The organism is Dysgonomonas sp. HDW5A (assembly GCF_011299555.1).
Lineage (GTDB): Bacteria > Bacteroidota > Bacteroidia > Bacteroidales > Dysgonomonadaceae > Dysgonomonas_A.
Window position 1 is genome coordinate 3,344,946 of sequence record NZ_CP049857.1, and the last position, 461,373, is coordinate 3,806,318.

At 36.3% G+C, this 461,373-nt stretch carries 327 protein-coding genes, 2 tRNA genes and 4 pseudogenes (2 of these 333 running past the window's edge); 193 read left to right on the plus strand and 140 right to left on the minus strand.

Annotated features, from left to right (window positions below; translation table 11 throughout):
• Positions 1-607, minus strand: partial view of an endo-1,4-beta-xylanase gene (locus tag G7050_RS13975; protein ID WP_166116499.1) — the 5' portion only. The gene continues 2,099 nt to the left of window position 1, outside the view; only the first 607 of its 2,706 coding nucleotides appear in the window; its start codon is at positions 605-607; its stop codon lies off the left edge, out of view.
• Between the two features lie 505 nt (positions 608-1,112).
• On the opposite strand from G7050_RS13975, the gene G7050_RS13980 reads away from it, so the two are divergent.
• The 6 genes from G7050_RS13980 (at position 1,113) to G7050_RS14005 (ending at position 13,231) form a co-directional block, all read left to right on the plus strand.
• On the plus strand, positions 1,113-3,674 hold the full coding sequence (locus G7050_RS13980; RefSeq protein ID WP_166116501.1) for a hypothetical protein: 2,562 nt from the start codon (positions 1,113-1,115) through the stop codon (positions 3,672-3,674).
• Between the two features lie 114 nt (positions 3,675-3,788).
• The gene (locus G7050_RS13985) at positions 3,789-6,779 is read left to right on the plus strand and encodes a TonB-dependent receptor (RefSeq protein ID WP_166116503.1); all 2,991 of its coding nucleotides are present in this window, start codon (positions 3,789-3,791) and stop codon (positions 6,777-6,779) included.
• A gap of 110 nt (positions 6,780-6,889) precedes the next feature.
• Complete coding sequence (locus tag G7050_RS13990) at positions 6,890-8,476, plus strand: RagB/SusD family nutrient uptake outer membrane protein (RefSeq protein WP_166116505.1); 1,587 nt, start codon at positions 6,890-6,892, stop codon at positions 8,474-8,476.
• Positions 8,477-8,512: 36 nt separating this feature from the next.
• Positions 8,513-9,568 (plus strand): SusE domain-containing protein, encoded by a 1,056-nt coding sequence (locus tag G7050_RS13995; protein ID WP_166116507.1) that lies wholly within the window; start codon positions 8,513-8,515, stop codon positions 9,566-9,568.
• Between the two features lie 50 nt (positions 9,569-9,618).
• Complete coding sequence (locus G7050_RS14000) at positions 9,619-10,659, plus strand: glycosyl hydrolase 53 family protein (RefSeq protein WP_166116509.1); 1,041 nt, start codon at positions 9,619-9,621, stop codon at positions 10,657-10,659.
• Between the two features lie 121 nt (positions 10,660-10,780).
• Positions 10,781-13,231 carry a glycoside hydrolase family 2 TIM barrel-domain containing protein gene (locus G7050_RS14005; protein WP_166116511.1) on the plus strand — a complete coding sequence of 817 codons (2,451 nt, stop codon included), beginning with the start codon at positions 10,781-10,783 and terminating at the stop codon, positions 13,229-13,231.
• Between the two features lie 65 nt (positions 13,232-13,296).
• Here G7050_RS14005 and nikR read toward each other — a convergent pair whose 3' ends face one another.
• The 6 genes from nikR to G7050_RS14035 form a co-directional block, all read right to left on the minus strand.
• A complete protein-coding gene (gene nikR / locus G7050_RS14010) occupies positions 13,297-13,698 on the minus strand; it encodes a nickel-responsive transcriptional regulator NikR (protein WP_166116513.1) in 402 nt (133 codons plus the stop codon).
• 55 nt (positions 13,699-13,753) lie between these two features.
• Positions 13,754-14,521: an ABC transporter ATP-binding protein gene (locus tag G7050_RS14015; RefSeq protein WP_166116516.1), complete on the minus strand. Its 768-nt coding sequence runs from the start codon at positions 14,519-14,521 to the stop codon at positions 13,754-13,756.
• Between the two features lie 2 nt (positions 14,522-14,523).
• Complete coding sequence (locus G7050_RS14020; RefSeq protein WP_221412805.1) at positions 14,524-15,537, minus strand: iron ABC transporter permease; 1,014 nt, start codon at positions 15,535-15,537, stop codon at positions 14,524-14,526.
• A gap of 29 nt (positions 15,538-15,566) precedes the next feature.
• Positions 15,567-16,253 carry a class I SAM-dependent methyltransferase gene (locus G7050_RS14025; RefSeq protein ID WP_166116518.1) on the minus strand — a complete coding sequence of 229 codons (687 nt, stop codon included), beginning with the start codon at positions 16,251-16,253 and terminating at the stop codon, positions 15,567-15,569.
• Positions 16,253-17,266 (minus strand): ABC transporter substrate-binding protein, encoded by a 1,014-nt coding sequence (locus G7050_RS14030; protein ID WP_221412806.1) that lies wholly within the window; start codon positions 17,264-17,266, stop codon positions 16,253-16,255. Before G7050_RS14030 ends, G7050_RS14025 begins: the two co-directional genes overlap by 1 nt.
• Positions 17,267-17,342: 76 nt before the next feature.
• Entirely contained in the window at positions 17,343-19,502 is a 2,160-nt protein-coding gene (locus tag G7050_RS14035; protein ID WP_166116520.1) for a TonB-dependent siderophore receptor, read from the minus strand.
• A 787-nt stretch (positions 19,503-20,289) separates the two neighbouring features.
• Between G7050_RS14035 and G7050_RS14040 the strand changes: the two genes are divergently transcribed.
• From G7050_RS14040 to G7050_RS14105, 14 genes are all read left to right on the plus strand, one after another.
• Complete coding sequence (locus G7050_RS14040; RefSeq protein ID WP_166116522.1) at positions 20,290-23,799, plus strand: TonB-dependent receptor; 3,510 nt, start codon at positions 20,290-20,292, stop codon at positions 23,797-23,799.
• 18 nt (positions 23,800-23,817) lie between these two features.
• Complete coding sequence (locus G7050_RS14045) at positions 23,818-25,695, plus strand: RagB/SusD family nutrient uptake outer membrane protein (protein WP_166116524.1); 1,878 nt, start codon at positions 23,818-23,820, stop codon at positions 25,693-25,695.
• A gap of 153 nt (positions 25,696-25,848) precedes the next feature.
• Complete coding sequence (locus G7050_RS14050; RefSeq protein ID WP_166116527.1) at positions 25,849-27,333, plus strand: glycoside hydrolase family 10 protein; 1,485 nt, start codon at positions 25,849-25,851, stop codon at positions 27,331-27,333.
• Between the two features lie 120 nt (positions 27,334-27,453).
• Positions 27,454-28,623 carry an exo-beta-N-acetylmuramidase NamZ domain-containing protein gene (locus tag G7050_RS14055; protein ID WP_166116529.1) on the plus strand — a complete coding sequence of 390 codons (1,170 nt, stop codon included), beginning with the start codon at positions 27,454-27,456 and terminating at the stop codon, positions 28,621-28,623.
• Between the two features lie 116 nt (positions 28,624-28,739).
• Positions 28,740-30,215, plus strand: a complete 1,476-nt coding sequence (locus G7050_RS14060) for a sodium:solute symporter (protein ID WP_166116531.1) — start codon at positions 28,740-28,742, stop codon at positions 30,213-30,215.
• A gap of 72 nt (positions 30,216-30,287) precedes the next feature.
• Positions 30,288-31,751: a glycosyltransferase family 2 protein gene (locus G7050_RS14065; protein ID WP_166116533.1), complete on the plus strand. Its 1,464-nt coding sequence runs from the start codon at positions 30,288-30,290 to the stop codon at positions 31,749-31,751.
• Between the two features lie 97 nt (positions 31,752-31,848).
• Positions 31,849-32,796, plus strand: coding sequence for a DUF4922 domain-containing protein (locus G7050_RS14070; protein ID WP_166116535.1), 948 nt, complete (start codon positions 31,849-31,851; stop codon positions 32,794-32,796).
• A 29-nt stretch (positions 32,797-32,825) separates the two neighbouring features.
• Positions 32,826-34,700 (plus strand): AmpG family muropeptide MFS transporter, encoded by a 1,875-nt coding sequence (locus tag G7050_RS14075; RefSeq protein ID WP_166116537.1) that lies wholly within the window; start codon positions 32,826-32,828, stop codon positions 34,698-34,700.
• A 117-nt stretch (positions 34,701-34,817) separates the two neighbouring features.
• Entirely contained in the window at positions 34,818-36,053 is a 1,236-nt protein-coding gene (locus G7050_RS14080; protein ID WP_166116539.1) for an exo-beta-N-acetylmuramidase NamZ domain-containing protein, read from the plus strand.
• Between the two features lie 14 nt (positions 36,054-36,067).
• A complete protein-coding gene (locus tag G7050_RS14085; protein ID WP_166116541.1) occupies positions 36,068-37,237 on the plus strand; it encodes an acyltransferase family protein in 1,170 nt (389 codons plus the stop codon).
• A complete protein-coding gene (locus G7050_RS14090; protein ID WP_166116543.1) occupies positions 37,234-38,085 on the plus strand; it encodes a BadF/BadG/BcrA/BcrD ATPase family protein in 852 nt (283 codons plus the stop codon). The genes G7050_RS14085 and G7050_RS14090 overlap by 4 nt, the downstream gene beginning before the upstream one ends.
• A gap of 242 nt (positions 38,086-38,327) precedes the next feature.
• Complete coding sequence (gene murQ, locus G7050_RS14095) at positions 38,328-39,146, plus strand: N-acetylmuramic acid 6-phosphate etherase (protein ID WP_166116545.1); 819 nt, start codon at positions 38,328-38,330, stop codon at positions 39,144-39,146.
• 38 nt (positions 39,147-39,184) lie between these two features.
• A complete protein-coding gene (locus G7050_RS14100) occupies positions 39,185-41,023 on the plus strand; it encodes a PQQ-binding-like beta-propeller repeat protein (protein WP_166116547.1) in 1,839 nt (612 codons plus the stop codon).
• Between the two features lie 31 nt (positions 41,024-41,054).
• Entirely contained in the window at positions 41,055-43,535 is a 2,481-nt protein-coding gene (locus G7050_RS14105) for a glycoside hydrolase family 9 protein (protein ID WP_166116549.1), read from the plus strand.
• A 400-nt stretch (positions 43,536-43,935) separates the two neighbouring features.
• Here the strand turns inward: G7050_RS14105 and G7050_RS14110 are convergent, their stop codons facing one another.
• The 10 genes from G7050_RS14110 to G7050_RS14155 form a co-directional block, all read right to left on the minus strand.
• Positions 43,936-44,508 carry a hypothetical protein gene (locus tag G7050_RS14110; RefSeq protein ID WP_166116551.1) on the minus strand — a complete coding sequence of 191 codons (573 nt, stop codon included), beginning with the start codon at positions 44,506-44,508 and terminating at the stop codon, positions 43,936-43,938.
• A gap of 392 nt (positions 44,509-44,900) precedes the next feature.
• Positions 44,901-45,134, minus strand: coding sequence for a YecH family metal-binding protein (locus tag G7050_RS14115; protein ID WP_166116553.1), 234 nt, complete (start codon positions 45,132-45,134; stop codon positions 44,901-44,903).
• A gap of 318 nt (positions 45,135-45,452) precedes the next feature.
• A complete protein-coding gene (locus tag G7050_RS14120) occupies positions 45,453-45,590 on the minus strand; it encodes a hypothetical protein (RefSeq protein WP_166116555.1) in 138 nt (45 codons plus the stop codon).
• A gap of 151 nt (positions 45,591-45,741) precedes the next feature.
• Positions 45,742-46,458, minus strand: a complete 717-nt coding sequence (gene pflA / locus G7050_RS14125) for a pyruvate formate-lyase-activating protein (protein ID WP_166116557.1) — start codon at positions 46,456-46,458, stop codon at positions 45,742-45,744.
• Between the two features lie 65 nt (positions 46,459-46,523).
• Positions 46,524-48,755: a formate C-acetyltransferase gene (gene pflB, locus G7050_RS14130; protein ID WP_166116559.1), complete on the minus strand. Its 2,232-nt coding sequence runs from the start codon at positions 48,753-48,755 to the stop codon at positions 46,524-46,526.
• 229 nt (positions 48,756-48,984) lie between these two features.
• Positions 48,985-50,178 (minus strand): ABC transporter permease, encoded by a 1,194-nt coding sequence (locus G7050_RS14135; RefSeq protein ID WP_166116561.1) that lies wholly within the window; start codon positions 50,176-50,178, stop codon positions 48,985-48,987.
• The gene (locus G7050_RS14140; protein ID WP_166116563.1) at positions 50,162-51,349 is read right to left on the minus strand and encodes an ABC transporter permease; all 1,188 of its coding nucleotides are present in this window, start codon (positions 51,347-51,349) and stop codon (positions 50,162-50,164) included. Before G7050_RS14140 ends, G7050_RS14135 begins: the two co-directional genes overlap by 17 nt.
• A 7-nt stretch (positions 51,350-51,356) precedes the next feature.
• On the minus strand, positions 51,357-52,352 hold the full coding sequence (locus G7050_RS14145; protein ID WP_166116564.1) for an HlyD family secretion protein: 996 nt from the start codon (positions 52,350-52,352) through the stop codon (positions 51,357-51,359).
• A 35-nt stretch (positions 52,353-52,387) separates the two neighbouring features.
• A complete protein-coding gene (locus G7050_RS14150) occupies positions 52,388-53,830 on the minus strand; it encodes a TolC family protein (protein WP_166116566.1) in 1,443 nt (480 codons plus the stop codon).
• Between the two features lie 198 nt (positions 53,831-54,028).
• The gene (locus G7050_RS14155) at positions 54,029-55,009 is read right to left on the minus strand and encodes a linear amide C-N hydrolase (protein WP_166116568.1); all 981 of its coding nucleotides are present in this window, start codon (positions 55,007-55,009) and stop codon (positions 54,029-54,031) included.
• 500 nt (positions 55,010-55,509) lie between these two features.
• On the opposite strand from G7050_RS14155, the gene G7050_RS14160 reads away from it, so the two are divergent.
• The 4 genes from G7050_RS14160 (at position 55,510) to G7050_RS14180 (ending at position 59,586) form a co-directional block, all read left to right on the plus strand.
• Positions 55,510-56,901 (plus strand): glutamate decarboxylase, encoded by a 1,392-nt coding sequence (locus tag G7050_RS14160; protein WP_166116570.1) that lies wholly within the window; start codon positions 55,510-55,512, stop codon positions 56,899-56,901.
• Positions 56,902-56,961: 60 nt separating this feature from the next.
• Positions 56,962-57,351, plus strand: coding sequence for a hypothetical protein (locus G7050_RS17945; protein ID WP_255499162.1), 390 nt, complete (start codon positions 56,962-56,964; stop codon positions 57,349-57,351).
• Between the two features lie 291 nt (positions 57,352-57,642).
• Positions 57,643-58,821 (plus strand): BamA/TamA family outer membrane protein, encoded by a 1,179-nt coding sequence (locus G7050_RS14175; RefSeq protein ID WP_166116572.1) that lies wholly within the window; start codon positions 57,643-57,645, stop codon positions 58,819-58,821.
• 90 nt (positions 58,822-58,911) lie between these two features.
• A complete protein-coding gene (locus tag G7050_RS14180; protein ID WP_166116574.1) occupies positions 58,912-59,586 on the plus strand; it encodes a MarC family protein in 675 nt (224 codons plus the stop codon).
• A 43-nt stretch (positions 59,587-59,629) separates the two neighbouring features.
• Here the strand turns inward: G7050_RS14180 and G7050_RS14185 are convergent, their stop codons facing one another.
• Both G7050_RS14185 and G7050_RS14190 read right to left on the minus strand, forming a co-directional pair.
• Positions 59,630-60,961 (minus strand): HAMP domain-containing sensor histidine kinase, encoded by a 1,332-nt coding sequence (locus G7050_RS14185; protein WP_166116576.1) that lies wholly within the window; start codon positions 60,959-60,961, stop codon positions 59,630-59,632.
• Positions 60,958-61,647, minus strand: a complete 690-nt coding sequence (locus tag G7050_RS14190; protein ID WP_166116577.1) for a response regulator transcription factor — start codon at positions 61,645-61,647, stop codon at positions 60,958-60,960. Before G7050_RS14190 ends, G7050_RS14185 begins: the two co-directional genes overlap by 4 nt.
• Before the next feature lie 524 nt (positions 61,648-62,171).
• Here G7050_RS14190 and G7050_RS14195 point away from each other — a divergent pair.
• The 19 genes from G7050_RS14195 (at position 62,172) to G7050_RS14280 (ending at position 88,159) form a co-directional block, all read left to right on the plus strand.
• Positions 62,172-63,095, plus strand: a complete 924-nt coding sequence (locus G7050_RS14195) for a linear amide C-N hydrolase (protein WP_255499314.1) — start codon at positions 62,172-62,174, stop codon at positions 63,093-63,095.
• Positions 63,096-63,461: 366 nt separating this feature from the next.
• Positions 63,462-64,007, plus strand: a complete 546-nt coding sequence (locus tag G7050_RS14200) for an RNA polymerase sigma-70 factor (RefSeq protein ID WP_166116582.1) — start codon at positions 63,462-63,464, stop codon at positions 64,005-64,007.
• A 193-nt stretch (positions 64,008-64,200) separates the two neighbouring features.
• Positions 64,201-64,755 carry an RNA polymerase sigma-70 factor gene (locus G7050_RS14205; protein WP_166116584.1) on the plus strand — a complete coding sequence of 185 codons (555 nt, stop codon included), beginning with the start codon at positions 64,201-64,203 and terminating at the stop codon, positions 64,753-64,755.
• A 163-nt stretch (positions 64,756-64,918) separates the two neighbouring features.
• A complete protein-coding gene (locus G7050_RS14210) occupies positions 64,919-65,932 on the plus strand; it encodes a FecR family protein (protein ID WP_166116586.1) in 1,014 nt (337 codons plus the stop codon).
• Positions 65,933-66,003: 71 nt separating this feature from the next.
• Positions 66,004-67,020, plus strand: a complete 1,017-nt coding sequence (locus G7050_RS14215) for a DUF3575 domain-containing protein (RefSeq protein ID WP_255499163.1) — start codon at positions 66,004-66,006, stop codon at positions 67,018-67,020.
• A gap of 116 nt (positions 67,021-67,136) precedes the next feature.
• On the plus strand, positions 67,137-68,630 hold the full coding sequence (locus G7050_RS14220; RefSeq protein ID WP_255499164.1) for a DUF3868 domain-containing protein: 1,494 nt from the start codon (positions 67,137-67,139) through the stop codon (positions 68,628-68,630).
• A gap of 292 nt (positions 68,631-68,922) precedes the next feature.
• On the plus strand, positions 68,923-70,194 hold the full coding sequence (locus G7050_RS14225) for an Mfa1 family fimbria major subunit (protein ID WP_166116588.1): 1,272 nt from the start codon (positions 68,923-68,925) through the stop codon (positions 70,192-70,194).
• Positions 70,195-70,385: 191 nt separating this feature from the next.
• The gene (locus G7050_RS14230; RefSeq protein WP_166116590.1) at positions 70,386-71,324 is read left to right on the plus strand and encodes a FimB/Mfa2 family fimbrial subunit; all 939 of its coding nucleotides are present in this window, start codon (positions 70,386-70,388) and stop codon (positions 71,322-71,324) included.
• Positions 71,325-71,361: 37 nt separating this feature from the next.
• Complete coding sequence (locus G7050_RS14235; RefSeq protein WP_166116592.1) at positions 71,362-74,058, plus strand: FISUMP domain-containing protein; 2,697 nt, start codon at positions 71,362-71,364, stop codon at positions 74,056-74,058.
• A 190-nt stretch (positions 74,059-74,248) separates the two neighbouring features.
• The gene (locus G7050_RS14240; RefSeq protein WP_166116594.1) at positions 74,249-75,097 is read left to right on the plus strand and encodes a peroxiredoxin; all 849 of its coding nucleotides are present in this window, start codon (positions 74,249-74,251) and stop codon (positions 75,095-75,097) included.
• A 187-nt stretch (positions 75,098-75,284) separates the two neighbouring features.
• A complete protein-coding gene (locus G7050_RS14245; RefSeq protein WP_166116597.1) occupies positions 75,285-76,412 on the plus strand; it encodes a clostripain-related cysteine peptidase in 1,128 nt (375 codons plus the stop codon).
• A gap of 275 nt (positions 76,413-76,687) precedes the next feature.
• Positions 76,688-78,118, plus strand: coding sequence for an SDR family oxidoreductase (locus G7050_RS14250; RefSeq protein ID WP_166116599.1), 1,431 nt, complete (start codon positions 76,688-76,690; stop codon positions 78,116-78,118).
• 114 nt (positions 78,119-78,232) lie between these two features.
• Complete coding sequence (locus tag G7050_RS14255; protein WP_166116601.1) at positions 78,233-79,066, plus strand: AraC family transcriptional regulator; 834 nt, start codon at positions 78,233-78,235, stop codon at positions 79,064-79,066.
• Positions 79,067-79,275: 209 nt separating this feature from the next.
• Positions 79,276-80,334: an NAD(P)-dependent alcohol dehydrogenase gene (locus G7050_RS14260; protein ID WP_166116603.1), complete on the plus strand. Its 1,059-nt coding sequence runs from the start codon at positions 79,276-79,278 to the stop codon at positions 80,332-80,334.
• Between the two features lie 239 nt (positions 80,335-80,573).
• Positions 80,574-81,236 (plus strand): response regulator transcription factor, encoded by a 663-nt coding sequence (locus G7050_RS14265; RefSeq protein WP_166116605.1) that lies wholly within the window; start codon positions 80,574-80,576, stop codon positions 81,234-81,236.
• Positions 81,229-82,629, plus strand: a complete 1,401-nt coding sequence (locus G7050_RS14270; protein WP_255499165.1) for a HAMP domain-containing sensor histidine kinase — start codon at positions 81,229-81,231, stop codon at positions 82,627-82,629. The genes G7050_RS14265 and G7050_RS14270 overlap by 8 nt, the downstream gene beginning before the upstream one ends.
• 60 nt (positions 82,630-82,689) lie before the next feature.
• Positions 82,690-85,824: an efflux RND transporter permease subunit gene (locus tag G7050_RS14275; protein WP_221412807.1), complete on the plus strand. Its 3,135-nt coding sequence runs from the start codon at positions 82,690-82,692 to the stop codon at positions 85,822-85,824.
• The gene (locus G7050_RS17805) at positions 85,814-87,022 is read left to right on the plus strand and encodes a TolC family protein (RefSeq protein ID WP_221412808.1); all 1,209 of its coding nucleotides are present in this window, start codon (positions 85,814-85,816) and stop codon (positions 87,020-87,022) included. The genes G7050_RS14275 and G7050_RS17805 overlap by 11 nt, the downstream gene beginning before the upstream one ends.
• A gap of 3 nt (positions 87,023-87,025) precedes the next feature.
• On the plus strand, positions 87,026-88,159 hold the full coding sequence (locus G7050_RS14280; protein ID WP_166116607.1) for an efflux RND transporter periplasmic adaptor subunit: 1,134 nt from the start codon (positions 87,026-87,028) through the stop codon (positions 88,157-88,159).
• A gap of 69 nt (positions 88,160-88,228) precedes the next feature.
• Here the strand turns inward: G7050_RS14280 and G7050_RS14285 are convergent, their stop codons facing one another.
• Both G7050_RS14285 and G7050_RS14290 read right to left on the minus strand, forming a co-directional pair.
• Positions 88,229-88,903 (minus strand): hypothetical protein, encoded by a 675-nt coding sequence (locus G7050_RS14285; RefSeq protein ID WP_221412809.1) that lies wholly within the window; start codon positions 88,901-88,903, stop codon positions 88,229-88,231.
• Positions 88,904-89,142: 239 nt separating this feature from the next.
• Complete coding sequence (locus tag G7050_RS14290; protein ID WP_166116610.1) at positions 89,143-89,790, minus strand: NADPH-dependent F420 reductase; 648 nt, start codon at positions 89,788-89,790, stop codon at positions 89,143-89,145.
• Between the two features lie 237 nt (positions 89,791-90,027).
• Between G7050_RS14290 and G7050_RS14295 the strand changes: the two genes are divergently transcribed.
• Positions 90,028-90,363, plus strand: a complete 336-nt coding sequence (locus G7050_RS14295; RefSeq protein WP_166116612.1) for a helix-turn-helix domain-containing protein — start codon at positions 90,028-90,030, stop codon at positions 90,361-90,363.
• A gap of 81 nt (positions 90,364-90,444) precedes the next feature.
• Here G7050_RS14295 and G7050_RS14300 read toward each other — a convergent pair.
• The 3 genes from G7050_RS14300 to G7050_RS14310 all read right to left on the minus strand — a co-directional run bounded on the left by G7050_RS14300 (position 90,445) and on the right by G7050_RS14310 (position 92,424).
• Positions 90,445-90,518 (minus strand) — tRNA-Arg (locus tag G7050_RS14300).
• Between the two features lie 513 nt (positions 90,519-91,031).
• Complete coding sequence (locus G7050_RS14305) at positions 91,032-91,193, minus strand: hypothetical protein (RefSeq protein WP_166116614.1); 162 nt, start codon at positions 91,191-91,193, stop codon at positions 91,032-91,034.
• A gap of 163 nt (positions 91,194-91,356) precedes the next feature.
• A complete protein-coding gene (locus tag G7050_RS14310) occupies positions 91,357-92,424 on the minus strand; it encodes a hypothetical protein (protein WP_166116616.1) in 1,068 nt (355 codons plus the stop codon).
• A gap of 330 nt (positions 92,425-92,754) precedes the next feature.
• On the opposite strand from G7050_RS14310, the gene G7050_RS14315 reads away from it, so the two are divergent.
• On the plus strand, positions 92,755-93,045 hold the full coding sequence (locus G7050_RS14315) for a hypothetical protein (protein ID WP_255499327.1): 291 nt from the start codon (positions 92,755-92,757) through the stop codon (positions 93,043-93,045).
• Positions 93,009-93,095 (plus strand): annotated as a pseudogene (locus tag G7050_RS14320) (DUF2149 domain-containing protein); the annotation flags it as partial. The gene G7050_RS14315 and the pseudogene G7050_RS14320, both read left to right, overlap by 37 nt.
• A 10-nt stretch (positions 93,096-93,105) precedes the next feature.
• Here G7050_RS14320 and G7050_RS14325 read toward each other — a convergent pair.
• Entirely contained in the window at positions 93,106-93,465 is a 360-nt protein-coding gene (locus G7050_RS14325) for a helix-turn-helix domain-containing protein (RefSeq protein WP_166116618.1), read from the minus strand.
• Positions 93,466-93,720: 255 nt separating this feature from the next.
• Between G7050_RS14325 and G7050_RS14330 the strand changes: the two genes are divergently transcribed.
• Positions 93,721-94,524, plus strand: coding sequence for a nuclear transport factor 2 family protein (locus G7050_RS14330; protein ID WP_166116620.1), 804 nt, complete (start codon positions 93,721-93,723; stop codon positions 94,522-94,524).
• A gap of 99 nt (positions 94,525-94,623) precedes the next feature.
• Positions 94,624-95,694, plus strand: coding sequence for a thiamine pyrophosphate-binding protein (locus G7050_RS18030; protein ID WP_166116622.1), 1,071 nt, complete (start codon positions 94,624-94,626; stop codon positions 95,692-95,694).
• A gap of 8 nt (positions 95,695-95,702) precedes the next feature.
• On the opposite strand, the gene G7050_RS14340 is transcribed toward G7050_RS18030, so the two are convergent.
• Both G7050_RS14340 and G7050_RS14345 read right to left on the minus strand, forming a co-directional pair.
• The gene (locus G7050_RS14340) at positions 95,703-96,476 is read right to left on the minus strand and encodes a response regulator transcription factor (RefSeq protein ID WP_166116624.1); all 774 of its coding nucleotides are present in this window, start codon (positions 96,474-96,476) and stop codon (positions 95,703-95,705) included.
• Between the two features lie 15 nt (positions 96,477-96,491).
• Positions 96,492-97,532: an FAD-dependent monooxygenase gene (locus tag G7050_RS14345; RefSeq protein ID WP_166116625.1), complete on the minus strand. Its 1,041-nt coding sequence runs from the start codon at positions 97,530-97,532 to the stop codon at positions 96,492-96,494.
• Between the two features lie 284 nt (positions 97,533-97,816).
• Between G7050_RS14345 and G7050_RS14350 the strand changes: the two genes are divergently transcribed.
• The 11 genes from G7050_RS14350 to G7050_RS14400 all read left to right on the plus strand — a co-directional run bounded on the left by G7050_RS14350 (position 97,817) and on the right by G7050_RS14400 (position 116,215).
• Positions 97,817-98,815 carry a malate dehydrogenase gene (locus G7050_RS14350; protein WP_166116627.1) on the plus strand — a complete coding sequence of 333 codons (999 nt, stop codon included), beginning with the start codon at positions 97,817-97,819 and terminating at the stop codon, positions 98,813-98,815.
• A gap of 294 nt (positions 98,816-99,109) precedes the next feature.
• The gene (locus G7050_RS14355) at positions 99,110-99,700 is read left to right on the plus strand and encodes an RNA polymerase sigma-70 factor (RefSeq protein ID WP_166116629.1); all 591 of its coding nucleotides are present in this window, start codon (positions 99,110-99,112) and stop codon (positions 99,698-99,700) included.
• Positions 99,701-99,752: 52 nt separating this feature from the next.
• A complete protein-coding gene (locus G7050_RS14360; RefSeq protein ID WP_166116631.1) occupies positions 99,753-100,739 on the plus strand; it encodes a FecR family protein in 987 nt (328 codons plus the stop codon).
• Between the two features lie 227 nt (positions 100,740-100,966).
• Positions 100,967-104,356 (plus strand): TonB-dependent receptor, encoded by a 3,390-nt coding sequence (locus tag G7050_RS14365; RefSeq protein WP_166116633.1) that lies wholly within the window; start codon positions 100,967-100,969, stop codon positions 104,354-104,356.
• Positions 104,357-104,368: 12 nt separating this feature from the next.
• Entirely contained in the window at positions 104,369-105,886 is a 1,518-nt protein-coding gene (locus tag G7050_RS14370) for a RagB/SusD family nutrient uptake outer membrane protein (RefSeq protein ID WP_166116635.1), read from the plus strand.
• Positions 105,887-106,069: 183 nt separating this feature from the next.
• Positions 106,070-109,003: a GH92 family glycosyl hydrolase gene (locus G7050_RS14375; protein ID WP_370521981.1), complete on the plus strand. Its 2,934-nt coding sequence runs from the start codon at positions 106,070-106,072 to the stop codon at positions 109,001-109,003.
• Between the two features lie 167 nt (positions 109,004-109,170).
• Positions 109,171-110,022: an endonuclease/exonuclease/phosphatase family protein gene (locus G7050_RS14380; protein WP_166116639.1), complete on the plus strand. Its 852-nt coding sequence runs from the start codon at positions 109,171-109,173 to the stop codon at positions 110,020-110,022.
• Between the two features lie 8 nt (positions 110,023-110,030).
• The gene (locus G7050_RS14385; protein WP_166116641.1) at positions 110,031-111,998 is read left to right on the plus strand and encodes an alkaline phosphatase; all 1,968 of its coding nucleotides are present in this window, start codon (positions 110,031-110,033) and stop codon (positions 111,996-111,998) included.
• Positions 111,999-112,002: 4 nt separating this feature from the next.
• The gene (locus G7050_RS14390; protein WP_166116643.1) at positions 112,003-113,469 is read left to right on the plus strand and encodes a metallophosphoesterase; all 1,467 of its coding nucleotides are present in this window, start codon (positions 112,003-112,005) and stop codon (positions 113,467-113,469) included.
• Positions 113,470-113,788: 319 nt separating this feature from the next.
• Positions 113,789-115,366: a trehalase family glycosidase gene (locus G7050_RS14395; RefSeq protein ID WP_255499317.1), complete on the plus strand. Its 1,578-nt coding sequence runs from the start codon at positions 113,789-113,791 to the stop codon at positions 115,364-115,366.
• A gap of 21 nt (positions 115,367-115,387) precedes the next feature.
• Positions 115,388-116,215: an ROK family protein gene (locus G7050_RS14400; RefSeq protein ID WP_166116645.1), complete on the plus strand. Its 828-nt coding sequence runs from the start codon at positions 115,388-115,390 to the stop codon at positions 116,213-116,215.
• A gap of 62 nt (positions 116,216-116,277) precedes the next feature.
• Here G7050_RS14400 and G7050_RS14405 read toward each other — a convergent pair whose 3' ends face one another.
• Complete coding sequence (locus G7050_RS14405) at positions 116,278-117,162, minus strand: AraC family transcriptional regulator (RefSeq protein WP_166116648.1); 885 nt, start codon at positions 117,160-117,162, stop codon at positions 116,278-116,280.
• A gap of 180 nt (positions 117,163-117,342) precedes the next feature.
• Between G7050_RS14405 and G7050_RS14410 the strand changes: the two genes are divergently transcribed.
• From G7050_RS14410 to G7050_RS14440, 7 genes and pseudogenes are all read left to right on the plus strand, one after another.
• Positions 117,343-117,771: a co-chaperone YbbN gene (locus G7050_RS14410; RefSeq protein ID WP_166116650.1), complete on the plus strand. Its 429-nt coding sequence runs from the start codon at positions 117,343-117,345 to the stop codon at positions 117,769-117,771.
• A gap of 26 nt (positions 117,772-117,797) precedes the next feature.
• Positions 117,798-118,703, plus strand: a pseudogene (locus G7050_RS14415) (UDP-3-O-acyl-N-acetylglucosamine deacetylase); the annotation flags it as partial.
• A gap of 90 nt (positions 118,704-118,793) precedes the next feature.
• Complete coding sequence (locus G7050_RS14420) at positions 118,794-119,006, plus strand: hypothetical protein (protein WP_166116654.1); 213 nt, start codon at positions 118,794-118,796, stop codon at positions 119,004-119,006.
• 163 nt (positions 119,007-119,169) lie between these two features.
• Positions 119,170-120,513 carry a DEAD/DEAH box helicase gene (locus G7050_RS14425; RefSeq protein WP_166116656.1) on the plus strand — a complete coding sequence of 448 codons (1,344 nt, stop codon included), beginning with the start codon at positions 119,170-119,172 and terminating at the stop codon, positions 120,511-120,513.
• A 41-nt stretch (positions 120,514-120,554) separates the two neighbouring features.
• Positions 120,555-121,037: a hypothetical protein gene (locus G7050_RS14430; RefSeq protein ID WP_166116658.1), complete on the plus strand. Its 483-nt coding sequence runs from the start codon at positions 120,555-120,557 to the stop codon at positions 121,035-121,037.
• Between the two features lie 62 nt (positions 121,038-121,099).
• Entirely contained in the window at positions 121,100-121,276 is a 177-nt protein-coding gene (locus tag G7050_RS14435) for a histone H1 (RefSeq protein ID WP_050708179.1), read from the plus strand.
• 134 nt (positions 121,277-121,410) lie between these two features.
• On the plus strand, positions 121,411-123,354 hold the full coding sequence (locus tag G7050_RS14440) for a heavy metal translocating P-type ATPase (protein ID WP_166116660.1): 1,944 nt from the start codon (positions 121,411-121,413) through the stop codon (positions 123,352-123,354).
• A 59-nt stretch (positions 123,355-123,413) separates the two neighbouring features.
• Here G7050_RS14440 and G7050_RS14445 read toward each other — a convergent pair whose 3' ends face one another.
• On the minus strand, positions 123,414-123,932 hold the full coding sequence (locus G7050_RS14445; protein WP_166116662.1) for a hypothetical protein: 519 nt from the start codon (positions 123,930-123,932) through the stop codon (positions 123,414-123,416).
• Positions 123,933-124,221: 289 nt separating this feature from the next.
• Between G7050_RS14445 and G7050_RS14450 the strand changes: the two genes are divergently transcribed.
• The 9 genes and pseudogenes from G7050_RS14450 (at position 124,222) to G7050_RS14490 (ending at position 134,526) form a co-directional block, all read left to right on the plus strand.
• Positions 124,222-124,497, plus strand: a complete 276-nt coding sequence (locus tag G7050_RS14450; RefSeq protein ID WP_166116664.1) for a GlsB/YeaQ/YmgE family stress response membrane protein — start codon at positions 124,222-124,224, stop codon at positions 124,495-124,497.
• A gap of 313 nt (positions 124,498-124,810) precedes the next feature.
• Positions 124,811-125,248 carry a MarR family winged helix-turn-helix transcriptional regulator gene (locus G7050_RS14455; RefSeq protein ID WP_166116666.1) on the plus strand — a complete coding sequence of 146 codons (438 nt, stop codon included), beginning with the start codon at positions 124,811-124,813 and terminating at the stop codon, positions 125,246-125,248.
• Between the two features lie 72 nt (positions 125,249-125,320).
• A complete protein-coding gene (locus G7050_RS14460) occupies positions 125,321-125,956 on the plus strand; it encodes an NAD(P)H-dependent oxidoreductase (protein ID WP_166116668.1) in 636 nt (211 codons plus the stop codon).
• Positions 125,957-126,022: 66 nt separating this feature from the next.
• Positions 126,023-126,523 (plus strand): thiol peroxidase, encoded by a 501-nt coding sequence (gene tpx, locus G7050_RS14465; protein WP_166116670.1) that lies wholly within the window; start codon positions 126,023-126,025, stop codon positions 126,521-126,523.
• Positions 126,524-127,308: 785 nt separating this feature from the next.
• Positions 127,309-130,713 carry a SusC/RagA family TonB-linked outer membrane protein gene (locus G7050_RS14470; protein WP_166116672.1) on the plus strand — a complete coding sequence of 1,135 codons (3,405 nt, stop codon included), beginning with the start codon at positions 127,309-127,311 and terminating at the stop codon, positions 130,711-130,713.
• Between the two features lie 11 nt (positions 130,714-130,724).
• Complete coding sequence (locus tag G7050_RS14475; protein ID WP_166116674.1) at positions 130,725-132,293, plus strand: SusD/RagB family nutrient-binding outer membrane lipoprotein; 1,569 nt, start codon at positions 130,725-130,727, stop codon at positions 132,291-132,293.
• Positions 132,294-132,524: 231 nt separating this feature from the next.
• A complete protein-coding gene (locus G7050_RS14480; protein WP_166116676.1) occupies positions 132,525-133,556 on the plus strand; it encodes a hypothetical protein in 1,032 nt (343 codons plus the stop codon).
• A gap of 13 nt (positions 133,557-133,569) precedes the next feature.
• A pseudogene (locus G7050_RS18035) lies at positions 133,570-133,650 on the plus strand (hypothetical protein); the annotation flags it as partial.
• 63 nt (positions 133,651-133,713) lie between these two features.
• A complete protein-coding gene (locus G7050_RS14490) occupies positions 133,714-134,526 on the plus strand; it encodes a hypothetical protein (protein ID WP_166116678.1) in 813 nt (270 codons plus the stop codon).
• 80 nt (positions 134,527-134,606) lie between these two features.
• On the opposite strand, the gene G7050_RS14495 is transcribed toward G7050_RS14490, so the two are convergent.
• The 4 genes from G7050_RS14495 to G7050_RS14510 form a co-directional block, all read right to left on the minus strand.
• A complete protein-coding gene (locus G7050_RS14495) occupies positions 134,607-135,638 on the minus strand; it encodes a hypothetical protein (protein WP_166116680.1) in 1,032 nt (343 codons plus the stop codon).
• A gap of 198 nt (positions 135,639-135,836) precedes the next feature.
• Positions 135,837-136,853 (minus strand): hypothetical protein, encoded by a 1,017-nt coding sequence (locus G7050_RS14500; protein WP_166116682.1) that lies wholly within the window; start codon positions 136,851-136,853, stop codon positions 135,837-135,839.
• Positions 136,854-137,013: 160 nt separating this feature from the next.
• Entirely contained in the window at positions 137,014-137,433 is a 420-nt protein-coding gene (gene mscL / locus G7050_RS14505) for a large-conductance mechanosensitive channel protein MscL (protein WP_166116684.1), read from the minus strand.
• 64 nt (positions 137,434-137,497) lie between these two features.
• Positions 137,498-138,742 carry a hypothetical protein gene (locus G7050_RS14510; RefSeq protein ID WP_166116686.1) on the minus strand — a complete coding sequence of 415 codons (1,245 nt, stop codon included), beginning with the start codon at positions 138,740-138,742 and terminating at the stop codon, positions 137,498-137,500.
• Positions 138,743-139,071: 329 nt separating this feature from the next.
• Here G7050_RS14510 and gldG point away from each other — a divergent pair, with 329 nt between their 5' ends.
• Positions 139,072-141,489 (plus strand): gliding motility-associated ABC transporter substrate-binding protein GldG, encoded by a 2,418-nt coding sequence (gene gldG, locus G7050_RS14515; protein ID WP_166116688.1) that lies wholly within the window; start codon positions 139,072-139,074, stop codon positions 141,487-141,489.
• Between the two features lie 67 nt (positions 141,490-141,556).
• Here gldG and G7050_RS14520 read toward each other — a convergent pair whose 3' ends face one another.
• The 4 genes from G7050_RS14520 to G7050_RS14535 all read right to left on the minus strand — a co-directional run bounded on the left by G7050_RS14520 (position 141,557) and on the right by G7050_RS14535 (position 146,475).
• Positions 141,557-142,159, minus strand: a complete 603-nt coding sequence (locus G7050_RS14520) for a nitroreductase family protein (RefSeq protein ID WP_166116690.1) — start codon at positions 142,157-142,159, stop codon at positions 141,557-141,559.
• 223 nt (positions 142,160-142,382) lie between these two features.
• Positions 142,383-142,742: a DUF805 domain-containing protein gene (locus G7050_RS14525; RefSeq protein WP_166116692.1), complete on the minus strand. Its 360-nt coding sequence runs from the start codon at positions 142,740-142,742 to the stop codon at positions 142,383-142,385.
• Positions 142,743-142,954: 212 nt separating this feature from the next.
• Positions 142,955-143,623 carry a flavin reductase family protein gene (locus G7050_RS14530; protein ID WP_166116694.1) on the minus strand — a complete coding sequence of 223 codons (669 nt, stop codon included), beginning with the start codon at positions 143,621-143,623 and terminating at the stop codon, positions 142,955-142,957.
• Between the two features lie 125 nt (positions 143,624-143,748).
• Positions 143,749-146,475 carry an AsmA family protein gene (locus tag G7050_RS14535; RefSeq protein WP_166116696.1) on the minus strand — a complete coding sequence of 909 codons (2,727 nt, stop codon included), beginning with the start codon at positions 146,473-146,475 and terminating at the stop codon, positions 143,749-143,751.
• Between the two features lie 185 nt (positions 146,476-146,660).
• Between G7050_RS14535 and G7050_RS14540 the strand changes: the two genes are divergently transcribed.
• Positions 146,661-147,800 carry a hypothetical protein gene (locus G7050_RS14540; protein WP_166116698.1) on the plus strand — a complete coding sequence of 380 codons (1,140 nt, stop codon included), beginning with the start codon at positions 146,661-146,663 and terminating at the stop codon, positions 147,798-147,800.
• Between the two features lie 50 nt (positions 147,801-147,850).
• Here the strand turns inward: G7050_RS14540 and G7050_RS14545 are convergent, their stop codons facing one another.
• From G7050_RS14545 to G7050_RS14555, 3 genes are all read right to left on the minus strand, one after another.
• Positions 147,851-149,821: an ABC-F family ATP-binding cassette domain-containing protein gene (locus G7050_RS14545; RefSeq protein ID WP_166116700.1), complete on the minus strand. Its 1,971-nt coding sequence runs from the start codon at positions 149,819-149,821 to the stop codon at positions 147,851-147,853.
• A gap of 73 nt (positions 149,822-149,894) precedes the next feature.
• Complete coding sequence (locus G7050_RS14550; protein ID WP_166116702.1) at positions 149,895-150,818, minus strand: homocysteine S-methyltransferase family protein; 924 nt, start codon at positions 150,816-150,818, stop codon at positions 149,895-149,897.
• 204 nt (positions 150,819-151,022) lie between these two features.
• Positions 151,023-151,355 (minus strand): multidrug efflux SMR transporter, encoded by a 333-nt coding sequence (locus G7050_RS14555; RefSeq protein ID WP_166116703.1) that lies wholly within the window; start codon positions 151,353-151,355, stop codon positions 151,023-151,025.
• 284 nt (positions 151,356-151,639) lie between these two features.
• Here G7050_RS14555 and G7050_RS14560 point away from each other — a divergent pair, with 284 nt between their 5' ends.
• The 4 genes from G7050_RS14560 to G7050_RS14575 all read left to right on the plus strand — a co-directional run bounded on the left by G7050_RS14560 (position 151,640) and on the right by G7050_RS14575 (position 155,860).
• Positions 151,640-152,593, plus strand: coding sequence for an N-acetylornithine carbamoyltransferase (locus tag G7050_RS14560; RefSeq protein WP_166116705.1), 954 nt, complete (start codon positions 151,640-151,642; stop codon positions 152,591-152,593).
• Between the two features lie 32 nt (positions 152,594-152,625).
• Positions 152,626-154,677, plus strand: a complete 2,052-nt coding sequence (locus G7050_RS14565) for a M13 family metallopeptidase (protein WP_166116707.1) — start codon at positions 152,626-152,628, stop codon at positions 154,675-154,677.
• Positions 154,678-154,891: 214 nt separating this feature from the next.
• A complete protein-coding gene (locus G7050_RS14570) occupies positions 154,892-155,218 on the plus strand; it encodes a hypothetical protein (RefSeq protein WP_166116709.1) in 327 nt (108 codons plus the stop codon).
• Positions 155,219-155,452: 234 nt separating this feature from the next.
• Positions 155,453-155,860 carry a DUF3836 domain-containing protein gene (locus tag G7050_RS14575; protein WP_166116711.1) on the plus strand — a complete coding sequence of 136 codons (408 nt, stop codon included), beginning with the start codon at positions 155,453-155,455 and terminating at the stop codon, positions 155,858-155,860.
• Positions 155,861-155,921: 61 nt separating this feature from the next.
• Here G7050_RS14575 and G7050_RS14580 read toward each other — a convergent pair whose 3' ends face one another.
• The 4 genes from G7050_RS14580 to G7050_RS14595 all read right to left on the minus strand — a co-directional run bounded on the left by G7050_RS14580 (position 155,922) and on the right by G7050_RS14595 (position 163,138).
• Entirely contained in the window at positions 155,922-157,832 is a 1,911-nt protein-coding gene (locus tag G7050_RS14580) for an ATP-dependent DNA helicase RecQ (protein ID WP_166116713.1), read from the minus strand.
• A gap of 20 nt (positions 157,833-157,852) precedes the next feature.
• Positions 157,853-158,671 (minus strand): MBL fold metallo-hydrolase, encoded by an 819-nt coding sequence (locus G7050_RS14585; RefSeq protein WP_166116714.1) that lies wholly within the window; start codon positions 158,669-158,671, stop codon positions 157,853-157,855.
• A 22-nt stretch (positions 158,672-158,693) separates the two neighbouring features.
• Entirely contained in the window at positions 158,694-160,418 is a 1,725-nt protein-coding gene (recJ, locus tag G7050_RS14590) for a single-stranded-DNA-specific exonuclease RecJ (protein WP_166116716.1), read from the minus strand.
• 311 nt (positions 160,419-160,729) lie between these two features.
• The gene (locus tag G7050_RS14595; protein ID WP_370521983.1) at positions 160,730-163,138 is read right to left on the minus strand and encodes a carboxypeptidase-like regulatory domain-containing protein; all 2,409 of its coding nucleotides are present in this window, start codon (positions 163,136-163,138) and stop codon (positions 160,730-160,732) included.
• Between the two features lie 354 nt (positions 163,139-163,492).
• Here G7050_RS14595 and G7050_RS14600 point away from each other — a divergent pair, with 354 nt between their 5' ends.
• The 9 genes from G7050_RS14600 (at position 163,493) to G7050_RS14640 (ending at position 171,732) form a co-directional block, all read left to right on the plus strand.
• Positions 163,493-163,720, plus strand: a complete 228-nt coding sequence (locus G7050_RS14600) for a ferredoxin family protein (protein WP_166116720.1) — start codon at positions 163,493-163,495, stop codon at positions 163,718-163,720.
• Between the two features lie 53 nt (positions 163,721-163,773).
• Entirely contained in the window at positions 163,774-164,856 is a 1,083-nt protein-coding gene (vorB, locus tag G7050_RS14605; protein ID WP_166116722.1) for a 3-methyl-2-oxobutanoate dehydrogenase subunit VorB, read from the plus strand.
• A gap of 47 nt (positions 164,857-164,903) precedes the next feature.
• A complete protein-coding gene (locus tag G7050_RS14610; protein WP_166116724.1) occupies positions 164,904-165,662 on the plus strand; it encodes a thiamine pyrophosphate-dependent enzyme in 759 nt (252 codons plus the stop codon).
• A gap of 93 nt (positions 165,663-165,755) precedes the next feature.
• Positions 165,756-166,310, plus strand: a complete 555-nt coding sequence (locus tag G7050_RS14615; RefSeq protein ID WP_166116726.1) for a 2-oxoacid:acceptor oxidoreductase family protein — start codon at positions 165,756-165,758, stop codon at positions 166,308-166,310.
• Between the two features lie 246 nt (positions 166,311-166,556).
• Entirely contained in the window at positions 166,557-167,963 is a 1,407-nt protein-coding gene (locus G7050_RS14620) for an NAD-dependent succinate-semialdehyde dehydrogenase (RefSeq protein WP_166116728.1), read from the plus strand.
• 263 nt (positions 167,964-168,226) lie between these two features.
• Positions 168,227-169,552: a ribosome biogenesis GTPase Der gene (der, locus tag G7050_RS14625; RefSeq protein ID WP_166116730.1), complete on the plus strand. Its 1,326-nt coding sequence runs from the start codon at positions 168,227-168,229 to the stop codon at positions 169,550-169,552.
• A 145-nt stretch (positions 169,553-169,697) separates the two neighbouring features.
• Positions 169,698-170,513, plus strand: coding sequence for a helix-turn-helix domain-containing protein (locus G7050_RS14630; protein ID WP_166116732.1), 816 nt, complete (start codon positions 169,698-169,700; stop codon positions 170,511-170,513).
• Between the two features lie 85 nt (positions 170,514-170,598).
• The gene (locus G7050_RS14635; protein WP_166116734.1) at positions 170,599-170,973 is read left to right on the plus strand and encodes a VOC family protein; all 375 of its coding nucleotides are present in this window, start codon (positions 170,599-170,601) and stop codon (positions 170,971-170,973) included.
• Positions 170,974-171,117: 144 nt separating this feature from the next.
• The gene (locus G7050_RS14640; protein ID WP_166116736.1) at positions 171,118-171,732 is read left to right on the plus strand and encodes a zinc-ribbon domain-containing protein; all 615 of its coding nucleotides are present in this window, start codon (positions 171,118-171,120) and stop codon (positions 171,730-171,732) included.
• A 74-nt stretch (positions 171,733-171,806) separates the two neighbouring features.
• Here G7050_RS14640 and G7050_RS14645 read toward each other — a convergent pair whose 3' ends face one another.
• The 7 genes from G7050_RS14645 to rho all read right to left on the minus strand — a co-directional run bounded on the left by G7050_RS14645 (position 171,807) and on the right by rho (position 181,810).
• The gene (locus G7050_RS14645) at positions 171,807-173,003 is read right to left on the minus strand and encodes a pyridoxal phosphate-dependent aminotransferase (protein ID WP_166116739.1); all 1,197 of its coding nucleotides are present in this window, start codon (positions 173,001-173,003) and stop codon (positions 171,807-171,809) included.
• Between the two features lie 157 nt (positions 173,004-173,160).
• Positions 173,161-174,207, minus strand: a complete 1,047-nt coding sequence (locus tag G7050_RS18040; RefSeq protein ID WP_166116741.1) for an acyltransferase — start codon at positions 174,205-174,207, stop codon at positions 173,161-173,163.
• Positions 174,208-174,223: 16 nt separating this feature from the next.
• On the minus strand, positions 174,224-175,111 hold the full coding sequence (bla, locus tag G7050_RS14655) for a class A beta-lactamase, subclass A2 (protein WP_166116743.1): 888 nt from the start codon (positions 175,109-175,111) through the stop codon (positions 174,224-174,226).
• A 148-nt stretch (positions 175,112-175,259) separates the two neighbouring features.
• Positions 175,260-177,062, minus strand: a complete 1,803-nt coding sequence (rpsA, locus tag G7050_RS14660) for a 30S ribosomal protein S1 (protein ID WP_166116745.1) — start codon at positions 177,060-177,062, stop codon at positions 175,260-175,262.
• Positions 177,063-177,502: 440 nt separating this feature from the next.
• Positions 177,503-178,822, minus strand: a complete 1,320-nt coding sequence (locus tag G7050_RS14665; protein WP_166116747.1) for an alpha-L-fucosidase — start codon at positions 178,820-178,822, stop codon at positions 177,503-177,505.
• A 91-nt stretch (positions 178,823-178,913) separates the two neighbouring features.
• Positions 178,914-179,834, minus strand: a complete 921-nt coding sequence (locus G7050_RS14670; RefSeq protein ID WP_166116749.1) for a cation diffusion facilitator family transporter — start codon at positions 179,832-179,834, stop codon at positions 178,914-178,916.
• A gap of 140 nt (positions 179,835-179,974) precedes the next feature.
• Positions 179,975-181,810, minus strand: a complete 1,836-nt coding sequence (gene rho / locus G7050_RS14675) for a transcription termination factor Rho (protein ID WP_166116751.1) — start codon at positions 181,808-181,810, stop codon at positions 179,975-179,977.
• A gap of 271 nt (positions 181,811-182,081) precedes the next feature.
• On the opposite strand from rho, the gene G7050_RS14680 reads away from it, so the two are divergent.
• Complete coding sequence (locus G7050_RS14680; RefSeq protein WP_166116754.1) at positions 182,082-183,404, plus strand: lipopolysaccharide assembly protein LapB; 1,323 nt, start codon at positions 182,082-182,084, stop codon at positions 183,402-183,404.
• Here the strand turns inward: G7050_RS14680 and tilS are convergent.
• The 4 genes from tilS to G7050_RS14700 all read right to left on the minus strand — a co-directional run bounded on the left by tilS (position 183,388) and on the right by G7050_RS14700 (position 191,941).
• Positions 183,388-184,707, minus strand: a complete 1,320-nt coding sequence (tilS, locus tag G7050_RS14685) for a tRNA lysidine(34) synthetase TilS (protein WP_166116765.1) — start codon at positions 184,705-184,707, stop codon at positions 183,388-183,390. The two genes, G7050_RS14680 and tilS, sit on opposite strands and share 17 nt — an antisense overlap.
• Positions 184,708-184,869: 162 nt before the next feature.
• Positions 184,870-186,066, minus strand: a complete 1,197-nt coding sequence (locus G7050_RS14690; protein ID WP_166116767.1) for a class I SAM-dependent methyltransferase — start codon at positions 186,064-186,066, stop codon at positions 184,870-184,872.
• Positions 186,066-190,493: a translocation/assembly module TamB domain-containing protein gene (locus tag G7050_RS14695; protein ID WP_370521860.1), complete on the minus strand. Its 4,428-nt coding sequence runs from the start codon at positions 190,491-190,493 to the stop codon at positions 186,066-186,068. The genes G7050_RS14690 and G7050_RS14695 overlap by 1 nt, the downstream gene beginning before the upstream one ends.
• Before the next feature lie 173 nt (positions 190,494-190,666).
• Positions 190,667-191,941, minus strand: a complete 1,275-nt coding sequence (locus tag G7050_RS14700; protein WP_166116769.1) for a M64 family metallopeptidase — start codon at positions 191,939-191,941, stop codon at positions 190,667-190,669.
• 378 nt (positions 191,942-192,319) lie between these two features.
• Here G7050_RS14700 and G7050_RS14705 point away from each other — a divergent pair, with 378 nt between their 5' ends.
• Positions 192,320-195,829 carry a proline dehydrogenase family protein gene (locus tag G7050_RS14705; RefSeq protein ID WP_166116771.1) on the plus strand — a complete coding sequence of 1,170 codons (3,510 nt, stop codon included), beginning with the start codon at positions 192,320-192,322 and terminating at the stop codon, positions 195,827-195,829.
• 64 nt (positions 195,830-195,893) lie between these two features.
• Here G7050_RS14705 and G7050_RS14710 read toward each other — a convergent pair whose 3' ends face one another.
• The gene (locus G7050_RS14710) at positions 195,894-196,997 is read right to left on the minus strand and encodes a hypothetical protein (RefSeq protein WP_166116773.1); all 1,104 of its coding nucleotides are present in this window, start codon (positions 196,995-196,997) and stop codon (positions 195,894-195,896) included.
• A gap of 73 nt (positions 196,998-197,070) precedes the next feature.
• Entirely contained in the window at positions 197,071-198,801 is a 1,731-nt protein-coding gene (locus G7050_RS14715; protein WP_166116775.1) for a phosphoenolpyruvate carboxykinase, read from the minus strand.
• A gap of 233 nt (positions 198,802-199,034) precedes the next feature.
• On the opposite strand from G7050_RS14715, the gene G7050_RS14720 reads away from it, so the two are divergent.
• Entirely contained in the window at positions 199,035-200,090 is a 1,056-nt protein-coding gene (locus tag G7050_RS14720; RefSeq protein WP_166116777.1) for a class I fructose-bisphosphate aldolase, read from the plus strand.
• Between the two features lie 85 nt (positions 200,091-200,175).
• On the opposite strand, the gene G7050_RS14725 is transcribed toward G7050_RS14720, so the two are convergent.
• From G7050_RS14725 to G7050_RS14745, 5 genes are all read right to left on the minus strand, one after another.
• Positions 200,176-200,874 (minus strand): murein L,D-transpeptidase catalytic domain family protein, encoded by a 699-nt coding sequence (locus tag G7050_RS14725; protein WP_166116779.1) that lies wholly within the window; start codon positions 200,872-200,874, stop codon positions 200,176-200,178.
• A gap of 155 nt (positions 200,875-201,029) precedes the next feature.
• A complete protein-coding gene (locus G7050_RS14730) occupies positions 201,030-202,037 on the minus strand; it encodes a L,D-transpeptidase (protein WP_166116782.1) in 1,008 nt (335 codons plus the stop codon).
• A 202-nt stretch (positions 202,038-202,239) separates the two neighbouring features.
• Positions 202,240-202,734 (minus strand): hypothetical protein, encoded by a 495-nt coding sequence (locus tag G7050_RS14735; RefSeq protein ID WP_166116784.1) that lies wholly within the window; start codon positions 202,732-202,734, stop codon positions 202,240-202,242.
• A gap of 356 nt (positions 202,735-203,090) precedes the next feature.
• Positions 203,091-203,423, minus strand: a complete 333-nt coding sequence (locus G7050_RS14740) for a DUF2185 domain-containing protein (RefSeq protein ID WP_166116786.1) — start codon at positions 203,421-203,423, stop codon at positions 203,091-203,093.
• Positions 203,424-203,508: 85 nt separating this feature from the next.
• On the minus strand, positions 203,509-204,225 hold the full coding sequence (locus G7050_RS14745; protein WP_166116788.1) for a porin family protein: 717 nt from the start codon (positions 204,223-204,225) through the stop codon (positions 203,509-203,511).
• A gap of 290 nt (positions 204,226-204,515) precedes the next feature.
• Here G7050_RS14745 and G7050_RS14750 point away from each other — a divergent pair, with 290 nt between their 5' ends.
• The 3 genes from G7050_RS14750 (at position 204,516) to G7050_RS14760 (ending at position 206,831) form a co-directional block, all read left to right on the plus strand.
• A complete protein-coding gene (locus G7050_RS14750; RefSeq protein WP_050710574.1) occupies positions 204,516-204,683 on the plus strand; it encodes a DUF362 domain-containing protein in 168 nt (55 codons plus the stop codon).
• A 126-nt stretch (positions 204,684-204,809) separates the two neighbouring features.
• Positions 204,810-205,436, plus strand: a complete 627-nt coding sequence (locus G7050_RS14755) for a nitroreductase family protein (protein WP_166116790.1) — start codon at positions 204,810-204,812, stop codon at positions 205,434-205,436.
• 234 nt (positions 205,437-205,670) lie between these two features.
• On the plus strand, positions 205,671-206,831 hold the full coding sequence (locus tag G7050_RS14760; protein ID WP_166116792.1) for a glycosyltransferase: 1,161 nt from the start codon (positions 205,671-205,673) through the stop codon (positions 206,829-206,831).
• A 5-nt stretch (positions 206,832-206,836) separates the two neighbouring features.
• Here the strand turns inward: G7050_RS14760 and nth are convergent, their stop codons facing one another.
• The 4 genes from nth to G7050_RS14780 form a co-directional block, all read right to left on the minus strand.
• Positions 206,837-207,499 (minus strand): endonuclease III, encoded by a 663-nt coding sequence (gene nth / locus G7050_RS14765; RefSeq protein ID WP_166117741.1) that lies wholly within the window; start codon positions 207,497-207,499, stop codon positions 206,837-206,839.
• A 175-nt stretch (positions 207,500-207,674) separates the two neighbouring features.
• Positions 207,675-209,792 (minus strand): peptidylprolyl isomerase, encoded by a 2,118-nt coding sequence (locus G7050_RS14770; RefSeq protein WP_166116794.1) that lies wholly within the window; start codon positions 209,790-209,792, stop codon positions 207,675-207,677.
• A 236-nt stretch (positions 209,793-210,028) separates the two neighbouring features.
• Positions 210,029-210,643 (minus strand): LPS export ABC transporter periplasmic protein LptC, encoded by a 615-nt coding sequence (gene lptC, locus G7050_RS14775; RefSeq protein WP_166116795.1) that lies wholly within the window; start codon positions 210,641-210,643, stop codon positions 210,029-210,031.
• A 77-nt stretch (positions 210,644-210,720) separates the two neighbouring features.
• The gene (locus G7050_RS14780; RefSeq protein ID WP_166116797.1) at positions 210,721-212,028 is read right to left on the minus strand and encodes an OmpP1/FadL family transporter; all 1,308 of its coding nucleotides are present in this window, start codon (positions 212,026-212,028) and stop codon (positions 210,721-210,723) included.
• Positions 212,029-212,300: 272 nt separating this feature from the next.
• On the opposite strand from G7050_RS14780, the gene G7050_RS14785 reads away from it, so the two are divergent.
• The 7 genes from G7050_RS14785 to G7050_RS14815 all read left to right on the plus strand — a co-directional run bounded on the left by G7050_RS14785 (position 212,301) and on the right by G7050_RS14815 (position 219,798).
• Positions 212,301-213,002: an archaeosortase/exosortase family protein gene (locus G7050_RS14785; RefSeq protein WP_166116799.1), complete on the plus strand. Its 702-nt coding sequence runs from the start codon at positions 212,301-212,303 to the stop codon at positions 213,000-213,002.
• A 242-nt stretch (positions 213,003-213,244) separates the two neighbouring features.
• Positions 213,245-214,318, plus strand: a complete 1,074-nt coding sequence (locus G7050_RS14790; RefSeq protein WP_166116801.1) for a substrate-binding domain-containing protein — start codon at positions 213,245-213,247, stop codon at positions 214,316-214,318.
• 4 nt (positions 214,319-214,322) lie between these two features.
• Entirely contained in the window at positions 214,323-215,138 is an 816-nt protein-coding gene (locus G7050_RS14795; protein WP_166116803.1) for an SDR family oxidoreductase, read from the plus strand.
• Between the two features lie 26 nt (positions 215,139-215,164).
• The gene (gene uxuA / locus G7050_RS14800; protein ID WP_166116805.1) at positions 215,165-216,340 is read left to right on the plus strand and encodes a mannonate dehydratase; all 1,176 of its coding nucleotides are present in this window, start codon (positions 215,165-215,167) and stop codon (positions 216,338-216,340) included.
• Positions 216,341-216,373: 33 nt separating this feature from the next.
• Positions 216,374-217,411 carry a sugar kinase gene (locus tag G7050_RS14805; RefSeq protein ID WP_166110633.1) on the plus strand — a complete coding sequence of 346 codons (1,038 nt, stop codon included), beginning with the start codon at positions 216,374-216,376 and terminating at the stop codon, positions 217,409-217,411.
• A 157-nt stretch (positions 217,412-217,568) separates the two neighbouring features.
• On the plus strand, positions 217,569-218,243 hold the full coding sequence (locus G7050_RS14810; RefSeq protein WP_166116807.1) for a bifunctional 4-hydroxy-2-oxoglutarate aldolase/2-dehydro-3-deoxy-phosphogluconate aldolase: 675 nt from the start codon (positions 217,569-217,571) through the stop codon (positions 218,241-218,243).
• A gap of 88 nt (positions 218,244-218,331) precedes the next feature.
• Positions 218,332-219,798, plus strand: a complete 1,467-nt coding sequence (locus G7050_RS14815; protein ID WP_166116809.1) for an MFS transporter — start codon at positions 218,332-218,334, stop codon at positions 219,796-219,798.
• Positions 219,799-219,882: 84 nt separating this feature from the next.
• Here the strand turns inward: G7050_RS14815 and G7050_RS14820 are convergent, their stop codons facing one another.
• From G7050_RS14820 to G7050_RS14830, 3 genes are all read right to left on the minus strand, one after another.
• Positions 219,883-221,049: a glycosyltransferase gene (locus G7050_RS14820; protein ID WP_166116811.1), complete on the minus strand. Its 1,167-nt coding sequence runs from the start codon at positions 221,047-221,049 to the stop codon at positions 219,883-219,885.
• 168 nt (positions 221,050-221,217) lie between these two features.
• Complete coding sequence (gene lysA / locus G7050_RS14825) at positions 221,218-222,375, minus strand: diaminopimelate decarboxylase (protein WP_166116813.1); 1,158 nt, start codon at positions 222,373-222,375, stop codon at positions 221,218-221,220.
• A gap of 66 nt (positions 222,376-222,441) precedes the next feature.
• Entirely contained in the window at positions 222,442-223,752 is a 1,311-nt protein-coding gene (locus tag G7050_RS14830) for an aspartate kinase (RefSeq protein ID WP_166116815.1), read from the minus strand.
• Positions 223,753-224,067: 315 nt separating this feature from the next.
• Here G7050_RS14830 and G7050_RS14835 point away from each other — a divergent pair, with 315 nt between their 5' ends.
• Positions 224,068-225,684 (plus strand): ABC-F family ATP-binding cassette domain-containing protein, encoded by a 1,617-nt coding sequence (locus tag G7050_RS14835; RefSeq protein ID WP_166116817.1) that lies wholly within the window; start codon positions 224,068-224,070, stop codon positions 225,682-225,684.
• 63 nt (positions 225,685-225,747) lie between these two features.
• Here G7050_RS14835 and G7050_RS14840 read toward each other — a convergent pair whose 3' ends face one another.
• Positions 225,748-226,701, minus strand: coding sequence for a DUF4349 domain-containing protein (locus G7050_RS14840; RefSeq protein ID WP_166116819.1), 954 nt, complete (start codon positions 226,699-226,701; stop codon positions 225,748-225,750).
• Between the two features lie 204 nt (positions 226,702-226,905).
• On the opposite strand from G7050_RS14840, the gene G7050_RS14845 reads away from it, so the two are divergent.
• The gene (locus G7050_RS14845; protein ID WP_166116821.1) at positions 226,906-228,162 is read left to right on the plus strand and encodes a DUF5103 domain-containing protein; all 1,257 of its coding nucleotides are present in this window, start codon (positions 226,906-226,908) and stop codon (positions 228,160-228,162) included.
• 132 nt (positions 228,163-228,294) lie between these two features.
• Positions 228,295-234,159: an alpha-2-macroglobulin gene (locus G7050_RS14850; RefSeq protein WP_166116823.1), complete on the plus strand. Its 5,865-nt coding sequence runs from the start codon at positions 228,295-228,297 to the stop codon at positions 234,157-234,159.
• Between the two features lie 570 nt (positions 234,160-234,729).
• On the opposite strand, the gene aroB is transcribed toward G7050_RS14850, so the two are convergent.
• From aroB to G7050_RS14915, 13 genes are all read right to left on the minus strand, one after another.
• A complete protein-coding gene (gene aroB / locus G7050_RS14855) occupies positions 234,730-235,788 on the minus strand; it encodes a 3-dehydroquinate synthase (protein WP_166116825.1) in 1,059 nt (352 codons plus the stop codon).
• A 51-nt stretch (positions 235,789-235,839) separates the two neighbouring features.
• Positions 235,840-236,811 carry a methionyl-tRNA formyltransferase gene (fmt, locus tag G7050_RS14860; protein ID WP_166116827.1) on the minus strand — a complete coding sequence of 324 codons (972 nt, stop codon included), beginning with the start codon at positions 236,809-236,811 and terminating at the stop codon, positions 235,840-235,842.
• 94 nt (positions 236,812-236,905) lie between these two features.
• Positions 236,906-238,696 (minus strand): chloride channel protein, encoded by a 1,791-nt coding sequence (locus G7050_RS14865; RefSeq protein WP_166116829.1) that lies wholly within the window; start codon positions 238,694-238,696, stop codon positions 236,906-236,908.
• 92 nt (positions 238,697-238,788) lie between these two features.
• A complete protein-coding gene (locus G7050_RS14870) occupies positions 238,789-239,358 on the minus strand; it encodes a pentapeptide repeat-containing protein (RefSeq protein ID WP_166116831.1) in 570 nt (189 codons plus the stop codon).
• A 73-nt stretch (positions 239,359-239,431) separates the two neighbouring features.
• Complete coding sequence (locus tag G7050_RS14875) at positions 239,432-239,995, minus strand: L-threonylcarbamoyladenylate synthase (RefSeq protein ID WP_166116833.1); 564 nt, start codon at positions 239,993-239,995, stop codon at positions 239,432-239,434.
• A gap of 232 nt (positions 239,996-240,227) precedes the next feature.
• The gene (locus G7050_RS14880; protein WP_166116835.1) at positions 240,228-240,749 is read right to left on the minus strand and encodes a GNAT family N-acetyltransferase; all 522 of its coding nucleotides are present in this window, start codon (positions 240,747-240,749) and stop codon (positions 240,228-240,230) included.
• Positions 240,739-241,785: a glycosyltransferase family 2 protein gene (locus tag G7050_RS14885; RefSeq protein ID WP_166116837.1), complete on the minus strand. Its 1,047-nt coding sequence runs from the start codon at positions 241,783-241,785 to the stop codon at positions 240,739-240,741. Before G7050_RS14885 ends, G7050_RS14880 begins: the two co-directional genes overlap by 11 nt.
• 24 nt (positions 241,786-241,809) lie before the next feature.
• The gene (locus G7050_RS14890; RefSeq protein WP_166116839.1) at positions 241,810-242,265 is read right to left on the minus strand and encodes a BT0820 family HAD-type phosphatase; all 456 of its coding nucleotides are present in this window, start codon (positions 242,263-242,265) and stop codon (positions 241,810-241,812) included.
• Positions 242,266-242,316: 51 nt separating this feature from the next.
• Positions 242,317-242,733: a hypothetical protein gene (locus G7050_RS14895; protein ID WP_166116841.1), complete on the minus strand. Its 417-nt coding sequence runs from the start codon at positions 242,731-242,733 to the stop codon at positions 242,317-242,319.
• A 14-nt stretch (positions 242,734-242,747) separates the two neighbouring features.
• Positions 242,748-243,371: a recombination mediator RecR gene (recR, locus tag G7050_RS14900; protein WP_166116843.1), complete on the minus strand. Its 624-nt coding sequence runs from the start codon at positions 243,369-243,371 to the stop codon at positions 242,748-242,750.
• Positions 243,372-243,507: 136 nt separating this feature from the next.
• Positions 243,508-244,725, minus strand: a complete 1,218-nt coding sequence (locus G7050_RS14905; protein ID WP_185154937.1) for an HD domain-containing protein — start codon at positions 244,723-244,725, stop codon at positions 243,508-243,510.
• Between the two features lie 74 nt (positions 244,726-244,799).
• Entirely contained in the window at positions 244,800-245,324 is a 525-nt protein-coding gene (locus G7050_RS14910; RefSeq protein ID WP_166116845.1) for a hypothetical protein, read from the minus strand.
• Positions 245,325-245,345: 21 nt separating this feature from the next.
• Positions 245,346-245,804 carry a hypothetical protein gene (locus tag G7050_RS14915; protein WP_166116847.1) on the minus strand — a complete coding sequence of 153 codons (459 nt, stop codon included), beginning with the start codon at positions 245,802-245,804 and terminating at the stop codon, positions 245,346-245,348.
• A gap of 331 nt (positions 245,805-246,135) precedes the next feature.
• Here G7050_RS14915 and G7050_RS14920 point away from each other — a divergent pair, with 331 nt between their 5' ends.
• The 4 genes from G7050_RS14920 to G7050_RS14935 all read left to right on the plus strand — a co-directional run bounded on the left by G7050_RS14920 (position 246,136) and on the right by G7050_RS14935 (position 250,768).
• Entirely contained in the window at positions 246,136-248,061 is a 1,926-nt protein-coding gene (locus G7050_RS14920; protein WP_255499167.1) for an OmpA family protein, read from the plus strand.
• Between the two features lie 41 nt (positions 248,062-248,102).
• Positions 248,103-249,002 (plus strand): DUF4835 family protein, encoded by a 900-nt coding sequence (locus G7050_RS14925; RefSeq protein WP_166116851.1) that lies wholly within the window; start codon positions 248,103-248,105, stop codon positions 249,000-249,002.
• Positions 249,003-249,103: 101 nt separating this feature from the next.
• The gene (locus tag G7050_RS14930; protein ID WP_166116853.1) at positions 249,104-249,469 is read left to right on the plus strand and encodes a BlaI/MecI/CopY family transcriptional regulator; all 366 of its coding nucleotides are present in this window, start codon (positions 249,104-249,106) and stop codon (positions 249,467-249,469) included.
• 21 nt (positions 249,470-249,490) lie between these two features.
• The gene (locus tag G7050_RS14935; protein ID WP_166116855.1) at positions 249,491-250,768 is read left to right on the plus strand and encodes a M56 family metallopeptidase; all 1,278 of its coding nucleotides are present in this window, start codon (positions 249,491-249,493) and stop codon (positions 250,766-250,768) included.
• Positions 250,769-250,827: 59 nt separating this feature from the next.
• Here G7050_RS14935 and mfd read toward each other — a convergent pair whose 3' ends face one another.
• Positions 250,828-254,160 carry a transcription-repair coupling factor gene (gene mfd, locus G7050_RS14940; RefSeq protein WP_166116857.1) on the minus strand — a complete coding sequence of 1,111 codons (3,333 nt, stop codon included), beginning with the start codon at positions 254,158-254,160 and terminating at the stop codon, positions 250,828-250,830.
• 166 nt (positions 254,161-254,326) lie between these two features.
• Here mfd and G7050_RS14945 point away from each other — a divergent pair, with 166 nt between their 5' ends.
• The gene (locus G7050_RS14945; protein ID WP_166116859.1) at positions 254,327-255,067 is read left to right on the plus strand and encodes a polyprenol monophosphomannose synthase; all 741 of its coding nucleotides are present in this window, start codon (positions 254,327-254,329) and stop codon (positions 255,065-255,067) included.
• On the opposite strand, the gene G7050_RS14950 is transcribed toward G7050_RS14945, so the two are convergent.
• On the minus strand, positions 255,064-255,936 hold the full coding sequence (locus tag G7050_RS14950) for a hypothetical protein (protein ID WP_166116862.1): 873 nt from the start codon (positions 255,934-255,936) through the stop codon (positions 255,064-255,066). The genes G7050_RS14945 and G7050_RS14950 overlap by 4 nt on opposite strands.
• A gap of 286 nt (positions 255,937-256,222) precedes the next feature.
• On the opposite strand from G7050_RS14950, the gene trmD reads away from it, so the two are divergent.
• On the plus strand, positions 256,223-256,903 hold the full coding sequence (gene trmD / locus G7050_RS14955) for a tRNA (guanosine(37)-N1)-methyltransferase TrmD (protein WP_166116864.1): 681 nt from the start codon (positions 256,223-256,225) through the stop codon (positions 256,901-256,903).
• Between the two features lie 50 nt (positions 256,904-256,953).
• On the opposite strand, the gene G7050_RS14960 is transcribed toward trmD, so the two are convergent.
• On the minus strand, positions 256,954-259,404 hold the full coding sequence (locus tag G7050_RS14960; protein WP_166116866.1) for a BamA/TamA family outer membrane protein: 2,451 nt from the start codon (positions 259,402-259,404) through the stop codon (positions 256,954-256,956).
• Between the two features lie 198 nt (positions 259,405-259,602).
• Here G7050_RS14960 and G7050_RS14965 point away from each other — a divergent pair, with 198 nt between their 5' ends.
• The 6 genes from G7050_RS14965 (at position 259,603) to G7050_RS14990 (ending at position 271,844) form a co-directional block, all read left to right on the plus strand.
• Entirely contained in the window at positions 259,603-260,373 is a 771-nt protein-coding gene (locus tag G7050_RS14965; protein ID WP_166116868.1) for an RNA methyltransferase, read from the plus strand.
• Between the two features lie 214 nt (positions 260,374-260,587).
• Positions 260,588-262,549: an amylo-alpha-1,6-glucosidase gene (locus G7050_RS14970; protein WP_166116870.1), complete on the plus strand. Its 1,962-nt coding sequence runs from the start codon at positions 260,588-260,590 to the stop codon at positions 262,547-262,549.
• Positions 262,550-262,579: 30 nt separating this feature from the next.
• A complete protein-coding gene (locus G7050_RS14975; RefSeq protein ID WP_166116872.1) occupies positions 262,580-263,860 on the plus strand; it encodes a glycosyltransferase family 4 protein in 1,281 nt (426 codons plus the stop codon).
• A gap of 129 nt (positions 263,861-263,989) precedes the next feature.
• Positions 263,990-265,336, plus strand: a complete 1,347-nt coding sequence (locus G7050_RS14980) for a glycoside hydrolase family 57 protein (protein ID WP_166116874.1) — start codon at positions 263,990-263,992, stop codon at positions 265,334-265,336.
• A gap of 70 nt (positions 265,337-265,406) precedes the next feature.
• Complete coding sequence (gene glgP, locus G7050_RS14985) at positions 265,407-269,654, plus strand: alpha-glucan family phosphorylase (protein ID WP_166116876.1); 4,248 nt, start codon at positions 265,407-265,409, stop codon at positions 269,652-269,654.
• A 216-nt stretch (positions 269,655-269,870) separates the two neighbouring features.
• Positions 269,871-271,844 (plus strand): alpha-amylase family glycosyl hydrolase, encoded by a 1,974-nt coding sequence (locus tag G7050_RS14990; RefSeq protein WP_166116878.1) that lies wholly within the window; start codon positions 269,871-269,873, stop codon positions 271,842-271,844.
• Between the two features lie 87 nt (positions 271,845-271,931).
• On the opposite strand, the gene G7050_RS14995 is transcribed toward G7050_RS14990, so the two are convergent.
• The 3 genes from G7050_RS14995 to G7050_RS15005 all read right to left on the minus strand — a co-directional run bounded on the left by G7050_RS14995 (position 271,932) and on the right by G7050_RS15005 (position 280,964).
• Positions 271,932-274,133 (minus strand): glycoside hydrolase family 3 C-terminal domain-containing protein, encoded by a 2,202-nt coding sequence (locus G7050_RS14995; protein WP_166116880.1) that lies wholly within the window; start codon positions 274,131-274,133, stop codon positions 271,932-271,934.
• Positions 274,134-274,294: 161 nt separating this feature from the next.
• Positions 274,295-276,655, minus strand: a complete 2,361-nt coding sequence (locus tag G7050_RS15000; RefSeq protein WP_166116882.1) for a glycoside hydrolase N-terminal domain-containing protein — start codon at positions 276,653-276,655, stop codon at positions 274,295-274,297.
• Positions 276,656-276,836: 181 nt separating this feature from the next.
• On the minus strand, positions 276,837-280,964 hold the full coding sequence (locus tag G7050_RS15005) for a two-component regulator propeller domain-containing protein (RefSeq protein WP_166116884.1): 4,128 nt from the start codon (positions 280,962-280,964) through the stop codon (positions 276,837-276,839).
• A 210-nt stretch (positions 280,965-281,174) separates the two neighbouring features.
• Here G7050_RS15005 and G7050_RS15010 point away from each other — a divergent pair, with 210 nt between their 5' ends.
• The 6 genes from G7050_RS15010 to G7050_RS15035 all read left to right on the plus strand — a co-directional run bounded on the left by G7050_RS15010 (position 281,175) and on the right by G7050_RS15035 (position 294,362).
• Entirely contained in the window at positions 281,175-284,003 is a 2,829-nt protein-coding gene (locus G7050_RS15010; protein WP_166116886.1) for a TIM-barrel domain-containing protein, read from the plus strand.
• Positions 284,004-284,047: 44 nt separating this feature from the next.
• Positions 284,048-287,227, plus strand: a complete 3,180-nt coding sequence (locus tag G7050_RS15015) for a TonB-dependent receptor (protein ID WP_166116888.1) — start codon at positions 284,048-284,050, stop codon at positions 287,225-287,227.
• A gap of 12 nt (positions 287,228-287,239) precedes the next feature.
• Complete coding sequence (locus G7050_RS15020; protein WP_166116890.1) at positions 287,240-288,862, plus strand: RagB/SusD family nutrient uptake outer membrane protein; 1,623 nt, start codon at positions 287,240-287,242, stop codon at positions 288,860-288,862.
• 39 nt (positions 288,863-288,901) lie between these two features.
• Positions 288,902-290,260, plus strand: a complete 1,359-nt coding sequence (locus G7050_RS15025) for a hypothetical protein (protein WP_166116892.1) — start codon at positions 288,902-288,904, stop codon at positions 290,258-290,260.
• 106 nt (positions 290,261-290,366) lie between these two features.
• Positions 290,367-291,839: a cellulase family glycosylhydrolase gene (locus G7050_RS15030; RefSeq protein ID WP_166116895.1), complete on the plus strand. Its 1,473-nt coding sequence runs from the start codon at positions 290,367-290,369 to the stop codon at positions 291,837-291,839.
• Positions 291,840-291,860: 21 nt separating this feature from the next.
• Complete coding sequence (locus G7050_RS15035) at positions 291,861-294,362, plus strand: glycoside hydrolase family 2 TIM barrel-domain containing protein (protein WP_166116897.1); 2,502 nt, start codon at positions 291,861-291,863, stop codon at positions 294,360-294,362.
• Between the two features lie 94 nt (positions 294,363-294,456).
• Here G7050_RS15035 and fucP (G7050_RS15040) read toward each other — a convergent pair whose 3' ends face one another.
• The 4 genes from fucP (G7050_RS15040) to G7050_RS15055 form a co-directional block, all read right to left on the minus strand.
• Positions 294,457-295,794 carry an L-fucose:H+ symporter permease gene (gene fucP / locus G7050_RS15040; RefSeq protein WP_166116899.1) on the minus strand — a complete coding sequence of 446 codons (1,338 nt, stop codon included), beginning with the start codon at positions 295,792-295,794 and terminating at the stop codon, positions 294,457-294,459.
• Positions 295,795-295,797: 3 nt separating this feature from the next.
• A complete protein-coding gene (locus G7050_RS15045) occupies positions 295,798-297,264 on the minus strand; it encodes a rhamnulokinase family protein (protein ID WP_166116901.1) in 1,467 nt (488 codons plus the stop codon).
• Between the two features lie 7 nt (positions 297,265-297,271).
• A complete protein-coding gene (locus G7050_RS15050) occupies positions 297,272-297,916 on the minus strand; it encodes a class II aldolase/adducin family protein (protein WP_166116903.1) in 645 nt (214 codons plus the stop codon).
• 297 nt (positions 297,917-298,213) lie between these two features.
• Positions 298,214-300,001, minus strand: coding sequence for an L-fucose isomerase (locus G7050_RS15055; RefSeq protein WP_166116905.1), 1,788 nt, complete (start codon positions 299,999-300,001; stop codon positions 298,214-298,216).
• A gap of 218 nt (positions 300,002-300,219) precedes the next feature.
• Here G7050_RS15055 and G7050_RS15060 point away from each other — a divergent pair, with 218 nt between their 5' ends.
• On the plus strand, positions 300,220-301,077 hold the full coding sequence (locus G7050_RS15060) for an AraC family transcriptional regulator (RefSeq protein ID WP_166116908.1): 858 nt from the start codon (positions 300,220-300,222) through the stop codon (positions 301,075-301,077).
• A gap of 80 nt (positions 301,078-301,157) precedes the next feature.
• Here the strand turns inward: G7050_RS15060 and G7050_RS15065 are convergent, their stop codons facing one another.
• The 19 genes and pseudogenes from G7050_RS15065 to G7050_RS15150 all read right to left on the minus strand — a co-directional run bounded on the left by G7050_RS15065 (position 301,158) and on the right by G7050_RS15150 (position 344,000).
• Positions 301,158-301,553: a hypothetical protein gene (locus G7050_RS15065; protein ID WP_166116911.1), complete on the minus strand. Its 396-nt coding sequence runs from the start codon at positions 301,551-301,553 to the stop codon at positions 301,158-301,160.
• A gap of 134 nt (positions 301,554-301,687) precedes the next feature.
• Positions 301,688-303,982, minus strand: coding sequence for a DUF5703 domain-containing protein (locus G7050_RS15070; RefSeq protein ID WP_166116913.1), 2,295 nt, complete (start codon positions 303,980-303,982; stop codon positions 301,688-301,690).
• A gap of 359 nt (positions 303,983-304,341) precedes the next feature.
• Positions 304,342-305,775 (minus strand): sialate O-acetylesterase, encoded by a 1,434-nt coding sequence (locus G7050_RS15075; RefSeq protein WP_166116915.1) that lies wholly within the window; start codon positions 305,773-305,775, stop codon positions 304,342-304,344.
• A 2-nt stretch (positions 305,776-305,777) separates the two neighbouring features.
• Positions 305,778-309,131 (minus strand): glycosyl hydrolase, encoded by a 3,354-nt coding sequence (locus G7050_RS15080; RefSeq protein ID WP_166116917.1) that lies wholly within the window; start codon positions 309,129-309,131, stop codon positions 305,778-305,780.
• 6 nt (positions 309,132-309,137) lie between these two features.
• The gene (locus G7050_RS15085) at positions 309,138-312,008 is read right to left on the minus strand and encodes a glycoside hydrolase family 2 protein (protein ID WP_255499172.1); all 2,871 of its coding nucleotides are present in this window, start codon (positions 312,006-312,008) and stop codon (positions 309,138-309,140) included.
• Between the two features lie 7 nt (positions 312,009-312,015).
• Positions 312,016-315,270 (minus strand): glycoside hydrolase family 2 TIM barrel-domain containing protein, encoded by a 3,255-nt coding sequence (locus tag G7050_RS15090; RefSeq protein WP_166116919.1) that lies wholly within the window; start codon positions 315,268-315,270, stop codon positions 312,016-312,018.
• A 33-nt stretch (positions 315,271-315,303) separates the two neighbouring features.
• On the minus strand, positions 315,304-319,755 hold the full coding sequence (locus G7050_RS15095; protein WP_166116921.1) for a malectin domain-containing carbohydrate-binding protein: 4,452 nt from the start codon (positions 319,753-319,755) through the stop codon (positions 315,304-315,306).
• Between the two features lie 14 nt (positions 319,756-319,769).
• Positions 319,770-322,415: a glycoside hydrolase family 20 zincin-like fold domain-containing protein gene (locus G7050_RS15100; protein WP_255499319.1), complete on the minus strand. Its 2,646-nt coding sequence runs from the start codon at positions 322,413-322,415 to the stop codon at positions 319,770-319,772.
• A 165-nt stretch (positions 322,416-322,580) separates the two neighbouring features.
• Complete coding sequence (locus tag G7050_RS15105) at positions 322,581-324,608, minus strand: glycoside hydrolase family 127 protein (RefSeq protein WP_166116924.1); 2,028 nt, start codon at positions 324,606-324,608, stop codon at positions 322,581-322,583.
• A 4-nt stretch (positions 324,609-324,612) separates the two neighbouring features.
• Entirely contained in the window at positions 324,613-326,781 is a 2,169-nt protein-coding gene (locus G7050_RS15110; RefSeq protein WP_166116926.1) for an alpha-rhamnosidase, read from the minus strand.
• Between the two features lie 4 nt (positions 326,782-326,785).
• The gene (locus tag G7050_RS15115; RefSeq protein ID WP_166116928.1) at positions 326,786-328,621 is read right to left on the minus strand and encodes a right-handed parallel beta-helix repeat-containing protein; all 1,836 of its coding nucleotides are present in this window, start codon (positions 328,619-328,621) and stop codon (positions 326,786-326,788) included.
• Positions 328,622-328,635: 14 nt separating this feature from the next.
• Positions 328,636-329,484 carry a sugar phosphate isomerase/epimerase family protein gene (locus G7050_RS18045; protein WP_370521986.1) on the minus strand — a complete coding sequence of 283 codons (849 nt, stop codon included), beginning with the start codon at positions 329,482-329,484 and terminating at the stop codon, positions 328,636-328,638.
• A 21-nt stretch (positions 329,485-329,505) separates the two neighbouring features.
• Positions 329,506-333,252, minus strand: a pseudogene (locus G7050_RS15120) (family 78 glycoside hydrolase catalytic domain); the annotation flags it as partial.
• On the minus strand, positions 333,249-334,691 hold the full coding sequence (locus tag G7050_RS15125) for a glycoside hydrolase family 140 protein (RefSeq protein WP_166116932.1): 1,443 nt from the start codon (positions 334,689-334,691) through the stop codon (positions 333,249-333,251). The gene G7050_RS15125 and the pseudogene G7050_RS15120, both read right to left, overlap by 4 nt.
• Before the next feature lie 65 nt (positions 334,692-334,756).
• On the minus strand, positions 334,757-337,207 hold the full coding sequence (locus G7050_RS15130) for a glycoside hydrolase N-terminal domain-containing protein (RefSeq protein WP_166116934.1): 2,451 nt from the start codon (positions 337,205-337,207) through the stop codon (positions 334,757-334,759).
• A gap of 25 nt (positions 337,208-337,232) precedes the next feature.
• Complete coding sequence (locus G7050_RS15135; RefSeq protein WP_166116936.1) at positions 337,233-338,633, minus strand: acetylxylan esterase; 1,401 nt, start codon at positions 338,631-338,633, stop codon at positions 337,233-337,235.
• Positions 338,633-340,216, minus strand: a complete 1,584-nt coding sequence (locus G7050_RS15140) for a glycoside hydrolase family 28 protein (RefSeq protein WP_166116938.1) — start codon at positions 340,214-340,216, stop codon at positions 338,633-338,635. The genes G7050_RS15135 and G7050_RS15140 overlap by 1 nt, the downstream gene beginning before the upstream one ends.
• Positions 340,217-340,276: 60 nt before the next feature.
• On the minus strand, positions 340,277-341,278 hold the full coding sequence (locus G7050_RS15145; RefSeq protein ID WP_166116940.1) for a LacI family DNA-binding transcriptional regulator: 1,002 nt from the start codon (positions 341,276-341,278) through the stop codon (positions 340,277-340,279).
• 124 nt (positions 341,279-341,402) lie between these two features.
• The gene (locus tag G7050_RS15150; protein ID WP_166117744.1) at positions 341,403-344,000 is read right to left on the minus strand and encodes a glycoside hydrolase family 2 TIM barrel-domain containing protein; all 2,598 of its coding nucleotides are present in this window, start codon (positions 343,998-344,000) and stop codon (positions 341,403-341,405) included.
• A 549-nt stretch (positions 344,001-344,549) separates the two neighbouring features.
• Between G7050_RS15150 and G7050_RS15155 the strand changes: the two genes are divergently transcribed.
• The 12 genes from G7050_RS15155 (at position 344,550) to G7050_RS15210 (ending at position 367,031) form a co-directional block, all read left to right on the plus strand.
• Positions 344,550-347,915 (plus strand): TonB-dependent receptor, encoded by a 3,366-nt coding sequence (locus G7050_RS15155; RefSeq protein WP_166116942.1) that lies wholly within the window; start codon positions 344,550-344,552, stop codon positions 347,913-347,915.
• Positions 347,916-347,954: 39 nt separating this feature from the next.
• Complete coding sequence (locus G7050_RS15160) at positions 347,955-349,913, plus strand: RagB/SusD family nutrient uptake outer membrane protein (RefSeq protein WP_166116944.1); 1,959 nt, start codon at positions 347,955-347,957, stop codon at positions 349,911-349,913.
• A 71-nt stretch (positions 349,914-349,984) separates the two neighbouring features.
• Positions 349,985-351,679, plus strand: coding sequence for a polysaccharide lyase (locus G7050_RS15165; protein ID WP_166116945.1), 1,695 nt, complete (start codon positions 349,985-349,987; stop codon positions 351,677-351,679).
• Between the two features lie 187 nt (positions 351,680-351,866).
• Positions 351,867-352,514 (plus strand): DUF3826 domain-containing protein, encoded by a 648-nt coding sequence (locus G7050_RS15170; protein WP_166116947.1) that lies wholly within the window; start codon positions 351,867-351,869, stop codon positions 352,512-352,514.
• 80 nt (positions 352,515-352,594) lie between these two features.
• A complete protein-coding gene (locus G7050_RS15175) occupies positions 352,595-355,729 on the plus strand; it encodes a DUF6298 domain-containing protein (RefSeq protein WP_166116949.1) in 3,135 nt (1,044 codons plus the stop codon).
• Complete coding sequence (locus G7050_RS15180) at positions 355,726-356,685, plus strand: glycoside hydrolase family 43 protein (RefSeq protein WP_166116951.1); 960 nt, start codon at positions 355,726-355,728, stop codon at positions 356,683-356,685. The genes G7050_RS15175 and G7050_RS15180 overlap by 4 nt, the downstream gene beginning before the upstream one ends.
• 76 nt (positions 356,686-356,761) lie before the next feature.
• Positions 356,762-360,079, plus strand: coding sequence for a glycosyl hydrolase family 65 protein (locus G7050_RS15185; protein WP_166116953.1), 3,318 nt, complete (start codon positions 356,762-356,764; stop codon positions 360,077-360,079).
• Positions 360,079-362,766: a glycoside hydrolase family 78 protein gene (locus tag G7050_RS15190; protein ID WP_166116956.1), complete on the plus strand. Its 2,688-nt coding sequence runs from the start codon at positions 360,079-360,081 to the stop codon at positions 362,764-362,766. The genes G7050_RS15185 and G7050_RS15190 overlap by 1 nt, the downstream gene beginning before the upstream one ends.
• Positions 362,767-362,785: 19 nt before the next feature.
• A complete protein-coding gene (locus G7050_RS15195; RefSeq protein WP_166116958.1) occupies positions 362,786-363,718 on the plus strand; it encodes an aldo/keto reductase in 933 nt (310 codons plus the stop codon).
• A gap of 82 nt (positions 363,719-363,800) precedes the next feature.
• A complete protein-coding gene (locus G7050_RS15200; RefSeq protein WP_166116960.1) occupies positions 363,801-364,724 on the plus strand; it encodes an amidohydrolase in 924 nt (307 codons plus the stop codon).
• Positions 364,721-365,965 carry an L-fucose:H+ symporter permease gene (fucP, locus tag G7050_RS15205; RefSeq protein ID WP_166116962.1) on the plus strand — a complete coding sequence of 415 codons (1,245 nt, stop codon included), beginning with the start codon at positions 364,721-364,723 and terminating at the stop codon, positions 365,963-365,965. Before G7050_RS15200 ends, fucP (G7050_RS15205) begins: the two co-directional genes overlap by 4 nt.
• 43 nt (positions 365,966-366,008) lie before the next feature.
• Positions 366,009-367,031, plus strand: coding sequence for a zinc-binding alcohol dehydrogenase family protein (locus tag G7050_RS15210; protein WP_166116964.1), 1,023 nt, complete (start codon positions 366,009-366,011; stop codon positions 367,029-367,031).
• A gap of 40 nt (positions 367,032-367,071) precedes the next feature.
• Here the strand turns inward: G7050_RS15210 and G7050_RS15215 are convergent, their stop codons facing one another.
• Both G7050_RS15215 and G7050_RS15220 read right to left on the minus strand, forming a co-directional pair.
• Complete coding sequence (locus G7050_RS15215; protein WP_166116966.1) at positions 367,072-367,704, minus strand: murein L,D-transpeptidase catalytic domain-containing protein; 633 nt, start codon at positions 367,702-367,704, stop codon at positions 367,072-367,074.
• A gap of 70 nt (positions 367,705-367,774) precedes the next feature.
• Positions 367,775-367,848: transfer RNA gene (locus G7050_RS15220), tRNA-Met, on the minus strand.
• Between the two features lie 352 nt (positions 367,849-368,200).
• Between G7050_RS15220 and secDF the strand changes: the two genes are divergently transcribed.
• The 3 genes from secDF to G7050_RS15235 all read left to right on the plus strand — a co-directional run bounded on the left by secDF (position 368,201) and on the right by G7050_RS15235 (position 373,340).
• Positions 368,201-371,095, plus strand: coding sequence for a protein translocase subunit SecDF (secDF, locus tag G7050_RS15225; RefSeq protein ID WP_166116968.1), 2,895 nt, complete (start codon positions 368,201-368,203; stop codon positions 371,093-371,095).
• 334 nt (positions 371,096-371,429) lie between these two features.
• A complete protein-coding gene (locus G7050_RS15230; RefSeq protein WP_166116970.1) occupies positions 371,430-372,605 on the plus strand; it encodes a MalY/PatB family protein in 1,176 nt (391 codons plus the stop codon).
• Between the two features lie 114 nt (positions 372,606-372,719).
• The gene (locus G7050_RS15235) at positions 372,720-373,340 is read left to right on the plus strand and encodes a peptidylprolyl isomerase (protein WP_166116972.1); all 621 of its coding nucleotides are present in this window, start codon (positions 372,720-372,722) and stop codon (positions 373,338-373,340) included.
• 79 nt (positions 373,341-373,419) lie between these two features.
• Here the strand turns inward: G7050_RS15235 and G7050_RS15240 are convergent, their stop codons facing one another.
• Positions 373,420-374,895, minus strand: coding sequence for a DUF3943 domain-containing protein (locus G7050_RS15240; RefSeq protein ID WP_166116974.1), 1,476 nt, complete (start codon positions 374,893-374,895; stop codon positions 373,420-373,422).
• Between the two features lie 344 nt (positions 374,896-375,239).
• On the opposite strand from G7050_RS15240, the gene G7050_RS15245 reads away from it, so the two are divergent.
• From G7050_RS15245 to G7050_RS15320, 16 genes are all read left to right on the plus strand, one after another.
• Positions 375,240-376,082: a TerC family protein gene (locus tag G7050_RS15245; protein ID WP_166116976.1), complete on the plus strand. Its 843-nt coding sequence runs from the start codon at positions 375,240-375,242 to the stop codon at positions 376,080-376,082.
• 179 nt (positions 376,083-376,261) lie between these two features.
• Complete coding sequence (locus G7050_RS15250) at positions 376,262-378,010, plus strand: phospho-sugar mutase (RefSeq protein WP_166116979.1); 1,749 nt, start codon at positions 376,262-376,264, stop codon at positions 378,008-378,010.
• A gap of 127 nt (positions 378,011-378,137) precedes the next feature.
• On the plus strand, positions 378,138-378,872 hold the full coding sequence (locus tag G7050_RS15255) for a 1-acyl-sn-glycerol-3-phosphate acyltransferase (RefSeq protein WP_166116981.1): 735 nt from the start codon (positions 378,138-378,140) through the stop codon (positions 378,870-378,872).
• 92 nt (positions 378,873-378,964) lie between these two features.
• Positions 378,965-380,464: an arylsulfatase gene (locus G7050_RS15260; RefSeq protein ID WP_166116984.1), complete on the plus strand. Its 1,500-nt coding sequence runs from the start codon at positions 378,965-378,967 to the stop codon at positions 380,462-380,464.
• Positions 380,465-380,618: 154 nt separating this feature from the next.
• Positions 380,619-381,641, plus strand: coding sequence for a class 1 fructose-bisphosphatase (gene fbp / locus G7050_RS15265; protein WP_166116986.1), 1,023 nt, complete (start codon positions 380,619-380,621; stop codon positions 381,639-381,641).
• A 289-nt stretch (positions 381,642-381,930) separates the two neighbouring features.
• Complete coding sequence (gene trpB, locus G7050_RS15270) at positions 381,931-383,124, plus strand: tryptophan synthase subunit beta (protein ID WP_166116988.1); 1,194 nt, start codon at positions 381,931-381,933, stop codon at positions 383,122-383,124.
• The gene (locus tag G7050_RS15275) at positions 383,121-384,527 is read left to right on the plus strand and encodes an anthranilate synthase component I family protein (RefSeq protein WP_166116990.1); all 1,407 of its coding nucleotides are present in this window, start codon (positions 383,121-383,123) and stop codon (positions 384,525-384,527) included. Before trpB ends, G7050_RS15275 begins: the two co-directional genes overlap by 4 nt.
• A 5-nt stretch (positions 384,528-384,532) precedes the next feature.
• Positions 384,533-385,099 (plus strand): aminodeoxychorismate/anthranilate synthase component II, encoded by a 567-nt coding sequence (locus G7050_RS15280; protein ID WP_166116992.1) that lies wholly within the window; start codon positions 384,533-384,535, stop codon positions 385,097-385,099.
• Between the two features lie 52 nt (positions 385,100-385,151).
• Positions 385,152-386,507 carry a TrpB-like pyridoxal phosphate-dependent enzyme gene (locus G7050_RS15285; protein WP_166116994.1) on the plus strand — a complete coding sequence of 452 codons (1,356 nt, stop codon included), beginning with the start codon at positions 385,152-385,154 and terminating at the stop codon, positions 386,505-386,507.
• Between the two features lie 5 nt (positions 386,508-386,512).
• Positions 386,513-387,511: an anthranilate phosphoribosyltransferase gene (gene trpD, locus G7050_RS15290; protein ID WP_166116996.1), complete on the plus strand. Its 999-nt coding sequence runs from the start codon at positions 386,513-386,515 to the stop codon at positions 387,509-387,511.
• Positions 387,512-387,530: 19 nt separating this feature from the next.
• Complete coding sequence (locus G7050_RS15295) at positions 387,531-387,830, plus strand: chorismate mutase (RefSeq protein ID WP_185154938.1); 300 nt, start codon at positions 387,531-387,533, stop codon at positions 387,828-387,830.
• The gene (locus G7050_RS15300; protein WP_166116999.1) at positions 387,823-388,614 is read left to right on the plus strand and encodes a bifunctional 2-polyprenyl-6-hydroxyphenol methylase/3-demethylubiquinol 3-O-methyltransferase UbiG; all 792 of its coding nucleotides are present in this window, start codon (positions 387,823-387,825) and stop codon (positions 388,612-388,614) included. The genes G7050_RS15295 and G7050_RS15300 overlap by 8 nt, the downstream gene beginning before the upstream one ends.
• 14 nt (positions 388,615-388,628) lie before the next feature.
• Positions 388,629-389,414, plus strand: a complete 786-nt coding sequence (gene trpC / locus G7050_RS15305) for an indole-3-glycerol phosphate synthase TrpC (RefSeq protein ID WP_166117001.1) — start codon at positions 388,629-388,631, stop codon at positions 389,412-389,414.
• Positions 389,411-390,040 (plus strand): phosphoribosylanthranilate isomerase, encoded by a 630-nt coding sequence (locus G7050_RS15310; RefSeq protein WP_166117003.1) that lies wholly within the window; start codon positions 389,411-389,413, stop codon positions 390,038-390,040. The genes trpC and G7050_RS15310 overlap by 4 nt, the downstream gene beginning before the upstream one ends.
• The gene (trpA, locus tag G7050_RS15315; protein WP_166117005.1) at positions 390,033-390,806 is read left to right on the plus strand and encodes a tryptophan synthase subunit alpha; all 774 of its coding nucleotides are present in this window, start codon (positions 390,033-390,035) and stop codon (positions 390,804-390,806) included. The genes G7050_RS15310 and trpA overlap by 8 nt, the downstream gene beginning before the upstream one ends.
• A gap of 89 nt (positions 390,807-390,895) precedes the next feature.
• Positions 390,896-391,411: a DUF4625 domain-containing protein gene (locus tag G7050_RS15320; protein WP_166117007.1), complete on the plus strand. Its 516-nt coding sequence runs from the start codon at positions 390,896-390,898 to the stop codon at positions 391,409-391,411.
• Here G7050_RS15320 and G7050_RS15325 read toward each other — a convergent pair whose 3' ends face one another.
• The 11 genes from G7050_RS15325 to G7050_RS15375 all read right to left on the minus strand — a co-directional run bounded on the left by G7050_RS15325 (position 391,412) and on the right by G7050_RS15375 (position 403,117).
• Entirely contained in the window at positions 391,412-392,521 is a 1,110-nt protein-coding gene (locus G7050_RS15325) for a hypothetical protein (protein WP_255499176.1), read from the minus strand.
• Positions 392,522-392,677: 156 nt separating this feature from the next.
• On the minus strand, positions 392,678-393,454 hold the full coding sequence (proC, locus tag G7050_RS15330; RefSeq protein ID WP_166117009.1) for a pyrroline-5-carboxylate reductase: 777 nt from the start codon (positions 393,452-393,454) through the stop codon (positions 392,678-392,680).
• A gap of 114 nt (positions 393,455-393,568) precedes the next feature.
• Positions 393,569-394,168 carry a YigZ family protein gene (locus G7050_RS15335; protein ID WP_166117011.1) on the minus strand — a complete coding sequence of 200 codons (600 nt, stop codon included), beginning with the start codon at positions 394,166-394,168 and terminating at the stop codon, positions 393,569-393,571.
• A gap of 6 nt (positions 394,169-394,174) precedes the next feature.
• Entirely contained in the window at positions 394,175-395,107 is a 933-nt protein-coding gene (locus tag G7050_RS15340) for an RluA family pseudouridine synthase (RefSeq protein ID WP_166117013.1), read from the minus strand.
• A gap of 89 nt (positions 395,108-395,196) precedes the next feature.
• Positions 395,197-395,544, minus strand: a complete 348-nt coding sequence (locus tag G7050_RS15345) for a DUF4348 domain-containing protein (RefSeq protein ID WP_166117015.1) — start codon at positions 395,542-395,544, stop codon at positions 395,197-395,199.
• Between the two features lie 209 nt (positions 395,545-395,753).
• Entirely contained in the window at positions 395,754-396,821 is a 1,068-nt protein-coding gene (gene leuB, locus G7050_RS15350; RefSeq protein ID WP_166117017.1) for a 3-isopropylmalate dehydrogenase, read from the minus strand.
• Positions 396,822-396,901: 80 nt separating this feature from the next.
• Complete coding sequence (locus G7050_RS15355; protein WP_166117019.1) at positions 396,902-398,413, minus strand: alpha-isopropylmalate synthase regulatory domain-containing protein; 1,512 nt, start codon at positions 398,411-398,413, stop codon at positions 396,902-396,904.
• Positions 398,414-398,493: 80 nt separating this feature from the next.
• Positions 398,494-399,084 carry a 3-isopropylmalate dehydratase small subunit gene (gene leuD / locus G7050_RS15360; RefSeq protein WP_166117021.1) on the minus strand — a complete coding sequence of 197 codons (591 nt, stop codon included), beginning with the start codon at positions 399,082-399,084 and terminating at the stop codon, positions 398,494-398,496.
• Between the two features lie 53 nt (positions 399,085-399,137).
• Positions 399,138-400,529, minus strand: coding sequence for a 3-isopropylmalate dehydratase large subunit (gene leuC / locus G7050_RS15365; RefSeq protein ID WP_166117023.1), 1,392 nt, complete (start codon positions 400,527-400,529; stop codon positions 399,138-399,140).
• Positions 400,526-401,611 carry an acyltransferase gene (locus tag G7050_RS15370; protein ID WP_166117025.1) on the minus strand — a complete coding sequence of 362 codons (1,086 nt, stop codon included), beginning with the start codon at positions 401,609-401,611 and terminating at the stop codon, positions 400,526-400,528. Before G7050_RS15370 ends, leuC begins: the two co-directional genes overlap by 4 nt.
• A gap of 15 nt (positions 401,612-401,626) precedes the next feature.
• Complete coding sequence (locus tag G7050_RS15375; RefSeq protein ID WP_166117027.1) at positions 401,627-403,117, minus strand: 2-isopropylmalate synthase; 1,491 nt, start codon at positions 403,115-403,117, stop codon at positions 401,627-401,629.
• A gap of 371 nt (positions 403,118-403,488) precedes the next feature.
• Between G7050_RS15375 and G7050_RS15380 the strand changes: the two genes are divergently transcribed.
• The 6 genes from G7050_RS15380 (at position 403,489) to G7050_RS15405 (ending at position 410,496) form a co-directional block, all read left to right on the plus strand.
• Complete coding sequence (locus G7050_RS15380; RefSeq protein WP_370521861.1) at positions 403,489-404,067, plus strand: uracil-DNA glycosylase family protein; 579 nt, start codon at positions 403,489-403,491, stop codon at positions 404,065-404,067.
• A 63-nt stretch (positions 404,068-404,130) separates the two neighbouring features.
• Positions 404,131-404,616, plus strand: coding sequence for a GAF domain-containing protein (locus tag G7050_RS15385; RefSeq protein WP_166117028.1), 486 nt, complete (start codon positions 404,131-404,133; stop codon positions 404,614-404,616).
• A 101-nt stretch (positions 404,617-404,717) separates the two neighbouring features.
• A complete protein-coding gene (locus G7050_RS15390) occupies positions 404,718-406,976 on the plus strand; it encodes a GH92 family glycosyl hydrolase (protein WP_166117030.1) in 2,259 nt (752 codons plus the stop codon).
• A 205-nt stretch (positions 406,977-407,181) separates the two neighbouring features.
• Complete coding sequence (locus G7050_RS15395; protein WP_255499321.1) at positions 407,182-409,182, plus strand: SUMF1/EgtB/PvdO family nonheme iron enzyme; 2,001 nt, start codon at positions 407,182-407,184, stop codon at positions 409,180-409,182.
• 164 nt (positions 409,183-409,346) lie between these two features.
• The gene (locus tag G7050_RS15400; RefSeq protein WP_166117045.1) at positions 409,347-409,883 is read left to right on the plus strand and encodes a hypothetical protein; all 537 of its coding nucleotides are present in this window, start codon (positions 409,347-409,349) and stop codon (positions 409,881-409,883) included.
• A gap of 115 nt (positions 409,884-409,998) precedes the next feature.
• Positions 409,999-410,496, plus strand: a complete 498-nt coding sequence (locus tag G7050_RS15405) for a hypothetical protein (protein WP_166117047.1) — start codon at positions 409,999-410,001, stop codon at positions 410,494-410,496.
• 20 nt (positions 410,497-410,516) lie between these two features.
• Here the strand turns inward: G7050_RS15405 and G7050_RS15410 are convergent, their stop codons facing one another.
• Positions 410,517-412,340, minus strand: coding sequence for a U32 family peptidase (locus G7050_RS15410; RefSeq protein WP_166117049.1), 1,824 nt, complete (start codon positions 412,338-412,340; stop codon positions 410,517-410,519).
• A 259-nt stretch (positions 412,341-412,599) separates the two neighbouring features.
• Here G7050_RS15410 and coaA point away from each other — a divergent pair, with 259 nt between their 5' ends.
• From coaA to metA, 3 genes are read left to right on the plus strand one after another with little or no spacing between them, the layout of a single operon-like run.
• Positions 412,600-413,541: a type I pantothenate kinase gene (gene coaA, locus G7050_RS15415; RefSeq protein WP_166117051.1), complete on the plus strand. Its 942-nt coding sequence runs from the start codon at positions 412,600-412,602 to the stop codon at positions 413,539-413,541.
• Between the two features lie 56 nt (positions 413,542-413,597).
• Complete coding sequence (locus tag G7050_RS15420; RefSeq protein WP_166117053.1) at positions 413,598-414,149, plus strand: DNA-3-methyladenine glycosylase I; 552 nt, start codon at positions 413,598-413,600, stop codon at positions 414,147-414,149.
• A 60-nt stretch (positions 414,150-414,209) separates the two neighbouring features.
• Positions 414,210-415,163 carry a homoserine O-succinyltransferase gene (metA, locus tag G7050_RS15425; protein WP_166117055.1) on the plus strand — a complete coding sequence of 318 codons (954 nt, stop codon included), beginning with the start codon at positions 414,210-414,212 and terminating at the stop codon, positions 415,161-415,163.
• A 72-nt stretch (positions 415,164-415,235) separates the two neighbouring features.
• Here metA and G7050_RS15430 read toward each other — a convergent pair whose 3' ends face one another.
• Both G7050_RS15430 and G7050_RS15435 read right to left on the minus strand, forming a co-directional pair.
• Positions 415,236-416,579, minus strand: a complete 1,344-nt coding sequence (locus G7050_RS15430) for an alpha-L-fucosidase (protein ID WP_255499179.1) — start codon at positions 416,577-416,579, stop codon at positions 415,236-415,238.
• 144 nt (positions 416,580-416,723) lie between these two features.
• On the minus strand, positions 416,724-417,536 hold the full coding sequence (locus G7050_RS15435) for a DUF4261 domain-containing protein (RefSeq protein ID WP_166117057.1): 813 nt from the start codon (positions 417,534-417,536) through the stop codon (positions 416,724-416,726).
• A gap of 238 nt (positions 417,537-417,774) precedes the next feature.
• Here G7050_RS15435 and G7050_RS15440 point away from each other — a divergent pair, with 238 nt between their 5' ends.
• Both G7050_RS15440 and G7050_RS15445 read left to right on the plus strand, forming a co-directional pair.
• Complete coding sequence (locus G7050_RS15440) at positions 417,775-418,029, plus strand: hypothetical protein (RefSeq protein WP_166117059.1); 255 nt, start codon at positions 417,775-417,777, stop codon at positions 418,027-418,029.
• A 169-nt stretch (positions 418,030-418,198) separates the two neighbouring features.
• On the plus strand, positions 418,199-419,401 hold the full coding sequence (locus G7050_RS15445) for an MFS transporter (RefSeq protein WP_166117061.1): 1,203 nt from the start codon (positions 418,199-418,201) through the stop codon (positions 419,399-419,401).
• A 19-nt stretch (positions 419,402-419,420) separates the two neighbouring features.
• Here G7050_RS15445 and G7050_RS15450 read toward each other — a convergent pair whose 3' ends face one another.
• Positions 419,421-420,590, minus strand: a complete 1,170-nt coding sequence (locus tag G7050_RS15450; RefSeq protein WP_166117063.1) for a DUF418 domain-containing protein — start codon at positions 420,588-420,590, stop codon at positions 419,421-419,423.
• Positions 420,591-420,818: 228 nt separating this feature from the next.
• Between G7050_RS15450 and G7050_RS15455 the strand changes: the two genes are divergently transcribed.
• Positions 420,819-421,898, plus strand: coding sequence for a glycosyltransferase family 9 protein (locus G7050_RS15455; protein WP_166117065.1), 1,080 nt, complete (start codon positions 420,819-420,821; stop codon positions 421,896-421,898).
• A gap of 9 nt (positions 421,899-421,907) precedes the next feature.
• Here G7050_RS15455 and G7050_RS15460 read toward each other — a convergent pair whose 3' ends face one another.
• The 5 genes from G7050_RS15460 to feoB form a co-directional block, all read right to left on the minus strand.
• The gene (locus tag G7050_RS15460; RefSeq protein WP_166117067.1) at positions 421,908-422,465 is read right to left on the minus strand and encodes a DUF1697 domain-containing protein; all 558 of its coding nucleotides are present in this window, start codon (positions 422,463-422,465) and stop codon (positions 421,908-421,910) included.
• An 18-nt stretch (positions 422,466-422,483) separates the two neighbouring features.
• Positions 422,484-422,927 carry a GNAT family N-acetyltransferase gene (locus G7050_RS15465; protein ID WP_166117069.1) on the minus strand — a complete coding sequence of 148 codons (444 nt, stop codon included), beginning with the start codon at positions 422,925-422,927 and terminating at the stop codon, positions 422,484-422,486.
• A gap of 87 nt (positions 422,928-423,014) precedes the next feature.
• Positions 423,015-423,203, minus strand: a complete 189-nt coding sequence (locus tag G7050_RS15470) for a hypothetical protein (RefSeq protein WP_146212723.1) — start codon at positions 423,201-423,203, stop codon at positions 423,015-423,017.
• Between the two features lie 88 nt (positions 423,204-423,291).
• On the minus strand, positions 423,292-423,444 hold the full coding sequence (locus G7050_RS15475) for a hypothetical protein (RefSeq protein WP_166117071.1): 153 nt from the start codon (positions 423,442-423,444) through the stop codon (positions 423,292-423,294).
• A 73-nt stretch (positions 423,445-423,517) separates the two neighbouring features.
• Positions 423,518-425,998 carry a ferrous iron transport protein B gene (gene feoB / locus G7050_RS15480; protein WP_166117073.1) on the minus strand — a complete coding sequence of 827 codons (2,481 nt, stop codon included), beginning with the start codon at positions 425,996-425,998 and terminating at the stop codon, positions 423,518-423,520.
• 339 nt (positions 425,999-426,337) lie between these two features.
• On the opposite strand from feoB, the gene G7050_RS15485 reads away from it, so the two are divergent.
• Positions 426,338-427,093, plus strand: coding sequence for a hypothetical protein (locus G7050_RS15485; protein WP_166117075.1), 756 nt, complete (start codon positions 426,338-426,340; stop codon positions 427,091-427,093).
• 94 nt (positions 427,094-427,187) lie between these two features.
• Here G7050_RS15485 and G7050_RS15490 read toward each other — a convergent pair whose 3' ends face one another.
• Entirely contained in the window at positions 427,188-428,597 is a 1,410-nt protein-coding gene (locus G7050_RS15490) for a DHA2 family efflux MFS transporter permease subunit (RefSeq protein ID WP_166117077.1), read from the minus strand.
• A gap of 145 nt (positions 428,598-428,742) precedes the next feature.
• Between G7050_RS15490 and G7050_RS15495 the strand changes: the two genes are divergently transcribed.
• From G7050_RS15495 to rodA, 19 genes are all read left to right on the plus strand, one after another.
• The gene (locus G7050_RS15495; RefSeq protein WP_166117079.1) at positions 428,743-429,147 is read left to right on the plus strand and encodes a VanZ family protein; all 405 of its coding nucleotides are present in this window, start codon (positions 428,743-428,745) and stop codon (positions 429,145-429,147) included.
• On the plus strand, positions 429,147-429,671 hold the full coding sequence (locus G7050_RS15500; RefSeq protein WP_166117081.1) for a TlpA disulfide reductase family protein: 525 nt from the start codon (positions 429,147-429,149) through the stop codon (positions 429,669-429,671). Before G7050_RS15495 ends, G7050_RS15500 begins: the two co-directional genes overlap by 1 nt.
• Before the next feature lie 2 nt (positions 429,672-429,673).
• The gene (locus tag G7050_RS15505) at positions 429,674-430,021 is read left to right on the plus strand and encodes a multidrug efflux SMR transporter (RefSeq protein ID WP_166117083.1); all 348 of its coding nucleotides are present in this window, start codon (positions 429,674-429,676) and stop codon (positions 430,019-430,021) included.
• Positions 430,018-430,338 (plus strand): multidrug efflux SMR transporter, encoded by a 321-nt coding sequence (locus G7050_RS15510; protein ID WP_304487105.1) that lies wholly within the window; start codon positions 430,018-430,020, stop codon positions 430,336-430,338. Before G7050_RS15505 ends, G7050_RS15510 begins: the two co-directional genes overlap by 4 nt.
• 1 nt (position 430,339) lies before the next feature.
• Positions 430,340-430,930: an imidazole glycerol phosphate synthase subunit HisH gene (gene hisH, locus G7050_RS15515; RefSeq protein ID WP_166117085.1), complete on the plus strand. Its 591-nt coding sequence runs from the start codon at positions 430,340-430,342 to the stop codon at positions 430,928-430,930.
• Complete coding sequence (gene hisA / locus G7050_RS15520; protein WP_166117087.1) at positions 430,927-431,652, plus strand: 1-(5-phosphoribosyl)-5-[(5-phosphoribosylamino)methylideneamino]imidazole-4-carboxamide isomerase; 726 nt, start codon at positions 430,927-430,929, stop codon at positions 431,650-431,652. Before hisH ends, hisA begins: the two co-directional genes overlap by 4 nt.
• 96 nt (positions 431,653-431,748) lie before the next feature.
• Positions 431,749-432,501 carry an imidazole glycerol phosphate synthase subunit HisF gene (gene hisF / locus G7050_RS15525; RefSeq protein WP_166117089.1) on the plus strand — a complete coding sequence of 251 codons (753 nt, stop codon included), beginning with the start codon at positions 431,749-431,751 and terminating at the stop codon, positions 432,499-432,501.
• 63 nt (positions 432,502-432,564) lie between these two features.
• Positions 432,565-433,161, plus strand: a complete 597-nt coding sequence (gene hisIE, locus G7050_RS15530; RefSeq protein WP_166117091.1) for a bifunctional phosphoribosyl-AMP cyclohydrolase/phosphoribosyl-ATP diphosphatase HisIE — start codon at positions 432,565-432,567, stop codon at positions 433,159-433,161.
• Between the two features lie 5 nt (positions 433,162-433,166).
• Positions 433,167-433,853 carry a cell division ATP-binding protein FtsE gene (locus G7050_RS15535; RefSeq protein WP_166117093.1) on the plus strand — a complete coding sequence of 229 codons (687 nt, stop codon included), beginning with the start codon at positions 433,167-433,169 and terminating at the stop codon, positions 433,851-433,853.
• Between the two features lie 138 nt (positions 433,854-433,991).
• Positions 433,992-434,534, plus strand: coding sequence for a GNAT family N-acetyltransferase (locus G7050_RS15540; protein WP_166117095.1), 543 nt, complete (start codon positions 433,992-433,994; stop codon positions 434,532-434,534).
• 67 nt (positions 434,535-434,601) lie between these two features.
• The gene (locus G7050_RS15545; RefSeq protein ID WP_166117097.1) at positions 434,602-435,000 is read left to right on the plus strand and encodes a DUF1573 domain-containing protein; all 399 of its coding nucleotides are present in this window, start codon (positions 434,602-434,604) and stop codon (positions 434,998-435,000) included.
• A 116-nt stretch (positions 435,001-435,116) separates the two neighbouring features.
• Positions 435,117-436,211, plus strand: coding sequence for a methylmalonyl Co-A mutase-associated GTPase MeaB (gene meaB / locus G7050_RS15550; RefSeq protein ID WP_166117750.1), 1,095 nt, complete (start codon positions 435,117-435,119; stop codon positions 436,209-436,211).
• Positions 436,212-436,334: 123 nt separating this feature from the next.
• The gene (locus G7050_RS15555) at positions 436,335-437,300 is read left to right on the plus strand and encodes an ROK family protein (protein WP_166117099.1); all 966 of its coding nucleotides are present in this window, start codon (positions 436,335-436,337) and stop codon (positions 437,298-437,300) included.
• Between the two features lie 174 nt (positions 437,301-437,474).
• Entirely contained in the window at positions 437,475-438,998 is a 1,524-nt protein-coding gene (purH, locus tag G7050_RS15560; protein WP_166117101.1) for a bifunctional phosphoribosylaminoimidazolecarboxamide formyltransferase/IMP cyclohydrolase, read from the plus strand.
• Between the two features lie 70 nt (positions 438,999-439,068).
• Entirely contained in the window at positions 439,069-440,094 is a 1,026-nt protein-coding gene (locus G7050_RS15565; RefSeq protein WP_166117103.1) for a rod shape-determining protein, read from the plus strand.
• Positions 440,095-440,179: 85 nt separating this feature from the next.
• On the plus strand, positions 440,180-441,037 hold the full coding sequence (gene mreC, locus G7050_RS15570; RefSeq protein ID WP_166117105.1) for a rod shape-determining protein MreC: 858 nt from the start codon (positions 440,180-440,182) through the stop codon (positions 441,035-441,037).
• The gene (gene mreD / locus G7050_RS15575; protein WP_166117108.1) at positions 441,027-441,536 is read left to right on the plus strand and encodes a rod shape-determining protein MreD; all 510 of its coding nucleotides are present in this window, start codon (positions 441,027-441,029) and stop codon (positions 441,534-441,536) included. The genes mreC and mreD overlap by 11 nt, the downstream gene beginning before the upstream one ends.
• Positions 441,533-443,470, plus strand: a complete 1,938-nt coding sequence (mrdA, locus tag G7050_RS15580) for a penicillin-binding protein 2 (protein ID WP_166117110.1) — start codon at positions 441,533-441,535, stop codon at positions 443,468-443,470. Before mreD ends, mrdA begins: the two co-directional genes overlap by 4 nt.
• Before the next feature lie 28 nt (positions 443,471-443,498).
• Entirely contained in the window at positions 443,499-444,953 is a 1,455-nt protein-coding gene (rodA, locus tag G7050_RS15585; protein WP_370521988.1) for a rod shape-determining protein RodA, read from the plus strand.
• An 83-nt stretch (positions 444,954-445,036) separates the two neighbouring features.
• Here rodA and G7050_RS15590 read toward each other — a convergent pair whose 3' ends face one another.
• Both G7050_RS15590 and gltB read right to left on the minus strand, forming a co-directional pair.
• Positions 445,037-446,464 carry a glutamate synthase subunit beta gene (locus G7050_RS15590; protein WP_166117114.1) on the minus strand — a complete coding sequence of 476 codons (1,428 nt, stop codon included), beginning with the start codon at positions 446,462-446,464 and terminating at the stop codon, positions 445,037-445,039.
• 376 nt (positions 446,465-446,840) lie between these two features.
• Positions 446,841-451,343, minus strand: a complete 4,503-nt coding sequence (gltB, locus tag G7050_RS15595) for a glutamate synthase large subunit (RefSeq protein WP_166117116.1) — start codon at positions 451,341-451,343, stop codon at positions 446,841-446,843.
• Positions 451,344-451,631: 288 nt separating this feature from the next.
• Between gltB and asnB the strand changes: the two genes are divergently transcribed.
• The 5 genes from asnB to G7050_RS15620 all read left to right on the plus strand — a co-directional run bounded on the left by asnB (position 451,632) and on the right by G7050_RS15620 (position 458,843).
• Positions 451,632-453,302, plus strand: coding sequence for an asparagine synthase B (gene asnB / locus G7050_RS15600; RefSeq protein ID WP_166117118.1), 1,671 nt, complete (start codon positions 451,632-451,634; stop codon positions 453,300-453,302).
• Between the two features lie 548 nt (positions 453,303-453,850).
• Positions 453,851-454,690 carry a diaminopimelate epimerase gene (gene dapF / locus G7050_RS15605; RefSeq protein WP_166117120.1) on the plus strand — a complete coding sequence of 280 codons (840 nt, stop codon included), beginning with the start codon at positions 453,851-453,853 and terminating at the stop codon, positions 454,688-454,690.
• A 60-nt stretch (positions 454,691-454,750) separates the two neighbouring features.
• Positions 454,751-455,983, plus strand: a complete 1,233-nt coding sequence (locus G7050_RS15610) for an LL-diaminopimelate aminotransferase (protein WP_166117122.1) — start codon at positions 454,751-454,753, stop codon at positions 455,981-455,983.
• Positions 455,984-456,013: 30 nt separating this feature from the next.
• Entirely contained in the window at positions 456,014-458,200 is a 2,187-nt protein-coding gene (locus G7050_RS15615; RefSeq protein WP_166117124.1) for a glutamine synthetase III, read from the plus strand.
• Positions 458,201-458,291: 91 nt separating this feature from the next.
• Positions 458,292-458,843, plus strand: coding sequence for a GNAT family N-acetyltransferase (locus tag G7050_RS15620; RefSeq protein ID WP_166117126.1), 552 nt, complete (start codon positions 458,292-458,294; stop codon positions 458,841-458,843).
• A 2-nt stretch (positions 458,844-458,845) separates the two neighbouring features.
• Here the strand turns inward: G7050_RS15620 and dnaB are convergent, their stop codons facing one another.
• Both dnaB and G7050_RS15630 read right to left on the minus strand, forming a co-directional pair.
• Positions 458,846-460,300: a replicative DNA helicase gene (gene dnaB, locus G7050_RS15625; RefSeq protein WP_166117751.1), complete on the minus strand. Its 1,455-nt coding sequence runs from the start codon at positions 460,298-460,300 to the stop codon at positions 458,846-458,848.
• 288 nt (positions 460,301-460,588) lie between these two features.
• Positions 460,589-461,373, minus strand: the 3' portion of a protein-coding gene (locus G7050_RS15630; RefSeq protein ID WP_166117128.1) for a hypothetical protein. 232 nt of this gene lie beyond the right edge of the window; 785 of the gene's 1,017 nt are visible here — the last part of the coding sequence; the start codon falls outside the window, past its right edge; it ends in the stop codon at positions 460,589-460,591.

A 461,373-nucleotide genomic window follows, 5' to 3' on the forward strand; every position in this document is an offset into this window, starting at 1 on the left:
TCCATTCGGGAGTTCCTTCGGGTGCATCGTTATGTATAATGTATGCTTTGCCATCATCGTCAAAAAATAAAGAGGGGTCTATTCCTCCGACGTTGGGAAGTAGTATCGGTTCAGACCAATCGTTCAGCTTAGGGTCTTTGGTTTTTACTATAAAGTTACCGATACCATCTACACTTGTAGTTATCATATAGAAAGTATCGTTGTGCTTGTTATATTGTATATCGGGTGCATATATTCCTCCTGACAATCGAACACCATCCAATTGGAGTTGCGAAGGACGGTTCAATACAAAACCAATTTGAGTCCAGTTCACCAAATCGGTACTGTGTAATATGGGTACTCCGGGATAGTACGAAAAAGTAGAATGTACCATGTAATAGTCGTTTCCCTTGCGGCATATACTGGGGTCGGGATAAAACCCACTGACAATCGGATTAAAAAACTCATTTTTCGGATCAATTTTTCGATTAAATCGGCTGTCATTGCCTTTGTATTCAAAATAATCAAATTTGGCCTGATTAGTTTGTGCCTGAACATTTGTATTCGCTAAAGGCGTAAATTGAAAACCGATAGTCGTAACCAGTATTAGTTTTAAAATTTTCTGCATAATATGATAGAAATATGATGATATGCAAATGTAGAGTGAGTACAATAACACTCAAAAGATTCTTGTTACACATCCTTTCAAGTACGCAACCTCAGCTTCTTTATTTGTAACATTTACTTTCCTGTTTGTTACAAACCAAAATACTGCAAAATATTAATGCCAGTTAGTAGTTAGATGTATATGAATATTCTATTTTACTAATTTACCCTATCGGGTTTGTTTGTCCTCTTGCCCAAAGCTTTTTTGATTCCTTTTGTTCCTTTGGGTAAAAGAAATACAAGTAATCTTTGATTACGCGTTAGGAAAAACGGATATATAATATAATTACAATACTGATTGTTGCTGTTTATCAGTGTTATACGATATAGTTTGTCGATAGGTTAAATCTTTCCCATGTCCTTTTTATATCCTTTTATGTCCAATTTGTGACGGTCATTAATGGTTATTAGAGCCTATATTTGCTATTAATCGAGCCTGATCTAAAACCGTTAATACGAAATATACCATGAAAGTTTTTTTTATAGCCTTAATGTGCTTGCTATTCTCGTATCCGATATTTGCTCAAAAGGAGGATAAAATTGCAACTATTTATATAGACAAAGACGGAGTCATGCGATGGTCGGACTCTCATTCCGAAGCATCTTTCTATGGTGTAAATTATACATTGCCTTTTGCCCATGCTTACAGGGCGATGAACTATCTGGGGAAAGACCATAAAGAAGCCATTGATAGAGATGTATATCATTTATCCCGATTAGGATTTAATGCGTATCGCATACATGTGTGGGATGTTGAGATTTCGGATGCTAGAGGGCAACTATTGGAAAATGAACACCTGAACTTGTTGGACTATCTGATTTCAAAACTGAAAGAACGAAACATTCGGATATTGATTACTACTATGACCAATTTTGGCAATGGTTATCCCGAACGAAATCAGAATACAGGAGCATTTACCTATCTATATGATAAATGCCAGATACATAACAATCCCGAAGCTATTGCAGCTCAGGAGAATTATATCGGGCAATTGGTAAAACACTTAAACCCATATACTAAACAATCGTATAAAGACGATCCGTTTATAATAGGGTTTGAGATTAATAATGAGCCTTGCCACTCGGGAACTCCTGCCCAAACCGAAGAATATATAAACAAGATGCTGGCAGTACTCAAAAAAGCAGGAAATAAGAAGCCCGTCTTTTATAATGTGAGTCACAATATGTCACACACAGAAGCCTATTACAAAACCGATATACAAGGCACTACCTATCAGTGGTATCCTATCGGATTGGTTGCAGGGCATACACGCAAAGGAAACTTCCTGCCTTATGTAGATCAATATGATATCCCTTTTTCGAATTTGAAGAACTTCGATAAGAAGGCAAAAGCCGTATATGAGTTCGATCCTGCTGATATAACCTATTCGTATATGTACCCTGCCATGGCTCGTACATTCAGAAGTAAAGGGTTTCAGTGGATTACTCAATTTGCTTATGATCCTATGGATATGGCTTGGGCTAATACCGAATATCAGACTCACTTTCTGAACTTGGCATATACACCCAATAAGGCGATCAGCATGAAAATAGCTGCCGAAGTAGCTTATTTAATTCCCCGAAATCAAAAATTCAATACATATCCACAAGACACTATTTTCGATAAATTTCAAGTAAGTTATTTGCAGGATTTGAGTGTATTGAACAGTGGTGATAGATTTTTCTATTCTAATAATACGATAGCTAAACCAATTGCTCCCGAACAGTTGAAGTCGATTGCCGGATGTGGAAGTTCTCCCATAGTTAGTTACGAAGGAACAGGCGCTTATTTTATCGACCAATTAGAAGATGGAGTTTGGCGATTGGAAGTAATGCCCGATGCAGTTCAGATACAAGATCCTTTCGAAAAGCCATCTTTGGATAAAGAGGTAGTAACTATTGCTTGGAATGAATGGAATATGAATATTAAATTATCTCAATTAGGCGAAAATTTTAAAGTAGCAGCTATTAACAAAGGAAACCATTTCAATAAAATATCCAATGGAACAAGTATTGCTATAAAACCGGGAGTGTATTTGCTGACTCAAGCAAATTATATGCCTAAAGATAAATGGGATGTAAATACTAAATGGAAGAACATCACTTTAGGAGAATATGTTGCTCCCGAAGCACGTGCAAAAACTTTCTCAGTAGTTCATCATCCTGATAAAGTAATAGAAGCTGATAAATCTTTACAGATAGAAGCCAATATTGTAGGACCTGCATTCCCTGATTCGGTGATTATTTATACAGATAAAGTATCGTTTTGGTCAGATAAGAATCCCTATATAAAAATGAATCGTACGCATGGATATACTTATCAAGCAACCATTCCTGCGGTGATGATCGGGGAAGGAGTATTCAGATACAATATTATAGTATGCGAGGGCAGTAAGAATTATACATTTCCTGCGGGTATAGAAGGAAACCCTCTTGATTGGAATTTCTATCAGTCTAAATATTACGAAAGCAGGGTAGTGTCACCTACCAGTCCAATTGAATTGGCAAAGATCACAGATGAGTATAGTGATATTGAAGCTTATGGAGTACCTGAAACTTCATATATAACCCGAAAATTAAATGTGAGTAATTTAACTGAAAGTAATTCGCTGAACTTTAACTTCAAAATAAAAGACCCAGACGCACGTTTCTTTTGGAGAAAATATATAAGAGATTACGTTTCAACCAGAAGAGAGCGTTTACAACAAGCCCAATATGTATGTGTCGATATTAAAAATACAGAAGGTATAGACAATTTGAAAATTGGTTTTGTAACTAGTAACGGATTCACTTATACATCGAAAGTTTCTTTAAACGATAAAGGTGTAATAAGGGTTAGATTATCAGACTTGAAACAAGACGTAACTACTTTACTTCCGTCTCCTTATCCGACATTTTTAGAACGGACTTTTATTCCTGACACTCAAATACCATTCAAAATTGGAGACATCGAAATATTGCAAATATCAACAACAGATAATATAACTGAAAAAGCAAATATAGAATTGGGAAGCGTATGGATAGAATAAGATCGCATACCCTTTTACCACTTTGGCAAGTATTATGACCAAAGATAGTTGTCATTAAAAATGTGGGGATTATCCCTATAAGAACAAAACCTTATCTTAAAACATATTTAAACCATGAAGAGATGTATTAATTTGAAGAAACTTGTTCATTTACACTCCATAATAGCACTATTGATTTTAGCGCCATTGGTTGTAAATGCGACACCTCGCCCCATAGAGCAAGAAAGCTTACAGGCGAGTAAAACGATAACCGGAACAGTGATTGACGAAGCTAAAGAACCCATGATTGGTGTCGTGGTAAAAGTGGTGGGTACAACATTGGGAACGGTTACGGATATAGACGGAAAATATTCGATTGCTTTACCTGAGGGTAAGACTGAATTGGAGTTTTCTTTTTTGAGCTACGATGCACAAACGGTATCAGTAACAGGCAAAAATGTTGTAAATATTCAACTACAACCTAAATCACAGCAGATTGCCGAGTTTGTTGTAGTGGGTTATGGTACGCAGCTTAAAAAAGACCTTACAGGTACAGTTACCAGTGTAGGAACTAAAGATTTTAACCCAGGTTTGATAAATTCACCCGAGCAGTTGATAAATGGAAAGGTAGCCGGTGTTCAGATTATGTCTAACAGTGGTTCGCCTTCTGCAGGAAGTACTATCCGTGTTCGTGGAGGTGCCTCGCTTAATGCCAGCAACGATCCTTTGATTGTATTGGATGGAGTACCCTTGGAAAGCGGAGGTATCAGCGGTAACAGCAGCAACTTCCTGAGTTTGATTAACCCCAATGATATAGAAAGTATGAGCGTACTTAAAGATGCCTCTTCTACAGCTATTTACGGATCGAGAGCATCTAATGGGGTTATCATCATAACTACTAAAAAAGGATCATCCAATAAGTTGAATGTTAGTTTCAGCTCAACTCTTTCGTTGCAGAATAAAACAAGAGTAGCAGAAACTCTTTCGCCTCAACAATTCAGAGATTTGATAACTGAACGAGGAAATACTCAGCAAAAAAGCTTATTAGGAGATTACTCTACTAATTGGAACGATGAAATCTATAAAACAGCTTTCGGAACAGATAATAATCTTAGTGTTGCAGGAGGTTTTTCAAAAACAGTTCCGTTTCGATTCTCAGTAGGCTATTATGATCAGGATGGTATTTTGAGAACCGATAATACGAAACGTTATACAGGAAGTGCGGTGGTAAGTCCTTCATTTCTTGAAGACCATCTGAAATTTAATTTCAATGTAAAAGGGTCTGTCAATAAAAATAGCTTTGCCAATACTACAGCTATCTGGAATGCAGCAGCATTTAATCCTACTCAACCCGTTTATTCGGGGAATGATGCTTTTGGAGGTTTTTACGAAAGTTTAGATAATACAGGAGTTCCGGCAACAGGAGCTTTGCTGAATCCCGTAGGATTATTGTTGCAGGAGGAACATTTCAGTACCGTAAAACGTACTATCGGAAACATGGATGTGGATTATAAACTTCACTTTCTACCCGAACTGAAAGCCCATCTTACTTTAGGCTACGATTATGCCAAAGGAGAGGGAACCAACTATATTCCTGCAGAAGCAGCCTTTGCTTACAAAGTAGGAGGTACAGATAATGAATACTCACAGGAGAAAATAAATAAATTATTTACAGGTTATTTAAATTACAACAAAAACCTGAAAAGTATAAAAAGCACATTGGACGTAACAGCAGGATACGATTATCAGTATTGGAGAGCAAAAAGCCCTCAGTTTTTTAACACCAATGTGGCAGGCGAAGTGGTAAGTACATCTGCCGCACAAGACCAGACACACGTGTTAATCTCTTTCTACGGAAGGGTTAATTATTCATACGATTCTAAATATTTATTTACAGGAACTATCCGCCGTGACGGATCGTCACGCTTCAATCCTGATAACAGATGGGGTGTATTCCCTTCGGCAGCCATAGCATGGAGAGCTTCACAGGAACCTTTCCTTGTGGATAATCCTGTAGTAAGCGATTTGAAAGTACGTTTAAGCTATGGTGTAACAGGACAACAGGATGGTATTGGAAACTATTCTTACCTGCCTATTTATACATTAAGTAACGACTATGCCCAATATCAGTTTGGAAATAATTTTTATCACTTGTTCCGTCCAACCACTTATATTTCCGATTTGAAATGGGAGACCACAAGCTCTTATAATGCAGGTTTCGATTTCGGATTCCTCAATAATCGCATCAATGGTACTTTCGATTATTACAATCGTAAAACGAAAGACTTACTGGCAACAGTAGCCGTTCCGGCAGGTACAAATTTTTCCGAAACTGCAACTACTAACGTGGGTAATGTAGAGAGTAACGGGCTGGAATTTGCCTTGAACTTTATCCCTGTTGATAACAAAGACATGACATGGTCTTTCGGATTTAATGCAACTTATCAGAAAGTAAAAATTACTAATCTTACGTTGGTAAAAGACGCAAATTCACCCGGTTCATATACCGGTCCGACAGTGGGAGGACAAGGTTTGCAAATTCTTACCGAAGGATATGCTCCTAATATGTTTTATGTATATAAACAAATATACGATGAGAGTGGAAAACCTTTGGAAGGCATGTTCGCCGATTTGAATGGCGACGGTGTGATCAACGAAAAAGACTTGTATCGCTATCATTCGCCTATGCCCGATTATTTATTGGGATTCAACTCTCAGTTCAGATATCAAAAATGGTCTTTAGGATTTGTGCTTAGAGCCAGTATTGGTAACTATGTGTATAATAATATGGCGGCAAGTTTGGGTGCATGGGAAACAATGCAGTATGTAACATCTGCTATAAACAACCTGTCTACAGATTTTTTGAATACAGGATTTCAAACCCGTCAATATCGCTCCGATTATTATGTGCAAAACGCTTCGTTCCTGAAAATGGATAATATATCGTTGGGATATAATGTGGGTAAAGTATTCAGAGGGCCGAATATGAGAGTAGGAGCATTGATTCAAAATGTATTTACGATAACAAAATACAAAGGAGTCGATCCCGAAATATTAAATGGATTTGACAGTCAGTTCTATCCACGACCAAGAATATTCTCATTGAGTGTTAATCTTGATTTCTAAGGTCTCAGACCTTTTTATGACTTTGGTAAGTGAAACGACCGGAGCCTGTTATGAATTAAAAGTATATCATTAAATACTTTCTAATACTTAATCAATCAAAAGCTGAAGAAATGAAAAAGATAAAATTATTATATATAAGTATGATGGTGATGACACTAGGTTTGTTCTCATCATGCCTCGACGATCTGAATCAGATTCCCCGAATAGAGGAAACATCCGAAACGGTTTATAGTACACCCGAAGGAATCAGACAGGTACTAGCCAAGCTATATGCTTCGCTAGCTATTGCAGGACAGGAAAAAGGAGATGCCAATACTGACCTCGGAGGACAAACCTACAGGGGGTATATGCGTATTTATTTCAATTTGCAGGAATTGCCTACCGACGAAGCTATTTATACATGGGGTGGGGGCGATGCTCTGAATAATGTGCAATTTATGTCGTGGAACTCTTCTGACGAATGGACAGGGGCTATGTATTACCGTATTTATTATACAGTAGCATTGTGTAACGAATTTCTGCGTAATGCTACCGACAGTAGGATTTCGGGATTTTCAGAAGCCGATAAAGAAGAGATCCGAAAATATCGTGCCGAAGCCCGATTCCTGAGATCATTGGTTTATTACCATGCTTTGGATTTTTACGGTAATGTTCCATTTGTAACAGAAGCCGATCCTGTAGGAGCGTTTTTTCCTCCACGTAAAACAAGAGCAGAACTGTTTGATTATATTGAGTCTGAATTGAAAGATATCGAAACTCAATTACCCGAACCTCTGCAAAATGAATTTGGTAGAGTAAGCCGCGCAGCCGCATGGTCGTTATTGGCAAAACTATATCTCAATGCAAAAGTGTATATAGGTACGGATAAAAATACCGAATGCATAACCTATGCCTCTAAAGTTATTGCCGGAGGATATAGCTTGGAGCCTATTTATGCTAACCTCTTTAAAGCAGATAACAATCTGAGAACAAATGAAATTATATATCCGATACAAGCAGACGGGCAAAAAATAACTACTTGGGGATCGACCACCTATATGGTTTCGGGACCTATCGTAGGAGCTATGGTTGCTTCTGATTATGGAGTACAATCGGGTTGGGGAAGTATTCGTACCCGTAAAGAATTTGTGGGCTTGTTTAATGATGTAACGGGAAAGACCGATAAACGGGGTGCATTCTTTACAGAAGGACAAACGTTGGACATTGATGATCCGACTATTCAAACACAAGGATATTCTATTGTGAAGTTTGTCAATAAAACATCGACAGGACAAAACGGCTCGAACTTTGCCGAAGGATTGGTGGATACGGATTTTCCGATGATTCGTCTGGCAGATGTATACTTGATGTATGCTGAGGCTGTAGTAAGAGGCGGAACAGGCGGAAGTAAAGCTCAGGCTCTAGATTATATCAACCTGATACGAAAAAGAGCTTATGGAAACGATTCGGGAAATATAACCTCTGATGATCTGACTCTTAATTTTATTCTGGCAGAAAGAGGTCGTGAATTGTTTTGGGAATGTACACGTAGAACCGACCTTATACGTTTTGGGAAGTTCACAGGTTCTTCTTACATCTGGCAATGGAAAGGTGGAGTACGGGATGGAAAAGCTACTGATAATAAGTACAATCTATTCCCTCTGCCTGTAGCAGATTTAGCCGCAAATCCTAATCTGATACAAAACGAAGGTTATTAAGTAAGTCTGAACCTCAAAATTTTAAAACGAAACATTATGAAATCTTTAAATTTATATATATTCTTATTGCTGGCTACTTTATTGGGTATGTCCTGCGAGAATGACGGAGATAGGGTTGTACTTTCGGGCTTTCAGGAAGCCGAATTGAAAGCAACTGCAACTAATGTTGTATTATCGAATGAAAACAGTGGAAAATTAGTCTTTTCATTGATGTGGGACGCAGGGCAATTGCAAAATACTTATTCCGAAAGATATGGTATTTCGGCAACAGCATTGACAACTACACTTCAGTTTTCAACTCAGAATACATTTAGCGAAGTGAAAGAAGTGGTCGAAACATCCAGTTCTAAATCATACACAGGTAAGGCTCTAAACTCTTTGGCGTTGAGTCTGGGTTTGGAAACAGGTAAAGCAGCTACTATCTTTATACGGCTAAAATCTTCTATTGCAGCTAATATACAACCGTTATTCAGTAATGTGATTGAATTGACAGTTACTCCTTATGAGGAAATCGCATTTTTATACATGCCGGGAGATTTGAGTGGTGGATGGGACAAATATACAACTAAAGTATGTTCTCGTGCCGGAAACGGTGAGTACGAGGGCTTTGTGGAAGCAGCTCAATGGAATAACTTTAAGTTCACTACCGAAATGAGTAGTACTTCGGGTATTACCTATGGATCGTCTCCGACTGACCTTTATGCTCTTGATTATAGTAAAGATCAATGGAATATATGGTTCGAAGAAGGAGGCTATTTCCTTATTAAAGCAAATACCAATACCATGAAGTGGAGTAAAACAGCAATCACAGGCTTTTATGTTACAGGCGAATTTAATGGATGGAATCCGACTGCCAATGCGATGACGTATGATTCTGCTAAAAAACGATGGACTATCACTTGTAATATTACCACTACTTTGTACGGTATCCAAATATTGGCAAATGGAGATTGGGCAATGGCATACGGCGATGATAATAAGAATGGAGAATTGACTCTCGGCGGAGCCAATATAGTAATCAATGAACCGGGTACTTATACCATTACTATGGATTTGAGCAATCCTGAAAAATATACTTATACAATAAAATGAAACCCCGGAGGGTGATTTTACGTAGAGTTACCCTCCTAATAGATAGAATTATGAAATTATCAATAAACAAAATAATAGTAGCACTCGGTTTATGTGCGTTGGTAGGATTTGTTTCTTGCAGTGACGATAACAACGGGTCGTCTATTCCCAACCCTTCAACCGATACTTTTGCTAAAGGAGCCGATGTAAGTTGGATTACCGAAATGGAAGCATCAGGTAAGAAATTCTATAATACAGCAGGAGCCGAAATGGAGGGGATGAAACTTCTGAAGAGTTTGGGTACAAATTCTATCCGTCTTCGAGTATGGGTAAATCCTGCGGATGGTTGGTGTGATACCGACGATCTTTTGGTAAAAGCATACAGAGCTAAAAATCTGGGCATGCGTATTATGGTCGATTTTCATTATAGCGATACGTGGGCAGACCCTTCGAAACAAACTAAGCCTGCTGCCTGGGTAGACTTGAGTTTTGATGATTTGAAAAAAGCGGTAACGGCTCATACAACCGAAGTTTTAAGCACCCTTAAAGAGAACGGAATAACTCCTGAATGGGTACAGGTTGGTAACGAAACAGGCAATGGCATGTTATGGAATGATGGCAAAGCCGATATAAATATGAAAGGATATGCCGAACTCACAAATGCGGGATATGATGCGGTGAAGGCAATTTTCCCCAATACCAAAGTAATTGTACACCTTCAAAACGGACAAGATAACGGTTTATTCAGATGGTTATTTGATGGACTGAAAGCAAACGGTGCTAAATGGGATGTTATAGGAATGTCTCTTTATCCGACTGCCGAAAACTGGAAAGATATGAATAACAGTTGCCTCGCTAATATGACAGATATGATAAGCAGATACGGTTCTGAAATTATGATTTGCGAAGTAGGTATGAGTTGGGATGAAGCCGAGGCTTCAAAAGAATTCCTCACGGATCTTATTGCTAAAACCAAATCATTACCTAACGATAAAGGATTGGGTGTATTCTATTGGGAACCTCAAGCCTATGGCGGTTGGCAGTCGTATACACTTGGTGCATTTGACGACGAAGGCAAGCCAACCATTGCATTAGACGCATTCCGCAATTGAAATATCTTATATCAATCCTGTAGGGTTTTATTGCATACGCCTTTGGTAAATTCTTCTTTCGGGTGTATGCAATACGCCTCTACAGCGTGATATTTTTGAAAAAATCACTAAACACAATATTATGAAGAAAATAACTTTATCCCTTTTAGTCTTATTTTGCGTTACGGTGCTACAGGCACAAACAGCAAGGGAAGAGTTTTTATTGGAAAAAAACTGGAAATTCAGTAAGGGAGATTATCCTGATGCCATACAAAATAATTTTAATGATAAAAGCTGGCAATCGGTTACAGTCCCTCACGATTGGGCTATATACGGACCTTTCGACCGCAAGCACGATTTACAGGAGGTAGCTGTCACTCAGAATGGAGAAACCAAAGCCACTATAAAAACAGGTCGTACAGGCGGACTGCCTTATGTAGGTATAGGCTGGTATCGAAATACATTCAATGTGGATCATTTCAAAAAAGGAGAAAAACGGGTTTCGCTTCTTTTCGATGGGGCAATGAGTGAAGCCAGAGTGTATGTAAATGGTAAAGAAGCATGCTTCTGGCCATTGGGATACAATTCGTTTCATTGCGATGTGACCGACTTGTTGAATGCCGATGGCAAAGACAATATTCTAGCGGTACGTTTAGAAAATAAGCCGCAATCGTCACGATGGTATCCCGGAGCAGGATTGTATCGAAATGTACATGTTGTTGTAACCGATGAGGTGCATGTACCTGTTTGGGGTACTTACATTACCACTCCTTTTGTATCGGAAGAATATGCTTCGGTTAAGTTGAAAACCGAAATCGAAAACTCCGATAATAATGATGTGCGAATAGTAACCGAGATATTGGATGCTGATAACAAAGTGGTAGCAACTAAGGATAATACTTTAAAAATCAATCATGGAAAACCTTTCGAGCAGAATTTTATAGTCAATAATCCTAATCTTTGGTCGCCCGAAACACCATATCTTTATAAAGTAGTTTCAACAGTTTATGTAAAAAATAATAAGGTCGATCAATATACAACACGTTTCGGAATCAGAGATATAAAACTGATTGCAGATAAAGGATTCTTTCTGAATGGTAAAAAACGAAAGTTTCAGGGAGTATGTAATCATCACGATTTAGGACCATTAGGTGCAGCTATCAATGTGGCAGCACTTCGTCGACAATTGACTATGCTTAAAGATATGGGTTGCGATGCCATCCGTACGGCACATAATATGCCTGCTCCCGAATTAGTTAAGCTTTGTGACGAAATGGGTTTCATGATGATGATAGAACCCTTTGACGAATGGGATATAGCCAAATGTGCCAATGGATATCATCGCTTTTTCGATGAGTGGGCAGAAAAAGACATGGTAAATATGATTCGTAACTATCGAAATAATGCAAGTGTGGTAATGTGGAGCATTGGAAATGAAGTACCTACACAATGTAGCCCCGAAGGTTATAAAGTAGCGTCATTTCTGCAAGATATCTGCCATCGTGAAGATCCTACCCGTCCTGTTACTTGTGGAATGGATCAGGTAACTTGTGTCCTTAATAATGGCTTTGCAGCCATGCTGGATGTTCCGGGATTTAATTATAGAGTACATCGTTATGAGGAAGCATACAATAAGTTGCCACAAAATCTGGTGCTTGGTACCGAAACATCATCAACCGTGAGTTCACGTGGAGTATACAAATTTCCGGTGGAGAAAAAAGCCAATGCTGTATATGACGACCATCAATCGTCGTCTTACGATTTCGAATATTGTGACTGGTCTAACTTGCCCGATGATGATTTAGCTTTGGCAGACGATCACGATTGGACTATGGGACAATTTGTATGGACAGGATTCGATTATTTGGGAGAACCTTCTCCTTATGATACAGACGCATGGCCTAACCATAGCTCGATGTTCGGAATAATAGATTTGGCAAGCATACCTAAGGACAGATATTATTTGTATAGAAGTATCTGGAACAAGAATGATAATACACTTCATATTCTGCCTCATTGGAATTGGGAAGGACGTGAAGGGCAAAAAACGCCTGTGTTTGTATATACTAATTATCCGAGTGCAGAATTATTTATCAATGGCAAAAGCTATGGTAAGCAAACCAAGAATGATTCTTCGGTACAAAGCCGTTATCGTTTGATGTGGATGGATGCTATTTATGAACCCGGTGAAGTAAAAGTGGTTGCTTATGATGCTCTGGGAAAAGCTGTAGAAGAAAAAACAATTCGTACGGCAGGTAAACCCCATCATATCGAACTGATTCCCGACAGAACCCAGTTATCAGCAGATGGAAAAGATCTGGCTTATATCAATGTTCGTGTAGTTGACAAAGACGGAAATCTATGTCCTAACGATCAGCGGTTAATAAAATTCTCGGTAACGGGAGATGGAAAGTACCGGGCTTCTGCAAATGGAGATCCTACCAGTCTCGATTTGTTTCATTTGCCTCAAATGCCTCTTTTCAATGGGCAATTGACTTCTATTGTTCAGGCAGGCGAAGAAGCAGGTGAGTTAGTATTTGAAGCACAAGCGAAGGGGCTAACGTCAGCCAAAATTACTATTAAAGTAGATTGAAGAAGATACAATAATTCAAAAACATCATAGTATTCAGGTATTCAATACTATGATGTTTTTTCGTTTTATGAAATCATGGTAATGGTTAAATCGCCATGAATGATACCTTTAACAGCGGTGAGTTCGTCGGCTAACTCTTTTAGAGCAGAAGCCTGACCTTTTAATGCAATTATTTCCATGCACATATCATGATCGAGGTGAATGTGTTGAGAACATAAAATTACATGATGAAACTTATGCTGTATCTCTGTTATTTTATCCAATAACTCCCTTTTGTGGTGGTCAAATGACAAAGTGATAGAGCCGCCTACAATCTTATCGGAATTTCTTCGGCTTTCGATCTCTACCTTCTTAATCAAATGGCGGATGGCTTGCGAACGGTTTGGAAATTTATTATCTTCTATGTAGTTATCTAATAAATCCAATACTTCTTTTTCTACGGATACTCCAAATCGAACTACTTTCATCTATCTTAGTTTTAATTAATAATGTGTCGCAAATGCAATAATTTAAACAAGTTGGTTAGCCAATTTCACCAAAAGGCAACATGAATTTTTTATTATCCCTCACAAATTCGATGAAGCTCATATTATATACTTTTTCCAATAAGTTAATGTTTGCTTCTGCCGGATTATTGGGTGTATGTATGCAGCCATCGTGTAAATAGCAAAAGTGATCGGCATACTGAAAGGCCAGAGTAGGGTTGTGCATAATGGCGACAACGGTGAAGTTATTTTCGGAGTATTCTTTCAGTTTTTCCATTAGATAATGCTGATAATATACATCCAAATGATTGGTGGGTTCATCTAAAAGTAAAATCTTAGGATTCTGCATTAGCAGACGACCAATCATTACTATCTGTTGCTCACCTCCTGATAACTGAGTGTATGGTTTATGCCTTAAGTGGGTGATCGATAAATCTTCCAGAATTCTGTGAGTCAGCTCACGGTCTTCTTTTTTAGGGGAAAAACCCGAAAAGGCGGTTCGCCCTGTCAGTAAAATTTCTTCTACCGTAAACGAAAAGACCGATTGGGTAAATTGTGGCAAAAAGCCTATCAAAGATGCTCTGTCTTTGAAACGAAGCTTGTTAACTTCCCTGCCGCAAATACTGATGCTTCCTTGGTAATCTTGCAACAATCCGGCTATGATTTTAAACAGGGTCGACTTTCCACCCCCGTTGATTCCCAGTAATACCGAAAACTTGTTTTCGGGAAATACAGCATTAACCTCTTTTAGTATGCATTTGTCTCCGTATGCGTAATGCAGGTTTTTTATTTGTATAGCATTCATTGTCAATTCCAATTCAATTTATTTTTTCGCATTAAAAAAACAAAGAAAGCACCGCCCAAAATTGTGGTGAAAATACCGATGGGTACCTCAAAAACAAATAAAGCGCGTGATAAGTTATCAATCAACAGAAGAAAACTACCACCCAGAAAAATATTTCCGGGGATAGACTTACTATTGTCGGAGCCCAATAACATCCTGACTATGTGAGGCAGGAACAAACCATAGAAGCTAATGATTCCCGCTACAGCAACGGTTGTAGTAGTCATCAATGTGGCACATACGATTAAAATAAGTTTGTCGAAAGACGGATTTACTCCTACCGATTTGGCAGCATCATCGCCCAGTGCCAGCAGGTTAATCCGCCATCGGTACAGGTAAACAATAACTATTGAAATCAGTATTGGAAGAAAAGCCCGTTTGAGTTCGATCCACGATGCAGCATGCAGGTTTCCCATAGTCCATTGTACAATGGCTTGCAGTTTATAGGGGTTGCTGATATATTGCACAACGGTGAGCAAAGCCATGAATACTCCCGAAACAATCATTCCCGAAAGGACAATCGATATGGTCGACATTTGTTTATTGGAACCTGCAATCAGATAAGTCAGAATAACAGCCAGTGAACCAGCAATAAATGCAGAGGTGTTTACTAAATCCAATGAATATAGAATTGCCAATGATGCCCCGAAAGCGGCTCCCGACGAAATACCTAAGATATACGAATCGACCAATGGATTACGAAAAATTCCCTGTAATACAGCTCCTGATGTCGAAAGGGCAGCACCCACCAGAAAAGTCAGCAAAATACGTGGCATCCTTACATTGATAAGTATATTTGAGATCATCTGATAACGTGCAGCTTCGTCCATGTTCAAGCCGATGTCCATGATTTTTTTATATAATAGTGGCAGATAATCAAATGCGTTGACTTGTGCCGACGATCCTATAAATAAAGATATAATCAGCATGGGCAGAGGTAAGCCGAAGCATAATATATTTGCAATTTTTTTACTCAAGAGATCGTGTATTTATGCGGTAATTTATATTAGGGTTTAAAAGCTGTCAATTGAAATAGTGACGAAGCGACTTCCGGCTGACGCAAAATTCGGTTTTGTGCTTTTGTGTCAACTGCTATTTGTTTGAAGCCTACTTTTTCGAGCAGTTCAATATCTCTTTGCGGACGGCTGTGTTTGCTGATATCTAACTTACTTTTGATCACATTGGCTTGCTCCATGATTCCCACAGGATATTTTTCGTGTCCTTCTTGACTGAATTGCATATCGCCGAAATCACCGTCGAAGTTGAGAAGCATTCCACCCGATTTTAATACTCTGAAACTTTCTGAGTAAAATTTTTCCACATCGGGAGTTGTCCATGTCATTAATCTTGTAAAGACTAAATCGAAACTATCTTTCGGGAATTGTAGGTCCTGTGCATCCATTATGCGGTAATGAATGTGAGTACCTAAATTATCGGAAACCGATTTAGCTTCGTCAATCATATTAGGGGAGAGGTCAACGGCTGTGACTTCATATCCTGCCAAGTATAATATATTGGCAAAATATCCTGATGCTGTGCCGACTTCCAATACTTTATTTCCCGATAGTTTTGGGAGCAGCGATTTAAAGTGATTTAACCAATATTGTGTTTCGGGTAGAGTCCAAGCCTCTTGTTTCTCCTCCCGCCAGATGGCACTCTGTTTATCCCAATATTTTGCTATTTCTGTAATCATTATAAATATTTTATAAGTTCTTTTCCTGTGTTTTCACCATAAAGTTCCAGCAGTATTGCTTTGATTTCTTCTTTACTATCCTTTCCCTTCGAGCCGTAAGCCCAATTGTTAATTGCTACTGCTGCACAGAGTGATTTGAATGTATGAGGATTGTAAAAAAACATCGGTATCAGGTTATGAATCTGCTTTTGTTGTATAGCGGTTATCCCACTCAACTCCTTTTTATTATAAAATAAATCGGGGCTATCATTCCACATAACAATCATATCCGGATTCCATTCGATTAGTGTTTCGGGATTGATGTTGGGTTTATCTATTTCCGATGGGCAAACATTTTCTACGCCTGCTAAATCGAGGCAATCGTTCATCATACTGTTGCGTCCTGTGGTCGAAAAAATGCGACCGTTAGCCCATGTGAAATATACAGTTTTTGGAAGTGAGTCTTTTTTGGAAGAAGTACGTTCATCCAGTTCTTTTATTTTATTCTCGGCATAAGTAATTAACTGTTTGCCTCTCTCTTCTTTTCCGATAAGGAGCGAAATATCGTTCATTTCCTTTTTGAGATCATCGTATCTGGCAGCCGCTGCAATATATACAGGTATATTCATTTGTTGAAGCGTTCTTACAATACTTTCAGGTAATTGCTGGGCAATAACCAAATCGGGATTTAGTTGTATGATGCTTTCTAAATTGGCAAGCTCGTTGCTGCCCGGTGTTGCCAGTTGTTTGTTTAGAATGCGTGAGTCGATATGCTTGTAATAGTCGTATAATTCGTTATCGAAATAAGTTTCAGCCGGAATACCTACCAGTTTATCTTGTGCTTGAAGCATATATATAACATCTACCGATGGGTCGAACAGGCATACTATGCGTTCGGCAGGTTTAGAGATATGTATTTCATTTCCCTGAATATCGGTAACCGATATTTCTTTGGTATTTTCGGATCTTTTGTCGGTAGAGTTGCTGCAACTCGTTACGAAGATCATTCCTATGAATAAATAAAGTAGACGCATAATATTTTATAAAAGAGGGTGTTTTTAATGTTACTTTTTAACTGTAATTTCCCATATTGATAAACTATACCTTCAATTATAAGTTTAGGGTAATCGAACAGCGATAATTTACCGGTGGCAATTGCACCCAATAATACATGTCATTTCTTTTCCATGCCGTCGAATACTGGTGGCTATCCAAAATGTTATTTACCATAAGGTTGATACTGAATTTTCTTTTGGAATACGATACACCTCCATCCAGTCTGAAAAAGTCTTTTAGATCCTGAGGATCACTTGATGTAAATCTTTCGGCTCTGCCAGCCATGTATTGGTATCCTAAAGACAGGCTAAAACCCTTTATGCTTTTAAATGGCAGTGCATAATCGAGCCAAGTGTTTTGTATATGCCTGATACGGTTCGGAGTCGGTTTGCCTACTAAAGCCGGATTTTTGTCGTCTTTTGTGATTTTCGAGTCCGTGTACGCGTAATTTATTATGACATTAAGCCCTTTGACGATTTGTCCTCTGAGGTCAAACTCTATCCCTTTCGATTCGTTTTCACCCGATTGATAAATATCATTGTTAACAGGATCTTTTACTATGTTCTGACTTCGGGTAATATGATAGACCGATAGAGTTGTATTCAGTGCCTTGTTGTTCCAATCCTTTTTCAGTCCAGCTTCGAAACTCTTGCCTCGAATAGGTTTTAGAGGATTTTTCTGATAATCGATACCTGCTTGCGGTATAAACGAATTATCGTATAATCCGTAGATGCTGAATGATTTCGTGATCAGATAATTAGCTCCTATTCTAGGAGTGAGAATCCAATCCGAAGCATCGGTTTTTTCTCCGTATTGATTAAAGTCTGCCTCAAATTGAGTTAACCGTATCCCTCCGTTAATTTTAAGTTTGTTATGTAGTAAACCAATTTCATCCATAACGTAAAACGAAGTGTAGTAAAGCTTACTGTCGGTTAGATTTTCGGGAGAGTTAATCTGGTTTTCGGAATCAAAATCTCCACCTGTGCCGTTATTGTTAATCACATTTGCATATACCGGATTTGTTATATCCAGTGGGTAAATAGTCGATGCAGTATTCCATGTATCTTGTGTTTTGTTGTGTTTGTGATTGAAATCGATTCCGGCAAGGAAAGAATGCTTTACTTCTCCTGTAGAGAAATTACCTTGAGTAAAAGCTTGTGCCGAGAAAATATTGTATTTCATGCCATCATAAACATAATATCTGTCAAGGATGTTCGGGTTGGTCTCGTTTTTCCCGTAAACCCAGAATATAGTTCCTGCCGATTGACTGTTAATTTCCGATAGTTGACCGGTAAAAGACCAGTTTTTGTTTATTTTTTTCTGAAAGTTCGCAAAAACATTATGATCATTGGCTTTATATGGTCTCGAACTGGGATCGGTGATGCTGAAGTTTCGCGGAAGCGAACCAAATCCGTTGGGTGATATTTGTGCTTCACTAAGCATCATATAGTTGAGCCTTTGATAAATATACTCGACCGTTAGTGTAGTATTTTCATCAAACTTATATTTTAGGGAAGGGGCAATCAGAATACGCTCGTTACTATCGAATCGAAGGAATCCTTTTTTATTCATACCCATAATATTGAAGCGGTACAACAGCTTGCCTTTGTTATCTAATTTTCCCCCCAGATCGGCTTCTGCTCTTATAAGCCCGAAACTACCTTGTATAACGCTGAATGTTTTCTTATTGATACCTGTCGGTTTTTTTGTGATGATATTATACGAACCGGCAGGATCTCCCAGCGAATTCATAAATCCGGCAGGTCCTTTTATAAACTCAATATTTTCTATTATGGCTACATCATCGCCAATGGGTCCTTTTAACAAAGGGCGTAAATCTACGCCGTTGCGTTGTGCCGAAATATATCCGCCCCGCATATAAATATCTGCCGAAATTCCGTTATGAAGCTCTTCTCTGAAAGCTCCGCTGACATTACGGGTTATGCTTTCGTTTACATTTAGCGAAAATTGGTCTTTCAGTACTTCTGCACTGATTAGTTGTATATTCTGTGGAGTTTCGAGCAATTGCTGTTGAATCCTTAAGCTGCTGGATAGTTTATCAGTCCTGTATTTCTTGTCGTTATTACTTTCTATAATAACCTCATTTAGAGTAATTATTTTTACGCTGTCGGCTTCTATTTCGGTGGCCGAGGCGTAGTTTTGTACTGTGCATAGCATATAGGCAATGCAGATTGTTGTCAGTTTCTGTTTCATGATATGCAGGGAGTATGCTTAAGTTTATTTATTTTGTTATTTGAGTCACACGATATTATTTTTTGTTGTTACTATTTTAAACAAATATTCTACAATTTTGTTTAAAGCGTTATTGATTTATTTTAGTTGCAAATAACCGATAATCCTTTTTATCTGTATTTAGTATGTGTTTGTTTGCTAGTTTTTTATGTCGTTTGTGTGTTATTCTTTTTTATCTTTACTCTGTTTTCTATCGAGCTTGTAGGTCATAAATGCTATCTACTAAGCGAATTTATTCTTAAATAGAATTTATTTTAATATATTCTTATTGTCTCTTCATATATGCTTTGTAGTTACCCTTCTTGTTTATATTAAAATAAATATATAAAATATAATAAAAGTTAATTAAGCTGTTCTTTGTTTACTTTTTAAGGTTTAGTTACAAAAATTTATTATACATTTGAGGGGTACTTAATTTCTATATTAGTTTAGAAATTATAATGCTTAATATTATATTGCCTGTGTCATATATTGTGTATTAATCTTTATGTCTGATCATAATGGTTTTAGAATATATTTATATATATCTTTTTTAAACCATATGCTTTGATCTTTATTGTTTTTTGTTTTTCCAATAATCAGTTTGTATTAATGCTATATTCTTCTTTATATATTAATATTGACTTGTTTTTATTGTTAATAAATACTTTATTTTGTATGTAACCATTAAATAGTTAAACCTTAAATAAACCTTCTCTATGTTGCTATCGAGGAATTATAATTTTATTAAAATTAAATCAACTAGTGTATGAATGCATTTAGAAAAAAGACAAATTTATTGTCGAAGAAATGGCTGTCTTTGCTGTTTTCTTGCTTTTTCGCTTTAATATGGGGTACTCAGCCTGTATTAGCTAATCTTGGAGGATCCAACACTCCTTTTGAGTTACAACAAACAATTCAAAAAGTCGAAGGGGTTGTAAAAGACAAAGCAGGGGAACCATTAGTAGGTGTAAGTGTTGTTGTTAAAGGCACAACATCAGGAACTGTTACCGATCTTGATGGTAAATATTCGCTGAATATTAATACTTCTAATCCAGTTGTTGTATTTTCTTATATTGGTTATAAACAACAATCTATTACTCCTACCAAAACAACTTTGAATGTCGTTTTAGATGAAGATTCTAAAATGATGTCGGAGGTTGTAGTTGTAGGGTATGGTCTTCAAAAGAAAGAAAACTTAACAGGTGCTGTTTCTTCGGTGAGAGTAGATGAAACACTGGGAAGCCGTCCTATTGCCGATGTGGGACGTGGACTGCAAGGTGCAGTACCCGGTCTTACGGTTACTATTCCAAGTGGAGAGGTGGGATCTGACCCTACCATGAAGATTCGTGGACAAGTAGGTTCTTTGGTGACAGGATCGTCATCGGCTCCTTTACTTCTGGTTGATAATGTGGAAGTTCCTAGTATACAAATGATAAATCCCGATGATATAGAATCTATTTCAGTTTTGAAGGATGCTGCTTCGGCATCGATCTATGGTTCTAAAGCTGCATTTGGTGTTATACTGATTACTACAAAAAGAGGTGCTAAAACCGAATCTTTATCTGTGACTTACTCGAATAATTTTTCTTGGCAAAATGTAGCTAAGAAAATAGATATGGCTGGTGTTGATGGCTTGGAATATAGTTTGCTAGCTGCCGAAAGAATTGGCTCGACTACAGCCGGGGTATTTTGGAAAGTAGACAGAAACAGCTACGAGAGATCGAAAGAATGGATGTCTCAATATGGAGGATCAGTAAAGGCTACAGATCCGATGATTTATGGTCGTGACTGGTACAGACAAGGATCTTCTAATATGGGGGTACGCATATATGATCCGTATGAAGTAATGATTAGAGAGTGGGCACCTGCTCAGACTCATAATTTATCAGTAAATGGAAGAAGTGGAAAAACCGGCTATAACATTGGGCTTGGTTATTTGCTTCAAAATGGTATGACTAAACCGGCAGAACATGATGACTTTAAGCGTTATAATGCTTCTGCGAACGTTACTACCGATATTAATAAATACTTGACGGTAAGAGCCGGAACAATTTTTGCAGATCGTACGAAACGTTATCCGGGTTCTGCTGCAACAACATCCGATCCTTGGTATTATATGTATCGCTGGAGTTCTATTTCTCCGATTGGTGTTCAAGAAGATGGTGTAGATTTGAGAGAACCTACTGCTGAAATACGTAATACAAAAACTGCAAGTATCAGAAATATATATCACAATATAAATCTGGGAGCAACGGTTAATATTACCAAAAACTGGGATTTTAAATTTGATTACACTTTTGCCAATCAACAAGATATAACCAGCAAAGCATTGGTTGACTTTACGGCAAGAGATGCTTGGGGTAGTACTGCTGCTCCTGTTTTGAGAAAAGATGCACAGGGAAATCAGATCTATGTAAATACTGCAGGACAACCTGTTTCTGGTGATACTCCCGGTGCTATGGCTGCATATCAGTTATCGTTGATTACATATAACCCTCCCGGAGGAGCCGGAAATACTCAGAATAATATCTATCGTAAATCGAGAAATACAGATGAAGGTATTATTAATGCTTATTCTACCTATAATTTGAAATTAGGCAAGGAAACCGAACATATATTTAAATTTATGTTGGGGATGAACCGTGTAACTAAGAAATATGCTGAAAACTGGACTCAGAAAACAGGTTTGCTGAATTTTAATAATCCTCAGTTTCCTTTAGCTACAGGTACTGTAACAGGAAGTGGTGAAGAATACTGGGAAAGTCAGTTAGGATATTTCGGACGTGTGAACTATGCTTTTCAAGATAAATATCTTGTCGAAGGTAACTTACGTTACGACGGTTCTTCTAAATTCCCAACACATTTGAGATGGAGATGGTTCCCTTCTTTTTCGGCAGGTTGGGTAATTAGTAACGAGCGTTTTATGGAATCTTTAAATTCAGTAATGAATTTTGCAAAATTGAGAGGTTCATGGGGATCGGTAGGTGATCAGTCTGTACCAAACAATTTATATGTGCCTATCTTAACTAACTATACAACTACTTGGTTGAATGGAGATACACAATTCGAGTCGTTCCGTAATCCTCTAGCCGTTCAGTCGGATATAACCTGGCAAGATATCGAAAACTTAAATATCGGTATTGATTTCAGATTTTTGAAAGATAAAATCGGAGTTTCGGTAGATTGGTTTCAGCGTAAAACCAATAATATGATTATTGAAGGAGATGCTTTACCATATACATTCGGAACACCAGCACCTCAAGGCAATTATGGTAATCTTAGAACAAGAGGTTGGGAAGTTGCTGTAGATTTTAATCACAGATTTGCAAATGGCTTGTCGATAAACGGACTTGCTACATTCTCAGATGCAACAACTTATATTACTAAAAATGCAGACTATTTACTTCCGAAAGAAGACAGGTCTATTGATAAGCAATTTACCGGAAGACGTTATGGTGATATCTATGGTTATAAAACCGATAGGTTGTATCAATGGTCTGATTTCGAGACTGATGCAAATGGTAACTTGGTGACTACAACTGTGAAAGTAAATGGTGTGGACAAAACGGTTTATAAACTTAAAGGTGAAGATCCTGTATATCAGGCGAAGCTCGAAAGTGGTAATTTTAAATTTGGTCCCGGTGATGTGAAGTATGTAGACCTTAATGGCGATGGAGCAATTAACGATGGAACAAGAACTGTAGGAGATATGGGTGACCTTACTGTAATTGGTAATTCAACTCCACGTTACGAATATGGATTCCGTGTAGGTGCCGATTTCAAAGGATTCGATATGTCGGTATTTTTCCAGGGAGTTGGTAAACGCGATATCTGGGGAGCAGGTCCATTGGCTATTGCCGGTTTTAACTCCAATGATGGTGCTATGCCTCAGGCTATTGCAGGCGATTTTTGGAAAGAAGACCGTACCGATGCATTTTATCCTCGTGCATTTAATCTGTCGGGTAGTGCTAATGTATATAACATGCAACAACAATCTCGCTACTTGTTAAATATGGCTTATCTGAGAATGAAAAACCTTACGTTTGGATATTCACTTCCGGCTGCTACACTTCGAAAAGTGTATTTGACTAAAGCACGCTTTTATGTTTCATTCGAAAATTTGTTGACTTTTGACAAATTAAGAGGTTTACCGATCGATCCTGAAGCTGTTACAGGTTATTCTATGTTTAATGAGAATAATTATAACGGTGGTCGTACCGGAACGGGTGTTCCAACATTTAAGACTGCTTCGGTGGGGGTTCAACTAAGTTTCTAACTCTAAACTATAAATACAATGAAAACAAAGATATTATTACTTACATCCATCGTCTTTATACTCTTTTCGAGTTGTGAAGATGTACTGGACCGACCTCAATTGTCGTCGGCGAATGACGATACGTACTGGGTGAACGAAAATAATGTTCGTCTCTTTATGAATGAATATTATCCTTATCTTTTTGTCGGTTATAATACCAATTGGGGAACCAATTATACACCTATGACTGGCTATGCCTTTAGTGATGATGTAATGACAGCGGTAAAGCAAACTAATTTTGATACCTCTATTCCTGCTTCGTTAGGTAATGCTACTCCTCCTACATCTACTGTATACAACGATTTTCCGGCTTGGCAGGCAAAGTATACAGGACCTACATGGAATTTTTATTGGGTGCGTAAATCAAACCTGATGATTGATCGTGTTGAGAAGAGAATGGGCAGTATACTCAATGAAGAACAAAGAGACCATTGGATAGGTATTGCCAAATTTTTCAGAGCTATGTGGTATGCAAACATGGTGCAGGTATTTGGAGATGTACCCTATTACGATCATCTTGTACTGGATACTGAATTGGATGAGCTATATAAAGACAGAACTCCAAGAGATAAAGTAATGGATGCTGTGTATGATGATCTTAAGTTTGCCATGGAAAAAGTTCGCCTCAATGATGGAGAACAATCGGTTAACAAGTACATTGTTGCAGGTTTTGCAAGTCGCTTGATGTTGATCGAAGGAACATGGCAAAAATACCACTATAATAATACGCCAAGAGCTCAGAAGTTTTTAGAGTTCTCTAAGGAAGCATCGGAGTTTTTAATGAATAGTGGCAAGTATGATATTGTAACAGATTTTCGCAGCTTGTTTGGCTCAGAAGATCTTAAGGGTAATAAAGACTGTATACTGTATCGTCATTACAGTAGTTCAAAGATGGTAACGCATTCTGTAGCAACGTATTCAAATTTGGTTATGTCGGAACTTAGTGTAGGAGCAAATTTGTCGTTACTCAAATCATTTATTTGTAATGATGGTAATGTATGGCAAAACTCGAAAGCGACTAATGCCGATCAGTTTAATCTTGCTAATTTGGTTAAAACCCGTGATCCTCGTTTTGAAGCCACGTTCTATGATAAAGCTAGAATACAGTCTAAGACGGCTATATATGCATGTAAATTTATCAGCAGAGAGGGTACAAGTTATGGAGGGGTTAATGTTCCTGCTAAATTTACCTCAACTAATAATACGAACGACTATCCGATTATCCGTTACTCGGAAATCCTTCTGAACTGGATCGAATCTAAAGCAGAGCTTGCTACGTTGGGAGGAGCTGCTGTTACTCAGTCTGATATAGATATGTCTATAAACAAGATACGCAATCGTCCATTGGATGCCGAGGCGATATCGAAAGGCGTAACTAAAACCAAAGCAATGGTTTTAGGAGCCATCACCGATTCTTATGACCCTGCTCGCGATACAGATGTACCACCACTAATCTGGGAAATACGCCGCGAGCGTCGTATGGAGTTCTTCTTCGAGCATTCACGTATAGGAGATCTTAGACGTTGGAAAAAGCTTAGCTATATGAATGGAACCAAGTACCCTGATATTATGCGAAGTATCTGGATTGATATTCAAAGCGAATTACCGGAATTATTGACTCCAACCAACTCAGGTAAGGTTTCGGTAATAAAAGCAGACGGAACCCGAGTGACTTACGATGGAACCAATGCTGCTGATATGGTTGGCTACTTTAGTCCGCCGACAGTTGCCGACAGAGATCCGTTTGAGAATGTAGCAGGTGTAAATGTATATCTGGCTCCTATTGGATTGAATCAAATAAATGATTACGAATCAAGAGGATATACTCTTACCCAAACAGCCGGATGGGGTGAATAACCACAAGCAATAAATGTAAAAGGCTCTTCTTTATACAGAAGATAAAGAAGAGCTCTTTTAAAGTTATCTTTTATGCACTATTGTCAGCTATTATAACTGATTTGCTAACCCGAAATTTAGAAGGGTCTATGACCTTAAAAGAGCCTATTATCCATGAAAAAGACCATAAGTTTACTGCTTATACTGTGCAGTTTTGTAGCCTACTCGTCGGCCCAGACCAACAAACGGGCATTGCGAGGATTGTGGGTAGCTACGGTAACCAATATTGATTGGCCTACTGCTCCCGGACTTCCTGCCGAAAATCAACAGGCAGAGATGATAACTCTATTGGATGAGATGCAATCATGCAATATGAATACAATTATTTTTCAGATCAGACCTACTGCCGATGCTTTTTATAAATCGCATTTCGAGCCATCGAGCCACTGGTTAACAGGTCTGCAAGGCAAAGATATGGGATATGATCCCCTTCAATTTGCTATTGATGAATGTCATAAACGAGGAATGAATATACACGTTTGGCTTAATCCATATCGTGTAAACAATGATACTGTTGCTTACAATACATATGCAAAAGACCATATTATGAACACGCATCCCGAGTGGGTAGTGTCGTATGGCAAAGCAAAATATTTTAATCCGGGATTAGATGAGGTACGTGATTTTACTTGTAAAGTGGTAAAAGACATTGTAGCCAATTATGATATAGATGCTATTCATATGGATGATTATTTTTATCCCTATAAAATAGCAGGTGAAGAATTTCCTGACTCACTTACTTTCGTAAACCATCCGCGTGGATTTACCGACAAAGGAGACTGGAGACGGAACAATGTAAATCTGATTATTAAGGAAATAAACGAGGCAATTAAATCCGAGAAACCTTGGGTTGAGTTTGGAATATCTCCATTTGCCATCTGGCGTAACAAAGCCGAAGATCCCAGAGGATCTGAAACAAAGGCAATGACCAATTACGATGGGCTGTATGCCGATATTCTGCTTTGGCAGGAGAAAGGATGGATAGATTATGTACTTCCTCAACTGTATTTTAATATTGGATATCCTATTGCCGATTATGCGATATTAGCCGATTGGTGGTCTAAATATAATTATGGAGCCAATGTATATGCCGGTTTAGCTCCTTATCGAGTTTCTAAAACAGCCAAGCAAAAAGAATGGCACAACCCTAAACAATTGGTAAAGCAGATTCGCCGGAATATGTCTGATCCTAATTTACAGGGCGAGATATATTTCAGTGCAAAATCATTTTTTAATCCCGCATACAATATTCCGGAATTAGTTCGTAAAGAATATAAAACATTAACCATCTCTCCCGAAAATAATCGGATAGCGAGAATTGAACCGCAAAATCCTCAGAATGTCTCTATGCAGTTAGAAAAAGATAAATACCTGCATCTGAAATGGGATAGGGGAGATAATGCCAAACGTTTTGTAATATATAAATTCAGAAAAGATAAACTGGTAAATAAAGATAACGCTGAAAATATTGTTGCGGTAACAGGTTTGACAGAAGTGAAACTACCTTATAAAGACAATAAGGACTTGAAAAAATACCGTTATGGTGTAACCAGTCTGAGTCCTACTCATGCTGAAAGTGCAATTGTTTATTTCGAATAGATACTTATTTTAGGGTAAGGGTGGCACTTTACTTTATTTGAATTATTAAGACTGACATGAGAGTGGAGTAAAACCCTGCCCCTAATTTAATGGATTTTAGAGATCAAAAGATATATAGATATGAAAATAATAAAAGTACTTGTTATTTTATTGTTTTGTAGTATTCTGCAAACTTATTCGCAACCGGCAAAAGTACAGGTGGGAGCAGAATCTACCCAAGAATACTTTCCCTTATTGAAGGGGAAGAGGATAGCGGTGATGTCTAACCATACAGGTATGGTAGGTGATGAGCATCTGGTTGATCTGTTGGTAAAAAATAAGTACAATGTGGTTGCCATATTTTCGCCCGAACATGGTTTCAGAGGCAATGCTGATGCAGGCGAACATGTATCGAGTTCGGTAGATCAAAAAACAGGAGTTCCTATCCGTTCATTGTATGATGGTGACGCAGGGAAGCCGAGTAAAGAATCTATGGATCTTTTCGATATTATGATTATTGACATTCAGGATGTAGGCTTACGTTTTTATACCTATTATATTACTATGGCCAAGTTGATGGATGCTTGTGCCGAATACAATAAGAAAATGATCATTTTGGATAGACCTAATCCCAACGGGCATTACGTGGATGGTCCTATATTGGACATGAAATATAAATCGGGTGTGGGTTGGCTTCCTATTCCTGTGGTACATGGTATGACTCTGGGCGAATTGGCTCTGATGATAAATGGCGAAGGATGGTTACCCGAATCACGCATCTGTGATGTAACAGTAGTTAAGTGTAAGAATTATACACATCAAACATTGTATCAATTACCGATAGCTCCGTCTCCTAATTTGCCTGATATGAAGGCTATTTATTTGTATCCTTCAACCTGTTTGTTTGAAGCTACTCCTGTCAGTTTAGGACGTGGAACTTCATTTCCATTCGAAGTCTATGGGCATCCTAATATGAAAGGCTATACTTTTTCGTTTACTCCGCGAAGTATCGAAGGTGCAAAAAATCCACCACAATTAAACAGATTGTGCTATGGGGTCGATCTGAGGAATGTTCCGGATGAAGAAATATTTAAAAACGGCTTCGATTTATCCTATGTGATTGATGCTTATAGAAATCTTAATCTGGATGATCATTTTTTTCGTCCTTTCTTCGAAAAGTTGGTCGGTGTTGACTACATTCGAAAAATGATTATAGATGGAAAATCAGCCCAAGAAATAAAAGAAATGTGGAAGGGCGATGTTGCTAAGTTTAAAGAACAACGGGCTCCCTATTTATTATATGAAGAATAAGGACTACAGACCTTTGATTTAGTATAAACAAGTACAAAACAATAAATAGTTGTGAGTATAGAACAGATCATTAAATATCTTTACTTTACTTATTTAATTTGATAAGAATATAAACTATGGATCCTATATTAGTATTACTAACCATTGCCGCTTATTTTGGTGTACTTTTCGGAATATCTTATATTACGGGACGTAAAGCCGATAATCAGGGCTTTTTTACGGGTAACCGCAAATCGTCGTGGTACGTTGTTGCCTTTGCAATGATAGGTTCGGCTATTTCGGGAGTCACCTTTGTGTCTGTTCCGGGAATGGTTGCAACAAGTGGTTTTGCTTATCTGCAAATGGTAATGGGATTTGTAGTAGGACAATTGATTATTGCCTTTGTGCTGATTCCTCTTTTTTATAAGATGAACCTGACCTCTATTTATGAATATCTGGAAACCCGATTCGGTATATCAACCTATAAAACGGGTGCATGGTTTTTCTTTATATCGAAAATGTTGGGGGCAGCCGTACGCCTGTTTTTGGTTTGTCTGGTGCTGCAGTTTCTGGTTTTCGAGCCTTTTGGTTTATCATTTGGTATGAATGTACTATTTACAGTAGGTTTGGTTTGGCTTTATACATTCAGAGGGGGAGTAAAATCGCTGATATGGACTGATTCTTTGAAAACGTTCTGTCTTATCTTTTCCGTTGGACTGTGTATTTATTATATCTCCTCTGATTTAGGACTCAATTTATCAACTACATTCTCTACCATCTATAAAAATGATTATTCTAAAATATTCTTTTTTGATGATGTTAATGATAAACGGTTTTTCTTTAAGCAATTCCTTGCAGGGATATTTACGGTTATTGCTACAACCGGACTTGATCAGGATATGATGCAAAAAACGTTGAGTTGTAAGAATTACAAAGACTCTCAAAAAAATATGGTAACCAGTGGAGTATTGCAACTGTTTATTATTCTACTGTTTCTGATGCTGGGAGTTTTGCTTTATACATTTGCAGCTCAGAATAATGTGTCTTTGCCTGCTAAAAGCGATGAACTATTCCCCATGTTGGCAACTAAAGGATATTTCCCCATTATTGTAGGAGTACTATTTGTAATAGGTCTTATATCGGCCGCTTATGCAGCAGCAGGTTCGGCTCTTACCGCACTAACCACTTCTTTTACAGTGGATATATTGGAAAGCCCCAAGACGAAAAGCGAAGATCAGGTAGCAAAAATTCGCAAGAAAGTGCATATTGGTATGGCTGCCGTAATGGGTATTGTCATTATACTAATTAATGTATTAAATAACACCTCTGTTATCGATGCCGTTTATATTCTTGCCAGCTATACATACGGACCAATTTTAGGACTTTTCGCTTTTGGCATCTTTACCAAAAAGGCGGTGAAAGACAAATTTATTCCCCTTGTAGCAATAGCAGCGCCTATACTTTGCTTTATAATAGATAAAAATTCTAAAGAATGGTTCGATGGATATCAGTTTAGTTACGAGCTGCTTATCATGAATGCTTTCTTTACTTTTATTGGGCTTTTGTTATTGGTTAAGAAAGGTAGGGGTGTATTGCATACGCCCGAAAAATAAAGAAGACTATAAAGGGCACATGCAATATGCCCCTACAATGAAAAAATATATAAAAATATAATTTTAAAAAACATGAAAGTAAATATCAATTGCTTTATTCCATTTCAAAGTGCAAATCAAGTAAAAGAAACAATTGCGACTTTGAAAGCATCACATCTGGTAAATAAAATCTATTTACTGACTGATAATGATTGTAAAGAAAAAATTGACGGTTGTGAAGTCATTTCAATAGACTCTCTTAAATCGACCGAAACAATTAAAAAGATAGCAGCAAAAGCAGATGCCGAATATACGCTGATCTATACCAAATCGGCAGACCTCAGATTAGGATACTTTGCTTTGGATCGTATGATTCAGATAGCTGAAGATTCTAACGCAGGGCTTATTTATGCAGATCATTATCAGGTTGTAGGTGACGATAAAAAGAATTGTCCCGTAATAGCATACCAAAAAGGAAGTTTAAGAGACGATTTCAACTTTGGATCTGTACTTATTTATAAATCGGATGATCTGAAAAAGGCTGCATCTCAAATGGATGTGACCTATAAGTTTGCAGGTTTGTACGATCTTCGTTTAAAAGTGTCACAAGCTGCCGAACTGGTACATATCAACGAATATTTGTATACAGAAATTGAAAATGATACGCGTAAAAGCGGTGAGAAAATCTTTGATTATGTAGATCCTAAAAACCGTGAAGTACAGGTAGAAATGGAAAAAGCTTGTACCGATCACCTACAGAAAATAGGTGCTTATCTTACTCCTCAGTTTAAAAAGATTGAATTTAATAAAGCTGATTTTGAGTTCGAAGCATCCGTTATTATTCCTGTGCGTAATCGTATACGTACCATTTCGGATGCTGTAAAATCGGTATTGAGCCAGAAAACGAACTTCAAATTTAACTTAATTGTCGTAGATAACTATTCTACTGATGGAACAAGTGAAGCTATTGACAAATTTGCTTCCGATGAACGTTTGGTTCATGTTATACCCGAAAATAAAGAGCTGGGCATTGGTGGCTGTTGGAATGCAGGTGTACATCATCCGAAGTGTGGAAAGTTTGCTGTCCAATTAGATAGTGACGATGTATATTCAGATGAAAATACGCTTCAAAAAATCGTTGATGCTTTCTACGAGCAAAACTGTGCAATGGTGGTTGGTACATATATGTTGACCGATTTCGAAATGAAGATGATTCCTCCCGGTATTATCGATCATAAAGAATGGACTCCCGAAAATGGACGTAACAATGCCCTTCGTATCAATGGCCTTGGTGCTCCAAGAGCTTTTTATACACCTGTATTGAGGGAAATTAAAGTACCCAATACAAGTTATGGTGAAGATTATGCACTGGGATTGTATTTTTCGAGAGAGTACCAGATCGGACGTATTTATGATGTCCTGTATTTATGCCGTCGCTGGGATGATAACTCGGATGCATCGTTGGATATCGTGAAAATGAATGCACATAATACGTATAAAGACAGAATACGTACTTGGGAAGTACAGGCACGTATCAATTACAATAAAAAGAATTAAGTTTTTAGCCGCTTTAACTTATCTACTTAATTTGACCAAACAGGAGCATAACAGAATGCTTTTGCTCCTGTTTATTATTCTATTAAAGAAACATTGAATGAAAACACTTGTGACATCTGATAATGCTCAAAATCTACTTTCGGAACAATTGCGGGAGTGGGAGCAAGCCCGATTAAATTATGAGGCTTTGGCAAAGGTCGAATCGAAAGATTTTTCTTTTGGTAAGTTTATCATTAAAGTACAATTTAATCCTGCAAGAATTCAATCGTCGGCGGCAAAAGTCGATGCAAAATCTATCCAGGAAAGAAAATGTTTCTTGTGTCCGGCAAATCTACCGGAGGTACAGAAAGGTATACCGTTTGAGAATACTTATCAGATATTAGTCAATCCGTTTCCGATATTTCCACAGCACTTTACAATACCTACTTACCAGCATGTAGATCAGTTAATATTGAACAGGTATGGAGATATGTTGGATCTGGCAAAGGACTTGGATGAGTATACCTTTTTTTATAATGGACCCAAATGCGGAGCTTCTGCTCCCGATCATGCGCACTTTCAAGCAGGAAACAAAGGATTTTTACCTATCGAAAAAGATATTAAACACATCGATAAAGAACAGGTATTTGAAAGAGAAGGTCTAACAGTATATGCTTTCAGAAACTATTTAAGGAATGGACTGCTGATAGAGGCTGAGGATCAAAAACAGGCTGTTGATTTCTTCAAAACGCTGTATTCTTTATTAGAGATAAAAGAAGGTGAAAAAGAACCGATGATGAATATCATTTCGTGGTATCAGGACTCGAAATGGTTCAGTTGTATTTTTCCTCGTGAGAAACACCGTCCAAGCTGCTTCTTTGCAGAAGGCGATGAAAATATCTTGATCAGCCCTGCATCGGTCGATTTAGGAGGAGTATTTATTACACCACTCGAAAAAGATTTCAAGAAAATTACTACCGAAGATATACAAACGATATTGAAAGAAGTGTGTATAAGTGATAGTGATATGCTAGCATTGATCGGTAAAATAAAAAACTTACTTTAATAATAAAGGAATACCTTAAGAGATAAACTATGCAAGAAAAGAAACAAAAATCGCCTTGGGCGTGGATTCCTACGCTTTATTTCGCCGAAGGTTTGCCCTATGTTGCCGTAATGACTATTGCTGTGATTATGTACAAACGTATGGGTATATCTAATACCGATATTGCATTATATACCAGTTGGTTGTATCTGCCGTGGGTTATCAAACCCTTTTGGAGTCCGTTTGTCGATCTGTTGAAAACCAAACGTTGGTGGATTGTTATTATGCAGTTACTTATCGGAGCGGGGTTTGCCGGAATTGCTTTCACTATTCCTTTGCCTTTCTTCTTTCAGGCTACACTGGCTTTTTTCTGGCTTTTAGCATTTAGTTCGGCTACACACGATATTGCGGCAGATGGGTTTTATATGCTGGCACTTGATACCAATCAGCAGGCTATGTATGTGGGAATCAGGAGTACCTTCTACCGTGTAGCTACCATTATGGGACAAGGGGTTCTTATCATATTAGCCGGATTTTTGGAAAGTACATCAGGAAGTGAACCTGTTAAAATAAATATCGATGTATCTCCACAATATACACAATCGACGATGTATATCCCTCAAGAAATTATTCCAGAGGTGCAAGAGGGTAAAATCACTTTTGTTGTAGATAAAGAGACCGTTAAAATGGGTACTCAAGGAGTTGATAAAGATAGCTTGAGTGCATTTCTAAAAAAAATAACTGCCGCTAATGAGGAGAACGGCTTTGTAATTAAAGAAACAGAGGCTCATAAAGCTGAAGCAGAAAAAGATAAAGCAAGTTGGTGGACATCTCATGTTTCTCAACCGTTAGGTAATTGGATCAAGCATTCATTCGGAGAGAAAAGGGAGGTTGAAGAATCGACCTCAAAGCTCGCAGGTAATATAGCTGTGGTGGCTATAAGGCTTTCGAAGCAACCTGAATCGGGCAAAGAAATGGTGCTGAATACTACGATGAATAAAGGAGACAAGAGTGTATCACTGATATCGGGAGAGAGGTTATCTTTTAATGAGAAGAACTGGAATAAACCGGCATATGTGGTTTTTCAGGCAGATCCTAAGCTGACCGAAGTCACTACTGCCGAATATAAAGGTTTGTCGGGAAATATTCCTTTTGCCTGGTCTATCACATTCTTTGTATTGGCAGGTTTGTTTATATTCTTTAGTTTTTATCATCGGGTATTTTTGCCAAAACCGGCGTCTGATATTACGCATACTCATGTTACGGCTAGTTCTATATTTAAAGAATTTGGGCGAACTTTTGTTTCTTTCTTTAAGAAGCCACAGGCACTTGCGGCTATATTCTTTATGTTGACATACCGCTTTTCCGAAGCTCAGGCACTTAAGCTGATAAATCCGTTTTTGCTCGATTCCCGAGAGATTGGAGGTTTAGGTCTTACAACGGGCGAAGTTGGTTTGGTATATGGAACAATCGGTATTATCGGGCTTACTATCGGGGGGATTATCGGAGGTTTTGCAGCAGCACGGGGAGGTCTTAAAAGATGGCTTTGGCCTATGACTCTGAGTATGTTGCTTACCATACTGACATTTGTTTACCTAAGTTTTTCTCAAACAGAAAGCCTGATTATTATCAATATTTGTGTATTTATAGAACAATTGGGTTACGGATTCGGCTTTACAGCCTATATGCTATATTTGATGTATTATGCTGATGGTGAGCAAAAAACAGCTCATTATGCTATCTGTACAGGATTTATGGCATTGGGTATGATGATTCCGGGAATGTTTGCCGGATGGTTACAGGAACTACTGGGATACAATCATTTCTTTGTATGGGTTATGATTTGCAGTATTATTCCGATTATAGCCGTTTCGTTATTGAAAATTGACCCTAATTATGGTAAAGCGAAAGAAGAAAAGAAATAGTTTTTTTAGTGTAGGGGCTGGGCTCTGCCCTGCCCGTTAAATAAAAAATCATATGTGGGTGGAGTTAAACCCCATCCTTAGAGAATACGGAAATAAATATTTTAGATTACTTAGAATATGAAGAAAGGATTAACCATATTACTTATTCTCTGTGCTGTATTTGTAAATATTAATGCACAGAAGATAACGATAAAGACAGGAATAGAAGTTCTTAAAGAACAGAAATTCAAAATATTGGAAGGAAAGCGAGTGGGTTTAATTACCAACCCTACGGGAGTTGATAACAGTATGAAATCGACTATTGATATTTTGAACGAAGCTCCGAATGTAAACCTCGTAGCTCTGTTTGCACCCGAACATGGTGTGCGTGGAGATGCTCATGCCGGCGATCATGTAGATAATGTGACCGATCCGAAGACAGGTTTACCTGTTTATTCTTTGCATGGAAAAACCAGAGTGCCTACACCCGAAATGCTCGAGGGTATTGACGTTTTGGTATATGATATTCAGGACATAGGATGCCGTTCGTTTACTTATATCAGTACCATGGGATTGGCTATGCAGGCTGCTGCTGAGCAAGGAATCGAATTTGTGGTTCTGGACAGACCCAATCCTCTGGGAGGAATAAAAGTAGAAGGAGGCTTAGTTGAAGATGGCTTCATTTCGTTTGTCAGTCAATTTAAAATTCCTTACGTATACGGGCTCACTTGTGGAGAGCTTGCTTTGTTACTAAACGGAGAGAATATGTTGAAAAAACAATGTAAACTTCAGGTGGTAAAAATGAAGTCATGGAAAAGAAAAATGAGGTATGAAGAAACCGGATTGCAATGGATTCCTTCATCTCCTCATATTCCACAACCTATTTCGGCTATTTTTTATCCTGTGTCCGGTATCTTGGGCGAATTGAGTTATATGTCTATCGGTGTAGGATATACTATACCATTCCAGATGTTTGCTGCCGAATGGATAAAAGCCGAAGATTTGGCTGCTAATCTTAACAATTTGCATTTGCCCGGTCTTTATTTCAGACCGATGTATTTGAAACCGTTTTATTCGGTAGGACAAGGCAAGCAACTCGAAGGCGTACAAGTTCATATTATGGATTATGAGAAAGCCCGATTATCTGAGATTCAGTTCTATGTAATGCAGGAAGTTGCAAGCCTATATCCTGATAAAGCTGTATTTGAGAATGCAAACGATAAACGTTTCCGGATGTTCGATCAGGTAGCGGGAAGTGATTATGTGAGGTTGAACTTTGCCAAGCGTAACAAGTTTGCAGATATATCAGGTTTTTGGGATGATGCGGTAGCTCCTTTCAGGCAATTGTCGAAAAAATATTATTTGTATAAATAGTAATAAAATAAAGTATGACTCAGCAATCTAACCAAAGACTCTTAGCTCTGGATGTAATGAGAGGGATTACCATTGCCGGAATGATTATGGTAAATAATCCGGGCTCGTGGGGGAGTATTTATGCTCCTTTGGGGCATGCCTCATGGAACGGTCTTACGCCTACCGATCTGGTTTTTCCGTTCTTTATGTTCATTATGGGGATATCTACCTATATATCGCTTCGCAAATTCAATTTTGAATTTAGTAAACCTACTTTATTCAAGATTTTGAAAAGGACGGCAGTTATATTTCTTATCGGTTTGGGTTTAGGATGGTTCTCACTTTCGTTGAGAACCTTCAATAAACTATCGGTTGAAGAATTAGGCTTTATGGATCGCTTTATACAATCGGTCACTAATTTTGAAAATCTTCGGATTTTAGGCGTGATGCAACGGTTGGCTCTGACTTATGGTATTACTTCATTGATAGCCATTTTTGTAAAGCATAAGTATATCCCGTATATTATTCTGATAACATTGGTAGGTTATTTCTTACTCTTGCTGTTTGGCAATGGATTTGAGTTCAGCGAAAATAATATAGTATCGGTAGTTGACCGAGCTATTTTAGGAGCAAATCATATGTATGTGGACAGTGGAGTTGTACTTGATCCCGAAGGATTATTGAGTACCATACCTGCCGTAGCTCATGTGTTGATAGGCTTTTATTGTGGTAAGATACTTTTAGATACTAAAGATAATAATGAAAAGATACAGCAGCTTTTTATAATAGGTACAATCCTTATGTTTGCAGGTTTTCTGTTAAGCTACGGTTGTCCTATAAATAAAAAAATATGGTCACCCACCTATGTTTTGGCTACTTGTGGACTAGCTTCGTTGCTATTGGCTCTTCTGATCTGGATTATTGATATTAAGGGATATAAACGTTGGAGTGTCTTTTTTCAGTCATTCGGAGTCAATCCTCTTTTTATCTTTGTAGCCGCAGGAGTGTTTGCTATTCTGATGGGTAATATCTCATTTGCGTATGATGGAGCAGATATAACAATAAAAACGTTTATATATAAAATTTGCCTTCAACCATATTTGGGCGATTATTTTGGTTCGTTGATTTTTGCGTTACTCTTTGTTGGATTCAACTGGGTAATAGGTAATGTATTGTATAAAAAACAAATTTATATTAAGATATGATATTATTGGCAGATGGAGGGTCAACTAAAGTTGATTGGTGTTTAGTTGATAAAGGGCAGCTGGTAAAACAGGTTTTTACTAAAGGAGCAAATCCGTTTTTCAGATCGCGTGAAGATATCAGTGAAGAAATAAAAACGGCACTGTTACCTCAACTTGTCGGTTATACCATTGATAAAGTGTATTTCTATGGAGCCGGATGTGCATTCCCTGAGAAAAACGAGATAGTAAGAGCGGCAATAGCCGATCATATAAAAGCTTCGAGTATCGAAGTGGGTAGCGATTTGTTGGCGGCAGCTAAGGGTCTTTGTGGTAAAAATCAGGGAATTGCCTGTATTATCGGTACAGGGTCTAACTCTTGCTTTTATGACGGGCAAAAGATAACCCAAAATATTTCACCCTTAGGATATATACTCGGAGATGAAGGTAGTGGTGCAGTTTTAGGACGTCTGTTTTTAGGGGCGTGTCTTAAGAATCAACTGACTGCCGGACTGAAAGAAAAATTTCTGGAGCAGTTCGAACTTACTCCGGCCATTATCTTGGAGAAGGTTTATAAAGAACCGTTACCCAATCGTTTTCTGGCAAGTTTGTCTCCTTTTCTGAAAGAAAATATTCAAGATGAGTCCATATACGCTTTGGTATATAATGCCTTCAAGGATTTCTTTGTCAAGAATGTGATGCAATACGATTATAAGAATAACGAAGTACATCTTACAGGCTCGTTATCTTATCATTATCAGGATGTATTGCGTAAAGTAGGAGAGGACTTAGGTATAAAGATCGGAACTATTGTTCAGTTGCCTATGGAGGGTCTTATAAAATATCATTCGGAACATTACGTTCAGGCGTAAGAATGATAGAGGCTTATTTATCTATCTATTATACGATTAGATGAGTAGGTATGTATAAAAGGAAGAATAAAAAAGAATAGGTGTAACTTTTGTCACTTTTGTCACCTTTTTAGGGTTTACTTCTTGAATATTAGATTGTTAATAGGATTGCAAAAAGTGACAAAATAGGGGATAGTTGTCACCCTGAAAATGTCACCTTTGTGTAAGTGAATGTAACTATTGTAACGAAAATAAGAACAGATATGACTTTTATCAAAATAACAGAACAATCGTCACTGTATGACGATCTGGAAAAGAAATCGGTACACGAACTTCTTGTAGATATAAATAAAGAAGACCAGAAGGTAGCATTGGCAGTCGAAAAAGCGATTCCTGCTATCGAGAAACTGGTTTCCGAGATTGTTCCGAGAATGGAGCAAGGCGGACGTATTTTCTATATGGGAGCAGGTACAAGCGGTCGTCTGGGTGTATTGGATGCTTCGGAAATACCGCCGACTTTCGGGATGCCTAATACGCTGGTTATAGGACTTATTGCAGGAGGAGATACAGCACTTCGTAATCCTGTTGAGAAAGCCGAAGATAACATGGAGCGTGGTTGGGAAGAGTTGAAAGAACATAATATAACAGAAAAAGATACAGTGATTGGTATTGCTGCATCGGGCACAACACCTTATGTAATAGGGGCTTTGCGTGAAGCTCGTAAACATGGTATTTTGACTGCATCTATATCTAGTAATCCCGATTCTCCTATAGCTCAGGAAGCCGAAATAGCTATAGAAATGATTGTAGGACCTGAGTTTGTTACGGGTAGCTCTCGTATGAAATCGGGTACGGGACAAAAGATGATTCTCAATATGATTACCACTGCTACTATGATTAAGTTGGGTAGGGTAAAAGGTAACCGTATGGTAAATATGCAATTATCGAACGATAAATTAGTAGACAGAGGTACACGTATGCTTATTGATGAATTGGGCTTGGATTATGAAGAAGCCAATCGCCTTTTGTTATTACATGGTTCTGTAAAGAAAGCGACTGACGCTTACCGGTCAGAAAACTAAATTGTGTTTATTAGCTGACTTCAAATAACTCTAATACTATGAAACATTTAATGTTATTTGTCTTCTTATTGTTTGCCGGTGTTGTTTCGGCACAGGACTTTCGTTTCGCTTTAATAACGGATTTACATGTGAGAAGTAACGATTCTTTGGCATACAACGATTTGAAGCGTACAGTCAATCAGTTGAATAAAACACCTGATATTAGTTTTATACTGGTTACGGGAGATATCACCGAAGAGGGAGACAGGGCTTCGTTACTCAAAGCTAAAGAACTGTTGGATCAATTGAAAGTAAAATATTATATCCTGTCGGGAAATCACGAAACCAAATGGAGCGAATCGGGTTCTACTGATTTTGCCCATGTATTCGGATCGGAACGTTTTCAATTTGAATACAATGGCTTTAAGTTCTTGGGGTTTGCCACAGGGCCTATTATCCGTATGATGGATGGACACGTAGCACCTCAGGACATTGTTTGGCTGCAAGAAGAATTGGGTAAAGATCCGAATCAACCTGCAATTTTAGTAACACATTATCCTCTTTTGCCTACCGATGTTGACAATTGGTATGAAGTAACGGACGCTGTTCGCAAATACAATATAAAAGCTGTTTTGGGAGGGCATTATCACAGTAACCGATTGTTTTTCTATGATGGAATACCTGCATTTATAAACCGTTCGAACCTACGTGATAAAACGGATGGTTTGGGAGGATATTCTATTTATGATGTAACGAAAGATTCTATTGTGGTTTCGGAACAAAAGATAGGGCAGGAGCCTCGCCGATGGGGTGGATATTCTCTTACGGAGCAATACTATACTGCAGACAATTCGACTTACAACCGTCCCGACTTTTCGGTTAATAAAGAATATAATGCGGTTAAAGAAGTTTGGGTAACCAATATAGGTAAAACTATATATGCATCTCCCATAGTGTCGAATAATGCAGTATTTATAGGTGATGATACCGGTACTTTCTATTCGATATCTGCTAAAAACGGAAAAATAAACTGGAGTTTTCAGTCAGGCAACCGCATTGTGGGCACTGTTGCTGTTGACAATGGGGTAGTTGTTTTTGGTTCGGCAGATGCCACTATTTATGCGTTAAACAGTAAAACAGGTAAACTTATTTGGAAATATTCCGCAAAAGAACCTGTTTTGGGAAGTGCAACTATCGACAATGGTATTGTGTATATTGGAGCAAGCGATCATACTTTTCGTGCTTTGAATCTTAAAACGGGTAGGTTAGTATGGGAATATACAGGAGTAAAAGGATATATAGAGACTCGTCCGCTTATATACGATGATAAAGTAATTTTCGGTGCATGGGATAATACGATGTATGCTTTAGATAAGACAACAGGTAAACTTCTTTGGACTTGGGATGGAGGTCTTACCCGAATGCATTTTTCGCCCGCAGCAGTATGGCCTGTGGCAGCAGAGGGGAAAGTGTTTTTTACTGCTCCCGATAGAGTGATGACCGCTATAGATGCAGGAACAGGTGAAACTGTTTGGCGAACAAAAGAATCGATGGTTCGAGAAACAATCGGCTTATCGGAAGATCAAACAAGAGTGTACAGCAAAACGATGCAAGATAGTGTAGTCTCTTACTCTACCTTAGGAAACGAACCGAAAAGGCTCTGGATAACTCATGTAGGGTATGGTTACGATCATGCAGCTTCGATGCCTGTAGAAAAAGACGGTGTTGTTTTTGGCAGTACCAAAAACGGAATAATTTTCGCCTTAGATGGTGTCACAGGCAAGCTTTTGTGGAAACATAAAGTGGGTAATTCGCTTATTGGAACAGTATATCCTTTAAGTGCTTCGGAATGTATATTTGTAAGTGGTCACGGATTAGTGGGACTACTGAAAAAGTAATAGTAGTTTTTGAAACCTTAAATCTGATACGATGAAGAAAGTTTCTATCTTTTTTTGCTTTCTGTTTTTGTGTTGTCTTTCACTAGGGGCGCAAGTACAATCATGGATACGGATCAATCAGTTGGGATATTTGCCTAACAGTATTAAAGTGGCGGTTTTTATATCCAATGAAGATCTGGCGACTTTAGACTTTGAAGTGAAAGATGCAGTTAATAACACGGTTGTATTTACGAATAAAGGTGTATCTGCAAACGCCCAACGATGGGGAATGAAACATGCTGCCCGTATGAATTTCTCTAAAGTGATTAAGGATGGCGAATATTATATCGAATCGAATGGGGTAAAATCTCCTCCTTTCAAAATAAACACGAATGTATATGATGGCTCTGCCGATTTTCTGCTTACATATATGCGTCAGCAACGTTGCGGATATAATCCCTATCTGGATGCGGAATGTCATCAGAAGGATGGCTTTATTGTAGATCATCCCACACGTACAGGCGAATATATCGATGTAAGAGGAGGATGGCACGATGCTTCGGATTACTTGCAATACCTCACAACTTCGGCTAATGCTACTTTTCAGATGATGTTTGCATGGCAGCAAAATCCCGATAAAACAATATTTGCGGACGAATATGATGCTTTGGGTAAAAAAGGCAAAAACGGCATCCCCGATATTCTGGATGAGATCCGATGGGGATTGGATTGGATGGTAAAAATGAATCCCGACTCGGCAGTCATGTTCAACCAGATAGCAGACGACAGAGACCATGCTTCGATGCGTTTACCGACAGAAGATAAGGTCGATTATGGATGGGGAGCAGGCACAGGTCGTCCAGTTTACTTCATAACAGGTGAACGACAAGGGCTTGGTAAGCATATAAACCGGACAACAGGCGTATCGTCGAGTGCCGGTAAGTTTGCTTCGGCTTTTGCTCTTGGTGCGGATATCTTTAAGGACATTGATCCTGCTTTCTCAACATTGATGAAAGGCAAAGCGGGTGCAGCTTATAATTTTGCCGAAACTAAATTGGGCAATACTCAGACTGCCTGTTTGAAGTCTCCCTACTTTTACGAAGAAGATAACTTTGTGGATGATGTAGAGCTAGCTGCGGCTGTTAAATATAACTTGTCAAAAGATGGATCGTGGCTTAAAAAAGCCGATTATTGGGGGCAACTGGAGGAGGTAACTCCGTGGATGGAATTGGGTAGGGCGCGCCATTATCAGTTTTATCCGTTTGTGAATTTAGGACATTATTACCTCTCTCAATCAAATGATTATTCTGTAAGAGCTAAATACATCCGGTTTATGAAAAACGGATTGGAAGCTATTGCCAAAAGAGCAAAAGAGCAGGATGATCCGTTTATGAATGGCATACCTTTTATCTGGTGTTCGAACAATCTGGTTGCTGCCGCTATTACACAAGCACATTTGTATCAAGAGGCATCGGGAGATAATTCGTATGCTGAAATGGAAGCAGCTCTGAGAGATTGGTTGTTAGGCTGTAATCCTTGGGGAACATCTATGATCTGTGGTTTTCCGAAGAGTGGAGATTCATCAACACGTCCGCATTCGGCATACGTTGATATTATGAAAGATATTCCATACGGCGGATTGGTAGACGGACCCATATACAGGCACATATACGAATCGTTGCTTGGTATACATTTGGTTTATGACGATGAGTATGCTCCGTTTCAATTCGGGGAGGCTGTGTATCACGATGATCCGGGAGATTATTCTTCAAATGAACCTACAATGGATGGCACAGCCAGTTTGAGCTATTATTTATCGGCAATGCAAAAAGCAGGTAAGGATCAGGCAAAGATGGTTACAGATAGTCAGGGAGCAATTGTTCGAAAAGATATCGATAAGAAAGTTATCAGACTTATCTTTTCTGCTGATGTTGCTTTTGAAGGAGCTCCTGTTATCCTGAAAACATTGGACAAACATAATATCAAAGGTTCGTTCTTTCTGACGGGTAATTGCCTTAGAACAAAAGAGCATGAAGATATTATAAAACAATTGATTAAAAAAGGACATTATGTCGGGGCACATTCCGATAAGCATATTTTGTATGCTTCGTGGGATGATCGCCAACATACATTGGTTTCCTCTGATAGCTTGGTACAGGATCTTCGGCGGAATATGTATGAATTAGCTAGAGTAGGGGTAGATACAAGCAAGGTAAATTATTACCTTCCTCCTTCGGAGTGGTACAATACGGAAAATGTAAAGTTAATTGAATTGGAAGGGAAAAAGGTAATCAATTTTACTCCCGGTATAAGGACTGCTGCCGATTATACTACTCCTGATATGAAAAACTATAAGTCGTCGCAGGAGTTGATCGATTTATTGTATGCTTTTGAGAAAGAACAAGGTTTGAATGGAGCTGTAATTCTAATTCATCCGGGCACTCATAAAGACCGAAAAGATAAGTTATACCTGCATTTGGATGAAATAATTAGAAATCTGAAAAGTAAAGGATATACATTTGACCATTTCTGAAAAGGAACGTTATCGGTAGTATATGATGAAAATAAGAATCATATATATAATGGCTAATGATACTGCTGCCAGTGATATATATGACAATATCTTTCCTGCTTTTATATAACCTAATTTGCTGAGGATAAATCCTAGACCAAGAGCAATTAAGTTAACTATAAAAGTCCATTTTAATAAAACCTGAATAGATACGAATAATAGCATCCTCAAAAGTAATAAAACAAATGATAATTGAAACCCCATTCACCATGTAAATAATGGCTATTTATAAGTAAAGCCCCTGATAAAGGGGCTTTACTCTAACTTATTTTCTGTGTACAATTTCTCTTAAGAGTTGTGTTATTTAATAATCTTTCTACCTACACATTTGTTTTTTAGAACTCTCTAAGATTTCATTGATTTAGAATTCTTTGATTTCTTTGATCAATTTTTTTGAAGGCAAATAAACCTGGAATCCAATTCCGAATGAAAGTGATTGACTATATGCACTTGAACCAAAACCAACGATACCGCCGTATTTTACTATAGCTTCAAGACCTATACTTGGAGTGATGAAATAAGAAATACCAGGACCAAAGCCAAAGCCGAGACCATTAGTAGTTGTTCTGTTTACTCTATTATCTGTACCTTCAAATCCGGCATTAGCTTCTAAGAAGAATTTGGTTTGTCTGAAAGCCGGAAGTTTTTCTGCACTGACAAAGTAACGAGCAAGAGGACCTATTCCATAACTATAAGAGTTTCCGTCTTGTCCATTTACGTGATTAAGTCCAAATTTTCCGTATCCTCCGACTGCTAATCCATCTTTGATAAACCATGCAGCTGTAGGTGTCACCTGAAATGTTGTTTGGCGATCAAATTCCAGATTTAAATTAGTTAGACTACCTCCGATCATAACATTACCTTCGTTTATCTGAGCGTTTGCGATATTTGCTCCTCCGAATAGGAGTGCGGCAAATAAAATTAATTTTTTCATAATTGAATAATTTAAATAAATGCTACATATATTAACAGTATATATAACAACGATCTTGGGCATTTGTTGACAATTTAAGGGTAAATTATCAATATAAGCAGACTAATAATTGTAGTTTAGTGAGACTTTGTTCTGTAATGTGTTATTTTATAGGATAATATAGTTGTGTTTGAAAATTGTTATTTTTCTTTCTGTTTTTTGATTATAAGATGCTTTGTTAGGTTTTATTATTTTGTTTTTATAAAAATGAGGGCAATAAATGATGTCAGATATTCTGAATTAATAGAATATCTGACATCATTTATTAAGTGTTCAGGAATATGATCTCCTGTACTAATATCTTGTTAAGTCAGGCTAATAAATTAATATCTAAAATATAAGTGGCTACAATATTAATGATTGCAAACTTTACTTATATCTACAGTAAACCCACTATCGGAGGGCATGAATTTTCCTTTGTTCTTGAGGAATATGATTAGTTCATCTATATTCATATTCTCCGCAGAACATGCATAGAATGTTTGATTCTCGCCAAATGTCTCTTTTATAGCTTCAATTAATGAGGTTTCCGTATAACTATTTCCTTCCATCATGTGTAGGACTGCGTGTGCATGTATTTGTTCCATCTTGTATTTCTATTTTTATAATTAAGTACAAATGTACAGATCTAACTTAGATATTCTGTGTAACATATGTTACATACTTTATGCTTGTGGATATAGAAAAATACCAATAATAGGAGATCGAAATAGTCAAGAGGAAACCTATAATTTCTACAATTATAAATTTCCTCTCTGTGCAACATAATATTTTATGTGCCTATATTCTAAACATCATGGAGTTATAATTTGTTTGAAGTATTATTTTTTATTAGATATAAACAAACTCTCTTAACTGAGCACTCACATAAAAGAAGCTCGTACACTCACGGGCTTCTTTATTTATTACTCATATTTAGCGATTACTGCTGATATACGTTCATATAAATCGTCAAAATTACATATGTACTCATCAGAATCCAGAACTCGCTTTACATACCTTAAAGTATCCAGTAACTCCATTTTGTCTTTGTCTATTGCCATTTAATTCATATTAGTTATTATACAATATAACATATTTGTGTTTTTAATTGTTTTATTAATAGATACTTAATATGCCTGTATTATTTTATCTATCATTTAGATTATTGAAGTTCAAATATGTTATTAGCTATGCGTTGAAGATTATTGTGTGTTAGACCGGTAACCCATAAGATTTGAAAATTGCTTCTGCTCTTTTCTTCAGCTCCGGACTTGGGGGCTCTATATCTTTTAGTTTATATTTGATGTTTAATTCTTCCCATTTATGAGTTGCCATTTGATGAAAAGGAAGAATATCCACTCGTTCTACATTCTTAAATTGCGATGTGTACTTTGCCCATTCAATTAAGTCTTGTTCGTCATCGGTATAGTCAGGTACTAGAACGTAGCGTAACCATACAGCCTTATTTATAGAAGCCAGATAGTTCAGAAACTTCAAAGTCGGCTCAAGTGCTGCTCCGGTAAGAGTTTTGTATTTCTCAGGATTAATTTGTTTGATATCGAGTAAAACCAAGTCGGTATAATTGAGTACCTCTTTCACTTGCTCGTTCAATAATATGCCCGATGTATCAATTGCAGTATGAATGTTATGCCCTTTACAGATCTTAAATAACTCCAATATAAATGGTGCTTGCAGTAAGGGTTCTCCTCCCGAAACGGTGACACCTCCACGTACAAATGCTTTTACTTTTTCAATTTCGTGAAAAGCTTCCTGAGGACTCAATTCATATTTGGCATTACACATTTCCCATGTATCGGGATTGTGGCAATACATACAACGGAGCGGGCAGCCTTGCATAAATAAAACAAAGCGTATTCCGGGGCCGTCTTTTGTGCCAAAGGTTTCGAAAGAATGAATAAGTCCGTTCATGAAAATAAAATTAACAGAGAATCGCATTTTACGATTCTCTGTTCAATGATATAAATGTATATGAATTAAAATGCAGTTGTTATAGTTCTGTTTATCACATCTAACTGTTGCTCACGTGTAAGTTTTATGAAATTAACGGCATAACCCGATACGCGTATTGTCAATTGAGGATATTGTTCCGGATGTTCCATTGCATCAATTAGTAAATCTCTGTCAAACACATTCACATTCAGATGATGTCCCGATTGAAGGAAATACCCGTCCAATAAGCCTGATAAGTTTGCTGCTTCCTCATCCCTGTTTTTACCCAAAGTATTAGGAGTTATAGCAAATGTGTATGAGATACCATCATTGGCATGTTCGAACGGAAGTTTAGCTACAGAAGAGAGCGAAGCAACTGCCCCTTTTGTATCGCGTCCGTGCATTGGGTTGGCTCCCGGAGCAAACGGAGTACCGTCACGACGTCCATCCGGTGTATTCCCGGTTTTCTTGCCATAAACAACATTTGAGGTTATAGTCAGTACCGATTGTGTTGGGATGGCATCTTTATACATCTTACGCTTACGAATCTTATTCATAAACTTCTCGACAATTTCGACTGCAAACTTATCTGTATTATCGTCATTATTTCCAAAAGGAATATAGTCTTTTTCAACTATATAATCTACAGCATCTCCATCTTGATCTCTCACAATGCGTACTTTACCATATTTAATGGCTGCAAATGAGTCGGCTATAATAGATAATCCTGATACTCCAAATGCTTGGGTGCGAACAATATCAACATCATGTAAAGCCATTTCCAGTGCTTCATAAGAATATTTATCGTGCATATAGTGGATAATATTCAATGCTTTAACGTAGGTTTCCGCAACCCAGTCCAGTGTACGGTCAAATTTTTCCCATACTTCATCAAATTCCAGATAATCACCTGTTACTTTTTCTATCCAGTGTTTAGGCAGTACTTGTGCCTTTGTTTTTTCGTCTTTACCACCGTTTATCGTATAAAGCAAAGCCTTAGGCAGATTGGCACGGGCTCCGAAAAATTGCATTTGGTGACCGATACGCATAGGAGACACACAGCAGGCAATACCATAATCATCTCCTAACTGAGGACGCATTATATCGTCATTTTCATATTGAAGAGATGAAGTATCAATTGATACTTTAGCACAATATTTTTTCCATCCGTCAGGTAGACGATCACTCCAAAGGATAGTGAGGTTTGGCTCGGGTGCAGGTCCCAGATTATACAGTGTATGCAACATACGGAAGCTGTTTTTAGTCACCAGCGAACGTCCGTTATTGGTCATACCACCTATCGATTCTGTTACCCAAACAGGGTCACCCGAAAATAATTCGTCATATTCGGGAGTACGTAAAAACCTGACAATACGCAATTTCATTACAAAATGATCTATGAACTCCTGAGCATCGGCTTCAGTAATCAATCCGGCTTGTATGTCTCGTTCTATATAAATATCAAGGAATGTGGTTACGCGTCCAAGACTCATGGCTGCTCCATTTTGATCTTTGATCGCTCCTAAGTAACCAAAATACGTCCACTGAATGGCTTCTTGTGCAGTTCTAGCGGGTTGAGATATATCGTATCCGTATGATGAGGCCATTGCTTTCAAAGCTTTCAAAGCCGATAACTGAGAACTTAATTCCTCGCGAAGACGAATTAAATCATCCGTCATAACAATAGGGTCACATTCTTTGAAACGTTTTTCTCTTTCCTGTATCAGGCGGTCTACTCCATATAGAGCTACACGACGATAATCTCCGATAATACGGCCACGACCGTATGCATCCGGTAGCCCTGTTAATAAACCGTTGCTTCTGGCACGGCGGATACTGTCTGTATATGCAGCAAATACACCTTCGTTATGAGTTTTTCTATATTTAGTATATATCTCGGTAGTAATAGGATCTAATTTATAGCCGTATTCCTCTAAACTTTGCTGTACCATGCGCAATCCCCCGTTAGGAAATATGGCTCTTTTTAGAGGCTTGTCGGTTTGTACACCTACTATTTTTTCTAAGTCTTTATCAATATATCCGGCTCCGTAGGCATCGATTTGAGAAGGATATTTAGTTTCGGCATCATAAATACCTTTCTTTTTCTCCTCAACAAACATTTGGCTCAATTTATCCCAAAGTTTTTGGGTTGCTTCAGTTGGATTTTCCAGAAAAGATTCATCACCAGTGTATTCAGTATAGTTTTTAAGAATAAAATCATTTACATTGATTTCTTCCTTCCACTTATTACCTTTAAAATCTTTATATGCTTCCATCTTTATTTTGAATTAATCTAATTGGGGATTTCTAATAAGTTTTTCTCAGGCTTATTATCCTATGAGTATAGAAAATAGCATAAAAACGAATTACAAAAGTAATAACTTTTATAAAACTTATTCATATACTCATGTCTCTTCGCTAAAAACATGAGTATTTTTTGTAAAGATTTAATTAATTATTTTCTGTTGACAACAGGCTGTACTATGCTAGACATACTATGAATAGTTATTTTATAGCTTTCTTTATATTGTATTGATACGCCAAGCATGCTAAAATAAAGTATACAGCACATTGTATCCATAAAGTAATGTATTCAGTTTGTATATCGGCCATAGAAGCTCCCATACTATTTACCTTCACAAATGCCAGTGTACCCGGAGCAGCAGGTATAATAAAATGAGTGGCTTGCCAATACCAAGGCATTAGTTCAAGAGGGTAGGAGATGCCCGAAAGAAATACCAGACCTACCGAAAAGAATGCAATCATCAATATCGGTGCTTCGGAGTCGGTAAAGAATACAGAGCCTGCCAATCCGAAAAAACAGGTGGCTAACAAATACGGAATGAATAACATAATTATTTCATAAGAGTTCCCTATATTGGGTAACTGAAATATGATCGGAATTAATCCTGCTAAGAATAATCCGAAAATAGAATATAGGATGCAGTAAACAAATGTCTTACTGATAATAATGCGTGATACTCGTTTGAGAGTTGTTCCTTGTTCTGCAAAATGGCGAATTGATCCCGATTCGCGCTCCTTACCGCTAATCATGGATATTACCATCATTAAAGTCTGAAATATAATTATCATTATTACAGCCGGTATCAGATAAGTACCATATCCTTCGGTATAGTTATAAAGAGGTGTTCCACTTACTGAGATAGGCGTGGCTGCCGCTATTTGCAGTACATCTTTCGCAGGTAAGAAGACTACCATGTTAGGTCGGTATCTGTCATCCAACTCCAGCATAGCTCCGGCTGAAGCTTCTTGTATAGACGAGTAGTAAAGGAATGCTTGCGTTACTGCATAGGTTATAAATATAGATTCTTCACCCCGATTTACTCTCGTATCGAAATCTTTAGGAATGTATATAATACCTGCAACCTTATTCTTTTTCATAAGTTCTTTAGCTGCAATAAAATCAACCGCAGTGCCATAAACTTCTACTTGTGGTGCAGCATCTATCAATCGGGTATACTCTCTGCTTAATTTGCTATTTGATTTATCAACTACAACAACCGGGGCATTTCTTATGACATTAGGTTGATACATGTAATTGTAGAGGAGACCATAAATGAAAATACCTCCGATCAATACAAGCAAGATAGAGTAGCTTGATGCAATTGTTTTGAATTCCTGAATTATCAATTCAACAATATCTTTTAGACTGCTTTTCATTTTAATCAATATCTTCATATTTATGACTTAAAATTGCATTTTTTAAATGTGGCAACATAAGAAGAGTCACCAATGGAAATAAGAATAAAATGCTGACATTTTGCCACGTGTAAGCAAATCCATAATTCCCGTAGAGTAGATTCTGGTTGATCTCAACAAAATGGCGGACAGGGAACAAAAAAGAAGCATAGTATACTGCCGGATACATAAAAGGTACCGGAAAAGTAACTCCCGAAAGAGTTGCCCCTAATGATGCGACCATAGATACTACACTCATGATAATCCCGATGGCAGGAAATAATGAGAATAGGAATACTCCAAAAGCCTGAGTTGCGATAATAAAAAGGATTGTAGCCAGATTCAATGGTAAAAATCCAGATGAAAAAGGAATATCCATAACCCCGAAAATAATGTAATTGGCAAATATACCTATAATACAGTATATAATAGTGTAGGGCAGAAGCTTACCTACTATAGCCGTAAACATATTCAGATTTGCTGCTTCCAGCCACTTATCGGCTGTTCGGAATTTAATCTCGCTGCCAACAACATATACTGTTGTGAGTAAAATGAGAACCTGAAATAGAACAAAAAAGAATGGGTTTGTTAAGTAAATAGAATAATCTAAACTCGAATTATACAGTGGGTGGCTTTGGGTATTTACCGGAACAAGAAAGGTTGTGATCTGCTCTTCTCCTACGCCCAGCGCTACAGCTTCGGTAACAATAGGTCCTAAAGCTAATGTTTGGAGCAGAGATTCAAAAGCACCATATATTTCTGTACCCACACTTAGCAAAGCATAGTGATAATAATACGCAAGGGTCGATTGCCTACCGGCCATAACATCGGATTCAAAATTGTGGGGTATAACTAAATATCCGTAAATTATTTTCTGCTGTGTTGCTTTTCGTGCCGACTCCATATCGCTGTAATACTCTGTCACTTTAAAAGTGGGGACGGTTGCTACCGTTCTGGATATATTTCGGGATGTAGCGGTTTGATCTAAATCGACAATACCTATCGGTATATTTTCCATCTGTCCTGTCCCGAAAATAGTAACCATAAAGAAAACAGTGAACAAGGGTAATATTACACAAACTCCTAAATATAGTCTGCGGGAAGTCATTCGTATTAATTCTCGTTTTAATACTGAGTAAAAAGGGCTACTATTTTTAGAAATCTCATTCATGTTTTATTTATTTTATATCGTCAAGATTTACTAATACAGACATGCCCGGGCGTAGTCCTTCTACCGGCGACTCGGGTAGTGCATGCAGTTCAAAAGTAATCATGTCGTAACTGCCTGTTTCTTTAGTTGATTTCCAGGTTGCATAACTACCTAATGGGCTGATGTAGTTTACTACGAATGTAATTCCTTTGGCATTTAAGGCCGGAACATCTCCTTTAAACTTACCTCCTATCTTGAAATTATACAACATATCTTCCCGCACATTTAATACTACATGGGCATCACCTAATACCACAAGTGTCATGATAGGCATTCCTGTGCCTATAAGCTCGCCCACTTTAGGATAAATAGTTGATATTTGACCATTGTCAGGTGCTAATAATACAGCATCTTCTAGAGTTGCACTTACTTCAGTTACAGTTCCTCTGGCAGCATCTATTAAAGAGCGTGCGCTGGCTTTTTCCTGATGACGAGCACCATCAAGCGCCATTTGGTATTGCTGATAAGCCGCACGTTCGGCAGCTACGGCAGCCTTGTATATTGCTTCACTTTCGTCTTTTCGTTGAGATGCTACAACCCCTTCCTTATAAAGAGTCGATATGCGGCTGTGAGTTGTTGTGGCTAACTCCAAATCCGATTTAGACTTGTTCCAAAGTTGAAGAAACGATTCGATAACCTGTTTACGGTTTCCTTCGTCAACCAGATTGTTTTGAGAGACTGCTATACTCTCCAGTGCATTTACTTGCGATAGCTTAGCAAATCCTTCCGGACAATAAATACTAACTAGAGTATCTCCTTTCATTACAGTTTGTCCTTCTTTCACCGAAAACGATTCGATACGTCCCGGTAATTTTCCTGAGATACGCACTTCTGTGGCTTCTATCTGTCCTTGTAGTATAGTCGGTTTATCCTTTAACAAAAAGATTCCTACTGTAGAAACAATGATGACAATCGTTAAGATTGAGATGAAGGCTATAATCAAATATTTTTTTTGCTTATCCATAGTTATATTTTTTTCTTTTTGATAAAATCCGATAATTAACGATTGAAAATATACTGTTCGGTTTTTCCATTATTGCAGTATTGGTCAAACGATTGAGGAATACCACAAACCGATAGCAAGTTTATCAATGCAACATCATATTCATAATATGCCATTAATGAGGCAATTTCGACCTTAGAGAGCATGACTTCTGCATCAACCACTTCGGTTGAAGTAGCCATACCTTCTTTAAAAGCTACTTTACGTATCCTCAGTAACTCTTTACTCATTTCGATGGTTGTATTCAGAGTTGCTATATTATCTAATGCGTTTTGTATCTGATTATAAAGCTTATCTACAGCAAGTTCATTATCATCCAGTACTTTTTCGTTTTCTATATCCAGAATCTGTTGGGTGACTCTGGCTTGTTTAATTTTCTTTTCTCTGTTAAGCCCGTCAAATATATTCCATGTAAATCCGGCACCAATAAAAGTTCGGGGCAGTAAGTTGCTTTCTATCCCATGGGCGAAGAAAGTTTGTTTACCAATCAACGCAATTTCCGGAATATATGCCGCGTTTGCTATTTTTAGTTGATTTTTAGCTATGTCTTTCTGTATTTTCATCTGCTTGGAAGCATAACTGTTATCTTCTATTAACCCTTTGAAATAAGATAAAGAGGGTATAGAGTCATTGATAAAGAGAGAGGAAACGGGAGATATATTATCTTCCGTTTCCATTTTAATTAATACTTTAAACGATTTTTGAGTCATGTTCAAATCCTTTCTGGCGGCTTCCAATTCGCGTTTAGCTTCATCCAGATTTACTTGAACAAATAGTCGTTCAGCCTTATTTATCATCCCGTTCTCTTCTAACTTCAATGCATTTTGATAATGCATACTTAAAGATTCGTATGCCTTTTCTTTAACATCAACTATTCTGTTTCCCAAACGCAGACCGAAATAATTTTCCACCAGTAAAATCTGCACTCCTGCATCTATTTGTTCTTTATTAACCTTAGCCGCAGAAATCATCTGTTTACTGATGTTACCTGCATAGATACGTTTACCTCCGGTATATAGAGGCAATGTCAGATTTGCATCAATCGTAGCAAGATTTTGCGGAGCCAACGGCACGATAAGATTTTGACTACCTATTTTGTCCAATACCGATGTAACAAGTTGTTCGCCGGGATAAATAGATTGAATATAGTCTTTTGCCGGATTGGTGTAATCACTTAAGGGTTGCCTTACCTCTATGTTATTTGACATATGGATATATGCACCTGTTGCAGTGATTGTTGGGAGCCAGAAAGAATTTATTCTTTGATGTTCATACTTTGCCCATTCAATTTCTTTGTTTGCAATTTTGAGGCTTTTGTTTCCAGTATGTGCCAATTGCATAGATTGCTCAAGAGTGAGTTCAATCTTTGTATCTTGGGCCAAAAGAGTATTGGAACAAAGAAGAAGTGTTATGCTGCCGGTTATTAAATATTTGAGCATATTGTTGGGTTTATGATTTTTGGATGTTATTTAAATCAATTAAGATCTCAGACCTATTTATTGCTTGAGAGTAGGGGGGGAATCTATGTGTTTGCCAATTTATGGCAGACACATAGGTCTGCCCCCTGCACCAAAAATACGACATTAAATATTTTCTGTTACTTAATTGTTGAAATATTGAGAGACTTACAATATAATTTAAGCGTTTACACCTATGAATTTAAAAGGTTGCGCAGGTTTAAAGTCTTTAGCAGTATTGCCACTGTATGTTTCGTCATTGGCAATAGACAGTTTTAAAACAGGAGCACCTTCCTCCAGATTCATATCCTGAAGTCTTACCCAAAAAGTATTTGGAGTTACGCTCGACTCAAAAAAGTAGATCAAGTTTTTACTGTCCGATACTGTTCTCCATTGAGTCGAAGAAATCTCGGGATTTTCGGGAGTCGATATTCCGTGAGGAACAGACGCATTGCGGATTACACTGAATACACTGGCAATCGCTATCTTTTCATCATTTGTTTTAGGGATTACGTCAATATAAAAACTAGCTCTAGCAAAACGGTCGGCAGGACGATTGGTTCCTGGCAGAAATGTCAACCCTCCGATTGATTTCCAGTAATCGTTCAAAGCCAGTTGTTTGTCATACGTCGGAGAATTGGTCATTACCTTGTAATCCTTGCTATGGTGAATAGTCAATTTGCCATCAATATATTCGAAGATGGCGTTATCGCCTGTAGCATCTGATATAGCCAGGTGTAAGGTTGCCATTCTCGATCCGTCAGGCATTTCATCCGACACTACCTGAAAAGTTCCCCCTTCTACAAAAGATACCGCTTCGTTTACTGTTGCAAAGTTATCCAACATATATTGTACCCAAGCGGCAATAGTTAATCCCGGTTTGCTTTGATCTCTTACCGGATATTGCGATTCGGGCAGCCAAAGGAGGTTCGCGACCAATCCTTTTTCATTCATTCCGTCTGTACTGGCAATCTCAAAAGCAGAGGTTACTACACTGCCATATTTGGATGTCCATTTCAAAGAATTTTCACCTGTTTTGCCATCTCTTTCTATTCCTTTTGGAAATACCCAGATATTGCTGTATAATTCGGTTTTCCAATCCATAGTGCGACCGGTTACTATCATTCCCTCAGTTCCTGTATAAACTACTCTTGTACACATAATTTTTTTTATTTATTGTTATAATTCTTGACTCTTTTATAAACTAATTCAATTTAGAATTGTTCAATCTTTTTTGAATTTATTTTGTTTTTCTGATTTTCATTTTAAAATAGACTTCTTTAAGCCTGTTTTTCGGTAAATCTGTGCTGCAAAAGTAGGTACACAGCTTCGAAATAAAGAAGAAAATCCATTAGAAAATTATTAAAAAAAAATTCCTGAATTCTAATAACTTTCTAATGGGTATGAGTGTTATAAATGAAATCTAAGCCTGTACTTTTGTAACGAAAATAAGTGAAAATACTCGGAGAGAAATAATCTCTTTATATATAGTTCTGAAAATTGAACTAATATGAAAAAAATAAAAAAATGTTATAAACTATAGAGATCTCCTGTTGAAAATTTACAATCGAACGTATGATTTTTATTAATACTTCTAAAACAACAAGAAATCCATTAAAAGAAAAGTTCTTATTTAATTAATTATATAAAAAAAGAAAATTATGGCACTACATTTAGTAAACCCAGACAAAAACAGCAGTTTTTTTGATGCTTATGCCGAATCGGCAGCAATTAATTCTATCCCTAAATTCAAAATTGCGGAAGAACCTAATGACCCGAAGGTTATACAAGACCTTTTGTTAGACGAATTATTACTTGATGGTAATGCGAAGCAAAACCTTGCTACATTTTGTCAAACAGACCTTGATCCTCAGATACATTATTTAATGGACAAATGTATTGATAAGAACATGATCGATAAGGACGAATATCCTCAAACAGCCGAAATCGAAAACCGTTGTGTGCATATATTGGCTGACTTATGGAATTCACCTCAAAGTGCTGATACTATCGGATGCTCTACAACCGGTTCGAGTGAAGCAGCTATGTTAGGTGGATTGGCTTTGAAATGGAAATGGAGAGAAAAACGCCGAAAAGAAGGTAAACCTACTGATAAGCCTAATATTATAACAGGACCTGTACAAATATGCTGGCATAAATTTGCACGTTATTTTGATGTCGAAATCCGTGAAATTCCTATGGATCATGGACGTTTATTAATGACTCCCGAAGAAGTATTGAAAAGAGTAGATGAAAATACAATAGGTGTAGTTCCTACTTTTGGTGTTACATTTACATTAGAATACGAAGATGTAAAAGCCATTAATGATGCTTTAGATAAGCTGCAAAAAGAAACCGGACTGGATATTCCTATCCATGTGGATGCTGCCAGCGGCGGATTTATTGCTCCCTTCATTCAAAAAGATATTGTTTGGGATTTCAGATTACCACGTGTAAAATCAATTAATACATCAGGCCATAAGTTCGGATTATCGCCACTAGGTGTGGGTTGGGTAGTATGGCGCGAGAAAGAAGACTTACCTGAGGATCTGGTATTCAATGTAAATTACTTAGGAGGTAATATGCCTACTTTTGCACTGAACTTCTCTCGTCCCGGTGGACAAATTATAGCTCAATATTATAATCTTTTACGTCATGGCCGTCAAGGATATGCACGCATTCAGCAAGCATGTCTTAATCATGGAATTTTCATTGCTCAGGAGGTCGAAAAATTAGGATTATTCGATTTATTATATGATGGCACATCGGCATTACCCGGAGCTGCGTGGATGTTGAAAAAAGGCACTAATCCCGGATTCAGTTTATATGACCTATCGGATCGTATGCGTAGTAGAGGATGGCAAATTGCATCATATACACTTCCATCCAATTGTGAGGATATGGTGATACAACGAGTTTTAATCCGCCATGGGTTTAGTCATGACTTGGCACAATTGATGATTGATGATTTGAAACGTAGCATAGATTATTTCCAAAAACATCCGGTTACAAATATTTCCGAATCCGATGATCAAAATAGCTTCCATCATTAATTTGTGATTCGAATCATTTAAAAAAATAATTTCAATTATATGGAATGAATTATAAAAACAATGCAAGCCTCTCCCGAACTTGCCATATCCCTAACTCTGGCTCTTGGGGTTGCTCTCGGCAAAGTCAAGATAAAAGATTTTTCGTTGGGATCGGTCACGGGAGTTCTGCTTATGGGGGTATTGGTCGGACAATTGGATTTGTTAATATCCCCCACAGTTAAGTCAGCTTTTTTCCTGATCTTCTTATTTACAGTCGAACCGGTTGATATTGTTTTCCGATTGGCTGAAAAATCATCGGTCGTCTTACTGAATGGAGGTGGTTTTGCAGGCCCCGAATGGTCGGTTAGAGTTTCTTTGGCTAATCTTGAGAATAAAGATTACGAAGTTATTGGAAAACAACTATCCGAAACTATGCAAGAGTATGTAGAGGCTTGGAAGGAATCCAAATAAGGCTCTTATCATTTTAGAGTGAAAAGATGTTGGTTGAGTTTTTAAACCAACATCTTATTTTGTTGTTAGACAGTGTTTTATAATTGTTTTTTTAGATATGTTTTCAGTATTAGCAAATCTTTTGTTGCTAAATAAAGACGTTGTTTCTAAAGTAGGTTAGATAGCTTATTAGAAAATTATTAGAGTTAAGTAGTTGTATTTTAATGATTTTCTAATTGGAAAGAGTGTTGTTGATATAGCAAATGCCTATACTTTTGTATTAGAAACAAAATCTAAAACAACTTTTATATTATGCGTACCCAACTGGTAATTGTATTTCTTTTCTTAGGTTTATCTGCTCTGAATGCTCATACCGAATCGAAGCAAGATACTTTACATGTTCAACATAAAGAAAGTAAAGGAATCATTGAGCCGATATATGACTATGTCGAAAAAACAGCTTTTCAATACTTAGAAAGCTCCAACGACAAGACATCGGATATTAAAGGCTTTAAGTTCTCGATAATGGGAGGACCCTACTATTCGAATGAAACCAAAGTCGGTATGGGACTGATTGCTTCCGGATTATACCGTGTGAAGGGGTGTAGCGAAGATATGGCTCCATCTAGTGTATCTTTATTTAGTAATATCACAACAGTTGGGGCTTATTCTTTCGGAGTAAAGGGAACCACTTTTTTTCCGGAGATGCGTTATTGGATTAATGCCAATGTCTCGTTTTCAGATACACCTCTTCGTTACTGGGGTATCGGATATGATGCAGGAAGTCAGGAAAATTACTCGACATACAACAATATGCAGAAAAATATAGAAGTTGATCTTTTTAAGAAAACAGGTAAATATTCAGCTTTGGGAATTATAACCAATGCAATGGAAGTGTCAGGCGTTAATTTTTCGGAAGTTAGTTTGCTGGGTAATGAAAGTCGAAAAGCGACAGCAGTAGGTGTTGGTCTTATAGCATCATACGACTCGAGGGATTTTATACCCAATCCATATAAAGGGATATATGCTATGGCATCAAATACTTATTATGCAGGAGCTTTAGGAAGTACACATGGTTTTAATAAGATCGATCTAATATTCAGATGTTACAAACAAATACGAAAAGATACTATTCTGGCTTTTGATCTGGATGGCACTTTCAATATGGGTAATGTAAATTGGGGTATGATGGCATTAGTTGGAAGCCCGAATCAAATGAGAGGGTATTACCAAGGACGTTATCGTGACAAGAAATTGATAGATACACAAGTAGAAATCCGTCAGCATGTTTATAAACGAAGTGGTGTAGTAGCTTGGGCAGGAGCGGGAAATGCTTTCTCTAAATTTTCGACCGTTCAATTGTGTCAAACACTTCCGACCTATGGTGCCGGTTATCGCTTCGAATTAAAAGAGAGAGTAAACCTTCGCCTTGACTACGGAAGAGGCAAAGACCAATCTGCATTTTATATTAATATAAATGAAGCATTTTAAGAGCTTGCTCAAATTTGCTTGCTAGATAAATAATAGCTATTTTCCCTAAAAAAGAGATTTGAACCGAGACTTTAATAAAAAATAGAAATCATGTCAATAAGCAATCTGTTATTTATATTTTCGTCATCTTTTATGGCTTTGTTTCCTGTAATAAATCCACTGGGAAATAGTTTTATTGTGAATGGATTTTTAACCGGCCTGAATGATCAGCAACGAAAATCAGCTATTCGGAAAATTGTTACAAACTACCTTTTGATCGGTATAGGAACTTTAGTAATAGGGCATCTGTTTTTATTACTTTTCGGTCTGGCTATCCCCGTTATACAGTTGGGTGGGGGAATACTTATCTGCAAAACAGCAATGGCATTGCTCTCTGATGCAGGAACTACAAGTAATGATGAACCTAAACAAACCCTAGATAATCCCAAATGGAAAGAAATAGAACGGAAATTATTTTATCCTATAACTTTTCCGATGAGCATTGGCCCCGGAAGTATATCTGTCATCTTTACCTTAATGGCATCTGCAAGTATTAAAGGCAGTTTTATAAAGACAGGAATAAATTATTCTGTTATTGCTCTTGCTATTATTTGTATGGCGAGTATGCTTTATATATTTCTTAGTCAAGGCCGCAAAATGATGGAAAAACTGGGCACTGCAGGTAACTTGATTATTAATAAATTAGTAGCCTTCTTTACCTTTTGTATCGGTATACAAATAATTGTTACAGGTATATCAACTATTTTCCATGTAGATATTCTGTAAAAAATCAAGCAAAAGAATAAAAGCGAATATTCCTTATGGTGAATTAGCTTAATTCGATACGAAAAGTAGTACCTTCTCCAACAACCGAAGTAAGAGTGATCTCTCCTTTATGTAAAGTTATTACTCTTTTTACAAGAGCTAATCCGATACCATTTCCTTGTGCGAAATTTTTGTTGCTTCCTCTGTAGAATGGTGTAAACAGATGATCTATTTCACTTTCAGGAATACCGATTCCGGTATCCGAAAATTGTAGTATTATTTTTTTTGATTTGGATGTGATTTTAACTGTCGAAGTTTTATTCTCCGAATATTTGCAATTATTCTCCATTAAGTTGGCAAAAGCCATCCTTAATAAATACTCATTGCCTTTAATGGTAAGTTCCGAGTCTTCATTAATTTCCAGATTGAAAATTAGTTCAATGTTATATTCCTTATTGCCTTTCAAAACTAACTCTCTTGCATCTAAAAGTATTTCATCTACCCGAACAATGCTCATCGATATCTTACTCTCGTCATAACTTGCTTTTGCAAGATCTAATAAACCATTTAGAAATATAATTACTTTATGGGTATCCTGACGCGAATTGATAAGTGTTTGCTTATACTCTTCTAAAGTACGGTCTTTTAATAAAGCCAGATCTATTTCTCCAATCAGTATAGCCAGAGGTGTTTGTAGCTCGTGAGAAACATTACTGACAAACATCTTCTGTGATTCGAAAGATGCTTCTATAATATCCAGAGCCTTATTAAACGAACCGGCTAACTCTCCAAACTCATCACTCTCGTTATATCCAATAAGACGTAAATGAAGGTTATTTGCTGTAATGTCTTTCATTTTATTGGATATCTTGGCGACAGGCTTTAATACCGATTTTGCCAAAAAGTAGCCTAAAGCACAAGCCGATAAAAGCGAAACTAAACTCAATATCAAAAGATATATGGCTAGTTTACTCATTTTGGCATGTCCATAACTATCGTATGCAGAGGTTATTATAATGTAGTTGTTCTTCTGATACGAAAATATAAAGCCAATAGTTTGATATTTCCCGTCATTAAGCTTCAGATCTTCTTTTTTGAGCCGTATATCATCTAATAATTCGCGAGAATGTGGTTTTGCACTTGTATTTTCTGCATCACTATAGAGGAGACCATAATTTTCATCATAAATCCAGACATCTACTTTATCCATCTCTTCGTTAGAAGCTTTTGCTTTAAAATAAAGATTAGCTCTGGACATTCCTTCTTTCTTTAAATCAACATAGAACTCCGTTTTCCTGACTTGAGTAGATATGATGTAGTTTAAAGCTACAAATATGAGCATAAGAGCTGTTATGACAACTGTTATACGAAGGGCTATTTTAGTCCGGATTTTCATTCTTCTTGTTTTAATATAAAACCTAATCCTTGGCGGGTATGTATTAGTTTTTTGTCAAAACCCTTGTCTATTTTCGATCTCAAATAATTGATATATACATCAATAAAATTAGTTCCTGTATTGAAATGAGTGTCCCATACCTTTTCAGCAATTTCCGTACGACTTAGTATCCTTTCTGTATTCATCATCATATATCTTAAGAGGTTAAACTCCTTGGGAGTGAGCTTCATCTCTTTTCCGTCTCTGAATACCGTTTTGGTATCTATATCGAGTCTAATGTCGGCATATTCTAAATGATCGGCTTCAGATGCGCTTTCATTAGTGCCTTTTCTTTTTAGTAATATATTTACACGGGCATTTAATTCCCTCAAATCAAACGGTTTTACCATGTAGTCATCGGCTCCTGCGTCAAAACCATCTAATTTATCATCAGTGGCACCCAGTGCGGTAAGCATGATAATGGGTACGTGAGGTTGTACTTTGCGTATTTCTTTACACAATTCAAAACCATTGAGATGGGGTAGAATTATATCTGTAATAATCAAGTCATAAGCGTGTGAATTGACAAGGCGTCGCCCCATTTCACCATCAAAAGCTAAAGTTACAAAATAACCAAACTCTTCGAGCCCTTTTTGGAGCAGCTCGGCTATACGTTGTTCGTCCTCTACTACCAGTATTTTTTTCATAAATAAGGAATTATTATTATTAATAACAACATTTAGTTTTTTAAGTTCGATTTTCTTAAACTTCTTATACAGCCTGCTGTTCAAATATATTTTTGTATTTGAGTATTGACTATAATATACATTATATCGTCCTCTTTCTCAGCCATAAATAAATGTATAAAAAAACGATTCTTAATAGTTTTAGGCAGGTATTAGAAATGTATTAGAGTCAACTGATTGAATTCTAATTACTTTCTAATTGTTTCTCTTCTTCGTTTTCATAGCAATGTATCTACTTTTGTAATACAAATTTATACAATATTTGATTGAATGAAATTATTCAGAGATAGAGTCGAAATAATTTATACAATGAGATCTATCTGAAAATTAAAAGAAACTTGAATATATTATTAAAATAACAAATTATGAAAAAAGTATTTATCTTTTTATGCACCTTGGCTACAATAAGTTTAGCGTCAAAAGTAGAAGCCTGCACAAGAGTGGTTTATACAGGAACTGAAGGAATTGTTGTAACCGGTCGTACTATGGATTGGAAAACAGAACTATACAGTAATATCTGGGTATTCCCTAGAGGAATGGAAAGAAACGGCGAAACAGGTCGGAATTCATTGAAATGGACATCCAAATATGGCAGTGTAGTAACCTCTGCTTTTGAAATAGCCAGTACTGATGGTATGAACGAAAAAGGATTGGTCGCTAACCTCCTTTGGCTGCCCGAATCGCAATATCCCGTGAGAGATCAGAGCAAACCGGGGCTGACAATTTCCGCTTGGGTACAGTATATGCTGGATAATTTTGCAACAGTAAACGAGGCTGTCTCTTTTGCACAGGAAGATAGTTTTCAGGTAGCATCGGATAAGATGCCCGACGGATCGAGAATGGCAACCTTGCACCTTTCTATATCAGATGCCACAGGCGATAATGCTATTTTCGAATATATAGATGGCAAGTTGATTATTCACCATAGCATGGATTACAAGGTAATGACCAATTCTCCGACGTATGACAAACAACTGGCTTTGAATGATTACTGGAAATCAATCGGAGGATTGACATTCCTGCCCGGAACCAATCGGGCAGCAGACCGTTTTGCCCGTGCCAGTTTTTATGTTGATGTAATCCCTAAAACTGATAACGAAAAATTAGCAGTTGCCAGTGTATTCAGTGTAATTCGAAATGTATCTGTTCCTTACGGAATATCGACTCCCGAAAGCCCTGAAATTTCTTCGACTCAATGGAGAACAGTATCGGACAGTAAAAATCTGACTTACTTTTTTGAATCGAGTCTGACTCCGAATACTTTTTGGGTAAATCTTCAGGATATGAATCTGGAGAAAGGTGCTCCTGTATTGAAACTGTCTATTGCCAATGGCGAAACATACAATGGCAATACAGCGAAAGACTTTAAAGTGGCACAGCCTTTTAAATTTCTGGGAGTACAGGACTGATATACAAAAAGAGAAAAAGTCTATTTTTTGGATAGACTTTTTCGACTTCCTTCTATGGGTTTACAGATGAAACATTTTGGTTTCTCTTTAATAAATATGCATTTAACTTTTCCGGCTCTGTTTTCTTAATGACTTTGGTTGAGGTTCTTATAGTTATACAGTCATTTATTCTGAGCCATCTTCATCAAAGAGTATTATATCTCTATCTCCTTAAGAGAATTGGATAAATACTTAATCTAAAAAACAATTCCTGTTCTATATGCCGGATCTTATTTTCTGGCATACTACTGCAAAGATTTTTTCTCTTCAGAAAAAGTCATGGGTGCCTCATTGTATTTTATAACAAAGATTAGAAAAAAGAACGTCATGAATAACCAATTAACAGACAGATTAATAGAAGACTTGAAAGGAGGTGATCACAAAGCATACGAAAGTATATTTATGACCTATTTTCCGAAAGTGAAATATTATATAAACGGCTTTGTTAAATCAATAGACATTGCCGAAGAGTTAACACAGAATGTGTTTCTAAAGATATGGGAGAATCGCCAATCTCTGATAATATCAGTGAAAGGATTCGATTCTTATGTTTTTACTATCGCTTATCGGCAAACCATTGATTATATACGAAGTAAGCAAGTGCGAGAATCATTTTATAACGATCAGATGATTCAGCAGCCGGATACAGTTTGCACTGAAGATGAATATATAGCAGAAGAAACAAGATTGCTGGTAGAAATGGAGATAGAGAATATGCCCGAAAAATGCCGGAAAATATACAAAATGAGTAGAAATGAGGGAATTCCTAATTATAAAATAGCTGAGCAATTAAATGTAAGTCAAAGAACGGTCGAAAACCAGTTGAGCTTGGCAATGAAAAAGATCAAGGCTATACTGGGGCTTTTCTGTTGAGAAAAAAAATGAAATTATTATTTAAAACATCTGTGTTAAAAAATGTAAAATATTAATTTGTAAACCGTGCGTAGCTATAGACTTCCCCGTTTTCTATTATAGGGGACGATAAACATTTAGGCATACTGAAAATGCTTGATGTGAAAAAATGGATAATAAATCAATAATTTTCTAAAAATAATCTAATTATTCTTTGGGCAATCAGCTAACAGACACGGTAATAGAATCCTTGCAGAGAGGAAGCCATAAAGCATTTGAAACGATATTTCTGAAGTATTTTCCTAAAGTAAAGTATTATATAAACGGCTTTGTTAAATCAGTAGACGTTGCCGAAGGATTAACTCAGAATGTATTTCTCAAAATTTGGGAAAATCATGAATCGTTTGCTCTGACCTCTAAAGGGGTTAAAGGCTTTGATTCTTATATATATACGATAGCCTATCGGCAAACTATCGATTACATTCGAAGCAAGCAGGTACGTGAGTCATTTTATAATGACCAGATAGTATTATATCCGGATTTAGTTAATACAGAGGATGAATATATTGCAGAAGAAACCATGCTGCTAGTTGAAATGGAGATCGAGAATATGCCCGAAAAACAACGGATTATATATAAGTTGAGTCGATATGAAGGGGTATCTAATGATAAAATTGCCGAACAGCTGGATCTGAGTAAAAGAACAGTTGAAAATCAATTGAGTTTGGCAATGAAAAGGATTAAAAATGTCTTGTCATTTTTTTTCTGAGTGTTAAAAAGTAGAGTTTGTAAATTGCAGGTTACCAGTGGATTATTGTGAAAAGGAGAAAAAAGTGATTTTTTTATCGTGCGTAAAAACAGACTTAGCCGTTTTAGATAATAGAGGGTAAACAGAACCAAGGCTTGTCGAAAATAGAATAATGAATCAGAAAATGGACAACATACTAACTAACCAATTTTTTAAGCTTATAAATCGATTCTTTGAGAAAAGATACTCTAAGAATCTAGAAGATAAGGTACATCATTGGCTGATTAGCCCGGAGAATTCTCAAGAGAAGCAAAAAGCGATGCGTCAACAGTGGGACTCTTTAAGTAACATTGAGGATTTATCATCTCAACTAGAATTCGAAAAAATAAAGAAAGTGTTAGGGTTTAGTGAAAATAAGAGGAAGATACAATTTTCTAATTATTTACCTCGTGTAGCAGCAGTGCTTTTGCCTTTAATTCTATTTGCAGGAATATATTTTTTAGATAAAAGAGAAAACAAAGACAGCGATATGCCTATGACTGTGCTTACTGTACCTTATGGCAAACATGAGGAAGCAAAGCTTGCTTGTGGTTCTGAAATTTGGATTAATTCGGGTAGTGAAATAACTTATAATGAAAACCCGGCTGATACTGTAAGGACTGTCAATCTGAAAGGAGAAGCTTACTTCTCGGTGATGAGACAGAATGATGTTCCATTTATAGTTCGCACAGAATATCTGGATGTTAAAGTTCTCGGAACCAAGTTTAATGTATCAGCATATCCGGATGAAGAGTCAACCGTTGTAACACTCAATAAAGGATCCATAGCTATCCGTACTATTGACAATCAGGATTATATGCTAAAACCGAATCAACAATTAGTATATAATAATAAGACCAAGCAGGTGGTAATACAAGACCTCGATGTTAATATCGCTAAGGATATTGCTGATTGGACTATAGGAAAGATGGCTTTTAACAACGAAACGCTAAAAGATATTGTAACGGTGTTTGAGCGTAAGTTTAATGTCGATGTCGAAGTTGATAGTAATGTAGACCTCAATAGAAGATATACAGTTACGATAGATGAAGGTGATAACTTAAAAGAAATAATAGAGATTTTTGGATGCTTTGACAGTAGTTTATCTTATAAAATAGAGAACAATAAAGTATACATAAGTAACAATAAAACAGAATAATCAATTTTAAAATGCAACTATATAATAAAATGTACCCGTTTCGATCTCGGTATGGGCTCAGTTTGATCAAGATGTCACTTTTTTTACTTTGCTTTTTTACTTTTCCGATGCTTTCGGCACAAGACCAAAAAGTGACTATTGCGGTAAATAATACTCCATTGAATGATGTATTTGCTCAAATAGAATCTCAAACAAAATATTCTTTTGCTTTTGTCAATTCAAGTTTTGATGCAACACGTAAAGTAACGATATCCGTTCAGAATACAGATTTGAGCGTAGTATTAGATAAATTACTAAAAGGTACCGGTTATTCTTACACTATAAGAAAAGGTCGTATTTTTTTATCCCCGGTTAAGGTAGAAAAAAAAGAGGAAAAATTGATAACGGCTAAAAATATTGAAGAAAAGCCAATTGTATCTGTTAAAACAGGAACTAAGACAAAGAATATAGATGTAGAACCTCTATTTATCTCTGAAAAGAAGAATATAGATGCAGAACCTTTATCTACAGTAAAAGATTCTTTAGATATAAACAAAACAGTCGAGATATTGAATCGTTTAGCTGATCAGAAGCTAACTTATTCAAAAACACCTCTATGGGCTGTCAAAAGCAACTTGTTACTAGACCTGACGGGTTCTATCAGCCTTGGTGCAGAAGTCAAGACAGGAGAAAGATATAGTTTTGATTTATCAGTCAGCTACAATCCTTGGGAATTTAATGTTAATAGAAACTGGAAACATATACTCGTTCAACCAGAGATACGCTATTGGTTATGTGAACCTTTCAACGGTCATTTTTTTGGATTACACGGACTTTATGCCCATTATAATTTGTCGGGACTTCCGTTCTCGGATTATATGAAGAATAGTCGCTTGCAAGGAGATCTGTATGGTGTCGGCTTAAGTTATGGATACCAATGGAGTTTATCCAAACGCTGGTCGATTGAAGGAAGCTTCGGAGTAGGGTATGTTCATGCCAGTTATGATAGATATGCTTGTAAAACCTGTAGAGATTATATAGGTAGTGAGAGTAAAAATTACTTTGCACCTACTAAAGCATCATTGTCTCTGATCTATTTTATTAAGTAAAAGTTGGCAAAGTCCAGCTGAAAATAAAAAAAAGCTAACATGCTTGAGGATAAGTTAGCTTGGGAAATTATTGTCTCTAAATAATATACATACAATACATCTAAAGCCTGCGATTAATGGCTAAAGTAAATAATATGAAACGATTACCAATATTTATACTATTCATACTGATTACATTGGGGGCATCAGCAAAAGGATATACAGGGCAAATCACCTTTGTTAGCAACGAAGTTAAGGAGGTAAATGATAGTCTTCAGATATACTTCAAAGTAAATATCCGTGCAGGAGCTGTCAACGATTGCAGTGCTATGTATATAACCCCTCAGTTGCTTTCGGGCGAATCGGTTATTGAATTTCCTTATCTGCTCGTTTCCGGAAATAAGAGATATAACCTGATGGAAAGATGGGAATCATTAAATAAACATAGCTCTCAACCTAATGCGCCCTATGCAACTATTATAGCGAAAGAGAATACAGATACGTTGCTCAGTTATAATTTCAAGCTTCCGTATGAGATGTGGATGGATAGTGCACGTTTTGTGATTAAGCAGGAAATAACAGGATGCCGAAACGAAAATCACCTGTTTACTTTCCTAATGAATAATAAGGTAGGTCTGAAACCTCATACCCCTTATCAGGTAAATACCTTGGTAGCTTATATAGAACCGAAGGCAGAACCCAAAATACGTAAAATACAAGGGCAGGCATACCTTGATTTTCAGGTAGGGCAGTCGGTTATCCGTTCTGATTATCGCCGTAATCCTGAAGAATTAGCTAAAATAAACGAATTAGTAAAAGATGTGATCAATGACCCTGATATAAAGATCAAAAGTTTATTTATCGAAGGATATGCGTCGCCCGAAGGTTCGTACGCAACTAATGACCGTTTGTCGTATGCACGGGCAATAGCTCTGAAAAACTATATGAAAAGTAAATTCGGCTTATCGGAGAGTTTATTTCGGGTGAGTAATGTTGCCGAAGACTGGGATGGACTCAAAGTATTGATACCAAACAGTAATGTTACACATCAGGATGAGATAATAGAAATAATAGATAATACAGACATTTTTGAAGGGCGCGAACTGAAATTGATGAAATTGGCAAACGGTGTACCTTATAGAAGCATGTTGAACGAATTATTCCCTCAATTAAGACGTGTTGAATACCAGATTAATTTCATGGTGAAGGATTATACGCTGAGTGAAGCTAAAAATTTACTCGGAAAGAAAGAATCTCAACTTAGTCAACTTGAGCTTTTTCAAATAGCACAAAGCTTTGGCGAAAGCAATAACGAGTTTGTAGAGATATTGGGCGAAATAATTCCTAAATATTATCCGGATGATCAAACAGCAAATAACAATGCAGCTGCTGTTCAGATAAAAAATAAAGAATTCTCTCTAGCTAAAAGAACTTTATCAGAGGCTGGTACTAATCCGTCAACATTAAATAACATGGCAATAATTCTTTTACAAGAAGGCAACCTGGATAATGCCGAAAAACTATTCAAAAAAGCTTTAGAAGGAGGCTCCATTGAAGCACATCATAATTTACGTGAGTTAAAACTGAAACGTGAAGACAATGTGAAATTGGAACGATATAAAAGTAAGTAAGTATAATAAAGTAATTAAGAAAATGATCTTGGAGTATGAAAATGTAGTAAATAGCTAGTGTGTTGGTAATCATTAGAAAAGCATTAGAAACCAAGAGGTTAATTCTAACATTTTTCTAACGGAATCTATAAGATGTTCCTCAAATGATATGCTTAGTTTTGCATTATAAATTAGAACAGTCGATAATGTCAAAACAGAAATAAAGTATAAAAAAACTGTAAACAGAAATTATTAGATAAATAATTTATAAACAAAGAATCAAAAAAAAAAATTAATTTAAAACAATCAAACGATGAAAGTATTTTTTAATTATTTAATGGCAACAGCTGTCTTGGCAGCAGGTTTCACAAGTTGTTCAAACGATGACGATATAACTGGTAACGGTGGTAATCCGATTCAAACTGGTAAAGCAACAACATTCACGCTTTCGATAGCTCAACCAAAAACATATGCAGCAGATCCAAATGCTACGGTTGACGAAACTAAAATGAACACAGTGGATGTATTTATCTTTAACGATGCTGATGTATTTGAAAAACGTGAGCGTTTAAACGGTTCAGATTTTACTCCTTCTACAAGCAATGAATACACTGCTAACAGAACAATTGCTACAACTGTGGGAGCTAAGAAAATTTATGTAGGTGTTAACTTATCTGACGAATTAGCAAGAGATGTTGCAAGCAGAGGCTTGACAGCAATACAACAAGTATCAAGTGCAAATGATCTTATGAATCCTACAAACGGATTTGCGATGTTTAACAAAGTGGCTTCAATCGCAACATTTGTAGAATCTACCGATCCTACTGCTTCAACAGCTAACAAAGTATCTGCAACTGTAGCACGTTTATTAGCTAAAGTATCAGTAGAAAAAGGAGCGGCACTACAGTATAATGTACTGGGTGGAACTGTTTCAGACTTACAGTTTTCGTTAAGTAATATTACAAAATTGTATTATATGCTTCCTAGCGTATCAGGCTATAGCCCTGCCAGCACACTAGCTGATTTCTATAAAGAAAATTCTTATAAAGCGGTTAATGCATCTGGTACTGCTATTACTGCCGGCAATGTATCCTATGCTTTAGAAAATGCATCTGCTCAAAGTCTTGAAGGATTTTCAACTTATGCTTCTATCCGTGCTAAATTCTTACCAAGTAAAGTAGTGAAATTAGCTACAGCAGGAAATGGCGCTAGCGGATTGGTTAACGAAACAACTCCGGCTACTCCTCAAACATTTTATGTGGTAGTAAATGCAGGTGTGAAATATTACTTCTTAAGTCAAGCGGATGCAGCTGATTACAATACTGAAATAAATGGAGGTTCTGCTTCAACGATGATTACTTATACTGACGGATATTGCTACTACAAAGCATATTTGAATCCTGCTGTAGATTACAACATCTATCGTAATAACCTTTATAAAGTAAACATTACAGCTGTTAATGGTGTCGGTGAAGGTGGTGATAACATTATTGATCCTACTCACCCAATCTCTAAGCCAACTAACATTACTGTAGATATCGTAGTTGAACCTTGGGTTGAAAATACTCAAGATACTGAGATCTAATAAGATTATTACGGAATACGTTTAGCATAACAAATTCCCCAAACAGTTAATGCCGTTACCGCAAGGTACTATTGCCTTGCGGTACGGATTAACCTAAAGGCTTCTTTCTACTATTTTTTACATGATTATCAATTATTAGATAAAATATCATTTTGAAACGAATGAGCCAATTGCTTATAAAGAAATTTATAATGAAACGATTTAATTATATACCACTATTATTTTTGACCCTTTTGTTACCAATGCTCAATTCGTGTATTGATCAGAAACTGGAAGACTGTCTTCCAGAAAATAATGGTATTCGTATTTATTTTACCCCCACAGCAAAAAGCTATGCAGGTACAATGCTAAACCCCGAAGAGGTAAAGGATATAAAGTTATTTATATTTGATGAAAAAGGGAATTATTTACGTACAGAGCATGATGCAAAGCCATCGTTTAGTTCTGATTATTATATGACTCTATTCTTAAATCCGGGTATTTACACTTTTGTATCATGGGTAAATCTCGAAAAACCTTACAACCAAAATGAATATTCGACATTGGAAGAGATGCGGGTATACATCGAAAAAGATAATGAGGACATTGTCCGTACAAATCCACATGCCTTGTTTCAGGCTTATGAAACATCAGTAAATATAACAGATCAGACAGATCAGAAAGTAAGATTATCCCTTACTCAAGATATAAATACAATTAATGTAAAAACAAAGAATTTCGTGCCTGTTGGTTCCAATTACCAAATGACTATCACTGCACGTAATGGCATCTATAAATTTGATAATTCATTTGCCTCGAATACAGATGAGGTTCACTATATAAGTTCTATGCAAATAGGAGACGATTCGGAGTTATCCGGTACACAAAATATACTCAGACTGAGCGAAGAACGTAAAGATCCTATACTGAAAATAGATAATCCGATAACAGGGGTTGTAGTGTATCAGGCAAAATTAATGGAACTGATTGCTAATATAAATGCTAATGGAACTGTAATTGATATTGATAATATACATGTATATGATATTCTATTGACTTTTATACCAATGCCTAATCCCGGACCACCACATGTAGGTATTACAATATCTATCAATGGATGGGTTGTTAATGAGGAAAGTGCTGAATTATAACAGAATCAGATTTTAAATAGAAAAAACAGAAGAACTAATGAAACAGTTATTTTTTTATATACTATTCTTATTCGTGGCTTTAGCCGGTTGCGTTGACGACCATGAAGATGGAAATTATCCTTCGCCAACTAAAGAGGGAGAAGTGAAAGTACCATTTAGTATAAACATGCCTGCTCAAATGCCAAAGACTTATGCCTTGGATGAGAATGATGAGAACGAAGTGAAAACTATTGATATCTTAGCTTTTAAGGTAAATGGTAATGACGAAACCTTCGCTTACCGTGCACAGGCCGAGCAAGGGTCGATAGTGGATGATGGAGCCAATAATAAAAAGAAATTTATTGTTACCCTGAAAAAAGATGGTACCCAAACATATCGTTTTGTTGCTCTCGCAAATGCAAAAGATGAGCTGGATAATATTTTTGTCGGAGGTATTGCGGTAGGAACATCAAAAGACGTTGTAATGCAACAATTACAATTGACAGGTGTAAATAAATGGAATGTAAACAATGGAACTGAGGGATATCTTCCCATTCCAATGTGGGGAGAGACTACAAACAACATAGTAATCCAAGATAATACAACGATTACCGATTTGAAACTACTTCGCATGGTTGGTAAAATCAATGTGAAAATAGACCCTTCGATAACCGAAAGTAACTTTGCTCTATCGAGTGTATCTCTATACAACTATTATACTGCCGGACGAATTGCCCCCGATCAAGCCAATCTGGTTTCGGGTAGCAGATCAACCGTTGATAAACCTACGGTGATAGGTGTTACCACCAAAGGACCGATCAGTTATGAAGGCTCGGGTATCGTTACCAACAATAGTATCCTGAATAATATATATACTTTCGAATCGGTAGTTCCTAAAAATCAGTCTGAAGTAGATATGAGTAAAGTAACTACTCTGGTAGTAGGGGGTAAATACAATGGAGCAGCTACGGTTAGTTATTACCGTGTCGATATAGCTAATGGAAAGAACTATCTGGATATATTGCGTAACCATTTATACACCATTAATATAACTAAAGTGAAATCGGCGGGGTATTCTACTAAGGAAGAGGCATTCAACTCACGACCTATTAATATCGAAGCAGAGGTTGTTGTATGGGATGAGGCTGCTATAGGGAATATCGAGTTCGACGGACAGTTTATGCTTGCGGTTTCTCAAGGAAAGTTTGATTTTACGAAAAGTGTCTACAACGCATATAGTGACGGAAATACAGTGAAAATTACTACCGACTATAAGAGTAACGATGGAAGCGTACAAGGGTGGAAGGTATCGTCTATTGTAGATGATAGTGGTAACCCTATAACCGATTGGTTAACAACATCGGTAAGTAGCGGTAATGCCGGTGTAACTACAAATATGCAGATCTTCTTAACAGAGAACAACTCGGGACAACAACGTAAAGGGTATATTCATATCAGTGCAGGAAGACTTACTTATGTTATCGAAGTGAACCAAAACTTAGTTCCCCCCTTATCTTTAGTTATTAAGGATGTAGTGAATGGCGAAGAAATCGGCGAACTTATATTTGTGAGTCAAACAGCCAATGAAGTTCCCACAGCACAACAATTTACTGCTTCGTGGATGCCAATTAGTGTAGAATGTGATTTGTCAAGTACAGGTTTATCCGGAAACCCTTTTAGTTTCTATACAGGATCAGATACTCCCGGACAAGGAACCTTTATAAAAACGACTGCAAACGGTACAGGTAAACAAACCTATACTATTAGGCCGACAGCGTTTACTCAGACTGAAATTAATAATAATCCTCTGATCGAGAAATCTTCTAAAATAGACTTTTTAGTGTCGAATGGGGTCAACTTTAAATCCAAAACGATTTACCTGCGTCAGATACGCTATGGACTGAAGGCTACATTGAAAGATGATTATATACTTGATGGTACTCAACAAAGTCTGAATATCAAGTCAAATAGCCTTTGGAAAGTAAAAAGTATAACCGATAGCCAAAATTTGTTAGCATCTTTTGATGCGAGTCAAAACGGCGGATATAATGTCCAGACCGGAGATACATTCCTGTTTACATTGAAGCAGGTAACTACTGCTACGGATGTGGGGGCAAGCATCACTTTTACATTTTACGATCCTAGTGGCAAATATGCCGATGTTAATGCTACGATAAACCCTATAGCGTGTGGAGCAGGAGGAACTGCAGCACCATTAAAGATTGGTAATAATACGTATATGACCCACAAATATGGAACGAAATGCTGGATGGTGGAAAACTCAAGAGAAGGAACATCAAATGCTGTGAATTTCGGAGGAGTTATTAGTGGAACCACATGGACGAATGGGTCGACCTATTCGCCGGGAACAAGTAATGGACAGTATTATTATGGGGATAGTAATCGAAATTCAGCATGTCCTACCGGCTGGCATTTGCCAACGGCTGGAGAAGCTGCAGATTTAGTCTCTGCTGTCACTACTGATATATCGCAAAACAATGGAACTAAAGGTGCTCAATGGTGGGCGGGACCCTCTGTTCTGGGACTAAATTCAAACAGTGCGACTGCTGCTTTGACCGGAGCTGCTTTATATTACAACTCGGGAGGATATTCTTATCGTTGGAATTTTTGGTCACAACGAGGGTATTGGTGGATAAATGGTGGAACAAACCTAATTGGAACTTCATCCAACTTAACTACTCAGAGTGGTAATAGTACTATGGCATTTTTACCTGTGCGATGTGTTCAGAACTAAAATAATACAAATCAGTATATAATCAACAACGGAGAATATGGTTCTTCGTTGTTGATTTTTGATTGCAATATATAAATCATCAAAAAGAGAATTTGAATTCTAATATATTTCTAATGAGTGATTTAGTTTATCCGGGAAAGCTATGTTTATCTTTGTAGAAGCTAAAAAAAACAAAGAAAAATAAATTCAAATGAATAAAAGAAACTTAGTTATATCTAGTATACTTCTGCTGTTGGCAATTACTGTTGCTTCGTGCGGAAGACAAGAGCAGCATTATATAGAGAAAGTCTTTAACAAGATGATCAAAAGCAAATCGTCTGAAGAAATAGCAAAAGCAAATTCTTATACGATTGATTCACTCAATTTTGTTCAGCTTGATTCGCTCGGTCTTACAAAAGATTATATAAATGTGTGGACAAAATTATACATAGACAAAAGTGCTACGGAAGATTTGGTAAGAGATTCTAAAAAATTGATAGACCGTCTCGAAAAACAGTCGCCAAAAGATATCGAGGTTTTCATCAAAGCCATTGCTAATAGTAATACTTTGGCAGGATATCCGAATGTTGCTGCTTCTATTGTAGCTTATCCCTATGGAGTGGATGTATCTTCAGATGAGTATAGCGAGATAGCTACACGTCTGTTTGTCTCGACAGGATTACCGGGTAATAAAGCACCTCAGATCGAAGGATTACAACCTTTGGAAGGAGTAAATTCGACTTTAGTCTTATTTTACGATGGAGGTTGCGGAATATGCCAGAATCTTTTAGAGGAGTTAGATCATAACTACGATAAACTGAAAGCTAAAGGAGTTAGAATCGTGACTATATCGGCAGATGGGGACAAGGATACCTTCGAAAAGAAAATCGCTAAATATCCATGGCCGGATAAACTTTGCGACTATCAGTCGTTCAACGGAATAAACTTCAAACGTTTTGGTATAGCAGCTACACCAATGATGTTTGTAATAGATAAAAATGGAGTGGTAATAGACCAATTCAGTAACTTAAAAGATACAAACTTAATCCAAAATATTTAGACGAATTAATCCAGAGTCCATAGAGTTAATAGATCTAATCCGTATTGTTGTTGTTTAGATCCTTAAACATAGTCTATTAACATCTATATCAATCCATGTGGACTGTGAAGTTCGCATGGGTTATTTAAAAAACTTATTATATACCGATTGATTAAGGTTTCACACCTGTTTAACTTATAAATAGAAAATGAATAAAATAATAAAAATAGTTTTGATTGCTTTTTTAGGGATATTCTTCATGTCCTGTGAGAAAGATGATGACAGCAATTATGTATTGCCTGCATCCACTCAACATGTAATTTTGGTATATCTGGGAGGTGATAATAATTTATCATCCGAAACTTATCAAAAAATAGAGTCTATCAGAGAAGGATGGCAAGGCGGAGCCGAAAAAAAGTTATTGATATATACTGATCCTGCTGATACAAATCCATCTTTAATAGAAATTGTTAGAGAAAACGGGCAGAATACGAAAAAAATAATCCGCAATTACGACGAAGAAAATTCGGCAAGTAAAGAAGTTCTATCTCGTGTAATAAGGGAGGTTACCAATCTTTATCCGTCTCCGTCATATGGCTTGATTGTATTTTCTCATGCTTCGGGTTGGTTACCCGGAGGAACATTGACGAGCCCCCGATCCATTGTAATGGATAAAAAACAAGAAATGGAACTATCGGACTTTGCTCAGGCTATCCCCGATAAAACATTCGATTATATTATATTCGAAGCCTGTTTCATGTCAGGAATAGAAGTCGCTTATGAGTTAAAAGACAAGACCGACTATATTTTAGCATCTTCGGCTGAAATTGTTTCTCCCGGCTTTACTTACATATATCCTAAGAGCATAAATCATTTATCGGGGTCTTTATCAGGTTTGCGAGCTTTTGGCGAAGATGCTTTTTCATGGTTCGATAATAGGTCAGGGTATATGCGGTCGGCAACATTCTCCATTATCAATACATCACAACTCAACTCTTTAGCTGATTGGGTGAAAAGTAATTGTAATCAGGACAATAGTATTGATATAAATACAATACAGTACTTCGACAGGTACTCTTATCGTTTGTTTTTTGATTTTGAAGACTATTACGGCTCACTTCTGGAAACAGATAAACAGAAAAGTGAATTATCAGCTTTGATTTCGAATTGTATTGTCTGGAAAAATGCAACTCCCTCTTTTATGAAAGACTACAATGGTTTTGATATCAAAAAACATTCGGGATTCACAACTTATATTTCTCAGGAAAAGTATCCGTTTTTTAATAACGAATACCAACAACTGAAATGGTTCAAGGCATCTAGTTCGAAGAAGTAACTTTAGGTAGTATATAAAGTTCTATTCAGATTAAAACGACCAAGTGCATATATGATGCGTTTGGTCGTTTTTATGCATAATCTCATTTTTATAAATACTTATACTTGATAAGGCACTTTCTTGTATAATTGTTTATACAAGTATGAATGGAGAGTATCCAGAGCAGACGGAACAAATGTTTTCTTATACTGATTCAGTAATTGGCTATTGTTTGTTTTCAGCGAAAACAAACAATAGTAGCTGTATTATTGTTTTTATAGCAAACAAATTTAGTAATGAAAATATTATTGACCGGTGCAACCGGATATATTGCTCAACGTCTTTTGCCTGTTCTTGTCGATGCTGGTCATACAATTGTATGTTGTGTACGAGATGTGAAAAGGTTTCATATTGAGGATCACTGGCAAAAACAGGTAACAAAGGTTGAAGTTGACTTTCTGAAACCGGAGTTATTAATTAATATACCCTCGGATATTGATGTGGTTTATTACCTGATACATTCCATGTCCACCTCATCAGGCAATTTTAGTGAAATGGAACAGCAATCGGCACAAAATTTTGTCAAAGGTATTGAGGTCACTGATGCCAAACAGATAATTTATTTAAGTGGGATTGTTAATGATGACCATTTGTCAAAACATTTGCAGTCACGTAAAAATGTTGAAACGATCCTTTCCGATTGCAGTGTGCCCTTAACGACTTTGAAAGCAGGTATAATTGTAGGATCAGGAAGTGCCTCTTTCGAAATAATGCGCGATCTGGTAGAGAAACTACCGATAATGATTGCACCTCGATGGCTTAAAACAAGGTGTCAGCCAATAGCTATCCGCAATGTGATTCAATATTTGTCGGGAGTATTGCTTAATGAGCAAACGTATCATCAAAGTTTTGATATAGGAGGACCTGACGTGTTAACTTTTAAGCAAATGTTATTGCAATTTGCCGAAGTTCGAAAATTGAAGCGTCATATCTTGGTAGTACCTTTAATGACCCCTAACCTTTCCTCCTATTGGTTATATTTTGTAACCTCGACCAATTTTTCACTAGCTAAAAATCTGGTTAAAAGCATGAGTGTTGAAGTTATTTGCCAACCGAATAAACTCGGTGAGCTAATCCCTATAAAACTTATACCGTATAATGAAGCCATAGAATTAGCTTTTGATAGGATAGATCAAAACCAGGTATTGTCAAGCTGGACAGATGCCTTGACCAGCGAAACCCTTAGAGAAGGTATATCTGCATATATTTCGGTTCCTCAAAAGGGATGTTTCCATGATAAACGAATTGTAAAACTCGATAATCCCGATCTTGCTTTGGATAATATATTTGCTATTGGAGGTAAACGGGGTTGGTATTATGCCAATTGGTTATGGGCTATTCGGGGTTTATTAGATAAAATGGTCGGTGGTACAGGTATTAGGCGGGGAAGAAAGAATGATACGGACATATCTCCGGGTGAGGCTCTTGATTTCTGGCGGATATTGGTTGCTGACAAAGATAAAAAACGCTTGCTGCTATATGCCGAAATGAAGCTACCGGGCGAAGCTTGGTTAGAATTTAAGATCAATGCTCATAATGAATTGGTACAAACAGCTACCTTTCGCCCTTTGGGATTGCTTGGGCGTCTCTATTGGTATTCGGTTCTCCCTTTTCATGCTTTTATTTTTAAAGGTATGGCTAAGAATATTGCGACAAAAAAATATTGAAATAGCAGTTAAAGGGATTTGAAAGATTAAGCCCTGTATTATACCGGGTTCATTCTATTTTCTGTAATAGTTGAGCCAATAAACAAAGTATTATCTTTGTGAAAAAATTACATAATGGAACCCGAACGCAGTGAATCTCTAACATTCAGTTACTCTGATATATTTTTCAGTTATTACTTCGACAAAGAAAGATATTGTCGTCCTATGGTTTTCGACCATACACTTGTATATGTTTACTCGGGCGAATTTATATTACAGGAAAAGAGCAAACGGACGGTAGTACGTAAAGGTGAATGTGTTTTCCTGAAAAAAGACAATCGGGTGAACATGACAAAACAGCCTCTGTTTGACAAAGAAGAGCCTTTCAGAGCTATATTTATGAAGTTTAAACGTAGTTTTTTGAGAGACTTTTATCAAACGCTTGACAAAAGTAAAATTCCTACAGAAGTAATCAAAAAGAATGTAAGTGTTGTAAAGCTTAGCCAAAGTCCTGATGTAACCAGCTTGTTTCAATCGATGGTTCCTTATTTCGATTCAGCAATTAAGCCTGCTGATGAAATGATGAATCTGAAAGTCCAAGAAGGAATTATAACCCTTTTACATATGGATAAAGTATTTTATCAATACTTGTTCGATTTTACAGAACCTTGGAAGATTGATATTCTCGATTTTATGAACAACAACTATATGTATGAATTGTCGATAGAAGAAATAGCCAACTTTACAGGACGAAGCCTTGCAACTTTTAAACGTGATTTTAAAAAGATTAGCTCTACTTCTCCTCAAAAATGGTTGATTGAGAAAAGACTAAGTGTAGCATACGATAAAATTAACGATGAAAATAAAAAAGTTTCGGATGTTTACCTCGAAGTTGGATTCAAAAATCTATCTCATTTTTCTAAGGCATATAAAGAAGCATTTGGGCATGCTCCTTCAAAATTGGTTTGAGCCACAAAACAAAATTATTTGAGCTTTCTGGCAAACTTGTGATGCGATTTACCGCTTAACTTTGTATAGTGACTCTAAAAGTGCTATTGTAGCAGTAAGGAGGCAGTTGTAAATAAAAAACTACCTGCTAATAGCATTGTAGATACTACTCCTGCGAGGATTACCGGAAAAATTCAGTTAGAATAATTATACAAACAAAATAAACGAATATGAAAACAAGTAACGTTAAAGCATTTGGAACAATAGCAGCTGATGCTGATTTGAAAGAAATGAGTATCGAACGTCGTGAAGTAACGGCTAAAGATATTGAAATAGAAATTCTCTATTGTGGTGTTTGTCATTCAGATTTGCATACTGCACGTAACGACTGGGGAGGATCTGTCTACCCGGTAGTTCCCGGACACGAAATAGTTGGCAGGGTAACTAAAGTAGGTAATGAGGTAACCAAATTGAAGGTTGGAGATTTAGCCGGAGTTGGATGTCTTGTCGATTCATGTAGAGAATGTGATAGTTGTGATCATGATTTGGAACAATATTGTTTAAATGGATTTACCGGTACTTATAATGGACATGACAAGCATTTGGGAGGGCATACTTTTGGCGGTTACTCTCAAAAAGTGGTAGTAGACGAACATTTTGTATTGAAAATTCCAACCAACTTGAATCTGGCAGCTGTTGCTCCTTTGTTATGTGCAGGTATTACTACCTGGTCACCCCTCAGACATTGGAAAGTAGGCAAAGGAAGTAAAGTTGCGGTTGTAGGGCTTGGCGGACTTGGACATATGGCAATTAAACTGGCTAAGGGATTAGGAGCAGATGTTACTTTATTTTCGAGATCGGAAGGGAAAATTAAAGATGGAAAAGAGCTTGGAGCTGATAATGTTGTAATCTCTACCGATGCAGAACAAATGAAATCTGTATTGGGTAAGTTCGATCTGATAATCGATACAGTACCTTACGCCCATGATGTGAATCCTTATGTAGCAACATTGGCAATAAGCGGTACACTTGTGTTGGTTGGATATCTGGGAGATTTAGACCCAATGCTAAATACTGTTCCTATGATTATGGGACGAAGAGCGGTAGCTGCTTCAGTTATCGGAGGTATTGCCGAAACTCAGGAAATGCTCGATTTTTGCGGAGAGCATAATATTGTTTCCGAAATAGAAATTATCAACATGCAAGACATCAATACTGCTTACGAAAGAATGTTGAAGAGCGATGTGCGATACCGTTTTGTTATTGACATGGATTCTTTGAAAAAGTGAAAAATAATCAAATGATAATTTTAGATATAGTATAATTAGAAATATTTATCATCATTATTCAAAGAGCAATAAACGGAGGATGAAATCACCATGAGATTCATCCTCTTTTGTTTTTTAGTATATTTTTGTAGTGTAACCATATTGTCCATCTATTTGATAATTAGCATAAATAAAATACATAGAAAAACAAAGACAAGTAAAATATTTTATCTTTGTGCCATTCAGTAAACAATAGAACTATGCATATTCTTATAATCGAAGACGAATCCGGTATTTATAATTTTCTTAAACAAGGTCTTGAAGAAGAGGGATATAGTACAGCCATCGCTGTTGATGGCGAAAAGGGATTGGAATACTTTAATAATAATCACGTCGATCTGATACTTCTCGACTGGATGCTGCCTCGTATGGGCGGAATCGAAGTCTGTGAAGCTATTCGTCGAGAAAATACAGAGATTCCCATTCTATTTTTAACTGCTAAAGATACCGTAGAAGAAACTATCAAAGGATTAAAATCCGGAGCAAACGATTATATAAAGAAGCCTTTTAGCTTTGAAGAACTATTGGAAAGAGTTAAAGTTCATTTTCGTAAAAGAAAAGAAGACGGTCTATTGACTTTAGGTTCTATTTCACTTAATAAATCGACCTATCAGGTTACGAGTTGCACCGAAGAGGTTGCTCTTACTCAGCGTGAATTTGAATTGCTAGAGTACCTTATAAAGAATAAAGGAATAGTCTGCTCCCGCGATCAGATAATAGAGCATGTGTGGAATATAAATTTTGAATATGACACGGGTGTTATTGATGTTTTTATCAATGCAATTCGCAAGAAGTTGAATATGGATAAAGACAATGGATATATAAAAACGATACGGGGAGTTGGTTATATAGCAAATGATTGAAAGTATGTATAATTTTTCATTTAAAAATAGAATAGCATTTAATTACATCATAACTACAGCCTTATTGATTGGAGTTGTATTTATGATCATTTATGTTGTCGTGAAAATTAGTGTATCCAATCATCTTGATCAGGATTTACAGCGTGAAGTTGATCGCCATTCGAAAGAAATAGAAGTGAAAGATGGAGTTATTGCCTTGCGAAAGCATACGGAATGGATGGAACGTGAGCATAATACAGTAGGAGTAGACCCCGTATTTATTGAATTTCTGGATGCCGAAGGTAAGCTCATCGATAAGTCTCCAAACCTGAAAGATAGTGAACTCTTATACATTCCTGACTATGTTGATAATATAGTGACAGAGGGTAAACTTGCCGACAAAAAAATAAGACAGGAACAAGTTCCTATATACGATGATGATGAAATTGCAGGTTATCTGTTGGTGGCTGTATCGATAGAAGGATCGACAGTCGTTCTGGAAAGTTTGAGGCATGTACTATTAATCTCTTACCCTTTTATCCTTTTGATATTGTTCTTTGTCGCTCGAATTATTGCCGGAAGGAGCATCAAACCCATCAATGATATTATTGAGACATCGAATGCCATAACCCGCGACAATCTTATTTCACGCATACCCCTGCCTCATAATAAAGACGAGCTATATATTCTTTCTGATACCATCAATAATCTGTTGGACAGAGTGGAGCAGACTATCGAGCGTGAAAAATCATTTACTTCGTATGCATCACACGAGTTTCGTACACCTCTGGCAGTACTCAAAGGTACGCTGGAAGTGCTGATCAGAAAGCCGCGAGGACAGGAAGAATATGAAGAGAAAATCAATTATTGCATCAAAGAAGTAGATAGGCTGAATCATTTAGTTGATGAATTACTTATACTTACCCGGTATGAGAATCAGAAACAGTCTTTAAAACTAGAAGATACGGCAATCGAGAATTTAGTTTCTATTTGTTTAAAACGTTTTTCGAGTCAGATTCAGAATAAAGGTATTCAAGTACATACAAATATCACACCCGAAAATATCAGAATAAAGACAGATAGTTATTTATTCTCTACAATTATCAATAATATACTTTCCAACGCCATAAAATATTCTGAACAGGGGGGAATAATAAGGATTGATGTTACCAACGAAAATAATACTGTAATTTTTGTTATTAAAGACAATGGTATGGGCATTGCTCAGAAAGATATGGATAAAATATTTGATAAATTCTATCGTTCATACGAAAACGACCACCCTCAAATAAAAGGTTTCGGATTGGGACTTGCCATCGTTAAACGTTTCAGTGAATTACTTCAAATTAAAATTGAAATAGCCAGCCAAGAGGCCAAAGGTACTGTAATAACATTAGCGATACCTCAATCTTAAGCAAATCTTAAGCATCGTTTTTTAACATTACATTACCTTTACTCGTTAAAAAATAGGTAGATGTTAGAAAAGATTATACGCTTCAGTCTGAATCGCAAACTTATAGTTCTGCTATTTACGTTTGTCATATTTTTTTATGGCATATATTCAGTATTCAACATACCCATAGGTGCTGTTCCCGATATAACAAACAATCAGGTGCAGGTTATAACTACGTCTACAAAATTATCGACCGAAGATATCGAGCAGTTTATCACCTATCCGATAGAAATGGAAATGGCGAACCTGCCCGGAGTAAAAGAAATCCGTTCAGTATCAAAATTCGGGTTATCGGTAGTTACCATTGTGTTCGATGAAGATATGGGAACCTATTTGCCTCGTCAGTTGATTGCCGAAAAAATAAAGACAGCCTCAGAGATTATTCCTGATGGTTTTGGTGCTCCCGAAATGGGACCTATTTCAACGGGATTGGGCGAGATTTATCAATATATACTGGACGTAAAACCCGAATACAAAGACCGCTACTCAGTAGCCGACCTCCGCACTATTCAGGATTGGATAGTAAAACGACAATTGTCGGGTATTCCCGGAGTTGTAGAGATAAATACATGGGGAGGCTATCTGAAGCAATACGAAGTAGCCATTAATCCATCGCAACTAAAAGCTATGGATATAACGACCGGTGAAATTATAACCGCATTAGAAAAAAATAACAGCGTAGCAGGTGGAGCATATATCGAAAAGGTCAACCAAAGCTATTTTATACGTGGAGAAGGGAAAATAAACTCCATATATGATATTGAGAATATAGTTGTTAAAAATAAAAACGGAGTCCCTGTACTGATTAAAGATATATCAACCGTTCGTTTTGGTAATGCTAATCGTTTTGGAGCTATTACAGGAAACGGAGAGGGCGAAAAAGTTCTGGGGCAAATAATGATGCTCAAGGGAGCCGATTCGAAGAAAGTAATTGATGCCGTAAAAAAGCGAGTGGAGGAAATCCAGCCTTCGTTACCCGAAGGAGTCTATATTAATGCCTTTCTTGAGCGTAGTGAGCTGGTTGCGAAAACAACTTTTACGGTAGCCGAAAATCTTATCTTAGGATGTCTGATCGTAATATTTGTAGTTGTGTTACTGCTTGGAAATATGCGTTCGGGTTTAGTTGTAGCCTCGGTTATACCACTGTGTTTGCTATTTGCTATTTCTCTGATGCGGATATTTGGAATAGATGCCAACCTGATGAGCTTAGGAGCAATCGACTTTGGTATTATTATAGACGGTGCAGTAATTATTGTCGAATTTATTTCGTTTCAGATAACCTCCAAAGCTAGTGTACTTTCTCACTTATCTGTTCTGGAAAGACGAAGGGAAATAAACGAGATAACGGCAAGTAGTGCATCCAAGATGATGAACTCTGCTATTTTCGGGCAACTTATCATTCTTATTGTTTTTATACCTATCCTCTCACTTTCTGGAGTCGAAGGCAAAATGTTTCGCCCGATGGCATTAACTTTTAGTTTCGCCTTAATTGGAGCTATGATCCTCTGTTTGACTTATGTTCCCGTCATATCGTCGTTGATACTTAAACCTCAGGAACAACGACGCAATTCTATTAGTGCCCGAATTATCAGTTTGCTTGTTAAACTATACTTACCTGTAATAACATTAGCACTTAAGCATACACGCAAAACATTGGCAGCTGCTGTTGGTTTGTTGATTATTGCATTATTGGTGTTTTCGAGAATGGGAGGAGAATTTATACCCCAATTAGATGAAGGTGATTTTGTAATTCAACCAGTCCTTAAAACAGGGACTTCGCTAACTAAAACAATCGAAACAACTACTCTGATCGAGAAAACAATTCTGGATAAGTTTCCCGAAGTGGATCAAATTGTGAGCCGTATTGGTGCGGCTGAAGTTCCCACCGATCCGATGTCGATGGAAGAAAGTGATATTATCGTGAAACTAAAACCCAAAAGCGAATGGGTTTCGGCAAGCTCCAAAGATGAATTAGCAGACTTGATCAAAAAAGAGCTGGAGATAATACCCAATATGGATATCGAATTTACTCAGCCTATTGAAATGCGATTCAACGAATTGATCTCCGGTTCACGTTCGGATGTTGCTGTGAAAATATTTGGAGAAGATTTAGCTGTATTAGCAGAAAAAGCAGAGCAGATAAAACATGCTATTGCACATGTTGAAGGGGCATCAGATATTATTGTGGAAAAAATAGACGGACTTCCTCAAATGGCTGTCTCTTATGACCGCAAGCGAATAGCACAATACGGATTAAATATCTCGGATGTAAATGATATAGTTGCCATGTCTTTTGCCGGACAAACTGTTGGTACGGTATTCGAAGGAGAGCGCCGTTTCGATTTAGTTGTGAGGATGTCGGAAGACTTGCGTAATGATATCGAAGACTTGAAAAACCTCTATGTTCCCCTTCCTACCGGCGGACAAGTACCTTTGCGCGAATTGGCTGAAGTAGATTATACTGAAGGTCCTGCAAAAATATCACGCGATGACACCAAGCGTCGTGTTGTGATCGGGATAAATGTTCGAAGTAGAGATATGGAAAGTGTAGTGAAAGATATTTCACAAATAATTGATACAAAGATTAACCTACCTTCGGGTTATTACGTTACCTATGGTGGTCAGTTCGAGAATTTGCAGAATGCTAAAAATCGTTTGATGATAGCTGTACCGGTAGCCTTGTGCCTTATTTTTATTCTACTGTATTTTGCGTTTGGTTCGCTCAGAGAAACCATGCTTGTTTTCACAGCCATTCCTTTATCAGCCGTAGGAGGTATTTTATTTCTATGGATGCGGGGTATGCCTTTCAGTATTTCGGCAGGAGTGGGTTTTATTGCGTTGTTTGGTATAGCTGTTTTAAATGGAATTGTACTGATAGAGCATTTGAAAGAGTTGAGCCATAAGGGTATGAATAGTATTGACGAATTGATATTGAAAGGGACTATTGATCGTCTGCGTCCTGTAACACTAACAGCGGCGGCAGCAGCCTTAGGATTTCTTCCTATGGCGATATCTTCTTCCGCTGGAGCTGAGGTACAACGACCGTTGGCTACCGTTGTGATCGGGGGGCTTTTTACAGCTACCATGCTGACCATGATTGTATTACCCGTTCTGTTTAAAATGTTTGATAAAAATCTGAGAAATAATGAGAAATAGACATATTAGAATACTCGCTTTAACAAGCCTTATTCTGTTAGGTACTTCTGTATACAGCCAGAATGTGAATACCGAACTCAGCCATTTGATAGAGCAGGCTTTCAATAATAATAAAGGTCTGAAATCGTATCAACTACAAGTAGAGTCGGCCAAAGCTTATATGGGCACTGCTTATGATTTTAATAAGACTTCGGTGTACTACGGTTATGATGAAAATAATATTGCTCGTAATGATAAAGCTCTGCGTGTTTTTGGTATCGAACAAACTTTTTTGTTTCCGACCGTATATGGAGCACAACACACTGTTTATAAATCTCAATGGGAGCAAAAGAAAGCTCTATACGAAATAGAAAAAAATAAACTGAGACTTGATATATCACAGCTATACGAAGACATTGTCTATTTGCGGAATAAAGAAAAACTTTATATGCATCTAGATACTTTATATGCTGAGTTTTCGAGGGCGGGTAATCGCCGATTCGAATTAGGTGAATCTAACTATCTTGAAAAAATAACGGCAACGGCAAAGTCAAAGCAGATACATACTACTTTAGTTCAGTTGATAAGCCGGAAAAGGGCAAGCTATGAGCAATTAAAGGCATTGGTTCAAAGTGATGAAATTCCGCAGATAAACAAAGATGATCTTGAACTGCTCTATTTAGATGATGCGAGTATAGGTCGAGGCCTCCAAACGGAATATATGGAAAGGGTTAGCCGGACATATCAATCGCAAATGAAACTACAAAATCATAATTGGCTCCCCGATATTAATATAGAGCTTTTTACGGGAACCAATAGAGGTTTAGGATACTATCAGAATGGTTTCCAGATAGGCGTATCTATTCCCTTGTTTTTTTCGGGGAATATTGCGAAAAAGAAAACGGCAAAACTCGACCTGCTAAGTTGGGAAGATGAACGCAGCAATAAAGAAATAAAAATGGAGCGTTTCTATATGCAAAAGCAAGCAGAATTGGATCAGCATAAGGAAATGATAAGGTATTATAACGAGAACGGAAAAAATCTATCTCAGGAGATTCTTAAAACTGCCGAGATGAGTTATAAAAACGGCGAAATAGACTTCTTCCAGTATATTCAAAGTATGGAGAATGTAATTACTATAGAGCTCGATTATCTCGAAAGTGTTTTGTCATATAACAAATCTTATTTAGAACTGTATTACTTTAATTTTAATGATTAGAAGATGAAAAAGTATAATTATATATTCTCAATTTTAGTAGGATTTGCCTTGATAGCATGCGGTGGAGACAAAAAAAACGGAGAAGAGACATCTATGGTTGAAGAAGATAACTCTGTTGTTGTGGTTACACAGGATCAGTTCAAGACCATGAAAATGGAAATCTCACCATTAGTGGAAAAAGATTTCGATGTGGTGATCAAAGCTTCGGGTAAAATTGATGTTCCACCACAGAATAGAGCAAAAGTAACTTCTTTTGTCGGTGGTTTTGTAAAATCTTTATATCATATGGTCGGAGATAAAGTCTCTAAGGGACAACCCTTGCTAATATTAGAGAGCCCCGAATATTTGGATATCCAACAATCTTATCTTGAAATTTTCGGACAATTATCCTATCTTAAATCCGAGTATGAAAGACAAAGAACCCTTTTCAATGAGAAAATAGCTTCTCAAAAGAAATATATGGAAGCCGAAAGCGATTATAAAAAGGCTAAAGCTACCTATGAAAGTCTACGTCAAAAATTACGTATACTAAATATTAGTCCCGAACAGGTAGAACAAGGAAAGTTATCGTCGTCAGTTACTGTTTATGCTCCAATTACAGGAGATATTACGATAATAAATGCCAATATGGGGATGGCTGTATCTCCCAGCGATGTAATAATGGAAATAGTTGATACTAAATTTTTGCATTTGGAATTATCCGTTTTTGAGAAAAATGTATTCGATCTTAAAAATGGTCAAAAGGTAAAATTCATAATACCACAAATTTCGTCAGATGAATTTGAGGCAACGGTATCACTTATCGGCAAATCGGTTGAAGGTAATGACCGCATTGTTACAGTCTATGCGACCTTGGATGAATCGACCAAACAAAAATTGCTGACGGGTATGTTTGTTGAAGCCCAGATTGTTGCAAGCTCTAAAAAGGTATTGAGTGTACCTGTAGATGCCTTGACAAGCGAAGAAAGCAACCAATTTTTGCTTGTTCTGGAATCTGAAAAAGATGGCAACTATACTTTCCGTAAGACTCTTGTTAAGACCGGTGATCGGAATGGAGAATGGATTGAAGTCATTCTTGATAATAATATTAAAGCCGACGCTCAGATATTGGTAAAAGGAGTGTATGATGTGATTTGATTATATATTGATAGGGTAGGAGAGTATGAAAAGTGTCTCTAAATAAAATGTTTAGAGACACTTCCTTTTTTATTTCTTATATACTTTAAGATCTCTAAAAAAGCCCTCTGTACCTACATCTACAAAGAGTCCGATAGCTCCCTGCATATTGCCTCCTAACTTCAAATCGTTTACAATTAGTGATGGCTGTTCGTTGTTGTTGAGATATAATCTGGCTTTTTGATCTTGTACTTCTATTCTGATTTGAATCCATTCATTTAATCCCATATCTGCATAAGATTCATACATTTCGGGCGATTCTTTCCTCAATCGCTGATATTTATAATCGGCGTAAGCAAAGTATTGAATACTATGATTTCGTCGTACCTGATCTTCTGCTCTACCATTTGTAGGACGAATATATATACTCTCAAATTTCGAATTATCCTCGTTAATACGGAACGCTATGCCGATAAATCCCCGTGAGAAATCAGGAGCATCATGTAAAAGTCGGCTTAATACCTTTACTTCTATCGTTCCATTCGAAAAATCTAAATTATTGATTCGTACAAATGTGCACTCATCAAACTCTTTTATGGTCGAATCTTTAATGACTCTGACCACTTTTTCATCGTCCAATGTCTCTAATGACATAAATGAGTTTATTGCTTTCAGGTTCTTCTCTTTCAGGTCTATTGTTTGTGAATGTAACCCTGAAGCTAAGAGTACAAAACAGCATAAAATTAAAAAAACGCTTCTTTTCATTATGTTGATTTTTTCTGTGTTTTAAGTTTGCATAACTATTTATTGCTTTGCCAAGTGAAACAATGATAAGTAGTTATGTCCTTAAAATGTATCATTAAATATTTCCTTTTACTTAATTATCTAGTTTTATCCCTATTTCTTTTTAGAGTAACAAAGTGACAAATACCCACACAATTTACTAAGAATAAGCAAGCATCTGTAAGAATACCTGCTTATTTATTTTAAGAAATAAAGATTCTTTATTTCACATATTTGAATGTGCTATTCCATCCATTATAGAGAATACCTTGTGCAACATATAATTGTCCCATATATTCTAATGCTCGTGAAGACTCGATTTTTCCTGTATCATAAGATTCCCATCCGAATTTTTCAACTATTGATGAAATTTTATCTTTTGCTTGTTCGTCATTTCCTGCAAGAAAAACTGTCCCTTTTTCGCTTAATACAGGTCTGTACATCAGGTGTGCACCTACCGTATTCATTGCTTTGATAACATGAGTTGAAGGAAGTAATTTCTGTATTTTTTCAGCAAGAGACTCTTCAGGAGTTGTGATTAACTTAATCACTCCGTTGCCAGGAGCTTCTGCCGACAATGCGTTGGTTATATCCCAAAGTATTTTCCCTTCGAATTTCTGAACTCCTATTTCTTGAATTACATCTACTAGAGCTGATCCGGGTACAGGTAACACGATAACATCACCGAATTCTACAGCCTCAGTATAACTTGTAATACTTACATTACTGTGTGCCTTTTTTAGTTTAGTAATATTCTCACTATCTTTTTCTAAACTACGTGAGCCTACTTTTACATCGTAACCTTCGCTGATTAATCCATTTACTAATGCCTGTGCAACATTTCCTGTTCCAATTACTGCTATTTTCATAATGTCATTATTTTAAATGATGAATGTTTATTATTCTATTAATTATTTCAAAATTAGTCTGATTAGATAGTTTCTACAAGTGGGTTTGTTACGCACTTGTAAGGTTAGTAATAATGATTATCAAAGTATTAATGATTGCTCTTTTAACCAGATTTAACTATTTGGGAATAATAATCTTTTTTGAAGTTTCATTCTTTTGGAGAGTAATGTATTTTTGTAGAAAAATACTTTAAAACGATGAAAGAATTAGATTTAAAATATCCAACCTGTCCTATCCGAAATGTGCTTAGTCGATTTAGTGATAAATGGTCATTATTAGTTTTGTGCATATTATTTCCTAATAAAACAATGCGTTATGGTGAGATAAAAAATGCTATTCCTGATATTTCACAGAAGATGTTAACTAATACATTGAAAAATCTGGAAGAATACAACCTGATAAAAAGAGTCGCTTATGCCGAGATTCCTCCACGTGTAGAATATTCGGTTACAGAGGTGGGTAAAAGTTTTATCCCTGCAGTAGAGATAATGATTAATTGGGCACAGGAGAATTTTGAAGAAGTAAGCAAATAAAAGATAATGCTAGAGATAATTCTCTAAAATAAAAACGACTGCTTATCCTAAAAAGATAAGCAGTCGTTTTTTTCTAATTTGTGATCCGACCAGGATTCGAACCTGGGACCCTCAGCTTAGAAGGCTGATGCTCTATCCAGCTGAGCTACCGGACCTCACCTTTTGGCTTAGCGAGTGCAAAGATAGATATTTTTCTTAAAAAAGAAAATATTATAAGGAAAAGTTTTATAAAGTTTATAAATAAAGGCTTTTCTTCATATTTATATCGATTTATAAGCGAATGCCGCTTTAATAATCTTTTGACGTTTATTTTGAAGTTATTGATTTTTATAAAAAAAGTAAGATTGTCATCCCGACAACCTTACTCTATTATTAACCTTAAATCTAATACTATGAAAAACACATATTATTAACATTTACCTATGTGAAAAAGTTCAATGAATAAATTTTATCTATAAATATTTGTTTGTTTTTTATGAAAGTACTGATCTGTCAAAAAAAGAATTGGTTGTCATCCCGACAACCAATCTCCATTAACCTTAAATCTAATACTATGAAAAACACATATTATAAACAATTGACTCTATGATAAAGTTTTATGAATTGTTCCTATGCATGTATAAATGCATTTGATAACTAAATCTACGAGTCGAAAAGTATCTTAAAAATTATCCTCTTTCCTGAGTGTTTCCATCAGGATTTATTCTATTTACTGCAGCTTTGACTTCTTTGTTGCTAATGGGCTGCGGAGTTTGATTACTTTTATCTCTGCGGGCTTCTTCGTAGCCTTTAAAATCTATAGAAGATTTTATTATATCATTTTGTTTCATAACTTGATAGATTTATGTTTATATACAGATAACATATTATGTATGTATTATGTTTTAATGACACTGTATAATTTATAAGCTATCAGCTTTGTCTATATGTAAATAAGGGTTTTAGAACATACTCAAACCCTTATTTTTGTATTCGAATTAGTTGGTATCAAGGTTAATATCGCAATGTGAGTGCCAGCCCCTTGAACTTTTCAAGCCCTCCATCAGATATAAATACAGTATCACCTCCAAAAGTTGAGTTTATTTCTATTATTTCGTCAATAATATCATCAATAACACCTTCTTGTGAAGCCTTATCTACATCTACTAGAGTGATTTTATCATCTATCACTTTAGCCGGCTGATAATAACCGTTCTGAACGAATAAGGTTTTACCCCTTCCTTGTTCTATGGCATTCCATATATCATTTATATCTACTAAAAATTTACCGCTATTCAAAGCCTCTTTAAGTTCAACTAACCGTTCTTCGTTGTTCTTGTGAGCATACTCTTCTACAATGTACCAATTTGCATCAATAATATGTTGTGGCGATTTATCAAAACTATCGTTATGAGTTCCAATAATAATATCGTTATGTTCCGAAACTAACTTAAAGTATGCAGTGTTTTTTTCGTCAGCCGATATAACTATCGGTAATGGATTTTCTCTCCATATTGCCCATAATGCCTTATCAACTCTACTGAAAAACTCTTTCTGATAATTTCCTACTCTGGTAGCATTAGATCCGGCAGTTGCATTGGTTGTGAATAAACTATAGTTTATTATCGGAAAAGGCCTTCCCAACTCTTCTATAACCCTGCCGTTTGCAGCTTCTATTAATCTGGCACGGTCTTGTCCCAGCACTAAAGTATAGTAAGCTTGCTGAGTATGTAAAGCTCTTACCAGATCTCTTGTGGCAAAAGATGTATCGACAATAACTCTATTGTTTACAGCGATAGGCAAACGTGTATATTTAGCAATATCTTCGTTAACAAACAGAGCTAAACTTTCGGTGTTGAACCGATGGTCAATCTGGTTAACCAATTTATCGAGCTTGTCAATAATTACTTTTGCAGATCGCTTGTCGAGTTCTTCAGAAATTCTATCTTCAGCCTCTTTTTGTAAATTTTTTAATAGTATAGCATCCTTTTCATTGTCAGGATGCGTATTGTGAGTATTTAAAATTATACTTACCGAAAGTTTGCCGTTTAGATCTTTGATCTCTTTTAAAATATTATTCATAATGATTCTTGTTTTATAGTTTTGTTTGTAATCTTGTTTCTGGTTGTTGTTATTGTATAAGTATTTTAGTTAAACATTTTTAGCGTAAATAAGTTTTAGCAAACGAAAATTCATTTATAATATTCTTCTATAATCAAAGAGCTGATGATAAAAAGATGCTCTTCGCATCGAATGCAATGACATAAATAGCTATAAGTAAGTAATACCAATCTAAAATCTCATCATATTTAGGTATTGTGTACCTTCAGTCTGTTAATTCCCGATATCATTCTTTTGTTATGTCTGTTTGCTCGTTCATTATTACTGATAGGCAGTTTTTACAATCAGTTTATGACTAAACGGAAGGTTGACAAAGGGATGAACGATAAGATCAAGAATTTATCCTCTTCAAATATCGAAGACTTAAAAGCTGCATTACCTGAGAAAGACAATTCGCTATATATAAAATATCTTCGTGATTTATTGACAATCTCTCTAAGTGAAGCATACTCGGATTACCTGATTTCGAGTTTCGAGAATGAAGCCGAAAAGATACTTCACTTTCGAAACTATTGGCTAAGATGGGACCTGAATACATACTTTCGGAAGAACAGAGTTCAGGCTCTAAAGGTAAAAAGGTAGGTATTGCCTACGAACTAGAGAACGGAGAGATAATTTTTGTTCCCGAATAAAGGGGAATACTTACTTTTCGTTTTTACTTGCACATGCAGTGTTAATCAACTCCAGATGGTCGGTAGACCATTCGATAAGATTTTTAATTAAAGGCAAGAGGCTTTTGCCCATGTCGGTCAACTGATACTCCACTCGGGGAGGTATTTCAAGAAATGCCTCCCGGGAGATCAGACCGCACTCTTCAAGCGTCCGTAAAGTTGAAGCAAGCATTTTCTGAGAAATATCTTCAATATCTCTCCCCAGATCGTTGAAACGCATAGGCTTTTCTTCTTCGCCTAAGGTTTGTAAAACAAGTATTGACCATTTATCTCCAAAGCGATCCATCACTGTTCTTAGAGGACAACCTTCTATGACTATTCTTTTTTTCATTTTTCTTTCATTCTAACCCATACATACTCAGCTTTACTAACCTTTTGGTTAGCGGCTTACGGTGCTGTAAGTCGTTGTTTTACAATATCTAAGTTACTACATTTGATACTCCAAAAGTATGGATTTTAAATTAAGGAATAAATGAAAAGGTTTATAATTATTTTTTTATTGACAATAAACTGTTGCCTAATACAGGGAGTTTATAGTCAGAATACAAACAAGAGTTTAAACAATAAACCACTTAAAACAAAAGATATGGAAGCTTTAAATAAGTCTACGGAAGAAACCAGAATAATAGTTGAGGACTTTTATAACAAAACAGCCCTTGGAGATGTAAAGGGAATTGTGGGATTAATGTCGGACGATGTAGAATGGGAGATTCCCGGAAATGAAGATCTCGCATCTTGGGTAGGATTCAAAAAAGGAAAGTCCGGTGTTAATGAATTTTATACTTTACTAAATGAGAATACTAAAAATTTAATATTCAGAGTTGATAAGTTATTTGTAGATGGAGAGCAGGCTGTTGCAATAGGATATGTATCGACTATAATGTTGAAAACGAATAAGGTATTTAATAGCTATTTTATGGCACATTTCACAGTTTCGGATAAACAGATAACTAAATATTTTTTTGCTGAGGATAGTTTTCGATTAACCAAAGCATTGGCTAATGACGAAAAAGAGCATAATTCAGAGGTTATAGAAAATGTAGATATAGTCAAAAAGTATTTCAGAGAAGTGAGTGCCCGAAATATGGATGAAGTAAATACACTTTTCTCTCCATATATAGAAGTTTATTTTCCACAATCGGGAGTTTTAAAAGGAATAGATAATTTGCTTCAATTGAATAAGAGTTTAGCAGAATCTATAGATAAAATAGAATACGACTTTAATAATTTTGTTTATACAATTTCTGATAACAGAGTTATTGTGGAAGGTATAGAGAGTGGAACATTTACCAATAATGAAACTTTTACGGATAAACGATTTTGCAGTGTATTTGAAATCAAAAATGGCTTGATTTATCGAATGTATGTATACTCAAATCTGGATACATAAAAGTTCTTGTAATTTTTAATTTCATATACAATAGTTATTTATCACTATTGCTCATCTTGTTGAATATGAATTCATTTGTATGAATAAATCATACTATAAATGAATACAATGCAGTCAGGTTCAGAGATATTAATTAGGTCACTTCTCTATCACCATGTAAATACTATTTTCGGGTATCCCGGTAGTTGTGTGATGTCTATATTAGATTGTCTGTATGATTACAAAGGTCACTTAGATCATATTCTGGTTAGGCATGAGCAGGGAGCCATTCATGCGGCACAAGGTTATGCACAAGCTTCAAAAAGGGTAGGGGTTGCTATGGTTACTTCGGGTCCGGCAGCCACAAATATCGTAACAGGATTGGCTGATGCTATGGCTGATAGTACTCCTCTGGTCGTAATTACAGGGCAGGTATATTCTCATCTCTTAGGTTCGGATGCTTTTCAAGAAGTGGATGTTATTGGTATTACAAATTCTACAACTAAATGGGTGTGTCAGATTCGTTCGGCTAACGAAATAGCTTCGGCTGTGGCACATGCTTTTTATATTGCATCTTCGGGACGTTCGGGTCCTGTTGTTTTGGATATAACTAAAGATGCTCAGGTAGATAAGGCGGTTTATTCTGATCAGAAAGTCAATTATATTCGGAGTTATAGCCCGAATCTGTATATAGAACCTTGGGTAAATGTAGACGCTTTGTTTTCATCTCAAAAAGACAAAAACAAGGTTGATCATATTATAGATATATTGCAAAATATAGAAGAAGACTTGATTCTGGTTTTAGATATTGAGCATCAAGTAGAAGTAGTATCTAGTCAGCAAAAAGTAATCAAATCAACGAATTTTAAAACTAAAGGCTTCGGACTTCCTGCTGCAATCGGGGCAAAATATGCTTCTCCAAATCAAACCGTATGTTTGGTAGTTGGGGTTGAGGAATTTCAGGCAACTATACAAGAGTTAGGAATAATCATACAAGCAAGTATTGATATAAAGATTTTCTTAGTGAATAATTGTGAGCAAACTCCATTTGAGGTGTTGCATCCCGACTTTTTACAAATAGCTCATGCTTATAATATTGAGGCAAAGACAGTTTTTGATTCAGGAAATTTATTGGAAGAGATTCACAAGGTCGTAAACACAAAAGAAACTTATCTTTTGGAAATAAAGTAAAGACATTGTTAATCTAACAGACCTGCATGTTTTGCATAATTGATGGCTTCGATTGAATTATCTACTTTCATCTTACGAAGGATATTCTGACGATGAATATTCGCTGTATTCACGCTGATGGATAATTTATAGGCAATCTCCTTGCTTAATAATCCTTGATGAATTAATTGTAAAACTTCTTTTTCTCGCGGACTTAATTTAACAGGTATTTCATCAGATGAACTTAAGTCGATACGTTCGCCGTTTTTCAGATTAATGAAAAAGTTTTTTAAATCAGATCTATTACTCTGATCTGGTAAAATAGTTATCGATCCGAGCATCAACCATAGATTACCTGCTTTATCAGTTTCCAAAGCTTGACGTTCCCATAATACACGAATATATTGTCCTTGAATATTTTGTACCCGAAGTTCTAAAATATGTTTGTAATTGATCTGTTCTTCTTTGGGCTGCGTTAGAATAAATTTTCCAACTTTAAGCTGTATCTTCTTATATTGAATGAAATCGTCAGGATGAATTTTAGAATCTAATAAACTATCATTCAGTAAGTTTTTCGAATCTTCTTTAGTCGGTGTATATCCAAAGAAACTTTTGAAATTATCGGAGGTAAACAGATATTCGAATTTGTGCAGGTCAACGATAAAGAAACAGCAATTGTTAAGTAACGACAAGCGGTTTAAATCGGCTTTGTGCTGTTCGGCAATAGAGTAATCTAAATCCTTTTCATTTAGCTTATGTTCTGCATATATTTCTTTGAGTATGTCTTTTACCTCTTGATTCATAAAGTATGCTGTGTTTTAGTCGGCAGGGCTTATCATTGCTTCATTCACCTTATTATTTATTCGCCTTAGCAACGATGGCTTTTTGCACATATATACAAAGAGTCTCATTACCGGTGGGAAATAAAAGAGGTGAGCCATTTTCTTTCTCTTTCTAATTATATCTATAACACCTTTATTCGAGGTCTCGAAATCTTTCTTTTCAATAATAGAAGAGGCTGCGTTTTGTCCGCTTTTGACAGCAAAATAAATACCTTCACCGGTCATAGAATCTGCGAATCCACCCGCATCACCGATTAATAAAATGTTTTTACGGAAACTATATTCAATCTTATCGAACATGGGAATATATGCCCCTTTGGTTTTACTTTCGTCCATAAGGTTATACTCTTCGAGCGATTGGTGAAAGCGTTCTGTGGTGGTTAGTGCATCGCCATAGCCAACTGCATATCCGTTGAGATTTGGAAAAAGATAAAAATATCCGTCTTTAAATTTCTTATCAAAATAGACTCTCATATCTCTTATCGACATATCCGATACATTCTTTTCGAGGCAAAGCGTACCTTTCTTGAAGTTCGGCTGCAGGTATTTCCTTACAAGACTGTTTGTTCCGTCAGCACCTATGAGGTTGTCACAAGTAAAAATTCTTCCTGATAAGAGGGTTAGGAATATCTTATTGTCCTTTTCCTCGATTTTAGAAAGAGTGTCGGTAATAACTTGTCCGCCGATCGCTTTATATTGTTCTAAAAGTATATGGTCAAAATCTTTTCGAGCTACAGTGCGTAATTCTGTGTTTAATGAAAAGCTGCATACGTATTTACTATTAGAATACATGTCTATCTTATTGACACTGCAATAGTCATATTTTATACCTGTAAATATTTTATCAATCAATATATGAGCTTTGGGTGTTAAGCCTCCACCACAAAGTTTTTCGCGTGGAAATTCTTTCCTGTCTATAATCAGACAATCCTCATGATGTTTAACCAATTGATAACCGCATGTAACCCCGGCAGGTCCTCCACCTATTATAATTGTTTTTATATGAGTCTTTTCCATTCGTCTTGTTATTGATATACAGATTATTTGCAAAAATGCAAAAATAGTATAAAATTGCGATATACTATCCGGTTCTGTCTCTGCAATATAAACAAGTTAGTGTATCTTCCTATTATAACTAAAAGTAATTGGCTATAATATTTTTAGAGTATGATATCCCAATAATATTTGATAGCTTTGAGAGTAGTTAATAAGATCGCATACCGAATCTAAGTTTTAACTTTAATGATAGTCTATTTACGATGGTTATGGATGCGTAATACGAATTATAAAAAATCACACTTATGAAAACTCTTACAAACGAAAAACTTACAATTATCGGAGCTGCGGGAATGATTGGCTCTAATATGGCGCAAACAGCCATAATGATGGGGCTTACTTCTGAAATCTGCTTATACGATCCATATCCGACAGGTCTTGAGGGAGTTGCCGAAGAGCTGCTTCAATGTGGATTCGATGGTGTCAACCTGACGTATACATCAGATATAAAAGAGGCTTTAACCAACAGTTCTTATATAATATCTTCGGGAGGTGCTGCCCGTAAACAAGGTATGACGCGTGAAGATTTACTGAAAGGGAATGCCGAAATTGCCATTGCTTTTGGTAAAGATATTAAAACTTATTGTCCGGAAGTAAAACATGTGGTGGTGATATTTAATCCTGCCGACATTACAGGTCTTTTAACCTTACTATATTCGGGATTGAAACCCAATCAAGTAAGTACACTGGCTGCATTGGATAGTACCCGTTTGAGAAATGAATTGGCTAAACATTTCGCGATTAGTCCCGATAAAATAAAGAATTGTCGTACCTATGGAGGACATGGCGAAGAAATGGCTGTCTTTGCTTCTACTGCCACTATAGATGGAAAACCGTTGAATAGTTTGATTGGAGGTACTGATTTAAGTAATCAAGAATGGGCAGATTTGAAAATAAGAGTAATTCAAGGAGGAAAGCATATTATGGATTTACGTGGCAGGTCTTCTTTTCAAAGTCCGGCCTATCTTTCAGTTGAAATGATCCGTGCCGCTATGGGAGGCGAATCATTTAAATGGCCTGCGGGAGTGTATGTTTCTAACCATAAATACAATCATATTATGATGGCTATGGAGACTACAATAGATAAAAACGGAATTGTGTATGAAGAGATAGAAGGTACTCCGGCTGAATTTGCAGATCTTAATAAAAGTTATAAGCATCTTTGTGAATTACGTGATGAGTTGATCGCTTCAAATGTTATACCTCCTATCAATGAATGGAAAACCATAAATAATCATCTGTGATTAGTAAATGGTTATAATATAATATCTTATGCGTGTTTTTTTTACGCAGATATAAAGGTGGTTACAATTAAAGTAACTGCCTTTTTGTTTGTGGTGTTTCGATATCATAATAACACATTAAGTAATAAATACACATTTAGATAGTTTGTAATATTTACAGAAAAGGAACGATTATTACATAATTAAACAAAAATAAACGATTGTTTCGAACAAATTCTCTACATTAGCACCTTCACTATATGATAAAAAAGTTTAAGGATTTTTTGATAGTAATTTTTTAGATGAGGTATATTAATGGAGGTCAATAATACATATAATGCATTATTTGAAGAAATTCGGAATGATAATACTGAAGCATACCGTAATTTGTATAGCCAGTTTTATGCTCCATTGTGTATGTTTGCTCAACGCTATATTCAAGATGTGAGAGTTGCAGAAGACTGTGTACAAGAGGTTTTCTTGAAAATATGGAAAGACCGTCAAAAAATAATAATTTCTAGTTCTGTTCGCTCTTATTTGCTTACATCGGTTCGAAATATGTGCTTGAACCTGATTGAGAAACAAAAGCTTGAACTCACCTATGAACAATATATCTTGACAAATTATGACGAATATGATGCGGACGATTTATATTCGGTTCAGGAATTGACTGTATTAATAGAAAAGGCAATAGATAAACTTCCCGAAAAATATCAAACCGTTTTTCGTATGAGCCGGTTCGAAAACCTCAAAAATAAAGAGATTGCCGAAAAATTAAATATATCAATAAAAACAGTTGAAGCCTATATGACTAAGTCGTTGATGATGATTAGTGTAGAGCTAGGGAAGTATTATCCCGTATTGTTAATTATTTATTTTCTCGAAAAGATATCAAATAATCCATAGGGTATGACCCGACTTCTTTGTCTATTATATAGAAAGCCTTTTTAATGATAGTATGGACAAGGATAGACTAGAAGACCTGATTAATAAATTTTTCCTCAAACGATTGTCGAATGAAGAAAAAGTGGAATTTGAAGATTTACTAAAATCGTCGGATGAAGCTAGGAAAATATTCCGTCAATGGAGTTTTATAAACAGAGGTTTGCAGACTATCGAGTTTAATAAGACATGTACTCCTCCTGAATTTAATATCAGTTTAAAACAAAAAGTAAAGCGCAGAACTTTGTGGATGCAATATATTAGAAATGCAGCCGCTGTTCTTACGATTCCTTTATTAATAAGTTTATTATATCTGTTGGTAGGAAAAGACGGTTTGACAAAACCAACTTCCTACGAATTAAGTTATACCAATACCAACAGTAAAGCTATCCTCATAACTCTGCCCGATAGCTCAAAAGTATATCTGTATGCCAAGTCTACTTTAAAATATCCAAGTTTATTTACGGATCACGAACGTCATGTGAAATTGACCGGTGAGGCTACATTCGAAGTTGTATCTGACCCCGAGAATCCTTTCTATGTAGAAACATTAGATGGTGTGAAGGTCAAAGCTTATGGTACAAAGTTTAATGTATATGGGTATGACGATGATGACATTGTGCAAGTATATCTCGAAAGGGGCAAAGTGAATTTTAGTTCACCCTATCTGAATGAACCCACCAAAATGAGAGCAGCAACAAAGCTTGAGTTTAGCCGAAAAAACAAAAGCGTAAAGGTTTCGCCTGCCGATGCTTCGGAATATGAAGCTTATGAGAAAGGAGTCTTACTGTTTCGAAGTGCATCATTGGAGCGGATAGCCAAGAAGCTGTCGAGAGTATATGATATCGACATAGATATTCAAGATAATGAAATACGGTATTATCCTATAACGGGAGTATTCGAAGATAAGTCTGTTGATCAGATAATGGATCTGTTACAGATGAGTTCACCCGGTTTGAAGTGGAAAAGAGAGGAAGACAAAATAGTATTGTATAAAAAATAATTCTCTGAAATTTGAAAAGTCTATCAAACTAGTCATCAGACCTTAAATCTTATTGACATTAAATGAAAATAAACATTAAACAGGACGTAACCGACCTGTAACATGAGTTGTTTTCCTTTGAAGTGCATTATAAAATATTAATCAAACAAATTAAGTATGTGTACATCAGTCATTAAACAAAATGAAAACCGAACGTTATTTTTAATTGAAATAATTAACCTAGAGCCATGAAGAAGAAAAAAGAATTTTTAGGAAAGAGATACCGCTATCTCTTGTTAGCCGGGTTGTGTTTATCATCATTCACCATTCAGGCGAAGCAGAATAAATCTATCTCATTAAACAAACCTCAATCGACTATTCGTGAGGTGTTGAATGAAATAGAGCAAAAAACTGCTTACAGTTTCGTGTATAATGACCGGATTGTGGATGCAAATAAAATTGTATCAGTAAAAGCAACCGATAAACCTGTATCGGATATTCTGGACGAAGTGTTTGAAAATTCAAATGTTTCTTACACCATAGTAGATAATCAGATTGTACTTTCTGTTGCTAATAAAGCAAAAGAATCGCAACAAGATGACAAAAGAACAGTAAAAGGAACCTTAAAAGATGCTCAGGGGTTAGGATTGCCCGGTGTGAGCGTTATTGTAAAAGGTAAAACTACAGGTACTGTAACCGATTTAGATGGAAACTATTCAATAGAAGTACCCGACAATGCAACTCTTATATTTACTTATATCGGATATTTACCTCAGGAAGTAAAAGTAGGAAGTAAACAAGATGTAAATGTTGTATTGAAAGAAGACAACAAGGCTTTGGATGAAGTGGTAGTAGTTGGTTATACTACTCAGAAGAAAGCCGACCTGACAGGGGCTGTATCATCTGTAAAGATGTCTAATCTGGAAGATATGGCTAATGTAGATATCAACAGTGCTTTGCAAGGACGTATGTCAGGGGTTACCGTATTACAAAGTAGTGGTGCTCCGGGTGCAGGTACATCTATCCGTATTCGTGGTATGGGTACATTTGGTAACAACGATCCGTTGTACATTATCGATGGCATGCCGGCTGATAATATGAATGATGTGAATCCTAACGATATAGAGCGTATTGACGTACTGAAAGATGCTGCTTCGGCTGCTATTTACGGTTCGCGTGCTGCCAATGGGGTTGTAATTATTCAAACCAAAAAAGGTAGTAAATCGGACAGGGTAAATGTTACTTTCAATACATTTCAGGGATTTTCGACTCCACAACGTAAAATCGATTTGTTGAATGCTCAACAACGAAATATGATTCACCTCGAAGCATACGAAAACGATTTGAACGGAGCTGCTCCAAGCGATAAGGTAAAAGAAAAAATGGCTTATTATAAAAGCCCTTTTGCTCAGGATACAAGAACTAACTGGCAAGACGAAGTATTTACAAACTCGGCTTATCAAGGAAACTATGACTTGTCGGTAGCAGGTGGATCCGAAAAAATGAAATATAATATTATGGGGGGGCATCTTACCCAAGATGGTATATTGAAAGGAACCAGCTTTAAGCGTACCACTTTCCGTGTGAATACAGAAACTGATATCACCAAGAATCTGAAATTCGGAGAGAACTTGATGATTACTCACTCTAAACAAAATATTGTTCCCGATATGTCGGCTTCGGGTGCTATCATTTCGGCATTACGTGCAGACCCTTCTGTACCTGTATATGACGAAAATGGTAACTTAAGCGGAAGTGGTCAATTAGGAGCTGATATACAGAATCCTGTGGGGATTATCAATAGAGCTGACCGTGTAAGAACAAGAGACCGTATTTTTGGTAACGTATATGCTCAATACAGTATACTTGAAAACCTGACTCTTAAAACTGACTTTGGATATGATTGGTCTAAATGGCAGGACAAATGGTTTAACGCACGTGTACCCGAAGCAGGTCGTGCTTCTAATACCAATGAGTTAACTCAAAGAGACTGGCAAAGTACAAGATGGATCAATACAACTACTTTGAAATACGATAAAACAATCGGAAAGAGTAAATTTATGGTTCTGGGTGGATATTCGTATGAAGAATTTGATATGAATTACACCAATGCCCGTGGTACTGATTTTATTTCTGAAGATCCTTCACAACGTTATTTAAGTTCTGCTACCAATATTGCATGGATGCAAGGCGGACGCGAACAGTGGGCACTTCAATCGTATTTTGCCCGTTTAGATTATTCATTTGCTGACAGATATTTATTGTCGGTGAACTTCCGTGGCGATGGTTCATCTAAGTTTGCAAAAGCTAATCGTTGGGGATATTTTCCATCTATATCAGGAGGATGGCGTATTTCGGAAGAACAATTCTTCGATCCGTTGAGAAATTCGGCAATACAAAATCTTAAAATACGTGCAAGTTGGGGTAAATTGGGTAACCAAAATATCTTTAGTAACTATCCAACCAAAGTAATTATTCAAAATACAACAGACGATGATGGTTATAATGTAGTATTTGGTCAGAACGAGACTGCTACGATAGGACGTTACGAAGCATCTTTGGCAAATCCGAATCTTAAATGGGAGGTAACTACTCAAACTAACGTTGGTTTGGATGTATCGTTCTTGAATCATTTTGATTTTACATTCGATTATTACAATAAAAATGCGACAGATGTATTGATTCAGGTTCCGGCTCCTTCGTTGGCTGGTATTACACAAGATCCTTGGCAAAATGCGGCAGAAGTTCAGAATACAGGTATGGATATGAATTTGTCGTACAATACAAAGATTAAGGATTTACAGTTAAACGCATACGGTAACTTCAGTACAGTGCGAAACAAAGTTCGTTCGTTGGGAACAGGAAGCAGTTCTTTCTTTACCAGTTCGTACAGAGGTACTAATATTTCAAGAACTGTTGCCGGAGAGCCAATTGCACACTTCTACGGTTATAAAACAGGTGGAATATTCAAGAGTGAAGAGGAAATAAATAATTATAAAAACAGCGAAGGCGTTCTTTATCAACCTAATGCTAAACCGGGTGACCTTAAGTTTATAGATGTAAACGGTGATGGAAAAGTGGATGGAAATGACAGAACCAATATTGGTAGTGGGTTCCCTAAATTTACATATGGTTTTGGTACAGACTTGACTTATAAAGGCTTCGACTTGAGCCTCTTCTTCCAAGGAGTATCCGGATATAAGATTTTTAATGCGTTGAAGTATGAAGGCATGTTTGTAGATCCTAGATACAATCAATATGCTGATATAATGAATCGTTATCATGCTGTGAACAACCCTAACGGGTCGTTGCCCCGAGTAACTATTGAAGATAAAAACTCGAATCAAAGAATGTCCGACTACTATGTAGATAAAGGAGATTATTTGAGATTGAAAGTACTTACAGTAGGTTATACTCTTGATAAAAATCTGGTAAGAAAAATTGGTATGCAAAACGTAAGGTTGTACGTGACCATGCAAAACCTGTTTACTATTACCGGTTATAAAGGCTATGATCCTGATTTAGGAGAAGCATATGCCGATGATGTGGATGTGAGCGGAGTGTCTGAAGTAGGTGTAGACCGTGGACAATTCCCTCAACCAAAAACATTCATTATGGGTCTTAATATTAACTTCTAACAAATGAATATCATGAAACTATATAAAATATTATTTATTATACCATTATTCCTGCTCGCATCTTGTGATTTGGATAGAGAACCTTTCGGGGTATCTAACTTCTGGAATAACGAAGCTGATGCATGGTTGGGCTTAAATGCCGCTTATGAACCATTTTATAATGAAGAAGGATTTGGACGTGGTCATTTCTGGGCAGGACCTGCCAGTGACGATATGGTTATTAACCGTAATAAAAACGATGACGATCAGTTGACTAAATTTATTGCCACATCGAATGCTTCGGGTGGGCAGTTCAGCAACTGGCAGTTAATGTACCGTACTATCCGCCGTGCCAATGATGTAATGGCGAATGTTCCCAATATTACCATGTCGGATAAAAGCCGTGACTTGATTTTAGGTGAAGCTAATTTTTTATGTGCATACACTTATTTCTATTTGGCTAAAAGATACGGAGGATTACCATTTTATGATTGGAGAAAACCTTTGGAAATAAATAAACCAAGGGAAACAAAAACCGAAACATACGTACGTATCGAAGCTTATTTGAAAGAGGCTATCAGCCATTTCGAAGCTCAAGGAGCATGGACAAGAGAAAAAGATGATTTGGGAAGACCTAATTTAGGTGCAGCCTATGGATTATTGGCTAAAGTATATGCTCACTGGGGTAAATATGCGGAAGCTAAAGCAGCAGCCGAAAAGGTTATTAATTCGGGTAAGTATTCTTTGGATAAAACAGGTAATAACGGGTATGCTCATTTGTTTTCTTTAGCAGGAGAAAAACACGATGAGGTTCTTTTCAACTTGGTAAATAAACCTATCAGAAATCAAGGAACGGTAACGTCTGTGATTCTTCTTTCTGGAACATTATCCGGAGGTACAGGATGGTATTATTTTGCTCCTACAAAGAGCTTGTATGATGCTTTCCAAGCAGGTGATTTACGTCGCAGAGTAACTTTGGCAGGAGAAGGCGATGAGGTTCATTTCTTAGGTAAAACTACAGTTTTGACTTCAACAATGATTCGCGATATGACTACCGGATACATGGGTACAAAATATAGTGCAGCTTATAACGAACTTACATCGTGGAACTGGGAAACAGGAGCCGATGTGCCTTTGTTACGTTATTCGGATGTATTGTTAATACATGCCGAGGCCGAAATATTCTTAGCCGGAGGCGGTCCTGCCAACAGAACTAAGGGAGTCCCTGCCGCAGCATCTTCATTTAACGAAGTACGTGTTCGTGCTTTCGGCGGCGATGTAACCAAAGCTATTGCAGCACCTACATTTAACGATTTGGTAAGAGAACGTCGTTGCGAATTGGCTTATGAGGACGAGCGCCACTATGACTTGGTTCGTTGGGGATTAGCTAAAGAAGTGTATGCAGCAGCAACTACCGTAACAGATCCAAGAGGTCCCCGATCTTTTGATCCGGTGAAGAATGCACATTTCCCTATCCCTCAAAAAGAGATCGAGAATACAGATTATTTATTGGTGAATAATCCAAAACCGGGGTATTCAACTTTTGAATAATAAAGATTATATATCTTAAGATAGAAGTTTACGGAGGAAGCAATTCCTCCGAAACTTTTAATCTGAGAGCCGATCTTTACTCAGTAAGTCACAGAAAACACTTAATATCACGTTCAAAGTATATAACTGATTGTATCTGTTGTGCTTGAATGGATAATAAAAAGGTCTGAGACCTTAATATATATTGACATGAAAAAACTAATAATTTCTATATTCTCTACGCTGCTGTTAGTGGGATGTTCTTCGTCTCCTAAAAGCCCGATTGACTATGTAGACCCTTTTATAGGAACAGGGTTTCACGGACATACCTATCCGGGGGCAACCGTACCTTACGGTGCTGTGCAATTAAGTCCCGATACTCGTAATGAAGGATGGGATGCCGCATCCGGCTATCATTATAGCGACAGTACTATTCTGGGATTTTCCCATACACATTTGAGTGGAACAGGGTGTTCCGATCTGGCAGATATTCTATTTCATCCTACTACACAAGAATTAAAACTGAAACCCGAAGGGTATATTTTCGATCCTCTTCCATTCTCGCATAAGGACGAAAAAGCTTCACCGGGATATTATTCCGTTGATTTTAAAACCGAAGGTATAAAAGCCGAACTAACAGCTACTACATATACAGGTGTTCACAGATACACTTTTGCAAAAAATAAAAACATGTCGATAGTTATCGATATGGCACACCTTATAACAGATGAGGTAATTGATTCTTTAATAATAAAGAAAACTGCTCCGAATGAAATAACAGGAATGCGAAGAACTCAAGGATGGGTTCCTAATCAATATGTGTTTTTTGTAGCTCAGTTTTCTAAAGATTTTGAGGGTGTCGATATTGTAAATGACGGAGTAATACTGGCTGCCGATGCTGACCCTCAAACCAATAATGTACAAGCCGTTTTAAAATTCGGAACATCTACAGGTGAACCAATTATTGCTAAAGTGGGTATATCTATTGTCAGTCTGGAAAATGCGAGAGAAAACCTATTGAATGATGTAAAGGATTTCGATTTTGATAATGTGCATCAGCAAGCCAGAACACTTTGGACAGAAGCTCTTTCGGATATTGTTGTAGAAGGAGGTTCGGAACATGACTTGAAAAACTTCTATACAGCTCAATATCACGCTAAAATTGTACCTAATATTGTAAGTGATGTAAATGGTCAATACCGCAGACGTGATATGACCATCGGTCAATTGGAAAAAGGAAAAAAACATTATTCCACTTTTTCTATTTGGGATACATTCCGTGCATGGAATCCATTGGTAACTCTTACCGATAGTAAATTGGTCTCGGATATGATTACTTCTTATCTCGATATGTACGATGCTTCGGGCGAATTGCCTATCTGGCCGCTTTCGGCAGGCGAAACAGGTACGATGATAGGTTATCATTCGGCTTCGGTTATTGCCGATGCTTATATGAAAGGCATCCGTGATTTTGATGTAGAGAAAGCTTTCGAAGCTATGAAAGTATCATCTAACATAAATAAAAAAGGTTCGGACTATTATGTGAAATACGGGTTTATACCTTCCAATATCAAGAAGGAATCCGTATCATGTCTTTTGGAATATGCTTATGACGATTGGGCAATTGCTCAAATGGCAAAAGATTTAGGTCGTGAAGACGATTACAAAGAATATTCGGAACGTGCTTTGTCATACATCAATGTATTTGACGGACATACTAAATTTTTTAGGGGCAAACGTATGGACGGAAATTGGGATAGCCCCTTCAATCCATTCGAACCCGGACGTGCATATACTGAGGCTACGGCTTGGCAATACAGGTTCTTTGTACCTCACGATGTGAATGGTTTGATCCAGTTATTTGGTGGAGAAGAATCTTTTACGGCACAATTGGATAGCTTATTTGTGGTAGAATCGAAATTAGATGGCAATATGGTCGATATTACCGGCTTGATAGGTCAGTATGCACATGGAAACGAGCCTAGCCATCACATGGCATATCTGTATAACTACGTGGGGCAGCCTTGGAAAACGCAAGAAATGACACGCCGTATTCTTACCGAAATGTATCAGCCAACACCCGAAGGAATCAGCGGGAATGAAGATTGCGGTCAGATGTCGGCTTGGTATATATTGAGTAGCTTGGGACTATATGCTGTGTGTCCCGGATCTAATGAACTTGTTCTGACGACTCCTTTATTCGAAAAGGCAACTATTAAATTAGGCAATGGCAAAACGTTGGTTATCAAAGCAAATGATCCTCAAAAGAATATATATATAGATAAGGTTGTATTGAATGGAAAAGCGATTGATAAAAACTTTGTTACCTATCAGCAATTATTAGAAGGCGGAGAGTTAGATTTTACATTAACCAATATCCCAAACAAAGATCGTGGAATAGGTGGAGATGCTTATCCTTATTCGTTGACCAAAGGACTGGTAGTATCAATTCCATTTACAACCAAAGATCTGGATTTGTTCTTAGATGATATAGAAGTTGATTTGGCTTCCGCCACTCAGGGTGCTAAGATATATTACACACTGGATGGTTCGGAACCTACCGAAGCTTCGGCTTTATATACGTCTCCTGTCAAGCTAACAGCTTCGACTTTGATTAAAGCAAAAGCTTTCAAAGAGAATTATACGCCAAGCAGAACATTTACTATCAATGCTACAAAAGCTGTATTGGCTAGCCCTAAGATTGCTCAGGCAAAAATGAACGGAACGAACTTCCGTTATTACGAAGGATTGTACAAAGTAGTAGGGGATATCGAAAAGTCTTCATTGATAGAATCGGGTACAATGCCCGAACCGTCTATTAAGGGGGCAAAGCAAGCAGATCATTTTGCATATATATTCTCGGGATTGATTTCTATACCCGAAGATGGGGTATATGAGTTTATGACTCGCTCCGATGATGGTAGTGTGTTGTATATCAATGATCTGAAAGTGGTTGATAACGATGGTTCACACGGAGCTATCTCGGCAACGGGAAGGATTGCTTTGAAAAAAGGTTTCCATCCGTATCGCTTATTATATTTTGAAGATTACGAAGGAGAAGAATTGAGTTGGGGTTGGAGAGTCCCCGGATCGGACAAGTTTGTTCCGATACCTGCCTTGAATTTATTTACAAATTGAGGCTGCTGTAGATACGGGCAGGTCATTTTCTGCCCTGTATCTGCAAATAAATACTATTTACCTGAAAGAAGTTCGCAGCACTATTTATTGCTTTGGCAAATATAACAACGACAGGTTGTTATGCTTTTAAAATGTGCCATTAATTATTTTCTTTTACTTTAAAAAATATGAAAAATTTAATTTATATACTATTGGCAAGCCTGCTGATATCTTGTGGAAGCAAACCACTAGAATTGAATGTGATGTCTTATAATATTCGTTACGATAACCCTGAAGACAGTTTGAATAACTGGCAATACAGAAAAGATGTTGCAGCAAAAATAATCCAAACAAAAGATATTGATATAGTGGGTACTCAGGAAGTACTGCACAATCAATTAGTCGATCTGCAAGAACGTTTACCCGAATACACAGCCATAGGTGTTGGACGTCAGGATGGTATAGAGAAGGGCGAATACAGTGCCTTATTTTATAAAAAAGATCGTTTTTCCGAAGTATCATCAGGATATTTTTGGTTAAGTGAAACACCCGAAGTGGCAGGATCGATAGGGTGGGATGGTGCTTGTGAGCGTATAGCTACATGGGCTATTTTGAAGGATAAACAAACAGGAAAAGAAGTATTTGCAATAAATACCCACTTAGATCATGTCGGTAAAATTGCACGTCAAGAGGGCGTAACTTTATTACTTACTAGAGCTGCCGAATTGAGCAAGGGATTACCCATTATAATGACAGGCGATTTTAATGCACCCCCCGATTCGGATGTGATTAAGCATGTAACAAATACATCATTGAAAGAGCATTTGACCAATGCTAAAACGATTGCGAAAGAATTTACAGGTACTGAATGGACATTCCACGATTTCGGGAAAATTCCTGTTGAAAACCGAGATTACATCGATTATATATTTGTAAGCAATACTATTGAAACCGATAAATTTGAAGTACTTCCCGAAAAACTTGATGGAGTATTTTTATCGGATCATGTTCCTGTTGTAGCAAAAATAAAAATAAAATAAATAATAAGATGAAAAAAAGATATATAGGTGCGTTTCTTTCATTAGTATTGCTGGGAACAGGTTTTCCTGCAACAACACTCGCACAAAAGGACATTTTTATACATTCGCATAACGATTATCAACGTAGAGTGCCATTTTATCAGGCATATGCACAACAATTGTCATCGGTAGAAGCGGATATTTTTCTCAGTAAGGATAACCAGTTACTTGTAGCTCACGATTTACATGAATTACCGACAGCTTCTACTTTGGATGAATTATATATCAATCCATTGGTACACTTATTCAAACAGAATGGAGGGAAGCCATGGAAAGATTCGGATAAGAAACTGCAATTGTTGATAGAGTTGAAAACTCCTGCTACACCAACACTCGATATGGTAGTGCAAAAATTGAATGCACATCCGGAAGTATTTAATCCTGCAGTAAATCCTTATGCAGTTCAGATAGTTATTACAGGTGAATTTGTTCCGAAGCCTGCCGATTTTTCTAAATATCCTGCTTATATTCAGTTCGATGGATTGTTGGATGAGAAATACACTCCCGAACAATTGGCAAGGGTGGCTTATATAAGCGTTCCTTTCTTCGAATATGCGCAATGGAATGGAAAGGGAACATTAGTAACCGACCAGAAAAAGAAAGTAGAAGCAGTTATCGATCAGATTCATGCCATGGGTAAGCCAATTCGTTTTTGGGGAACTCCCGATCATGTAACGGCTTGGAACACTTTCCATACGATGGGGGTTGATATTATAAATACCGATGTACCCGAACTTTGTGCTGATTTTTTCCACAACTTCGATGATAAGAACTTTGTGATTTCTCCCGACCATGCCAATGCACACGAGGGAATCACTAAAACAGACCGTTTGGATAAAACAACAGCCGGTTTTCAGGGATTTGACAATAAAAAGCTTCAATTGTCGAAAGGCGTTGAAATATACCAACCTACTTATCTGAATGATGGTATTCGCAAACCTGTCAAGAATATTATATTTCTGATTGGCGATGGTATGGGATTAGCTCAAATCAATGCGGCTGCAAGTGTGAATAAAGGCTTGTCGTTATTTGGATTTAAATATCTAGGTCTACAAAAGAACAGCTCGAAAGATGCTTTTACAACCGATTCGGCAGCAGGAGGAAGTGCTTTAGCAACAGGCGAATCGAATAATAACCGTCATATCTCCATGGCTGATGATGGTACTATTTACCCATCTATGAGCGATGTGGCTACATCGAAAGGAATGAAAGCCGGAGTAGTTACGTGGGGAAATATTGCAGATGCAACTCCTGCCGCTTTCTACGGACACTCTACAGAGCGCGATAATGCGGATGAAATAACCGAATGGTTACTAAAAGGTAATCTTACTTTATTGAATGGTAGCGGAATGCACATTCTAACAGATCGAAAAGACAAACGCAATTTGACTGATGAATTAAAATCTCAATATAATATTACTACTTCTATAGATGAAATCAATAGCAAAAGCGGTAAAGTAATTTGTATTGATGAGCGTATGGAACAAGCTGCTACTGCCGAAACTATCGGATTATTGGCAGAGGCAACTAAAGAGTCTATCAAGAAATTGAGCGAGAATAATAAGAATGGATTTTTTCTGATGGTTGAAGGTGCAAAGATTGATTATGCAGGTCATGCGAATTCTTTACCCGGATCGGTTGTTGAGATGCTTAGCTTTGATATGGCAATAGCCGAGGCTATGAAATTTGCCGATAGTAACGGTGAAACGCTTATTGTTGTGACTGCCGATCACGAGACAGGGGGGCTTACTTTAGTGGATGGAGATTTAGAAACAGGTCAAATTACAGCTCGTTATATGACTGACGATCATACGCCTATAATGCTTCCTGTATTTGCTTATGGTCCCGGTTCTGCCGACTTTATCGGGGTATATAAAAATACGCAGGTATTTCATAAAATGAAAGCTCTTTTGGATGCCAACAAACAAAAGAAGTAAGTATATGAAAAAGCATACAATTTTATTCCTGTTACTCTTTTTGAGTTTCGGTTCGATGTCTTCTTTTTCGAAAGAAAATATCAAGTTCCGATTCAATAAAGCAGGACAATTTAAGATTGCCCAGTTTACAGATATTCACTGGAATAATACATCTCCGAATTGTGCTAAAACCATAGAAACGATTAAAGCAGTATTGGAGGCAGAAAAACCCGATTTAGCTGTACTTACGGGTGATGTGGTGAGCGATCCTCCCATTCGTGAAGGCTGGTTGGCTGTCGCTAAAATATTTGAAGAGACCAAGACTCCGTGGACGGTTGTATTGGGAAATCACGATTCGGAAAAAGGGCGTGGATTTACCCGTTGTCAGATATTTAATATTATTGAAGAATCGCCTTATTATGTCGGAGAGAAAGGTTTGCCGATGACAGGTTGTGGCAATTATGCAATTCCTGTAATAGCATCAAAAGGTGATAAAACTGCTGCTGTATTGTATCATATAGATTCGAATGATTACCCTGAAAATGATAAATTAGGTCATTACGATTGGATACATTTCGATCAAATCAGTTGGTATAGGCATCTGAGTGATACGTATACTTCTAAAAATAACAACAAGCGGGTACCTTCATTGGCTTTTTTCCACATTCCATTGATTGAATACAATAATATTGTGGGAAAACCTACAACAGTAGGTACTAAAGACGAGGGTATTGCTGCGGCGGATATTAATTCGGGAATGTTTGCATCTTTGGTCGAACAGCAAGATGTAATGGGCGTATTTGTTGGACATGATCACGATAACGACTATATTGGTATCGAAAAGAATATAGCATTGGCGTTTGGTCGTACATCGGGTGCGGATGCTTACGGAAAACTCGAAAGAGGTTCTCGCATAATTGTGATGTACGAAGATCAATTTAAGTTTGATACATGGATCAGAACTCCCAAAGGAATCGAATTGTATTATTACTATCCTTCGGGTATATCTTCTGTAGATGAGCAAAGCATGAGCTTTTTACCTGCAAAGGATGTAAAACCGACAAAACAGGGTGTAGGATATACGTATTACGAAGGAAAATTTAAGTCGGTGGATGGTATTGTTTCTCAAAAGCCTTTAAAAGAGGGTGTATTGACAAACTTCACTATAGAATCTGCTCCTGTAGAAGATTACTTTGCTTTCGGTTTTAAAAGCTATATCAAAATACCCGAAAGGGGAGTTTATCGTTTTTATACCAATTCGGATGATGGTTCGAAACTGTATATTGACGGACAAGTAGTGGTTGATAATGATGGCTCTCACAGCTTGAAACGTGTAGACGGTAAAGTGGCTCTCGAGGCAGGATTTCACGAAATAGAAGTTCGTTATCTCGAAAATTATATGGGACAAGCTTTGGAAGTAGGTATTTCGAGTCGAAATATTTTAGAGAAGCCTATACCGGATAGTATGTTGTTCCTGCTATCAGATAAATAGAACAGCAAAAATAAAGATTGTATTGTTTTATCTATTTGTAAAAGAGTTTAATATGGTATTAAAAGTGACAGTAAATAAAGGAAAAAAAGAATAGGTCAAAAAAGTGTTACTTTTGTCACTTTTGTAACCTTTTTGAGTTTTTGTTTCTGATAAACAGTGTTTTATCTAGGTGACGCCAAATGATACTTTTGTAACCTTTATTGTCACTTTATTGATTACTTTTTGTCACTTATGAGAACTGTAGATTTAAGATCTTAATTTGAGAAAATATTAATAACTTATGAAAAAAATATCTTTTGCATTTATGATTTTCGGGTTGATGTTTCTACTTCCTAGGCCTTTGTCGGCTCAGGAAAGCGAAGAAACGCCTCCGAAGTATAATATGCCTTATAAAAATACCTATGTAAAAGAGGCTTTGGTTGCCGAAAATGAATACAGGATTGCAAAACCTAAAATTACAATACCCAAGAGCTTTGAGGAGGCAAAAAATATTCTCCCCAATCCTATTTGGCAGGGGCATGATAAGGAGATAGAAATGTATTGGAAAGCATGGCAAATAGCTATAGGAAACATCAGACAACCCGATGAGGGTTCAGGCTTCGTTGCCAGTTATTTAGATGTAGCTTACAATGGTAATATCTTTATGTGGGATGCATCGTTTATGATGATGTTTGCCCGATATGGTTATCGTTTTTTTCCATTCCAAAATACATTGGATAATTTCTATGCAAAACAGCACCCCGATGGGTTTATCTGCCGTGAAATAAAGGCAGATGGGGCAGACTGTTTCGAACGGTACGACCCTGTGAGCACAGGCCCTAATTTGTTGCCTTGGGCAGAGATACAATACTACAAACAATACGGAGATACAGATCGTTTGAATAAGATATTTCCTGCACTGTGTGCCTATAACAAATGGTTGAGACTCAACCGTACATGGCCAAACGGAACCTATTGGTCGAGCGGGTGGGGCACAGGTATGGATAATATGCCTCGTGTTCAATCGCAATACAGCATGATTTTTAGTCACGGACATATGGTATGGCTGGATGCTTGTCTTCAACAAATATTGGTAGATAATATTCTTCTCGAAATGGGATTTTATCTGGAACGCTGGCAGGAGATTGAAGATTTGGAGGATGAGATCAAAATGCTGACCAAATACATTCAGGACAATATGTGGGACGAAAATACAGGCTTTCTATATGATCAGTATGCCGATGGAAGCCTTTCGACTACCAAAGGGATTATGGCGTATTGGGCATTGCAAACCGATGTTTTACAGAAACCGCAATTAGACCGATTGGTGAAAGAATTGGATAACCCAAAAACATTTAACCGTCCGCACAGAGTACCCTCTTTATCAGCAGATAATCCTAAATACAATGCCAAAGGACGATATTGGCAGGGAGGTGTTTGGCCGGGTACTAACTATATGGTTATAACAGGGCTTGATAAGAAAGAGTATCGCAAAGAGGCTCATGAGATAGCTGTAAATCATTACAACAATATTTTTGAAGTATATAAAAAGACCGGAACTTTCTGGGAGTATTATTCTCCTGAAACGGCAGATCAGGGTTTTATGGCTCGTAAAGATTTTGTCGGTTGGACGGGTTTACCTCCCATCGCTGTATTTATAGAATATATATTGGGTATCCGTTCCGATTTTTCTACTCATTCGATCGTTTGGGATGTAAATCAATTGGAAGCTCACGGAATCGAAAGATATCCGTTCGGACCCGAAGGTGTGGTTTCTTTCAAAGTTAACAAGAGAAGCTCAGCAGATGAGACTCCCGTTATTACAGTTGATTCGAATATAGCTTTCGACATGACTGTATATTGGGGCAAAGACAAATCTAAGAAAATCAGCATTAAAGAAGGTAAGCAAACGATCTAATCAAACCAGAAATAATACGCCATGAAAATAGGAATAGATTTAGGAGGCACAAATATTCGTATAGGAGTTGTTGACCAAGGTGTGATTATACAAAAAATATCCGAACCGTGCAGAGCCGATAAATCGGAAAAAGAGGTGCTGGATCATTTAATCAATATGATTCATCAGGTGTTCAATCCTGCTGTAACAAGTATAGGTATTGGAGTACCATCGGTGGTGGATGTCAAAAAAGGTATAGTTTATAATGTAACTCATATCCCTTCGTGGAAAGAAGTTCATTTGAAAGATATTCTGGAAAAAGAATTTCAAGTTCCTGTTGCTGTTAACAACGATTGTAATTGTTTTGCTCAAGGAGAGGTATCTTATGGCGAAGGAGTCGAGTTCGAAGATATTGTATGTGTAGCATTAGGTACAGGTGTCGGTGCAGGAATTATCTTTAACAATAAATTGTATAACGGAGCCAATACCGGAGCCGGTGAAGTGGGTGAACTACTTTATCTGGAGCATAATTATGAATATTATTGTTGCAGTCATTTCTTTGTGAGAGAACACCATATAACGGGAAAAGAGGCTTACGAAAGAGCTTGCCGGAAAGACCCGATGGCATTACAGATATGGGACGAATTTGGTTCTCATGTCGGTAACCTTATAAAGGCAATTTTATTTGCATACGATCCTCAAGCTATTATATTGGGAGGCAGTATCTCTAAATCATTCGAGTTTTTCTCACCTGCAATGCATGAAGTCTTGAAGAGTTTTCCGTATCCGGAAACTGTAGCCAAGTTGAAAATAGCATGCTCTAAGATAGAAGATATTGCCATATTGGGGGCAGCCGATTTAATTATTTAATACTTCTTTGAAAACACCTATTTTCACAGGAGCAATTATAAAACATATAATTGCTCCTGTGATTAACTTTCTCTGTATTGTATGGGGGTCATTCCTACTCTTTTTCTAAAGAAACTTCCAAAGAAAGACGCATTAGCAAAATGTAGTTCTTCCGAAATTTGGAGGATAGTCATATTGGACGTTTTTAGTAAAGCTTTAGCCGCCATAATAACCATTTCATCAATCCATTGTAAAATAGGCTTCCCTGTCACGTCTTTAATTACCTTCGATAAGTATTTAGGTGTCAGAAACATTTTATCTGCATAAAAGGTTACACTTCTTTCTTGTTTGTGATATTTAAAAAGCAATTCAACAAATTGTGTAATAAGCTCTTCCTGCCTCGATTTAGTTCGAGGGTTTTCAACCAGCTTCGAATTATGATACAATTGCATTACTTCACATATAAGCGTATAAAGGAGGCTTTTAGCAATCTTCTCACGATATAGGTGATCTGTCTTCCTATACTGTTTTACAATGAAAGAATGAAACTCAAGAAGGCTTTGAGTTTCTTCTTCGGTAATTTTCAAACATGGCATTTGCCCCATCTTTTCGGGAATATCTATATCCATCGTTAATTTGAGGTCTGCAATGAAATCGAATGTGAAAAATAGAAACTCAATAGAAAGGTCATCGCTCTCGGATATTAGTTCTATAATATAGCCGGGTATGATCGATATTAATGTGTTTGCTGTAACCTCGTATTCCTGTAGATTAATCTTTATACGTGAATTTCCTTTGGTACAAATGGCAAATGTAATCCCTTCAACAATATGAGGATAGTGGAGATCTAAATGGTGTTCTTGAACATTCACACTTTTGTCTGATACTATAAAATTTTTGATTGTAGAGGGTGAATTCTGTATTGAAGCTTCATCAAAAGATATCTTCCCGTACTTCTCATTAGCCATATTTCGGTATATTGATATAGTTTATACAAATATAGTTCATTAGAAGAACGAAATTATATAAAAAGCGATATTTTGAACATAATTGGCGATTTATTGAGTTCAGAGCATTCATTTAATTAGTTGATCTTTGTAGAAGGAATTAGAGTTATCGTGTATTTGGTTATTAAATAAGAGAAATCAATGAGTAAAATTAGTCTTAAAACATGGCATTTCCTTTTGGTATTTGCCATTTTAGGAATTTCGTCGACTATAATATGGAGCAACGAATTAGAGAAAAATCCAGTGGCTGGTCGGAACTCTTCATTAGTAGAACTCAATGATCGGATGTTTTCAGATAGTGTAGTTACAGGTACTTGTATTGTGCTTTTTTATACTAAATCGGATGTCTGTTATAAAATGGAACAGAATTTGAATCAATTGAATAATGCCACTGAAGGGCATACTCGATTTTTCAAGTTGAATATAGAAGATTATCCGGGTGAGTATGGTAAATACGTTATATCGGGTACGCCTACTACAATAATATTTAAAGACGGTCAGGAAATTGATAGAATTATGGGAATAGTACCGGTATCTAATTTACTGATGCTCTACAAAAGAAGTATATAAAAATGTAACAGAAAGATTATATTGTTATGACTAAACAAAGAACTTTAAAACAAAGCTTTTCTTTAGAAGGAAAGGGATTACATACAGGAATTAACGGGCGTATAACTTTTAATCCGGCTCCCGATAATCACGGCTATAAAATAAGACGAACCGATTTAGACGGACAACCTATTATAAATGCTTTAGCCGAAAATGTAATATCTACCGATAGAGGTACTGTATTAGCTAAGAATGGGGCTCAGGTAGGTACTGTAGAACATGCTCTGGCTGCTTTGTATGCTTCGGAGATAGATAATTGTTTGATTGATATAGATGCTCCCGAATTTCCCATCTTAGATGGAAGTTCTACTCTTTTTGTACGGAAAATAAAAGAAGTAGGAGTTACTATACAACAGACCGATAGAGTCTATGTGAGCTTTCCTCGTAAAAAAATAAAGGTGGTGGATGAATCGACAGGAGCATCGATGCTTTTATTGCCTGACGATCATTTTAATATCGAGAGTAATATTTCTTTTGATTCTATGCTACTAAAACGTCAGAGTGCTAAACTGGACGATTTATCGGATTTCACTAAAAATTTTGCTTCGTCTCGCACTTTTGTTTTCGTAAAAGAAGTTGAATATCTCTTGAGTAATAATCTGATAAAAGGAGGCGATTTAGATAATGCAATAATTATTTATGATAAATTGATGCCTCAGGAGGAACTTGATCAGCTGGCTGATAGGATGTATGTCAAAAGAAAAGATGCGAGCAAGTTAGGATATATGATGAATAAGCCATTGTTGTATGCTAATGAACCTGCACGCCACAAATTATTGGATATTATTGGAGATATTGCCTTGGTCGGATATTTTATAAAAGGGAAGATTGTAGCCAATTGCCCCGGTCATCGTATTAATAATACGTTTGCACGAGCTATCCGCAAACAGTTAAACGTGAGTACCGAAGCCGATATGAATATTCAACAGGTGAAGCCAAGTCATTTTTATTGGAATTGCCCGTAAGTAAGACTTTAGAGTGAAATGAAAGATATATTATTGTTTATTCGCCATAATAGCAGGGCGTTAATTGGTGTAGTTGTTGGTACTATTTTGGGATATTTACATTGGTATTATTTTGCCTGTTATTGGGGAACTTACCCTTTATCAGCCGAGTGCTGGATAAATTGTGCCTATGGTGGAGTGATTGGCGGATTTGTAATGTGTTTATTGAATGAAACTAAACATATAAGATAAGTATAGCTTTTTTTAGTTGCATTTTATTTCAGTAGGGGTGAGTAGGGATATTCGCCCCTATTTTTATGAGTGTGTATCTATATTTTCTTATCTTAACCGGAAAAAGCATAGGGTTTTAAGATTTAAACATAAAAAATACGACACATTAGTTTACCTTTGTTGTATGAATACCGAAAATAAAACAACTACAATATTATCGAATCTGGGAATTGAGACCCTGAATGAGATGCAGATTGCTGCTAAGGCTGCCATATTAAGTTCGAGTAGTAATACTATACTGCTGTCGCCCACAGGATCGGGTAAGACGGTCGCTTTTTTATTGCCTGTTTTGGAATTGCTCAAAGAGGATGTAAAAACAGTACAGGCATTGATTATTGTTCCTTCTCGTGAACTAGCTATCCAGATTGAACAGGTATGGAAAAAGATGGGTACAGGTTACAAAATAAATGTGTGCTATGGAGGTCACTCCATAGATACAGAATTGCGTAACCTCAGCAATCCTCCCGCTCTACTCATCGGGACACCGGGCAGGCTAAAAGACCATCTGGAGAGAGAATCATTTACAACGGAAGCAATTCATACACTTGTTCTGGATGAGTTCGATAAATCGCTTCAAATGGGGTTTCAAGACGAAATGAGTTATATCATTGGTCAATTACCTAATCTGGAAAAGCGAATTCTGACTTCGGCAACATCTGATGTCGAGATTCCCGAATTTACGCAAGTAATATCGCCCAAAGTATTAGATTATACCAAAGAGGAATCGAATGACGGGCTTTCGGTAAGACTTGTTATTTCGCCCGAAAAGGATAAAATAGAAACGCTGTTTCAATTGATCTGTGCCTTTAAATCGGAGCCTGCTCTGATTTTCTGTAACCACCGTGAAGTCGCCGAACGTATAAGCAATATGCTGACGGAAAAAGGTATACAAACAGGTTATTATCATGGCGGAATGGATCAGGATGATCGGGAAAGAATACTTATTCAATTCCGTAATTACAGTTTGCGTTATTTAGTTACTACCGATTTGGCAGCCCGAGGATTGGATATTCCCGAAATGAAACACGTAGTGCACTATCATCTTCCTGCAAAGGAAACCGAATTTATGCACCGCAATGGTCGTACGGCTCGTATGCATGCTCAAGGTACTGCATATATTTTGTTACATAAGGATGAAAAAACTCCTGATTATATACCTACGCATATTAAAGTATTTAGCGTACAGGCGGGCAAGCCTTTGCCGGATCGCCCCGAATTTCAGACTATCTATGTAAGTGGAGGTAAAAAGAATAAGTTGAATAAGAGTGATATTGTAGGTTTCTTTTTACAAAAAGGAAAACTTGATAAAGACGACTTGGGATTAATAGAAGTGAAAGATTTTATTTCGTTTGTGGCTGTCCGTTCATCTAAAGTGAAGGAGCTTTTAGCAATTGTCAGGGATGAAAAAATGAAAGGCAAGAAATACAAGATAGAAGTTGCCCGAAATGTAATAAAGAAAGAGGATTAAAAACGATCTGTAAATTGAATTTCTGTAAATCACTTAAAACAATGAAAAAATATTTGAGGCATTTATTTATTTACATATTCGTTTTGGGAAGTATATTGACTTCGTGTAATTCGAAAAAATCAGAACAATCAGTACCTGCTCCTGCCGGTATTTCGGAGTTGGCTATTGAAGATAGTCTTAAAATATCTATTGATGTTTCGAAAATAGATTCTATGGTTCGTCTCTTCGATAGTGGTGCTACAAAAGTTATAACGAACGATGATTGTATATCATTAGGTGATATGTTGTCTACTGCTCAATATGATACAGTATTCAATAATAGCAATATTATGGTGAAAATGCAAGCACCCGAATACACTATTATTCTTTATAATAAAGGCAAAACGCTGGAGGAGAATGACTGGTTGATGGTCTGGAAAGAAAACGGCAGAACTAAATATAAGAACAAGTGGTATTATCTGGCGGAAGATAAAAAGGATATTGTATATAATTTACTTGACAAATACAAAGAAAATTCGAATTAAAAAAATTTCGAATTTATATTGTTTCTATTACCTTTGCCCGAATTAAAAAAATAAATATGATTATGAAAGAATTATTAGACAACTTGAACGCACTAATCGCAGAATTTACTAAAGACGCAGGACAACAAGCTGAAAGCGGAAATAAAGCTGCAGGAACACGTGCAAGAAAAGCTTCATTAGCTATTGAAAAATCTCTGAAAGAGTTTCGTAAAATCTCTATTGAAGAGTCTAAGAAATAAGAAGAGAACAAAAGAGGTGCTGAAAAGTACCTCTTTCTTTTTTTGATGTGAATCAATACCCATTAAATATTTGCAACCTGGTTGCGGATATTAAGCCTTAATTTTGTTGTCAGATAAATAAAATGATAAACAAAATGGCAAATATAATTCAACCGACACATTCTGAAGATCATTGCTGCGGATCCCATTCGCATGGAAACGGCGAAAGTGTAGCTGCTTGGAGAAGATATACCCCCGCAATCTTTAGCTTCCTTTTACTTCTTACAGGAATCTTTCTCGATAATTTAAGTTCAATAAGTTTCTTCTCTGGATACCTATGCTTGGCATGGTATATTATTGCTTATATCCCTGTCGGATTTCCTGTCATAAAAGAAGCATATGGAGCTATAAAAGAATTCGATTTTTTTAATGAATTTACATTAATGGTTATTGCTACTCTGGGTGCTTTCTTTATAGGAGAATATCCCGAAGGTGTAGCAGTTATGTTATTCTACTCAGTAGGTGAGTTGTTTCAGGAATCAGCTGTAAATAAAGCTAAAAGCAATATTAAAGCTTTATTGGATATTCGTCCTGATAAGGCAAATGTATTAAGGTCAGGTACTTTTCAGGCTGTTTCCCCTGAAACAGTTGCCATAGGAGAGATTATTCAGGTAAAAGCCGGTGAAAAGATTCCTTTAGATGGAGTTCTATTGTCTGAAGCCGGTAGTTTCAATACTTCCGCTTTAACAGGAGAGAGTAAACCTAAAACTATACGTGAGGGCGAAAAGATATTGGCCGGTATGCTTAATCTCGATAAGGTAATTGAAATAAAAGTAGAGAAAAAATATGCAGATAGTTCGCTTGCTAAAATATTGGAAATGGTACAAGATGCCACTTCCCGTAAAGCAAAAACCGAATTGTTGATCCGTAAATTTGCACGGATATACACACCTATTGTTTTCTTTCTGGCATTAGCCATAACTGTGATACCGTATTTTGTGGTTAGTAATTATGTTTTCGACGACTGGTTATATCGTGCTCTTGTCTTTCTGGTAATCTCTTGTCCTTGTGCTTTGGTAATCTCTATTCCTTTGGGATATTTCGGTGGAATAGGTGCCGCTTCACGTCATGGTATTTTATTTAAAGGAGCCAATTATATGGATCTAATGACTTCTGTAAATACTGTGGTGATGGATAAAACAGGAACTTTGACTAAAGGAGTATTTAAAGTACAGCGTATTGTTTGTCCAGCATATGATCCGATTGAGTTTATGGGGATAGTTGCGGCTGTAGAACAACTTTCTACCCATCCAATTGCAAAAGCGATAGTAGAGCATAGTGTCGTAAATGGAAAATCGACCACTTACCAAGCAAAAGATGTAAAAGAAATTGCAGGATATGGACTTCAAGGTTATGTTGATGATAAAAAGGTTATCATTGGAAACTCTAAAATGATGCGTAAGTATGGAATCGAATACGATACTAATATTGATTCCATTATTGAATCTGTCGTGATAGTTGCTCTTGATAATCGATATGCAGGTTATATAACTATTGCTGATGAGCTTAAAGAAGACTCTCTTTTGGCGATTTCAGAAATGCATAAGCAGGGGATTAAAACCATTATGTTGAGTGGTGATAAATCATCGATTACTCAAAAAATAGCAGGAGAGCTAGGTGTGGATAGTGCCTACGGCGATCTTTTACCTGAAGATAAAGTGAGGCATGTTGAGCAGTTGAAGAGCGATAAAGCAAATGTTATAGCTTTTGTAGGTGATGGTATAAATGATGCACCCGTTTTAGCTCTAAGCGATATTGGGATAGCAATGGGAGGTATGGGATCGGATGCGGCAATAGAGGTTGCTGACGTAGTAATACAGACTGATCATCCCTCTAAGATAATTACAGCAATGCGTATTGCAAAATCAACAAAACAAATCGTAATTCAAAATATTATATTGGCTTTTGGAGTTAAGCTTGTGGTATTGTCATTTGGTGCTGTGGGAGTAGCTACCATGTGGGAGGCTGTCTTTGCAGATGTAGGTGTTGCTTTATTGGCAATATTAAATGCCATGCGTATTTTAAGGAAGAATTTTTAAAACAGCAGCGGGATGATTGATTTCATCCCGCTGCTGTTTTATGTAGAATAGAATCTATTTTACTGATTGTTATTCTCTGACTTTTTTCTTTTTCTTATTTCAGTTAATGAAATATTGGCCTCGTCTTTTATCAGATCTATTTCGAGCGCTGTCTTTTCTACGATTAATTGAGCTTTTTCAACAACAAGCAGTGCATGTTGTCTGATTAAGTCAATTTGTTTTTCGCTTTCTATTTTAAGCCTGTCAAATTCATCTTCAATTTCCTTCCTTTTCTTTTTATTGTTTTTGTCCATGAAAAATCCGGCTATAGTGGCTAGTATTGTCAATCCGGCAATTATAAGTCCGAATACATCTATAATTTTAGCCAGACGTCCTTGAGTTTCTTCTAAGCGCTTGTCTTGCTCTATCATTTTGATGTCGGCCTTGTCTTTCTCATTTTTTAGCTCTTTCAGCTTTTCATCCAATTCCTTTTTTTGAAGTTCTAGTTTTAGGTCGACTTCCGTTTGGCTATATGTATTTTGTGCGTAAGCTGTTATGTTTAATGTGAAAAGGATTAATATTAGTATCTTTTTTGTCATAAATTGTTGTGTTATATAGTTTGAACTTATTTCAAAATTAATACTTTTTTTATTATTTATCATCAGCCTTTCTTTTTAATTCATTTGTTGAATGATTTATGATTCGCTTTGTATTGTGTCTTTTCAGGTATAATCTAAAAGTAAATTACAGTAATTTCTTTCTTCTGAGCCTGAGAATCTTATGTTGTTCTTATCAATTTTAACTATTTTGAAGTAAACAAAATAAATGAGAACTATGTTATACCTTTTGTAAAAGCTAAATAACGAAGAGACATAATATAAAAATAAAATGGAAACAGGGTTCGACGTCATAGGATCAATAACGATAGGTATTCTCATCGGATTTATAGCCAATAAGCTTCCCAAAAAGAACAAACTGGGTTTATTTACCAGTTTCGCTATTGGAATGGTAGGTGCTTTAAGCGGGTCATTTATTCTTAATTTATTTAGGTTAGACTATGATTCATTAACTTCTACTGTTCTTATTGGTTATGCTACTTCGGCAATCGTTGCAGCTATTTTCCTGTATACGGCATTTAGGGTAAACAAGAAACAACAAAGTTGAGAGTACAAATCTTTTGCTAGTGAAAAATAAAGCCATACATATTTCACACTGTATTTAGTTTAGTTATTCAATTTCTTTTCTTTTATTTTACTCAATACTGAGGGTGCGTAATTCAAAATCTTGATTGCGCACTTTTTCGTTTTCAATCTTTCTTTATATATCCTTATTTTTAATATGTCTTAGTCTTACCTTATAAATAGCATATATATTCTTATAGATACAATCATTGTTTAGTTTACAATCTTTAACTAGAAATATTTTAAATTAGATTGTGTGCAATATAATTTTGTAAAACTGAAATGGATGTATTGTTATGACAGATTATTTAAAACTCGAAAATCAATTGTGTTTTCCTATCTATGCTTTAGCTAGGCAGATGGCAGCTTTATACAGGCCTTATCTGGAAAAAATGGGGTTAACTTATCCCCAATATCTGGTTATGTTGGTTCTGTGGGAGCATAAGTCGGCTAGCGTAAAATGTATAGGAGAACTACTTTGGCTTGATAGTGGAACATTAACGCCATTATTAAAAAGGATGGAAGCTAACGGGTTGCTTTCGAGAAAACGATCTTGTATAGATGAGAGGGTAGTAGATATTATACTCTCCGATAAGGGTGAAAGCCTTAAAGAGCAGGCACAGGATATTCCTCTACATCTGAAAGAACAACTCGAAACTGATGATGAACAATTGACAACATTGCGTGATCAATTGAAGAAGATATTATTGACCACTACAAAATGTAAGCTATAGTGCTTTTTTGATTATCGGTAAAATACTCTATACACATAATTTTAAAAATGTAAATTATATATTATAAATAAGATGAGTTTATTAGAACAAGCAAAATGGCGATATGCCACAAAGAAATTTGATCCGTCAAAGAAAGTAGATCAAAAATTAGTAGATCAAATTGTAGAAGCTGCCAGAATGGCTCCAACTTCATCAGGATTGCAACCATTTAAAGTTATTGTCATAACTAATGAAAAGGTGAAAAAAGAAATAGTTCCTATCGCTTGGGAACAGCAGCAAGTTGCAGATTGTTCGCATTTGTTAGTCTTTGCTGCATGGGATAATTACACCGAAGAACGGATAGATCATATATATGGTATTACTACTGAGGCTAGAGAACAACCGGCTGATAGATACAAGGATTATACAGATCGTTTAAAATCGATTTATTTGCCTCGTCCTGACGAAGAAAATTTTGCTCATGCAGCCCGCCAATCGTATATTGCCTTTGCTTATGCAATAGCAATGGCTGCCGAACTTAAAGTGGATACTACCCCTATGGAAGGGTTTGACAATGATGCTTTAGATAAGTTGCTGAACCTTAGTGAGAAAGGATTAAGAAGTGTAACTATGCTACCGTTAGGTTATAGAGATGAAGCTAACGACTGGTTGGTGAACATGAAGAAGGCAAGACATCCTCAATCCGAATTTATTATTGAAATAAAATAAGCTTTTAAAATTAAACGAAATGCAGAATAGTCTGCACTAAATATTCACTTATAAAATATAACTCAAATGTCACAAATTACATTAGGCGGTCAGGCGGTAAATACAATAGGTAGTTTACCGGCTTTAAAAACTAAAGCAGCAGCTTTTACATTGGTGAAACAAGATTTATCAGAATTATCTCTATCGGATCTTAAAGGTAAAAATGTAGTCTTAAATATTTTCCCAAGTTTAGATACAAGTACTTGTGCTGCTTCGGTAAGAAGATTTAATAAAGAGGCTGCAAGCTTATCAAATACAGTAGTATTAGCTATTTCTGCAGACTTACCATTTGCAGCAGGCAGATTTTGTACAGCAGAAGGTATCGAGAATGTTGTTCCTGTATCAGTATTCAGAGATGAGGCTTTTGGTAAAGATTATGGAGTTTTGTTAGTAGATGGCCCTTTGAAAGGGTTACTTGCCAGATCTTTGGTTGTCATAAACCCTGAAGGTGAAGTTTTGTTTACTGAACTGGTTTCTGAAATCAAAAATGAGCCTAATTACGAGGCTGCGTTAGCTGTGTTGAAATAATCTTTATTATTTTCCAGTTAAGCGGTTTAGTCCGATAGCTAAACTAGAATATTTAGAAAATAATATTCTTAAGAAAATTTGAAATTCATTTATATTAGTAAGGTAAGCTGTACAGCTTACCTTATTCTTTTTATGCACATATTTTCTGAATTGTTCCCGGATTATTTCCAGTTCATATTTATACTAAATAAGCATTTTGTCTTTTTACTTCTTTTAGTGACTGCACATTGTTTTTAACTAGGCTTTTTTAAACTATTAAAGCTTTGACCATATAGTTTTACTTTGTTATAATGATTATTTTATTGAATGTTTATGATACTTCTGGATGGTTTTATCTTTTTTATTATTTATTTCTGATTATTATTTCCTGATTATTGTGTTTTTTTGAAATGTTTTTGTTGCTGTCAAAATGATTTATTTGCGAGATGTTATATAACATATTAAGTTAATTAACATCTTTTTCTAGATTTTATTATTGTATTCTTGAGGTGTTGTTAATTCTGTTAAATGCCTTGTTTATAGAAGGATGTAGTCGATCTGTTCTTGTGGTTATCATGGAGTTTCACAATTATATGTTGCTTATTGTATCTTTTAGTTAAAAGTGAAAATCTCGCTTAAAACCACTTGAAACTCTTTGGTAGAGCCAGTTTTTGCTTTAATTACTAGGGGGTTATTGTTAAAAAAATAATCTGTAAAATCTTTTTTTTATATTTTTTTTGTATTTATATTTGCTGAACGGAACTAGATTGATTAATAAATCTGAATTTAATTAAAACTAATTTTCTATGAAGAAAAAGGCTATTAACCTTGCGCAAACGCCTATGGCAGTTAAGCGGGTTTTGTTTGCGTTTCTCTTTTTTTCTGTTTGGGCAGTACCTAATGTTGGTGCTAATCCTATCTTAGCAGACGAAAAAGTAAATGAAGAGCAAGTACTCCAAGATGGAAAGCAGATTGTGGTAAAAGGATCTGTCGTAGATTCTAACAATGAACCTCTTATTGGGGTAAGCGTGAAAGTAGCAGGTACTTCTATTGGTACAGCTACGGATTTTGATGGTAATTTTACAATAAACGTACCACGAGTAGGGTCAGTATTGGAATTTACTTATGTTGGATATACTTCTCAAAAAGTAACTGTAGGAAATAATACTACACTTACTATTGTTATGGAAGATGATTCTCAAATTCTTTCTACAGTAGTTGTTACAGCTCCTATCGGAGTACAACGTCCTCCTAAAGAAATCGGATATTCTGTAAGTTCTATTTCAGCAAAACAATTAACTGAGTCGGGAACGACTAACTTTGCTTCGGCGATGTATGGTAAGGCTGCTGGTGTTAGAATTAATGCTGCTCCTGGTGGTGCAACCAGTGCTGTGAATGTTCAGATTCGTGGTGTGAACTCTTTGAATTTTAATCAGCAACCTCTTTATGTTGTTGATGGTATCATGATTCGTAATGATGGACAAAACGGAAAAGACGGAACTAATAATGCAGGTTATTGGACAGATCAAAAAATTCGAGGTAATGGAGCTTTAGATATCAACCCTCAGGATATAGAGTCTATGACTATCCTTAAAGGTGCTAGTGCATCTGCATTATATGGTTCTGATGCAGCATCTGGAGTTGTTGTTATTACAACTAAAAAAGGTTCTAGAGGTGACGGTTTAGGTATTGAGCTTAACTATAATGGAGCTTTTGAAAGCGTATCTTCTTTACCTAATTATCAAAAAGTATATGGACCAGGATACGATCCAGCCACAAATTTAAGTAATGGAAATATTGATGGTTGGTTGTCTGATACTAACTCAACTGTAAACAATGGACTACGTCCATGGTTTTCTGCATGGGCTCAATTTGGACCAAAATATGATGGTCGAGAAGTGAGTTGGTGGGATGGAACTACACGTTCGTATGCTGCGAAAGATGGAAATAATCTTAAAGATGTTTTTCAAGTAGGATATGGATCTGTTCTAAATTTAGCTTTATCTAAACAAACGGACAAAGTTAATTATCGTTTATCATATACCCGCTTAGATTATACTGGAACTCAACGAGGTTCGGAGCAACAAAGAAATACTTTCAATTTAAATTCGGTAGTAAATGTTTCTAAAGATGTAACAGTAGATGTTGTTGCAAACTATATGAATACAAAAACTCATAACCGTCCGGAATATATGGATCGTATTTTCAATAACTATGGAGGTATGATCAATAGAGCGGAAAGCATAGATAATTTATTGGATCGATATAAAGATGCTAACGGGTATAAGTTTGTAACATATGCAGATAGGCTAAGTAGACCAGGTATGGATCACCTTACTTATAATACGAATTCCGCAACATTAATGGATTATTTTTGGGGTAGACTCCGCAATAATTATGATGAAACAGAGAATCGTTTCATGAGTAGTGCTAATTTGAATTGGGATTTATTAGGTAATGGTAAATTGAAATTCAGAGGACGTATCGGAAATGATTATACAGGAATAAATATTCAAGACGAAAAGTATACTGAGTACCCTATTATTTACAACACTAATAATAGTAGTGGAGGATATGCAGTAACAAGTAATCAGTATTCGATCATCTATGGTGATGCTTTACTTTCCTATTCAGAAAAGTTGTCTCCTGATTTTGGGTTTACTATTGCTGGTGGTATGCAAGGTCGACAAGAAGATTATAGAACGCAGACCGCCTCTACAACTAGTGGGTTGAATGCTGAAAACTGGTTTTCTTTAAAGAATTCTTATGGAATTATAGATTCAAAATCTTCAAGAGCCAGTTTACTAAAATATGCTTATTTGGGAATCCTGAATCTTGCATATAAAGATATGTTGTTCTTAGAGATGACAGCAAGACAGGAGTATGCGTCAAGTCTTCCTCCAGATAATAATAGTTACTTCTATACTTCAACTAATGGTAGCTGGGTTTTTACTGATGCTTTTCAGACACCCTCTTGGTTAACTTATGGTAAGGTTAGAGCATCTTATGGTGTTGTGGGTAACTCTCCACTTATGTATATTGCTAATGTTGCGTATGATCAGAGATCTTTACAGACTGCAAATAATGGTTCTGTAGCAGCACTAACAATGAATAACGCTTATGGTAATTTGAACTTAACTGCTGAGATGAAGCATGAGTGGGAATTTGGTCTTGAAAGCCGTTTCTGGGATGACCGTATCAGCTTTGATGTAAGTTATTATACAAACCGAGTAAAAGATCAGATAATGGAAGTAGCTGTTCCTTTGTCAAGTGGTGCTCGTAGTCAAGTAATGAATGTTGGAGAAATTGGCAGTCAAGGTTTGGAGATAGCAACAAGCATTACTCCATTTATAGGAGATTTCAGATGGACTACTCGCTTAAACTGGTCTTTCAACCAATCGAAAGTATACGCATTAGCAGATCAAGTTCCTGAACTTGTATTCTGGAATGAAGAACAGTCCAGTATAAAGATTTCCGCAAAACCGGGTGAAAAATTAGGTAATATTTATGCCTTTCCTCGTAAAAGGAATGATAAAGGGGAGCTACTGATTAGCAACGAAGGTTTATATATTATGGATGAAACTAAGTATGAGAAAGTAGGTAATATTATGCCCGATGTTATTGGAGGATGGTCAAATACATTCAATTATAAGAACTTCTCTTTAGATTTCACTATTGATTATCGCTTTGGTGGTAAAATTGTATCTCAAGGTACAAAATATTCTACCGGGGCTGGGTTATTAGAGAAGACTATGAAATATAGAGATGCCGAAAACGGAGGTATGGCTTGGACTTTTATTGGTGATGACGGAAAACAATATCAACGTAATGATGGTCTTATCCTTGAAGGTGTGAATGTAAATACAGGCGATAAAAATACCAAAATTATTTCTGCAGCAGATTACTATATAAATACTTTTTATTGGGGTAAAGATGCATGGAATGAGGAAGGTATGGTATTTGACAATGATTTCATTAAATTTCGTGAAATTACTCTAGGATATAATATCCCTGCGGCTTATGCGAGTAAGATATTCATGTCGAATTTACGCTTTTCTTTATTTGCCAGAAATTTATTCTATATCTACAAAACTGCAAAGGATATAGATCCTGAAGCTTCTATTGGATCTAGATGGTGGTCACAAGGTGTTGATAGTGGTGCTTCTATGGCATCCAGAACTTTTGGATTCTCATTAAATGCTAAATTTTAAAGACAATGAAGATGAAACGAATATATATAATAGCTTGTGCATTATTGTCACTATTAATTGTGACGCCAAGTTGTAATCCGGAGGATAAATTTTTGGATCCGGAAAAGACAACGCAAGGAAATGTCTCGACTCTTTTTACAGCTATATTGAATAATCAGAGAATGAGAACTGAATACTGGCATGTGAGAACTATTGCTGTTGAACATGCAGGACGGTATTCGCAAACTTTTATCATGCCCAATGGCAGTAAGCAATATCATCAGACTGAACAATATGTAAGTGAATATTGGAGAGATTTCTATACTCCAGAATATGGGGGGCCTATGGCAATGTATCGCCAGATGGAAAATATAAATAAATCTCTCTCGCCAGATGATCAGGCTTCAAATGCTGTGTTTTTTGCTGCAGCTAGAGTTGTTTTGTATGACTATGCAGGAACTCTGGTAGATATGCTTGGTGATATTCCTTTTTCTGAAGCAGGAAGCTTGCAACTTACGAGTGTAAGTACAGCAGCAAAATTTGATGACCAAGAAGGATTGTATCGAATGATGATTGATGATTTGGATGCTGTGAATACATATTTTAAAACAGCTACTACTACAACTGCTTTTAGTAAACAAGATATCTTATTGAGTGGTAATATTGCTAAATGGAGAAAGTATGCTAACTCTATTCGATTGAGATTGCTTATTCACATGTCGTATGTGGATGAAAACTATGCGAAGGAGAAAATTATGGCAATGCTAAATGGTTCTGATTATCCTTTGATTGATGGAGATAATAATCCTAATTATAATCCTGCAACAGGGGATATATTGAATGCACCACTTACTACTAATATTGAAAACTTGAAACAAGCTTTGTCTGAAGGTAGTACGCAAATTGCTCCTGATTTTATGTTGAATAAATTGATGCTTCCAACGCAGGATGTTCGTATAGATGTGCTCTTTGATAAAAATGGTTTATCTGAATATAAAGGATTACCTATAAATACGCCTAGTGAGTCTATATCATCTCTATCTTCAGACTATTCATGCTGGGATTCAACTACTGTTTGGCAGAATAAAAATATACCAGGGGTACGAATGACGGCATCCGAAGTGAATTTTATTAAAGCTGAAGCTCAACAACGTTGGGGGGATACTGAAAAAGCAAAAACAGCGTATGAAACAGCTATCAAACAGTCGGTATCTTTTTACTATTATTTGAATAATACAGCAAGTAACACTTCAGCAGGTGGAGGATTTCGTCTGGAGGTGAAACCTTCTGATGATATTATAAATAAGTTTGTTACAGAGCGAGTTCCTTATACAGGCTCAGCTGATGCAAGATTAGAACTGATTGGTACGCAAAAGTGGCTTCATTTAGGTTGGTTACAATCAATTGAGACTTGGACAGAATATCGTCGTACAAAATATCCAAAGCTATTGCCTTTTCCTTCGGCTGGCATGGAACCTGGATATGCTCAACCACCTACGCGCTTACAATATCCGATAGCAGAAACAGCTTATAATCCTAATTATAAAGATGTACAGGCTAAAGATACCCGTGATACTAAAATATTTTGGGATGTGAAGTGATGATGAATTTTACAATATAATTTAAAGAGAAGCTATTTCACTAGGAATAGCTTCTTTTTTTTTTGATATTCTTTTATTGCACTATATATGCTTACTTTTGTATGATCTAAATTTTGAGTGCTATAAAATTTTAGATGAAGGTATAATTGAAAGGTCATTAAATTTTGATTATTTAGATGTAGTTTTGGAACTAGAACCTAATAAAAGATAATTGAAAGTACTAAAAAGTATATGAAAGATAATAATATAGAAGAATATCGTAAGAATTTATTAGAGAAGAAGAATTTATTGGATAATGCCATTGTGCAATTGAAGAGCGAATTTATAGGTATTGATAATGTTATAGATCAAATTGCAGATGCGATTGGCTCGTGGCTGTTTTTCCCTGAAATGCAGGAGAAACCTGTTATTATCAATTTATGGGGATTAACCGGAATTGGAAAAACATCACTGGTAAAACGTTTTTCTCAATTGATAGATTATAATGAGCGGTATTATCGTTTTGACTTAGGTGAAAGTACAGGTAAGTACTTCGATATACAGGATTCTTTTAAGGAGATATACGAAAATTGTGATAAAGAACCCTTTATAATTGGCTTAGATGAATTTCAATTTGCACGAACTATAAATGAGAAGCAGGAAGAGATAGATAAATCTTCATCCCGTGCCATTTGGGATTTATTGGATAGTGGAAAGTTTGATTTAATAGATTTCAACTATAATATAGGTGTATTTAGTAAATTAATAAAGAAGCTTGATTTAGCATTAAATAAAGGTGTTGAAGTTGCTAAAGGAGTAGTTACGGAAAACTATGAGATACATAAAGATATACTGGAACTATCGGAAGAAGATGATAATGATGACGATGATGGAGATGAATCTTTAAAAACAAAGAATGAAAAGAAATTGTACTTTGTTCCTGAAGTAAATCTGAATAATATCTTTTATGCTGTTTCAGATATGTTTCTTTCGAAAAGTGAGTTGAGAGAAAAACTGAATGATCTGGACGGAGAGAGTACAATTGAATATTTGATTCAATTGTATAAAAAAACATTGAAGCCTAAAACTGTAGACTGTTCTAAGGCCTTGGTATTTATTATGGGAAATCTGGATGAAGTATATTCTATGACTCATGATTTTAATCCGGATATGAATGCTGATGAGTTTAATAAGCAATCGTTGAAAACTAGGCAATATTCATATTATTTACCCATCTTTTACATCGGAAGCTTTTCATCAGATAATAGATTTAGAGTTATCTAAAATAAAAAAGAAGATTAAAACAATTTATCATTTTGATCTGACTTTTGATAAGGGAATAAATAACCTTATTTATGAAGAAGGGGTTTACCCGACACAAGGAACTCGGCCTTTATTTACTACCGTACAACAGATTGTGAATGCTCGTTTAGGTAAAATTTTGAATGAGATTTATATCAATGGATATTTTGTAGATAGGTTGCATTTTGCAATTGACGAAACAGAATCGATCAGTGATTCGGTCTCTTTAATTATAAAGTTTTATAAAGACGAAAAGTTAGTTCATACATGGACTGATAAACAAGCCTTGGTATTAGGAAAGTTACGTAAAGAAAAATTGAATGATGAACAGGCTATTGTAGCGGTACATGAGAGTGGACATGCTATTGTTTCGTCTATATTGATGCGTACCATACCTGATTCGATATTTTCAGTAACAGCTGATAGTAATAGTCAAGGGTTTGTGTTGGCACGTCCTCAATGGAATTATATCTCAAAGAAAGAAATTGTAAATCGTCTGGCGGTTTTGATGGGAGGATTAGTTGCCGAGCGTATCATTTTTGGTGATGAAAATATTACTATGGGTGCTAGTAGCGACTTACAGAATGCAACTAAGCTTGCAACATATGTTCTTTATGCATGTGGTATGGGAAATATGTTAGCATTGTTTGGTAATGAGAATATGGATGAAACTCCCAGTATTATTTTTGATGATGCTCGTGAAGGTATAAATCGAGAAGCTAAGGCTTTATTAGAAGCAGCTGAAAAATTGGCACAGGAGACACTCGAAAAACAAAAAGTCCTTTTGTTGCAGTTAGCTAACTATCTTAGTGATAAGAGGGCAGTAAGTAAGGATTTAATGATGGATTTCCTGATTAAATATGCCGTAGATTTCAGAAAAGAGGATATTATAACTGATGCAGATCATTTATTTTACAGGGATCATCTGAAAAAGCAGGTCGAAAAGCTTTAATAGACAAAAGTATATTATAAAATTAAAAAGGTGAAACTACAGCGTTTCACCTTTTTAATTTTATAAGAAGGCCACGTGTTTTATCGTCGAATTTTAGCCATAGCAACAATATCTGATACTGTTTTTTGTGGATTTGGATTATTCATGATAAATTGAACATAGAAGCCTCTGATATATCCATTTGGTAATTCTTGATATCCCTCAGGAATAGAATCTGTAAGACTTAATTTTTTTATATCTGTTTGTGTTTGATTGATATATAATTTATATCCAAGTTCTTCATCTGTTAGTTTACGGCACCATCGTATAGGCATCCAATGCCATGTTTTGCCTACATCTCCATGAGGGTAGTCATCTATAGAAACTTTACCGTCCCATGTTTGCCACATAGCGGCTTGTGTGAATCCGTAAAAATCGCCAGTTGAAACGTTAATTAATTCATTGTCTGTACCCTCGTGATTATGTTTTAGTTCCCAAACTTGCGGTCCGTTAAAACGAGCTCCCCCAGGCATTAGATTGAAGCCATATTTATTTGTGTTGTTAGGGCCAAACCAATAAGTTAAACCTAGTATAGATATCGGATTCTCACCGGCTTTTACTGTTAACGAAAGGCGTACATCTTGCTCACTTCCATTGCCACACATGGCAAATAGTTGTTGGAAATCTTTAGTAGATGCTGAGCTCCAATTATTAGTCAGTATTTTATCTTTGCCCTCATAGATAACGCATTTGCTTTTATCTTCGAGGTATTCAAAACGATTACGATCGTAGTAAGGACCGCAATATTTATTAATGTCCTCAATACTTATATTTTTGAGTGCTAGGGGATTCATCCTATATCTAGTAAGTATCAACTCTATGTCTGATTTTGTAAAAGGTTGTCCTGGGCAATGATTAATATTACTATTCATCCAAAGGTATTCCCCAATTTTAACGGCTTTATACTCGGCTGATGTATTTGCAAAACTGTCATAAAATACTAAAGGAATAGTTGAATCGTTTTCTACGGGAGGAGGGGGGAGAGGATTAGACTCGGTAGGTTCATTAAACGTATCGTCACTGCAGGACATGAAAATTACTAATAAGATTAATAAAAGGTTACTGAATTTCATTTTAGTGTTATTATTTTGTATGAATATCAAAGATAGGTAATTTTTGTAAAATTTAAAAATATAGGTTAAAATAAGACTATTTAAGTGTTAATTTGATTGGGTGCTAGTAGATGATTCTCTATTAAAAATACGTGTAAAGAATAGGCTGTATATCTATTCTTTACACGTATTTTAAGGGTGTTAAATTGTTACTCTCTATTATTGATATAAACTTTTAGCCATTGCAACAATCTGTGCTACCGTTTTTTGAGGATTGGGATTATTCAGAATAAACTGAACATAGAATCCTCTAATATATCCATTTGGCAATTCGCTGTACCCACCAGGGGCAGATGCATTAGGGGTTAGTTTTATAATTTCACTTTGTGCTTTATTGATAAATAGCCTATAACCTAGTTCTATAGCTGTAAGCTTTCGGCACCATCGCACAGGCATCCAATGCCAATATTTTGTTGGATCTGTATGTGGATAATCATCAATAGAAGCTCTTCCATCCCATGTAGGTATTACTACGGCTTCAACAAACCCATAGAAATCACCTGTTTCGACATTAAAATATTCTACATCGTTGAGAGTATGATTTAATTTCCAGACTTGAGATCCATTAAACCGGGCTCCCGATGGCATTAAATTGAGTCGATATTTATTCGTGTTATTGGGACCAAACCAGTAAGTTAATCCAGCTTTAGCAACCGGATTACTTCCGGCTTTAACAGTAAGGGTGGTTCGTACATCTTGCTCGGTGGCATTGCCGCACATTGCAAATAGTTGCCGTACATCGCTGTTAGATGGTGCTCCCCATCCTGAGGTTAAGACTTTGTTTTTACCTTCATAGATCACACAGATGTCTCTGTCTTCAAGATATTCGAAACGTTCACGGTCATAATATGGACCGCAATATTTATTAATTTCCTGAGCACTTACATTTTTGAGGAGAGTAGTATCTATTCTATATCTCTTTAGGATAAGATTTATATCTTCTTTGCTAAAGGACTCGCCGGCATAGTGGTTTATATTGCTATCGATCCAGAGATATTCGCCTATTCTTACAGCATTATAACTTGTTGACGTGTTTAAAAGATTATCAACAAAAACAAGAGGAGTATTGAGAGCATTTTCATACGGTGAAACTGGAGGAACAAGTGGACCTTCAAATTCTTCATCACTGCAAGATACAAATCCAAGTAGGATTAATAAAAAATTATCAAGTTTCATAAGGCATTCTTATTTAGTTTTAATTTGCAACCAATCAACATCCAGCAACTACGCTGACTTTGTTGACTATGAAACTTTCTAGTGTCAAATAGAGCTAGATAACTAAAAAAGAGCCTTATGTTTTATTTCTTAATCTTATACTAAAATAGTGACGAGATCATTATTTTTTTTCTTTGAGAAGATCTCTGATCTCAGCAAGTAAAACTTCTTCTTTGGATGGGGCAGGAGGGGCTGCCGGTACTTCTTCTTTCTTATTCTGAAGACTGTTCATTCCTTTAATAACAAAGAATATAGCAGTTGATATAATAACAAAGTTGATAACCATCTGTATGAAGTTGCCATAATTGAGGCTAACTGCCGGTAGTGCAGTTCCGGCCCCATTCACAGAAGCTTCTTTTATAACGAATTTTAAATCTGAAAAATTTACACCATTAAGAAGTACTCCGATCGGAGGCATAATAACATCATTCACAAGTGAATTTACAATCTGCCCGAATGCTCCGCCGACTATTACCCCGACTGCCATATCGACCACATTACCACGCATCATGAATGCTTTAAGCTCTTTTATTATTGCCATGTTTATTGTTTTATTAGTTATACTTTCTCATTATAAGTGTTGATTGTATAACATTGATAAGTTATTAATTGTTTAATAAGATTTCTATTTTCTTCTCACCGTCTTCCGTATAAGTTTTGATGTAAGTTTGGCCTTTAGCCATTTTTTGTATCAGAAAATAATTAGTCAAGTATTCCGGATAAAATTCTTGTATATTATTACTGAAAAATAAAGATATTGTTTGTGGACTTATATTTATAGGATCAAAAGCTGTCTTTATTTTATACTGTCCATTTTCTTTAAGATACTGAACCAAAGTTTCTCTGTCAGCAGAGACCAAAAGATAGTTTTTATAGAAAGAGAGATAGACTGGTGAGTTATGATGAAAAACCTCACGTCCCATTTGTTCTGACGTCATATAGATATGCTGATTACCCAAAACGACATCTCTGGTACTAAATTTTCTTTGGATATAGTTTACTTCCAGTTTATTTAAATGATTGTAGATATCAAAACGATCCTGCATATATTTTAGTGCGTATATGGGGGATTTCTGATTTTTATTTAGTATAAAACCATATGATGGTGCATTAAACAGACATATAAGCGAACTTGATATACTTGCCGCGTCTGTATTTATAGTATATGAGATTAGAGAATCGGGAAATATAGAATAATCAATAGCTATACTGTCATTTTCGGAAGTAACCTCATTAGGCCAGTTGTCTGAAAATGTATTATTTGTAAAACCGGCCAATTCCATTTGATTTCCTTCTAAATCGATATTAAAGGCCGTAAAAAATGTGCTGTTATTAAAATAGAGATTTGCATCATAGCTGGTTTTTATTTTCTTAGCTATTTCGGCTGCTTGTTTTTTACTGAATATATTATTGGAAGCATCGGTATCAACAAAACTTTCTAATAAAGTGTAATTGTATCCACCTATGAAAAACCCCTGATAAAACATGCAAGAAAAAAAACGGTTGTCATTTGCCGGATAAAAGAGAATCTTAACATCTTTATATATTCTAACCTTGGGGGCGAAAGACGGGAATAAGGTATTCTTCAATAGTGATCTAATTCTCGACTCTTGTTCGCTGGTTACTTTACTTATTATATATAAGTCTTTTTTATGCTCAGCAATTAATATAGGATAAGTGAGAGAGCCTTCGGCAGAGAATATTATATCTTCAAGTTCAGGAAAAGAAACAGTGAATGCTTTTAAACTCTTTTCTTTGTTGATTTGTAATATACCTGTTACTTCGGATGGAATATGAGTGTAGATATCTGTTTCAAATACTCCCTTATCATGGCTAAGTTTTTGAAACATAACGATGCCAATTGTTATTATTACAATAACTAATAAAGATAAAAGGCTTATTTTTACTCCGGATTTTATTCGCATATATTAAACGAGGTATCAGACTTAATTGGTAACCTCTATTAATTACTAATAATTATTTTATTGTACTAAATTGGCTAATTACAAAGATATAGTAATATTTCTTTAGATTTAACTTCTATACATAACAAAAAGGCATCATTATAGTTTATCGATTGTATATCTTTGTGGTTATAAGGTTCGGAGATATTATTGTTGATAGTCAATATTTAGAATAGCGGATAGGTAGCAAGTAATGTTTAAAAGGTAGATTTCGGATGAGAGTTTTGATACGAAAAGAATTGATTTCCATACTATGCTCAGGTATAGGATTATTTTTTGCACTGATTTTTTTACTTGCAAACGGATTGATGCTTTGGCTTTTTGAGGGTAATTTCAATATTCTGGATATTGGTTATGCCAGTTTAGATAAATTCTTCAGTCTTTCATCTATACTTCTTTTACTTCTTATTCCTGCATTAACAATGCGTCTTATTGCTGAAGAAAAGCGGACTCGTACTTTAGATATGCTTCGTTCGCGTCCTATAAGCGTTTCCCGAATTGTATGGAGTAAATGGATATCTGCTTTAATTTTTGTGATTATAGTGATATTACCCACTCTCATATATGTTTATACTTTATCAGCTCTAAGTAATTCGGTCGGAACTCTTGATATTGGGGTTATACTTTTATCGTATGTGTCATTAATATGTTTGTCAGGAGTTTTTATCGCTCTGGGGATATTTGCTTCATCTCTTTCACAGAATCAAATTGTATCATTTATACTAGCTTTGCTTTTAAACTTTATAGTATATTTTGGTTTCGACTTGTTGAGTACCATATTCCAAACGGGAAGTACTAGGGTATTTATTGCTTCATGCGGCTTGTACCATCATATAATACAAATACAAAGAGGAGTTGTTACGATTGGTAATATATGGATATTTATTAATTATATTCTTATTGCATATTTGATAACTATTTGTATTCTGACCCTTAACAATAAAAATGTAAAAAAAAGACTATTGACTTTTGGAATAGGTCTTTTAGGACTTAATATTATAATACTTTTCTTGCCAAATACTCAGCTTGATCTAACTCTGGATAAAAGGTATACAATTGGTGATTATTCGAAGGAACTTGTTTCTACGATTGCAGATAATAGTACTGCTAAAGTAAAAATAAATGTGTATCTGGAGGGAAACTTGAATTATGGTTTTCAGCGTCTGCGGAATGCTACAAATCAATTCTTAATTGATCTGAATCGTTATGCAGATTATAAAATGGATATTTCTTTTATTGATCCTTCATCACTGCATATTTCAAGAGAAGAACTTCCTGAATATATGGCTAAGCATGAAATGCCATCGGTTATGCTCAATGAAGTTGATAGGGATGGAAAGGTTAGTAAACAACTGATTTATCCTTATGCGGAAGTGATTGTGAATCAAGATACTCTGCAAGTCCCTTTATTAAAGAATATAAAAGGGAATACTGCAGAAGAAAATTTGACTGCTTCTATTGTTAATCTTGAGTTTCAATTTATAGATGCTTTACGCCTCTTACTGAGAAGTGAACCTCAGGCTATTGCTTTTATAGAGGGACACGGAGAATTACCTCGTGCTTATGTGTATGATGCCGAAGAAGCTTTGGCGAAGTATTTCTTTGTTAATAGGGGACAAATAGGAAACGACCCATCTGTATTGAACGATTTTAAGGTGGTTATTATTGCAGGACCTACACAACGGTATTCGGAAACTGAAAAGTATATCCTAGACCAATACTTGATGAAGGGCGGGCGTATTCTCTGGCTCATTGACGGAGCTTATGTTTCTTTAGACGACTTGGCTAATAAAGGACAATCTGCCAGTATGAAGAATGAGACATCTCTGGATGATCTTCTTTTTACTTATGGGGTGCGTATAGAACCTAATTTTATACAGGATTCTCAGTCCTCGCAAATATTAGTGCAAAACCATTCAGATGCACAACCTGTAAGTATTCCTTGGTATTATTCACCTTTGTTGCTGCCATCGTTTGACAATATAATAACTAAAGACATTACAGACGTAAAAGCTGCATTTGTGAGTAGTATTGATTTATTAAATAAATCGAAGTTGGCAGCTAAAACTATTCTTTTGACAACTTCTCAACATAGTCGTATTATTCCTGTACCGGAAATGATAACTTTTGATGTAGAACACATTCAATCGGATGCAAACTACTTTAAAGACTCATTTCTTCCGATTGCTGTGGCATTGGAAGGTAAATTTCAATCCGCTTTCAATAATCGGCTAATACCCGATAGTGTCAATCAGCAAAATCATAAAATGCAGATTGAGAGTGTAGACACTAAAATGATTGTTGTAGCCTCGTCCGATATTATAAAGAATGAAATAATAGGAGAGGGCGATGATTCCGAAGTGTTGCCTATGGGGTATGATCGGATATCAGGACGTAGATACGGTAATAGGGATTTTATTGTCAATGCAGTTAACTGGCTTGCAAATGATGACGGTTGGATGGAACTTCGCTCGAAAACACAGAAGTTGAATTTATTGGATAAGAGACTAATTTACGAAAGTAGAACTAAATATACAATTTTAAATATAGTATTTCCTTTATGTTTTATCATCTTGATTTTGGGAGGTGTTACTTTATGGCGTCGTTATAAGTATACTCGTAAATTATTATAAAAAAAAGAAAGTCCCGATTAAGAGGCTTTCTTTTGTGATTATATGTTATTCTAAAAGATATAAAACCTTATTTAAATACCAATACTCTTTTGTCCAAAGGTGAGAATTCTTTTTCTCCCGGTTCTTGAAGGGGAGTACCAAATGGCATTTGAGCTATTAGTTTCCAGTTAGAATCCAGATTCCATGTTTTAGCAACTTCTTCGTCTATTAATGGATTATAATGTTGTAATGAAGCTCCTAATCCGGCATCTTCTAACATATTCCATATGGCAAATTGATGCATTCCTGCTGTATGTTGTGACCATTTAGGGAAATTATCGCTGTATGATGGAAATTGTTTTTGTAAGCCTTCTACTACTGCCTGGTCTTCGAAATATAAGATTGTTCCATACCCTGCAGCAAAACAACCATCAATTTTATCTTCTGTTGCTTTGAAATCCTTTTCAGGTACAATTTTTCTCAATGTTTCTTTTACAATACTCCATAGTTTAAGGTGATTGTCTCCAAGTAATAAAACAACCCTTGTTGATTGAGAATTGAATGCGGATGGTACATGTAGTACTGCATATTCCACAATTTCTTGTATTTCTTTGTCTGAGATTGGAGAAGTGTTACTTATTGAATAATAAGTTCTGCGATGTTTAATTGTTTCTTTAAAATTACGAGCCATAATTGTTTATAATTTAGTTTATATATTAACAACGAGTCACTTTCTTTTGTTGTGTTTCAATGTGTCTTTTTAAGTATTGAAAATGCTTTCACTAATTACATTTCCTATTGGTTTTTAATTAGCAGTGTAAATTTAGTTACACTATATGCAGTCATAATACAGAAAAAGCCCCTTTTTAAAAGGGGCTTTTTACATATTTCTTCAATATTTTAAACCATATGGTTTAGATATTTGATACTTCTTTAGGATTGGCTCCATACTCGTTTGATCCTGGAGTTCCGTCCTGAACTAAAAGATAAAGAAGATAAAAGTTTGCAATTGGAACGATACCAAGTAGTAAAAACCAACCGCTTTTGCTAATATCGTGTAGTCTTCTTACACCTACGGCTAAACTAGGTACTAGTAATGCTAAACCTAAGATACTACCTACGATTTGCATTCCGATGATACTGTCAATAATACCAGCAACAATAGCTAGGATAATATAAACAAGGATATACATCCAGTATTCTTGTCTTCTTGCTCTGCCGTTAAAATCAGCATATTTGTTTTTTACTGCGTCTAGAAAGTAATTGAAATTCATAATTGTTTTATTTTTAAATAATTTGAAAATTGAATAACCTATTAAATTGTCCTGTTAAGAGCTTAATGTGTCATTTGACAAATTGCTTTGCAAAATTAATGAATTTTATCATACAAATATCAAATTAATGCTCCAATTTTTCACAATTATATATATCTTGTTGATTTATATATAGTTGTGTTTTGTTTAGTCTCTCTTGTTTAACAAATAGGTTATTTTCTTAACCAAACCTTAGTTATATCTCCTATTAACAATTGGTGATATCCTTTACCGCTTTTCTTGGCATCTTCTAAGAATTTTTTATCCTCAACTTCTTTCGCGTCAGCAGGATTAATTGTAGACTGTTGTATTAATTTACATTCTAAAACAAGAAAGGCTTCTTTGTAAGTTATATTTCCGGAAGGAGTATCCACTTTAGTTAATTTCAATTCTTTCATTTTGTCAGAATCACGACCCGTTTTACTACCTAAGAAGAGTACTTGATCCTTGTATGCATCATCAAAAAAGGAAAAAGTATATCTTCCCTCTTTCTTTATTAATTCTAAGGTATAACGCCCTGCATTCAGCGTACACCAAGCAACCTGTTTTTCATATAATCTACCCCATCCACCCCAGCTGGCAGTCATCGAATTATATATACTATCCGTTCCGGCAGTAATTACAGAGTAGTTTTCACCTAATAATTTGAATATATTCTGATTGATATCTTTTGCATCAATAGCTTTGAATAATTCATCGAAACTTTTGTTTGCTACATCGGCTGTAGTTGTAGATACAGTTGTGCTGTCGGTTGTTTGTTTATCAGCATTCTGTTCTTTTGAAGCGTTATTACATGATGATAGCAATACAACACTCACGAATAATAAAATAATCTTTTTCATCTTTTTATAATTTGTATATCAATTCATTAAAATATTATGACTCTTCTATATTTACTGACTTTTCAATTTGCGGTAAGTATCGATTTCTTACCATACTTTTCAAAGCAATAAATAGGGAAGATGTATTATTGAGCTTCTAGTTTCTTGATTTGTACCTCAGCCTCATCAGTAAATTTTTTGCCATTCTTTTTTGCTTCTGATACAAGTTGCTCTGCCGCTTTTTGTGCAGCAAGTTTAGCTAATGCTCCTTTAGGTTCGGCAGCACTAACAAGTTGTTGTCCTCGTTTTTGTGCTTCCTCTACTAATTTATCATTGGCTGTTTTAGCATCATCGCGAAGTTTTTGGATTTGTTTTGCTTTTTCTTCTCCGGCTTTGGCTGTTAGATCCTCTTGTTTATCGCTTGCACTTCCTCCTAATAACTTACCGACTGTGTCGCCTGTTAATAGATTTCCTATGAGGCTTTTGGTATCAACTCCAATTTTAGGGTCGCTAAATGTGCCTCCTATAGTAATTGGAATATTACTTAAATAAGCATTCGCCATTGATTTCGGTAAGGTAATAGATCCCTTATAATTGATAGATTGGTCTAACCCTGTTGTGCCTTCAAGATTTAGCTTTCCTCCGTCTCCTATACCAATACTGAATGGTTTTGTATTAATTTTACCATCGTTGATGGTAAATGGAATACTTACATCTTTTGCAGAGAACGATTTAAGAGCATCAGTTTTGAGACTTGATGATAATTTGTTTAAAGCCTCTACGCCTTCTACTTGCACATCATTAGCTTGTAAAACGCCACTGGCGGTTAGTCCGCTTAGCATTTGCAATAAGTTGTCACTCATCGATGCATTCATATTCATACTCATTGAATAATTGCCCAATACTTTATCAAATACAGGTGCAAATTTCTGAATAGATTCTACCGACTTGAATGTTTCGGCAAAAGAAGCTTTATTGATGTTTGCATTCAATGTTACTTTCGGATTTTTGGGGTCAATAGCTGTGCTGTATGATCCCGTAACTTTGGCTGTTCCGCCTAACGCATTTCCTGTTACATCCTGCATGGTTATTGTACCGTCTTTTACAGTTATAGCTCCTTTTAGGTTGGTAATGTCGACTTTTTCGTACACAACGTGCTTCATATCTGCATTTAGTGCAAAATTAAGATTTGTCGGAACTACAAAATTTTCAGATGATTGATTTGAAGATGTTGTTGGAGTTGCATCTGTAGGACTCTGTTGACTCCCACCGGCTGCGGCTGTACTTTCTCCCATAAAATCGTTGAGATTGAAGTAATTCGATTTTAGAGTAAGCTGACCTTTTAATGTTTGATCTTTTAGAGCATAAGCTATAAAATTTTCGAGACGTCCTGTTGCTGAGATATCATTCTTTCCGATTTTTACATCTAATGATGATAGGTTCACATATTGCGGTGTGAACCCTAGCTCTGCATTATTGATAACAATATCTTGCATATCGCTGGATTTGTACATCATGTTATTCATTTTCAAAGCTCCACTTGCATGTACATTTTGATATTGCTCTTTCTCAATAGCCGACATTCGTGCTGCGATATCAAGATCCGCAGTAAGCTTTCCGTTTAGTTCCGTTCCTTTATCTAGAGGATATACTTCTTTGATCACTGCTAAATCAATTATTCCCTTCATATGAGCTTTGAGGTTGGGATCACTCATTGGAGTCTGAATGTTCAGGCTGGCAGCGAATGGATTGCCTGCCATCGTAAAATTAAATTTACTGATGTCGATGATTGTATTATCAAAAGAACCGCCTTTATTACTGATACCCATTTCTACATTAATATTATCCACTGATTTGGGTAATGATGGATATTGAAACATGGCATTATTGATGAGTAGTTTGAAGTCAAACGCCGGATATTGTTCACCTTGCATGAGGCCTTTTATAAATCCATCCATAGAAGCTGTGCCCGAGGTTTTGATGTCTTTAAAATCTTCGGTATACATAGCCGGAAGTATCGACAGAATGTCTTTAAATTGTGTTTCGGGAGCTTTCAGTTTCAGGTCAAAATCCATTCCTTCTTCACCTACCATTGCTAAAGAACCGTCAATAGACGCTTTTACGTCATTTAATTGTAGGTCGCTTTCTACAAACGTAAACTTGATTTTTTCCATATCAGCATCAACAGTTGCATTGGCCAATCCTTTTATTTTAGACAGATAAGGTATTCCATCCATGATAAATGATACTTCGCCAATGGACGATTTTGTTTTCAGAGTCGTGTTATTTGCACTAAAATCACCTGATACTTCACCATTCCAATTGTTTAATATAACTTTCATATTGGATTGCTGATCATCATAGGTTACTTGACAATTATCCAGGGATACTTTTTGTAACTTGAGATTAAATGAAGAGGAGCTTCCTTCTTCATTACTATCGGCGGTTGGAGTAACTTCTGCTGAATCTACTTTAACTATGTCCCAATTGACACGGCCGTCAGTTAATACCTTGGCATATACAACTGCTCCGTTCATATTGATTTTTGATACTTCGTAGTTTCCCTTCAATACTTGCATTATATTCAAAGTAACATTCGCTGATTTGGCTTTGACTAAGGTATCTCCTGCAAAATCACCTATCCCGCTAAGAGACATATCTTCAAGAGATAGTGTTATATTTGGGAAATTTGAAAAAATACTGACTCCAAAATCTTTTACATGTAGTTCCGCATTTAGATTTTTATTAGCAGCATCAATCACCGCATCTTTGATCTTATCTTTAAAAAGAAATGGAATTGAAATCATAATTGCAAGAAGGAGTACGAAAACTCCGCCTCCTATTATCAAACCTTTTTTTACACCTTTTTTCATTTTTTCTGTTAGTTGTTTTTATTGGGGCTAAAGTTAAATCTTTAGTTTACTACAATTGTAAGGATAATTGTTAATGTATATGAATGTATTTTGGTATAATGGAGTTGGAGTGTTCTGAAAAAAGATGAATTTTTATTAATTTTGTTTTCGAAATGTTTATGAAAAATAATGAAAAATAACAAACTATGAAAATTCGACTCTTTTCTTTTTTTCTCCTCTTTTTTATAAGTGGACTTTATGCTTTAAGCCAAAACTATCCTAATATTGTGAATTATAACTTCAATGGAACACCCACTTATGGTGTGAAGATTAAAACTAATTTGCCTTTTCTGAATAGTAGCCAAATGCTGACAATTAAAATTGAAGGTTATAACTATTCAGGTTATAAGTCACAGGTTGGAATACTCAATTTAAGTATTGCCTGGTATATTTATGATAATATATTTTATACGCCAACTGCAACAAGTTTTGGAGGAACAGCTCCGGGTATATGGTTAAGCAATGAAAATGGTAAAGTTGTCATATTTTTAGATCAGAAAGTTAGTTATCAGAGATTTACAGTTAGTTCTTTTGCTCAAGGAGTTGCTGAAAAGCCCGAGTATTTTCAGGGATGGACTGTTGTGGATGCAGCTTTAGCAGGAACTCAACAAACGCAAGTTCCTTATAAAAATGTTTTTGCAGGGAATGTTGGTATTGGGACGGAAAATCCTGAATGTCAACTTGATGTGAATGGTGATGTGAGGGTTGGTTCTAATGATGGTTCTATCAAACCTAAACTGGTAATAAAAGGACCTAATCTTCCTTCGGGAAAAGCGGGGCAAAGAGATCTCAGTTTTGAATTTGAATCGGCTGGAAGTTCAGTAATTAGAGCCTATAGAGGTGGTTCGTGGGATAATTGCCTTCAGTTTTTGACAACATGGGCAAGTTCAACACCTTACGTGCGGATGCATATTGCAGCGAGTGGAGACGTAGGTATCGGAACCGAGGATCCACAAGCTAAATTGGATGTACGTGGGACAATCTCTGCATCGGAAGTTAAGGTTCAAGTATTATCAGGTGCCGACTATGTTTTCAACCGTGATTATAACTTAAAGCCTTTATCTGAAGTCGAAGCTTTTGTAAAAGAAAACAAGCATTTGCCAGAAATTCCCTCTGAAAAACAAATGCAGGAAAATGGTCTTAGTATGAATGAGTTTCAAATAAAACTACTTCAAAAAATAGAGGAACTGACTTTATATACAATAAGTCAAGAAAAGAGATTGAATGAGCAACAATCTATAATTGAAAAACAAAATAGGAGAATAGAACAACTGGAGAATAAATAATTAGAGTGCTTTATATTATAAAAAAGAGAGATCAAACGATCTCTCTTTTTTTATGATTTAGTTCTCATTTCTTCGAGTTCCATTGTGATTAGTTCCCAAGTACTCATTTCGTTTTCTATATCTTTTGACATCTTGCCATGTTTCTCAAATAGAGTAGAATCGCTTGATCCTTCGGGAGTAGCAAGAGTTTCCTCTAATGAAGCTTTTTCTTGTTCCATCCGTTCTATTTTGTGTTCGATATCAGCGATCTGTTTTTCGAGACGTTTGATAAGGCGATTTAATTCTTTTCGCTCTTCGTACGAAAGCTTATTTTCCGATGGGGTAGAAGCTGGTGTTGCTGTACTAGCCTCATTTGCTTTTGCTATGGATGCTTCAACTTTAGCAGCCGAAACAGCTTCCAACTCCTGTAAAGTATCCATTTTCTTCTTTTGGAGAAATTCGTAAATACCGTACAAGTGTTCTTTTACTTGTTGATTTCCAAATTCGTATACTTTATCAACAAGTCCGTCTAAAAATTCACGGTCGTGGGATACAACTATTACTGTACCATCAAATTCTTTGATAGCGTCCTTCAATACATCCTTTGATCTCATGTCGAGGTGATTGGTCGGCTCATCCAAAATCAAAAGGTTTACAGGTTCTAAAAGTAAACGTATCATAGCCAGACGGCTGCGTTCTCCTCCCGAAAGTACTTTCACTTTTTTGTCCGAAGCTTCTCCTCCAAACATAAAAGCTCCCAGTATATCACGTATTTTGGTACGTATATCACCTGTTGCTACATAATCTATCGTTTCGAATACTGTACGATTTTCGTCCAATAATGAAGCTTGATTCTGTGCAAAATATCCGATTTTTACGTTATGTCCCAATTCCAATTTTCCTTTGAAATCGGTTTCCTCCATGATACATTTGACTAATGTCGATTTACCTTCACCGTTCTTGCCAACAAAAGCAACTTTATCTCCTCTATTGATAGTAAATGTTGCATCTTTAAAAATGAGGTGATCGCCATAGCTCTTTTCCAGATTCTCGGCAATAACAGGATATGAACCCGATCGGGGAGCAGGTGGGAATTTTAAGCGAAGACTCGAATTATCTTCTTCATCTACTTCCAAACGGTCTATTTTGTCTAATTGTTTGATTCTCGATTGTACCTGTACAGCCTTAGTTGCTTTATAGCGAAAACGTTCTATAAAATCTTCCGTTTCTTGTATTTGTTTTTGTTGATTTTCATATGCCCTGATTTGCTGTTCACGGCGTTCTTTTCTCAGCTCTACATATTTGGTATAATGAACTTTATAATCGTGAATTTTCCCCAGAGATATTTCTATTGTGCGTGTGGTTACAGCATCCAGAAAGGCCCTGTCGTGAGAAACTAAAATAACAGCATTGGCATGGGTTGACAGAAAATTCTCCAACCATTGTATTGACTCAATATCGAGGTGATTGGTCGGCTCATCGAGCAGTAATACATCCGGACGACGAAGTAATAGCTTTGTTAGTTCGATACGCATACGCCATCCTCCGCTAAATTCATTTGTCGGACGTTCGAAATCGCTGCGTTTAAAACCTAGCCCAATTAATGTCTTTTCTACTTCTGCCAGAAAATTACCTCCTCCCGACATAAGGAACTGCTCATTGAGGTAAGAAGAACGGTCTATCAGATTATGATACTCTTTCGATTCATAATCGGTACGAGTGGCAAGTTGCTCATTTACCTGTTCCAGTTCTGCTTCGAGTTGTTGTATATGATCAAATGCCAGAGATGCTTCTTCGAGAACTGTATTACCATCATTCAGTTGCATATGCTGTGGCAGGTAACCGATGGTAAGTTCCTTTGGATAAGATACATTTCCTTGTGTAGGTTGTTGTATTCCTGCAAATATTTTAAGCATAGTACTTTTGCCGGCTCCATTTTTACCGACAAGTGCTATTCTGTCTTTTTTATTTACGACGAACGATATATTATCGAAAAGAGGACGACCTCCAAATTCTACTGTTAGTCCTTCTATTGAAATCACTTTTTCTAAATTTTATTTGCAAAAGTACAAATTTTAAGTTTGCCGACCTATTTGTTGCTGTTTGCTCTTCTTTTTATCTTGAAATTCTCTTTGCAATCTCACTTATATGAGTATTATCCGTACCACAACAGCCCCCTACAATATTCAGGTTGATTAAGTCATTCAACTTAATGATTTCATTAGCAAGCTCAATATGGTCAGAAGATTTTAAATCGATGGAGTTATCAAGCTCTTCAGGAGAAAGTGGTGATGTATTTGCCTGTATCCCTCCAAAACGATCTTTCACAAGTGGTGTTCTATTAAATTCCTTGCTCAGTGCCGAATATAGAATTCCAGGATGTACGCAATTAGCCATATAACAAACCGGATTCTGTAGGGTTGATTTATCTATGGTCTCAATAGCATTGTGAATAGAGGTTCCGTCTAGTAGACATCCGTTTTCCCGTACCATGAAACTAATTATATAAGGTAAATTAGTCTTTTCTAAAGCTTTTGCCATTCCGATAGCTTCGGGTAAAGTAGGCATGATTGCAGCAAATAAAAAATCGACTTCTGATTCTTTAAATGCATTGGCTTGCCATGAATGAAAATCTTGGGCTTCTTCAATCGATAAAAAATCTTTTGCCAGATAAGCATCGCCTTTACATCCCATAAGTCCTCCGATAAACATAGTTGTCTGACAGCTTTCTTTAATAGCTTTCAAGAAAGATACATTATCGGAAATAATATCTTTATTATATTTTGAATTGTTAATGCGTTCTTTATTAGCGCGTCGGGTGGGAGTGGTTGCAATAAACGGCAGATTGTATGTTTTAGCTATATTAATGTATTCTCCCCATAGATGAGCCAGAGCCTTTTTACCTTCGTCTGTGTAAATGAGACTGGCCATTGATACTTCGTTATCAAATACTAGTTTAGATTCTCGCTTAAGACGTTCCCCTAATGCTCCTTCCATTAAGAACGGGTATTTTTTCGTATAGCATGTTAAGAAATCCATAAGCTTTAAAAGTATTTATTATTATTTCTACATTTGCAAGAGTACAATTTATAGGTTCTTTATGAAAAAGATTTTAGTAATTATTTTTGTTTCAAGTCTACTGATGAGCTGTAAGTCATCATCTAAAGTTTGTGGTTGCCCTTACGGAAGTATCCATACACCGTCTGTCGAATATTTAGCACAGAAATGAAACTTTATACGTTTTTAATGAGCTGACGTTTTAGACCATACATTTATAATTACTACTCCGGCAATTATAAGCACCAATCCTATTATAGCCGGAAGATCGGGTATTTGCTTAAAGGCAAATATTCCTATTATAGTTATAAATACAATTCCTATGGCCGACCACAATGCATATGCAATTCCTACAGGCAGGCTTCTAAGAGTGAGGCTCAGTAAATAAAATGCTGCTATATAACATACAACAGTAACAATACTAGGTATTAGTTTAGTGAATTGTTCGGACATTTTGAGAGAAGATGTTGCTACTATCTCAAATACAATAGCCATCAATAGAAATAAATAATGCTTCATTGTTCTAAACTTTAGACTACAAAAATACGCTTTTCAGATCATAATAGGTCGGTTTTGTTGTTATTTCCTTCTCTCGCTAATTTGTTTGATTACCTACTTTTTCTGTAAAATTGATACAAAAGATCGGTTTTGTCTTTTTATTTATTATTACCTTTGACTTTTTAAGTGCCATTGTAATATTTGTCCGTATCTTTTATAATGAGAAGTTTAGGTTGTGGTACTTACCGAGACTATAAACAGGTAGGTGACGTTATATTAAAAAATACATATATACATTTCGTTCTATGAAAACGTACACAAATGTCAAGGATTTAGGAGATTTGAATGCTGCCGTTCAGGAAGCATTAGAAGTTAAAAAAAACAGATTTGGATACAAGCATTTAGGAGAAAACAAAACTCTGCTGATGGTATTTTTCAACTCCAGTTTACGTACACGTTTGAGTACGCAAAAAGCCGGAATGAATCTTGGAATGAATACTATGGTGTTGGATATCAATCAAGGTGCATGGAAGCTTGAAACCGAAAGAGGTGTAATAATGGATGGTGATAAAACCGAACATTTACTGGAAGCTATTCCTGTGATGGGTTGTTACTGCGATATTATAGGAGTGCGTGCCTTTGCCCAATTTGAAAATAAGCAAGACGATTACGAAGAAAAAATATTGAATCAATTCATTAAATATTCAGGGCGTCCCGTTTTCAGTATGGAAGCGGCTACAGGACATCCTTTACAGGCTTTTGCTGACTTGATAACTATCGAGGAGCACAAAAAGACTGCTCGACCCAAAGTGGTGTTAACATGGGCACCTCATCCAAAAGCATTACCTCAAGCAGTTCCCAATTCGTTTGCCGATTTTATGAATGAGGCTGATGTTGATTTTGTGATTACCCATCCGGAAGGATACGAACTTGATCCTAAATTTGTGCGTGGAGCTAAAGTAGAATACGATCAGGATAAGGCTTTAGCAGGTGCTGATTTTGTATATGCCAAAAACTGGGCGGCTTACACTGATCCTAATTACGGTCAGATATTAAGCAAAGACAGGGCTTGGACAGTGTCTACTGAGAAAATGGCTTTGACAAATAACGCTTATTTTATGCATTGTTTGCCTGTTCGTCGTAATATGATTGTAACAGACGATGTGATCGAAAGCCCACAATCAATTGTAGTTCAGGAAGCTGCTAATCGCGAGATTTCGGCACAAACGGTTATCAAACGCATGCTCGAGAGCTTATAATAAATGTATAATAAGTATTAAATATAACAAATATGAATAGATTGTATTATTATTTACCGGTGGCGATTCTGGCGGCAGCAACTACGGTTGGCTGTAAACAGAAAGCTAACGCACAGGAGGAGGTAGTTATGATAGACGGATTAAAAATCGAGAACCTGGATACTACAGCTAATCCCGGTAGCAATTTTTATCGTTTTGCTACAGGAGGATGGGCTGATGCAAATCCTATACCTGACGAATATTCTCGTTATGGTTCGTTTGATCAGTTGAGAGAAAATAATCAGAAGCAAATTAAAGATCTGATTATTGAACTGGGTAAGACCGAAAACAAGCAAGGATCTACTGCTCAAAAGATCGGAGATTTGTATAAAATGGGTATGGACAGTGTGAGGTTGAACACAGATGGTGCTGCCCCAATTATGGAACAATTGGCGACTATCAATGCAGCTTCAACTGTAGAAGATATAATTGTTCTTTCGGGAAAAATCAGACATTATACATCTGCACCATTTTTCGGTTTCTATGTAGGTGCTGACGATATGAATAGTTCTATGAATATTGCTCATATCTATCAAGCCGGATTAGGCTTAGGCGAACGTGAATATTACCTGGCAACAGATCCTACATCTAAATCTTTGCGTGAAGGCTATATTAAACTGATGGAAACACAGTTTAAATATGCAGGTTATACCGAAGCGGATGCTAAGGCTGCGGCAGCTGCTGTTATGAAAATAGAAACAGCATTAGCTAAATCTCATTTCGAAAAAGAAAAAACACGCGTTCCCGAGCTAAACTATCATAAAATGCAGGTTAGTAGCCTAAATGATTCGATAGCTAAATTTAAGTGGAACGAGTTTTTTACGGCTGTAGGAGCTAAAGATTTAAAGGAACTGAATGTTTCTCAAAAAGAGCCTATCACAGCAGCAGTAAAATTGATACAATCTACACCTGTGAAAGATTCTAAAGCTTATCTTTCTTGGTGTTTAATCAATGCTGCATCAAAATATCTGGATGATAAATTTGTGAATGCAAATTTCGAATTCTATGGTAAAGAGATGAGCGGCAGCAAAGTGATTCAACCTCGTTGGAAAAGAACAGTAAATACAATCAATGATGCTCTGGGAGAAGAAGTCGGACAATTGTATGTTGAGAAATATTTTCCCCCAAAGGCTAAAGAGCGTATGCTTGGTCTTGTAAACAATCTGAAAGAATCGTTGAGCGAACGCATCAACAATTTAGAATGGATGAGCAAAGAAACAAAAGCTAAAGCTCAGGAGAAATTGGGAACATTTATCGTGAAAATTGGTTATCCTGACAAATGGAGAGATGTTTCAGCATTAGAGATTAAGGATGATAACTATTGGGCAAATATCGTTCGTGCGTCTAACTTTGAATTCGACTTTATGTTGAGCAAATTGGGTAAACCTGTTGATCGTTCCGAATGGTTAATGTCTCCTCAGACAGTAAATGCTTATTATAATCCTACAACTAACGAAATATGTTTCCCTGCAGGTATTTTACAACCTCCATTCTTCTATATGGATGCTGATGATGCAGTGAACTATGGGGCAATAGGTGTGGTTATTGGTCATGAAATGACTCACGGTTTTGATGACCAAGGTCGTAAATATGACAAAGATGGTAATATGACCGATTGGTGGACTCCCCAGGATGCAACTAACTTTGTAGAAAGAGCGAAACTGTTGGCAGATCACTTCAATAATATTATAGTATTGGACGATTTACATGCTAATGGACAATTTACTTTAGGTGAAAATATTGCCGATCAAGGAGGTTTACAAGTGTCGTATTATGCATTTATGAAAACAAAACAGGCACAATCGAATGAAATGATTGATGGATTTACTCCTCAACAGCGTTTCTTCCTTGCTTATGCAAATCTTTGGGCCGGCAATATCAGAGATGCAGAAATCAGACGTTTGACAAAAATAGATCCTCATGCTTTAGGCAGATGGCGTGTTGATGGTGCTTTACCTCATGTGGAAGCGTGGTACAAAGCCTTTAATATAACAGAAAAAGACTCTCTTTACTTACCTGTAGAAAAACGTTCGTCTATTTGGTAATTATTGATGTATTTCGATATAAATAGAGAAAATCTCCTATGAATTCATTTTCATGGGAGATTTTTGCTTATAAAGAGTCGAAAAGACTCATTTCTGAAAAAATAACATTTTTTTTATCAATAATTAGATAACTCTTTTTAGATTTGTGGGCTATTTTTTTATAAATTATAGTACAGACACGCGTTAAGTGATTAATACTAAATATTTTATGTGTATGAAAAGATTGTTACTATCAATGTTTTTACTCGGAATGCTAGGTATTTCGGGTTCTTATGCTCAAAGTAAGGCTACTACCGATCCAGTTATTAGCAGGAGGATTGAGGCATTAAAGAAACAAGAAGCCGAGAAAATTGAAAAATTGAAAACTGAAGCACTTGAAAAATCAGAAAAAGCTCATCGGGAGGCAGATAAAAAGGCACAAAAGGAATCTGAAAAAATAAGAGATAAAGCATATAAGCAAGCTGCAAAATATCATGAAGAATCGGAGAAAAAAATAGCAAAAGTTCGACAAAAAACAGCAAGTAAGATACTTGCATTGTAAATTAACAAAGTAAATGTTGTTATTTGACAACTTTGGCTGACCGAAAATAATTTTACATAAAAATAGGAGAAAGAAAATGTCGTTATGATATTTTCTTTCTCTTTCTTTTGTGGGTATGTTTAATAGCATGTTTGGTGATATTTGTGACATAATGATATTTTTATTGGTTTTTATATCTTATATTTGTGTCATAATAATAAAAATAAACGTTTAATCATTTAAATAAATATCATTATGAAAGCAAATGTTTTTACTTCAGTTATTGTTGCTCTGTTTTTATTTGCAATTAATTCTAGCGTGGTAAAAGCAGATTCAGATGCAGTATTGTATCATAATGTTGAAAAGACAGAAAATGTAGTTTCTACTACTTATTTTAAAGGAGATGTTCAAAATAACAATCTTGTACCTTTCAAAAAGAAAGTAAACACATTGAATGAACAAGGCGCATTTGTGTCTAAAGTTACTTATATATGGAATGAATCAAATAAAAGCTGGACACCTTCTAATAAGATGGTTTATACATATGATGGAGCCAAGGTGATGAGTGTATCTCGTTCTGATTGGAATGAAAAGACTAAGAAATGGAACGAACCAGAGAAAGCTTCTTATAGTTATAATGAAGACGGCACATGTATACAATAATCATCTTTTCACAAATTATATATATTAATAGAAGTATGGAAGAGTAGGTATCATTAGATAGCTACTCTTTCTTTTTGCTGTGCTTTAGGTAATCGTCTTCAAAAAAATAGGTCTCATTGTCGAGATGGAATCGTATTGTATTGATTATATCTTCTTCTTTATACTCTGATATTTCATTAATTATATCATCGATAGAGTAATTCTTGTAAGTTATTAATTGTCCTATTTTTTCTGATATATCATTAAATTTGTAATTATTGAGGCCTGTATCAGATTTAGCAAGGCATACGTCACACTGTCCGCAATCTTTACTCTTACCCTCTCCAAAATAGCTCAACAGCATTCTACTGCGACAAATGTCATTGCGTTCGGCATATTCGGTAATTCCTTTAATTCGTTTCTCGAATCTCTTTTTCCTTACTTCATATACAGTTTGAGAAATTACCAGATATTTTATGGAAACTCTGGGTTGTTTATAAATTATAAAAGGAGTCTTTTTAAAAGGTATATATTCTATTATTCGCTTTTTAGCCAATATTTTAAGCATCTGATAGACTTCTGTTCTGCTCTTTTTGAGATGTAATGCAATTGTTCCTTCATTTATAGTTACATAGTCAGCGAATATACCGGTATATAATCTCAATACTACATTTATAAGATGCTCGTATTCCGGAGAAAACTCATATTTATATAGTTCATCCCGATAGATAGAGAAGATTACTCTCGATTGATTATCGGTTTCATCTGTGTATTCGATATATCCGGCCAACTCTATTATCTTTAGAGCATTATGGGTCGGGATAAGAGGGTACTTATAAATGGAACAGAATTGATGTAAACTGAAGTCGTAGACTGAGTTAAGACCAAACCCTTCGGCTATTTGAAAAAAATATGCAAGAGATTCATATACACGTATTACAAATTCACGTTCAGGAAATTCATCATCAATACGTTTCTTAAGTTTTGTGCTGTCTGTTTTAGAATATAGTATAGCAGCATAAGCCTTTTGTTCGTCTCTGCCTGCACGTCCTGCTTCTTGATAATATTCTTCGATAGAATTGGGTAAGTCTATATGCACTACAACACGAACATCGGGTTTGTCAATTCCCATACCGAAAGCATTAGTCGAAACTATAATCCGGCATTCGTTATTCTTCCAGGCATTTTGTTTACGAGTTTTATCATCGCTACTCAATCCGGCATGGTAGAAATCGGCAGAAAGCCCTTGTTGTATTAGTTCTGTAGCTATTTCTTTTGTCCGTAATCGACTACGCACATATACGATAGCACTTCCCTTGATTTTAGATAGAATTTTTATGAGTGATTCGGTTTTATTATCACTTTCACGAACTATATAGGATAGATTTTTTCGTTCGAAGCTTTTTCTGAAAACATTCTTTTCTTTGAATCCCAGAATGTTTTGAATGTCATCGGTGACTTCGGGCGTTGCAGTAGCTGTAAGTGCCAAGACAGGAACATTTGGGAGCTCCTTTCGTATATCTGCAATATTCATATATGACGGGCGGAAGTCATATCCCCATTGTGAGATACAGTGAGATTCGTCAATAGCCAAAAGACACACATTCATACTCCGAATTTTAGTAAGGAATAGCTGTGTACCTAATCGTTCAGGTGATATATAAAGAAATTTGTAATCACCCAAGATCGCATTATCCAATGTTATCATTATCTCATTGTGAGACATCCCTGAATATATAGATAATGCTTTTATGCCTTTTTCTTTCAGGTTATCTACCTGATCTTTCATTAGGGCAATAAGGGGGGTAATAACAAGGCAAATACCATCCATAGCCAAAGCAGGAACCTGAAAAGTAATAGACTTTCCTCCTCCTGTAGGCATAAGACCTAAAGTGTCTTTTCCTGAAAAGACACTTTTGATGATATCTTCCTGTAAAGGTCTGAATTCAGAATATCCCCAGTATTCACGTAGTATTTTATGAAAAATATTCAATTCAGTTATTCAGAATATTTTTAGAGGTTCGACATTGAACGCACTAATACTTTGGCTTTATTATTTTCTTTTTCTAAGGCTTTTAAGATTTTCTTATCGTTAAAATCCGAAAAGTGGTAAGGATAAAGATAGATTGGAGATACTTTTTGTACAGCATCTACAAACATTTCATCTGTCATAGTATAAGGCGTGTTCTTGGGTAAGAAAGCTATATAAATATCCTTTAATTGTTTCATTTCGGGAATATTTTCGGTATCACCTGCTACATACACTTTTTCGCTGCCAAAAGTAAGTACATAACCATTACCTCTGCCTTTAGGATGATAAAATTCACCATCGGAGTTTTTGCTGACAATATTGTATGCAGGAACAGCCTGAATATCGATTCCTTCAAAAACCGTTTTATCTCCATTGTTTAGAACTTCTCCGTAAGTTAGAGAATCGGCACATACCTTAGAAACGATAAAACGAGTATTCGCTTTTTTTATTTGCTCAATAGCATTTATATCGAAGTGATCAGAATGCTCATGGGTAAGTAATATTAAATCAGCCTTAGGTAGTTTCGAATAATCGGCAACCTTCGAGTATGGGTCTACATGTATGACTTTTCCATTAATTGTAAAGATCAGAGATGCGTGTCCTACTACGGTAACGTTAAGCTCTCCCATTTTGGTGAGGTAGCTGTCCGATGGGAGTGATTGGGGTTGAGACTGAGTTTCTTCCATATTTGTATTATTTTCAGAAACATTACTTGTATCTTCTACTTTTTTTCCGCTATTACATGCAGTTGCGCAAGAAAATATTGCTACTGCACCGAGAAGCATGATCAAATCTCTCATATGCTGTTATTTTATTATTGTATTAAGAAAATTGTCCTTTATCTATATCTTTTATATAAAGTTGCGTATTTGTTTTTCCATTATGAACGTTTTCTTCTAATGTATAACAAATATCAAAAAGATCATTTTTAATCATAGTAAAACTTCCACTCTGTCTGAAAGCAATACCATGTATGGGGGTATTGAGTGATGAATCGACCATATCTAGTTTGATATGTAAAGAATCTTTTCCTACTAACTTACTGTTTCCGTAATCTTCAACATCTTTAGATACGAAGATAGGATTTAGATTTTCGGGACCGAAAGGGGCAAATTGCTCTAAATCGGATACAAATTTATTATTGATATCGATGAAATCTAATTCAGCATTAATGTCGATTTGAGGACGCATCATTTCGGGTGCAATTAGCTCTACAGACATGGCTTCGAAACGACGTCTGAATTCTTGCAGATTTTCCTCTTTCAACGAAAGACCTGCTGCATAAGTATGACCTCCAAAATTTTCGAGTATATCTTTACACGCTTCAATTGCTTTGTATACATCAAAACCCATAACCGAACGTGCCGATCCTGTAACGAGATTGTTCGATTTGGTAAGAACAACAGCTGGGCGATAGTATTTCTCAGTCAGTCTGGATGCAACAATTCCGATCACTCCTTTGTGCCAATCTTTATTGAAAATGACAATACTGTTTATTTTAGTTATGTCAAGTTCCGACTCTATAAAATTAGTCGCCTCGTCTGTGATACGTTTATCAAGCTCGCGGCGATTTGCATTATAATGGTCTATATTTTCACTTTTGAGTTTTGCATCAAGAGCTGTGTTTGATAAAAGTAGATCCACAGCCTCTTTTCCATTCATCATACGTCCCGAAGCATTGATACGGGGACCTATTTTAAATACAATATCACTTACTGTAATTGATTTATCATTAAGACCGCAAATATCAATAATACCTTGTAATCCCATACTTGGACTTGAATTCAATTGCTTGAGTCCATAATGAGTAAGGATACGATTTTCGCCCGTTAATGGTACAATATCGGATGCAATGCTTACAGCCACCAGATCAAGCAGATCAAGCAGTTCCGAAAAATCGATCTTGTTATTTTGAGCTAAAGCCTGTGCCAGTTTAAAACCAACTCCACAGCCCGACAAGTGTTCGTAAGGATAAATCGAATCGACTCGTTTTGCATCTACAACAGCAACTGCATCGGGTAATGTTTCATCCGGCATGTGATGATCGCAGATGATAAAGTCAATCCCTTTATCTTTAGCATATTTGACTTTCTCAATGGCTTTTATACCACAATCGAGAGCTATAATCAGCTTAACATCAGTTTCAGCAGCATAGTCTATTCCCTGTTCGGATATTCCATAACCTTCATCATATCTGTCGGGAATGTAATAATCGAGATTGGTTGTAAACTTTCTTAAGAACTTAAACACGAGAGCTACAGCTGTAGTTCCGTCCACATCGTAATCACCATATACCAAAATACGTTCTTTTTGTCCTAAAGCTTTCTCAATTCTATTGATTGCTTTATCCATGTCAGGCAAGAGAAAAGGATCATGAAGATCTTTTAAACTTGGGTGAAAGAACTTATGTGCTTTATCAACAGTGTCTATTCCTCGTTGAATAAGCAGTTGACATAGAGCAGGGTGCATTCCCAGCTTAACTGCTAGTTCATCTCTGGTCTCTGTCTCTTTTGGTGTAAGTGGTTTGTAATTCCATTTGTAAATCATTATATATTGTTTTTCTTTTCTCTTTTCAGGGCAGAAGCCTCACAAGGCTTCTAAATCTCTTTGTATCAATACTTATTCTCTAAACCTTAGAGTTGACACATTGAGCTATATCTCGTAAAGATACTATATATATATAACACTGAATAATGATTATGTGTTTTTATTGTCGAAAAAAAAATGAGAAATCCAATATTTATTGATTAATAATTCTTTATAAAGTTGTGAACCTTATTGTTGTTTTAGTCGCTATAATAGTCGGAGGTTGTTATGATTGAAAAATGGAGCTAAGTCTTTAATGTTATCTGAACTGATTAAAAATCAGCTACTATTTTAAAGTTCAATTGGCGTCCGGTTAAATAATTAGGTACTGCAAATTGTTGATTAAAGACATTGGTTATCCAATAATATGAATTGGTATTATTGATGTCAAATAAATTAAATATGTCAACTCCGAGCCAAATGTTCTTGAATGACCCTAAAAAAGAATTTGTTCGTCTGATACTGAAATCTTCACCTAGAGCCTGCCATGCAAAGCCAATATCTAAACGACGATAGGCCGGTGTACGGAAGTAACCCTTCTCGAAAAATCCTGAATTTGGAGCGGCTTGGGGTAATCCCTGTGACAGATGACCTCGAAGATTCATTGTCAAACGTTCTATCCCCGGGAAATAGTCTTGAAAAAATAGAGAAATATTATATCGTTGATCGGTTGGTAAGGGAGCTTGGACTCCATCTACCGTTTGTTGAGTCTTCATCAACGAAAAGCTGATCCAGCTATCAGATCCTTTTACAAATTCACCAAATAATTTCATGTCCCATCCCATGCTATATCCAGTTCCTGAGTTTTCGCCCGAATATCTGATTTTTACATTATCAACAGTGTATGGTACAAGATTGGATAGCTTTTTATAGTAAACCTCACTTGTAAATTTAAAGGGACGATCCATCGATCTGAATTTGTAATCACCACCCAAAACAAAGTGTATTGATTTTTGTGATTTAATATCTTCATTTAGTTCTATAACCGAGTTTTGACCCTTGGTAACTATTTTTTGATATTCCCTGTAAAAGGGGGCTTGGTAATAGATACCTGTAGCAAAACGTAAAGTAATGTCTCTTTTTGTGTCGGGTATGAGTGCTATTGATCCTCTTGGGCTGATAATAGTTTCGTCATTAAAGGTCCAATGACTGGCTCTGATACCTGCATTGATATATATGATATTGTCTCCCGACATAAATTGATAAGTGTCTTGCAGAAATGCTGCATATCGGGTACTTGTAATTTCATTATCAGAACGGAGGTTACTGTATACGCTCACGATATCCCCAAGATTGGGTAATGAATAACCTGCCGAATCGCGAACACTCCATTCTTTTATTTTGTCATTAATTTTTTCCTGTTGTAGCGTCAGACCCCATTTAAGGGCATGTTTACCAACTTTAAATGAACCTAGATGACGAATATTGGTAACATCCAGGTTTAAGCTGTTTCGTGCATGTTCCAGATACGAACCAACTGCCAGCAATCCTCCATTTTCACCATCAGCACCATTACTCGATAGATTTAAGTCTGTCAGTTTGTATTCGCCACTTATATCATAGCGTTCGTATTCCCTTGATGAAAAAGCCGAACCAATAAATTCAATTTCGAGATTGTCGGATAGTTTTCCTTTCATGCTTAATGCACCAAAATAAGTGAGGAATTTATCATTTTCCCATCCATCAAAATACACTGTGAAATCTTTTGCATTGTCAGCCGATCCGAATTGCGTTTGACGGCTTTTTGGCGTGAATTTGTAAACATTACTAGATATATTTCCCATGAAGCCAACTTCCCACTTTGACGATAGTCCCAAAGTCATATAGGTTTGTGCATCAACAAATGTAGGATCGTACTCTGCATTTGTATCAAGCGTTCCTAGCAGTGCCCTTGTGGTTTTGTATCTAAATCCTGTTATTTGAGTAAAACGTCCGCTTGAGCTTCCGATATAAGCATTTGCCCCGAGTAAACTAGCTGCTGCCGAAGCCTCAAAAGATTGTGGTTTCTTGTAAGTAATATCGAGAGCCGAAGACATTCTGTCGCCATAAGATGATTCAAAACCTCCGGTGGAGAATTTTACCTCTTTTGTCATCTCGGGGTTTATAAAGCTTAATCCTTCTTGTTGCCCTGATCGAATAAGTAGAGGCCTGTATATTTCTATTCCGTTTACGTAAACAATATTTTCATCATAATTACCCCCTCGAACCGAATACTGAGAACTCATTTCATTCGTGGAGCTTACACCTGCCCCTAAGGCGAGAATAGATTCGATACTTCCTCCGGTAGGATCGGATAATAGATTCGTTTTACCAATTTCTATTTTGTTCATGGTGGAGGTTTGCGCTTTTTCTCCCAAAACGGTAACTTCCTCCAGAACGGTTTCACGCATCATTGTATTGATGGTCATATTGCCTATAACTTTTGCAATCTTTCGTTCGGTTTTTTGATAACCTATTCGTGAAAATACGATAGTAATAGAATCTCCCACAGGAACCGTTATTTGGTATTTCCCCTGATTATTAGTGAAAACACCTAGTGCTGAGCCTTGCACAGATACACTTACAAAATCTACAGGGCTGTTATCAAAATTAGTTACAGTTCCGCTTATTTTTGCTTGTTGTGCTGCCAGACCAGTTCCAAATAATAAAAATATTAAAGTGATGTATATGTGTTGTTTAATCATGTTCTTTGTCAGAATGAATTTTAGTAAACTCTGTATTACAGAAGTTCAATAGTTCCCAAAGTTAATTGATATTTTAGAATTTAAACATAAGGAACCTGCCAGTTTCTCTGTTTTTAATTAGAAAAGTTGGTTTTGTTCATTATTCTTTATCGAATTTATCTATTGGCAATATTATTGTGTATCTTGTTTTTAACTATAATAAGGAGGTAATATCTTAACATTCTGTTGACAATTTTATAGATAAAAAAGACCGGAATGTAATAATAAGCTATAACTTTGTGCCTATTCAACTGACCGGAAAACGAAACGTAGAATTATCATAAAGTAATTGACAACTATCTATAATAAGATATGGCAAAAGTAAAAGGAACAGTAGTAGTCGACGTCGAACGATGTAAAGGCTGCGATCTGTGTGTTGTGTCCTGTCCTTGTGATGTGCTTGAACTACAGGCTCGTGAGGTAAATCAAAAAGGATATCATTATGTGTTTATGAAAAATGAGGATGCATGCATCGGGTGTGCCAATTGTGGTTATGTTTGTCCTGATGGGTGTTTAACTGTATATAGACAAAAAGGCTAATTTCTTAGGAATTTAGTCTTTTGTAGTATATTAACTTACTCGAATTAAAATTTATGTCAGAAGAAATATATTTGATGAAAGGCAATGAGGCAATTGCTCATGCTGCGATCCGCATAGGGGTAGATGGCTATTTTGGCTATCCTATTACCCCCCAATCGGAAATTATAGAAACATTAATGAGCGAAGCTCCCTGGACAACAACCGGTATGGTTGTAATGCAGGCTGAAAGCGAAACTGCATCTATCAATATGGTGTATGGCGGTGCCGGCTGTGGTAAAATGGTGATGACATCTTCGTCAAGTACAGGTATGAGTCTTATGCAGGAAGGTGTATCTTTTCTGGCAGGAGGAAATTTGCCTTGTCTCTTGATTAATGTCATGCGTGGAGGTCCCGGTTTGGGGACTATCCAACCATCTCAGTCTGATTATTTTCAGACAGTAAAGGGTGGGGGACATGGTGATTATAAAATGATAACTCTTGCTCCTGCCTCGGTACAGGAAATGGCCGATTTTGTAGATCTAGGGTTTAAATTGGCATTCAAATATTCGACTCCCGCAACCATATTAGCAGACGGTGTTATCGGACAGATGATGGAAAAGGTAAAACTTCCTGAATTTAGAAGAAGACGTACCGAGAAAGAAATACGTGAGCAATGTCCTTGGGCAACCTTGGGTAAACCTGCAGATCGTAAACCTAATATAATTACAACTCTTGAGTTGGATTCTCATGCAATGGAGAGAAATAATCTTCATCTACAGGCTAAATATAAAGAGATTGAAGCTAATGAGGTAATGTATCAGGAAATCGATTGTGAAGACATAGATTATCTGATTGTAGCCTTTGGTTCGGCTGCACGTATCAGTCAAAAGGCAATGGAATTGGCAAGAGCGGAAGGAATAAAAGTCGGAGTTTTAAGACCAATAACATTATGGCCTTTCCCTACTAAGATTATCAAAGAATATGCCTCGAAAGTAAAAGGTATACTTACCGTTGAAATGAATGCCGGACAAATGGTTGAAGATGTACGCTTATCGGTAAGCGGACAAGTTCCGGTAGAACATTTCGGACGTTTGGGAGGGATTATTCCTACACCCAATGAGGTTGTTGTTGCTTTAAAAGAAAAATTGGGCTGTTGATTTAGAACAATCCATTAATGAATTTAAAAATTTAAGGATAAGATAAAATGAGCACCAGTATAATAGATCCTAAGAATTTGGTGTATGCCAAACCCGTATTGATGAACGAAACCCAGATGCATTATTGCCCGGGTTGTTCGCATGGTGTTGTTCATAAATTAGTTGCGGAAGTAATTGATGAAATGGGCTTGAAAGAAATAACTATAGGTATAGCTCCTGTGGGCTGTGCCGTATTTGCATATGATTATCTGGATATCGACTGGCAGGAGGCTGCCCATGGTAGAGCTCCGGCTTTGGCAACAGCTGTAAAACGCTTGAATCCTGATAAAATGGTATTTACATATCAAGGAGATGGAGACTTGGCTGCCATAGGTACTGCCGAAACCATCCATGCAGCCAACCGGGGCGAAAATATTGCTATTATTTTTATAAACAATGGTATATATGGTATGACGGGTGGACAGATGGCTCCGACTACTTTGATGAATATGAAAACGTCGACTACACCCAATGGTCGTGATACTCATGAAAACGGTTATCCGTTGAAAATTACCGATCTTCTAGCTCAATTACCGGGAGTATGTTTGGCTACACGTCATAGTGTACATACTGCTGCTGCCGTAAAAAAAGCAAAAAGAATGATTGCCAAAGCTTTTCAGAATTCATTAGACGGAAAGGGTACTTCTATCGTAGAAATAGTTTCTACTTGCAGTGCCGGCTGGAAAATGAGTCCTGCAGGGGCAAACGATTGGATGGTAGAGAATATGTTTCCTGTATATCCTATGGGGGATATAAAAAATATTTAAATAGTAAATGAGTGAACAGGTTAAACAAGTAAACAAACTAGTTTCTCGTATACTTGTGAACTCGTTATCTTCTTTAAAGTAACAATATAAATAATGGTAAACGAAATTATTATAGCCGGATTCGGTGGACAAGGTGTATTATCGATGGGTAAGATTTTAGCTTACTCTGGTTTAATGGAAGGAAAAGAAGTTTCGTGGTTTCCGTCATATGGTCCCGAACAACGTGGAGGAACAGCTAATGTTACCGTTATATTGAGTGATGGAACAATAAGTTCGCCTATTGTCAGTGAGTACGATATTGCAATTATATTGAATCAGCCATCATTGGATAAATTCGAATCTCAGGTTAAACCGGGAGGAATTTTACTTTACGATCCCGAAGGAATTCCACGTGCACCTAAAAGAACCGATATTGCGGTCTATAAAATTGAGGCTATGGCTACTGCTGCTGAGCTTAAAAATCAGAAAGCTTTTAATATGTTTGTATTAGGAGGATTACTTAAAGTATGTCCTATAGTTACATTGGAACATGTAATGATGGGCTTAAAGAAATCTTTACCGGAAAGACATCATGGTATGCTTCCAATGAATGAGCAAGCTATTCTGAAAGGAATGGAAATTGTTGAAGAGATAAATAAACCCGCTTAAAAAGTCGGATAAATATACTATTGAAAGAGCAATCCTTGTCGGGGTTGCTCTTTTCTGTTAAATAAAAAGAAAAACGAAAGAAGAACTAATCTTTTTGATAGTTTGTATTGTTTTACTATAACTACAGAATAATAAGGAAGATACTTTAAATTGAATTTTCATGGTTATCATGAGAATTTCTATTTTATGTTATTAATCTGTATTCTAATTGGGTCTGAGACCTTCATCTAAAATCAGGTAAAAGATATGAATAATCAAGCAAACAAAACCTCGTCTATTAAAACGGTAAATCCAACGACTAATGAGGTTGAAAAAGTATTTGATGTAATGACAGAACATCAGATTGAAGAAATAGTAAGTGCTGCTGATAAAGCATTCCATTCCTGGAGAAAAACTTCGTTTGAAGAAAGAGCTAAGCTATTGCACAAAGTGGCATCTATTTTACGTGAGCGTAAAGAAGAGTTAGGCAAACTGTGTACAATAGAAATGGGGAAACTTCATAAAGAAGCAATAGGAGAGGTGGCTTTATGTGCTGATATATTTGACTATTATGCTAACAATGGGGCTAAATTTCTGGCAGATGCTCCCCTCGAAACCCCTCATGGGAAAGCTTTTCTTAGCTACGAACCAATAGGGGTATTATTGAGTGTACAGCCTTGGAATTTCCCATTTTATCAGATCACACGTTCGGCAGCAGCAAATATTATGGCGGGGAATACCTTCTTGTTGAAGCATGCTTCAAATGTACCTCAATGTGCGGCTGTTATGGAAAATATATTTACAGAGGCGGGTGCCCCCAAGGGAGTATATACCAATCTGTTTGTGCCGGGTTCTAAGATTTCGAATTTAGTTGCTGATCCTCGTATTAAAGCCGGTGCACTTACAGGTAGTGAACCTGCCGGATCGAGCTTTGCAGCTATGGCGGGAAAATATATAAAGAAATCGACTCTGGAATTGGGAGGTAGTGATGCTTTCATAATTCTGGAAGATGCCGATCTTGATAAAGCTGTACATACAGCTGCACTGGGACGCCTTTGGAACGCTGGACAGGTCTGCACATCACCAAAACGAATAATCGTAATGGCATCTGTTGCAGATGAATTTATCAGTAAGGCGAAAGCCATATATGAAAAAATAAGAATAGGTGATCCTCTTGATCCTGCAACTCAATTAGCACCATTAAGCAGCGAAAAGGCTGTTGAGGATGTGATTAAACAAGTTGAAGATACTGTTAAAGGCGGAGCTAAATTAGTATATGGCGGAAAACGTCTCAATCGATCGGGTGCATTTATGGAACCTACTATTCTTACAGATATTAAGCCGGGTATGGTAGCCTATTCGGACGAAATTTTTGGACCGGTACTATGTATTTATTCAGTTAAGGATGAGGACGAAGCTGTTAAGTTAGCTAACGATACTAAATTTGGATTGGGAGGCACTGTATTTGGTAAAGATACCGGACGTGCAGTAAAAGTTGCTCGTCGCATAGATACGGGTATGGTTTATATAAATCACATGACAGGTATTGCTCCTGAACTACCATTCGGAGGAACTAAAAATTCAGGTTATGGTCGTGAACAGTCTCCTGCCGGTATTTATGAATTTGTAAATGCCAAATTGATTCGCGTCACAACTCCTGATGCCGCTTATTGAAAATCAGAATAAATCTTTTCACCTTTTCGCAAAACAGGGGGCTTATGCTCTCTGTTTTTATTTAGTAGTGCTTAAAAAATCAGATTAAATTTTTTCTATCTATAATATAGGAAGTTATAGGTGAGAACTCTGTTTAGTAACAGATTTTGGAGTCATAACAGACTATAATCGTTGTACTTGCCGAAACATAAAATTGAACTGAGACTTTAAAACGACAAAAAATAAGTATCTTTGCACCAAAATAAGATAGATCTTAATAATTTATGGGAAATTTAGTAGCGATTGTTGGACGTCCAAATGTAGGGAAATCAACACTTTTCAATCGTCTGATACAAACTCGTCAGGCAATAGTTGATGAGACTTCGGGGACAACTCGCGACAGACAATACGGTAAATCAGAGTGGGGAGGACAAGAGTTCTCTGTGGTGGATACCGGTGGATGGGTTGTAAACTCGGATGATATTTTTGAGGAAGAGATAAATAAGCAAGTGAAAATTGCGATACAGGAAGCAGATGTAATTCTGTTTGTTGTAGATGTAATGAATGGGGTTACCGATTTAGATTTGGGCGTGGCTCATATCTTGCGCAGAGCAAAAGGTAAACCTGTTATTTTAGTAACAAATAAAGCGGATAACTTTAATGTTCACTCATTATCTGCGGAGTTTTACTCTTTAGGATTGGGGGATCCGATAAATATTTCGGCAATAAACGGAGCTGGAACAGGTGATTTGCTTGATTTAGTAATTAGCAAATTTACCAAAAAAGATGATCAGCCTTTCGATACTTACGAAGACACTGTGCCTCGTATTGCTGTTGTAGGTCGTCCTAATGCAGGAAAATCGTCATTTGTAAATGCTCTGATTGATGAGGAGCGTAATATCGTAACAGATATTGCAGGTACAACACGAGATTCGGTATATACCCGTTTCGATAAGTTCAATATGGACTTTTATCTGGTAGATACTGCCGGTATACGTAAAAAAGGTAAAGTAACGGAAGATTTGGAATATTACTCTGTTATTCGATCTATTAAAGCGATTGAAAATTCGGATGTTTGTGTCTTGATGCTCGATGCTACGCAAGGTATCGAAAGTCAGGATTTGAATATATTCTCGATCATTCAAAAGAATAGAAAAGGATTGGTTGTATGTGTGAATAAGTGGGACTTGGTAGAAAACAAGGAACAAATTGTAGTGAAAACTTTCGAGAATACAATTCGCGAACGCTTAGCTCCGTTTACTGATTTTCCTATTGTATTTGCTTCCGCTTTGACTAAACAGCGAATTCTCAAAGTACTAGAGGTGGCAAAAGAAGTCTATACCCATAAGAAGGTTAGAATACCTACTCATAAACTGAATGAGGTGATGTTACCGATTATAGAGCATACACCACCGCCTTCGAACAAAGGGAAGTACGTTAAGATTAAATATATTACCCAATTACCTAATACGCAAGTTCCAACATTTGTGTTTTTCTGTAATCTGCCTCAGTGGATTAAAGACCCGTATAAACGTTTCTTGGAAAACCGTATTCGTGAGCATTGGAATTTGTCAGGTACACAAATCAATATTATTATCAGAGAAAAATAAGGGTGTATACCTTTTTAATATTAGAACGATCTTATATAATTTATATAAGATCGTTTTTTATTTGAATTAATGTCTTTAAAATGATATGACAGAATATTGAAGAAGTATTTTATCTTTGTTTCTATTATAAATTAATAGACTAATCTTGAGGCAGATATTTGACATAAGAAAACTTTATAATCCCATTCAGCCAACCGTGAACGGATGTGTGAATAATGTTTTGTATAATGAGTTTCTGCCGGATGTTAGATTACAAGACTTTATTTATTGTTATTGGGAACTTAAAACGTTAGAAGTGCTTCATAATCCCTTTACATATAGTGTTGTTGCCGATGGTTGTATTGATGTCTTCTTTGATATGAACGATACTCAGGATAGTTCTGTTATGGGATTCTGTCAGAAGTATATGGAGTTCTCTCTTGGGAAAACTTTCCATTATGTAGGTATTCGATTTCTGCCAACTATGTTTCCTGCTATGTTTAATATTGATGCTTCAGAATTAACAAATCGTTGTGAACCATTAGAACATGTACTTCCTGCTCTGTCCGGTTTCTTTAAAACAAGCCTTAGTGCCCAAAACACATTAAATGAAATGGGGCCTATTTTAGATAATTATTTTTGTAACTTTTTATCAAAGAATGTTTTTTACAATGATATCAGAGTTCATTATGCTATAAATTATATTATTACTAATTTTAGTACGGTGAGTATCGAAAGAGACTTAAGTAAGGAGATTAGTGCAAGACAGCTTCGCCGACTTTTTGAATTTTATATCGGAGATACAGCTAAAAGATTTAGTCAGGTTATCAGATTTCAGAATATTCTTCAACTAACCCCATCAGCTCAATATTTTAGAAAGAACAAGCCTTTCTTTGATATGGGTTACTACGATCAAACCCACTTTATAAAAGAATTTAAACAGTTTTATGGTGTAAGCCCTAAACAAGCATTTGGAAAATAAGTAGTGTCCGTTTTTTACTATGTTTCAATTTAACTTAGTCTTAGTTTTGTTGATTGAATGTTTAATCATTTTAAATTGAAATCATATGAAATTAAATGCAGGTATTATTACAACAAAGTTAGTCGAAAGTAAGGAATTTTATACAAAAATCTTAAACTTCGGAGTTACATTTGAAAATGATTTTTATCTCTTATTATACACTCCGAATAAAAAAGCTGAAATTAGTTTTTTACTCCCTAATCATCCTACTCAGCAACCTATTTTCCAAAAAGAATACCAACGTCAAGGTTTATATCTCACTATTGAGGTAGAGGATGTTGATGAAGTATATAAAGATATCATAAGGAAAGGAATTGAAATAAAAATTGATATTCGTGATGAGCCTTGGGGGGATAGACATTTTGCAATAGAAGATCCGAATGGGGTGGGAGTAGATATCGTAACGTATTCTCCTCAGTAACTCTTGTTGGCTCTATGTACATGGTTTAAAAATATACGATTGGGGCAGTTCTGACCATAGACTTATAGTCCTAAGAATTATAATAATACAAAGATTAATTTTTATTTTTATCTTTGTATTTCTAACTAACATTTTATACTAATTATGATTATTTACGGAACAAAGTCTACAAAAGGCAAATTGATAGACGCTAATTGCCAATGTCCATTTTGTGGACAAGAAAATTCTTTAGCTGTATTGCCTTATCAAAAAAGTTTTCATATTTATTGGATTCCTATCATTCCTACAGGAAAAGAACTCTTTGTAGTATGTAAAGCCTGTGGTCACGATGTTCCTGACCATTATATTGGTGGAATAACACCTGAAATAAAAAAGCAGGCCAAAACTCCGCTGACTACTTTTATTGGACTTTTTATAATTCTAGCTTTAGCTGCATTTGTTTTTTATGCAAGTACTACGAGCGAAAGCTCTTCAAAAAATGATGCAGTAACAATACTTACCAATCCAAAGGTTGGTGATGTATTGGAAATGAAGATAAATAATAATCAATATACATTGTGTAAAGTAACTTCCATATCTAATGATTCTATATATTTGCAATTTAGCAAGAATGCAACAGATAAGAAAAAATATTTGAAAGACTTGAAGAAAAGTTTTTCGAATGAGGCATCATCTCCAGATATGATTGATGGTTATACACGCCCTGAGTTATTTGGGCTTATAAATAAAGGAGTTATAATTGGAGGGGATAGTAGATAAGGCTAAAAACGAAACATATCATAGTTTAAAATGAAAGAAGGAATTACGTTTAAATAATTCCTTCTTTCTTATTTTTAATCTAAGGCATTATATGCTTCCAGAGCTTTTTCGAGAACCGTTAAAGCATTACCTAAATCTTCTTTATTTAAAACATAAGCCATCCTAACTTCATTCTTACCTAATCCGGGTGTTGTGTAAAAACCTGAAGCCGGAGCCATGAAAATAGTTTGACCTTCATATTCGAAATCAGATAAGCACCATTCACAAAATTTATCAGCATCATCTACAGGCAGTTTTACTACTGTATAGAATGCTCCCATAGGTATTGGGGAATAAACTCCAGGTATCATGTTTAGTCTGTCAATCAGGAATTTTCGGCGTTCAACATACTCTTCGTAAGTATCTTGTAGATAATCGGGATCGGCATCTATAGAGGCTTCTGCAACTATTTGTCCAATAAGTGGAGGGCTTAGACGTGCCTGACAGAATTTCATTACAGCATTCCGCAATTCTTTATTCTTCGTGATTAAAGCACCTATTCGGATACCGCACTCACTATATCGTTTTGAAACAGAATCGATAAGCACTACATTTTCTTCAATACCTACCAAGTGGCATGCAGAAACATAGGGAGACCCTGTATAAATGAATTCACGATAAACTTCATCAGAAAACAGATATAAATCATATTTTTGGATGAGTTTTTTTATCTGATTCATCTCTGCTCTTGAGTAAAGGTAGCCTGTAGGGTTATTGGGGTTACATATCATAATCCCTTTAGTACGCTCATTAATTAACTCCTCAAACTTTTCGATAGGGGGTAAAGAGAATCCTTCTTCGATGGTAGAAGATACAGGTCTTATGATAGCACCGGCAGATACTGCAAAAGCCATATAATTGGCATAGGCAGGTTCGGGTACTATAATTTCATCACCCGGATTTAAACAGGCCAAAAATGCGAAAAGAACAGCTTCTGATCCGCCCGTAGTTATGATGATTTCGTCAGCCGATACATTTATGTTGTATTTGGCATAATATCCGACCAGTTTCTCACGATAAGAGCGATAACCGTCACTCGGACTGTACTCGAGAATGGTTCTGTCGATATTTTTTAATGCATCCAGTCCCGCTTGAGGGGTTGGCAGATCTGGCTGACCGATATTGAGATGATAAACTTTCAGTCCCCGAGCTTTTGCCGAGTCTGATAAAGGAGCCAGCTTTCTGATGGGAGAGCTAGGCATTTCTATTCCACGTTTCGAAATTTTAGGCATATCAAGATGAATGAATTACAAATGTAATAAAAAGTAATAAGGGACTATTAAGATTATATTATAAAAGTCCTTATTTATAATAAAGACTTATACTTTCCGATTATCCAGTATTTTTTTTCCTATTAATAGATGTTTCAGAGGTCGTATAATCTTTTTATCATTTATTGGTATACCTATTTTCAGCTGATTGTAATTTGACAGCACGCGGAAATAACGATGAAATATATTTTACCAAACCATTGATAGTATCCTGTATTGGTTTCGCAATTATTATTGTAATAATAATTGCTGTTATTATAATTGTACTTTCTGATAAAGTCTTTAAGTAGAAAAGGAGTAGATATAAAATCTTTTCATGTAATAAATATATAGTTAAGCTATAGCTTCCAAAATATACGAGAATAGGGTAATTATATTTTGGCAAATAAGTAAATATATACGACAAGGCTATACTTACCGCAGGTGCTATGATTATAAATATATAGTAGAACCCATGAGGCTTAGTTAAAAACACCTCAAAATGTAAATACAGATAAATTGTGACAGCCGTGAAAAGAAATAGACCTACGTATGTATAGGTATTACTGATTTTTTTTGAATTTAGAATTATATAGCCCCCATATAACCCTATCAGAAAAATAGGAAAACGTGAGAGGATTAAATAATATACTCCTTGTACGTCTGTTATTTTCGAAAAAGTAATAGTTGCTATTATAATTGCCGGAATATATATTTTAAATTTTGAGGGGGATATATATTTTAATAATATAGGTGTTACAGCATAAAATATAAGAATACATGGTATGTACCAAGCAAAAGTGAGGTTTATCTTATTTTGAAAAAAATCAATAAAAAAGAGTGAGGTAACTATATGTGACAATTCATAATTTCTGTATATTATTTCATATAGGGATATGAAAAATGTAATTGTGAAATATAAAGGTAATATGCGTACCAATCGTTGTTTATAAAAAAAAGATATATCGGGCTTTTTTATCCATGAATAGTATAGACCAATTCCTGATAAAAGTAAGAACATATCTACCCCCCCATAACCGAAAGATATAAATAGTAGAATAAAATCTTTTAGGGATGAAGGATAAGTTTCAAGTTCGCCGTATGAATGAATTAACATTATCCATATCATAGCAAACCCCATTAATTGGGTTCTATACTTACTGAGTAAAGTTAGATCGCAGTTCATTTATTAAGAAAACTGTTTATTTATTTTTAAAGTAATCGTAGGTGACTTTAGATATTTGTGCTATTATTTCAGCATTAGTTGTATCGTTCTCTATAGAGTTAACGATGAACACAGCTATAGAAAGATTCTTATCATTAGGTAGTTTAATAAAGCCAAGATCATTATCGCCAGCTTTTACTCCGCTACCGCTGCGAGATGACATACCTGTTTTGTGTCCTACTACTGTTCGCGCAGGAAGTAAGCTTTTTATCTTGTCTTTTCCTGTAGACGTTTGTATAAGAGCATCTAACAAGAAATTCTTGTAATGAGAAGCAAATAATTCTTGTTGAAGAAAGATTTCTAATAGTTGAACTGCAGCATAAGGCGTAGTCCAGTTGCCATATTGATTGTCGAAATCTTCAGACATCTCTTTCTCTGTCTTAGTAATGGCTATCTGTTGAATACCAAGACCCTTTATATATTGTTCAACAGGGGTGGTACCGCCTAGAAAGTTAAATAGTATATCACAAGTATTGTTATCACTCTGAGAAACACTGTATTGCATTAACTCTTTGATAGGCATATAAAAATTGCCCTCTGGTTTCTTATCTCTTAAAGGACTGTATGTATCAGGGTGTAAAGCTGATTTGCTCACATACACTTGTTGTTCCAAAGGAAGGTTATACTTATCTAAATAGTCAAGTACGGCTAGTGCCTGATGAAATTTATAGACACTCATTGTTGGATAGCGATACTGATTATTAACCGTGAGTGTATCTTTTCCATCAAAAATGATGGCTACTCCAACAGTTGCTTTTTTGTTTTGTATTATGTCTTGTATCTCTTGTCTAAGAGTGTTGTTATTTTGTGCTGTAGCCTGAAGAATAATGAAGGACAGACTTATAAATATAAAAGATCGTATCATATTGAATCCTGTTATTTAAGTGTGACTGTTTTACAAAGATATGTAAATATGTTTTATGGTTGCAGGTTTTTGATTCAATCAATACTTATAAAAACAAGAAAGGTGTAACTTTCGTTACACCTTTCTCTATAATGAATTGTATTAATCCTTATTTTCCTTCGCCTGAAAGTTTATCTCTCAAAGCAGCAAGTCCTTCGATATCACCTAAAGTAGTTTTTTCAGCAGAAGTTGATGTCATTTGAGGAGCATCGTCTTTTTTAGCTGATTTCCTAGGAGCTCTTTTTTCAGAAGCTTCTCTAACTTCACCACCACCTTTTTCGTCTTCGTAAACTTTGCTGTGAGATACGATAATTCTCTTAGAGTCTTTGTTGAATTCGATAACTTTAAATTCTAGTTTTTCTTCAACTTGAGCTTGAGAACCATCTTCTTTCACTAAGTGTTTTGGAGTTGCAAAACCTTCAACACCATAAGGAAGAGAGATTACAGCACCTTTGTCAACTAATTCAACAACTGTACCTTCGTGTACTGATCCTACAGTAAAGATAGTTTCGAATACATCCCAAGGATTTTCTTCCAATTGTTTGTGACCTAGGCTCAAACGACGGTTATCTTTGTCTATTTCAAGTACTTGAACTTGGATGTCAGCACCAATTTGAGTTATTTCGCTTGGGTGTTTGATTTTCTTAGTCCAAGAAAGATCTGAAATGTGGATCAAACCATCAACGCCTTCTTCTATTTCAGCAAATACACCGAAGTTAGTGAAGTTACGTACTTTAGCAGTATGTTGGCTTCCAACTGGATATTTTTCTTCGATATTTTCCCATGGATCTGGTTTCAATTGTTTGATACCTAGAGACATTTTGCGTTCGTCACGATCAAGAGTAAGAACTACTGCTTCTACTTCGTCGCCCACTTTCATGAAGTCTTGAGCACTACGTAGGTGTTGAGTCCAACTCATTTCTGATACGTGGATAAGACCTTCTACTCCTGTTGCGATTTCGATAAATGCACCATAGTCAGCCATTACTACAACTCTACCTTTCACTTTGTCACCAACTTTAAGATCAGCGCTAAGAGCATCCCATGGATGAGGAGTAAGTTGTTTTAGACCAAGAGCGATACGTTTTTTGTCATCATCGAAGTCAAGGATAACCACGTTGATTTTTTCATCCAATTTAACCACTTCTTCAGGATGTTGTACACGTCCCCAAGAAAGGTCAGTAATGTGGATAAGACCATCTACGCCACCAAGGTCGATAAATACACCATAAGAAGTGATGTTTTTAACAGTACCTTCTAGCACTTGTCCTTTTTCCAGTTTCGAAATGATATCTTTCTTTTGTTGTTCAAGTTCAGCTTCGATAAGAGCTTTGTGAGATACAACAACGTTTTTGAATTCGTGATTGATTTTAACCACTTTGAATTCCATAGTTTTATCAACGAATACATCGTAGTCGCGAATTGGCTTAACATCGATTTGAGATCCTGGAAGGAACGCTTCGATACCAAATACGTCTACAATCATACCGCCCTTAGTACGGCATTTGATATAACCTTTGATAATTTCGTCTTTTTCAAGAGCTTCGTTAACACGTTCCCAAGAGCGAGAAGCGCGTGCTTTTTTGTGAGAAAGGATAAGCTGTCCTTTTTTGTCTTCTTGGCTTTCGATGTATACCTCTACTTCGTCACCAATTTTTAAATCAGGGTTGTAACGGAATTCGTTCATTGATACAACACCATCCGATTTGTAACCTATATTAACAACCACTTCGCGTTTGTTCATAGAGCTTACTTTACCCATAACCACTTCTTTATCATTGATTCTGCTCAACGATTGGTCATAAGTTTTTTCTAAATCTTCTTTGCTTCTGTCAGAGAAAGTTTCACCGATCTCATAAGCATTCCAATCAAAATCTTCAATTGGACTTACATTCTTTAAGTTATCCGACATTTGTTACTTTTCGATCCTCTAGGATCATTTAATTAATAAATTAGACATTATGTTGTTTAAAAAACGGTGCAAAGGTATTGTTTTTCAAAGAATAAATCAAATTATAGCCTCTTATTTTTTGAGAAATGTTGATCTTAAGTGATTTAAAACTTTATTAGTCTCACTACTTCTTGGCTTGATTACAAAAAAAGGTTACATCAGTTACAAAAAACACCCAATAAGATTACAAAGACGACAGAAAAGTGCCACTTTTGTGATTTTTTTAATGTTCTGTGAATCAGTGTTTAGGGATAGAAAAGGTTACAAAGGTTACAAAAGTGACACTTTCTTTATATGTTTTCTTTTAGTTACTTTTTCTTTTACCCAACTTGCTTACTTATATATTTAAAAAACAATAATATGTCTTTTGTAAATAGATAAAATAACAGAACAATAGAATTTTATTGTACAATAATTTCGATGATTGAATCTATATCATCAAATGGAGTATCAAGTAAATCAAATGTTACATTTCCAGTTTTTTTATCTACTGTCCAGTTCAATGGAGAATCAAGATTAAGCCATCGTGCAGATTTAATTTTATTAGGTATGTTTATCGTAAGTTGATTGCCTTCTTGTTCAAAAAGGTGAATATAATGCGTCTTTCCCTTTTGAGTAGCTGCACCCCATGATTGAGGTTTTATCAGTCCGCTTTTTGTTCCATAGATAGTCTGCCCAAACTTATTAGTCCAATTGCCCACTTCTTGTAAACGTTGTACCGATTCGGGCTGAATCTCACCATTTGGCATAGGGCCTACATTTAATAATAAATTTGCTCCATGTCCTGCGGCTCTTACTAAATAATGGATAATTTCGGTTGTTGACTTAAAATTTGTGTCCGTTATATTGTATCCCCATGTTTGATTCATAGTTTCACAAGTTTCCATAGGCAGATGCTGCGAGATCGTTTGTCCGTCGCTGAAGCCATTTTTATTTTCTCCCGGAAGGTCTCTTTCGAAAGCCTGATAATCCTCCCCTTGTATCGGTTCCTTATGGTGATTATTGGATACCATGCAATTGGGTTGAATGCTATGGATGAGATCGTATATCTCCTGATAATGCCAGTTCACATTAGAAGTTGCATGAGTATGGCTGTCTTTGGGATGTTGATCCCAATCTCCATCGAACCATATACCTGCAATTTCGCCATAGTTAGTTAAGAGTTCGGTTAGTTGGGCTTTCATAAAATTGATGTACGAATTCCAGTCACCTTTTTCAGTGCGACCACAGCCCTGACCTGTACCACCTGTCCAGTATTGGTAATCGTTTCTTGACCAATCTATCAAAGAATAGTACAGTACTAATTTGATACCTTCTTTGTGACATTCATCAGCAAGCTCTTTTACTATATCTCTCCCAAAATGTGGAGTATTCATTATATTCCACTCAGATTGTTTTGTATCCCAATTACTGAATCCATCGTGATGGCGAGAAGTAAAGGTAATATATTTCATGCCTGCATCTTTGGCTGTTTTGACCCAAGTCTTTGCATCAAAATCTTGCGGATTGAAGAACTTTTGAAGCTTTTTATACTCCTGTACTTTTATGGGGCGATTTTGCATTACCCATTCGCCGTCGCCTAATACACTATACGGTCCGAAATGTACAAAAAGCCCAAATCGGGCTTCTTCAAACCATGCGTGATTGGGATTAGATGTTTGACTTTGCATACTTATACAAGATATTGTGATGATAAGTAGAAATAAAATAGTTTTTCTCATAGTATTATTAGTCAGGTTGATTTATTAGTTTTTTAAGATATGCTTACGGATTATTGGAGGCTGTAGTTATTATAATTAAAAGTCTGATAACTTAGTATAAAGTACAGCAAGGCTCTTCTACTTTTAGTTTTCGTCCTTCAATCTGTATGGTTATGTGTTTGATTCCCGTGTGATCGGCTAATGCTTCCAGTGCCTGCTCCAATATAAGATCTCTATCCGAGTCAGTTTTCACCCTGATATGTACAGTTAATGAGGGAAATTCTTGAGTAATCATCCATATATGCAGATCATGTACTTCTTCAACATCGGGTATAGCCTGTAAAATTTCAACAACTTCGTGTGTGTGAATATGTGAAGGCTTGCTTTCCATCAGGATATTAACAGAATCTTTTAAAATATGCCATCCGCTATAAAGTACAATTACCGATACAATCATACTAGCAATAGGATCAGCAATATTCCATCCGAAGAAAAGAATGAGCAATGCTGCAATAATAGCTCCTACGGACCCCAGTAGATCACCTAATACGTGCATGAAAGCACTTCTGATATTCAGGTTTTCTTTGGTTCCACCTCTGGATAATATCCATGCTACAATAATATTGATAAACAGCCCGATAACTGCAATTATCATCATGCCTTTTCCTATAACATGGGGTGGGGAGGACAAACGTACAATAGCCTCATAGAGTATATATGCCGAAAGAGCTACTAAAGCAATGCCATTAAGTAGTGCAGCCAATATTTCGAACCGTTTATAACCATATGTTTTCTCTATAGTTGCTTTTTTTTGTCCGAATATGATTGCTGCCAAGCTAAGCCCCAGAGCGACAGAATCGCTTAGCATGTGACCTGCATCTGATAATAGAGCTAAACTGTTCGTTAGAATACCTCCAATAAATTCGACAAACATAAATCCTGCGATCAGCAGAAAACTAAAGGTCAGAGCTCTTTTGTTTGTGGCGTGGCTATGTGAGTGAGAATGTCCACCATGAGCATGATTATGTGACATATCTGATGTATTTAAGTAAAGTGAAATAGAACGATATACAAAGAAAGCAAGGATTGTTTTGATATCAAACAATCCTTGCTTTAATTTTAGAGATTAAAGTCAAAAGTCGAGCTAATGATCTTTAATTATATGTTTTTTTCTTAGTCGTTCATCGAGATTAGGAACTCCTCGTTATTGATTGTCTTTTTCAATCTTTTATCTAGGAACTGCATGGCTTCTACCGAATTCATATCCGACAAGAAGTTGCGTAGTACCCACATACGGTTAAGTGTATCAGGATCAAGTAACAGATCGTCACGGCGTGTACTTGAAGAGATAATGTCAACAGCAGGGAATACTCGTTTGTTAGATAATTTACGATCCAATTGAAGCTCCATGTTACCTGTACCCTTGAATTCTTCAAAGATAACATCATCCATTTTAGAGCCTGTTTCGGTAAGAGCGGTAGCAATAATGGTTAATGAACCACCGTTTTCGATATTACGGGCTGCTCCGAAGAAACGTTTTGGTTTGTGTAATGCATTAGCATCAACCCCTCCGGTTAGTACTTTACCCGATGCCGGTTGAACAGTATTGTAAGCACGTGCCAAACGAGTGATAGAGTCCAATAGAATAACTACATCGTGACCACATTCTACCATACGTTTTGCTTTGTTCAATACGATTTCGGCAATCTTTACGTGACGGTCTGCAGGTTCATCAAAAGTAGATGCAATAACTTCAGCATTTACGCTTCTTTCCATGTCGGTAACCTCCTCAGGACGCTCATCTATCAGTAATACAATCATGTATACCTCAGGATGGTTGGTTGCTATGGCATTTGCTATATCTTTCAGTAACGAAGTCTTACCTGTTTTGGGTTGTGCTACAATCAGACCACGTTGTCCTTTACCTATTGGGGAGAATAAATCTACAACACGACAAGAGAAATTATCATTTCTGCCGGATGTTAATTTGAATTTTTCATTCGGAAAGAGAGGTTTTAAGTGATCGAATGGTACACGGTCTCTTACTTCTTCCGGACTGCGTCCGTTTATTCTGTCTACTTTTACAAGAGGGAAAAATTTCTCTCCTTCTTTAGGAGGACGTATCGGTCCTTCTACAATATCTCCGGTTTTCAGACCGAACAAACGTATCTGAGATTGAGAAATGTAGATATCGTCAGGAGATGACATATAGTTATAATCGGAAGAGCGTAAAAATCCGTAACCTTCCTGCATTATTTCCAGTACGCCTGTAGCTGATAAGATTCCTTCAAACTCAAAAGATTTTTCTTGAGCTTGATTATTATTTTGCTTTTGATTATTTGTATTTCCACTATTGTTTGCAACAGGGTTGCTGGCCACTGGTGCCGGGGGGGGCGTGCTGATATTGACAGGAGCCATTTTAGGTGACTCTACAACAACGGGTGCTACATCAGTATCGACTTCGAGAGGAGACAGGGGAGCCATTGCTGGAACTTCTTCTTTTGGTTCGGTACGTGGTTTGCTTGACTTGAATACTAATTGAGTAGGCCTTTGAGGGATTGTCTTAGTATTTGTCGACTCGTTTGTATTGTTATTTGCCGATTCCGTATTTTTACGGTGTACTATTCTTTCTTTTGGTTTACCTATGTTATCATCATTGGGTGCAGTTGCCTGAGGTTGTTGAGCTATCGGAGCTTCTTGTGGCTCTTTAACTTCTTTTATTTCCTCTACTTTATTCTCTACAACGGTAGCTTTAGGCGTGGGGGCTGCTTTACTTTGCTTTGATTTTGCTGCGTTCTCTGTGCTTTTCTTGTCTGATTGCTTGCTTTCAGCTTTGTAGCTTTCCGAGTTTTTGTTTTTTGCCTCAATAATAGCTTGTTCGTCTAATATCTTATAAATTAATTCGTCCTTCTTATAGGCGTCAGGACGTTTTATACCTAGCTCTTTTGCTAGGGTTCTGAGTTCAGTTGTGAGCTTTTCATTTAGCTCAAGGATGTTGTATATACGCATGTATATCTATGTTGTTTTGTTATTTAATATTCTGATTTAGACAGCATAAGAGAATATTGCTGATTCAATGTTGATGCAAAATAAATAAGGATACAATCGAGTTTTTACTATGATTAGAATAAGAAATCTGTAGTTTTTTCTTACCGTGATACAAAATTATATATATTTTTTAGAAAAACAATCTTTTTGATGTCTAAATAAAAAAAGTGGCGTTTATTTTTTTTATAATTATTATTTATTTGTAGATTTACGAAAAAATAGTAATCTAATTATGAGAACACTTATCCTTTTTGTAAGCCTTTTTTTAGGCTATATAGCCGGCTTGAATGCTCAAGTGGAATATTCATTAATTGATGATTATATTGCTAGTTATCAGTTTGATAAGGCATTGAAGTATATTGACTCTCAAGAAGAGACAAAAGAACTGCTGAAACAGAAAGCTCTTTGCTACAAAGGGTTGGATAATTATTCTAAGGCAATTGAAGTATTGAAGTCTTTAGCTCAGGTAGATAAGGATGATTTAAAACTAAAGTCGGAGATGGCTTTATGTTATCAGGCTTTGTCGAATTGGAGTGGAAGTCTTACTTGTTATAATGAGTTGATATCACTGGATTCCCTCAATATATATTATAAGATAAAAAGAGCAGAGATGCTGTTTCGTCTGGAGGATTATAAAGCAGCTTTATCGGATTACAAAATGTTGTCTGATAAATATGGCTTGACCAATATGATCAAAAGATCGGCACAATGCTTCGAAAATATAAATTTACCGGATAGTGCGATAGTTTATTATACAGAGGCAATAAAGGCAGATACAACAGATGTTTTTTCAATAGCAAGTCTGATAAATATAAATATCAAACTGAAAAATTTTGGATCGGCAATACAACTTTCGGATGATTTTGTAGAAAAAGACAGCACAAATAAGCAAATAAATTTATTGAATGGGTTAAGTTATTATGGTGCTGATTTTTATGATGAAGCTGTTCTCCGATTCGAAAGATGCTACTTGAATGGTGATAGCTCGTTGGTTGTAAATCGCAGTTTGGGTATTTCTTATTACTCTTTGGGTGAGAATGAAAAGGCATTTCCATATTTGCTAAAAGCTTATACACAAGATACTACTAATAACAGAGTATTGTATTGTTTGGGGGTGGTTTCTAATGAAATGCGTAATTTCAATAGTTCGGTTATTTATTTTGAGAAAATTCTGGAAAAGACTATTCCTTCCGATATGATATTGTATCTCTATTATCGTGGGCTGGCAAAAGGATACGAAGGTCTTGAAGAATACAAAAATGCAGCCATTAACTATAAGGAGGCTACTAAATATGGTCAACAAAATCAGAATATGTACCTCTATTTCACCTTAGGCACCATATATGATTATGAATTGGGAGAACCATCGCTAGCACTGGAGTATTATGTGAAATACCAGAATGGGCTTAAAAATTATCTGGAAAAATTGAAGCAAAAAGAGGATAAAGAAGATGCCTTCGAGATAAAAAATGTGGAGGCAAGTATACTTAGCCTGAATTCTCATATCGGACGTCTAGAGAAAGCTTTGGCCAAAAATACTATGGAATTAAAGTGATCTTTAATATCTCAATTGTTGTATTGGTTATCTTAAAACGGTCGTCGATACGTTCACCGATTATCCATACAATATCATCACCCGAGCATAATAGCCATGTATTGCTTTTATCAACGAGGCTGAATTTGCGGTCAGTAAAATAATCACTCACTTTTTTATGTCCTTTCATACCGAAGGGTATAAATTTATCACCGTGTTTCCATTTACGGATAATCAGGGGATAAATAAGCCTGTCTTTATCTAAATAAATAGTCGCGGGGGCTTGCTCTAACTGAAAAGAAGATGTTTTTCGAAACGATTCAAATGTCATTTTGCAAGGCTCTTCGATATTTGTTTCGTGTTCAAAGAGGGTATATATAGTATCCGGCTGATCATTAATGGGTTCCAGTATAAATACTTCTCTGTCTTTTATGAGCTGATAACCTTCCGAATAAAATATTTTACCGGATTGGCTGTTTATCGAATCATATATATTATCTACCGTAGGAGCATTAAACCCGTATGGGAATAATATTTCGAAAAGAATAGTCTTGGGTTCTTTTTGTTTCGATAAAGCACTGATATCAATCCTATTATTAGAAAAGACCTTGCGTTTGGCTTTTTCTACATATGCATTGAAAATCTTTTCGGTATGATACAAGTTTTCAGAAGTTTTTTGAATAGCTTGTACTACCGATGGATTAATTGTTTTAAGAAGAGGGATTACATTGAGCCGTATTTTATTACGTGTATATATGTCCTCTTTATTGGTGCTATCTTCGACAAAACCGATGTGTCTGACCTTTAGGTATTGCAGAATATCTTCACGAAATATACAGAGTAAGGGGCGGATCACTTTTCCATTGATAGGCGGGATGCCGCTTAAGCCTCTTATGCCTGTACCTCTTATGAGGTTTATAAGAACTGTTTCTACCGAGTCGTCCTGATGATGAGCCACGGCAATTTTTTCTGCTTTATATTCTTTTCTGATTTTCTCGAACCATGCATAACGCAGTTCACGTGCAGCCATTTCGAGAGAAATAGATTCTTCTTCGATATATTTTTTAGTATCAAAGTTTGCCGATACATATTCAAACTTGTATTTAGTGGCAACCTTTTCCACAAAATATTCGTCACGGTACGATTCCTGCCCTCTAAGGTGAAAGTTGCAATGTGCTACAATACATTCATATCCAAGATGGTGGAGTATGTCTAATAGAGCCATAGAATCAGCTCCTCCGCTAACTCCGATAATAACTCTAGCCTTATCGGTTAGTAATATATTATCCTGAATGTATTTCTTTACTTTGGAGATGATCTGCATGAAAAGTTTTGAATATAATTATAAGTAAAAGAAAATATCTAATGTAACATTATTGTTGGTAGGGGCAGACCTATGTGTCTGTCCGAAATACGTGAACACATAGGCTCACTACTACAGCCAAAGCAATAAATAGTTCTGCGAACTTAGTGTAGGTTTGCGAGATTAATCCGAAACCTTTTGACACAAAATTAATACTTTTTTTTCATTGGCTAAGGTAGTAGCAAAGATATAATCTGTTCCACCTTCTTTCAGGTTGGTTTGTTTTCTGATATCTGCAACCGAAAACGGATAGTTTCGTGTAGCAATGTTTGCTTGAGTAATATCTTTGAAATGAGCTTTTATTTCTTTTTTGTTGGGTGATATCACTTCCTTGATCTGAAACTTTCGACCGGGAAAGCTATCTATTAAAGTATCAGAAGTATATAAATGACTGTTGGGATGCAATTTCATTAAGCCATACCTTGCACCTAAACTTCGGTATGCACCTGCCTTGAGTATAGAAGAATTTGGCTCATATAAGTATCTCTTCGGCTCATCTGTATGAGAAATAGACAATGTGTTTTCTTCGGCTTTAGTGAAGGTAAAAGACGCATCTTTCTTATTCGTTAAAAGATTAATGCAAATGAGTTGTATGTCTTCATCTTTACGTACTTTGTCTTTTATGAATAATAGCTCCTTACACTCGTTATTTACACTGATAATATGTACCTCGGTAACATTACTGAGCGAATTCAAAGCAAGAGTGATATCAAGCATAGGGGATAGTTTTATAATTACTCGCTGAGCTTTAGTAGTCAGAAGATTATCTATCTCAAGCAGATTGGGAGTGCAGTCTTCTATGAGAACTGTTTTCTTTCCCGTATCGTTTCTTCTGGCCGGATCTATAAATATAGTATCGGCAATACCCTCAAATGAGTTTAGAAACGAAACTGCATCATCTTGTATGACTTTACTTTGATTTAAATTTAATGTGTTAAAATTAAATTGGGCTAATTCGGTCAACTCATGTTGAGTTTCGATATAATATGCTTGTTTGTGATTCTTTGCCATGAATGAAAAATCGACACCCAATCCTCCGGTAAGATCAATAAGGATATCCCCTTTACATAAAGCGGCTTTGTACAGAGCTGTAGCTTCGGACGAGCATTGTTCCATCGAAAGATGCTTTGGGTAGATAATATTTTCACATTGATACCAGGATGGAATTTTATGTTTAGCTATTTGCCTTCCTGCAATTTGTTTGATCGCAATAGGCATGTCAATATCAGGATACGATTTTGCTTTTAATGCAAGTTGTCGTATGTCATCCGATTCATGTTCTAATATAAATTGTTGGGTATCTTTATCTATATGAATCATCACTTCATTTTTACCATTTGATTGATATGCTTCAAGGTATCTTGATTTTTCGCAGTATCAATGATGGATATGGTGCTTTTCTTTTTAGGTCTTGTAAATAATTCTCTCAAATGATCGAAATCTCTTTTATACATAATACCAACCCCCTGAGTTTGTACTCCGTTGCTGCTACCACCACTTCCGACATAATAATATTTTTCGTTGTAATGGTTGTATGCTTTCAGACGCCATGTACCTATTCGATTGAGCAATACTTCGATATCAACATCTCCAATAAACGCATCTTGCTGTGTCATCGCATTATCCCGGTAACCGAAATTTCCATTAAATAAAACCCGGTCATTAAGTAATCTGCTCGACAAAATAAGTTCAACTTCAGTATTCGAAAATCCTGCATCACTGGTGCGTATGTTGGTACCTACTTGCCAGCGATCATCGAGTTGACTGAGTATATTACTCAATTGAGTTGATAATGTAGCCGAGGCAACTGCTGCAAAATCAGACGTTTTTTGGTCTGTCAGAGCATAATTCGGCGTATAGAATTTAGATAATAGCAACAGATAAACAATTTGTCTGTTGATCATATCCTCGGTACTCATCAAACTCTTTATCTGTCTTTGTATTTCGGGATCGGCCGATGGCAAAGCAATATCCAGATTTACTTTTGGCTGGCGTAATGCTCCCGTAATATTAAGGATACAATTTACAGGAACGCTTGTCTGTCCAGAGTTCTTCGCTATATTTTGATCTAAATCATTCAGATTTGCTATAACACGGTATAGAGCTGTGATGTCGATATTGGCTTCGAAAGGATCACCCCTAAATTGTACATAACTGCCGTCTTGAATAGAGAATTTTCGTTCAAATACTTTTTGGAATGTAAAGTTATATGACCCTTTATTAATCATATAAGTACCATAAAGCATAGGATCTTTATTAGTTCCCCAAGTGAATTGTAATGCACCCGAACCCGAAGCTTTTATTCGATCTCCTCCTACAGGGTCCATGAGAAGTTCCACTGTCGCATCGGGAGTCGCATCAATATAGAAATTCATATTTACTTCCATACCCGAATCGGTTTTAAACCTGCTTAATTTAGGCTTTTCGTTCGGATTGTGTATCGAATCGGTTGCTTCTTCTTTTGTCTTATATCTGATGAAAGAATATTCGGAGGCCGTTTCTTGCATGAAATTCATGAAGATATTAGTATTGCTGTTAGTCTGCATATTGACATTAATGTCAACAGCTCTTTCATCTCCTTTTATAACACCGGTTCCCGAGCCGAAGACTGTTCCATAAAACATGGGGTTATGTTTCTGCGTGGCATTGTACAGCATGAAATTGTCACCAAGGAGACTTACATAGTATAAGAAGTTAGTAAAATAATCGTGTACTACTTTACCGCTGATTAATGCTATGTTGCCTTTTGCATCATGAAAAGCGATGTCATTAAAATAAATGAGGTCTTTTTTCATGTAAATGGTATCGGTAAATGTATAGCTGGTATTCAGGAAGTTGATACCTAATCCTCCATTTTCGATATAGGCTTTACCTTCAACTGTTACATCCGAGAAATTACCGAATAAGTGTACATTTCCACTGCCTTTACCTTTAACTCCATTAAACAGGCTAGCTACATATTTATTAAGGAAGGCAACATCTATTTCGTCTGCATCGAAGTTTATTGATAACTCTTGTGTTATAGGATTTATAAATCCATCAATATTAGTAAGTTTACTTTCAGGATTCGATATTGTTCCTTTTAAATTTACTTTCTTGGTTTCAGCATCCAGATCACTGTCTAGATTCAGATTTCCAAGTACAGTATTGTTAAAAGCAAAATCGAGTACATTTAGGTTTATATTAGCATAGGGCTGCCCATCGATAGAAGATAGTGTGAGGTCGCCACTTGCTGCCCCTCCAAATTGCAAGGCACTTATTGATAGGGTATTGAATATATAGTCCAGATCAATGTTTTTTAAGTGGACATGCAGTTGTTCATCTGGATCTTTAGCCGAAAAAGTTCCGTCTATTTTTAGTTGCTGATCTTTGTTTTCGCTGGTTACTACAAAATCGTTTATGCTTATTTTGTTTGGGATAATGCGGATCTGTGATTTTTTTATCTTCCACAGAGTATTGTTCAAAACTAACTCTCCGGCTTGAAACTCAATGTCGGTTTGTAAGGTTTTCTTATCCGGTTTAGAGAATGCTATCGAATTGGTAAATTCGCCTTTAAGTTTTCCTTCCTCTTTATTTAAGAATAGAGTATGGATATTAATGATATCATTTTGGACAACAACATCAGCCGATAAGTTGTTTAATGTGCCGTTTTTAGTGACAAATGTACCCGATATGGTAGATTTTATTTCGTCACTATTATTTTCTACTAATAAATAGCCCGATTGAATTCTGGTTCCGGCTGCTTTTAATGATGGCAGATAGGTTTCAATTTTGAATCTTTCGGTTTGATTATTATAGAATCCGATTATTTTGGTGGCACTGTATATAGTTACCGGTAATTGGAAAATATCGCTGGCTTTCTCTGTGTTATTGATTGTGAAATCAAATGTCAGATTATTTTCTTTGATCTTTGTTTTTTTCTTCTCGTTGAAACTGATCAATGCCGGTAAATAAGCATTCAGTGAACGTTTTACGCTTTCGGCTATTGTGGTGAAAGAGTACGCACCCAATACTTCACCATTGATAATATCCGATTGAATACTTAGTTTACGTGTATCTTCGAAGCCGGATGCTTCTACAATAAAGTTTTCTAAGGTGAAAGTCTTATCCGGTTGTCTGAAACTGACCGAGTCTGTTTTGATATAACCTTGTATATCATCGATATTCTTTCCTGAGAAATTGGCATCTATTCCCAGACTTAAGTATGATTCTTTGTATTTACTGCTTAGGTTTAGTTTGTCCAGACGAACATTTCTTAACCGAGCATCAAAGTTCAGTTTCGGTTCTTTTTCAGATAAGTCGAATAATCCATGAATGCTAAGTATACCATTCGGATCATCCACTGATAAACCTCCGTTTAAACGCAGACCGTCATATGTACCACCCAACTTAATATCGTGATAAGTGTATTTTTTGAAGGTGATTTTTTGCACAAGCCCATCTACAGACCCTTTTAATTTTCCATATGCGGGTTGAGTAATATTGACATCCATGTTTAGAGAAATATCTTCCAGATCTTTATTGTCCAATAATTTCCCCAGTTGGAAATTCTGAGTATTGATATTCCCTTTAAAGAAAGATTTAGTATGGGTATCGGGATTGAAGCCAAAATCAAGTTTTGCGATAACTGAACCTAGTTCGGCACCTAAATAACCGTCCGCTTTTAATTGTTTTAAATATCCTGAGACATTTCCATGAAATGAAACAGTATTAATATTATTAAGAATAGGAGGCAAGTCTTTTTTTGTTCCCGATAGGTTATTCAGAAGGCCTATAATACCTTCTTTTGTTACCGTCAAATTATCAACGCTTCCTTGTGCATATAACTTTTCTTTGTCTCTCACATTCTTCACATAACCTTTTGCTACGATATGCATTTTCTCACCGTAATCAAGCGTTAGGTTAGTAACCCTTATACTGTCGAGGCTACCGTTAATTTCGGTGCGGAATAGTACCCTCTCTTCAAAATATTTGAATGATGGTACAAAAGCAGCGATATCTTTGAGGGCAATATAGGAAATTGGCGAGGTTTTAATTGCAAACAGAGCCTTGTCTATAAGAGTTTTAGTTGAATCGGTTGAAGAATAATCGATTTCACATTTTTCGAATTCGAGTAACGATTTTGGTAATTCGAGCTTAAATCCTTTGACAAAGAGATGATTATCTTGAGTGATAAGCCGAACAATAAGATTGTTGATCTTTAATCCGCTTTTTTCTTGAAGGGTTAACTTCTTGATCTGAATATTTAACGAGTCGGTTTCGAGTGACCTGAGGGAGAGAATTGCATTGAGATCTGTAACGCTAATGTGATTAGGGTCAAATTTATCGTTTACGTAGGGACGGTCGTTGATATCAAACTTAAAACGTCCATCAGCAATATTCAGAGAGTTTATCTGTACCTCAAATTTGGTTTTCTTTTTATTGTCTTTGGGTTTGAAAGCATCAATTATAAACTGAATGTTTAAAGGTGCCTTAGCACTGTCTTTTGACAAATTTACTTCAAAGTCAGAAAGTTTAGATACCGTTATGATAAGTTTATTATTGAGAAGTGGAAGTATTTCTACATCGGCATATACTTTCTGAGCAATCAGTATCGTGCTGTCTTTCTGATCCTTCAGATACAAATCGTTTAACTGTATGGTATTGAAGGGACGTATGTAGAGTGATCCTATGCCTAAATCGGTTTGTAATTTGTTTTTGAGTTCAAGTACAATTCGTTCTTTTACATAATTCTGCACATACGACATATTCAGTAGGCCGTATAAAAGCAATATTAATCCTAGAATAATTCCTAATATGCTGAGAAATATATATTTAAATCGTTTAATAGAGTCTTTTCCTTAGGATGTACAAAAGTATAAAAAGCAAGTCGTATTCCCTCTATTTTTGTGATAATTAATACTAAATATAGATGGATTGTTTATTGGATATAGAAAAGTATCAGCTGTTCTATTGCACGTTGGCAAACGGGGCAAAATTCTTTGCAGGTATTTGTTTTCATCCTGCAATCTACCGAAGGGCGATATATACCTTTAGCTGAATAGCCTGCACCTTCGTAAACACCGATTTTATATTTTGTACTATCACTAATATTTGTGGGGATAGGAGTTTGAGCCAGTAGCATGTCTTTCCATTTGGAATCGAAGTTTACCAATGTCGATATATTTTGTTCCCAAGGTTCGATACCATGTTCATATGTATTGTCTAAAGCATCGCTTTCGTAAAAATATTCGTCGGCTAATCCGGCAAAACTATGCCCGAATTCATGCACAACAACAGGCTTGAAGTTTTTATGTCCGGTAGTTGTCAAAGTATAAGAATTAAATATACCACCACCTCCGTAAACATCAGTATTGGCAAGTATAATAATATGCTCGTAAGGGATGCCTGCCAAAACATCGTGTATATCTTTCACCCGACTGCTTGTCAGATATCGTTCAGAGTAAAAGGTGTCAAAATGTGAATTAAATGCGGTGTTTTTCCAAATACCATTTTGAGGGACGCTTAGTCCACTTTCTTTGGAGGGGCTTTCGACCAAATAAAAGTTGAAGCTATCTTTATATTTATCGAAGGGTGCGTAAGAAAGTATTTGTTGCACGGTTTCTTCTGCATATTTTCTAAAACTATCCATTTCATCTTCTTTGTAACCTTCGGCTAGTATAGCTACATTGATCGTTTTGGTATTTTCTTTGCCTTTATGAATGATAGAGTAGGGCGTTATATCTTTGTATCCCTTTTTATGAATTAAAATATCCGTAGGGTCTACAATGTGACTCATTTTTGTATCATATTTTCCATACCTGTCTCTTAATGAAATTTCTACCATTACTTTTTCTTTAGGGAAGGGCAGGAGAAAAACATTTTCGAAACTTTTCTTTATCGATTTAGCTTCATCCGTCGTTATCCATTCTTGAAATAGGGTTGAGAAGGTGTTTTTATATATGCAGTCGCCTGATTGAAGGTTATACATGGCTATTTGTCCATTGCCTTCGAGTTGGCTTTTTGATAAATTGTGTTTTCTTCCTGCCCATTGAGGCAATTCATTTAATTGATCTACTGCTATGGCTTGTTTCTCAGAATTTCCCGAAAAAATATAATCTATTCGTAAAGTTTTATTTACAAAATAAGTATCAAATTCTTGGCTTTGGGAAGCAAATGGATATACCAAGAGCAGAAGAAATATTAAATTACGCATGATAAATAGATTTTGGTCTATAACTTAAACTATAAAGATAGTTATTTGCTTCGATATATTATATGCTTTATTTTATCTATTTCCTTTTAAATTCTTTCTAATTGATTGTATTGTTTAATAGTTCGTTTTATATTGATGTTTATTTTCTTATTTCTATATCAAAATAATTTATTTGTAAAAAGTGGGTTTTTACTGAATTATTTAGAAAAATAATTTGTAAAATTACAGAGAATATTGATGTCATTAGACAACTAAGGTCTCACGCCATTTTTATTACTTTTTTTCAATTGTTGTTTATACTTGGATGAACAACTAAATAGGTTTGAGACCTGCTATACTTTCAAAACTTACGATTACTATATTATAATCTTTTTAATAATGGAAAACATAAGAACTTCTGATGTACTTGATTGGGCAAAACAATTTCTGGCTAAGGCCGAAAGTGAATTAACTCCCGAAGAGATTAAAGAACAGCAAAAATTTGCATCATTGGTGCAAACTCCGGCCAATAAGATTTTGTTGTCGAAGATGTTGGACGAATCGTCCCAGATTCGTAACAGTAAAAAACTGGCAAAACGTATGAAATTGCTGATTGAGGAATATGGTGTTCCTGATTTTTTTGGACCGCTCGATCAGATGATGTTGAAGTTATTTACAAGCGTAGGTTATTTATTTGATGGAATCTCTATACCTATTTTCAAAGACCGCCTCCGTCAGGAAACAAGTAAAATTATTATCGGAGAGGAACGTCCCGAGCTTACCAAACATCTGGAGCATAGATGGCAAAGTCATATAGGGCAGAATGTGAATTTGTTAGGAGAAGTTGTTTTAGGTGATGGCGAAGCTAAACATCGATATGAACATTATCTGGAGGCTTTGAAAGAGCCCGATGTTAATTATATTTCCATTAAACTATCGGGGATTTATGCTCAGATCAAGCCATTGAGTTACGAGCAAAATAAAAAAGAACTTTGTGAGCGTGTAGCTGCAATATATCAGCAGGCCATAGACTATCCTTACATTACACAAGACGGGACTCAAAAGGCTAAGTTTGTAAATCTCGATATGGAGGAATACAAAGATGCCGAGCTTACGCTTGATGTGTTTGAAACTGTTCTAAGTATGCCTCAATTTAAAAACTATACAGCAGGCATAGTTGTGCAAGCCTATTTACCCGATGCAGCATTGTTTCAGCAACGATTACTTACAATGGCAAAGAAACGGGTTGCAGAAGGAGGAGCACCCCTTAAAATGAGATTGGTGAAGGGGGCTAATCTACAAATGGAGAGTATTATATCTTCATTGAAAGGTTGGCCGAATCCTGTACTACCCTCTAAAGTAGATGTGGATGCCAATTATTTGCATATTCTTGATGTGGCGTTATTGCCTGAAAATGCAAAAGTGCTTCATGTAGGTGTTGCATCGCATAACTTTTTCACAATAGGATATGCATACCTATTGAGTGAGAAGAATGATGTGAAAGACTATATTACTTTCGAGATGCTAGAAGGGATGGCAAATCATCTGCCTCGCGTCATGAGAAGTTTGGGTAAGCAAATTATATTATATACTCCGGTAGTAAAGAAAGAACATTTTTTGAATGCGGTTTCCTATCTGGTTAGACGTCTGGATGAGAATACGGGCAAAGATAATTTTTTAAGTTATTCGTTTAACTTGAAATTGGATAGTCCTCATTGGGATTTTCTGGCTAATCAGTTTCTCGATGCTTATGCTAAAAAAGACACTATGAGGGCTGAAGCTTTCAGAAAACAAAATAGATTGGAAAAACCTCTTCCAGTGCAGGATATTAATATTTTTCACAATGAACCTGATACAGATTTAGATTTGCCCGTAAATCGAAAATGGGCATTGGATAAATTGAGAAAATGGGGTACTGAGGTAAATGAAGATAATTATAAAATCCCAGTCCAGATAGGAGGTCGAGAAATAACCACCGAAAGCAAAAAGAAATATTACGATAGAAGCCGAAATGATGAAGTTTGTTTCTGTGAAGCAAGCTTGTCTTCATTAGAGCAAGTTAAAGAAATTGTTGCAGTTGCAGAATCAGATAAATCGGGGTGGAGAAATACAGGTCTTGAAAAGAGAAATCAGATTTTGCATACTGTTGCCGATAATTTATCTGCTAAGAGAGGCGATTTAATAGGCTGTATGTCTGCCATTACAGGTAAAACCTTTATGGAAGGGGATGTTGAGGTTTCGGAAGCAATCGACTTCTGCCGGTTTTATCCCATCACGATGAACCCGTTTGCTGATCTTGAAACTGTATCTTATAAAGCCAAAGGTATCGTATTGGTAATTCCGCCTTGGAACTTTCCACTCGCTATTCCGGTTGGAGGAGTTGCCGCAGCACTTGCAGGAGGTAATTCCGTGATTTTAAAACCTGCTACGGTTGCTTTGCCTATTGCTTGGGAATTTGCCCAATGTTTTTGGGATGCAGGTGTGCCTAAAGATGCTTTACAAGTGGTTTGTACGGATGGGCGTGGACCTCTTAATTATTTAACTGCCCATTCATCTATTAAACATGTAATTCTTACAGGTGGAACCGATACGGCTTTCCGTTTGTTGGAGAATAGTCCGCGTACACCGCTTTCGGCTGAGACCGGAGGAAAGAACGCAATTATTCTTACAGGGAATGGTGATCAGGATCATGCTATTTTAAATGTAGTATCGTCGGCTTTCAGTAATGCCGGTCAAAAATGCTCGGCTTGTTCGCTTCTGTTGGTTGATAAGGATATTTACAATGACGAAAATTTTAAATCGAAATTGAAAGATGCTGTAATGAGTCTTCATACCGGAAGTGTTTGGAATCCCGACAATATAGTGGGGCCGATGATAACGAATGATAACGATAAATTGCTGCATGCTATTGAACATCTGGAACCTGGAGAATCATGGTTAGTTGCTCCAGAATTTGTTGACGAAAAGAAATACATCCTAAAACCAACCGTCAAATGGGGGGTAAAACCAACTAGTTATACATTTAAAACCGAGTTGTTTGCTCCATTGTTGGCAGTTGTCTGTATTGATGATTTAGAGCAAGGAATCGCCTATGTAAATTCTTCGGAATATGGTCTTACATCAGGTCTGCAAAGTTTGGATGAAAATGAGCAGGAACTTTGGAAAAATACATTAGAAGCAGGTAACTTATATATAAACAGAGGTATTACAGGCGCAATAGTTAATCGTCAGCCTTTTGGAGGAATGAAACGATCAGCCTTTGGTGGAGGTATTAAAGCCGGAGGTGTAAATTATGTCTCTTGCTTTGTGGAATTTACCGAGAATGAATTAATAGTTGCAGAATCTTCAGGCTCTCCTTTAAGCGAACTTATAGCAGATGATAAATCAAAAGCTAGATTAGATTTTGCTGCTCTGAATTATAGAAAAGCATGGCGTGAAGAATTTTCTCAGGAAAGGGATGTAAACCATATTTATGGCGAATCTAATATATTTCGCTATCTTCCTTTACGAAAAGTAGTACTGCGTGTTCAGGCTGATGACGATTTAGGGGATATTTTACTAAGTTTACTAGCTGCTTCAACGGCAAAGACTCATTTGACTATAAGTATTGATGGTGGTAATGATAAATTACAAGCTTTGGAAAAAGCAATATCCATAACTAAAGGTGTAGACGTTTTAATTGAGAATGAAGAGCAATTTATAGCCGATATGGATAAATTTGAGCGGGTACGAACCTGTACAGCTAATTTATCGGATGCTATTTTTGCGAGAGCTGCTAAATTAGGAAAACATATTGCAACTCATAAACCTTTAGTTGAAGGACGTTTAGAATTGCTTCATTACCTGAAAGAACAAAGTATTGCTTTTGAATACCATCGTTACGGAAGTATTTTTGACGAAAATAAATAGAATTATATAATTTTTTACTGTAAGAGCATATTATATATGCTCTTACAGCTTTTTTGTCTATCTATTAGTTGTTTACGATCATAATATACGTCCAATATTCGCCTCCAAAGATAGCGTATTTGGGGTTGATGTATATTGACATCCTCATTATGTATTCGTCCCAATGTCCGAGTGTATGTTCCATCTTGTAAGCGAATGGTACATACCGATCGCCTATTTTTAGTTTGCAATACGCTACTCCGTCCCATTTTTCTGAATGATGGTTACCGCCTGTAGGCGAACCTATACCCGAAAACAAAGAAGAGAATCCCGAATTATAGTCTATTTTTCTGAAATAATCAAAACTGAGTATTCCATTCGCTTTAGTAGCAGGGCATTCTTTAAAAATAAGTAAGCCATCATAAAATGTACTCTCGTAATAGTCAGAAGGATTCATGGATGGCAAATCAGCCGACTTCGCAGCTAAGTGGATATTGGCAAAATCCTGTTTGTTTTTATATGGTTCATTATCGGAATAATCTTGTGTAGAAAAGTCCAATTTGCATGAATACCAACCATCGTCTTTGTGTAAGACACATATATTATTCCAGAAAAATTCTACATAATCTGCTTCGTAGTACAATGGAGCAAAGGTTTTGCGGGTCAACACACCATCGATCGTATTATAGGCTTTGTGCGTAGTGTCGCCTGTTGTAATCCAGTCAGAATACGCCTCTATTCCTAGTAAATAGCGTCCACGTTGATACATGTTTTCCGGACAATTAAGTGAGTCAATTAAGTGTCCTAATGAGTCAATGCGATAACAGAAATACTCGTCCCAAGCCTTTGTTGTAATAATAAGGTTATGCGTCAATGAATCAGTAAATATCTCGGATATAGACCCGTCAAGTGCCTTTATTGTATATTTTGTAGTTACTGTATCATTCAGATAGAGGTATTCCTTATATTGCGAAGGTACTTTCGTAAAGGAAAAAGTGTTAACGATGATACTTTTGTAGTCGTAAAAAGCCGAAGATAAGAAAAAAGCAATGGCAACGACTACGCAAGTCAGTGTGATGAAATACTTTTTAGGATTTTTAGATTTAGTAAATCCCCAATAGACAGCAATAAAAAGTGATACTATCGTGATGATCGGAATGACGATTAGTATAATAAAGAATCCTTCCATATTATTTTGTTTAATGTAAAAAGGACTCAAATTAATTTGAGTCCTTTTTTATATCTGATAGATTGATCAATAATTAATTATTGATCAATGAGAATAGTTCTTCTGCGGCATCACGGGGACCGTCCTTGCTGCGTCCGTCGATAGCTAGCGATGTATGGATTTCTCCAATTTGTACACCGTTATCTTTCATATCCTTGAAGTACTGACGTACCAAGACTTCTGTTTCTTCACGTTCTTGTACCGGTCCGAATGGGTTGGCAAAATACGATTTTACAAGACCTTTTTCAGTCGTAGTACCTTTTGCTTTACGTGCTCCGTCTTCAAAAATACCGATGGCTTTATCCAAGTCATCATAGAATACAATCTTTTTCTCAGCATCTTCGTAGTTATTAGCATATAGCATAATATCTACTTTGTAGCCTTTAGAAATCACTTCGTATGTAGAGATTGGGATAGTTACACGAGCATTGATCTTATCAGGATTGGTATAAATACCTCTGTCTAATTGTTCGTAAGCATAAGCAGGATCAAGGTCGTCAATACGGACAAATGCTCCGATTTCAGTTCCGTATCCTTTTATAGAGCCGTCCACTTCTTTATTCAGGAATCCCATATCGTCAAAAATAACACGCATATGACGGATATAGCTTTCGTTCAAAGTCCGGAATGCTTCCAAGCTTTCAGATTTTCCTGCACCGCTATCACCCATAATGATGATATTCGATTCATTTCCATTCTTCAATACAATGTTTACCATTGCACCGTGAATAGGTAATCTGTTGAATTCTATTTGTTTTACGTTGTGAAGTGTTAATAACATCTTCTTCATGTAGCCAAAATAATCGATATCGTCACAATAGTTTGCGTATCCGATCAGGATATCGTTTTTCTTGTCTTTATAATAGAATGTACGTTTTTCTTCGTGTCCGTCAGGATATCCGAAAACATAGATGATATCTGGTTTTTTGCCAATATATTCGCTTTCTTTTGCAAGTTCGAATAGATTAGACAGACCAATACCATGAGCCATGAAATCTTTATGGAAGTATACAAATGTAAGCATGATACCTACTTTTGCAGGGAACACAAACCAATCGTCTTCATTGAGAACGATGTTTTCCAGTGGGTTTTGAGAATGTTCCTGAAAAATACCATCACGAGTATTTCGTTTAGTGTAAGTGATAAAAGGAGGACGTATTACAACTGTACTGATAAATGGTATAGCAGCCAGTCCTTTGTATTCGATAGGGCAGTTCCAATTAACATCATTAAGGGTTAATGAGGCTGTTGCTCCAACTGTTTTTTGACGGTATACACGTTGTTCGAATCCGTTTACAGTTTCGGTTATTCTACGGGCAGTAGTAAGTACCAGGTCGTTAAACAAATCATTTGCTTGGATAAAACGAACATTTTGCAGACCGTCTCCTAAGCTCGAATTGCGAACGATAGAGTATCTTTCAAGATTTTTCCAGAATTGAATCAATAGGTCTATCAGTTCTATAAACAGATCTTTATCAGCAAAAAAAGCAGTATACTTATTGTCTACTTCTATTACTTCTTCTATTTTGAAAACAGTTAATAATTTGAATGATTCGATAAGTGATTCGATCAGGTCTTCATCCGTTTTGAAACTTTTGATATAGTGATCGTATATGATAGGATCGTCTTTTTTTATTTTTTGGATGAACGCTTCTACAACCCGTTTAAAACCGTAGCTACTTAGCAACTTTTGTTTAGTATCACAGTATTTTAGGGTAAAATTTATCATCGCTTTATCACGCGATAGGGTGAATTCATGTAGCATATCTTCTCTTACTCTTTGATTATTAATATTTGTAAATGATATCTTTTTGTTTAGCGTAGTTAGCAAAGTTAAAAAATAATTCAGACTAATTGTAATAAAGGGTATATTTATCTTTTCTCTTTTTTGTTAAAAAAGCTTTCTTTTATTATTTTTTATGAGGTATTGATGTAAACTATTAGGACTCATTGTCTGTTTATTATAGTATATGTTTCTTCATATTAAACCATAAAATTATGAACTCAAAAATTGAACAAATTTTAGGTGATTCTGCATCTTATTTATTGAACCACACTAGCAAAACAATTGACAAATCGCTTATCCATGTACCCGGTCCATCTATTATTGATGATATTTGGATTAATTCGGACAGAAATATTCAAACGCTGAATAGTTATCAATCCCTTTTGGGACATGGTCGATTGGCTAACACCGGTTATCTTTCCATCCTGCCTATAGATCAGGGTATCGAACATACAGCAGGTGCCTCATTTGCACCTAATCCTTTATACTTCGACTCGGAGAATATTGTGAAACTGGCTATAGAGGGAGGTTGTAATGCTGTAGCTTCTACATTCGGGGTACTAGGATCTGTTGCCCGTAAATATGCACATAAGATTCCTTTTGTAGTAAAAATCAATCATAACGAATTATTGTCGTATCCTACTACATACGATCAGGTTTTGTTTGGAACGGTTAAAGAGGCTTGGAATATGGGAGCTGTTGCAGTAGGTGCCACTATATATTTTGGCTCCGAAGAGAGCCGCAGGCAATTAGTTGATATTGCCAAAGCTTTTGAATATGCTCACGAATTGGGTATGGTAACCATTCTTTGGTGCTACTTGCGTAATTCGGCATTTACAAAAGATGGGGTAGATTATTCTGCTGCTGCTGATATGACGGGTCAGGCCAATCATTTGGGAGTAACTATAAAAGCGGATATTGTAAAACAAAAGCTTCCTACAAATAATGGTGGTTTTACAGCTATTAAGTTTAGTAAAACTGATCCTAAGATGTATTCTGAGTTAACTACCGATCACCCGATTGATTTGTGCCGATATCAGGTTGCTAATGGATATATGGGCCGTGTTGGTTTAATTAACTCCGGTGGTGAGTCTCATGGAGCCTCAGACTTGAAAGATGCTGTATACACAGCTGTAGTTAATAAACGTGCCGGAGGTATGGGGTTGATTTGTGGGCGTAAAGCGTTCCAAAAACCGATGAAAGAAGGTATTGAATTATTGAATGCTATTCAGGATGTTTATTTAGATAATAGCATTACTATTGCTTAAGGTGTTTCTTGTAGTTTCAGCAAATAAGCAATAAAAAAGGAGGTTATTCACTGTGAATAACCTCCTTTTTTATTGCTTATAATCTTTATAACGATGCTGTTGTTGTATATGACGACAAAATACTGCTTTGAGCCAGATACTTTTGGTCATCTGCATAAATATATAGAAGAGTACCTCCCTTTATTGTATTGATGATCGGTTTGCTTAATGCTTGGGGTAGTGCTGGACACCCCTGACTTCTGCCTAACCTCCCCGAAGCTATGACCGACGGGTTGGAGTAGGGTGCACCATGAATAACAATTGCCCGTTCTTTAGCACGGTCATTAATTCCTTTTTCCAAACCGTTAAGTATTAAAGAATAACCGTTTTTACCCTGATAAGTACTTTCGGTTAAATAAAAACCTAACGAGCTTTTATACGAGCCGTTTTCATTGGAGAATGAAGTTGCATAATTCTCACCGCTGTTTCTTCCGTGTGATACTAATGATGAGAACAGCAGTCTTTTCTCTTTCATATCCAGTACATAGAGACGTTCTTGAGTTGAAGGTTTACTGAAGTCAATCAAAGTAATAATATTTCTGTTTTTTTCCTCAATTTTGTTATAACCTATATATGCTTGTTCAAAAGCGGCATAGTTAACGATATTTTCCAAGTGCATATCGTTGTAGAGTTTTTCACATTCAGAGGTTACGGAAACAAATGGTATGGTGGCTTTCTCTTTTGTATTCGAATAATAATTTATAGGAATAAAAAAAAGTAAAACGTACATTATAATTTTTTGCATATTTAAAACTAAGTATAAGTAACGTAAACTATCTATTACTACATTTTGTCGTGAAATGTTAGAGGCTGTAATCTTTTGAAGACTTTAATAAATTAAGTCTTTGATATTAGCGGTCACAAAGTTACATTATTTATATGAGAATAAAAGTTAAGTTTTCAATCAAAAATAAAAACTATAGTTTGCTCTGTGGGTGCCCAATCGTAAATGAATTTTGCATGAGAGGTAGCATTCCTTACACACATATGTGAACGTGGGGTTGTGCCAAGTGATGAACTGAATTCGATAAGTTTAGTGCTTGGAGCATTTACGGGTACCCCATGTATGTAACCACCATTGGAAAAGCGGCTTGCGTAGGGAGCGAATCCTCCTGTTTCCTGTGATCCATCTACCAGATAAACCATTTTAGATTTTTTCTCCTGAACAACAAAGATACCTTGAGGGGTTTCTTGCATATGAGGAGGTTTATGTAAACCTGTTGTGGCAGGATTCATACTTCTGACAAGCCATTTGTCTCCCTCTTTTTCCATTGTTGCTATATTCTGATTGGTGAGATCCACAAAAATAGCTTTCCTGAAAACGATAGTATCATTTACCTGTTTAATGTATTTTTTCGGTACAAGCCATTCGCCCTCCATATCGATGGTTGCAATTTTCACTAAACGGCTCGAATCATTCTTTATTAACTTTACCAGTGAACCGTCTCTACCGTATATTTCGGCAACAGCAGAATCGGTAGGGAGAAATAAGGGTACCGATTGGTATCTTTCGACCCCAAGAGTATCGGAAATACGTTTATATGAGTCCCTTTTATATACTTTTACAAGGGGAGCCTCTCCATTCTTATTTTTGTAATTTTGCAAAATAGCCCACGAAGCCGATACTGATTCTATGGAATCGAGTAGGGCTAGTCGCTTGCGTATTTTATCCCATTGAAATACTCTGACAGTATCTTTGTATGGATAGGTGTCTTCCAATGTATGTTCATCGTAAAGTAAAGCTTTTTCTATTTCTATCTTATCTGGGTCAAAATGTATAGCTTTGGGTTCTTCAACTACTAAAGAGTCCTTCGATTGGGAATCAACCAAAGAAGATTCTTGTGTTTTTTCATTACAAGAATTAAAAATAAAAATACTGAAAAGTAATACTATAGTGGCTATTTTCATTATGACTGTCCGAATTTCTAGGTTTGTAAATATTAACCTTGTTTTATACTACAAACAAAAAAGAGAATGTTATTGTTCCCTAAAAATTGCAATATAGTTAAAATTGTTAATATCTGAGGTGTCTGTAAAAGAAAAGCCAAGAAAGAAAACTGTTATGACAGAATTTCATTCTTGGCTTGGTGGTCTATGAAAATGAAGAACGTTAAAGTGAAATAGTATATTCTCCTTCATAGAAGAAATTACCATTAATGGTCTTTTGGGTTTTATCCGGCATTTTTATGTTTATTTCGTATAATCCTTCGACTGCAATAATCCGCGTTATATGCGATTTATAGTTGATCTTTTTAATGATCACCTTTCCGCTTACTTTTTTATTCTTTATATTTTTATCCATATCAATAAAATAACCATTTAGAATCTTGAAAGTACCAATGTCCTCAGTCTGATCCATCTTTTCCCATTTAAACTGTATTTGTGTGTTTTTTTTCTGACTACAAAAGTTATATATGATCGAAGGGGAAGTTATCGAAACAGTGATGTCAATAGTCATACTGTCTTTAATATTAAACGATTTACCTTCCATCGTATACTGCAAATGATTGGTATTCTTGTTGTTTATGGTGGATTGCTGTTTGCTTTGACTCGAAACATTTTGTAGAAGTAATACAACAAAAAGAATAGCTAGTGTAGTTCTCATAATTATTTAATTTGTCATCAGTTAAGTTATTCTTATTTTTTGGGGTTTGTGTGCCTACACTAGCTATTCAATTCATCCTTCTCACTTTACTTATATAGAAAACGACACGACCTGTTTTATCTGAAAATTTTATTGGTTTGGTTGCTTTAATTTGACAAGCTTGTATCAACTATTTAAGTTTGATATTTATAGAGTACAAATTTATCTTCTTTATTTGTGGTTTTAGTTCTCGAAAAATGTATAAACATTCATAATATTGGTATATTTTATGCTGTTTTCCATAATTGTTGGATAATAGGGAGAAAAAAAGAGCTTATCATTCGATAAGCTCTTGTATATTATTAGAATTCCGAGAATCATTCTTCAGATATCTTTTCAAATATTTCTTTGTCAGGATTCCATTCAAAATCAAATCCTCGGCGAGAAGCTAGAATGTCTTTAACTTCCGGTTTCCATTCCACAACAGCCGATAGGTCTTGTGTAATTGTATTGATCGGATTATCCAGATAATCTTCATCTTCATCACCATATAAGAAACGCCATCCGCTATCGATTTTTATTTCAGAGTTTTCGCGATAACAATACCCTATGTAATTGTTATCAATGGCTCTCTGAGTGACAAATGCATATTTTTGCATGTCAGTATAATCTTTTATTGAGGGATCATCCCAATTTTCATCATTGTGCATAAGTCTATTTTTTATATTTTAGATGTGAATTTATTTTATAATCGGTTACTGGTGCTTATCAAAAGTAGAAAGGCTTGTGTTCTTCTTACTCGAAGTTGAATGTAAGGGTTATCATTCTTGATTTTGCAGAGTTTAAAGCTTCAGTATAAATTAAGAGTGATTTATCAGTAAGGTCAGACCTGTCTTTTTCTAATATGTCTTTTAATCCAAATGAGAATCTGAGTTCAGGACTTAGTTTAAACAATGGAAAATAGAGATTACAACCTAAACCTATTTCAATACCATAGTCTACATTATTGAGCTTTATCACAGGTTCTTTTTGCCCACCGATTTGTGTATTAATAAAACCTCCTGCTAATACATAAGGGCGTATGTTGTTCAATCGTTCCGAATTGAAGCGCATATGTATGGGGAGTGATAAATAATTATTCCTTATTGATGTTTCAAAGTTCTTATGCTTCTCATTCTGCTCTCTGAAAACGAAACGTTTCTCTCCAAAATTAAGAGTCGGTACAATTCTCAAATTCATATACTGGTTGATATACCTGTCTGCAATGATACCTACACTCAGTCCTGGGGAGTAGGAGGGGATTTCTGAAAACCAGACGCTGTTATCCGCCTGAACAGTTCCCGAATGGGACAAAATGAGATCCTGTGTACTTAAACCAACAGTAAACCCTAAGTGAAATAATTTCTGATCAGCATAAGGTTGGTTTTTGACCTTTTGTCTTTGAGCGAAAACATTACTTCCATAAGTGATTAACAGACAGATAAGAATTATATATTTATTGCAATTTCTCAAAATAATATACTTTTAGGTAAATGTCATCTCAGGATGTTGATGTCATCTTGAGTGTTCTGACTTTGGATCTGTAAAATTAAGCAGAAATTATAAATAATCACTTTTTTTGAGATCAATTATTTATAAGATTGTTTATTAGAGTCTTAACCTATTGGTGTATATATTTATATCGACAAAATGTATATTGAATTAGTATTATCTAACAGATTAATATTTGAATAGAAAAAAAAAGACTATATCTTTGTTAAGTCATATAGAAAAGTAAGTATTAACATAAAAGTATTAAAGTCATGGCTTATGTAATTAATGAAGATTGTATTGCATGCGGTACTTGTATCGACGAGTGTCCTGTAACTGCAATTTCAGAAGGAGAAATTTATGTGATTGATCCTGATACATGTACAGATTGCGGCACTTGTGCTGATGTATGTCCTACAAGTGCAATCAGTCCAGCATAATTTGCTGAAAAAAGAATAAAAAAGGGGCTACATTGTAGTCCTTTTTTTATTAGTAACTATATGATTAAATTTTTTTATTAATAAATTAAATAACAAAAGGTCTGAGACCTAAATTGAAAATAAGAGATGAGTTTAATAGAAGATCTAAATTGGCGTTATGCCTGCAAACGCATGAACGGCAAAAGCTTAGAACAAGATAAATTAGAAACGATATTGGAGGCAATACGTTTGGCTCCTACTTCGATGGGGATGCAGATATTTAAAGTATCTGTAATTACTGACCCAAAAGTAAAGAATCAGATTTGGGAAGAGGCAGCTCCAAGACAAATGATGATAAAAGGATGTTCGCATTTGTTAGTATTTTCAGCATACACAAAGTTAACCCAAGATGATGTAAATGAATATATCGATCATCTGGGAGCTGTAAGAAATATTACAGGCGACAGGTTAGAGGAATATAGAACTAAATGGAGCTTTTTGCTAGGAATGTCGGAACAGGAAATTTTCGAATGGTCGGCTCGTCAAACATACATTGTGATGGCTTATGCTTCAATAGCAGCAGCTACGCTTAGAGTCGATTCAACACCTGTTGAAGGCTTCAATGCTTCACGGGTGGATGAAATACTTGGCTTGCCTGATAAAAACTTGAGATCGACACTATTATTCCCTCTGGGATTCAGAGATACTAACGAAGATCATTTAGCCGATACACCTAAAGTAAGAAAAGAGAATAAAGATTTATTTATCTTTTAAAGTCTAAACTGTCTTCTTGTTCGAGATAAATATAGATTTACAGAAAAACGAGGATTGATTATCTTCGTTTTTTTATTTAGCCTGGATGCTTGTTGATAAAGTAGTCTGTCTTTCATTATATTTTTATTAACTTTGATATAGTAAGTAACAGAAAATATTTAAAATTTGCAGCAGGTTATAGCTGTTTTGCTTACCAAAGCAACATATAGTTCTGAGAACTTAAACTAGTATTGAATGCAAAAAAAGAGGATACTTATATTTAATGACTGCTTTTATATGGGGGGAACTGAAATTCTCCTTGTAAATTTATTGAATCATTTGGTTGAGAAAGAGTGTCTGATAACACTTTTGCTTCCTAATCCATCTGAAAAGAATACGTTGTTGGATAGAGTATCTCCCAAAGTACCTATTAAATATATTTTTCAAAAAGAACTAACAGGATTCAAAAAAGTCTTGTATAAAAATATATTGATATTTTATCCCCGACTTTATGCCCGATTGGTTGGGTTTAAAGAAAGTGATTATGATGAAATTGTCTGCTTTAAGGATGGGTTCTATTCTATATTGTTCAGTAAATTGAAGTTGCCAAAATATCTCTGGATACAAAATCATCCATTTGAAAGAGATTATACCAGCCATAAATTGAAGGAGTGGTTGTCGTATACTTTAAATAGATTTCAGATTAATCGGATGAATCGTTCATTTGGTAAATACGATGAAGTAATATGCGTTTCAGATTCCTCTAAAGAAAGCTATATAAAGCTTTATCACGGAGGAAAAGCAAATAGGGAGATAAGAGTATTGTATAATGCCTTAGACCTCTCTAGCATTGCCTTACGTGCAGAAGAACCGGTTGATTTGGAGCTATCTCCAGGAATTAATTTTATAACTGTTATTCGATTGTCTTATGAGAAGACGGTAGATCGGATTATCTTAGCTGCTGATCGGTTAAGAGCAGAAGGTTATACATTCAATTGCCTGATATTAGGAGATGGAGACGAATTTGATAAATTACAGAGTCTGATTGCAGAGTACAAACTAAATGATAGAATACAGATGCTAGGACGGGTTTCAAACCCTTTTCCGTATATGAAACGATGCGACTGGTTCCTTTGCCCTTCTTCGCGTGAAAGTTTTGCATTGACCTTGCTCGAATCTACAGCTTTGGGTACTCCTGTTGTTACTACTGAATGTGGAGGCCCCGAAGATGTTATAGAAAGGGGTAAATATGGCATCCTTACAGAAAATAGTGCTGAGGGCGTTTATCTGGGAATGAAAAAAGTATTGGATGACCCTTCATTGCTCCCATATTTTGTTTCGAAAACCGACGAGTGTATGAAACGTTTCGATTATAAGAAATGGTTAAATGAAGTTGACAGCATTTTAAAAGTATAAAAGTCTTACGATTTTTCTATTGATTTTACACCGTTCTTCTTTAGATAATATTTGCACCATTGATTGATGCCACACTCATCACATTTAGGACTTCGAGCAGTGCATACGTATCTTCCGTGTAATATAAGCCAATGATGTGCTATTGATAAAAGCTTGCTTGGAATATTTTTAACGAGCTCTCTTTCGGTATCCAATGGATTTTTGGAATTGTTAGTCAAGCCAATTCTATTCGATACCCTGAATACATGTGTGTCTACTGCCATAGCAGGTTTATCGAAAGCTACTGAAAGCATTACATTGGCTGTTTTACGTCCAACCCCTGGTATCGACTCCAGTTCTTTTAGAGTATTGGGTACTTCTCCTCCAAATTCAGTTATAAGCTTTTTCGCCATCCCCAGTAAATTTTTTGCTTTATTATTGGGGTACGACACGCTCTTTATATATTCATAAATTTCCTCCTGAGAAGATTCTGCCATAACTTCAGGGGTAGGGAAGGCTTCAAATAACGCCGGAGTTATCATATTTATCCTTTTATCTGTGCATTGTGCTGAAAGAATAACAGCAATCATTAGTTGATAATGGTTATCGTAATGTAATTCGGTTTCTGCTACAGGCATATTCTTTTGAAACCATGCTATAATATTTTCGTATCTTTCTTTTTTAGTGATCATTTCTTCTATGTTGTATTGTTAGTGTCATAAAATGTGTTTATCAGTTTTCTGAAACCTTTATGACCATTTCTCCCACACAAAAATAATAAATATTCGCAAGACATTCTAAAACGAATAGAGGGTATCTATTTAGACACCCTCTATTTTATATCGAAGTAGTATTATTCTTTAATTAAAAGAATTTTACTCTGTTATCCACTACGTCCATTTTGTCTTTAAGTGCAGGCATTGCTTGAGACATTACTCTGTACATATTTTGACTGTTAGCAGTTTGTTTGAATGATGCTAGATTAAAGTCTTTACTTTGATCTACTTTGTTTACTACCGTTAAAGCTAGTACTCCATTTTCACCTTTAACAGGTCCATTGAGTTTATTAACTTCTCCTAGTTCCGAATATACATTCAGAGCATATTCTCTACCGATACCCAAGATATTAGGTGTATTGAATGTAACAAACTTAACAGTATCAATTTTAGTACCTATAGCTTCAGCATATCCATTAAGTGACGATATGTTTTTAGCTTTAAGGTCAGCAATCATCTTTTCTGCTTTTTTATCCTTAACCAACTCAGCTTTTAATACATCTTTAACTTCAGATACAGGAAGGAAGCCTTGAGGTATTTTAGTGTCGATAAGAGCTATAATTTTATAATCAGAAAGATCGAATTTCTTAACAGACCCTACTTTTTCATTAAATGCCCAAGTAATAACCTGACGTGATCCGTTTATTTGATTGATATTAGGGTATGATCCTGAAATAAGAGAGTTTGCTACAACATCGTATCCTTTTTCTTTTGCTGCTTTTACAAAATTTTCAGCATTTCCGTTTTGTGTAACGAACTGAGCCAACTCATTATCTAAAGTTATTAGAGTTTGATCGCTTACCGATACCGGCATTTGAATCAAAGCTAACTTATATTTAGTTACAGGTTGAGTTCTTTCTTCAACTTGAAGAATTTGGATTTGTCCTTGCAGGTTTAATTTTGTGATTTCACCAACAGGTGCTTTGAAAGCAGCATCAACAAACTCTTTTCCAGCCGATGCTAGTTGAGATTCGGTAACCCAGCCAATTTCTCCTCCATTTGATTGAGGGAATAATTCATTTGCTACAACGTCGAAAGCTTTTCCTTGTTTAATAACGCTGATGATACTATCAGCTTTACTGTTTGCAGCTAATTTATCAGCTCCTTCGGGAACAAGAATCATTCTCAGTTTAACCGAATCGGCAGCAGCTGCACGGTCGATAAGTTTATATATTCTGAATGCATCATTATCGCGTATTGGACCATAAATGTCGCCAATAGAAGCCGATTTAACGAATGTAGCTTCTTCTGCTGATAAATTCTTTTCAGAAAAGAATACATCTTGATAAGGAACTTCCGAATAGTCTGCAACAACCAGAGCCGGATTAGCAGCTTCTGCTAATTTTACACGAGCTGCAGCAGCCTCTTTTTCTACCTCTGCAAAATCGCTCTCACTTGGAACGATTTGTTTAGTAAAGTAAGAGATTTTTCTAAGCTCCTCTGCTGTTTTGAAATTATTCTTGCGATCATTATATAATTTCTCTATTTCTTTATCTGTAACTGTTACAGTAGAATCGGGTATCGAAGAGTATCTCTCGATTACATATGCCATGTCTGAAGTCGATTTAGCTGCATCGCTATTTGCTTTGGCTTCTGCATCGTTTACTAAAATAGCGCTAGCTAAAAGAGTATTGTATTTTTCTTCAAGACGTTGGTATTTTACCATGTTTTGGATCGTTTCCCAAACAGACTTCAGATTTTCCAATTGAGCTTGTTGGTCTAGAGGAACGGTTTTAGCATCTGTGCTTACCAATGTTACAAATTGAGTAAGTGCTGCCTGACTGAATTGTCCTGTTTGAGGATCAACAAAAATTGGTATCTGACGCAATACAGGAGAAATATTTGCTCCGAATATTAAATCATGAAGTTCAGTTTCAGAAACATTTAACCCCAAAGTTTGTGTTTGTTCATTAAGCATCAGTTCTTTCACCATTTGCTCATATACAAATTCTCTGATTTGTGCATTGGTGTTTTCATCTAAGGAACTTTGTCCACTGATCAACTTTTGGAAGTTTTCGAATTCTGTAACTCTTTTGTGATAATCTCCGGTTGAAACAACCTCTCCATCTACAGTGAAAGCCTTATCTCTCTGTCTATTGATAAATGAAGTCAATTCATTCCATGGAAAAATAAAAGCCAACAGTGCAACGGCTATTACCCCGATAAGCAATCCGGCTTTATTTCTAATTTTCTGTAATGCAGCCATTTAAAGGAACTATTAAATTTTTATTATTATTGTTATTTATTTTTTTAAATAATTTTAGCGAGCGAAGATAGTAATTTTAGCTTGAAAATCAGTTTAAATAGCAAAAAATATGAGCCTTTATGAGGCTTGGATTGATATTTGTCATTTTGTACTGTTTATTAAGATTTAAGTATTGTCTAATTTCCCATGTTGTACTTTAATGAATATTATGTTTATTAAAGTACAATAGAGTTGTATTAGTTTTGAGGTTCTGTATTTTGTTTATCCTCAAAATAAATATCAGTATCATGAGGTCTGAATATTCTATATTGAGTCATATTCAGATTAGACTCGAATCCAATACCTTTTAGCATTAGCTTTTCTGGCCTTTTTATTTCAATATACTTGTCTGAATAAAATTTTTGTTCTTTCTCATCCCAAAAAAGCTCATCTGTACTGAATGTTTCACCTTGAATGTTTTCAATAAAAACATTGCCTTTGAGTCTCCAAAGTTTTCGCAATGTAAAATTCCATGCCGTATCGGCTATTAAACTCGTTTGTTTCTGGAAAGAAGTGTCGAATTGTTCTACATAGATTCCTTCCGGAAAATACCAGTGAGGATCTTTTGCATTTTCAAAGAACTCCCAATCTTTAGTAATCAGTTTGTATTTTATCAATCCCGAATCAGAGATAAGCATCGTAACACTATCGTCACGCATGCTAGGCATAGTTTCATTATCTAAAGGAGCATTTACATACTCTTTTTTGTCACTGCCACATGATATTAATAAACAAAGAATTAGGATACCTAGTGGCAGTATCCTAATACTTTGTTTATACTTTTTGATAAAATTCGGTTTGTTTGTGAGCATTTTTACAAATACTGAGGTCTTAGGTCTGTTTAATATTTTATACCCTTAAATAATATTATATTGAAACAATACTTATTTTATCTAAGTTTATTTTTCATAAACCACAATTCATTGATGCAAACGCCTACTGATATTCCAAAATATTGTTCTCTTATCAGGTTTGTTTTATTTGGATTTAGGCTTCTGTACTCAAAGTTTATATTGATGTATGAGGTTCTTCCCGAGTATACTACATCGCGTATTGGAAGACCAACACCTAGGGTTGCACCATATTCTTTATAACCTGAAATTTCGCCCAGATCATTTTGAACATTAACATAAGAGTTACTATAGTTTAGACCACCTCTGAATTTTACCCTTTTAATGAAGGCTCTGTCTCTGGGGTCTATAGTATATTCAATTCCGGTGTTGAAGCGCCATACATTATTGAAGCGGTCATCTTTATTCATACCATCATCCATATGCTCAGAATAACGCACATTGGACCAGTTTTGATATGTTACGTCAGCACCAACAGTAAGGCGTCTGTCGTGATTCCATGTAAAACCTAATCCGTATGTACTAGGTAAATCTGCATGAGCATCGCTGCCGGTAAATTGTGTTGTGTCTCCGGAAATAACTGTTCCACTAGAGTTTATGTCATTTTTGATTCTTTCAATTTTACCAGTTCTACTCACTTTCGGTGAAAATACAGCACCTAGTACTAAGTGATCTTTAGCATTTAGAGGTAAAATATATTGTGCTCCCAAATCAAATTTGAGAGAGTTCATCGTTAACTTATTTAATGCGTATTCTGTATTGGCAGAAGGTATACTTGTAATTGATATATTCCGTGTGTATTTTGTGTTTCCGAAAAGAAAAGAAACATTACCTCCGACCGATAAATTTTTGATTGGTTCATATGCTAAACCTAAATAGACTTGGCTAAAATTGCCCGAGCCCGTGAATGTTCTTGTAGTAGATAGATTGTTAGTTGTTTCTTGTGTACCAAATTGATATCCGACCGAAGAGAAAGGAAGTACTCCGAAACTCATACCTAATTTCTTGGCAACGCGAAACTGCATGGCAATATAATCTAAGCCGCCATTATTATCTGTTTGAGTATTATTACCTTCGGTAAAACGTGATTTGACATACGAAACGCCCATGTCATATATAAAGGTCAGAGAATCTGTACTTGTATAAGATGCAGGATTACCAGGATTAGCATCTAAGCCTCTTACCCCATAAGTTATCCCTCCCATCGCTCTTGATACTCCTATGGACTGGTTATTAAGCACTCCATAACCATATCTGCTATATGGTGAGTCTGTATTTTGTCCCACTACGGGAATAAGGAAAGCGACAAGACTTGCCGTAAGCAATAATTTTTTATATCCCTGCATTATGTAAATATTCAAAAATAAACTTTTGTTCTTTCATTTTTAGTTCTGCAAATGTATTATTTTTTAGTTGAGAATTTTATGTCTTTGTTGGCTCTACCCTCATTTTATTGCAAAATTTGCATATCTTAACTTTAAAGTATTGACTTGGACTTCGCTTTCAAAAATTGTTATACATATTTATAGATTTTATTTTTTAATAAAATCATTTTTTTTACTTGATAAATGAATCTGATTGTATTTTAGTATCTTTGCCCCTTGGATATATGATATATATGAGTAAGACAGTTGATTTAGTAAAAACAAAGTTTCACGATTTTTTTAAACTCGTAGAACCGATAAAAGATATTGCTTATTTTCTCTTCCTCTTTCTTTTTTTTGAATTAATATGGAAGCTTTCTGTACACGAAGCTAACGATGGAGAACAACTGATTGTACTAGGAAAGGATGTAACAGACTATATATATCCCATTTGCTTATGGACTGCACAATTTACTCACTATATTATCCACAATATCTTTGGTTTTAGTAATTTTAAAATAGATGATCTGCTTATCTATTTTGATAATTCTCTAAAAATGAAAATTATATGGGGATGTACAGGAGTTAAGCAAATCTTATTATTTACTTTTATTTTAATTTGTTATAAAGGTCCTCCCAAGAAAAAACTGGTATTTATACCAGTATCTATATTACTTCTTTTTATTGTAAATATTCTCAGGCTTATAATCTCTGCTTTTCTTATTAAGGGAGGTTTTCCTGATTGGTTTATTCCTGTAAATGAAAGCCTTAATCATCTCAAATGGGATGGTTCCCCTCAGACTTACTGGCAATTTTATAAAGATTGGTACTATTTCTTTCATGATGGTTTTTTTAAATGGGTATATTACGATGGTGTAATGTTTTTGTTATGGTTGTTGTGGCAAGAGAAATTTAATTTGCCTTATCAACGTCATAAAAACAGTGTTAATACTTAAATCTTCATTTTTCTTTTTGCTTCTTTAATTCAAAATAACATATTATAAAACATGTTTTAGCCATCTGTGATTCTTTAGATGATTGAAAATGAGTATATTGATTTTTGTTTGCTTCGTATGTGTTCGCACACATGTGTTGTGCTTTTAAAAATCTATTGTATATTTGCTAAGAACCTTTAATTATTTAAAAACAATTCTGTGTCCGTGCACAAGAATTTTTAGATTAGCTTATATCTAATACTATGGAAGACAAGTCTATTATACGTATTGTCGATATTGCGAGATTAGCAGGGGTATCGGTTGGTACTGTTGATCGTGTTTTGCATAATCGAGGACGTGTATCCGAAGAAAAAAGAACCCAAATAGAGAAAGTCCTTAAAGAGATTAACTATGAACCAAACATGGTCGCTCGATTTTTGGCATCAAAAAAAGACTACACGTTTGCTGTTCTCATTCCATCTTTTACTAAAGGAGAATATTGGGAGCTGGTAACTAATGGAATAGACAAGGCCACTGCTGAATTAAAAAACTTTAATGTTGCAGTCGAATACTTTTTCTTTGATCAACAAGATGAATCTTCCTTTAATAAAACTGTTCAGGCTCTCGATCAGCGAGAGTTTGCAGGAGTTGTTATTGCTACTATTTTTGGTGATAGTGTAATTAAACTCTCCCGAAAACTCGAAGAAAAAGAAGCTCCCTATATTTATATTGATTCGGATATCCCCAATCAGCACAATCTGGCTTATTTTGGAGCCGACTCACATATGAGTGGCATTATAGCTGCTAAATTGATGATGAGAGAAATCGGAAAATCAGGAGATATTATAATCGGGAAAATTAAATATAAAGGAACCAGTAATTCTGTTCAGATGGAGACTAGGGAACAAGGGTTTACAGATTACCTGAATCAAAATGAGTTTTTGGGGCAGATTCATTATTTGGAAATTGATTCGGAATACTCCGAAAGTGTTTTACAAAGATTGAAAGATATCAGAGCTAATGTTGGTGATGAAGTAGGAGCGATTGTCTTTAATTCTCGAATATATGAATTGGTTGATCTTTTCAAAAAACACGGTTGTGGGGATAAAGTATTTAAACTGATAGGTTATGATTCTATCGAAAAGAATGTAGAAGCCCTTAAAAATGATCAGGTTTTGTTTCTTATATCTCAACGCTCCATGCAACAAGGGTATGACGCCATAAAGTCGTTAAGTAACTACTTATTATTCAGTAAAAGTATCAATAAGACTAATTTTATGCCTATTGATATTTTAATGAAGGAGAATATTGAATATTACAAAAACTATAAATTATAATACTATGAAAAACAACTTGTTTTGTATCGAAAACAAAGTAATTGTTATCACAGGCGGATGTGGTGTATTAGGTTCGGACATGGCTCAGTATTTAGCTAATCAAGGAGCTAAAGTCGTGATTTTAGATAGAGTAAAAGATAAAGGAGAGGAACTTGTTGCTAAAATAAAAAGCCAAGGAAACGAAGCCTTATTTCTTTCTACAGATGTATTAAATAAGCAGGTTTTAGAACAAAATAGAGATGAAATAATTAAAGCTTACGGTCGTATCGATGTTTTGGTGAATGCCGCAGGTGGTAATATGCCGGGTGCAACAATAGCACCGGATAAAACAGTATTTGATCTTGAAATAGATGATTTCAAAAAGGTTGTTGATCTGAATTTATTCGGGACAGCAATTCCTACTATGGTTTTTGCGAAAGCAATGGTTGATAATGGTGCAGGTAATATTATAAATATTGCTTCGGAATCGGCATTACGCCCATTAACCCGTGTTGTCGGTTATGGTGCAGCTAAAGCTGCTGTGGCAAATTTTACTAAATATATGGCCGGAGAATTAGCTCTTAAATTCGGAGAAAAATTCCGTGTAAATGCATTAGCACCGGGATTTTTTATTACAGAACAAAATAGAACATTATTAACTAATCCTGACGGTTCGTATACGGATCGTGCTAAAACAATATTGGCTCATACACCATTTAATCGTTTTGGCGAAGCTGACGAATTATTGGGATCATTGCACTATTTGATTAGTGATGCTTCGAAATTTGTATCAGGTACTATTCTTGTTATTGACGGAGGCTTTGACGCTTTCTCTATTTGATAATAATAACACATAACATAAATAATATGATATTAAGTGAACAAACATGGCGTTGGTACGGTCCTAATGATCCTGTATCATTGGCTGATATCCGACAAGCTGGAGCAACAGGTATTGTAACAGCTCTTCATCATATAAAAAACGGTGAGGTTTGGACTGTTGAAGAAATTGAAAAACGCAAACAAATAATAGAATCGGCAGGGCTAACATGGTCTGTTGTCGAAAGTATTCCTGTACATGAATTCATCAAAACACAGGAAGGAAACTACAAACAATATATTGAAAATTATAAAGAGAGCATTCGTAATCTGGCTAAGTGTGGGGTAATGATTGTTACATATAACTTTATGCCTGTATTGGATTGGACTCGTACGGATTTAGCATTTACTGTTGCCGATGGTTCTAAAGCTCTTCGCTTCGAAAGAGCCGCTTTCTTAGCTTTTGACTTGTGTATTCTGAAACGTCCCGGAGCAGAAAAAGAATACAGTGCTGCGGATATTGCAAAGGCAAAAGCTAAATTCGAAAGTATGACACAAGCTGAGAAGGATTTGCTTGTTCGCAATATGATCGCAGGGTTACCCGGTGCAGAAGAAAGTTTTACTCTTGAAGAGTTTCAAGTACAATTAGATAGATATGAGGGTATAGATGAGGATAGACTTCGCTCAAATCTGATAGATTTTTTAAAAGAAATAGCACCTGTAGCAGATGAAGTAGGAGTGAAGTTGGCAATACATCCCGATGATCCTCCCTACGCAATATTAGGTTTACCCCGTGTTTTAAGTACAGAACAAGATTTTTTGAAATTGATAGAGGCTGTACCAAATAAATCGAATGGACTTTGCTTTTGTACAGGATCGTTTGGTGTGAGAGCGGATAATGACCTTCCTAAAATGATTGTAAATCTTGGTGATAGAGTGAATTTTATTCACTTGAGAGCTACGCAACGAGATGCAGAGGGTAACTTCTATGAAGCTAATCATCTTGAAGGTGATGTTGATATGTATTCTGTAATGAGAGGTTTATTGGAAATACAGCAAAAACGAAAGATTTCAATCCCTTTCCGTCCCGATCATGGACATCAAATGATTGATGATTTGAATAAGAAAACAAATCCCGGATATTCTTGTATCGGTCGATTGAGAGGTCTAGCTGAATTGAGAGGTCTTGAAATGGGGATTGCTAAAACTCTATATGCAAATTAATCATTAACTAATTTCTAATACACATCCCACGCTATGAAAAAAGTAGTCACCTTCGGCGAAATCATGCTACGCCTGTCAGCCCCCGGCTATCAACGCTTTATCCAGTCCACTAACCTGAATGCCACCTTCGGAGGCGGCGAAGCCAACGTAGCCGTATCCCTGTCCAACTACGGCATACCCACCGACTTCGTAACACGCCTACCCAAAAACGACATAGCAGACTGGTGCATCTCAGACCTACGCAAATACAACGTAGGAACCAGCAACATACAAAGAGGCGGAGACCGAGTAGGCATCTACTTCCTCGAAACAGGAGCCGTAGCCAGAGCCTCCAAAGTAGTCTATGACAGAGCAAACTCAGCCATAGCCGAAATCAAACCCGGCATGATCAACTGGAGAGAAATCTTCAAAGACGCGCAATGGTTTCACTGGACAGGAATCACACCCGCCCTCTCACAAGGAGCCGCAGACGCCTGCCTCGAAGCCATCAAAATAGCCAATGAAATGGGAGTCACCGTATCCACCGACCTCAACTACCGCAAAAACCTGTGGAAATACGGTAAAACAGCCGACCAAGTAATGCCCTCACTCGTAGAAGGATGCGACATCATACTCGGAAACGAAGAAGACGCAGAAAAAGTATTCTCAATCAAACCCGAAGGCTTTGACGTAGCCCATACAGGCGGAGAAGTCAACGCAGCCGAATTCGAATCCGTATGCACCCAGATGATGAAGAAGTTCCCCAGAGCAAAAAAAGTAATCATTACCCTGAGAGGCTCCATCAATGCCAATCACAATACCTGGGGAGGATGCCTGTATTCGGATAAACTATACCAATCCAAACGATATGACATCAGTCACATTGTAGACCGTGTAGGCGGAGGAGATTCCTTTATGGGAGGATTAGTTTACGGACTGATTACTTACCCACAAGACGACCAAAAAGCCCTTGAGTTTGCAGTGGCAGCTTCCTGTTTGAAACATACTATTTATGGTGATTACAACTTAGTGACTGTTTCAGAAGTGGAGAACCTCATGAAAGGCGATGGTTCGGGTAGGGTATCTAGATAATGACAAAATATATAATCTAATACTTATTGAAATACACATCTTTACAGTAAGTAGATATGTAATGCCTTGAACGAATGACTTTTCAGAGTTTATAGATTACATATCTACTTTTTCCTATAAATAATTATATCAAATATTCAACAAAACGAACAAACATATGTCCCGATTCAGTCGTATAGAAGCCTGCCAGGCGATGGCACAAACAGGCATGGTACCCGTCTTTTACAACAAAGACCTGGAAACCAGTAAACAAGTAGTCAAAGCCTGCTATGACGGAGGCGTCAGAGCCTTCGAATTCACCAACAGAGGCGACTTCGCCCATGAAATCTTCGCTGAACTAGTCAAATGGTCCGCCCAAGCATGCCCCGATATGATACTCGGCATAGGCTCCATCGTAGACGCAGGCACCGCCTCCCTCTACCTCCAACTCGGAGCCAACTTCGTAGTAGGCCCCTTACTCAATCCCGACATCTTTAAAGTATGCAACCGTCGCCAGGTAGCCTACATACCCGGATGCGGATCCGTATCAGAAATAGGATACGCACAAGAAATGGGAGCCGAAGTAGTCAAAGTATTCCCCGCCGGAAACGTCGGAGGCCCCACCTTCGTTAAAAACGTAAAAGCACCCATGCCCTGGTCAAGTATCATGGTAACAGGAGGAGTAGAATCCACAGAGGAGAATCTCACCAAATGGATCGAAGCCGGCGTAACCTGCGTAGGAATGGGCTCCAACCTCTTCCCAAAAGAAGTAATAGCAGCAGGGAACTGGGCGGAAATAACCCGTATGAGTAAAGAAGCACTGGCCATCATAGCCAAAGCAAGACAAAAATAAGGTTGACCTTATTGATACTTTTATTTACACCCTATTGTTAGATGAATAACAAAAAGGTCTTAGACCTTAAACCTTTAAATACCTATAAATGAATACACCTAATCAACCCACACAAAAAATAACCAACTACAGGTGGACCATCTGTGCCATGTTATTTTTTGCCACCACAATCAATTATCTGGACAGGCAGGTACTCTCCCTGACCTGGAAAGACTTTATCGCCCCCGAGTTTCACTGGACAAACAACGATTACGGTAATATCACCGCTTTGTTTTCCATCTTCTACGCCCTGAGCATGCTCTTTGCAGGCCGCTTTATCGACTGGATGGATACCAAGAAAGGATTCCTATGGGCAATCGGTATCTGGTCGCTGGGAGCCTGTTTACATGCCTTCTGTGGAATAGCCACATCAGGTATAACAGCAGGACAGTGGTTTGTAGGATTCGAAGGAGCACGTGAAGCCATATCCATGGTAGGAGACGGTGCTATGGTAGCATCGGTAAGTGTGACCCTGTTTATCTTTGCCCGTCTGGTACTGGCAATAGGGGAAGCAGGAAACTTTCCGGCAGCCATTAAAGCTACAGCAGAATACTTTCCAAAGAAAGACAGGGCATTATCTACCAGTATCTTCAATGCAGGGGCTACTGTAGGAGCACTGGCTGCACCTATATCTATTCCCTTCATTGCAGCTAAATGGGGATGGGAAATGTCCTTTATCATTATCGGAGCACTGGGATTTGTATGGATGGGATTCTGGGTGTTCATTTATAAGAAACCCGAGAAAAATCCGAAAGTCAATGCTGCTGAGCTGGCTTATATCCAACAGGATCTGGACGGAAGTGAGGGTATGGATGAAGCTACCAAGAAAGCTCATGACGGCAGAAAGATTTCCTTTCTGGATTGTTTTAAATACAAACAAACCTGGGCTTTTGCTTTTGGTAAGTTTATGACCGATGGTGTATGGTGGTTCTTCTTATTCTGGACGCCTGCTTACCTGAGTTCGGTATACGGTATCAAGTCGTCTGACCCTGAAGGTCAGTTAGCCATTTTTGTATTGTACCTGATTACGCTTCTTTCTATTATCGGGGGATGGCTTCCTACTTACTTTGTGGATAAGAAGGGCATGAATCCGTATGCGGGTCGTATGAAGGCGATGTTGATCTTTGCTTTCTTCCCGTTACTGGCTTTGTTTGCTCAGCCTTTGGGCAGTGTATCGTACTGGCTTCCTGTTATTATTATCGGTATTGCGGGTGCTGCTCATCAGGCTTGGTCTGCTAATATTTTCTCGACGGTGGGTGATATGTTCCCTAAGAAGGCTATTGCTACTATTACGGGTATTGGTGGTATGGCAGGTGGTGTGGGCTCGTTCCTGATTAATAAGGGTTCGGGTGTGCTCTTCGATCATGCGGGGGAGACTCAGATGGTATTTATGGGCTTCAAGGGTGAGGAAGCGGGTTATTTTATCATCTTCTCGGTGTGTGCTGTGGCGTATCTCATCGGGTGGACTGTTATGAAATCTTTAGTGCCTAAGTATAGCCCGATTACGGATTTGTAAAAAGATTTTTGAGTATTAGTTTTTATTATAATAATTTTGTTCCGTAAAAAAGCTCATTGAATTTCAATGAGCTTTTTTCTGTTTTTATTTTTTACGTCTCTTTTTACTCTTCGATATTCTGGAGAAGTAAGAATTATAATAAGGTTGAATTAGATCTAAAAAAGGTAAACTCAGGTGAAATCTATTTGTTAAGAAATGATCACTCGCTTTATTCAATACTATTATTTGTATTATATATCTGATTATAAATAATAGGATGGCAGCACCTAAATATACCCAAAGCTGCGATATTATAGAGTAAACGATTGAAGCAATGGCGAGTGAATAGAATAGATATCTTGAAAGGGTTTCAAGCGAAAATACGCCTCCGGTGAAACCTTTGAAATTGAATTTGGCTCTGCTGTATGCCGTCTTGATCTTTCTCCAATGAGAAAAATTGTCAAGTTCAGTTGACACATAGCTATCCTGTGATAAAGCTATGGCTGTATTATTGTCGGTCATAATATAGTTTACAAACACCTCTTCGGCATTATCATAGTTAAGTGTTGCCGAGAATCCTTTATTGTCAAAAAACAGATGTTTTCTGTAAGCTAAGTTTTTGTAAAGACCTGCAAATGGCTTGTCTTTAATAGCCATCGACATATATTGCAAGGTGAATATTAAATTATCAAATAAGGCTGTTTTATTGCTGAAGTCTTCACTTTCGGTGAAACGGCTATATCCAACTACTATATCTTTGTTTGCAAGGCTGTTTACCATCGATTTTACCCATTGATTAGTCATTGGTAAAGAATCGGCTTCGGTAAATAATAAAATGTCTTTGCGTGCAGCTTTTATACCGATGGTAAGAGGTAATACTTTGTTCTGAATAGTTTCGTTTGCATCAGAATAAGGAGAAAATGTACTATATAGAAATGGATACTCTCTTTTTAAATTTTTCAAAAGGAACTCACTTTCGTCTGTCGATCCATCATTTACTACGATCACTTCATAATCGGGATAATCCTGATTAAGAATAGAAGGGAGACATTTTGCGAGGTTCTCGGATTCATCTTTCGCTACAATAATTACAGAAACCGACGGCAAGGGAGTTATTTCTTCATGCGTATCAGCTATCTGTTTTAAATACGATAAGGGTTTCTTATAATATGCCAGATAAAAATATATCTGGATAAAAAGCATTATCAGTAGTGTTGATAGTAGTGCTATTCCAATAACATCAAGTGTGAAATATGATAAGAATTGTTCCATCAGAATTTATATAAGTACCAAAATATATTTTGCCATAGCATTTAACTATAACAAGCATGGTTTATAAAGCTAACCAAAGCAATAAAAAAATCAGTGACTTAACAACAGAAGAAAGTCAAGATCAGATCATTCTTGACTTTCTTTAAATATTGATATACAGTTTTTTACTTAGAGACTATCCGATAGATAAGCTTTAGGTATTTCTCTGCAGTTGTATTGCGAAGCCATTATTTCGCCATAAGCTCCTGCTGATCGAAGAGCAACAAAATCTCCTCTTTTAGTTTCATTCAGATCATAATCTTTAACAAAGCAATCGGATGATTCACATATCGGACCTACTACATCGTATTGTTGAACAGGGAGATCTGATGATATATTTTCTATCTTGTGATATGCTTGATACAAGGCTGGGCGGATTAAATCGGTCATACCTGCATCCAGGATTACAAATTTTTTGCTTTCGCCTTCTTTTACATAGGTAACTCTTGAGATTAGAGAACCGCATTGTGCAACAATAGCACGGCCTAGCTCGAAATGAAGGGTTTGCCCTTTTCTCAACTCAAGATTACTATTGAAAAGATCAAAGTAGTTTTTGAAATCAGAGATTGGATTTGTATTAGGATCATCGTAATCGATACCTAATCCTCCGCCTACATTAATATGCTTAAGTGTAACTCCTTCGTTTTCGCATTGAGTTTGCAATTCGTTTACACGGTCGCATAGTGGAGCAAATGTATCTACCTCTGTTATTTGTGATCCGATGTGAAAATGAATACCTATCAATTCGATATTTTTTAGAGTTCTGATCTTAGCAAATACTTTAGGTAAAGAAGACATCGAAAAACCGAATTTATTTTCGTTTAGTCCAGTTGTAATGTATTCGTGAGTATGAGCATCTACATTCGGATTGATACGAATGGCTACAGATGCCGTTTTACTCTTTTTTTCGGCTAGTTCGTTAATTACTTCTAACTCAGGTAGCGATTCAACATTAAAACAGAAAATATTATAATCTAATGCAAGATTGATTTCTTTGTCAGTTTTACCAACTCCGGCAAAAACGACCTTCGAAGCCGGGAAACCTGCATTGATAGCAGCTTTAACCTCATTACCGCTAACACAGTCTGCTCCAAATCCGGCAGCAGCAATTATTTGTAGTATTCTGTGATTCGCATTTGCTTTTACCGCATAATGCTGTACGTATCCGTACTTGTGAGTTATTTCCTTAACTATTGATAGAGTTTCTTTTAACAGATTGACATCGTAATAATAGAAAGGAGTTTCGAGCCCTTTAAAACTTTCAACCGGAAATGTTCCTTTTGTCATATATTGTTATTAAGTAAATGAAAAATATTAAATGATATATTTTAAATAATAAAATAGGCTTGTGACCTAAAATATTTTATTATTAAGCGATTGTAATGTTTTTTCTTTATCAACTTCCTTGATGATGAAAGATATGTTATAACTGCTTCCTCCGTATGAAATCATTCTGATAGGTACATTTTTTATGGCATCCAGAACCTCCGCTTCGAGGCTTGCATTTTCCCAGTTCAAATCACCTACAACCGATATGATCGTCATGTTTTTATCTACAGTTACTACTCCTAATTTTTTTAATTCATCTGTAATTTCAGTCAGATACTTAGGATTGTCGATGGTAACAGCCACACCTACTTCCGAAGTGGTGAGCATATCAATAGAGGTTTGATGATTTTCGAATATTTCACAAACTTTTCTCAAGAATCCATGAGCAAGTAACATTCTGCTCGATTTGATATTGATAACAGTTATACCGTCTTTAGAGGCTATTGCTTTAATTTTACCCTTTTCAGTCTGGTTTGAGATAAGTGTACCCTTACCTTCAGGATTATATATGTTTAATAATCGTACTGAAATATTCGCCATCTTGGCAGGGAGAATACACATCGGATGCAATATTTTAGCACCGAAATATGCAAGCTCTGCCGCTTCATCGAAGTTTATATGATGTACAATATTTGTATTGGATATCAATTGTGAATTATTGCCATATAAAGCATCAAAACCTGTCCATATTTGTATTTCTTCTGCCTGAATAGCAGCTCCTATGAGTGATGCCGAATAATCGCTGCCTCCAAATTGGAAGTTATCAATTTCGCCGTAAGCATTCTGGCAAATATATCCCTGAGTAACAAAAATGTCAGTATCTTTGTTTTGCTCTAATAATGCTTTTAGATTTTTTCGAATAAAAGTAGAATCGGGTTCCTGCTTTTTATCTACTCTAATAAAGTCTTTAGCATAAAGCTCCAACGCTTTAATATCTAATTCTTTTAGCATTAGAGTAAAAATACCAGTGCTTAAAAGCTCACCTTGTGCCAGTACTATTCTCTGTTCGAAAAGTGTAAATAGGTCGTTTGTAAACGAGCGGATGTACGACATCTTTTCTTTTACAAAAAACTGAGCTTTCTCTTTTATATCTTGTGTTGAATAAAGTTCTTCAATTTTTTCGAGATACTCCTTTTCCAGACGATTAATTGATTCATTAGCTCCTTCCGGATTCTTTTTGTACAAATAATCAGAAATTTCTTCCAATTGACTGGTTGTACCCGCCATAGCAGAAAGAATTACAATACTATTAGGTATTTGACTAACTAGTTTAGTAACTATTTTGAGTCTCTCGGGACTTGCAATGGCAGTAGAACCAAATTTGAGAACTTTCATTTCTGTATGCTAGATTAAAAAATGAATACTTAGATATCTTTATCGTGTATAAATAAATATACTAAATAAAGACGAGCAAAAATACAAAAAAAACTTGTATTCCCTTGCTCTAAATTAAATCTGATGCTATTTTTTAAGTTATACTTACACTTGTTTGATTTTTAGAATATATTGGTGTTACTAAAGTTACTCAAATTTACATTTTGGGTACGATAAGAAGCCTAGTCCCAAAGGAAAATAATAAAAAGGTCTGTGACCTTATCTTCAAATTACTTACCTTTGCACCTCGTTTTAAGATAATGAATAAAAAAGTACATGCTGATAGTTGAATCACTTAAGGTAGAGTTTGGAGGAAAAACTCTTTTTGACAATATAAATTTTATAATAAACGCTAAAGACCGTATAGCTCTTGTGGGTAAGAATGGTGCCGGAAAAAGTACCATGCTTAAAATACTTGCAGGGGTTAACAAAAGCTACCAAGGATCGGTTTCGGGTCCCGAAGGGATGACTATCGGATATTTGCCTCAGGTTATGCAGGTTTCGGATGACAGAACTGTACGTGAGGAGGCTTCGCTTGCTTTCTCTCAGATTTATGATCTGGAGGCACTCATCGAAGAGATGAACCGTCAGTTGGAGACTCGCACCGATTATGAATCGGACGATTATTCGAAGTTATTGGACGATTTTACTCATGCTCATGAAAGATTGGCAAATATAGAGGATACTAACTTTGATGGCGAGGTCGAAAAAACTCTGATGGGGCTTGGTTTCAAGCGGGATGATTTGGACAGACCAACCAGTGAATTTAGCGGTGGATGGCGTATGCGTATCGAATTGGCTAAACTGCTTCTTCGTAAGCCTGATATAATGCTATTGGATGAGCCTACCAATCACTTGGATATTGAATCTATTGGTTGGTTAGAAGATTTTATAACTACTCAGGCAAATGCAGTGGTACTTATTTCGCATGACCGTACCTTTATTGATGCTGTAACTACACGTACTATCGAATTGACTTTAGGTAAGATTTATGACTATAAGGTAAATTTCTCTAAATATGTGGAATTGAGAGAAGAACGCCGTCAACAACAAGTACATGCGTGGGAAGCTCAGCAAAAACAAATACAGGAGATCGAAGAATTTATAGAACGATTTCGTGCTCAGGCAGCTAAAGCAACTTTGGTACAAAGCCGTGTTCGTCAGTTGGAAAAACTCGATAGGGTGGAGATTGACGAAGAAGACCGTTCTTCTATTCGTATTAAATTTCAACCTGCTACACGTTCGGGTACTTATCCGTTAACAGTAGATATGGTTACTAAGAAGTATGACGATTATCTGGTTTTTGAGCATGCCAATTTAATGATAGAACGAGGCGAGAAAATTGCTCTAGCCGGAAAAAACGGTGAAGGTAAATCGACCTTTGTTAAATGTGTGATGGGCGAAACTCCATATGAAGGAACTATGATGTTAGGACATAATATCACTATAGGTTATTTTGCTCAAAATCAAGCTGATTTGTTGGATGAAGACCTTACTGTCTTTGAAACTATTGATCGTGTTGCCGAAGGAGATATCCGTACGCAGATCCGTAGTATATTGGGAGCTTTTATGTTTAACCGAGACGATTCGGATAAGAAAGTAAAAGTCCTGTCAGGAGGAGAGCGTACTCGACTGGCAATGATTAAATTATTGCTTGAACCTGTGAACCTGCTGATTCTCGATGAGCCTACCAATCACCTTGATTTAAAGACGAAAGAGGTTTTGAAAAATGCCCTTCTGGATTATGATGGTACTGTGATATTGGTATCTCACGACCGTGATTTCTTGGATGGATTAGTAACCAAAGTATTCGAGTTTTCGGACAAAAAAGTTCGTGAACATATCGGAGGAATTAAAGAATTCTTAGCTAAGAAAAGAGTATTATCTTCTTGATTAAATAAATGTAAATAAAAATAGCCGTACAGTGTTTTGTACGGCTATTTCTGTATATGCTGGTTAGTCTTTTCTCTTTTTGTATTTAGAGTAAAGTATCCATGCTAAAACTGCTATTAAGATAATAGGCCATATATTTAGTAAGAAGATAAATAACGTACTGATAATAATCCAACCGTTATGTAATGCCTCTATAGCCTGTTCACCCAAACTTGGCTTATATTCTTCTGTTGGTTTTTCGCGTAATACCTTTTCTTGATAATTAGTGGTGCTTTGATATAGCTTAATATTAATAGTACTATATTCTATCTGATCCTTGATGTCATATTCTGCTAGCTTTGTTTTGTTAGCATCATCAATTGTATTATCCAATACCTCTTCGGCATCTATTACACTATCTAATTTCTTTCCATTATTATCTATGGCAGTAGATACTCGTTTTTCTTTTTTATTTAGACGTTCTTGTTTCAGCTTTTCGGAGAGTAGTTGTAACGTAACGTCATTTGCTTCTATGGTTCTATAATCAATCTCAAGAGCAAGCGGAGCCAATTCTTTAAGTACAGTATCCAATTGCGTACGAGGAACTCTTAGTTTTAAGTCGGCAATTAAATTACTGTGATAAGTTACCAAAGATGAATCTTTAGATATGTTTGTTGTTGTGGAGTAACTGTTTTCGTTACTTATTGCTGATCGTATAATGAAACCTTTATGCTTGATGATAATATCTTCTATCGTGTAGGTTGCTTCAGGAACGCTTTTTACCCTGAACTTCATTTGTGCAGTGCGAATAAACTGATGTATTCCATCATCATAATTGGTAGCAGTAGATGAGCTTATAAAATTGATGGGGGTTGATGTGTTAGATTGGTTTGCTGGTGCTTTCTCTTCAGATATTGCATCAATTGCGTATACTTCTTCGTTCAATTGTGCCGAAGTTTCTCTTTGCGATTTATTCGAACACGATAATAGGAGGCAGATTCCTGCTATAATACTTATTGGTTTAATTGTATATTTCATAATGACTAATTTTGAGGTTTTAAAATTGTACACCTTTGTAAGTATATTTATTAAATAGAGATAACTAATTCTTAGATTCCATAAAGATGGTGAAAAATAGGCATAAACAGAATTCTGAATGTAAGGTCAGTATAAGTTTAATGTAAACTTACTCTATGTCTTGTTTGTTATTATTACTTTAGTATGCAAAAAGAAAGCTTTCCTATGAAACATCGTATATTCTTATTATTTTACTTATTTGTAGTATTATCCACTTCTATGTATGGACAGGCTTATAAAACACAAGCTTTGTCGGGCGAAATACATACTATACAGGTTAATGCAGGTGGAGATTGGCAAAGGTTACCCATTATTCAATTAAATAATAACGATTATATTCAGATAAACTTCGATCGTTTGGGTCCTAATTCTTATAAGCCTTTGCGTTATCGGCTTGTTAATTGTTATGCTGACTGGACTCGCTCAAAACTTATGGATATAGAGTATGTAGATGGTTTCAATGATATTTTGATTGAAGATTTTGCTCAATCGATGAATACAACTGTAGACTATATGAACTTCAATCTCGAAATACCGAATGAGAGGCAGCGAATCAGACTTTCAGGTAATTATGCTGTAGAAGTGTATGAAGAAGACAATCCCGATAAAATTTTATTGACAGCTTGTTTTTCTATTTTAAATCCCGAAGTTTCGGTTACAGGCTCGGTTTCATCTAATACTGATATCGACAGTAATAAAGAGCATCAACAACTATCGTTTGCTATTAATACTACCAATTTAAGGATCAGAGATGTTTTCTCCGATCTGAAAGTTTTTATTCGCCAGAATAACAGATTGGATAATCAAAAGTCATTCGTTAAACCAACTTTTGTACAAGGGAATCGTCTGGTTTATGAATTCAATAAAGACTTAATATTTGAAGCGGGTAATGAGTATCGCCGATTTGAATCGGTAAGCTACAGATTTAATGGACTGAATATAGCATCTACTAAGTATATAAGACCTTATTATTATACATATTTGGTTCCCGACAAAATCAGGGCAGGCAGAGTGTATGTATATGATAGAGATCAGGACGGACGTTTCTTTATTCGAAATGCAGAAGGAAGAGATGCTGATACCGAAGCCGATTATTTTATGACGAATTTCACATTAAAAGCCGATAACCCTTTTTTAGAACCCATTTATTTAAATGGCGCTTTTACGAATGATATATTCAATGAGAAGTCTTTGATGACATATGATTATAGCCAAAAAGAGTATCATGGAGCCATGTTGTTGAAACAAGGTGCATATAATTATCAATACTTGGCAAAATCAGGAAAAGACTATACCACATCTTTAGTCGAAGGAAATTATTTTCAAACGCAGAACCAGTATTGTATATATGTTTATCATCGCCCTATTGGTTATCAAAGCGATAATTTGATAGCCATACTACTGTTAACAACTGGTAACTAATAGCTGTAAAGGTTAAAAGAAACGATTAGTGTATGGAATTTTCCTTACATTTTTCCCTATTTAAGGACAGCAGTAATAAATTTCTTTTCGTGAGGATAGAAACTTAATTTGGAAACGCAAAATAACTAGAATATGAAGAAGCGATTAATTTTAGGTCTGTCGTTACTCTTATCCATAGGAGTATTCTCTCAGACTTTAAAAAACGGAGGTTCTATGAAAACATATGAACAACAATGGACGCAGATGCAAAAGTTTGAAAAAGACGATTTGCCAAAATCAGCAACCGGTGTAGTGGACGAAATTCTAAAGCAAGCAGTGGCTGATAAGAATACTCCACAAGTTATAAAAGCCTTAATCTACAAAAATAAGTATAAGGTAGCTACCGACAAACAAGAAAACACTCAGCTATTTACTGATTTAGAGAATCTAATAGCTAATTCTACGGATGTAAATGACAAGGCATTACTGCACTCGATGTTAGCCGAATTATATTTGAACTATTATAATGCAGACAGGTGGACTATTGATCAAAGAACCAATATTGTAGGTTTTGTACCTGACGATATGAAAGAGTGGTCTAAGAACATATTTCAAGAAAAAGCATTGCGAAATTTAGCTGCTTCAGTAAAAGATCAATCTTCTTTGTTGAAACAAACCACGAAGTCATATAAAGATATTATTGAATTGGGAGATGATTCTCAAAGATTATATCCGACTCTTTACGACTTCTTGATTAATCGTGCTATTGATCAGTCGTTTAGAATAACTTCAGCCCGCGATCAGGCATCTTTGTTTCAAAAAGCTTTGGCAAACAAAAAGATGCAAATAGGTGATTTGGCTGTAGATACCGAGGGTTTTGTTAAGCTAGATTTTAGTGGAGATGAGAATCTCATAACTCTGCAATATTACAAGGACTTTCTTCAGTCTCTTCTTAATCGAAATATGAATGAGTCTGTTGTTCTGGTTGAATTACAGAGGAATAATTATCTATCGGGACAGTCAGAAGCATATCGAACCAAACATGCCTATAATTTTCTATTGTCATTAGAAAAACGAAATGAGGCATACGATTATAATGTGGAGATTTTAAATGCTCTTATCGATGACTTGAACCGTAATAACCCTTCGAGGAGGAATTATTTTAATGTAACACCTGCGAATGACGGAAACAATAAAAAAATATATGATTGGTGCCAGTATGGTTTGACTAAATATCCCAATTACCGGAGGATTGATCTGCTTAAAAGTAAATTAGCGTCACTTGAAAACCCATATGCCAGAGTAGATGGCCCCTCGGTATATCATCCGGATAATAAAAATAAGACTTTCAAATTACAGTATAAGAATTTGAAAGATATGACAATCAAAGTGAGGGACAAAAAGACAAAAACGATTGTAAAGACCGAAAAAATAATTCTCAATCCTAAAACTACTTACTCTAATGAAGAGCAAGAGTTCACTATTGATTTAGATAAACCGGGCAATTATGAGATAATTGCTGATTTTGATAAGAAAGCTGCCGATAAATCTGCAGATGGTTTCTTCTCTTTTAGCATTTCACCCGTTGCTGATTTTGCAAGAGTTGCAGGCGAAAATAAATATGAATTTTATGTTGTCGATCGTATTACAGGGAGACCAATGAAAGATGCTTCAATCATTGTTTATGCAGTATCGTGGTCTCCTCAGAAATACACCAAAGTGGATGAAGTAAAAACCAATGCGGATGGATTTGTAACTTATGATATTACCAAATTGTTGGCGGCAGATAAAACTCAGGATAATTTCAGATATGTATATAGAATAAGTAAAGATGGTGTAGAGCTTCCTGATTATGAATATTTTGCTAATACTTCGGTATATTCGCCAACATTGAATGATGAAGTCATAGATATTTTTATGGATAGAAGCATATATCGCCCTGGTCAAACAGTATATTTTAAAGCGATATCAGCTAAGCAAGTGAATAAAACAACTACTTTACTGAATGCAAACAAACAATACAAAGTAGCTTTATACAATGCCAATAATCAATTAGTTACAGATAAAAGGCTATTTGCAAATGAATTTGGTTCATTAGCTGGCGAGTTTGTATTACCTCAAACCGGACTCTCGGGACAATATAGAATAGAAGTGGGGGAGACTTCCCAATATTTTAGTGTTGAAGAATATAAACGTCCTACTTTTCAAGTAACATTTGACCCAATAGAGACGAGTTATGCTTTTGGAGATGTCGTAAAATTGACAGGACATGCCGAGAACTATTCGGGAGCTAAAGTTCAGGGAGCTAATGTGGAATATAATATTACAAAAAGTTCTTTCTTTAGATGGTGGTTTCCTTCTGCTACTGAAAATATAGCAAATGGAACGGTTACGACTAAAGATGACGGATCATTCGAAATTATTTTTACAGCTCCGTTAAATGATTCTCCGGCAGGCTTATTTAATAATAATATATTTAATTTCTCGGTTGAAGCCGAAGTGACTGATATAAATGGAGAAACACAGAGTGGGAATTCTAATTTTGTTATTGGCGATGTATCAATGATATTATCAGCCAATATTCCTAGTCAGTTAGAAAAATCATCTAAGGAGAAGATTCATGTAACCGCTACTAACCTTAATGGACAGCCTATTCAGACAAAAGGTACTTATACAGTATATAGTGTGTTACCTAATGATAGCATAAAAGCAGAAGTGTTATCGGGCAATTTTACGACTGATACTGCCACTTTTGATCTGAAAACAGTAATTGCCAAACTACCATCAGCAAAATATCTTTTATCGTTAAATTCTAAAGATGATAAGGGTAGGGATGTAGTATCTCGTAATTATTTTATTCTTTATTCTTTAGATGATAAAAATCCGCCCATTGATACGAATGAGTGGTTTATAAAAGAGCAAACTACTTTTAATGCGTCTAAGAATGCTGAACTAATCCTGGGAGTGTCAGCTAAGAATGCAACTATTCTTTATGACTTACTAAAAGGGGATAAACTGCTAGAACGTCAACATTTAGAATTAAGTAATGCAAATATAAAATTTGTCATTCCTTATAAGGATGAGTATGGTGATCAGATATCGGCTGTATTTACTTATGTAATAGATGAAAAGCCATATATACAACAAGTAATACTTACTAAATCAGAGGAAGCTAAAGAATTGAAGTTGAAATTTGAAGTGTTCAGAGATAAACTTCGCCCCGGTCAACAAGAAGAATGGAGAATATCTGTCAGGGATAATCAAAATAAACCCGCTTTTGCGGAATTATTAGCATCTATGTACGATAGTTCATTAGATCAGTTAAGCTCACCAAACGTTTGGCGATTTGATCCTCAATATATAGAGTCCATTTATCCCAGACCATTCGATATAGGATCTGCTTTTGGTACAGTTAATGGTTCATCTTCATTTAGGGTAGCCAATAAGTATGATTATAAGCCATTTAATTGGGATCGATTAAATTGGTTTGGTTTTAATTTTTATGGTTATTATTCAGGTTTTCGTCTAAGAGGTGTATCAACTTTAGCTCCTGCTCCAGAAATGGCCTTACAAGGAAAAGTAGCTGGATTGGCAGTTATGGATGCAGCAAATAGAGAATCTGTTCAATTCACACCTCCTGTCATAGAAGAGGATATGGCTGTTTCTGAGGGTAATGGAATAAGCGGATCTGCTCCACAAATCCGAAGTAACTTCAATGAAACTGCTTTTTTCTATCCGCAATTAAAAACAGATAAAAACGGAGAAACAATTATAAGTTTCATTGTTCCCGAAAGTAATACAACATGGAATTTCAGAGCTTTGGCTTATGATAAATCGTTAAATATAGGAAATTTGGTTGCATCAACCGTGTCTCGTAAAGAACTTATGGTTACTCCTAATATGCCTCGTTTTGTGCGTGAAGGTGATAAAACGAGTATATCTAGTAAAATATCTAATTTGTCGGACAAAGCTGTTAGTGGAAGAGTTAGGATTGAATTCTTCGATCCATTGACTGATAAGCCAAGTACAATTGTAGTAGCTAATCAGTATCAGGATTTTAATTTAGAAAAAGATGCTTCGGGATCAGTTGCATGGTTATTTGATGTTCCATCGAATATAGATATGTTAGGTTGTCGTATTATTGCTGAAAGCGAATCTTTTAGTGATGGTGAACAGCATGTAATGCCGGTACTTCCTAACAGGATGCTGGTAACAGAAAGTATGACAATGAATGTCAATGGTAGTCAGACTAAAGATTTCACATTTGATAAATTTGTGAATAACAAATCCAATACATTGTCTAATTATCGCCTGACTCTCGAATATACAGGCAATCCGGCTTGGTATGCTGTACAAGCTTTACCTGTTTTGAGTAATCCTACGAATGAGAATGCTGTAAATTGGTTTGCCAGTTATTATGTAAATACTTTAGGCTCGTTTATAATGAAACAGTATCCTAAGGTTGCTACAATGATTGATGCATGGAAAAAACAAGGAGGAAATAAAGAAACGCTTGTTTTGAAATTGCAAAAGAATGAAGAACTGAAAACTGTACTATTAGAGGAAACTCCTTGGGTTTTAGATGCAAAAGATGAAATAGAGCAAATGAATCGTCTTTCATTATTATTTGACCTGAATAATACCAATATGCAAACCAGTCAGGCTATAGCTAAATTACAGGAATTGCAAAATCCCGATGGAGGTTGGTCTTGGTACAAAGGTATGTACTCGAGCCGAAGTATGACACAGTATATACTATACGGATTTTCAGAACTTGTAAAACTCAATGCTGTTGAGTATCCTGAAGAAGTACGTATTATGCAAATGAATGCTTTGAAGTATATTGATGCTCAAATATTGGAAGATTATAAAAACTTGAAGAAGTATAATAAAGATTGGCCGAAAATAACTAATATTTCTACTAATCAGCTTGAATACTTGTATGTAAGGTCAAATTATAGAGATATTCCGATTGATCAAGCTACAAGAGAGGCTGAGAAATTCTATACTTCTGTGGTTGAGAAAAATTGGACTAACCTGAATCTTTATGAACGATCGTTGCTTGCTGTCTTATCGGTGCATAATGGCAATAAAGTGATGAGTGACAAAATAATGAACTCGATTCGAGAATATGCAACTATTAATGACGAAATGGGTATGTTCTGGGCAAATAATACCAGCAATGCCTTTATGAGTAATTCTGCTGTAACTGTTCATTCTTTCATTATGGAAGCTTTTCAAGAAACAAAAGCATCAGCAAAGGATATGGATTTAATGAAACAGTGGCTGCTGAAACAAAAACAAACTCAGGTTTGGGAATCTACTCATGCTACTATTGATGCTATCTATGCTCTTTTGAGTACCGGTAACGATTGGTTTACAATAAGTGGAGAGTCTAAGATATTTGTAAATAATCAATTAATTGAGTCATCGGATAAAGAATTGGGTACAGACTACATTAAGCAATCATGGCTAGGTGACCAAATATCTTCATCGATGGGGAATGTGAAAATTGAAAAATCAGGAGACGGGCCTGCATGGGGAGCCATGTATTGGCAATATTACGAAGATCTGGATAAGATTACAACTCAAAAAGGAGAATTGAACATCGATAAGAAATTATTTGTAGAAAAAGCATTGGATAAAGGGAAAACTTTAGTTGAAGTTACCGAATCTAATCCATTAAAGGTGGGTGATAAAGTAGTCATGCGTTTGACCGTTCGAGTAGATCGTGATATGGAGTTTGTGCATTTAAAAGATATGAGAGCTTCTTGTTTCGAACCTATAGAGACATTATCAGGTATAAGATGGCAAAATAATACTTACTATTATCAATCGACAAAGGATGCATCTACTAATTTCTTCTTTGATCATTTGGCAAAAGGTACTTATGTTTTTGAATATCCTGTATATGTAAATCGTAGTGGTGAGTATTCCAATGGAATAACTTCGATACAATGTATGTATGCTCCCGAATTTGTATCTAATACAAATGGCATAAAAGTGATTGTTCAATAATATTATATATTATAATACGGATACTCCCATACTTTTGAGAAAGTATGGGAGTATCTTTTTTAAGCTCATAAGCATTCTAAAAAAGCACAGAGGAATATAGCTGTTCTATAATATGAGAATCTCAGATAGTTAAAAATGTTATTTTTATAGTCAAAATCTTTGTTTACTAAACTTTTATGATCGAATTGATGTTATACTTTCAAAGCCTTTAAATAGCTTATTTAATTTATCTAATAGCTATTTCGGATGAGGTTGAGTTATTACTTTGAAAAAATAGCAATATTAGCGAAGCTATTTGAGCTAGAGAGTCGTTTTTTATATTCTTTCTTTACAGTTTATCTTTATTAGAAGTTTAGTTTCTTTAAATAGTTGTTTATCTGATAGTTTTGTTAATTTAGTTTAGTGTTCTATAAAGATGTTTAGTTTGTGTGTTTATCAAATTATACAATATTATAAAGCTATATTATTGTATATTTAGTTGTTTATTATAGAAAAAGGAGCTAACTAACTTAGCTCCTTTTGTTTATTATGTATACGTCTTATATCTGAATAGATAAAATGACAGAATCCTCATAAGCCTATCGATTCTCTAAGAAAATCAATAGATTCAAAAATATCTTCTTTAGTTGCTGTTTGATTCAATAAACATTGACCAATGTCAGATAATAGAGTAAAATTGATTTCATCGGCAGAAGCATTTTTCTTATCATGCTTCATCAATTCATACAGAGCTTCGTATTCATCACAACCGAAATAAAATGTGCCATAATTCTCTTTGATGAAGGTTAAGGTTTGCCATAATTTATCTTTAGGAAAGCCACATTTTTTATGAGATAAATATAACTCACAGATAATTCCCCATGCTACAGCGTATCCATGTTGCATAGGTTGTTTCATGGTGTATGATAAACTTTCGAAAGCATGTCCTATAGTGTGCCCTAAGTTTAAAGACTTACGAATATTCTTTTCAAAAGGATCTTTTTCAACAATATCTTCTTTTACTTCAACCGATTCTACAACTAATTCTTTCAGAAGAAGGTAATCGATAGTATGTGTGTCGAATTTTAAAAGTTTCGCCCAGGTTGTTTCGTTCGAGATTAACCCATGCTTAAGCATTTCAGCATAGCCCGATAAGAAATTGGCATGATCTAGTGATTTGAAGAATACAGAGTCTATCAATACAGTTTCAGCAGGGGCAAAGGCTCCTATTTCATTCTTTAGACCATTGAAGTTGATACCGGTTTTCCCTCCCACAGCAGCGTCTACGGCTCCAAGTAGAGTAGTGGGTACATTTACGCACTTTATACCGCGTTTAAAACTTGCAGCAGCAAATCCACCAATGTCAGTAACCATTCCTCCTCCTAAGTTAATAAGAAGCGAATGACGGGTTGCACCGTTGTTGCATAGAAAAGCCCAGATTGTAGACAGGCTTTCCAGATTTTTATTATTATCTCCGGCTTCTATTGTGATTTTTCCGGCATTCTTTATCTCATCCAAATTATTGATCAGATGAAAACAAAGTGCTTCTGAATTCTTATCTGTAAGAATAAATAATTTATCATGAGGTATTGCCGATAATATATTTTCTAAATCTGTTTTCAGATCGGTCGATTTGATTACTTTCTGCATTATTCTGTCTTATATTTTATAGTACTTAAACAGTATGATAGATAGTGTATTTTATTTAAAATAGCTTTCTGCGGGAAATTTATATCCTCTAAGAAGTTCGTCTATTCTCATCGCTTTTTTTCCGGGGAGTTGTATTTCGTTGACCTCTATAAACCCATTTGTACAGGCAATATGTAGATATGTTTTATTATCTGTTGAAATACTTCCTGCAGGTAGCTGTGTTTCTGTTAGAATTTTATTCACAGAATATAATTTGGCTGCAACAGGCTCCTGATCAGGAGAATGTAGTTCAGTCCATGCTACTGGATAAGGCGATAGCCCTCGTATATGGTTGTAGATTCGCTCAACAGATTGATTCCAATCTATACGGCATGTTTCTTTAAATATTTTGGGTGCAGCTTTTAGTTCTGTTTCATTCTGAATAAACTGTTCTTGAGGAATGGCATCGACTTTATCATCGAGAAGTAAGTCTACTGTTTTTTGCACCAGTCTTGCTCCCATATTCATGAGTTCGTCATGTATTTTTCCAACATTGTCCGATTCACCGATAGGAATACGTTCTTGTGCTATAATTTTACCTGTATCAATTTCATGTGTCAGGAAGAAAGTTGTAGCTCCTGTTTCCTTTTCTCCATTTATAATGGCCCAATTGATAGGGGCTGCTCCTCTGTATTGAGGCAATAATGAAGCGTGCAAATTAAATGTACCTAATCTGGGCATATCCCAAATAACTTCGGGTAACATTCTGAATGCTACGACAATTTGAAGATCAGCTTTTAGGGCTTTTAACTCTTCTATAAAAGATTCGTTTTTAAGCTTTTCAGGTTGGAGTATTTGTAAATTCTGCTCCAAGGCATATTGTTTTACAGCCGAATATTGTATTTTATGTCCTCTGCCACTTGGCTTATCAGGCATAGTAATTACTCCCACAACATTGTAATCGTTCTCGACTAGTATACGTAGACTTGCCACAGCAAAGTCAGGGGTACCCATAAAAACAATTCTTAAATCTCTTTTATCCATTAATATTCACAAGTGTCGTAAATAATCTGTTATATCTTAATTTATCACAAGTCTTTATAGTCTTTTATTGCTTGAATAAAAACGTCTATAAAACTTAATCGCGTTCAGAGAAGTTGTCAACCAATACTTTTCGATAGTTGTTTAATATGCTCGATTTGGATACGAAACCCAGATATTTCCCATGTTCATCAATAACAGGTAGATTCCATGCTTTTGTCTTATCAAATAATGACATGATTTCTTCCATGTGCATATTGATACTTATAACCGCCGGAGGCGATACTAAAAAGCGGGTAATTTTAAACTTGTCATATAATTCGGGTCTGAACATAATGTTTCGTATGTTATCGATCAATACGACTCCTGCCAATTTTCCTGCATCGTCTACCACAGGAAAAATATTTCGAGACGATTGTGTAATAACTTTTACCATATCACCCAAAGTCATATTCGGATTTACGGGTTGGAAATTATGTTCTATCAGCGATTTTAAATCCATTAGAGTCAGTACAGCTTTGTCTTTTTGATGAGTGATTAACTCTCCTTTTTTAGCAAGACGCATGGCGTATATACTGTGAGGTTCGAATAGTTTGATTGTTGCGTATGAAATTGTCGAAACAATAAGCAGTGGTAATAGAAGTTCATATCCCCCTGTTAATTCGGCAATAAGGAATGTTCCTGTTAATGGAGCGTGCATAACCCCGGCCATAACTCCTGCCATGCCCATAAGAGCAAAGTTTTCGTGAGGAAGAAATGGTGATAAATGAAAGTGGTTAAGTATATAGGCAAATACAAATCCTGCTACACATCCTAAAAATAGCGAAGGTGCAAAGATACCGCCTGTACCGCCTCCGCCATTAGTGGCACTGGATGCGAATACTTTAAATATAAGGAGTGAAATTAAAAGTCCGACAATTCCCCAAGACGAATTTTTCAAAGGGTAAAACAAGCTACCGTTCATTATAGACTCATTGTCTTTAAGTCCGCTTAATAATGCTTCTATTGTATCGTACCCTTCTCCGTAGAAAGGAGGGAATAGAAAAATAAGTACGCTCAGTAAGCTTCCTCCAAGTGCAAACTTCTGCCAGTAATTGAGCTTGCGAAATACATTTTCGATGGCGTTCATCGCTCTTGTAAAGTATAACGACACAAGCCCACAGAAGATACCCAGTAAAATAACATAAGGTATGCGTTCGAGATGAAATATTTCGACATAAGCATATCTAAACATGGCTCCCGTTCCGGTAGTCATATAGGCAAAAGTAGCAGCGGTAACCGATGTAATAAGCAAAGGCAGAACCGTAGTCATTGTCAGATCGAGCATCAATACTTCGATTACAAAAACTAATCCGGCGATAGGTGCTTTGAAAATGCCTGCAATAGCTCCGGCAGCTCCGCACCCTATAAGTAGCATTAAGTGTCGTTGTTCAATTTTAAAAGCACGTCCAAGGTTGGAACCGATGGCAGCTCCGGTCAATACAATAGGTGCCTCTGCTCCGACAGATCCCCCAAAACCGATGGTTACAGAACTGGCGAGAATAGAGCTATACATATTGTGAGCTTTTATATAGCTTTTACGTTGAGATATGGCGTAGAGTATTTTGGTAACTCCGTGACTGATGTCATCTCTTACTACATATTTTACGAAGAGTCCGGCAATAAGAATACCTGCTACCGGATAAATCAAATATAGAAAGTTTACATGTGCATCATTGAAGTTATGAGTAAGAACATGTTGTATGGAATGAATTATAGTTTTAAGTATAAGTGCTGCCGCTGCCGTTAAGATACCGACAAGAAAACTTAAAAAGATAATAAAATGTTGTTCTTTGACATTCCTGTTTTTCCAGGCAATAAAACTGTTAAAAGTGTTCCTCTCTGACATACCTATAAATCTTATGAACTTCAAATTTACAAATAAGAATATAAAGAATGAAGCTTTTGAACGATCAAATTAGGAAAATGTGCATAAGTCTTCTACACAATCGTAATACTAAACTCACGAAGTAATCCCGATAGGTTATTCTCTGAAAATATAGCTTTCTTCAGATTGTTTTGCGTCGGACTTATTGTGAAATTATAAGCAGTACTTAAATTGGCTTCTTTCAGGTTGGTATTGGCAAATGTGGCTTCTTCGAGATTTACCTGATGGAACAATGAATTTGGGAGTTGGGTTCCTGCCAGATCAACACCTTTCATTGAGCATTTACCAAAAGTAGTATTTGCCATCTTTAATTTTTCGAATGAGCAAAAATCGAGAATACAATCGGTAAAGTTTACTTCGAATAGAAATCCGGGGCAACGGCTAAAATCGACTCCCATGAGTTTACAGTTTTCGAATTTTACATCATTCAATTGCGTGTTACTGAGTTTACACATCGATAAATCGCAATTTTTGAAAGTACAATTCGAAAAGATACAATTGGTGAATGTTTGCTCAAAGAGATTGCATCTTTCAATCGTACATTCAAAATATTCAATATCGTTCATTCCTGCTTCGAGAAATATCTCTTGTGTGATTGTTTGGTTTTCGTAAATTCTACTCATAGTCAGGAAATAGTTATTGTTATATTTCGAATAAACAAGTGCTTGTATTTGTAGTAATGAATAGGTTTGAAATCTATTCTCTGATTATTTTGACTTGACCATCCAAGCCCAATTTTATAATACTTGATGGTTTGGGATTTGATAATTCTTCCTGACGAAAACCAACTATATAATCAACACCATTCTTTATAATGTCCGATATTTGAGAGAAATTTTGTGGCGAAGGTTCTCCACTGACATTGGCAGATGTCGAAACAATGGCTTTACGAAAACGTCTGCAAAGTTCTTGGGAGAATTTCTCCTTAGTTACCCTTATAGCAAGAGTTCCATCTTCAGCAATCAGATTTTCTGCCACTTGACGTGCTTTGTCATAAATAATAGTCAAAGGCTTTTCTGATACTTCAATAAGATCCCATGCCATATCAGGAACTTCGGCCAAATAATAATCGAGCTTTACCGGAATGTCTATCAATACAATCATCGATTTACTATCAGAACGTTTTTTTAGCTCATATACTTTACGAACCGCATCTTCGTTAGTTGCATCACATCCAATTCCCCATATAGTATCGGTAGGATATAGTATAATACCTCCCGCATTCATTACCTCGCAGGCTTTTAATATATCTTCTTTCATTTCTAAAATCTTTAATAAGGTGTCAAAGTTATACAGGGTAATCAGAAAGGTGACAAAGGTTACTCATACCTGTTACTTTTTTGTTTTTGTTAATATTTTGTTTTACAATAGTTAATCATTAAAAAGGTTACAAAAGTGACAAAAGTTACACTTTTTTGCTCTTTTGGTTATTGTTACCTTTTAATGTCATATTGGTCTGTTTTACAAATAGATAAAATAATTGATGCTGAAATTACGATTTCAGTTGATAAATATAAACGTTTTTATATTTTGAATCATCACGTATCCAGTCGTGAAGCTCTCCGCTACACTTATATCCCGATTTTTCGAAAAGCCGTATACTTTGCAGGTTATCAACGGCTATATATGCAAATATCTGATTGATTTTCAGAAAAGAAAATACATATTCTCTTATGATTTCGAGAGTTTGTGAAGCATAGTTGCAATTGCGGTAATCTTCGTCAATTAATATACCGATTCCCGCACGGCTGTGATGAAAATCAAATTCGTACAAATCGACAGTACCTATAACTGTATTCGATGATTTGAGTTCTATCATCAACCGGAGTTGTTTTGCTTCGTATATATCTTGTTGTTGGGTTTCAGAAATATAATTACGTAATGCCAATTTAGAATAAGGAGTCAAAGTATTGCCATATATCCAAAGATTGGTATTATTCTCCCACTTGTAAAGATTCTCTAAATCCTCAGGTTCGAGAGCACGAAGCTTCAGATCTTTATTTTCAAGATACATATTCGTTTTTTTGTTTAATAGAATGTGTTCCAATCGTTATCCCCGTTTTAGGGCTATATATTTGATATTGTATATTCGTCTTCTTATTATAATCCATTTGCAGAATTATTTCTTCGTAGCTGAAATCATCTTTATTATAGGTAACAACCTTGTGATCTTTTGCTCTTCGCATTTTATTCGATATTTTCAGAAATGTCATTACCTTTTCTAATGCCATTTTAGTTTTGATACCTCCAAGAACCAATAATGAAAAGAATTTATTATCAGGATAGTACTTGTTGTAAAATATCTTCATTGCTCCATAAAAAGCATTTATATAGACAGTATCTCCTTTGTTGGTACTTTCACCTTTGTAATGTATAATACGTTCGGGTAAGTAGTAGTTCTTATAGCCGGCTTGTTGTATTCGGTATGAGAGGTCTATATCTTCACCATACATAAAGAAAGCTTCATCCAATAAACCTACTTTGTCAAGCGTTTCTTTTCGTATCATCATAAATGCCCCTGCCAATATAGAAATCTCGTGAATACTATCTTCATCCAAATATAACAAGTTATATTCTCCCAACAATTTTGATTTTGGAAATATAGATGCCAGACCGAATATTTTGCAAAAAGAAGCCCATGGTGATGGAAAGCCTCTTTTCGATTCGGGTAAGAATCGTCCCGATCCATCTATCATTTTTACACCTACAGCTCCCGATATTGGAGTGGAGTCCATAAAAAGACAAACATTAGATAAAACGTTTTCTCCGACAACGGTATCCGGATTAAGCAATAACAGATATTCCCCCTTAGCTAAAAGTATAGCTTGGTTGTTGGCTTTTGAGAAACCGGGATTTGTTCTGTTTTCTATGAAATGAATATTGTCTTGGGTAAACTTACTCTTTAAATATTCAATAGAATGATCTGTGGAATTATTGTCAACAATAAAAATCTCATAAGCAAAAGCAATGTTTGAATCTAAAATAGAATTCAAACATTGCTCCAGAAAATATTTTACATTGTAGTTAACAATGATTATCGACAATTTCATCTAAAGATATATTGAGTCGGATTTTTAATAGCCATCACGTTCAAACATCTCTCCTAAACGGATAAAGAAGTTCTTTTTTCGACGTCTGCGTTGTTGATTTTCTCCGGCAGACATCATTATTCTTTCGAACGAAAATTCTCCACGCTCGGCAGCCTTTACAGCGTTATATATAACACCCCAATCGGGTAATCCACCTACATTGCGGTCATCTATAAACAACTCGGCAGTAAGTTTGCGTGATGCTCTGGTCGGATCTTCTTCGGGATAATTTTTATTTGCAGCAAAAAACGTAAGTCCTTTTTTAGCACAATAATCTATAGCCTCTTGCAAAAGAGCACCATCTCTCACAGTCCATAAAATAAGAACATGTCCGTCTTTCTGAAGCTTTAATAGCGTATCTATGGCGAAAGGTATGGGAGCACCTAGTTTTGGGTATTCATGTTCTACAATTGTTCCGTCAAAATCAACAGCTATAATCATATATTTATTCTATTAAGTAATTGTAAATATTAAATTTTTTCACTAAAAGTGTTAATCAGTGATCTCGTTCTCTATACTTGTTTTGTTAGGTATGCATAAAAACAGTGCAAATATACTAATGAAAGCCAAATACCTGAAATTTTCGATGGCTGTTGTATTCAGGCATACTAAATTAAAGACCGAAATAGAGAGTAATGCACTTAGGCGAATGAGATATTTGATGAAATACTTTTTTATGGCTGTTTCATCATTTGTTTTATCCATTTCTTTTAAACGTGGGTGAAGCAACTTCAATGAAGCAAAAATACCTCCCAATGTTATTATGATTCCCCATCGTTCTAAGCCTGTATTTTCGATTGGCACTGTATATTTGCTGGTGTATAGTACATCCAGAACAAAAGCCAATAGCATAATTATAACACAGCTCCAGTATATAAGTTTCAATTTATTATGTGTTTTATCAAGCATCTTTTATTCGGTTTTTATAAATTAAATGATTCGTTGAAAAGGGTGCGATTAAGAATAGATCTGCCCAATGTAACTTCATCGGCATATTCAATTTCATCGCCTATAGATATTCCTCTGGCAATCATAGATATCTTAATATTGTAAGGAGACAGCTTTTTATAAATATAAAAATTGGTGGTATCTCCTTCCATCGTTGTGCTCAAAGCCAGTATTATTTCTTTAATATGACCTTCGGATACTCGTTTTACAAGGCTTTCTATTTGAAGATCTCCGGGACCAATACCATCGATAGGTGAAATTATTCCTCCCAAGACGTGATACAGCCCTTTAAATTGAGATGTATTTTCGATTGCCATTACTTCCTTGATGTTTTCAACCACGCATACTATCGATTTATCTCTAGCGGGATTTGCACAAATGGGACATATATCGGCGTCCGAAATATTATAGCAAGACTTACAATATTTCACTTCATTTTTGAGATTGAGGAGTGCCGACGAAAAATTCTCGACAGTTTTATTATCCTGACGAAGCATATGTAGTACCAATCTCAGTGCGGTTTTACGACCTACGCCCGGTAATTTAGCGAATTCATTTACAGCACTTTCAAGTAATACAGACGGATATTTTTGAATCATTATTTTCTTTTCGATTAAGTTCTCAGAACTATGTATTGTTTTAGTAAGTTCAACTATAATAGATCGTTAAATTGTATTATTAAATACTTACTATTACTTATGTTGCAAAGTTATATATTTAAGTAACGTAAAATATTTATAACCTTAGATAAGAGAAATAATATTTTTCGGCTTTTTTAGAGAGGAGTTGAATATTTAATAAGTCGGATGCGTCCGAGATACTTTTTATTTCGCCGTTTTTATAGAGTATATCTATGCTGTTTTCTTTCAGATTATACATATCGGTAGTAACTGTTCGCGAAGAGACCAGATACTCAGCTTCTTCTTCGGATAGTTTCCACTTATTTACATACTTATCTATATAGGAGCGAATATGCTCTTCTGTAGCCGGTTCTGCCAATATTTCGGTCTTGAATAAATCTCGGTTAACAAAAGCCTGACTTAATGTTGATAGGAGAAAATCGTCAGATTCTGTCCACACCTTAAGGGCACACCATATATCCGAATCATCTAAATTTACAAAGTGCTGAAGCGATTCGTCTGTGAAATTTGTTTTTTGAATATTATTTGTCAAAAAATAACTCAGAGAAGGTGATGCAAAAAGCTTATGACCTTGATTAGCGATTTGTTTCGCTCTCATTAATGTATTAATCAATACATTTTCGGCTCCTATGGCAGTTTTGTGATGATATACCTGCCAATACATCAATCGTCTGGATAGAAGGAAATTCTCAATAGAATAAACACCTTTCGATTCGACTACCAATTTATTGTTACGAACATCCAGAATCTGAATAATACGTTCCGAACCTATATTCCCTTCATTTACTCCTGTGAAAAAGCAATCGCGACGCAAGTAATCAAGCCGATCAACATCTAGCTGACCACTAACTAATTGGTGAAGAAATTCTTTCGGGTATTCGTCTTTAAATATGGCAATGCAGGTATCCAGTTCACCTTTTAATTCTATGTTTAGATTTTGCATCAACCGAAGAGATATTTCTTCGTGTGAAATGCCATTAACAATAGTATGTTCCAGCACATGCGAAAAAGGTCCATGACCAACATCATGAAGAAGTATACATGCTAAAGCTCCGTTTTCTTCGTCTTTACTTATATCATTACCCTTTGATCTCAGATTGTTTATCACCTCCTGCATCAGGTACATAGCCCCCAAAGTGTGATGGAAGCGGGTATGTTGTGCTCCCGGATATGCAAAAGATGCCATACCCAACTGCTTAATTCTGCTTAGCCGCTGTAGATAGGGATGATTTATAATTTGCGATATAAACTCATTGGGAATGGTTATAAAGCCAAAAACAGGGTCATTTATTATTTGTTTATTCTTTATCACAATATAGAGATTAAAAAAACACAGATTTGATGATAGTCAAATCTGTGTTCAAAGGTATAAAATATTTAGGTCTTTTATTTTGAACCTGAAAAATCTGTAGTCAATTGCATATTGTTTGCTTTCGCAAATGCAGTTTGAGCTTTGATCATTGCATCTAATTTGTTTTGAGTATCCTCTAATGATTTGTTGACAACATCATCCATTTTCATTAACTCTTCCTCTGACATATCATTTGATAATTTCGAATATTGTTCGCTGTAAATATTTACCTGAGCAATTAATGATTCAACGTATGCGATTGTTACATTATGAAATTCATCAGCATCAGTTGGTTTAGGCATGGTTTTAATTTTATCCAAATCTCCTTGAATGCTGTCTTTAACAACTTTCATATCTTCAACCAGTTTAGCTGATTCTTCAGCAGAAAATTCTTCACTATCAAAAAAAGCATCTATTTTAGTATCAAGATCTTCCAAGCGTTTTTCTGCATCTTCCGAGTATTTTACCAAGCTGTCATTGTATGCTACAGGATCTACTTTTTTGTCACAAGAAGTAAGAACTAATGATAATGGTAAAAGCAGTAATAATAATTTTTTCATCGTTTATTTATTTATATAATATTAATTAGTTAGAGTATTTAATTTTGTGGCGTATGCTTCGCGCATTTTTTTAGCATGCTCTACTGTTTCGCGAAAATTGGCATCCAAGTCCTTAGCAGTATCTGTTGAGGTTGTATCTGATATAGTTGTATACAATTCTTGCGCATTTATTATTTTTTGCAACGATTTGATATATGCTATAGCCGAGATACGTAATTCTTCGGTCGGAGGAGATAAAATCAGGTTTTTAAGATCATTGATTTTGACATTCGAAGAATCCATAGCCGCTTGCGAAACCACTTTTATGTAATCGTATTTTTTGCTGTCGAGGGCACTTTGTACATTGTTATCATATTTATTTATAATAACTTCGGCCTCATCAACTAAAACTGATATATTGCTGAAATCTTTATCATTTCCCGACTTACATGAAGCGAAAATAATTGTAAAAGAAATGCAGAAGAGAATGAATTTATTCATAAATAAGTTCTAATATTTAAACTTGTACAAAGATAACTTATCTCTTTGACTTACAAAAATTAAAATAATTTTGGAGATGACTTTTAACGCAAATTTCGTCAAAAAAGAGTTTCTAGTATGATGAAAATCAGTTATATTTATAACTTTGTGACTGCATAATACAAGCAATACTCATATTTATTGCTCTACTTTATAATCATAACTGTCTCTGGCTATTTACCCGCTCATGTATTAAATAGGTTGGGGACTTTAATTTATTAAATTTCGGATGGTGAAATATCGCTGCTTATCATATTGTTTTTTAGTTTTTATTTTGGGATTGGGTGTCTTTATGTTTTCCTGTAAACCGGTTAAACTATCGGATGCCGATCGTCATTTCAAAAATGGAGAATATTTTGAGGCTGCATCTATGTATCGTAAGCTATACAGAAAAACTCCGACTAAAAACCGAGAGCTGAGAGGTCGTATAGCCTATCGTCAGGCAGAAAGTTTTCGTCTTATCAATAATGTAGCATTAGCCAATGCTGCGTATGTTAATGCTATCCGCTATAATCCTACCGATAGTTTAATCAGGCTTCAATATGCCCGTACTTTGCACAAAGACGGAAAATACAAACAAGCTATTGAGCAATATAAATTGTTTCTGAAAACAATGCCCGATAACCAATTTGCCTTGAATGGGTTGAAAGGGGCGGAAATGGCTGAGGAAATGAAAAAGAATCCAACCAAATACATTGTAAAGCGGATGGATATCTTCAACTCGCCTCGCGGAGAATTTAGTCCCATGTTGTTGCCTCCCGATTATGATCTTTTGTACATAACAACTAATAGAGATAATGTTCTGGGTGATACTAAAAGTGCTATCACTGGAATGAAGAACAATGATATTTTTGTTGCCCGTAAGGATGAAAACGGAAAGTGGATGAAACCTGAATCGGCAGGACCCGTTAATACAGAAGCCGATGAGGGTACACCTTCGTTTTCGGCTAGTGGCAATAATATGTATTACACGTTTAGTAAGCAGGAGGCTGATTGGTCTACAAATGCAGTTATTTATAAATCACAGAGAGCAGACGGTTCGTTTAATAAAGGGGAGAAATTTGCAGTCCTAACAGATACAATGTCTATGTATGCCCATCCGGCTATAAGTCCGGCAGGCGATTTCTTGTATTTTGTATCGGATATGCCCGGAGGGTATGGTGGAAAAGATATTTGGCGTGCAGGTATGTTTGGTGATGAAGTGAGCTTTGTCGAGAATTTAGGACCCGATATAAATACTGCAGGCGATGAAATGTTTCCTTATGTAAGAAACGACTCTACACTTTATTTTTCTTCTGACGGTCATCCCGGAATGGGAGGCTTGGATATTTTCAAGGCTACATTAAATAAGAAAACAAAAAAGTGGAGTGTCGAAAATATGGGCTCTCTAATAAATTCTCAGGGAGATGATTTTGGAATTACGTTTGAAGGAGAGAAAGAAGCCGGTTTTTTCAGTTCTAACAGAGGAGATGGACGAGGATTAGATCATATCTATTCTTTTGAATATCCTATTGTCCGAGTGGCTGTTGAGGGGTATGTGGTTGACAAGGATGATGACTTTGTTCCGAATCCCACGATCAGGGTTGTAGGTAATAATGGTACTAATGAAAAATTTGGAGGAAAACCCAATGGTACATATCGTTTAGATGTGCAGAGGGGTGTTAATTATGTATTCTTGGCTAGTGCCGAAGGATACTTAAATACTAAAATGAGTTTAAGAACTGTTGAAACAGAGAAGGACTCTATTTATTATGTTGATTTTGTGATGTATGCAATCAATAAACCGGCTGTGCTTGAAAATATATTTTATGATTTCGATAAAGCCGCTTTGCGGGAAGAATCTAAAAAAGAATTGGACGACCTTATCGAATTATTGGAAATAAATCCAAATGTTACTATCGAATTATCTGCACATACCGATCGTAAGGGAACACAGGAATACAATCAGCGATTATCTCAGCGAAGAGCACAGTCAGTGGTTGATTATCTTATTGCACATAGAATATCTAAAGACAGGTTGACTGTAGCCGGATATGGCAAGTTGCAACCCAAAGTGGTAACCAAGAGTATTGCCAAAAAATATGATTTCCTAAAGGTTGGTGATGTTTTGACCGAAGAGTTCATACTCGCTTTACCTCCTGAACAACAGGAAATAGCAGACCAAGTAAATAGACGAACCGAGTTTAAAGTTTTGTCCATTGATTTTGGATTGTTCTAAGGTTGTAATAAATAGTTGTACATTACTTAACAATGTTTTGAATGAAAAAGTTATACTTTATATATATCCTCTGCATGTTTATTTCGGGTTCCGGCTTAATAAAAGCCCAAGAGCTGAATATGAAGGTAACTCTCAATACAAGCCAGATTCAGGGTACGGACAAAAGCGTCTTTGATAAAATTGAAGAGTCTTTGAATCAGTTGGTGAATGATCGAAAGTGGACGGATGCGACTTTTGCTGTCAATGAATTGATTGAAGGCTCTATCTTGATTACCATTAATGAAGTTCAGGAGAATTCTTATAAAGGCGAAATTCAGATCATCGTAAATCGTCCTGTTTACAATGCAACATACAATACTCCACTATTAAATTATAGGGATACTGAATTTGAATTCAGTTATTTATTGGGTGAAAATTTAGAATATATAGAGAATAATATAAATAGCAATCTGGTAGCTACCGTTGCTTACTATGTTTATATAGTCTTAGGTCTCGATTTTGACTCTTATGCTTTGAATGGAGGCAAGCCTTATTATGAAAAAGCAATGCAGATTGTGAATAATGCCCAGTCGCTTAATACCAAAGGGTGGGCTCCTTTCGGTGGAGACCGAAACAGGTATGCTATGGCTTTGGCTCTGACAGAGGAGAGTTCTTCGGTATTTCATTCGATGTGGTACAATTATCACCGCAAAGGTTTGGATGAGATGGCTGCCAACCCTTCACGTGGGCGTGCAGGGGTAATTGCCACAATTCCCGATTTGCAGACTATATATAAAGCTCGCCCTGCATCGGCTATACTCTCTTTTTATGGCGATACTAAGCTCGATGAGCTGGTTAATATCTATTCGGAGGCTACTTCTGAAGAAAAAAACGAGGCTTATAAAATACTTCAGCCTATTTTCCCAACTAAAAGGTATATTATTGATAAAATAAAAAAGTAAGGCGAATAGCTTTATTTTTAAGTAGTTCTCTTGGATATCTGAAAACTATATGTATATTTACGAAAAAATAGTAGTTTTACGTAAATGAAATAATTAATTATATGGAAAAGCTAACTCATCAGGAAGAAACAGTAATGCTACATATCTGGCAACTCAAAGAATGTGTGGTCAAAGATATTGTGAATGAAATGCAAGAGCCTAAACCTCCTTATACTACAGTAGCTTCGATAGTGCGAAACCTCGAGCAGAAGGGATATTTAAACTCTAAAAGATATGCCAATGTGAATGTTTATTCTCCTCGAGTGGCAGAAGATGAGTATAAGAAAGTATTTATGTCGGGAATTGTAAAAAGTTATTTTGAAAACTCTTACAAAGAGCTAGTATCATTTTTTGCAAAAGAAGAAAAAATATCCTCCTCTGATCTGGAAGAAATAATCCGTATGATAGAAGAAGGGCGGAAAAGCTAATTACCTAAGCAATTTTATACCATGGAAAATCTAATTATATCCTATGCAGTTAAAGCATCACTAGCTATGATTCTATTGTATGGATTATATGTACTATGCTTTAGAAACGACACCTTTAATAAAACCAAACGGTTTTACCTGCTATTCATAGTCTTGTTTTCACTCGTTTATCCCTTTTGTAAATTGAACATAGCTACCGTTGGTAATATAGCTATTTATGAGGCAATACTACCTCAAATAGAGGTGACAGATAATTTACAGGTTGATAATGATCAAACGTTTGCATTGGGAATGAACGATTTGTTATTATTGTTTTTTTTCAGTGGGATAGTTGTATTATTTGTACGCCTATTCATTCAGCTGTTAGGAATAATAAAGCTCAGACTTATAAATTACTCTCAAACCAGCCTCAATTATAGGATCATCAGCCTTGATAAGACAATAACACCTTTTTCTTTTTTCAATTGGATATTTATACCTACCAATGGCTTTAAACAGGAAGATGTAGATGTAATGATGGCTCATGAGGAAGAGCATGCCGATCAGTTTCATTCTTTTGATATACTCCTTAGCGAATTGTTTTGCATTTTATTTTGGTGGAATCCTATTGCATGGTTATTAAAAAGAGAGATCAAAATAAACCTCGAATATCTAGCCGATAAAGGAGTTCTTGAAAAAGGCATAGAGGCAAAAAAATACCAGTATTTATTATTACAAGTTATAAAACCTAGCGCTACTATACATATTGTTAACAATTTTAATGTTTCACAATTAAAAAAACGTATTACTATGATTAATAAAAAAAGAACCTCAGGAATTCTATCTTTTAAGTATTTGTTGGCATTGCCCATTATTGCTTTAATGCTGATCGGGAATGCTCAGAATACATTTTCGCAACAAAAGGAAAAGGTCGAAATAGCGTCTTTAACCGAAAACCCTACAACATCGGAAGACCAGTTACCTCCTTTTGTAATGGTTGAACAAATGCCTCAGTTCGCCGGAGGGGAAAGTGCTATGATGCAATATATCGGTACAAATTTAAAGTATCCCGAATCGGCAGCAAAAGAAAACATTGAAGGAAGAGTTGTACTTCGTTTTGTTGTAACAAAAACCGGAGATATTAAAGATGTATCTGTTATAAGAGGCCTCGATTCACGATGTGATGAGGAAGCAATGAGAGTTGTGCGTGCAATGCCCAAATGGACTCCGGGCAAGCAAGGAGGAAAAGATGTTGATGTATATTATACTTTGCCTATTTTATATAAATTACAGAAAGAGACTCCAAAGACAACTAATTGAACCATTGTAAAATAATCAGATAAAATAAAAAGAGCAGAAATAAAATTTCTGCTCTTTTTTTATTCTTGTAGAAAAATATCATTCAATACATTGTATGCTTTTTCAACATTGTCTATATGCTTAATGATGATAGATCGCTTTCCTTGGTTTTCCCTTAGCTGACAATCTCGGTGATGCCCTTGTACATAACTTAGAAGCTTATCAAAGGCTTGTGATTGGTAGTATAACGAATCGGGGTTCGAAACCAGATACAGTAACATTTGTCCTTTTTTCAGAATAACTTTCTCGATACTCAGGTATTTTGCGATTCTGCGGATACGGATAACACCGATGAGATCTAAACCTTCCTGTGGAATTTTACCAAAACGGTCTTCCAGCATTTTTACAAATTCGGTTATTTCTTCCTCTTTTTCCAGATTATTAAGAGTACTGTAAATAGATATACGCTCCGAATCGTTGGGTATATAGATTGGAGGAAACAGAAGCTCTAGATCACTTTCAATAAGCACATCATCAACGAAATTATCACCTTTGTTTTTTTTACCGTCTTTACTCTCGTGATATAGCTCGGCAAATTCGTTGTTCTTTAACTCGGTAACAGCTTCAGTTAATATCTTTTGATAGGCTTCATATCCTAAGTCGGCAATAAAGCCGCTTTGTTCGGCTCCTAACAAGTTTCCTGCACCTCTTATGTCTAGATCTTGCATGGCTATATGTATACCGCTGCCTAATTCTGCAAAGTTTTCGATAGCCTGCAATCTTCGTTTAGCTTCAATCGTTAAACTATCCAGCGGAGGAGCAAGCAGATAACAGAACGCTTTACGGTTGCCACGTCCAACACGTCCTCGTAGCTGATGCAGATCGCTTAGCCCAAATCGTTGAGCGTTATTTATAATTATAGTATTGGCATTGGGTATATCTATTCCCGATTCTATAATAGAAGTTGCAATCAGTACATCATATTCGTAATCCACAAAGTCAGTGATTATTTCCTCTAACTTCGTGGGAGGCATCTGTCCGTGGGCTACTGCAATACGTGCATCAGGAACACCTTTGCGTATGGTTGCTTCTATTTCGGGTAAATTATTTATCCTGTTATTAAGGAAGAATACCTGTCCGTTTCGACTCATTTCGAAGTTGATAGCTTCTGCTATGATTTGAGGGTCGAAAGTATGTACCTCCGTTTGCGTAGGATATCGGTTGGGTGGGGGAGTTGTGATTGTCGAAAGGTCACGGGCACCCATCAACGAGAATTGAAGTGTCCTTGGGATAGGCGTAGCAGTCATAGTCAATGTATCTACATTAGACTTCATTTGCTTTAACTTCTCTTTTACAGAAACTCCAAATTTTTGTTCTTCATCAATAATTAATAGCCCTAGATCTTTGAATTGAATATCTTTATTGACAATTCGGTGTGTACCAATAAGAATATCAATTTCTCCTTTTTTTAATTTATCAAGTAGTTCTTTTACAGCAGCCGGTTTTCTCGCTCTACTGATGTAGTCTACTTTGCATGGGAAATCTTTTAAACGATCTCTGAAAGTTTTAAAGTGTTGAGTTGCCAAAACGGTAGTCGGGACAAGAACAGCTACTTGTTTATTGTCAGCAACCGCTTTAAATGCTGCTCTTACTGCAACTTCTGTTTTTCCAAACCCGACATCGCCACAGATAAGCCTGTCCATCGGACGATGATTCTCCATATCTTTTTTGACATCGGCTGTAGCTGTTACTTGGTCGGGAGTATCTTCGTATATAAATGATGCTTCGAGCTCATTTTGCATGAAAGTGTCAGGTGAGAACTTGAAGCCTTCTTCTTCGTTTCGTTTCGAATATAAAATGATAAGATCACGGGCAATGTCTTTAAGACGTTTTTTCGTGTTTTCTTTCATTTTCTGCCATGCACCCGATCCTAATTTATTTAAACGAGGAGCTTCTCCATCCTTACCTCTGTATTTTGATATTTTATATAAAGAGTGTATTGGTACAAATATGGCATCATTATTCAGATAAGTAATCTTAATATGTTCTTGCAGCTTTTCGTTCACGATAAGTCTGACAAGCCCGCCGAATTTACCAACTCCATGATCGTTATGAACAACAAAGTCACCTATTTGCAATTGCTTTAATTCTTTAAGGCTTAAAGCAATTTTTCCGGTGCGGGCATTGTCCGATTTTAGGTTGTACTTATGAAAACGATCAAAAATCTGATGATCCGTAAAACAGCATATTTTTAAAGTCTGGTCGTAAAAACCTTCATGCAGAGTCTTATTGATAGGTATCAACGGTATATTATCCCCTCTGTCGTCAAAAATTGTTTTCAGACGTTCAATTTGCTTCATACTATCACTCAGAATATAAATTGTATATCCTTGAGCCATAAAATCATGAAGGCTTCTACTTACTAAATCAAAGTTTTTATGGTAAATCGGCTGTAAAGCTGTTTGATATTCAAAAGCAGCATCGGCTACACCAAAGCAGGTATTACCGAATTGCATTTTTTTGAATTTGAGAATCTCGTTTGTAAAAAGAGGTTCGGATATTAGTTTCGATTGAATATCATCTTCGTATTCAGGATTATCTAATATCGCACTATCTTCGAATATAGAATTGAGCCGTCCTTGTATCCACGAGTAATCTTTGAATCCGATGATTGTTTCCGAAGGTAACAGGCTTAGCAGAGAGTCTTGAAGTTGACTAGCCTTAGACATTTCGGGAATAATCTGAATAGAAGTCAATTGTTCTTTCGATAACTGACTTTCGATGTCAAAACGTCTGATTGTTTCTACCTCATCGCCAAAGAAGTCGATACGAAAAGGGTACTCGCTCGAATACGAAAAAACGTCTAATATACTACCTCTTATGGCATACTGACCGGGTTCATATACATACTCCGTATATTCGAAACCATACGAATCGAGAACTTCCGATACAAATGCAGAGTCTATTTTTTCATCTACAGTAATACGCAGGGTATTCTCTTTAAGGGTATCTTTTGATACAACCTTTTCGGCGATGGCTTCGGGATAGGTAACTATAATAAGAGGCGTATCTTCTCCTTGCAGACGACTTAATACTTCGGTCCTGAGTATTGCATTTGCAGGGTCAGGTTGTCCGTATTTAATTGACCGTTTGTAAGCAGACGGAAAAAAAAGTACATCCTTAGATCCTAATAGCTGGGTAAGGTCATGATAAAAATATCCTGCTGTTTCCAGATCATCCAGTATGTATAAATATTGCCCTTTTTTTTGATTAAATAAGGCTGAAACAAATACCGACCACGAAGACCCAAGTAAACCTTTGATATGTAGGTTTTTGTCTTTTTTTAGAGTGCTTGATATTGCTTTTATGCTTGTATGTCCGTCAAAAAGATGGAGAGGAGAAATCGATTCCAAAATAGAGTTGTTTTATAGAAACAAAGGTAATAATAATTGAAGATTGGAGCAATACACTAATAAATAAAAGAGAAATGACGATTTTTTGATGAAAAATATTTAAAAATTACGCAATATGTATACACTGAATGGGGGAATAACTAATTTTGAGTAAAATTATAAAGTGATGTCGGATTCTATTGTTATTATTCCAACTTATAACGAAAAAGAGAATATCGAAAAAATGATTGAAACGGTTTTTGCCCTTTCAAAGCTTTTTCATATTCTTATAGTTGATGATGGTTCTCCTGATGGAACGGCTACTATTGTAAAGCGGCTGCAGGAAAAATATTCGGACTCGTTATTTTTATTGGAGAGGAAAGGAAAGCAAGGGTTAGGAACAGCCTATATTGCAGGTTTTAAATGGGCTTTAGCTCGCGACTACCAGTATGTCTTTGAAATGGATGCTGATTTTTCTCATGATCCGAATGATTTGATTCATCTTTATGATGCATGTTCGACAGGAGGTGCGGATATGGCAATAGGTTCACGCTATTCGACAGGGGTAAATGTTGTGAATTGGCCTATGGGACGGGTTATTATGTCGTTTTACGCTTCCAAGTATGTCAAGCTAATCACCGGAATGAATATACACGATGCTACTGCGGGGTTTGTTTGTTATAGACGAAATGTACTTGAGGTTATTGATTTAGATAAGATCCGATTTAAAGGGTATGCATTCCAGATCGAAATGAAGTATACTGCTTATACTTTAGGCTTTAAACTGAAAGAAGTCTCTATCATTTTTGTAAATCGGGTTTTAGGCGAATCTAAAATGAATGCAGGTATTTTTGGCGAAGCTTTTTATGGTGTAATAAGACTCCGAATCAATAAAATAATGGGCAGAATTAAAGGTAATAAAACTTAAATAATTTTTATTTTCTTATTTATTGATGGTAATAGAATCATAAGGTCATTTATAAACAAAGCGACTTTTTTTGTGTCTTTTATACTAGCTAAAGGTATTTCATATGGCTTTTTATCTCTATTAGTTCTTATGGAAATGTTCGTTGTATATGAACCCTCATAAAGTAATTTTACGATTGTAATTGAATCAATTTCAGAAAAATGACATTTTGATTTGAAAAATCCATAAAAAGAACTTTCAACAGTCTGGTTATTAATGTCAATATTTACTTTTTTACCTGCAAGAAGAAGAAAGGCAGTAGATATTAGTAGCATAATATAGTGGTAGTATGAGTCGAGCTGTTCAAATACTTCTAAGTACATAAAAAGTACAAATGGAAGTACAATGAAAATTAAAAGAGTAAGACTTTTCTCTTGATAACAATAACGTTCTCTATGTATTTCATGAAATAAATGTAATTTTTGTTCTATAGCCGTAATGTTAGGTTCTATAATTGTGTTTTCAGTTAATAGTTCCTCTATTTTTACTATAGCTTTATAATATATTTCTTTCATCTTCTTGGATCTTTTCCTCAGAGTAGGGGTTAGCCTTATACCTGCTCCATATATATCATCTTTAAAAATCAGTTCATACATGTATGTTTGAAGAATATAAATTGATCCGCTTTCGGAGTATTGGATTCTGTTGACATTTTCTAATAATCCGATCTTTTTATTTTCAAAGAGACTCTTTCTTCTGACAGTCCTCTCTTTAATATCAATTATTATTTGTGTGTTACTTAGAATAATGCACAAGACCAATATAATTAAAGGAATAAGGATTGCTAAACATATTAGATTAATACTTATATCGAGACCTTGTTTATTCATAGAAAAAAAAAACAGAAATACTAAGCATAGGCAGACTCGTGAAAAAGATAATTCCTAAAGCTAAAAAATCTTGTCGTTTGGGGTAAAAGATAATTTTATCTTCTTTAATTTCATATAGTTTCATGAGATATTTATTCTTGTAAGATTTAGTATGGATATGCTTCTCTTAAAATAACTTGCAAATATATACTAAAGTTTATCGTCGAACTAATAAAAAAGTCTACGACTTTAATCATTTATTTTTGTTTATTTTTGTCTGCTGAATCAGACCATTATAATTAAAAGAATGAGAATAGATATTATAAGCGTACTTCCTCAAATGCTCGAAGGGGCAATTAATTGCTCGATCCTTAAACGGGCACAGGATAAAAATCTTGTTGAAATTCAACTTCATAATTTACGCGATTATTCCACAGATAAACATCATCGGGTAGACGATTATCCTTTTGGGGGAGAGGCAGGTATGGTAATGCAGATTGAACCGATTGATAATATTATTTCTCTCCTGAAAAGTCAGAGAACTTATGATGAAGTAATATTTACTTCGCCCGATGGAGAACGATTCGATCAGAAAATGGCAAACAGAATGTCCTCATTCGAAAATATAATTATCCTTTGTGGTCATTATAAAGGAATTGATTATAGAATCAGAGAACATCTGATAACTAAAGAAATATCGATTGGTGATTATGTCCTTACCGGAGGAGAATTGGCGGCAGCTATAATTACTGATGCTATAGTTCGCTTAATTCCCGGCGCAATTGGTGACGAGCAGTCGGCTCTTTCGGATTCGTTTCAGGATAATCTATTAGCTCCTCCTGTATATACCCGTCCGGCAGAATACAAAGGCTGGAAAGTTCCTGATATATTATTATCCGGTCACGAGGCTAAAATTGATGAATGGAAATTGCAACAAGCTATATCAAGAACCAAACTACTCAGACCCGACCTGCTAGAAGATAAGTAATAAATAAAACTTACTTTATATTCAAGCTAAACCATAAGAGTTTCGAAACCTTAGAAAGGGTAACCAACTGCAATATGCCAAGCTGTATTTTCTCTGAAATTAAGAGGTTTTAATATAGACCATTTTGATTGGTAACCGTCTACTACTTGGTATCCGCTGGCATCGGTTCTGTAAATAGGAATATCCGCAGGATTGTATACTTTCCATCCACAATCAAGACGAATGATAACAAATTCGAGATCAAGTCTTATCCCTAGTCCCCAAGCATACGCAATTTGTTTGTAGAAGCTGTCGACCTTAAACTCACCTTTATCTTGTCGGTCACTGCCTCTGATAGTCCATATATTACCCGCATCAACAAATGTAGCCAGTTCGAGTTTCCAGAATACTTTGCTTCGGTATTCTATGTTAGCGTCGAACCTTAAGTCGCCCGACTGGTCATTAAAATTGGCATCTGCTCTGTAAAAAGCTCCCGGACCTAATTCGCGGGCTGCCCATCCTCTAACACTGTTGGCTCCTCCCGAGAAGAAACGTTTTTCGAAAGGTACTTGCTTATTATTGCCATAGGCATAGGCTATGCCGCCCCCTAATCGCCAAGCTAAAGCATTTTTATCATCTATGCGTATCGATTTGCTGTAATCTATATTTCCTCGTACGTATTGGGCAAAGAAAGTATCAAAGATTTTTCTTGATCCGGTTTCGGGGTCTCTTTCGATTTTAGCTAATGCTGCTACCAATGCAAGTGCATTACCTGCAGTCTCAACAGATGCTCTTAATGAATAAGTAGATCTGTTGTTTCTTCTATTTGATCCGATAAGTCCTGGTGCTACGGCATTTGTTTTGTAGTAAGTATATCCTGTACTGACAATAAATTGATCGGTAAAGCTATATAATTTAGCATTGGGTGACAGGGTACTTTCGAATCTGGGATCCAAACGGGGTATGTGTGCATAACTAATTTCTATAAGATCAAGCGTATGCCTTACCGTGTTATTTGTACGGTTTTCCCAAATATATTTTACTCCTGTAGAGAAAACTGTTCTTGTAAAATAATTAGGGCGGCGTTGATACGTATAACTTGATACGACTTGAGTGGAAGCTCTTAATCTTCGCCTTAGATCGTGGCTGAGAAAAGGAAATAGAAATCTGGGGAAAGTAAGCGATGTTTCTCCTCCTATTTCAAAGTAATTGTCTCTAAAGCTCGAAAAGTTAGGTGTAACTGCTTCATAAGAACCCCTTAGTTTAGCATTAAACAGTTCAGAACCCTTAAAAGCATTTCGGTGTACATATCCTAGACTAGCACCTACACCGAAGAAGCCGGCTGAGTTTGTACCTTCTATTTCGGCAGATATACCTTGTCTTTTGTCGGGAACTGCTGTAATTATACATCTGAGTTTTGTGGAGTCACCTTCAAGATATTCTTCGTACTTTATATTTATATTCTTCAGAATATGTAGTTGCGACAATGAATTGTATGTCGTTGAAACTTGATTTTCGTTATAAAGAGATTGAGGTTGTATGTAGCAATTTTCTAAAATAACGAAAGGTTTAATATATCGTCCTCTTGCACCATAAAATATGCGGTATTTGCCTCTTGTAACGGTATCGGTAGCTTGGTAATGGTTGATGTCTCCGTCGGCAATAGGATCATAATCAACATAGATATCTATTCCGTCTACATAATATTGTCGGTGAGGTACCTCTGTTACATCATTATTTCCTATACGCTGTGTGAAAGGATAGATGATAAGCTCTAGATCAACTTTGTTTTCCTTATCTATTGTATCAGCCACAAAGCCGATGTATTCTTTATTAAATGCCATGTAACCATTTCGTCTCAATATGGAGGTGACACGATTACGCTCTTCATCCAACAGATCAAGATCAAATCTATCACCTTCCTTTAATAGATTCCCCCTGCTAAGGTATCTATTAAGACTTACTCGCGTCGAATCTGATGTGGTTGCCCTCCTTCTGCGTAATGGAAATGACTTGTTAATAATGCCTGCATCAAATACTGTATCACTTATATTTATTTTATAGCTTTCGATATTTGAGGCTGCACCTGATTTTACATCGTATATAACCTTTGCTTTTTTATCTTTCTCTATAATCTTAGGTTCAACCTGAGCTTGCAAATAACCTTTGTTATTCATTATTCGCTCCAGAGTAACTACTGTTGGTTCTACTTGCGTGCTGTCATATAAAACAGGTGGTTCGCCTCCTCTCTTCAATGCTCTATTGTACCATTTGGTGGAATCTTTCCCTGATAAATTGTACATAAATAGAGGAAGCTTGAATATTTCGAAAGTTTTGAAATTTGCTTTTTGCTTCACATAAGGTTCCAGATCGAAGAATGAAACATCTTTTGCATCTACTTTTACGGTAGCCACATCAAGCAGAAGTTCGTTGTCGGGAACATATTTGGTGGTACTGCAAGAGTAGCCAAGCAATAATAAAAAACTGATAAAGAAAATTATATTTTGAAGTCTGAATTTCATTTATTGAGATGTATAAGTAACATTAAATATTTATTGCTACATTTTATGATCCGTTATTCTTTCGTCAGAAGATAAAAGGTTTGTGACGTTGAAAAATGATCGGCTATTTAAAAAATGACAAATTTAGGATATAATTATATCTTTTTTGTAGATTTGTCTAACAAAGAATTATTAAATAATGTTGGTTATCATAGTTAAATGAGTTTAAGCAAGAATAAAATAAAATACATACAATCCTTAAAGGATAAAAAAAGTCGTGAAGAACACCGGACTTTTGTTGTTGAGGGAGATAAAATGGTATCTGAATTAATTGGCTTTGTAAAATGCCAATTGCTTATAGCTACTCCTGATTTTGTTCAAACAAATCAAATTCATGATAATAATATCGAAGAGATTGTAGAAGTATCTAAATTAGAATTATCTAAAGCCAGTTTCCTTAAAAATCCCCAGCAAGCTTTAGGCGTTTTTTATCAACCTCATTATATATTAGAGACAAACCAATTAAGAAATCAATTAATCTTAGCATTAGATTGTATTCAGGATCCCGGAAACTTAGGCACAATAATAAGGTTAGCCGACTGGTATGGTATTGAAAATATAATTTGTTCAATGGATACGGTTGACGTTTATAATCCCAAAGTAGTACAGGCAACAATGGGGGCTCTGGCTAGAGTGAAAGTTCACTATGTTGATCTATACGAATGTTTGAGAAATATGCAGGAAGTACTCCCTCTTTATGGAACCTTTCTGGATGGAAAGAACATGTATCAGCAAGAACTGTCAGAGACGGGCATTATTGTCATGGGGAACGAAGGAAACGGTATCAGCCCCAAAATCGAAACACTTATAACAAACAAACTTTTTATCCCGAATTATCCTCCACAAAGGGAAACATCCGAGTCTTTAAATGTAGCAATTGCTACCGCTATTATTTGTACTGAATTTAGACGCCGTTTGCAAAAACAATAAAGGTATATGTGGTGTTATAAATAAGTAGAGTAACTAAATGATGCTCAGATTAATTTAGACTGGAAATTTTTCGGTCTCAATTTAGGTTGTCCCCATTTTGATAAAATGTTATAAAACATTCTGGATTTTAAGGTTTGAATGAATAAATTTCTTAAATTTAGGATGTATTTATTTTATTATGTCGCTTTACTAAAACAAAACACTATTATATACTATGAGCTATCTAACTTTTAATAAAGATGAATTAGTTAATCTACAATATTCATTGCATCGTGAGATTTTAAGTACCAATAGAGCAGGTGCATATATGAGTACAACTATTGTTGGTTGTAATACTCGTAAGTATCATGGTTTGTTGGTTTGCCCTATTGAAGAATTTAATGGCGAAAGCTATGTTTTGCTTTCTTCTTTAGATGAAACAGTCATTCAGCACGATCAATCATTTAATTTGGGTATACATCAATATCCGGGAGGTGTATACAGTCCACGAGGGCATAAGTATATTATAGATTTTGAGTTTGAACCTACACCAACTCTAATTTATAGGGTAGGAGGAGTTGTGCTCAAAAAAGAGTTTTTGATGGAGCATAATGCAGATCGTATACTGATGAGGTATACTCTGATGGAAGCTCATTCAGATACAACATTGCGTTTGAGACCTTTTCTTTCTTTTAGAAACAGGCATCAATTAAGTAAGGCTAATTTATTTGTTAATACAGATACTGATAGAATCGAAAATGGTATAGCATCAAAGTTATATGCAGGATTTCCGACTCTTAACATGCAATTAAGCAAAAAAAATGAGTTTGTAGATAATCCAGATTGGTATTATAATATAGAATATTCACAAGAGAAAGAACGTGGTTATGATTTCCAGGAAGATCTATTTACGCCTGGATATCTGGAAATGCCTATAAAAAAAGGTGAAAGTATAATTTTTTCAGCGTCCTTAAAAGAAGAAAAAGTAAAAACTTTAGCAGACGCTTTCGATAAGGGACTTGCTTCTCGTCAGCCGAAAGATAGTTTTGTTAATTGTTTGAAGAATTCAGCCACACAATTCATTGTTCAACAAGGCAAAGATACAGAGGTTATAGCAGGTTATCCATGGTTTGGACGTTGGGGACGCGATACATTTATTGCCTTGCCCGGACTTACACTAGCAGCTAATTACGATTTAGAAAGCTGTAAAGGGGTACTTGATACCATGTCGGGAGAAGTTAATAACGGTTTATTTCCCAATATAGGAAAGAGCGATCATGCAGCCTATAATTCGGTAGATGCACCCATGTGGTATTTTTGGGCTATACAAAAATATGCAGAGGCTGTAAATGATAAAAAAACGGTCTGGTCCTCTTATGGCGAAAAGATGAAGGCTGTTTTAAATGCTTTTAGATCAGGTGTCAATGAGCATATTATGATGCACGATAACGGACTTATTTGGGCCGGTCAAGAAGGTAAAGCCCTTACTTGGATGGATGCTGTGGTTGCCGAAGGCCCTGTAACACCCCGCAGAGGATATGCAGTAGAAATAAACGCTCTTTGGTATAATGCAATACAATTTACAATAGAACTAGCCGAAGCAAATGGCGATAAAGCTTTTGTTTCGGAATGGAAAGACTTGGCAGAACGCATAAAAGAAAGCTATATCACAACCTTCTGGAATGAAGACCTTGGATATTTAGCTGATTATGTAGATGAAAACGGTCAGAATTTAGATATACGCTCTAATCAGGTTATAGCGACCTCATTACCTTATAGTCCCATTAGTGATGAGATTAAAAGTCATGTGCTGAATGTGATAAAAAGAGAATTGCTTACTCTTAAAGGTTTGAGAACATTATCCCCGGGTCATCCTGACTACAAAGGGATATATAGTGGCGATCAGAGAACACGCGATTTAGCCTATCACCAAGGTACTGTTTGGGTATGGCAATTGAGTCATTATATAGAAGCTAACTTTAAACTTTATGGAGATGCTTTTTATGGAGATGCCAAATGGATTGTAGAGCATTTTGAAGAAGATATGACAGATTACGGAATTTGCAGTATAGCTGAGGTGTATGACGGTAATCCTCCTCACCATCCGGGCGGAAGTATTTCGCAAGCCTGGAGTGTCAGTGAAGTCCTCCGTATTCTCCAAATGATAGAACAACACAAAAAACAAGACAAAAAATAATAAAAATTACCTAAAATGCTATGATCTAGTATGAAAGTATTAATGTTTGGTTGGGAGTTTCCTCCCCATATATCAGGAGGACTAGGTACTGCCTGTTATGGATTAACAAAAGGATTGGCACAACAAGGAGTTGAGGTCCTGTTTGTTATGCCTAAGGCTGTAGGCGATGAAGACTCCAGCATCGGGAAAATAATCAATGCTAGTGATGTAGAAATGCCTTCGACAACATCTTACACAGATGATTTTTGGCAGAATGTAAGTTTCCTACCTGTCAGTTCAGGGCTTATTCCTTATTTAGGATTAGAAGAATACGAACAGTATGTATCCGAAACTGAAAGTGGAGGAGGACAACGCTCTTTTACCCATCTTGGAGGCAAGTTTCCCTTTTCGGGGAAATACGGTACAAACCTGATGGAGGAAGTAAGAAATTATGCTTATGTTGCTTCTAAAATAGCCAGAGAAAATGATTTTGATGTGATTCATGCTCATGATTGGCTTACTTATCTGGCAGGCATTGTTGCAAAAAAGATCTCAGGAAAACCTTTAGTGGTACATGTACATGCTACAGAGTTTGACCGAAGTGGCGAAAATGTAAACAGGGTTGTTTATGACCTCGAGCGCTTGGGAATGGAACAAGCAGATGCTGTGATAGCGGTAAGTAATTTGACGCGAAATATTGTTATAAACCGATATGGTATTGATAAGTCGCGAGTCTTTACAGTACACAATGCCGTAGATTTTTCAGGACGTAAAGAAATTTTGATTAAGAAGGCGGTTAAAGAGAAGGTAATCACTTTTCTGGGGCGTATTACTTATCAAAAAGGTCCGGAGTATTTCATAGAAGCAGCAAGTAAGGTATTGAAACGTTATCCGAATGTGCGTTTTGTGATGGCAGGAAGTGGCGATATGATGAATAAAATGGTACAGCGTGTTGCCAAATTACGTATCGGATCTAAGTTTTCATTTACAGGTTTTCTAACGGGAGATGATGTAAATCAGATGTATGCCCAAAGTGATGTATATGTAATGCCATCTGTTTCGGAGCCTTTTGGTATATCACCGTTGGAAGCTATGCGTACAGGAGTACCTGTTATCATATCTAATCAATCGGGAGTAGCAGAGGTATTGGAACATGCCATGAAAGTTAACTTTTGGGATATAGATGCTTTAGCTGATGCTATGTATGGGTTACTAGCTTATCCGACTCTAACAACTACTCTTAAAGTAAAAGGGACGGAAGAAGTTAATTCTTTGAACTGGGATGACAGTGCTATTAGAGTAAAAGATGTATATGAAAAAATGTTAGATTGACCCTAAACTATTAAATAATATAATTTAGTGCCTTTATTCGTAATCTTTGACAACACCATTTACTTTATAAGCTTAAACCCTTATGATACTTTTAATAACGCAAAATATAACAGACATACATAATTAGTCATGAAAAAAACTTTATGCTTTTATTTTCAGATACACTTACCTTTTCAATTAAGGAGATATCGCTTCTTTGATATAGGAAATTCCCATCAATATTATGATGAGTTTAGTATCCGTACTTATTTACAAAAGATTGTAGAACAGTGTTACTTACCAATGAATAGGGTATTGTTGGATATCATTCAAGAATATGGTAGCAAATTTAAAGTAGCATTCTCAATCACAGGTGAAACCATAGAGCAACTCGAAAAATATGCACCTCAGGTATTAGACAGCTTTAGAGAGTTGGCAGCAACAGGTTCTGTCGAATTTATGTGTGAAACCTATGCCCATTCACTCGCTTTTCTGAAAGATGAAAAAGAGTTGGAACGTCAGCTGAAAAAACAAGCGGCAACTATTAAAAAGTACTTTAATCAAGAGCCGGTAACAGCTCGTTTGACTGGGCTTATGTACTCGGATCAGATAGGAGAGAGAGTTGCAAAACTAGGTTTTAAAGCTATTGTAACCGAAGGAGCTAAACACGTTTTAGGTTGGAAAAGTCCCAATTATGTATATAGCAATGTAAATAACCCCAATTTAAAAGTACTGTTAAGAAATTTTCATTTAAGTGATGATATCGCATATCGTTTTTCGGACACAACATGGAGTGAATGGCCGGTAACAAGTGAAAAATTTGCAAGTTGGTTAGATGTTGTAAATGAGAGCGATGAGGTGGTTAATCTCTTTATGGATTATATTACATTCGGAAACCGACACCCTCGATCTACAGGTATATTCGAGTTTATGCGCTATTTACCAAAAGAGGTGTTTAGTCATGGTAAATTTGAATTCCTTACACCATCAGAAGTAATCAAGAAACATACACCTGTTGGTCCTGTACATGTACCATATCCAATCTCTTGGTCGGAAGAAGAACGCGATCTAAGCATCTGGTTGGGAAATGACTTGCAAAACGATGCCTTTACATCCCTTTGTGATCTGGGCGAAAAAGTGCGATTTGTTGATGATGCCGAATTAACCCAAGATTGGGAGCGCTTGCAGGATAGCGATCATTACTATTATATGTGTACCAAATGGATGTCGGATGCATCGTCTCGCCGATTTAAGAGTGTATACTCAAGTCCTTATGATGCATATATTAATTATATGAATGTGTTAAGTGATTTAATTTCACGAGTAAATGATGCTATAGCAGAAAAGATTTCTTTATTGAAGAAAGACAGTCATTATGCAGATGAGTTATCAAAATTCATTACATGTGATGAAACAGAATATTCATCATTACAAATAAAAAAAATAGCAGAGTTATTGGGTAAGAAGACTGTTAAATCGGTATCAGAATCCGTTTAATTTATTTTTACAAAAAACAGGTCTTAAGATCTTAATTTCGAATTTATATTAGTGTATTAATAATAATTTTATGCAAAACGAAAAACTACTAACACCCGATTATCTATTTGAAGTAAGCTGGGAAGTTTGTAACAAAGTGGGCGGTATACATACCGTTATTGCAACTAAAGTTCCAACATTAGAAAAGGTATTAAGAAAACCTCACATTCTGATTGGACCGGATGTTGTAAAGGAGAACGAATCTAATCCTGAGTTTAAAGAGGATCCCTTTTTATTAAAATCGTGGAGAGCCAGAGCTGCAAATGACGGACTACGGATTCGTATCGGTCGATGGAATATCGCAGAAAGACCTATTGCTATTTTAGTCGATTTTACTCCGTTTTTCTCTCAGAAAGATGATATTCTTGGATTCATGTGGGAGAAATACAAATTGGATTCTCTTTCCGGACAATGGGATTATATTGAACCTGCATTATTTGGTTATGCAGCCGGAAAAGTTATCGAGAGTTACGTAAAATACCATTGCTCGCCAAGTGATAAGATTATTGCACAATTTCATGAGTGGATGACCGGTACAGGATTATTATATCTGAAATCGGCAGTTCCCCAAATAGGATGTGCATTTACTACTCATGCAACAGCATTGGGTAGATGTATTGCTGGTAATAATTTACCTCTTTATGATAGCTTGAAGACTTATAATCCTGATAATATTGCACATAATTTTAATGTGACAGCAAAGCAGTCATTAGAGAAAATTGCAGCACAACAAGCTGATGCTTTTACAACTGTAAGTGATATTACAGCAAAAGAATGCGAACAGTTTCTTGGAAAACCAGTTGATCTGGTTACACCCAACGGATTTCAGGATTTTATAACGAATGAAGAAGAGTTTGCTAAGAAGCAAAAAGATGGTCGTAAAAAACTGATAACTGCTGCAGAAGCAATTATAGCTCAGAAAATCGATAGTAATGCTTTATTGATTGGAATTAGCGGGCGTTATGAATATAAAAACAAAGGGATAGATGTATTTATAGAAGCTCTGGGTAAGTTGAATAAGAACGATGCTTTAAACAGAGAAGTAGTTGGTTTTATACTTGTTCCTGCCGGACATCATGGTCCATCAAAAGCATTGTTACAAAACCTGCATAGTACAGAGCCGATCTCACCTCTTGCAAATCCTTATTTGACACATGAATTGAACGATGAAAATTATGATCCTGTATTAAATGCTGTAAGACGTAACGAACTTTATAATACAAACAATGATAAGGTTAAAATATTCTTTGTTCCTTCATATTTGAATGGTAATGATGGAATATTTGATGTTCCTTATTATGATTTGCTGGCAGGGCTCGATTTATCGTTATTCCCTTCATACTATGAGCCATGGGGCTATACTCCATTAGAGAGTGTTGCTTTTAAAGTTCCAACTATTACGACTACATTAGCGGGATTTGGATTATGGGTAAAAACTCATTTCAAGGGAGAACGTCCGGGTATTGCTGTCATTGATCGGACAGATACAAATGATGCTGAGGTAATAGACCATATCGAAGCTCATGTAATTCGTCATGCTAAAAATAGTGATGCAGACAGTAAAGCTGCTAAACAAAATGCATATGAGATATCTAAAATTGCCCTTTGGGATAATTTGATAACTTATTATATGCAAGCTTATAGCACTGCACTTGAGAAAGTTGCAGAACGCTATACTGAGAGTGATTTTATTATAGAAGAACCACAAAATAATTATATTCCACAAATGTCACAACATACTTCACCTAACTGGTTTAACGTTATTGTACACCGTAATGTACCTAAAAAACTTCATGCTCTGGAAGAACTTGCTAATAACCTTTGGTGGTGTTGGAATCAGGATGCAAAAGATTTGTTTGAATCATTAGACCCTGTTGCATGGAAAAAAGTATACTATAATCCTATTGTATTATTAGATACAATAAGCCTTCAACGTTATCAGGAATTAGAAAATGATGAAGAATTTGTAGCAAAATTAGCTGCTGTACACAATCATTTTAAAACATACATGAATAATAAGAGCGATTTGAGCGAAGCTTCAGTTGCTTACTTCTGTATGGAATATGGTTTACATAGTTCTTTGAAGATTTATTCGGGAGGATTAGGTATTCTTGCCGGTGATTATCTGAAAGAAGCCAGCGATAAGGGTGTACGTATGACAGGTATCGGTCTGTTGTATCGCTATGGTTATTTTACTCAACGTTTGTCGACATCAGGTGAGCAGGAAAATATTTACGAAGCTCAGTTATTTGATAAAATACCGGTATCGGCAGTACGTGACGAAGAAGGTAATTGGGTTACCATAAAAATAGCATTGCCCGGACGCGATTTACATGCACGTGTTTGGAAAGTAAATGTGGGGCGTGTTGAGCTATTCTTAATGGATACTGACATTGAGGACAATTTACCGGAAGATCGTTCGGTTACACACCATTTGTATGGTGGTGATTGGGAAAACAGATTAAAGCAAGAACTTCTATTAGGTGTTGGAGGTATCAGATTGCTTGATAAAATAAATCGAAACTTTGATGTTTATCACTGTAACGAAGGACATGCAGCTTTCACAGGACTGGAGCGTATACACAAATTGATGGTTAATAGAAAGCTATCGTTTGAGGAAGCCAGAGAGGCAATCCGTTCTTCGTCGCTTTTCACGACTCATACACCTGTACCTGCAGGACATGATGCCTTTGAAGAGGGATTGTTACGTAAATATATATCACATTACCCGGAACGTTTCCAAATCAGTTGGGAGCAAGTAATGGGACTAGGACGTGTACATGCAAATGATTCTCAGGAGAAATTCTCAATGAGTAATCTGGCTGTGCATCTTTCTCAGGAAGTGAATGGTGTAAGCTGGTTACATGGAAAAGTTTCACAGGAAATGTTTAAAGATATGTTCCCCGGTTATCTGGCTCAAGAGTCTTATATCAGCTATGTAACCAATGGAGTGCATTATCCTACATGGGCTGCTCCCGAGTGGAAAGCGTTGTATGAGCGTGTGTTTGGTGCAGATTTTGCAACACATCATTATGATAAATCTTGTTTCTCTAACATTCAGGATGTTGAAAATAAAGAAATATGGGATATCCGTCGCAAATTGCGTGGTGCTATGATTGCTCATATTAAGGAACGTATGAATAGCAACAATGAACTGTTGTATTATACTCCTCGTGAGATTGTAGAGATTGTAGAAAGATTAGATCCTAATAAATTGACATTTGGTTTTGCAAGACGTTTTGCGACTTACAAACGTGCTCAATTGTTATTTAAGAATATTGATACATTAAATGAGATAGTAAACCATCCGACAAGACCTGTTCAGTTTATATTTGCCGGAAAGGCTCACCCTGCTGATAAAGCAGGCCAGGATTTGATCAAGAAGATTGTTGAAGTATCTAAATATCCTCAGTTCTTAGGTAAAATCTTATTTATTGAGAATTATGATATGGAATTGGCTTCTAAATTGGTTCAAGGGGTTGATATTTGGTTGAATACTCCGACTCGTCCTATGGAAGCATCGGGTACAAGTGGTGAAAAAGCCGTGATGAATGGTGTTATGCACTTTAGTGTACTTGATGGATGGTGGGTTGAAGGTTATCAAAAAGATGCAGGTTGGGCATTGCCTTTAGAGCAGGTTTATGAAAACAACGACTACCAAAATGAGTTGGATGCTGAGATAATCTATAATACGATTGAGAATGAAATAGCTCCATTGTATTATCAACAAAATGAAGAGGGTATTCCTTCAGAATGGATACAGCATGTGAAAAATTCGATTGACAAGGTTGCTTCTAACTTTACGATGAACCGTCAGCTGACTGATTATGAAGATCGATTTTATAATAAGTTAAGTAAACGTGGACGTGAAATCAGAGAGAATGATTATGCAATGGCAAAAGATATTGTCACATGGAAACACAAAATGTCCAGAGAGTGGGATGGTGTTGAAATTATTTCCGTAAAAATGCCAAGTGTTTACAAAGAGCCTATTGTATTGGGACAGGAGTATGAAATGGAAATAAAACTTACTTGCGGTTCACTATCTGCTGAAGATATAGGTGTTGAACTGGTTATTACTAATGACCAAACGGGTAAAGGTGAAGAATTCTTGATTAAATATCAATTTACTTGTGTATCTCAGGATGGCAGCATTGCAACTTACCGTTTGAAACATAGAAGCGAGCAACCCGGAACATTCAATATGGGACTTCGTGTCTTTGCTAAAAATGACATGCTGGCATATCAACAAGATTCAGGTTTGGTAAAGTGGATGTAAAACTTTTATGGTCCTGAATAAATCTTAGAAAGGACTGTAAATTCTAATAATTATATGGCTATTTTGTATTCCAATTTAGCCATATAATGTTTAATGCAATGACTCATTAGAAAAGTAAAAGTATTGAATGAATTCTTTTGATATTTGCAAAGACTATAGTTATTATACTCAGACGAAATGGTAAACAGGTCTGAGACCTTAATATCTGACATTATAATGAAAACTTCAATATATGGTGATAGCGGACTCGAAAAATATCGGTCTACTATTTTATGCAGACATGAAAAATATCAGTTAAAAATGGCTGAACTTACAAGTGGTTCAGAACTGAGTGATGCAGCCAACGGATATTTGTTTTATGGATTACATGCATACTCCGATAAATGGGTATTGCGTGAGTGGGCTCCGAATGCTACTGCCGTTTATTTGATGGGTGATTTCAATCATTGGCAAAAAGATGATTTGAGATACGTTTTCCGTCCTAAGCCCGGTGGAAATTGGGAACTGGAATTACCCCTTGACGTTTTACGGCATGGTATGCTGTATAAGTTATGGGTAAAATGGGAAGATGGGGCAGGAGAGCGTATACCTGCTTACGTAAGACGAGTGGTGCAGGATGATGTTAGTAAAATATTCTCGGCTCAGGTGTGGCAGCCCGAACCTTATATATGGAAGAATAATCAGCCTAAAGGAGAGGTAGCTCCCATTATTTATGAGGCTCATATCGGAATGTCCGGTGAAGAAGAGAATGTTGCGACATACAATCATTTCAGAGAGAAAATATTGCCTTATATTGCTGATATGGGATACAATACCATACAATTAATGGCAATTCAGGAACATCCTTATTATGGATCTTTTGGTTACCAGGTTTCTAATTTTTTTGCACCAAGTTCGCGCTTCGGTACACCCGAAGAGTTGAAAGAACTGATAGATACAGCTCATAAACTAAATATAAGGGTTGTATTGGATATTGTACATTCACATGCCGTAATTAATGAAGCCGATGGTTTGAGCCGTTTTGACGGAACTTTTGATCTTTATTTTCATTCAGGAGAGCGAGGAATACATTCTGTATGGAATTCCCGATGTTTTGATTATGGTAAGAGTGAAGTTTTAGCTTTCCTTTTATCGAACTGTAAATATTGGTTAGAAGAATTTAAATTCGATGGTTTCAGGTTCGATGGTGTTACCAGTATGATGTATTACGATCATGGTATTGGTCGTGATTTTATGGATTATTCGATGTATTATGACGGTAATCAGGATGATGATGCAATTGTTTATCTAACGATGGCAAACAAGCTTATTCATGAGGTAAATCCACAAGCATTTACCATCGCCGAGGATATTAGCGGTATGCCGGGACTTGCTTCACCGATCGGAAATATGGGTATAGGATTCGACTATCGTATGGCAATGGGTATTGCAGACTTTTGGGTCAAGATACTTAAAAATAAGAAAGATGAAGAGTGGCATGTGGGAGATATGTTCTATGAGTTGACCAATAAACGCAACGAAGAAAAGACAATCAGTTATGTCGAAAGTCACGATCAGGCAATGGTAGGAGATAAAACACTTATTTTCAATCTCCTTGATAGTTTGATGTATACAGATATGAATGTTTTTGAACGCAATTCTAAGGTTGACAGAGGTTTGGCTCTTCATAAAATGATTCGACTGGCTACTCTTGCCACTGCCGGAAACGGATACCTTACTTTTATGGGTAATGAATTCGGCCATCCCGAGTGGATTGATTTTCCGAGAGAGGGTAACGATTGGTCTTATAGGTATGCCCGTCGTCAGTGGTCTTTGCTGACTGATACAAATCTGAGGTATCGTTTTTTAGCCGAGTTTGAAAAAGAAATGTTAGGCTTAATAAATAAGCAGGACATATTTTCGTTTCGACCTTTTGCTATCATTCAGAGTACAGCAGATCAGGTATTGATATTTAAGCGTAATAATTTAATATTTCTCTTTAATTTCAATCCGACAAAATCGTTTACTGATTACGGTTTTGAGGTAGATAAAGGTCAATACAAAATTGTTCTAAACTCTGATGACTCAGAATTTGATGGTTTCGATAGGGTAGACGATAATTACGATTATTCGACTCTAAGCATAGAAGGAAAAGATGTATTAAAAGTATATATTCCTGCACGTACTGCTTTTGTCTTGGAGAAGAAATAAAATTACTTTACAGATATACAAATAAAATAAGGTAGCCTTTTACGACTACCTTATTTTATTATAGTTGATAGGTTAAATACACTTGCTTTATTTTATCTTCACTGCTACTGAACTTTTCACATCTGCAGAAGATGCCGCACAATGCAAAGTGAATTGATCTGATTCTACAGTCCAGTTATGTGTCTTATCATCAAAGAAAGCTAAGTCTTTAACAGGAACAGCTAATTCTACTGTTTGAGTTTCTCCTGCTTTTAGGAATACTTTCTTGAATGCTTTCAGTTCTTTTTCTGGACGCTCTACAGATGGTTTTGCTTGAGAAGCATATACCTGTACCGACTCTGCACCATCTACTTTTCCTTTGTTCGTTACTGTAAACGATACTTTTATAGTTTCATCTTTACCGTATTCTTTTTTATCCGTATTGGCTTTTCCATATTCGAATGTAGTATATGAAAGACCATAACCAAAAGGAAATAGAGCAGGTATCTTTTTTGTGTCGTGCCAACGGTAACCTACGAGAATATCTTCTTTATAGATTTGCTTGATACTGTCTCCCGGATAAGAGATTGTTCCGAAAGACATAGCACCGTTATCTTCCAATTTCTTAGGTATACTGTAAGGCAATTTACCAGATGGATTAATATCACCTGAAATAACATTTGCTGTAGCACTACCTGCCTCCGAACCTAAATACCACGATTGCATAAGGGCAGGAACTTTATCTAACCAAGGCATCGAAACAGCATTACCACTGACAAGTATTATACCTAAGTTTTTATTTACTTTTAATAGATCATCAATCAGTTCGTTTTGTCCGAAAGGTAAATCGTAAGTGATTCGGTCTGCACCCTCGCAATCTTGCTGGAAATTTTTATTCAATCCACCGAAAAATAGAATTACATCTGCCCCTTTAGCTAAGGCTAGAGCTTCTCTTTTTAATGAATCTGCATTGTATGGTGATGGTACAAAGTTATCATATACCGTAGGTCCTGAACCATATCCCATTGTATACGCAACATTATTCTCACCGTATTTCGCTTTAAGACCTTCTAGCGGAGATATCTCTTGCTTAACTTTCAATTCCGAGGAACCTCCACCTACTGTTAACGAGCGGGTAGCATTTTCGCCGATTACAACAATTTTCTTGTATCTGTTCTGACCAATGGGAAAGAAGTTCTTTTCATTTTTCATCAGTACGATACCTTGTTCAGCCACTTTACGTGCTACATCTGCATGTTCTTGAGTTGCAAAACTTCCATAAGGACGATTACGATTCATATTGGTTCTGAAATTCAGACGAAGCACCCTTTTTACTTTCTCATCCAAAGATGATTCGGGAAGTTCTCCTTTTCTGATCATTTCTAAATAAGGCTGAGCCATAAAATAATTGTCATAAGCGAAACTTTCGCCCCATGTCAATCCATTTGTCCAGCTCCCCATTTCTATATCCAGGCCATTCAGAGCCGCTTCTTTGGTATCGTGGGCACTTCCCCAGTCGGTAACAAGTACGCCGTCAAAACCCCACTCACCTTTGAGTATTTTATTGACAAGTCTTTCGTTATGGCTACAGTATTGTCCTCTGAACTTATTATATGATCCCATAATAGCCCATACCTTTCCCTCTTGAACTCCGGCTTTAAAAGCAGGCAGATATATTTCATATAATGCTCTGTCGCTTACTTCTACATCAATATGACCACGCCAAAGCTCTTGATTGTTAAGGGCAAAGTGTTTCATACAAGCGGCAACTCCGTTTTGTTGTACCCCTTGTATAAAGGGGACTACCATTTTAGATGCCAAGTACGGATCTTCCCCTAGATATTCGAAATTACGTCCATTCATTGGTGTACGGTAGATATTTACACCGGGACCAAGTATAATATCTTTCTTTCTGAAACGTGCTTCTTCTCCTAAAGCATTTCCATATTCAAGAGAAAGCTCCGGATTAAAGGTTGCAGCAAGACATGTTAAAGCCGGAAATGCGGTACATGAGTCGTTTGTCCAACCTGCATGATTCCATGTATCCCAATCTATCTCCATACGAACGCCATGAGGGCCATCACTCATCCATATTTCGGGAATACCTAAACGGCGACATCCGGGAGTACTGAATTTTGATTGTGCATGTATCATGGCAATCTTTTCTTCGAGAGTCATCTTTGACAATGCATCATTTACTCTTGCTTCAATAGGTTTACTTTCATCCAGATATACAGGAACCGATTTGGTTTGTGCCTGAGTCTGCAAAGTAAATAAAGCAAGAAGACTACAGAAAAACAGTTTTTTCATATTCTTTTATTTGATTTTAGATTTAAATAATCAATGATAATTAATGTTACATTGCCTTGTAGGGGCAGGGCTTTGCTCTGCCCGAAAACGATAAGATTTGATAGAGGGTAGGGTAGAACCCTACCCCTACAACATACGACAGTAAATTTATCTTGTATTACTTATTTGATTTGTATTGTGATTCGTTCTTTCTTCTTTAATTTGAAATTTAATTTTCCTTCTTGAATAGTATAATCTTTTATCCCATTGATCAGAGGTTCTCCTTCTGGTAGTTTCAACGTGAAAGAGTTGGGGATATCGGACTTTATTTCGATAGAACTAATAGATCCATTCTTCCATGAGAATGTTACTTCTGCTCCACCTCTAACTTTTAGTCCTTTTACAGATCCAGCTTTCCATTCTGTCGGAATAGCAGGTAAAAGTTCGATATAGCCTGCATGACTTTGTAGAAGCATTTCAATAATTCCTGCCGAACCTCCGAAATTGCCATCAATTTGCATTGGTGGATGGGCACTGAACAGGTTAGGGTAGGTGCCTCTTCCCTTTCCGGCGGGTTTAAGAAGATCACCGATTAATTTATAGGCTCTGTTTCCGTCTTTTAGTCTGGCCCAGAAGTTTATTTTCCAAGCCATAGACCAGCCTGTTGATTCATCTCCTCTCCGTTCTAAAGTCATTTTTGCTGCCTCCATTAATTGTGGAGAGGTTGCGTCGTTTAATTCGTATCCAGGATACAATCCGTATAACTGAGATACATGGCGGTGATGTATTTCTACTTCATCGTAATCTTCCAACCATTCCATGATTTGACCATGTTTGCCAATGGAGGTAGGAGCTAATCGTTCTTTCTTTACTTCTATTGTTTCAATCCAATCTTGATCGACGTTTAATAGCTTGGCAGCCTCTGATACGTTTGTGAACAGTTCTCTGATAATTTGGTTGTCCATTGTTGATCCTGCACTGATGCTGACAGCTTCTTTTTGGGATGTAAAGTAGCTGTTCTCGGGCGATGTTGTAGGAGCCGTTACCAGATAGCCATTGTTAGGATCTTCAATCAACATATCTTCGAAAAATAGAGCTGCCCCTTTCATAGTTGGATAGACTGATTTTAGGTATTCTAAATCTTGAGTATATAAATAATGTTCCCATAGATGTTGGCATAACCAAGCTCCTGCAGTATTAGTTGCTCCCCACGATGGACTCTCGGATGGAGATGTGAAGCCCCAAACATTGCCCAGAATATGTGTAACCCATCCTCTGCTGTTGTAGTAAATGCGAGCTGTTTTCTGCCCCGGTTCAACAAGACTTTTGGTATATTCAATCAAGGGGAGGTGTAATTCCGAAAGGTTGCCGGCCTCGGCACCCCACAGATTCATCTGTAAGTTGATATTCAAATGATAATCGGCATTCCAAGGAGGTATTATTTGTGGAGCCCACAACCCTTGCAGGTTAGGGGGAAGACCTCCCGTACGAGTCGATGAAATAAGCAAATAACGTCCGTATTGCATATATAGTGCAACCAGATCGTGATCACTTTTATCAGTAGCAAATGCTTCTAATCTTTTATTGATAGGAAGATCTGAATTCTTGTTTTTACTCAGAGTTAAATCAACACGATTAAATAATTGTTGGTACTTTGATATATGATTTTTCTTTAGTGTTGAATAATCGGCATCTATTTTTTCTATCAGTTTTGCAGCCTCTTCTTTTTCGTTTTCATTGTTATAGTTTGTGGCTAAAGAGACCAATAAAATAACCTCATCTGCATTTTGTATTTGTATATTTTTATTTCCTGTAACTAATGTTCCTCCTTTTGGGATAACTTTTACTTGTCCGAAATATTTCATTCCGTCGTTTTTTACATTATCCGTCATTTGTCCGTAAATAGATAATGTATTGCCTTGAACTGAGACCTCATAATTTTCTTCTCTATTGAGCGAAATTGTCAGATTAAGGGCTTTTGCCTTGCTTGCCGTATACTTGATAACACCGATATCATCCGAAAATGAGGTGAAATATTCCCGGTTGTATACGATGTCTCCTTTGCGAAAGGACGTTGTAGACAGTGCATTGTTTATATCCAAAGTCCTCTTGTAATCGATTATTGAGTCTGATTTATCGGGGTATAGAAAATCAATTTGCAGATTGCCGAAATTCTGAAAACTGCCGTATGCCGAAATATCGGCACTCCCTTTACCTAAGCAAGTAAAGGTTTTATACATCAGATCTTGTGCTTCTTTATTCTTATTTTCGAAAAGAAGTTTCCTTATTTCACCTAAATGCTTATAGGCTTCGGGATTATCGGCATCTTGCTTATTGCCTGACCATAAGGATATCTCGTTTAATACGATTCGTTCTTTCTCTACACCTCCCCAAGGCATCATTCCTATACGTCCGTTACCAAGAGGAATAGATTCTTCCCAAATGGAGGCAGGGTTTTCAAAGTAATATTGCCAAGTATTCTGTGCAGAGATAGATAAGGTGATACATAGAGATAAGATAATGGAGGACGTTATTTTCTTCATGGTTATAGGTTTCTTGATATAATGTATTCGGCAAAGCCGATAAAAAGGTCTGAGACCTTAACTATACAAAGTTATTGTTTAATTAGTATACTGTCTTCTAAAAGTGTTTCCGTTCAGGGTATTTCATTCATCAATATGGGGGGGATTTGCTTACTAAATAGTGCTGATATGTTTCTTGAGGCTAATTTATAAACCTTTTTTTATATTCGTTGGGTGTTACACCGAATTCGTCTTTAAAGTACTTCCTAAAGTATTTGGGGTCGTTAAAGCCTACCTGAAATGCGATTTCGTTGACAAACATTTGGCTTTTTTCTAATAGATTGGCTGCACGTTTCAGTCTTATAAAACGAATGAACTCCGATGGTGATTTATCGGTCAATGCCAATATCTTTTTATAAAAGTAGACGCGGCTCATAGCCATTTCCCGACATAAATCTTCCACCAGAAAATCGGCATTACTTATATTCTCTTCGACAATGGAGATTGCTTTTTTTACAAACTTTTCGTCCATTGTCATTATTTCTATTTCGGTCGGATTTACTTCTATTTTCTTCTTGAAGTTATGCTGATTTTTCTTTTGACGTTCTATTATTTTTGAGATTTTCAGTGTCAACATATCTATGTTAAATGGTTTTGAAATATAATCATCTGCCCCGGCTTCTATTCCCGAATATTGGTTTTCTTCGGACGATTTTGCTGTAAGAAGTATTATCGGAATATGAGAAGTTCGGATATCTGCTTTTATAATACGACAGAGTTCGTACCCATCCATCTTGGGCATCATTACATCACATAAAATAATATCAGGCAATTGATCTAATATTATTTGAGATGCTTCTTCTCCATCATTTGCTGTAATTACCCGATATGATTTTATGAATAAGCTTTGGATAAATTCTCTAAAATCTTCATTATCATCTACAATTAATAATAGCGGCAGATTTAAATCTTTGGAGGGGGTAGAAGATTTGTTTTCAATTGGTTCAGGTATTTCAGAAGTCTCAGTACTTCCCGAATAAATAATATCCTGACTTTTAGATTCTTTATAACTCGAGTTGTCTATCGGTATCAACACTGTAAATGTAGAGCCTTTGCCGACAGTACTTTCCACTGAAATTTCGCCGTTGTGCAGTTTCACATATTCACTGACTAAATGTAATCCGACTCCGGTTCCAGTTTGGTTTATCTTTTGAGATTGTTCAATGCGAAAAAAACGATCGAATATTTTTTCTAAATACTTTTCTTCAATACCTATGCCTGTATCGGATACTTTAATGCAAAGTTGTTTTTTTGCATCTTTTTGAACCTCTTCAGTAATACCTATACTTACATCTATATGTCCTTCTTCAGTGTACTTGAAAGCATTGGAAATAAGGTTAATTACGATTTTACTCATTTTCTCGGGATCGAAGCTCATCTGAAGTTCTTTGAGATAAGTTGTAAATGTAAATTTGATAGGTTTGTCGGCAGCCAAAGAGGAGAAAGACTGACAGATATCTTTTACTATTGGTATTATATCGCCTGTAGAGAGGCTCAGATTCATTTTATTTAAGTCTAACTTCCTGAAATCGAGAATTTCATTTACCATGTTGAGAAGGCTTAAAGCATTTTTACGCATAATTGTCAATAATGTTTTTTGCTCTTCAGTATATGGCTCTTTTAAAAGTTTCTCAAGAGGAGTTAGTATAAGCGTTATGGGTGTTTTAAACTCATGGCTGATATTTGTGAAAAATCTGAACTTCAATTCATCAACTTCATGAATTTTATCGGCCTCCATTATCTTTTGTGCCTGTTTAAACTCATGCTTTTGTTTATTGAGCTTATATATGATGAAGAATCTCAAAAATATTATGAGAATAATAAAATAGATGAAAAATGCCCACCATGTAAGCCAGAATGGTGGTTTTACTATAATTTTCATTACTAGTGGTGTGTCACTCCAAACCCCGTCGTTGTTACCTGCATATATTATCAACTTGTAAGTACCCGAATTTAGATTTGAATAAGATGCTGCTCCGATTCCATTTTTAACCTCTATCCAATCCGTGTCTAAGCCTTCCAGCATATATTTGTAGTGATTCTTTTCGGGGTGTATATAGTTTAGAGCCGAGAAAAGAAGAGTGAAATTAGTCTCTTTGTAGTTAAGTGTAATCTCACTCAGGTAAGTAATTGATTTAGTAATAATAACTCTGCCATTATATTTTTCATTGGGCTTTATGGGTTGATTTGCAATTAGTAATTCAGTAAATCGAGGCTTGGGAATATACTCATTAAAAACAATATTATTGGGGTCAAAGCTTATATATCCGTTTGTACTTCCCACGTATATCATTCCCGTTTTGTCTTTAAATATTGCATTCTGATTGCAAATAGAACTGGGAAGCCCATCTTTTACATCAAAATAAGTAATTGAATAGTTCAAGATGCCATTTGTCAATCCACAATGAATACAAGCTAATCCGTTGCGGGTACCCACCCAAATATTATTATTGTTGTCTTCGATAAGCGATACAGTCTCGTCGCTGGGAAGCCCTTCTTTAGTTGTAATATATGTGATTTGATTATTGGAGGGATCATATATATTGAGTCCATTATCTGTAGCTATCCACGTTAAATTTCTCGAATCTACCAATATATTGTTCGTTAAGATGTCCGAAAGAGAATCTTGCTTTGTTTGTTCTTTGAAATATGGAGTTATTTGCTGTGTTTTATTGTCTATAATATTAATGCCTCTATCGGTGCTTAAAAAAATATTCTTATTTATATCAGTATATACCGAAAGTATGTAATCGGAATGTAGCTGGGGGGTATTTGCGACTGTATGCCTTTCGAATTTGGTCCGCGACGGGTTTAATTTGCTAACTCCTCCTCCTAAAGTGCCAATCCAAAGGTTATTATCTATATCCTCGGCAAGCCCGTATACGCTTTTACCTGATATTGAATTTGAATCAGTCTCATTAATCTGATATCGTGTAAAATTTTTACCATCGAAAGAGTTGAGACCTCCCAGAAATGTTCCTATCCATAATTTCTTGGAATGATCTTCTAATAGAGACGTAATTATATCAGCAGATATACTTTGGGGATTGTTGGCGTTATAATTGAATGTTTCGATGGTTTGCTTTTCTTCATTGTATTTGATAAGCCCTCTGCCATTTGTACCTATCCAGAGATTGTTGTTATCATCCTTGTATAAGCTGTTACAATCAAAAGTATCGGAGTCTTCTTTAAAGTGATAAAATAGAGGTGACTTTTTGAACTTGAACATATTGGGGTGGTAATAAGATACTCCCTTTTTGTATGTACCTATCCATACAATGCCATCGTTGTCACAAAAAATACTAATAATTGAATTCTGGCTTATTGAATTACTGTTGTAAATATTATTACGCAATACCGTAATCTTTTTTTGTTTCTTATCAAACAGGTTTAATCCTCCATGGTCTGTGCCTATCCAGATCAAGCCTTTGTTATCCTGATCCATGCATCTGAAGAAGTTACTCGAAAGAGCTATTTCTGAATCTTTATTCAGGAAAACCCATTTGTTGGCTTTTGTATCATAGTAAGCACTGCCTTTATCGGCAACTCCAGGGTAAACCCAGACGTCATTGTCGGCATCTACAAATAACGATTTTTGAATAGTGGAATTCTGCAAGTTATCCTTGAAGAATGTATTACGAATATCTACTAAATTGGTTTTTTCATTGAATCTCTCTATTAAACCATCTCTATAAAGAGCCCAAATGTATTGGTTAGATACTCTAAAATCAATAATTTCTCCCGGACTAAAAGTTTGCCCTTGCTTCGATTGATTGAATATGACATATTTTCCGGTCTCTATGTTGTACTTGTATATTCCTTTGCCTTTATAATAGATATAGAAATTTTTATTTGCATCTATCTCGACAATGGAAGGAGAGGCAGGCAATCCCATTTTTGAAACTACCGAATCTATATTCTGAATAAAACTCTCAGTCTTAAAATCGTATACAACATAATTCATTTCTCCGACCTGTAACCATAATCTCCCTTCGCTATCTTCCTGAATATTGGTAATTCTATTAAAGGGAATACTTGTAAGATCGTTTCGGTTATGTTTATATATTTTGAAATTGAGACCATCGTATCGGTTCAAGCCTTGGTTGGTTCCAAACCACATAAATCCACGACTATCTTTGAAAATGCATTCCACTTGATTGTTGGACAATCCATCGCTATTATCCAGATGTGAAAAGTCGAATGATTGTGCATAAATAATACTTACTGCACTATTTAGTATGAGTAATAGTAATGAAATAATTGTTCTCATGAAGATTTGGCTAACATTGATTCTTTCTCTAACAAATTTAGATAAATTATGTAATTCCAAAGGTTTTATTACAAATTTAGCCTCACTATAGAAACATATGCACCCCTACTTTGTTCAGGATCACCTTCTTTTCAGAACATTTAAACAGAACTTTAGTTATAGCATGGTATACATTTGTATTGTTACTAAAATCTAAAAATATAATTGACCATGAAGAAGCATCTATTATTAATAATGGTGTTATTACCTGCTCTGTTCTTCAGTTGTAATGATTCTTATGAGAAAACTCAGGATGGAATTATTGTAAACCTGAAGAATGATTCGACTAATGCAACGAAACACATCCGATTGCAAGTTATTACAGACGATATTATTCGTGTAAGTGCAACCCCAAAGAACAGTTTCTCGGATAGGGAAAGTCTTATTAGTGTTTATGATAAAACACAGACATCGGGCTGGGAAGTGATCGAGCAAAAAGACGAACTATTATTAAAGACTGCTACAACAATAGCCAAAATATCTCTGAAAACAGGAGAGATAACCTTTACTGATTTACAGGGAAATATTCTTTTATCAGAGAATAAAGGTGGCGGAAAGTCATTTAAAGACATAGAGGTCGAAGGTAAAAAAGCGTATACTCTACGCCAGATGTTCGAATCGTCCGATGACGAGGCTTTCTATGGACTTGGACAACATCAATCCGATGAATTTAACTACAAGGGAAAAAATGAAGTATTGTTTCAATATAATACTAAGGTATCTGTTCCTTTTATTGTATCCTCCAAAAACTACGGTATTCTGTGGGATAATTATTCCTTAACCAAATTTGGAGATCCCAGAGATTATGAAAATCTGGATCAATTTAAATTGTTCGATAAAAATGGAAAAGAAGGGGGGCTTACTGCTACTTATATGGAAAGTAACGATCCTAAACATATATTTATAGAACGCACTGAAAGTACAATAGATTATGAAAATCTGGAAACGGTAAAGAATTTCCCGAAAGATTTTCCATTCAATAATTCAAGAATTACATGGGAAGGAGAATTCGAAGCTAAAGAATCGGGTATTCACCGATTTATACTGTATTATGCAGGTTATACCAAAGTATATATTGATGATGAGTTAGTTGTTCCCGAAAGGTGGCGTACAGCATGGAATCCGAACAGCTACAAATTTGCTGTTGATTTAAAAGCCGGAGAAAAACACAAAATAAAATTAGACTGGAAACCCGACGGCGGTATATCGTATATAAGTCTTAAAGCTTTAGATTCAAAGAACGAGAAAGATCAAAACAAGCTATCTCTTTGGTCGGAAATGGGTGACGAGATCGATTATTATTTCATCAGAGGAAACAATATGGATGAAGTAATAAAAGGGTATCGTACGGTTACAGGAAAATCGCAGATTATGCCTAAATGGGCAATGGGTTTCTGGCAAAGTCGCGAACGCTACAAAACACAGGAAGAATTGCTAAATGCCGTAAAAGAATATCGTAAGAGAGAGATTCCACTTGATAATATTGTTTTAGACTGGTCTTACTGGCCTCAGGATGCATGGGGAAGCCACGATTTTGATTCTGCTCGTTTTCCTGATCCTAAAGGGATGATTGATAGTGTACATACAATGGATGCCCGTATTATGATATCGGTATGGCCTAAATTTTATTATACAACCGACAATTATAAAGCTTTTGACGAAAAGGGCTGGATGTATAACCGTGCCGTGAAAGACAGTATCAGAGATTGGATAGGGAAGGGTTATATAGCCGGATTTTACGATGCTTACAGCGAGGGTGCCCGTAAATTGTTTTGGGATCAGATGAACGAAAAACTTTACTCGAAAGGTATTGATGCTTGGTGGATGGATGCTTCTGAACCCGATATTTTATCGAATGCAAGTATGAAATACCGCAAGGAGTTGAGTACACCTACGGCTTTAGGTTCATCAACGGAGTATTTTAATGCATATGCTTTGGTGAATGCCATGGCTATTTATAACGGACAACGTTCGGTTAATCCAGATAATCGTGTATTTCTTTTGACCCGTTCGGGATTTGCAGGCTTACAACGTTATTCGACAGCAACTTGGAGTGGCGATATTGGTACTCGTTGGGAAGATATGAAAGCACAGATTTCGGCAGGGCTTAATTTTGCCATGTCTGGTATTCCTTACTGGACGATGGATATCGGTGGATTTTGTGTTGAGAAACGTTACGAGCAAGCCAAAGAAGGTTCGGAGGATTTAAACGAATGGCGTGAGTTGAATACACGTTGGTTTCAATTTGGAGCATTTTGTCCGTTGTTCCGCAGTCACGGACAATATCCATACCGCGAGATTTATAACATTGCTCCCGAAAATCATCCGGCATACAAAAGCATGGTATATTATGATAAGCTTCGTTACCGTTTGATGCCTTACATATATTCTCTTGCCGGAATGACGCACTTCGATGATTATACGATTATGCGTGCTCTGATAATGGATTTTGGTACAGATTCGAAAACTTACAATATCGACGATCAGTATATGTTTGGACCCGACCTGATGGTATGCCCCGTATATACTTACAAAACGACTTCACGTGATGTCTACTTTCCTGAAAATAGCAATTGGTATGATTTTGAAACAGGCAGATATATAACAGGAGGTAAAACAGAGAAGGTTTCTGCTCCGTACGAACGTATTCCGTTGTTTGTCCGAGAAGGGGCTATTCTTCCCTTCGGTAAGGATATTCAGAATACAAAGCAATCTCAGGCAGATAATATTAAATTGAAAATATACTCAGGTAAAGACGGTGAATTTACAATTTATGAAGATGAAGGTGTAAACTATAATTATGAAAAGGGACAATTTGCTAAAATCAAAATTAACTATGACGAGAAAACCAAAACCGTAACTATTGCAGACATTCAGGGCAGTTACGCCGAAATGCCTGCGACCCGAACTTTCGAAATCGAATTAATAACTAAAGACAATAAAAATCAAACTCCTAAAATCGTAGAATACTCAGGTAAGAAGTTATCTGTAACCATGTAAAGTTAGTAATGAAAAAACATTAATTTCTTAAAATTTTAATAACCATGAATAAGCAATTAAAACGATTAATTAACCAATCCTCTAACATAGGCCTGTTAAGGTTATGTTTGACGATTATACTAAGCTTTGGATTGTTAGCTGGTCTGCATGCTCAGAATACGCAGGAAGTTTCGGGGGTTGTTTCCAGTAAAGGAGAACCCCTGGTGGGAGCTTCGGTCGTTGAAAGAGGAACTACCAACGGAACAATTACCGATCTGGATGGTAAGTTTACAATAAGGGTTGGCAATAATGCTTCTTTAGTAGTAACTTATCTGGGATATACTACTAAAACAGTAGCAGTAGGTAATCAAAAGCAGATAAATATAGAATTGGAAGAAGATAACAATGTACTTGATGAAGTCGTTGCAATCGGATACGGTATCCAAAAGAAAAAACTGAATACCGGTGCTACAGTTCAGGTCAAAGGTGATGACTTGATGAAGTTGAATACCACAAATGCACTTCAGGCTTTGCAAGGACAAACTCCGGGAGTACAGATATCATCTACTTCGGGACAACCCGGTGCCGATCTCAAAGTAACCATTCGTGGTTTAGGTACCGTAGGCAACGCTAAGCCTCTTTATATCATAGATGGTATTGAAGGTGATATTACAGTGCTCAATCCTGCCGATATCCAATCGATAGATGTACTTAAAGATGCTGCATCGGCAGCAATTTTCGGAGCACAGGCTGCCAATGGGGTAGTGTTGGTAACTACCAAACAAGGAGTCAAAGGCAAAGGACAGGTGTCGTTTGATGCTTTTTACGGTATGCAAAATGTACCTCGTAAAACTAAAATGTTAAATGCCGAATCGTATAAAGTGATAATGAACGAGCAGGCAATTAATTCGGGATCTTCACAATACGATTTTGGTGCTATGGGGGAACTTGCCAATACTGATTGGATCAGCCAGATGTTCAAAGACAATGCAAAGATCGAAAATTATGCATTGATGGTAAACGGAGGTTCCGAAACATCGGTTTACTCTCTCGGCTTGAATTATACTTCGCAGGAAGGTATTGTTGGTGGAAGTAAAGTGTCTAATTACGAACGCTATGGCTTTCGTATCAATACAGAACATAAACTATATAACAATGTATTGAAGATTGGTCAACATCTGAACTTTAATTATATAAAAAACAGAGGTGTAAATGTAGGAAACCAGTACAACAATACATTGAGAGGAGCCTTTGCTACTTCGCCGTTATCTCCCGTATTCAGCGATAATAATATATACGACAGTCCGTTTAACGATACCAGCAATTCTCTTTGGTACAAAGGAGACGGTAATCCTTACGGTTGGATGATGACCAACAGTAATAATAGTAATGACGGTCAGAAACTAATGGCTGATGTATATGCCGAACTCGAACCTATAAAGAACCTGAAAATCAGATCTGTTTTCGGTATCAATTATTATGCATCGGAATATAGAAGCTTTACACCCTTGTATCAGTTTTCAATTTACTCATACAATAACGACCATTCGACAGTAAATCAGAACATGAGTAAAGGACATACACTGACCTCGATGAATACAGCAGGTTATGATTTTACTATCGATGAAAACCATGCTTTCAATGCTTTAGTCGGTATGGAAGCTGTTCGTTATCAAGGTACTTATTTATCGGGATCAAACTGGAATCTACTATCTCAGTTCAATGATTTTTCGCATGCTTATTTAGATAATACTACCGGACAGGCACATCTGGATGATGACGGGAATGTAGTGGAAACCAAAACCGTAGGTGGTAAACCCGAAAATGTATATAGCCGCTTATCGTATTTTACTCGTTTAGGATATAACTATGCCGAAAAGTATATGTTTAATGCTACACTTCGTGCCGATGGGTCATCGAAATTTGCAAAAGGAAACCGTTGGGGATATTTCCCTTCCTTTTCTGCAGGATGGCTTATCTCGAATGAACCTTTTATGGAAAATATAACTAAGAATTCGATACTTGATATGTTGAAATTCAGGGTGAGCTGGGGACAAGTCGGTAACCAGAATATTGACGACTTCCAATATTCGTCTCCTATCAATACATCAACAGGATACAGTAGCAGTAATCCGGCAGCATTCTATGTATTCGGTACAAGTAAATCAAATGTTCCGGGAGCTTATCCAAGCCGGTTATCTAATAAAGAGCTTACGTGGGAAACTTCGGAACAAACCAACATTGGTTTAGATGCACGCTTCTTGAAAGGTCGATTGGGAGTAACTACCGATTTTTATGTGAAAACAACTAAAGATTGGTTGGTTGTAGCTCCTATTTTGGCAACAGCCGGAGCAAATGCACCTTATATCAATGGTGGAGATGTGAAAAATACAGGATTTGAATTAGCCTTTGTCTGGAATGACAATGTTGGTAAATTTAATTACCATGCTGCATTAAATGGTGCTTATAATAAAAATAGAGTCGGAAATATTCCGACCGAAGATGGTATTATACACGGTGCTGTAAATATGCTTTATGACAATTCAGAAGAATTTTATCGTGCCGAAAATGGTCATGCAATAGGATACTTCTGGGGATACAAAACAGCAGGTCTTTTTCAGAACGAACAAGAAATTGCTGAATGGAAGGCAGCCGGTAACGGCATTCTTCAGACCGACGTAAAACCGGGAGATGTTAGATATTTGGATATCAACAAAGACGGTAAGATAGATGCAAAAGATAAAACCGATTTAGGTAACGGTATGCCCGACTTATCTTTTGGTTTTAACTTAGGTTTTGACTATAAGGGATTTGATTTTACGGTTAATGCAAATGGTGTACTCGGTAATAAAATTGTTCAATCGTATCGTAACCATGCCAATAAGCAGGCAAATTATACTACCGCCATACTGAATAGATGGACAGGTGAAGGTACTTCGAACAGAATACCTCGGGTAACAGAAACGAATGTGAACTGGCAATTTTCGGATTTATACATACAAGATGGCGATTTTCTGAGAATTAATGATATCATTTTGGGATACGACTTGTCATCACTTATCAAATGGAAATACATCAGTCAGTTACGAGTATATGCCTCTGTTCAAAATGCGATCACTTTTACCAAATACGATGGTATGGATCCCGAAATAGGTTATGGAACAAGCGATTGGGTGTCGGGTATCGATTTAGGATATTATCCTCGTCCGAGAACTTACTTGTTTGGTGTAAACGTTAAATTCTAAAAAATTAAAACTATGAATAAGTTTAAACTTAATATAATAGCGGCGATTGTAATGGGTATGGGATTACTATCGTCTTGTGCAGACAGTTTTTTAGATAGCGAATCTAAAACGACTGTTACAGATGGAAACTTTTATAGAACCGTTGCCGATGCTGAAATGGCTTTAATAGGATGTTATGATGGATTTCAGCGTACATCTGCGAATGGAAATCTTGCATTTTATGTAGCATCGGAGATACTTTCAGATAATTGCTTTGGTGGAACAGGGAATACAGACGCCCGTGCCTATCAGGCATTGGATAGATTTGATATCTCTCAATCTCCTTCCGATAATAACTTGTTTAATGGAACATGGAGCGATTACTATGCCGGAATTTTTCGTTGCAATACTCTTTTGCAAAAACTCGATGGTATTAGTTGGGGAAACAATACAACTGCACGTAAGAGAATCGAGGGAGAAACTCGTTTTCTTAGAGCGATTATGTATTTCGATTTAGTTCGTCTTTTCGAAAGAGTACCTCTGTTAACAGAGCCTACAACTGCCAATATACCCCAATCGGAACCGGCGGAAATTTATAAATTAATAGCCGGGGATCTTAAGTTTGCAGCCGAAAATATTCCATCGGATGCTTATCCTAAAGCTAAAGCCAGTGAGAATGACGGACGGGTAACTACCTATGCAGCCAAATCGATGTTGGCACGTGTATATTTATTTTATACAGGATATTATAAAGCCGATGACTTGGGAGTTTCACAATCCGAAATATTAGCCGGTCTCGAAGATGTTATAAACAGTAATGAGTACGATTTGGTTTCTACCTATAAATCTTTATGGCCTGCAGCAAGCTATATTCCTAATAAAAAAGATAATACACTTGACAGATCGGGCTATGCCGGAATGGGAAACATAGAAACCGTATTTACTCAAAAATTTAATAATACCAGCGATTATAACGGAAATATCGATGGCAACCGTTGGCTGGTAATGATGGGAATGCGTAATACCAACTGGTCACCATACGGAAAAGGGTGGGGAGCTTGTTCGGTAAATCCCAAGTTGGTAAATGCTTATTCGGATGCCGATCAACGTAAAACGGCTTCTGTGATCGACATCGTAGGCGAAGGTATTGCCAAAACATTTGATTTGAAAGACACACGCGAATATACAGGGTATTCGAATAAAAAATACACTCCGATAGCTTTACCCGATGGTACTTCGGATACGGGAGGCTCTAATGATTTTCAGATATCACAAGATCAGGATTTTATTGTAATCAGGTATGCGGATGTATTGCTGATGGCTGCCGAATTGGGTTCTCCCAAAGCTCAGTCTTATTACGATAAGGTTCGTAAACGTGCCGGATTGACAGCTAAAACGGTTTCGAAAGCCAATATAATCGAAGAACGCCGGTTGGAGTTTGCTTTCGAAGGAATAAGGTATTGGGATTTACTACGTCAGGGATTAGATGTTGCAGCGTCAACAATTGCACAGACTCAGAAAGTGAAAAGTGGCGCAGTAGATGATGAAGTGGTTATTACTGCCGAGAACATCAAAAAGACAAGAGGCTTTATGCAGATACCAAATACTCAGATCACTTTATCGAATGGTGTTCTGATTCAAAATTCCGGATGGTAATAATCAATATTTTTTAGTGTTACTTAATTTTGAAACGTTATGAAAAATATATATACATTGATATTCGCTGCTTTAAGCGTAATATTATTAGCCACATCGTGTTCTCCCGATGAACCCCAGCTAGGAGGCACTATATCGAAAGATCAGTTGAAGTTTAGCATTACGCAAAACCCCGATGATCCGAATATGGTTATTCTGGAGAGTTTAACCCCTAATGCTACTCCTTATTGGACAACGCCTTTAGGACGTTCGACCCGTGTAAAAGATACTGTAAGAATTGCTTTTCCGGGTACTTATACATTTACTTACGGAGTCCTTTCGGAGGGAGGAACTACTGATGCCGATCCGTTTGTTCTGACTCTTACTACTTCTAACCTGAGTTATGTGGACGATCCTCTATGGACTAATCTGACAGGTGGTGTGGGTAACGAAAAAGTATGGCGATTAGATTATGGAGCTTACGGACTTAATAGCGGACCTCTAACTTACTGTGCTCCATTAACCACATGGACGCAGTGGCAAGCAGGAACAGCCGAAATAGGGTGGGCTCCTTCGTGGAATGATAACCAATGGATTATTGAAGAAGCCGATAAAAACAGCCGTATGACATTTAGCCTGAAGGGGGGAGCTTATATGAAAACCCATAAAGTTACAGAAGGTGTTGATGAGTCGGGCACATTTTTTCTGGATGTAAACAATCATACGCTGACTACTACGGATGCGACTATTCTCCGTTCGAAAAACTTCATAGCCAATGCAACAAACTGGAACAAAGATTTGGTTGTGCTTTCTTTGACCGAAAACCAATTGATGGTTGGTGTTCGCAGGACTAATTCGGAAGGTGATTATTTGTATGTCTGGAATTTTGTATCGGATACATATGCCGAAAATTATGTTCCTGAAGAAACCGAAGACCCGAATTTTAATTTTGGTGATCAAACCGAAATATTGGCAGTCAACACATCTAAAACATGGGTGCTGGATACCCAAGTACCTTTCAATTGGGCTGATTTGAATGGTAAGCTCCTGAACGATTGGAATAGCAGGGCAGATATTATTGCTGCCGGTTGGACAGGTTATGATGATTCTTCGGTTGCAAATATTGATGGTTGTTCTATCACTTTTACGAAGGATGGCAAAGTAACTGTAAGGCAAGATAATGGAACCGAAACTCATGGAACTTATACAAATACTCAATCCACCAATACAATTACATTTAAAGATGTAACACCAACCTTCGTTATTGCAGGTTGGATAAGTGTTGCTACAACAGAAGAAAACCAATGGAAAATAGTAAAGGTTGAATCGGATGTTGCAGGTAGTGTTACAGGTATTTGGTTCGGTAAGAGAGATCCTGCGAAAGCTGAATATATGGTATTCCATTTTCTAAGTAAGTGATATAACCATGAGATAATTACTTCCGAATAATAAATTAAATATGGCTGCCTTATATCAACCAGAGTGACTATCGGAGGCAGCCATATTTAATAAATAACACTTATATATGAAAATATTCAGATTTTTTATACCCATTATAATGGTATTTTCTTTTTTACAAAGTTGCAGTGGATCAGACGATAATATAACCTCGGAAGATATAGTCCCTGTTTTGTCGGTTAGTTCTGCCACCGTGGCTTTTGATGCTTTACAGAGTACCAATACTATCGAAATTGCCAGCAATACGATCTGGAAAATCAACTATACATCTAATTGGTGCAGACCATCTATACAAACTACCAAAGGCAATGCTAAAGTTATTATAACGGCAGATGCCAATGATACAAACGAAGACCGCAGTACTACTTTTTCGGTATCTGCAGAGGGGCTTAGCGATGTTATTATTACAATTTCTCAAAAAGCAAAAGGTGCGGTTGTTGTTAAACCCGATTATATTGATCCCGATAAAACAGGCATGACCAGTGATGCTTTGACATTAGCCGGTAAGATGAAATTAGGCTGGAATCTTGGAAATACAATGGAAGCATGTGATGCTACAAGTGCTGGAGAAACAATGTGGGGTAATCCGATGACATCTAAAAAACTGATTGATGCTGTGAAAGCTGCCGGTTTTAATGTCGTTCGTATTCCTTGTGCATGGAGTGGTTATATTGAGGATGCGGCGACTTATAAAATAAAAGAATCGTGGTTGGCAAGAGTAAAAGAGGTTGTTGATTATTGTGTTGATAATGATATGTATGTTATTCTTAATATTCATTGGGATGGCGGATGGTTAGAAAATAATCCTACATACGATAAGCAAGAGGCAGTCAATATAAAGCAAAAAGCTTTATGGAAACAAATTTCAATTTATTTCCGTGATTATGATGAACATTTATTATTTGCAGGCACAAACGAAGTGCATAAGGATTATAATACTCCATCGACCGAAAATCTGACTGTTCAGATGTCATACAATCAAATTTTTGTAGATGCAGTACGTGCTACAGGAGGACGCAATACATGGCGAAATCTTATCGTGCAGGCTTATAATACAAACATAGACTATGCTGTAAGTTATCTGAAAATGCCTACGGATGGTACAAGTAAACGATTAATGTCGGAAGTTCATTTCTATGATCCATACGATTTTGCATTACAGGAAGACGGAGCATATAAAACTCAGTGGGGAAAACCTTTTGTAGGAGGAGATGTATCTGCATGGGGACAAGAAACCTGGGTGGATGAAGCTTTTGGTAAAATGAAAACAAATTTTGTTGATAAAGGTATTCCGGTAGTTTTAGGAGAGTATGGAGCTATTTTGAGGACATCGTTGTCAACCGATTTACAGGCTAAACATATCGAAGCTCGTAATTACTATCTGAACTATGTAACTAAGGCTGCAAAAAATAACGGTTTGATTCCTGTTTATTGGGATAACGGAAATACAGGAGATAAAGGCTTTGCTTTATTTAAAAGGAGTACTGCAGTGCAGGTGCATCCGGATGCTTTAAATGCCTTAGTGAGTGCTGTTAAGTAATACAATTATAAAGAATTAGATATGAAAGTATTCTGTGGGCTTATTTTGATTTTTACTTTATTGTCTTGTTCAACTCCCGAAAAGATACGGGATAGAGCAGACTTTACCGAGAATTGGAAATTTTATCTCGGAGATGATGCTTTGGCTAGTCAATCTCAATACGATGATTCTCAATGGAGAGTATTGAACCTTCCGCATGATTGGAGTATCGAATCCGATTTTTCGTTATCAAATCCCGCTACACCCGGCGGAGGAGCACTTCCCGGTGGAATCGGATGGTATCGTAAGGAATTTACATTAAATAAATCGTCACAGGGAAAGACCGTTTATATCGATTTTGATGGTATATATTGGAATAGTACAGTTTGGGTCAACGGTCACTTATTAGGAGAGCGTCCCAATGGATATATATCTTTCAGATATGATCTTACGCCATATTTGAAGTTTGGTGAAAAGAATACGATTGCCGTAAGAGTCGATAATTCTCAGCAACCCAATTCGCGTTGGTATTCAGGTTCGGGTATATATCGCAATGTTTGGTTGGTAACAGTAGATCCTGTTCATGTCGATTATAACGGTACGTATGTAACTACACCTGTAGCTTCTAAAGATTCGGCAGAGATAAAGATTGTCACAAATATTCGTAATGTAACTGATACATCTCAGGCAATAGAGCTTTATTCTATTTTAGTGGATGCCGACGGAAGAGAGGTTATTCAAGTAAAGGCTCCTGCAAATATTGCGGCTTCGCAGGTCGGAATTACTGAACAAGTTTTGAAACTGCAACAGCCTCATTTATGGTCGGTCGATGATCCATATATGTATAAAGTAATTACCCGAATAAGCCAGGATAGTAAAATCATTGATACTTATGAAACACCCATTGGTATACGCTTCTTTTCGTTCGATAAAGATAAAGGATTCTTTCTTAACGGCGAATCCGTAAAAATAAAGGGTGTATGTAATCATCACGATTTGGGGTGTCTGGGATCAGCCGTAAACACAAGAGCAATAGAACGGCAGTTGGAAATTCTGAAAGCAATGGGTTGTAACGGTATACGAACTTCTCATAATCCGCCTGCCCCTGAGTTACTCGATTTGTGTGACAAAATGGGTTTCATTGTTATGGATGAGGCTTTTGATATGTGGAGAAAAAAGAAATCACCGCATGACTATTCTCAATATTTCCCCGAATGGCACGAGCGTGATTTAACAGATCTGATTCTTAGAGACCGTAACCACCCTTCGATATTCATGTGGAGTATTGGAAACGAAATTTTGGAACAATGGTCGCATATAGATGCTGATACTTTGGATTTGCAACAGGCAAATATGGTATTGAATTTTGCCAACACGTTGGATAAGAAAACAATTCCATCAAAAGATTTACATGTAAACTCTCTTTTAGCTTTAAAATTAGCTGATATTGTAAAAGAGCTCGATCCAACCCGCCCTGTTACATCGGGTAATAATGAGACAGAGCCTAGTAATCATATCTTCCGTTCGGAGGCTATGGAAATTATCGGATTTAATTATCATGAGAACAATTGGGTAAATTTCCACGAAAAGTTTCCCGATCAAAAGCTTATCATAACCGAGTCAACTTCGGCACTCATGTCCCGCGGATATTACATAATGCCCTCGGATAGTATGAATATCTGGCCCGAACGTTGGGATAAACCATTTGACCGACCTGTACATCAATGCTCATCGTATGATAACAGCCATGTGCCTTGGGGTACAACTCACGAAGATACTTGGAGAATGGTGAAAAAATACGATCATATTTCGGGAGTATATATCTGGACTGGTTTTGATTATCTGGGTGAACCAACCCCATTTTGGTGGCCATCACGCAGTTCGTATTTCGGTATTATCGATTTAGCCGGTTTTCCGAAAGATGTGTATTATATGTACCAAAGTGAGTGGACAGACAAAGATGTATTGCACCTCTTCCCTCATTGGAATTGGCAAGAGGGACAACTCGTTGATGTTTGGGCATATTACAATAATGCCGATGAAGTAGAGCTTTACCTCAATGGGCAATCGTTAGGCAAAAGGACTAAAAAGGATGATGAATTTCATGTATGCTGGCGGGTTCCGTTTAATAAAGGGACTTTAAAGGTTGTATCTCGCAAAAACGGAAAAGAAGTTTTATCAAGAGAAATAAAAACAGCAGGTAAACCCGTTTCTATTCGTTTAACAGCTGACAGAAATAGAATAGCAGCCGATGGAAAAGATTTATCTTTTATAACCGCTGAAGTTGTCGATGCAAAGGGTACAGTTGTTCCTACAGCCGATAATTTAATGAAGTTTTCGCTTGAAGGTAATGGTGTTATTGTTGGTACTGATAATGGAGACCCCACAGATTCTTTATCATTAAAAAAGCCCGAAAGAAGGCTCTTTAGTGGCAAAGCGGTAGCTGTGGTTCAGTCTACTAAAAAGGGAGGAAAGATTGTATTGAAAGCAAGTTCCGATAATCTAGAAAGTAGTTTTATTGAAATTAGTTCCGAAAGAAAATAATCAAAGAAAAGAGCTTGCTATGAATGAAGAGAGGATATCTGTAAGGGATATCCTCTCTTTTTATGAAAAAATGCTTTCGGTTTTATAACTGTAATTATTGTTTTACCGAACTTCCGAAAAATCCAAAGAAAGATATGTAAAGAAAACAAACTAAAGGAACAATAAAACCAATGCTCATATTTGTTTCTCCTATCAGTCCCATTAATGTGGGAGCAATAGCTCCTCCTACTACCGTAAATACTAAGATCGAAGAAGCGGTCTTCGTTTTTTCGCCCAAGTGTTTTAATCCTAATGCAAAAATAGACGGGAACATGATCGACATAAACAAATAGCTGGTGATTAAAGCAATGAGACCAAAACGTGTATGACTCGTCATGGTAACAATCATAAGTAATGTATTAATAAGAGCAAAACTACCTAACAGTATTTCTGGTTTTATTTTCTGCATGATCATACTACCCGAAAATCTGCCTATTGCAAATAATGTCATACCTCCAAGACCTAATAAAAGTCCGGCTTGCATCTCATTTAATTGCAAAGCTTGTATTTCGATAGTATAGTTGATAAAGAAACTGCCAATACCTGTTTGAGCTGCAACGTATAAAAACTGAGCTATAACAGCTAATACGAAGTGACGTTGGCGTATCAACGGTCTGTTCGAAATCCGTTCATTATTGAGGTTTGCAGTTGCATCGTCCGAACCTTTTTCAGGTTTAATCTCAGGAAGTTTTACAAATATAAATAGTAGCAAAACCAACAATACAATTGTGCCTAACCCCACATAAGGAGCTACTAAAGCTGAATTATCGGTCATACTTTCGTTTACAGATGCTGTAATATTCTGAACCTGTTCTGTAGCTCCCAAAAACACTTTTTTTACAGCCTCAATAAATAATTCGAAAATAGATTTTTCGGACTCATTGTTAAAGATGAGTATCGATCCGACAAGAGGTCCTAATATCCAACCGATAGCATTAAAGGTTTGAGCCAGATTTATTCGACTTGCTGCCTTCTCGGGCGATCCCAATACAATGGTATAGGGATTGGCTACTGTTTCGAGGCATGTAAGACCGCAAAAGAGGATTAGCAGACCTATGAGAAAAGCCCAAAAGGTATTAATACCTACTGCGGGTACAAACCAGAATGCTCCTGCTGCAAAGAGAGTGAGTCCAACTATAATGCCGGCTTTATAACCAAATTTACGAGCTATAATTCCGGCAGGGATAGCCATTACGAAGTAAGCACCATAGGCGGCTGCTTGTACAGCTCCCGATTGTGCTTTGGTAAGGGACAAAGAGTCCTGAAAATGTTTATTTAAAACATCTAGTAAGCTGTGTGCAAATCCCCATAAGAAAAACAGGCTGGTGATTAGGATAAATGGAAATAAATAATTTACTCCATTCTCTCCTGTAAACATCGAGTTCTTTTTCATATTTTATACAAATAAGTGTTTTACATTTTCCGCAACATCTAACCATCTTTGGTTATCTTTGGGATAGTACGATTTAAGGATAAAGCTATTCTTGATAATTTCATGCCCTTCGTGCCAGTTTTCTACAGTTTTATCAGCAATAGCTTGCTGCATAATGTTACCAATAGCAGTTGACTCAGTCATTCCCGTTGAAACTACAACATTCAAAGCATCTGATGTATATTGGTTCAGCAGATCATTTTGACTACCTCCTCCCACAACATATAATTGTTCGATATTCCTGCCCGAGCATTCTTTAAGCTTTTTCACTACAAAATGATACTTCAATGCCAATGATTCTATAACACACCTCACAAATTCTCCTTTATTTGAGGGAACTGTCTGATTATTATCAGCACAGTAAGTTTCTATTGCTCTGCTCATAGATGATGGATTCGTAAATATCGCATCGTCAGGATTTACGATACTTTGCAGTGCTTTTGCCTGAATAGCTTCCGATAGTAAATATTCATATGAGTATTTCTTTTCGTCTTTTTTCTCCCATTCGGCAATTAACTGCTGTAAAAGCCAAAGACCAGTGATATTCCTCATAAAGAGGATTTTGCCGTTTACTCCACCTTCGTTGGTAAAATCGTTGTACATAGCTTCGGCGGTGAGAACAGGTTCATCTGTAAGCAAGCCTAACAAAGACCATGTACCCGAACTAAGAAACGCCCAATTATCGCCGTCTGCCGGAATAGCTCCTATTGCACTGGCTGTATCATGAGAACCAACAGAAAATATTTTTGCATTTATGGCTCCTGTTTCTTCTGCTATCGCTTTTGATAGATTACCAATAATTTCTCCCGGTTGAATAATCTTTTCCATGACAGAATATGGCAACTCCAGTTGACGAAATGTATATTCGTCCCATTGACGTGTTTTTGCATTTAATAATTGAGAAGTAGAAGCTATTGTATATTCATTCGCTGCCACTCCTGTCAGGAAATAATTTATAAGATCGGGGGTGAAAAGTAATTTATCGGCAGAGCATAACGATGGATCGCTTTTAGAATAAAGGCTGTATAATTGAAAAAGAGTATTTATTTCCATCTGCTGAATACCCGTACTTTCGTATAGATATTCTTTTGAGATATTTTGCATAACCTCTTTTGCCATACCCGAGGTACGGCTGTCACGGTAGGTAACAGGATTGGAAATAAGATGCCCTGATTTATCTATAAGACCAAAATCGACTCCCCATGTATCAACGGCTATACCTTTGAGGTTATATCCTTTTTTTACGGCAAGAAATATACCTTGTTTTATATTTTCAAATAAAGACAAGAAATTCCAGTACAGAGTATCTCCCAACCGTACAGGCTTATTCTCGAATCGATGGACTTCATCCAAGCAAATTCGGCCGTCAACAATAGTACCAACGATGGCACGTCCACTGCCTGCACCTAAATCTAAAGCCAGATATGCCATAAGTGCTTTATTTAGATGTCTTTCCTAAGATATATTTATCAAGATCGTCTATTTCTTGTTCCGTAAGAGTTAAATAGTTACCGGCACCTGCATTAACAATTATCTGACAAGCCAATTCTATAAATACTGCTTTTTGGAAAGCGTCATCAAAATCTTTACCGCAAACAACTTGTCCGTGCTTGCTAAGTATGGCTGTGTCGTGATTCGCGAGTGCTTCCGTTACAGCTTTTGCCAATTCGGGAGATCCCGGTCTGTGATAATCTACAATAGAAATTTCGCGACCGCAATAACATGGTACTTCGGCAATAACATTAAAGTTGGCCGGTTTATCTTTCATACATGAAACTACTGTAGCATATTGTGACTGAAAGTGTAGAACAACATTAACATCCTTTCGGTTGCGTAACACTCCTAAATGGAATGAACTTTCCATAGATGGTTTAACTCCTTGTATAGGCATTCCGTCGGAAATACGGCATGCTGCAATTTTGTTTTCGGTCAAACGAGGCAACCAGGAGCCTGTTCCTGAAACCAATGCTATATCGTCTTCTACTCTCCAGGATATATTTCCACTGCTGCAAAGTTGTAAGCGTTCTTTTCCTACTCGTTGAGCTTGTGCAACAAATTCCGCAAAATGTTTATCTGTAATCATGGTATATTTTAATGTATTTATGTTCGGGTAACAGCTGTAGTTCGGGTTTGCAATAGGGGGCACTGTATAATAAGAAGTAATTTAACGTATGTTGAATTACACCTTATACAACTATCTATTGTTCCTTTTATATAACTCCTTATATTCTTTGTGAATAGATGAAATCTCCCAGCTGTCGATCCGTACGGCTAAAACGAATAAACGTAATGTTTATTCGTTTTAGTGTATGGTTACTATTGTTTTAAGTATAATTTAACAGTAATGTTTATATTCAGTGTCAAAAAAAGGTTTCAGACCTTATTTGTAAAGAGGTCCGTAAGTTTGACAGGCACGATAATCGGCACCTTCTTTATCCATGCCAAAGGCATTCCATACAGCAGGACGGAAGACATCTTCTTTATCGACATTGTGCATCGAAACCGGAATACGAAGCATGGATGCTAAAGTGATTATATCTGCTCCGATATGGCCGTAACTTATTGCTCCGTGATTTGCTCCCCAGTTGTTCATCACAGAATATACGTCTTTGAAGTTCGAATCTTCTGTTAAACGAGGTACAAACCAAGTTGTAGGCCATCCCTTATCAGTTCTGTCGTCTAATATTTTGTGGATTGCAGGGTCGATGTCTACTGTCCATCCTTCAGCTATTTGAAGTACAGGACCAAGTCCCTTGATTAGGTTCAGACGAGTCATTGTACAAGGCATACCTCCTTTGGTAAGGAATTTGGAAGAAAAACCTCCTCCTCTGAAATATTCTCGGTTGGCTGGCATCCATGTGGTAGCATCGAGACAAGCTTTAGCTTCTGCTTCGCTGATATCCCAGAATGCTTTCATGGCAGGATTGCCATCTTTGTCTGATTGTTGACCGGAACCGTCTAATGTTGCAGCACCCGAATTGATTAAGTGAATCATTCCATTAGCCGCTAGACCTTCTAGTTTTTTTCCTGTAACACGTTCTACCGCGTCAGGACTCCAATATGTACGAACATCGGCAAATATTTGTGCCGTATTGGTCAGTAAATAACTGAATAGCATCACAGTTCCGTTCAAAGCATCATTTTCGGTTGCCAACATATAAGGAGCACGAACACCTGTCCAGTCGAAAGACGAATTAAGAATAGCTTCGGCAAAGTCTCCGTTTGGATAAAAATCTGTCCATTGGCGTTGTCCTTGAAAGCCTGCTGCAATAGCATTGTGTCCAAGGGCTTCTTCACCGAAACCTAATTCTTTAAGTTTAGGATTTCCGACCATTAAATCTCTGACGATAATAGCCATTTTAATAACGAATTCCCAGTCTGCATCTTTTCCTGCTCTGTCTTTGGCGAGGTCTTTTCGGTTAATAATATCTTCGCCTTCTTTACAATTTGCTTTAGCCCAATTGAGAGCTTTTTCGTATTCTTCTTTATCGTATATTCCTTCGGTCATACGGCGTATGATTTCGACTTCGTCGATACCTTCGCAACGCATGCCTAAATAGTCTTCAAAAAAATCGGGACTTACAATCGAACCGGCTATACCCATACACACAGCACCAATCGACAGATATGATTTACCTTTCATTATGGCTACTGTCATTCCTGCACGTGCAAAACGTAGAAGTTTTTCAGTAACATCTTTAGGAATGGTAGTGTCGGAAGATTCTTGTACATCATGACCATATATGCCGAATGCGGGTAATCCCTTTTGTGCATGTCCTGCTAAAACAGCTGCTAGATATACAGCTCCGGGACGTTCTGTTCCATTAAATCCCCAAACAGCTTTAATCGTATGCGGATCCATGTCCATCGTTTCGCTACCGTAACACCAACATGGGGTAACGGTGATCGTAACGCTTACACCTTCTTTTCTGAATTTTTCGGCACAAGCAGCACTTTCGGGTACACGTCCTATGGTTGAATCGGCAATTACACATTGTACAGGAGTACCATCGGGATATTTAAGGGTCTTACTGATTAGTGCAGCTACATTTTTAGCCATGTTCATGGTTTGAACTTCGAGCGATTCGCGTACACCACCCATACGACCGTCTATGGTTGGGCGTATACCGATTTTAGGCCATTCGCCTTGAAATCTGTTTTTCTTCATGATATTATTATGGTTAGATTAAAGTAAGGTCTAAGACCTCTTGGTTATTTCATACTACTGATAAAGCAAATATATATTTAATATCTGACGATGCCTTTCACTATTTCGACGGAGAAGTAGTATAATATCGATATTGTGTTTGGCGTATTATCTGTTATTGATTAAATATAAGTATATTTACATATTACAGGTGTGATATTAAAACGACATGTTGTCATATGCTTAAATCGAATGAAGAACTTAGTCTTATCTTATTAAATGTCGGTTATTCGGAACTGAATGCCAATTGGAACTGGAAGAATGTATGCAGTCCTTTTGCCCGTATATATTATGTAAAAGAGGGGAGAGCCAAAACAAAAATTGGTGACAAAACTTATTTGCTGGAGCCTGATCATTTGTATTTAACACCTCCGTTTACTTTGCACGATAATGAGTGCGACAGTTATTTTTCGTTGTACTACATCCATTTTTACGAAAAGGTTATAAATAAAGAATCTATATTTGATACGTATGATTTCCCGATAGGTATAAAGGCTTCCTTGCTGGATCTATCATTAACACAGCGATTATTAGAAATAAATCCCGATAGGTACTTGCATCATTTTGATCCTCAGTTATACGATAACCCGCCTATATTTTCTCAATATATTGCCAATAACAATAAGATGCCTTTACATTCGAGTGTCGAAACACAAGGTATTTTATATCAGCTTATGGCGAAATTTCTTGAACTGATAAAAATGAAATCGAATAATAAAGATATTCGAATAAATAAAAGTCTCTTATACATACACGAAAATATAGATAAGGATATTTCTATCGATCAATTGGCAGATATTGCCTGTATAACCGAAGATCATTTTATTAGGTTATTCAAAAAGGAAATGAATTATACACCTACTAAATATATCAATTTGAAGAAGATGGAAAAGGCTCAACTTTTTTTACTTACAACAAATTTACCTATTCGAAGTATTGCATTCGATTTATCAATAGATAATATTTCGTATTTCAATCGTATTTTCAAACAACATACAGGAAAAACACCAACCCAATATAGAGAGGAATATAAATAGATAAAGAAGAGGGTTTTATTTGCTGTTTCTACTAAATACTACAATATATAGTATAATTAATCCTTAAAAGGAATACACATTTATTTGAGCAGACTCTTTACAAGATCGAAGTCCTGCTTAAAGAAAGCATCATACACCCTTGCTACAGAATCTAAACTCTTGGTTTCAATTGTTATAACTTTTCTTCTTTTAAAGATACCTGATGGCGAACAAACTAATCCGACCATAAAATATGTATTAGAGCCATCATCTTCTCCATAACCAGAAACAAAAAGGTCGTAACCGGAGTTTTTATCTACAACAGTTAATGTTGGAGAACATTGAAGAGCTCGATTAGCTTTTCTTATTTCATCTAGCCAGGGAAATTGACTTAGTTCATTTATAAAACTCTGATAATCAATTGCACCTTTCTCTTCAAATGAGTCTGAATCTTTATTATCGCCATACTGAACATTCCAATTAAAAGTGGGTGTCATTATTTTAGTATTTTGGTTTGGTTTATTATCAGAACAAGATAGTATAAATAATAATATAAATGTAAAAAAAAAGGGAATATAGATTATTCATGTATCGTTGTTTTAGGTTATATATTAGTTCTGGCTATATGATTCTAAAAAAGTTGAATTATATCTTTCCTCCTGCTTTCGGGGGTTACTTTCAACAACATAATTTCTCCGTTTTCAAGTTTACATTCTATTGTTGTGTTATAAGGTGCATGCAGTTTGAAATGTACATCCCATGATTTATCCCATGCCGGAAGAAGTAGTATTTTCTCCCCATCTGTTTGGAGTAACATTTCCTGTAAGGCAATCATACCACTTCCTCCCCAATTGTGATCGGGAGTCCAGTCATAACCAGGTCCCCAGAAAGCCGGGAAACGTGTTTCTGCACTTTCCAGCTTTTTGATGAGTAAATCTTTTGCTTCATCTATTAAGCCTAATCGTGCCGCCCAAATAGCGTCTTGTTTCCATCCCACATGACTCCTGAATTTAATAACATCCTTATCGTATTTCCAAGTGTTCAGTGCAATATCTAAATTAGGTTTACCTATACCATAAATTCCCCAAGGAAAAACGGGATATAGTTGTGGTGTTTCTACATTATTTACCCTTTCCCAAAGCCATGCAGGTGAAATAGTGGTATGCCCATCAATTTTCTGTGTGTGAATTTCTGGTATACGCTTTAGAAATTCAGTAAAATAGTTTTTTGCAACAGTATCAGATTGTATTTCGGGTAACTCTAATAATCGGGAGCTAACCGTTAGCAGTGCTGCGATTGTAGATGTAGCATTGTAAGCCATTTTATAAGTTTCGCAAGCTGATCCCGGATAAAGAACGAGTTTTCCTTGCTCATCCAAAGTTTTACGCCCCCGTTGTCTTGCCAGATATTGATAATGCTCGTCAAAGAACTGTAACGTGCTTTCGATTAAGGGTATATACTCCGAAATATCTTTGCCTGTATATTTTTCTTTCTCTAGTATCATAAAACAAAATTCGAGAGCTGTATCCCATTGATACTCTAGCCAAGCATTGTATTCCATTCCTTTATCATACGATTCGGGGCGTTTCCAACCATATTCACTGGGGTTGGGCAACCCGAAATTTTCGATTTGCTCTGTAAAGCATGCCCCTCCATGTCCCCAATAGGTTTTACTTCGTAATTCGGCAGTGGGCAGGATGCGATTATAGAAATCGAACTGTGATTTCATCATATCTATATCACCACTTTTCAGCATGGGGAAATATACTAATCGTTGATTTTGTGCAGTATGAGTTCCTCCTCCCCACTTACGGAAATCAGGTGTGAAATTTAAAGTACTATCGGTATGCACAGGATCATACGTAAATAACCCTCCATTGAATTTAGTAGGATATTGTCCGTACGCATTACAACCCAACATATAACGGAAAAGCTGATAGTTACGGGCCATTTCAAAGCCTTTATCATCTTTCTTATCGGATTGAATGTGGATAAAGCTTCTATTCCAGAATTCTTTCCACCAAGCTATGTTTTTCTTCAAATCGGAAATAACAGGTTTATCTAAAGCCGATTTCCAATCTGCAATATTTGCTGTTTGTGCGGTATATAACTGTATCTTTATTTGACTGTTTTTAAGAGGTCTTTCACTCTCAAGTTTCCATGTTTTGTAATCGGTATCTGCATATATTCCATCTGAAATACCATTTGCCTTATATTCCTTTGCTGTGATTACTCCTCCAAAGGTTAGATTTTCCAGAGGATTGAATATTTGAGATTTTATGGCATCTAATCCTTGTTGTTTAACTGTAGCATCAAAAACCGTTTCTCCGGAATTGCGATGATAGAAAACGATTGTATTTTTATCGAAGTGTATGTCATCTTTTCTTGTTACTAAATCTTTTGGAGCAGCCCATTTGTAGGAATTCTGATTACTTTCATTTTTTCGTAATAACCTATCCTGATAGCGCCAGTTTTCATAAAAAACTTCTGTCTTTAAATTTTGATTATTGGAAATATCCACATTGATAATCGGATTAAAAACATCTGCCCAAATGCGAATATCGGATGAAACCGCCTTATTTTTTCCTTTTATAATAATATGCCCTTCTTCAAGTTTTAACTCCTGACTAAATTCACCTCCATCAAATGGATTAGGTGTAAGTCGTATACGTATACGTCCCAATTTCAGTAATGTATTATTCTCATCAAAAGTTCCACTTCGGGAAAAGTAAAAAAGTATATCACCATTTTCTACCCAGACATTCATACCGACGTCTCCGCCTCCGCAAGGCATACTTTCGGAGGAATTGTTGCTTTGAGTATTCCAGACGATATTATAGTCGGAAATATTCTGTGCCATTAATTGAATGCCACAGAATGTTAGAAAGAGTACAAGTGGAATAGAATATTTACTGTTATATCTCATAGTTATAATTAGCTATAGTTCTGTTTAAAATCAATCGGGAGTTGAAAACTTCTACTATAAGGTTTCATTCGTTACAAAAAGTAAACAAATTAAGTGACAGAAGTAACTGGCAAATGACTAAAAAGTGTCACTTTTGAATGTCTTTCAAATGTCTGTATATCAATAATTAAATAAATAAAAGGTTACAAAAGTGACACTTTTTTACTGATTTGTTTTTTCTTGTTTATTTTTTTCGATTCGGGCAAACACATAGGTCAGCCCCTATTATGATTTGTTGACTGTTTATTGTTCTTACTATAGATAAACTCAATTACTCGCATACTTGCCAAATCTATAAAAAGGTCAAGGCCTTAAGTTTTTTATTCGTCCCAATTGTCGCTTCTAAAAGAGGATAGGGGGAATCCTTCGGTACTGAACAAGTCACCTACTGCAAAGTCTTTGAAAGCGTATCGTACCGCAACAGGCTTACTCACCTTATCGGAAGAAACTTCTACTTTGCTGCGCTTAATTTCTGCTTTGGCCGGATAGAAAACTTTGTCGGCTCCTGCTATTTCGAATTGTTTTAATTCCTGTCCATAAGCTGTGAGCCACATAGGTGCGTTGTCAAACGAAAGTATAGCTTTGTTTTCCTCAATTACCATTTCTTTGAAAGTTGGACTTTCATAAGCAAAACCTGTCATTCCATACGTTTTTCCCAAAGCCATCATCGCAAGGCGTTCGCCTCCCACTTTTTTATCTCGGGGATGAATGCACTTTTCTTCTCCTATATCCATTAATACAACCATTCCCGAATTGGGAATTATTTGCGCCGACTTATACTGTGCTTCTCTCAAAAAAGCAGAATTAAATTTACCTCCTTGCTTTTCTATAGGAGCAATAGAAGCATAATTATAAGGTGCTATCTGGCAAAAATAAAAAGGAAATTCTCCTTGCCTCCATATTTTACGCCATTCGCTGACCATCTTTTCGAAAAGTAAAGGGTATTGATCGGGGCGTTCATAATTAGATTCTCCCTGATACCAGATACATCCTTTAATTGTATATCCTGCTATAGGATTAATCATACTATTGTAAAGCATTATTGGTGTTCGGTTAGGTATTTTGGTGTCTTCTTCAGATGATGGAAGTTTTATATCATCAAAACCCGAAAGCATATCTTTACTCATCCATGCCTCAATTGTGGAGCCTCCCCATGCAGAGAGAATCAATCCGACAGGAACATCCAGCATCTCATTTAATAATTTGCCGTAATAATAGCCTGTTGCACTGAATTCTTTAACCGTTTCGGGAGTTGCTTCTGTCCACTCTCCAATAATATCATCCTGAGGACTTAAAGATGATGCACGCTTAACAGTGATTAAACGTATGTTTTTATTTTTAGATCTTAAGATCGCTTCATTGCTTCCTAAAATAGGTTGATTTTTAAATCCCTTCATGGGCATTTCCATATTCGATTGTCCTGAACAAAGCCAGACTTCACCAACAAGCACATTATTAAAAATGATGTTACTTTTATTATCAGATATGGAGATGGTATACGTTTGATAACTTCCTGCAGGTGTTGGTATTGTCAGATTCCATTTCCCCGAATTATCAGCTTTAGCCGTATATTTTTGTTCTGACCATGAGGGTGAGATACTTACGGTTAGTCCTTTGTCTGCCCATCCCCATAATTTGACTTCGGTATTTTGTTGAAGCAACATGTTATTGCTAAATATGGCAGGCAGTTTAAGTTCAGCATGTAATGCCAAAGCTATTACAAATAGTAGTAGAAAAGAGCTTATCTTTTTCATAATTAATATTTTATTCTGTTGATTTTTACAGTTCCGATAATTCCGCTTTTAACCAGATTTTTTTCAGTAAGTCGATAGCGGGCATTTGTCCATATTTTTTGGCTGTCATTTTTCTCCGCACCAAAATTTTCATCACCCATTATGCGGTTTGCCCATGTATTAGCAACTGATATTTCGAGTGTATTGTTTCCACTTTTCAGAGCATCAGTTATTTCCACTTTATATGGTTTTGTCCAGATGATACCGCACGATTTCCCGTTTACTTTTACTTCAGCCAGATTATAAACTTCTTCTAATTCGAGATAATAACGTGTTTTTTTATCGGCAGTCAATTTAAAATTATTTTGATAAACTGCGGTTCCTGAATAATAACGAATTTGCTCGTTTTTATGTGTACTCCAATCAGTCAGTTTGTTAAAGATAACAGGCTCTTTCGCTCCTCGTGATTTTTCATCAAATTGTACTTGCCAAGGGGTATTAATCACAATAGGAGAATGTATCTCAGTTACTTTCATCTGATTTTTTATTCGGTCAGTCGGAGTCTTTAGTACTATGAATACCGATTCATTAGCGTCTAGTGATAAGGAAACATTTGTTCTGTTGTTTTCAATATTCCACTGAATATCGGTTGCGATTTCACCCGTTACAGGATTCCATCGTTCGGGTATTTTACCCGAAGCACGTAACGAAACTTCAAATTGTCGAAGTGTATCCAGTTGGTTCGATATAAAATAAATATCAACTCCATTACCTTGCCTGTGAGTGTAAGCAACATCTTTAGCGTATTGAGTCGAGTTATTTTCTTTTACAATAAAGTCTCGTTCGATTCCTATTTTATCGAAATTTTCCTCCATATAGGGCAGGTTCATTGTACGAAAATTATTCCATGTTATATGATCTTTCTTTTCTTTATAGTTCAATGTTTGAGAAGGAAGTTCTCCCATCAATATAGTTGCTCCCTGTGCTGAGAGTTCATTTATTTTATGAGCTACCTCTGTTGATATACGCTCGGGATTAGGTTGCATAGGATGTTTTCCTGGAATAACTAACGCAGCATAGCTCATGCCATTAGAAAGTATAATGCGACCATTTTCTACTTTTGCTGAATTAAGAAGTACATCGGGATTAAAACTATCGTATTGATATCCTCTTAACGGGTTTACCCAATCTTCGGAACCTGTTATGTTAGAGGAATGATTTACTCCTAAAGGCATTTGACGGGTAGGTTCGCCCACATTGGCAAGGCGTACTTTTTCCTGTTGCACTTTTTCTTCTCCAAAAATACCCGGTAAGAAAGGAACTAATCTATCAGGAAGTAAAGCCCGGCGAGGAAGTTCTTCTCCTGTGAAAACGGCAATATCTATTACAGGTTTTCCAAATTGTAATAGTGCCTGACAGCGTTGTGCATAGTCTACCCATGCTTTTCCCAATTTCCACCACGTTTGGTCACGTTGAAAATATAAACCGATACCATCTAAAGTCATACCGGGTTGACGGTCTAGCCATGGATTCAGTACATTTACATGATAGCTCAAGCGGTTTATACCCAATGCATAATGTCTGTCTTGTAAAGATTTAAGCATGGCGGGATGCTCATCAAACATGGTACGGAGTTGTGTAAATGCTTCGGCTTGAATGATATTCTTTCCATAGATGTGTCCTCCTGATATAGCATCAAGTACATCGTTTGGTTTGTCATGTGTAGGGCTTTGCAACCAATATTCACCCATAGGGAGATCGGTGTTTTTATAATGCATCATTCCATCGCTCATCATGGTAGGTGATACACATTCGGCACTGAATTGACAGCCCTTGGCATTGGCTTCCTCTTTCAGTACTGCATAAAATTTATCTACGACCAATTCTGATATCGTTTGCCGTATATCGTATAATATTCTTTCTGATGTTTCGGTACTTTCTATCGGAATACCTGCCATAACAGGCAGATATGGATATATGTCGTACCCTCTGCGTTTTTTGAATTCATCCCGAAAGTTAGACGACCAGTTTTGACTGCCACATTCCCAACTGTCAACATGGAATACTTTCAATACACGTGAGGCTAAATCTTCACCGGCTACCTCTACAGCTTTTCCAAACCATGAATTAAATTGTAAACGGATGGCTTCGGGATTAAACTTGTCGCATTCCAATCCTGCTCCTTTTCCGCCTGTAGCATTGGTATGACCTGTTGATGTATGCCCTATACGGAGCATTGTCCAATTTCCTTTGGGGGCTTTCCAATTCAGTTTTCCGTCTTTATCCAGATATTGAGTAATATCAATTATTTGTTTAGGATCAACGCACAAGTCTGTTGTTATTTGCTCGTTGGTTGTACGTGGACTTACTCGCCATGCTTGTGCACTCTTCCCTTCGTATTGATGTATCTGTGCTTCGGATGATAACCAAATGCTTTTTATTTTGAGAGACTGTTTCCATTTCGCAGCATCCAAATCCTCAGAGCCCGGTTCTGTTCCCGATTTATGATACAAGAAACGAAAATAACGAGCTGTTGTAGTGGGTATGCTATTCGTCATCGGAAAATCGTCGTTTTGCCATCCCTGACGTGGAGGTTCTAATTGTACGATTTTGCGAAAATTTACACCATCATCACTGGCTTCAATAGTAAGACGTTGTCCTTGGAAGCTTCGAGGTGGAGCTTGTACCTGCACGCTTCGACAAGTGAAAGGCTTATCAAATGCGTATTGTATCCAACAAGGCGATTCGCTGCGAAAAGTACCATCGCTGTTTTTATCTGCTAAAAACTGAGGATCAATGTCAGGAACATTAGTCGTTACTTTGGGTATGATCGTTTCTGTTGAGATACCTTCACCCTGTGGGGTCGGATAGGCGAATACGGCAATGTCTTTATAATACCCTTGGTAGTTTTCGGGCTGGGGAAGTAATAAGTCAGTTATAGTTCCACCTTTTACATTTGCCTTACTCCAGACTACTTTTTGCATGGATAATTCGGGTGTAATCCAAGGGCCACCTGCAAGGGCAAATCCGTCACAAATGTGGAAACCCAATTTCACACCTACACGGTCGGCTTCTTTAAAAGCAAATTCTACCATTTCCCACCAAAGGGGGCTGAGTTGCTCTACTATAGGCGTAACAAAAGGCTTTTCGGGAACTCCTTTTATAGGCATAAGGTATGCACCTGCAATACCGACTTCTTTCATCGCCTCAATATCGGCTGTGATTCCTTCTTTTGAGACTGCTCCTTGCATCCAGTACCAGAACACCCACGATTTGGACTCTTCGGGAGGCGATGTCCACAATTGAAGCAAGTCTTGTGCGTAGCTTAGGTTTAAGCTAAGGCAAAACAGTAAACAGATTGATAATATTTTTCTCATAATCTTTTACTTTGTTTCGAATTTCAGATAAATACTGTCTTGTTGCAAACCTGTTACCCATTGAGCCTGAGAAGAAGGACCTACTAAATCGGTCGCATTTACTTTATTTCTGACAGCAGGAATTACTTTCAATACAGAAATTCCACTTTGAGGAATGGTGTATAATAAGGCATCCCGACCATCCCGAGGGGTATATACTCCCAGATAATTATTCTCGTTACTATTACCTAAGCTGATAACTCCTTCGCTGGTATTGATATCTGCCCACTTCCAATTATTGAAATAGCCTTTAAATTCGGGATAAAGAAACGATTCTCCGGGAATAGGATCATTATAATCATTCTTCCATATTCCGAAATTTGTACCGTGAATGCGGTTTTGCCATACTCGATAAGGACCTTCTCCCAACCATTGTTTGGATATTACTTGATTTTCGGGGTAATCGAATTTTATACCCATCAATTCGACTACTCCTTCGTATTGATAACTGTAATCTAATCGAATAGTTCCGTCTGATTTTATAACCCAGTGTGCCTGACGCATATTCCCGAAATAATCGGCAGTAATTGTAATACTATCTAGTGTATTTTTAAATGTAAAATTTGTCAGTTTATTTTCTCCCGAAATATCAGTATAGATGCGTTCTTTGCTTCGTGCTTCGGCATCGTCATGATTATAGAAAATATCCATTGAACGGTCGCCACGGCGGGCTGCAATGAATCTTGGTCCATTACCAAAAGAAATATCTTTATTGTTTTGTTTTACAGAGCTTAATTCTCCATTTTTTTTGCAGAATGTCAATACTGTTGAACCTGCTGTTACGATAAGGTTATCTGTCTCTTCTTTTACCGATAAGTTGGTTTTTCCTTTTGAGAAGGAATAGTACTCACTCGGTTTTTTCCATTGCCAATCCCATGTCCAAAGTTCCTCATCGGTTGGACTGTAAGCCGTTAAATATAAAGCATCAGCATTTTTCCAATTGGATGGGAGATTGATTTTTAATACACCTGATGTATGAGGAGCAACATCAATACCTTTGATATTATCTGTTTTGATTATTTTCTCTTGCTGTCCATCGAATGATTTAAGTTTCCATACAAATCGGCAATCTTTCAGATTCGTAAAATCGTATCTATTTTCTATGGTTAGAGTACCGTCAAAATTATCGGACAGGGTAGTATTCATTATTTGTATAGGTGACCATACCTGTTTCACTGTATAAAAGCTTCCCTCTTTTTCGTGATGAGGGCCTACAATACCGTCTGCTCCATAGTTTCCAACATTATCGATACGTCCGTTTTGATCTGTTCTTACAACTCCTTCGTCTGCCAACATCCAGATGAAACCGCCCGAACAGCGAGGATGCTTACGCATCATTTCCCAATAATCCCAAAGTCCTGCTCCTGCTCCGCCATCATATAGACCATGTAGAAATTCGGTAGGCATAAAAATTTCGGGTTTACGCATATACTCCTGACTTTCTCCATACGAACGATAATGCATGGTTTCGAATCCACCGAAGTTTTTTTGAGGATGCAAAACGGGTCTTTTCTGCGGATCTAGTGGTGCAAATTCTTTGTCTATTTCGAGATTGTGACCTCCTTCGTTTCCGTTTGCCCACCATGTTACAGATGGATGGTTTACATCCCTTTTTATCATTTCGTGAATCAGTTTAGTTCCTACATTACTGTCATACATGCCATGCCATCCGGCAAGTTCTACCATTACATATAAGCCTAATTCGTCACAAGCTTTTAAGAAGTCGGGATCGGATGGATAATGAGACAGGCGAACTGCGTTCATGTTCATTTCTTTGATGAGTTTTACATCATCATAATTGTCTTTTTTGCTGAGTGTTCTTCCAGTTTCAGGACGAAAACTATGACGGTTAACTCCTTTTATCATAACCTTCTGACCATTGACATATAAACCATCACTTACACGAACTTCAATTGTTCGAAAGCCAAAACGTTCGGTCACAGTGTGCAGTATTTTATTGTTTTGCATTAATGAAAATTTCATGTAATACAGACTGGGTGTTTCAGGCGTCCAATTCTTTATATTATCGAATTTCCCTTTGATAATAGCTTTATCTGATCCTCCTGTGATGGGAGTTTCAATATTCTTACCGATTGACTTTCCATCTATATCAGTCAACTCAGCAACCACTTTAGTATTGTTGCCCATTGCTAAACCTAGAAATACATCTGCATAAAAACTGCCGTCTGCATTTGCGTCAATAGCTGTGCAATCTATAAACTGAGCGGGAAGTGCTTCAACAAATACAGGGCGAAAAATGCCTCCGAAGTTCCAATAATCGGCTCGTCTTTCAGCCATGTTCACACTTGGGTTTGCTGATTCTTTACTGACAGTTAGTTCAAGAGTATTCTCTTTTTCTCCGAAAAATATTCGGTCACTGACATCACTTTTAAAACGATAAAATGCTCCTTGATGAGGGTATCCGCAACGACGACCGTTGATTTGAGCTTCAACATCGGTCATTACCCCATCAAATACTATGCGAACTGTTCGTCCTTCCCATTCTTTAGGCAGCTTAAATTTATATTTGTATTTACCTTGCTCGTTGGCTATTCCTGGAGGATTGGGTTTGCCATAAAAAGGCATTCCATATTGATATGTGCCAAAACCTTGCAACTCCCAACAAGAGGGCACAGGAATAGTTGTCCATTTGCCACTGTTGCGTCCATCGGTACAGAAAAACTCCCAATCGACAGTGTCATCTGAACCCCTTCCTGATAAATATTGAATACCTGTTTCGGTAGCATTAAATGTTTGATTTTTATTTTGTGTTTTTATGTTTTGTGAAAGAAGTATTCCGCAGAATAGCATAAAATAAAATAGTTGTTTTTTATTCATAGTTTTTTCATTTCAAAGGTTCGATAACAAATTTCAATTCATGTGTTTTTTTCTCGACAGCATATTTCTTTAATACTCCCGGTCCGCAGCTGCTATTTCCAAGTCCCAACATGATAGCATCGAGAGAAAGTATCACTTCTTCTCGTGGTTTCAACAAATAAGCATGAGTAGCAGCATCCAAATCTCCTGCCGTAAAATGCAATGCAGACCCCGACATATTTTCGGATAAGGAGGTGATTGAAATACCTTTTCCGTTTTTATCGGTTAGATTTATCCATCGAATACCTTCCTTATTGCCTGTTTCCTGTGGATGCGGATACGGTACATATTGGTCTGTAACGGTACTTGAATATACTCCAATGGGGCAACTTGTCTTCCGATCCGAATAGTTTTCGTAAGGGCCGTGACCGTACCATTTTATATTTTCTAAATCAGAATTTAAAGACATAACTACTCCTAATCGAGGAAGTTCTGGTAATTCTTCCGAAGGGGTAAACTTATTATTTACCTCTATAGTGCCATCACCATTTATTTTCCAGAGACATTCATGTATGAATTTTCCATTTTTAGAAAGGCTTTCGGCAATAGTTTTAATAATGATATATGAGTCATTTTCCTCGATTATTTCGGTTGATTTTACTACTCGCTTGAGACTATCCAAGCCTTGCTCTTTCCAATCTTTGGCAAGCCAGTTACCAAAGCCTTTATCATTGTCAACAGGAGCACGGTATCCTTGAAAAATTAGAGGGGAAACAATCATTTCTATGCCATTATATTTTAACGAAGAAAGATTGCCATTTAAGATATGAAATATAGCAGAAAAATCTTTTCCCTTAACTTCAATTCTATCGGCATATCTATCAATTTTAGAGATAGATGTTTTATCTCTTAACTCAGCTACATCTTCTCTAATACCCATATCGAACTGTTCAAATCCTATTTCAAATCCTTTATCAGCCCAAAGCGTATTTTCTTTCAGATGAAAGCTTACTCGTAACCAATAATCTGAATTAGGTTTAACTTTGATAGGTTTTATCGGCAGATGTATATCGCGTTTCGCTCCTGCCTCAAGATTTAAGTTAGTAATTACACCTTTTTGTATAGTGTCCCCCTCAGTAATTATTTGCCATCTCATATCATATTCGTTGAGGTTTATATGATGATTGCGATTGGTGATAAAAACCGATGCTTTATTTTTATTTAAAACTAAAGGTTCGATAAATATAGGCTGATATACTTTTTTTACTTCAAAATATTTAGGAGTTGTTTCACGTTCAGCAAATACGATTCCGTTGAAACAAAAAGCTTTCAGATTGGGTTTGTCACCGAAGTCACCTCCATACGCCATAAAGCGGATGCCGTTTTCGTCGGTTTTGTATAGCCCCTGATCTACCCAATCCCATATAAATCCTCCTAGCATCCTTTTATTAGAATATATTTCATCCCAATATTCTTTGAAATTTCCTAGAGCGTTGCCCATTGCATGAGCATATTCACTTGTAAGCACAGGGCGATTATCAACCGTATCTTGGGCGATACTAAGCAGACGTTCCCAACGGGCATTTTCGGCACGTTCTTTATCTTCCCCTGCCTTGATATTCGGATTGAGGTATTCTTGCTCTACTCGTGGATAAAACCGACTGATTACATCTACCGTCTTGGGATCGGTAGGCGTACCTTGTGCCCCTTCGTAATGAATAAATCGGGTAGGGTCGAAATCTTTCAACCAAGCTGATATAGCAGCAAAATTAGGTCCATAACCTGATTCATTTCCCATCGACCAACATATGATTGAGGGATGATTTTTGTCTCTTTCGGCCATACGAATGGCTCTATCCATAAATGCAGCATGCCAAGCCGGATCACTTGCCAGTTGTCCCCTTAAACCATGTTCCTCTATATCGGCTTCGTCCATTACATACATCCCGTATTCGTTACAGAGTTCGTACCATTGCGTATTGTTTGGATAATGGGCTGTACGAACTGCATTGATATTAGCTTGCTTCATGAGGATAATATCCTGTTTCATCCGCTCATAACTAATGCTTCGTCCTGTGGACGGATCGTGTTCGTGACGATTTACTCCACGTAAGCGAACAGGGTTTCCGTTAATCAAGACTTGCCCATCCTTTATTTCTATGCTACGAAAACCAACTTGAGTACGAACGGTTTCTACTACTTCGTCTCTGTCATTTACCAAACTCAATACTAAAGTGTACAGATTGGGTGTCTCGGCTGTCCATTTCAAAGGATCAGATACATTGGCTTCTAACCATGCAAATTTAGCAGCACCCCGTTGAGGAGCCCTGTCATTTATTATTGCCGCTTTGTAATCGGCATTGAGTACGGGCAGAGCATCTTGTTTGAGAGCATCTGTAATTACAGGTTTGTTTTGTGCATCATACAGTTGTGCCTCAATATTCCAACCCTCTAGTTTGTTTCCTTTGTACGATTTCAGTTCGGGTTTTATTTGCAGGCTTGCATCTTTGTAGTCTTTGTCTAAAATGGTTCTTACCGCAAAATCCGAAATACGGACATCGTTTGTAGAGTATAGAAATACTTCCCGGTGGATACCGCTTGTCCGCCACATATCCTGATCTTCGAGATAACTGCCGTCGCACCAGCGATACACTTCTACTGCCAATTGGTTTTTTCCTTTTTGAACGTAATCTGTTATATCAAACTCGGAGGGTTCCATACTTCCCTGGCTGTATCCTACCTTTTTGCCGTTAATCCACACATAAAAGGCACTCTGTACTCCTGCGAAATGTATAAATACACGGCGATCTTTCCAGTTCTGCGGAAGATCGAACGAACGCCGGTACGATCCCACCGGATTGCGTTCTTTAAAAGCCGTATAATCGGCTTTAGGCTCTCCCATTACACGGGGAGGGTCTATTTTAAAAGGATATCCTGCACTTACATAAATAGGGGTGCCATAGCCTTGCATCTCCCAATTGGACGGTATAGGAATGGTTTTCCATGGACTGTCATTAAAATCAGTTTGGTAGAAATCCAAAGGTCTTTTATGAGGCGTATCTACCCAGTGGAACTTCCAGTTTCCGTTTAGCGATACAAAATACGGCGACTTCTCCCTGTTGCCCGACAAGGCTTGTTGGGTATTGGCAAAAGGAATAAAACTGGCTCTGGCATCTTCTCTGTTTATCTCCAATACCGACAGGTTTTCCCAATCGGGTTTGTTGTATTGTGCAAAAACCGAAAAACTGGCTATTAGGAACGATATAATTAAAAGTTTTTTCATCTTGTATCTCTTATCTTGTAACTCGTAAATACCTTATTGCATATCTAAACCATCGAACCAAAGTCCGTTAAGATTTTCTCCGCTGATCACTACCCTGTAATGACCCGCATTGATATAAGCTCCCGTAGTAGTGCTTACCATACGCCATTTTTCGGGAGCAGACGGAAATTGTATATTATCTTCCCGCATCACCCTGTCATCCGAAGCCAATACTTGAATTTTAGCAACGATAGGTTCTTTAGTCACGTTCATATACTTGAAACGGAGGGCGTAAACTCCGGCTAATCCCGGTGAGATAGTCCATGTAATGCTGTGTTCGCCTTTTTGTTCTATCTTCATCCCGTCTTTTTTACGATGGTTCACTTTTGCCCATCCTTTACCTTTGGTAATGGCTTCTTGTGCTCCGTAAGCAATTTCGGGGCGAAGATTTGGTTCCTCTATCCAATCGATCTGAGGAACGGCTACTATCGGTTTATTTCCACTGACAGTAATAGTCTGATTTTTAGGATATGATTTCTTCACAAAACCGGTATCTTCCTTGATATAAATATCAGCATTGTCGGTCAGGCTGAAACTGATCTCGTTAGAACCTTTGTTCGGAATTATATATTCTGCTCCGTATAATAACGGAGGAAGTGTTTTGAACTCCTTGCCTGTATCCAACCACGATTTTTGCGTACCTCCTTTTATATCAGTAATCAGTTGAGGCGATTGTGGTGCAGGTTTGATACTTTGATTTGTAGATGCGATAGCAACAGCCGAAAGAATGGCTTGCCCTGCGGTTGTATTCGGAAAAGATATTTCGAGTAATCCGTTTTTAGCCGAGGCTTTTACTGTCTTTTTCAGTAATCGGTCGTGTCCTGCCTCTTTCCAAATATCCAGATTTTTTAATACGGTGTCTCCACTTATTGCCACATCAAAGATTCGGTAGCCTTCACAATCCATGCTTCTATCTGTACCCCACCAAGGTTCTATAAAATACATCTCTACCAGATATTCGCCATCGGGTAGGGGGAACTGGTATTTCAGTTTGTCCCGACCATATCGGAAGGTCTGAAACAACTCCCAATCCTTAGTACCCTCAATCGGGTCTTTTGTAACTCGTTGAGAGGCCAAAAAGTTAGGCAAGCTACCAAATTGGTCAGTCCACGAAAGTGAACCCCAGTAATTTCCGTCTTTCTTATGAACATCGGCAGCCCAAAGGTTTCCGTTTTCATCCATGAAGTCACCCCCTCCGCAGTTGACACGGTATATATAATTATATCCTTTTTGTGGTAAGGTTTGATTAACTAGATTCTTATATAGCTTGCCAAAATCGGGCGATTGAGGCAGGTTCTCCATAATAATATAATCCTCTGCAACGGCTTTCCCGTCAACATAGCCAACAGCATACAGTACATTATACCGAATGTCCGCATTATCCCATTGAAAGTGCGTACCTATTCCTCCTCTGGTACGTTTGCCGAGCGAAACTGATTTCACATCGTTGAAAAGCTCCACTTCGTCACAATTTGAATATACGATGATACCGTCTTTCTTGCCTGTTTCCGTCCAGCGATTATTCCAAGTATGCGAAACCAGATAAACCATCGGTGATTCTTCTTTCGATATATAATTAGAGCGGTACATGTAATACACATCCAAAGGTTCTTCCCACGGAGTAACTAATCCTTTGTAGTTGAAAGGTCCTATGCGGTCTATATCGCGGAAGCCCTCTTCATTTTGTATTCTACCTGGGTTGTCGTGCGAATTGTATATCCATTGGAACTGCCCGCAAACGCTGTCTTTGGCCTGTTCTGCCAGGCGGATTTTCATTTCCATGAGTTGTGTCATTCTATCTTCGCTGAAAATTCCGTCTTGTTTGAAACCGCCTTCGGTATGTAATCCTATACTTCTCCATGCACCGTATTCACCGTTTAGGAGTTGTTCTTTTTTGCTGAGTTCTTTAGCGTATTTGTAAGGATCGCCTCCATAAGTTCCCGACCAGTTTTGCACTACATTCCAGTCTGTTCCCGTACCTCCGTTACAGGTTGTAACCAAGCGTTGTGAAGGTGAAGTGGGATCCATTTCACGTATAATTTCAGTACACTCTTTGGCAAAATCTTCGGGCAGTGTGCTTTCGTTTTGTAATCCCCACAAAATGACCGAAGGGCACGAACGTCTTTCTTTTACCCATTCGCGAAGATTGTTCTTAAAGTTCTCTCTGAATTCGGGTGTGTCGTACCATACGTGGGCAGATAATTGTGTCCAGAAAAGCATTCCTGTTTTATCCCATATATTCTGATAGATAAGGTTATGAGGTTGATGTGCATCCCGAAAAGCATTAAATCCCGCAGCTTTCATCTGGCTTATACGTGATAGTATCTGCTCTTCGCTAAAAGCGTGGCTATTTCCCAGCATATGTTCGTATTCGCAAACACCATTCAGGAATACAGGCTTGCCATTGAGGTAGAAACGTTGATCGCCATCGGTACGATAAACAGGCCACGACACCCAACGGAAACCGTAGGCGGTTGTCTCCTGATCGATGGTTTTCCCGTCTTCTTTTATCATAGTTATCAACTTGTAGAGATACGGATTTTCGGTATCCCACAAATGCGGATTCTCGATGTCTTTACTCTTTTGGCTGATGGTCTTTATTTTGTTGGGTTTTAAGGTTACTTTATCCGTAATGCGTTCTATTTGAATGCCGTCTTTGTCGACCAGTTTTTGAATGACTTCAAAAGTCCGTTTTTTTGAACTGTAGTTTTTGACTTCGGTATTTACGTTCAACGTAAATATCTTTTTATCCTTGTCTGTTGGTTCGTTATTCCACGCATGCACACCGAAAGGCTCTATCCGTACTTCGTCAGTAACAACCAATGTAACAGGTCTGAAAATACCCATCGGTTGAGAACCTTCCGAAAAACCCCATTCGGACGAACATCCCCCACATACCCATGGCGAATCGGAAATCATAGGTGGATGGTCTGCTTGAACCGCCAATATATTGGGGCGGTCAAAGTCAACAGCATCCGTTACATCTAAAGTGAATGTGGTACGCCCACCTGCATGATAACCAACCTTTTTACCGTTAACAAATACTGTAGCATACGAACCCACACCTTCAAAATATAGAAAGTATCTTTTATTTTCGCCTTGCTTTTCTACATTGAACTCTTTTCTGTACCACGCATACCCATGCTTATTTCCATGTTTTAAGCGTCTGATACCTTCGTATTTGTCCCAATTGTGAGGAACACTTACCCGTTCCCATTGAGTATCGTTATAAAGTGGATTTTCGAACCCTTTGTGGGCATCTTTGTCTGTCTCATTTACGCTAGTTTTCCAACCCTCATTCAACGAAAATTCTTTTCTGAAGGTTTCTTTATCAGGTTTAGGAAATCGGAGGAGGCTCTTGCCCATATCTTTCGAGGTAGCAACAGCTATTCCCCGTTGGTCGTTTTCATTTACTCCGCAATAGAAATGATACACCGTTCCGTTCCATTTTACGACATACGATTTATGTGCAAACAGGTTATCGTATTTTTCGGAAGGTATAATCAAATCGTCACCGTCCCAATCTGTCCAGTTGACTAAATCGTACGAACAGGCAAAGGTGTTGAATGCTTTATAAGGGCGGTCTTTGCGGAATGCACTGAAATAGAACATCACATATACATCACCTATTTTTTGAATCACTCCATCGCCTGTAATTCCTTCTTCGTGGTTTACAATGGGATTACCTTTGTAGCGTTTCCAGTTAACCATATCCTTTGACAAGGCAATGCCGATGCGTTCGGCTTTTACGTTGTTGGTAGGGTTGACACCACCCGCATTGTAATACATTACGAAAGGATAGCCCAACGTTTTGTTCTTATCCCAAATAACCGACGATTTGTATTGTGTGATATTTTCCCACCAACCTTTATCGGGGTTGAGAGGCGAAAGAACAGGTTTGTCTAAGTACTTCCATTCGTGAGCTTGGGTTATATCTCCGGGGGTGTAGGCAATGCCCTCTTCGAGCCTGCCTTGTTCGTACCCGCGACCTGTTCCTCCAAAGTACGACATCCAGTATTTATTATCGAATTTCTGAGGTTTGTAGCTTCCGCTCCACTCATAATCTATCAGGGCAATGTATCCGCCCCGTTGATTTTCGTCCCATCTGCCGCTTCCTGCTTTAGGGAATGACATTATCCGTCCAAGTGTTTTCCATTGTAGCAGGTCGTCACTTTCGGCAAGCCATGTTTCATAGCCACGTCCGTCTTTTCCTGATTTTCCGTTATAAACGAGGTATGACATATACCATCTGCCATTTTCCCGAAAAACAGTTGGACAATCCATTTTGTGCTTATTATCCGAAGGAGCAAGCACCAGCCCATATTTGAAGGGTGTTTTTACTTCTTCATATATTTTTCGCATTACATCTTTGGTAACTGTCTTTTGTGCCGACAGCAACGATATAGCGGTAATACACAGCAGCATGGTAACGAATGTTTTTTTCATGGTAGTGTAATTTATCAATAAAATAGCCAGTCGATTTTGCTCGATGCATCTTGACCTCCAAATCCTGCGTTGTGAGGGGCTATTTTTTGATTTGCATCAATAAATCCGAAAATCAGTAAAGCTCCTTTCCCCAGATTCAGCGTATTTTTTCCGGCAGGAAAAGTATAGGTGTGAATATTCACTGAGCCTCTGCCCGGAATGTCTAAAGCATTGGCTATTTTCACATCTCCTTGTCCATACTGATTGGCACTGGCATCAGTTTCCAATGTAGGAGCTTTGGCATATTCTTTACGTTCAGTATTCAGATATCCTACTAGTAGGCTGACAGGCTTTTGGCTCTCGAAAGATATAGTTGTACCTTGTTCGGCTTGTTTATCCTGACTAAAACGGATGGGTCTCATATTTTTCAGTTCAGGAGAAAAATCTCCGATTACAAAATCTTTGTCCGAAAAAACTTTTTCGCCTTTTTTGATCGTATAAGCAATGCCGTCCTTATTGTCTAATTTCACTTCAACAGGTTTTAATACATCAAAAGTCTGATTGTCAGAATTTCCATTCTTTTTGATAAACTCTACATTTTTCTTGAAGTTTGCCAATTCCGCCTGATAATGAGGAAGCAATTCTTCCCATGTTTTGTTTTTCGCATCATCGCCACCAATCGGAATACGGCGTTGAGCCGTTTGCATACTATTTGCATACAGGTAGGTATCTTTTGTTAGATTTACCAATTGCTGATAATATTCCAGACTTTTTTCGATATGAGGAATCGCCTTTTCCAGATCAGTAATTTTATTAGAATGTGTATATTGAAGTATCAGCATGGCAGCCTTTACCTTCTCGGAGAAGAAGTTGGCAAATTCCTGATAACAATACATATCGTTTTTTATACGATTAAATTCTTCTTTATTTTTTCCTATTTTAGATGCAGCTTTGTCTATGGCAGCAACGGCAGCATTGCCATGTGCAACAGCTTCCGATATAAGTTGAGGAGGAGTTTCGCCCACATGAGGCTGTTTGTTCCATTCCTTGTTCATATAATCGATTAGCAATTCACCTTCGGGTCCGCACGATTCGTGAAATCCGGGATATACTTTCCATTTAGCAGGATTTACTAATTGGCTCAGGAACATCCCCAATAATAAGGTTTGCCTGTTTCCTTCGGTGATTCCGAATTTGCGAAGTAATTTAGGAGCTATTTCTCCCGATTGCTCATAAGCTTCGAGTATGTCTTTTCCAGCTTCGCCACAATCGTACATATTGCCGATTTGTTTTGTCCAGTAGTTGATTTCATCGTTTCGGTCTCTGTTTCCATTCCACGCATAACGTGCCCACGCTTGATACCAGATCCAGTCTCTTTCTATTTCTTTTAAACGAGGATCGCTTTTGTCGGCGGTATAAGGCCAATCCCAATAAGAAGCTTGCGGATAAATATGAACTGCATTTGCCCCATGTACATTGTGCATGGCATGAACCACTTTCTGAATAAAATCAGGCGATCCCCAGCGGAAAGGCTCCAGATTAGCCAAAATATGTACATTTGAGATATGTACCGATCCCAAACTGCTAAGGTCGGTATGTATCTTAGACCACGAACCACGTGGTTCGTATGTTGTCAACGATTCACCATTGTATTTGTGCATGGTGTATAGGTTCTTGTAAAGGGGTAGGGAAGCCTCCATCACCATTTTAGCATCAGTATCGTGTGCCCTTAAAACTATCGGAGGGAGATCAGTCGTTCCCAATTTGGCTAATCCGTCTTGTACTCCCGGGATAATTGTTTTAGTGAACCATTCTAGGTCGTCTTCGTATGTATCCATCGCTTCTCCCAAGCAAACTAATAGTCCGACATTGGGATATTTTTCTATAAATGCAGCTACCGATTTCCGTGTATAATCCGATATAAGAGGAGTAATAGGGCGGCTTCTGTCTTGTGTTTTAATGCCGTGATGTTCGGCGAAAGGTTTTGATACTAAGATATTGTAAAACATTTGTATGACCCAGATACCTCTTTTATCTGCTTCTTCTGTGAGGAATGCGAACATATCTTCATTCATCTTGAATGTTTTATCGTCAACCTCTACAGCATACGGATAATCGTCCAATTTCACTAAAGAGGCAAAGGGATGTCCGTTCCATAAGTATAAAGAGTTCATTTTATTGTCAACCATCATATCCAGATATTCAATCCATAAAGCTTTATCATAGAACCAAGGGAAAGTTTCGGGAGTATAAGGATATTCGTATACAGTTCTGTCGGGCAGATAATACGGTTTTTGTACACCTACACACGAACCCCGAAGAACCATTTCGGGGTTATCGGTGATGTTGAAATTAGCAGGTAACTTTTTCTCTTCTTTGATTTGTTTTATCAGTTCAATACAACCGTACAGTGTGCCCGAAGCATCATTTCCTTTAATGTGAATAGAGCCGTTTTCGGATTTAATTGTGTATCCTTCTTTTGCCAGTGAATCGGTTTTATTCTCGCTGATGGTAATAACGTGACTGTCTTTATTATCGTTTACAGTTTTAATATAAACTGTATATTTAGCTTGTTCTAGAGCCGATTTTAATTTATCAATACCAAAGGTTACACGGGTTGAAGGATTCTCTTCAACTATGATTGTTACTTTTTCCGTTGAACACGAAATAAATAGAATCATACAAAGAACTGCAAATATTAATTTGTGCTTCATAATTTATAAATTTAGGGTAGGGGTCGCAGACCCAGTTATTATTTGAGCTAATGCGATATTTAATATAAAAGTTAAAAGTTATAACTAGCTATAAGTGTTTTACTAACCAAAGCAATAAAAAGGTCTGAGACCTTATCTTTTTAAATTCATCCAGACAGTCATATCTGATTTTCCTCTGTTTCCCCACGCATAATAAGGAATCAGTTTTATCGAATTGAGCTTTTCTATGGGAGAAACTTCACGATACAGTGTGTTGCTCCAATTATTATCTTCGATATACGCTTGTCCTTCTAAAGCCATGAATTTATTGTTATCGATATTCATTTGAATAGGAGCAAGCTTAATATCAGAAGGAATAACCACTTGAAATATATCTTGTTTCGATAAGTCGCTACTTTCCAGACAATATACAACAGGGCCTCTTTTAACAGCAATCTGATTGCGTGTTTCTTCCACCAACGGATTGGTTTCTATTAATTTGGCTTCCATAGGTAAGTTTAATTCTACTTTGTCACCGTCTTTCCAGGTTCTGTTTATTTGAGCGTAAGAACCCGATGTAATATTAGCTTCTTGTTTCTGCCCATTGACAGATATTGTTGCTCCTTTACACCATCCGGGAATACGCATCGAAAGTATAAATGATTTCTTTGGAGCTTTATCAATGGTTAATAAAACTTCCCCATCCCAAGGATAATCAGTAGTTTGAGTCACTTGGATGTTTTCGCCGTTTTTTAGATTGGTTTTTAATTGGCTTCCTCCATAAAGGTTTACATATAATCCGTCTTCCGAAAGATTATAGACATAATTTTGTACTTCGGATATAGTTCTCACCGTATTTGGAGGGCAGCAATTAGATAAGGCTATGTAAGGAATCCTACCACCTGCCCAGCGCATGGTATACGGAAATTTATCGGAAACTGCCAATGGATTTGTATAGCAAAAGTCAAGGCCATTGAGACTCACGCCCGATAAAATACTATTATAAAGAGTCAGCTCCACAATATCCGCATATTTAGCTTCCCCTGTGAGTTGAAGCATTCGCCAGTTCCAAAGTAGATTACCTATATTGGCACACGTTTCGTTGTGTGCCGTTATATTAGGTAGTTGATAGTCTCTACCGTATGATTGGTGTGTTTTTTGTACAACAGAAGGCTCATAAGATGTTCCGTTGGGAGATACTCCATCGTAAAGAGCACCGCAAGCTCCCGTGATGTATATTTTGGTATTCACCATATTGTCCCAGATCAAATTCAAAGGACGAAGTAATGATGTGTCTCCCGTCTCTGCATATACGTCTGCTACGCCTGCATACAGATAGTTTGCACGCACGGCGTGCCCAATCGCTTTGGTTTGTTGGCGGAACGGAATTCGATCCTGATTGTCGTCTGTACCGTTTTCCATCAATCCTCTGATATCAATAAGGCTCTTCGATAATTCCAGGTATTTTGGATCACGAGTAGTGCGGTACATTTCTACCACACCCATATAATGTGAAGGGCAAATTGCATTGCGAGCCAATTCAGGCGATGCCGTTTTATAGAAATTATAGAGATAATCGGTTGCTTTGACAGCTACATCCAATAAGCTGCGCTTTCCTGTAACCCGATAGTGGAGGCAGGCCATAGTCATTAGGTGTCCCATGTTGTAAGTCTCGAAGTTTAATCGGTCATCGAAAGCTTTTGCTTTTTGACCGTTTTTACGTTCTTCGATCATAACGGGTGTATGGATATATCCGTCTTCACGTTGCGATTTAGCAATAACAGGGATAATCTTGTCCATCAATGCCATCAGGTTTTTATCTCCTGTGGTAGCATATAAACTTACCAAGCTTTCGAATGCTTTGTAGAAATCGCCATCGTGGAATGGAGGACCCACGTGCGATCCGGTATCTAATCGGGCTGCAATTTCGAAATTTTTAAATGAATGGCTGATACTTTCATCCATATATGTTTTCATCAATTCGGGAGACATCGATTGTTTGCAGATTTCAAAGCGATCTGCCCAAAATCCGTTTGTCCAATGAACATCACTCATACCCACACCCGAAAGTTTGGCATAAGGACTTTGAGTGGTATTTACCAGACTTTTATTTTGAGCGACTAAGGTGAAAGTACCACTCAAAAATAGTGCGGATAAAAATATATAGCTTAATTTTCTCATTCTCTTACAGTGCTTTATAGGTTATGGTGTATTCTTTTCCTTTAAGTATTTCTACTTCGTAAGTATTGCCGCCTTTCGAATTTATAGAGGCATTTTTACAGGTCGGCTTCGATTTACTTTTGACAGTTAATATTCCTGTTCCTGTATCCGATTTTACTTTAATCTGTTTAGTATCGCAATAGACATAAATATCTCCGTTTTGGGTAGGTACTTTTCCTTCGATCCATTTCAGATCGGCCAGATTTGGTTCTATAGTATATGTTTCGTAGCCGGGAGAAGCAGGCTTTACTCCTAAGTAGTATTTTCCGAATAAATATATCGGGCTTGCTCCCCACGCATGACATAGGCTTTTGCCAAACGGACGACCATACATAGCGAAATGTTCCACTCCTTTTTCATTTGGATTGTATTTTTCCCAGAAAGAGGTAGCTCCTTCATTGAGCATTCCACCCCAATAATCACGGATTTCTTTTAATACATGATTTTGTTCTCCCAGTAAACACAATGCTTCTAATTCGTAAAAACGCATATAGGGAGTTGTGATTTTTAATGCATCTGGATTCAGCAATACATTATTTTTCACCGCATTTGTTTTATCCTGATCCAAGTAACCAAACAGAACGGCAAACATATTGGTATAGGGTGTTACCTGCTCACTTTGAACGCCGTTCTCCCGATTATGTATAAATGCGTTTTCTTTTCCTGACCAGAAAGATGTAAATAATTTTGATTTCAAATCATTAGCCAGTAAGATGTATTTATTGCTGTCTTCGGTATTATTCACAAGCTTAGCACAAAGAGCCATTGTTTCGAGGCTTCGACAGAATAGTAGTTGCTCGAAACTGACTTCTCCTGTTTTACTCATTTTGAAATCTGCCCAATCGAGAAATACCCAATCGCCCGAAAGACCTTCCATCATTCCGTTCGAATTGGTGCGTGACAGGCAATATTGCATCAAGCTTTGCATACGGGGATAAAACTGTTCGATAAAAGTCTTATCTCCTGTATATTGATAATAGTCGTACACGCCCATAAACCAATAGAAAGTATAATCCATAATGGTATTTATATGACTTGTTACCGGATCTTTACCCCTTAGATTAAGCATGGTTCTGGTAACAGAAGGCGAGTCGAAAAACAAATAATAATTCATCAAGTAGCTTTGGTAAGCATCGCCCGACCATACCCATCTGTCACGCTTGATTCCATCAATAAAAAACTCACGGGAAGTAAGGTGCATCGTATAGGCTGAAATATCCCATATTTGATTCAATAAAGCATCGTTGCATCTGAAACTACCTCTGTAATCTAAAGGCAGATATTCGTATAACATAGATACCGAATCATAGGAGAGACTGTTATCTTTTTCAATATAGACGTAACGGAACGCTTTAGAATCTTCAATAGTCAAGTCTTTCGCATTACTATTGTCAATCGGTAAACGGTCCAATGTTTCACAAGAGGCTGTCGATAGTGCTTCTTCAGGCGACTCCCCATAGTAAATATTCAGAGTTCCTTTTCCTTTCAGATTATGGAATTTCACAAAACCGAAAGTTTCTTTTCCGAAGTCAATAAGTGTACCATTGCCTTTTTGTTCTGATTTTAGGGCTGACATAGGTTCGGTTGCCAATTTGAATTTAGACGGTGTATTTTCAGGAGAATCGAAATTCCAAGAAGAAGCATTCAGATACATTGTTCCCGAAGAAGTATCCGACGCTTTGCCCGATTCGTCAATCCACTCTTTGTCTTCGAAAGTGACTTGCCATGTCTTGTCCGATTGTACGGTTTTTCCTTTTACATAGATAGCAGGAACATTTATCTGATTATGTACTTTTATATTTAAGCTGTGTTTCCCTGCGGGAATTGTAATAATAGTAGGGTAGCCCGAGATCATTTTTCCGTCCAGTTTTACATTATAACGACCTTCTGCATAGATTTTTACTTCTTCGGGTTGAGCTAGGTCTAGTTTCTTGGAAAACTCTACTAATACATAATGGCCGTCCATTTTCCAGAATGGAGGAAAGAAAGTTCCTCTTTCGGTTCTTCTGTTTTGCATTTCATTACCCAGCCATATTTCGAAATCTCCCGGATAATAAATCCAGGTTGCTTTTTGTTGGGCATTTATTGATTGTGCAGAAAAAATAATTACAAAAAGAAATAATATGTGTCTCATAGATTTACCAGTTTAATAAATGTTTGTATTTATTTTCTAATCCGGCCTTATGTTTAATGGAGTCTGCAACCATTGGTCCGTTGTTTTCCCATGTATTACCGGGACCATTAGCATTTTGCAAAAACTTTTCCGAAGGCGTCCAGTTATCTTTTACAGTAATAAAAGACGAGCCTTCATCTGTATATAAATAGAACCAATGATCGGGATCATGCACATAAGAGGGTACATAAATGCTATCTACAACATTCTCGCTGATAGTCGATTTCGATTGTACCGACAAGGTGTAAATACCTGCAACATCATACATGTGTTTTCCGTAATGATGGATATAATTGGCATGAATAAGGTTGTTTCTCATACTATTAACAGTTTTTGTCCATCCCCATCCGAGATTTATCCCCGAATACGAAACCTCACTGATTTCGTTGTGTTCGATGGTGATATCCCGCACAAATCCGGCTGCTATCCCTAAACATCCCCAGTCTTCGTTGGTAACATCAGTAATCAGATTATTAGCAATGCGTTGATGAGAACAAAGTATCCTTTCGTCTTTCGGATCGTAAGGTAAATGTGTTTCTAAAGCTTCCTCTGCAAATTTGCCTATTTGCATACCGTTTCCGGCTATGTCTCTGAATAGGCAGCCTTCGATTGTAGAATATTTAGAACCTGGAAGAATATCTACTCCGCAAGAACCAAGCTGTTCGAACCGGCAGTTTTCTATTCCGATATAATTTGTATTTTTTAGTTGAAGTGCGGCAGGAGGACGACCTATCCATCCCTGATTTTCGATTCCCTTATTGAAATTTCCCGGAACTCCCGGAGGACGTAATTTATAGGCATCAATCAGATACATACCTGCTTGTAACGGAACATGCCCTTTTTCGGATGGTCTTGTCCAAGTTGTGTTTTTTAAAGAGAGCCCTTTCATATAAATGTGTTGAACAGGGTTGTCAAGTGTTCCACAGATATTAATGAGAGTTTCTACCGCAGGAACTATAGCTTCTGTGGTGGTCATATCTTCGCCTTTTCGGGGGATGTAGTATATTTTATTTAAGGCTCTTTCGTGATACCATTCTCCAGGTTCATCAAGTAATTCAATAGCATTGGTTAGGTAAAATGCAGAATTGAATCCCTCTTTTATCATCGGTTGCGGCCATGGATGCTCGAATTGAATTCTGGCTTCGGGATTGTGAAATTTGATTCCTGCCGAATCGCCTTGTATCGTAATTGATTTTACACGCAGGTTTGCAATTGCCCACATTTGATGGATAACTAATTCTAAGCTCTCTGATTTCATTACGTTTTTTACGGAAGAAGCAGGAACCCAAAGAATTTCATTTACTTTGTCATTACTGCGGATTCTATCCATTTTTTCAAAATCCGAAACATTACGTGCCCTAGTAGCTTTTTTTCCATTAATCCAAAGTTGTCTGAATAGGAGAGGGTTTCCATTAAATGACGGAACATTCGCAGTCCAATACTTACCTTCTTTTTTCCAATTAGTAATATTGATTCCTCCGCTTAATATGGGAGTATCGCCATGAATGGCTTCTATTATGGTAGGGCTTTCTGCCGTTCCCGAATCTTCGGGACGAATAAAAACAGGTTCATAAAGAGTATAAGTACCTCCTGACATCCAAATATAGAGAGATTCATTTTTCTTGATCTTACCCAATCGACGCATATTGCGAGCTTCCCTTAAAGCATTGTGTAAGGTTGCTTTAGGCATAGACTTAGTTCCATCATTACTATCTTTTCCGTTGGGGCTGACATAGATATCGGCTCCGAAAGAGTGGAATGAAGCAAAAATGAAAACTAAAAAACTGATATGTTTAATCATAATATAGAGGGTTCTTATTTCTGCTGAAAAACTGATTTCAAATAATTGGCATTTGCTCCAAAATTTTTCTTCACATTATGAACATCTGTTGTATCACGAGAACGTTCGATAACAAGCCATCCGCTCCAACCCATTTTGTCAAGGGTTTTCTTTACTTCGGGCATATTAATTGCAGGATCATTTTCGAGCCAATGCCCGTCCGTATTACTTGCATGTATTTGAATAATACGGTCTTTTCCCAAAGTTTTCAGTTCTTTGATAATATCTCCATTACGTTTCAGTATACTTGAAAAGTTGACATAACTTCTTACAGCCGGAGATCCTATTTCATCAATCAGTTTTGCTTCTCTTTTAGCATCCAGAGATGTTTCTATACCAATAACAACTCCTGCTTTTTCGGCTTTCTTGGCAACCACTTTCATACGTTCCAAAATGATGGGATATAGTTCGGGGTTTTTAGCTAAATCGCTTTGATTTCCAAGAGGCAGAAAAGCCACCTTTACACCTAAAGCTAGCATCGTTGCAATACATTCATCAATCAATTGTTCGTAATTATCTCTATTGGCAAATGATTGTCCGTAAAATCCGGACATGGCTATAGAACTGAATTGTATACCCACTCTGTTACATTCGGAGATAAATAACTCCTGAAATTGTTTTTCGGTAAACTTATTATCAAAAGATACACGTTTACCTAAGCTGCCCATATCCAATTCCAAACCATCAGCACCTACTTCCTGAGCCAATTGCATAGCACCTACTTTCTGTCGTTTAAGCATCATCCAGTCACAAACCGAAACCTTATATCTGTTGTTGTTTACAACTTGAATTTTGGATGTTTCTGTTGTTGAAGGCCATTCCATATTCTCAATTTTAGATAATACCAGTTTGTTAGGATCAATCTGAATATGCTTAATGGCTTTTCGTCTCCATGTATATACAATATGCACCATGCCATCTTTACTCTGAATAACAGACGGATAAGAATACTGACTGATAGGTGAGTCCTCTAATATAGAGGTGGCATACCATGTTTTACCATCTTCCGATATAGCTACATTCAATGGAGTGCGGGCACCTTTTCCATTCTTTAAAGTATCATGAGGTAATACATGGTTATAGACTAATAATTGACGACCGTCTTGCAGGGTTACTGCATCTGTCCCCGAATTATTGTTGGGTAGCATTGTTTTAGCCATAGGACTCCATGTCTTTCCGTTGTCGGACGACCAAGATTCAGCAATGGCACGTTCTTTAGTTCGGCAAAGTATCTGTAGCTTTCCATCTTTATGAATTAAGATAGAAGGCTGTATGGTGTGTAATTCTACTCCTTCATTGATAGGCCCTATTTTGTACCAAATCTTTCCAAAATCTTTGCTTGCCTCAAAATGAGTCCTCCATGTACCTCCTTCGGTACTTGATGGACTAAGAAGTATTCCATTGTTCAATAAAACAGGCTTGTTTTTGACGGGACCTAAAAATCCATCAGGTAGATCAAACGGTTTTGACCAAGTTTTGCCACCATCCTGAGAGGTTATCAATTTACCGACCCATCCGCTAACATTTGGTCCTACTTTGTAGTATAATTGTAATTCTCCGTTTGGAACTTGAAACAATACAGGATTCCAACACGCATATCTTAAGGTATCATTTATAATACCGTTAGCTACATTTTGAGGCTCTGTCCATTGACTGTTAACTAAATGACTCGTCCAAATGCAAACATCGGGATTTCGCTCTTTAGTTCCGCCAAACCAAGAGGCTATCAGCTGTCCTTCTTTTGTCTCAGCAATAGTTGCTGCATGACTTTCTGGATAGAGAGCAGTTTTATTTATAAATTCATCAACTATAATCCCTTTCCTCCAACGATTGAAAGATTCTCCGTATTTACAAGTGAAAACGTATTCTCCCGATCCTATTTCGAGATTGATTCTGCCATTCTCTTCTCTTACATATTTAAGCCCTTCTACCTTAGTTATTGATTGACCGTTTTCTGTAATATCATCTCCCGAAGCAGCAGGTAACAGAATATTGGCACGGGTATTTGCCGGAATCGTAATTTTCCATGTAAAAATGCCTTTATCTAAGTTCCATTCACTTTTAGCTAATCCGTATGGTGTCTGATGAGAAGCTTTTGCATAGGTTAGATCTTCAGTAGGATTTGGCATCATCCAAAGATTTTTAAATCCTGGATAGTTTGGGTGGGGTTTGATACCTGCCACATCCTGATACATCCATGTAATAAGATCACCTAATAACATCACATGATTATGTGAATTCATTTTAGGGCTGGCTGTATCACCATTCCAAAGTTCCCAAATGGTGGTGGCTCCTTTTTCGGCCATGTATCCCCAACTTGGATAGTCTTTTTGTGAAGCGATGGTGTAAGCAACATCTGCACAGCCTCTTTTTGTCAATTCACGCATGAGCCACTGTGTGCCGATTACCCCGGTACTGATATGTAGTTTATCTGTTCTGACAATTTTATTCAGCATATTCTGGAATACAATATCTTCGTTTTGCTTATCTACAATATTGAATGCCAATGGCAGCAGATTAGCAGTAACTGTATAGTTGCCGTATTGCCCCGTCTCGCTATTATAAAATGTATTGTTGAATGCCATTCTTACATTCTCAGCCAAATCTGCATAGGTTCGAATATCCGCAGTATTATTGCTTATTTCTGCAAATTTCTGCATGAATAACAATATCTTATAGAAATAAGCAGTGGCAATAAGCTGACCATCGGTTATTCGGGCAGGGTCTTGCGACTTAATCATTTCTTTAGCTTCGGGAGGAACACACCAATCACCGTACTTATCCTTCGTCATGATGTAATCTTTCGTCATGTATTTGTCAGTCATATACGAAAGCCATTTTTTCATAGACGGATAATGCTCAACGATAGGCTGAGAGTTTCCAAATTGATTGTACAACATATCGGCAATAAACATATATGTACCCGGCCATGTCATATTATCGCTGTAATAAGTCATATAAAAAGGGGGTACTATATCCGATAACTGCCCGTTATCGAGTTGAGAATCTTGTATGTCTTTGAGCCACTTGGCATAGAGCTTTTCGTTACCGAAAATATAACTTTCACCTAAAGAACCTGTTGTGCGGTCGCCTAACCAAGGCTGTCTTTCGTCTCTTTGGGGGCAATCCAAAGGTATACCTTTGTAATTTCCACGAATAGCCCAATAAGCATTTTTATAGAGCCTGTTCAGTATATCATTGGATGATTCGAAATGACCTGTCGTTTCTAGGTCATCATAAACGACCTGACCCAGAAAGTTCCCGATAACAGGCCTTTCCGAGTATCCCGAAATTTCCATATAACGGAAGCCATGATGCATAAACGATGGTTCCCATGATTCTAAAGCATCGCCTCTCATGGTGTAAATATCGGTTTGCTTGGCACTTCTCAGATTGGCTGTAAATAAATGTCCGTCGGTTTTTAAGGTCTCGGCAAATCGCATGGATATTTTAGCTCCTCTTTTGCCTTTGATGTTCTGAATCTTTACCCAGCCTGTCATATTTTGCCCCATATCTACAATAAAAGTGTCTGCTTTCAGATGGGTAATCGAAACAGGTTTAAGTGATTCATGAACCTTCATGTTTTCGCTCATCTGAGCCGATAGTTTTCCTTCTGGAGCTTTTACTAATTCAACTGCTTGCCATTTTTTATCATTAAATCCGATCTGATTCCATTTACCCAGTTCTTTTGTAGCATCGTATTCTTCGCCGTCAAAATCATTATTCGAACGGATAGGGCCATCGGTTGTAATCTTCCATGAACTATCGCTCACTACGGTTTCTTTTGTGCCGTCTGTATACTCTATTTCTAGTTGGCAAATTAATTTAGGGTAGCCGAATGTTTTAATCTTATGTGGTTTGAAGTTCTGACGCATATTGTAAAAACGTCCGTTTCCTAAAACGACTCCTATTGCATTTCTGCCATTTTTGATTTCTTTAGTGACATCGAACGTATTATAAAGAACAGTCTTAGTATAATCGGTAGCCACAGGTGCTAATACCTGACCGCCTATTTTATTTCCATTGATATAAAGCTCGTATACTCCTAATCCAGAGATGTATGTTTTAGCCGACTTAATGCTTTTACTATTATTGAATTCTTTTCTCAAGTAACGGGCTGAGAGTCTCGACCACTGAGTTTCACTATCCCAGGGGAATACTTTATCTAGTCCTATCCATTGAGCAGACCAATCTTTATCGGATAATAGCCCAACACTAAATTTTGCAGGTTTACTCCATTCAGATTCTCCTTTATTGGTTGAAACTTTCACTTTCCAATAAATATCGGTACGGCTTTTTAAAGGAACGCCTCCATAATTTACAAAAATGGATTGACTATCGTTTACTTTTCCCGAATCCCAAATATCAGCTTCATTTTTAGCTAATTTATCAGCCGATGAAGCCATTAATATCTGATAATTTGTTTGTGAGATATTCCTCTCCTTGGAGAGAATTACCCAACTCAAACGGGGCTGAGAAGTAGCTATGCCTTCGGGATTGGTAAGCATCTCACATCTTAATCTATCTACTTCGATACTAAATACATTGGATAGACAAAATGCTGATAACAGGAGTAATATTATTCTTTTCATTTCAAGTCTATTAAATTATCTTGTACATAAAATTTCGAAGCATCTGTGATGATAAGTACCCAATCGTTTGCTGCACCATAACCCGAGTCATTGATGAATGTTTGCTTCTTGTTCTCAAATTCTCCGATAAATTCGACTTTTCCATTTCTGGGACTAAACCACCATGCTTTTTTCTTAGCTCCTGCTATTTTAGCCAGGTCAATTTCGGTTAATCTATTGGTATAGTTGTATGCTAGAATATAATCGTTGCCACGTGTGGCAATTACCCGCTCATATTGTGTTCCATTCGCATTGGTTATTACCGATTGATCAGAAATACGATCGAAGAAAGGAAATGCCAGAACCAGTTTTTTCAAGTATTTCATTTGCTGACATCCCGGATCGTGGAGTGCGTCCCACCAAGGTTTCTTTGCTCCGAATGAAGCCAGATAACCGGGGCGGAGCATTTGCATTGTAGAATTATGTCCGTATGTATGCCCGAATGATCCTGCAAATACCGACCAATAAGCATATCGGCGTACATCTTCGGCTTGCCAGTAACGTTCGTCGAAATCGTGTAAGCCGTGAGGAATATCTTCGTAAGAAGGCTCTCCGTCAAGTACCGGTTTTAGAGGTTTTTCAGTTAAGCTGCGTTCTACAAAACGCCAGTTATCTTCTTCTGTATTTTCTTCTATAGGATAATCTCCATCACCAAAGCGTTGCCCATAGCGGCGATGTCCTGATTGGAACATGTTGAAATCGAGCCACGGTTCGTTATTGAACCATGTGGTAGATATAGTACGTCCACGAGGGTGAAAAGTCATTAAATGATCAGGATCAATAGCTCTTATTGTTGTAGCAAGTGCCTGCCATATTTCGGGTTGAACGTCTCCTCTTATATCTCCCCCAATCAGCCATACTATATTGGGATATTTCTTATATCGCTCAGCTAAGAATTTTCCGTATTTTTTAGCATTTTCTGCCGATAGTTGTTTTTGTTGAACCACACTTCCCCATACACAAACAATGCCTATATACATGCCTTTAGCTCTGGCTCTTTCCACAATATAATCAACATGTTGCCAATAATTATATTCTCCTTTTCTGTCTATATTCTCGAAATTAAAACCATCAGGTAAGGCCCAATCTCCATAAACATTCATCGCAGGAACGGTATGTAAGGTCGATATTTGAACCACATTATAGCCATTCTTTTGAGTTTCATTCATAAAGAAATCCACTTCATCCCGATTAGAGCGTGAGGGTAATAACCACGCAGTTTCTCCCAACCAGAAAAACGGTTTTCCGTTTTCGTGTTCAAGGAAACGTTTATTGTCGCTGATTTTCAGCTTCCCGTTTTCCCAAGGTATATCAATCTTACTTTTCTTCTCTTGTGCATGGATAGAACCCAGTCCTAAAAATGCGAAGGCGGCTATAAGTGCTACTTTGTGCTTATTCATGTTTCTTATCTTTAAGGTCACAGACCTATTTATTAATTAAATAAGGTTGTATGCAATTGTTCCTATTATTTACTTTTGAACGTATATGTTTTTCCCTGTTCGGTTTTGAGATCGTATGTATATGATTTTTTATCAGATGCAATAGACGGTTGTGCTTTATCGGAGATTATAGGTTGTTTTACTTCTGGTGTTGAATAAAGCGGATTTGTATTTATACCTTTTGCTTGTTTCAGTCCGTTTCCTTGTAAAGGTGAGTTAACTTTTAAGCGACAACTTCCTCCGTTTTTAGAGACTATTTTCAGAGACTCCACTTTTCCGTCTTTCCAATCGATGTCTATTACAAATCCACCACGGGCAACAAGGCCTTTGATGCTTCCTGTTTTCCAAACACTCGGTAAAGCGGGCAATATGTAGATAAATCCGTCGTGACTTTGCACAAACATTTCAGCAATTCCAGCAGTACAGCCAAAGTTCCCATCGATCTGAAAGGGTGGGTGAGCATCAAACATATTGCTGTAAGTACCTCCTTTTTTCTTTTCGTTAGTAACTAGATTCAATTGCTCTGTTAACAATTTATACGCATGATCTCCATCTAAAAGACGTGCCCAAAGGCATACTTTCCATCCCATTGACCATCCTGTAGATGGATCGCCCCGTTGAATTAAAGTGTTTTTAGCAGCCTCACTCAATTCGGGTGTGTGAAGTGGAGATATCTGGTTACTTGGGTATAATCCATATAAATGAGATACATGGCGGTGTTTGTCTTCGGGTGAATCCCAGTCATAGATCCATTCTTGTAACTGACCATGTTGTCCGATCTGCATAGGGGGTAATTTCGCCCTTTTCATTCGCAATGTGTCTGCGAATGCTTTGTCTAAGCCTAATATATTAGCAGCATCTATAACATTCGAAAACAGGTCGAAAACCAATTGATTATCCATTGTCGTTCCTGCTGCTATGGTAGCTTTTAGATTACTGCCTGCATGAACATTTTCGGGAGAATTGGAAGGAGATACAACCAACCAGCTATGATCGGGTTCTTCAATCAGAAAATCAACAAAGAATAGTGCAGCACCTTTCATTACCTGATAAACGTCTTGCAGGTATTTTTTATCACCTGTGTATAAGTAGCGATACCATAAATGTTGGCTTACCCATGCACCTCCTGTCGGCCACATTCCCGATGTTGCCTGATCCACTGGTGCTGTGGTTCTCCATATATCCGTATTGTGGTGTAGTACCCATCCACGGGTATGGTACATCATTTTAGCAGTTGTTTCACCTGTTTCGGCAACCTCTTTTACTAATTGCAACATAGGGTCGTGCATCTCGCTTAGGTTGGTCGATTCGGCAGGCCAATAATTCATCTCTAAGTTTATATTACAAGTATATTTACTGTCCCAAGAGGGCAGGAGTCTGTCATTCCATATTCCTTGTAAATTAGCAGGTTGAGTATTGGGTTGCGAAGATGAAATCAACAAATAACGTCCGAATTGAAAATACAAAGCAGCCAATTGAGGATCAAATGTCTGTGCAAATTCTTTGATTCTTACATCAGTCGGTTTTAAAACTGCATCGGTTGTACCTAAATTCAAGGAAACACGATCCATATACTGACGGTAAAAATTAGTATGGTTTTGTTTTGCTAAAGAGTAATCTTTTCGGATTGCATCATCAATATATTGTTTGCATTTCAATGTCTTATCCCCTGATATATCTTTGTAATTGATAAAGTTTGTAGCAATAGCAATGTAGATGATCACTTCATCGGCATTTTCTATGCTGATTATATTATCTTTTATTTGATAAGTCCCTCCAATGATTTTTGGTTTAACCCTTGCTTCTAATTGTACTTTTCCGCTTTGTTTTTCATGGGTTTGGGTGATAGCCGAAACTATAATCTGATTATTATCGTCAGTATATTCTACTTTCTCTTGTGGAGTTGTCAAAAAAGCATTGCAAGAAATGCTGGCAGGCTTATCGGCTGTTAATCGAACTATAATCACCTGATCGGTAAATGAGGTGAGAATTTCACGCTTAAAGGTAACACCGTTCACTTTATAGCTTACTGTTGCTGTAGCATCAGATATATCTAAATCTCTGTAGAAGTCTGTATATCTCTCATGTCCCGGAAAAGAAATAAACAAATCGCCCATTGTTTGATAAGGCATTCCGTGATTCTTTTTCGACATTAGTTTTTCATTTGCTAATTGCTGTGCTTCAACATACTTTTTCTCGAAAATAAGCTTGCGGACTTCTTGTAAAACTTCGGGAGCAACTTCGTGTGCATTATTATTGGGAGAGCCAGCCCAAATGGTTTCTTCATTCAGCTGTAAATGTTCAACAGAGGGAACACCAAATACCATCGCTCCTAAACGCCCGTTACCCAATGGAAGTGCTTCATTCCAATCGGCGGCAGGTTTATTATACCACAGACGTAAATGATCGGTGCCTTTTGCTGTCATCCACTGTGATGAAAAGCAGAATAGGATTAAAAGATATGCGAGTTTTTTCATAGCTATTTTAGTTAAGATATGAGGTTTATTCTTGGATGCCCACTTGTCTCAAAACGTTGATTAAAGCTTCTTTTCCTTTGATGGCATTTGCAGGAAGATTTTCTCCATTTTTACCGAAAGCATACATTTGCCATTCGGCTTCGATAGTAATTGTGCTTTCGTCATATTGACCGTCTTTATTTTTAAGTGTCTCGGCACTTAGTCCGAATTTCTCGGCAATAAAATCGTATGTAGCTATTCTTTTAGAAAAGCCATAATCGTGACCTTCGTCAGGTAAGTGTATATTCTTTACATTATTGGTTGCTCCATAAAATCCGTAAATCCGTTTTATAAATGGATATTCTAAAGTAGGAACACTGCTCGACCAATCTTTGCCATCAGATATTATTAATTGAGATTTGGGGGCAAATATGGCAGCTACTTCTGCATTATTGGTACGATTTCCACACAGGTGAGTGGGCATACCGCTTTCGCACGGACATCCTCCATTGAAATGTGAAGCCAGCATAACAACAGGGATACTCAGGTTTATACGATCATCTATGGCTGACATCATCATAGTCATACTTCCTCCTCCTGAACCTCCGGTGATTCCAACACGAGACGAGTCTGATTCTTTAAGGGTTAACAGATAATCTAATATCCGTATAGCATTTAGTGTTTGTATAGAGTGTGCTGCACTCAGCCGATGTAATGTCCCGTCAAATTGAAGCAGGCTTTCACCCCAAGCAAAGAGATCCCAAGAAGCGGAAATAATTCCCATACGTGCTTGCATAGCACAGCGTTTTTGTTGGTCTTCTCGATACCTTCCTAGTCCAAAATGTCCATTCGGATTAAGCATTATGGGACATTTATCTTTTATTTTTGCCGGTTTATAAATAGATCCGCAAACATATATTCCGGGTAATGTTTCAATAGCAAAATTTTCGACTGTATATCCGTCGTATTGTCTTTTAGCAGTAAGTATTACTTTCGAATTGGGTTTTTCGGGTAATGGCGATACCCTCAAAGCTTCTTTGAAGCAGGGAATAAGTTCCGTTTTGCGTTTTTCCCAACTCGATTTATCATTATATTGTGATTCGAGGTATTTCAGGAATTTTTCTCCTTGAGATACATTTGTTCTGGCATATTCGAATGATTTTATTTTAAACTTACCATTATCCATCACAAAAGTATAATCGAAAGGTGCCAATACAGCATACAGGCTTTCTTCAGCACTCCATGGCTTGATTCTCCAATCTGCATAATTCAATATTTTGCCATCTATCATCTTCTCATCATATTTGATTTTGATATTGAACTGCTGCTCAATATCAGACAGAACTTCCTTTAAGGGACGTGCATAAGAATCGTCTGTTGTTTGCGCGAACAAAAAAGGTGAAATAAAAGTCAATTGCAGTAAGAATATAATTATAAGCTTTTTCATTATTCTATAATTATTGCATTCGGATTTAGATCCTGTGATTTCTCAATAGTTTGGTTTAATCTTTTAAGATAGTTGCCTGTCAGTATAATATTGTTGGTACTTGCTCCCTCTGCTTTTAAGAACGATTTGCTTCCGGAAAGAGGAAAGCATCTATTAATAAAAACGTCTTTAACATCTGTCAATGAGATTAAACTTTTCTCAGGATTAGGTTGTAATGTATATACATTATTCATGTATATATTTTCCGAATTCTTAATTGTAAATGAGGGGCTTAAAGTTGCATTTACCTGAACATCAGTAAATGTCAAATCCTTTGATTTGTAAATGTCAAATCCTGTTTGAGCATCTATATTAACATCAGTAAAAGTTATATTCGAAATGGGAGCTTCTTCGATTCCCCAGATAGTACAGGCTGCATTAACGCCCGATCCTGTAATGTTTGAGAAGTGAATGTTTCTGAATATAGGCGTTCTTTCTGACAGAGGTTCGGCAGGTACATTCGAATAGAAAAGATTCAATGTAACTGCCTCTTTCTTGATGTTTTTCATCACCACATTGCTTACCCTTATTTCTTCCACTATTCCGCCTCTTCCTCTAGTCGATTTTATACGGATACCCCTGTCCGTTCCGTCGAAAATACAATTTGAAATAGTTATTTTACGAACATCGCCTGACATTTCGCTACCTATAACTACACCTCCGTGACCTGCCAGCATCGTACAGTTGGTGATTGTCACATTCTCGCAAGGTGTCGCATATTCACGACCTTGAAGGTCACGTCCCGATTTCAATGTAATACAATCGTCTCCCACACTGATATGGCAATCCGAAATATGGACATCTTTGCATGATGATGGATTGATGCCATCGGTATTTGGAGAATAGGGGTTAAAAATAGATACGCCTTTGACAGTTATATTTTCGCAGAACTCAGGATTTATTGTCCAGAAAGGAGAGTTAACAATTGTAATTCCTTCTATCAATATATTCTTACTTTTGTACATCTGAATGAATGGGGGACGAAAGAATTTTTTATCAAACGTTCTTTTCCAGTCCGATTGTTTTTCTATTTTTAAATTCGGATTTTCTTTATCCCAAAGTTCCTGTAAAGGAGCAACTCTTTTCAATAGTGGTGCATATTTTTCAATCCCATCCATTGCCCATGCCACATGCCACCAATGAGAACCGTTTCCGTCGATTTTACCTCTTCCTTTGATAGTGATATTCTCTTTTTCGTAAGCATAAAACAGAGGGCAGAAGCTTTTCATAACAACGCCTTCATAACGCATCTCTACAAATGGAAGGTATTCTTCGTATTCACCCGAAAATAGAATTGTAGCTCCCGATTCGATATCAATAGTTATATTACTTTCTAGTTTTATAGGACCTGTAAGGTATGTTCCTGCAGGAAAATATAACGTACCTCCTCCATCTGCGGTTAGCTTATCGATGGCTTTTTTTATTATCGCGGTATTTGAGGTTTTTCCGTCAGTTTTTCCTCCGAAAGATTTCAAGTTAATCGTTTCAGCATTACTGAAAAAAAATACACTTAGAAAATAAATAGTTAATAATAAGTTCTTCATCGTATCTATATTGTGTTTATTCAAGTATCGGTATTAGGTTGTTTGACCTGTTTAGTTTGATCAAACTAAACAGGTATGCAGACTTGCTTGCAATTCTATCTTCTCAGTCTTATTTGATTTATTAATTATTTGATTCATTAATATATCTATTGCTTTTCTCCCCATTTCGGGCAATGGTTGCATCATATAAGGTACATCATAATTTACGAAATCGAATATTTCATTTTTATCAAAACTCATCAGATTTATTTTCTTAAATAAATTCCTATCCAGTTGTTGCATATACTTTATTCCTGCCACGCAAATACTGTCAGTGGAGAAAAAGATACCGTCGAGATCTTTAATCTGAAGCAATTCATTGATTGCATTGGTTGTATCTTCTGTAATATTTTCATAGCTAACTTCCTTAATAAGTTCAGGATCAAAAATAGAGGCTTTTTGTACAGCTTCTGCATATCCGCGTTTACGTTCGATCATATGATGAAGTTTATTCTGATAAGTTAGCAATGCTATTTTTTTACACCCTAAAGCTATGAGGTGTTTGGTAGCTAACCAGGATGTCTGATAATTATCAATCATTACATGACTTGTCTCAATAGCCGGAAAACACCTGTCAAGCAGTACCACGGGAATCTTCGATTTAACCAGTTTCGATATATATTCTTCTCCATTCTCTGTGGGAACAATAATGAAACCATCCACTTGTCTGCTTTGAAGTGTTTGTATCATTTTTTCCATCTTTGAAGTATCTTCATTCGTATTGGTTATAATAATAGTATATCCGAGCTTTTCGGCATATTCCTGTATATGAAATGCAAGAGTTGCAAAGAATATATTCGATATATCAGCTACAATAAGTCCTATTGTTTCTGAGCGACCAATTCGTAAGCTTCGTGCAAGATTATTAGGCTCATAGTTTAACTCTTTGGCTTTAGCTCTGATCTTTTCAGCCATTTCGTGTCCCACTCTGCCTTCCTTTTCTTTGCCGTTAATAACTAACGAAACTGTAGCGTTGGAAACCCCTAATGCAATTGCTATATCTTTAATTGAAACTCGTGCCATTGTAGTGATATTTATAGTTCTCGATTTTACAAAAGTATTAGATTAAACGTTTTAGCAACTTGTTTTCATTATGTTATGTAACATAAATTGCAGAAACAAATACTACTTTTATAGTCGTCATATCTTATTGTCCAAATTCGGTTTGCTGCCTTTCTACTTCATCTAAAGCTTTTTTTCTTTCTTCCTCTGTCAGCTGTCTGTTAAAACTTCGCTGATATGCTTCACTGGCATTCTTATTGGCTATCGGTTTTTCGAGGAATAGAAGCGTACGATTTGATGGAATCGTTTCGAATTCGATATCAGCCGGAGTAGGAGCGTGCTCTCCCTCAAACAACACACAGGCATGTACTTTTATTTTTCCGGGATTTATGGTCGACCGAACTAAAACAGGGGCAGAACCAAATTCTACAATTCTTGGATTGGCACCGATTTGCGATCCTCCGATTATTTCTCCTTCTCCTTCTACTGTAAATAGGATTTGTTCTTTAGCCAATCTGCGAATATTGCCTTCATCATCTGTTACTTCACATATAACGGGTACAAAATCAGATCCATCTGCATACAATTGTCTGCCTTCATTATCTATTCTTAAGCTCAATTTGGTAGAGCGTCTCGATGGCATTTTAGTTGTAGAACAAACTACTTTTCCATTTATAAGACCTTCGGCTACAAAAGTTACTTTCTGCCATTGTTTTTGTACATATGGATATTCCCTCATGGCATTGAAATCAAATACATCTTTGAAAATAACAGGAGGATGGGGCATTCCATATTTAGCCTTCTGTACTTTCTGGATCAAAGTATCTTTTCCGTAAACAATTAGTCTAACTTCATCGCAATTGGTAAATAGGGTTACATCCGTATCTGAAAAAGGAGATATTTCATGTGCAATAAATATCATAGGACCTGTTTCAGATAGAGGGTGTTTAAGGTTTGCATCTACCTGACTCTTGAACATATAATAGGAGTATTTAGGCTGGCGGAATGCGTCCATCAGTCCTCCCCAATATGGATCGGGATGATAACCTCTCTGATGATCGAAAGGATGCCACAATGCACCTCCTATGAACTGATTACTCTCGGTGTACATTTCATTGTAAGCTTTAGCTAACTGCAGGGCTTGAACTACTTGAGGTCTCTCTCCCCAACTGCGGGATGCTCTGTTATTTGTATTATGAGCATACCAGTCATCTACGTTTTCACCAAATTCACGTGTGAATATCGATTGCTTGTAATTTCCTACATCTTTAGGCCATCCGTAGACTACTTCGTAATTGTCGGCAACACCTTCCGAATGTGCATCAGCCACACAGAAAGCTCCCATATACGGATATTCTTCGTGTGTGATCTTATGAGCATTAAGCGAGAAATCTAAAGGAAAGCGAGTTTCATTTAATATTGGTTCCCACATTAGAACCGATGGGTGATTACGATCTCTCCGTATCATGTTGCGTATATCTTTGTAAACCAATTCCGCAAATTGAGGGTCTTTATTCCAGTATTGCCATCCGGGAGTTGCTACAATAACAAATATGCCCAATTCGTCGCAGGCATCCATGAAAGAGGGGTCTTGCGGATAATGTGCCACACGAACTATGCGACAGCCTGCATCACGAAGTTTCTTGGCATCCCGCCAATGTTGAGAGTTAGGAACAGCATTGCCCACATAGGCAAAATCCTGATGACGGTTTCCTCCTATCAGTTTGTCTGATAATTCATCGTTTAACCAAAATCCGTCCTTCCCTCTGAATTCTGCTTTTCTAATTCCTGCACGTGTAATTCCACCATCTAATATTTTACCGTTTGATGAGATAATTTTTGACTCGATATGGTATAAATAAGGACTATCAGGTGACCATAAGTGAGGAGAGTTTACTTCTATTTTTTGACTTGTTTGTTTTGATTCTCCTTTTCTCAGATTGATTTTAGATGTAAGTGTTTTTATATGATTCCCGTTAGCATCGCACAGGCGAGTCTCTATTTTGATATTTTCATTATTTGCAGACTTATTCACGATATCGGTATCAATAACTATAGATGCTTTCTTTTTAGATATTTCATCGTAATGTACAAATATGCCACCACCGGCAGGCTTATCCTCTTTATTTGGGTCGGATATATGAATTTTTGAAGTTGTTATTAACCATACATCCCTGTAGATACCTCCATGATATGTAAAGTCGAGAGTGGATTGCTTTTTTCCCGGAGGAAAACTCTTGTCATCGGAGTTATCCGTTAATACTGCAATCAAACATTTGTCACCTGCTTTTATTCCATATTGAGTTAATTCTATGCTAAAAGGTAGATAGCCTCCTAAATGTTCCTCTACCTTTGTACCATTTAAGTAAACAGTTGTTTTGCCCATTGCCGCTTCAAAATAAACGTTTATGAGTTTATCCTCTAAGGTTCCGTCTACTATGAAATGTTTTCTGTACCATGCCGGTCCCTGATAGTTCCGACCACCACTTGCCTCTGCAGGCATTAACTGAACTGTGTGAGGTGTAGAAACGATATCCCATTTAGAGTCATCAAAATCTACGAGTTCCGCTCCCTTCGGATTACCTCTTTGAAATCGCCAGCCCACATTAAAGTTATAAACTTTTCTCCCTGAATCATTCAAATCAAAAAGTCCTGCAACAGATGTTTTCGGTTGAAGGTCTTTCCCAAAAGAGGTAAGTGATAAAAATAGAGAAAATAATAAAAAAAGTATTTTTTTATTCATCATTGGTGTTCTTCAATTATGTATTAAATGGCTATATTTGGCCCCGATAAGTGTAATTATATCGTCAAAAATAGGTAAGATTTATCATAGTATAAAATGATTGAATCTTCTTACTTAATATAAGAACCCTTTACCTTATAATCGTTAACCTCTTGTATTAATAAGGGTTTGAGAGAATTTACCTGTTTTATAAAAGGCCGGAAATGTCAATAATAAGATCAATTTAATTACAATTAAGATCAATTTGCATACATCAAAATATGAATAAGAACATACATTTGCAATTGTCAAATACTATTTAGAAAAATTTACAAATTAACCGATCACTTATCTCAAAGTTTAAGAAAGCACAGCCCCTAGTTTAATTTTAATCTCAAATTTTCATCTAATACAAGTTAAACGTTTAATCAAAATAATGCATTCTAAGTTAAACGTTTAATCTAACATAAAACCTATTTATAAATACCATTTATTAATATTTAAAATCATGGAAAAACTATGGAAAACAAGTCACTGAATTTTTTGAAAGCCAGGACGAAATATATAAAGATGAGATTTTGTCTCAGAAGTATATTTTGGCTTTTATTGACATTGTGTACAGTTCCTCAAATTCAAGCTAAACCAGAGGAATCAGGCATTTCCCAACAACAAAATAAAGTTTCGGTTTCAGGAACTGTTGTTGATGAAAAAGGTGATGCTATTATTGGAGCCAGTATTATCGAAAAAGGAACTAATAATGGTATAGTAGCCGATTTAGATGGAAAATTTAATATCAATGTTGCTCCCAATGCAACTCTTCAAATTTCTTATCTTGGATATATAACTCAAATGGTGCCGGTAGCAGGAAAACGAAATCTGTCTATAATTATGCAGGAAGATTCCCGGAATCTTGATGAAGTTGTAGTAATCGGGTATGGTAGCCAAAGAATAAAGGATGTAACAGGATCTATTGTACCTGTAGATATGAAACGAATCGAAGAACTTCCTGTAACCAGTATAAGTGAAGCCTTACAAGGACAGATTCCCGGACTCTCAGTTACCGGAGGAAGTACTCGTCCCGGTGTAGCTGCATCATTGAGCATTCGCCAGCCATTTACATTATCGAAAGATGGAGGTAATCAATTGCCATTGGTTATTATCGATGATATGATTCAAACCGATCCAGCAACTGGATTAGCAACATTAGAGCAGTTCAATATGCTTGATCCTTCAGAAGTCGAAAGTATTACAGTGCTACGTGATGCGAGTGCTGCAATTTACGGATCCAGAGCATCTCAAGGTGCTATTGTCGTGAAGACAAAAAGAGGTAGAGAAGGAGCCCCTAAAATTTCTTATTCCGGAAAATTTATGAGAAACGATGCTGTTGGGCATACAAAAACATTAAATGCTCATGAATATGGCGTTTTTGCAAATAGCTTTTTGCGAGCCAGTGGAATTACAGATGAAGCAAATTTATATTCGGACAGTGAATTACAAGCTATGAAATCTTTAGATTATAATTGGCTTGATAAAGCATGGTCTGCTGCAACTGTTATGCAACATTCATTAAATGTGAGTGGAGGATCAAACAAAGCTACCTATTTTGCAGGAGCATCTCTATTAGATCAAGGAGCGAATTTAGGAGATCAGGATTTCAAAAGATGGACTTTCAGGTCGGGGGCAGATGTCAAATTAGCCTCAAATTTTAAATTAAGTGCTATTTTATCAGGAAATAATGGTAAACAAGAAAAATCATTTACCAAGATAGTTAGTGGATTGAATGATGGAAGCTATGGTTCTTTGGCAAGAGGAGAACAAGCCGATTATGGTATTTTGGCGCATATGCCTAAATATATACCTTGGAGTCAAACTATTAATGGTGTTGAACAATGGGTTTCACCGGCATTGGGCCCGCATAAAGTTGCAGGAACTCAAGTTACATCTAATCAAATAGCTGCATGGAACTATTTCGGATTATTGGATAATGGATCAATACAAACAAACGAAACTTTCAGCTATAGTGCCAACTTCGCATTAGAATATAATATTCCTTTTGTAAAAGGCTTGTCAGTAAAAGGAACCTATGCCCGCAGCCACTCGTCGAGCAATACAGAACAAGTGCAGATGCCTTATACATTAGCACTTGCCACGAATACAAATGCAGCAGGTACTCACTTATATACAGACCAAACTGTTTGGAGTGTGAAAGAAAATAATAAAAATTCACGTGTTGTTTATTCTGATGTAATTGGTAAAAGTGAACAAATGAACTTTTATGTAAATTACGATGGCGTTTTCGGATTGCATAATATATCAGCAATGGCTTCTGTAGAACGTTCTGAAACTAATGTACAGAATAAAACCATATTTTATAACAACCCTATTCCCGGTGGATATATCGGAGGCAGTTCTTCTGCGGGAACGTTGGATCCGGCTTTTACGGAAGTAAAACGCTCTGAAACAGGAACATTATCGTATCTGGGACGTGCAAGTTACAATTATGCAGGTAAATATCTGGCTCAAGTACTGTTTCGTGCAGATGCATCGACCAAGTTTGCTCCCGAAAATTACTGGGGGTTTTTCCCAACCTTGTCTTTAGGATGGAGTATATCTGAGGAATCGTGGTTTAAAGATAATATTAAATGGATTGACTTTCTGAAAGTTCGTGCATCTGTAGGAAAGACCGGAAAAGATAATATTAAAGCATGGAAATGGTTACAGCTTTATAATTATGCCTCAGACAAAGGGCTTGGCTTTGGAACTTCAGGTGGCACACTCGGACCGGGTGTCACACCAAGTGCAACTCCCAATCGTAATGTACGGTGGGATACAAGTATGAAGTATAATGCGGGACTTGACTTTAATGTGCTGGATAACCGCTTGTCAGCAAGTTGGGATTTCTATTTTGACAGAAATACAAATATCTTGATGTCTTTAGCCGGAGAAGCCGGTGTTCCCATTTTTGTTGGCGGAGGTTTTGCCGAGCAAAACTATGGAGCTATTGATGCGTGGGGTACTGAAATATCCATCAACTGGCGTGATAAAGTAGGTGATTTTCACTATAATATAGGTTTAAACTATAGCTTTAATGACAATAATGTTCGTAAGTATCCGGAAGCCGGAATTGGTTATCCATCCGATAATGCCACACGAGTTGGTAGTTCTACCATTTTTCCTTCATGGGGATTTAAAACATGGAAAGGCACAAGTAGTGGAGATGGTATACTTCGTTCCGACAGCGATATTGATGCATATTGGAATTATTTGACTGATTTAGCTGCGGCGGCAGGTACTACTCCTTCTTATTTAGGAATAACCGATAAGTCGAAGATTTATAAAGGTATGCTTGCTTATCAGGATTTAAATGGAGATTTAAATAAAGAAGACGGCTCATTAGCCGGACCTAATGGTCGAATCATTGAAAGTGAAGATTTCGCTAAACTAGTAAAGAAGAATAGATCCGAGGGTTTTGTCACCAATTTTGGACTAAACTGGAAGGGATTAAGTTGGGCTGCTCAAATCGAAACATCCTGGGGTGGATATAACGCCATTGATAATGTAAAGCAAGGAACTTCTTCTAATCAAATGCTTTGGGCACATGAGGCATATTTAAAAGATATGTTTGATGAAGATAATAATATAAACGGAAGATATCCCAATCTTGCTTACTATGCACAATCAACGGGCTACGCTTCCGATTTTTGGCAAGTTTCATCTTTCAGATGTTTTGTAAGAAGTATGAGTGTTGGATATACTATACCTAAACACGTATTTGCTAAAACAGGTATCGACAATGCTAAAGTAAGTCTTACAGGTAATAATCTTTGGGATTTTTATAATCCATACCCTAACAATTATCGTAACAGATACGACAATTCATCAGCTGTTTATCCGACTCTGAGAACATGGGCTTTGGGTGTAAATCTTACATTCTAATAAGATAAATATTTACCTAAATTAATTAAATGACTAATTATGAATAAAAATAAAATATGGAGTCTGACTCTATTCCTCTCACTGGTATTAGCAGGCTGTAGTGACCAGTTTTTAGAAGATAAGAGGAACTTTGATTCATTTGATGAATCCATTTTTACAAATGAAACGCAAACCGGTTGGTATATTGATAGAATATATTATGATTTTTTTGCAGGCTATAATTCACCTATAAAAACATTAGTAGGAAGCTATTCTGATGATAAGAGCAGAATGACAGAAGAGATAGGTGGAACTATCAATAACCTGATTAACCCTGGAAAAACACTCGAAACTTCGGCTGATTGTCCTACCTATTTTGGAGCTCAATTAGTTGCTAATCCTCAAAACCACCCATATACACGTATTAGAAATTGTAATATTTTGATAGAAAAAATGGATGTGGTTGGTGCAAGTCTTCCTGAAACTTTTCGTAATAATGCAAAAGGGCAGATGTACTTTTTTCGTGCTCTCCAATATTTCGATCTGGTTCGCACTTATGGTGGAGTACCTATTGTCACAGAAGTACTTAATGCCTCATCTACGGATGAGAGTATTAAATACCCACGTGCTACAACTTCTGAATGTATTGCACAAATCATAAAAGATTTGGATAAAGCTGCCGAATTATTGCCTACAGAATGGGTTGCTTCATCTGGATATGGAAGATTTAATAAAGCCGCAGCTTTGGCTATGAAGAGCCGAGTTTTGTTAACTCATGCAAGTCCTTTATTTAATACCGATTGGGATAATGCAGGAAATCAACGCTGGCAACTGGCTTTGGAAGCTGGACTTGCTGCTGAGAAAGAACTGTCGGCAATGGGATACGGCTTGTACGGAAATTCTGCAAAAGATTGGCAAAATATGTTTTTGATTGATAATAAATTCTGTTCGGAAGTTATTATGGTACAAATGTGTTCACCGGCCACAAGTACAGCAATAAATAATGGTTGGGAAAAATCGATCAGATTATCAAGCCAAAGTGGTAGTGGCGGAATACCGGCTCCTAAAGAAATGATTGATTTATTTCCTCTGGAGAATGGAGTACGTCCAACTAAATCGAACGGTTATGATGAAACAAATTTCTATTTGAACAGAGATCCCAGATTCTATCGTACGTTTGCCTTTTCGGGATGTAAATGGGGACATAAAACGAATGCCAATGCTGTTGTTTGGGCATATCGCTATAAAAAAACTGATAATAAAACAATTGTTTATGCCGATGGCAATCAGTTGAAGAGTCCCGCATTTGTTCGTAAAATGTCCAATCCAGTTGCCGATGATAACTCCTTTGAATATTCAGGAACTGATATCTTTGAATACCGTTATGCTGAACTATTATTGAATATTGCCGAATGTTATGCAGCTAAAGGAGATATTGCCAATTGTACTGCTTATTTAGGAAAAATCCGTAAACGTGTTGGCATTGCGTCGGCTAATAATTATGGAATAGGAACCTTAGCAGATAAATATGCTGCAATTGAAGCATGTTTGTACGAACGTCGTATCGAATTAGCTTACGAAGGAAAACGTTTCTGGGATATTCAACGTTGGATGTTATATAATGATGATGCTTCTGTAAATAATAATACTTGTGCCAAATTAGGAATAAAACCAATCAATGGAACAACACGTACCGGTAATCACTGGCAAGCTATTGCAACAGGTAATACTGACCCGATAGCGTCTATCAGAGGTACTATATCAATAGATCCTGACGCTTCTAACTTTAAAGACCAGTTGAATGCTTTGGCTAAGTTTTATGCAGATAATTTCACATTAGTATCTCCTGAAACAGCAATGGATGTAGATGGAAAAAATCCGGTAAATATCCTTTGGAGACAAAACTATTATGTGTTCGGTCTACATACTACCGTATTAACGAATAACTCGTGGTTAGAACAAACTACAGGTTGGAAGGATCCTTTCGGTACTATGGGAACATATAATTTTCAAAAATAACAAAGCTATTATTTATTCGGGGAGGAGAGAAAATCCCTTCTCCCTAATATAATTATGAAAATAAAAAGCGCATGAAAAAAAGTGTAATTCTAGGGGTCGGAGCAACAGTATTGGCTTGTGTATTCAGTTCACCCGTACTAGCCCAATATCCCAAAATTTCTGCTGAAGTCAAAAAAGAATCAGAGGCAATGTTAAATGAAGCAGAACGTCTGTCAGACATTGCTTGGGAAAAAGCTTTGCCAATTATTGAACAACAAGCAAAAGAAGGACGCCCCTATATTCCGTGGGCTGCACGTCCAACCGACCTGCCACAAGCTGAAATACCTGCCTTTCCCGGAGCCGAAGGTGGTGGAGCATATTCGTTTGGAGGACGTGGTGGTAAAGTGATAGTAGTAACCAGTTTAGAAGATAGCGGTCCCGGAACCTTCCGTGAAGCTTGCGAAACAGGCGGTGCACGTATTGTTGTATTTAATGTAGCCGGAATTATCAGGTTAAAAACTCCTGTTATTATTAGAGCTCCTTATATAACTATTGCAGGACAGACTGCTCCGGGCGATGGGGTTTGTATTGCCGGCGAAACCATTTGGGCAAATACTCACGATGTTGTTGTACGTCATATGCGTTTTCGCAGAGGTGAAACTTATGTAGGCAGACGCGACGATTCTTTTGGCGGAAATCCGGTCGGAAATATTATGATAGACCACTGCTCAACTTCGTGGGGATTGGATGAAAATATATCGTTTTATCGTCATATGTTTAATCCGGGGGACGGAACCAAAGATTTGAAACTTCCAACAGTAAATGTTACTATTCAGAATACGATATCTTCTCAGGCGTTAGATACTTATAACCATTCTTTTGGCAGCACATTAGGCGGCGAGAACTGTACTTTTATGCGTAATCTTTGGGCTAATAATGCAGGTCGTAATCCGTCTATCGGCTGGAACGGAGTTTTCAACTTTGTAAATAATGTAATCTATAACTGGGTACATCGTTCGGTAGATGGTGGTGATTATACGGCTCTTTATAATATGATAAATAACTATTATAAACCGGGTCCGTTAACACCAACTGATAAACCTGTGGGACATCGTATTCTTAAACCGGAAGCCGGACGCAGCAAGTTAGGCTATTTTGTATTTGGCAGGGTATATGCCAATGGTAATATAGTGGAAGGTAACGAGGCTGTTACAAAAGACAATTGGAACGGAGGTATTCAGGTTCAGGAACAGGAAAATACAGACGGATATACTGCTAATATGAAATGGGATAAACCCTTTCCTATAGATAACCCTTTTCCGATTATGCCTGCAAAAGAAGCCTACAATTTTGTGATGGATAATGCAGGTGCTACTTTTCCTAAACGTGATATTGTAGACCAACGTGTTATCGAACAAGTTAAAACAGGAAAAGTATATTATAAAGAAGGTTTAGATCCCGAAAGTTTTTATCAATTCGAACATCGACGTTTGCCAGCCGATTCTTATAAGCAAGGTATTATAACTGATATAGAACAAGTAGGTGGGTATCCTGAATACAAAGGCACACCATACAAAGATTCTGATGGTGATGGAATGCCCGATGCTTGGGAGATTAAATACGGATTGAATCCGAATGATCCGTCAGACGCAGCTAAAGATATGAATGGTGACGGATATACTAATATTGAAAAATATATCAACGGTATAGATCCGAAGAAAAAAGTAGATTGGAAGAATCCAAATAACAATTATGATACTTTAGCTAAAAGAAAGAGTTTATTTTAGGTTTATTTATAATAGTTTTGATTGAAAGGTAACTGTATTGGCTTTGGCTGTACAGTTACTCTTTTAAAATTGAAACGGTTATGTAATATATAAATCTTAATTACTATATTTAAATACCATAACAAATTATTGTTGTTATACTTACTAAACAATATAACGGTCTGAGACCCTATTAGAATCTATGTCTATGAAACCATTTATACTATTTATTTCAGTCTTACTATCTTTATCTGCTTTTAGTCAAAACAAAGAAGAGGAATATACTAAAGTATTGACTCAGAGAGCCGAGAAGATAGTTAATACACTTAATATTCAAGATAAAGCTGTTTACGATGCTGTTACAAAAGCTATTGTTAACCAATATAAAAGCTTGGGAGAATTACACGACAAATCGGATGCAGACATTAAAGCTTCTAAACAAAATATAACTGATAAAACAGCTAAAGAGGCTGCTATTAAAACACTGGAAACAGAACTAAATGCAAGCTTATACAATTTGCATTGTGCTTATATCGGTGCACTTTCAGCTAATCTGACAAATGACCAAATAGAAAAAGTAAAAGATGGAATGACTTATGGAGTGGTACAAGTTACATACACCTCATATCAAGATATGATTCCCACATTAAAACCCGAAGACAAAAAACAATTATACGCCTGGCTGGTAGAAGCCCGTGAACATGCTATGAGTGCGGCTTCTTCGAAAGAAAAACACGAATGGTTCGGGAAATATAAAGGACGTTTCAATAACTATCTTTCGAAGCAAGGGTATGATATCCAGAAAGAAAGAAAAGCTTGGGAAGAACGAGTAAAAGCCAAAGGAGGAACATTATAAGGCAGAATACCTTTATATTGTATAAAGCCTGTTTTTCTTTCCAAAATATATACATAAGTCTGTGACCTTAAAAGTAGTTTATGAATAAGATATGTGTTTGTTTATTTATCTTTTTAACTGTGGGAATAAATGGGTTCTCACAGAATAAAAAAAATGCACCTAAACCAATACCCCCTATAACATTTAAAGACGGAATTTTGTCTTATACATCTGACAATTTGGGGAATCGCATCCCTGACTTTTCCTTTTGCGGTTATAAAGCATCCGAAGAACCTATTCCAATGGTTGACGCAAAAGTATTTGTGGCATGGCAAGATGGAGACGTAACTGAACTTCTTCAAAATGCAATTGATTATGTAGGTTCATTGCCTTTGGATAAGAACGGATTTAGAGGAGCTATTTTATTAGATAAAGGCTCTTTTAAGATTGAAGGACAATTAAAAATCAGACAATCGGGAATTGTCATTCGAGGTAGTGGAGTGGGAGATAACGGAACAAATCTTATTGCAGCAGGAAAAGATCGTCGTACACTAATCTGTATTTTAGGACAAAACGATAAACAGCTAAGCTCATCTATTAAAATAGTAGATTCATATGTACCTGTAAACTCATTCACAGTAACATTGTCGGATAAACATGGATTGAAAGCTGGAGATAATATATTGATTCAAAGACCATCAACGAAAGAGTGGATTGATGAACTCGGAACAGATCACTTTGGAGGAGGTATAACATCTCTGGGATGGAAACCATCGGAACAAGATATTTATTGGGATAGAACAATTACTTCCGTAAATGGAAATAAAATAACATTTGATGCTCCACTCACGACAGCATTGGATCAGAAATATGGAGGCGGTTTTATAATTCCTTATACTTGGAATGGTCGAATTTCTAATATAGGAATCGAAAACTTATCATGTATATCGGAATATGATATAAATAACCCTAAAGATGAAGCTCATGCGTGGATGGCTATTACAATGGAAAATGTTTCTGATGCATGGGTACGTAGTGCTATTTTTAAACATTTTGCTGGATCAGCAGTAGCAGTTCTTGAATCAGCCAAACGTGTGACAGTAGAAAATTGTAAATCGCTCGCTCCAGTTTCTGAAATAGGTGGACAACGGAGATATACATTTTTTACATCGGGGCAGCAATGTTTATTTCAGCGTTTATATGCCGAACAAGGTTATCACGATTTTGCTTTGGGATTCTGTGCAGCAGGACCTAATGCTTTTGTGCAATGTCATTCCGAATTGCCTTATAGTTTTAGCGGACCTGTTGATAGTTGGGCTTCGGGAGTATTATTCGATGTTGTCAATATAAATGGTAATGCATTGAGTTACAAAAACAGAATGCAGGAAGCACAAGGTGCCGGCTGGAATGCAGCGAACAGTGTGTTCTGGCAATGCACAGCGTCTTTGATAGAATGTTTTGCGCCACCTACGGCTCAAAATTGGGCGTTCGGTTCGTGGTCTGAATTTTCAGGAGATGGTTATTGGAACGAAAGTAATAATCATATAAATCCCAGAAGCTTGTATTATGCTCAGTTGAAAAAACGTTTGGGAGATAAATATATCGACCGATCTAATCTATTAGCTGTGGAGACGGAAGCATCTAGTTCACCGTCAATAGAAGTTGCTCAGGAATTGACTAAAAAAGCTAATGAAGTACCTTTAACTCTTTCGGAGTGGATAGATACTCTTATTTCTGAAAATAATATTCCTGTCGAAAAATCAGGAATTAAGTCTTTCGAACAAAAGAGTAAAGTCTTTATAGGTAAACGAATGGCTGCTAAACCATCATTAACCGTAAAAAATGGATGGTTGGTGAGAAATAATACTATCCAGACAGGAGGTAAGCATAATATACAATGGTGGAACGGAACGGTTCAACCATCTTATCTGAAAAAATCGGCTAGTCCCCATTTAACCCGCTTTGTACCGGGAAGAATGGGAACAGGGTTAACTGATGATATTGATTCAGTAGGTAGCTGGATGAAAAAAGAAGATATATTGGTTCTTGATCACAATTATGGTTTATGGTATGACCGCCGAAGAGATGATCATGAACGCATCCGTCGTATAAATGGCGAAGTATGGCCTCCTTTTTATGAGCAACCTTTTGCCCGTAGTGGCGAAGGTACGGCTTATGATGGGTTAAGTAAATATGACCTGACAAAATACAATGACTGGTATTGGAGGCGGCTTCGTCAATTTACGGATATGGCAGATCAAAAAGAGTTGATTTTGTTTCATCAGAATTATTTTCAACACAATATTATTGAAGCAGGTGCACACTGGGCGGATAGTCCTTGGAGACCGGCAAATAATATAAATAACACAGGATTTCCCGAACCTGCACCTTATGCGGGAGATAAACGTATCTTTTTGGCTGAACAGTTTTATGATATAAATCATCCCGTAAGAAGAGAGTTACACCGTGCTTTTATTCGTAAATGCTTGGAGAATTTCAGAGGCAATAACAGTGTGGTTCAACTTATCAGTGAGGAATATACAGGACCTCTTCATTTCGTGGAATTTTGGTTAGATGTAATTGCCGAATGGGAAGCCGAAACAGGGGAGAAATCTCTTATCGCTCTCAGTGCCACAAAGGATGTGCAAGATGCTATTTTGGCTGATTCTGTACGCTCGAAAGTGGTCGATATTATTGATATACGTTACTGGTTTTACCGTGAAGACGGCACAACTTACGAACCTCAAGGAGGACTGAATTTGGCTCCTCGTCAACATGCTCGTTTGACAAAACCTGGAAAGGTCTCATTTGAATCGGTTTATCGGGCAGTGAACGAGTATAGAACAAAATATACGGATAAAGCAGTTACCTATTTTTCTAACTCTTATCCCGAACGAGCATGGGCTTCCTTTATGGCTGGAGGTTCTTTGACTAATTTGCCTCGAATAGCAAATGACCACTTTTTAGAAGATGCTTCTTTTATGCAATCGATAACTGAGATGAACAGTGCAAACCAATATGTATTGGGGGATAAAAGTAAGGGCTTAATTATTTATACAAGTAACGAAACAATAGATTTAGACTTATCTAAGGTGACAGGTAAATTTACTCTCTACAGAATTAACCCTGTAGATGGTTCAATAATAAAAGAAAAGAGCGAAATAAAAGGTGAAACTCCTCTGAAATTAATGAATCCTACAGCTAAAGATGTAGTAATCTGGTTGAAAAAGAAATGAATATCATGAAAAATACAATCTTATATATACTCGGTTTAACCCTCTTTCTGTCTTGTAATACAGGAAAGAAAGAATCAGAAAAAATAACTACTGAAAAAGAAGTATATCTATTTACTTCTTTTCACGAACCTGCTACCGAAGGGCTTCGATTCCTTTATAGTTACGATGGCTATAAATGGGATAGCATTCCGGGAATATTCTTAAAACCAGAAGTTGGTATACAAAAGATAATGCGTGACCCCAGTATTGTTCAAGGAGCTGATAGCACATTTCATTTAGTCTGGACATGTAGTTGGAAGGGCGATCCTGCATTTGGGTACGCTTCTTCCAAAGATTTGATAAATTGGTCGGAGCAGCAATATATTCCCATTATGGCGTTTGATACCACCACTGTAAATGTGTGGGCTCCCGAATTATTTTATGATGATGAATCGAATGATTTTATTATTGTATGGGCGTCAACCATCCCATTCAAATTTGAGAAAGGTATAGAAGCTGAAGACAATAATCACCGTTTATATTATACAAAAACAAAAGACTTTAAAGATTTCACCAAAGCAGAATTACTTTACGATCCCGGATATAGTTCCATTGATGCAGTGATTGTTAAGCGAGATTCGGCTGATTATGTTCTAGTTTTCAAAGACAATACACGCCCCGAAAGGAATATAAAAGCAGCATTTGCTAAAACTCCAACAGGAGAATATACCAATCCATCAGCTCCTTTTACAGGTAATTTCACAGAAGGTCCTTCGGTAGTAAAGGTAGGGGATGAATGGCTTATCTATTTTGATGCTTATGATAAAAAGTCTTATGATGCTATTGCTACAAAAGATTTTAAAACATTTACCGATATAAATGATAAAATTTCGATTCCTGCCGGACATAAACACGGGACTATATTTAAAGCTCCCGAAAGTGTTTTAAATAAATTAAGGTCTCAGACCTCTTTATAATTATAACAACCATATTTGATTAACCTGTGTACTGTTAATTTGATCAGGCTTTTGTTTGTAGCCTTAAACGATTATTATGAAAAAGAAATCAATTATATTATCCTTACTTTTTTTGAGTAGCATTTTTATATCAAATGCTCAAGAGGGAGTTTATTATACCGGAAAAACTTTATCTAATGTGAATTATCACAACGGGCGATTGAGTCCCGCTGTAGGTACTCATAACATTCAAACCATGCGGGCTAATCGAGAGCATCCCGAAAAAGGCGATGGTTTTGGTTGGACTTACAATCATCAATCATTCCTTGCATATTGGAATAACACGTACTATCTTCAATATTTGAGTGATTCTATTGGAGAGCATATACCGCCATCTCATACACTGTTGCAAACATCTAAAGATGGTTATACGTGGACTAAGCCCGAAATTATTTTCCCAAAATACAAAGTTCCTGATGGAACCTCAAAAGCTGGATATACAGGTGTGGCAAAAGACTTATATGCTATTATGCACCAACGGATGGGCTTTTATGTATCTAAAAGTAATCGTTTACTTACTATCGGGTTTTATGGTATCTGTTTGGATATGAAAGACGATCCGAACGACGGGAAAGGCATCGGGCGTGTTGTTCGGGAAATAAAAGCCGATGGAAGTTACGGACCTATTTATTTTATCCATTATAATCCATCATGGAATGAGAAAAATACTGCATATCCTTTCTATAAAAAGAGCAAAGATAAAGCCTTTATTGCTGCTTGCGACGAGTTAATGGCTAACCCTTTGATGATGATGCAATGGGTTGAAGAATCGGATAGTAATGATCCTCTTATTCCTTTAAAAAAGAAATACAAAGCATTCAGTTATTACCATTTAAATAATGGTGATGTTGTTGCTCTGTGGAAGCATGCTCTTACAACGATAAGCAAAGACGGAGGTAAAACATGGCCGGGAAATGTAGCCCGTGCGATCGGTTTTGTAAATAGTAATGCGAAAATATGGGGACAAAGAACCTCTGACGGAAAGTTTGCCACGGTTTATAATCCCTCCGAATTTCGTTGGCCTTTGGCAGTTTCAACCAGTGAAGATGGGTTGAATTATACCGATTTATACTACGTTCATGGAGATATAACAGCGATGCGTTATGGTGGAAACTATAAATCGCGTGGTCCTCAATATCCTCGAGGTATTTTAGAAACTAACGGAACGCCTCCCGATGGCAATATATGGATGACATACAGTGTAAATAAAGAAGATATCTGGGTAGCAAAGATTCCTGTACCCGTAACCGATAAGGCTATCAGCCATTCTGATGAAACCTTTGATTTGATGCCTCAGGGCAAAGAATTAGACGCATGGAATATTTACAGTCCGTTATGGGCTCCTGTAAAGATTGAGAAACGATCTGATAATAAACGCTGGCTTTCGTTGAAAGACTGGGATCCATTCGATTATGCAAAAGTAGAAAGAGTAATTCCCGAATTAAAGAATTTAGAAGCCTCTTTCGCTGTTCTGGCTGCTCAAAACAAAACAGGAAATCTCCAGATTGAGTTTCAAAATGCTCAGGGAGATGCCTGTACACGCATTATTTTTGACAATGACGGTTTGATAAAGCTGAAGACTGGAGCAAGATATGCAACTTTACAGCCTTATGAAGCGGGTATTGTATATGATATCAAAGTGTTTTTGTCTACTTCGACAAGAAGTTTAACTCTGAAAATCAATGATAAAGATATTTCTACAAAATTGTTCTTCAATCCTATAGAATCTATTCAAAGAATTGTATTCAGAACAGGAGATTTACCATCTGATCCGACACCCAATGATGCGGCTGACAGAGATACTGATTTGCCCAATGCAGGAGCAGAAGATGCTAAAGCAGAATATTATATCTCATATCTCAAAACATTAGATCCGTCTAATCATTCAGCCATTTTAAATATAAATGATTATAAGCATTATGCGGATTATTTCAATACAATGGAGGATGAAAATATAGCACAAGCTATACCCAATGCACAGGCTTGGGAGTGGATGAAAGCCAATATACCCTTGTTTGAATGTCCTCAAAAGAATTTCGAAGAGATGTTTTACTACAGATGGTGGTCGTTGAGAAAACACATAAAAGATACCCCCGAAGGTTATGTTATGACCGAATTTTTAGTGAACCGTTCATATGCAGATAAATATAATCTGATCTCTTGTGCTTTAGGACATCATATCTATGAAAGCCGATGGTTACGTGATCCGAGGTATTTAGATCAGTATGTACATGTCTGGTTTAGAGGGAATGAGGGCAAACCTATGGCAAAGCTTCGTAACTTCAGTAGCTGGACTGCCGATGCTCTGTATAATAAATATTTGGTGGATGGAGATAAAAACTACCTGTTGGATATGTTTCCCGATCTGGAGAACGAATATGCGGCATGGGAAGGAGATCACCGATTGCCAAGCGGATTATATTGGCAGGGAGATGTTCAAGATGGAATGGAAGAAACCATAAGTGGCGGTCGTCGTAAAAAATATGCCCGACCAACTATTAATTCCTATATGTTTGGCAATGCAAAAGCATTATCGGAGGTTGCAAAATTAAAAGGAGATAATAATGCTGCAAAAAAATACGAGGAAAAGTCTATCGAAATTAAGAATCTGGTACAAAATCAACTTTGGAATCAAGACAGTACATTTTTTGAAACACTAAGAGAACCCGGAAATTTTGCCTTAGTACGTGAAGCTATCGGCTATCTTCCCTGGTATTTTAACTTGCCTGATAATAAAGCAGATTACGCAAAAGCATGGGCGCAAGTAAAAGATGAACGAGGCTTTTGTGCTCCTTACGGACTTACTACAGCAGAACGTCGTCACCCCGAATTTCGTTCTCATGGATGCTGTAAATGCGAATGGGATGGTGCTATCTGGCCTTTCGCTTCTTCTCAAACATTGACAGCAATGGCTAATCTGCTGAATAACTACAAACAAGATGTTGTAAATGATAGTGTTTATTTTCGCCATCTTGAATTATATGTGGAAAGCCAATACCATAGAGGCAGACCTTATATAGGAGAGTATCAGGATGAAGTAACGGGTTACTGGCTCAAAGGTGATCAGGAACGTAGCCGTTACTATAATCATTCCACTTTCAATGATTTGATTATTTCGGGATTAATCGGATTGAAACCTCGTCCGGATAATGTGTTGGAAATTAACCCTCTGATTCCACAAGCCAAATGGGATTGGTTCTGTTTGGATAATGTCCCTTATCATGGTAAGAATGTGACTATTGTTTGGGATAAAACAGGAGGCAAATACAAAAGAGGAAAAGGATTCTATATCATGCTAGATGGCAAACTGGTTGCCAAATCTGATAAATTAGAACGATTAACTTATAAAATGTAATGAGGATGAAACAAGCGATACTATTTATATTGTTTACTCTTTTTACCTTTAGTACCTATTCGATAGATATTAAAGACCTGACCTGCGAAATGCAAAAAATGCCATTGGCGATAGATAAACTTAGTCCTCGTTTCGGGTGGAAACTGACCTCAGATATGCAGGGTGATAAACAAACTGCCTATCAAATTATACTCACATCTAATGGAACAAAGATATGGGATTCGGGAAGAGTGAAATCAGACCAAAGTCAGTTAGTCATATATAAAGGTAAGCCTCTCAAGAAGGGTAAACGATATGTTTGGACTGTAAAAGTCTGGGATGTAAAGGGAAAAGTAAGCGATAGCCGAAACTCTTACTTCGAAACTGCACCCGATTTTAATAATACTAAAATACAATGGATTGGAGCAATAACAAAAGCCGATTCTTATCTACCAATAGGACGCCGTGATTTACATGGACCATCTTTTAAGAAACCTGAATACAAGGAACTTTATGATAAAATAGATCCGTTAGCTCTGAGAAGTATTCTTCTGCGAAAGGCTTTCAATGCAAATAAGACTATAGAGAAAGCAATTGTTCATGCTTCAGGTTTGGGACATTATAATCTTTCGATTAATGGACAGAAAGTAAGTAAAGATATCTTCACCCCTGTTTGGAGCGATTATGATAAAACTGTTTATTATAATACTTATCAGGTAGATACCCTTTTAAATAAAGGTGAAAATGTTATAGGAATTACATTAGGGAATGGCTTTTATAATGCTGTAGGTAATCGCTATCGTAAACTGTGGGTATCTTTTGGACCACCTACTTTATTTCTCAAAATGCACCTTTATTATATGGATGGTACAAGTGAAATACTTACATCTGATAATTCATGGAAATATGCACTTAGTCCGATAACATTCAATGATATTTATGGTGGTGAAGACTATGATGCCCGTTTAGAACAAAAAGGATGGGATAAGCCAAACTTCAACGATAAAGCATGGAAACCCGTAGTTATTCAAGAAGCACCTAAAGGAGTTCTTCGTGCCCAACAGATTACAAATGTGCGAAGCATGAAACAATATGGAGCTATTTCAATGACTAAAATAGACAGTAGCTATGTATTAAATATGGGGCAAAACCTTTCGGGTTATCCTGCGATAAAGGTAATTGGTAAAAAAGGGCAGACCGTTAAAATAACAGTCGGTGAATTATTGAATGAAGAAACAGGAAAAGTTTCCCAAAAACAATCGGGAGGCCCACATACATATTCATATACAATAAAAGGAGATGGAGTGGAGGAGTGGCACCCCGAATTTACCTATTATGGCTTTCAATATATCCAGATTGACGGGGCAAATCTGTTATCGTCAGATGATACGGATAAACCGTTAATTATAGATGTAAAGTCTGATTTTATCTACAATTCAACCAATGAGAATGGGCATTTCGAGTCTTCAAACGAGATTTTTAATAAAGCCCATCAACTGATTAAAAATGCAGTAAGAAGTAATATGCAGTCAGTATTTACGGATTGCCCTCACCGTGAAAAATTAGGATGGTTGGAAGAAACCCATCTAAATGGTCCCGGTTTACTTTATAATTGGGATTTGACTCAGTTCTTTCCCAAAGTGATGCAGGATATAAAAGACGCCCAAAGAGACGGTGGGCTTGTACCTAGCATTGTTCCTGAATATGTAATCTTTGGTGACGATTTCTCAGATTCTCCCGAATGGGGAGGTGCAGCCGTTATTGTTCCTTGGATGTACTATCAATTTTATGGCGATAACACTCTGATTGAGCAATACTACAATATAATGAAACAATATGTAGATTATCTGACTTCAAAATCAACAGGTCATATTGTTTCTCATGGTTTAGGCGATTGGTATGATTATGGGGAACATCGGGCGGGATTTTCGATGAATAGCCCCATTGAGGTTTCGGCTACGGCTCATTATTATTATGTTACCCATTTGTTTGCTAAAGCGGCAAAGATGTTTAACAAATCAAATGATGAGAAAAAATATACTGTTTTGTCTGAGAATATCAGAAAAGCTTTTAATGATAAATTTCTGGACAAAAAGACTATGCAATATGGCTCAGGCAGTCAGTTTTGTAATGCAGTAGCCTTGTTTATGGGTATAGTAGAGCCACAAAACAAAGCAGCAGTCTTGCAAAACCTGAAAGCAGATATTCAGAAAAGGGGCAACCGCTTAACAACGGGGGATGTGGGTAACCGATATTTATTTCAGGCATTAGCCCTTAATGGCGAAAATGAATTGATGTATCTGATGAATAATCATACAGGTGCTCCCGGGTATGGTTTTCAGATACTGTTCGGTGTAACAACATTAACAGAACAGTGGGACCCACGTAAGGGAGCTTCATGGAATCATTTTATGATGGGGCAAATAGACGAGTGGTTTTTTCATAGTTTAGGAGGTATCGTTCCTTCAACACCCGGATTTAAAGAGTTTACGATTCAACCGCAACCTGTAGGCGATTTAACTTGGGTGAAAGCTAATCACGAAACCTTATATGGTAATATAGCCGTAAGTTGGAAGCGTGAAAGTGGTGTATTCTATCTGTCTGTTGATGTACCTGTTAATACTCGTGCTACGGTTATTTTACCCGATGGAAATAATACAAAAAAAATAGTTGGTTCAGGAAAACACTCATTTGAGTGTAAATTATAACAATTTTAGAACGATTGGAATGGAATATAGAAAAATTGGAAATACAGACATGAGGGTGTCTACTCTGAGTTTTGGAGCTTCTTCGTTAGGTGGTGTTTTCCATTCACTGAAAGAGTCAGAAGGTATAAAGGCGGTGCATGCAGCAGTTGAGAATGGCATTAACTTTATTGATGTATCTCCATATTACGGGCATCTGAAATCAGAAATTCTATTAGGAAAAGCTCTGAAAGATATTGATCGAAATAAGTACTATTTATCAACTAAAGTCGGTCGGTACGGAGAAAACGGTATAAACCTTTGGGATTATACAGCTGAAAAAGCAAAAGAGAGTGTTTACGAAAGTATGGAGCGTCTGAATATCAATTATATCGACCTGATAAACGTACATGACATTGAGTTTGCCGATCTAGACCAAATTTGCAATGAAACATTACCAGCCTTGGTTGAACTGAAAAAGCAAGGTGTTGTGGGGTATGTCGGAATTACGAATCTGACATTAAGACATTTTAAGTATGTAATAGATCATGTGCCTTCGGGAACAGTCGATAGTGTCCTTTCTTTCTGTCATTACTGTTTGAATGATGATGCTTTGGTTGACTATCTGGATTACTTTGAAGCCAATGGAGTAGGGGTTATTAATGCTTCCCCTTTCTCGATGGGATTACTTACTGAAAGAGGTGCTCCCGATTGGCATCCTGCACCAAAACCTTTGATAGATGTTTGTCAAAAAGCTGCACAGCATTGCCAAAGCAAAGGGAAAAGTCTCGAACAACTTGCTTTAAAATATGCAATAAGCAATCCCCGTATTTCGACTACTTTGTTTAGCACTACTCGCTCGGAGGCTGTCCTTCAAAACCTGCAATGGGCAGAAGAGCCTTTAGATATTCAATTATTGGCAGAAGTGCAAGATATTCTTAAATCAAGATTTCGTGATACTTGGCTGAATAGCTAAGGTGTCAGATCTTTTTATTGCTATGAAAATGTAACAAATCCCATTAGATTTAATTCTTAAGCACAACATTAATCTAAAATGTATGAAAATTAAAATAATCGATGCACATGCCCATCTGTGGTTAAAACAGGATGCAGAGGTAAATGGTCTTAAAATACAGACGTTGGATAATGGACGTTCTCTCTTTATGGGAGAAGTCCGCCAGATGTTACCCCCGTTTATGATTGACGGGCGTAATACTGCCGAAATATTCCTCTCGAATATGAATTATGCCCAAGTTTCGGCTGCCGTTATCACACAAGAATACATAGACGGTATACAGAATGACTATCTATGGGAAGTTCAACAGAAATACTCCAATCGTTTTTTATGCTGCGGTATGGTAGATGCTCGTAAGGCTGATTATTTTGAACATGCTGAAAAATTAATAGAACAGGGATTTAAGGCAATAAAAATTCCGGCAGAAAGATTGATAGAGCCCCATAAACAAACATTTCTCACATCATCCGAAATGATGAAAATGTTTAAACTGATGGAAGAGAAAAATATTTTACTTTCTATTGATTTAGCGGAGGGTGACACTCAAGTTGCCGAAATGGGAGAAGTTATTTCCGAATATCCTGATTTGCGTATTGCAATAGGACATTTTGGAATGGTTAATCGCCCTAACTGGCAAAAACAAATTAAGCTAGCCCGTTATAAGAATGTAATGATAGAATCGGGTGGGATAACCTGGCTATTTAATGATGAATTTTATCCTTTTAAGGGTGCAGTACTGGCTATTAAAGAAGCAGCATCACTTGTCGGAATAGAGAAGCTAATGTGGGGATCAGACTATCCTCGTACTATTACGGCAATAACCTATCGTATGTCTTATGATTTCGTATTGAAATCATATTTACTTTCTGAAAATGAAAAACGCTTATTCCTAGGAGAAAACGCTGCTCGATTCTATTGCTTAAACGATTTAGTAGAATTACCTTATATTAAAAATATGTCCGAATGAAAAACAATACGTACCGAGGGTCATTAATCTTAATTTTCAGCCTGTTTTTTATATGGACAATTAGCAGCAATCTTCTGCCTACCATGATCCGGCAATTGATGAAGACTTGCGAACTTAATACATTCGAAGCATCATTTACCGAAACTGCTTATTGGCTTGCTTACTTTATATTTCCTATTCCCATAGCTATGTTTATGAAAAAATACAGCTATAAATCGGGTATAGTTCTAGGGCTTCTCTTAGCTGCTTTTGGAGGGTTTTTATTTCTCTTAGCTGCTGATATAAAAGAGTATTGGGCGTATCTGGGTATCTTTTTCATTATTGCAACAGGAATGTGTTTCTTAGAAACAGCAGCAAACCCTTATGTAACTGCATTGGGAGATCCCAATACTTCGACACGAAGGCTCAATCTAGCGCAATCGTTTAATGGTTTGGGTGCTTTCATTGCAGCCATGTTTTTAAGTAAACTAGTGCTTAGTGGACATACTTATACACGTGATACATTGCCTACCGATTATGCAGGAGGATGGGAGGCGTACATTCAGTTCGAAACCGATTCGATGAAATCAATATATCTGTTGTTGGCTTTCATTTTGGTTTTGATAGCCATTATGTTTATCATTTTCAAGTTTCCTAAAATAAAAGAAGAGGAAGCCGAAGATACGGGAAAACTGATTGATTTTAAAGTTTTAAAACGCTCTCACTTGAGGTGGGGAGTAATCGCACAATTCTTTTACAACGGTGGGCAAACAGCTATTAATAGTTTGTTTCTGGTCTATTGTTGTGTATATGTTAATATGGAAGAGCATATTGCAACTACTTTCTTTGGACTTTATATGCTGGCTTTCCTTTTAGGTAGATGGATTGGTACGCTATTTATGGGAAAATTCAAACCTCAGAATATGTTGCTTCTCTATGCAATTATCAATGTGCTTCTATGTGGTGTGATAGCTGTATTTGGTAGAATGATAGGACTTTATGCCATGTTGGGAGTATCCTTCTTTATGTCGATTATGTATCCTACACAATTCTCACTTGCCTTGAAAGATCTAGGATCAAATACCAAAAGCGGATCGGCTTTCTTGGTTATGGCAATTGTCGGAAATGCTTGTTTACCACAGCTGACAGCCTATTTTATGCATCTTAATGAACATATTTATCAGATCGCCTATATTATACCTCTTATATGCTTCCTATTCTGTGCTTATTATGGATGGAAAGGGTATAAGGTTGTTGACTGAACGCATACGAAAAACTTAATAAAAACAATAACGAAATAAAACAATGAGAGCAATACAAATTGTTCAACCGGGTGAAATCAAAACGGTTGAATTAGATAAACCTATACCTCACGATGATGAAGTCTTAGTAAAAATTCAGTATGTAGGCTTCTGTGGATCAGACTTAAATACATATTTAGGAAAGAATCCTATGGTGAAATTTCCGGTAATTCCCGGTCATGAAATAGGAGCAGTCGTAGAGTCAGTAGGAAGTAAAGTTCCATCCAATATTAAAGCAGGAATGCCATGTACAATCAATCCCTATACCAATTGTGGAAATTGTTCTTCATGTAGAAATGGTCGTCCTAATGCCTGTCGGTTCAATGAAACTTTTGGAGTTCAACGTAATGGAGCAATGGTTGAATACATGGCTGTACCATGGAGTAAAGTTATTATTGATCCTGATTCGCAGCTTTCCTCAAAAGATTTTGCATTGGTTGAGCCTATGAGCGTTGGTTTTCATGCAGTTTCGAGAGGTGAAGTTTCTGATCTTGATACTGTAATGGTTATAGGATGCGGTATGATTGGTGTAGGAGCAATTGTTCGCTCTGTAATACGAGGTGCTACAGTTATTGCCGTAGATGTGGATGATGAAAAGTTGGCATTGGCTAAACGTCTTGGTGTACACCACACAATCAATTCTAAGACAGACAATATTTCAGCAGCTTTAAATAGTCTGACGAATGGTTTTGGAGCAGATGTTATCATTGAGGCAGTAGGTTCGCCAATAACCTATCAGATGGCTATTAACGAAGTCGCTTTTACGGGTAGAGTGGTATGCATAGGTTATGCGAAAAGTGAAATAGCATTCGAAACTAAATCTTTTGTTCAAAAGGAATTAGATATTCGAGGCTCTCGTAATGCTATGCCGCAGGATTTCAGAGGTGTAATGAAATATCTAAAGAGGAGAACATGCCCTGTAGATGAACTTATCAGCGGTATTTATAAGCCTGATGAAGCTCAGATAGCTTTAACTAAATGGCAAGAAGATCCCGGAAAAGTATTTAGGATATTGATTCAATTTTAAGAGAAAGCTATAGTTAATTATAATCGTGAAAAACTACAAATCAGTAATAAATCCACATTAATGTCGGTTTTTTACTATTTTGCAGTTTCTTATCCATATATTTCATCATTTCATTACTTGTGACAGGACATCCAAAACTCCATCCCATAGGTAAATGTTTGGGATATATTTCCTTATCGGGTAAGGGTGTATGCGAATGAAATACTATGATACGCTTATAAGCGTTGCTGTTCGTTTTTTCGAGTCCGTGCATTTTGTAGTGTACGTTGATTCCCCATTGGCTGTATGATCGTATTCCCAGTTTATACTTTCCTAATGATGAACATAAACTGCCTTCGGTATTGCTGAATACAGGCTTTGCCTCAGTACTGAGTTTGTCGCCTTTACCGCAACCGTGTGCACATAAAGCTTGCCTGTCGATGTCCTTTGTCTTAAAATTCCATACAAACATACGGTTTTTTCCTGAGTGAATTCTCATATCAATCAGGATACAAAAATCAGTATTATAGTTGTTGTTTTCGCAAAAAGTAATAGCTTCACTTGCTTTCTGTTTCAATCGATTATGAGCATCAATATCTTGTTCTTCCTTGGGGCGGCTTTCGATATTGTTACAAGTCGAAAAGAATATCAAGACAATAATTGCTTTGATATATATCGTGAATAAACGATTCATGGTTAGTGTAGTGTTAAATTGAAAAATAACAAAATGAGGCTCACATTTTCATGTAAACCTCTTTTATTTGTAGCGGGACGGGGAATTGAACCCCGGACCTCATGATTATGAATCATGCGCTCTAACCATCTGAGCTATCCCGCCATGCCTTATTAGCGGTTGCAAAAGTATGGCAAATATTTTGCATCCGCAAGCCTATTTTGAAAAAATATAAGTGTATCTTTGAAAATATTTTTTAAGATATTGATAATTAATGTTTAATAAGTACTAAGTTTTACGATAGACCGGTCGATTTTAAAATAAGCCCGTATTTCAATATAGAAAAAGATAAAAAAGATTATATTTGCACGCTTAAGTCGTATTCTAAGCTATTTCTTAAGATATATTTGCATTATTATATCATTCGGATGTATTTATAACTACAAGAGGTTTTGGAATTTATATCATTGAAAATTAAATATTAAAATAAACAAATAGTAACAAAAGTAACTTTAAAATGCAAAACAAGGGATTTGTAATAACTTTTGCCATTTTGTTGACTGTCGTTTGCTGTTTTTATTTATCATTCTCCTTTGTGACGAGATATTATGAAAAACAAGCCGCAGAATACTCTAATGGTGATCTTAATGCTCAGAGTCATTATCTGGACTCTATTTCTACAGAAAAAGTATGGTTGGGATACACCCTGAAACAAGCCAGAGAAAAAGAAATCGGTTTAGGGCTAGACCTTAAAGGTGGTATGAACGTTATCCTTGAAATTGATGCAGCTGCTGTATTGCGCTCATTAGCTAATGAGGGAGATGCTCAATTCAACAAAGCAATACAACAAGCTGTAGAAGAAAATCGCAGAGGTAGTAATAAAGATTTTATTACATTATTTGTCGAAAAATACGAGGCTATAGATAAGTCTGGTAAGTTAGCAATGGTATTTGGTGCAAAACTAAAAGACCAAATAGCTCCAACAGATAATAATGCCACTGTAAAAAAAGTTCTTGAAAAAGAATTACAAGGTGTAGCAGATAATTCATTCAATGTTTTGCGTACACGTATTGACCGTTTTGGTGTTGTAGCTCCAAATATTCAAAAATTAGATCGTGCAGAGCGTATCCTTATTGAATTACCCGGAATTAAAGAACCCGAACGTGTAAAGAAACTTTTGCAAGGTAACTCAAACCTTGAGTTCTGGAAAACTTATAATCTACAAGATATTCAAGGTTATTTAAGTGCGATCAATTCAAGAAGCGTTGAATTATTAGCAGGAAAACATTCTACAAATAAAACAGTTGGTACTGATTCTATATCTTCAGATTCTTTATCGTCTGTTACAGTTGTTGAAGTAGACTCAATAGCTACTCCGTTCAACAAATCGTTATTCGAATATTTTGATGGAAAATGGGGTGGAGGTTCTGTTGTTGCTATTGCTGACAGAAAAGATACCGCAGCTATAAATACGATACTTCGTGCATCAAAAGATTTATATCCTACCGATCTTAAGTTCGCTTGGGGATTCAAAGCAATTGATGACAAAGAAACTTTATTCCAATTATTCTCTCTTCGTGGTGATGGAACTAAAAGAGGTCCTGCGTTAGATGGTGATGCAGTAGTAACTGCTACAGCAGATCAAATACAAGGGCAAGGTTGGGGAGTAAGTATGCAAATGAACTCTACAGGAGCAAAACGTTGGGCTGCCATTACAGGAGCCGAAAGAGGACGTTCTATTGCAATTGTACTTGATGGTTATGTGTATTCTGCTCCAAATGTAAATGATCGTATAGAGGGTGGAAATTCTTCTATTACAGGAAATTTTTCTGTAGAAGAGGCAAAAGACTTAGAGAATGTTTTGAAGTCGGGTAAAATGCGTGCAGGTGTACGTATTGTACAAGAAGATATTGTAGGACCTTCTCTGGGAGAGGAGTCTATTCAAGCCGGACTTATATCGTTTGTAGTGGCAATCATTGTTCTAATGATATATATGTGTCTTGTATATGGATTTATACCGGGTATGATTGCGAATGCAGCTTTGTTACTTAATTTATTCTTTACACTGGGTGTTCTTGCATCATTCCATGCGGTGTTAACTCTACCGGGTATTGCCGGTTTGGTTTTAGCTCTGGCGATGGCAGTAGATGCAAACGTACTTATCTACGAACGAACGAAAGAAGAGTTACGTGCCGGTAAGAATGTGAAAACTGCTGTACAGGATGGTTATAAACATGCGTTTTCTGCAATTTTTGACTCTAACTTAACTTCTATTATAACAGGTTTAATCCTTTATAATTTTGGAACTGGAGCCATCAGAGGATTTGCAATCACTGAGATTATCGGTATTTCGGCATCATTCTTTACTGCTATATTTATGACTCGTTTGGTTTATAACTATGGTTTCTCTAAAGGTAAATTTGCAAACCTGACATTTACATCAAAACCTCTTCGCAATTTCTTGATGGATACTAAGATCAATTTCTTGAATCTACATAGAAAAGCGTATGCAGCTTCGTTGATTGTAATTCTATTAGGTGTTATATCTGTATTCACTCTAGGCTTGAATAATGGTATTGACTTTACAGGAGGACGTAATTATATTATTCGTTTTGATAATCCGGTAAATACTGAAGACATTACAGAGGCTCTTAAACCTGTATTAGGTGAAGAGTCAATGGTTAGTGTTATCACTATCGGCTCAAGCAACCAAGTGAGAGTTACTACCAATTACAAAATCGAAGATGCAAGAGACGAAGTTGAAACAGAGATTAAAGAAAAAATGAATACTGCATTAGGCAGTTACATAGCCTCTGGAAAAACTATAGACGATTATATTCAAAGTTCTCAAAAAGTAGGTCCTAGTGTTGCTGATGATATGAAAACAGCAGCGGTAGGTGCGGTTTTTCTGGCAATTCTGTGTATGGGATTATATATCCTGCTTCGATTTAGAGATGTAGCGTTCTCTTTAGGAACAATTATTGCTGTAGCTCACGATGCCGCTATTGTGATCTTCGCATATTCATTCTTCCATAAGATTATGCCTTTCTCTTTAGAGATTGACCAAACATTTATTGCAGCGATTTTAACTGTAGTTGGATTCTCTATCCACGATAAGGTTGTAATCTTTGACCGTGTACGTGAAAGAAGACGTGACTTCCCATTAAGAGATATTGCTACAAATATTAATGATTCACTGAATACAACTTTGACTCGAACAGTTAGTACCTCTTTGAGTACTATCTTAGTTTTGATTTGTATCTTTGTTTTAGGAGGTGATTCTATCAGAAGCTTTACTTTTGCAATGTTGTTAGGTATTATTCTTGGAACATATTCATCGGTATTTATTGCAACGCCTGTTGCTTATGATATCTTGAAAAGAAAAGAGGATAAATCAAAAACTGCAAAATAAAATATAAAAAAGTATATCATTGTGCAAAAGGCTGTCAATTTTGGCAGCCTTTTGTTTTGTCGTTTCATATCGATTTGTCGGCTAGGTAAGTGTAATAATTAAAGCTTATTATCTTTATCTTAACTTTTTTCAAATTTTATAAGTGATACTTCCTGCTACTTATCTGCGTTTTTTAGAAATATTCCTTCTTTATTTTATTACCTTTGCTTCCAGTTTGAATTATAATTATACTTCATAAAATGGTTGTTTAGACTTAGTGTCTCAAAATAAAGACATTAGTAGCTTATGGTATATTTATAATATTTGCAATACCTAAATTGATATAAATCTGATAATGGCGAAGTATAATTTTGATCAAATCATAGATCGCAAGGGAACTAAAGCCCTAAAAACAGACGTTTTAAAAGAAAGATATGGCAGTGATGATCTAATACCTTTATGGGTAGCCGATATGGACTTTTTATCACCTCCAGCAGTCTCAGAGGCTATTATTGAACGAGCTAAGCATGGTTTATTTGGTTATACCTGTCCTTGCTCTCAATATTACAGCTCTATTATCAATTGGGTAAAAAGAAGTCATGATTGGAACATCGATCAAGAATGGATAACTTTTATCCCGGGTATTGTAAAAGGAATAGCTTTTGTTATCGATTGCTTTTCGACAAAGGAAGATCATGTAATAATTCAACCTCCGGTATATCATCCATTCAAAATTATACCAACCTTGCACCAACGAAAAGTCGTTGATAACCCTTTGTTTCTAGAGGCCGGGCAATATAAGATGGACTTGGTTGATCTGAAGAAACGAATCGATTCGAATACGAAAATATTAATACTTTGTAATCCTCATAATCCGGGAGGAAGAGTTTGGACTAAACAGGAACTAGTCGATCTGGCTGAAATATGTTATGATAATGGTATACTTGTTATATCGGATGAAATCCATTCGGATATGGCTTTCGGAAATAATAAACATATACCTTTTGCATCAGTTTCAGACAAAGCAGCCCAAAACAGTATAACGTTTATGGCTCCCAGTAAAACCTTTAATATTGCAGGAATAGTTAGTTCATATTCTATAATACCTAATGAGAAGATAAGAATCAGATTTAATAATTATCTAAAAAGTAGCGAATTAGAAGAAGGACATATTTTTGCCTATTTGGCAGCTCAGGCTGCATATGAAAAAGGTGAGGAATGGCTTACAGAAGCAAAAGAATATATATGGGGAAACATCCTTTTTGTAGAGGAGTTTCTGAAAATAAATATCCCTCAAATAAAAGCAATGATACCCGAAGCATCTTTCCTTGTTTGGCTTGATTGCAGAGAATTGAACTTGTCTCAAAAAGACTTGGTATCTTTGTTTGTAAAAGATGCTAAACTGGCATTGAATGATGGTGCTATGTTTGGTAAGGGAGGGGAAGGCTTTATGCGCTTAAATGTCGGTTCTCCAAGATCTGTAATAGAAAAAGCTCTAAATAACTTAAAAGCTGCTATAAAAAATAAATAAAATAAGATACATACAACAAAAAGGCATGATTCTTGTTATGTATTCTGAGAAGACTAAAAATAGCCTGAAATAAATACCGGGCGATTGAATATTAAGTAATATAAAATAATTAAAATGAAAATTTCACCTAATAAATTTGTTTCGCTATCTTATGACTTGAATGTTGGCGAAGGTGACGAAAAAGAGTTAATGGAAAAAGCAACTCCTGAGCAACCACTTGAGTTTATCTTTGGAACAAATTCTATGCTTGAAGCTTTTGAGAAAAATGTAGATGGTTTGGTACAAGGAGATTCTTTTGACTTTGTGCTTACTCCTGATCAGGCATACGGAGAATATGACGATGATCATTTAGTGGATTTACCTAAAAATATCTTTGAAGTTGATGGTAAAATGGATGAAAGCGTTGTATTTGAAGGAAATACTATTCCAATGATGGATTCTAACGGTAACAGACTTAACGGCTCTGTTGTTTCAGTTAGCGATGATGTTGTTAAAATGGACTTTAATCATCCTCTAGCCGGCGAAACTTTGCACTTTACAGGTAATGTATTATCGGTAAGAGAAGCTTCAGCGGAAGAAATCGCTGCATTATTCGCTCCTCAAGGCGGTGGATGTGGTTCAGGTTGCGGTTGTGGAAGTTCTGACGACTCTGAAGGCTGCGGATCAGGTTGTGGATGTGGAAGTTCAGATGAGTCTGAAGGTTCTTCATGTGGATCTGGATGTGGTTGCCATTAATCTAAAGATTACATATATAATAAAAGGACAGACTTGTATTAAGTCTGTCCTTTTATTATTTGATGACAGATAGAATGCTTTAAAATTTATAAGTCAACATCAATCGACCCTCTGCCGTTACAGAATACACATCCTCAAAGTATTTATAGTGTGTCGAACGTCTATATATAGTTGTCATACCTGTTAAGTGTATCTTATTCTGTAGTTTAAGATCAGCTCGGAGAGTGGATAAGTTAAGTGTTGCATTAGAATTATCACCTTGAGCATTCAAATTTAAATAATCAACAGTATCCAGATCGGTTCCTTTGGGATAACCTTTCCATGTGAATAGCCTATACCCCTCGTATAACCACGATAAACCGATTTTATCTTTGTAAGAAATATTAATACCTGTTTTCCAGCCGAAACCACTTCCTAGATTGTAGTTTCTATTAGAGACTCTGTAGTGATCGCTTAATGTTGCTCCCAATAGGATGCCATTAAGATGAACATAGGAGCTAAAATTCCAATCTTCAAAGCGTTTACTTTCATGTATAAATCCCACTCCAAAAGCCGCTGGAGCTGCTAATTTATAGGGAATTTCATTCGATTTTGTTGATATTGTATCTGAATCATAATAATCGAAATGCTGATAAAAGCCTATTCCCAAATAGTCTTTAGATGTATCGACTAACAGGCTACTCCATAGGCGACCTATTACATTTATTTGCCCAAGCACGGGCTGCGAGTTTTGTATATTTAAATTAGCTTGTATAGTAAAATAATCGAATGGTTTGGTGCTTACCTCTTCATAACGATCACCATATTCAATAGTAACGGAACTTGTAAAACCAGCTCCTTTGTCAAATATATCATCTTTTAGTTCTAATATCCTTATTCCTGCTGATACTTCAACACTAATCTCAGGAATCCCGAATTGGCGTCCGGAGGTTGATCTTTTTTTCCAGGCATCTCCATTTATTATTCGGGTAAGTCCTCTTCCCGGAGATATCAGAAAACCCAAGAATTCGCGTCTGAACCTTTCTCCTCCTCGCTTCCTATCGTCATATACCAGATCAGAAGCTCTGTAGAACACTTCTCCTAAAACCATTCCACCAATTGGCGTCGCTATAATATCATTGCTCGAAGGGGGTTCATTTTCCATAGCTAATTCCCACATGGCACTACCTGCCAATGCAAATGCTCCGGACTCCCAGTAATTGAATCCTCTTGATCTAGCAGAATTATAGTATAAACTACCATGATAAGGATGTAGAAACATATTAGTTCCAATCTGGTCATTATCCCAATAAAATCCTTTTTTGAAATTATCTTTTATCGAATTAAAGCCGATATAAGCAAAATCTTCCTTCATGATGTAGCGATCAAACGCCCAGATTCCCATATTGAGAGTGAAAATTTGAGCAGCAGCTCCCCATCCATTCTTTTTAGAATAATATTGAATATCTATCGGATCAGCAGGGATAGTTTTTGTAGTTTTGTGTCGTAATAAATGTTGAGAATAAGCACTTAAAGGTGCTAAGAATATCAATATGAGGGATACATACTTCTTCATTAACAATAAATAATAATAATTTGAAATGTACTCTATAAGTAACTGAAAATATTTAATGCCGTATTTCAAGGCTATAACGAACAATCATTCTTATACTTGGGCCGACAATAAATAGGTCTGAGACTTTAATTATAGGCAAAGATAAGTTATTACAACTATTTGTTATAACATTTCTTATTAATAATTTACGATTGTTATTATTCGCCAACACAATGAAAAAAAGACCTCTTTTTATTTAGTCCATTTTATAAACTTCAGTAGCTGCAAATATTTATAGTATTAAATATGTATAGCTATCTGGAATAAAATTATATTTGTGGCAAATTTAGAAATATCCTTTACTTATGGAAATTTTAGAAACCTTTTTGCTTCCTTCTGCATGGATTGCTTTATTAACATTGACTTTTCTTGAAATAGTTTTAGGGGTCGATAATATTGTCTTTCTGTCAATAATGTCTTCAAAGCTGCCTCCGGAACAACAGCCCAGAGCCAGATCGGTAGGTTTGATTTGTGCCATGTTTTTCAGAATACTATTATTGTTTTGTATTTCATGGTTGATGAAACTAACTCAGCCGATCATAACTATTGATACTTCCTGGTTTGATGGATCAATTTCGGGACAAAGCTTAATTATTTTCTTCGGAGGTTTGTTTCTTCTATATAAAAGTGTAACCGAAATACACCATAAATTAGAAGGTATGGAAGATCATGACAAAGAGCCTCGCAAAACAAGTTTTATGTCTGTAATAATACAAATTATAGCACTCGATATTGTCTTTTCTTTCGACAGTGTCCTTACAGCTGTTGGATTAGTTAGCTTCAATGAATTCGGTTATGTGGGAGCCATGTCTATAATGGTAACTGCGGTAGTTGTTTCTGTTGTGGTTATGCTATTATTTTCAGGACCTGTGAGCCGATTTGTTAACACACATCCAACTATACAGATACTTGGACTTTCGTTTCTTATCTTAATAGGTGTTATGTTGTTGGTTGAAGCAGCTCATCTCTCTCAGATATCGATATTTGGATCTGTTGTAGGTGAAATCCCTAAGGGCTATATATATTTTGCCATAGCATTCTCGTTGTTAGTGGAATTCTTCAATACCAAGTTGCGAAAAAAATCAAAACCTGTTCATCTAAAAGATTCAGAACTGGTAGAAAATAATAAGACCGATATATCTAAATAATTTTAACCCGATTTAGGAAGAATTATATTATTGGTACAGCGGAGTAGTTCTTTTATAAAATAAGAGCTACTCTGTTTTTACAAAAAGAGTATTATTTGTTAATTAGTTTGGTTGTGGTCAATCTACTTTTATTATATTTGTGATTAAGAAATAATAGAAAATAAAATACACAAAATAGTATGGAAAATAAAGAACTGTTAAAGCAAGTAACATCTAAAGCTAATATTTGGTTAGCTGGAAACTATGATACCGAAACTAAAGCAGCCGTTCAAAGCATGCTTGATAATTCAGATAAGACTGAATTAATGGAATCTTTTTATAAAGATTTAGAATTTGGAACAGGAGGTCTCCGTGGAATCATGGGAGTAGGCACAAACCGTATTAATAAATATACGATAGGTGCTGCAACTCAAGGACTATCTAATTATTTATTGAAACAGTTTACCCATCTCGATCAGATTAAGGTTGTTATAGGATACGATTGTCGCAACAACAGTAAATATTTCGGTCAGGTTGTTGCAGATATTTTCTCGGCAAATGGTATTAAAGTTTATCTTTTCGAAAATTTAAGACCAACACCTGAGGTTTCGTTCGCAATACGTAATTTAGGTTGTCAAAGTGGGGTTATACTTACTGCGTCTCATAATCCTAAAGAATACAACGGATACAAAGCTTATTGGGATGACGGAGCACAAGTAACGCCTCCTCATGATAAAAATATTATTGATGAAGTAAACAGTATTAGCTCTGTTTCTGATATTAAATTTACAGGTAATCCCGCTCTTATCGAATCGCTGGGAGAAGATATGGATAATAAATTCATCGAATCTCTAAAAGCAATCTTATTATCTCCCGAAGCTATTAAACGCCATCATGATATTGGTATTGTTTATACACCTATACATGGTACAGGAGGTCAGATAGTACCTAAAGCATTAAAAGCCTATGGATTTACCAATATAATACATGTGCCGGAACAAGATGTTGTGGATGGAAACTTTCCGACTGTAATATCTCCCAACCCCGAAGAGCCTGCTGCAATGGCTATGGCCGTGAAAAAGGGCATTGAAACAGGAGCAGAACTTGTATTTGCAACCGACCCTGATGCAGACCGATTCGGAGCAGGTGTTCGTGATACCAATGGAGATTTTATTCTATTGAATGGAAATCAGACTATGATTATCCTTATTTATTATCTGGTAACACGTTGGAGAGAACTGGGAAAACTAACCGGAACTGAATATACTGTTCGTACAATTGTTACAAGTGAATTGACTCAGGTTATTTCAGAGAAAAATGGGGTTGAAATGTTCGAATGCTTTACCGGTTTCAAATGGATTGCATCTGTAATGCGTCAATTGGAAGGTAAACGTAAATATATTGGAGGTGGTGAAGAGAGCTACGGCTTTTTAGCAGAAGACTTTATTCGTGATAAAGACTCGGTTTCGGCTGCTGCTTTATTTGCTGAAATAGCTGCCTGGTGTAAAGATAATGGCAGAACTATTTACGAAATGCTTCAGGATATCTATGTAGAATATGGATTTTCAAAAGAAAAAGGTATTTCGGTAGTTAAAAAAGGAATGTCAGGAGCACAGGAGATTCAATCGATGATGGATAATTTCCGTAATAATCCGTTAGAAGAAATCGCAGGTTCTAAGGTTATATTAGTAAAAGATTTCGAAATTCTTGAAGCTAAAGATCTTATTACCGGTAAAATATCGAAATTAGATATGCCTGCTACATCTAATGTTCTTCAATACTTTACTGAAGATAAAACAAAAGTATCTATTCGTCCTTCAGGTACCGAGCCTAAGATTAAATTCTATATAGAAGTGGTTGATAAATTACCTTCTCGTGCAGATTTTGATAAAGTAGATGCTGCTACAGAAACTAAGATTGTTCAAATATGTAAAGATCTTGGAATCTAACCTCTAAAATCTTCTTATTAAAATACAGGCGAGAACTATAATTGATATAGTTCTCGCTTTTTCATTTCGTTTAAAACTATTACATTTGAAACTAATAAGGTTTTGAAACTATTTAGTTCATATTTGTATGATACGTATTTTATATCCGGTTTATCAGTGGTTAATATTTGTTCCATTACTTATAATAGCAACAATATGGTGTACTTTGACTATCATTATAGGCTCTACCATAGGTGACAATAAGTTTTGGGGGTATTATCCGGGAGTAATTTGGGGACGTTTTGTTTGCGTGGCTGCACTATTGCGAATAAAGGTAAACCGCAAATCTGTCTTAGACAAAAAGCAATCATACATATTTGTAGCAAATCATCAGGGAGCTTTCGATATCTTTCTTGTTTACGGTTATTTAGGTCATAATTTTAAATGGCTAATGAAACAAAGTCTAAAAAAAATGCCATTAGTAGGACTTGCATCAGCTAAGGCAGGACATGTGTTTGTAGATCAATCGAGCAGAAAAGGAATTGTTGAAACAATGAGAAACACAAGAGATACCCTTATCGAAGGGATGTCGACTGTTGTCTTTCCTGAAGGTCATCGTACCCCTGACGGAAATATGGCAGAGTTCAAAAAAGGTGCTTTTCAGACGGCTTTAAGTCTTAAGTTACCTATTGTTCCATTGACAATTGATGGTGCATATAAAGTGCTCCCTATACACTCTTGGCGTATGTATCCTTCGGCAATATCTTTGACATTCCATGAGCCTATTGATACTGCAAACTTATCATCGGACGATATTCCTGATTTAATAAAAAAAGTACACTCTATTATTGAATCGAGTTTATTAGAAAAAGAATCTGTCTGATCAATAGAAAAATTTCAGATTCTACCTTATTATTAATATCTTTGATTTATTATCAAGCCTTTTAGGGCTTAACCTTATATTGCTATTATCTTATGAAAACACTCAAACTAATCTCTTTTACATTAGTGGGCTTGATTGTTCCTACCAAGCATAAAGCCCAAGATCAGACAAGACCTCATATTATTTTAATTATGACCGATCAGCAGCGTTTTGATTGTGTCGGAGCTATGGGTAATCCTCACATTCAAACCCCTCATATGGATGGTCTAGCCGAAGATGGAGCCTTGTTTACGAATGGTTACTCGTCATTACCAAGTAGCACTCCTGCCAGAGCCAGTTTATTGACAGGTTATGCTCCTTGGAAACATGGTATGTTGGGATATTACAAAGTTGCTCCCAAATATCCTCACGAAATGCCTCAAATGCTACGTGATGCAGGTTATTTTACATTTGGTATCGGTAAGATGCACTGGACTCCGCAGCGTAACTTGCATGGTTTTCATGGAACTTTTTTGGATGAATCGGGTAGGGTGGAATCTCCTGATTTTGTGAGTGATTACCGTCAATGGTTCGCAATGGAAGCTCCGGGATTGAATCCAGACTCCACCGGAATCGGTTGGAATGCCCATCAGGGAAAAGAATATGCTTTAGAAGAACGACTGCACCCCACACAATGGACAGGAAATGAGGCTATACGCTTTATTGAAAACTATAATCAAAAGCAGCCGTTATTTCTGAAAATTTCTTTTGCCAGACCTCATAGTCCTTATGATCCTCCTAAGAAATATGCAGATATGTATCGTGATAAAGAAGTAACAGTACCTTATATTGGCGATTGGTGCCAATCTTTTTCAGATAGAAAGATGACTCCTGATGCAGCTTTTGGTGATTTTGGACTTGAACATGCTCTCGAATCACGCCGATATTATTATGGGGCAATTACATTTGTAGATGATCAAATAGGCAGAATTATTGACGCTTTAAAAGAAAAAGGTATTTATGATAATGCTCTGATTGTATTTATTTCGGATCATGGAGATATGTTGGGAGATCATTATCATTGGCGAAAAACATATGCTTATGAAGGCTCGTCACATATTCCGTTTATTGTAAAACCTCCTAAAAACATGTACTTGAAAAGCAATCAGCAAATAACTCAGGTTGTTGAACTAAGGGATATTCTACCTACATTTCTGGATGCTGCACATGTCGATAAACCACAGGAAATGGATGGGATGTCGGTTCTTCCTCTGATTAAAGATTCGAAAACGAAGTGGAGACCTTATATTGATTTGGAGCATGCTACTATTTATGAAAATGACAACTATTGGGCGGCTTTAACTGATGGTACAATGAAGTATATATGGTTCTTTCATACAGGAGAGGAACAATTATTCGATCTTCAAAAAGATAGGGGAGAAACAATAAATCTGTCTAAAAATAAAAAATATCAAAAAGAGTTAGAGCAATGGCGAAATCTAATGATTGGACACTTAAGCGAGAGAGGTGCCCCTTATATTAAAGACGGAAAATTGAATGTCTTTAAAGAAACTATCTTGACGAGTCCTAATTATCCGGTAAAAAATGAATAAATTATTGCTTTACTAAATGTAAGAATAGCTGCAAGTTATGACTGAATAAGCTATCAGATAGAATATTTACTATTCAATTCTTAGAACTATTTTCGTGCTAAAGCATTATATATAGTTAAACACTTGTTCATATAATTACAATATAAATAAGCACATGAAAAGTAATACCAGAAAAACCTTAGATGAGTTTATTATTGAAAGACAAGATGACTTTCAGTATTCAACAGGAGAATTATCACGTCTTCTTAATTCGATACTTCTTGCAGCCCGAGTGGTAAGCTATAAAGTGAGAAAAGCTGGATTAATAGACATAATAGGATCAGTGGGGACAACTAATATACAGGGAGAAGATCAGCAAAAACTCGATTTATATGCCCACAATGTATTCGTTGAAACGCTTGTTAACAGGGAAATTGTCTGTGGTATAGCATCCGAAGAGAACGATAACTTTATAACCATACAAGGGCTTGACCAATCACACAATAATAAGTATGTTGTACTTATGGATCCTCTGGATGGTTCTTCCAATATTGATGTAAATGTATCTGTTGGAACTATTTTTTCGGTTTACCATCGTATTTCACCGGTAGGTACACCTGTGACTATGGAAGATTTTCTACAACCGGGGGTAAATCAGGCTGCGGCAGGATATATCTTATATGGAACATCAACCATGATTGTATATACAACAGGACATGGTGTAAATGGGTTTACATTGAACTCGGCTATCGGCAGTTTCTATTTATCGCATCCTAATATGAAATGTCCCGAAGATGGCAGTGTATATTCGGTGAATGAGGGAAATTATGTTCATTTTCCACAAGGAATTAAGAATTATATAAAATACTGCCAGGAGGAAAAAGATAATCGCCCGTACACTTCCCGTTATATAGGAAGTTTGGTTTCCGATTGTCATCGTAATTTAATCAAAGGAGGTGTATATCTATATCCTTCAACGCTAAAAACACCTAAGGGTAAGTTACGTTTACTTTATGAATGTAACCCGATGGCATTTATTACCGAACAGGCAGGAGGAAGTGCCTCTGATGGAAAAAGACGTATTCTTGAATTGGAACCTACAGAACTTCATCAGCGTACTCCTTTCTATTGTGGCAGTAAAAATATGGTAAATAAGATCGAAGAATTTATTTCGAATACAGAGGAATTAGATAAGTAATTGCTTTAGTATTAAAATAATTAAAAGACCCAAAAAGTTATTTTTGAAAAAATGAAGAAAATTATTTGTTAATTCTATTTTTTTCATAACTTTGCAAATATCATAAAGAAATAAGAAATGAATTTTCAATTGACAAATACATATTGGTGGTGGAGCTTACAACTTAAAAAGTCGTGAGTCAGGTCAATACGTATTAATCAGTAGAAAATGATTATATAATAAATGAAAGCCTATCGTCCTCACGATAGGCTTTTTTTCGTGAAATAGGAAATAACAAAACAAATATATAATGGGAAAATTTAATGTTGATGCGAATGGATTTTATGGAGAGTTTGGAGGGGCTTATATTCCTGAAATTCTCTATGATAATGTAGAAAACTTAAAGAATGCATACTTACAAATACTGGATGATTCTACTTTTCAGAAAGAATACCATGATTTGCTGCGTGACTATGTAGGCAGACCTTCGCCTCTTTATTTAGCAAAAAGATTATCCGAAAAATACGGATGTAAAATATACTTGAAACGTGAAGATCTTAATCACACAGGTGCTCATAAAATAAACAATACTATTGGCCAGATAATTTTGGCTCGCAGAATGGGTAAAACCCGTATCATTGCAGAAACAGGAGCTGGACAGCATGGTGTTGCAACAGCCACCGTTTGTGCATTAATGGATATGGAGTGCATTGTATATATGGGTGCTACCGATGTAGAGCGTCAGAAATTGAATGTTCAGAAGATGGAAATGTTAGGGGCAAAAGTAGTACCTGTAACAAGCGGTAACATGACATTGAAAGATGCAACTAATGAGGCTATAAGGGATTGGTGTTGTAATCCTTCGGATACTTATTATATAATTGGTTCAACAGTGGGGCCACACCCATATCCCGATATGGTGGCACGCCTTCAATCGGTTATCAGTGAAGAAACACGCAAGCAACTACTTGAAAAAGAAGGACGGGAAACACCCGATTATGTAATAGCCTGTGTTGGTGGTGGTAGTAATGCTGCGGGCATGACTTATCACTTTCTGGATGATGCCAATGTTAAGATTGTATTGGCAGAAGCAGCCGGAAAAGGGGTAAATTCAGGAGAATCGGCTGCAACTATCCATCTTGGGAAATTAGGTATTATTCATGGCAGCAAAACTTTGATAATGCAATCGGAAGATGGTCAGATCGAAGAACCTTATTCAATATCAGCAGGTTTGGATTATCCCGGTATTGGGCCATTACATGCACATTTAGCTAAAACAGGACGATCGGAAGTATTGGCTGTTACCGATGAAGAAGCCATTGCTGCTGCATTTGAATTAACCGAACTCGAAGGGATTATTCCCGCTATAGAATCAGCTCACGCATTAGGAGTATTTGGTCAAAAGAAATTCAAGGCAGACGATGTTATTGTACTTTGCTTGTCGGGGCGTGGAGATAAGGATATGGAAACTTATGTACGAATTAAAGAAGAATCTAAAAAATGAAAATAAAGATACAAACTCAAACAAAAAAGCTTCTGGCTGATATGCAAACCCCTGTAGGCATATATTTGAAAATTAGAGATGTATATACAGAGTCGGCATTGCTCGAAAGTTCGGATTTCCATACCAATGACAATAGTTTTTCGTTTATAGCCGTAGATCCTATTGCCCGTTTTAAGGTGGAAAACAATCAGGTTATCAAGCAATACCCATCCGGCGAAATAGTTGAAAAGCCTTTACTAGAGTCAGATCAGCTTACATCTGTTTTTCAGGAATTTATACACGAATTTGATGTGAAAGGAGAGAATTCTACAGGCATGAATGGTTTCTTCGGATATACATCGTATGACGCAATTCATCATTTTGAAGATGTCGATTCTGAAAACTTTAAGTTAGACAATTCAGATGTTCCTGAATTTTATTATATCCTGTATCGTTTTATTATTGTTATCAATCATTTAAAAAATGAATTAACCATCGTAGAAAATGTGGTAGAAGGAGACACTTCTCGAACAGAAGAATTGGAAGCGATATTAATGAACAACAATATAGCAACTTACAATTTCGAAAGCATTGGCAATGAATGTTCTTATATAACAGACGAAGAACACATTGAAATGATAAAAAAAGGTATTGCACATTGTAAGCGTGGAGATGTCTTTCAGATTGTATTATCTCGTTGTTTCACTCAGAAATTTAAAGGAGATGAGTTCAATGTTTACAGAGCATTACGTTCTATAAACCCGTCACCTTATTTGTTTTTCTTCGATTTTGGTTCATTCCGGGTATTTGGTTCTTCTCCTGAAACACATTGTAAGATAAGTAAAGGAAAAGCATATATAGATCCTATTGCGGGAACTTACTTCCGGACAGGTGATGATGAAAAAGACCGTGTATTATCAGAAAATTTATTGAAAGACGAAAAAGAGAATGCAGAGCATGTAATGCTTGTTGATCTTGCCCGCAACGATTTGAGTCGTAATTGTCACGATGTGAAAGTTGATTTTTATAAGAATGTACAGTTTTACTCTCATGTAATTCACCTTGTATCTCGTGTGAGTGGAACTATAGATAAGGATATTGACAGCATCAAAGTATTTGCTGATACATTCCCTGCCGGAACTTTATCTGGAGCACCCAAAGTAAGAGCTATGCAATTGATTCGTGACATCGAGAAATCAATGCGTGGAGTTTATGGTGGTTGTATCGGATATATCGGTTTTAATGGAGATCTTAATCAGGCAATAACCATTCGTACATTCCTAAGCAAAAACAATACGCTTTATTATCAGGCGGGTGGGGGAATAGTTGCAAAATCTATTCCAGAAACTGAAGTGATGGAAGTGAAAAATAAACTCGGAGCTTTAAAAAAGGCTGTTGATTTTGCTGTAACAATAAAAAATTGAATTTTATGAAAATATTAATTTTTGACAATTACGATTCATTTACATATAATCTGGTTCATCTAGTAAAACAACTTGGATATACAGATGTAGATGTTGTTCGAAATGATAAAATAGCATTAGCCGATATAGCACAATACGATAAGATTATCTTATCACCCGGTCCGGGTATTCCATCCGAGGCAGGTTTATTATTGCCTTTAATAAAGGAATATGCTTCAACCAAACCTATCTTGGGAGTATGCTTAGGACATCAAGCGATAGGAGAAGCATTCGGTGCTAATCTGGTAAATCTGGAAGATGTATATCATGGTATTACAACGAATGCCAATATCGCTGCAGACGATTATATTTTGGAAGGTCTTGATAAAGAAATAGAAGTAGGTCGCTATCACTCATGGATTGTAGATTCAAAAAATCTTCCCGAATGTTTCATTGTAACTGCCTTAGATAATGACGGACAGATTATGGCTATGAAACATAAAGAATACGATGTGCATGGTGTACAGTTTCATCCCGAATCTGTATTAACCCCTCAAGGAGCAATAATCGTAAAGAATTTTTTATCAAAATAACTAGCATTCAATTTAAGCTAAAATCTAATATTATTTAAATAAGCAATTTGTTATGTCAAAGAAGATACTTTTAAGCGAAGATGAGATTCCAAAACAATGGTATAATATTGTAGCAGATATGGTAAACAAGCCTTTACCTCCATTGAATCCTGCTACAAAAGAGGTACTGAATGCCGAAGATTTAGAACCCATATTTGCCAAAGAACTTATCGAGCAGGAAATGTCTCAAGAGAGATGGATCGATATTCCGGAAGAAGTAAGAGAACTATATAAAATATGGAGACCAACTCCACTGGTGAGAGCAACAGGATTGGAAAAGGCTTTAGGTACGCCTGCTCATATCTATTTCAAGAACGAAAGTGTGAGCCCTATCGGATCTCATAAATTAAATTCTGCATTGCCTCAGGCATATTATAATAAGAAACAAGGGATCAAGCGTTTGACAACCGAAACGGGAGCCGGACAATGGGGAGCAGCATTAAGTTTTGCCTCGAGTGTATTCGGTCTGGATTTGGAAGTATATATGGTAAAGGTGAGCTATGAGCAAAAGCCATACAGACGGATGATGATGCAAACATGGGGTGCCAATGTAATAGCTTCGCCAAGTAATAAAACCGAATCAGGAAAAAGTGTACTAGCTAAAGACCCCAATAATTCGGGAAGTTTAGGTATTGCTATTTCGGAAGCGGTAGAAATGGCGGCCAAAGATCCCGATACCCGATATACCTTAGGTAGTGTTTTGAATCATGTTTCATTACACCAAACTGTAATTGGTCTGGAGAGCGAAAAGCAAATGGAAATCGCAGGAGAATATCCTGATATAGTTGTCGGATGTTTTGGTGGCGGTTCTAACTTTTCCGGAATAAGTTTTCCTTTTCTTCGTCATAAAATACTTGATGGAAAAGGTATTCGTATCATTGCATCTGAGCCTGCCTCATGTCCTAAATTATCGAGAGGTAAATTTGAGTATGACTTTGGTGATTCAGTTGGTTTAACTCCTCTTTTACCCATGTACACGCTTGGCCATGACTTTCAACCGGCTGATATACATGCTGGAGGATTGAGATATCATGGAGCAGGAACTATTGTTAGTCAATTACGCAAAGACGGATTGATAGAAGTTCAGGATATTCCTCAATTGGAAACATTCGAAGCTGGTAAACTATTCGCAAATACAGAAGGAATTATTCCTGCACCCGAATCAACACACGCTATTGCGACCGTAATACGTGAGGCTTTGAAAGCTAAAGAGGAAGGTGTCCAAAAAAACATACTATTTTGTTTGTCAGGACATGGTTTAATCGATATGACAGCTTACGATCAGTATTTAACAGGAAATATGTCGAATTACAAGCTGACAGATGAAGAAATCAGTAAAACGACAAAAACATTAGAAAAATTAGCCTAAAAACGATGAAACAAGTATTAAATAGATTATTCAATCACCAACAGTTGAGCCGTGTAGAATCGAAAGATATACTGACTCGCATATCGAACGGTGAATACAACCACTCTCAGATCGCTGCCTTTATTAGTGTTTATCTGATGCGCAGTATCAGTATAGATGAGTTTCTCGGTTTTACCGATGCACTGCTCGAATTGTGTGCGGATGTAACACCTTTGGCATCTTACAATCCGGTAGATATTGTAGGTACGGGAGGAGATAATAAGAACACATTCAATATATCGACCTTGTCATGTTTTACAGTGGCAGCGGCAGGATATAAGGTCGCTAAACATGGTAACTACGGGGCAACATCCGTTAGTGGTGCTTCAACCGTGATGGAACAGCACGGTGTGAAGTTTACAGCAGATGTAAGTAAGTTGGAGAAATCATTAGCTGAAATTAATATTGCTTATCTGCATGCTCCTTTATTCAACAATGCGTTGAAAGAAGTTGCACCTGTCCGTAAGGCTTTAGGAGTACGTACTTTCTTTAATATGTTGGGGCCTGTAGCTAATCCGATTCGTCCTAAGAGAAGCGTGCTAGGGGTATTCAATCTTAAAATGGCTCGTATGTATTATTATATGTATCAACAGACTGATGTTGATTATGCAATTGTACATGGTTTGGATGGTTACGATGAAATATCCTTAACCGGCGATTTTAAAGTAATAAACAGATATTCTGAAAGTATTTATTCACCGGAATTATTGGGATTTGAAAGATGTTCGGAACTTGATCTGGATGGTGGTAAAACCCCCGAAGACGCATCGGATATTTTTGATAACGTAATCAATAATACAGCAACAAAAGCACAGAAGAATGCAGTAATTGCCAATTCGGCAATAGCTATTCAAACGATTGACCCGACTCTTTCTATTGAAGAATGTATTGCACAAGCTACAGAAGCCATAGAAAGTGGTAGATTAAAATCGACCTTTAAACGATTCTTAGAGCTAAACAGTTAATCGGATAAAACGTCTCAATATGAAAGTAATTACTTGCCAATCTTTAGATGATGTTCGTGCAAATATTGATCGTATTGATCAAGAACTCATTCGACTGATCTCAGAAAGAAGTACCTTTGTTGATCAGGCTGCACAATTTAAGAAAACGGAATCGGAAGTTGAAGCCCCTAAACGGGTAGAGCAAGTAATAACTAAAGTTAGAGGTTTAGCTCAAAAAGAAAATCTTGATCCTGATATTGCAGAATCTATTTATAGAGAGATGATTAAAGCATTTATTCAGCAAGAAAAATCTAAATTAAAAGAATTAGAAGATGAGTAATTATATAGAAATAAATAAGAATGCTTGGAATTTAAAGACAGAGATACATATACAATCTGATTTTTATGAAAACGAAGCTTTTTTAAATGGAAAAAACTCATTAAAGGAGATCGAATTAAGTTTACTTGGTGATATTAAAGGAAAATCGATATTACATCTTCAATGCCATTTCGGTCAGGATAGTATCTCACTTAGTCGAATGGGAGCTAAGGTTACAGGTATTGATTTATCGGATAAAGCGATTGAGAAAGCTAAAGAATTTGCACAGCAAGCAAATGTAGATACTCAATTTATCTGTTGTAATATTTTTGATCTGCCTAATCATTTAGATAAACAATACGATATTATTTTTACTAGTTATGGCACTATCGGTTGGCTTCCCGATTTAGATAAATGGGCGGCAATTGTATCAAAATATCTTAAGTCCGGAGGCAAATTTATTTTTGTTGAATTTCATCCTTTTATTTGGATGTTTGATAATGATTTTAAAAAGATTGACTATAATTATTTTAATTCGGGAGAGATTGTAGAAGTAAACGAAGGTTCTTATGCGGATAGAAATGCAAACATCGAATATTCCACAGTTAACTGGAACCATAGTACAAGTGAGGTTTTAAATAGCTTGATTAAGCATAATATTGAAATCAATTCATTTGATGAGTATAATTACTCACCCTATAATTGCTTTAATCATACAATTAAAATTGATGTAGATAAGTATCAGATTGACGTGTTAGGAGATAAAGTGCCTATGACTTTTTCTATTGTTGGAACTAAGAAATAAATGAGATTAAGATTATGACTAATATTTTAGATAAAATAGTTGCTAATAAACGTATTGAGGTAGAGCAGCAAAAGAAAGAAGTTAGTATAGATCAATTGCTTAAACAAATAGCGAATGTTGATCGTAAGCAGGGATTATTTAAGCAATCTCTTATAAATTCTTCGACAGGAATAATTGCCGAATTTAAAAGACGCTCACCTTCTCGTGGTTGGATTTTCGAAAATGCAAAAATAGAAGAAGTAGTTCCTCTGTACTCAAATGGAGGTGCAAGTGCCATTTCTGTTCTAACCGATACAGAATTCTTTGGAGGTACTTTTGCAGATCTTACTTTGGCTAGTTCCTTAACTCAGACTCCTCTGCTTCGCAAAGATTTTATGGTAGATGAATATCAGTTTTATCAGGCTGCTGCAATGGAAGCCAGTGCCGTATTATTGATTGCGTCATCGCTTACTATTCAAGAGACTAAGCAATTTGCTACAAAAGCAAAAGAATTGGGCTTAGATGTTTTGCTTGAGGTTCATAATGAAAAAGAACTCGGACACATCAATGAATATGTAGATGTTGTGGGCGTAAATAATCGCAATCTGGGAACATTTGTTACAGATATACAGGCTTCATTTGATTTAGTTGATAAAATACCTGATGAATTTGTAAAGATATCAGAAAGTGGAATTTCCTCACCTCAAACAGTGATTGATCTTCGGCAAGTAGGATATAGAGGCTTCTTAATGGGTGAGAATTTTATGAAAACTGATAATCCGGGGAAAGCTTTGGCTAATTTCATTCAAGAGTTGTCATGAAGATTAAAGTTTGCGGGATGAAAAATCCTGAGAATATTCAGGCTTTAGCTCAATTGCCTATTGATTATATGGGGTTGATATTTTATCCAAAATCGCCTCGATATATTCAAGATTTGGAATCTTCGCTATTAGATATTTTACCCAATACAATAAGTAGGGTAGGTGTTTTCGTGAATGAAGATATTTCATCACTTTTAAGGCTGATTGAAAAGTATAAACTATCAGTAGTACAGTTACATGGGAATGAGTCTCTAGAGTACTGCTCGAATATAAAGAATAAGTATCCGAAACTTATTATAATTAAAGCTTTTAATGTTTCTGAATCTTCAGACTTCATTAAAATGGATCAGTATGTTGATGTTTGTGACTACTTTCTTTTTGATACAAAAACGTCTCAGCATGGAGGTTCTGGCTTAAAATTTGATTGGAATATTCTTGATGAATATATGGGAAATACTCCCTTCTTTTTAAGTGGAGGTATTTCAGCAGAAGATGTAGAAGCTATCCGGAAAATATCTCATCCTAAACTATATGCTCTGGATCTGAATAGTAAATTCGAATTAGAACCGGGCTTGAAAAATATAACACTATTAGAACAATTTATAAATCAATTGAAAAATGAATAGAATAAAACAACTTTTCGAAACGAAGCAAAAGGATATACTATCTATATATTTTACAGCAGGTTTCCCTAACATAGATGATACTGTTGATGTCATAAAAGAGTTGGAAGCAAATGGTATAGACTTAATCGAAATAGGTATTCCTTTTTCGGATCCGATGGCCGACGGTCCTACTATACAAGCCAGCGGTACTGTAGCTTTACAAAATGGTATGACTTTATCAAAGCTATTCGAACAATTAACAGATATACGTAAAGAGGTATCTATTCCACTTATATTGATGGGATATTTGAATCCGATTATGCAGTATGGTTTCGAGAATTTCTGTAAGAAATGTCAAGAAGTTGGTATTGATGGAACTATTATTCCCGATCTGCCATTCAATGATTACATCAAAGAATACAAACCGATTGCTGATAAATATAATGTGAAGGTAGTCATGCTAATTACTCCTGAGACTTCTGATGAACGAATTCGTTTCATAGACGAGCATACGGATGGCTTTATCTATATGGTATCATCCGCAGCTACAACAGGCGCTCAGAAAAGTTTTGATGATCAGAAACAGGCTTATTTCAAGAGAATAAATGCTATGAATCTCAGAAACCCTCGTCTGATAGGGTTCGGTATATCAAACAAAGCCACTTTAGATGCTGCTCAGGCAAATGCCAGTGGTGCAATCATTGGTAGTAAATTTATTACTTTGTTACAAGAGGCTAAAAATATAAAAGAAGCTGTTGCGGATTTAAAGTCAAGCTTAGAGAAGTAAGCTAATAGTTTCTCTTTTTCTCTTTATTTATGGATTACAGGATGAATGAAAATCTTTATCTTTGGGTAGTCCTAACAAACAGAAATTTAATGGTTCGAAATATATCTTTTATTCTTATTATAAGCTTATTTATAGGTACGAGTGTCTTTTTCTCTTGCACAAAGATCGATGATGGCGATCACACACCTCCCACCATAGAGGTATTTTCACCTGTGGCAGGTGATACTTTATATGTATATAGAGAAACAGATACAGTATTTCCAATATTTAATGCACGATTTACAGACGATACTGCATTATCATCTTATACCTTCAGAATAAGACACGCAAAAGATAGTATTAAGCTGGCACCGGGAGATACTACTGCATATTTTTATAGAAATTATCAAAGTGTATCGATATTCGATACTACCCAGATAACAATTTCTCAGATATTTAGAATTGATTCTCTGATGACTGTTACCATAGATGGGACTTCAAAAACTGTTCCGATATGGGAAGGTGTATATCAGTTAGATGCATCTGTCGTGGATATGCAAGGAAATGTAGCTAAGTTCGATTCTATTCCTGTTTTTATAAAATACCGAAGCAGTAAAAAGAAGTAATTAACTATTGTTGATTAAAACATAAGCCCTGTATTTAGTTGTTTCATTTACAGGACATAGTGATAAATATCCTGATTTTATTCTTCCATCCGAAAATAAAACAGGATATTTCTTTTTCATTTCAATGTGCCTGACTTCTTGTTCTCCTTCAATAGAGCTAAAGTCTGTAAAAAAAGTACCTTCAGCACCTGTTTCCAAATAATTTTCACTAAACCGAAGAGCCAGTAACCCCATATTGTCTCTTACATTGATCTCTACACAAGGATGCAATTTATATTCTTCATTTTCTTGATAAATCATCATATCAACACCTATACAGCCGGAGTAAAACTTACCAAATTTCTCTTGGATAATCTTTGATAGCTGTCTTTTTACTTCCTCCAGAAGAGTATAATCAATAAAACTATTGACCTTTTCTACTAAGTTTCTTTGTGAACCAATATAATTGCCTAGATATGCACCTTTGTTATTTGTTTCGAATAAAGAATATCCTTCAAAGCGAATATTATTATCTTCTAAAATAAATTCCATAGCAAAATCAAGCTTCTTATTGAGAACTTTCTCTATAGAAACAATCTTTTGTTTATTTAGAATTCCTTGTAAAATCTGGCGTTCAGTCTGTGTTAACTCACCTATAGGTAACCATAATAACCCTCTTCCCGAAGAAGAGTAGGGGGCTTTAGCTAAAAATTGATATTGTTTTTCTTGAACAAGACTTTCGATCTCATTCAATGTTGTGTAAAAGTAGGGAATGATATCTGGTGAAATAGCTGAAATTCTACTACACAGATCGGTTAAGCATTCTTTGGCAGTTTCTCTACTTGACAATTGTCTTAATTCATCTTTCCATTCAGGCAGTTTAAATTCTAAATGATATTTATCACCCAACTTCTCAAAATAGTTAATAGATTGCGGAGAGATGCCCCATAAATGCACCTCTTCTAAAGACCTATTCAAATTATTTTCAGTAAATCCTTGTGCAATAGGTCGTAAATTTTTGGATAAGTATTTCTTAAACTTAAGTGGTAATTCAGCTTGTAACAATACAAAATCAATTGGCTTTGCATACCAAGCAGGCAAGTATGCTAAATCGTTTTGCAGATTTACCATATTAGCAGGCGGCGTATAATAAGGCGATGAACTTAATATTGCACCCTCATGTCCGGGATTGAAATAATATAACTTCCTTTTAATTGATGTATCCACCGATTTCAATTATCGCGTTTTATATTTCTCTGTTTCTTTAAGAATTTCTCAATCCCTCTTCTACTTGACATAGCTGGCTTTTAATCCCTTAATGACTGCAGTCGTAAATCCTGCGTTTTCCATTTCATTTAATCCTTTAATCGTTATTCCTCCAGGTGTGGTAACCTTATCTATCTCAACTTCGGGATGACTGTTGTTAGCTTCCAGTAAGTTTGCTGCCCCTCTGAGTGTTTGAATAATGGCTTCTTTGGCTTGATCGGATTTTAATCCCATTTCGATTCCACCTTCCATTGCTGCACGTATGTACCTGAAAGCAAAAGCTATTCCGCATGAAGCAAGTGAGGTTGCAGCAGCAAATAATTTTTCGTCAATAAACTCGGCCTTTCCTAGTTCACTAAATATTCTGAGGATTAGTTCATCTTTTTCTTTTGTAGTATTATGTGATGCAACAAAACTCATACTCTCTTTTATTGCAATGGCTGTATTTGGCATGACTCTGTATATAGCAGAATCCGGAATAATCCACTCCGAAAGTTGATTTAGTGAAATACCACCTGCAATAGATATAATAATTTGCTTTGAGTTAAACGATTTTGCATGTTTAGCTAATACCTCTTCAATAAACCAAGGCTTAACAGCTAAAACTATTATATCGGCCTCAGATAATGATGAATAATCATTAATTACTCCGTTAATATTAGCCTTTGCAAGAGCATCGATATTTTTTTGATTACGATCTATAACTGTAATATTTTGTGGGGCAAATATAGTTCCAGATGCTAATCCCGAAGCAATAGCTCCTCCCATATTACCACCACCTATAATTGATATTTTCATAACTGATATATTTATAAGTTTAATTAAGTAAAAGAAAATATTTAATAATACATTTAAAGAACATAACTATCTATGATGATTTTGCTTACCAAAAGAATAAATAGTTCTGTAAAATTAATCTGTTTGTGGGAAATGTAAACTCTCGACTTTTTCTAATCTGGATATGAGTTGGTCGTATAATCCCTTACGTATTTTTAATGTCATGAAACAATCTGTATCATATTGCTGATTTAAAATTGCAGGTTCTAAGTCTTTTACAATTTTCATTACATCATTCATAAAAGGATATTCGAACTGAAAACTGATCTCCAAATCTACAGTTTTTTCTATAATTTCGGCATTGGCTATAGCTTCAATAGCGGCCTCTTTATAGGCAACAATTAATCCGCTAGTACCTAGTTTAACTCCTCCAAAATAACGAATCACAACGATGAGTATATTAGTTAATTCATTCGAATTTATTTGTCCTAATATAGGCTTACCTGCTGTTCCCGAAGGCTCTCCGTCATCGTTTGATCTAAATTCATCTCTTCCGGAACCAAGCATGTATGCCCAACAAACATGTCGGGCATCATAATATTCTTTTCGGTATTTTTCAACTTCGATTTTTACATCTTCTACAGTTTGAACAGGAATCGCAAAGGATATAAATTTACTTTTTTTCTCAGTAAATAATCCTTTGGAAGTTTCTTTCACTGTTTTGAATGTATCCATTTACTCTTACTCCTCCGAAACTTCTTTCTTTTTAGGTTGAATAGCATCGACCATTACTTGCATTTTTTTAGGCAGTGGCGATGATAATTGTATTTTTTCTTTTGTTCTGGGATGCGTAAACTCTAACTCATCGGCATGTAAAGCTATCCGACGTAATGGGCTTATTTTCGAGCCGTATTTTTTATCACCAACAATAGGATGACCTATAAATTGCAATTGAACTCGCAACTGATTTTTACGGGAAGTAGTAGGAGTTAGTCTGATAACCGAATATCTACTATTTGATTTGATTGTTTCGTATTCGGTAATAGCCTCCAAACCTCCATTGTCTGTTTTAGATGCAAATACTACAAAATTCTTATTCTCTGTTAACCAATGAGTAATCGTACCCTTTGCCGGAACTAAAGGTCCTTCTATTACACCCAGATAAGAACGTTTGGGTGGATGTAATATCCATTCGTGCTGTAAGTCTTCTTGTATTTCAGGATTTTTGGCAAAAACCATTAAACCGGATGTTTCTCTATCCAAGCGAAATAATACATAAGCTTTCTCTTTTGCATTTTTCCCTTTTACATAATCATTTATAATATTATACGCTGTTTCTTTTAACAGTTCTTTTCCTGTTGAAACAGATAATAGCCCGGATTCTTTATCTACAACCAGAAGATCCTTATCTTCATATATAACAGTAAGTCCTTTCAGTTTCTTTTGTTCAAGCTTATGATCTTGTTTATGTATTGAAACTGTATCTCCCGGCTTTAATTCATGATTATGTTGTGATACGACCTTGTTGTTTACCTTGATTTGTTTGTGAACCAATAGTGACTTAGTCGCATTTCTACTTTTTCTTACATTTTTTTCCACTAAGAAATTCAGTAACTCGGCATTCTCGGTTACTTTTATTTCTGATAACAGTGTATTCTTAGGCTTTTCTTTCATATATTTTTTATTCTGTTACAAAGGTATGATTTTTTATAGAGTTTTGTATTTGTATACCTCTAATAGAATGAAGATTGTGCATAATTTGATTATAAAAAAATACTTTTATAGTATATTAAATACCATTTTCCTTTTATCAGCTTGTATTTTAGCAATATATCAGTGTCCGAATTTTCTATATATATTCGATGAGTAACCACAGTCGATGTCTTGGTTATCTTTACTTTATATATACTTCGATCCACTTGACTAATGGGTACTTTCATCGGAATCCAATCATTTGCTTCTATAATCTTCAGATTTCTGCCAGGTTCCGATATGTCACACTTTAGAGGAAAAGTTACCCTTGATTTTTGAAATTTGGCATCAGACATGAATTTTGAGTAAAAGCTGTCAAAATCTTCGCCTTTCTTTTTGGATATTCCTTCTGTTTTCACTTTAAGGTTTTGTTTTTCTTTTGTTGTTTTGCAACTTAAAAGAAATATACAGCATAACCCAACTATAATAAATAAGATATGATGATTTCTCATATAAAAAATATATTTGTTTGACCAGAATTTGGCATTTGAGCCAAAATATAGAAATAAAAAAGTGAGTGACAAAAAATCACTCACTTTTTAAGTTTTATTCCTTTTTATTTAAAGGGCTATCTTTTTACAAAATCAACAATCCAATCTCCAACTTCAGATGTCGTATAGGATTTTCCGTTAGAAGCAATATCTTCCGTTACAATGCCTTCTTCTAAAGACGCATTTACTGCATCACGAATGATTTTTCCTTCTTTTTGTAAATCAAAAGCATACTCGAACATCATCGCTGCCGATAATATGGTAGCCACAGGATTCGCAATATTCTTGCCTGCTGCCTGAGGATAAGACCCGTGAATAGGTTCAAATACCGATGTGTGTATACCAATGGATGCCGATGGCAACATACCTAATGAACCTGTAATAACAGAAGATTCGTCAGTAAGAATATCACCGAATAAGTTTTCTGTAACTAATACATCAAAACGTTTTGGCCATTGAATAATCTGCATAGCAGCATTATCAACAAACATATATTCTGTTTCAACATCAGGATACTGTTTCTCGATTTCTTGAGCTACTTCTCTCCATAAACGAGAAGTACAAAGCACATTTGCTTTATCTACAACTGTCACTTTTTTGCGACGTTGGCGTGCATATTTGTAAGATAGATGAAGTATGCGTTCTACTTCTTCACGAGTATACACACAAGTGTCATACGCAGTATTTCCATCCTCGCTTCTTCCTTGAGGACGTCCAAAATAAAGACCTCCTGTTAGTTCACGTATGCACATAAAATCAGCACCGTCAACTAGTTCTGCACGAAGAGGCGATTTGTGTATTAACGATGGGAATGTATTGATAGGACGAAGATTTGCATATAATCCCAGATCTTTGCGCATTTTCAATAAACCTTGCTCGGGTCTAACTTTTGCCGATGGGTTGTTATCATATTTAGGATCTCCGATAGCACCAAATAAAACAGCATCAGATTCCATACAAAGTTCGTGTGTAGCATCAGGGTAGGGGCTTCCCACTTCATCAATGGCACATGCTCCTACAATACCATATTCATATGATAATTCGTGACCGAATTTCTCGCAAACAGCTTCAGTAACTCTTAAAGCTTGTCCAATAATCTCAGGACCAATACCATCTCCGGGTAGTACCGCAATATTTAATTTCATATCCTAATTGTTTTTTGAAATATGTGTTTTATATGTTTTTATTTTCTTCTACGTATCTGTAATAAGAAAGGTCTGTGACCTTACATATCTTCAATAATATTCAACATCTTTTCTGTAGCTTTTACAGCTGCTTCCGTTTGATCAGCATCTAATCCTCTTGTCTTAAACACTTTATCATTGAATTTCCATGAGATAACAGTTTGCACCAAAGCATCTGTGCGTCCTCCCGGAGGAATAATTACTGAGTAGTTTACCAGATCGGGTTTAGGCTTATCTAATTTTGTGTAAATTTTCCACAATGCTTTCGAGAATGCATGATATTGTCCGTCACCCGGTGCCGTTTCTTCGTATTCTTTTCCATTTATCTCGATGCGAACAGAAGCCGAAGGACGTACTCCTTTTGACAATATAAAGGCAAAAGCTATTATTTTTACTTGTTTGTCTTTTTCGCTGTTTCTCAGAACATCAGAGATTATATAAGGTAGGTCTTCCTGGGTGATGACTTCTTTCTTGTCACCCAATTCTATGACCCGATTGGTAACCTTTGCCATTTCGGTTTCATCCAGCTCTATGCCTAAAGCTTCGATATTTTTTCGAATATTGGCTTTACCAGACAATTTGCCTAAGGCATATTCTCTCACCCTGCCAAATCGTTCGGGGTATAAATCGTTATAATACAAATTGTTTTTATTATCTCCATCTGCGTGAATTCCGGCACATTGAGTAAAAACATTCTCTCCTACAATAGGCTGATTCGCAGATATTGTTAAGCCAGAATAGGTTTCAACAACACGGCTTACACGATTTAATTTTTCTTCCTTGATTGTGGTTTCAACATTCAAATGATCATGCAAAACAGCAATAACACTCGATAAGCTTGCATTTCCGGCACGCTCACCTAAACCATTCATCGTAACATGTACACCTTGTACTCCAACTTCCACAGCTACCATAACATTGGCAACTGCTAAATCATAATCATTGTGTGCATGAAAATCAAAATGTAGTTTCGGATATCGTTTAGTCATTCTGCGACATGCCCTCCAAGTGGTATGTGGATTGAGTATACCCAAAGTATCAGGAAGCATAAAACGTTTGATTGGCATATCTTTTAGGTTATCAACCATAAAGTATACGTAATCTTCCGAATTAAGAATACCATTAGACCAATCTTCAAGGTAAATATTCACATTCAACCCCATCTCTTGTGCCAAATATACTTCGGCTTTTATATCATCAAGATGTTCTTGGGGTGTTTTGCGTAGTTGCTCAGTTACATGCTTGTAAGAACCTTTAGTTAAAAGGTTTACTGTATTACATCCAACATCTTTAATCCATTGTAGAGAAGCCCCTTTATCGATAAAACCTAAAATTTCGATCTGATCGATATATCCGGCACCTCTAGCCCAATCCGTAATTTTTTTTACTGTTTTAAATTCACCATCCGATACACGGGCTGATGCAATTTCGATGCGGTTGACTCCCAGATCAACCAACAACAGGTGGGCAATACTTAATTTCTCTTGCGAGGAAAACGAAACTCCTGAAGTTTGTTCACCGTCACGCAAGGTGGTATCCATTATTTCTAACATAGGCGTAAGTTAAGTATTCTGCAAAAAAGAATCAATGTGCCTATTCAATTTAAAACAGGCACATATCAAATTAATCTGATTTATAATATCTGATCTTTTTCGTATTCTTCTATAAGGGCTTTTTTTGATAGTAGATAATCAATATCATCTAAGCCTTTAAGTAAACACTCTTTTTTATAAGGGTTTATTTCAAAAGATTCTGATTTTCCTGTAGCATTATTGGTTATCGTCTGTTTTTCCAGATTGATTGTTAGAGTTGCTTTAGGATCTTTATTTACACTGTCAAATATTTCAGCTAAAAATTCAGAGCTAACAATAACAGGCAATAGACCGTTATTCAATGAATTATTTTTAAAAATATCAGCAAAAAAACTAGATACTACAGCTTTAAATCCATATCCCACGATAGCCCATGCAGCATGCTCACGACTAGAGCCGCTACCGAAGTTTTTTCCTGCTACCAAAATTTCACCACTGTATGTTAGGTTATTCAATACAAAGTCAGCTTTAGGTTTTCCTTCTTTGTCATAACGCCAGTCAGCAAATAAATTGTCTCCAAAGCCTTCTTTTGTTGTAGCTTTTAAGAAACGGGCAGGTATAATTTGATCTGTGTCCACATTCTCAATGGGTAGTGGAACATATGTTGATGTTAATGTTTGAAACTTTTCCATTTTATATTTTACTTTTATTAGAAAATTAAGTAATGTAAAATAGGTCTTCGACCTTAAAACGTTCTTGGGTCTGTTATCTTCCCTGTAATTGCTGCTGCTGCCGCAACTAATGGACCAGCCAAAATAGTACGTGCTCCGGGACCTTGGCGACCTTCGAAGTTACGGTTTGATGTTGAAATTGCATATTTGCCTGCGGGAACTTTATCATCGTTCATGGCCAGACAAGCCGAGCATCCGGGTTGACGCAAAGCAAAACCTGCTTCAATAAGAATGTCGTATAAACCTTCTTCACGTATTTGTTGTTCAACCATCCAACTTCCGGGAACAAGCCAAGCTATAACATTTTCGGCTTTTTTCTTTCCTTTAATAAAATTAGTAAATGCACGGAAATCTTCGATACGACCATTCGTACAGCTACCTAAAAATACGTAGTCAATTGGTTTCCCTTCCAATTTCTCTCCCGGTTTGAAACCCATATAATCCATTGATTTCTGGAACGAGATACGACCTGCTTCGTCTATTTCATCTAATGTAGGAATAGTGTCATTTACAGCCATCCCCATACCCGGATTGGTTCCGTAGGTAATCATTGGTTGAATATCAGCCGCATCGTATACTAATTCTTTATCGAATTTTGCACCTTCATCTGTTTTCAATGTTTTCCAATACGCTAAAGCTTTATCCCAAGCTTCTCCTTTAGGTGCAAATTCACGACCTTTTACATAAGCAAAGGTAGTCTCGTCCGGAGCAATTAATCCTCCACGAGCACCCATTTCGATACTTAAGTTACAAAGGGTCATTCTTTCTTCCATCGACATATTGCGAATAGCTTCTCCTGCATACTCAACAAAATAGCCGGTAGCTCCACCTGTAGTAAGTTTAGCAATCATATAAAGAGCTAAGTCTTTAGCTGTAACGTCTTTATTTAATTTGCCATTAAAGGTGATACGCATCGTTTTAGGACGACTTTGTAATATACACTGAGTGGCAAGTACCATTTCAACTTCGGAAGTGCCGATACCAAAAGCAATTGAACCAAAAGCTCCGTGTGTAGAAGTATGACTGTCTCCACAAACGATAGTCATCCCCGGTTGAGTATAACCGTTTTCCGGCCCGATGATATGAACAACACCATTCTTTTTATTTCCCAAAGCATATAATGTCAATCCAAATTCAGCAGCGTTTTTAGACAACGTATCCAGCTGATTTCTTGAAATCGGATCTTTAACCGGTTGGTCTTGATTAATTGTTGGGGTATTGTGGTCTGCTGTTAAAGTTGTTTTGTCAGGACGGAGCACTGTAAGTCCTCTGGTTCTTAATCCATTAAAAGCTTGCGGGCTTGTTACCTCATGGCAGAAATGTCTGTCAATATACAATTGAGTGGGGCCGTCTTCTACGGTTGATACTGTGTGGGCATCCCAAATTTTGTCGAATAATGTTTTCATGCTGAAATATTATTTGTTGATCTTTTTTTGATTAGTTTTTTTCCTAGATTTTGTCCGGGAACTTCTATAAATTTATATGAGAAATAAGAAATTGTATAAGTTAAAACGGAAACTAAAATATATAAAAGGATATAGTTTATTATGGACGTAAATAAATTGGTAACAGGTATAATACGTCCTATTCCAAAGCTATTCATCATTATAATAAGAAAGAAATGCACAATATACATACTAAAACTCACTTGACCGACTTTAGACAACCATTTATTACAAAGTATTTTGTATGGTTTCTTTTGCAATACGAAAATAGCGATACAAAATATGATTGTGTAAAATAAATAATAGGGTACTCCCATATAAGTAAATAGAAACAATGCTATTATGAGTAGTAACCATGTCTTGTTATTTATCTTAGTATAACTCTCTTTAGTTAACCAATAAGCAAATATTCCGATAAAGAATACAGGTAATTGGTAATAGAAGCTTATCTGATGAAAATCTAATTGGAAAAATACAAACCTATCCTTAACAATATACATAAACAGTGTTGCAACTATCAGACTGGTAAACAGGGCAACCGCTGACATATTTATATTCTTGATCCGTGATGCGATAAATGGAAATATAATGTAAAATAAAAACTCTACCGAAATAGACCATCCTCCGGGTACTATAGTTTTGATCCAATAAGGATTAAGTGTATTTAAGAATAAGAAATTACTTATGTACCACGGTGTTGTTAAAGTATCCCAGTTTTGTGCATCTAAGTGAATGTAATATGCTGTTATAACTAATATAGCCAAATAATACATGGGAGCTATTCTGAAAAAACGCCTGATATAAAAATTTGATGTTCCGTTCTTTTCACCAGCTCTTCTCTCAAAAGAAAACATTAGAGTAAAAGAACTGATTATGAAAAATAATTGAACGCCAATTCTCCCATTATATAGAATCCCAAATAGTAAATCAGGAAAATATTCGGTTGTTGAAATCTTGAAGAAATTACCAACATGTACCATTAAAACCATTAATACGGCAATTCCTCGTAAACTATCTATGTATTCGTATTTTTTAGTTTCCACTAATTAGCGATTGGTTTATTTTACAAATTTATTAATTGCATTGATAAATGCTTCAACAGATGCTGCTACAATATCGGTATTTGCTGAAAAACCATAATAATTTAGTCCTTCGTGCTCTACTTGCATATGTACCTTACCTACATCATCGCTTCCTTTATTGATAGCCTGAATTAAAAATTCCTGTATAATAGTTTCGCGACGAATTATCTGTTTTACCGCTTTAATTGCTGCATCAACAGGTCCATTACCTGAAGCTGATGCCTCGAATTTTTCACCGGCAATATCAATGCCAACGTTAGCAATACAGCGAACTCCGATACCTGATGTTACTTGCAGATAGTCTAACTTAATGCGATGCATTTTATCAGTTTCTTTTCCGGCAAGAATCAGAATATCTTCATCCGTAATATCTTTCTTTCGGTCTGCAAGTTCTAAAAAACGCTGATATATTTCGGCTAATTCACTATCATTAACTTCAATTCCTAAAATACTCAATCTATTCTTTAAAGCTGCACGTCCGCTACGGGCAGTAAGTACAATCGCATTATCATCTATACCGACATCTTTGGGGTCGATAATTTCATAAGTCGACATATTTTTAAGTACTCCATCCTGATGTATTCCCGATGAATGTGCAAATGCATTTCTACCTACAATAGCTTTATTGGGCTGCACAGGCATATTCATTAAACTGGATATCATACGACTCATAGGATATATCTTTTGAGTATTGATATTCATTTCGATATCCAATTCCTTATGACTCTTTATTGCCATAACAACTTCTTCTAAAGAGGTGTTTCCTGCACGTTCGCCAATTCCATTAATCGTAACTTCAACCTGACGTGCACCATTCAATACTCCCATAATAGAATTGGCTGTTGCCATTCCTAGATCTTGGTGACAATGTGTCGAAAGGATGGCATTTTTCATGTCTACATGATCGATCAGGTATTTAATTTTCGCACCATATTCTGTTGGTAAACAATAGCCTGTTGTATCAGGAATATTTACTACAGTGGCTCCTGCATTGATAACAGCTTGTACCACTCTTGCCAAATAAGCATTATCGGTTCTGCCTGCATCTTCTGCATAAAATTCAACATCTTCTACAAAGCGTTTTGCATATTTTACGGCAGCAATGGCACGTTCTACAATTTCGTCCTGTGTAGAGTTAAACTTATGTTTTATATGGAAATCAGAAGTTCCGATTCCTGTATGTATACGTTTTTTCTTGGCATACTTGAGAGCTTCGGCAGCAACTTCTATATCTTTTTCAACGGCACGTGTGAGTGCACAGATAGTAGGCCATGTAACGGCTTTAGAAATTTCCACTACTGAATTGAAGTCTCCGGGACTTGATACGGGAAAACCAGCTTCTATAACATCAACACCGAGAGCTTCGAGAGATTTGGCTACTTCTATTTTTTCAATAGTATTCAACTGGCAACCGGGAACCTGCTCTCCATCTCTTAATGTCGTGTCAAAAATAAATAATTTGTCCATATATAATTTGTCTAAAGTATGTTTCTATTGTTAGCAAACCGCTGATCTATTTAATAAAATAGCCCTTCTCTTAGAGTGAGAAAGGCTATTGCTATATCTGTTTTAATTATTCAACTACTACGCAACACTACTCACTCTAAGATTTTCCCAGAGCAGAATGATAGAGCTAAGAATGTTCGTGAATAATTTCATTTCGATTTGAATTTTTATTTAGTAAGAGCAAAAATATAACATATTTCTTTAATTGCAAATAAAAAGACATATTATTTGCAATAATTGATGTTTTATTAGGTGGAGAGGAACAAAAACAGATAGAAAATATTTTTATTATCTTCGTTGTGATAAGACAGGGATCAATACTCAACAGAATTATGAAAGATATAGAATATCACCCTTTACCTTTTTTCTTGCCCGCTGATACTCAGTTAATCATGTTGGGAAGCTTTCCGCCTAAACAAGAACGCTGGTCGATGAACTTCTTCTATCCCAATTTCCAGAATGACATGTGGAGAATATTCGGATTGATTTTTTTTCAGAATAAAGATCATTTTTTACTTGCTGACAGAAAAGCTTTTAATGAAGAAAGTATAAGAGAGTTTCTCTCCTATAAAAAAATAGGCATAGGAGATACAGCAAGAGCAGTAATAAGACACAAAGATAATGCATCGGATAATTTTCTGGAAGTAGTAGAAGTAACCGATTTAGGTGCTATTCTGCATCAAGTATCAACATGCAGGGCTATTGTTACGACCGGACAAAAAGCTACCGATACATTAATCTCTTTTGTTCAGACTACCGAACCTAAAATCGGAGACTTTTCATCTTTCGAATTTCAAGGAAGACCAATGCGTTTATATCGTATGCCGTCATCATCAAGAGCCTATCCAAAATCGTTAGCAGGAAAAGCCGAAATATACCAAAGTATGTTTGAGCAGTTGGGAATGCTTTGATTTTCTTATTTAAAATAGACTTTGAGACTTTAGTAATTTTATAAAAAGCAATATCTTTATAGCATGGCTGAAAAAATAGATGTATTAAAAGATGGTTCCAGAGAGGAGCAATATCAAAATATCCTACCTCAAATAAAAGCATTACTCGAAGGGGAGTCAGATACTATTGCCAATTTGGCTAATATATCGGCTGTTTTAAAAGAAGCTTTTAGTTTTCTCTGGGTGGGTTTTTACATAGTTAAAGGAGAGCAATTGGTATTAGGTCCTTTTCAGGGACGGATAGCTTGCACCCGCATAAATTATGGCAAAGGAGTATGCGGAACGGCATGGAAAGAGAATCGCACGATAACAGTTGCAGATGTTAATACTTTTGCCGGACATATTGCTTGTGATAGTGAATCACGTTCGGAAATTGTAATACCAATACAAAAACAAGGCAAGGTTGTAGCTGTACTTGACGTTGACAGTGAGATAGAAGCCAATTTTTCGGAAGTAGATGCTAAATATCTACAGGAAATAGTCTGTATCTTAGAAAATATATATTCTTAAGATTTCATTCCTTTTATCGCTTTAGGAGTAGGGACGAAAGTTTATGTCTGTAGATACAACCGAAATATATCATTAAATATTTTCAATTACTAAATTATATCATGAGAAAAACATTCCTTTATTTATTTTTAGGTTGTTTCAGTATAGTTGCTGCTCAAACAGAACCGGTTGATTATGTCAATCCGTTCATCGGTACAACTAATTACGGAACAACAAACCCGGGAGCCATGTGCCCTCAAAGTTTTATGTCGGTGACCCCTTTTAATGTAATGGGCTCAGACTTAAATAAAAGAGATAAAGATACCGGATGGTGGTCTACACCATATAGTTTCGATAACAAATACTTTACAGGGTATGCTCATGTAAACCTCAGTGGGGTAGGTTGCCCCGATATGAGCAGCCTTTTATTGATGCCTACATCAGGCGATTTGGAAGTCGATTATCGAAAATACGGAAGTGAATATAAAAACGAAACTGCATCGCCCGGATATTACTCGAATTTACTGACAAAATATAATATCAAAACAGAGGTAAGTGCAACCCCACGTGTTGGAATTGCACGTTTTACTTTTCCCAAAGGGCAAGCTAATATATTATTAAATCTAGGAGAAGGGCTTACTAACGAATCGGGTGCTATGATTCGTAGAGTAAGTCCTACAGAAATAGAAGGAACTAAGCTTTTAGGTACATTCTGTTATACAGCTTCGCAAGCAGTATTTCCAATCTATTTTGTTATGAGGGTTAATAAGACGCCAGAAAATACAGGATATTGGAAATTACAGCGTCCCGGTGAAAAATGGGAACGTGAATGGAATTCCGATGCCGGAAAATACAAGTTGTATACAAGATATGACAAGGAAATCGCCGGGGATGATGTGGGTGCTTATTTTACTTTCGATGCAAAAGAAGGCGAAACTATCGAAGTTCAGATGGGTGTTTCTTTTGTTAGTATCGAAAATGCACGATTAAATTTGGAGACAGAGCAACCTAAAGCAGATTTTGACGCAGTGCATAAGGCTGCTCGTAAAAGCTGGAATGATGATCTTTCCCGAATAATAGTAGAGGGTGGAACTGATGATCAAAAAACAGTATTTTATACAGGGCTTTATCATGCACTGGTACATCCGAATATTCTGCAAGACGTAAACGGACAATATCCGGCTATGGAAAGTTCTGAAATTAAAACGACCAATGAGAATCGTTATACAGTATTTTCTCTTTGGGATACATATCGCAATGTACACCAATTGATGACACTGGTATATCCTGAGCGTCAGATTCAAATGATGCATACCATGATAGATATGTACAAAGAACACGGATGGTTACCTAAGTGGGAGTTGTACGGACGTGAGACTTATACAATGGAGGGTGACCCTTCGATCCCTGTTATTGTAGATGCTTGGTTTAAAGGATTGAAAGATTTTGATGTGAATACAGCTTATGAGGCAATGTATAAATCGGCAACCTTACCAAGTAAAGAAAATTTGATGCGTCCTGATAATGACGATTATATGAAGCTTGGTTTTGTTCCTTTGCGTGGCGAGTTTGATAACTCGGTATCTCATGCTTTGGAATACTACATTGCAGACTGGAACTTAGCTCGTTTTGCTGAAGCTTTAGGTAAAAAAGAGGACGCAAAACTATTTTATAAAAGATCGTTGGGCTATAAACATTATTACGATAAAGAAACGGGGGCATTCCGTCCGATATTACCCGATGGAACATTCTTAACGCCGTTTAATCCTACTCAGGGAATGAATTTCGAACCAAATCCCGGATTTCACGAGGGATCTTCTTGGAATTATACATTTGCTGTACCGCATGATATACCCGGATTAGCCAAGATTATGGGAGGCGACAAAGCTTTTGTCAATAAATTACAGTCGGTATTCGACAAAGGATATTTCGATGTTACTAATGAACCTGATATAAATTACCCTCATTTCTTTAGTAATTTTAAAGGAGAAGAGTGGAGAACTCAAAAATTGGTAAAACAACTGTTAAACGATCACTTCACCAATTCACCCGGAGGATTACCCGGAAATGATGATACAGGAACATTATCAACATGGGCTGTATTTAATATGATGGGTTTTTACCCCGAATGTCCGGGGCGACCTGATTATACTTTGGTAACACCTACGTTTGACAAAATAACGATCAAACTGAATCCTGACTATTATAAGTCCGATAAAGTAGTTATAGAATCCGTAAAACCAATGGATACAGCCAATGCAAATTATATCGGTAGCCTTCGAATTGATGGAAAAGAGCATAATAGCTTTAGAATTACTCATGATGAGTTAACCGGAGCTAAAGAAATAAGATATTTATTAAAACCAATAGCCGATAAATAAAATAAGTCCACAGAACTATTTATTGCTTTGGGAAGCAAAACAACAATAGGTTGTTATGCTTTTAAAATGTATCATTAAATATTTTCTTTTACTTATTATAATTTATTATTGATAAATTTAAAGACTCATATCTCAATTGCAGGTATGAGTCTTTATTCTTAAAAAGAAACTCTCAAACTGAGAAATAAGTCTAATACTTTTTCATATTATGAATAGAATCATCTTATTATTTATAGCTGTTTCTTTGCATGTCGGAATTTATGCACAAACCGAAAAGAATAGTGTAGGAATAGACCTGATTCAGATTCCTGCGGGTTATTTTTGGATGGGGTCCGAAGGTAAAGGTGAAAACTATGATGAAGCACCTATGCACAAAGTAATTATCAGTAAGCCTTTTAAAATGGGAGTAACTGAGGTGACAAATGTACAATACGAGCAGTTTGATCCATCGCATTCTAAATACAGGGGACGATATGGATTATCTGAAAGTGACGATGATGCTGTTATATATGTCAATTATCATGAGGCAGTAGAATTCTGTAAATGGCTATCCGAGAAAGAGGGTAAAACATACCGCTTACCAACAGAAGTAGAATGGGAATATGCGTGTCGTGCGGGTACTTATTCTCTCTTTTATACAGGTGATTACTTGCCGGACTCTTTCCTTAAAAACCAAAAATTATATCGTGATCCAGTAGCTGTTTCTTTACAAGTAGGCCAAACCAAACCCAATAATTTAGGTCTGTATGATATGCATGGAAATGTCGAGGAATGGTGTTTAGACTGGTATGCACCATATAGTAAAAACGACAATCAAACTGATCCATTGGGCGGAAAAGATGGTTTATTTAGAGTTACCCGTGGTGGAAGCCACGGCACACCCACTGAATACCTTCGATCGGCAAATCGCATAGCAATGATTCCCGAAGATAAGCATTGGCTTACAGGGTTTAGAATCGTGCAGGCCGAATATCCTAGTAGTAACGATTATGTCGATCAGATTTCAATACCAATCAATATGTTGAATGTAAATCAGAGTCAACATATTTGGACAAAAGAGACAAAGGCTATATTCAAAGAACCAGTAAGATACGTTGTTGCTCCCGATTGCAAATCAGGCACTCCATTTTATTCACATAACCATTGCCCGACTATAACATGGTGTAATAATGGTGACTTATTAGCTGTCTGGTTTACAGCAGAACAAGAAAACGGACGGGGAATAGAAATTATTGGAAGCAGATTACGAAAAGGACAAAGCGAATGGGAAGCTGCCTCGCGTTTTTTTAAAGTACCCGATCGTAATATGACAGGGTCAGCCTTATTTAATAAAGGAGGTGATACCCTGATGTACTTCAATGGGGTAGAAGCTGCCGGAGATTGGCAGAATCTGGCAATAGTTCAACGAATCAGTACTGATAATGGGGCAACTTGGAGCAAACCACAAATAATAGCTTCTGAACATGGCAAACGTAATCAGGTTATATCAGGCACTATCCGGACTTCTAAAGGATGGCTGATACAGGCTGCCGATGCAACTCCTGAGGGTGAGGGAGGTACGGCAATTCATATAAGTAAAGACGGTGATAAAACATGGTGTGATCCGAATAGTGGTATCCCGAATAATTTTACAGAAGGTGGAACAGGCAGTAATATTGCAGGTATACATGCCGGAATAGTAGAGTTGAAAAATGGTGATCTTATGGCTTTAGGACGTGGTGATGCTATCAAAAACAAAGAAGGATTGCTTCGTATGCCTATGAGTATTTCAACCAATATGGGGCAAACTTGGCAATACACCGCATCAGAATTACCTCCAATAGATGGAGGACAGCGTTTGGTATTAATGAGGCTAAATGAAGGTCCACTAATCGTGATATCTTTTACCCATCATCCATATCGTTTAAAAAACAATGGCGAAGAAGGCATGACATTTATTGATTCTGAAGGTAAAGAGTTTATCGGATACGGGGCTTATGCTGCATTATCTTGGGATGAAGGTAAAACATGGCCTGTAAAGAAACTAATTACAGACGGAAAAGAACGATTATTATATGGGCAAGCATGGACCGGACATTTCTTAATGGACAAAACTCATGCTGAACCTCGTGGCTATCTTGCTGCGACACAGTCTCCTGATAATATGATACATCTGATAAGTAGTGGGATACATTATCAGTTTAACCTAAAGTGGCTTATTGAATAAATCAATATAAAACTTTAGTAAGAGCAACTGTTATATATGCTTGTTTCACAGTTGCTTTTCTTAATTAACACTTATAGATGTCAAGCTTATGTAAACTTAACTTTTTTGCATAAAATGCAACTATACAATTAGATAGTTTTGTGAAAATATCTAATTACACTGTGATGATACTTCTAAAACCTTATTCTTATACAACAATTACATTCTGTATTATAACTATATCGATTCAAGCTCAATCGTTATCAATAAACGATGACCGAAAACGATTCCTTTTAGAAGATATTAAACCGCCTCAGACAAAATCAAAGCTCATTTTAGAACAAGATAAATCATCTTCTAAAGCTATAAGTAATGAAGATTTATTAGGCATTAGTAAAAAATATAAATCGGGAGGTGAAAAGTTTGATGATAAATACGATACAAAGACTCTGGAATCAACAATGAAAGGCTTTAATTTTCTTGAAAATGACAGTTGTACGTCTACAAAGACCGTTCTTAACGGAGGGAAAGCATATCTTATTCCCGTAAAAGACTCCGATCGTCAGCTAGACAAACTATCTCAAAAAGAACGTATGCAAGGTGTCATGATAAATGCTACTGTTGGTGGGTTTAATTTTAGCGGATGGGAGAAAAAGAAGCTATCTAAAAAGTCGAAGGAAATATTGCAAAACCTTTACAGAATACAAGTTCAAGAAGAATAAAAGCTTCATGAACTTAATTAATATTTATAGATGTAAAGCTTATGTAACCTTAACGTTTTTGTATATAAAGCAACATTCCCTTTTAGTAGTTTTGCACAAATAGAAAATCAAGGGAATGGATCTCCGTCAGAAATATGTTACAAGTTTTGTTTTTGTAGTTATATCAATATCGATACAAGCACAAAATCTTAAATCTTCCATTAAAGATGATATAAAGAAAGATCTGTTGAAACAGATAAAACCAACACTTTCGACTCCCGGTTCCACCATGGAGAAATCTCCTTTAAACTCGAAAGCTGTACAGGAAGACAATCTTCTTGAGTTTTACAAAAAATACAAATCAGGTTCAGGAGGCGCTGAATTCGAAACAAAATACCAGATTAGTCCTAACGTAACTACATATAACGGAAAAGATCCCATTAATAAGCAATCGGATGGTCATGTTGAACCTGTATTCCAAGGTGGACATTGGATTTTAGCAAATCCAACAAGGCGAGTTGATGGATTAGTTGTACCTTCCGGAATGGATCTTGCAGGAGGTGGTAAAAAGAAATTATCAAAAAAATCAAGAGATATTCTAACAAATGTTTTGGGTATGTCAATAGATGAATAATCACGATTATTGATACATTATTAATCATTGAAAACTTTCATCTCACAATTTTTACAATCAAACTCAAGCCTCAATTTGGTTGCATTGTATAATAAATGAAATGGTTCTTGATAGGGTGGGCGAGTAGACGTTTCTTTAGGACAACATCCCATTGATTGCTTAATACAATGGCGTGTAAACATCAATGGTACACCTTTCTGAGCTTTCTTTTCGAAAGCAACTTGTTCTATTGTAGATTGATGCTGTATATAAAATTGTTTACTCTTATCATTCGAGACATTGCCTAAATAAGTAATTTTTTTTGTCGGAAAAGAATGAGATGTTTGGATATGAATCACCTCTTCTTGTGGATATTCTTCCAAACGTTTTTCTAAAAGCAAATCGGTTAAACTTCGTCTCCATTCCGAAATTACAGAAGCAGGAATAAACCAATTATCAGTTAATCTTATTTTGACATCAGTTACCCTGAAAATAGTATTACCTGTTTTACTCAGGTTATTCTTTATATTTTCGGTTTGATCTTTTTGGGCTAGTTCTTTATTATAATTGATGTCTAAAGAAGTCTCAATACCATCTTCGTCTTCTATAGTCAGTTTAAATCCATCCTTCGTTTCTGAAAGAACTATATCAGCATTAATTTTACGGTCTGCCGATTTTTTATTCAAGACTTTCTCAAATTCGTGATCATAGTTTCTATAAACGAAAGTGCCTTTTCTCAAAGACAAATGACTTTCAGCCGGAAAAACCTTCTCTCCTTCGATCTTATTAACTCGTAAGCCTTGTAATTCTTTCGCATCATTCAAAAAACAAAGACCATCTCCATTATTAAGCTGTTTCGTTCCTGATAAAGTAAAAAAACGATCAAACACTTCTTTTATTTTACCAATAGGTTCACCTATCGATTTTGGAGAATCTATAGACCACATATCGGGAGTCCGACCATTAAAAAAGTACTCGGTATATCCTCTGTTGAAACTTTTTTCGAGATTAGGAGTAAATGTATAAGTACTTTTCCCTGTAGAAGCTCGTATATATTGTTTGCGATGAGCTAATATTTCATCTAATTTCTGTCTATAATAGGTTACTACATTTTTCACATACGACAAATCTTTTAACCGCCCTTCAATCTTAAGAGAGCTGACTCCGGCATCTATCATTTCTTCAAGATGATCCGATAAATTCAGATCTTTCATTGAGAGCAAATGCTTCTTTTGTACGACACTCTTTCCCTCATTATCCGTAAGAGTATAAGGCAAACGGCAAAATTGTGCACACGAACCCCTATTGGCACTTCGGTTTGATATCGCTTCACTCAAATAACATTGTCCACTATAACATACGCACAGGGCTCCATGTACAAATGCTTCCAGAGGGGTAGATATTTCTGATGCAATTTCCTTAATTTCAGACATTGTCAATTCACGGGCTAATACAATCTGAGAAAAACCGGCTTGTTCCAGAAATTTAGCTTTTTCAGCAGTTCTGTTATCATTTTGAGTACTCGCATGCAAAGGAATAGGAGGGAGGTTGAGCATCATAATACCCATATCCTGTATAATCAGAGCATCAACTTTAGCATTGTATAATTCCCAAATCAGCTTTTCCGTTTCAGCCAATTCATCATCTTTTATAATAGTATTTAAAGCAACATAAACCCGTGCTTTAAATTGATGTGCATACTTAGCTAAAGCCTCTATATCCTCTAAAGTATTTCCTGCATTGGCACGTGCACTAAACTTAGGTGCACCGATGTATACAGCATCAGCACCATGGTTAATAGCCTCAATTCCACATTCCAAGTTTTTGGCAGGAGCAAGTAATTCTATTTTTCGAGCGTTTATCAATTGATTCGTATTTATGAAACGACAAAGATACTAAATATTGGATTCTTATAATAGCATTTTATTTCTACCTAGTTCTATTTTCGACTAAATCGAGAGACCTTTATTTCTTTTTTGTTAGTCTCGTAAATAAATTTTGTACTTTTGTCCGCAATAAGGTCTTAGACCTTTTTATTGCTTTGGTAAGCACTATTAATTAGTCCTGAGAAATATAGCAATAGATAGTTTGTAAAATTAGTATCGAAACCTGAGACAATAATAAATGGATATTTCTTCTCAGAGCCCTTATATGCTGTTTAATCGCGACAAGTGGGCTGCTCTAAGACAATCGGAACCAATGACTCTTACCCAAGAAGAACTGGAAGAATTAAAAGGTATAAATGAAGAACTATCGATGGAGGAAGTTCAGGATATATACCTGCCTTTGACCCGATTGTTGAGTTATTATGTAAATGCAACAAAAAGCAGGCAAGCTGCCATGATGGAATTTCTGAATGAAAAGGCATTGAAAATTCCATTTATTATAGGTGTCGCAGGAAGTGTCTCTGTTGGGAAGAGTACTACAGCCCGTGTGCTCGAAGCATTAATAAGCCGCTGGAAAGAAAACTCAAAAGTTGCACTTATTACGACTGATGGTTTTTTATATCCTAATGCTATTCTCGAGGAAAAAGGATTGATGTTGAAAAAAGGTTTCCCCCAATCATATGATATACATCGCTTACTTCAATTTGTAAGTGATGTTAAGTCAGGAAAACCGGAAGTCAAAGCACCCAAATACTCACATCTTATCTATGATGTTATCCCCGATGAGTATGAGATAATTAAACAACCTGATATTTTGATAATAGAAGGGTTAAATGTTTTGCAAAGCGGAATGGATTATCCCAAAAGCAAACCCAGAGTTTTCGTGTCTGACTATCTGAATTTTTCGATTTACGTAGATGCCGAAGAAGATATGCTTGAACAGTGGTATGTATCTCGATTTATGAAATTCAGAAACGGAGCATTTACTGATCCAAAATCATATTTTTACAGTTTTACCCAACTTACAGATGCCAATGCTATCAATATGGCCAAAAGTATTTGGAGAGAAATAAACCGAAAAAATCTGAGGAAAAATATACTTCCCACACGTGAACGTGCAAGTCTTATCTTACATAAGAGTGAAGACCATAGGGTCGATTATGTTCGATTAAGAAAGTAATGTAAAAGGCTACATTTAGTAATATAAATAATTCATAATACAATAAATCTCAGAATATGACTTATTGCGAATTTGTAAATAATCTATCAAAAGAAGATAATAATCCGAATAAAGATTACCACGATAATCATTATGGCTTTCCGATCATTGATGATAATGAACTTTTCGAAAGGTTAGTTCTCGAGATTAATCAAGCCGGATTAAGTTGGCTTACGATTCTGAAAAAACAGAATAATTTTAGAGAGGCATATAGCTATTTTGATATAAAAACCGTAGCGAATTATAGTGATAAGGATATAGAACGGCTACTTAATGATACGGGAATCATAAGAAACAAATTGAAGATTAATGCTGCAATACATAATGCTAAAGTTATTGTAGAATTACAGAATGAATTTGGTTCCTTTAAAAACTGGATAGATGCGTATCATCCTAAAACAAAGGAAGAATGGGTGAAAATATTCAAGAAAACGTTTAAGTTCACCGGTGGTGAAATAGTTAATGAGTTCTTGATGAGTACTGGATATTTAGCAGGTGCCCATGACCTTAATTGCCCAATTCACAGTAAAGTGCTGGCGTTAAAACCAGCATGGAATGTAAAAGTATAGTTATATTTGATACCTTTTTATATCTTTATTGTTTCAATTGACTAAAAGACCAAATAGGATATGCCCGTAACACTACCAGATAACTTACCTGCAATAGAAATTCTTAAGAAAGAGAATATATTTGTCATGACTCAGCTTAGAGCCAAAGAGCAAGATATACGTCCTTTAAAGGTACTTATACTTAATCTGATGCCTATCAAAATAGCTGCAGAAACAGACTTGGTTCGCCTGTTGTCGAATACTCCATTGCAAATAGAGGTTGATTTTCTGAAACTCTCGACTCATCAATCTAAAAATACACCTATAGAGCATATGGAAACGTTTTATAAGGAATTTAGTGAGGTTAGTCAAAGTAATTACGATGGTCTTATAGTAACTGGTGCTCCTGTTGAACTGATGGAATTTGAAGAGGTTAACTATTGGCCGGAAGTTTCTGCTGTCTTTAATTGGGCACGTAATCACGTGACATCTACTTTCTATATATGCTGGGCTGCACAGGCAGCATTGTATAACTTTTATGGAGTGCCTAAATATCTTATGGACGAAAAGATATTCGGTGTATTTAAGCATACCATAAACGATAGAAGTTTCCCTTTATTCAGGGGGTTTGATGATGAGTTTTATGCTCCTCATAGCCGTCACACAGAAATACATAGGGAGGATATTGAAAAACATCCCGATCTGAAGATATTAGCTGAGTCGGATGAAGCCGGAATCTATATTGTTGTTGGACGTGGCGGACGAGAGTTTTACGTAACAGGTCATTCGGAATATTCACTTTATACTCTTCATAATGAGTATATAAGAGATTTGGAAAAGAATTTACCGATAAATATTCCAAAACATTATTACAGGCAGGACAACCCTGATTTAAAGCCCATTTCACGTTGGACGGGGCATGGGAATCTGTTATTTAATAATTGGATTAATTATTTCTTATACCAAGAAACTCCATTCGATTTATCTCAAGTACCTCAATTGGAAAGTCTCGAACTCAAGCGAGAATCAGAATAAGCATAGTAAGTCTATAAAATAAAAGGCTGTTCGAAATACTTCGAACAGCCTTTTATTTTATAGAATGTGTTATTATAATTCTTTAGATACTTCTGCTTTTAATACTTGTACAGAACAATCTTTAAATAAACTTTGAGGTATATTGAAAGTTACTCCGTCATTTTCTTTGGAAAACGAAATCGGCATATTAGATTCTAATACAGCACAATTTTTAATGGTAGAAACATCAAAAGGTAAATGAACTTTATCTGTAGCGTTAGTCAAACTTATATACAAATAATGTTTGCTATTCTCTGATTTCTGAGCCAGATATACTCCGACAGAAGTCTCTACCTTTACAGGTTTTGTTCCATATATAGATTCTTGATTAGGAATCATCCATGCACCCATTTCTCTCAATCGACGAGTAGCTGCCTTAGGGAATGTACCATCGGGTTTAGGACCTATATTTAAAAGGTAGTTACCTCCTTTTGATACATTATTCACTAAATAACCCAACATTTCAGAAGATGGCTTCCACGCATAGTCCTTGGCATGCCATCCCCATGAATGTACCATCGTTGCAGGGGTTTGCCAAGGTTTATCTAACATTTTATCAGGATACTGATTGTCGTGCATTTCAAGAAAATCAATATTATCTCCCGGATTTAAATAAGATATACGTCCGTTTATCAAGCATTTTGAGCTGTTTTCACGCACAAGAGCAATGAGTTCATCACGACGTTTATCGGTTATATGAGTTGGCCAGTCCCACGTATCGAACCATAATAAATCGGGATCAAAATTGACCAATAATTCTTTTACTTGTGGTAAAGATTTCTCTTGCCAATATTTTTCAAACTGATCATCGGGAACCATCGGCATCCAGTTTGGCATACCTCCACCCGGGTATTCCCAGTCTTGCCAATGTGAATAGTAAAAACCGTACTTAATTCCATATTTTTTGCAAGCGGCTACCAATTCGGCTAAAATATCTCTTTTGAAAGGAGTATTAGTCACTTTAAAATCAGAAACTTTGGTATCCCATAACGCAAAACCATCGTGATGTTTTGAAGTTATTACAAAATAGCGCATTCCAGCATTCTTAGCTTCTGAAATCCATGCATCAGCATCAAAGTTGACAGGATTAAAAGTCTTGGCAAGCGTTTTATATTCATTACTCGGAACTTCTAATCGCATCTGAATCCATTCTGCATACCAGGTGTTTCCGTTTTCTAAGGTGCTGTCCGGTAATGTCCTATTTTTATAACTGCCTTCGAGCATCGAATAAAGTCCCCAGTGGATAAACATTCCAAACTTTGCATCCTTGAACCATTCTGCTTTTTGAGGATCAAGAGATAAAGATTTATTCTGAGCAAATGTCAAATTTGCACACATACATAAACCAAGAATAATACAAAATAATTGTCGCATCATTAATTTATTGTTTTAGAATTTAAAGTTAAGATTTCATACTTTCATTACTTTTATAAGAGGATTATATCAAGAAACCTTGATAATCGAAGTAATAGAATAAAGATAAATCAAAATCTGATCATATAGAAAATATAAGCTTATAATTTATAACGCAAACTTTGTACTCAATCCATCTACATGAATTCCTTTAGATAGAGAAACATATAGTTTTATACTTTCCGAAAGGTTATAAATTTCACCATCCTGAAATTTAGCATCTTTGCCTATTATATGTGAACTGATATTTAAAATCATTCGATACAAGCGATTTGCATCAAGTGGAGACCCAATAATCTCAATTTCATTTTTATTGAAATTAAACATACCATAGGTATATGCATCAATTCCCAAAGGTGTTTGTCTCATTCCAATATATATCCATGCAGGTACAGGTATTCTGTTCATTTTTAAATCATCTACAGCTGCCAAATAATGATCTTTATGTAATAATAGAGTCTCATTTCCCTGATAGATAGCAATACAATTTTCACAAGTTATCAAAATTGAACATAACAATTTACTCAAAATAGTAAAACGCTCTACAGGAGTTTTGTTTCCTCCCAAAATTGATACTATAGCATGTCCTGTTTGCTTTTCGAGTTCTTTTGAAGCATTAACCCAAGTGTAAGCATAGGGAATCACTTCATCCAGCTCTTCTTTGGGAATGGGAATAGGCATATTGCCAAGAGCAACCATTACCCCATCAATATCAAAAGATGCAGCATCATTATCTCCCTCGATATTAATAACACTAAGTCCCCAAAAACTTCTAAGGTTATCTACCACTTTGTTTAATTTAAGAGAACCTCCGTTTATAAAAATGGGCATTGCCAGGAGAACTGTTTTTTCACTTTCTTTGTTTTCTGTTTGTGTTTCGACCTCGTTACTTTTTCTTCTAAAAAAACTTAATAATCTCATAATTCATGTGTAATTTTGAATAAACCGATGCTTAAAGAGATACTCAATAAACAATTTATCAGCCTAAGGTAATAAATATTTATCAGAAATTTAAGATTCCTTATTATAAGAAAGTCAATCAGTTAATGACAATCTTTATTATTTGTTAAATAAAAGCTTATTATTAAACATTTTGTCTTCGTATACTGTTTTTTAATTAAACTACAGGTAATAGATTTCTAACTTATACAATTTTGCTATGAAGACAAATGATCCCAAAAAGATAAAAGAAGGGGATATTTTATTTAGCGTTGATCCTCAAAAATTAATTATCGTAAAAGCGAATGTGAAAGAAGTGAAAAATGGATATGGAAAAGTTTCCATTAAAAATAGCTCATCTTCAGAAGAACAGTCAATTTCTATAGATAAATTCCCTGCTGAATGTTGCGGTATTCTTTTTTTTAAGACTCAAAATGAAGCTGAAGAATTTATAAAGACACAGATTGGTATTTAAGCTTTAATAGAAATGTCTCCCAATATAAATCGGGGGACATTTTTGTCTAAAAGAGGTTCATACTCTTTTTCTTCCCTATAAGATTCGTCCAACTTTTGTATTATTCATTATTATATATGTCTTACCTTTGCACGCTTAAATATTATTTCAGATTTAAATAATCTCGGCAATGAAAGGTAACGAAAAGGGATCGGTATTTTCAATTTTGATTTTACTGGGTGTTTCTCATATGTTTAATGACACACTACAAAATTTAGTACAAGCTGTATATCCTATGATTAAGGAGTCACTTGCACTGAATTTTAGTCAGATTGGCATTATTACGTTGGTATATCAGATGGCTGCATCCATATTTCAACCTATTATTGGAGCATATACCGATAAAAAACCACAACCATACTCTCTTCCTATCGGAATGACATTTAGCTTAATCGGAATTTTCGCTTTGGCTTTTGCTTCCGAATTCAGCCATGTATTATTTGCTGTATTCTTTGCAGGTATTGGATCATCTATATTCCACCCTGAAGCAAGTCGGCTGGCACATATGGCATCCGGTGGAAAACGAGGCTTAGCACAATCTATTTTTCAGGTAGGCGGCAATTTTGGGGGTTCTTTAGGTCCTTTATTAGCTGCACTGTTAATTGCACCGTATGGACAAAAAAACATAGCCTGGTTTTCAATTGTAGCTTTAGTTGCTATCGGGGTTATGTTATATATAAGTAAATGGTATAAACATCGCTTACTTTATATCAGAGCAAAATCCGTTACTCTTGAAAAAACAAAGGAAGTAAAATCAAAACCTGTTCTTACTCAGAAAGTAGTATTTACCCTTATTATTTTATTACTTCTTATTTTTTCCAAATATGTATACATGTCAAGCTTGACTAGTTTTTATACATTTTATTTAATTGAAAAATTCGGAGTCAGTATTCGTGACTCTCAAGTATACCTATTTATTTTTTTATTTGCAGTTGCTGCCGGAACTGTTTTAGGTGGTCCGATAGGGGATCGCTTTGGTCGTAAGTATGTCATTTGGTTTTCAATACTTGGTGCTGCTCCCTTTGCTCTTATAATGCCATATGCTGATTTAATGTGGACTTGTATTCTGAGTGTTATAATAGGTTTGGTATTGTCTTCTGCTTTTTCAGCTATACTTGTTTACGCCCAAGAACTTCTCCCCGGAAAAGAAGGTCTAATCGGAGGATTATTCTTTGGACTAGCTTTTGGTATAGCAGGAATTTCATCTGCCATTTTTGGTAATATGGCAGATAAACATGGTATTGAGTATATTTATCATATAGCAGCATTTATGCCTCTTATCGGATTGATTGCAGGATTATTACCCAATATAAAGAAGATGGGGACAGAGTAACTCCTGCAAATAGTAGACTTTAATCTTTTTTTGCTCCAATCCAAGTTGCTTTTCTCCAGATATATTCCAAAGGACCGTGCTTATGGCGTTTCATCCACCAGCAAGCAAAGCTATATTGAATTAAGAATAAGACAACTCCGAGTAAAAATGAGTATGTGATACATAATTTATCATGCAAGCCTAATCCCCAATTATAAAATAAGAACGAACCAATCATCGATTGAGTCACATAAGCAGTTAAACTCATTTTACCATATGGAGCCAGCTTTCCTAATATCTTATGAAAATCAGTAGTATAATATAGATTTATGATAAGCGAAATCATAAAAATCATAAACATAAGGTTGGCTAAAGGATTAAGTATTATTTTCAGAGACTTAAGTACCGGTTCATTCTCTATAAATTGTGGTAATAGGTTTGCCAGCCCACTTAAAGGAAAGAAACATAGAATGGATATAACTAAAGCTTTTTTCCAAAACCGGAGGTTTTCTTCTGTATTTAAGAATAGTTTGGTACGCCCAACCAGCATTCCAAACATGAATAGCGAAGCTGTTTGAAAAACACGACCATATTCCCATGCATATGAAAAATTGGCTAGCTGCCCTTCTTTTAGATTCATTTTGACTGTTTCCAGAAAGGTTCCGTTCATTTGTACTTTATATGCCTCTCCAAAATAATAAGACACTAAACTTTCTCCTGCAATATAATCGGGATTAAGTAATGCATAAACGAGTTTATACCATTCGAAGGGTTGCAGCATTAGAATAGTTGCAATTATGAAAACTGTTTTTGTTGATAACCGACAAACAAAGAGTAAAACAAATCCCATTATCGAAAAGAATACCAATATTTCGCCGGTAAAAAACATTGCATTTATATTCCCCCAAATAAACAGAAGTATTAATCTCCAGGCAAAACGAGGTCTGAAATCAGAACCTTTTTCAAGTCGGTTATTATCCTGAATGAAGAAACTAAACCCAAATAAGAGGGCAAAGATACCATATGCTTTACCCGAAAAGATAAAGAAAACCGAATCCCAAATAGCTTTATCTGTAAATTTAAGCCATTCGTTATCTACTTCAGGGAAAGAATAAAAATTAAAATGTTCAATGGTATGAATAAGAAATATTCCCATTACAGCAAAACCGCGCAAAACATCTGCGACATCAATTCGTTTAGCTTCACTCATAATATTAGATTGATAAATAATTAATGTTTACTTTTGCAAAAGTATTATATTATATCTGATATAAGAACAAAAGATCATTTTGTTCTTATAAAATGTGATAATCTCAGACAGAATAAAATATCTGTATTGACATTTCTTTAGAGTATCAAAATAATACTTAACCATAATGCAATATTGCTTTGTGAACTTTTTTACATCAAATGTGTTTCAACAAGTAAATTATCATCAATGAATCTAGGACAGAAGATTAATAACATCAGACGAGCTATAATGCATAGTTTAACCCAAAACATTGGCAATTCTAATATAAATAACAAAATTGCATGGAATGATGATACAATTAAAAATGTTCTAATTTGCAGACCGAATAATCGACTTGGAAATCAGCTATTAATAACACCACTAGTAAAAGATATTTTTGAAATTTTCCCAAATTGTAAAATTGATTTGTTTGTAAGAGGGAATCTAGCTCCTATTATATTTGAAAATTATGAGAATATAGATCGTATTATCAAATTACCTAGAAAACCATTTAAGGAGCTTGCTAACTATATAAAAGTTTGGATTTCATTGAGAAAACATCACTATGATATGGTGATCAATGTAGATAGAAACTCTTCTTCGGGGAGGCTTTCCACTAAGTTTACAAATGCCCGGTTTAAATTTTTCAATGATGTAGATGAAGAGCTTCAAGCCCAATATGAAGACTATGTACATATCGCCAAATTCCCAGTCTATAACCTTCGAAAATATTTAAATCAGTTAGGGTTACCTATTATTGATAAGCCTTTGCCATCATTAGATCTCAAGCTTAACACTGCTGAAATAATTAAAGGTAAAGAGATTTTAGATGCTATTGTTAGCAGTAAAAAGAAAACTATTTGCTTGTATACCTTTGCAACCGGAGATAAATGTTATTCTGAAAATTGGTGGGCAGACACTTATGAAAAAATAAAAAATGAATATGAAGAGACATATAATATACTGGAAGTTTTACCTATTGAAAATGTTTCTCAAATAGGTTTTAAAGCAACCTCATATTATAGTAAAGACATTCGTGAAATGGGGGCTTTAATAGCAAATACAGAATTGTTTATTGCAGCCGATAGTGGTATTATGCATCTAGCCAGTTCTGTTAAGATAACAACTGTAGGATTGTTTTCGGTTACAGATATAAATAAATATCAACCATACAACAATAATAGTATAGCAATAAATACTAATATTACTACAACTGAAGATTTAATAAAGGAGATAAACAGTGTTCTTCAGAAGAAAGATAAAGTTCAACTAGATTACGCAATATAAAATTATAGGTCAGCTCAGTTTCTGAGCTATTTGGTAGATTTTAGAGACAGAAGCCCATCCTCGTGTAGTAGCTACGACTTTCAGGTTGTTTTCGAAAAAAGTATTTGTAAGCTTCGTTTTACCATACCCATTGGAACAAAACAGATATATAGTTGATTTATAAAGAACGAATATATCTTCTTCCGATTTTTTTGCTATTTGATCAATCACATATTGGTCAGGATCATCCGATAAGAAGATAGTATATAGTTTTTGAGTATCCATATTCTGCTTTAGAAATGGATTATTTTCATATATATATTGGAACTCTGTAATGCTCTTCACAATTACAGGAACGGGAAAACCAAATTGCTTATTTAGTTCTCCGGATATTACGTCTGATAAATACTTACAATTATTGAAAGAAGTCTGGAATACGATATTTCCACTTTGGATATAGGTACGGACATTTTGAAATTGAAGTCCTTCATATAAAGTTTTTAATTCCTCCATCTTGACTTTTCGATGTCCACCCACATTAATGCCTCTCAACAGGGAAATATAGGTCTGTATTGAAGGATCACCCATTTTTTCTAGACTTTATGGTTATCTAATTTCATAATTGCAATTCAGATTATCATCACCTACAGTTGCTCCAAGCTTCTTATAAAATGCGATGGCTTCCTTATTCCAATCTAAAACCTGCCATTGAAGCGACTTGCAATTAGTTTGCCGAGCCAAATCGATTAATGCACATGCCAGCATTGTACCCACTGAAAAGCGTCTATATTTCTCTTTTACATATAGATCATCCAGATAAATCGCTTTCCCTGACCATGTGTGATATGTATAGCAATACAATGCGTATCCGATTGCTTCTCCTTTTTCATTTTCGGCAAGATAGCAATGATAACTTTCCTTATCTCTTGTTAAATCATCGATACTTATTTTCACTTTTTCTGATTTGCCCAAGTAAGTAGCAAATTCCTTAATCATATTAAATAATACAGGTATATCTTTTTCGGTGGTTTTTCGGATGCTAATGTTCATCTGTGCGGTGTTTATTTTTAAAAATAAATGATTGAAGTCTCTTTATTTTTACTAGAAAAGGCAGACCATATTTAAATGATCTACCTTTTAGTATGAGAGAGCCGTACCGATGGATAAAGACGAAACTCCGTTAAACAGGATTTGAGTGCCTCCATCCCTTTGTAATTCACTGCGCCTAAGCAATCCCGAAGGATGTGACCCGCCATTAGAATAGAGAAGCTTGTCTCGGAATTCGTATGTAATTGATGAGTTTCCCAATCGACCAGTACGACTCAATATTTTAAAGAAGACTCTTCTTCTATTTGTTCTTAATTGCTAATTCAAAAATAGAATATATTCTCGAAATATGCAAGTTTTACACGAGTTATTTAATTTTCTTAGAAACATTACAATGACAACTCGAACATCCGCATGGTCCTCCCGACTTCTCTTTCACAAAGAAAAAAGTATACATTTTATAACCAACAGTTCCTGCAACTGTTAGTCCTATTATTGCCACAATTATTTCTTGTATCATAATTCATAACTTTATTCTATAATTCTATCTTCTATATATAAAACAGATAGTTATTATACAAGGTTCAACATTTTCAAAAAAATAAACTTCCGATTTGAAATACCGAAAAGGATATGAGCCAAGCTAGCAGGGTAGTATATACTATGCTGAAAAGTCCCCATTTCCACGATCCGGATTCTTCCTTAATGGCTGCTATAGTTGCAATACATGGGAAGTATATCAAAATAAATAATAATAAACTGACTACCACTAAAGGTGTAAATGTGGGAGTACCATCGGGATTTGTACTACTTAATAAACGTTCTTGTAGAGATGATTGATCTTCATCTGCATTTCCGGTATATAAAACAGCCAAGGTACTAACAACAACTTCTTTCGCAGCACTTCCCGTAAGAAGACTTACGCCAATTTTCCAGTCAAAGCCCAAAGGTCTCATAACAGGCTCAATAAATTTACCGAGACGACCGATATAAGAATACTCTGTATGATCTGTCATCTTTAATGCTTCTTGCTCATCTATTTGTTCAGTCTTTACTTCTTCACTTATCAACCCATTCGTATAGTTTTCTTCTATTTGTCCTATTTGAGAATCTATCTGTTGATTTTCAATATTATTCTGAGGGAAATATCCCAAAAACCAGATAATAATTGAAGCGATCAGAATAACACCTCCCATTTTACGAAGATATTGTCTAGATTTATCCCACATGTGTCTGCAGACCGATTTGATGGTGGGCATACGATAGGGTGGTAATTCCATAACAAAAGGAGCATCTTCGCCCGCAAATAAAAAGCGTTTGAATAATCGTGCTGATATTACAGCCAGAAGTATTCCTATTATATACAGGCTAAATAGAGCTAAACCTGCATGAGATTGGAAAAATACACCGACAAAAAGTAAATACACGGGCAAACGAGCACTACATGACATAAACGGGTTGATAAGCATGGTGATCATCCGACTATTACGGCTTTCAATTGTACGTGTAGCCAATATCGCAGGCACATTACAACCGAATCCCATAATCAGAGGAATAAAAGATTTACCATGTAATCCCATTTTATGCATAACCTTATCCATGATAAATGCTGCACGAGACATATAACCGGAATCTTCCATAAATGAAATGAAAGCATATAGGATAACAATGTTAGGTAAGAATACAATAACACCACCAACTCCACCTATGATACCATCTACAATCAAATCTTTAAGTATACCATCGGGCATATATCCCCGAATAATATTACCTAACCATTCTACAGCAGATTCAATCCATCCCATAGGATAATCACCCAAGCGGAATGTGCATTCAAACATGACCCACATAAATATAAAGAAAAGCGGAAATCCCAAGTATTTATTAGTGACAATGGCATCAATAACACGGGTAGCATCCGATTCTTTCAACTTCTCTTTGAATGTTTCTTTCAACCCTCCCGCTACAAAACCATAACGGGCGTTAGTTATAGCCGATTCGGTATCTTCCTGAAGAGTGCTCTCGATATTTTTTACTTCTTGAGAAGTTGCTTGTAATATCTGATCAGCAGTTTGATAGGCATGTTTTATATATTTAGTTATTTCAACATCCTTCTCCAATAATTTAATCGATAAATATCGTGTAGGAAATATACGATCTATGCCTTTTTCTTTGTCTAATAAGATATTCGTTTTGCTAATAGCATTCTCGATAGTATGTCCATAATATATCTTGATGCGACGTACTACAGGCTCTTTGTTTTCATATACCCGAATTACGGCATCAAACAGATCAGGGATACCCATTCCTGATCGGCAAACAGTTGGAACAATCGGAATACCTAAGAGTTTAGACAACTTAATATGATCAAATTCGCTTCCACTTTCGCGAAGTTCGTCATACATATTTAAATCTATAACCATCGGAACTTCCATATCTATCAGTTCAGTAGTCAGATATAAATTACGTTCCAAATTAGAAGCTGCAATAACATTGATAACAACATCGGGCTTTTCTTCAATTAGAAACTTTCGGACATACAATTCTTCAGGGGTATATGCTGAAATAGAATAAGTTCCCGGTAAATCTACAATTTTGATCTGATATCCATTGTGCTTGAAGTTTCCCTCTTTAGAGTCAACCGTTACACCTCCATAATTACCCACATGCTCATGAGATCCCGATGCAATATTAAACAATGAAGTTTTTCCTGCATTTGGGTTTCCAACCAGTGCTATAGTTATTTGTTTTGTTCCGTTAGGAGCTTTTTTAAGAACGCACTCTTCGCAATCGTAATTATTTTCGAATGAATATTTTTCTTCAACAAGAGATTTTTTTTCTACTTTATCTTTAGGATATATTACTTCGATCAATTTAGCTTCGCTTCTTCTTAGCGAAACCTCATAGTCCATTATTTTATACTTAATCGGATCTTTGAGAGGAGCATTAAGGATGACTTTTATTGCTTTTCCTTTGATAAATCCCATTTCCAGAATTCGCTTACGGAAAGCACCACTGCCATTTACTTTTACAATAACACCAATCTCCCCGGTTTTGAGGTCAGATAGAAACATGTCTTCACATTATTTTAGAGATTACAAAGATGCTTATTTTTGCTGACAATATTCTTTACTATTTATAATAATTTTAAATAAGAACGTGTTTTTAAGGACTAATAGGTAATTTTATATATTCAAATAAATATCAGCTTTTTCTTTATTTATATATGATTTTGAAATCAAATATGCTATATTTATCTATTGTTTATTACCTTATGGAATAATTTTTATATAATTAGACACTGCGTGACATCTTTTATTCGAGAATATTTGTTATAAAAGATATCGATAATAGATGGTACAGTTTTTGATACTATTTATCACTAAAGTATAATCACCTAATGAAATTAGTTTATGAAAGAATTTGAAAAAATGCTTAATCAGTTGAGAGATTCATCGGGTGAATTAAAAGCTAATATGCACCTGCTGAATGAGATTGTTCCGGTGGAAGAACAAATGAAATACTTTGAATATTCGAAATATGTACAATCGAATAAGGAAAATACAGGGCTTGATCGCAATTATTTAATCGCAAAGCTTTTTACCCCTGAAATTGATATCGAAGACAGGCGCTATTACCTATCGGCATTAGCTGGAATTGTTGATGTTTCCGCTTATAGAGCGATCGAAACATATCATAGCAGTCCTCTTGAACCCGAATTGGCCAATTGGTCGGCTATGGCATTAGCCGAAAGTAAAATATTACTGGATGCCGATTTGTCAGGTGAGAAACAGTTTTTCGTGTCTACCGGATTAGGTGGAAAACAAGGCAAATTGCGTTATTTTTCGGTAATAGCATCTTCTGACCGTTCGGATTTTAATGATTTTCAAAAAGAAACTCTCTTGAGAGAATTACAATTTGCATTTAAAACCCATAATATAGAAGTTGAAAACATTGAAATTAAAACCAATTATCTGAAGATGTTTCTTCTCTGTGGTTTGAATCAGGATGGACACATTTGTATTGAAAATGCAATAAAAGAATGTAATGAGATGGGACATTTTGTTGATGATCAGTTTTTATTGACCAATGTAAAGAAAATAGAGGATTTCGAAATAGAGGAACTACTAAAAAGGAAAAACTCTGGATCTGATTCTAAAAGCGAGTAACTGATTAAGGTGACATATTTATAAAAACGGGGGTAGATGACTATCTACCCCCGTTTTTATATTCTTAATGTGATCACCGATAAAATATCAGATTTTATTTGTGTCCCGACATTTGTTCTCCATCATTGCTCTTTAATTGGCTAAAAACACCTGATGCCAGTAACGTTATTACTCCCAATATGAGGAATGTATATCTGAATGAAGATTCAATATCTCCGCCTGTTAACCAATTTGAAGATTCTGTTGTACGTAAAATTAAAGCACCTACCGATACTCCAAAGCTCATTGATAATTGCTGTGTAATTGCCAATAAACTATTTCCTCCACTGGCAACATCCGGAGTTAAGTCGGCTAATGAAATAGTATTCATAGACGACATTTGTATCGAATTTACTCCTCCATACATTACAAGTATAGGAATCAATAAATAGAGTGGGGTGGTCTTATCAGGTAAAGCAAACATAGCAATAACAAACCCCAGTATAATTGTATTTACAATCAATATATTTTTGTATCCAAATCGATGCACAAGGCGAACGACCTGAGATTTAGCTATAATAGTAGAGATAGCTGACACCATCATAATCAGACCCGATTCTGTGGATGTATGAAGAAATGCAATCTGTAACATCTGAGGGAGAAGAAACGGAACACTGCCAATCCCCAAACGCGTAAGCAGATTACCCAACAAACCTATCCTGAGAGTTCGTATAGAGAATAAATTTAAATTTATCAACGGGTAATTAACTTTTCTTGCATATAAGATATATAGCCCTCCGAACAGTACAGCCAAACCTAATATACCCAATATCAGCCACCAGGATATGGAGCTGTCTTCTCCAATTTCAAGGAATAATGATAAGCCAATAATTGCCGATGAGAATAAAACAAAACCTATAATATCAAAATTTTTACCTCCCCGAGTGAAATTAGGCATTACATATTGTGCGAAAAACAATCCAACCACTCCTATAGGAATATTAATCAAAAATATCCAATGCCATGTCGATACATCAACAATCCAGCCACCAAGCAATGGTCCAATAAGAGGCCCCACTAACCCCGGCATGGTAACAAAATTCATTACACTTAACAATTTACTCTTTGGATAAGCATATAGAAGTGCTAAGCGCGACACAGGTACCATCATAGAACCTCCAATAGCTTGTAATATACGAGAATATACTAAAAAGGAATAAGTGGTAGACAGTGCACACGATAACGAACCCAAGGTAAATAGAAAGACAGCAATACTGAAAATTCGTTTTGTACCATACTTGTCCGATAGCCATCCACTCACAGGAATCAGCAATGCCAGAGTCAAAGCATAGCTGACTACAACCGCCTGCATAGATAATGGTGAATGATTTAAATCTTTAGCTATAGTAGGCAAAGCTGTGTTTAAAATAGTTGCGTCTAGTGATTGCATAAACATAGCCATAGCCGCTAACCACGGTAACTTGGGTGATATATTGAGGGGCTGATTACTATCGTCCGATGACATATTATTTAATTACATTTTAATCCGGAGCTTACAACTCTCTTTTATTTTTGACAAAATTACGACTTATTCGAGTTAAAACTGTTACATTTTATATGCAAATGTCGATAATTTATAGCACCTTTGTATACGAAACAGGTAAAAGATTATGTCATATTCGTTAATTAGGTATTCAATTGTACCTATCATTATTTCGCTTGTTATTTTATACTTGTGTTGCTTTATTCCGGCAAATGATATCCCTGAGGTATCATTTGATTTTTTCATACCTATGGATAAGATAGTCCATTTTTGTATGTATCTTGGTTTGTCCGGAGCAACGGCAATAAATTATATACATGGAGAAAGAGGTTTTGTGAATACCCGCAAACTACTGATCGTTGCATTTTTACTTCCTATATTCTATGGTGGATTGATTGAAGTATTGCAACATTATTTTTTCCCTCCAAGAGCAGGGGATTGGTACGATTTTCTAGCAGATGCATTAGGTTCGCTAACAGCTTTACCTATTGCATTTCAATATAAAAATTACTTAAGAAAAAAACCTATATAATGAAGACCATTTTTTTGACATTTATCGTAACTTTGATATCTTTGAATATATATGCTCAGGATGATGACCGTAAATATCTTGTAAAAGTAGGAGATATGACTCCCGACTTTGAAATGGCAGTAGCAGATGGCACAACAATGAAACTCTCGGATCTTCGGGGTAAAGTTGTGATGCTTCAATTTACTGCTAGCTGGTGTGGAGTATGCAGAAAAGAAATGCCATTTATCGAATCGGATATCTGGCAAAGACATAAGAATAATTCTGATTTTGCTTTATTCGGAATTGATCGAGACGAACCCATTGAAACAATACTATCATTCGCGAAAAAAACAGGAGTTACTTATCCTATCGGATTAGACCCCAAAGCTGCTATTTTTGAGCTTTATGCTGAAAAAGATGCAGGTATTACGCGTAATGTAATTATAGGAAAAGACGGTAGGATAGTTATGCTCACCCGCCTATATGATCCTGAAGAGTTCAAAGAAATGGTAAAAGTAATTGATGACCTTTTAATCGAAAAATAAATATGGCTTGGTTATATCTCATATTAGCAGGAATTTCCGAAATAGTTTGGGCATATGGCTTAAAAGCAGCACATGGCTTTACTGATTTAAAGTGGAGTTTAATAACTCTGGGTTTTATGTTCGTTAGCTTTTACCTTTTTGCACATGCTATGCGTAAAATTCCTATTGGAACAGCTTATGCGGTTTTTACCGGAATAGGAGCAGCAGGTACCGCTGTAATAGGTATACTTTTCTTGAATGAGGGAACTGATTTCTTGAAAATTTGTTCATTAATAATCTTAATATTCGGCATCATCGGTCTAAAGCTGGTGAAAGAGGATAAAAAAGAAAATATAAAAGAAGAATTATGATTCCATGGATATTCCTCTTGATAGGAGGTGTTTGCGAAATCGGTTTCGTTACAATGATGAAGCTATCTGACGGCTTCAGAAAACTTAAATATTCAATATTAACTGTAGCCTTTATGGCGGTCAGTTTCTACTCATTATCTCATGCGTTAAAAACTATTCCTATTGGAACCGGGTATGCTGTTTGGTCAGGCATAGGTGCAGTAGGCAGTGTTATTATTGGCATGTTCTTTTTTAAAGAATCGAAAAGCTTTTTGAAAATAATATTCATTCTGATGATTATTATCGGCATTACAGGTTTAAAACTCTCTAGCAATTAAAATGGGAATAGTAATTATTAAATATAACGCAGGTAACATTTTTTCGGTCGATTCAGCTATGAAACGTTTAAATGTAGATGCCATAGTTACAGACGATATAGAACTTATCAGAAAAGCCGATAAAGTTATATTTCCCGGTGTAGGAGAAGCCAGTACTACCATGAACTATCTTAGAAGTACGGGGCTTGATAAGGTAATTAAAGACCTCAAACAACCCGTATTGGGCATTTGTTTAGGTATGCAATTGATGTGTAAACATTCCGAAGAGGGAAATGCCGATTGTTTGAATATATTTGATGTTGATGTAAAACGTTTTATTTCTCAAAAACATGAGGATAAAATACCACATATGGGGTGGAATACCATTACTGATGTAAAAAATCCACTTTTTGATACTTCCTTAGAAAATCAGTACGTTTATTTTGTTCATAGCTATTACGTACCGATCAATTCTAATACGGCTGCCACTACCGACTATATTTTGCCCTTTAGTGCAGCACTTCATACTGAGAATTTTTATGCTACGCAGTTCCACCCAGAAAAAAGTGGTAGTGTAGGCGAATATATACTAACCAATTTCTTAAAATTATGATAGAAATAATTCCGGCTATAGACATTATTGATGGAAAATGTGTACGTCTCTCCCAAGGAGATTACGGAGCCAAAACCATATATAATGAGAATCCACTTGAGGTAGCTAAGATGTTTGAAGATGCAGGTATTCATCGCCTACATTTGGTTGATTTAGATGGAGCTAAAGCCAAACGCGTAATCAACAATAAAGTATTGGAGGATATAGCAACACATACTTCACTTATTATTGATTTTGGAGGAGGTATTCAAAGCGAACAAGACATAGATATTGCATTTGCATCCGGTGCAGCCATGGTTACAGGAGGTAGTGTAGCTGCAAAAAACAGACAATTATTTGTTACCTGGATCAAAAAATATGGAGGTGATAAAATCATCTTAGGAGCTGATAGCAAGAACCGACATATAGCTGTTTCAGGTTGGCAGGAAGCTACAAGTCTGGATGTAGTTCCTTACATACGTAACTATATGCAATATGGTGTACAAAAAGTGGTTTGTACCGATATTACTAAAGACGGAATGTTAGGCGGTCCGGCGATTGATTTGTATAAGTTAATTATGAATCAAGTGCCTGATGTTTATCTTATTGCGAGCGGTGGTGTATCATGTAAACAAGATATATTGGATTTAGAAGCAGCAGGTATACCTGCCATCATAATGGGTAAAGCTATTTATGAAAACAAAGTAACTTTGAAAGAACTTGCTGAAATTCAAAATTCATAAAAGGTCTAAGCCCTTTATGAATTTTGAAGTGTTGATAAGGTTCTATATCATTAAATACTTTCAATTACTTATTATATTCGATTCAATTAATAAATTATGCTGGCAAAGAGAATAATTCCCTGCTTGGATATTAAAGACGGCACTACAGTAAAAGGGATAAACTTCGTCAATTTACGTGACGCAGGTGATCCCGTTGAACTTGGCATCAAATATAGTAAAGAGGGAGCCGACGAATTGGTTTTTCTAGATATAACAGCTTCGCATGAAGGACGAAAGACATTTACCGAATTGGTAGAACGAATCGCTCTAAATATAAGTATTCCGTTTACCGTTGGTGGTGGAATCAATGAATTAAAAGATGTAGACAGGCTATTGAGTGCCGGAGCTGATAAAGTTTCGGTTAATTCGACAGCTATACGCAATCCATTTTTAATAGATGAAATAGCTAAGAATTTCGGATCTCAGGTATGTGTTTGTGCTATTGATGCCCGTTTCGATGGTAAGCAATGGATGTGTTACACTAGTGGAGGACGTAACTTAACTGATAAAGAGCTATTCTCATGGGCGAAAGAAGTCGAAAATAGAGGAGCAGGCGAAATTTTATTTACCAGTATGAATCACGATGGAGTAAAGCAAGGCTATGCTAACGAAGCTCTATGCCATTTGTCCGAATCATTAAATATCCCCATAATAGCCTCCGGTGGAGCAGGAAATCTGCAACATTTTTCGGATGTCTTTAAAGATGGAAAAGCAGATGCAGCATTGGCTGCAAGCGTTTTTCATTTTGGCGAAATTGCCATAAAAGATTTAAAACACTATCTTCGTAATGAGGGGATAAATGTGAGATAAGGTCTGTTATGACCTCGAAGTACATCACTATAACTCTCATTTACTTAATTTAATAACATGGTTATGAACTTAGATTTTGATAAAGTTGGCGGATTAATACCAGCTATCATACAAGATAATGAGACAAATAAAGTCTTAATGTTAGGCTATATGAATCAAGAAGCTTTAGATAAAACTAAAGAACTTGGTCGAGTTACTTTTTATAGCCGTACAAAGCAAAGACTTTGGACTAAAGGAGAAGAAAGCGGTAATTTTTTAAACGTTATCAGCATTCAGGAAGATTGCGATCAGGATACTTTATTAATCAAAGTAAATCCGGTTGGTCCCGTTTGCCATACAGGTGATGATACCTGCTTCAAAGAAGTGAATCGGGAGGATGTTATGTTCTTTAAACACTTGCAACGATTTATAGAAAAACGCCATCAGGAAATGCCGGAGGGATCTTATACAACATCACTTTTTCAATCGGGAGTGAATAGAATGGCTCAAAAGGTAGGAGAAGAAGCAATAGAATCGGTAATTGAAGCGTGCAACGGAACAGACGACAGATTAGTTTATGAGTCTGCCGATATGTTGTATCACTTAATTGTATTACTTACTTCAAAAGGCCTTAGTATTGAAGACCTATCAAGAGAATTACAAAAAAGGCATAAAAAGTAATAGCCATGGGAGAAGTCATCGTAGATTATAAAAGAGTAGGCCTAAGCCGAGATGGTAATTCGATATTACAAGATTTGAATCTTCAAATATCAGAAGGCGATTTTGTATACCTGATCGGAAAAGTAGGATCAGGTAAGAGCACTTTTTTAAAAAGTCTCTACTGTGAAGTCCTAATAGATGGTGGAACCGGCTATATTCTAGATTATTGCTTAAATGATATTAAAAGGAATCAAATTCCATTCCTGAGAAGAAAAATTGGAATTGTGTTCCAAGATTTTCAATTACTAATTGATAGATCTGCAGAAAAAAATCTGGAATTCGTTCTGAAAGCTACAGGATGGGATAGTCAGGATGCTATAGACAATCGTATCCGCGAAGTTTTAACTCAAGTTGGAATGCAAAACAAAGGTTATAAAATGCCTCATGAATTATCGGGCGGAGAGCAACAGCGTATCGTTATAGCACGAGCTTTGCTTAATTCTCCGGCTTTGATTCTTGCTGATGAACCAACCGGAAACTTAGATCCTGAAACCGGTACACAGATCGTCAAATTATTGCATGAAATTTCGGAAAAAGGAACTACTGTAATAATGTCAACACATAATTACGCCATAGTACAAAAATTTCATGGCAGAATAATTAAATGTGACGACGGATCGATGAAAGAGGTTATGATTTCATCTCATTCTTGAAAACTTGTATTTTTTGAAAATATAGTATTTAGAGATATAGTTTATTTATGATAAATTCCACAAATATTACTGACTCCTAAATACTTACTAAAATAATAATAAAAAGGTTTAGCGATCTTTATTAAATAAGAAAGTAAGATGATTTTAAAAAAAGTAACCCTTGATAATAAATCGGACTTAGAATTTATAGAGAAACTATATATTGAAAGTTTTCCCCGTAGCGAAAGACGACCCATATTAGAGATGCATCATCTGATGGAAGACGAAAGCAGATTTAATATGTTCTTATTGGAAACAAAAGAAAACACCAAAGTTGGCTTTGTAACATATTGGAATCTTGGGGATTTTATTTTTATAGATCACTTTGCTATTAGCTCCGAACAAAGGAGTGGCGGATATGGACAAAAAGCAGTTCAAGAGCTTATAAAGCAAACATCACTTCCTCTGATTGGAGAAATAGAATTACCAACAGTTTCGGATCTTGCTCGCAGACGTGTTAAATTCTATGAAAAGCAAGGCTTTCAAATATGGGATCTTCCATATCAACAACCTCCTTATGAAGAGGGGTTTGATCCTATTCCAATGCTGACTATAACGTATAGAGATCTTAATTTTCCAACGAATTTTGAGACAGTACGAAACACTATATATTCAGAAGTTTATAAAAAGAAATACAAATGATTGTTAAATTGACATATGATTACTGTATTATTTATAACTTTGAAACATCAATATAAAGTTAAAGACAATGAAAAAAATTAGTTTTATTCTATTGGCAATGGTTTTGAGTATCGGTTTGATATCGGCTCAGCAAAATAAAGAGCAAAATGGCGATGCTAAATTCACGGCTTTAGTACATGATTTTGGCAAAGTAGCAGAGGAAGTAGGTTCGGTTAGCTGTGAGTTTCAATTTACAAATACCGGAAAGAAACCTATTATTATCCAAGATATAAGAACTAGCTGTGGATGTACAACTCCTTCTTATACCAAAGATCCTGTATTACCAGGAAAAACAGGAACAATCAAGATTTCTTATTCAACAATTGGAAGAATCGGAAGCTTTGATAAAAAAATTACCATTTTTACAAATGAACCTGATAATGTATATACTTTAACTATTAAAGGAGAAGTATTACCTCGCAAATAATTTGTGATTGAGAAATTATACGAAAGACTAAATAAGAGTATGTTTTATAACTGAATCTTATTTAGTCTTTCTTTTTTGTTATATCTTTACAGATATAAAGATTAAAAAGAAGAATGATGGAACATCCTGAAAACGACGATCATTTTCACGCACTGCAAGTAAATGAGGGAACGTCAGATAAGCCAACAGTAAATCCTTATCTGAAAGATTTTAGGCGTTTTAAAAAGAAATCATACACCGTTGAAGAATATGTTAATGGTATTCTTAAAGGTGATATTTCGATACTTAGCCAAGCCGTAACTTTAGTTGAAAGTTCGAAATTAGAACATCAGATAATTGCACAAGAAATAATCGAAAAATGCTTACCTCATTCGGGAGACTCTATTCGAATTGGTTTAACAGGAGTTCCCGGTGCAGGAAAAAGTACTTCAATAGATGCATTCGGTATGCATTTATTGAAAGATACCAATGTTAAACTGGCTGTATTAGCAATAGACCCATCAAGTGAATTAAGCAAAGGAAGCATACTCGGTGATAAAACCCGTATGGAACGTTTAAGTGTAGCTAAGAATGCATTCATACGCCCTTCTCCATCAGCAGGTTCATTAGGTGGTGTTGCACGTAAGACTCGTGAAATAATTATACTCTGCGAAGCTGCCGGATTTAATCGAATAATAATAGAAACAGTAGGAGTGGGGCAATCCGAAACTGCTGTACATTCTATGGTCGATTTTTTTCTTTTGATACAACTCGCCGGAACAGGTGATGAACTCCAAGGTATTAAACGGGGAATCATGGAAATGGCTGATGGCATCATCATCAATAAAGCGGATGGTGATAATGTTGATAAAGCAAAATTAGCTCAAGCTCATTTTAAGAATGCATTGCATTTATTTCCGATGCCTGAATCGGGCTGGGAACCTAAAGTCTTGCTATATTCCGGTTACTATGAATATGGGATCAAGGAAATATGGGATATGGTGGATGACTACATGAAATTTGTCGTCAAAAATGGATATTTTGCACATAGACGTAACGAGCAATCTAAATTCTGGATGTATGAAACAATAAACGAGCAACTAAAATCCAGATTTTATAATAATAAAGATGTACAATCGGAGTTAAAAGTTTGCGAACAACAAGTTTTAAGTTCACAAATGAGTTCGTTTGCAGCAGCAAAAAAGGTACTAAGTTTATACTTTAAAGAATAAACACGACCAAAAGATGCACAATTCTACAATATTAAATGATTATTTATAAAGAATAATAATTTATATTTGTAGACACTTAAGGAAAAACTAGTCATTGTTGAATTAAATATATTAAGTTTTATCATGGAAAAACCATATGCAATTGGTATTGATATCGGTGGTACTAACACTGTCTTTGGAGTTGTAGACAAAAGAGGTCATATTATAGCTCAAGGCTCTATTAAGACAGCAGTTCATAAAGAAATCAACGAATATGTTAATAATTTAGCTATTGCTTTGCAAGAAGTAATGGATCAAGTTGGTGGTCCTGCCAATATTAAAGGTGTAGGTGTAGGGGCCCCGAATGGTAATTTCTTTACCGGTTGTATAGAATTTGCTCCAAACTTACCTTGGAAAGGAATGATTCCATTGGCACAAATGCTGACTGATCGTATCAAAGTACCTGTTGCTTTGACAAATGATGCTAATGCTGCTGCGATTGGAGAAATGACCTATGGTGCTGCACGTGGAATGAAAGATTTCATTGTTATCACACTTGGTACAGGGGTTGGTAGCGGGATTGTTGTTAACGGACAATTAGTTTATGGTCACGATGGCTTTGCAGGTGAACTTGGACATACTACTATTCGTCGCACAAACGGACGTATGTGTGGTTGTGGTAGAAAAGGTTGTCTTGAGACTTACACATCTGCAACAGGTGTAGCTCGTACTGCCAAAGAATTCTTATCGACACGTCAAGATCCTAGTTTGTTACGTAATATAGCAATCGACGAAATAACTTCTAAAGATGTTGCAGAAGCTGCACAACAAGGAGATTCTTTAGCGAAAGAAATATTTGAATATACAGGACAACTTTTAGGGGAAGCATTTGCTGACTTTATAGCATTCTCTAGTCCTGAAGCTATTATCCTATTTGGTGGTCTGACTAAGGCCGGTAGCTTGATTTTTGACCCTGTAAAAAAACACATGGAAGACAATCTGTTGCCAATCTTCAAAAATAAAGTAAAACTGCTAATGTCGGAACTTAAAGAAAGTGATGCAGCAGTATTAGGTGCGAGTGCTCTAGGTTGGGAAGTGAAAGAACTTTAATAGTTACATCAGTTTTCCAATTTCATATATTAGGCTCTTATAGCAACATTTTGCTATAAGAGCATTCTATTTATAAACGATTGTAAAAATTCTAAAATCTTTCATTGCTTAACTGAAGTATATGAGATAGATTTTATACCTTTGTGAACCAAAAAAAGTTACACTATTAGTTCTATGTCTTCTACTAAAAAAATTAAAACAGCATTAGTCTCTGTCTATCATAAAGATGGATTAGATGAAATACTAAAAAAGTTAAACTCATTAGGAGTTTCATTTATTTCAACGGGAGGTACTCGTGAGTTTATAGAATCACTCGGATTTCCTTGTCAAGCAGTTGAAAATATAACAGGTTATCCATCCATATTAGGGGGGCGTGTTAAGACACTTCATCCCAAAATTTTTGGAGGAATATTAAGTAGAAGAGAACTTCCCGAAGACATTAAGCAGACTAAAGCTTATGATATTACAGAAATAGATCTTGTTATTGTAGATTTATATCCTTTTCAAGAAACGGTTGCTTCTGGAGCTGAAGAAAAAGACATTATCGAAAAGATAGATATAGGCGGCATATCATTAATCAGAGCTGCTGCTAAAAATTTTAAAGATGTTGTCATTGTTCCTTCTAAAAGCCAATATAGTGCACTTTCTTCTTTACTAGATAACAAACAAGGATCATCGGATATTGATGATCGTAAATGGTTTGCAAAAGAAGCATTTGGTGTATCTTCAGAGTATGACTCTGCCATTTTCAATTACATGGATAAAGACGAATGTACTGCATTCCGTAAAACTGAAAATAAAGTAAAACATCTCCGTTATGGTGAAAACCCTCACCAAAAAGGTTCTTTCTATGGAGACTTTGAAAGTTTGTTCGAACAGTTACATGGTCGTGAGATATCGTATAACAATCTTTTGGATATAGATGCTGCAGTATCGCTTATCAGCGAGTTTAATGAAACGACAGTAGCTATATTAAAGCACAATAATGCTTGTGGTATAGCATCTAAAAGTTCGGTGTTAGAAGCTTGGAATACAGCATTAGCAGCTGATCCGGTATCTGCTTTTGGAGGAATCATCGTTTCCAATTCTAAAATTGATAAAGAAGCGGCAGAAGCCATTAATACTATATTTTTTGAAATTATAATAGCACCTGCCTATGATGCAGATGCTTTAGAAATATTGACTCAAAAGAAAAATCGTATAATACTTATACAAAAGGGAGAAATACAAGAAACAACTCAGTTCCGTTCTCTTTTAAATGGGGTATTAGTTCAAGATAGAGATCTTAGTATACAGAATAAAGAAGATTTAACTTTGGTTACTCGCCGTCAATTAGAAGGCACTGAACTAGAAGATTTATTATTTGCAAACAAACTTGTGAAGCATACTAAATCAAATGCGATTATTTTGGTAAAAGACAAACAATTATTGGCGAGTGGAACAGGTCAAACGTCAAGAGTTGATGCTCTGAAACAGGCTATAGAGAAATCTCATACATTCGGATTCAGTTTGCAAGGAGCTGTTATGGCATCTGATGCATTCTTTCCTTTTCCTGATTGTGTAGAGATTGCCGGTAATAGTGGGATAACTGCTGTTATACAGCCTGGAGGTTCGGTAAAAGACGATCTGTCAATTGAGTATTGTAATGAACACAATATTTCGATGGTTATGACAGGCATCCGTCATTTTAAACATTAAGTTAAGGAATGAGACCTTAATTTGCTATTACTTAATTATTAAATGTATTAGTTTAAAGAAAAATAACAAGATGGGATTATTCTCTTTTACTCAAGAAATAGCGATGGATCTTGGTACAGCCAACACCATCATCATTAAAGACGGAAAAATCGTTGTAGACGAACCTTCTGTAGTTGCTCTCGAACGAAAAACTGACAAAGTGATAGCCGTTGGAGACAAAGCACGTCAAATGCATGGTAAAACTCACGAAAATATTCGTACAATCCGTCCATTGAGAGATGGTGTGATTGCAGATTTTACTGCTGCAGAGCATATGATTAGAGGTATGATCAAAATGATTAATAACAAAAATCGTTTGTTTTCTCCATCGTTGCGAATTGTTGTTTGTATTCCATCAGGAAGTACAGAAGTTGAAATTCGTGCAATTCGTGACTCTGCGGAACACGCCGGAGGACGTGACGTATATATGATTTACGAACCAATGGCGGCAGCTTTAGGTATCGGATTAGATGTTGAAGCCCCTGAAGGAAACATGATTGTTGATATAGGCGGTGGAACAACAGAAATTGCTGTTATATCTCTAGGTGGAATTGTTTCTAATAAATCAATTAAGATTGCAGGAGACGATTTAACTGAAGATATTCAGGAATATATGAGCCGTCAACACAACATCAAAGTTGGAGAACGTACAGCAGAAGGCATCAAGATTGCAGTAGGATCGGCTTTAACCGAACTTCCTGAAAACGAAGAGCCTGAAGATTTTATAGTACACGGTCCTAATAGAATGACTTCATTGCCAATGGATATTCCGATTTCATATCAGGAAATGGCTCATTGCCTAGATAAATCTATCTCGAAAATGGACTCGGCTATTTTAAGTGCTTTAGAGCAAACTCCTCCCGAACTATATGCTGATATAGTAAAAAATGGTATCTATGTTACAGGTGGTGGTGCTTTATTGAGAGGCTTAAGCAAGCGTTTCTCCGATAAAATAGGCATTCCATTCCATGTGGCAGAAGATCCACTTCATGCTGTAGCAAAAGGCACGGGGATAGCTTTAAATAATATTGAGAAATTTAATTTCTTAATGAGATAAGTTTTAGAAGCTCTTAAATATCTCGGACTTTCTGTTTAGATTTTAATTTTCGTTACACAGAAGGTGTACATTCTGATACGTATACATGCGCAACTTAATCGCCTTTTTAATAAAAAACAGTTCGTGGTTTGTATTTATACTACTCGAAATTCTGTGTTTTTATTTTATATTTCAATATAACTCCTTTCAAAGGAGTGTATACTTAAACTCTTCGAACGAAATTGTTGGAAGAGTTTATGCTATTTCGGGTGAAGTAACTTCTTATTTTGGACTAAAAGAAACAAATCAGGATTTACTCCTGAAAAATGCTGACTTGCAAAATAAGCTATTAGCTCTGGAAGATTATATACACGACAGAAATAACGATAGTCTAAAGACACAGGCTATAGCAACAGATTCAATTCCTACTAAAAATTTTGAGTTCATAATTTCACGGGTTATCAATAACAGTATATCTCAACTCGAAAATTATATAACAATCAATAAGGGTAGTAAAGAAGGTATACATACCGAAATGGGAGTAATATCCCAACAAGGTATAGTCGGTATTGTCAGAGCTGTTTCTCCAAACTATTCTGTAGTACAACCCGTCATAAATCCTAAAACCAGTCTTAGTTGTAAAGTAAAAGGATCCAATACTCCCGGATCTCTTGCTTGGGATGGAGTTGATTATAGGTATATAAGTTTAGAAGGGTTTCCTCGTTTTGAAAAGTTTGAAGTGGGAGATACTATTATAACAAGTGGTTATTCGGGTATATTTCCGGAAGGAATTATTATTGGTATTATTGAAGATTCAAAAAGCCAAAATGATGATAATTTTTTAACTTTAAAAGTACGATTATCAACCGATTTTAGTTCATTAAAAGATGTCCTGATAATAAAAAATAACGATCGGGAAGAACTTACGCAATTAGAAAAAGAAATTACAACGAATGGCAGGTAATTGGCTCAAGCAATCTTTTGTATTTATCATACTTGTTCTGCTTCAAGTACTGGTATTTAATCATATCTCATTTCTGGGATATGCTACACCATTCTTATATATATACTTCATTATAAAAATGCCTATCGGAATTAATCGAAATCTAGTTTTGATACTTGCATTTCTATTAGGCTTTACGATTGATATATTCTGCAATACACCCGGTCAGAATGCAGCAGCGGCAGTTTTTGCGGCATTTATGCGTCGTCCGGTGCAAGGTTTGTTTTTTGCAAGAGAGGACTTTGAGCATTTCATACCAAGCATTCCCAATTTAGGTATGGCATTTATGAAATATACTACTGTCATTGTCTTTATTCATAACCTAGCGTTAATTTCCATAAGCTCATTTTCATACCTCAATTTTATGACAATATTATTGAGAGTCTTGAGTTCTACTCTTCTTACATCTATCTTAATTTATGCCATTGAAGGATTTTCAATAAAGAAAAAGAGAGCATGAGTAAGGATAATAACTTGCATTCAGAAAAGAGATACTATACCATTTTAGCAATAACAGCAATAATTGTTATTGTTCTCATATGCCAATTATTCAATTTGCAAATTATTCAGCATGAGTATAAATATTCTGCTGATAGTAATGCATTCTTCAAGAAAACATTATACCCTGCAAGGGGTACAATTTCTGATAGACAAGATCGGCTTCTTGTTTATAATCAGCCAACTTATGACATAGTATATATTCCACGTGAAGTAGAACCATTTGATACACTCGATTTTTGTAATATTTTAGGTGTAACAAAAGATCAATTAGAAAAAAGAATTAGTGATGTAAAAGACCGAAGACTTAACCCCGGTTATTCTTCCTATACCATGCAAACACTAATGACTCAGCTTACGGTTCGTGAGTATGGTTTATTTCAAGAAAAGTTATATAAATTCCCGGGATTCTATATTCAGAATAGAGCTTTACGCCAATATAACTTCACAAATGCAGCCCATGTACTTGGCTATGTTGCGGAAGTGAATAAAGCGGCATTAGCAGATGATCCTTATTACGTGAGAGGAGACTATGCCGGAAAATCGGGTATTGAGAGTTCATATGAGAATATATTAAGAGGTCAAAAAGGAGTCGAGATCCTCTTGCGTGATGCTCATGGCAGAATAAAAGGCAAATATGAGAATGGGAAACATGATGTGAATCCAGTCTCAGGAAAAAATCTAAAACTGGCAATAGATATAGAATTACAAGCATATGGTGAATATCTTATGCAAAATAAAATTGGCAGTATCGTAATGATTGAACCTTCGACAGGTGAGATATTATGTTTAGTTACTTCTCCCACTTACGATCCTTCGATTCTGTTAGGTCGTGAGTTTGGTAATAACTATAAGACACTGGAACAAAATCCGTCAAAACCTCTTTATAATAGGGCTACTCAAGGAATGTATCCTCCGGGATCCACTTTCAAAACAACTCAAGGATTGATCTTCTTAGAAGAAGGAATTATAACACCCGAAACAGCTTATTCCTGTGCCGGAGGATATCCTCCAGGTGGCGGCAGACCTAGATGTCACGCACATGGATCACCACTGTCATTAATCCCCGCAATAGCTACTTCGTGTAACTCTTATTTTTGTTATGGCTTAAATGCTATGCTCAGTAACAGAAAAAAATATGCTAATATTGGAGAAGCTTTTGACATATGGAAAGACTATCTGGTATCTATGGGATTTGGTTATAAACTAGGAATAGATCTCCCTTCTGAGAAAAGAGGTTTTATACCTAATAGTCAGTTTTATACTAAAGCTTTCAGAACCGAGAAATGGTATGCACAAAATGTCATTTCTATTGCAATAGGTCAAGGCGAAATTTTGGCAACACCTTTGCAGGTTGCTAATCTAGGTGCAACAATAGCAAATAGAGGTTTTTTCTATACACCTCATGTTGTTAGGCAAATTCAAGATATGCCACTGGATAAATCATACACTGATAAACGATATACAGGGGTTAAAGAAACGTATTACAATACAATCGCTCAAGGGATGGCCAATGCTGTTACCGGAGGGACTTGTAGAGGAGTAAATCTTTTACCGGAAATTGCAGTAGCAGGGAAAACGGGTACAGCCGAAAATCCACATGGAAGGGATCACTCTTGGTTTATGGGATTTGCACCGGTGGATAAACCTCAGGTAGCTATTTCCGTGTTAGTTGAAAATGCGGGTTTTGGAGCCAGATTTGCTGTTCCGATTGCACGTTTGATGATTCAAAAATATTTGAAAGGTGAAATACCTGCTAATGAGAAATATTTAGAAGACAATATGGCAAATGCCATAATTCTCCCTAATGTCTTAAACACTTGGGAACAAAGAAAATCGGATATCGCAACTCAGCAAAGCTCTTCTTCGGAAGAAGAACCTATTATTGAGGAATAAAAACTCAGAATACATTTAAATATACATGATTAATAAAGAAGACGATCATATTACAGGAAGTGTAGACTGGATTATTCTAGTCTTATACTTTTTTTTAATAATTGGAGGGTGGCTTAGCATTTATGGAGCAAGCTATGATTATGATCATGTAACTAGTTTATTTGATCTATCGGGTCGTGCGGGTATGCAGCTCGTTTGGATGGGTATCTCCATCGCTGTTGGATTCATACTACTAAAATTAGACAGTAATTTATATGATATATTAGCTTATTTCATATATGCCTTTTTTATAGCCCTTCTAATTGTCACAATCATTATTGCACCGGATATAAAGGGTTCACGATCATGGCTTGTAATTACTGATTCTATACGTTTACAGCCTGCCGAGTTTACCAAATTTGCAGTAGCATTGGCTATTGCCCGCTTTATGAATAGTTATAATTTTAAACTGCTGACAGCAAAGAATCTACTCATATTATCAACTATGATAGTATTACCGATGATTCTAATTATGCTACAAAAAGAGACAGGTTCAGCTCTTGTATTTACAGCTTTCATATTAGTTTTATACAGGGAAGGATTACCCGGAATGGTATTGTTCTCGGGAGTTTGTGCTGTCGTTTTATTTATTTTAGGTTTGAAATACTCTGATGTAGATTTAGGTTTTCTCACTATGGGAGAATGTATTTCTATCCTCTTTATTATTATAGTAACTGCTATTCTTACGGTTAATTTCCGTAAAGATTATCGAACTGCTGCTTATATCTTTTTAGGTACTGCTGTCTATGGAGGTATCTGCTATATAATTTCTCTTTTCGATGTCTATATAAATTGGGGTATCATCTCAATAACTGCTATATGTGCTATTGTTATATACCTGTTGATTACTGCTGCAAGGGAATGGTCTAAAACGTATTTGTTTTTGGCTATTTTTGCTATTAGCTGCATTGGATATGTAAGTTCTGTTAATTATGTATTTACAGACGTTTTACAATCACATCAGCAAATACGTATCAAAGTTTCTTTAGGCATGGAGGATGACTTAATGGGAGCTGGATATAATGTCAATCAATCTAAAATAGCCATAGGGTCAGGCGGGGCATTAGGTAAAGGGTTCTTAAACGGAACTCAAACAAAACTGAAATACGTACCCGAACAAGATACCGATTTTATATTCTGTACAGTAGGAGAGGAACAAGGCTTCCTTGGATCTGTACTAGTATTATTAGGTCTGGGATCTCTTATTATGAGGATCTTTTTTCTTGCGGAAAGGCAAAAGAATACTTTTGGACGTGTATATGGTTATGGGGTAGGGTGCATCTTCCTGTTTCATCTATCTATAAATGTTGGTATGGTAATAGGGTTGCTTCCCGTTATAGGAATTCCCCTTCCATTTTTCAGTTATGGAGGATCTTCAATATTGGCATTCACCATATTACTGTTCATTTTCTTGCGATTAGATATGGCTCGAAAAAGACGATAAGATCCCTGAATCTCTTTTTTGTTCTGAAATAAAAAAGGTTACTTCTTACGAGGTAACCTTTCTCTTTTATAGTTAAAGCATAATTACTTAGCTTTCAAAAAATCATTAATATGCTTAGCAGTTCTACGTCCTGATGCAATGCTCGTTACAACTAAAGATTGTCCACTAACACAGTCACCCGCAGCAAATACTTTCGAAACATTAGTTAAACGGTTTCCGTTGGTAGCTACATTCTTACGAACATCGTCTACTTTTACTCCAAGTTCAGCCAAAAGCCCATCTTGAATAGGATGTATAAAGCCTAATGCAAGGAAAACATAATCTATTTTTAGAACCTCAGATTCTCCCACTTCTTTCATCACCATTTTGCCAGAATCGTCTTTCTCCCATGCTATTTCTACAAGCTCTACGCCTGTTAATACTCCATTCTCGCCAATGAAACGCTTGGTGTTCATTGACCAGCGACGTTCGCAACCTTCAAGATGCGAAGAGCTGGTTTTCATTACTCCGGGAAATGGTATAGGCCAACTGTTTTCCAGTTCATCCAATGTCGGAGGTTTAGGCATGATCTCTATCTGCAAGATATTAGCTGCTTTTTGACGATTGGCTGTCCCAATACAATCCGATCCAGTATCACCTCCACCAATTACCAATACGTTCTTACCTTTTGTATTTATGATTTTATCCGCAGGAACCTCTTCTTTAGCAACCAATTTGTTTTCCATTGTCAGATATTCCATAGCATAATACACACCTTTAAGTTCGCGACCTTCAACAGGCAAATCACGAGGCACTTGCGAACCTATAGCGACACAGATAGCATCATTACCTTTTACAAGATCTTTCCCTTTGATATCTATCCCTACTTCGGCATTGGTTACAAACTTAACACCTTCGGCCTCCATCAAATCGAGACGACGATCGATGATATTCTTGTTCAATTTAAAATCAGGAATACCAAATCGAAGTAAACCACCGATACGGCTGTTCTTTTCGTAAACTGTAACTTCATGTCCCATTCTATTCAACTGATTAGCAACAGCCAATCCTGATGGACCTGAGCCTATTACAGCTACCTTTTTACCGGTTCTTACTTTGGGAATAAAAGGCTTGATATAACCTTCCTGAAAAGCATGCTCTAATGCCGATGCTTCATTTTCACGAATAGTAACCGGAGCTTTATGTAATGATAATACACACGTTTTTTCGCAGGGAGCAGGGCAAATACGGCCTGTAAACTCAGGAAAATCATTTGTCTGCATCAACACTTCTGCCGCCAAACGCCAATTTCCTTTGTAAATATAGTCTTGCCACTCAGGCATTTTATTACCAAGAGGACATCCCCATTGGCAGAAAGGTATACCGCAATCCATACAACGGGATGCTTGCAGTTGCCTGTCTTCAGAGTTTAATGTCTGTTCTACTTCACCGAAGTCGAGGATACGTTCTTGACGAGGACGGTATCCTGCTTCTTTTCTTTTTACTGTTAAAAATGCTTTTGGATTTCCCATGATTCCTCGTTATAATAAAGTTATTGAAAACATAAATAGTTATTCTTTTTTAATGACATAAACCTTACACTGAGATTACAAAATACATTACAATAGTGTCAATTTTATGTAACTTTGTCATTTTATTAAATAGTTGATAATTAGAATATAATAATGAAAAACATTACAAAAGTGACAAAAGTGACAATTTTTCATACAACTCTTTTTTTGTATGCTTTTGTATTGTTAGCTGAACCATTGTCCACTGGCTTCATACTACTTTCTTTTATAGATAAATATAAGTAAAGTACAATAATATTGTAATGAAACATTTAAAGACTATATTACTGATTTCCGGTGTTTTACCTACTAAAGCAATAAAAAGGTCTTCGACCTCTTAATAGTCAAATTCTACGTTTGCAATTTTTTTCTTTAATGCTTCCATTTTTTCTTCTTGAAGCACTTTTTTATACTCAATAGGCATTATCTTGATGAACTTATGAACTTCTTCACTCCAATTATCAAGAATACTTTTAGCTAATGGGCTTTGAGTATATTTATAGTGCTGAGAAATCAATTGCTGCAATTCTTTGTAATCGGTACTGTCTTCAATTAGCGAAAGTTCTACCATCTCCATATTACAGAAGAAATCAAAATCTCCGTCTACATTATATACATAAGCAATACCACCGCTCATTCCGGCTGCAAAATTACGACCTGTTTTACCCAAGACTACAGTACGTCCACCGGTCATGTACTCACAACAGTGATCGCCCGCTCCTTCAACAACGGCTATCGCACCACTATTTCTTACACAAAAACGTTCACCTACTTGTCCGTTAATATAAACCTCACCTCCGGTTGCTCCATACAATAAAGTATTTCCGGCAATAATGTTATCTTGAGGTTTGTAAGTCGATGTAGTAGGAGGTACTATTACCAATTTACCACCCGATAGACCTTTGCCCACATAGTCATTTGCATCACCTTCGAGTTTAAAAGTAACACCATGAGCAAGAAAGGCTCCGAAGCTCTGCCCGGCTGATCCTTTGAAAGTACATTGAATCGTATCTGTTGGCAATCCGTCGTTTCCGTAACGTTTTGCAATTTCGCCCGAAAGCATAGTTCCAACAGCTCTGTCTGTATTTTTTATTGCACGGGACAATTCTACAGGCATTGCTTTTTCGATGGCAGGACGAGAAGTTTTTATCAACTCCATATCCATTACCTCTTCCAGCTTATGATCTTGTCCTCTTACTTGTCTTACGGCATTTACTTTAGCAGCTTCGGGTGAATATATTAGTCTGGATAGATCTAACTTACTTAACTTACTGTTCGAGTTATCTTTTACATATTTCAATAAGTCAGTACGTCCGACAACCTGATCCAAAGAAGTAAATCCAAGAGCAGCCAAATGTTCACGAACTTCCTCTGCCAAGAATGTGAAATAATTAATCAAGTATTCACTTTTTCCGATAAATTTCTTTCTCAATTCTTCATCTTGAGTAGCAACACCTACGGGACAAGTATTTATATGACATTTACGCATCATTATACAACCCAGAACAATCAAGGCACTTGTTGCAAAACCAAATTCTTCAGCTCCAAGCATAGAGGCTACTATGATGTCATGACCTGTTTTTAATTGCCCATCGGTTTGCAGTCTAATTTGCCCTCGCAAATCATTTATAACCAATGTTTGTTGAACTTCGGCTAGTCCTATTTCAAGAGGTAACCCTGCATGTTTGATAGAACTTACAGGACTTGCTCCTGTACCGCCTTCGCATCCGCTAATCAATATAAGATCAGCTTTTGCTTTTGCTACTCCAGCAGCAATAGTTCCTACACCACTTTCTGATACCAGTTTTACACTCACAATTGCTTGTGGATTGACATTTTTCAAATCAAAGATTAGCTGCGCTAAATCTTCTATTGAATAAATATCGTGATGTGGGGGAGGAGAGATCAACGAAATTCCGGGAATAGAGTGACGTGTTTTAGCAATCACTTTATCCACTTTAAATCCGGGTAGTTGACCGCCTTCTCCGGGTTTTGCTCCCTGAGCTATTTTAATTTGGATTTCGTCTGCATTCACCAGATATTCAGTAGTTACACCAAAACGTCCGGAAGCAACTTGTTTGATAGCCGATCGGGCATTTGTTGCAAAACGTTCGGGTAGTTCACCACCTTCACCTGTATTGCTTTTTCCTCCGATAGCATTCATCGCAATAGCCATTGCTTCATGAGCTTCACGGCTGATCGAACCGAATGACATGGCTCCTGTAACAAAACGTTTTGTTATTTCCGAAACAGGCTCGACTTCATCAATACTGATCGGATTATTTGTATCGAAATCTAAGAAATCACGAAGGAATAATTTTTCTTCTTTCTTATCTATAGATTCTGTATACTCTTTGAACTTCTTGTAACTACCCAAACGTGTGGCCAATTGAAGTTTAGTTATAGTTTCCGGATTCCAAGCATGATCTTCGCCGTCACGTCTCCAGGCATATATCCCTTGATTAATTAACGAACTATCAATATAATCAATTTCATACGCTTCATTGTGAGCTTCAATGGTATCTGCGGCAATATCTTTCAAGTCTATACCTTCAATTTTAGAAGTTGTACCCTTGAAGTATTTATTTATAACAGCAGAGCTAATTCCTATTGCTTCAAACAATTGCGCACCCAGATAACTCTTCAAAGTAGAGATACCCATTTTAGAAAGAGTCTTCAAAAGTCCCTTGTCGATAGACTTAATATAGTTCTTTTCTGCTGTGTGGAAATCGAGCTGAATAGTTCCGCTTTTCACTAAATCTTCGAGAACAGCAAATGCTAAATAAGGATTAACAGCATTAGCACCATAGCCAAATAATAGAGCGAAGTGCATCACTTCACGAGGCTCGGCAGATTCGACCACAATATCAATCTGCATACGTTTACGGCGATCTATCAAATAGTGATGAACCGCAGAAACTGCCAGTAACGAAGGTATGGCAACATGATTTTCATCAATGCCTCTGTCCGAAATAATGATATAGTTGCTTCCTTTATCAACTGCTTTTTCAGCTTTCAAACATAAATCTTCGATAGCTTTCTCTAAACCTGCCGCTCCATCTTTCGGATTGAATAATAAGGATAGAGTTTCGGCTTTAAAGCCTTTATATTCGATATGTACCAAAAGGTCAAGTTCGCGATTCGTAATAATAGGATGCGACAAACCAACCATTTTGCAATGTTCGGGCATCGGCTCCAATATATTTTTATGGAGTGATCCTATATATCCGGATAATGACATTACCAACTCTTCGCGAATCGGGTCAATTGGAGGATTGGTCACCTGTGCAAACAACTGACGGAAGTATGTAAATAAACGATAACGTTTACTTGATAACACGGCGACAGGTGCATCATTACCCATGGATGCTATCGGCTCTTTTCCATCGACAGCCATCGGTGTAATAATTTTCTCGATGTCTTCTTTATAATATCCAAAAACTTTCAGATGTTGAGAGTAGTTATCTACTGAATATTTTATACTTCTTCCTGAAGATATATCATCCAGAGATATTCTGTTTTTGTTTAACCAATCTCTATACGGATAAGCTTTTGCCAAGCTTTCTTTCAGTTCAGGATCGTATTGAATAGTACCTTCCAAGGTATCTACCATCAACATTTTACCGGGTTTCAAACGTCCCTTTTCTTTTATCTCAGAGGGTTCGAAAGAAAGAACTCCTGTTTCGGAAGCAACTACCATTATATCATTGTGAGTAATCAGATAGCGAGCCGGACGAAGTCCGTTTCTATCCAACAAACCACCTGCATAGCGTCCATCGGAAAATAAGATTGTTGCCGGTCCATCCCAAGGTTCCATAAATATACTGTGATATTCATAGAAGGCTTTCAAGTCGGAAGATATGGGGTTCTTGAAATTCCAAGATTCGGGAATCATCATTGCCAAAGCATGAGGTAATGATTTACCGGACATCACCAAAAACTCGAGAACATTGTCAAACGAAGCACTATCACTCATTCCATTCTGTACAATAGGCCATATTTCTTTCATATCACCTAAAGAGTCGGATTTCACGACACTCTCACGTGCTTCCATCCATAGACGGTTACCTCTGATAGTATTGATTTCACCATTATGACCTACCATTCGGAATGGCTGAGCCAAATCCCATGTAGGAAATGTATTTGTACTGAAACGTGAATGCACTAAAGCTATCCCGCTTGTAAAGTTCGGATTTAACAAATCAGGGAAGTAATGCCTCAATTGAAGAGAGGTAAGCATCCCTTTATATATAATCCTCTTAGTGGATAAGCTGACAATGTAAGAGTTACGTTTATCTTTGATAGTAGAACTCAGGATAACTTTCTCTATTTTTTTTCTTAACAGATAAAGCTTCAATTCCAACTGATCTTGGGATAAACCTTCTCCCGTAACAAATATCTGTTTGATAGTCGGCTCGCTGGCTCTGGAAGTTTCGCCCAGAATATCACTATTCACGGGTACATCTCTCACTGCCAAAAGGCTTAATCCATCTCTCTCAATAAGATCCGACAAGGTAATCATATAGATTTCGGCTTCCATTTCATCCTTAGGGAGAAATACAAGTCCGGTACCATAATGTCCTTTTTCGGGAACGGGAATGCCTTGCAGAAGAATAAATTCATGTGGTATTTGTAGCATAATACCTGCACCATCACCAGTTTTGCTATCAGCACTCTCAGCTCCGCGGTGCGTCATATTTTCCAATACTTGTAAACCATTTTCAACAATGGCGTGTGATTTAGCTCCTTTAAGATGTAGAATTAAACCAACACCACAAGCATCGTGTTCATATGTGGGGTCGTATAACCCGTTTTGCTCTACTAATGATAAGTCTCGCATATTACTTAGTTGATATAAGATAAGTGAATCAATATTTTCTTTTTAGCCCACCTAAACGACTAAAACGACAATAATATCTGCAAATATAATATATTTTGTTACTTTTAAATTGTTTTTTTAGTCAAAAATTCATTTTTTAACAAAATATACACTTTCAAGGTAACCAATATTTACTTTTTGAAAACTATTTATATTATTTATGTGTTTTTATTCTACTAAAACATGTATTTATAAAATAAAATAACATATATTTGTCGGAATTTCGACTAAAAAATCAAAATTAATAATATGTGTGGATTTGTAGGAGCATTTGATTTAACGCAAGACCTGATCGGTCTACGTTCTCAGGTACTAAAAATGGCTAAACGCATTCGTCATCGTGGTCCGGACTGGTCAGGCATCTATTGTGGCGAAAAAGCAATATTAGTACACGAAAGACTTTCTATTGTTGATATTAAGTCGGGTGGTCAACCATTATACAATAAAGATAAGAATCTTGTATTAGCTGTAAACGGCGAGATATATAATCATCAAAATATACGTAATCGATTTAAAGGGAAATATGAATTTCAATCCAATTCGGATTGTGAGGTCTTATTAGCCTTATATCAAGAAAAAGGAGTAAATCTGTTTGATGAACTCAATGGAATTTACGCTTTTGCTCTTTACGATATCGAAAATAATTCATATCTGATTGGTCGTGATCATATGGGGATCATACCTTTATATATGGGCTATGACGATTTCGGACAGTTTTATGTCGCCAGCGAGCTAAAAGCCTTGGAAGGTATATGCCCTAATATTAAAGAATTTCCTGCTGGTTACTATTACGATAGCCGTGATGGAGAGCTTAAGCAGTGGTACAAACGCGATTGGATGGAGTATGATAATGTAAAGGACAATGACACAGATTTAGAAGTTCTAAGAAAAGGACTGGAAGATGCCGTTCATCGCCAATTAATGTCAGATGTTCCTTACGGAGTACTGCTTTCCGGAGGATTAGATTCTTCTATTATATCTGCTGTTGCCAAGAAATTTGCAGCCAGACGGATTGAAAACAACAATGAAACCGAAGCTTGGTGGCCGCAACTCCACTCATTTGCTATCGGCTTGAAAGGCGCCCCCGATTTAATTGCTGCCCAAAAAGTAGCAGACCATATAGGAACTGTACATCACGAAATACACTTCACCGTAGAAGAGGCTCTTGATGCCTTAAGTGATGTTATTTACCATATCGAAACCTATGACGTAACCACCGTTCGTGCATCGACTCCAATGTATTTACTTGCCCGTTTTATAAAATCGATGGGAGTGAAAATGGTATTATCGGGTGAAGGTTCAGACGAAATATTTGGAGGATATTTGTATTTTCACAAAGCTCCGAATGCAAAGGCATTACACGAAGAAACTGTTCGCAAGTTAGATAAACTACACCTGTACGATTGTCTTCGTGCCAACAAAACATTGGCAGCTTGGGGAGTCGAAGGTCGCGTTCCCTTCCTTGATAAAGAATTTATGGATATTGCCATGAGAATGAATCCACAAGACAAAATATGTGGAAACGGAAAGATGGAAAAATATGCTCTTCGCAAAGCTTTTGAAGGATATTTACCCGGAAGCGTAACATGGAGGCAAAAGGAACAATTCTCTGATGGAGTTGGCTATAATTGGATTGACACCCTGCGTGAAGTTGCAAGTAAAAAAGTAACTGACAAGCAAATGGAAAAAGCAGCAGAACGATTTCCGATTAATCCCCCTATGTCTAAAGAGGAATATTGGTATCGTACGATGTTCGAAGAACATTTTCCATCAGCATCAGCTGCCGGCACAGTTCCTTCTGTTCCGTCAGTGGCTTGTAGTAGCGCAGTTGCTTTAGAATGGGATGCTTCATTCAAGAATAGAATAGATCCATCGGGACGTGCTGTGAAAACAGTTCATACAGAAGCTTACGAAAATTAAGTTCTGAATATTCAAGTTATATAAAAGCAATATAGAAGTAATTTTATGTTGCTTTTTTCGTTTACATCCACACCTCCTTTACTTATATTATGACAACTTAATCAAGAAAAATCTATCAAGATGGTATTTTGATTTAAATTTCAAAAGAACCTTAAATCTATAGATTACATCAATCTTAAACAGATACAGAAATAAGCATTAATCGTATTCGTATTTCTATTATTTAAGGAAAAACCAGACAGTTATAATTAAAAATGGCAGCCTCCATATAGAATAGCGATTCACAGACCTACAATCCATCATATACTTAACAGATCACCATTTTATGATATTTGATAACATATACCTCACATATAACAAGTTAATAGTATTTTAAAAACCGACCACCAAAAATGTCTTTTTGAAACAAATAAAAAACAAAAAGTCTCAAAATGATATTTTTATTATAATAAACATAAAATTTACACATTAAATCTTGCGAGATTAAATAATTTATATCACTTTTGTAGTACAAAAAATATCAGACTAAAAAGTTGCTGTTTAAAAGGATGAAAAATTTGAAATTTACAAAGATGCATGGTGCCGGAAATGATTATATTTATGTCAATGGACTGGCTGAAAATATAGAAAATCCTTCTCAACTTGCAATAGATTTAAGCAACAGAAATTTCGGAATAGGATCAGATGGTCTTGTTCTTATATTGCCATCAGATATTTGCGATTTTAGAATGCAAATGTTTAATTCTGACGGCTCTGAAGCTGAAATGTGCGGAAACGCAACCCGATGTGTTGGTAAATATGTTTATGATAATAAACTGACCGATAGAAAAGAAATTACATTAGAAACTAAAGCCGGAACAAAATACATTACTTTACTTGATGGAGATTCTAAAGCTCGTAAAGTAACTGTAGACATGGGAGAACCTATTCTGGATCCAACCTTAATCCCCGTAAATATTGCTCAAAAGCCTGTTCTCGAATATCCATTAAATATCGATGGTGAAGAATGGAAAATTTCTTGTGTATCTATGGGAAATCCGCATGCAGTAGTTTTTACAGAAGGAATCGAAGATTTTAATTTACCTGTATTAGGTCCAAAGTTTGAAACCAACCCAATATTTCCCCGTAAAACAAATACCGAGTTTATAGAAGTTGTAGATCGCAACACTCTAAACATGCGTGTTTGGGAGCGTGGGGCAGGGGAAACTCTTGCCTGTGGAACAGGTGCTTGTGCTGCAGCTGTTGCAGCCATTTTAAATGGATATTGTGACAGAAAAATAAAAATACATCTATTAGGTGGAGATTTGGATATCGAATGGCGTGAAAGTAACAATCATGTCTACATGACAGGCGAAGCCGTAACTGTATTTGAAGGAACAATTTTATAAGGTCTCAGACCTTTTTATTGTTTTTAATTAAAAAATATACCAATAAAATAGTTAGTACAAATGGTATTAATAAACGAAAATTACACTAAACTACCGGGAAGTTATTTATTCTCGGAAATAGCTCGAAAAGTAAACGAATTTAAAGCAGCTAATCCAACAGCAGATGTTATACGCTTAGGTATTGGTGATGTAACCAAACCTCTTCCGAAAGCTTCTATCGAAGCTATGCATAAAGCAGTGGACGAAATGGCTTCTGCCGATACATTCAGAGGATACGGACCCGAACAAGGTTATGACTTTCTTGTAAATAAAATTGTTGAAAACGATTATAAAGCATATGGTTTAGACATTCAAACTGACGAGGTATTTGTCAGCGACGGTTCTAAAAGTGACACCGGAAACATAGGCGATATTTTAGGTACTGATAATATTGTAGCTATCACTGATCCTGTATATCCTGTATACATCGATACAAATGTTATGGCAGGTCGTGCAGGCGACTTAGGAACAGACGGTAAGTGGAATAAAATTGTCTATTTGCCTTGCACTGCCGAGAATAACTTTGTGCCCGAATTACCAAAAACTAAAGTTGATATTATCTATTTGTGTTATCCAAACAACCCGTCGGGAACTACGCTTACTAAAAGTGAATTGAAAGTTTGGGTTGATTATGCTTTGGCAAACAAAGCTTTAATTTTATTTGATTCAGCATACGAAGCATATATAACAGAAGACGATGTACCTCATAGTATTTATGAAATAGAAGGTGCTAAAAAAGTCGCTATCGAATTTCGAAGTTTCTCTAAAACAGCCGGATTTACAGGAACACGTTGTGCTTATACTGTTGTGCCTAAAGATTTAATGGCGTACACAAGTAAAGGTGATGAAGTTTCTTTAAATAAATTATGGAATCGTCGTCATACAACTAAATTTAATGGCGTACCTTACGTAATCCAACGTGCTGCCGAAGCATGCTATTCTCCTGAAGGAAAGAAACAAGTAAAAGAAACAATCGAATATTATCTGAATAATGCGAGAATAATCAGAGAAGGTCTTACCGAGCAAGGATTAAAAGTATACGGAGGCATAAATTCTCCTTACATTTGGGTGAAAACTCCAAATGGAATGTCTTCTTGGGAATTTTTCGATTATCTACTGAATGAACTGAATATTGTAGGGACACCCGGAGTAGGATTTGGACCCAGCGGAGAAGGATATCTGCGTCTGACCGCTTTTGGTACACTCGAAAATACAAAAGAAGCTGTTCTTCGATTAAAAAAAATAAAACTCTAAAATAACAAAACCCAATTAAACTAGCTTAATATGTCAAAGTTACGTTTTAAAGCTGTTGCTGCTGCCGCAAACAGAAAACCCATAGAGGTTGTGAAGCCTAAAGAAAAAACGTCAGCATACTTTGGAAACAAAGTTTTCAATCGTAAGACAATGATTCAATACTTGTCTAAAGCTACTTTCAAAGCTATAACTAAAGTTATTGATCAAGGAGAAGTTATAGACAGAGCAATAGCCGAGCATGTAGCTGCGGGTATGCGTATGTGGGCTTTAGAGAATGGAGCTACACATTATACTCACTGGTTTCATCCATTGACTGACGGTACTGCCGAAAAACATGATGCTTTTGTAGAGCATGATGGAAATGGTGGTATGATTGAAGAATTTAGTGGAAAAATATTAGCTCAACAAGAGCCTGATGCATCGAGCTTCCCATCGGGAGGTCTTCGTAATACCTTCGAAGCCCGTGGATATTCGGCATGGGATCCATCTTCACCTGCATTTATCATTGGCGATACGCTATGTATCCCAACTATATTTATATCATATACAGGAGAGTCTCTTGACTATAAGACCCCTCTATTAAAATCTATATCAGCAGTAAGTAAAGCTGCGATGGAAGTATGTCATTACTTTGATCCTAAAGTTTCTAAAATATATTCCTTCTTAGGATGGGAACAAGAATACTTCCTTGTAGACGAAGATCTGTATGCTGCCCGTCCAGATTTAGCTTTAACTGGAAGAACTCTGATGAGTCACGAAAGTGCAAAGAATCAACAATTGGAAGATCATTATTTCGGATCAATCCCACAACGTGTATTGAAATTTATGGAAGACCTAGAATACCAATCATATGAATTGGGTATTCCCGTAAAAACACGCCACAATGAGGTTGCACCTAATCAATTTGAATTAGCTCCAATATACGAAGAATGTAATTTGGCGGTAGATCAAAACTTGTTGATTATGTCATTGATGGAAAAAATAGCACGTAATCACTCTTTCCGTGTTCTTCTTCACGAAAAACCATTCAAAGGAATCAATGGTTCGGGTAAACATAATAACTGGTCATTAGGTACAGATACAGGTGTTAATCTTCTTTCTCCGGGCAAGGATACTGAAGAAAACCTTCAATTCATTACATTCATTGTAAATATTTTAGCAGCAGTTCACAAAAATAATGCTCTTTTAAAAGCATCTATATCTTCGGCAACTAATGCTCACCGTTTAGGTGCAAATGAAGCTCCTCCCGCAATTATCTCTGTATTCTTAGGAACACAAGTAAGTGATATCCTTGATAAATTTGAGAGCAGCAGTGTAAAAGACGCAATTGTTGTTGACGATAAAAAAGGAGTAAGTCTGGGTGTTGGTCAAATCCCTGAAATATTGCTAGATAATACGGATCGTAACAGAACATCGCCTTTTGCATTTACAGGTAACCGTTTTGAGTTCAGAGCTGTAGGATCATCTGCAAACTGTGCTTCGGCAATGACTGCATTAAATGCTTCGGTAGCTGAACAATTGAGATTATTTAAAATCGAAGTAGACGCTCTTATCAATAAAGGTAAATCGAAAGAAGAAGCTTTATATGAGATCCTGAAAAAATACATCAAAGAATCGAGAGCTATCAGATTCAATGGTAATGGATACAGCGATGAGTGGAAAGTTGAAGCTAAAAAACGAGGTTTGGATTGCGAAACAAGTGTACCTGTTATCTATGACAGCTATACATCTAAGCAAAGTATCAAGACTTTTGCAAATATACTTTCTGAGGTAGAACTTCATGCACGTAATGAAGTGAAGTGGGAAACTTATGTGAAGAAAATTCAAATAGAATCGCGTGTTCTTGGAGATTTAGCTCTTAATCACATTATTCCTGTGGCAATTAAATATCAATCTATCCTGTTGGAAAATGTAGCGAACTTGCAAAAGATATTTACTGATCCTGCAAAATTCCAGGAGATGGCAGAAGAGCAAATCCGCTTAATCGAAAAGATTTCGGTTCATGTAAATGCAATCAATGCTAAAGTACATGGAATGATTGATGCTCGTAAAAAAGCAAACAACATAGAAAGCGAACGCGAAAAAGCTATTGAATATCATGATGTAGTAGCTCCATTCTTAGACGAAATCCGCTATCCGATTGATAAGCTTGAGCTTATTGTCGATAATGATATGTGGACTCTTCCTAAGTACAGAGAGTTATTATTTTTAAGATAATACTTCTTTAAGTTATATAAAAAGGCTATCTTAATAAATTAAGGTAGCCTTTCTTTTTCTCTATTCTTTGATTAACCAACACTGAAAAAATATGCTTACACACTGCGGAACAAAATCAATCGAATCCGAAAATCTAATTCTAAGACAATTTTCCTATAATGACAACAAAGATATGCTTGATTATTGGGTTAGTGATCCCAATATACAGTCGATGTATTCAGAACCTATATATACAAACGAAGAAGAAGTAAAAGAATTATTAGACAAATATATAACGTCGTATTCTCAAGACTCTTATTACAGATGGGCAATTATAGAAAAGTCAACTCAAATTTGTATCGGACAAATAGCCTTTTTTCTGGTAGACAGTAAAAATCATTTTGGAGAAATAGAATACTGCATAGGAAGTAAGTTTCACCGCAAAGGATATGCTTCCGAAGCTGTAAAAGCTATTCTAAAATATGGATTCGAAAAGATTAATTTTCACAAAATACAAGTTTGCCACAAAGAGAATAACATAGCATCACAAGGGGTAATCAAAAAAGCAGGCTTCAAATACGAAGGTACACTTAGAGATTACTTTTATATGGATGGTAAGTACGTCAGTCGATTATATTATTCTCTTTTAAAAAGTGAATGGTGAAATTAAAATGGAACAACATCGTTTCCTGACATCGGAGGAAAGCTCTCTGCGGAAGGAGTTGCACTCATTTTCGATATGAATTGTGCTCCGTCTGCATTGTATTCGTCTTCCACATTTTGGAAACGGGCAAACTCACTTTTGAATCGAAGTAAAACATCAGCCGTAGCACCATTACGGTGTTTTGCTATAATAATTTCGGCAAGCCCGATTAATGAATTTCCTTTTTCATCTTCCAGTATCTTATAATATTCAGGACGGTGTATAAAACATACCATATCCGCATCCTGCTCAATAGCTCCCGACTCACGAAGGTCGGATAACTGTGGTCGCTTTCCTTCTATACCTGTACGGCCTTCAACTCCACGATTTAGCTGCGAAAGAGCTATAATAGGAATATTCAACTCCTTAGCCAAACCTTTAAGCGAACGTGAAATCATACTCACCTCCTGCTCACGGCTACCATAAGCCATACCACTAGCATTCATCAACTGCAAATAGTCAATAATAAGCATTTTAACCCCATGCTCACGAACTAGTCGGCGTGCTTTGGTTCTTAATTCGAATACCGACAAACTGGGGGTATCATCAATGAATAGGGGAGCATCGTATAATTCTTTTATCTTGAAGTCTAGTTGTTCCCATTCATAAGGAGCTAGCTGGCCATTCTTTATTTTTTCACCGGGAATTTCGCAGGTATTTACAATCAAACGATTCACCAACTGAACATTTGACATCTCTAGAGAGAATAATGCTACAGGATAGTTATAGGTCACTGACATATTTTTTGCCATCGACAAAACGAATGCAGTCTTACCCATCGCAGGACGAGCCGCTATAATAATCAAGTCGGAGTTTTGCCAACCTGATGTAATCTTATCTAAATTATTAAAGCCTGTTTGTAATCCACTTAACCCCTCAGGACGATTAGCCGCTATTTCCAGTAACTGAAGAGCTTCCTTTATAACAGGGTTAATTTGTTGTACATCTTTTTTCACATTGCCTTGAGACATTTCGAACAACTTACTCTCGGCTTCCTGCATTAAGTCATCTACATCAAATGTTTCATCAAAAGCCTTATTCGTTATTTCCGAAGAGAAACCGATCAATTCGCGGGCAAGGTATTTTTGAGCTATAATACGGGCATGGAATTCAATATGTGCAGCAGATGCTACTTTTTCGGTTAGTTGAGCAATATATACAGGACCACCAACAGCATCTAACTCTCCCGTTTTCTTTAATTCTTCAACAACAGTCAACATATCTACGGGAGCCTGCTTTGATATCAGACTCACAATTGCACGATATACAATCTGGTGTATAGTGTCATAGAAACTATCAGGTTTTAAAATATCACTTACTAAAGAATATGCATCTTTTTCGAGCATAAGCGCACCTAAAACAGCTTCTTCTAACTCTCTCGCCTGTGGCTGAATACGTCCGATCTCCGGACTTTGCATTGTATTATCTTTGGATCGGCCTCCTTTACGCTGCTGACCTTTCTTATTGTTATCCATAATGAGTTTTACCTAAGGTCTCAGACCTCTTTATTAATAGGGGAAGTACAACACTAATAGAATTGTTATACCGTAAACATATATCAGTAAATATTATCTGTTATCAAAGATACTTTAGATACATTAAATTTGCTCGTATAAAAAGAGAAAGTTATCAACACCAATTGTCAATAACTTTCTGTATGTTTTTTATAATTTCAGCTAAATATCAAAATAATAAGTATATAATTTTTAAGGATTATATTTAGATTGCTTTAAAATAGTCTGCATATTCACCTCTGTTATTATTTCATCAAAAGAAGCTCCGGTGTTTTCGGCATATGCTTTGACTATCTGCCAACCTATCCAAGCACCTAATCTTCCTGGTGAGTCAATCGAAATTGTAGCTGTATAAGGAGCATCATCCATATACTTTAATATGGTCAAATAATCTGTACTAAAAAGATAATTCTGGTTAATTGTTGTTTTCCAGATTTCTTTCTCTTTACCTTTACACCATTCCAATTGTAGTGGTGTATAACCTATTAAGTCAGCTTCGCTCCAATTAGGTAAAAGTATTTGGAGGGCATAAAGAGTTTTACCTTCGTTTATCATTTCAGATAATAAATCCTTACGTTTGTTGGATTTTGGTATTTCATTTATAACCCAAGCTTTGAGATAATCACGAGTAATCTTTTCGGGTTTCATCTGCTGACGCTGATACTCTTCAAAGAAATCTTTATAACCCGAATAATTACTTCCTAAGTACTTATCGATAGATATGGAGATAAAATCACTTAACACTATCGTATTAGCCTTAAAACCTGAAACATGCATACCTAATTTAGGTAATCGCTTTCCGTTCCAGTTTTTTTGAATTAGTTGATCTGCAATAGATAATTCTTGTTCATAAGGTTGTACAACCTTGAATGTATCCAAAGCATCCTTGTAAATTTGAGCTAACATCGGATTTGAAAAATAATCTCTTATCTCAGAAAAATAAGATGCATCATGGATATTCGAATTATTTATAGCTA

Bases quoted from the DNA above. Each gene is read 5' to 3' on its own strand.
- G7050_RS13980 (WP_166116501.1), top strand. From the start codon at position 1,113: ATGAAAGTTTTTTTTATAGCCTTAATGTGCTTGCTATTCTCGTATCCG.
- G7050_RS13985 (WP_166116503.1), top strand. From the start codon at position 3,789: ATGAAGAGATGTATTAATTTGAAGAAACTTGTTCATTTACACTCCATA.
- G7050_RS13990 (WP_166116505.1), top strand. From the start codon at position 6,890: ATGAAAAAGATAAAATTATTATATATAAGTATGATGGTGATGACACTA.
- G7050_RS13995 (WP_166116507.1), top strand. From the start codon at position 8,513: ATGAAATCTTTAAATTTATATATATTCTTATTGCTGGCTACTTTATTG.
- G7050_RS14000 (WP_166116509.1), top strand. From the start codon at position 9,619: ATGAAATTATCAATAAACAAAATAATAGTAGCACTCGGTTTATGTGCG.
- G7050_RS14005 (WP_166116511.1), top strand. From the start codon at position 10,781: ATGAAGAAAATAACTTTATCCCTTTTAGTCTTATTTTGCGTTACGGTG.
- nikR (WP_166116513.1), bottom strand. From the start codon at position 13,698: ATGAAAGTAGTTCGATTTGGAGTATCCGTAGAAAAAGAAGTATTGGAT.
- G7050_RS14015 (WP_166116516.1), bottom strand. From the start codon at position 14,521: ATGAATGCTATACAAATAAAAAACCTGCATTACGCATACGGAGACAAA.
- G7050_RS14025 (WP_166116518.1), bottom strand. From the start codon at position 16,253: ATGATTACAGAAATAGCAAAATATTGGGATAAACAGAGTGCCATCTGG.
- G7050_RS14030 (WP_221412806.1), bottom strand. From the start codon at position 17,266: ATGCGTCTACTTTATTTATTCATAGGAATGATCTTCGTAACGAGTTGC.
- G7050_RS14035 (WP_166116520.1), bottom strand. From the start codon at position 19,502: ATGAAACAGAAACTGACAACAATCTGCATTGCCTATATGCTATGCACA.
- G7050_RS14040 (WP_166116522.1), top strand. From the start codon at position 20,290: ATGAATGCATTTAGAAAAAAGACAAATTTATTGTCGAAGAAATGGCTG.
- G7050_RS14045 (WP_166116524.1), top strand. From the start codon at position 23,818: ATGAAAACAAAGATATTATTACTTACATCCATCGTCTTTATACTCTTT.
- G7050_RS14050 (WP_166116527.1), top strand. From the start codon at position 25,849: ATGAAAAAGACCATAAGTTTACTGCTTATACTGTGCAGTTTTGTAGCC.
- G7050_RS14055 (WP_166116529.1), top strand. From the start codon at position 27,454: ATGAAAATAATAAAAGTACTTGTTATTTTATTGTTTTGTAGTATTCTG.
- G7050_RS14060 (WP_166116531.1), top strand. From the start codon at position 28,740: ATGGATCCTATATTAGTATTACTAACCATTGCCGCTTATTTTGGTGTA.
- G7050_RS14065 (WP_166116533.1), top strand. From the start codon at position 30,288: ATGAAAGTAAATATCAATTGCTTTATTCCATTTCAAAGTGCAAATCAA.
- G7050_RS14070 (WP_166116535.1), top strand. From the start codon at position 31,849: ATGAAAACACTTGTGACATCTGATAATGCTCAAAATCTACTTTCGGAA.
- G7050_RS14075 (WP_166116537.1), top strand. From the start codon at position 32,826: ATGCAAGAAAAGAAACAAAAATCGCCTTGGGCGTGGATTCCTACGCTT.
- G7050_RS14080 (WP_166116539.1), top strand. From the start codon at position 34,818: ATGAAGAAAGGATTAACCATATTACTTATTCTCTGTGCTGTATTTGTA.
- G7050_RS14085 (WP_166116541.1), top strand. From the start codon at position 36,068: ATGACTCAGCAATCTAACCAAAGACTCTTAGCTCTGGATGTAATGAGA.
- G7050_RS14090 (WP_166116543.1), top strand. From the start codon at position 37,234: ATGATATTATTGGCAGATGGAGGGTCAACTAAAGTTGATTGGTGTTTA.
- murQ (WP_166116545.1), top strand. From the start codon at position 38,328: ATGACTTTTATCAAAATAACAGAACAATCGTCACTGTATGACGATCTG.
- G7050_RS14100 (WP_166116547.1), top strand. From the start codon at position 39,185: ATGAAACATTTAATGTTATTTGTCTTCTTATTGTTTGCCGGTGTTGTT.
- G7050_RS14105 (WP_166116549.1), top strand. From the start codon at position 41,055: ATGAAGAAAGTTTCTATCTTTTTTTGCTTTCTGTTTTTGTGTTGTCTT.
- G7050_RS14110 (WP_166116551.1), bottom strand. From the start codon at position 44,508: ATGAAAAAATTAATTTTATTTGCCGCACTCCTATTCGGAGGAGCAAAT.
- G7050_RS14115 (WP_166116553.1), bottom strand. From the start codon at position 45,134: ATGGAACAAATACATGCACACGCAGTCCTACACATGATGGAAGGAAAT.
- G7050_RS14120 (WP_166116555.1), bottom strand. From the start codon at position 45,590: ATGGCAATAGACAAAGACAAAATGGAGTTACTGGATACTTTAAGGTAT.
- pflA (WP_166116557.1), bottom strand. From the start codon at position 46,458: ATGAACGGACTTATTCATTCTTTCGAAACCTTTGGCACAAAAGACGGC.
- pflB (WP_166116559.1), bottom strand. From the start codon at position 48,755: ATGGAAGCATATAAAGATTTTAAAGGTAATAAGTGGAAGGAAGAAATC.
- G7050_RS14135 (WP_166116561.1), bottom strand. From the start codon at position 50,178: ATGAAGATATTGATTAAAATGAAAAGCAGTCTAAAAGATATTGTTGAA.
- G7050_RS14140 (WP_166116563.1), bottom strand. From the start codon at position 51,349: ATGAATGAGATTTCTAAAAATAGTAGCCCTTTTTACTCAGTATTAAAA.
- G7050_RS14145 (WP_166116564.1), bottom strand. From the start codon at position 52,352: ATGGATAAGCAAAAAAAATATTTGATTATAGCCTTCATCTCAATCTTA.
- G7050_RS14150 (WP_166116566.1), bottom strand. From the start codon at position 53,830: ATGCTCAAATATTTAATAACCGGCAGCATAACACTTCTTCTTTGTTCC.
- G7050_RS14155 (WP_166116568.1), bottom strand. From the start codon at position 55,009: ATGTGTACAAGAGTAGTTTATACAGGAACTGAGGGAATGATAGTAACC.
- G7050_RS14160 (WP_166116570.1), top strand. From the start codon at position 55,510: ATGGCACTACATTTAGTAAACCCAGACAAAAACAGCAGTTTTTTTGAT.
- G7050_RS17945 (WP_255499162.1), top strand. From the start codon at position 56,962: ATGCAAGCCTCTCCCGAACTTGCCATATCCCTAACTCTGGCTCTTGGG.
- G7050_RS14175 (WP_166116572.1), top strand. From the start codon at position 57,643: ATGCGTACCCAACTGGTAATTGTATTTCTTTTCTTAGGTTTATCTGCT.
- G7050_RS14180 (WP_166116574.1), top strand. From the start codon at position 58,912: ATGTCAATAAGCAATCTGTTATTTATATTTTCGTCATCTTTTATGGCT.
- G7050_RS14185 (WP_166116576.1), bottom strand. From the start codon at position 60,961: ATGAAAATCCGGACTAAAATAGCCCTTCGTATAACAGTTGTCATAACA.
- G7050_RS14190 (WP_166116577.1), bottom strand. From the start codon at position 61,647: ATGAAAAAAATACTGGTAGTAGAGGACGAACAACGTATAGCCGAGCTG.
- G7050_RS14195 (WP_255499314.1), top strand. From the start codon at position 62,172: ATGGATTGGAAAACAGAACTATACAGTAATATCTGGGTATTCCCTAGA.
- G7050_RS14200 (WP_166116582.1), top strand. From the start codon at position 63,462: ATGAATAACCAATTAACAGACAGATTAATAGAAGACTTGAAAGGAGGT.
- G7050_RS14210 (WP_166116586.1), top strand. From the start codon at position 64,919: ATGGACAACATACTAACTAACCAATTTTTTAAGCTTATAAATCGATTC.
- G7050_RS14215 (WP_255499163.1), top strand. From the start codon at position 66,004: ATGTCACTTTTTTTACTTTGCTTTTTTACTTTTCCGATGCTTTCGGCA.
- G7050_RS14220 (WP_255499164.1), top strand. From the start codon at position 67,137: ATGGCTAAAGTAAATAATATGAAACGATTACCAATATTTATACTATTC.
- G7050_RS14225 (WP_166116588.1), top strand. From the start codon at position 68,923: ATGAAAGTATTTTTTAATTATTTAATGGCAACAGCTGTCTTGGCAGCA.
- G7050_RS14230 (WP_166116590.1), top strand. From the start codon at position 70,386: ATGAAACGATTTAATTATATACCACTATTATTTTTGACCCTTTTGTTA.
- G7050_RS14235 (WP_166116592.1), top strand. From the start codon at position 71,362: ATGAAACAGTTATTTTTTTATATACTATTCTTATTCGTGGCTTTAGCC.
- G7050_RS14240 (WP_166116594.1), top strand. From the start codon at position 74,249: ATGAATAAAAGAAACTTAGTTATATCTAGTATACTTCTGCTGTTGGCA.
- G7050_RS14245 (WP_166116597.1), top strand. From the start codon at position 75,285: ATGAATAAAATAATAAAAATAGTTTTGATTGCTTTTTTAGGGATATTC.
- G7050_RS14250 (WP_166116599.1), top strand. From the start codon at position 76,688: ATGAAAATATTATTGACCGGTGCAACCGGATATATTGCTCAACGTCTT.
- G7050_RS14255 (WP_166116601.1), top strand. From the start codon at position 78,233: ATGGAACCCGAACGCAGTGAATCTCTAACATTCAGTTACTCTGATATA.
- G7050_RS14260 (WP_166116603.1), top strand. From the start codon at position 79,276: ATGAAAACAAGTAACGTTAAAGCATTTGGAACAATAGCAGCTGATGCT.
- G7050_RS14265 (WP_166116605.1), top strand. From the start codon at position 80,574: ATGCATATTCTTATAATCGAAGACGAATCCGGTATTTATAATTTTCTT.
- G7050_RS14270 (WP_255499165.1), top strand. From the start codon at position 81,229: ATGATTGAAAGTATGTATAATTTTTCATTTAAAAATAGAATAGCATTT.
- G7050_RS14275 (WP_221412807.1), top strand. From the start codon at position 82,690: ATGTTAGAAAAGATTATACGCTTCAGTCTGAATCGCAAACTTATAGTT.
- G7050_RS17805 (WP_221412808.1), top strand. From the start codon at position 85,814: ATGAGAAATAGACATATTAGAATACTCGCTTTAACAAGCCTTATTCTG.
- G7050_RS14280 (WP_166116607.1), top strand. From the start codon at position 87,026: ATGAAAAAGTATAATTATATATTCTCAATTTTAGTAGGATTTGCCTTG.
- G7050_RS14285 (WP_221412809.1), bottom strand. From the start codon at position 88,903: ATGAAAAGAAGCGTTTTTTTAATTTTATGCTGTTTTGTACTCTTAGCT.
- G7050_RS14290 (WP_166116610.1), bottom strand. From the start codon at position 89,790: ATGAAAATAGCAGTAATTGGAACAGGAAATGTTGCACAGGCATTAGTA.
- G7050_RS14295 (WP_166116612.1), top strand. From the start codon at position 90,028: ATGAAAGAATTAGATTTAAAATATCCAACCTGTCCTATCCGAAATGTG.
- G7050_RS14305 (WP_166116614.1), bottom strand. From the start codon at position 91,193: ATGAAACAAAATGATATAATAAAATCTTCTATAGATTTTAAAGGCTAC.
- G7050_RS14310 (WP_166116616.1), bottom strand. From the start codon at position 92,424: ATGAATAATATTTTAAAAGAGATCAAAGATCTAAACGGCAAACTTTCG.
- G7050_RS14315 (WP_255499327.1), top strand. From the start codon at position 92,755: ATGACTAAACGGAAGGTTGACAAAGGGATGAACGATAAGATCAAGAAT.
- G7050_RS14325 (WP_166116618.1), bottom strand. From the start codon at position 93,465: ATGAAAAAAAGAATAGTCATAGAAGGTTGTCCTCTAAGAACAGTGATG.
- G7050_RS14330 (WP_166116620.1), top strand. From the start codon at position 93,721: ATGGAAGCTTTAAATAAGTCTACGGAAGAAACCAGAATAATAGTTGAG.
- G7050_RS18030 (WP_166116622.1), top strand. From the start codon at position 94,624: ATGAATACAATGCAGTCAGGTTCAGAGATATTAATTAGGTCACTTCTC.
- G7050_RS14340 (WP_166116624.1), bottom strand. From the start codon at position 96,476: ATGAATCAAGAGGTAAAAGACATACTCAAAGAAATATATGCAGAACAT.
- G7050_RS14345 (WP_166116625.1), bottom strand. From the start codon at position 97,532: ATGGAAAAGACTCATATAAAAACAATTATAATAGGTGGAGGACCTGCC.
- G7050_RS14350 (WP_166116627.1), top strand. From the start codon at position 97,817: ATGAAAACTCTTACAAACGAAAAACTTACAATTATCGGAGCTGCGGGA.
- G7050_RS14355 (WP_166116629.1), top strand. From the start codon at position 99,110: ATGGAGGTCAATAATACATATAATGCATTATTTGAAGAAATTCGGAAT.
- G7050_RS14360 (WP_166116631.1), top strand. From the start codon at position 99,753: ATGGACAAGGATAGACTAGAAGACCTGATTAATAAATTTTTCCTCAAA.
- G7050_RS14365 (WP_166116633.1), top strand. From the start codon at position 100,967: ATGAAGAAGAAAAAAGAATTTTTAGGAAAGAGATACCGCTATCTCTTG.
- G7050_RS14370 (WP_166116635.1), top strand. From the start codon at position 104,369: ATGAAACTATATAAAATATTATTTATTATACCATTATTCCTGCTCGCA.
- G7050_RS14380 (WP_166116639.1), top strand. From the start codon at position 109,171: ATGAAAAATTTAATTTATATACTATTGGCAAGCCTGCTGATATCTTGT.
- G7050_RS14385 (WP_166116641.1), top strand. From the start codon at position 110,031: ATGAAAAAAAGATATATAGGTGCGTTTCTTTCATTAGTATTGCTGGGA.
- G7050_RS14390 (WP_166116643.1), top strand. From the start codon at position 112,003: ATGAAAAAGCATACAATTTTATTCCTGTTACTCTTTTTGAGTTTCGGT.
- G7050_RS14395 (WP_255499317.1), top strand. From the start codon at position 113,789: ATGTTTCTACTTCCTAGGCCTTTGTCGGCTCAGGAAAGCGAAGAAACG.
- G7050_RS14400 (WP_166116645.1), top strand. From the start codon at position 115,388: ATGAAAATAGGAATAGATTTAGGAGGCACAAATATTCGTATAGGAGTT.
- G7050_RS14405 (WP_166116648.1), bottom strand. From the start codon at position 117,162: ATGGCTAATGAGAAGTACGGGAAGATATCTTTTGATGAAGCTTCAATA.
- G7050_RS14410 (WP_166116650.1), top strand. From the start codon at position 117,343: ATGAGTAAAATTAGTCTTAAAACATGGCATTTCCTTTTGGTATTTGCC.
- G7050_RS14420 (WP_166116654.1), top strand. From the start codon at position 118,794: ATGAAAGATATATTATTGTTTATTCGCCATAATAGCAGGGCGTTAATT.
- G7050_RS14425 (WP_166116656.1), top strand. From the start codon at position 119,170: ATGAATACCGAAAATAAAACAACTACAATATTATCGAATCTGGGAATT.
- G7050_RS14430 (WP_166116658.1), top strand. From the start codon at position 120,555: ATGAAAAAATATTTGAGGCATTTATTTATTTACATATTCGTTTTGGGA.
- G7050_RS14435 (WP_050708179.1), top strand. From the start codon at position 121,100: ATGAAAGAATTATTAGACAACTTGAACGCACTAATCGCAGAATTTACT.
- G7050_RS14440 (WP_166116660.1), top strand. From the start codon at position 121,411: ATGGCAAATATAATTCAACCGACACATTCTGAAGATCATTGCTGCGGA.
- G7050_RS14445 (WP_166116662.1), bottom strand. From the start codon at position 123,932: ATGACAAAAAAGATACTAATATTAATCCTTTTCACATTAAACATAACA.
- G7050_RS14450 (WP_166116664.1), top strand. From the start codon at position 124,222: ATGGAAACAGGGTTCGACGTCATAGGATCAATAACGATAGGTATTCTC.
- G7050_RS14455 (WP_166116666.1), top strand. From the start codon at position 124,811: ATGACAGATTATTTAAAACTCGAAAATCAATTGTGTTTTCCTATCTAT.
- G7050_RS14460 (WP_166116668.1), top strand. From the start codon at position 125,321: ATGAGTTTATTAGAACAAGCAAAATGGCGATATGCCACAAAGAAATTT.
- tpx (WP_166116670.1), top strand. From the start codon at position 126,023: ATGTCACAAATTACATTAGGCGGTCAGGCGGTAAATACAATAGGTAGT.
- G7050_RS14470 (WP_166116672.1), top strand. From the start codon at position 127,309: ATGAAGAAAAAGGCTATTAACCTTGCGCAAACGCCTATGGCAGTTAAG.
- G7050_RS14475 (WP_166116674.1), top strand. From the start codon at position 130,725: ATGAAACGAATATATATAATAGCTTGTGCATTATTGTCACTATTAATT.
- G7050_RS14480 (WP_166116676.1), top strand. From the start codon at position 132,525: ATGAAAGATAATAATATAGAAGAATATCGTAAGAATTTATTAGAGAAG.
- G7050_RS14495 (WP_166116680.1), bottom strand. From the start codon at position 135,638: ATGAAATTCAGTAACCTTTTATTAATCTTATTAGTAATTTTCATGTCC.
- G7050_RS14500 (WP_166116682.1), bottom strand. From the start codon at position 136,853: ATGAAACTTGATAATTTTTTATTAATCCTACTTGGATTTGTATCTTGC.
- mscL (WP_166116684.1), bottom strand. From the start codon at position 137,433: ATGGCAATAATAAAAGAGCTTAAAGCATTCATGATGCGTGGTAATGTG.
- G7050_RS14510 (WP_166116686.1), bottom strand. From the start codon at position 138,742: ATGTTTCAAAAACTTAGCCATGATAAGGGAGTATTTGAAACAGATATC.
- gldG (WP_166116688.1), top strand. From the start codon at position 139,072: ATGAGAGTTTTGATACGAAAAGAATTGATTTCCATACTATGCTCAGGT.
- G7050_RS14520 (WP_166116690.1), bottom strand. From the start codon at position 142,159: ATGGCTCGTAATTTTAAAGAAACAATTAAACATCGCAGAACTTATTAT.
- G7050_RS14525 (WP_166116692.1), bottom strand. From the start codon at position 142,742: ATGAATTTCAATTACTTTCTAGACGCAGTAAAAAACAAATATGCTGAT.
- G7050_RS14530 (WP_166116694.1), bottom strand. From the start codon at position 143,623: ATGAAAAAGATTATTTTATTATTCGTGAGTGTTGTATTGCTATCATCA.
- G7050_RS14535 (WP_166116696.1), bottom strand. From the start codon at position 146,475: ATGAAAAAAGGTGTAAAAAAAGGTTTGATAATAGGAGGCGGAGTTTTC.
- G7050_RS14540 (WP_166116698.1), top strand. From the start codon at position 146,661: ATGAAAATTCGACTCTTTTCTTTTTTTCTCCTCTTTTTTATAAGTGGA.
- G7050_RS14550 (WP_166116702.1), bottom strand. From the start codon at position 150,818: ATGGATTTCTTAACATGCTATACGAAAAAATACCCGTTCTTAATGGAA.
- G7050_RS14555 (WP_166116703.1), bottom strand. From the start codon at position 151,355: ATGAAGCATTATTTATTTCTATTGATGGCTATTGTATTTGAGATAGTA.
- G7050_RS14560 (WP_166116705.1), top strand. From the start codon at position 151,640: ATGAAAACGTACACAAATGTCAAGGATTTAGGAGATTTGAATGCTGCC.
- G7050_RS14565 (WP_166116707.1), top strand. From the start codon at position 152,626: ATGAATAGATTGTATTATTATTTACCGGTGGCGATTCTGGCGGCAGCA.
- G7050_RS14570 (WP_166116709.1), top strand. From the start codon at position 154,892: ATGAAAAGATTGTTACTATCAATGTTTTTACTCGGAATGCTAGGTATT.
- G7050_RS14575 (WP_166116711.1), top strand. From the start codon at position 155,453: ATGAAAGCAAATGTTTTTACTTCAGTTATTGTTGCTCTGTTTTTATTT.
- G7050_RS14585 (WP_166116714.1), bottom strand. From the start codon at position 158,671: ATGAGAGATTTGATCATGCTTCTCGGTGCAGTAGCAATATTTTCTTGC.
- recJ (WP_166116716.1), bottom strand. From the start codon at position 160,418: ATGATTTACAAATGGAATTACAAACCACTTACACCAAAAGAGACAGAG.
- G7050_RS14600 (WP_166116720.1), top strand. From the start codon at position 163,493: ATGGCAAAAGTAAAAGGAACAGTAGTAGTCGACGTCGAACGATGTAAA.
- vorB (WP_166116722.1), top strand. From the start codon at position 163,774: ATGTCAGAAGAAATATATTTGATGAAAGGCAATGAGGCAATTGCTCAT.
- G7050_RS14610 (WP_166116724.1), top strand. From the start codon at position 164,904: ATGAGCACCAGTATAATAGATCCTAAGAATTTGGTGTATGCCAAACCC.
- G7050_RS14615 (WP_166116726.1), top strand. From the start codon at position 165,756: ATGGTAAACGAAATTATTATAGCCGGATTCGGTGGACAAGGTGTATTA.
- G7050_RS14620 (WP_166116728.1), top strand. From the start codon at position 166,557: ATGAATAATCAAGCAAACAAAACCTCGTCTATTAAAACGGTAAATCCA.
- der (WP_166116730.1), top strand. From the start codon at position 168,227: ATGGGAAATTTAGTAGCGATTGTTGGACGTCCAAATGTAGGGAAATCA.
- G7050_RS14635 (WP_166116734.1), top strand. From the start codon at position 170,599: ATGAAATTAAATGCAGGTATTATTACAACAAAGTTAGTCGAAAGTAAG.
- G7050_RS14640 (WP_166116736.1), top strand. From the start codon at position 171,118: ATGATTATTTACGGAACAAAGTCTACAAAAGGCAAATTGATAGACGCT.
- G7050_RS14645 (WP_166116739.1), bottom strand. From the start codon at position 173,003: ATGCCTAAAATTTCGAAACGTGGAATAGAAATGCCTAGCTCTCCCATC.
- G7050_RS18040 (WP_166116741.1), bottom strand. From the start codon at position 174,207: ATGAACTGCGATCTAACTTTACTCAGTAAGTATAGAACCCAATTAATG.
- bla (WP_166116743.1), bottom strand. From the start codon at position 175,111: ATGATACGATCTTTTATATTTATAAGTCTGTCCTTCATTATTCTTCAG.
- rpsA (WP_166116745.1), bottom strand. From the start codon at position 177,062: ATGTCGGATAACTTAAAGAATGTAAGTCCAATTGAAGATTTTGATTGG.
- G7050_RS14665 (WP_166116747.1), bottom strand. From the start codon at position 178,822: ATGAGAAAAACTATTTTATTTCTACTTATCATCACAATATCTTGTATA.
- G7050_RS14670 (WP_166116749.1), bottom strand. From the start codon at position 179,834: ATGTCACATAATCATGCTCATGGTGGACATTCTCACTCACATAGCCAC.
- rho (WP_166116751.1), bottom strand. From the start codon at position 181,810: ATGCGTATATACAACATCCTTGAGCTAAATGAAAAGCTCACAACTGAA.
- G7050_RS14680 (WP_166116754.1), top strand. From the start codon at position 182,082: ATGAGAACACTTATCCTTTTTGTAAGCCTTTTTTTAGGCTATATAGCC.
- tilS (WP_166116765.1), bottom strand. From the start codon at position 184,707: ATGCAGATCATCTCCAAAGTAAAGAAATACATTCAGGATAATATATTA.
- G7050_RS14690 (WP_166116767.1), bottom strand. From the start codon at position 186,066: ATGATTCATATAGATAAAGATACCCAACAATTTATATTAGAACATGAA.
- G7050_RS14695 (WP_370521860.1), bottom strand. From the start codon at position 190,493: ATGTCGTATGTGCAGAATTATGTAAAAGAACGAATTGTACTTGAACTC.
- G7050_RS14700 (WP_166116769.1), bottom strand. From the start codon at position 191,941: ATGCGTAATTTAATATTTCTTCTGCTCTTGGTATATCCATTTGCTTCC.
- G7050_RS14705 (WP_166116771.1), top strand. From the start codon at position 192,320: ATGGAAAACATAAGAACTTCTGATGTACTTGATTGGGCAAAACAATTT.
- G7050_RS14710 (WP_166116773.1), bottom strand. From the start codon at position 196,997: ATGGAAGGATTCTTTATTATACTAATCGTCATTCCGATCATCACGATA.
- G7050_RS14715 (WP_166116775.1), bottom strand. From the start codon at position 198,801: ATGCTACATGAATTCACCCTATCGCGTGATAAAGCGATGATAAATTTT.
- G7050_RS14720 (WP_166116777.1), top strand. From the start codon at position 199,035: ATGAACTCAAAAATTGAACAAATTTTAGGTGATTCTGCATCTTATTTA.
- G7050_RS14725 (WP_166116779.1), bottom strand. From the start codon at position 200,874: ATGCAAAAAATTATAATGTACGTTTTACTTTTTTTTATTCCTATAAAT.
- G7050_RS14730 (WP_166116782.1), bottom strand. From the start codon at position 202,037: ATGAAAATAGCCACTATAGTATTACTTTTCAGTATTTTTATTTTTAAT.
- G7050_RS14735 (WP_166116784.1), bottom strand. From the start codon at position 202,734: ATGAGAACTACACTAGCTATTCTTTTTGTTGTATTACTTCTACAAAAT.
- G7050_RS14740 (WP_166116786.1), bottom strand. From the start codon at position 203,423: ATGCACAATGATGAAAATTGGGATGATCCCTCAATAAAAGATTATACT.
- G7050_RS14750 (WP_050710574.1), top strand. From the start codon at position 204,516: ATGGCTTATGTAATTAATGAAGATTGTATTGCATGCGGTACTTGTATC.
- G7050_RS14755 (WP_166116790.1), top strand. From the start codon at position 204,810: ATGAGTTTAATAGAAGATCTAAATTGGCGTTATGCCTGCAAACGCATG.
- G7050_RS14760 (WP_166116792.1), top strand. From the start codon at position 205,671: ATGCAAAAAAAGAGGATACTTATATTTAATGACTGCTTTTATATGGGG.
- G7050_RS14770 (WP_166116794.1), bottom strand. From the start codon at position 209,792: ATGGCTGCATTACAGAAAATTAGAAATAAAGCCGGATTGCTTATCGGG.
- lptC (WP_166116795.1), bottom strand. From the start codon at position 210,643: ATGCTCACAAACAAACCGAATTTTATCAAAAAGTATAAACAAAGTATT.
- G7050_RS14780 (WP_166116797.1), bottom strand. From the start codon at position 212,028: ATGCAGGGATATAAAAAATTATTGCTTACGGCAAGTCTTGTCGCTTTC.
- G7050_RS14785 (WP_166116799.1), top strand. From the start codon at position 212,301: ATGAGTAAGACAGTTGATTTAGTAAAAACAAAGTTTCACGATTTTTTT.
- G7050_RS14790 (WP_166116801.1), top strand. From the start codon at position 213,245: ATGGAAGACAAGTCTATTATACGTATTGTCGATATTGCGAGATTAGCA.
- G7050_RS14795 (WP_166116803.1), top strand. From the start codon at position 214,323: ATGAAAAACAACTTGTTTTGTATCGAAAACAAAGTAATTGTTATCACA.
- uxuA (WP_166116805.1), top strand. From the start codon at position 215,165: ATGATATTAAGTGAACAAACATGGCGTTGGTACGGTCCTAATGATCCT.
- G7050_RS14805 (WP_166110633.1), top strand. From the start codon at position 216,374: ATGAAAAAAGTAGTCACCTTCGGCGAAATCATGCTACGCCTGTCAGCC.
- G7050_RS14810 (WP_166116807.1), top strand. From the start codon at position 217,569: ATGTCCCGATTCAGTCGTATAGAAGCCTGCCAGGCGATGGCACAAACA.
- G7050_RS14815 (WP_166116809.1), top strand. From the start codon at position 218,332: ATGAATACACCTAATCAACCCACACAAAAAATAACCAACTACAGGTGG.
- G7050_RS14820 (WP_166116811.1), bottom strand. From the start codon at position 221,049: ATGGAACAATTCTTATCATATTTCACACTTGATGTTATTGGAATAGCA.
- lysA (WP_166116813.1), bottom strand. From the start codon at position 222,375: ATGACAAAAGGAACATTTCCGGTTGAAAGTTTTAAAGGGCTCGAAACT.
- G7050_RS14830 (WP_166116815.1), bottom strand. From the start codon at position 223,752: ATGAAAGTTCTCAAATTTGGTTCTACTGCCATTGCAAGTCCCGAGAGA.
- G7050_RS14835 (WP_166116817.1), top strand. From the start codon at position 224,068: ATGCTGATAGTTGAATCACTTAAGGTAGAGTTTGGAGGAAAAACTCTT.
- G7050_RS14840 (WP_166116819.1), bottom strand. From the start codon at position 226,701: ATGAAATATACAATTAAACCAATAAGTATTATAGCAGGAATCTGCCTC.
- G7050_RS14845 (WP_166116821.1), top strand. From the start codon at position 226,906: ATGAAACATCGTATATTCTTATTATTTTACTTATTTGTAGTATTATCC.
- G7050_RS14850 (WP_166116823.1), top strand. From the start codon at position 228,295: ATGAAGAAGCGATTAATTTTAGGTCTGTCGTTACTCTTATCCATAGGA.
- aroB (WP_166116825.1), bottom strand. From the start codon at position 235,788: ATGCAGAAAGTAATCAAATCGACCGATCTGAAAACAGATTTAGAAAAT.
- fmt (WP_166116827.1), bottom strand. From the start codon at position 236,811: ATGGATAAAAGAGATTTAAGAATTGTTTTTATGGGTACCCCTGACTTT.
- G7050_RS14865 (WP_166116829.1), bottom strand. From the start codon at position 238,696: ATGTCAGAGAGGAACACTTTTAACAGTTTTATTGCCTGGAAAAACAGG.
- G7050_RS14870 (WP_166116831.1), bottom strand. From the start codon at position 239,358: ATGAGTAGAATTTACGAAAACCAAACAATCACACAAGAGATATTTCTC.
- G7050_RS14875 (WP_166116833.1), bottom strand. From the start codon at position 239,995: ATGAAAGAAGATATATTAAAAGCCTGCGAGGTAATGAATGCGGGAGGT.
- G7050_RS14880 (WP_166116835.1), bottom strand. From the start codon at position 240,749: ATGTATCTTGAAAATAAAGATCTGAAGCTTCGTGCTCTCGAACCTGAG.
- G7050_RS14885 (WP_166116837.1), bottom strand. From the start codon at position 241,785: ATGAAATTGTCGATAATCATTGTTAACTACAATGTAAAATATTTTCTG.
- G7050_RS14890 (WP_166116839.1), bottom strand. From the start codon at position 242,265: ATGATTATAGCTGTTGATTTTGACGGAACAATTGTAGAACATGAATAC.
- G7050_RS14895 (WP_166116841.1), bottom strand. From the start codon at position 242,733: ATGCTTGATAAAACACATAATAAATTGAAACTTATATACTGGAGCTGT.
- recR (WP_166116843.1), bottom strand. From the start codon at position 243,371: ATGATTCAAAAATATCCGTCTGTATTACTTGAAAGTGCTGTAAATGAA.
- G7050_RS14910 (WP_166116845.1), bottom strand. From the start codon at position 245,324: ATGAAAAAATTATTATTACTGCTTTTACCATTATCATTAGTTCTTACT.
- G7050_RS14915 (WP_166116847.1), bottom strand. From the start codon at position 245,804: ATGAATAAATTCATTCTCTTCTGCATTTCTTTTACAATTATTTTCGCT.
- G7050_RS14920 (WP_255499167.1), top strand. From the start codon at position 246,136: ATGTTTTCCTGTAAACCGGTTAAACTATCGGATGCCGATCGTCATTTC.
- G7050_RS14925 (WP_166116851.1), top strand. From the start codon at position 248,103: ATGAAAAAGTTATACTTTATATATATCCTCTGCATGTTTATTTCGGGT.
- G7050_RS14930 (WP_166116853.1), top strand. From the start codon at position 249,104: ATGGAAAAGCTAACTCATCAGGAAGAAACAGTAATGCTACATATCTGG.
- G7050_RS14935 (WP_166116855.1), top strand. From the start codon at position 249,491: ATGGAAAATCTAATTATATCCTATGCAGTTAAAGCATCACTAGCTATG.
- G7050_RS14945 (WP_166116859.1), top strand. From the start codon at position 254,327: ATGTCGGATTCTATTGTTATTATTCCAACTTATAACGAAAAAGAGAAT.
- G7050_RS14950 (WP_166116862.1), bottom strand. From the start codon at position 255,936: ATGAATAAACAAGGTCTCGATATAAGTATTAATCTAATATGTTTAGCA.
- trmD (WP_166116864.1), top strand. From the start codon at position 256,223: ATGAGAATAGATATTATAAGCGTACTTCCTCAAATGCTCGAAGGGGCA.
- G7050_RS14960 (WP_166116866.1), bottom strand. From the start codon at position 259,404: ATGAAATTCAGACTTCAAAATATAATTTTCTTTATCAGTTTTTTATTA.
- G7050_RS14965 (WP_166116868.1), top strand. From the start codon at position 259,603: ATGAGTTTAAGCAAGAATAAAATAAAATACATACAATCCTTAAAGGAT.
- G7050_RS14970 (WP_166116870.1), top strand. From the start codon at position 260,588: ATGAGCTATCTAACTTTTAATAAAGATGAATTAGTTAATCTACAATAT.
- G7050_RS14975 (WP_166116872.1), top strand. From the start codon at position 262,580: ATGAAAGTATTAATGTTTGGTTGGGAGTTTCCTCCCCATATATCAGGA.
- G7050_RS14980 (WP_166116874.1), top strand. From the start codon at position 263,990: ATGAAAAAAACTTTATGCTTTTATTTTCAGATACACTTACCTTTTCAA.
- glgP (WP_166116876.1), top strand. From the start codon at position 265,407: ATGCAAAACGAAAAACTACTAACACCCGATTATCTATTTGAAGTAAGC.
- G7050_RS14990 (WP_166116878.1), top strand. From the start codon at position 269,871: ATGAAAACTTCAATATATGGTGATAGCGGACTCGAAAAATATCGGTCT.
- G7050_RS14995 (WP_166116880.1), bottom strand. From the start codon at position 274,133: ATGAAAAAACTGTTTTTCTGTAGTCTTCTTGCTTTATTTACTTTGCAG.
- G7050_RS15000 (WP_166116882.1), bottom strand. From the start codon at position 276,655: ATGAAGAAAATAACGTCCTCCATTATCTTATCTCTATGTATCACCTTA.
- G7050_RS15005 (WP_166116884.1), bottom strand. From the start codon at position 280,964: ATGAGAACAATTATTTCATTACTATTACTCATACTAAATAGTGCAGTA.
- G7050_RS15010 (WP_166116886.1), top strand. From the start codon at position 281,175: ATGAAGAAGCATCTATTATTAATAATGGTGTTATTACCTGCTCTGTTC.
- G7050_RS15015 (WP_166116888.1), top strand. From the start codon at position 284,048: ATGAATAAGCAATTAAAACGATTAATTAACCAATCCTCTAACATAGGC.
- G7050_RS15020 (WP_166116890.1), top strand. From the start codon at position 287,240: ATGAATAAGTTTAAACTTAATATAATAGCGGCGATTGTAATGGGTATG.
- G7050_RS15025 (WP_166116892.1), top strand. From the start codon at position 288,902: ATGAAAAATATATATACATTGATATTCGCTGCTTTAAGCGTAATATTA.
- G7050_RS15030 (WP_166116895.1), top strand. From the start codon at position 290,367: ATGAAAATATTCAGATTTTTTATACCCATTATAATGGTATTTTCTTTT.
- G7050_RS15035 (WP_166116897.1), top strand. From the start codon at position 291,861: ATGAAAGTATTCTGTGGGCTTATTTTGATTTTTACTTTATTGTCTTGT.
- fucP (WP_166116899.1), bottom strand. From the start codon at position 295,794: ATGAAAAAGAACTCGATGTTTACAGGAGAGAATGGAGTAAATTATTTA.
- G7050_RS15045 (WP_166116901.1), bottom strand. From the start codon at position 297,264: ATGGCATATCTGGCTTTAGATTTAGGTGCAGGCAGTGGACGTGCCATC.
- G7050_RS15050 (WP_166116903.1), bottom strand. From the start codon at position 297,916: ATGATTACAGATAAACATTTTGCGGAATTTGTTGCACAAGCTCAACGA.
- G7050_RS15055 (WP_166116905.1), bottom strand. From the start codon at position 300,001: ATGAAGAAAAACAGATTTCAAGGCGAATGGCCTAAAATCGGTATACGC.
- G7050_RS15060 (WP_166116908.1), top strand. From the start codon at position 300,220: ATGCTTAAATCGAATGAAGAACTTAGTCTTATCTTATTAAATGTCGGT.
- G7050_RS15065 (WP_166116911.1), bottom strand. From the start codon at position 301,553: ATGACACCCACTTTTAATTGGAATGTTCAGTATGGCGATAATAAAGAT.
- G7050_RS15070 (WP_166116913.1), bottom strand. From the start codon at position 303,982: ATGAGATATAACAGTAAATATTCTATTCCACTTGTACTCTTTCTAACA.
- G7050_RS15075 (WP_166116915.1), bottom strand. From the start codon at position 305,775: ATGAAAAAGATAAGCTCTTTTCTACTACTATTTGTAATAGCTTTGGCA.
- G7050_RS15080 (WP_166116917.1), bottom strand. From the start codon at position 309,131: ATGAGAAAAATATTATCAATCTGTTTACTGTTTTGCCTTAGCTTAAAC.
- G7050_RS15085 (WP_255499172.1), bottom strand. From the start codon at position 312,008: ATGAATAAAAAACAACTATTTTATTTTATGCTATTCTGCGGAATACTT.
- G7050_RS15090 (WP_166116919.1), bottom strand. From the start codon at position 315,270: ATGAAAAAACTTTTAATTATATCGTTCCTAATAGCCAGTTTTTCGGTT.
- G7050_RS15095 (WP_166116921.1), bottom strand. From the start codon at position 319,755: ATGAAAAAAACATTCGTTACCATGCTGCTGTGTATTACCGCTATATCG.
- G7050_RS15100 (WP_255499319.1), bottom strand. From the start codon at position 322,415: ATGATTCTATTTATTTCGTGTTCAACGGAAAAAGTAACAATCATAGTT.
- G7050_RS15105 (WP_166116924.1), bottom strand. From the start codon at position 324,608: ATGAGAAAATTAAGCTATATATTTTTATCCGCACTATTTTTGAGTGGT.
- G7050_RS15110 (WP_166116926.1), bottom strand. From the start codon at position 326,781: ATGAGACACATATTATTTCTTTTTGTAATTATTTTTTCTGCACAATCA.
- G7050_RS15115 (WP_166116928.1), bottom strand. From the start codon at position 328,621: ATGATTAAACATATCAGTTTTTTAGTTTTCATTTTTGCTTCATTCCAC.
- G7050_RS18045 (WP_370521986.1), bottom strand. From the start codon at position 329,484: ATGGAATGGCCTTCAACAACAGAAACATCCAAAATTCAAGTTGTAAAC.
- G7050_RS15125 (WP_166116932.1), bottom strand. From the start codon at position 334,691: ATGAATAAGCACAAAGTAGCACTTATAGCCGCCTTCGCATTTTTAGGA.
- G7050_RS15130 (WP_166116934.1), bottom strand. From the start codon at position 337,207: ATGAAAAAACTCGCATATCTTTTAATCCTATTCTGCTTTTCATCACAG.
- G7050_RS15135 (WP_166116936.1), bottom strand. From the start codon at position 338,633: ATGAAAAAGCTTATAATTATATTCTTACTGCAATTGACTTTTATTTCA.
- G7050_RS15140 (WP_166116938.1), bottom strand. From the start codon at position 340,216: ATGAAGAACTTATTATTAACTATTTATTTTCTAAGTGTATTTTTTTTC.
- G7050_RS15145 (WP_166116940.1), bottom strand. From the start codon at position 341,278: ATGGCACGAGTTTCAATTAAAGATATAGCAATTGCATTAGGGGTTTCC.
- G7050_RS15150 (WP_166117744.1), bottom strand. From the start codon at position 344,000: ATGAATAAAAAAATACTTTTTTTATTATTTTCTCTATTTTTATCACTT.
- G7050_RS15155 (WP_166116942.1), top strand. From the start codon at position 344,550: ATGAGATTTTGTCTCAGAAGTATATTTTGGCTTTTATTGACATTGTGT.
- G7050_RS15160 (WP_166116944.1), top strand. From the start codon at position 347,955: ATGAATAAAAATAAAATATGGAGTCTGACTCTATTCCTCTCACTGGTA.
- G7050_RS15165 (WP_166116945.1), top strand. From the start codon at position 349,985: ATGAAAAAAAGTGTAATTCTAGGGGTCGGAGCAACAGTATTGGCTTGT.
- G7050_RS15170 (WP_166116947.1), top strand. From the start codon at position 351,867: ATGAAACCATTTATACTATTTATTTCAGTCTTACTATCTTTATCTGCT.
- G7050_RS15175 (WP_166116949.1), top strand. From the start codon at position 352,595: ATGAATAAGATATGTGTTTGTTTATTTATCTTTTTAACTGTGGGAATA.
- G7050_RS15180 (WP_166116951.1), top strand. From the start codon at position 355,726: ATGAATATCATGAAAAATACAATCTTATATATACTCGGTTTAACCCTC.
- G7050_RS15185 (WP_166116953.1), top strand. From the start codon at position 356,762: ATGAAAAAGAAATCAATTATATTATCCTTACTTTTTTTGAGTAGCATT.
- G7050_RS15190 (WP_166116956.1), top strand. From the start codon at position 360,079: ATGAGGATGAAACAAGCGATACTATTTATATTGTTTACTCTTTTTACC.
- G7050_RS15195 (WP_166116958.1), top strand. From the start codon at position 362,786: ATGGAATATAGAAAAATTGGAAATACAGACATGAGGGTGTCTACTCTG.
- G7050_RS15200 (WP_166116960.1), top strand. From the start codon at position 363,801: ATGAAAATTAAAATAATCGATGCACATGCCCATCTGTGGTTAAAACAG.
- fucP (WP_166116962.1), top strand. From the start codon at position 364,721: ATGAAAAACAATACGTACCGAGGGTCATTAATCTTAATTTTCAGCCTG.
- G7050_RS15210 (WP_166116964.1), top strand. From the start codon at position 366,009: ATGAGAGCAATACAAATTGTTCAACCGGGTGAAATCAAAACGGTTGAA.
- G7050_RS15215 (WP_166116966.1), bottom strand. From the start codon at position 367,704: ATGAATCGTTTATTCACGATATATATCAAAGCAATTATTGTCTTGATA.
- secDF (WP_166116968.1), top strand. From the start codon at position 368,201: ATGCAAAACAAGGGATTTGTAATAACTTTTGCCATTTTGTTGACTGTC.
- G7050_RS15230 (WP_166116970.1), top strand. From the start codon at position 371,430: ATGGCGAAGTATAATTTTGATCAAATCATAGATCGCAAGGGAACTAAA.
- G7050_RS15235 (WP_166116972.1), top strand. From the start codon at position 372,720: ATGAAAATTTCACCTAATAAATTTGTTTCGCTATCTTATGACTTGAAT.
- G7050_RS15240 (WP_166116974.1), bottom strand. From the start codon at position 374,895: ATGAAGAAGTATGTATCCCTCATATTGATATTCTTAGCACCTTTAAGT.
- G7050_RS15245 (WP_166116976.1), top strand. From the start codon at position 375,240: ATGGAAATTTTAGAAACCTTTTTGCTTCCTTCTGCATGGATTGCTTTA.
- G7050_RS15250 (WP_166116979.1), top strand. From the start codon at position 376,262: ATGGAAAATAAAGAACTGTTAAAGCAAGTAACATCTAAAGCTAATATT.
- G7050_RS15255 (WP_166116981.1), top strand. From the start codon at position 378,138: ATGATACGTATTTTATATCCGGTTTATCAGTGGTTAATATTTGTTCCA.
- G7050_RS15260 (WP_166116984.1), top strand. From the start codon at position 378,965: ATGAAAACACTCAAACTAATCTCTTTTACATTAGTGGGCTTGATTGTT.
- fbp (WP_166116986.1), top strand. From the start codon at position 380,619: ATGAAAAGTAATACCAGAAAAACCTTAGATGAGTTTATTATTGAAAGA.
- trpB (WP_166116988.1), top strand. From the start codon at position 381,931: ATGGGAAAATTTAATGTTGATGCGAATGGATTTTATGGAGAGTTTGGA.
- G7050_RS15275 (WP_166116990.1), top strand. From the start codon at position 383,121: ATGAAAATAAAGATACAAACTCAAACAAAAAAGCTTCTGGCTGATATG.
- G7050_RS15280 (WP_166116992.1), top strand. From the start codon at position 384,533: ATGAAAATATTAATTTTTGACAATTACGATTCATTTACATATAATCTG.
- G7050_RS15285 (WP_166116994.1), top strand. From the start codon at position 385,152: ATGTCAAAGAAGATACTTTTAAGCGAAGATGAGATTCCAAAACAATGG.
- trpD (WP_166116996.1), top strand. From the start codon at position 386,513: ATGAAACAAGTATTAAATAGATTATTCAATCACCAACAGTTGAGCCGT.
- G7050_RS15295 (WP_185154938.1), top strand. From the start codon at position 387,531: ATGAAAGTAATTACTTGCCAATCTTTAGATGATGTTCGTGCAAATATT.
- G7050_RS15300 (WP_166116999.1), top strand. From the start codon at position 387,823: ATGAGTAATTATATAGAAATAAATAAGAATGCTTGGAATTTAAAGACA.
- trpC (WP_166117001.1), top strand. From the start codon at position 388,629: ATGACTAATATTTTAGATAAAATAGTTGCTAATAAACGTATTGAGGTA.
- G7050_RS15310 (WP_166117003.1), top strand. From the start codon at position 389,411: ATGAAGATTAAAGTTTGCGGGATGAAAAATCCTGAGAATATTCAGGCT.
- trpA (WP_166117005.1), top strand. From the start codon at position 390,033: ATGAATAGAATAAAACAACTTTTCGAAACGAAGCAAAAGGATATACTA.
- G7050_RS15320 (WP_166117007.1), top strand. From the start codon at position 390,896: ATGGTTCGAAATATATCTTTTATTCTTATTATAAGCTTATTTATAGGT.
- G7050_RS15325 (WP_255499176.1), bottom strand. From the start codon at position 392,521: ATGGTAAATCTGCAAAACGATTTAGCATACTTGCCTGCTTGGTATGCA.
- proC (WP_166117009.1), bottom strand. From the start codon at position 393,454: ATGAAAATATCAATTATAGGTGGTGGTAATATGGGAGGAGCTATTGCT.
- G7050_RS15335 (WP_166117011.1), bottom strand. From the start codon at position 394,168: ATGGATACATTCAAAACAGTGAAAGAAACTTCCAAAGGATTATTTACT.
- G7050_RS15340 (WP_166117013.1), bottom strand. From the start codon at position 395,107: ATGAAAGAAAAGCCTAAGAATACACTGTTATCAGAAATAAAAGTAACC.
- leuB (WP_166117017.1), bottom strand. From the start codon at position 396,821: ATGAAATTAAATATTGCGGTACTACCCGGAGATGGTATTGGTCCTGAG.
- G7050_RS15355 (WP_166117019.1), bottom strand. From the start codon at position 398,413: ATGTTAGAAATAATGGATACCACCTTGCGTGACGGTGAACAAACTTCA.
- leuD (WP_166117021.1), bottom strand. From the start codon at position 399,084: ATGGAAAAGTTTCAAACATTAACATCAACATATGTTCCACTACCCATT.
- leuC (WP_166117023.1), bottom strand. From the start codon at position 400,529: ATGAAAACATTATTCGACAAAATTTGGGATGCCCACACAGTATCAACC.
- G7050_RS15375 (WP_166117027.1), bottom strand. From the start codon at position 403,117: ATGGACAAATTATTTATTTTTGACACGACATTAAGAGATGGAGAGCAG.
- G7050_RS15380 (WP_370521861.1), top strand. From the start codon at position 403,489: ATGAAAGATATAGAATATCACCCTTTACCTTTTTTCTTGCCCGCTGAT.
- G7050_RS15385 (WP_166117028.1), top strand. From the start codon at position 404,131: ATGGCTGAAAAAATAGATGTATTAAAAGATGGTTCCAGAGAGGAGCAA.
- G7050_RS15390 (WP_166117030.1), top strand. From the start codon at position 404,718: ATGAGAAAAACATTCCTTTATTTATTTTTAGGTTGTTTCAGTATAGTT.
- G7050_RS15400 (WP_166117045.1), top strand. From the start codon at position 409,347: ATGATACTTCTAAAACCTTATTCTTATACAACAATTACATTCTGTATT.
- G7050_RS15405 (WP_166117047.1), top strand. From the start codon at position 409,999: ATGGATCTCCGTCAGAAATATGTTACAAGTTTTGTTTTTGTAGTTATA.
- coaA (WP_166117051.1), top strand. From the start codon at position 412,600: ATGGATATTTCTTCTCAGAGCCCTTATATGCTGTTTAATCGCGACAAG.
- G7050_RS15420 (WP_166117053.1), top strand. From the start codon at position 413,598: ATGACTTATTGCGAATTTGTAAATAATCTATCAAAAGAAGATAATAAT.
- metA (WP_166117055.1), top strand. From the start codon at position 414,210: ATGCCCGTAACACTACCAGATAACTTACCTGCAATAGAAATTCTTAAG.
- G7050_RS15430 (WP_255499179.1), bottom strand. From the start codon at position 416,579: ATGATGCGACAATTATTTTGTATTATTCTTGGTTTATGTATGTGTGCA.
- G7050_RS15435 (WP_166117057.1), bottom strand. From the start codon at position 417,536: ATGAGATTATTAAGTTTTTTTAGAAGAAAAAGTAACGAGGTCGAAACA.
- G7050_RS15440 (WP_166117059.1), top strand. From the start codon at position 417,775: ATGAAGACAAATGATCCCAAAAAGATAAAAGAAGGGGATATTTTATTT.
- G7050_RS15445 (WP_166117061.1), top strand. From the start codon at position 418,199: ATGAAAGGTAACGAAAAGGGATCGGTATTTTCAATTTTGATTTTACTG.
- G7050_RS15450 (WP_166117063.1), bottom strand. From the start codon at position 420,590: ATGAGTGAAGCTAAACGAATTGATGTCGCAGATGTTTTGCGCGGTTTT.
- G7050_RS15455 (WP_166117065.1), top strand. From the start codon at position 420,819: ATGAATCTAGGACAGAAGATTAATAACATCAGACGAGCTATAATGCAT.
- G7050_RS15460 (WP_166117067.1), bottom strand. From the start codon at position 422,465: ATGGGTGATCCTTCAATACAGACCTATATTTCCCTGTTGAGAGGCATT.
- G7050_RS15465 (WP_166117069.1), bottom strand. From the start codon at position 422,927: ATGAACATTAGCATCCGAAAAACCACCGAAAAAGATATACCTGTATTA.
- G7050_RS15475 (WP_166117071.1), bottom strand. From the start codon at position 423,444: ATGATACAAGAAATAATTGTGGCAATAATAGGACTAACAGTTGCAGGA.
- feoB (WP_166117073.1), bottom strand. From the start codon at position 425,998: ATGTTTCTATCTGACCTCAAAACCGGGGAGATTGGTGTTATTGTAAAA.
- G7050_RS15485 (WP_166117075.1), top strand. From the start codon at position 426,338: ATGAAAGAATTTGAAAAAATGCTTAATCAGTTGAGAGATTCATCGGGT.
- G7050_RS15490 (WP_166117077.1), bottom strand. From the start codon at position 428,597: ATGTCATCGGACGATAGTAATCAGCCCCTCAATATATCACCCAAGTTA.
- G7050_RS15495 (WP_166117079.1), top strand. From the start codon at position 428,743: ATGTCATATTCGTTAATTAGGTATTCAATTGTACCTATCATTATTTCG.
- G7050_RS15500 (WP_166117081.1), top strand. From the start codon at position 429,147: ATGAAGACCATTTTTTTGACATTTATCGTAACTTTGATATCTTTGAAT.
- G7050_RS15505 (WP_166117083.1), top strand. From the start codon at position 429,674: ATGGCTTGGTTATATCTCATATTAGCAGGAATTTCCGAAATAGTTTGG.
- G7050_RS15510 (WP_304487105.1), top strand. From the start codon at position 430,018: ATGATTCCATGGATATTCCTCTTGATAGGAGGTGTTTGCGAAATCGGT.
- hisH (WP_166117085.1), top strand. From the start codon at position 430,340: ATGGGAATAGTAATTATTAAATATAACGCAGGTAACATTTTTTCGGTC.
- hisA (WP_166117087.1), top strand. From the start codon at position 430,927: ATGATAGAAATAATTCCGGCTATAGACATTATTGATGGAAAATGTGTA.
- hisF (WP_166117089.1), top strand. From the start codon at position 431,749: ATGCTGGCAAAGAGAATAATTCCCTGCTTGGATATTAAAGACGGCACT.
- hisIE (WP_166117091.1), top strand. From the start codon at position 432,565: ATGAACTTAGATTTTGATAAAGTTGGCGGATTAATACCAGCTATCATA.
- G7050_RS15535 (WP_166117093.1), top strand. From the start codon at position 433,167: ATGGGAGAAGTCATCGTAGATTATAAAAGAGTAGGCCTAAGCCGAGAT.
- G7050_RS15540 (WP_166117095.1), top strand. From the start codon at position 433,992: ATGATTTTAAAAAAAGTAACCCTTGATAATAAATCGGACTTAGAATTT.
- G7050_RS15545 (WP_166117097.1), top strand. From the start codon at position 434,602: ATGAAAAAAATTAGTTTTATTCTATTGGCAATGGTTTTGAGTATCGGT.
- meaB (WP_166117750.1), top strand. From the start codon at position 435,117: ATGGAACATCCTGAAAACGACGATCATTTTCACGCACTGCAAGTAAAT.
- G7050_RS15555 (WP_166117099.1), top strand. From the start codon at position 436,335: ATGGAAAAACCATATGCAATTGGTATTGATATCGGTGGTACTAACACT.
- purH (WP_166117101.1), top strand. From the start codon at position 437,475: ATGTCTTCTACTAAAAAAATTAAAACAGCATTAGTCTCTGTCTATCAT.
- G7050_RS15565 (WP_166117103.1), top strand. From the start codon at position 439,069: ATGGGATTATTCTCTTTTACTCAAGAAATAGCGATGGATCTTGGTACA.
- mreC (WP_166117105.1), top strand. From the start codon at position 440,180: ATGCGCAACTTAATCGCCTTTTTAATAAAAAACAGTTCGTGGTTTGTA.
- mreD (WP_166117108.1), top strand. From the start codon at position 441,027: ATGGCAGGTAATTGGCTCAAGCAATCTTTTGTATTTATCATACTTGTT.
- mrdA (WP_166117110.1), top strand. From the start codon at position 441,533: ATGAGTAAGGATAATAACTTGCATTCAGAAAAGAGATACTATACCATT.
- G7050_RS15590 (WP_166117114.1), bottom strand. From the start codon at position 446,464: ATGGGAAATCCAAAAGCATTTTTAACAGTAAAAAGAAAAGAAGCAGGA.
- gltB (WP_166117116.1), bottom strand. From the start codon at position 451,343: ATGCGAGACTTATCATTAGTAGAGCAAAACGGGTTATACGACCCCACA.
- asnB (WP_166117118.1), top strand. From the start codon at position 451,632: ATGTGTGGATTTGTAGGAGCATTTGATTTAACGCAAGACCTGATCGGT.
- dapF (WP_166117120.1), top strand. From the start codon at position 453,851: ATGAAAAATTTGAAATTTACAAAGATGCATGGTGCCGGAAATGATTAT.
- G7050_RS15610 (WP_166117122.1), top strand. From the start codon at position 454,751: ATGGTATTAATAAACGAAAATTACACTAAACTACCGGGAAGTTATTTA.
- G7050_RS15615 (WP_166117124.1), top strand. From the start codon at position 456,014: ATGTCAAAGTTACGTTTTAAAGCTGTTGCTGCTGCCGCAAACAGAAAA.
- G7050_RS15620 (WP_166117126.1), top strand. From the start codon at position 458,292: ATGCTTACACACTGCGGAACAAAATCAATCGAATCCGAAAATCTAATT.
- dnaB (WP_166117751.1), bottom strand. From the start codon at position 460,300: ATGCAAAGTCCGGAGATCGGACGTATTCAGCCACAGGCGAGAGAGTTA.